This window comes from Flagellimonas marina (assembly GCF_042651185.1).
In the GTDB taxonomy this organism is placed as follows: Bacteria; Bacteroidota; Bacteroidia; order Flavobacteriales; family Flavobacteriaceae; genus Flagellimonas; species Flagellimonas marina.
The window spans coordinates 115,085-471,304 of record NZ_JBHSCL010000002.1 but is presented as its reverse complement, the minus strand read 5'-3'; the positions used below and the strand labels follow the sequence as shown (position 1 = coordinate 471,304).

The window sequence follows — 356,220 nt, the reverse complement described above, 5'->3', positions numbered from 1 at the left end:
CATCGATGAGCGTCAATATTCCGTCACGCTCAATCAAGACACAATGGCCTATTGCCGGACCAAATGGGGATTCGATTTTAACACAGTTTAAATGATGGATTTTCAATGTTTGCATTACGTAAATACCTAAAAAAGGATTTTTATTTACTTATAAACTTTAAGATATCATTTGCTACCATCTTTTGGTTTGCCCAATGCAGATTGTGTCCGGGTCGGTGGTTTCCACTTTCGCTGATGTCGTATGCCTTGAACTCAACAGGGGTTCTGGAGTTCGGGGTGGCATTCTTACGGGCCTCCAAAATATCATCTTGATCTTTTTTTGTAGTTACCGTGTCTCCCGTACCCCAAATGACCAAAAGCGGAGTGTTCACCTGTTTCATCATTCCTTCATTGTCAATCTTACTGAGTGCTTCCATGGCCCCAAACCATGTGGCCAAGGGAACTTTTAAGGTTTCTGAATAAATGGCTTCCAATACATCATTATTGCAATCAGGCTCAATGACCCAATCATTCTTTATGAAGGCCAAAGTCTTGTCACCTAAATCTTCAGGGGTCATTGAATATGATTTTTCTCTCCAATTATCACCAAATTCGACTTGTAGTTGACGCTGCCACTTTTGTACGACTTCCGGCATCAGAAAGTTTTGTATTGCCTCGTTTTCTTTTCCGTTGACAAAGGCTCCTATCATGGTGAGTGAATTAATCATTTCTGAATGCCTGGACACCATCTCTTGTGCGATTATACTTCCCATAGAATGCCCCACTAAATCTATTATATCAATATTCTTGAGTTGCAAAAAGCTGAATAGATCATCGGCAAAATTTGCTATTTCAAAAGGATTTTCAGTATTGGAATTTGGTATGGAGCTATCACCATGCCCCCTTAAATCAGGTGCTATCAGTCTTAGGTTCGGATTCATTCTCAGAAGTACCTTGATTAAGCCGTAGAAAGACCGCGAGGTATCTGTATACCCATGGAGAAAAAGCAAGGTTCGTCCATTCGGATTCCCCAGCTCCACATAGGCCATTCGCGTGCCTGTTGTCAATTTGATATGTTTTTTTTGAATCGAAAATCTGGCTGATGAAACGTTAACAGTACGTTCTTCTTTTTGATCATTTCCGTGGGCTAATGTTTGTAAAGCGATACTAAAAAGTATGACTGAAAATAAGATTGAGATTTTTGTTTTTTTTATGTTTTTCATTTCTAAGGTGTATTTATATTGTGATAGGTTCTTGGACCTCATCGGATTTGGGCTATCTAAATCGACTTGTTAGCCCGCCATCAATAATTAGGGAATGACCCGATAAATAGGTGCTCTTGCCTTGGCATAACCAAACTATTGCTTCGGCAAGTTCATCAGGTCGCCCAAACCTTCCTGCGGGAATCATACCCTTATATTGTTCCGAAATCGCGTTCTGTTTCTCCATATCTCCCCCGGCTTGTATGTTAAATACATTTTCCAACATTGGGGTGGCAAAAGGACCGGGTACAATGACATTGATCGCAATGTTGGATTTTGCGTTTTCAAGAGCAGCCGATTTGGTCAGTGAAATTACTCCAGCCTTAGCTGCTGCATACAATGAGAGGTACTCGGCACCGCCAAGACCATTGATGGAAGAAACATTAATGATGTGTTTTTGTTTTGAGGTTTCCCCTTTCATTAGCCTTATTTGATGTTTTAAGCTTAGCCATAGACTTTTTAAGTTCACATTTAGAGCATAGTCAAAATCAGCCTCTGAGAATTCCGTCATAGGCTTTATGGTACCATGGCCCACATTGTTTATGGCTATATCCAATGTTGTGAATTTTTTTTCAATCCATTCATATAGTGAATTCACGGACTGCATGTTGTTGAAATCAGTTTGGACAAAGTGCAGTTTTGAATGTTCTTTGCCTAAATTTTCTTCAAATTTCTCCCTACTTCTCGCCGCCACCACTACGTTGGCTCCTTCTTCAAGAAAGGAGTTGACCGTTGCCAGTCCCAAGCCGGACGTGCCGCCTGATACAATTACATTCTTGCCAATCATTTTCTATTACATGTTTTGGTTTTATTCGTGTCTTGAAATATCTCGAAACAGAAGCATGTCCTTTAATTTACTGGATGCACCTTGGTAAAACCCGGTTTCATGCCCAAATTGTTTTGGATTCTTGAACGTCCCGAAAATCATGTCAAAAAGTGAAATATCAGAATAGTTGTATGCATGTATTCCTTTGGCATGGTGCAGGGCATGCGCCTCGGGTCGCTGGATGATGTAGCCCAACCATACTGGCGTGCGTATGTTACTGTGCTGAAAAATCGATAAAAAAGTGGTGCCCAAAATAATAAGTGTAGTGGCTTCCGGTGTAAATCCGGCAATGACCACCAGACAGAGGCTCCCAAGAAAAGTGAACCCTACCATATCCAATGGGCTAAAATAGAATGCCCCGTAACTGTCGAGCCGTTCTGCACTGTGGTGCATTTGGTGAAAGATTCTCCAAAGGGCATCGTGTCGGTGCATTGCCCTGTGCCAAACATAAACGCCCAGTTCATAAATCATGATTCCAGTGACTGCACCACCAATGGTTCCCAAGCTGGTAAGGTCAAATAATTGAAATTCCGCCAAGGTGTCGTCCCAAATCAAGGGCAAGTATGAAGAAAGGTAAAAGAAAAGTACAAAGGCCAGAAAACCCTTGAGCTTCCAAAATTTCACCTTTGGCAATTTTTGGGCAGGCCACAAAGCTTCCCAAAGCATAAGTCCGCCGTAGATGCCGAATACGATATAGGAAATAGGGTCGAGCACCAATTCGAGGGGGGATGGTAAATTTTGAATTACTTCTTTCATTTTACTTTTTATTTCGTTTTAAAAATGGTTTTTTGACAGATTTTGATTTATTCAAAATCGTAATCCCGATGTTTCATTGAACTTTCCCGTAAGTCCCCAGCCGTTAGCCTTTTCGATAACCACGATATCAAGAATGTTCTTTCCTTTTTGAAGTGGGAGGCTAAGCGTATTACCATCAATTCCCAGATGACCTTGAAATTGGGGGCCTTTTGAACGGAAAGCATTGTTTCCACGGAAAATTTCCTTTCCGTTCAGATAGACAATACATCGGTCACTATAATCAAAGGAGAATTTTTTGTCCTGGGAATTTTCGGAATTGATTTCCAATTGCGCGACTACATAATCTTCTTGATTGTTTTCAAATCCATTCTTTGATGGCTTTTCGATGAATTTAGATATGGGGAGTAATCCGGACGGTTCGGTCTTCGCAGCATTAAAACCCAAATTTTCAGTACGCAATCCGCTTTCAAAGTTTTTTGGTTCAAAGGGAAATGCTTTTGAGAGTTTCCATTCCGTGATTAAGTTTCCGTTATTTGTAACTTTCTGAGCTATTTTTGAGATTTCTAGCACCTCGCCATGACTTACCTTGAAATTGGAAAATTGATTCCCGAAGAGTGCGAATAGGCTGATACCCCCTGTGCCATTATCTATCTTGAGTTTATCTATTAATAGAACTTCCTTTTCGTTAAGATACACTTTCGCTAAAGTTCCCATAACCCGAATTTTAAGGGTGTTCCAGGCCGATTGTAAGATTCCAGCCGCTGCCTGATGTTCTGGGTACAATTGCCAATTACTTTCCCAACTAAAAATTGGGGTGTACTGAACGGCATCGGACTGGTTGCTTTTGTGCATCCGCATATAGACTTCTTCCATTGTGTCATCTTGTTTCCGGAAGCTGATACCTGCGAAACTCCTTTTTTGATTGGCATGGATATCGACTTCAATAGTCCCGTTTTTGAATTCCTTTAGGTTCGCCTCGGTACCTCCATCCAAAAGGAGGGTTTTACGGTTTTCGAAATCTTGATATTCATAATCGGACCCCTGAGAAAATGACCAGCTATTTTTTTTGAATGGGATATCCAAATTTTGAGCAGATATTTTGGTCGGTTGACCCAAATCTTTCTTGAAAACCGGTGTAGATTTCTTTTTGGTTCTAGACTCAGTTGGGATTTCATCGGTTCCCAGTACTTCTGAAGCTTTTGTCTGTAAACTAAGAGCTAGACTTAATAGTAGTGTGGTTAATATCAGAATTAATTTCAGCTTATTGTCATTCATAGTTCTTGTTTAATAAATTGCTATTTCGATTCTATTGCGATAGCCTGTGCGGGGTGTCAGCATATCAATTTTTTGTCAAAAAAGGTGGAGTAAGTATTTTCTTTATGCACAACATATTGCAGTAAAAGTTATAGCTGGTTATTTTTAGAAATGACAGCACTACAGATTTCTTCCATATGGGAAATGTCGGTTCCGCAACATCCTCCGAAGATTTTGATGTGGGGATGCCTACTTTTTAATATTTCATACCACTGAGCCAGTTGTTTTTTATTTCCCGTATCCAACTCAGTGGCTTCGTCTAGTTCTGCGTGGCTTTTGCAAGAAGCGTTCGCCCGTATTCCTTGAATACGGTATGCCTGTTGATAGTACTCCAATAGACGATCTGCGAAATGCACAGGATGGGCGCAATTGATCATGTAATACAATGGATAATCCTCTGAAGCTTGGTCTATAGTCTTAACGGCTTCAAATAATGATTTCCCGTCGGGAAGATGGCCATCGACTTCGACGGTGAAGGATATAACGACCGGGACCCTCACATCCTTTGCGGCCATAACGATGCCCATTGCCTCTTCCACATTGGTCATGGTAAGACCGCTGACCATGTCAACACCGCTATCCCTGAATGTTTTTATCTGTCTAGAATGGTATATTTTGGCATCTTCCCAATTTTCCGAAACGGCTGCTACATATCCATCGTATCTGGGGCCAACGCACCCGCTGATGAGGATAGAATCGATCTCATCGCTATACTCCGATCGCAGCGATTTCATCTGTTCAATAGCGATTTGATTTGCCTTCACAAGTTCTTTTTGCGAATAGCCCAGCTTGTAGCCCCAATCAGGATTGGCTCGCCAGGTGGCACTTTCTAAAATAAAACCAGTTCCGTAACACTTTGCCAGTTCTAAATACTTTATATAGTACGCATCCAAAATTTTTCGCAGTTCCGGGCTGCTTAGAAGGTGAAAAGCCGCAAAATGGGGTAAGGGTAGTCGTTCATGAAATAGCAAGGCCGTTTCCAGTCCTCCGTCGGTCAGATAATGGTCATTTATCAGAAAATGTTTCGAGGTGATATTACGAGACATGATATCTTTATGTATGTCATAATCAACACCCTAGTTGGCGTAAGTTTTAACCTTACGCTGTAAGTACAACGGAAAATATTTGGAAATTTTTTAAAAAACCCAGTCTACAGGGTTCTCGGGCCTATAAGAACAGAACATGCCCGTCTTGATGGAAGTAGTAAGATGTTTGGCCAAAGCCGGGTGTACTTCCCCAAGCTTTTTAATGGCACTTCTTATTCTCCATGTGACCGCAGATCTGGCCTTGTCGACTTGAACCGACGATTTTCGGCTTTTGCCCGCTAGCCCGGTAGATTTAGATAAGTGTTCCAAAATGGAATCGTACTCATCTTGAAGTTTTGCCAACTCTTCATAGTTGTTTGACGCATCCACTTCCGCAATGTCTTCCTGTAGCCGGAGAATTTTCTTTTTATAACCCGTTTTCGCCTTTTGGTCGATCAGTTCAATTCCCTTTTCATTGACTACCGCGGCACCGATCAATTCGCTACAATGAATATCTTCTTCTGGCCTTTCCAATAGTGTGATTATATCATGGATTCCCTTTAAATCTTGTATCACTATAGATTCAAAAGCATAAGAAATCTCCCAAAGATTCCCTGTTTTCTTGAAGAGATTTGGGGTTGAAGGAAACGTCTTTTCAGACTTTAACAACTCAGTAGCATTAATTTTCTGCTTTGCGATAAACTCCCAGAAAGGCTTAAGGTTGGTATTTTTTTTATATGGATTTACTTGTATAGACCATTTTATGGCTTCCTCCTCCTTTATCTCATCTGTTTTAAGAACAATTTTGCTAAACTTATTTAGATAAATTTTCCAATATTCCTTCATTTTTTCAAATTCTCCGAGGTGAAAGTGGGCAGCTGCCATGTAGGCAGCGAAATCAACGAAAGAAGTTCCAATGTTAATTTTATTGCCCAATTCAATGGCCTTTTTATAATTTCCGTCCTCAAAATAGAAGTTCGAGCCATAGCCATAGTAACTTTCCGGATGGATAGGATTTAATTTAAGAGCTCTCTTATAAAGTTCAAGGGCTTCTTGGGTATAGCCTAGAAACATAAAACAAAAACCCACTTGAATTAGGTTGGAAGCATCATTGGGGTTCATACGTAATGATCTCCGAAGATAGTGTTCAGCTTTGTCAAATTCACGGGAAAATAAAAATGTCCTACCCGCGACTGTTAGCGCGACATAATCGTATTCATCAAGTTCAAGAGCCTTTAGTGCAAATTTCTGGGCGCCATTTTTCTTTAAGTCCCATTGATCCATCAACTGACAGCTCCACTCATTAAAGTAAGAAAGCGATATACCCGTATAGGCCTTTGCATAATGAGGGTCTTTTTTTATCGCCTCCTCAAAATACATCCGTGCTTCCGAATCGTATTCAGCACCTCCCTTTTTTAAGATGTTCATACCCAATAGATAGTTTTCATAAACTTTGAGATCGGTGGATTTTGTCTCATAGGAAAACGATAAAATATCATAATCAACTTGTTGTTGCACCATGTTTACAAGCTGCTTGACTATTTCATCCTGGGTCTTGAACATATCTTCAAAGGAAAAATCGTAATCTTTGGCGAAAATAATGGCACAGTCCTTTTTTTTAATTAATTGAATGCCGATACGAAAACTATCTTCAAATTCCCTAAAACTACCTTTGACAAAATAATCTGTGTCGAGTGCTTCAACTTGATTTTTATGGATGTTCAAATTTTTAATGGTTTCCGAAGATATGATCGATAGGCCAATAAACTTCGAAAGGTTCGTGGTAAGATCCTCTACAAATCCATCAACAAACATTTGATGGTCGCCAGAACGTATTAAGGTTTTAAAGGGTAATATGGCGATTGTTACATCCATCTAAGTACAACAACTTGAATTAAAAAAGATTACAAAGTTGTAAATTTTTTGCTAGAAATGTCTTTTCGATAGCCATCATATAATCTACAGAGTTGAAACCTTGTCAAAAATGTAGTTGAGGTGGTAGCTATAAAAAAAGGCGTTTTGTGATTTCCCATGTATTCAAAAAGCCTTCATTACTTCGTCAAAATTGAATAAATTTCGGTCCGCGCTTCCTCTATTTCTTTGTGCAGTGGACTTTCTGATATCGTACCCAAATTGATGGCAATAAAGAAATACATCTTTTTTTCTGGAATATAATACAGTTCACATCCCGCACCGATACCACCTCCAGAGTGTCCAAAACCGTCCACGCCATGTATACCGATTAAAGATTGAGCCATTGTTTAAATTCCGCGGCTTTGTTCTTGCTAATGATAATATCAACTTCAGAATTCGGGTTCACCACTATCTTTAATTGGTTGTTGCCATATTTTACAATTTTTTCAATGGCAGAAATGGCAATGATGAACTGTCTGTTGGCACGGTAAAAGAAGTTTTCGTCCAGATTGGACATTAATTCATCAAGGCTTAGATTGGATGTGGACCGTTTGCCGTCAGAACAAACCACATAGGTGATGGTGGTTTCCGTAAATACATAGGCGATTTCTTCCGTGGGTATTGGCTTTAACTCATTTCTGATATAGGTCAATATGCGTTTGCGTTTGCCACCCATTTCCTCCTCATCAGGTTCTTTTTCAATTTCCACCTTGTCTTTGGCAACTCTTTGTTGGTAGTCGCCAACAGCTTTGTTCAATTTTGCTAAATTGATGACTTCGTCGGACAGTTTTTCATTTTTCGCTTCCAATTTTTTCTCATAGGAGCTTCCTATAAGTCGAACGGCCAAAACAGAGCTCAAAATCATTACAAGGCCCATTATTCCCAAGATGATATAGAATCGATTTCGTAACCCATCAATCTCATTCCATACCAAGGTAATGTTTGCATGGGCCGCAATCATCCAGTCAGTCCCGGAGACGGGATACAGGTAAACCACTTCAGCATCTTGTGTCCCATCCTTAAAATCCCGAATCCCTCCACTTTCTTTCTTCAATTGAATCAAGGAATAGAAATCCTCTGGGGTCAAATCATCTGAAACCGAAGAAACAAAAGATTCCTTCGGAGTTATCAATTGCCCCACCATCTTTATATCTGGATGACATACAATCTTACCTGACCAATCAAACATGCTAATGAAACCCAAATCAATATTGGCATTCGAAATACTCTTTTGCAGGGAGGTAATGGCCAGTTCCTTTGCTACATCATTCTTGATCTGTTCCTCAATGAAGGTGGCAAACTCTTTGGCTTCACGTTTACTTGATTCCAGTTGGGTGTTCAATAATCTGTCAGCACTGAACCCTACAAAATATTCTATGGCGACACTTGAAACAATGATAAAAATGAGTGTTACCGCCAAAAAGCTCAATAGGTATAACCTGTCTTTTCGCATTACAAACCAATAAAGCGGCAAGTTAAAGATTTGATGGAAATATACAGTGTTGATGGAGTACAGTTTCTCTTTGTAGTGATAAAGCCAAAAAAATTCAGGCTAAAATATTCCTCTTGAAGCTCAGAAATTCCCTTTCACGGAGATTCTTTCTTTAGAAGACGCTTCCAGGTGGTTGATTTGCTGTCAAATAGACAAAACAATCAATCATGAAAATTCTAAAGTTTATTTCAATCAGTTGTCTCCTTTTTCTGCTACAATCTTGTGCATATGACAGTGAAGATGATTTGATCGCGATCGAGGAAAACGATGGTGAAGATGATTCGGAAAACCCAGATGGTCCCGGTATTACCTATGTCAACACCATCAAGGCCATTATGGACTCAAATTGTGTCTCATGCCATTCAAGTCCGCCAAGAAATGGGGCTCCTTTTGCACTTGTCAACTATAACCAAGTAAGTGGAAGGGCCAATGGTATCCTGAATGCAATGGCCAGGGAATCGGGTTCACCCGGTGCAATGCCACCAGCAGGAACGCTACCCCAAAACACCATCAATCAAATCCAAGAGTGGATTGATAACGGTACCCCAGAAAATTAAAACTAATCCTTTTAAACATCCTAATACTAATTATGAAGACAAATCAAATTTTAAAAGTATGCTTTGTGTTTGTGGCACTTTGTTCCACAATCCATGTAACTGGGCAAAAACTGGTCGATAGAAATGGCCATGTCGCTTTCCAAGCATCCGAAGCCTTATTTGAACCTGTTGAGGCCAAGAACGAATCGGTTACCGCTGTTCTTGATGTTGCAACCCATGAAATAGCCTCACTGGCTTTGATAAAGGGATTCCGGTTCAAGAACTCCCTTATGGAAGAACACTTCAATGAAAACTATATAGAGTCAGAAAAATATCCTAAGGCCACTTTTAAGGGGCAACTTATGGATTTTGATATCGCCAACGTTACCGACGCACCCCAGCAGGTTCGAGTAGATGGGAAATTAGAATTGCATGGAAAAGAAAAAGCTATTGAAACGTACCTGAACGTTGGTAGGGCAGGCGATGCCATTGTCATCTCGGGGTCATTCTCGGTGACCCCGGATGATTTTGATATCTCCATCCCTTCCATTGTCAAAAATAAGATTGCCAAGGAGGTCATCGTGTCGTTGGAATTTAAAATGAAGGAGCTATGAAGAAGCTAGTAATCGCCATCACGGGCCTTATTGTGGGAGTCGCCTCCCTGGGTTTTCTATTGCAAGGCATTCTGAATCCCAAACCCCGGGTCATTGCCAACGAAAAAGCAGCTTTTCTTGTTCCGGCAGATGAACTGCAGTACTTCTTTGCCAGTAATGCGGAAATCGCCAGTGAAAAGTACTTGGATCAAGTACTTGAAGTTTCCGGTGAGGTCACCGAAGTAGCAGGAAAGAGTATTGTTCTTGATAATAGGGTGATGGTCAATTTTTTGACGGATACCCTAAACGGTGCCCAAGAGGGAGAAGAACTGATCATAAAAGGAAGATGTGTCGGTTTTGATGAATTGCTGCTACAAGTGAAGATAGACCAGGCCCAGATTAATTCAAAACAACAACCAAAACAATGACTAAAATGAAACATTTAATTAGCTTGATGCTGCTATTGCCGTTTAGCCTTTTTTCGCAAAATGACCTTCTGGCAGAATTGGATACCGTAGCGGTGGATACGTACAAGAGTGCCGCTTTCAAAGGACTTAAAATTGTCAATTTTGAATCCACAAAGATGGTGTCCTCAAAAGAGCTGTATTTTGTGGTATCACACAGGTTCGGTTCCATAGAAACTGGTTTTGAGGATTTTTTTGGACTCGATCAAGCTGTTACCCGCCTCAACTTTATATATGGTATTTCTGATGGAATAAACATCGGAATCTCAAGGAGTTCATTTCAAAAGATTTATGAAAGCTCATTGAAACTGAGATTGGTTCGCGAAAAAGTAGGAGGCTTTCCATTCACCATAGTGAGTTCCAGTAACATTCTTTTGAATACGGCGTTGGATGAGGTTGTGCTTCCCGGACTTGAATTCAACAACAGACTTGGGTATACCACGCAATTATTGATTTCAAAGAAAATAAGCGAAGGTCTGTCCTTGCAGTTAATGCCTACGTTTTTCCACGATAATTACGTGGCCATAAATGAGCAGCACAATTCCCAATATGTGATTGGTTTCGGTGGAAGGCAAAAGTTGACCAAGAGGTTTTCCTTGAACTTTGACTATGGCTACCATTTGAACAGGGCGGATATCTCCCCGTTCAAGAACTCCTTATCCATCGGTGTTGATATTGAAACAGGTGGGCATGTTTTTCAACTGCACTTTACCAATGCCCAACCAATGAATACCAATGGATTTCTGGGTCAAGGGACTGGCGATTGGGCCACAGGTGATATTTTCTTCGGGTTTAACCTTTCCAGGGTATTCAATTAAAGTAGGGATAGCATGAGAACAGCAACACATAATAGAAATATTGCTCGAATTGAAGTGCAAAAAAGCTTTTGTCAGGATTGTGGTCGTAAAATACGCCAAGAGCTGCTGAAAATTGAAGACATCAATAACGTTGCCCTATATCCTGAATCCGCAATGGTGGTATTTAGCTTTTTCCGAGCCAATGAATTGTCCAAGGCCTTAAACGTCCTTACCGAATTGGGATATCCCGAGATAGGTGAAGTTCCGGGAAGTGGAAATCAACACGTAAATATATGTAGCAATTGCCAATCGGTTGAATGTGCTGCATAATACATCAAAAGAAAGAGTTCCTCCTCACAGCCAATTTTTCCGCTTCACAGCATATTCGTGGGACTGTGATGTAAAGCCACTCTTTCTTTGCTCTCAATTAAAATGAATTCAAAAACAAATAATTAAAAATCAAGAAAAAATGAAAAAAACAATTTTAACTTTCTTTGTATTGGCAGCGATGGTCGCCTGCAGTGAAGATGATGGATATGTGAACGACAACACACCAGATCCAAATGAAGATTCAAATGATCCTGGTGACGAAGTAACGGCAAATCAGGTAAAATTGCGTAATGATGCAACTTTTGGTCAGGTACTGACGGATGCTGATGGCTTCACACTATATTTTTTCGCTCCGGACAGTGACGGCAATTCCAGATGCAATGGCGGATGTGCCGATGTTTGGCCAGTTTTCAACCCTTCTGAGTTGACTTTGGATGACGGTCTTGACTCTGCTGATTTTGGAAACATTACCCGTGAAGATGGTGCAAACCAAACTACGTTCAAAGGGTGGCCCTTGTACCGTTTTTCAAACGATACGGCAGCAGGGGATGTCAACGGAGATGGTGCCGGGGGTACTTGGTTCGTGGCAAAACCGGATTATTCCATCATGATCACAAGGGCCCAATTGGTCGGTCGTGATTCAGAGGGCAATGAAACCAACCTTACCTCTACCTACGAACCTGGAGAGGAAGAGACTTTTTACATGACCAACGCCAGTGGACGTACCATTTATCATTTTAGCAATGATTCCAAAGACACCAATACGTTCACCAATGAAGATTTTTCAAATGATGGCGTATGGCCAATCCTTACAATTGATGTTGTGAATATTCCCAGCATCTTTGATGCGGCAGATTTTGGTATGATCGATGTTTTCGGAGAGACACAGGTTACCTACAAAGGTTGGCCATTGTATTATTTTGGTGGCGATGAGAATAGGGGCGATAACTTTGGCGTAGGTTTCCCCTCAGCAGGAGTTTGGCCCATCGTAAATCCTGACACGGAACCTGCTCCTGAGCCTGAATCTACTGTTGAAAGCTATGATGTTACCAACCAAGGCGCCACTGCGTATGTTTTTGATGGAGAAGAGTTGGAAAATGTGGCCAATCCAGATTTGACATTGAAAAGAGGGCAGACCTATGAGCTCAACGTCAATGTTCCCGGTCATCCATTTTTTATTAAAACAGAGCAAACTTTGGGTACTGGCGAAACATTTGACAATGGAGTGGCCAACAATGGTGCCACTTCTGGCACTATTACCTTCACTGTACCTGAAACAGCTCCGGATACCTTGTTTTACATCTGTGAATTCCACAGTTCAATGACTGGTACATTGACCATTGTGGATTAGATAACCGAATAGTTTAAGTTTAGTGTTTGATTGGTTAAGTTAGGTTTTGACTGTAATGCCCAGGGAATCATTTTTGGTTCCTTGGGTATTTACGCGAAAAGTTTTTAAGAACCACTCGATTGGGATTTAACCCCTGGAATTGTCTAATTTTGTGCGCCATGTCGAACTTAAAATACATTATAGCCTTGCTATTTTCGACTTTTAGTCTAAATAGCTGCGGGGATATACTTAGAGATGATATTTCGACATTGGAATCAGTGGCCCAACTAAGCGCCGATGAGTTGATTTCAGCTCTTGAGAACAATGAAAATTTTAATAGGGAGAAGATTTTATCGGTTAAAGGGACCTTGGTGGAAACTAATACAAGAAATGACCATATCAACTTTTTAATCAAAGGAAATTCTAACCAGAACCACTACATTATTTGTGAAATGAACCATTCTTTCGACGAACAGGGCAAAGATTTTACACCAGGAGATACAGTTATCATAAAAGGCGTTTTAAAGGGGTATCTCAATGATGCGGTCTTATTGAATTGTGTTCTTGAAAACCCTGACAAAAAATGAACAGATTGTTACTTCTTTTGTTTGTGGGAATGCTGTGCGTCCAGACAAACAATGCTCAAAAGATTATTGGAAGGCAGGGTCAGGTGTCTTTTTTTTCATATACTTCAGTTGAAAACATTAAAGCCCAAAATAATCAAGTCTCCAGTATCATAGACTTAACTAATTCCAAGATAGCCGTAAGCATGCTCATGAGTGCCTTTGTTTTTGAAAAGGCTTTGATGCGAGAGCATTTCAATGAAAGTTATATCGAAACTGATATTTACCCGAAGGCTACCTTTGAAGGGGAAATCTTGGACTTTGTACCCAATGCAGATGAACCACAGGTGAGAATCATAAAAGGGGTTTTTACGATGCACGGCGTCTCGGAGCAGTTGGAAATCAAAACGAAAATTGAACCAAAAGGGGATTATTTGATCCTTTCAGGATCTTTTGAAACTTTGGTTGAATCGTATAATATCAATATTCCTCCTTTGTTGGCAGGTAATATAGCCAAGACAATTACTGTAGATTTTAACATTGAACATGAGCCATATGTCGAAAATTAATCTGGTAATCCTGTTAGTTGCGTTTTGTGGTCTACATAGCATGCACGCACAAGATTTGTTATCTATTTTGGATGATGAAAGCCAAGACGCCCAATACGTTCCCGCTACCTTTAAGATGACCCGAATCGCATTTGGACATTCAACTGAGGTAAGGCCCAAGAATGTTCTTGAAGTTTTTGTAGCAAACCGATTTTGGAATTTGCCATCGGACCGGTCCCAAAGTTTTGTTGCGGATAGAATGAGTACACGGTTTGCACTTGAATATTCACTTTCTGACCGGCTTACGTTTGGAATGGGGGCCACAACATTTGATGGACTTTTTGACAGTTTTTTGAAATATAGAATTGCCCTTCAACAAAAGGGTGGGGGCTGGCCTTTCACTGTAACGCTCTTTCAAAATGCCAGTTATGATAGTAGTCCGATTGCCAATCAGGCCATTGCCGATGATTTTCCGGATAGACTCTCCTTTACGTCCCAAATGTTGATTTCAAGACGGATTTCGAAGAATTTTTCCTTGCAAGTATCCCCGACCTTGGTCAACCGCAGTTTAGGATTGACTGACGATGACCCTGAACTCATTTTTGCACTTGGTGCTGGCGCGCGGTATAAATTGGGGGGGCATTTGAGTATAGTATCGGAATACTATCATGTGTTCAATGCCGTGGAAAGTACACAGACTTTCGCCCCGGTCGCTCTTGGTGTAAATTGGGAGCTGGGAGATCTAATGCTTCAATTTATGTTGACCAACTCCTTCTTTATGGTCGAGGATTCATTTATCACGGGGACACGAAATAACTTCAATTTTAGAAACCCCAACTTAAACTTTGGTTTTAATGCCACTTATGTCATACATTTTAAGAACAAACTGAATAAATAATGATTCCCCACTGGGTTGAAAAAACGGAGCTTCTTTTTTGAGTACTGCCTATATGTTCGATGCACATTTTTAGGAACCGTTTCTGATTAAAATGCGGCTAACATTGTGAATCCAACTAGGTGGGTAATGTTTTTTGTCATTAAAAACCAGTCGGCAAACTTTACTATTTTCTGATTGTTAGGATTTGGCATACAGCCCATTAATTTCTCATAAACTTCGATGTAAGCTACCGGTATGAATTAATTCCATTGCACTAAGTCACTTTCCCAAATTTTATCCACGATATTTCAATTGTTCGAGGAATTGCACATACCATTCTGGTTTAAAAACTATGGTATAAAATCTTTGGTGTGGTATGTAGTGCAAAAAACGGGCATAGTATACCACCTTCGGCGGGTCAAACTGAGCCACCGGCGGCGGACCAAAGTGAGCATAGTGGGGCGGATGAAAGTGAGCCACTAAAAAGATCGATTCTATTTGAGTGTTGCGATGGTTTCTTTTTAAAAAAGACCATGGCGAACAAACAGATAGATATGCGCAAGGCAAAAAGGATTTACAAATTGTACGGCGAGGGGGCCAGCAAGCGACGCATCAGCAAGGAACTGGGCATCTCCCGCAACACGGTGGCCAAGTACATCGAGTTCTTCAAGCGTTACAGGTTGACGCCCTACGAGGTCTCGGAGATGACCCTTGAGGAGATACAAAGGCTCTTCAAGGCCGACCAAAAGCCAAAGAGCGAACAACTCAGGACCCTTGAACGGTACTTCCCCTATTTTGACAGGGAGCTCCGCAAAACGGGAGTCACCCGCCAGTTGCTGTGGGAGGAGTATTATGCGAAGCATCCCGACGGGTTCAAGCTCTCACAGTTCAGGTACTGGTACCGTGAATGGACCAAGGAGACCTCCCCTGTGATGCACTTCACCCACAAGGCGGGCGACAAGCTCTTCATCGATTTTACGGGCAAAAAACTCCACATAACGGACAAGTATACGGGTGAGATCCAAGAGCTTGAGGTATACCTGTGCGTACTGGGCAGCAGCCAGTATACCTACGTGGAGGCCTGTCGGAGCCAAAAACTGTCGGACTTCATGCGATGTACCGAGAACGCACTGTGGTTCTATGGCGGTGTCCCCCGTGCCCTAGTGACCGACAACCTGAAGTCCGCCGTCACCAAGAGCAGCCGCTATGAGCCGAAGGTCAACGAGACCTTTGCCGATTTTGCGGAGCATTACGAGACCGCCGTGCTGCCCACAAGGGCCTACAGGCCAAGGGACAAGGCCATCGTGGAGAACGCGGTGCGAATTGTCTACACCAGGGTGTTCGCCCCCTTGCGCAACAGTACCTTCCACAGTGTGGGCGAGATCAACAGGGCCATCCTGGAACTGCTAAAGGCGCACAACAATGTTTCCTTCAGGGGAAGGGAATACTCACGGGGTTCCCTGTTCAGGGAAGTGGAAGTGCCGGAGCTCGGCCCCCTTCCCCTAAAAAGATATGAGATAAGGTCTTATGCAAAGGGCACGGTCCACAAGAACAGCCATATCTATCTTGGCAGGGACAGGCACTACTACAGTGTTCCCTACAGGCACATCGGCAAGCAGGTGAAGATCGTCTACACGGACAGCTTCGTGGAGATATACCACAGGCACGAACGTTTGGCCGTCCATGAAAGGAAGCGGCAACGCTACGGCTATACCACCGCAGCGGAACATATGCCCTCCCACCACAGGTTCGTCAGCGAATGGAGCAGTGAGAAGTTCATCTCCTGGGCCGCGCACATCGGAGAGAACTGCAAGGGGTATATCATCGGGATACTCGACAAGAAGCAACATCCGGAGCAATCCTATAAGTCCTGCATGGGCATACTGCACCTGGCCAAGAAGGTCGGCAACCAACGGCTCGACAATGCCTGCAGACGGGCATCGGACTATGGGGCCTATAATTACAGCATGGTGGAGCGGATTCTGAAAAAAGGGTGGGACACCCTGGAGGACGACCCGGAGGATACCTCCGAGGTCCCGGACCACGATAACATCAGGGGAGGAAACTACTATAAATGACAAACATTAAAACAGACAAGATGAACACAAAGACATTGGAACAGATGAAACAGCTCAGGCTCCACGGGATGCTCAGGGCCTTTGGAACCAGCCTCTCGCCAGAGAGCATGAACTATACCAACGATGAACTGGTGGCCTATCTGGTACAGTCCGAATGGGACGATAGGCACAACCGCAAGATCGAGCGCCTGACAAAGGCCGCAAGATTCAGGTACGGTGCCGTTATCGAGGCCATCGATTACGGCCCCGGAAGGAACATCGACAGGAACAGGATACAACGCTACGCCTCCTGTGGATTTATACGCAAGGGTGAAAATATGCTCATTACCGGGAGCACCGGGGTCGGCAAGAGCTATCTGGCCTCGGCCATCGGGCACCAGGCCTGCTCAATGGGATACAGGACCATGTACTTCAACACAGCCAAGCTCTTCACCCTGCTCAAAACCTCAAAGGCGGACGGGTCCTATCTAAAATTCATCGGAAAGCTTGAAAAACAGGACCTGCTCATACTGGATGACTTTGGCCTAAAACCATTGGACAACATCAACAGGCACTCATTGATGGAGATCATAGAGGACAGGCACGGCAAAAGGTCCACCATTATAGCCTCACAACTGCCCGTGGAGGCATGGCACGATGTCATCGGTGAAAAAACGATCGCTGACGCCATCCTTGACCGGCTGGTGCATTCGGCTCACAGGGTGGACATAAAAGGGGAATCAATGAGGAAAAAAATTAAAAATAAACGTTAACTTCAACACCAAAATGAGTCGATCTCGTGCACTTGATTTGCACTGCTCACTTTCATCCGCCGCAGGTGGTATACATTGACCGCCCTATCCATTTTAAGCGGTAAATCCTTTTTTTGGTACTTGTGTACTATGTAATCGGAGATATGTGATTTGGCAGCTTTATACCGTTGAAGTGTTCCTGCAGAATATTCCTTGCCTACCAAACTTTCCATTTCATCATTGTGATCTTGGAATATTTCCAAGATCAGGTACTGTTTCTGGCCCTTTCCCAAAAAGACGTTCTTTACGGTTTCAGCATCCACATATTCTTCGTTGCGAACCAACTCGTCATAGATGGTTACACACTTGTTTTTCAATGTGTCAAAAAATCGGTTCAGTACCAGTATTTTTGGGGTTTTCCCGCGCAATCGACCAGTGTTGGTATCCCACTTTAAAGGGTCGACTTGTTTGCCCGTACTGAACTCTGCACGCTTGCTGTCCAATGTGATACGGGCATAGATGGGCACTAATTTATTACTACTGGATTTTCTTTTTTTAGGGTAAAAAATGACGTTGATCGTAGAGAACATGGCAAAAGGTTTTGTTTTAACACTTTGAAGGTACAAAAAGAGGTCTTAAATAAATGTTAACAAATCCTTGCAATAAATTGCAAAACAGCTAATTATAGCGATGGCGGTGAGCATATTTTTGAAGATGAAATACGCACCGAATTGCTCACCTTTTATATGGTGTTTTTTGCTATTTTTTGGTGCCAATGGAAATAAAAAAAAGCCTGTAAACATTTCATTTACAGGCTTTTGCATAAATTTGGAAATATTCCAAGCGGTCTGGACGGGACTCGAACCCGCGACCCCCTGCGTGACAGGCAGGTATTCTAACCAACTGAACTACCAGACCAATGATTTTATCTTTACCAGACTCTGGCAACAGCCAGATTCAAATCTTGTTCATTTGCTTTTTTAAAGCGAGTGCAAATATACATTCTCATTTCGGATTCGGCAAAACATTTTTTAAAATAAATGGCTAAACAAATTTCTGCCGTTCAATCATAAATGTATTCAGCACTTGTGAGAAATTTTGCCGCACGTCTACACCTACATATTTAATTCGGTATTGGGCACATTTTAACTGTAAACTCTCTTTATATTCCTTCACTTTTTTGGAGTAGGCTTTTTTAATGTTGTCTGCATATAAATCAATATGTTCGCCAGTCTCTACATCCACATAACGCTTAGGAGTGTTTTCAAACTCAAAGCCAAGCTCATGTTTCTCATCCAGCAGATGAAAAAGAACCACCGCATGTTTGTTGTATTTTAAATGACGTAGGGCATCAAAAAGTTTTGCTTCTTCTGTTTCAGTTTGGAACATGTCCGAAAACAGAAAAATCAAACTCCGACGATGAATTTTTTCGGCAATTTGATGTAAAAAGGTATACGTCTTTGTGGTCTGTGATGTGCTTTTGGTTTCCGAGACCTCATTCAGTTTGGAGTACAACATCTGAAAATGACGCTCGCTATTCTTTTCACTTGAATAAAAATTGTATGTATCCGAATAAATGCTCAATCCCACCGCATCTCGCTGTTTTTTTAGGATTTGCATCAAAGCGGCAATGGACAAAACGCCAAATCCAATTTTGTTGAGGTTGTCAATGGACAGGTTTTTCACCTCGGGATAGTACATGGAAGCCGAATTGTCCAAAATCATGTGACACCGTAAGTTGGTCTCGTCCTCATAACGTTTTGTGTACAATCGGTCCGTTTTAGCATACAGTTTCCAATCGATGTGTTTGGTACTTTCCCCGGGATTGTAAATTTTATGCTCTGCAAATTCAGCGGAAAACCCATGGAACGGACTTTTATGGATACCACTGATAAAACCTTCCACAATCTGATTGGCCAATAGCTCCAGATTCTGGAAAAGTTGCGCTTTATGAAGTTCTGACCGAATATCCATTCAAGGCTTCAAGATAAAACAAAAAAGGTTTGGCGATTGCCAAACCTTTTTTAAAATCGGTATTCAAACGATGTTATAGAGCAGCCTCTATTGCATCGGTATAAACTTTTTTGGGAGATACACCTACTTGACGGTTTACAATCTCGCCATTTTTAAAGACCAATACGGTAGGAATGTTACGTACACCATATTTAGCGGCAAACTGCTGATTTGCATCAACATCTACTTTTCCTACCACGGCTTTTCCTTCGTATTCTTGGCTTACTTCCTCAATGATCGGACCAACCATTCTACAGGGTCCGCACCATGCGGCCCAAAAATCTACTACGACGGGCTTGTCGCTTTTTAAAACTACTTCGTCAAAAGTTGCATCTGTTATTTCTAGTGCCATCTTATTTATTTTAATATTCGCAAAGTTAGTCAAATATTGCCCATGTACCTTACGCACAGGACATTCGTTTTAGTTATTGCGCTATTAATTTTAATTATATGGGTTAATTTAGCTTGTAATGGATTTCATTTGCTTCCAAAGCCGATAATAATTCACTACTGATTTTCACCTTCTGTTTTCGGCTGGAGAGCTTGAGCTTTATCTCATCCTCCATCTCATACACCACAAAATTGAGCGGATGCTCTCCTTTGTATGAGCGTAATGTATCTTTTAAAGTCTGAATACGTTGCTCTTGCAAACGAGCTACATCGAGTTTTATGGTCAGTTTTCGGGCGTAGGCATCCATCACATCCTGAAGCTGCTTAAAATCGTTGAACTGTAATCGGGGTTCTCCCTTTTTTCCGGTTTCTCGATTGACCCAACCCTCGCGTACAAAAGCTTTGACATACACAAAGGAATTGATCATCAAGAAATGTCGGAATTTGAGGTATTCCTCTCCAAAAATTCGGAATTCATGGGAATCGGTGTAGTCTTCCAGGGTAAAGAGCCCCCATCCTTTTCCATTTTTGGAAATGCGATGCTGCACATCGGTAATGACGCCTGCAACTGAAAGCTCCCGGTTCACGTAGGGTTCCAAATCTGTAAAGGCCGAAACACTGGTATTGCAGAACGCAGTGATCTCTTTTTTGAAATCATCCAAAGGATGCCCTGAAATATAAATCCCCACTACTTCTTTTTCACGGCGGAGTTTCTCCATGGTGCCCCAATCCTCGCAAGGTGGAACAATAGGCTCTGGAATCTGCACTTCACTGGCATCTCCAAAGAGACTTACTTGGGATGAATTTTCATTTTCCTGAAACTTCGCTCCGTATTTAATGGCCTTTTCCAAAAAGGTGATATCATCTCCATCATGATGAAAATATTGGGCACGATGCGTATCGGTAAACGAGTCGAAACCTCCAGCGAGGGCCAGATTCTCAAATGCTTTTTTGTTGGCAGCTCGTAAATCCACCCGTTTGGCCAAATCAAAAACGGATTTGTACGGACCGTCCTTCTTTCGGTTTTCCACAATGGTCTCCACCGCAGACCGACCAACGCCTTTAATCGCTCCCATGCCAAAACGCACCGCATTGTCCTTGTTCACCGCAAACTTGTAGTACGATTCATTGACGTCTGGACCAAGTACTTCCAAGCCCATGCGCTTGCATTCCTCCATAAAAAACGTCACCTGTTTAATGTCGTTCATATTGTTGGAGAGCACAGCCGCCATATATTCGGCAGGGTAGTGGGCCTTTAAATAGGCGGTCTGGTAAGCTATATAGGCGTAACAAGTGGAGTGACTTTTGTTGAAGGCATAGGATGCAAAAGCTTCCCAGTCCTTCCAGATTTTCTCTAGCACATCTCTGGGATGTCCATTCTTTTCACCACCATCCAAGAACTGAGGTTTCAATTTTTGAAGGAGGGCAAAAATCTTTTTCCCCATCGCTTTTCGTAGCACATCCGCATCACCTTTGGAGAACCCGGCCAATTTCTGGGAAAGCAACATCACCTGCTCTTGATAGACCGTAATCCCATAGGTTTCCTGAAGGTATTCCTCCATATCTGGTAGGTCATAGGTGATTTCCTCCTCGCCGTGTTTCCGAGCAATAAAGCTGGGGATGTATTCCATCGGTCCCGGACGGTACAGCGCATTCATTGCGATGAGGTCATCAAAAACCGTAGGTTTCAGGTTTTTCATGTGCTTTTGCATCCCGGGCGATTCGTACTGGAATATCCCTACCGTATCCCCACGTTGGAAAAGCTCATAGGTTTTTTCATCATCCAATGGAAAATCATCGGGCACCAAATCTATTCCGGTTCGGGCCTTGACAATTTTCACGGTATCCTTGATGAGGGTCAGGGTCTTTAATCCTAGGAAATCCATCTTTAGGAGCCCGGCACTTTCCACCACGGAATTGTCAAACTGGGTCACATATAGATCAGAATCTTTAGCGACCGATACGGGGACAAAGTTGGTGATATCATCTGGAGTGATGATGACACCACAAGCGTGGATCCCCGTGTTTCGTAAAGAGCCTTCCAAAACCCGGGCCATTTTTACGGTCTGCCCTTCGAGGTCATCTCCTTCGGAGATGTTCAGCAGTTCATTGACTTTTTCCAATTCGTCGGAACGGAATTTTTTTCGCAAATCAGCTTCATCGACCCCAAAAATCTTGTTCAGTTTGGACATATTGGGGATGAGCTTGGCTATACGGTCAGCATCACTCAACGGCAAATCCAGTACCCGGGCTGTATCTCGGATAGAGGATTTGGCCGCCATGGTACCGTACGTAATGATCTGTGCTACCTGATTGGCTCCATATTTATTGATTACGTAATCCATAACCCTACTTCGACCTTCGTCATCAAAGTCAATATCAATATCGGGCATGGATACCCTATCCGGATTCAGGAAACGCTCAAAAAGAAGATCGTATTTCAGCGGGTCAATGTTGGTAATGCCCAAACAGTAGGCCACCACAGAACCAGCCGCCGAACCCCGACCGGGACCAACAGAAACGTCCATGTTTCGGGCTTCACGGATAAAATCCTCAACAATCAAAAAATACCCAGGGTAGCCCGAGTTTTTGATGGTCTCCAACTCAAAATCTATTCGTTCGCTAATCTCAGGGGTGATTTCGCCGTAACGTTTTTTGGCCCCTTCGTAAGTAATGTGTCGCAAATAGGCATTCTCACCACGTTTGCCCCCATCTTCGTCATCTTCCTTGACCTTGAATTCATCGGGAATGGTAAACTTGGGCAGGAGAATATCACTGGCGAGATCATACGGCTCAATTTTGTCGATGATTTCCTTGATGTTGAGAATGGCTTCGGGAACATCTTTAAAGAGTTCCTTCATCTCATCCGAAGACTTAAAGTAATATTCTTGGTTGGGTAATCCATATCGGTACCCCCGACCTCGACCTATGGGTGTGGCTTGCTTCTCCCCATCTTTTACACAGAGCAGAATGTCGTGGGCCTCAGCATCTTTTTTATCACAATAATAGGTGTTATTGGTGGCGACCAACTTAACATCATGGTCCTTGGCCATTTGTAGCAACACCTGATTTACCCGGTCTTCATCCTCTTGACCGTGGCGCATCATTTCTATGTAAAGGTCATCCCCAAACTGCTCTTTCCACCACAAAAGGGCTTCTTCGGCCTGTTTTTCGCCAACGTTCAAAATTTTGCTGGGCACTTCACCATATAGGTTCCCAGTTAAGGCGATGACATCTTCTTTGTATTGCTCCACCACTTTTTTGTCGATACGGGGCACGTAGTAGAACCCATTGGTATAGGCAATGGATGACATTTTGGCCAAGTTGCGGTACCCGTTTTTGTTTTTGGCCAACAATACAATTTGATGGCCGTAGTCTTTTACATTTTTATTGGTATGATCCTCACAGACGAAAAATTCACAGCCAACGATGGGGATAATTTCTTTTTCGGTGGGTTGCTCTCCTTTTTCTTCTAGCTCGGCATTTTTTTCCTTGACCGATTTATTGTGGTTCATGACCTCTTTCACAAAGTGAAAGGCACCCATCATGTTGGCGTGGTCGGTCAACGCAACGGCTGGCATGCCATTTTGGGCCGTGGCCTTTACCAAATCCTTGATGTTGATGGTGGACTGCAGTACCGAAAATTGAGAATGGTTGTGCAAATGCGCAAAAGGAGCATCCTCTAGCGTCTCAATATTTTCTTGAATCTCTTTTTCTGAGATTTCTTCCGTGTCTTGGGTCCAAAGCGCATCGGCAATCTTCTTGGATGCTTCTTTGAGATTGATGTGCTTTAAACCGATTAGCTGGATTTCTTGCGGATTGGCTTCTGTAAAGCGTTCAAAATAATCCGGTTGTACATCCAGTTGCTCTTTGGTAAACTGTTTTTTTCGAACCAGTTCCAAGAAACAACGGGTGGTCGCCTCCACATCCGCGGTGGCATTGTGTGCTTCGGCAAAGGTTTCGCCAAATAAGAATTCGTGCAGTTCGGTGAGGGTGGGAAGTTTGAATTTTCCACCACGCCCTCCGGGAATTTTACAAAGTTCTGCCGTATGTTCCGTACAGGTGTCAAGCACGGGAAGTTCCTCCAAAGAATTTTCAATGCCTTTTCGATGGAATTCACAACCCATAATATTCACATCGAACCCTACATTTTGACCGACCACAAACTTGGTGCGTTCCAACGCACTTTTAAACGCATACAAGACATTTTCCAGGGATTCTCCTTCTTGTTCTGCCAAAGCTGTGGAAATACCGTGGATTTGTTCAGCTTCATAAGGCACATTGAACCCTTCTGGACGTACCAAAAAATCTTTTTGTTCCACCAAATTACCGAGTTCATCATGCAATTGCCAAGCTATCTGAACACATCTTGGCCAGTTGTCCGTATCGGTAATGGGAGCATCCCATCGCTTGGGAAGTCCAGTGGTTTCCGTATCAAAGATTAAGTACATAGATTCAATTGTGGGTCAAAAAATGCAATGGATAAAAATACAGAAGAAGCCCGTGTTGGAAAAATGGAGTTGTAAAGACTTATCAACTAAAAAAAGCCGGGAATTTCCCGACTTTTCTTGTTTTGTTTAGAACCTTCTTTTTAGGATATCGCGGCTTCAAAAATGTTAGCGGTCTCCAAGGTTTTCCTGATTGCGTTTCTGTGACGCATTAACATGCTCTCGGTAGAAGGTGGCAGTACAAAATCCTTATCCTGCAAAATATCGTTGTAAGTAGCAATGGCTTCTTTCTCACCTCTGTGCACTTCCTCTAGCATAGCTTCTTCGGTATTTGAAGAAAATAATGCTTTAAAGTCAATCCAAGAGCGGTGTAAGGTTCCTTTGGTACTTCCGCCTTTATCGGGCGCTTGTCCAAAAGAAAGAATTTCCGCCTTCAATTCTTTTCCAAAATTATAGCGCTGGTCTGCACTTTTTTTGAAAAATTCTTTAATGGTTTTGTTATCTACCTTTTCTGCTGCTTGTGTAAAACCTTTTTCAGCGTCGTAGGTTCTTTCTAATAGTTCGTTTAATTTGTTCGACATTTCTACGGTATACTTCATAGTTTCATCATCATTTTTAGGTTATTGGCTGTCGACTTTCGACAACGTCTATCTATAAGATACAGGTAATCGACGCAATTCCAAATGTTTACGAGGGTTTAGTATGAGTTTAACGGGATTGGCGACTTTTGTTAAATTGGTTTAACTTTTTTGTTTGTTGATAGCTGTGCAATAAACAAATAAATGTATATTTGCACCCGCTAAAACAAAAAGCGAAACAAAGAATTAATAATCAGGGTCGGGCACCCTACAAATTAATGTGATATGCCAGTTAGAATTAGACTTCAAAGACACGGTAAAAAAGGTAAGCCATTTTATTGGGTGGTTGCCGCAGATTCCAGAGCAAAAAGAGACGGTAAATTTTTGGAGAAATTGGGAATCTACAATCCCAACACAAACCCTGCCACCATTGAATTGGATGTGGACAGTTCCGTTAGATGGATGCAAAATGGTGCGCAACCTACAGATACAGCAAGAGCTATTCTTTCCTACAAGGGAGTTTTGTTGAAACACCATCTAATGGGTGGAGTTGCCAAAGGCGCTCTTACCGAAGAGCAAGTTGAGGAGAAATTTAAAGCTTGGTTGGATGAAAAAGAAGCTGCTATCCAAGCCAAAAAAGATGGTTTGAGCAAAGCAGATGCAGAAGCCAGAGCCAAAGCCTTGGAAGCTGAGAAAGAAGCCAACGAAAAAAGAATCGCCGCCGCCGCTCCTGTTGAGGAAGAAGTAGCTGAAGAAGCTCCTGCAGAGGAATCCGCCGAAGCCGCTGCTACTGAAGAAGCTCCTGCTGAGGAAACGGTAGCCGAAGCCGAAGAGGCTCCTGCCGCTGAAGAAGCTTCAAAAGAAGAAGAGTAAGAGTACAGACAATGCGCAAGGAAGATTGCTTCTACCTGGGCAAAGTCGTATCAAAATACAGTTTTAAGGGTGAGGTGTTGGTGAAATTGGACACCGACGAACCCGAAATCTACGAAAACATGGAATCAGTTTTTGTTTCATTGGGAAACAATCTGGTTCCATTTTTTATTGACCGCTGCCGACTCCATAAATCCGCATTGCTGCGTATAGATTTTGAGGAGGTGAAGGATGAAGCCTCCGCGGATAAAATCATCGGTTCCGAATTGTACCTACCCCTTTCCCTATTGCCCAAATTGAGTGGGGACAAATTTTACTTTCACGAAGTAATTGGGTTTACCATCATGGATGAGGTGCATGGGGATATTGGAATCATACAATCCGTCAACGATAGTGCCTCGCAAGACCTTTTTGAGGTTAAAAAAGATGGAAAAGAACTTTTAATTCCAGTTAGCGACGATATCATCACAAAGGTGGACCGTAAAAACAAGACCATCCATGTAAAAACCCCCGAAGGCTTGGTGGACCTCTACCTTAATTCCTAGCATAGTATTTTAAAACCTATATTTAGGGAAAATATTTAGGTTGTCCTATGCGCATCTCTCTCTTTTTTCTATTAACTATTAGCTTGATTTCTTGTGGTGAAAAGAAATCCGAACCCGTTAATCCCGACCGCCCACCAAACATTGTGCTCATTTTTACGGATGACCAGGGCTATCAAGATGTGGGCGTATTTGGTTCGCCCAATATTAAAACGCCCCATCTGGACCAAATGGCATCCGATGGTCTAAAATTGATCAGTTATTATGCCGCACAAGCGGTATGTTCGGCTTCAAGAGCTGGAATTTTAACAGGTTGCTATCCCAACCGCATTGGTATTCACAATGCTTTGGGGCCAGACAATACCCATGGCATCAATGCCTCTGAAACCACCATAGCCGAAATGTTGAAGGAAAAGGGATACGCAACCGCCATTTATGGGAAATGGCATTTGGGACATCACGATAAATTTTTGCCGACACGGCATGGGTTTGACGAATGGTTTGGTATTCCGTATTCCAATGACATGTGGCCCAACCACCCCCAACAGGGAACTATTTTTAATTTTCCAGATTTACCGATGTATGAAAATGAAACGGTGATTGATACGTTGACTGAACAATCCCAATTGACCACCCAAATCACAGAGCGTAGCGTGGATTTCATCCAAAGAAACAAGGACAATCCTTTCTTTTTGTACGTGCCCCACCCGCAACCCCATGTACCCTTGTTTGTATCGGATAAATTCAAGGGAAAATCGGAGCGGGGATTGTACGGCGATGTGATTATGGAGATTGATTGGTCGGTCGGACAAATCATGCAAGCGCTAAAAGATAATGGACTGGAAGAAAACACCATGGTTATTTTTACTTCGGATAATGGTCCATGGTTATCATATGGAAATCATGCCGGAAGCGCCCTGCCCCTTCGAGAAGGAAAAGGTACCGCATGGGAAGGGGGGCAGCGTGAGCCCTGCATCATTAAATACCCTAAAAAACTCAAGGCAGGAGGTGTCATTGATGTGCCGATGATGGCCATCGATATTTTGCCTACTATTGCAGAGATTACCGATTCGGAATTGCCGGAAACCACCATCGATGGGAAAAGCGTATGGAGCATTCTCACAGGTGAGCGTACCACCCCCGTCCAAGACGCTTACTTTTTTTATTATCGGGTAAACGAACTCTTTGGGGTCCGCTTCGGAAAATGGAAGTTGTATTTTCCACATACCTACCGAACCATGGATGGTCAAGAACCGGGTAAAGATGGAAAGCCTGGCCAGTATCGAATGGTGGATTTGGAAGAAATTGAATTGTATGACTTGGTGAACGACGTTAGCGAGACAAAAAATGTTGCTGAGGAAAATCCTGATGTAGTGGCCCAAATAAAAGTATATGCCAATACCATGAGGCAACGTTTGGGCGATTCACTTTTGGGCATTGAGGGTACGGAAACAAGAGAACCGGGAAGATTGGATGAGTAAAATAATTCAACCTTATCTTCTTTGATTGAATTGAACTTGTTGGTTTATATTTGATTTAATCCTCAACCTCCAAATAACAAATTCCAAAAATTAATGGAAAAAGTGTATGATTTGGAAGAGAGAACCTATTTGTTTGCAAAATCCTGTCGCTCACTAATAAAAGAACTTCCTAAGACTATTTCGAATATTCAGGATGGAAAACAATTGGTGCGTTCTTCCGGTTCTGTTGGAGCAAATTATATAGAGGCGAACGAAAAGTTAGGAGACAAGGATTTGATTTTCCGATTGAAGATTGCTAGAAAAGAAGCCAAGGAAGCCAAGTATTGGTTGCGACTCCTAAAAGATCATAATAAAAGTTTTGAAAGAGACTTAGAAAAGTTGATCTGCGAAGCTGATGAGTTGCGAAAAATTTTGTCTGCCATCATTTATAAGATTCAATAGTTGTTTTGGAATTTGGAATTTAATCATTGACATTTGTGAAAAACACCTTTCGTTTTAAGCAGTTCACCATTCACCAAGATCAGTGCGCCATGAAAGTAGGTACGGATGGAGTTTTGTTGGGAGCATGGGTATCCCTCGAAAGCCAACCCAATGCCGTTTTAGATATTGGTGCAGGAACTGGATTGATTGCACTGCAATTGGCCCAAAGGTCAAATGCTGAACTTATTGATGCCATTGAACTAGACGAATCTGCATATGAGCAATGTGTGACCAATTTTGAGGCTTCGCCTTGGGCAGACCGACTGTTCTGTTACCATGCCGGTTTTGATGAGTTTGTGGATGAAATGGATGAAAAATATGACCTGATTGTTTCCAATCCGCCGTTCTATGCCGAAGCTGTTTCCAGTGGGGATGTTTCTCGTGATCAGGCAAGACAAAATAGTTCCCTTCCTTTTGAGGAGTTAGTGGAAGGGGTGTCAACACTTCTGAATGAAAACGGGATTTTCGCTGTGATTATTCCAAATAAAGAGGAATTCAATTTCATCCAGCTTGCTGCCAAATCTGGCTTGTATCCCAATCGAATTACTAGGGTGAAAGGCAATCCGGCCTCGGAAATAAAACGAAGTTTGTTGGAATTTAAGTTTTCCAAAGTTGAACCAATCATCAAAGTATTGGTCATCGAGAAAGAGCGGCATCAATTTACCCAGGATTATATTGAACTGACCCAAGATTTTTATTTAAAAATGTAACAATACCAAGATGTAATGTTATATTTCGTCATTATATTTACTCAAAATTTTTCTGCATGAAACCCGATTTGTTTGAAGCCCCAGACTATTATAATCTTGATGATTTATTATCCGATGAGCATAAGCTGGTCCGTGATGCGGCCCGTCAGTGGGTAAAGCGCGATATTTCACCCATCATTGAGGAATATGCGCAAAAAGCAGAATTTCCTAAGCAAATCATTGGTGGATTGGCAGAAATTGGCGCTTTTGGCCCCTATATTCCAGAGGAATATGGAGGTGCCGGCTTGGACCAAATCAGTTACGGACTGATCATGCAGGAAATCGAGCGCGGGGATAGTGGTGTGCGTTCTACGGCATCGGTGCAATCTTCTTTGGTAATGTATCCCATTTTTGCCTATGGTACCGAAGAGCAACGAAAAAAATACCTGCCCAAGTTGGCCACAGGGGAGTGGATGGGCTGTTTTGGGTTAACGGAGCCCAATCACGGTTCCAATCCAGGGGGCATGGAAACCAAGTTTAGGGATGCAGGCGATCATTATATTCTAAATGGAGCCAAACTCTGGATTTCCAACTCACCATTTGCCGATGTAGCTGTTGTTTGGGCCAAAAATGAAGAAGGTAGAATTCATGGTTTGATAGTGGAGCGTGGCATGGAAGGATTTTCTACCCCAGAGACACACAACAAATGGTCATTGCGAGCTTCGGCTACAGGAGAGTTGATTTTTGACAATGTAAAAGTGCCCAAAGAAAATTTATTGCCCAATAAAAGTGGATTGGGTGCGCCACTGGGTTGTTTGGATTCGGCCCGTTACGGCATTGCATGGGGAGCTATTGGCGCTGCCATGGATTGTTATGATACTGCGCTACGCTATGCCAAAGAGCGTATTCAGTTTGGAAAACCCATCGCTGCTTACCAGCTTCAACAAAAGAAATTAGCCGAAATGATTACCGAAATAACGAAGGCGCAATTGTTGGCTTTCCGTTTAGGGCAGTTAAAAAATGAAGGAAAAGCCACCACGGCCCAAATCTCAATGGCCAAAAGGAATAATGTTGATATGGCCTTAAAAATTGCTCGTGAAGCGCGCCAAGTGTTGGGTGGAATGGGCATTACTGGCGAGTACAGCATTATGCGCCACATGATGAACCTGGAAAGTGTGATCACCTACGAAGGTACCCATGATATCCACTTGCTGATCACAGGGGCGGATATTACTGGGATTCCAGCTTTTAAATAGTTTAAGAAACTTTTTCTACCGTCACTTTTATGGATTTGCTGATGGGGGTCTGACTCTTATCTGCAAAATGATTGTGAGGGACCAGTAGATTGGTTTCCGGAAAATAGGCCGCCATATTCCCTTTGGGAATGTCATAGGGAATCACCAAAAATTGTTCTGCCGTGCGTTGGATGCCATCGTACTCACTGTGTAGATTCACAACATCCTGTTTGTTCAAGCCATGTTGTAACATGTCTTCCTTATTCATAAATACCACTCGGCGTTCATTATGGATTCCGCGATAACGGTCATTTAATCCATAAATAGTGGTGTTGAACTGGTCGTGGGAACGAATCGTCATTAGCAGCAGCTCATCTGGTTTCAAGTTATGGTCGGGTAGGGAATTAAGCGTCAATTGTGCCCTGCCATTGGGAAGCATTCTAAAATCCCGCTCTCGCACGTTGTTGGGCAAATAATAGCCAAATCCTTTGGAACGTTCGCTGGTCTTATCAAACCCTTTGACGGTTTTGTCAATATAACTTCGGATGAGATTGTAATCTTGGCCCAAAGCATACCAATTCATGGAATGATTGCCCCTAAAATACGTGTGGGCCAGCATGGCAATGATTTCCGGTTCACTTTTAATCTGTTCGGATGCAGGCTGTAACAAGCCTTTACTTTGACGCACTTTTCCCGTGCTGCTTTCCATCGTTAAAAATTGGAGTTCCCCATTTTTTTCATCTTTTTCAGAACGACCAAAGGTGGGAAGCAACAATGCTGTTTTTCCAGTTACCAAATGACTTCGATTCAATTTGGTACTGATTTGGACCGTTAAATCACAATTTTGAATGGCCTCTGCGGTATATTGTGTGTCCGAAGCAGCCATCAAAAAATTTCCGCCCAAGCAAACAAAAACCTTGGCTTTTTTCTCGTGCATCGCCTCAATGGCTTCCACGGTATCATAACCGGGTTCCGTAGGTGGGTCAAAGTTGAGGTGCTTTTGAATTTTATGGTTCAGGCCCTTGTTCACAAAATGCATGATGCCCACGGAGCGATCTCCCTGCACATTGCTGTGGCCTCTAACGGGGCAAGTGCCTGCAAAAGGTTTTCCAATGGCACCTTTCAGCAAAAGAATGTTCACATATTCCTGAATGCATTCCACTGCATTTTTGTGTTGGGTGAGGCCCATGGCCCAGCAAATCACAATTTTGGAGTTTTCAGCCAATAACTGAACAGCCTTGTCAATTTTCCGCATGGAAACCCCAGTTCGTCGTTGTAACGTTTCTAGGTTGTACCGTTCCAAATCCTTTAATAGTTCATCGTAACCATCAACATATTCCACAATAAATTCATGATCAAGGACATTGGAATTTTTGGCATCTAGTGCGACCAGTTTTTTTAAGATGAGTTTAGTCAATGCAATATCCTCATTGACCCGAACGGGAAGATGTAGGTCGGCAATGGCCCGGCCACTGCCCAGCATATCAGATACATTTTGCGGGTTTTTAAAACGAACCATGCCGGTTTCGGCCAAGGGGTTGATGCTGATAATCTTTCCACCGTTCTTTTTGCATTTTTCCAGAGCTGAAAGCATTCTTGGATGGTTGGTCCCCGGGTTTTGTCCCACCACCAAAATAACTTCAGCCCCGTACAAATCATCTAGTTTTACTGAACCCTTGCCTATGCCCAAAGTCTCGGAAAGGGCCACTCCAGATGATTCATGGCACATATTGGAGCAGTCGGGCATATTGTTGGTGCCAAAAGCACGGGCAAACATGCCGTAGAGAAAGGCAGCTTCGTTGCTGGACCGGCCCGAGGTATAAAAGATGGCCTCGTTGGGGTCTTTGAGTTGATGCAGTTCATTGGAAATTAAATCATAAGCATCTTGCCAAGCAATGGGTTCATAATGTACCTTTCCTGGTCTAAGGACCATTGGTTCTATGACCCGGCCCAGTTTGTTCAATTCGTAATCACTGAGTTGTGACAATTCTTCCACGGAATGCTTACTGAAAAAATCCTCACCAATATGTTGTGTGGTAGCCTCATCGGCCAAGGCTTTGGCCCCGTTTTCACAATATTCTGCAATTTTGGATGGATGCTCGGGAACTGGCCACGCGCAACTGGGACATCGAAAACCATCTTCTTGGTTCATTTCCAACAAACTTTTCATGGAACGCACTATCCCCATTTCCTTAAAACTATGCCGAAGGGCTTCTTTTACCCCCAAAAGGCCAGCAGCGGTCTGCATAGGTTCTTTTAAACGAATTCCGATGAATTTGAGGTCTCCGGTAAGGGATATGTTTCTCTTGAATTTTCTCATACAACGTTTTAAGGTCTCATTTTAAAGTAGTGGTTTTGTTCATGATGGCCTCTGGATTGACCACGTTGGGTACCGTACCGTTTTTATAAAACTCTATAATGTTGTTTGCCGCCATTCGGGCCATTTCATCGCGGGTTTCTTCTGTTCCCGAACCAATATGGGGCAACACACAAACGTTTGGCATTTGCAATAGCTCATTGTTGGGATTCATGGGCTCCGGGTTGGTCACATCTAGTCCAGCGCCCCAGATTTCACCTGTTTGCAACGCATTTATCAAATCAGATTCGTTGTGTACCGGTCCTCGGGCCGTATTGATGAAAATTGCTCTCGATTTCATTTTTTGGAAAGCATCTTTGTTGAAAATTTCTCTTGTACCTTCATTAAGGTTACAATGCAAAGAGATAACATCACTTTGTGTCAATAGTTCTTCAAAGGGTACATAGGTTGCATCCAGTGTCTTCTCTGCGTGTTTATTGCGGCTTCTGTTGTGGTAAATCACGTTCATGTTATAGGCTGCTTTACATAATTTGGCCATCTCCATGCCAATTCGACCCAGACCAAAAATTCCCAGTGTTTTGTTCTTGATTTCTATTCCTAAATCGCCTGTTGGTGTAAAGGAGCCCCATTTGCCATGGATAATCTTTTTGTGTTGATGGAACATTTTTCGTGAAGTAGCCAACAGTAATCCAAATGCGATATCTGCGGTGGCTTCGTTCAAAGCTTCCGGAGTATGGCCTATAGGAATGCCTAGTTCAGTGGCTTTTTCAACATTGATGTTGTCATAGCCCACGGCAAATTGTGAAATAATATCCATGTGGCTGCATTCGTTCAAGAAGGTATCATCTATTTTATCGGTTAACGTACACAGAATAGCATCATGTTCCTTGGATTTTTCAATTAGCTCTTTATGATCAAAAGGAGTGTCCGTTTCTCTTAGGGTTACCTTAAAGCCTGCCTCTTGTAACTGGGTTTGGGCTATTTTAGGGTATATCCGTGTGAATAGGATTTTTTTTGACATGTTGCATATTTCCTCTAAAAATACTGGAAACATTGGACTATTAAAATAATTAAATCTCTTTTGGTTGGTCTTTTTTATGCGATTGCAATAACTTTTTGCTGGTTTTCATATCGGTATATCTAGGGTCGGGGATGTAGTTTTCTTTTTGCATTTTAATGACCTCAATGCTCAGGAAGCCAAACTCTTCCACCACCTTGCCATAGAACCGATAGATGCCCTTGCCCCTAAAATAATATTTGGCGGCAACAGGAGGGAAGAGCACTGTATCGAACACTTCGCCGTGTTGGTCTACCAGCGTGGCAAAATGCATGCGTTTTCCGTTATGGGTGGATGTATTTTTCACGGTGACCAGATACCCATAGATATCAATATGCTTGTTGAGGTAACGGTGCAAGTCTTTCTGTCCATTGGTGTTTTTGGGAGTTTCGGCCAATAGGTCAAAAGGACTGCACAAACAAAAACCCAAGAGTTCCAATTGATCAAAGGCCGCTTCTAAGTCAGTGGTTTGCAATTTTGGAATTTGAAATCCCTGGTGACGGGGTGGAAATAGTTTTGGATGCTCCAATCGGTCATTTTTGGACAACATCAGGTGGGCTTTCCAAAGGAGTTCATGTTTGTTGATTTCGGTAAAGCGGAAGGCATCAATCCGGATAAGAATCGCCAATTGCTCCATTGAAATAAGGACACGGTCCAGAAAATCTTCCAACGAAGTAAATGCTCCGTTTTTGTGTCGTTCTTTTAGGATGCGTTCCATCACTCTACTCTCCAGATCACGGAGGTACATCATTCCCAAATAAATGTGCTTTCCATAAATGCGGTTAACGACCATGCTTTTGTTCACGCAGGGCGGATGGATGCTGGCACCCATCATGCGGGCATCGTGAATGTAAAATTCGGAGCGATAGAACCCTCCACCGTTGTTGAGCACTGCCACGGAATACTCCAAAGGATAATAAGCTCTCAAGAACAGACTTTGATAACTCTCCACAGCGTAGGAAGCGGAATGCCCCTTGGCAAAAGCATAACCAGCAAAGCTGGCCACTTGGTTCCATACCTCAAAAATGAGGGTGTCCGAATAGCCCTTTTTTCTGCAGTTGGAAATGAACTTGTCCTTCACTTTTTGAAACTCTTCCCGCGAGCGGAACTTACCACTCATGCCTCTGCGGAGGACATCGGCCTCACCCAAATCCAAATCTGCAAAATGGTGGGCGACTTTAATGACATCTTCCTGATAGACCATAACGCCGTAGGTGTCTGGCATAATGTTTAGCATTACAGGATGGGCTTTTTCCTCGGCCCTTCCCTTATGCCGGTGACGAAGGATGTATTCCCGCATCATCCCACTTTTGGCTACGCCGGGCCGAATGATGGAACTTGCCGCCACCAATCCCAAGTAATTATCCACCTCCAATTTTTTGAGTAGCATGCGCATAGCAGGTGATTCCACGTAAAAACAACCCATGCATTGTGCGGTCTTGATCAGGTTATTGATCACAGGGTCTTTTTTAAACCCTTTTATATTATGAATGTCGATGTCGCCATATTTTTCGGGCTGGTTGTATGCGACAATTTCCAGGGCTTCTTTGATTTTTCCCAGCCCGCGCTGACCCAAAATATCAAATTTGTACAGCCCAACATCTTCGGCGATGACCATATCGTACTGGGTGGTGGCAAAGCCTTTTGGGGGCAGATGAGTGGCCGAAAACCAATGTAATGGTTTTTCACTGATAAGGATGCCTCCAGCATGAATGCTCAAATAATTGGGTTTGCCTTTCAAGAGCAATCCGTATTTAAGCACCAATTTGGAAATGCTGTCCAGTTCATCGTAATTGTAGCGACCTTCAGAAAGAAAATCAATCTCATGGGGTGGGAGCCCAAAAACTTTTCCCAACTCGCGAATAACCCCCCGTTCCTTAAAAGTAACGTAGGTGCCGAGCAGGGCCACGTGTTCAAAACGTTTGAAAATATATTCGGTCATGGCAGGGCGATCCTTCCACGAAAAATCGATATCAAAATCGGGTGGATTGGCTCGATAGAGGTTAATGAAACGCTCAAAATAGAGGTCGAGCTCCATGGGGTCCACATCGGTGATGCGAAGCAAATAGGCTACAATGCTATTGGCTCCGCTGCCTCGACCAACATAATAAAATCCTCTTCGGCGTGCTTGGGAAACAATATCCCAATTGATTAAAAAATAGGAAACAAATCCCATTTTTTTGATGAGCTGTAGTTCTTTTTCCAATCGGGTCTTAATGGAATCACTCACTTCTTCATACCGATACGGAAGCCCCTCGGTACAGAGTTTCTCCAAGAGCTGTTCATCTTCTTCCACACTTCCCAAATAGGTTTTAAGGTTTTGGGGTTTTCTTCCCTTTGAAAAATCGAAATGGATACTGCACTTGTTAAGTAGTTTTTCGGTGTTTTTCAGAATAAAGGAAAATTCGGAGAAAGCGGCCGCCAAATTTTGGATGGGATACATTTTTTCATCCTCGTTGGCCTCCTCTTCCTTTGGAAGTTTACTCAGCAGTATGTTGTTGTCGATAGCCCGGAGCAATCGGTGGGCGTTAAAATCCTGTTTGTTCCGAAATGTGACAGGTTGCTGTACCACCAATTTATGGGTGAGCGACGCCAATTTGGAAAAAGGAAGCCTGCGCAAGTCCTTGATGGAGATTCCCACAAACTCATGCTCCTTAAAATTATCCAGTTCGTTGAGCAAGACCTGTTCAAACGGATATACCACAAACGCATTTTTAAAGGCCGGGGCCCGGTTGGGAATCTTTGTTCCTTCATGCAGATGTTGCGACAAAAAGCGGTTTAGTTCCAGATAGCCCTCGTTGTTTTGGGCAATGCCGATAAAGCAAGGGAGCACTCCATTCCTAAAATCGACGCCCAAAATGGGTTTGATGCCAAATTCGGGCGCCTTTCGAACAAAATTCAATCCCGCTGAGGTATTATTGATGTCCGTAAGCACCAGTTGGGTTACATGACTCTGTTGTGCCAATTCCAATAGCTCCACCTCCGAGAAAGTCCCGAACCGTAAACTGTAATATGTGTGGCAGTTTAAATACAATTGTCAGTTATCAATTATCAATGTTCAATCATAAGGTCGAGCTGTCATATCGAGCGCAGTCGAGATGTGAGACCGATTTATAAAAAACACCTCTCGACTGCGCTCGAGGTGACATTTGGTTATTGTTCATTGGAAATTGCTCATTGTTTCCTGTGAGCCAAAACCACAGGCGGTTCCCCATTAAAGGGGTTGTGCATACTTCCAATGGTCTTTGCGCCCATGGCAGAGGCACGTAGCACGCTTCGGCTACCAAACCGGTTTCGAACATAGTCCATGGCATGGTAGAGGTTCAAGGTCTCTTCGGTATCCTCGAAAAGGTTGATTTGGTAATTTCCAGACACCAGATGACTGAATCGAATTCCGATGAGGCGTACCAACATCCGCTTGTTGTACAGCGAGTTGAACAAGTCCAAAATCTTTGGGATAAGCACATGGTCAGCACTGGTATACGGAATGCGAAGCTGCTTGGAATAGGTGTTGAAATCGGAATATCGAATCTTCACGGCGATACAGGCCGTTAATTTATCTCCACGCCGCAATTGGTAGGCCAAGTTTTCGGTCATGGCCAATAAGATGCCCCTTAACTTTATCACATCGATAGTGTCTCGGTCAAAAGTTCGCTCAGTGGAAATGGATTTTCTGTCGTGGAATGGAATCACAGGGGTGTTGTCAATACCATTGGCTCTTTTCCAGATTAATCCACCATTGGCGCCCAAAACCCTTTGCATAATGTCCATGGGCATATCTTGAATGGTTTTCACCTGCCGTATACCCAAATTGCGAAGGGTTTGATAAGTCTTATCGCCCACCATCGGTATTTTTTTGATGGAAAGCGGAGCCAAAAAAGGTTTTTCAAGACCAAAATCGATTTTAAGCTGATTGTTGGGTTTGGCCTCATTAGTGGCCACTTTGGAAACCACTTTATTCACCGATAAACCAAACGAAATGGGCAGGCCTGTTTCCCGAATGATTTTTTGTCTCATTTCGGAAGCATATTTGTAGCAACCAAAAAATCGGTCCATACCTGATAGGTCGGCATAAAACTCATCAATGCTCGATTTTTCAAAAAGGGGGACATGTTCCTTGATGATTTCCGTGACTACATCTGAATACTTACTGTATGTTCCAGCATTGCCACGGATGACTACGGCCTCCGGGCAAAGTTCTTTGGCCATTTTCATGGGCATGCCCGAATGCACCCCAAAGCCTCGGGTTTCATAGCTGCAAGCGGCAACCACACCACGGTCGCTGGTACCACCCACCAATAAGGGCTTGTTTTTAAGCTCTGTATTGATGATGCGCTCCACGGATACATAAAATGTATCCAAGTCTAGATGCAAAATCGTCTTTTCCATTGTTCAGTTGAAGGAAAGCTAAATTATGGAAATATTCCTATAAAATGGAAATAATCCATAAAATAAATATGGATAACCCTCACTGCTATTTTTTCCGAAAAATCATTATATCTTTGTCCCGTTGTGTTGGATTCCAGTCGCGATGATTGGAATCAGGTTGAAGCATCAAAACCGATGCTCGCCAATGAAAGGCTTTCCTTTTGGAAGGCTTTTTTTGTTCGTGAGACCCAGTTTTGAACTTGTTCAAAATGCTAGGTCGAACAAATTCCGCTGAAAAGCGGAATCCTTTCCTAATAAATTGAGTGATAATGTCACTTCGAGCGCAGTCGAGACCCTAGACAACAAGACCTCTCGACTTAAGTTTATCTTGAACGAAGTCCAAAGACTCGAGGTGACAGATACTAAAGTATTAGTATAAATTCGAGCAATTCGTGTCAAACCATACTTTGTCAGCATATAAGGTTCTTCACTTAGAATGACAATTAGATTTCTCAATCGTCGCTAAGCTCCTCATTTCGAAATGACCAATTGATTTTCTTTTGTGCGTGATATCATTTCGAACCCCTGTCCCGAGCATGCGAGGGAGCTAAGAGAGTGTGAGAAATCTCAAACTAGATATTTGGTCTCGCATCTCGACTGCGCTCGATATGACCGCTCGACCTGACAATACTGTCAACTCCCAGAAACGCTATGCGCCACATGATGCACCAAAGAAGCCGCCAGCTTAGCCGTTTGTCCATCAATATCATACTTCGGATTCATCTCGGCGATATCCAGACTGATTAATTTTCCGGAGCTAATGATGGTCTTTAAGCATTCCACAACCATGTAGGGGTTGTAACCCATGGGAGAAGCAGCACTCACCCCAGGGGCAAAAGCCGAGGAGAAACCATCCAAATCAATGGTCACATAAATATGGTCCACATTTTTGGTGAAAGCATTGATAAAAGTGGTGATTTCTTCCAAAAACGTGGGTTGAAAGGTTTCGGACATCACATAAATCACGTCAAGGTCCTTTGCGGTTTGAAAGAGGTTTCGGTCATTGGCATCTTTTCGGATACCGAGGCAGAGGTAGTTAAAATCGATACCCTTTTTTTCGCAATCTTTCGCAATCTGATAAAATGGGGTGCCCGAATTGCTTTGTTCTGCATTTTTCCGCAAATCAAAATGCGCATCAAAATTGATGATGCCGATAGTCTGACCTTCTTTTTTAGAATCCAAGTATTTTTTGATGCCTTTGTAGTGGCCGTAGGCCATATCATGCCCGCCACCCAAAACAATCGGGAACTGTTTTTTATCTAAAAGAGTCGTAACTGCTTCAGCAAGTTGTTCTTGTGTAGACTCCATGTCGCCTTCTTCACAAACAATAGAGCCCACGTCATGTAACAAAACGTTACTGCCCAAATGGTTGGGCATTTTGGAAAAACTGCTTTTGATTACATCGGGACCCTCAATAGCCCCAACCCGACCTTGGTTTCGACGTACCCCTTCATCGCAGGCGTAGCCCAAAAGGGCAACTGATTTTTTCTGGGCTTCGGGAAGTTCTTCCAAGGGTGTGCAATGTACTTTTTCGTGCAGATACAGCCATTTATTGGAGATTCTGCCGGTCCAAAGGTCTTTTTTCGGGGGTTCGTAGTGTTTCATCACATTAAAAAAGGTCGTCCAATATATCGGAATCTACAAGATAGGGCAAAGTTATCTTTAAATTTGGAGAGCGTTCCATTTCTCGTTCAATGGCAAAGCGGGCTTCTTTGTTGCGGGCCCAACTTCTGCGGGAAATACCGTTGTTCACATCAAAAAACAACATTTTCTTCAATCGGTTGGAAGCTTCTTTGGAACCGTCGAGCACCATGCCAAATCCACCATTGATTACTTCGCCCCATCCTACGCCGCCACCGTTATGGATGGATACCCAAGTGGCGCCTCTAAAACTATCTCCGATCACATTCTGAATGGCCATATCCGCGGTAAATTTACTACCGTCGTAGATGTTGCTGGTTTCTCGAAATGGTGAATCTGTTCCACTTACATCGTGATGGTCGCGACCCAATACCACGGGAGCGCTGATTTCACCCTTGGCAATAGCGGTATTAAAGGCATCTGCAATCTTGCTGCGTCCCTCGGCATCGGCATATAGGATTCGAGCTTGCGAACCTACCACCAATTTGTTCTGTTCCGCTTCCGAAATCCATTTGATGTTGTCCTGCATTTGCTGTTGGATTTCTTCTGGAGCTTCGGATTTTATCTTTTTCATCACCTCCAAGGCAATGGCATCCGTTTTTTGAAGATCTTTTGGGTCTCCCGACGTACAAACCCATCGGAAAGGGCCAAAACCATAATCAAAACACATTGGACCCAAAATATCCTGAACGTAGGACGGATACCTGAAGTCAATGTTGTTTTCAGCCATCACATCGCCGCCTGCTCGGGAAACTTCCAGTAAAAAGGCATTGCCATAATCAAAAAAGTAGGTGCCTTTTGCCGTGTGTTTGTTGATGGCATTGATTTGTCTACGAAGCGATTCCTGTACTTTTTCCTTGAATGCTTTGGGATTGTCAACTATCAAAGCGTTGGATTCCTCAAAAGAAAGTCCAACAGGATAATAGCCACCCGCCCACGGATTGTGCAAGGAGGTTTGATCGGATCCCAAATGCACAAAAATGCCCTCTTCGTAAAAGCGTTCCCAAACATCCACCACATTGCCAAGGTAGGCCAGGGAAACTACTTCGTTGTTTGCCACGGCTTCTTTGGTTCGGACGACCAATAGGTCCAAATCCGCCAACAATTCATCCACCCAACCTTGTTCGTGACGTTTTTTGGCAGCTTCAGGATTGACTTCTGCACAAATACTGATGCAACCAGCAATATTTCCGGCTTTGGGCTGTGCGCCGCTCATACCACCCAAACCAGCGGTCAAAAATATTTTTCCTTCGGGCGATTCGTTTTTGTCCAATACTTTCCGGAAAGCATTCATGACGGTAATAGCTGTTCCGTGGACAATGCCTTGTGGACCAATGTACATATAAGAACCGGCCGTCATTTGTCCGTATTGAGTGACGCCCAGTGCGTTGAAGCGTTCCCAATCGTCAGGTTTGGAGTAGTTCGGAATCATCATGCCATTGGTGACCACCACTCTGGGCGCTTCTTTGGACGATGGAAAAAGTCCCATCGGATGTCCGGAATACATGTGGAGGGTCTGCTCTTCGGTCATTTCCGCCAAATATTTCATCGTGAGCAGGTACTGTGCCCAGTTTTGAAATACCGCTCCATTGCCTCCGTAGGTGATGAGTTCTTCGGGATGTTGCGCCACAGCAGGGTCCAAATTGTTCTGGATCATCAACATGATGGCCGCTGCTTGATGTGTTTTGGCAGGATATTCTGAAATGGGCCGTGCATACATCTCATAATCGGGCTTAAACCGATGCATGTAGATGCGGCCATAGGTTTTTAACTCCTCCGCAAATTCAGGGGCAAGTTCTTTGTGCCAAGCCTCCGGAAAATAGCGTAGCGCATTTTGTACGGCCAGTTTTTTCTCTTCTTTGGAGAGGATGTCTTTCCGTTTTGGGGCTGGATTCCCGTTTTGGGGGTATGGCTTTTTAACGGGAAGTTGTTCGGGGATGCCTTGAAGTATCTGTTGCTGAAATTCAGTCATAATTCAAATTTTTAGTGGATAGGAGCTCCTTTTTTCCAAACCTCGCTTGGCTTTAATTGCCCTTGATGATAAGTGATTTCTTGGTAGTTGTCCGTTGGAAAAACCACAAAGTCTGCCTGTGCGCCGGCTTCCAGTTTTCCACGGTCTTCCAATCGTAATGCTGCAGCTGCCCTAAAGGTGATTCCAGAAAGTACTTCAGTATTGGAGAGTTTTTCAAATGTTCCCAAAATACTGGCTTGTGTCAACAGGTCACCCATGGGGGCAGACCCAGGGTTATGATCGCTGGCAATGGACAAAGCACCGCCTGCATCCAAAATTTTACGGGCTGGGGTGTAGGCGCACCCCAAACCGAGGGATGCCCCGGGCAATGCGGTCGCGATGGTGTTGCTCTTGGCCAACAATTGGATTTCTTTTTCGGAGCTAGCTTCCAAATGGTCTGCACTTATCGCATCAAAATCTACCGCTACTTGACTTCCTCCCGTGGTAAATTGGTCGGCGTGTACCGTAATGTCGAACCCCATTTCTTTTGCTTTTATAAAGTAGGGCTTGATTTCTTCAGGAGAAAAAGCACTTTCTTCCACAAAGGCATCTACTCGATTGGCCAATTTTTCAGCTTTGATGATAGGAAACAATTCGTTGATAATTACATCTAAATAAGCTTCGTTTTGATTCCAATCCTTAGGTTTCATATGTGCAGCCAAACAAGTTGGAATCAAAGAAACACTCGAAGTTTCATTGGCCTGTTTGATGGCACGTAGCATCTTCAGTTCTTCATCCACAGAAAGACCGTAACCGCTTTTTACTTCAATGGTTGTGATTCCATTTTTTAAATGTTTTTGACTTCTAGAAATGATGCCTTTAACCAATTCATCTTGCGAAGACTTGCGCGTCTGGGTCACCGTGTCCCAGATGCCGCCACCTGCCTTGGCAATCTCCAAATAGGTTTTTCCGGCATTTCGGTACGCGTAATCCCGTGCACGGGTTCCGCCAAAACAGATATGTGTGTGGGAATCCACAAGGCCAGGTAGGCAAACATGTGTTCCTTCGATAGGATGGATGTCGACATCATCGGATTTCAACTCCTCAAAAACACCAACTTTGAGAATTTTTCCTTCGGAAACCAAAATACCCCCATTTTCGATGATGGGCAATTGCTCATCTTTGAGGGCTCCTTTTAAGGGCAATCCTGTCATGGGAAGTAATTGGGTGAATGGCCCTATTAAAATCGGTTTGTGCATTTTAGTATGTTTCAAATTCATCAAGATACGGTGTGTTCCATTTCAGTTGTTTTTCATCCATCACACGGTCTACCAAATCAATAATTTCCCGATTTTGAATGATTTCGATTCCTTTTTCGATGTCATCCGAAAAAACACGGTCGTTTTCGGCAAAAGCTACTTTGGTTCTCAGGAAGGTATGGATTTCATCCAACAGAATCCCCGATTTCAATGGTTTTCTGTACTCGAAGGCCTGAGCTGAGGTCAATAATTCAATGGCCAGTATTTTCTCCACATTTTCAATGATGTTGAGTGCCTTTCTCCCGCTGATGGAACCCATACTCACATGGTCTTCCTGTCCCAACGAAGTGGGAATGCTATCGGCGCTGGCAGGGAAACACAAACTTTTGTTCTCGCTCGCCAAAGCGGCTGAGGTGTACTGCAAAATCATGTAGCCCGAATTGATACCCGTGTCCTTCATCAATAATTTGGGGACACCGGGACTGTTGCCTTCGAGAGCCAAATAGATGCGTCGGTCGGAAATATTCCCTATTTCTGAAGCGGCCAAGGCGGCATAATCCAATGCCATGGCTAAAGGCTGACCATGGAAATTTCCACCGCTGATAGTCAATTCATCATTTATGATGACGGGGTTGTCGGTTACAGAGTTGAGCTCGATTTCCAATAATTCTTTGAGGTGTAACCAAGCATTGCGTGATGCTCCATGTACCTGTGGTATACAACGTAGGGAGTAAGGGTCCTGCACCCGTTCACAATCGATATGGTCTTCCAAAATCTCGGAACCTTGAAGCAAAGTTCGGATTCTTCCAGCTACATGTTGATTCCCTTTAAAGGGCCGTAGTTTGTGCAATTCTTCAAAAAAGGGTTTCATGGAACCTTGAAGCCCCTCGAGCATCATTGCACCGATAATGTCGGCATGTCGTAAGCAATGTTGAAGCTTGTGAACCACCATCACCCCATGAGCGGCAATAAATTGGGTTCCGTTGATTAGGGCAAGCCCTTCTTTTGGACCCAAAACGAGTGGTTGTAACCCTGTTTCTTGAAATAGATCTTGTGTTGGGATGGTTTTACCTTGGTATTCTACTTTGCCGAGTCCAATCAAAGGCAAAAAAAGATGGGATAAGGGGGCCAAATCTCCAGAAGCGCCAACCGAACCTTGGGAGGGGACCACGGGAATGGCATCATTATCCAAGTGCCACAACATGCGTTGCAAAGTAGTTTCGGCAATGCCTGAAAATCCTTTGGCCAACGCATGTATTTTGAGAATGAGCATGATTTTGGCCAATTCCATGGAAATAGGTTCACCCACGCCCACACTATGACTTTGTAATATATTGGATTGAAGGATTTTGGTGTCCTCCTTGGAAATTTTGGTGTTGCATAAAGGACCAAACCCCGTGTTAATGCCATACACCGTATCGCCTTTTTCCACGATGCGCTGCACCCGTTGGTAACTTGCGTACACATTTTTCAGGCATGCATCGGAGAAAATACCTTTTATGGTACCATGGGCCATGCCCAAAGCCATGCTTGCCGTTAGATGGTCTTCGCCAAAGTGAAATGTTCGGTCTATTGCCATGCGTTTTTTCTTTTGAATAAAATTAAAGGTTATGATTAATAATCACCAATACTTATTTTTGTAATAATCAATAAGTATGAATTATCAAATAGAGCTTCGTCATTTCGTCTACTTTTTGGCTGTAGCGGAAGAACTTCATTATAGAAAAGCGGCTGAAAAGCTGTTTATTTCCCAGCCTGGTTTGAGTACGCAAATCAAACAAATGGAGGCAATATTGGGCACCCAACTCTTTGTGCGAGATAAGAAAAAAGTAAGTCTGACCCCCGCAGGCGAATTTTTAAAAAAGGAAGTTGAATTTATCCTGAATCATCTGGAGCAGACCAAAAAACAGGTGAAACTCATCGGCGATGGACAATTGGGAGAGGTTCGAATAGGCTTTCTAGGTTCTGCCATGCAAAATGTAGTGCCTAATTTGTTGTTGGGGTTGAAAGAAAAGTACCCCACGGTACACACTACTTTGGAAGAACTTTCCAATAGAGCACAGATCAATGCAATTTTGGCCGACAGGTTGGATTTGGGGTTCGTACGCTTGTCACGCGTACCTAAAGGATTGGCTGTAAAACCTGTTTTTGAGGATACCTTTTCTTTGGTGCTGCCAGAAGACCATCCTTTGGATGCCAAGCATTTTAAGAACATCAATCAGGTGGCCGATGAGGATTTTATCCTGTTTTCACAAGATTATAGTCCCATGTACTACGATACGGTACTCAGTATTTGTGAGGACAGCGGTTTTGTTCCCCATGTTTCCCATAAATCTGTCCATGCACAGACCATTTTTAAATTGGTCGAGAATAAATTGGGTATAGCCATTGTGCCGACAACGCTTCAACATGGGTTTCAGATGAAAGTAAAGTTCATCGAAATGAAAAAAATCAAACAACGAGCGGTATTGAGTATGGTGTGGAAAACCGATAATCGAAATCCTGCGCTTCAAAAATGTATGGACTTGCTTCAGAAATTATGATGGGAACAATTTGGGGCGTAACTTTGAGATTCAACGTAAAGAAAAGCTATGATTTTTGATTTGATCAAACAGAGAAGGAGTATTTTCCCTCCCCAATATATTGATAAACCCATCGCTAAAGAGACCTTGGAAAAAATTTTGGAAGCGGCCAACTGGGCACCTACCCACAAGAAGACCGAACCTTGGCGTTTTAAGGTGCTAACGGGCGACAAGAAACAGGAGCTGGGTGTTTTTCTTTCGAATAAATATGAGGAAACCGACCCAAATCCGAAACAGATAAAAATTAAAAAATTACAATTTAACCCATCCAACTCAGGGGCGGTTATTGCGATTTGTATGCAGCGGGACCCAAAAGAAAGTCTTCCGGAGTGGGAAGAAATTGCCTCCGTGGCCATGGCGGTGCAGAATATGTGGTTGTGCTGTACCGAATTGGGCATTGGCAGTTATTGGTCTTCGCCAGGACTCATAAAATATATGGATGAATTCTTCAATTTAAATGAAGGTGAAAGATGTCTGGGCTTTTTCTATATGGGCTATTTTGATGGCGAGGTGATTCCGTCAGCTAGAACACCAATCGCCGACAAAGTGGAGTGGCTGGATTAACTAAATGTAAATAAGTCACCCGCATATTTTATGGTGATGTATACGTAGAATATGGCATAAAGAAGTGTCACAACAAACTTCATAAAAGTACCCGTTAAAAATCCCAAGAACGAACCGAAAGCTGCCTTTAAGGCAGTTTTTTTATTGGCTTTGTTCAGCAGTTCACCAACTAATGCACCTACAAACGGCCAAATAATAATTCCGAAGGGACCAAAAACAGGAACAAAAATGGCGACGAGCAATCCAACAATGGTACCCCACATTCCGGCTTTACTGCCCCCGAACTTTTTAGTGCCCATTGCGGGTATTACATAATCCAAAATAGTAATGGTAATAGCAATTATAAAGGTAATTCCAAGAACCCACCAATTATCGGGGACTGCTTTGGTAAGATACAATAGCAATAACCCGACCCAACTTATAGGTGGACCGGGCAATACGGGCAAAAAGCTACCCAGTATACCCACAAGCATCAGGAGAAACCCTAAAATAAGCAGTGCAATGTCCATGGTTGTGTTTTGTTGTTAGACAAATGTAGCCGACAATTGTTACAATCAAAATCAAAATAAAACCCAACCCTTAAATTTTTCGTAGGTAACTTTGAAACCGATTACAACACAATCATGAAAACAAATAGGGTGCTTGCAAAATCTAGGCTTATCCAAATGGGGTGCGTTGCGATGTGCCTGTTTTACCTGCTGGGTCTTTTTAACGGATTGGTGTTGGAAACTTTGCACGAAGTATCGCATATTATTGGGCCTAAAACACATCACCATAGTTTTACCAACGATCATGAAGATATAGACTACTCTTCCCTTGAGGCCATGGCAGGCCACTCCCACGAAGCTTTGGAAGCTTTAAAAGAGTTGTTGAAGGTCAATGAGCCTGATGAACAAGAATCGAAAGACGATATCAGCCTAAAGCTGGACAAACATTTATCGGATGAAACTACCGTTGATTCCAAAATAATTACGCTACCCATCAGTTATGACAATTGGGCATATCAAAGCATGACTTCATTTTGGTGCCTAAGTGTAATTTCTCCTCCTCCCCAATTTAGTTGAAGTAAGCCGAACTAATTTTTCAAATACCTATTGAATTCGTCACCCTAAATATCAGAATAGGGGTTGTGGGATGCTGAAACGCTGTGCCTGATGGCAAGCAAGAGTTCGGCATGACCCAAGATGATTTTTTGATGAATTAGAGAGATTTTTTTCACACAATTCAAATTAAAAAACAACGACATGAAATATTTTATGGCGGCACTGTGCATGCTTTGCATGAGCAAGATTGCTGCACAAAACGTAAAAGGAAAATTGGTGGACGAGGCCGATTCTCCAATAGAAGATGCTGGAATTTTTAACAAGACCAGTGGTCAACATAGCCATACCGATGGTACGGGGCATTTTGTTCTGGACAGAACTTCGGTAAATGATACCATCTATTTTTCTAGGTTAGGATATGCCACTCAAACCAAGGTGGTGGGTACATCCGACCTACAAAATCCGATAACGATAACCTTAAAGGAAGCTTCCATCTCCTTAGATCAAGTGGTTTTGGTATCCGAAGTAAACACCATGAGCAAATTGGTGGATGTGGATGTGAAAACCAATCCGGTGAAATCATCCCAAGAAATTTTAAGAAAGGTTCCCGGATTGATCATTGGTCAACACGCGGGTGGTGGAAAAGCGGAGCAAATATTTTTGAGAGGTTTTGATGTGGATCACGGAACCGATGTGGCCATCAATGTGGACGGTATGCCTGTGAATATGGTTTCACATGCCCACGGGCAAGGATATGCCGACCTTCACTTTGTGATTCCAGAAACCATTGAAAATGTCAATTTTGGAAAAGGACCCTATTATGCTGATCAAGGTAATTTTAACACGGCGGGTTATGTTAACCTAAAGTTGAGAAAAAGTCTGGACAAAAGTATGTTGTCTACTGAAGTGGGCCAGTTTGGTGCACGAAGGTTTATGGGCATGCTCAACGTGATGGACAACCAAAACAGCAATGCGTATTTAGCTTCGGAACTGTATTTGACCGATGGACCCTTTGAATCGCCGCAGAACTTTAACCGAATCAATATTTTGGGAAGATACCGCTATGCTTTGCCCGGTGATCAGGAATTGCTTTTGACGGCTTCGCACTTTTCCAGCAAGTGGGATGCATCAGGACAAATACCCCAACGTGCGGTGGATCAAGGTTTGATTAGTCGTTTTGGCGCCATTGATGATACCGAGGGCGGACAAACGAGCCGAAACAACTTTGTTTTGAATCACAACAAGAATCTTGGGACGGGAAAATCGCTTAATACCATGGCTTTTGTGTCCCACTACGATTTTGAGCTGTATTCCAACTTTACCTTTTTCTTGGAGGACTCTGTAAACGGAGATCAGATCAAGCAGTTTGAAGACCGAATGATGGCCGGTGCAAAGTCTGTTTTCCAGAACAATACGGCCAGTTTAGGTGAAATGGGGTTCAAATACAACGCAGGAATCGGATTTCGATACGATAACGTGGATGACAATCAATTATCCCGAACCTTGAACCGTCAAGAATTGTTGGAACGTTTGGCCTTTGGCGATGTGGACGAGGTAAATGGTTACGCCTTTGCTGGAGCCGAGTTCAAATCGGGAAAATTTACTTTTGAGCCAGCCGTACGTTTGGATTATTTTAGGTTCGATTATGTTGACAACCTTAGCGAGCAGTATGACAGTCGAAGTGAGGAAAAAGTGGCTTTTAGTCCTAAGTTCAATACTATTTACAGCCCTACCGAAAACACGCAAGTTTTCCTAAAAACGGGAATTGGTTTTCATTCCAACGATACAAGAGTGGTAGTGGCCAATGAGGGTGAAGATATTTTGCCCGCAGCTTATGGCGTGGATTTGGGAACCATTTTAAAACCAGCGGACAAATTGGTTTTGAATACCACCTTGTGGACCTTGTTCCTGGATCAAGAGTTTGTGTATGTTGGTGATGCTGCCATAGTGGAGCCTAGTGGAAAAACCAGAAGAATGGGAATTGAAGTAGGAGCAAGGTACCAACCAATGGATTGGTTATATCTCTATACTGATGCCAATTACACGCATGCCCGAAGCACAGAAGAAGTGGATGGGGAAGATTATATTCCTCTTGCACCCGACTTTACCATGGTAGGTGGGCTTACTTTGGGCAATAATAATGAAGGATTCTCCGGTGGAATCAATTACGGATATATTGATGATAGACCTGCTAACGAGGACAATTCCATTGTGGCCGAAGGCTATTTTGTTGCCGACGCCACGTTGAATTATACCTTGAAGAATTGGACGTTCGGGTTAATTGTGGAAAACCTGTTCGACACCGAATGGAACGAAACGCAATTTGCCACCGAAAGCCGTTTGTTCAACGAGCCCAACTCTTTTGAAGAAATTCATTTTACCCCTGGAACGCCGTTTTATTTGAGGGGGAAGGTTTCGGTTAGTTTTTAATTGTTTTTAGCTTGGTTATTAAGGTAGCAAGAGGCTTGAAATCCTTTCAGGCCTCTTTAACTTGTACCGATCTTCAGCAAAAAATCGTAATTTCAGCCAAATTCTTGGGGCTGTTATGCGGAAGTACATGTTGTTATCCTTTTTTGGCTTGCTGGTTTCCTGCGAACTTTTTATGTCTCAGGAAGATAAGACCCAAAAATTGGTCAATGAAGAACTTTTGGCCATCGATTGGAACGATGTGGACCAATACCCCCATTTTGATGGTTGTGATGAAACCGCTACCAAACAAGTCCAGCGCGAGTGTTTTCAGAATGTGATGTTGGACTCTTTTTCCAATGCTTTGGACAGCTTGGAATTTCAAGTAGATCAAGATTTAAACGATACGGTATATATCGATTTTGTGATTGATGAGCACGGGTTCATTTCTGTGCTGAATATTGAGGAAAAAACCGCTGTTTTAAACGAAATAGCAGATTTCAACACCAAAATATCTGCGCAATTGAACGATCTTACTACCGTGGCACCGGCCATAAAAAGAGGGAACCCAGTGAGCCTTCGATTCCGGCTACCCTTGGTACTTAACACCAACTAACGATTTGGCAACAGAAAAAATCATTTTAGGAATTGACCCGGGAACCACTGTCATGGGCTTTGGCATTATAAAGGTCATCAATAAGCAGATGCACTTTGTGCAAATGAACGAGTTGCTACTCCGAAAATACGATGACCCCTACACCAAACTCAAACTTATTTTTGAACGCACTGTGGAACTCATCGATACCTATCACCCTGATGAAATTGCCATTGAAGCTCCTTTTTATGGGAAAAATGTGCAATCCATGCTAAAGCTGGGTCGTGCACAAGGCGTGGCCATGGCCGCAGGGTTATCCCGTCAGGTGCCCATTACCGAGTACATGCCCAAAAAAATTAAAATGGCCATTACCGGAAATGGAAATGCCAGTAAGGAACAGGTGGCCAAAATGTTGCAAAGTTTGCTCAAGCTGAAGACTCTCCCTAAAAATCTGGACAGCACGGATGGACTGGCGGCCGCTGTTTGCCATTTTTATAATGAGGGCAGGGTTGATATCGGGAAAAGTTATTCGGGTTGGGAGGCCTTTGTCAAACAAAATCCGAATAAAATAAAGTAACAATACCCAAGCTCCAAATTCCAAAGCAGATGAACCAGCGAAAAATTATGTCTCATTTCTCGAAACCACCAGAATTAAATAATAATTGTTAACTGATCATTGAGTGAGCGGTATTTATATCCATATCCCTTTTTGCAAACAAGCTTGTCATTATTGCGATTTTCATTTTTCCACCCAATTGGGAAAGAAAGAAGCCATGGTGAATGCGCTTATCAAAGAAATGGAGCAGCGCAAGGAGGAGTTGCCCAATGAACTAGTGGAAACCATTTACTTTGGAGGCGGAACGCCATCGGTGCTTTCCAATGATGAAATTGAACGGTTGATTCAAACGGTCTACAATAATTACAAAGTAATCGACCAGCCAGAAATCACGTTGGAGGCCAATCCGGATGATTTGGTGTCATCTCGAGCGCAGTCGAGAGATTTTTTTGCGAATTATATAAAAATTGGGATTAACCGATTAAGCATCGGCATCCAATCCTTTTTTGAGGAAGACTTACGTTTGATGAACCGGGCCCACAATGCCACCGAAGCCGAAAACTGTATTCGGGAAGCAACAAAGTACTTCGACAATATTTCCATCGATTTGATCTACGGAATCCCCGGCATGTCCAATGGTCGTTGGAAAACCAACATCCAAAAAGCGTTGGACTTTGGTTTGCCCCATATCTCCAGCTATGCGTTGACGGTGGAACCCAGAACAGCCCTTAAAAAGTTTATCGAAAAAGGGGTTGTCCCCGATGTGGATGACGAGCAGGCGCAAGAGCAGTTCCATATTTTGGTGGATACATTGGAAGCGAACGGATTCGTCAATTATGAGATTTCCAATTTTGGAAAACTAGGTTATTTTTCCAAGAACAATACTTCGTATTGGTTGGGGAAGACCTATTTAGGTATTGGTCCGTCCGCACATTCCTTTGACGGAGAACACCGAAGCTGGAACATTCGGAACAACAATAAATACATCAAATCCATCGAAGAAGGTGTACTGCCCAACGAAACCGAAACCTTGACCCAAACCGATCGCTACAACGAGTACGTAATGACGGGTTTGCGAACCATTTGGGGGGTTTCTTTGGAACGGATAGCAACAGAGTTCGGTACAAATTACGTGGAGTATCTTAACCAACAATCCCAAAAATTTTTGGAACAAGGCTTACTTCACCTTTCAGAAGGGAAATTGCTCACCACCAAAAAAGGCAAGTTTTTAGCGGATGGTATTGCGAGTGATTTATTTTTCTTGAGGTAGCCAAAACCTTCCATTTATCAAAAAAGCCTTATTTATTGCATTTTTCAATTGATTTGATTTAATTACTGGTTCAACTTTAACATACATGATAGCCGCCATAAAACACAACTCCAGAAATTATAAAATAGACCTCACCAAACCCCTTGATATCTCCATTCCCCTTCAAGATGGAGAAGACGGGGTAAATGCGTGGTATTTGGAACCTCCAAAAATCTTCCCGCATAAACAAGACGGATTTGTGGGCAAGGTTTCGGAAGGGGCTCCGGTAAATTTCAATGACATTTGGTTTAATCCGCACTCGCATGTAACCCATACGGAATGTCTGGGTCATATCACCGAAGCCTTTCATTCCGTCAACAAAAAAATGAAGCAGTTCTTCTTTTTGGCTGAGGTTATAACGGTGGCCCCAGAACAAGAAGGGGAGGACTTTGTCATTTCCGAAAAGCAAATCAAATACGCGTTGGGCAACAAAAAACGGGAAGCGGTGGTGATTCGCACCCTGCCCAATCTCAAGGACAAGCGGTCCCGAAAATATTCGGATACCAATCCGCCTTATTTGCTGGAAGCAGCAGCGGACTATTTGGTAAAAAAGGGAGTGCAGCATCTGTTAATAGACTTACCTTCGGTGGACAAAGAACGGGATACAGGTGCACTGTTGTCCCATAAAGCTTTTTGGAACGTCAAGGGCAAACCACGGGAAAAAGCTACCATTACGGAATTTATTTATGTGCCCAACAAAGTGGTGGATGGCACCTATTTTTTAGACCTGCAAGTAGCACCCATTGAGAATGATGCCAGTCCAAGCAGGCCGATTCTTTATAAGATTTTGGACTAAAGGATTGTCCCCAAACTTTATATCTTTAACCAATGGGTGAAATAGTTGATACCATTCTCGGCATAATATTGGGCGCAATACTCATGTATTGGGTGTACTCCCTGTTCCGAAAAAAGAAGAACAAAGAAATCACCGAACAGCAATCCACCGTCTTGTTGGATAAGATTCGCAGTGTATGCAAATTGGTTTCGGTGGAGGGTGATTTTGCCGAAATTTATCATTACGAAAACACTAAGGATAGCTTTATGAGTCTTTTTCGAAGCAAGAAAAAAGCACTCATTGTGGTGAAGGCCCAGGCGCACATTGGGTATGATTTGGGGAAGTTGGATTTATCGGCCGATACCCAAAATAAACGCATCATATTGCGTAATTTTCCCGAGCCTGAAGTCCTGTCCATTGAACCCGATTTACAATTTTATGATATTAAAAATGGGCTGTTCAACAGCTTTTCACCCAATGACCTTACCAAATTGAACCAAGAGGCCAAGGAACATATCAAACAGAAAATTCCGGAAAGCGGATTGATGGAAACTGCACGAAAAGAAGCCTTGCAGGCCGTTTTGGTGGTGGAAAAAATTGTGGAGACCATTGGCTGGACGTTGGACTATTCTGCCTTGGAAATTTCAAATCGAGAAAAACAATTCATAGAACAATAAACAAGCATGAAAACAAGGATCATCATACTATTTTTGGTGGGAATAATTTCCTCCAGTTGTGTACAAATCAAAAACGATATGAGCAATTTTGACCACACCTTTACCCACGTGGTATATTTCTGGTTTAAAAATCCTGACAATGCAGCCGACAAGGCCAAGTTTGAGGCTTCGTTGAAGAAGTTTCTGGACAATTCGCAATACGCCAAGACCAAATTCATTGGCACACCGCCAAAAGCCGTTCGCGATGTAGTGGATGATTCCTTCACCTACTCCTTGATTCTTTCCTTTGAATCGGCTGAAGCACAAGCGGCCTACCAAGACGAAGAACCCCATCTTGTTTTTATCGAAGAGTGTAAAGATTTGTGGGAAAAGGTGATTGTGTACGATTCACAAGGCATCTAGGTATGAACGTAGAGGAACTTCGCGAGTATTGTCTCACGAAAAAAGGAGTTACGGAGGAGTTTCCCTTTGATGCAAATACGTTGGTGTTCAAGGTCATGGGCAAAATGTTTGCCCTGGTTGCTTTAGAACGACTTCCTCCCCAATGCAATTTAAAGTGCGACCCAGAGCGGGCCGTGGAACTTCGGGAAGAATACGACGGCGCAATCATTCCGGGATATCACATGAGCAAAAAACATTGGAACACCCTTTTCTTGGAAAATCTGCCTGCTAAATTGATTTTGGAACTGGTGGATCATTCGTATGAACTTGTGGTGGGTGGGCTAACCAAAAAATTGCAACAAGAATTGCAAAATAGCACCGGAAAATAGATGGTGGATTTACAGCTTTTTTACACCTCCCAGAAAGACAAGCATGAGGTAGAATTACAACGGGTAAAAAAGAAGTTGGCGTTATTGGCCACTTTTCGTTTGTCAATTTTTGCGGCTTTGGCGCTGGGCATTTACCTTTTCTGGGGAACAACAACGGTTTATGTGCTGGCTCCCTTGGGTCTGGTGTTGTTTGTGTATATGGTGTTGCGTTTTGTAGAAGTAAAGCGTCACAAACACTATGTGCAACGGTTGATTGATATCAATAATACCGAATTGGAAATTTTGGCCCGCCGTTATCACCATTTGCCAGACGGGAAAGAATTTTTGCAACCCGACCATCCCTATGCGCAGGATTTGGATGTGTTTGGCAAAGGGTCCTTTTATCAATACACCAACCGAACAACTTTGGTTCAGGGTACAAGAGTGTTTTCAAGACTTTTATTGGATGGTAATCCGAAGGATATAGCCAAAAAACAAGAAGCCATTCAAGAATTGGCCCAGTTGCCTGAGTGGCGACAGCATTTTTCGGCATTGGCTGGGGAAACCAAGCCTAGAATTTCCCCAGATTTGGTGTCCAACTGGATGAAAAGCCATAAACCCTTTACGCCAAAGCGGACAAGAATGGTGACAGCACTTTTTGGATTGACCTCGATCGTATTAATTGCGTTGACCATTTTGGGCCACATACCCGAAAGTTTGGTAGTACTCTGGTTCTTTTTGGGGATTGGGATTGTCGGTCGCTATTCCAAGAGCATTCTCAAGTTTGCGGTTCAAGTGTCCGAAGCGCAGGAAACTATCCAGCAACACCAAAAATTGATTTCTGAATTAGAGGGTCAAAATTTTAAATCGGAACTCCTACAGAACCTTCAAAAGAAACTAGATATTAAAGGTGAAAAGACCTCCAAAATATTGAAAAACTTTAGCCGTAGACTGGACAATTTTGAGCAACAGAATAATCTTTTGGTGCTGCTGTTCGGACAGGGATTTTTACTTTGGAGTCTGTATTTTGCGCATCGTATAGAAGTTTGGATTGAAGCCTATGGCGATGAGGTGGAGGAATGGTTTTCGGCCATTGCTCAGTTTGATGCTTACATTACCTTGGGTACCTACTCGTTTAATCACCCCGACCATTCGTATCCAAATTTGGTTGAGGGTAATGTTGTGTTGCGAGCAAAAGAAGTGGGTCATCCCTTGGTGGACCCTAAAAAGAACATTTTAAACGATTTTGAGTTAGGAAAAGGCCGTTTTTGCATCGTCACAGGTGCCAACATGGCCGGAAAAAGCACTTTTTTGCGCGCGATTGGGCTTCAGATTGTTATGGCGAATATGGGATTGCCCGTAAAAGGAAAGGAAGTGCAGTACGCCCCAGTTCGCTTGTTGACCAGCATGCGTTCTTCGGATTCATTGGCGGATGAGACTTCCTATTTTTATGCAGAACTCAAACGCCTAAAATACATTGTGGAAGAATTGGAAAAAGCAGATGGGTTCGTGATTCTGGATGAAATCCTGAAAGGGACCAACAGTGTGGACAAGGCCGAAGGTTCCAAGAAATTTATAGAGCGTTTGGTGAAAAATAGGTCAACGGGCATGGTGGCCACCCACGATTTAAGCTTGTGTACCTTGGCAGATAAACTTCCGGAAGTGGAAAACAAATATTTTGATGCCCAGATTGTAAATGGGGAGCTGTTCTTCGATTATAAATTCAAAGAAGGGGTGTGCCAAAATATGAATGCCTCTTTTCTCCTAAAAAATATGGGGATAGTGGATTGAAGTCCTTTTTTAACTGTCGTTTTTGATTGTAGTTTCTTTAAAGTCAATTTTTTACCTCTATTTTGTCATTAATACTCAAAGCAATGTTTTTAAATTCTTCAAAGTATTTTGAATTCCATCGAGGCCAAACTCTTATCGATTTTTCGAGATTGTTTTTATCTCGATAATATATTTTCCAAATGTCACGGTCATTAATTTCAGCTAGTGTCTTTTTTATTCCAATGATTTTTTTTAGCGGGATTTTTTCATCTGAATTTTTTGATGAGATAAATAAGAATTGATCATCAAACTCAATTGATTTTGCTCTATCAAAAACAAAATATAAACCAATAAGTAGGAAGATGAATGAAGACAAAATTCCAATAGCTAAAAGGTCATCATTATTTTCAGTCAAGATTTTAAAAATGATTCCAATCATCAATATTCCAATAATTATTGGAACATATTTCCAATTTCTTATGTTTGTTGATATCCGTTTTCTCATTTTAATACTTCGAAAAAGCTCAGTACAAAGTGTATTATATCAAAGGATATTTGCCTTTCTATAAACAGGAGCAAAGTTTAGGAAATTCCATTTCCAATTCAACGTCAGCTACAAACCCTTAACTTGCACATTATGGAAAGAATCGGCCTGTAATCGGAGCAGCTCTTCTGCTTTTTCCTTTTTGTAGCGATAGAGTTCTTCCTCGTTCTTAATATCGGCATAGATTTGTGTATTGATTTCACCATCCGTTTCCATCAGCAATTTGCGTTGCGCCACTTTTTGGGTCACCCAGGTGGCTACCACACTTTCCTGCTCTTCAAATTTGTAATCGTATTCCCCTTTTGGAGCTAAGAGTTTAGCAATAATGGGGGCGGTTTCAATCGCCAAGAACAATAAAAAGATAAAAAATGACGGAAACCATGGCAATTTTCCCAATGCATTGATGCGGGCCATCAGGCCATCAAAACCATCAATAATGGGTTGGGAATTTGAGACGGCGGTGCTGTAGTCAGTTTCCAAAGCGACAATTTGGGCTTCCAACCCTTCAATTTTAGCCGTATTGGTTTCTTTAAGAGCATTCAGTTCTGCTAAGTATGCATCATGCTTTTCCCGTTTTTCCTTATAAACAGGACCTTTGCCCAATAAGCCCGTTCCGGCGGTTCCTTCGGCCTCGGAAATATAGGTGTCGTACAACGAATTGGTCTCTGCCTCTTTGGCGGCTACTTCATTTTTTAGCGAAGCAATGTCTTGGTTTAGACTTTCAATTTTTGGAGTGTATTGCAGGGCCAATTGTTCTTTGTTGTTCAAGGTCATGGCGTTTTTTTCTTCCAATAGCACCTGATTGATTTCCTTTTCAAAAATCTTCATTTCCAAAGGCTTGGAAATCACCACGGCAATAATGATGGCCAAAACAATTCGAGGAGCGGCTTGCAGTAATTCGCTTTTAAAATTGTCACGTTTTTTTATGGTGGAGACAATGTATCGGTCCAAGTTAAAAATCAATAGTCCCCAAATCAAACCAAAGAAAATAGAGGTGAATATATTGTCAAAAACTGTGTAAAGTGCATAACTGCTGGCAATAAACGCCATGATAGCCGTGAAGAAAACGGTGGCGCCAATACCAGCGTATTTATTGCGTTCGCCGTTGGAACAGGTTTCAAGAATAAGGGTGTCGGCTCCCGAACAGAAGATAAAAAATCGTTGTAGCATGATAGTGTTCTTTGATTGACCCTTCGGCTTCCTACCTGTCTGCCAGACAGGCAGGTGCTCAGGGCAGGTTGTTTATTAGAACGTGATTTGGGGTGATTTGTTACATAATCAACGCAAAAAAGCCACTTTTAAGTGGCTTTTTAGTTATATGCAATAATTGAAAAATCAGCCTTTGGCCATTTCAGTATAGTACTTGTAAAAATAGGGGATGGTCTCAATGCCCTTTAGGAAATTCCAGACCCCGAAATGTTCGTTGGGGGAGTGGATGGCATCGCTGTCCAATCCAAACCCTAAAAGAATGGTCTTGCTATCAAAAACATTTTCAAAAAGTGCCACGATGGGAATACTACCACCTGTGCGCTGTGGCACCGGGGTTTTGCCAAAAGTGGTTTCCATAGCTTTGGAAGCTGCTTGGTAGCCATCGCTGTCAATTGGGGTTACATACGCCTGACCACCATGGTGTGGTGTCACTTTCACCTTAACACTTTTTGGGGCCAAGGACGTAAAATACTTCGTGAACAGGTCAGTAATCTCGTGCCAATCTTGATTGGGCACCAATCGCATTGAAATTTTAGCATAAGCCTTGCTAGCGATTACGGTTTTTGCACCTTCGCCCGTGTAGCCGCCCCAAATGCCGTTCACATCCAGGGTAGGTCGGATTCCGAAACGCTCGGTGGTGGTGTAGCCTTTTTCACCATGTACATCATCAATGTCGAGGGCTTTTTTATAGGCTTCCAAATTGAAAGGGGCCTTGGCCATTTCCGCACGTTCCTCATCCGAAATGATTTCAACCTTATCATAAAACCCAGGGATGGTGATGCGGTTGTTTTCATCATGCAGTGAGGCAATCATCTTGGCCAACACGTTGATAGGGTTGGGTGCGGCCCCCCCATATATCCCGGAATGAAGATCACGGTTGGCCCCGGTCACTTCCACCTGAACATAACTCAGTCCTCGGAGTCCAGTGGTAATGGATGGAGTGTGGTTGGAAATCATCCCCGTATCGGAAATTAAGATGATGTCGTTTTTAAATTTTTCTTTGTTTTCCTTTAGGAAATCCTCCAAACTATCGCTTCCTACTTCCTCCTCACCTTCAATCATGAATTTTACATTGCAGGGAAGCTGGTTGTTCTTGATCATGAACTCCACAGCTTTCACATGCATAAAAAATTGACCTTTATCATCACAGGCACCCCGCGCAAAAATGGCGCCGTCTGGGTGTAGATCGGTTTTCTTTATCACCGGCTCAAAAGGAGGGGAATCCCAAAGATTCATAGGGTCCGGGGGTTGCACATCGTAGTGGCCATAGACCAATACTGTAGGTAGGTTGGGGTCGATGATTTTGTCCCCGTAAACCACGGGATAACCCTTGGTTTCGCAGATTTCCGTGTTGTCACAACCGGCATCCTCCAGTGATTTTTTAACGGTCTTTGCCGTTTCCAAAACATCCGTGGAATATGCGGGGTCTGCACTGATGGAAGGTATTTTTAGAAGTTCAATAAGCTCGTTAATGAATCGGTCTTTGTGCGTGTTGATGTAGTTGTTTAGTTGTTCCATATATGTTTTAAAAAGGACACTAAAAGTACAAAAAACAAGTTTTTAAAGTAGGCCGGTTTGCAAATCGGAAAATTGATTTATATTTGCACTCCCTTTTGCGGGTGTGGTGGAACTGGTAGACACGCTAGACTTAGGATCTAGTGCCGCAAGGCGTGGGGGTTCGACTCCCTTCACCCGCACCAAAAGAATATAAGCCTCTCAATATTGAGAGGCTTTTTTATTCTTCTTTTTCAAGCTCAAAAGAGCTAATTGCCCATTTTTTAGTTAGGCATCTATTGAATCTTTTGTTTGGTGAACTAGGTGGTTCCACATCATAAAATTTGATCTCAGTACCCATTCAATCAAAGTAGGTTGTATATTGATGGGAAATAATGAAAAACCAGCATTTATATGAAAACCTCAAAGTTAAACCTCTTGACTATTTTCTGCCTATTCATTATGAAGATGGCATTGGGGCAGGTTGAAAAAGCTCCGGAAAGAACCGAAGGTGAAGGTCCGTGGTCACAGCTCATCATTCGTGGAGCTACCATGGTCAATGGAAATTTGTCCCCGCCCATTGGACCTGTAGATATTGTTGTCGAAAACAATCGTATCGTTGAGGTAAAAACCGTGGGGTATCCTGGGGTTAAGATCAATGAGGCCGAACGCCCAAAACTAAAACCGGGTGGTAAGGAACTTCAAGCTGAGGGCATGTACATTTTGCCTGGATTTGTGGATACCCATGCCCATATTGGCGGAAAAGCACAGGGCACCACCGCAGAGTATGTTTTTAAACTTTGGATGGGTCATGGCATTACAACCATTGCAGACCCAGGAAGTGGAAACGGGTTGGACTGGACCTTGGATCAAAAGAAAAAAAGCGCTGAAAACAAGATTACGGCTCCACGAATTAAGGCGTATACCTTTTTTGGAGCAGGTTCTGAAACTCCTATTTCTACACCAGAACAGGCTAGGGAATGGGTGCGTGCCAATGCTAAGAGTGGTTCAGATGGGATTAAATTTTTTGGTGCACCACCCAAGATTATGCAGGCTGCTCTTGAAGAAAACAAGAAGCTGGGGCTTCGCTCAAAGATGCATCATGCGCAAACATATGTGGGTGAATGGAATGTGTTGAACAGTGCCCGAGCGGGACTCACTTCCATGGAGCATTGGTATGGTTTGCCCGAAGCTTTGTTTTTTGATAGAACCGTTCAGGACTATTCATTGGATTATAACTACCAAAATGAGCAGGACCGTTTTGGCGAAGCAGGTCAGTTGTGGGCTCAGGCCGCGCCTCCTTTTTCTGATAAATGGAACAGTGTAATGGATGAGTTGCTGGAACTGGATTTTACACTTTCCCCAACCATGGTAATTTATGAGGCCAACAGGGATTTGACCCGGGCGCGGAGAGCGGAGTGGCATGAGGAATACACCTTGCCTTCCCTTTGGGAGTTTTATGCCCCTAGTCGACAATCCCACGGATCGTATTGGCATGCTTGGGGTACGGAAAAGGAAGTTACCTGGAAAAAGAACTATGAGCTTTGGATGGCCTTCATAAATGAATATAAAAACCGTGGGGGCAGGGTTACCATTGGTACGGATGCAGGTTTTATTTATCAATTGTATGGGTTTGCATATCCACGGGAGATGGAGTTGTTGCGCGAGGCGGGTTTTCATCCTCTGGAAGTCATCAAAGCCGCTACTTTAAATGGTGCCGAAGCTCTTGGAATGGATGACGAGATTGGAACGATAGAGCCTGGAAAATTGGCGGATTTTGTGATTTTAGAAGAAAATCCGGTGGCCAATCTGCAAAGCTTATATGGTACAGGGAGCATAAAACTTACAGAAGATAATGAAGTGATCCGTGTTGGAGGTGTTAAGTATACCATTAAGGATGGAATAATTTATGATGCCAAACAATTACTTTCTGATGTCAAGGAGATTGTTGAAAAGTCAAAGGCGGATAAAGATTATGAAATAATCCAACCGGGGTTGAAAGGTTCTGATTGACCTACTACAGCATTATAAATCAAAGAAATTAGAGGAAAAGGGCCATTAAATCCAAGATTTGATGACCCTTTTTTATGAACAATTCTAGCTTTCGGGACCATCCCAAATTTTATTTCTAACAAAATCAACAAAGAGCGTTAAAATTCAGAATGATTTTAAATGAAGCGAAAAAGACCTATGAAGTAGTGAAATATCTTTAATATGAAATGTGTAAATGACATTTATATTTTACGAAATCGTTTGCATAAGCCGTTGATTCATAGTAAAATCAATTTATATGATCAAGATTTCAAGGGTTAAGATGTTGTTGTTGAATAGTATTCGAAATAGGAGTATCCAATAAAATTGAATATTTGGTTAAGCCAATAGTAAACCTTCTCTTTTTTAAGTAAATTTTATGAAATCAAAAATATTTGAATATATTAGAGTGGTTTTTTTGAAATAATTGCACTTATTTTTATGCATTCTTCAATGTAAATAACCCCGGTCAATAAAGAAGCATTTTTAAGATCAATGAAGAATCAAACTGAAGATACCATAAGAGGAATTTTCATAAAGCACTATCAGGAATGGTGTGTTCTTTCATTTACATTCCTCCACAGCATGGCAGAAGCGGAAGATGTCGTGCAAGATGTTATGGTCAAACTTTTGACTCGAAAAGATATCCATACTATAGAAAACCTTCCGTCTTATATTAGAGTCTCCATCAAGAATGCCAGTTTATTAAAAATCAAGTCAGGTCAGAAGATTCGTAGATTGGATGACACGGTACGATTGTATGATACTTCCTACGAACAAGAACTAATTGATAAAGAAGGTAAAGTTGAGGTGCAAAAGGCACTAAATGTTTTGCCCGATCAATGTAAAAGGGTTTTTGAGCTCTGTGTTATTGAAGGACTGCAATATAAAAATACGGCAGATGTTCTTGGAATATCCACAAACACAGTAAAGTACCATCTAAAGAAGGCCTTTAAAATTCTGCGCCACAACCTTAGCACTTCGTATTTTTTTAGTCTAATAATTATGATTGTCACGTTTTTTTCTTTAAAAAATTGACATTTTAACAATTCTGCACTACCCGTTTTTTCTTTTTAGTAATTATATAGGTAAATGGTGGAAAAAACCACTTAGTCAAAATAGCCTATGGAAGTCGCTTTACTGATATATAAAAAACTTACTTCAAAACTCACTGCGTCAGAAACGTTGAGACTTTCAGAATGGCTAGAGGCCTCTGACGAGAATTGGGGCATTTTTAAGAAGATTGAAACGTTTTACCGGAATGGTGGAGATATCTCAGGTTTAACACAATTGGATGCAGATCAAGCTTGGGAAAAAGTATTGGAAAAACAATTGGCAAAGAAACGTAAAGCTAGAACCCGGCACATCATTCGCACCAGTTATAAATATGCGGCTGTTCTTCTGATTGTCCTTCTAGCCGGATATGCCTATTGGAATTACAATGGCAGTCCAGAGGATATAATGGACAGCAATCCAAAAGATGAAGGTGTAGTGATTGTCTTTGACAATGGGGAAAAAATCAGACTTTCTTCTGAAAGAAAGCAGGAGGAGCTTTTGGATCAAGATGGGAATAGAATAGGTGAGCGCAATGGCAATCAACTGGATTATTCCGGCAAGGAAAATGTAACGGAGTTGGTCTACAATACATTGTATGTCCCCAATGGGAGACGTTTTGATATTGTCCTATCGGACAATTCGCATGTATACTTAAATGCAGGGTCATCCCTCCGTTATCCAGTCAACTTTATACCTGGAAAGAAAAGACAAGTGTATTTGGAAGGGGAGGCCTTTTTTGATGTTTCCAAAGATACGGATCACCCGTTTGTGGTGACCAGTGGAAACATGGACGTTGAGGTCTTGGGAACTAAATTCAATGTGAATGCCTACCCCGAAGAAACCAACATCAATACAGTACTGGTAGAAGGTTCAGTTCGATTGAACACCAACGAAATAGAAGACAACAGAGACGCATCGGTGTTGTTGGAGCCCGGTCATATGGCCCAATGGGACCAAAAAACCAAATCCGCCCAAACCGAAGAAGTGGATACTGAACTGTACACTGGTTGGATGCAAGGAAAATTGGTTCTCCGGGGAATGCGATTCAAGGATATTTTGAAAAAATTGGAAAGGCACTATGGAGTGTCCATCCAAAATAAGAACAAGAAACTGGAAAACCGAGTGTTTACGGCCACTTTTGATGTTGAAACCATTGAGGAAGTGCTCAATACGTTTGTGGCGGAAACAAATTTTGATTACTTGATCGAAAAAGAGCAAATAACCATTTTAGAATAAATAACCAAAAACCAATTTATACGCCTATGAAATAAAAGCACATAAAAAAATCGGGAGATGCTGCAACATCTACCCGATTGAGATTATTAACTCAAAAAATTAAGTTAACTAAAAACATTACAAAGGTATGAAAAATTACATCAAGAGCACTCTGCCTTGTCTAACTAACAACTTGTCGCTGACGGTGAAACTGACTGCACTTTTTTTGATAGTTTCCTTTTTTTCGACACATGCAAATTCTTACTCCCAGAAGACCAAACTTAGTTTGGATATGGAAAATGTAGAGATTGCACAAGTGTTCGATCAGATTGAGTCTGTTTCAGAATTCAAGTTTTTTTATGACAACAAAAAAGTAAATGCTCAAAGAAAGGTCACCATTAGCGTAGACCAAAAATTGATCACAGAAATACTGGACCAACTGTTCAGTGGCACAAACATCTCTTATCTTTTTAACAAACAACAAATTGTTCTCAAAACCAAGAACGCAATCGATGTCGCGCCCATGGAAGCTAGCCTTTCCCCGCTTCCAGAGGAGAATTTCCAAACTACAATTTCAGGTACGGTTACAGACTCCAATGGTGTGCCAATACCCGGGGCATCTGTAGTTGAAAAAGGAACCACTAATGGGGTGGCCGCTGATTTTGACGGAATCTACCAAATTACGGTTCAGGGATCTAACGCTGTTTTAGTGGTGAGTTCCATTGGTTTTGCCCGTAAGGAAGTCCCTGTAGGAGGTGCCACAACCCTTGACATTACTTTGCAAGAAGATACTCAAAACCTTAATGAAGTAGTGGTCACTGCTTTGGGTATTAAGCAGGAAACCAAGAAACTGGGATATTCCATTGCCCAAGTAGACTCAGATGAGGTCAATGTGAACCGTTCTTCCAATTTTATGAACACCCTTCAAGGTAAGGTGGCCGGTGTAAACATTTCTTCATTGAGTTCCGGACCCGGTGGATCATCCAAAGTTAGGATTCGTGGTCAATCTTCAATTTCTGGCACTAACAACCCATTAATTGTTGTTAACGGTGTTCCAATTGATAATACTTCTTTTGGTACCAGCCCGGGTAGTTCCAGTTCTGAAGTAGGTACTAACAGTGGTGGGGTGTATTCTGATGGTGGTGATGGTTTTTCCAGTATCAACCCAGATGATATTGAAAGCATGACTATCCTAAAAGGTGCCACTGGAGCTGCACTTTATGGTTCCAGGGCGAAAGATGGTGTTATTATGATCACCACAAAGTCCCGCGGACGTCAACAAGGATTGGGAGTTACCTATAACATCAACGTGACGGACCATACGCCTTTGGATTTTACGGACTACCAATATGAATATGGACAAGGTGAAAATGGAGTAAGGCCAACATCGGCCAACCCAACCTCTGGACAGTGGTCTTTTGGTGAGCGTTTTGAACCAGGAATGACCCAAGTTCTTTTTGATGGTGTTGAAGTCCCTTATGTTCCAGTGCGAGACAGAATAAAAAAGTTTTATAGAAACGGTACTGATATCACCCATTCCATTTCCATTTCAAACGGGTCTGAAAAGGGAGGATTCAACCTTTCCCTGTCCAATTTGGGAAGTAAGGGTATCACGCCAAACAATGAGTTCAATAGGAAAACGGTAAACTTTGGGGCAAACTACGATTTGTCTGACAAACTTTCCATTGAGTCCCATATCAACTATTCATACGAGAAAAACATAAACCCACCCAACGTAGGTCAGCAGGATAACACAATTTCTGTTGCCTTGTACAACATGGCCAACTCCATGCCTTTGGATTTGTTGGATGAGAAAAAGTTCAATGCGGAAGGGAACGAGTTTGTGTACAGTAGATTTAGAAACCGTACCAACCCATATTTCACACTTTCTGAACAGTTTAACGAAATAAGAAGGGATAGAATATTCGGAAACGTTTTGGCAAGATATGAATTTGCGCCTTGGTTGATCGGTCAAGTTCGGGTAGGACAAGATTATTGGTCACGCTCCCAACAGTATAATGGGTACCCAACCGGCCAAGCTTCAAGACCATCTGCCCCAGCGCCTTTCTTTAATGGAACGTTTACACAAACCGCAAGACGATATAGAGAGACCAATGTGGATTTCCTTTTGTCTGGTAATGTAAATGTGAACGAAGATTTTGCAGTGGGCTACAACGTTGGTGGTAACCAAATGAGAAGAAGACAGGATTTGAATCGTGTTGATGTAACTGATTTCGTGATCCGCGATTTGTATACCGTGCAAAATGGTAGGGTAAAGAACCCAACATATTCACTTTCAGAAAGAGGAATCAACTCCTTGTACGGAGCTGTTGACCTATCGTACAAGGATACTTACTTTTTAAGTGGTACGGCTCGTAACGATTGGTTCTCCACGCTATCCGAAGAAAATAGAAGTATTCTGTATCCATCAGTTTCCGGTAGTGTACTATTCTCCAATTTATTGGGTGACAGTGCGGAATGGTTGACGCTGGGTAAATTTAGAGCAGCCTATGCCGAAGTGGGAAGTGATACCGATGTTAGCCCATATTCAGATGCATTGTTTTATGACATCAATGCTAACTTCTTTCCTGGTCCAACAGGAGCACCCAATCCAGTTGCTGGTGCCAACACCTCCACACTTCCAAACCCAAATCTACGCCCCATGCGTGTTAAGGAGACGGAAATTGGTGTTGATTTAAGAATGTTCGACAACCGCGTAGGATTGGATTTGGCTGTATACCGTAAGACGACCATAGATCAGATTATTCCAGCTCAGATTTCCAACTCATCAGGATTTATAAGCCAGTTGATCAACAGCGGAGAAAGTAGAAGTGACGGTATTGAAATGTTATTGAACTTGACACCCATTAGAAATGATGATCTACGATGGGATTTCAACTTTAACGCTTCCTACAACAAGACCAAAGTGATCAGCCTCCTAAGTGATGAAGAAGGGGAAAGTATTTTGGTGGGTAACCACATATTCAATGGTTTCCTATACCAAGTTGTAGGTGAAGAAATCGGTCAATTGGCTGGTTTTGGTTACAAGTTCGACGAGCAAGGAAGACAGGTCTTTGCAGATGACGGAAGACCGTTGCGATCAGATGATATCAAATTTTATGGTAGTGCGCTGCCCAGATGGGTTGGAGGTATAACCAATACGGTACGATACAAGGATTTTAATCTGTCCTTTTTGATTGACTTTAAACTGGGCGGTAAAATGATTTCAGGTACCAACTTCAACGCCACTAGGCATGGTCTTCACAAGATGACCCTCCCTGGAAGAGAAACTGGAGTTGTTGGAGAAGGGGTTAACCAAGCAGGTGAACCCAATACTGTTGCTACAGAATCCCAAACCTATTGGGAAGTTGTGCGCTCACAGCAGTTGATTGAACCCATTGTATACAATTCTGGATACTGGAAATTGAGACAGGTTACGCTAGGGTATGATTTCAGGAAGTTTATTCCTGAAGACTCCCCAGTACAAGGAGTGACCTTGAGCCTAGTTGCCAACAATGTGGCGATGCTTAAAAAATGGGTTCCCAATATTGACCCTGATTCTTTTAGCTTCAGTTCTGATAATGTTTCTGGACTTGAATCAACAGGTGTACCGACCACAAGAAGTCTCGGGTTTAACCTAAACGTCAAATTTTAAATAAGACATCATGAAAAATATAGGGAATAGAATCTTAATTTTTGTAATCCTGATAGGTCTATTGGGGTGCGAACAGAATTTTGATGAACTCAATACCAATACTGTAGACCCTACTAGTGAAAGTGTAGATCCCGTGTTTCTATTGAACAATGCAATAGTTGGGTTGGCCTTTGCCCCTGGTAGCAATATCTACTATGACGAAGCCATTGTTCAACAGATTGTAACCCCAAACTCTGGATTTGTGTCTGGGGCAAACTATAATCAGGACAATAGGAACAACACAGGTAATCAATGGGATGATTACTTCGAAAATGTTATAAAACATACGAGTGATGTAATCTTCCAGCTTAACAGTGCAGAATCGGACCGGTCAAATTTGTTACAAATGGCCCGTATTTTGGAAGCCTATGCCTTTATGGTCCTTACTGATGAATATGGGGATATCCCTTATTTTGAGGCAGGTAAAGGATTGTCTGAGCAAGTAGTATTGCCAAAGTACGACCCCCAAGAACAAATTTATCCAGACATAATAAATGAGTTGACCGAGGCCCGGGACGCTTTAAGTGCCTCCGCTCCAGCAGAAAATGGAGAAGCTTTGTATGCCGGCGATTTGGATCAGTGGAGAAGATTGGCCAACTCCCTTTTGGTAAGGGCTGGTATGCGACTCTCCAATGTGGATGCCACTTTGGCACAACAAACTGTTGCAAGTGGTTTTAATGGTGGGGTAATGGAATCTAACGATGACAATTTTGTTATTCGTCATGATACCAATTTCTCCAATCCATACTTTGGTGTTTTCAACGGAACAGAAGCCAATAACTTTTATTTGGTAGATGCTTTTGTAGACTACTTGAGTTCCAATGATGACCCAAGATTGGCTTCACTTGCTATTCGGTACGTTGGAGCGGCCTCAGGACCGGAACAGACAGTGGATATCTCATCCAAAGACCCTTCTGACCAAGTGGGAATGCCCATGGGCTATGACAACAGTACTATTGGTACGGTTGTTAGCGACTTGGGACTGGCCAGTTTCTATGATTTCTCACAATTAGATCGCTTCACGTATGGCGCACAAGCTGCACCATCATTCCTATGTACCTATGCCCAAACCCAATTATTGCTGGCAGAAGCTGCCGTTAATGGCTGGGTAACAGGAGATGCGGCCGAGTATTACGAAAATGGAATACGAGGTCATATGGAGCAAGTAGCGGCCTACGGGGAAAGTGTGGCAATAGCTGATGCTGATATTGACACATACATTGCAGCAAATCCATTGAATTTGGCCAATGCAGCAGAGGAAATCAATACACAGTATTGGGTGGCCTCTTTTTTGAATGGGCCTGAATTGTTTGCCAACTTTAGAAGGTCAGGTTTTCCAGATTTAACACCAAATCCATACCCAGCTCAGGACATTACAGGTGATTTCATAAATAGGCTAACATATCCTACTGCCGAAATTGCCGTAAATCAGGCCAATCTTCAAGAGGCGGTCTCCAGAATGGGACCTGATAACTTGGATACCAAGGTTTGGTGGGATGTAGATTAATAATAACCGAAATTATAACATATAATAAAGCATGAAATCAGTATTAAAACAAATTATTGCTAAGACCAAGCAAGAAGAAAAAGCGTATAGCCTGTCTCGGCAGGCGGAAATAGATAACCCCAAAACAACCGACGATAGACGGAATTTTCTTAAGAAAACCGCTTTGGGGGGAATTGCCATGACCGGTATGATGGGATTGGGTATTGAGGATACCATTGCCCAGACAACCTCCAAGGTAAGTAGGATGTCAGCTCCGTCCGACTTGAAGATCACGGATATGCGATACGCCCTTACCAATGTTATGGGAGGTACGGCCATCATTAAGATTGAAACCAATCAAGGAATATATGGTCTTGGAGAAGTAAGGGATGCCGCCGATGTGCGGTATGCCCTCTTCTTAAAAAGCCGAATTTTAGGAAAGAACCCTTGTAACGTTGAAAAGATATTCAAGAGCATTAAGCAGTTCGGGGGACCAGCCCGTCAAGCCGGTGGTGTCTGTGCTGTTGAAATGGCCCTTTGGGATATCTGTGGTAAGGCCTATAATGTTCCTGCATGGCAGTTATTGGGTGGAAGGTATCGAGATAAAGTGCGTTTGTATGCCGATACGCCCCAAGCCCAAAGTGCTGAGGAACAGAAAAAGTTGATTGACTTTAGAATGAATACCCAAGGGTATACTTGGTTGAAAATGGATGTGGCCATTTCTTCACTTCCGCCAGATTCTGGAACCTTGGTGAATGATAAATTCTGGAGAGATAAAAATGGACGATTATCGCAATGGGGCGATGGTAGAAATTACATGTCCTATGGAAACACCATGCACCCTTTCACCCAAATTCAAATCACAGAAAAAGGTTTGGAAATGTTGGCGCAACGGGTTGCTGATGTTCGGGAAATGGTAGGTTGGGAAGTGCCAATTTCCACCGACCACTACGGACACTTCGATTTGAACAATGGTATACGTTTAGGAAAAGCATTGGATAAGTACAGATTGGCTTGGTTGGAAGATATGGTGCCATGGCAGTACACAGAGCAATGGAGAACTATTTCAGAAGCTCTTGAAACGCCTACCACCACGGGTGAGGATATCCATTTCTTGGAAAACTTTAAGCCAATAATCCATAACAGGTCGGTTGATATTGTACACCCAGATTTGGCTTCATCTGGTGGTCTTTTGGAAACCAAACGAATTGGCGATTATGCTGAGGAATTTGGAATTGGAATGGCCATGCACCAAGCTGGAACACCTGTTTCCTTCATGTCAAACGTACACTGTGCGGCCGCTACCCAGAACTTCTTGTCATTGGAACATCACTCTGTTGATTTGCCTTGGTGGGAAGATTTGGTGACAACCGTTGGAGGATTTAAAATGATCGATAAAGGATTCGCTACTGTTCCTTTGACAGCCCCAGGTCTGGGCATTGAGTTGAACGAGGATGTAGTTAAGGAACACTTGGATCCAAGAGATAAGAGCTTCTTCAAGTCTACGGACGAGTGGAACGAACTTAGATCACACGATAGGACTTATAGTTAGTATTAGTAGCTCAAAAGTTCTTAAGTTGTTTAGTTTTTTTTAAAAGTCGGCCTGGGATTATGCTTTGGAGGTCTTGGGCCGACATTAAAATTTTGTAAACCAATCTAAAATTAGATATGAAATACATTCAAGTAAAAATGATGGTGTTGTTGCTTTGCTTTATGGCCACCGTCAATGGCAATGCGCAACGGGTCGCTTCATCACTGGATTATATTAAGGCCCTGACCAGTGAGTGGGAAGGCGAACGTTTCAATGATGGAAGGCCAAAAGTATCGGATGCCCTACTTTCCAGATTAAAGAAGATACGAATAGAAGAAGCATGGGGCTATTTGCGCCAAAAAGGCTATAACAACCAATACGAGGGAGGTTGGAAGATCATCCACCCCGAGGGTGTTATGACCGGTAGAGTTGTAACGGCACAGTATGTTCCTCTTCGCCCCGATTTAAAAGAATATGTAAAACTACAAGGTGCCAAGGAAAAACGGGATACCATTGGTGGCAGTAACTCATGGCCCATTGAAATTTTGGTAAATGGTGATGTATATGTAGCTGACGGCTATGGAAGAATCATAGACGGAACCCTAATTGGTTCCAACCTTGGTAATGCCATTTACGCCAATTCCAAGAATGGTGTAGTTTTCGATGGAGGTGTTCGCGATCTTGGCGGACTACTGGAAATAGAAGGATTCAATGGTTGGTACAGGGATGAAGACCCTTCTTATCTTCAAGAACAAATGTTGACCACAATCAATGCACCTATCCGCATTGGTCGTGCCACTGTGATGCCCGGTGATGTGGTTTTGGCCAACAGACATGGAACCATTTTTATCCCATCACATTTATTGAGCGAGTTGGTAATCTCTTCAGAAGTAGTGGCTTTACGCGATGAATTTGGATTCCAAAGACTTCGTGAAAAAACATATACCGCAGGACAGATTGATACCCGTTGGACGGATGAAATCAAAGCAGATTTCTTGGATTGGCTAAAAAAATACCCAGAAGCCAAACTGCCCATGACCCGAAAAGAACTGAACGATTATATCGCTAACAGTAGATATTACCAACCATGATGAAGGTCGAATTTTTTAGAAACATCCTTGCAGTATTGGTGATTGGCCTCGTTGTTTCATGCACTTCGCAAGGCGAGGGTGAGACGTTGAACCAGCAAGAGGTTCTACAAGCTGTGGGGGAGCTGGACCAAGCACTTATTGATAGGGATTCAAAAACCTTGTCTTCCATAACCGCACCCAATCTATCCTATGGCCATTCTAGTGGAAACATTCAAGACAAGCAAGAATTTATAGATGATGTAATGAACGGTCCTTTCCGTTTTGTGTCCATCACCAATGAAGATCAGAGTGTTGCCATATCAGGAAACACAGCTATTGTTCGGCATATTCTTTCTGCAGATGCCACAAATGCAGGTAATCCGGCAAAGGTTAGGATTGGAATCATTATGGTATTTCAAAAAAAGGAAAACAATGAGGTCGTTTTGTTGGCCAGACAAGCCTATAAACTCTGAAAAAGAACAGAACTAAATAAGAATTTTTAAGGATAATAAACTGGATATAAACTAACTAAATTCAAACCATGTTAAAAAGAGGAGTATTTGTAACACTGTTTCTCTTTGGACTGGTGGGACAGGTTTTAGCCCAACAGATTTCCAAAGAAGAACTGATTTTCTTGACCCCCGAGTGGAAAGGTGAACGATTTGAGGACGGTAGACCCAAAGTTTCGGATGCCATCTTGGAACGGATGAAATCCGTGAGTATTGAAGAGGCTTGGGCTGTGATGAAAAATGCAGGGTACAGGTATCAAATTGCCGAAGACTGGAAGCTCATCAACCCAGATAGCGTATTGGTAGGTCGTGCCCTAACCGCTACATTCATGCCTGGAAGGCCAGCCGTATGGAAAGCCATTGATGATAGAGGGAAAGCCCAAGGAAAAAGAGGTCAGAATACATGGCCTGTAGATCTTTTGGTGAAAGGAGATGTGTATGTGGCAAATCAGTTTGGAGCAGATATAGATGGTCCAACCATTGGTGATAACGTGGGCAACGCCATTTATGCCAATTCCGGCAACGGAATTGTATATGATGGAGCCTTAAGAGATGTTGAAGGGCTTATGGAAATAGGAGGATTCACATCCTTTTACACCAGTTATGATGCCTCACATCATAATCCTCCTGGCGATTTGAATACCATGATCATAGGCATCAACCAACCCACATTGATTAGAAAGGTGACCGTAATGCCGGGTGATGTGGTTCTCGGTAAATTGGGCGTAGTGGTCTTTATTCCCCCACATTTAGCTGAAAAAGTGGTGACCACGTCTGAAATTGTTCGCTTACGTGATATGTTCGGGCACCAGCGTATCCGTGAAGGGAAATATACAGCGGGTCAGATTGATACCCGATGGGCGGACGACATCGAAAAAGATTTTAGCAAATGGCTCAACGATCATATCGATGAACTTCCCGTTCCCAAAGAACAAATTCAAGAAATACTAAAAAATAGAACCTGGTAATAAAAACTATATAAAGTGAAAAATTCGAGAAGATCATTTATTACAAAATCAGCATTGGCGACAGCCGGTTTGGGTATGGTATCAAGCACTTATGGCAACGAATATGTGCAGGCAATGGACAAAAACCCAAAACTTTCCGCACCATCAGACTTAAAAATAACCGATGTAAAGTGTGGTTTCATTCGTCGCGGTAGTGGCTTGTTCGTAAAAATACATACCAACCAAGGAATTTATGGGTGTGGAGAAGGTGTGGATGCTGTACCAGGAACCTATCATTTGGTGAAGCGAATGGGCTATTTTTTAAGAGACCAAAGCCCGTTTAATGTGCATAAAATTTTTGAAGATATACGTAGAGCCGGCCATTTCGGTGGTGGACAATCTGGAACCTATGTTGCGGTACTTTCAGCTATTGAAACGGCTTTATGGGATTTGGCGGGCAAAGCCCTCGATTTACCGGTCTATAAACTCTTGGGAGGGAAATTCCGGGATAAAGTCCGCGTATACTGTGACACCGCCCTGTACCGAGTTCGCTTTCCTTCTCCAGAGGATTTTGCCAATGCGGCTACTGAAGCTATAAAGAACTGGGGGTTTAATGCCCTTAAATTCGATTTGGATTATGCCAGCGACCCTGACAAATATGATCTATATAACTGGACTGCAAGTCCTGGTGAAATATCTAGGATGTATAACCAGCTTGCGGCGGTAAGGGAAGCTGTTGGGCCTAAAATAGACCTATGTGTCGACATGCACGGACGTTACGACCATGTAACCGCCCAAACAATTGCCAAAAAAGTGGAAGACCTTAACCTAACTTGGTTGGAGGAACCCATACCCGCTGAGAATTTTGATGCTTTCAAGACTTTATGCGAAGAAACAAGCACTCCCATTTCGGCAGGCGAGAACGTTTATCTTGGCCATGGTTTCAAACAATTGCTGGATAATGGAGTTGATATTGTCATGCCCGATTTGCAAAAATGTGGTGGGCTTGGTGAAGGTCAGCGTATAGCCAACCTGGCCAACTTGTATTATGTGCCGTTTTCTCCACACATGGTGGCTTCCTTTTTAGGCGCAATGGCATGTGCCCACGTTTGTGCTAGCGTACCAAACTTCCATTTAATGGAATGGCAATCCTATTTCCACACCGATCCAATGTTCAAGGAAATTGTAACCTATGACGAAGCCGATTGGGTAAAAGACAGTTTTGTGACGGTATCGGAGAAACCCGGTATTGGGGTGGACATTAATGAAGAAGCCATGAAGAAATATGCTCCAGAAGGAATACCTTTCTTTGAATAAAAATTGAAAAACCAGATTTGTGAAGTCGATATATAAATATATTCTTGGGGCGGCAGCGATATTGGCCGTAGCTACTGCCTATTTTTATTTTACTGGCCAGTTTTCCACTTTTGGAATTTTACTAACCTTCTTTTTCCTTGCATTGTCATTTGGGTTTAGGGGACACCATGTTACAAAAGGCTTTTCATTCGCCCTGCTTATTTTTGCAGGAGTAACCATGGCAATGACCTATCCCAAAATGTTTACTAGTTTGGGTGGTTTCGAGTTGAACGCCCTTATTGTGCCCCTGTTACAGATTATTATGTTCGGTATGGGGACTACAATGAGTCTCAAGGATTTCGGCGAGGTGGTAAAAAGCCCGAGAGCGGTATTCATAGGGCTGGTTTGCCAGTTCACCATAATGCCCTTGGTAGGTGCAACCTTGGTGTTCTTGTTTAAGTTTCCGCCCGAAATAGCAGCTGGTGTTATACTGATTGGGTCATCGCCAAGTGGATTGGCTTCAAATGTCATGGCTTATATCGGAAAAGCCAATTTGGCCCTTTCTGTTACTTTGACCACAGTAGCTACGCTATTGGCACCCTTTGTAACACCAATACTAATGAAGACCTTTGGCGGTCAATTAATCCCCATCGATTTATGGGGAATGATGTGGAGTATTATCAAAATCACTATTTTGCCTATTGCAGGCGGACTAATTTTTAACAAACTTTTTCACGGAAAAACGGCGTGGCTTGATAAAGCCATGCCATTGGTTTCCATGGGAGGAATTGCCTTGATTATCACCATTATTACGGCAGCAGGTCGTGACAACCTGTTGACCATGGGAGCTGTGCTCATATTGGTGGGACTTATCCATAACTTGTGTGGTTACTTTTTTGGGTATTGGGGTTGCAGGATTTTCAAGCTCGATGAGCGCTCTTGCAGAACCATTGCTTTTGAGGTGGGCATGCAGAATGCCGGGCTCGCTTCGGGTCTTGCCAATGAAATGGGTAAAGTGGCCACAGTAGGATTGGCACCAGCTGTGTTTGGTCCTATGATGAATATCACAGGATCTATTTTGGCGTCGCACTGGCACAAAAATAGCCCTAAAGATGAGAAGGCATCGAACATGGAAACAGCACAAGAATAAAAAATAGTTGTTTGAGTTAGTTTAGTTATCCAGTGAAGAACGTACTGCATTTGAAGTACGTTCTTCTTTTTTACCAACAACGATTAAATATTGATATTTTTATAATCATTAAACAATATAGAAAATGAATAAAGTAGTGACCTTCGGAGAGATCATGCTACGCTTGGCCCCTCCGGGATTTTTAAGGTTCTCGCAGGCGAACAGTTTTGATGTGGTGTACGGTGGTGGGGAGTCCAATGTGGCGGTCTCCCTGGCCAATTATGGGGTCCCGGTGGACTTTGTGACCCGTCTGCCGAAGAACGATATCGGGGAATGTGCCCTGATGGAGATGCGCAAGCGGGGCGTGGGCACGGACCGGATAGTGTTCGGGGGCGACCGTCTGGGCATCTATTTTCTGGAGACCGGTGCGGTGAGCCGTGGGAGCAAGGTTGTCTACGACAGGGCCCATTCGGCCATGGCGGAGATCGCCCCGGGAATGATCGATTGGAAGAAGGTCTTTGAGGGGGCGCAGTGGTTCCATTGGACGGGGATCACTCCCGCCATCTCACAGGGAGCCGCGGATGCTTGCATAGAGGCCGTTAAGGTGGCCCGAAAGATGGGCGTTACCATATCAACGGACCTGAACTACAGGGCCAAGCTCTGGAAGTACTGCGATGATGCCAAACGGGAGGAGATCATGTCCGAGCTCACCTCATATTGCGATATTGTTTTAGGGAACGAGGAGGACGCGGAGAAGCATTTTGGTATAAAGCCCGAGGGGCTCGATATCACTACACAAGGGGAACATGTGAAGGCCGAGGCCTTCCTGTCGGTCTGCAAACAGATGATGGAGAGGTTCCCCAACGCCAAGAAGGTGATTACCACCCTCAGGGGCTCCATATCGGCCTCGCACAACACTTGGGCGGGTGTCTTGTATGACGGGAAGACCATGTTCAAGTCAAGGGAGTACCAGATTACCCATATCGTTGACCGTGTGGGCGGTGGCGACTCCTTTATGGGCGGGCTGATCTATGGTCTTATCAAGTACCCGGAGGACGACCAGAACGCACTGGACTTTGCGGTGGCGGCCTCTTGCTTGAAGCACACCATAAAGGGCGACGCCAACCTGGTGAGCGTGGACGAAGTGGAAAAATTGATGGGGGGCGACGCCTCTGGAAGGGTATCACGATAAAAACGGAAGAAAATGGCAAGATATACACGGATTGAAGTAATTAACGCAATGATGGGAACAGGAATGGTGCCCTTGTTCTACCACCCCGATGTCGGGGTGGGAAAGAAGGTGCTGAGGGCCTGTTACGATGGCGGTGCCCGGCTGATGGAGTTCACCTCCCGGGGCGACTTCGCCCATGAGGTGTTCACGGAGCTCAACAGATATGCGCTAAAGGAACTCCCCGGGATGATGATGGGGGTGGGTTCGGTGACCGATGCGGCTTCGGCCTCGCTCTACATGCAGTTGGGGGCGAACTTTGTGGTGACGGCCTCGCTGAGGGAGGACGTGGCGGTTGTCTGCAACCGCAGGAAGGTTCCCTATAGCCCGGGCTGTGGCTCGTTGACGGAAATAGCAAGGGCGGAGGAACTGGGCTGCGAGATCGTGAAGCTTTTCCCCGGCTCAACCTACGGTCCCGGATTCGTGAAGGCCATAAAGGGCCCACAGCCATGGACGAGCATCATGCCCACTGGGGGTGTGAGCACCGATGGGGACAACCTGAAGGGCTGGTTCGATGCGGGGGTGGCCTGTGTTGGACTGGGCTCGCAACTGATCAGCAGGGAAACCATCCAAAATGGGGATTTCAAAGGGTTGGAGAACAATGTGCGCAAGACATTGGCCTTGATAGCCAAGATTAAAAAAGACTGATTTTGAGGTTTATTTTTTAGGTTGAATTTTGGAGATATAGATATTGTTAACTCCTTCAATTTCATCAAAAGGTTTTCCACTTGAAAAGAAAAAATAACTACTGTCCAAGGTGACCGAAGCACTGTCTTCGTAAAATTTGGAATTGATGGAATCACCTAAAAGAATTGGTTTTTGCCAAGCACCATTCTTTTTATGGGACATATAGATGTCATCTCCACCCAAACCATTTTTTCGGATAGAACTGAACAATAAAACAGAATTGGCCTGGTTAATATGGCTGGGCCATTCACCACTTTCATCTGTGTTTATGGGATGCTTCAATTTTTGAATGTTCTGGAAAGAGTGATTCACATAATCAGCGCTATAAATATCCCATGTTCCATCCCTATTGGAAGAAAAATAGGCACTCCCGTTGGAATTCATCGTCAAACAACAATCTTGATATTCTGAATTAATAGGATTTCCCAAAGGTCTGGCTGTTTTTTCCAGAAAGTGGTATTTTCCATCATGTTCAATTTCCCAGATGTTCCATAAGTTGGTGCTATTTCCGTTCTTAAGTTGGAATTTATTGGTAAAAAAAGCTTTTGAATAATCCGGGCTAAAGGAAATGCCTGCCTCATAGTCACTTTTAGTAATCTCTAATTTTGTTGGTGGAGTCCATTGATTGTTTAAAAATTGTGAGATATAAAGACTGGATTTCGAGTACTTTTTATCGCTACGCGTAAAAATGATTACCTCTTTTTGTGGCGAGATGTAAGAAAGACTCTCATGGTTTTCCTTGGTGGAAATCAGCCCTTCCTCAAATAAAGTGACCCCTCTTGCATACTGCAGCAATGCATCCGAAGACTTTCCTGGTCCACAAGATGATATGGGAAGTAAGAATATCCCAAGTAATACAGAGCCAACCCATTTCTTTCCCAGAATCATTTTTTATTCAATAGGTGAGCTTCCACCGTTGTTTGACTGATTTTTATATTTTAATTGTATTAGAAAGTCATTGGACTCTAAAATAGGTATTGGATAGGTAGGTTGTAATATTTTCATAGTCTATTTTTTGAACCAGTAGTATGTTCCAAAGGCTTTGGGGTCAAAAACCTTGTCATCTAAACTTGGGTGCAGGTCGATATCGTTGTACCGTTCTGTTTGAATGAGGTGCCCATCCACATGAAACTCAATCCAAGTCTCCATCCAATGCCCTTCAATGTTTTTAAAGTCATCGTATTTTACCTCATAAAGCTCTCCTTGTTTGCCTTGACTGAACCTCCGAACCACATAAAGTTCTTCGGCATCCATCCAGATTTGGGGCTTGCTGGTGTCATTTGGGGTGGACCCCAAAATATAAACCGGTCTTTCCTTGTAGGTGGAAGTGCTGAAAATTGAAGTATCAATCCCTAAACTTTTAAGCCGTTCCAAAGTCTCGGCAGTGGAGTAATGAAAGAGGCCGCCTTCCAAAATCAAAAACTCCTGTATTTCTGGACCACTGTGTACCAAGGAATCCCCTCGGAATACATAAATACTGTCGTTCCGATTAATGTTGGCGTTTCGATTCTTGGAGTCGCCAAAATCTATTCTGAATTCTTTGGGATACCGAATGGCCTCATACCAGGTTGAAGTATCTTGCGGCTGGCCTTTTTCGTCAAAGAAAATGGTCTCCTGAACAAAGGTAAACTCAGCAATTTGGTCTTCACTTTTTTGGGTTTTAATAAAATTGACCAAGGCTTCTACTGAAGCAATGGGATTTTCTTCCGCGGATGTTTCTTTCTTGTTTTTACATGAAACCACGCAAAGCGAAATCAAAATAATAAGTAGGGCATTCCTATTTGGCATTTTTAGGGTACTTCTCATAAGCTAATGTTAAAAATGTCAAAATTAAGAAGGGCGTTGGGTAACAAATTGTACTTTTTGGACACCTGTACGGCAAAATTATGAGCTAAGATGTATTTCAAAGAGTACTATCCAGACCAATTTTTTTCAAGGTATATCGACAGTTATTTTACCGTGGATACCTCCTTGGTCTATGAGGATATTACAGATATTGTGGTGCCCGACGGAACTTTTGGACTGTTGTTCATTGATTCCCAAAATTCCATTCGGCGGAATACCTCCACAGAGGGCCCGCCCATAACCTTGAGCCGGACTAGTTTGTTTGGGCAAAAGACAAAACCGGTCAATTATTACTATTCTCCGGGCAAGACCACTTCTTTTGGAATCAAGATAAACCCAGAAGGACTGCCTTTGTTTTTGGATTACAGCTACAAAGAGCTCAAAAATCTTTTTGTAGAATTGGACGGTCTGGCGGACAAGGATTTAATGGAACTGGAGGAACAGGTCTTTGAGCAACCCTATGTGCAGGGTAAAATCAAGGTTGTGGAAACGTTTCTTTTGAAACGAATTTCCAAATTAAATTCAGAACCGGATTATCTTTTGTTTTCTGCCCTGGTGGAGCACATTAAAGCGAAAAAGGGAGAAATACGCTCCCATATGTTGGCAGCAGATTTCAACATCAACTACAAAAAGATGGAGCGTTTGTTCAAATTTTACATGGGCATTGCTCCCAAAACCTACATCCGTATTATTCGGTTCAATGCCACCATACATTTACACGGTCAACTGACCGATTTAAACCTCACCCAATTGGGTAATGAGGTAGGCTTTTTTGACCAATCTCATTTTATAAGGGAGTTTAAATCATTTTCTTCCTTGACCCCCAAGGATTTTTTCGGAAAAAAACTATCCACTTCTGAAGAAGCGCTCATGAACATCATTGCACAGCGCTGGAACTGATTTCTGTCCAATTTTTACAATTTTGAGGTGGGACTCCCGAGTAGATTTGCTTTTTGAGCTATATGTAAAGAGACAACAGCACAGCAGCAAGCACCAAACATGATGGGAAGCAAAAACAAGGCAGTATTCAGGGCATTCATTGCTTTTTTATTTTTTCAAGCATTTGTCTATGGACAAGAATTTTATACTGAACTTGAATCGGAACTTCAGGCCAAATTGAACTACATTGTGCAAGAGAATCAACTTCCCGGAGCAACATTTTCCCTCTTGCTTGATGAGCAGCATCAAATTACCTTGGCGGCTGGTTTTTTGGATACCGATGAAAAAATTCCCATGAAGCCAAATACCAAAATGCCTGCTGGCAGTGTCGGAAAAATTTTCTTTGCTGCGGTGGCCTTAAAGATGATTGAGGAGGGCAAACTGGATTTGGAAGATAAAGTGGCTACCTTTTTGGGAAATACAGAGTGGTATCCCACTTTTCCTAATCATGCAGATATTAAAATCATCAACCTGATGAACCATACCTCGGGTTTGCCAAGACATTTGTTTCAGCCGGAATTTTTGGAAGATTTTGCAAAAGACCCCAAAAAGAAGCGAGCACCAGTAGATTGTATTCAATCCGTTGCCAATAAAGAAGCGGTGCATCCTGTGGGGCAGGGTTGGGCCTACTCCGATACGAATTTTATCTTACTGGGATTGATTGTGGAGAAAATAACGGGTCGTGATTATTACGATTTAATTCAGGAGCAGATTCTAGTTCCCTTACAGTTAGATTTAACGGTACCGCAGCAAAAGGATCCAATAAATGGTTTGGCGCAAGGATATGTGGGTTCCAATAATCCATTTGGTCTCCCTAAAAAGGTTCTGGATGAAAATGGGCATCTGGTTTTAGACCCTTCGTTTGAATGGGCTGGTGGTGGTTTTGTCAGCAACCCTTCGGATTTAACAAAGATGCTGAAGTTCATCCATGAAGGTGATTATCTGAATGAAGATACCAAGGCTAAACTGAAAAAAGCGGTGAGCATGTCAACTGGTCAAGCCTTTGATAATGGGTATGGATTGGGAACCTTTGTTTGGAGCAAGAGGAACGATACCCGATACGGGCATTCGGGATTCTTTCCAGGATATGTGTCGCATGTGGAGTATTCCCAAAATCGGCAATATGCCTTGGCCATTCAAGTGAACGCTGATAGTAGTTATGCCTATTTGCAGCAGTTTTTACATGACCTTGAAGAAATTGTGGACAACTACTTGGACCGAATCGATGACCATAACATCCGGCAAAATTTTAAAAGGCAGGAAGACTGTTGGAACAATTCCAATATCGAATGCTATATGGAAGCCTATGCCGTATCAGAACCCATACAAACCGCCTCTCGGGGTGGTATAACCTATGGTTATGAGAATATTATAGGCGATTATAAAAAATACTTCCCTAAAGAGCGTATGGGTAAATTGTATTTTGACAAAATCAAAACAAGACGGTTGAGTGCAAACTTGTATTTTGTGACAGGGCGTTTCAATTTAAAATTTTCCGATAGGGAGGAACTGAGTCGAGGCTGGTTTTCCGTAAACATGAAAAAAATTAAGGGCAAATGGTACATGATCACCGACCACTCAAGTTAAACCCAATGAAGAAACTGTTATTTGCCACTGCTTTAGGTTTTCTGCTGATTTCATGCACTAAAAAGGAAACACTTTCCGGAACTATTTTGGTTGAAAACGTATCTATTGTTGATGTGGAGACCGGGGAATTGCTTCCCAATCAAAATGTGTTGATTCAAGGTGATACCATTTTGGATATTAGAACAGCAGATGGCAATGTGGATTATGAAGTCGGTACCGTAATTGAAGCAGAAGGCAAATTTTTGATTCCGGGATTATGGGACATGCATACCCACCCAGATGACCCAGAGGTTTGGCGGATGAATCCTAAACAGGAGGAAAAAGACCGATTGATGCCCTTATTTGTAGTGAATGGGGTAACGGGTATCCGTGATATGGGAGGCGATATAAAATTGGTCCAACGATGGTGCAGCTTGTACAAAGAAGGAAAGCTGTTGGCTCCAAAAATCTTCGCAGGCGGCCCCTTATTAGATGGCCCAAACCCCATGTGGGATGGTTCAGTGGGGATTAATTCACCTGAAGAAGCAAAACAAGTGGTAGATTCCTTGATTGCTGAAGGAGTCGATTTTCTAAAAATATATTCCCTATTACCTAGAGAAACCTATTTGGCCGTGAGTGACTATGCCAATGAAATCGATTTTCCATTCGTGGGCCATGTGCCGTACACTGTACCTCCTTCCGAAGCCGCCCAAACCGGAATGAAAAGTCAGGAGCACCTGTTGGAAATCCTCAAAGAATGTTCTGACGCCCCAACCGAGGAATTTATGGCATCCCTTCAAGCTATCGATGATCGCATTGAGCGCTCCAACCGACTTAATGATTTTAGGTTGAATACCTTCAACACTTCCAAAGCAGATTCATTGTATGGTGTTTTCAAAGAATATGATATTTGGCATTGCCCCACTTTGAGTATGTGGTACAAAAATGCGTGGTACGAAGATGAAATACCAAAGGATGCAGATTTGGTGGAATATCTGCCTCCCTATTTGAAGGCGTATTGGACCCCAGAACATAACGACCATCTTCAGTATCGGGATAATAAAGACTTCATAAAAACCAAGCAACGGCTTTACGAGCTTTATCTAAAAATGGTCAATAGAATGAACCAGAAGGGTATTAGAATGCTTGCAGGTACCGATATGGGTGCCAACCCCTTGTGCCATCCTGGTGTTGGCCTTCATAATGAGCTATCGGCTTTTGTAGAAGCAGGACTTACACCTACCGAAGCACTTAAAACCGCTACCATAAATCCTGCTTTGTTTTTTGAGATTCAAGAAGAATATGGTACGGTGTCCCAAGGAAAAATAGCAGATTTGGTTTTGCTCAATGGCAACCCTCTGGAGGACATCAACCATGTACGAAAAATTGATTTGATCATTAGGGACGGGCAGGTGATTGATTCGGCCAAAATAGCCGAGATTAAGAATTCCATCAAAGCGGAAAATGCATATCCTTGGAGGGAATAGGTTGATACTTCAGAAAAGCTGTTCGCTAAATTGGAATACGTTGTTAATGAAGGGTTAATGTCCAAATTATACAATTTACGGTAGTGTATGGGTAGTAAGTTGGTTGGAAATAATTTCTACCAACATGTTAAAAAACGTGCTTTTTATTTGTATACTGGGTGTTTTTCTTGCCACCTATTCTCAAAGCTCCCCCCAGATTCAAATCCCAAAATATAGTGTGCAATATGTCTGTCCCCCCTGCGGGTGTTCCAAAGATGGTCAACTGTTTGATGCACCTGCAATTTGCAGCGAATGTAATATGGCGTACACCTCTCAATTAACAGGTATGGAAGATAAACCGAGAAACACGATTTCTAGAAAGACTGCGGCCATTGTATTGTTTAATGGTGCGGACATTATGGATGTTACCGGACCGATGTCGGTATTTGAACATGCTGGATTTAATGTTATCACCGTAGCAAAAAATACCGAGGCAAAGGCAATAGGAATGTATATGAGGTTGTCCCCCGATTATACGTTTGCCAATCTTCCACAAGTAGATATAATAATGGTGCCTGGAGGCGGGGCGGCAGAATCCAATCAAGATATGGAGATTGTACAATGGTTAAAAGAAAGAGCAGGTGAAACGGATACTATGTTTTCCGTGTGCAGTGGCGCATTTTTTTTAGGATTGGCGGGATTGCTGGATGGTAACGAGGCCACCACCTTTGCTTCACTCATACCAAACCTTAAAGCACAGTTTCCCAATGCTAAGGTTTTGAATGATGTAAAATATACCAACAATGGGCACATCATTACGTCATCCGGACTCTCTTCCGGAATAGATGCTTCTTTTGAAGTAGTTGCCAAATATTATGGGGTTGGACGAGCCCAAGATGTGGCCAATAGAATGGAATATCCGTGGAAGCGCAAGCAGGATTATGCGCGGTCACAATTGGCGGATAATTTTATTCTTAGCATGGGAGATTTAGTAAGGCGTTTTGCCACAAAATATCATTTTTCTGAGGGTGACATGACCACTTGGGAATACAAATATCTGCTTTGGGAGGGAGTGGATATTGACGAGTTTATGAAATTCATGGGGAATGAATTTCAAAAGCTTCCTGAATTTACTTTGGAAATAGAGACCCCTAACGAGTTGATAGGAGAATATACCCATCCTGTTTTAGGAAGAGGTCAGGTGGAATTGATTTTGCAAAGTACTGACCAGGGTGTTGAAGCTTCAGTGCGGGCAAGAAGGAAGCAACCCTATAATTTTTGAAAATGGGAACAAGGTCAAAGATTTGTATTAGCGGATTTCTTTTTGTGCTGTTGGGATGTTTGGGAAAGGCACAGACCTCTCCTGAGTTTGTCAATTTGGATTCTTCAAAGGATATTCTTCCAGGGAAAAATGTTGCCATTCCATCTCAACTTGAGACTTATCCCTTGGTAGAACCCACCATTATTTCCCACCAAAATGATAACAACCATCTCCTTGCGGCCGCAATGGTAGTCACGGATATCAATGACCCGTACCAGAGTTGTCGATTGTCCAGTTTTGTTTCAAAAGATGGGGGCAAAACATGGAAAGAAACTGCACATAACTATTGGGGGTATGATCCATGGGTGGCGTTATTGCCCAACGGGAAAGCAGCCTTAAGTTGGTTGGGAACCCCTAACAGTTTTAAAGGTCAATTTCCTTTGGTCATTTTTACTTCAAATGATGGCGGGGAAAATTGGGATTCATCGGTAGAGGTGTTTTCTGGTTTGGGCCATGGACATGATGGAACAAAATTGGTGGGGCACAAGGATGCATTTTATCTGACTACAGTACAATTCAATACCAATATGGGAGCTGATGTAGTGCTTTATGAGTCCAAAAACAATGTGAGTTTTAAGAAAGTGGCCACTATTGATGGGCAAGGAAGGCGACTTAACTTTTGTGAACCGGCCATTCTCACCAACGGTAGGGTAGTGGTGCCCACCATGCATGGCCAAGGAAAAATTTGGACCAATATCTATAACCCCAAAACCCAAGAAATGTCAGAACGCTACGTGGTGTCCCATAATCCAAAACTGGGAAGGGGGTACGCTAGAATGGCTTCGGATGTGGGTGCACAATCAAAATTTACTGATAGAATTTATTTTGTCAGGGCCGTGGCCGATGGGTCAAGTAGTCAAGGCGTTTGGTTGAACTATTCCATGGATCAAGGAAAAACATGGACATCAGAAAAAAGAATAGACCTTTTTAACAATGGCAGGCCAAGTAAGGCCAATGTGCCCAGTGTGGCTGTAAACAAAGATGGCGTGGTTGGAATTTCTTGGGTTGATGGACAACATTCCGACGACCAGAAATCGTATGATGTCTATTTTTCCATTTCCAAGGATGGCGGGGAGCGTTTTCAACGTCCAGTTAGAATAACCGAAGTCAGTTCCAACCCACGAACCGAAGACAATGCCGATGTGGCCAACAAATTTATTGGAGGGGGGCATTATCTGGGGTTAACGGCCAAACCCGATGGTAGTTTTCAATTGATTTGGAGTGATAGTAGGACAGGAATGTTCAAACTTCAGACCTGTAATGTAAAAATTAAATGAAACAATTTGCACTGTTCTTTTTGGTCTTGATAAGCCTTCAGGCGAATGAAGCACAGCAAAAAGACCTAAATGGGTTAGTGTCCCAAATGTCTGGTGCTTTTATATGGGAAATGACCAAGCCAGCATCCCAAACCATGATTAGAAAGGGGGAACGGACTTCAGAACCTTATTTTGAAGGGCAATTGTTCATGTTCAGGGAAACATTTTTTGATTCTAAAATTGAACAAGTGGGATTTTTTGGATATGACACAAAAGAAAAACAAGTGCTCAGCGTGGGACTATACAATGTGGACATGGGGCCACATATTTTAAAAGGGACTCCTGAAAAGTTGGATAAAGGCTATCTGGTGACTTTTTTTGAGAAGGATAAAAAGATTGTGCTCCATATTGAAAACAGGGAACATCATTTTTGGAAGTACTACTCAAAGAACGGTGACCAATGGATGGTTGATGATCTACAAATTGATTTTTACAGAAATCCCAAAGAATGAAGTGGATTGTTGCTTTGGTGTGTTTTTTTCTTGGGTTCTCTGGATGGACACAAGCATTTCAACCCTTTCCAGAAAATCATAATCGATTGGTACAAGGGATTGATTTTTCTTCAGACGGAAAAGTATTGTACATGGCGCTTCCCCATAAAGAAAGAGTACAACAATTAGGAGTTCTCGATGTTGAAGATGCCCCCAGATTGGCTTTATATCAGTCAATAAAAACAAAAAATGGATGGGAAGAACCTGTACTTTTAAAAATCTCGGGAAAATACAAAGATTATGAACCGGCCATTTCCCCCAAGGGAGATATACTTTTCTTTAACTCCAATAGGCCTTTGAACGGTAATCAATCCCATGAAAAGAACAATATCTGGTATTCTAAATTTGAAAATGGAAGTTGGGGACAACCACAAAGCTTGCACAAAATCAATACTCCGGATGAAGAACAGTCTTATACGGCAATGGCGGAAAACGGGAAACTCATTTATACTGCGGAGGTAATCCAAAATGGTAGGCCGCACTTTGCTTTATTTGAAACCGTTTTTGAAGGCAGGGCTACCAAAGTTGGAAAGGTCATTGAGTTTCCGGGATTTAACAAAAATGCTTCCGACCCTTGGATTTCCCCAAACGGAGATTATTTAATTTTCACGGGTTTCGATTTGGAGGATTGGCAAAACACATGTAACCTCTACATTTCTTTTAATCAGTATGGAAAATGGACTATGCCAAAGGAGATAGAGGAATTGAACAGTAAAGGACCCGACTTTTCACCCGCAGTATCACGTAATGGGAAATGGATATTCTACCGCAAAAATTACGAATTCCAACAGCGACACTTTAAAAAAATACTAAAAGGATATTCTAGAAAGCGTACGGAAGATAATGTCCAATAAATACAATTTTAGTTTGTTCTACAATACTATTTTTCCTTAATAATCAAACTCTTGGTTGGTTGATTGCTTGATTGCTGATTGCCCGTTTATCCAAGTAGACGGGCTTTTTTTTTGGTTAAATAGACGATATGAATGGTATTTTAAAAAAGGTTTTGGCCACTGATATGGATGTCACGCCAACCATCTTCGCCCATGGGGCGCAAAAACTCTTCGGGATATGGGGCGGACATGGTCCCTCATGGACTGTTGTGGCTTGGCAACAATGGTGGAACATTCCTCCTTTCTTAACATACACTGTAATCGGTATTGAATCATTTGGAGCCATTCTGCTTATTCTTGGCTTGCTTACCCGTATTTTGGCATTTTTGATTGGGGCAGTCATGTTGGTAGCGGTTTATCTGGTTCATTTTCACTGGGGGTTTTACATGAACTGGTATATGCAGCCCCAGATTGGTGAGGGATATGAATATCATCTTTTGGTTCTTGCTTTGGTGATTGCCCTTATGTTAAAGGGTGGAGGACGGTGGTCCTTAGATGGATTGCTACACCAAAAGTTGTAAACTGCCCTTGAAAAATACGGTAAACTTCTATTTCCAGTTTGGCTCTTGGAACTAAAATTTTATTTCAAAACAGAGGTTGAAGAAAAAAATGTAAGAAAAGAATTACTTTACATAATAAAAGATGTGGTATTATCGTCTTATTTACAATAAGAAACCATAAATGATGTTTCAATTAATTGATAAAAATCAATTTTTTAGTCATTTTAGTATATCTTTAAAAGAGCAATTAGCTTAAAAAACCATATCAACTAGACTTATTATGTACAAGGAAATTTATTTGGTCGATGATGAGGACCTTGTAAACACAGTGAATGCAATCCATTTCAGAAGAATGGGAATGGAAGACAAACTCAAGAGTTTTACAAACCCCGAACTAGCCCTTGACGACCTCAGATTTAGAGATAACCCGAATACAAAAACATTAATTCTTCTCGACATTAATATGCCGGAAATGAGCGGATTCGAATTTTTGGAATTCATGCTTTTGGAAGATTTTCCAGAGACCAATGAAGTGCTGCTGGTTACATCTTCCGAATCTGATGAAGACAGGGAAGAAGCCAAGAAATACGAAAAATACGTTAAGGAATTTATCACAAAACCATTGCGTATTGAGCATTTGGAGGACTACCTTCAAGGTTCGTATACCTAGGTTTGGTTGACCGCATCCAAATCACCTAGATGTTAATCAATTTCAGTTGTTTTTAGATTTTGTCCATAATGCCATAAAAAAAAGTGTTTTTTTAGGATATTTGATTACATCTTTAGGTCAAACTAAAGATTAAAGCAAAAAAACTATTTTTTAGGTCTTGTTGGCAAATTGTTCCCCTTTGCAACATGCTATATTGGTAGTAGAAAAGTTTGTAACGGTGAAAACAAAGCAGGTTAGAGTACAGAATACAATTGAAATTGTTGAGGATGGTCGTGATGTGGTCTGGGCGATGGACAAGGATTTCCTCTTAACAACATTCAACCATTCGTTTCGGGAAAAGTTTAAGGAGGAGCTGGGTAGTGAACCCCAAGTTGGGATGAATCTGCGACCTATTTATAAAGAATCCATTTTTTTTAGTTCTTGTACCAAAGGGTGTGAGCGCGCATTGAATAGCAATGCCACAACAGCGAAACACACTGTGGACCAAAGTGGAACTACCCGTGTGAACGAATTTGCATTTCAGCCGTATATGGACAAATCCGGTGCAATAATGGGCTGTTGCATCTGGCAAAAAGATGTGACCCAAGAAGTTGAGAATATTCAGCGACTGGAGGAAAGTGAAAAAAAATACGGAGAGGTCCAAGAAATAACCAATGTGGGCCATTGGAGCTGGGATATGTTGAAAAATGAGATAACTTGGTCCGATCAACTTTTCAGCATCTTTGGGCAAGTGCCTGGCCAGTTTGAAGCTACCTACGAAGCCCTAATGGAAATCATACATCCGGAGGATCGACAACTTTTTAATGAAGATGTTGAGCGGTGCATTAAAAAAAATGTGATGCACGATATTGTCCATAGAATTGTTATCAATGAGGGTGAAGTGCGCTATGTGCACCAAAAAGGGAAGGCTTATTATGATGAGGAAAAAAAGCCGTATCGTGTGTCCGGGACCACACAAGATGTAACCAAGGATGTGCAGGCCAATCAGCAGATTGTGCAGCAGAACAACGAACTACAAAACTTTGTCCGAATCATCTCCCATAATCTTCGAGGGCCTATTTCAAACTTGCTCATGCTTTCAAAAATATATGAATGGGGCAAGGATGAGGAGAATGATGATATTGTTAGGAAAATTGAGAATACCACAGAGGCGCTAGACCAAACCATTAAGGACCTCAACCTTTCACTATCCATGAAGAATACCGATAAGGAAAGATTCAGACAGGTTAGGTTGGCCGAGGTAATAAAGGATGTGGATGTGTTGCTTTCTGAGGAAGTGTCCAAAACCCAGGCGGTAATCCGTACAGATTTCTCACAAGTGGAATCCATTTTGGGACTCAAAAGCTATTTTGTCAACATTTTCTATAACCTTATCATGAATTCCATAAAATACCAACAAGAAGGGTTGTCACCTTTGATTACCATTTTTAGCCAAAAGGTGGAGGATGGTGTAATTTTGAGTATTTCGGACAATGGTATTGGCATCGAACTCACACCAGAAAAGGAAAGGAAGATTTTTGATATGTACGGCAGACTCAGCGGGGCTACAGATGGTAAAGGATTAGGTCTTTATTTGGTCAAGACCCAAGTAGAGGCCATGGATGGAAAAATTTCCGTGCAAAGTACCAAAGGTGACGGGACCACCTTTACATTACATTTCCCCAAATAATATCAGTTCTTGTTGAAAGGCAAATGATTTAAATCAACATTGCCACCAGAAATGATGATTCCAATCTTTTTATCCGTGAACTGATTTTTCTCCTTGAGCACAGCGGCAAAAGCAACGGCGCTAGAGGGTTCACAGACAATTTTTAAACGTTCCCAGAGCAATCGCATCGCTGCTACAATTTCTTCCTCCGTCACCCTTATAATTTGCTCCACATGTTGTTGTATGATGGGAAAATTTCGATCACCCAATTGTGTTTTAAGCCCATCCGCAATAGTATTTATGCTTGCATTGGTCTCTATGTGCCCGCTTTGTAATGAGCGATACGCATCATCCACTTCAAAAGGTTCTGCGCCAATCGTCTTACAGGATTTTCCAAAGTAATGGACGGCAAGAGCAGTACCGGCAACCAGTCCACCACCACCAACTGGGGTTACTACATAATCCAAATCAGGATATACTTCCAATAATTCCATGCAGGCGGTACCTTGGCCTAAAATAACATCGTCATCATTGGAGGGGTGTATAAAAGTGGCACCCTTCTCTTCTTCAATTTGTTTGGATGCCTGCTCACGAGCTTCCAATGTAGGTTCGCATTCCATCACTATGCCGCCATACCCTTTTACCGCATTTATCTTTACCTGCGGCGAGGAATTGGGCATAACAATATAGGCTTTAACTCCTAAGCTTTGGGCAGCCAAGGATAGCGCTTGGGCAAAATTTCCGGAAGAATGGGTGACTACTCCGTTTTGCTTTTGTGCTTCGGAAAGCTGCATAATTGCGTTGGCGGCCCCACGCATTTTAAAAGCCCCCATTCGCTGAAAGTTTTCACACTTAAAATAAAGTGAACATCCCATCATGGTGTCGATAAGACGAGAAGTTAAAACAGGGGTGTTATGGATAAATGGTTTTATCCTATGATGGCAATCAATGAGTTGCTGTTTGTCCATGAAGAATCCGTATCCTTATTATCAAGAGCATAAAGATAGGAACCCTTTCGTTAATTAAGAGGAATGGTATGCCTGTTCATGTACCTCATCATCTTCGCTCGGAGAAACCCCTTCCATCCCCAATTCTGGAATTACGAACAACGGTATTTGCGTATGAAAAGCGGTTCTTTTTACAATGGGCTTCCGGGTCATTTTTTCCATATAGCCATGCTGATAGTTGAGCAGGGCCAGCAAATGGATGTCCAGTTCCTTGGAGAAAATTTCCAAGGTTTGTGAAACAGAATGGATTTCTGAAACGGTATGCACGTAATGTTCCACATCTTTTAAATACCTGCGCAACATGTTGAGGTTGAACTGTTGTAGTTCAGTCAGGGCCTTTATGCCATCTTGCACATGCACAATCCGTATACTAGCGTTGAACATGTTGGCCATTTCTATCAAGGGGATAAGCTCCGAAATGGTATAAAAACGATTAAAATCCGTAGCAAATGCAATTTCTGACGGGGTGATGAACTCGAAATGGCGGGGTATCGCCAAAACAGGACATTTTTTGGTGTTCTTAATAATCCGGACCGTATTGCTGCCCATAAAAACCTCATCTATGCCCGAGGCACCCTTAGTGCCGGTGACCACCAAATGGATTCCCAAAGAATCCACAAGGCTCTTAACTTCTTCAACCAATAGATTAAATGAGGAAACGGTCTCAAAGTTATGGTTCGGATTCCCATATTTGCTCTTTATTCGGTCTACCGTTTTTTTTAGACTTCTCTCCGAGGCGTCCCTTACGGCATCAACAATGCGCTCACCGTCAATCATTTTGGCCATGAACCTACTGCTTGGAATTACGGGCGTGTACGTATTGAGCAGGTAAAATGTACAACGCTTATTGCGAAACAATTGCATGGTGTAATCAATGGCATTCCATGCATTTTCCGAGAAATCTGTAGGGATTAAAATCTTTTGCATCTAACTAAGATTAAGATGCTATAAAATTACCGCTATGCCCAAGGGAATTCTATGACAATTATCAGCTTTTGAAAATAGATGCTTTAAAAGCCCTCAACGAGCTCCTTAAGTTTGCACTCATCTTTGATGCCGATTTTCTTGCCAGAGGTGCGAATCACCCCTTTTTTCTTGAATTCAGAGATGATTCTGATGGCAGATTCAGTGGCCGTTCCCACTACATTGGAAATATCCTCTCTTGAAAGGGTCAGGGCCAAAAAACCATCCTCGTCTTCTCCAAAGTTGTTTTTAAGATAAAGGAAAGCCTCGGCAATTCGTTGCTTAACGGTCTTTTGTGAGATGTTGACAATAACATCGTCGGCCTCCTTAAGATCGTGGGCCATGTGGCGCAATACTTCTAAAGTAAAATTGGGATTGGATTGAAGGGTATGGGTAATGCTATCCTTTGGAATAAAACAGACCTCCATATCGCTAACAGCAATGGCAGAGAGATTGGTGACTTCTTCCGAGATCACAGATCGTTGCCCCATTACTTCACCTTTAGATGCCAGTTTTACAATCTGGTCCTTGCCCTTGGCACTCAGCTTGGAAAGTTTGGAAACTCCATTCCGGACACAATACACCCCATTAAGTTTGTCGCCTTCTTCAAAAAGTGGTTGACCCTTCTTAATAATCTTGGTGGTCTTGGAATCGGAAACCTTTTTAAGTTCCTCCTTGCTCATGGCCCGTAAGGAATTAAATTGTCGAACAATACAATTCTCACATCTACTTTCCATAACTGACTTTAATTTACCTGACACTACAAATGTAGGGGTAATCCCTTGATTAAAAACTGATAAATGTCATGTTTTCAGAGAGAAGACTATTGCACATTTGTGCCAGGTAAAGCAAATGTAAATGACAAATATAAGCTGTTATCATTGTGGAGATGACTGCGGAAGAAATGTGGTGCAGTTTGATGAGAAGGACTTTTGTTGCAACGGTTGCAAGTCCGTTTATGAGATTTTTACGTCCAATGGTCTCGCTTCGTATTATGACATAGAGGCCAAAGCAGGGAATTCACCCCATGAAGTTCAAAAAAAATATGATTTTCTGGACAACCAGGAAATTGTGGAACAGCTGGTGGAATTCAATGAAGAAGGAATGCAAGTGGTAAGCCTGAGTATTCCATCCATTCATTGTAGTTCCTGTATTTGGGTGTTGGAAAATTTAAATCGGCTCCATCCATCCATTGTAGCTTCCCAGGTTGATTTTCCCAAAAAGACCATTCGCGCTACCTACAAAACAGATGGGTTTTCACTAAAAGCCCTGGTGCTGCTCTTGGGGAGCATTGGATATGAACCTAACATTTCGTTGGATAGTTATGCCAAGCAGGAAAATAAGGTGGACCGCTCCCTGATCTATAAATTGGGCGTGGCGGGATTCGCCTTTGGAAACGTTATGTTGCTTTCATTCCCCGAATATTTTGAGGTGGAAGAATTTTGGTTGGAGCAATATAAGCAGGTCTTTCGATGGTTGATGTTTGTCTTTTCCCTGCCCGTCGTCTTTTATGCGGCGCAAGATTATTTTATATCTGCCTACAAGGGATTGCGGTCCAAATTATTGAATATTGATGTGCCCATTGCCTTGGGAGTACTCACACTTTTTGTGCGAAGTACTATTGATATTGCCTTTGATTTGGGTTCTGGCTTTTTTGACAGCCTAACCGGATTGGTGTTTTTCTTGTTGTTGGGGAAATTCTTTCAGCAAAAGACCTATGCCTATCTCTCGTTTGAGAGGGACTACAAATCCTATTTTCCCATTGCTGTAACCAGACTGAACCACGGTGGGAAGGAAGAGAACGTACAGATTTACAAAATTGAGAAAGGCGATAGAATCTTGGTCAGGAGCCAAGAGATCATTCCTGTGGATTGTGTGTTGGTAAAGGGCACCGCTGAAGTGGACTACAGTTTTGTCACTGGGGAAGCCCAAGCCATTTTTAAAGAACCGGGCGATAAACTTTTTGCAGGCGGCAAACAATTGTCTGGAGTTTTAGAGGTTGAGGTGTTAAAATCCGTTTCCCAAAGCTATCTAACGCAGTTATGGGGAAATTCCGTTTTCACAAAAGATAAGGCAAGTCAATTTCAAACCATTACGGATAGCATAGGCAAACGGTTTACCATAGCCGTGTTGAGTATTGCCTTTTTGGCAACGATTTTCTGGCTTTTTCATGACCCTAGCTTGGCCTTGAACGTCTTTACGGCGGTTTTGATTATTGCTTGTCCTTGTGCCGTAGCGTTGGCTGCCCCATTTACGCTGGGAAATATGGTCCGCATCTTTGGAAAGCACAAATTCTACCTCAAAAACACCAATGTTCTGGAGCGATTGTCCAAAATTGATGCCGCTATTTTTGATAAAACCGGAACCTTGACCACCAATCAGAAGGATGCCATCTTTTATGAAGGTATGGAATTGACCGATACGGAAACAGCTTTGCTGAAAACTACCCTAAGGGCCTCGAACCATCCGTTGAGTCGTTACTTGTATGACATTTTAAAGTCCAATGCCATCATGACGCTGGATGAATTCCAAGAAGATACCGGAAAGGGCATTGAGGGAAGAGCGAAACAACATTCCATAAAAGTAGGTTCTGCAGCCTATGTGGGCAGTAAAACATCCAGCTCTTTAACGAATACCGAGGTCTATGTAAGCTCAGATGAAGATGTAAAAGGCCGTTTTGTGTTCAAGAACAACTATCGGGATGGGTTGAAAGAGGTATTTGCTCAATTGGGCAATAAAATGGAATTGGGCATCCTTTCTGGTGATAACGATGGGGAAAGGGCACAATTACAGGACATATTCCCAAACAATACCCAGATGCTCTTCAACCAAAAGCCAGAAAATAAGTTGGAACACATTCAAGAGTTACAGAAGAATCATAAGGTGCTTATGGTGGGTGATGGATTGAACGATGCCGGCGCCTTGGCGCAGAGCGATGTGGGGGTGGCTGTTTCGGAAAATGTGAATGTCTTTTCCCCGGCCTGTGATGGTATACTGGATGCATCCAACTTTACCAAGCTGCCCACTTTCTTGGAACTTTCCCAAAAGTCCATGAAAATCATAAAAATGAGTTTCCTTTTTTCATTGTGCTACAACCTCGTAGGACTCTATTTTGCTGTAACCGGTCAGTTGCAGCCCGTCATTGCAGCCATTTTAATGCCCTTGAGTTCCATTAGTATTGTGGTGTTTACAACGCTTTGCACCAATTTTTTAGGAAAACGATTAAAATAATTAGAAAGCTGATATATGTCATTTTTTTCACCAAATCACCACAGTAGTTTTACCCCGAAATTCAAACAGGTATGAGTGTCATTTATGTGTTATTGGCCATAAGTATATCGGTGGCCGTGGTCTTTTTTGCTGTCTTTGTCCTATCGGTCAAAAGTGGACAGTACGACGACACCTATACCCCTTCAGTTAGAATGCTTTTTGATGATGAATTGGTTGACAAGGCCGATACACCGGAAAGGAGTACTAAAAGTATCAAACAAACGAAAAGTACAAACCAATAAATATGGAAATTCAACAGTTCCACTACGATAACAAAATCGTTCAAAAGTTCCTATACGCCACCATGCTCTGGGGTATTGTAGGTATGTCGGTTGGCCTTTTGCTGGCCTTTATGTTTTTATTCCCCAATATTACGGATGGCATTTCATGGTTAAGTTTTGGTCGCTTGCGACCCTTACATACCAATGCGGTCATCTTTGCCTTTGTGGGTAACGCCATTTTTGCCGGGGTGTATTATTCTCTTCAGCGATTGCTAAAGGCCCGGATGTTCAGCGATGTGCTTAGTAACATCAATTTCTGGGGATGGCAATTGATCATTGTGGCTGCGGCCATTACCTTGCCGTTGGGGTACACTACATCCAAAGAATATGCTGAATTGGAGTGGCCCATAGATTTGGCCATTGCCGTGGTTTGGGTAGTCTTTGGTTGGAACATGATCGGAACCATTTTAAAACGGAGACAGCGACACCTCTACGTGGCTGTTTGGTTCTATTTGGCCACTTTTGTTACCGTAGCGGTACTGCATATTTTTAATAGCTTGGAGCTTCCAGTAACAGCTTTAAAAAGCTACTCGGTTTATGCAGGGGTACAAGATGCCTTGGTGCAGTGGTGGTATGGCCACAATGCCGTGGCGTTTTTCTTGACCACACCATTCTTGGGACTGATGTACTATTTTGTGCCCAAAGCTGCCAACAGACCTATTTATTCTTATCGATTGTCCATTGTGCACTTTTGGTCATTGATTTTTATTTATATCTGGGCTGGACCCCACCACTTATTGTATTCTTCGTTACCTGATTGGGCACAAAATCTAGGTGTGGTTTTCTCCATTATGTTGATAGCACCATCTTGGGGCGGTATGATCAATGGATTATTAACGCTTAGGGGTGTTTGGGACAAAGTCCGTACCGATGCTACCTTAAAATTCATGGTGGTTGCCATTACCGGTTATGGTATGGCCACGTTTGAAGGACCCATGCTTTCATTGAAAAACGTAAACGCCATTGCCCACTTTAGTGACTGGATCATTGCCCACGTGCACGTTGGTGCTTTGGCATGGAACGGTTTCCTAACATTTGGTATGGTCTATTGGTTGGTACCGCGAATGTTCAAAACCAATCTATATTCAAAAGGATTGGCAAACTTCCATTTTTGGATCGGTACTTTGGGTATTGTGCTCTACGCGCTTCCCATGTACGTCGCCGGGTTTACCCAAGCCTTAATGTGGAAGGAATTCAACCCAGATGGAACCTTGGTATATGGTAACTTCTTGGAAACAGTGACCCAAATCATTCCTATGTACTGGATGCGGGCGATTGGAGGCAGTTTATACATTCTGGGCATGTTCGTGCTACTTTACAATATTGTGATGACCATTCGTTCAGGAAGCAAAGTGGAAGATGAATTGGCAGAAGCCCCAGCTTTGGCAAGGGTAGCCAAAAGACGGGTGGCAGGGGAGACCTTCCACAATTGGTTGGAAAGAAAACCGGTACAATTGACCATTTTGGCCACAATAGCCATTCTTATTGGAGGGGTGGTTCAGATAGTCCCCACCATTTTGGTAAAATCAAACATTCCCACCATTACCAGTGTAAAACCGTATACGCCACTTGAATTGGAAGGCAGGGACTTGTATATCCGTGAAGGTTGTGTGGGATGTCACTCGCAAATGATCAGACCATTCCGAAGTGAAGTAGAGCGCTATGGTGAATACGCCAAGGCAGGAGAGTTTGTCTACGACCACCCGTTTCTATGGGGTAGTAAACGTACTGGCCCTGACTTGCTTCGGGTTGGAGGTAAATATTCAGATAATTGGCACTTAAACCACATGTATGATCCTCAAAGTACCTCGGCAGGTTCCATTATGCCAGCCTATCAATGGTTGGTTCGAAACGAGCATGATCGCAGTGGAGTTCAGGCTAAAATGCGGGCCATGGTAAAATTGGGCGTGCCGTATTCTGATGAGGACATAGCCAATGCAACACAGTCCATGGCAGAACAGGCTCAGCAGATAGAAGAGAATCTGTATACCGACCCCGAGTTTGTAAAAACGTATGAAGCTGACAAGAAATATGCGGAAGAAAACGGATTGGAATTTGTAGAAATGCGTGATCGTGAGATTGTGTCATTGATTGCCTACCTACAGCGGTTGGGTACGGATATAAAGATTAAGGAAACAGGTGAACTGTTATCAGAAAATAAAGAGTAAAAAGAAATCATGAATCAAGAGTCAAGAAACAGGACTAAAATTAAAATGACTTTAAAGTCTTATGTCTTCATTCTTGACTCTATAATCTAATACAACCATGTTGAAATTTGTAAAGAACCATATGGAAACCATTGAAGGCGTGGCCAACTACCCCATGATTTCCTTAATGATTTTCTTCATATTCTTCGTGCTTCTTTTTTGGTGGGTTTTTACTGCATCAAAAGCACATATAAAAGAAATGGGCGAATTACCATTGGACAACGATCAACACCACAAACTATAATATTATGAGCACAAAAACACCCTGGTGGATACGCGTACCCGTACTGTTTTTCTTAATCTTCGGATTAATGGAATACTTTGTGGATTCTGGTGATAAACCGGCCATTATAGAATACCCCATTACTCAGTTTTTTATGCTGTTGGTGTTGATGATTCTTATTGCCATAGAACTCATTTTGGGTTCCATTGAGAATATCATGTTCCAGACCCTTTCTGAAGAAAGCAAGGAGCGTTATTTGGCCGCTAAAAATCAGAAGTTCAAATGGACTTGGGCCAAAAACCTTATGAAACGTCTAACAAGAACGAAACCCATTGAGCGAGAGGAGGAAATCATTATGGACCATAATTACGATGGTATTCGTGAGTTGGACAACGTACTCCCTCCATGGTGGGTTTATCTCTTCTACGCTACCATTGTCTTTAGTGTAGTGTATTTGGTGCGCTTCCATGTTATTGGAGAATATACACAAGCCGAAGAGTATGAGCAAGAAGTAGCGGCAGCTCAGAAAGCCATTGAGGAGTATAAAAGAACAGCCAAAGATTTGGTGGATGCCAGCACGGTTGAATATTTGTCAGACCCGGCCGACTTGGCTGCAGGGGAAAAGATTTTTGCGGCCAACTGTGTGGTTTGTCACATGGCTGATGGCGGCGGCGGAATTGGCCCAAACCTAACCGATGAATACTGGATTTTGGGTGGAGGCATTAAAAATGTTTTCAGCACTATTTCCGAAGGAGGCAGAGCTGGTAAGGGTATGGTAGCTTGGAAACAGAACTTTAAACCCGCTGAAATTGCGCAAGTTTCCAGTTACGTGATTTCATTGGGAGGAACCACGCCGGCCAATCCAAAGGCGCCCGAAGGTGAAATTTGGGTTGACCCCGATACACCGGATGAGCCAGAGCAAACCGAATTGGAAACCCCGCCTGCGGAGCAGGTTTCTGATTCAACGGAAGTAACCATGAATTAGTCCTTTTGGGGTCGTCTATGGTAGCGTATGAAATGATGAATTAATTTAGATGGAAGAGAATTTTAGGGATTCCATAGGCACGATTACACAAGAAGGAAAGCGAAATTGGATTTTTCCAAAGAAGCCCAGTGGTAGATATTACGACTATCGAAAATATGTGAGCTACGCGCTGTTACTGTTTTTGGTTGCGGCTCCCTTTGTAAAGATCAATGGGCATCAATTTTTAATGTTCAATGTGCTGGAACGTCGTTTCAACATCTTTGCACTTCCTTTTTGGCCCCAGGATTTTCATCTTGTGGTCATTTCTATGATCATTGGGGTCATCTTTGTTGCTTTGTTTACCGTAGCCTACGGCCGTATTTTTTGTGGATGGATATGTCCGCAGACCATCTTTTTGGAAATGGTGTTCCGAAGGATAGAATATTGGATTGATGGTGATCGTGGCGCCCAAATGCGTTTGAAAAAAGCACCTTGGAACGGCGAGAAGATTCGAAAACGGGTGACCAAGTGGATCATCTTTTTTATCATCTCCTTTTTGATTGCCAATGTGTTCTTGGCCTATTTGATTGGGAGCGATAAGTTGATTCAATACGTTACCGATGGACCTATGGCACACTTGGGAACCATGGTGCCCCTACTGATTTTTACTGCGGTCTTCTATTTCATCTTTGCCTGGTTTCGGGAGCAGGTCTGCATCATTGCCTGCCCTTATGGAAGATTGCAAGGGGTGTTGCTGGATGAAAAATCCATCGTTGTGGCCTACGACCATAAACGGGGAGAAGCGGAAAATGGCCGTAAAAAGTTCAGGAAGAATGAAGATAGGGAGGCCTTGGGCTTTGGCGATTGTATTGATTGTTTTCAGTGCGTGAATGTTTGTCCTACAGGGATTGACATCCGTAATGGAACCCAGCTGGAATGTGTAAACTGTACCGCTTGCATTGATGAGTGCGACCACATCATGGACAGTATCGATAAACCCAGAGGGTTGATTCGCTATGCAAGTGAGGCGGAAATTACCAAAAAGGAAAAGTTCAAGTTTACACCCCGCATGAAAGGATATACAGCGGTACTTGCGGTGTTGACCGGAATATTAATAGGAATGTTGTTCCTTAGAAATGAAGTGGAGGCCAATATTTTACGATTGCCCGGGCAATTGTATGAACGAAAAGAAAACAATATCATCAGTAACGTTTACACTTATAAATTGGTGAACAAGACGACCAAGGATATCGAGAATGTGTCCTTTAAGCTGATGTCGCACAAGGGGGAAATCAAAATGGTATCACAAGATCAATTTACAGTTCGTGCTGAGGAACTGACGGAGGGAACTTTGTTCATAGAGATCAACAGTTCAGCATTGACAGGAGACAAGGATAAATTGAAAATTGGGGTGTACAGTGGTGACAAGCTCATAGAAACAACGGTAACACAGTTTTTGGCCCCCAGGAGTTATAATTAGATATTGAACAAGAGACAAGAGACAAGAGAAAGCAGCAAAAATAGGATGAAAAGAATTATTGACTAATTACACTTAAAACAATAAAAAATGAAAATAAATTGGGGAACAGGAATCGTGTTGGCGTTTATAGGTTTCATCACCTTCATCCTATACTTTGTGTATAGAATGAGTACTGATGATAGGGCCAACCATGATTTGGTGACCGAGGAGTATTACAAAAAGGAGTTGACCTATCAGCAAGATATTGATGCCTCCAAAACCGCAAATGAATTCAACGCGAACTTAAAAGTGGAAAAATCCGAAAAGGGATTGACCATTAGCTTCCCGGAGCGTTTTGAGCCAGAAAAAATTACGGGTATAGTGTCCCTTTATAGACCGTCCAACAAGCATTTGGATACTGACTTTCCTATAAGTTTGTCCAAAACACATTTGCTCATACCTGACAATCGCTTGGTGGGCGGTCGCTGGGACATTACTGTAAAATGGCAGTATGAAGGTAAGTCCTTTTTCCACAAAGAAAAATTAGTGTATTAGATTATGATGACGTCCGCTGTGGTTCTGGGAGCATTGGGAAGCTTGCACTGCTTGGGCATGTGCGGCCCTATTGCATTTATGCTGCCTTTGGACCATGGAAACACTCTAAAAAAGACAGGCCAACTTTTTATCTATCATGCAGGTCGATTATTAGCCTATGGCATCATTGGGGTGCTCTTTGGTTTTTTGGGAAAAGGACTTTCCCTTTTTGGGATGCAACAAAAGCTGTCCATAGCCATTGGAACCATCATGATTGTGTTGGTTTTGATTCCCGCAAAACATTTGAACGGACATCGTTTTTTGAAACCTATTTATTCCATTCTGGGAAAGGTGAAATCCAAATTAGGGGGAGAACTCAAAAAAAAGACACCTGACGCTTTCTTGACGATTGGCTTTTTGAACGGATTTTTACCCTGTGGATTGGTATATATGGCCTTGTTGGGAGCGATTGCGCTGGGCTCTCCCTTGCAAGGCGGATTTTACATGATGCTCTTTGGAATGGGGACCATACCCTTAATGTCGTTAGCGGCCTTTTCCAAAGGAATGTTCAGTAATTCCATCAAATTTAAAATTCAGAAACTGATTCCCGTATTTGTGGTGCTCATTGGTATTTTGTTCATTGTACGCGGGTTGGGATTGGGTATTCCCTATGTGTCGCCCAAGCCTATGCCTTCGGACTCAATGACAGCCACCATAGAATGCCATCAACCTTAAATCAGTTTAAAATGAAAACAATAAGAATGGCCAATCGTTGATTTGTGAAAAATAATTTCAGGGAGGCTATTCATCAATTTCGAGTATTCTCTTGGTTGTTACGATAAACTAAAAAGGGGAAGTAGTATGTTCTACTTCCCCTTTTTTGAGTTGCACGAAACCAATCAAAAAAAATGCAACCCATTAAATTTTAAAGGTCATTACCGGAATGTTGGAATGGTTGGCAATATCCTCGCCTATACTTCCCATAAAGAAATGGGACAAACCTTTTCTTCCGTGTGTGGGTATACCGACAAGGTCAGCAGATACTTTGTCACAGTAGTTGAGTACACCTTTTTCAACAGTATAGTCATTATAAATTTCGACTGCTAGTCCCAGTTGGGCAACATCCAGGAATTTGGAAACTTTCGCATAGGTGTCCTCGGTGCTCAGAAACTCATCTCCAGGCGTGTTCACATATATCAATTGCAATTTGGCCTTGAGCAGCTCGGCCATTTCTATGGCTTTTTTAAGCGCAGGAATGTTTTCCTCTGAAAAATCACAGGCAAACACGAAGTTTTTAGGATTAAACTTGTCTATTCCACCCTTTATGACCAACACGGGGACATCGGAGTTACGGACAACCCTTTCAGTATTGGACCCAATAAAGATTTCTTGGAGTCCATCAGTGCCATGGGAACCCATCACTACGAGGTCGGCGTTGTGCTTTTCGGCCACTTCGTTTACCTCACTGAACACTTTGTAGTGTTTAATAACTGGAACGATTTTGATATCTTTTAAATAGGGTTTGTCCAAAAAGTCGGCGAAGCGTTTTTCACCGATTTTGATCAAATGCACAACTTGTTCTTGGGATACATAGCCGGAATCGCTCATTATTGCTGGTGAAAGTTCCAGCATATGGAGCACCAACAACTCGGCTTTGTTTTCTTTGGCCAAGCCTGCAGCTACTTTTAGTGCGTTTTCAGATTGTTCTGAAAAATCTACCGGTACAATTATATTTTTCATTTGCTTGTTTTTTTAGGTTAAACGGTCATGGAAAATATTCGGGTTTCCGGTTTCTTCCGGAGTAGTTTCAAGTCAAAGGCCATGCTGATGTTTCTCACAAAAGGCCTGCCTTTTTCAGTTACGGAAATCTGATTCTCATCAATTTCTACTAAGCCATCTGATTTCATTTCGGATAGGTTTTGGATAATACCCTGAAAATCGACGACTTGGGCTTCTCTCTTTTTCCAAGTGGTTTGAAATCGGCACATTAAGTTAAGAATATGCCTTCTTATGATTTCATCCTCTTCATTAAGTATGTGTCCCCTAAAAATAGGAATAACTCCATCCGATACCAAATGTTCGTACTCCTCCAGACTTTTTACATTTTGGGCAAACCCATACCAACTATCGCTTATACTCGATACTCCCAAGCCAATCATTAATTGAGTCTTCGATGCGGTATACCCCATAAAGTTTCTGTGCAGGGTTCCACGGGTCAATGCTATATACAGGTCATCGGTGGGAAGGGCAAAATGGTCCATGCCCACATCGTTATATCCATAATCCCTAAGCATTCTTTTTCCCATTTCATACTGAGCTTTTTTCTCCACTGAGGAAGGCAGATCAGCTTCTTTATAACCTCGCTGTCCATTACCCTTTAGCCAAGGAACATGGGCGTAACTGTAAAAAGCAATTCGGTCTGGGCGCAAGGCATTGGTCTTTTTAAGGGTTTCCTCCACATGGCAACAATCTTGAAAAGGCAGTCCGTAGATGATGTCGTGCCCAACAGAAGTATAACCGATTTCTTTGGCCCATTCCGTAACGTTTTTCACATTTTCAAAGGGCTGAATTCGATTTATGGCCCGTTGTACGGTCATGTTGTAGTCTTGCACACCAAAACAGACCCTTCTGAACCCTACTTCAAAAAGGGCCTGTAGATGTGCTTTGGTCGTATTGTTCGGATGTCCTTCAAAACTGAATTGTGCATCTTCTGCCTTTTTGCCGTGAAGTAGAATTCCCTCTATCAATAACTGTAAATGTTCTGGAGAGAAAAAGGTTGGCGTTCCCCCACCTAAATGGAGTTCTTTAATAACTGGCTTAGTGCCCAATAAATCAACATATAACTTCCATTCCTTTAGAACACTGTTGATGTACGGAGCCTCCAGATCATGTCTCTTGGTGATGCGTTTGTGGCATCCACAAAAGGTGCACATACTATCACAAAAGGGCAAATGTATATACAGGCTTATCCCTTCTTTGGGATTTGTCTGAAACGTCTTCAATACTGTCGATTGCCAGGACTTGCCCGAAAAATTTTTCAAATCCCAATACGGAACTGTTGGATAACTGGTGTACCTAGGGCCTGGCACATTATATTTTTGTACTAATCCACACATAGCTCATACCATATTATTATGCGACCAAAATTAGGTAGTGAGGCCAGAATAAAACATGATAATTGTCAGCTGTGCCTCTAGGAAATGGATAGTTCCATAGTTTTGAGACCTGACGGGTGTCAACTTTGTGTAGATTGAATGGACCTGGAAGTGATTTTACCAGAGTAAAGGATAGTCGCTCAATAGTTATTTTGGTATGCAAAATCAGTTTAATCCAGTTTAAAAAGGTTTTTTGAAAACAAGGGGTGTTGCAAAACGCTTGAATATAGAAAATTGCAGGAAAGTGGGTTTATTGACCAAGGCTGGAAGACGTAATTCCATGCTCTTTTTGATTTTCCCAAATTAATGCAGCGGCACCACAGATGGCAGCTGTTTTACCTTCCATTTCAGAATACATCAATTTTACTTTGCCCTTATAGACTTCTAAAAGGTTGGCGTTGAAATAGCGTTCCAAAGGCTCCATGATCCACTTTCCGCTATTGGTGAGTCCGCCCATTAAAATGAACGCCTCTGGTTGGGTGAAAGCCGTAAAGTTGGCCAAGGCCAACCCCATGATTCTTGCAGTATAGTCAAAAGCCTTTAAGGCAATCTCATCACCCTCTTCGGCAGCCTTGGTAATATCCTCCCCGTGTAGGTCGTTGTAAGAGACTTCCCTAAACCTACTATCGACCATATATTTGCTCAACATGTACAATATGGTGCGTTTAAGGCCAGTGGCCGATACATAGGCCTCCAATCCACCCCGTACCCCAAGCCCGGTAAGCCTGCCATCTCCCAAAGTCATGTCTACATGGCCCAGTTCGCCGGCAAAACCATCATATCCGTCAATTAATTTGCCATTGGCTACAATACCGGCCCCGAAACCCGTTCCCAAGGTAATTACGATAAAATCGGTCATGTTTTTGGCACCTCCAAAGAGCATTTCACCCAAAGCCGCGGCACTGGCATCGTTCATAATACGCATGGGCATGGGCATCCGTTCCTTTAGTTTTTTAATAATGGGTACGCTTTCTTTCCAGACCAGATTACTGGCATTTTCTATGGTTCCATTCTTGCTGGATGCGTTGGGGGCACCAATACCACATCCCAAAACGTTTACCTCTTTTCCTAACTTTTGTATAAGCCCATCTGACATTTTCTTGATCTGGTCTAAATAGTCGTTGAGATTTGGAAAATCTTTTGTTCTAAAAAAAGTCTGCTCAAGACATTCACCGTTTTGGTCCACCAGTCCTATCTTGGTTTTGGTACCGCCAATATCAACACCTATTACAATGTCCATAGTCAAAGTTGTGTTCTGTTGTTGTTTTTTAAATATAACCATTCTGATTTCAAAAAATAAGCTAAGAGGTGCTTAAATAAGGAGATTTTTTAAAATGATGTAGAAGATATAAACCTGACTTGTGTCATGTTTTAGATGGCCTGGCTACTCTAATTTTGAGATGAAAAGGAAAATCTGGCAATTGGCAGGATGGCAAAAGGATACATTTCCATGGTTTTTTCGCTATCCCTAGCTATTGAATCCTTAACTTCACCCTTATGAAATCAAGAATACTTACATGGGGCATTTTGCTTCTTCTAGGTTGCTCCTCCACGAAGTTTGTGAGTACCTGGAAAAACCCGGATATCGTACTTTTTGATGCCCACAAGGTTTTGGTGGTGGGGTTGGCACAGGATGAGAATATTCGCATGGAGTTTGAGACCAAGTTGGTCGATAAGTTGTCTGAAAAACAGATTGAAGCCATGCGCAGTATTGATGTTTTTGATGTTGAGTTTACATCGGCGCAAAGGTCTGAAGAGGAAATTGCCCAAGTGGAGCAGCAATTGTTGGATAAGGATTTTGATGCTATTTTGTTTACCAAGGTGTTGGGGGTTGAAAACAAAAGGACCCTAAAAGAAAAGGTACACAATATTGATAGAATGTTCAAGCGGTTCAGTGCCGACTATTTGGAACATCAAGATATTTACAATGACCCTGAGGCCTACGATTCTTTCAATATCTATCACGTGGAGACTTCGCTCTATTGCATTTGCGATGGTAAGGAAATAGAGCTGATTTGGCGGGGAGACCTAGATGTTGCTGAAACGGTCAAGGTGGATAAGACAATTGACACCTACATTAAATTGATTACGGACAAAATGGGGGAACAAGAAATCATCTTTTATTAAGAAGACAGTCCAAGCGCTTCCAAGACACCTAGAAAATCCAATAAAATACAAACGGGTATCGCAATTAGGATAACGATCAAGACAAAGACCATTATTCGCAAAAACCCAACCATAAGTTTATTCCCAAAAGAAATTTCATCAGACATAATAGTGTAATTTACTCCAATTTACGGAATTATTCAGTTATTGGCCCTAACACCCAATGGGTTATTCGATTAAAGGTTGAATTTTTAGAGTAGCGGTGGAATTAACTTGACTTTCCTTTTTTACTGCTCAACATTTTGCCCAGTTCTTCCAAACTTATCCCTTTGGTTTCGGGCATCATAAAAGTGACCCAAAGCAATTGTAGAACCATCATAAAGGCAAAAAAGATAAAAATAGGCCATGGATTGTCCTTGAAGATCCCTATTTCTGAATCTAAAAAAGTAGGGGTCAACAAAGTGATTAATGCCGCAAATACCCAATGGGTTCCTGTACCCCACGATTGGCCGTAAGACCTAACTTTATTGGGGAAGATTTCTGAAATGAATACCCAAATCACCGCTCCTTGTCCAACGGCATGGGAGGCGATAAATATCAAAATGAAAATAAGCAACAGCACCGAACTTGCTCCTGAATAAAAACACCAACCTACCATGGCCAAACTAATAATATAGCCAATGGAGCCGATGTACATCAATTGTTTTCGGCCCAATTTGTCAATCAGGGAAATACCAACAAACGTGAAAATTAGGTTGATGATACCAATGGAAATAGAGCTGAAAAGCGATTCTCCCGTGGCCAATCCGGCACGCTCCAAAATTTCAGGGGCGTAGTAGAGTACAAAATTAATTCCGGAAAGCTGGTTGAAAAATGCAATCAAAAAGGCCAGTATCAAGGCTTTGTTGTACTTGCCCGAAAAAAGGTTGGCCTTGTGTTTTTCAGTAGTGTCCTGTAGGGCGATTTTTATTTTGGTGAGATGCACCGTTGCTTGTTCGGTGTCGATTCCCAATAAGGTCAATGAACGAATGACCACTGATTCTTCCCTGTTTTTCATTAAAAGCCATCTTGGACTATTCGGAATTTTGAAAACCAATATGGTATAGATCAAAGCGGGCAGGCCTTCAATGCCCAACATCCATCTCCAAGCTACGCTCTCATCAAAGACGACCCCTATTAAATAGTTGGAAATAAAAGCAATTAAAATTCCAAAGACAATATTGAACTGGTACATAGCGGTTAACTTGCCTCGGTTTTCGGCTGTGGATATTTCTGAAATGTACACAGGAGCGGCTACGGATGAAGCGCCAACACCAACCCCGCCAATAAACCTGAAAAATGAAAAGCTATAGGCCTCTGGTGCGAATGCTGAGCCTACCGCTGATGCAAAATAGAGCACTCCAATCCAGAAAAGAGTCTTTTTTCTTCCCAAGCGATCAGTGGGAATTCCACCCAAAAGTGAACCCAAAACAGTGCCCCAAAGCGCCATGGACATGATAAAAATTCCGTGGAAGGTGAAAATGGAATCCCCCAAAAACCAATTGGTGCCCCAAATTTCCTTAATGGGTTGGTTGGCCCCAGAGATGACCACGGTATCAAAACCAAATAAAAAACCCGCTAAGGCAGCGGTCACAGAAATTCTAAAAATACGTTTGTCCATGTTGGCTCAATTTTGCTAAAGCTAACTAAAATTTAGAGAATTTCTTTGATGTGGTCCATTATCAATATAGTAGCTCCTAAATTATTGGCAATGTAATCTGAGTTGATTTTCCCAGTTTTTGCTATGGATGTTGGGTTGGCCAAAAAACTGTTCATAATGCTGGTAAAGCTTTCTTGGTTGTGGATGGGAAGAATACCCTTTGCGTCAACAAGGTCCTCCGCCTCCTTAAACCCTTCAAAATGGGGTCCGATGATGACCGGTACACCAAACACTGCAGGCTCCAAGGTATTGTGCAATCCAGTGGCAAAGCCCCCGCCAACATAAGCAACATCGGCATAGCTATAAATCTTGGTCAAAAGCCCAATAGTATCAATAATAAGGACATTGAAAAGAGATACATCTTCACCCTTTAATTGGGTATAACAGACTGTTTTTTTTGTTAAGGCTTTGGTGATATTCTCAATATGAGCCTGTTTTATTTGATGTGGGGCCAAGACAAATTTGATGGAGTCTGGGGCATCGTTGATGAAATTAATCAAGATTTCCTCGTCTTCCGGCCAAGTGCTGCCAGCCACTAAGCAAAAAAGATCTTCTTTAAATTTCGACATGAAATCCAGATGGTTGTCCTGCTTCAAAATTTCAGAAACCCGATCAAAACGTGTATCGCCACTAACGGTACTGTTTTTAAAACCAATAGACCCCAACAGTGCTTTTGAGCCTTCATCCTGTACGAAGAAATGGGAAAAGGCTCGTAAACTGTTTCGCATAAAACCGCCAAAAGATTTAAAATAAATCTGTTTTTTGGAAAAACGACCGGATACCAATAGGGTGGGGATGTTTCTTTGCCGTAAGTGGTGAAGGTAGTTAGGCCATATTTCGTATTTGATGAAGATGGCCAATTTGGGGTTAAAAATTTCCAAGAAATATGCTGCATTGGATAGCGTGTCCATGGGGAGGTATACTACTACATCGGCAGCAGATGTATTTTTCTTCACTTCATATCCTGATGGAGAAAAAAACGTTAGTACGATTTTGTACTCCGGATAGGCAGATTTTAAACGTTCAAGAATGGGAAGTCCCTGTTCAAATTCACCCAACGAGGCCACGTGCATCCAAATGGATTTGCTGCCCGAGGGAAGTTTGGTTTTCAGCTCGGAAAAGGTTTTTTTTCTGCCCGAGACAAACAGGTTTATCTTGGGATTGAATAGGGCAATCACATGTAAGCCATACCAAGATAGCTTTATCAGAATCGTGTAGACAAAACGTAGCAACATCATATTTCGCTAAAATACATTTTTCGGCAATAGGGCATTATGGCATCTTTATTTCATAATTTTGCAGCATAATTTATTCGGATGAAAAAAATACAGATGGTTGACTTAAAAGGTCAATATGAAGGTATAAAAAACGAGGTCAATGACTCCATTGCAGAGATTTTGGATTCTTCGGCATTCATCAATGGTCCCCATGTGCAAGCTTTTCAAAGCGAATTGGAGGAATACTTGGGTGTAAAACATGTGATTCCGTGTGCCAATGGTACCGATGCCCTTCAAATTTGTATGATGGGGCTTGGTTTACAGCCCGGAGATGAGGTGATCACCGCTGATTTTACCTTCGCGGCCACGGTTGAGGTCATTGCGTTGTTGAACTTGACCCCGGTTTTGGTAGATGTGGAACCGGATACATTTAATATAGACATAAAGGCCATTGAAATGGCAATTACGCCAAAGACCAAGGCTATTGTTCCGATTCACTTGTTTGGGCAATGCGCCAATATGGATGCCATTATGGAACTGGCCGAAAAGCACAACCTCTATGTCATTGAGGACAATGCCCAGGCTATAGGTGCCACCTATACCTCTGCGGATGGCAAGAAACAAAAGGCAGGAACCATTGGTCATGTAGCGTCAACCTCATTTTTTCCATCAAAGAATTTGGGCTGTTATGGTGATGGTGGGGCTATTTTCACCAATGATGATGATTTGGCCCATACCATTCGTGGTATGGTAAACCATGGCATGTACAAAAGATACTATCATGATGTGGTCGGTGTGAATTCACGTTTAGATTCTATCCAGGCTGCTGTTTTACGGGCAAAACTCCCCAAATTGGATATGTACAACAAGAAGCGTTGGGAGTCAGCAGCAAAATATAGTAAGGCTTTTGAAGGGCAAGCCCATATTGTGGCACCTAAAATTACCTGCGTCTGCGAAGGTGGAAAGGCCTCCTGCGATTGTCATGTTTTTCACCAATATACCCTTAAGATAACCAATGGTAAACGGGATGGGTTGGTGCAACATTTACAAGATAACAACGTTCCTTGTGGAGTATATTATCCCGTTCCTTTGCACAAGCAAAAGGCGTATACGGACGAGCGTTACAATGAAGAGGATTTTCCAGTTACCAATCAATTGGTGGAACAGGTGATTTCCCTACCCATGCACACGGAGTTGGATGATGAACAGATTCAATTTATTGCCAACTTGGTCATTGACTTTATAAACAAATAAGAATGAAAATACTCGTAACTGGTGGTTTGGGTTTTATCGGTTCCCATACCGTTGTTGAATTGCAAAATGAAGGTTTTGAAGTGGTTGTGGTGGACAATCTCTCCAACGCATCCATAGATGTTTTGGACGGCATTGAAAACATAACAGGAAAAAGACCCATTTTTGAAGAATTTGATTTACGGGATAAACCCAAAGTCAAAGCATTTTTCCAAAAGCACAGTGATGTTGCTGGTGTCATCCATTTTGCGGCATCAAAAGCCGTTGGGGAAAGTGTGGAAAAACCGCTTCTTTACTATGAGAACAATCTTGGGGTGCTGGTATACCTGCTTCAAGAGTTGACAAAAAAAGAAAATGCCAATTTTATATTCAGTTCGTCATGCACCGTCTACGGCCAGGCCGATGAACTCCCCATTACCGAAAATGCACCTGTGAAGCCTGCTGAATCGCCTTACGGAAACACAAAACAAGTGGGTGAGGAAATTATTCGGGATACGTGTAAAGTAACCCCAAATGTAAAGGCCATTGCCCTGCGATATTTCAATCCGATAGGAGCCCATTCCAGTGGCGAAATAGGAGAACTTCCGTTGGGGGTTCCCCAGAATCTGGTGCCTTTTATCACCCAGGCAGGCATTGGGTTGCGTGACCAATTATCTGTTTTTGGTGATGATTATCCTACCGCAGACGGAACCTGTATTCGGGATTATATCCATGTGGTGGATTTGGCCAAAGCCCACGTTAAGGCATTGCAGCGTCTACTCAATGGTGAGAATGATGGAAATTATGAGGTCTTTAATCTAGGAACGGGAACCGGTAGCTCAGTTTTGGAGGTTATCCAAAGTTTTGAACGTGTTTCTGGTCAAAAATTGAACTATAAAGTAGTCGGTAGAAGGGAAGGTGATGTTGTACAAGCGTATGCTGATACCGCGAAGGCCAATAGAGTTCTGGGCTGGAAAGCGGAATCTACCCTGGACGAAGCCATGATGTCCGCTTGGGAGTGGGAGAAGAAGGTGAGGCGTTGACCTTGGCCTCAATTTTTGGAGTAGACCGAATTTTAACAATAAAGAATGATACGTGAAGTTTTTCCGATCCTTTGGAGTAGGTTTTCTCGTAAATAGTATATGCTATCCAACTTTACCAATAGTCTTCAATTGCTTGAGGTGGTCCAAAAGGAGCAGCTTTACAAAGAATTGGTGCTTCAAATTAAAAAGGATTTTGAACTGGCCAATGTGCCCATCAAACTTACTGCTGACATTTCCCCTGAAGAACTGAAAACAATTTTACATGAAAAGGTATATGTTCTAATTGTGGAAAGATTCGAGCAATATCTAAACTTGTTGTATGTAGTGGACATTCCTGAAAGTGAAGTTCGTAAGATTGTTCCATCTGATGCCGTCGACATTGCTGCTGAAGTTTCCTTTTTACTGCTGAAACGGGAATGGCAAAAAGTGTGGTTCAAGAACAAGTACAGTTCATAAGGCTTGACTTACACCTTCACGTAAATGCCTTTTTTGTCCATAAAATAACCCACGACCCAACAAGTAAACATAATCCAAAGGGCAAATAAAAGTGAACCCATGTAACCGCCAGCGGTGGCCACAAATACATTTTGGGCAATCCATCCATACAATGAGCCTCCCTCAACGGGTATGGAAAATAAGCTGATGATAAACAGTTCGGAAAGTAGATAGATGAACAGGGGGTTTTTGCCAAAAACTTCAAAAAAGTAGGTCCACCGTTTTACTTTCTGCATATCTAAAATATACACAAGTACGGCTATAGCGAATAGGTCAATGCCGCTAGTGAGCAATACAAAGGAGCTTGTCCATAGTTTTTTGTTGATGGGCAACAACAAATCCCAGGCCAATCCGGCAACCACAAGGGCAAAGCCCATCATCATTAATTTGGCAACCGTTTCAAAATTTTGTCCATTTTTCTGGATGAATCTTCCCGTGAGATACCCTGCCACCACGTTCACTATGGCCGGTAGGGTGCTGAGCAATCCCTCGGGATCAAAAGCGATGCCCTCCCCATGGTACATGTGATTGGGGCCAATGAGCCAGGTATCCAGTTTTAGCACAGCATTTCCAGTAAGGGTGAGGTCGCCAAAGGCAATCAATATAATATGATAAAGCACCAAGGCGGCAATGCTGAAAATAATAGCCGTTTTCGTCTTCACATAATGTAAAAGGATGCTTGCAAACAAATAACAGAGGGCAATGCGTTGCAATACACCAAAAATTCTGGTTTCAGCCAAGGGTTTTAGTTGGCCATTTTCAAAAAATGGAAACCAGTATCCCAAAAAGCCCAGTAAGAAGATGATGGCAAATCGCTTCAACACCTTCTTAAAAAATGCGGAACTGCCCATGGTTTCGTACTTTTTCATGCTGAAGCTCATCGAGTTTCCCACTACGAACAAAAAGGTTGGGAAAACTAGATCCGTCAACGTGAAGCCATGCCATTTGGCATGAAGCAAGGGCGAAAAAGTGGTATCCCAGTTGCCTGGGGAGTTTACGATGATCATTAAGGCAATGTCTAAGCCCCTGAAGACATCCAAGGAGAGGTAGCGGTTTTTTAAGGTGGACATGGTTGGTTGTTTTGGCTAAGCATCCAAGGTATGCTTTTTTTAGAAAATTGACATATAATTCCATTATTGTTGTTTTAGGATGGGTTAGGCCCCCTAGTTGTGAAATCATCTTTTTTTAAGACAATAATTTGGTTAAAACCCTCTTGTATAAACCGTAAAACCCGTATTTTTGACAAAATTTTCCATAAAGTTTTGGAAATACACGAATAATGGACAAATATTCATTTTTAAATGCTGCGCATACCTCATTTTTTGCGGAGCTGTATGATAAATACCTAACGAACCCTGATAGTGTTGAGCCCAGTTGGAGGGCTTTTTTTCAGGGATTTGATTTCGGTCTGGAGGGTTCATTGGAGGACTTGGGCATAGAATCCGGGCAAACAGGAATGGCAGTGCTTTCCAATGGGAAAAAAGTGGAAATGCCGGAGACCCTTCAAAAAGAGTTTCAGGTCATCCGTTTGATTGACGGGTACCGTTCCCGGGGCCACTTGTTCACCAAAACAAACCCTGTACGGGACCGTAGAAAGTATGAACCCACCTTGGACATTGCCAATTTTGGATTGTCCCAAGAAGATTTGGATACTGTTTTTGATGCCGGTAAAATTCTCGGTATTGGTTCCACTTCCCTAAAGGAAATCATAGCGCATTTGGAGCGCATCTATTGTGATTCCATCGGTGTGGAGTACATGTACATCCGCACCCCGGAACGCATCCAGTGGATTCAGGACTGGCTCAATGTAAACGACAATCATCCAAACTATACACCAGAAGAAAAAAAGAACATCCTTAGAAAGTTGAATGAGGCTGTTTCATTCGAAGGGTTTTTGCACACCAAATATGTAGGGCAAAAACGTTTTTCCCTTGAAGGAGGCGAATCGTTGATTCCTGCTTTGGATGTGATTATTGAAAAAGCCGCTGACAAGGGTGTAAAGCAATTCGTTGTGGGTATGGCCCACAGGGGGCGGTTGAATGTGCTTACCAACATTTTTGGAAAGTCGCCAAAGGACATCTTTAGCGAGTTTGATGGAAAGGATTACGAAGAAACCATTTTTGATGGGGACGTAAAATATCACTTGGGATGGACCTCAAAACGTGAGACCGACTCGGGGAAAATGGTCAATATGAACATTGCCCCAAATCCATCGCACTTGGAAACCGTAAACGCTATTGTTGAGGGGATTTCCAGGGCCAAGCAAGACCGCGACCATAGCGAGGAAATATCGGAGGTATTGCCGATTTTGATTCATGGTGATGCCGCTTTTGCTGCTCAGGGAGTCGTTTACGAAACAATTCAAATGGCGCGTTTGGATGGATATACCACAGGAGGTACCATCCATATTGTAGTGAACAACCAAATTGGATTTACCACCAATTATTTGGATGCAAGGTCATCAACCTATTGTACCGATGTGGGCAAAGTGACCCTTTCTCCCGTACTTCACGTAAATGCCGATGATGCCGAGGCCGTGGTTCATGCTACAACTTTTGCATTGGAATATAGGATGCGCTACAAACGGGACATTTTCTTGGATTTGTTGGGCTATAGAAAATATGGTCACAATGAGGGCGACGAACCTAAGTTTACCCAACCCTTATTGTACAAATCCATCTCAAAGCACAAAAACCCGAGGGATATTTATGCCGAAAAATTGATTGCCGAAGGAGTGATTGATGAAAACTACGTAAAAGAACTGGAAGAAAAATACAAGAACGATCTTGAGGAGAATCTTTTGGATTCCCGTAAAATAGAGAAGACCAGAATAACCCCTTTCATGCAAGATGAGTGGGAAGGATTTGAGCAGGTCACCGAAGAGGCGATGCTGAAACCCATGGACACTACCTATGAGCTTAAAAAGTTGGATGAGGTCGCCAAGAGCATCACCAAACTCCCCGAGGATAAAAAATTCCTCAGAAAATTGGTGCGTTTGGTGGAAGCTCGCAACGAAATGTACTTTAAGGACAACAAATTGGATTGGGCCATGGGTGAATTATTGGCCTATGGATCCTTGATTGAGGAAGGTTATGATGTGCGAATGACGGGTCAAGATGTGGAACGTGGAACGTTCTCGCACCGCCACGCTGTCATCAAAACCGAAATGCATGAAGAGGAAGTGGTGTTGTTGAACGAAATGGGAGATAACCAAAATGGGAAGTTCCATATCTACAACTCCCTGCTATCAGAATACGCCGTTATGGGCTTTGATTATGGCTACGCTATGGCAAGTCCAAACACCCTCACCATTTGGGAAGCGCAGTTCGGGGATTTTAGCAACGGGGCCCAAATCATCATAGATCAGTATCTTTCCGCCGCTGAGGATAAATGGAAACTGCAGAACGGATTGGTTCTGTTGTTGCCCCACGGGTATGAAGGTCAAGGTGCGGAGCACTCTTCCGCCAGAATGGAGCGGTATCTTCAGCTTTGTGCCAAGGACAATATGTACGTTGCCGATGTAACCACTCCGGCCAACCTGTTCCATTTGTTCCGCAGACAGATGAAGGCCAAGTTTCGTAAACCTTTAGTCGTATTTACGCCAAAGAGTTTGTTGCGCCACCCCAAAGTAGTGTCCACCAAAGAAGAAATGGCCAACGGAAGTTTCCAAATGCTCATTGATGATGAAGCGGCCAAAGCGGATAAGGTAAAAACCTTGGTCTTCTGTACAGGTAAGTTCTATTACGATCTTCTCGACAAAAGGGAAGAACTTAATAGAGATGATGTAGCTTTGGTTCGTTTGGAGCAATTGTTCCCATTGCCTGCAAAAGAAATGCGAAGCATCATCAAAAAATATAAGAATGCGGATGATGTGGTCTGGGCGCAAGAGGAACCTAGAAATATGGGTGCATGGGCCCACATGCTGATGCACTTTGATGAAGCCAAACAGTTTCGAGTGGCATCCCGAAGATTTTACGGAGCACCTGCTGCAGGTAGTGCCGTACGCTCAAAAAGACGTCACGCCCAAGTATTGGAGTACGTTTTCGACAAGAGCAAGGACAATATGAAAATTCGATAAAACAAGATAAACTATAACAGAATGGTTTTAGAAATGAAAGTTCCCTCACCTGGGGAATCCATTACAGAGGTTGAAATAGCCGAGTGGTTGGTTGAAGATGGCGATTATGTGGAAAAGGATCAAGCCATCGCTGAGGTGGACTCAGACAAGGCTACATTGGAACTTCCGGCGGAGGAAAGCGGAATAATTACCCTTAAAGCTGAAGTTGGGGATGCCGTGGCCGTTGGTGAGGTGGTATGCCTTATTGATACCAGTGCAGAAAAGCCCGAGGGCGATGCCCCAAAAGCTGAAAAGAAAGAAGAGCCCAAAAAAGAAGAACCTAAGAAAGAAACACCAAAAAAGGAGGAACCCAAAAAGGAAACCTATGCTTCGGGGACGCCTTCTCCAGCGGCCAAGAAGATTTTGGATGAAAAAGGAATTGAGCCCTCATCTGTTTCCGGCTCTGGAAGAGACGGAAGAATCACGAAGGAAGATGCTGTAAAAGCGGTTCCATCCATGGGTACGCCAACTGGTGGGAATCGAGGTGAGTCACGCTCCAAACTGTCCATGTTGCGTAGAAAAGTGGCAGAGCGTTTGGTAGCTGCAAAGAACGAAACCGCCATGTTGACCACCTTTAATGAAGTGGACATGTCGGCTATTTTTGAATTGCGTAATCAATTCAAAGAAGAGTTCAAAGAAAAACATGGTGTTGGTTTGGGCTTCATGTCCTTCTTTACCAAAGCGGTAATCCGCGCCTTGCAAATGTATCCTGCCGTTAACTCTATGATTGATGGCAAAGAAATGATTTCGTACGATTTCTGTGATATCAGTATTGCTGTTTCTGGGCCTAAAGGTTTGATGGTTCCCGTTATCCGAAATGCAGAAAACTTGACCTTCCGTGGTATTGAGGCTGAGGTAAAACGATTGGCACTCCGTGCCAGGGATGGACAGATTACTGTGGATGAAATGACCGGAGGTACTTTTACCATTTCCAATGGTGGGGTATTTGGTTCCATGCTGTCCACGCCAATCATCAACCCGCCGCAAAGTGGCATCTTGGGCATGCACAACATTGTGGAACGCCCAATTGTTAGGGATGGTGCCATTGCCATTGCTCCTGTTATGTATGTGGCCTTGTCTTACGATCACCGAATCATTGATGGAAAAGAATCCGTTGGGTTCTTGGTGGCTGTAAAAGAAGCATTGGAAAGTCCAGAAGAATTGTTGATGGACGGCAACGTGAAGAAGGCGTTGGAGTTATAACATTCAATAGCTCTTGGGTGGAACTAGAAGTAAACCCATTCAAATTAAGACAAGGAATCGATGCGGATTGCCAATAGCAACGAAAATGATATTCCTGAGATTTTTAGACTATATCGTCTGGCTACCAATTTTCAGAAAGTAAAATTTCCCGAAAATCAGTGGCCAGAGTTTAGTGAAGAATTGGTTTTATCTGAAATCAAGGATAATAGGCAGTTCAAATTATTGATTGATGAAAACATAGCTTGTGTTTGGGCTATTACTTACAGCGACCCACAAATTTGGGAAGAAGACGAAAACAATTCATCTATATATATTCATAGAATTGCCACTAACCCCAATTTTAGAGGAAACAATTTTGTTCAAAGAATTCTAGACTGGTCTATTGGCTTTGCCAAGGATAGGGGTAAAACATTTGTTCGGATGGACACATGCGGAAAAAATGACCGTCTAATAGAACATTATACCAAATGCGGGTTCGAGTTTTTGGGAATTAGGAGGCTCAAGAACACTTCAGATTTACCCTCCCATTATGAAAATGCAGATGTTTGTTTTTTTGAAATGCGATTGGATTAAAACACCACCTTATTTTAGATAAAGGGATTTTTTGCTGTAATCAATCACTGCTTTTCCTTTTTTAAGGATATCTGCTCCAATAATCCCATCAACCGGAAGAGCATTGTGGGAAGTGAGTGCTTCGTTTACATGGGAGAGGTCAAAAAGTACAATTTTTTGTCTACTCCTTTTCCAATCTCCAATTTGGATTTTGTTTTTGGTAGATACCAAGGTTTCCATTTCGGTTGCCCCGGCACCAGCGGCTTTAATGTCGGAGGTTTCCGAAAGCATTTGGAACACATCTATTTTGTCCATTCCAATGCAGGTATTGGAAGCACCGGTATCCAGAATAAATCTGCCTGTAACCCCATTGATTTTGGCCACGACTTCAAAGTGGTTGGTCTCGGTGAACACCATGGAAATCTTGGTGTAGTTTTTTGATTTGAGAAACTTTTTAAGTGATGTCATATATAAACTGTCCCCTTGAGGGGACTTTAGGGGTGTTTAAAAGTTTTGCAACCTCTAAGATAAACCTATTTTTGCGATATGATGATCACCGATACCCATACCCATCTCTATAGCGAAGCTTTTGAAAAGGACCAGAAAGCAATGATGCAACGTGCCTTCGATGCTGGCGTGGAGCGTTTCTTCGTTCCTGCTATTGATTCCTCCTACACGCAGTCCATGTTAGAGTTGGAATCCAACTATCCCAATAATGTCTTTTTAATGATGGGCTTGCATCCCACCCATGTCAAGGAAAACTATAAGGAAGAACTGACCCAAGTGGAAGAATGGCTATCCAAACGGAAGTTTTATGCAGTGGGAGAAATCGGCATCGACCTATATTGGGATAAAACCTTTTTGAAGCAGCAGCAAGAAGCGTTTGTATATCAGATTCGGTTGGCAAAAAAGTATAAATTGCCCATTGTGATTCATTGCAGGGATGCGTTCGATGAAATTTTTGAGATCTTAGAGCAGGAAAAAGGAGAGGACCTTTTTGGGATTTTCCATTGCTTTACGGGAACCTTGGAACAGGCCCATAAGGCCCTATCCTACAATATGAAATTGGGCATTGGTGGTGTGGTCACCTTTAAAAATGGTAAAATAGACCAGTTTATAGACCAAATCGACCTAAAACACATTGTTCTAGAAACGGACTCCCCTTATTTGGCCCCAACGCCCTATCGTGGAAAACGCAATGAAAGTGCCTATATTGGTAGAGTGCTGGAAAAGCTTTCTGCACTATATCATATTTCGGAAGAAGCTATTGCACAAATCACTACTGATAACTCAAAGGAAGTATTCGGAATCTAAACCATGAAACAAAAAACCAACATACTGCTCATCTATACCGGAGGGACCATTGGAATGGTAAAAGATTATAAGACCGGTGCACTTAAAGCTTTCAATTTTGACGAGTTGGTTAAGAACATCCCAGAATTGAACCAATTGGATTGTGTTCTAAGGGGAGTGTCTTTTAAGGAACCGATTGATTCCTCTAAAATGAATCCGAAATACTGGGCGTTGATTGCTTCCCTAATTGAAGAAAACTACGAGGCGTTTGATGGGTTTGTGGTGCTTCACGGCAGCGACACCATGAGTTATTCTGCATCGGCACTAAGTTTCATGCTGGAAAACCTGGACAAACCGGTCATTTTTACGGGATCGCAATTGCCCATTGGAGATTTGCGCACGGATGCAAAAGAGAATCTGATTACTTCCATTGAAATTGCATCGCTAAAAGAAAAAGGTAAGCCTGTAGTACAGGAAGTGGGACTGTATTTTGAGTATAAGCTCTATCGTGGGAATCGGACCACCAAAATCAATGCAGAACATTTTGAGGCTTTTGCTTCACTCAACCATCCGCCTTTGTTGGAATCGGGAGTGCACCTAAAAGTACATCATGCCAATTTGTTGAGCCGGCCACAGCGAAACAAAAAGCTTCAAGTGCATAAAAAAATGAATGACCGTGTGGCCATCTTAAAGTTGTTCCCGGGATTGAACCAAAATGTACTCAAATCTGTTTTGAACATTCCTGAATTGAAAGCCTTGGTTTTGGAAACGTACGGTGCAGGGAATGCACCAATGGACGAATGGTTTTTACAAGAATTAAAAAATGCCGTAAAAAGTGGTCTGCACATAATTAACGTAACCCAATGCTCTGGAGGGAGTGTTTCCATGGGGCATTATGAGACCAGTGAAAAGCTCAGGGAAATGCAACTTATTAATGGAAAGGACATTACAACCGAAGCTGCAATTGCCAAGGTAATGTACCTTTTGGGAACAGGTGTCTCGGATAAGTTGTTCAAGACAATTTTTGAAACACCACTCCGTGGTGAGATGGTGTAAAATTAACGCCTCAAATTTCTATAACTGATTATTTTTTTGTTTATTGGTCGGCCCAAGAAAGGAATTAGAGAGGTGGCCGAGTGGTCGAAGGCGCACGCCTGGAAAGTGTGTATACACCAAAAGTGTATCGAGGGTTCGAATCCCTTCCTCTCTGCTAGGTATTTTAGTTTTACAATTACAAAAATTTTATATCTTTAACATTATTAACTAACTAAATTTAAGTTTAAGAAAAATGAAAAAAGTAACCTTTACTCTGGCTGCTGCCGGAATGTTTGTTTTGGGAACTACAACTGCATCTGCAGCAATGTTGCAAGAAGAAGCGGCCAGTCCAAGTTTCACCCAAGTATTGAAAGAGCAATTTATCCAAGGAGGTCCTGCCTTTATGGGAATTGTACTTCTTTGTTTGATCTTGGGGTTGGCAGTTGCTATTGAAAGAATAATCTATTTGAATTTGGCGACCACCAATACCGCTAAATTGAAGCAACAGGTTGAAGACGCCTTGGCTTCCGGTGGTGTAGAAGCTGCCAAAGAAGTATGTAGAAACACAAAAGGACCCGTTGCCTCCATCTATTACCAAGGTTTGGATAGAGCAGGTGAAGGATTGGAGTCTGCTGAAAAAGCTGTTGTTGCCTACGGAGGTGTTCAAATGGGACAATTGGAGAAAAACGTTTCTTGGTTGTCTTTGTTCATCGCCATTGCGCCCATGCTTGGGTTCATGGGTACGGTAATCGGTATGATCGCGGCCTTCCAGAAAATTGCTGCTGTAGGTAACTTGAGTGCCTCTTTGATTGCTGGTGATATTCAGGTGGCGTTATTGACTACAGTATTTGGTTTGATTACAGCTATTATCCTACAGATTTTCTATAACTATATCATTGCTAAAATCGATAGTATCGTAAACGACATGGAAGATTCTTCCATTGCCTTGATTGATATGTTGGCAGCCCACAAGAAGTAATTTACGAATCAAAAACTATCGAGAATCATGAATAAGATTATAAAAATAATACTCATTGTCATCGGGTTGGTAGCAGCCGTTCTTTGGTTCTCCTTGCCATCAGCTGATGACCCAGATGCCATCAACAGTGGTGCCATGAACTTTATGTTCATTATCATGTACCTATTGTTGGCGATCGCGGTTGTGACTGCACTGTTTTTTGGACTTTCAAAACTGTTCACCACACCGGGTAGTATAAAGAAGGCCCTTTTTGCCCTTGGTGGATTGGCTATTGTTGTAGCCATTTCATATGGCCTTTCTTCAAATAACATGGCTGTGGTTGAAACAATGTCCCAAAGGGGTATTGAAACTACGGAAGGAACTGTAAAAAACATTGGAATGGGATTGAATGTATTTTTTATCCTTACTGCCGTTGCGGTAGTTCTAATGATTTTTCCAGGCTTGAAAAGAATGTTTGTTAAGTAAAAAGTTGAATTATGCCTAGAAGAAAAGGAGCCCCGGAGGTTAATGCCGGTTCCATGGCAGACATCGCGTTCTTGCTGCTTATCTTTTTCTTGGTTACCACAACCATTGAAACAGATGCAGGATTGGATCGTATGTTACCGCCCATTGAGCCGCCAGAAGAAGACGTTATCATAAAGCAGAAGAACATTTTTACGGTGAACATCAACAAAAATGGACAGTTGCTTGTAGAGGATAACCTGATGAAATTGGAAAATTTGAGAGAAGCTGCAGTTGCGTTTCTTGAAAATAATGCCGATGGGTCATGTACCTATTGCAAAGGAAAGAAAGATCAGGCTTCCTCGGACAACCCTAGTAAGGCCATTATCTCTTTGAAGAATGATAGGGAGACAAAGTATAGCACCTATATTACAGTTCAGAATGAATTGGTGGGGGCCTATAACGATCTTCGTAATCGTGAAGCACAAAGATTGTATGGTCAGGATTTTACCAAAATGGAAGCGGAGTACCTTAATCCTGAAACACCTTCATCCGTTCGGGATGATTTGAAGGATAAAGTGAAGCGTGTTCAAGATATGTTTCCACAAAAGCTTTCAGAAGCAGAAACATCAACTAATTAAAACTATAATTCAGTATGGCCAAGTTTAATAAAAAGAAGGAAGGTGATTTACCTGCGGTATCCACGGCTTCATTGCCCGATATTGTTTTTATGTTGTTGTTCTTCTTTATGACAGTGACCACTATGAAAGATAGTTCGTTGTTGGTTGAAAATACACTTCCCAATGCAAGTGAGATAAAGAAATTGGAGAAGAAAGATCGTGTGATTTATATCTATGTTGGTAAGCCGACCCAAGAATACCAAAAGGTTTTTGGAACGGAACCAAGGATTCAGTTGAACGATAAGTTCGCCAAAGTGGACGAAGTAGGGTCCTATATTTTGGCTGAGCGTGCAAAAAAGCCTCAAGAGCTTCAAAACGTATTGACTACTGCACTTAAGGTTGATAAGAATGCCAATATGGGTCTTATCACTGACATTAAACAGGAATTGAGAAAGGTAAATGCCCTAAAGGTTAATTATACGACCTATGAAGGCAATGCTTTTAACAATCTACAGTAGGCAATAGCTTAGATTTAGTGGGAAACGCTCCAAATACTAATTTGGAGCGTTTTTTGTTTAAAATTTGAAATGGTTCATAAAGTGTCGCGATATTTCATAGTGTTTCTAGTGATGTTGGCTTCGTTGCATCTCAAAGCCCAATCAGATTCGTTGGAATTGGATGACGGGAAATTCTCTAGATATCTCGAAGACCAGTTTTATATTGGCTTTGGATATAACTTGCTGCTGAACAAGCCTACTGATGCGGTTCAGAGAAACTTATCGTACAATCTACAATTGGGCTTTATCAAGGATATTCCCTTGAATGTAAGACGGAACTTTGGCATTGGCATTGGTTTGGGGTATGCGGTAAATTCTTACTACAGCAATGTGGTAGCCGCCCAAAGTGGTGATGAGCTTACGTACGAAGTGTTGAATACCTCCGAGTTCAATAGAAATAAACTGGGAACCCATTCCCTTGAGCTGCCTTTTGAATTCAGGTGGCGTACCTCCACTGCTGAAGAATATAGGTTTTGGCGAATCTATGCCGGAGCCAAATTGGGTTATGTCTTTTCGGGCAGATCGCGCACGGTAATGGAAGATGGTACCATGGCATTCTCCAATCCTGATATCAATGAATTTCAATACGGCCTTATCCTAAGTTTTGGCTATAATACTTGGAACGTGCATGCCTATTATGGTCTTAATCCTTTGTTGGAAAATGGCACCGATCTCCAATCTGGAGAATCGCTCGATTTAAATGTGTTGCGTATTGGCGTTATTTTCTATATCCTATAGCCAATACTTCAAAATAATCAGTTGTGAGCAACAGCCAATCAGGAAACCAATAAACAGCTCCGCTCTATTATGTGCCTTTAAGTAGAGTCTAGAAGTTGTTACCAACCCCGTAAACAGTACAAAGAGACTTATGGCCAGCGTAATATTCACTTCAAAATGTATGCTGAGCCCAACCATGAACATTAAAATGCTTCCCATACCCAAAAGGTGCATGCTGGTCTTAAATTTTAAGAATAAAAGAATAAGTGCGGTTGCGGTAGCCGTTAAAAGCCCTGTAAAAAAGTAAAAAAGTTCATGTACGTAATTATTGGGAATGACCTTATACAGAATCATCAAAAATAAAATACAGCTAATATAAAGGGGGTATTTTCGTTCTTCAATGGTGGGCAAAAATATAGAGTGAATGACGCCTAGATTCTTCAAAATCAAAAAAAAGATAATCGGAATGATGACCGTTAGTATGAAAATGGGGAGAATGTTGCCGCTTTGTATCTCCAATGTACTATATGGCGCCACTATAAAATAGAGAATGGTGCCTCCAATGGGTATAAACAAAGGGTGGAAGAGGTAAGATACAATGTTGAATAGATGGCGCATTAGATTTCCTTTCTTAGCCTTGCCACGGGAATTCCCAATTGTTCCCGATACTTGGCTACGGTTCTCCGAGCTATTGGGTAGCCACGTTCCTTCAGAATTTTGGCCAACTTATCATCCGTTAGAGGTTTTCGCTTTTGCTCATCCTTGATAACGGTTTCCAGTATTTTCTTGATTTCTTTTGTGGATACATCTTCACCTTGCTCATTTTTCATGGCCTCGGAGAAGTAGTCTTTTATAAGTTTAGTGCCATAAGGTGTGTCTACATACTTGCTGTTGGCCACGCGTGAAACTGTGGAGACATCCATATCAATTTCATCCGCTATATCTTTTAAGATCATAGGGCGCAATTTTCGCTCATCACCAGTCATGAAGTATTCCTTCTGATAGTTCATGATGGCACTCATGGTTACAAAGAGTGTCTGCTGACGTTGCTTAATGGCATCAATGAACCATTTGGCCGCGTCCAATTTTTGCTTGATGAAGAGTACGGTGTCCTTTTGCGATTTGGATTTTTCCTTGGCATTCTTATACCCCTGAAGCATGTTGCTGTATTCCTTGGAAACATGCAGCTCTGGAGCATTTCTTCCGTTAAGGGAGAGTTCCAGTTCCCCATCCACAATTTTAATTGAAAAATCGGGAACGATATGCTCAATCATGCGGGTGTTGCCAGAATACGAGCCACCTGGTTTGGGATTCAACCGTTCTATTTCCGTAATAGCTTCTTTAAGCTCGTCTTCGCTAATGTGGTGCTTTTGAATAAGCTTTGAATAATGTTTCTTGGTGAATTGGTCAAAAGACTTCTCCAAAATGGTTATGGCCAGTTCCACAGCAGGTTTTTGTTCCTTTCGCTTTAATTGAATGATGAGGCATTCATCCAGCGACCTTGCACCAACACCTGGCGGGTCCAACTCCTGCACTACCTTCAATACGGACTCAATCTTTTCCTTCTCCACATAAATGTTCTGTGTAAAGGCCAAATCGTCCATGATGTCCGCAATAGGTCGTCGGATGTACCCACTCTCATCCACGCTGCCCACTAAAAATTCGGCAATGGCCCACTCTTCATCATCCAAATACACCGTGTTTAGCTGATTGATCAAATACTGGTTAAAAGAAATCCCTGCAGCATACGGAATGCTCTTTTCGTCATCATCTGGACTGTAATTGCTGGTCTGGGTTCGGTAATCCGGGACTTCGTCATCACTTAGGTAGTCATCAATATTGATGTCTTCCGCAGAAATGGTCTCGTTATCCGCTGAATCATCATAGCTGTCCTCGTAAGGATCATCCATAGTATCGCTCTCCGCCTTTCCACTTTCCAATGCAGGATTTTCTTCCAACTCTTGTTTCAAGCGTTGCTCAAAAGCCTGTGTAGGCAATTGAATGAGCTTCATGAGCTGAATCTGCTGTGGAGACAGTTTTTGGGAGAGCTTAAACTGTAGATGTTGTTTCAGCATACAGATTGATTTACAATCGTCCTTCTTATAAATTTAAGAAATCCAATTAAAACTCCGCATTCTGCGGTGTTCTAGGGTAGGGGATTACGTCCCTAATGTTGCCCATGCCCGTGGCAAATTGGACCATACGTTCAAAGCCAAGTCCAAATCCACTGTGCACAGCCGTTCCAAAACGTCTTAGGTCTAAATACCACCAGAGTTCTTTCTCATCAATGTTCAACGCCTTGATTTTTTGTTGAAGTACATCCAGACGTTCCTCACGTTGGGACCCCCCAACAATTTCTCCAATACCAGGGAAAAGAACATCCATGGCCCGTACCGTTTTTCCGTCCTCGTTCAGGCGCATGTAAAACGCCTTGATGTTGGCTGGGTAATCAAAAAGGATCACAGGGCATTTAAAGTGTTTTTCCACCAAAAAGCGTTCGTGTTCGCTCTGTAGGTCAGCACCCCATTCATCAATAGGGTATTGGAATTTTTTCTTTTTGTTGGGCTTGCTGTTTCGTAAAATATCGATGGCCTCCGTATAGGTAACTCGTTTAAAATTGTTTTCGACCACAAATTTCAACTTCTCCGTCAAGTTCATCTCGGAACGCTCATTTTGAGGTTTGGTTTTTTCCTCATCCAATAAACGTTTTTCTAAAAAGTCAAGATCATCTTTACAGTTGTCCAAAACGTATTGAATGATCCATTTAATGAAGTCTTCCGCCAAGTCCATATTGGCATCCAAATCATAAAAGGCCATTTCAGGTTCAATCATCCAAAATTCGGCCAAGTGTCTTGATGTGTTGGAGTTCTCCGCCCTAAAGGTTGGACCAAAGGTGTATACTTTCCCCAAGCCCATGGCATAGGTCTCGGCCTCCAACTGCCCTGAAACAGTCAGGTTGGTTTCTTTTCCAAAAAAATCCTCGGAATAATCCACATTGCCTTGCTCGTCAAGGGGAGGGTTTTTGGCATCCAAAGTGGTCACCTGAAACATCTCACCAGCCCCTTCGGCATCGGACCCAGTGATGATGGGGGCATGGAAATAATAGAATCCATTTTGCTGAAAATAACTGTGAATGGCAAAAGACAATGCTGAACGAACACGCATTACAGCTGAAAATGTATTTGTCCGTACCCGCAAATGTGCCTTTTCACGCAAAAATTCCAAAGAGTGCTTTTTTGGTTGAATGGGATAGGTTTCTGGATCGGCGGTACCATGAACAAAAATATCGGTTGCCTGAATCTCCACACTTTGTCCCTTACCTTGACTTTCTTCCAGCGTACCAGATATTTTTAGGGCTGCACCTGTGGTTATTTGTTTAAGGATGGTTTCATCCAAATTTTCAAAATCCACCACACATTGAATATTGTGCAGGGTTGAGCCGTCGTTCAAGGCTATAAATCGGTTACTCCTAAATGTTTTTACCCATCCATTTACTACAACAGGTTCTCCTACGGGCTGCTTTTCCAGCAATTCTTTTATGGAATAAGATGTCATTGTCAAGCTATCGTAATTTAATGGGTAAAGATAGGTTTTTGATAAAAAATGAGGGCAATGGATTTGCCATATTTATGGCATTCCCTAGGATTATTTGTCCTTGAGGTTGTCCTCTTCCTGTGGCAAAATATCGATTTGGGGTTCTTTGAGGACCTGTTTGTTCGCAATACTCCGTTCCAAGGATAAGAGCAGTGACGGTAGTAAAATCAAATTGGAAAGCATGGCAAACAGAAGGGTTGCAGATACTAGCCCACCCAGTGCCTTTGTGCCTCCAAAACTGGAGATAATGAATACTGAAAAGCCAAAGAAAAGCACAATGGAGGTATAGAACATACTTACCCCGGTTTCGCGCAGAGCGGCATATACTGAGCGCTTAATATGCCACTTATGGGCGGCCAGTTCCTGCCTATATTTGGCCAGAAAGTGAATGGTGTCGTCCACTGAAATGCCAAAAGCGATACTGAACACCAAAATGGTGGAAGGTTTAATTGGAACGCCCAAATAACCCATTACACCTGCGGTGATGACCAACGGGAGTAAATTGGGTACCAAAGAGATAATCACCATTCGGAATGAGCGAAACAAGTAGGCCATAAAAATGGAAATCAAACCGATGGCCAAAGCAAGGGACAACAAAAGATTTTTGACCAAATATTTGGTCCCCTTTAAAAATAAAAGTGCCTTTCCGGTCATAAAAACCTTAAAACGCTCCGAAGGAAAAAACTTGTTGATGGCCTGTTGTACATCCTCTTCAATTTCCTCCATGCGGTCAATCTTTACATCTCGCATGTAGGTGGTTAAACGGCCTGTTTGTCCAGTACTGTCCACGAAACTTTTTAAAAGGTCTCCATCGCTGGACGATTTTCGAGCCACATCCATGATAAACGTATTCTCTTGTGATGTGGGCAGTTGGTAATATTTTGGAATACCATTGTAAAAGGCCTGCTTCGAGTATTTGATCAAATCCACTACGGATAAGGGTCTGGAAAGTTCGGGAATCTCATTGATAACCGTCCCCAATTGGTCCATCCGTTTTAGGGTAGCGGGTTTAATGACCCCATTTTTACGTTCGGTATCCACAACAATTTCCATGGGCATGATTCCATCAAACTCTTGTTCGAAAAAACGGATGTCCTTAAAAAAGTGAGTGTTTTTGGGAAGGTCTTCAATCCTGCTCCCTGTAATTTTTATTTGATAAATGCCGATGATGCTCAAAACCAAAACCCCAACAGTGACCAGATAGACCGCAATTCTATGGTTTCGGACAATACTTTCCATGCGGTTCACAAAAAAGTCAATCCACTTTTTGTTGAGATGTTTCAAGTGCTTGGTCTTGGGAAGCGGCATGAAACTGTATATGATGGGGATAATCAATAGGGAAAGGATAAAAATGCCCACAATGTTGATGGAGGCGACAATGCCAAATTCTTTGAGCAGGTCGCTATCCAAAATAATGAACGTCGCAAATCCAGAGGCTGTGGTAATATTGGTCATTAAGGTGGCGTTGCCAATTTTAGAAATGACCCGTTGCAGGGACAGTGCTTGGTTTCCGTGTTTTTTGACCTCTTGTTGATATTTATTGATAAGGAATATGCAGTTGGGTATTCCAATTACAATGATCAATGGCGGAATCAATGCGGTTAGAATGGTGACCTCGTATTTTAATAGTCCCAAAAATCCAAAGGCCCACATCACACCAATAATAACAACGCACATGGAAATGAAAGTGGCTCTAAAGCTTCTGAAAAAGAAGAAGAATATCAGAGAAGTAACCAAAAGGGCCGCCAAAATGAAAACTCCAATTTCGTCCACAATGGATTTGGTGTTCCAAGTTCTTATGTATGGCATTCCGGAGACGTGCACATCCAGCTGGGTTTCTTCTTCAAATCCTTTTACCAAATCACCAAGATCATTCAAAATAAACTGGTTCCGAACCTCGGTATTCATAATGTCCTTATCCAAATAAGCAACAGTTTGTATGGTGCCGCTTTTTGGGTTGTAGACTAAATTGTCGTAAAACGGAAGCTCATTGAAAAGGTGGTTGATAAGGGTGTCCACCTCTTTTTGGGTCTTGGGCGAATTTTTGATGAAGGGCTCCATAACAAAAGCCTGTGCTTCATTATCTTTTACCAATACCCGAAGATTGTCCGTGGAAACCACAAAATCAATTTCCGGAAAAGCTTCCAATTGCTTGCTGAGTTTGTTCCAACGGTTGAAGTTTGTAGGGGTGAACAGCGCGGAATCCCGAACGGCTATTACAATGGCATTGCCTTCTTCCCCAAAAACCTTGGTAAAAGCATTGTATTCTACGGTAGCAGGATGGTCATCTGGAAGAATATTGGCCTCGGTATTGGAAAACTGCATGTTTTTCCATTGTAGGGCCAAAAAAACGGTGAACCCGACAATGGCAATGAGAATGAGAATTCTATTGCGAAGAATAATACGTGAGACCTTAGGCCAAAATCCTTTAGTGAGCTTTGCTACCATTTGGGTTTTGTTGGGCGCAAAGGTAGAAAATGATAAGCTGTGTTCCTAGGAAACAGTAGAATCAATATTGGGGTTTTATACCTTCATGATTTCAGCTTCCTTGTTGGCCAAAATAGTATCTATTTTTTTGCTGTAGGAATCGGTAAGTTCTTGAACATCCACCTCGGCATTGCTCAACAAATCTTCGGATATATCCAAGGCTTTAAGTTCTTTGTTGGCATCCTGTCTGGCACTTCTCACACTTACTTTGGCATCTTCTGCTTCTGCTTTGGCCTGTTTAACCAATTGTACACGTCGTTCCTCTGTCAGTGGTGGGACGTTGATGATTACCATTTCTCCGTTGTTCATGGGGTTAAAGCCCAAATTGGCGTTCATAATGGCCGTTTCAATTTCGCCCAAAAGATTTTTTTCCCATGGTTGCACGGAAATGGTCCTCGCATCTGGGGTGTTGATGTTGGATACTTGGGAGAGTGGGGTTTGGGAGCCATAGTATTCCACCATTACCGTGGAGAGCATCATTGGACTTGCTTTACCTGCACGAATTTTAACCAACGCTTTTTCCAAGTGGGTAATGCTCGCATCCATGCTTTCTTTGGTAGTGTCCAAAATAAATTTAACCTCTTCGTCCATAATTTTTAAAATTTATAATCCAAAATCAAAGTATATGCCAACTTAAATGTTGACAACGGTTCCAATATTTTCACCGGAAACTATTTTCATAAGATTGCCCCGCGTGTTCATATCAAAAACAACAATGGGCAGCTCATTTTCCTGACTTAGTGTGAATGCTGTGGTATCCATGACCTTAAGCCCTTTAGAAAGTACTTCCTTGAAAGAAAGTGAATCAAACTTGGTTGCACTTTTGTCTTTCTCTGGATCAGAGGTATAAATGCCATCAACACGGGTGCCTTTTAGGATAACATCGGCATTGATTTCAATGGCCCGCAATACCGCAGCGGAATCTGTTGTGAAATAGGGGTTACCGGTACCACCTCCAAAAATAACGACTCTTCCTTTTTCCAAGTGGCGAACAGCTCTTCTTCGGATGAAAGGTTCGGCCACTTCATTGATTTTTATGGCGGATTGCAATCGCGTCTCAACCCCTTGGTGCTCCAAGGCACTTTGGAGCGCTAAACCATTGATTACGGTGGCCAACATGCCCATGTGATCTCCCTGAACCCGATCCATTCCTTGGCTGGTTCCCGCAAGACCCCTAAAAATATTTCCACCGCCAATAACAATGGCAACCTCAATACCCTTATCCACTACGGATTTGATGTCTTCGGCATATTCCGCCAACCGTTTGGCATCAATACCGTACTGCTTTTCGCCCATGAGGGCTTCGCCACTAAGTTTTAACAGAATTCTTTTGTATTGCATTGAGGGTGTCTTGAAGTTCGGACAAAAATAATCAAAAATATTTATGGGAAACCATTGAAAAAAGAAGGGGACTTAGAAGGCTTAGCGCAAAAAATCCCTACATTCTGTAACCTTTTTAAAAAACTAAAGTATATCCTCCAGTAGACCAAAGACCACGGAATTGCAAAACCTGACCGACAACACTTTAATGATGCAAGTGAAAAATGGAGACTTGAACAAGTTGGGCTTGCTCTATGAGCGGCACAAGAAAAGGCTTTTCGGATTTTTCTACAATTTGGGAAACAACCCGTCAGTAAGTGAGGACTTGGTACAAAACGTTTTTGTGCGCATCCTTAAATATCGGAAATCCTATACAGGGGAAGGGTCTTTTGCGGCTTGGATGTTCCGGATGGCCCGAAATGTGAATTACGATTACCATAAAAGAGTGAAGAAGCAAAGGGTGTCCCCAGGAATTTCTCCAGAAGACGCCAATATAGGTTCAGAAGATGGCCTTAATGAAGCTTTAGAACAACAAGGAAATGCTTTTTTAGTGAAAAAGGCCCTCAATCTTTTACCTGCTGATAAGAGGGAAATATTGTTGTTGAGTAAATATCGGGAATTGAAGTTCTATGAAATAGGAGAGATACTGGGTTGTACAGAGGGAGCGGCCAAGGTGAGGGTGCACAGGGCCCTAAAGGATTTAAAAACTATTTTTTTACAACTGGAAACAAGATGATGGACCAAGAAAAGTTTGAAATACAGGCGATGGATTTTATGAGCGGAACAATGTCGTCTAAGGATACCAAGGACTTTGAAAAGTTTCTCGCCGAGAATCCAGAATATGACGAGAAATACAAAGCCTTGCTGGCGTCATGGGAATTGATGGAAAATCTTGATACTCCGGAAATTTCTCCGCAAATGGATGAAGCTTTCTTTTCTATGCTTTCCGATGAGATGGAAAGGAACAAGAAGAAAGAAACCAAAAAGCCATTTTGGGATGGGATTTTCACGGTGTTCAGGCCGCAACTGGCCTATGGGATTCTTCTGTTGGCCATTGGGTTGGGTGTTGGGTATTATTTGAGCTCACCTCAACAACCCAAACCTATTGAAACCACAGTTTCCAACAATGAAACTGAAGAAGTACGTCAAAAATTGGTGTTGACTTTACTTGAGCAGCCTTCCGCCAATCAGCGACTGCAAGGGGTAAGTGAGGCCAACAAATTTGAGAATGCTGATGAAATTGTGATCAAGGCTCTTTTACAAACTTTGAACAATGATTCCAATGTAAATGTGCGTTTGGCTGCCATTGAATCTTTGACGAGTTATGTGGACAATCCCATGGTACGACAAGGGTTGGTGCGGTCCATTCCAAGCCAAGAGTCGCCTATTTTGCAGATAACCTTGGCTAATCTTATGGTGGCCCTGCAGGAAAAATCATCTATTGAGCCCTTCAAAAAATTGCTGAAGGAAAAGCAGTTGGACACCACCGTGAAGAAGCGTATTGAGAGTAGTATAGAATCAATCATATAGTTTATTTATCAATCTACCCTAAAGGGTAAAATCAAATTACGAACAGTTAAATTTTAGAAAGATGAAACAGTTAGTTGTCATGTTGTGTCTCTGCCTATGGGTATGGACGCCAAGTGTAAAAGCACAGCAAAAAGAGTTTAAGGAGACCATTACAAAGGAACTTCCATTTAGTAACAGTAGTAATAATACGGTGGTGGTGAAGAATGTATTTGGGTCTGTAAATGTTGAGGGATACCAAGGGAGCAAGGTCATTTTGGAAGTGGAGCGAAAAATCATGGCGCGCAATTCGGAAGATTTGGAGCTGGGAAAGAAGGAGTTGCAACTCAAAATCATTCAGGAGGATAATCGCATCATTTTTCATCCGGATGCACCCTATATCAATTTTGATGCCGACAGGCTTCGGTATAATTGGTGTAATGATAATGGTGATATACCGTACGATCATAATTTAAATTTTACCATAAAGGTTCCCAATACGGTACAGGTCAATGTAAGCACAGTCAATAATGGAGTCATTGATGTAAAAAACATCCGGAGCAAGTTCATTATTGCGGACAACATCAACGGTGGAATCAGTTTGAACAATATTGCAGGGAAAACAAAGGTGAGTTGTATCAACGGTAAGGTGGACATTTCGTATGCGGAAAACCCTACGGAGGAATCCATGTATCATTCCCTAAACGGAGATATCACCATAGCCTATCAGAAATCACTTTCAGCCAATATTTCTTTTAAGACTATGAACGGGGAAATGTACACCGATTTTGATGTAAGCAAACAGTTTGTAAAAACAAGCAAAAATACTGGTGATAACAACAAACCCAAGTATAAGTTTGAAGCCAATCCGGTTGTGCAAATTGGAAGTGGGCAAGTGGACTTTGATATAGAAACCTTGAATGGGAATGTATTCATTAAAAAAATATAAATGATGAGAGCAATAGTTATAGTAATGCTACTTCTTGTGACAAATGCAGTAGTAGGGCAACAAAAGGAAATAGATTTATTTACGGTGCCTTTGAGCAATCCTAGCAAAGCGGGCAAATTGGAACTAGATCAAATCAGTGGTTCCATTTCGGTGGAAGGTTATGAAGGTAAGGAAGTGATTGTAAAAGTTTCGGTGATGGATGGTAATAATTCCTCTTCAACCAAAAATGGAATGAAACGCATTGGTGGATCAGGATTGAACATAAGTGCTGAGGAGAGCAACAATGTGGTGGAAATAGACAATGAAGTATGGAACCGAAAAACCGATTTTGAAATAAAAGTGCCCTATAACTTTTCGTTAAAGTTGAGTACTGTGAACAACGGGGACATTGACGTAAGTGGAGTAAAGGGTGATTTGGAAATCAGTAATGTTAATGGAAGCATTACGCTTGAAAATGTGGAAGGAGCAGTTTCAGCAGATACCACCAATGGAGTTGTTAAGGTTGATTTTAAAGCCATAGACAATTCGGCGAATATGGTATTCAGTAGCTTTAATGGGAATGTAGAGGTTACTTTTCCAAAATCGTTAAAGGCCAACGTAAAGGCAAAATCAGATATGGGTGATGTGTATACTGATTTTGATATGGCTCTAACAGAAAGCAGGCCGGAAGTAGATAAAAAGCAAGGCTCTGGAAGTTATAAAGTTACCTTGGAACAATGGGTGAGGGGAAAGATCAATGGTGGTGGCCCTGAATTGCTGTTCAAGACGTTCAATGGCGATATCTTGATAAAAGCGAAATAACAGAAAGTCCAAAAACAAAAAAAAGCACCTTAAACAGGTGCTTTTTTTATGTGTAATATTTAAATACTTATCCCAAAGCTACTCTAGAAAAACCGGTAACGGTCAAATCTCCGTTTACGGATTTCACGTATTGGGCTACACTCTGCTTACTATCTTTGATAAAATCTTGGTTCACCAAGGTGTTGTCTTTAAAGAAACGCTTCAATTTACCTTTGGCAATGTTGTCCAACATTTCCTCTGGCTTTCCTTCTTGACGCAATTGATCTTTGGCAATCTCAATTTCTTTGTCGATAACAGATTGGTCAACACCTTCTTCGTTAAGGGCAACCGGGTTCATGGCAGCAGCTTGCATGGCAACATCTTTTGCGGCTTCAGCGGCACCATCAACGTTTGCAGACAACCCAACTAAAGTTGCAATTTTGTTACCTGCGTGGATGTAAGATCCAACAAAGGGAGCACTCAATTTCTCAAAACTGCCAATTTCGATTTTCTCTCCGATAACACCAGTTTGTTCTGTCAACTTATCGGAAACAGTCATGCCGTTGAAAGAGGCCGCAAGGAAATCATCCTTACTATCAAAGCCCAAAGCTAGGTCTGCCAGTTCTGTGGCTAATTTCACAAAGCTTTCGTTTTTGGCAACAAAGTCGGTTTCACAGTTTAATGAGATGATCACACCTTGAGTGTTGTCATCATTTACCTTTGCGATAGCGGCACCTTCAGAAGAATCTCTGTCAGCTCTGTTCGCTGCAACTTTTTGACCTTTCTTTCTTAGAATTTCAATTGCTTTATCAAAATCACCATCAGCCTCAACCAAAGCTTTTTTACAATCCATCATTCCAGCTCCGGTGGTCTGTCTTAATTTATTTACCTCAGCGGCGGTAATCTTTGCCATTTTTTATGCTTTTAAAAATTATTGTAAAGTAAAACACTATTAAAGTGTTTTGGTTTAGGACAATGTTAAATCAAGGTTGAATTATTCAACTCCCCCTTTTACACTGTCTTGCCATTCTTTTAATTCATCCCATTTTCCTTCTGCAGCCATTTTAGCTTGTTTTGGCCAAGAAGTAGGGTCCAAGTGGGCCAAGTTTGAGCTGGCCTCGGTCAAAATTTCCTTGATTTTCTCAGGGTCAGCTTTGGCCAATTCTGCGTAAGTAGCAATTCCGCTGTTTACAATGGCTTCAGCAGCTTTAGGTCCAATACCTTCAACTTTGGTCAAGTCGTCTGCTTTGGCTGCTTCTTTCTTTTTAGCGGGCTCGGCAGCTTTCTCTTCTTTCTTTTCTACAACCTTCTCCTCTTTTTTGGCAGCAGGCTTTTCCTCTTTCTTAGCTGCAGGCTTAGCTTTCTTTGGTGCTTTTTTCTCAACTACATCGTCATCATCGTCATCAGAAACAACAGTTTTTGCAACTACTTCTTCCTCTTCCTCCTTATCGTCTTGTTTATCATTTTTGCGTTCGGCCAAACCTTCGGCAACTGCTTTGGTCACTTCTTCCAAAATCGCTTCAATGGATTTTCCGGCATCGTCATTGGCGGGAATCACAAAATCGATAGGTCTTGGGTCAGAATTGGTATCGACCATGGCAAAAATTGGTATGTTCAATTTTTGAGCCTCTTTCACAGCAATGTGCTCACGCATGGTGTCCACAATAAAGATGGCACCGGGCAAACGGGTCATGTCGGCGATAGAACCCAAGTTTTTGTCCAATTTTGCACGTAGACGGTCTACTTGCAATCTTTCCTTTTTGGAAAGGGTGTTGAACGTACCATCTTTTTTCATACGGTCAATGGCAGCCATTTTCTTAACAGCTTTACGGATAGTGACAAAGTTGGTCAACATACCACCAGGCCATCTTTCGGTGATGTACGGCATGTTTACTTTGGATACTTTGTCTGCAACAATGTCCTTGGCTTGTTTTTTTGTGGCTACAAAAAGGATTTTACGTCCAGAGGCAGCAATTTTTTTAAGGGCCTCGTTGGCTTCCTCCAATTTTGCTACTGTTTTGTAAAGGTTGATAACGTGGATACCATTGCGCTCCATGTAGATGTAGGGCGCCATGTTGGGGTTCCACTTTCGTGTTAGGTGTCCAAAATGCACACCTGCTTCCAGTAAGTCTTTTACTTCAATTTTACTTGCCATTTCTTGTACTTAGTTTACGTTCCGTTGTAGTAGCAATGGAATGGTGGTCACTTACGTTCGCCCAGCCCATTTAGATGCTAAACTAAATTCCAAAAAGTCGAATTGTTTTTTCCTTTTTGGAACAACGACAACTTGGTTAAAAATTTAACCCTGAAACAATTTTCAGGGTTTTCAATGAACTTATATAGTGGTGCCAAAGGCACCGAAATATTAACGTTTGGAGAACTGGAATTTCTTACGGGCTTTCTTCTGTCCGAATTTCTTTCTTTCCACCATTCTTGGATCTCTTGTCAATAGACCTTCTGGCTTAAGAATTCCTCTGTTCTCGGTATCGATTTCGCACATTGCCCTGGACAATGCCAATCGAATAGCTTCTGCCTGACCTGTGATTCCGCCTCCGTAAACATTTACTTTTACGTCGTAAGCATCTTCGGTATCGGTCAAGGTGAAAGCTTGCTTTACTTTGTATTGTAGTGTACCTGTGGTAAAGTACTCGTTCAAGTCTCTTTTGTTGATGGTGATGTTTCCTTTTCCTTCAGAAACATAAACCCGTGCCACGGCAGTTTTTCTTCTACCTATCTTATGAACCACTTCCATTATTTGTAGTCGTTTAAGTTGATTGCTTTTGGTTTTTGGGCTTCTTGACCATGTTCGGCACCGGCATATACTTTTAAATTTCTAAAAAGGTCTGCTCCCAATTTGTTCTTGGGCAACATTCCTTTTACAGAATTTTCAATGATACGCTCTGGGTGTTTGGCCAAAACCTCTTTGGCAGTAGCAGAACGCTGACCGCCTGGATAACCTGTATAGCGAATATATTCTTTGTCATCCCACTTATTGCCGGATAGATTTATTTTTTCGGCATTGATGATTACCACATTATCACCACAATCTACATGGGGAGTGTAATTGGTCTTGTATTTTCCCCTAAGCAACTTGGCTACTTTTGACGCCAATCTTCCCAAGGTCTGTCCTTCAGCATCAACCAATAACCATTGCTTGTCAACGGTAGCTTTATTGGCGGAAATAGTCTTATAACTTAATGTGTCCACTTCTCTAAAAATATTGATTTTAATAACCTATCCCGATAAACGGGCTGCAAATGTACAATTATTAGATTGAATTACAAACGGTTGATTGGGAATATTTTTTCTCTTTTTTTATTTACGGTTTCATGGGTTCAAATTCAGGCTTCATCCTGTAGTTGAAATGTTAAAAAAAACCTAAATGGATTTGGTCATGTAACAGTTCCAATTTTTACGGGTCTATCAGTTACATCAATCAATCAACAACAAATCAGTGAAGCAATTCTGCCTTTTTCTCACCTGCTCTTTTTATGCCTTAATCAATCACGCCCAAGATTCCACCAACGTAGTTCCAAAAAAAATATACATGACCCAATCCTTGCGTTCCGAAATTGCTCCTGAAATAGATGGGCTGTTGAATGACACCGCCTGGGATTTAGTGGAATGGGGCGACAATTTCATAGAGCAACGACCTGATGAGAACACCCCACCTGGGCAGCAGTCAGCCTTTAAAATACTGTACGATCAAAAATCATTGTACGTAGGGATACGCTGTTTTGACACCGAACCAGACAAAATTGAAAAGCGCTTGTCCAGACGAGACGGTTTTGAAGGGGATTGGATAGGTATTTTTATCGATAGTTACCACGATAAGCGCACCTCTTTCGGTTTCATTGTAACAGCTGCTGGGGTAAAGGGCGATGTTCTTGGTTCCAATAATGGCAACAATGAGGATGATAGCTGGAACCCTATTTGGTATGTGAAAACCCATACTGATGAAGAAGGGTGGACCGCCGAAATGCGTATTCCGCTCAGCCAGATTAAGTTTGGACAGGCTGAGAATCAGGTGTGGGGATTGCAGATCATGCGCCGGTATTTTAGGAATGAAGAGCGTTCGGTATGGCAACGCCTTCCACGAGACGCAGCAGGATGGACCAGTGAGTTTGGAGAGTTGCACGGTCTCAAGAATATTCAGCCGCAGCGCCAATTGGAAATACAGCCCTACACCGTGGCCAAGACGGAGACTTACGAACCTGAAGAAGGCAACCCTTTTCAAGATGGAAGCGAAGATGACATCACAGTAGGGTTGGATGCCAAAATAGGTATTACCAATGATCTTACGTTGGATTTGACGGTTAACCCGGATTTTGGTCAAGTGGATGCCGACCCCTCTGCTATTGCTCTAGATGGATTCCAGATTTTCTTTCAAGAGCGACGCCCCTTTTTTGTGGAGAACAAGAACATTTTCGATTTTAATGTGTCGCAGTCTGAGGCTGGGAACACTTTCGGGTCGGATAATATTTTTTATTCTAGACGAATTGGAAGAAGTCCACAAGGCTATCCTGATACTGATGATGGTGAGTTTGTGGATCAACCGGACAATACACCCATCATTGGAGCAGCCAAATTCAGTGGGAAGACCAAAAATGGCTGGGCCATAGGTGTGTTGGAAAGTGTTACCGCTCAACGAACGGCCACCATTGTCTCCGATAACGGGGGGCCTAGAAAGGAAATGGTGGAACCGTTGACCAATTATTTTGTGGGTAGGCTCCAGAAGGATTTCAATGACCGTAATTCCTATATCGGTGGAATTTTTACCGCTACCAACAGAGAGCAACTACCTGAAGAATTGAATTTTCTCCACAAATCAGCTTTTACGGGAGGCTTGGATTTTAAACACCAATGGAACAACAGGGACTGGTATTTTGGAGGTAATGTCACCTTCAGTCATGTAACAGGAGGCGTTGAGGCCATCAAAAATACCCAAGAGTCCATTACGCACTTGTTCCAGCGGGTCGATGCCGATTACATACAGTTGGATTCAACCCGAACCAATTTAACGGGGACCGCCGGGAATCTTCAAATAGGAAAACTCGGTAAAGGTAATTTTAGATTTGAAAGCGGAGGCACTTGGCGCTCCCCCGAGCTCGAACTCAACGATATTGGATTTCAACGACAATCTGATGATATACGCCATTACACTTGGATTGGATATCGAACCCTAAAACCGGATAAGACCTTCAGACAATTCGGCATTAATTACAATCATTGGACGGCCTGGGATTTTGGGGGCAATCATAATTACATGCAATTCAATACTAATAGTTGGCAAAACTGGAAAGGCAACTGGTTCACGAACATTGGATTGAACTATGCTCCCATTGAGTATTCCAATTTTGCGCTTCGCGGTGGACCTAGATTACGACTATCACCTTGGGTAAGTTTTTGGAACAATATTGAAACCGATAACCGTAAGAAAGTCCAATTTGCTTTTTTTCATAATGGCAGAAAAGCTTTGGACAACTCCTACAAATCCTATTATATGGAAGGTGGAATCAACTACCAACCCATCAACGCGCTGAGAATTTCTGCGTTTCCCTCACTGCGAATCAATCATGATAAACTTCAGTTCATAGATAATTTGGATGCTGTCAATGGTTCGCCACGATATCTTAATGGGGAGATTGACCAGCGGACTTTGAGCATGTCGGTTCGCTTAAACTATACTATAAATCCTAACTTAACCATTCAATATTGGGGGCAACCTTTTATTTCCCGCGGACGATATTCCAACTTTAAGCATGTCACCAATCCAACCGAAAAAGTATTTGAAGATAGGTTCATGGGTTACGACTCCAATCAGGTTGAACTGGCTGATGGGGTATATTCCGTGGATGAGGATATGGACGGCGTTGAAGACTTTAATTTTGATGACCCCGATTTTTCTTTTGTGCAGTTTCGTTCCAATTTGGTAATTCGGTGGGAGTATATTCCAGGTTCGGAAATATTTTTAGTGTGGTCTCAAGATGTATCCCGGGATGGTGACCCTAGTAATGGACTTTTACCCAGTTTGGGCGATAATATTTTTGGTCAAAAGCCACAGAATATCTTTTTGTTGAAAGCAACCTACAGGTTTGTATTGTAAAGTTACCTTGTCAATTCGAGTGGTTTTTGGAGTGGAACAAAAAACTGTATCAAGAATTTAAACTGGGAAAAAAAGAAAGCAGTTCTTGATACTTTTCCTATTGGAAAACTCGAACTGACATTCATTTTACACGGATGTTGAACTAAATTCAGCATGACGGTCACACACCCATTATTTTCCGCAACGCGTTAACCAAAGCCTCATTGGCTTCTTTATTACCAATGGTGATGCGCACCTTTCCCGGGGCGCCAAATTGTGAAACTGGTCTGACCATAATGCCTTCATCCATCATCTTGTCCGTGAACTCCATTTCGGGCAAGGGTGGGTCAATGATAAAAAAATTGGCTTGGCTTGGCCAGTATTTTATTCCCAGTTCATCAAATGCTTTGGCGATAAACGTTCTGCCTTCTCTTACCGTTTTCACGGTTTCAGTTATGAATTCCGTATCGTTCAACGCTCCAATGGCCGCTTCGATTGAGGTTAAGGGCAACAAAAATGGTTTTTGGATCAAGCGAACATAGTTGGCAATAGTGGCTGTGGTGTACCCATACCCAATACGTTGCCCTGCGAGACCGTAGGTTTTGGAAAAACTGTTGAGTCCAATGACATTGTGGCCTTCCAAAACATAGGGCAATGCAGTGACGTAATCCTCAGCATCGGCAAAATGGCGATACACCTCATCAAATACGATAACAATGTTTTTAGGGATTCGATTAAAAAAATCATCCAATACCGCTTTGGGAATATAAGTTCCCGTTGGGTTGTTCGGACTGGTCAAAAAGATGATTTTTGTCCGTTCTGTAATGGCATTTAAAATACCTTCCACATCTAAATCATAGTTGGGAGCCAATAACGGGACGTCAATTTGTTTAGCACCATACCAACGGGAAAAAACGGAATAGGGCAGGAAGCAAGGATTGGAAAAAATAACTTCATCACCCTCATTGAGAAAAGCCCGCAGGATTATATCTATCACCTCCGAACCGCTATTGCCACCTAAAAATTGATCAGCAGCCAGTTGACCCTCAAAATCTTGGGCCAGTGCTTCACGCAAACGAATATCGGTCTGGTCTGGGTAAACATCTATTTTGTCCAAGACAGCTTTCATGGCAGCGATGGCCTTGGGCGATGCGCCCAAAGGATTCTCGTTGGAAGAAAGCTTATAGATTCTTTTAAGGGAAGCCGGTATGTTTTTGCCACCCTTATAAACTTCTTTGGGTACCAAATGGGGTTTGAAGATGGATTGGATTGTTTTCATTATCACTAATCTTAAAAGGAAAAGCTTATGATTTCGTTATGGGCTTTTGAAAATAAATACTTATGAGGAACTGACCTTTTGAATGTCAAATAATCAAAATATTTTGGTAAACACCTTTATTTTTTAATTAGAAATTGAGTCGAGCAAAGTTTGTTCCTTATAAAATTCTGTTTGTTTTTTTATCGAATCTTTCAATTCATTATTGTTCAAGATTAAAGAGTCAATCGATAATTTCAGAAGTGGAACCTCTTGTTTTAGCGAATCAACTTTGTTATTAAGATTATTATTCTCTTCGCTCAACCAATAGTTGGATATCCCAAAAGCAAGAGTTAGAGCGGTTGATAAAACAATGCCAAATACAGAAATGCGATTTCCAGTAGAAAGATTTTTCCACCAATCAGTAATGTAAGTGACTAAGAAATATCTTTTTCTAACCAAAGTCCAGCCCTCTTTCAGATGTGTTTGCAATTCACGAGGTGTTACAGTCTTAGATTCATACCCCATCATCATCATCCATCCTTCGGATTTTTTTGAACGTTTTAATTCGTATTTAATCATTTTGGGGTCATGTATGAAATGGTTATCAACTTTTTATGGGTTGAATAGATCGTTGTTAATTATTCTCCCCAAACAACAAATACGCCATCGCCTTTTCTGTATCACCCACTTCCAATAGTTGTTGGGCCAAGGTATGCAACTCGGACTTGGAAGCTTTTTCCAAGCCTTCCTTCTCAATGATCGCTTTTATTTCCTTCGTAGAAGGAACACGTTCCAAATTTCCCAAACGGCCTAAATTGTTACCGGTAAGCACCGTGCTTTCCCGAATGCCTTTGGGCAAGGCGTCCACACCAATGCCATGGGTACGGATGGGTTTCGGAATCTCAAACAACGATTCTCTGATGGCTCGGATGTACCAGTTACCACCCATACGGCCCACCAAATCCAGTTTTTCGGTGTCCAGCACCCCATTGGTAAAGTAATCATCGTTTACATGGATCATATCAACCTGTACAATGACCAAGTTTCCGGCACCCGGTGTTTGTGCTAGTTCAACCACCTCCAAAACGGTGCACTCAAAAGATACGGGCGCTTCGCCCACGCGTGGCGGTTTCACTTTTACACTGGGGACTTCGGTAAAACCTGCTTTCACGAATTCGTTCACCCCTTTGTCATACGCCGTGCTGGAGAGCGACATTTGCTCGGCCATGGCATGGTTCACCACATTGATAACCACTTGGGGCACTTCCACTACATTTTGATGGGTATGTTTTAGGGAATTGTCCCTACCGCTTCGGGCCGGGGAAAATATCATAACGGGTGGACTGGAGCTGAACATGTTGAAAAAACTGAAAGGGCTCAGGTTCACGTTGCCTTCCTTGTCCACTGTACTCGCAAAGCAAATGGGCCGCGGCGCAATGGCAGTAGACATGATACTATAAAGTTCTGGTTGGGACAATGTTTTGGGATCTAAGGTTTTGATCATCAATTCTATTCTATATCATTTCCACGAAGGTGGAAATCTATTTAATTATTATAAAGGTGACTGAGCGTAGTCGAAGTCACATTAAATTCACAGTGGTTTCGACTACGCTCAACCACCTAGATTATTTAGCCGGCAACACTTTAGTGGTCACTTCGCCAAATCCGACTCTAATATCGCCATTTTGGGCATACCCCCGCATTGTTATTGTATCACCATCTTCTATAAATTTGCGCTCGGTTCCATCTTTCAGTGGGATGGGTTTTGTGCCTCCCCAAGACAGTTCGAGCATGGAGCCAAAACTGTTTTCTTCTTGCCCCGAAATCGTTCCCGAAGCCATCATGTCCCCAACATTGATGTTACAGCCATTTACCGTATGATGTGCCAATTGTTGACTCATGTTCCAATACATATACTTAAAGTTACTTTGGCAAATTTTTGTTTCTTCACTGTTCTCTGGTTGGATGCCCACTTCCAGATGGATATCGTAGTTCTTTTCTCCTTCGTATTGAAGATACGGCAGTACTTTGGGTTCTTGTTTTGGTCCGTTTGTCCTGAAGGGTTCCAAAGCTTCCAGGGTTATGACCCATGGCGAAATGGATGAAGCGAAATTCTTCCCCAAAAACGGCCCCAGTGGCACATACTCCCATTTTTGAATATCTCTGGCCGACCAATCATTGAACAAAACCAGCCCGAAGATGTAGTCTTCAGCATCTTTTGTTGAAACGGATTCACCCAATTCAGTGTCTTTTCCACAGATAAAACCCATTTCCAGTTCAAAGTCCAAACGTTTTGTTGGTCCAAAAATGGGGGATTCCACACCATTGGGCATAGTTTGGCCTTTGGGACGATGAATGGGCTGTCCGCTCACAATTATTGAACTTGCCCTGCCGTGATACCCTACGGGTATATGTTTCCAATTGGGCAAAAGAGCATTCTCAGGATTGCGGAACATTTTTCCCACATTGGTGGCGTGCTCCAAGCTGGAATAAAAATCGGTATAATCGCCAATGGAGACCGGCATGTGCATTTGTGCCTCGGATTGCTTTACAAAGAGTTCGGGCTTTCCCGCCAAAATGGAATTATCGTCTTTGAGCCAATACTGAATCTTTTTTCGAACCCGTGTGGTGATTTCCTTTCCCAACGAAATAAAATCATTCAAAGTGTCTTTTTCCAGTAAGGCCGTGTTGAACTCAAAGACATCGAACTCAGCTAAAGCAGCCAAATCAAGGATGTGTTCTCCAATGCCTACGCCCACGCGAGGACTTCTATCCTGTGTGGAAAAAATCCCGAAAGGGATGTTATTAATGGAAAAATCTGAGTTTTCAGGTATTTCTATGATCATTCAAAAAACGTTTATGCCATTCCCATGGAAATGGGAGTCTATTTTAGTTATTTCGAACTGTCAGATTGAGCCTGCCTTTGTCGGCAGACAGGCGCAGTCGAAATCAAAGTGAGAAATCTCAATTTTGGATTTCTCAATCGGTACGCTCATTTCGAAATGACATTAAATCCATCAGTTCTACTCCAACCACGACTTGTAATACTTGCCATCATCAATTTTCAGGGCGTTCTCGGTAACCTTCAAAGGCTTAAAAGTATCAATCATCACCGCTAATTCCTCTGTTCCTTTTTTGCCGATGCTGGCCTCGTAAGTGCCAGGATGCGGCCCGTGGGGAATTCCCGCCGGATGCAATGAAATATAGCCTGGACCTATTCCTTTACGACTCATAAAATCACCATCCACATAATACAATACCTCATCTGAATCTATATTGGAGTGATTGTAAGGTGCTGGAATGGATTTTGGGTGATAATCGTAAAGTCTCGGACAGAACGAACACACCACAAAAGCACCGGTCTCAAAAGTTTGGTGCACCGGTGGTGGTTGGTGTACCCGCCCCGTTATGGGTTCAAAATTGTGGATGGAAAATCCGTAGGGATAGTTGTAACCGTCCCATCCCACTACATCAAAAGGATGTGTGGCATAGACCAATTGGTGCAACATGCCCTGTTTTTTGATTTTCATCAAAAACTCACCCTTTTCATCGAAGGTTTGAAGGTCTTTTGGCAATTTATAGTCGCGCTCACAGAAAGGGGAGTGCTCCAATAGTTGCCCAAACCAGTTTCGATAGCGTTTTGGGGTGTAGATGGGGTGGAACGACTCAGCATATAAAATGCGGTTGTCCTCTGTATCAAACTCAATTTGATAAATCATCCCACGCGGAATGATGAGGTAATCTCCATATTCAAAAGGGATATTTCCCAAAAAGGTTTTTAGGGTTCCCGAACCTTTATGGATAAAGAGCATTTCATCCGCATCGGCATTTTTGTAGAAATAGCTCGTAACGGATTTTTGTGGAGCTGCCAACCCTACATGAACGTCAATGTTTACCAAAAGTGGCTCTCGTGCTTCCAAGAAATCATCTTTGGGTGCTACATCAAAACCGATGAACTTACGGCTGGTAATGTTCTTTTCCACAGCAATTTTTGGACTCACATCCAAAGCTTTACCAATTTCCTTAACCTGAGTAGGTCTGTGGATGTGGTAGGAAAGCGAGGACATCCCATCAAATCCGATAGTGCCAAAAAGCTGCTCGTAATAAAGTCCGCCCTTGGGTTTCTCGAATTGGGTGTGCCGCTTTTGCGGAATTTTCCCGAGTTTATGATAAATAGGCATTTTTCTTTAGGTTTAGAGTTAGGAGTTCAGAGTTCAGAGTTCAAAAAATTCATAACTCAACACTCATCACTCATAACTATGATTAATGCAATGTGCCCCGAAGCTCTTGCTCACGCTCAATGGCTTCGAACAGTGCCTTAAAGTTACCTTTTCCGAAGGATTGTGCGCCTTTTCTTTGGATAATTTCGAAGAACATTGTGGGTCTGGGCTCCACAGGTCGGGTGAAAATTTGAAGCAAGTAGCCCTCATCATCACGGTCTACCAAAATACCCAGCTCTTTTAATGGGGCAATGTCCTCATCAATTTCCCCAACGCGTTCACCAACTACCTCATAATAGGTGTCAGGCACGCGAAGGAATTCGACACCACGACTTCTGAGGTCTCGGACGGTTTTTATGATGTCATCTGTGGCCACGGCAATATGCTGAACGCCTTCCCCTTCGTAAAAATCCAAATACTCTTCTACTTGCGATTTTTTCTTGCCTTCGGCAGGTTCATTGATCGGGAATTTGATACGTCCGTTACCGTTGCTCATCACCTTGCTCATTAAAGCGGTGTATTCGGTGGAAATGTCCTTGTCATCAAAAGAGAGAATATTTTTAAAACCCAATACATCCTCATAGAAATTGACCCAATGGTTCATTTTGTTCCAACCTACATTGCCTACCATGTGGTCCACAAATTTCAGTCCTGTGGGTGAGGGGTTGAATTCTGGAGTCTCCCATTTTTTAAAACCGGGTAGAAAAATACCATCATACGCTTTTCGCTCCACAAAAATATGTACTGTTTCACCATAGGTGTAGATGCCGGAACGGACCACTTTTCCGGTTGAATCTTTTTCTTCTTTGGGTTCCATATAGGATTTGGCGCCTCTTTCAATAGCGGCATTGTACGCATAGGTGGCGTCATCTACCCATAGGGCCACAACTTTTACCCCATCACCATGTTTGTCTATATGTTTTCCGATTTCAGTACCACTTTTAAGAGGAGAGGTAAGTACCAATCGGATTTTGTCTTGGACCACAACATAGCTTTCACGGTCTTTTAATCCAGTTTCCAATCCGGAATAAGCCAATGATTGAAAACCAAAGGCAGTCTTGTAAAAATGGGCGGCCTGTTTGGAATTGCCCACATACAATTCAATGTAGTCCGTGCCATTTATTGGCATAAAATCTTGGGCTTTGTTCGATGATTTTGGAAGTGTTTCTGTTTCCATTTCAGTAGATTTTTATATGTTGGATTGAATATTGTTGCTAATGCAACAAAAATAATCTTTTTTGGAACACAGCAAGGGTTTCTAGACCAAATTTTAGGTTAAAATTGGCATAAGATGCTGGTAAACCTTGGAATGTCATATAAAATGAATCCCTATTTTTGTGCTAATCGTTTACAAATGCTCAACCACATAGATGAAATACAGGGAATTGGATTGCACCTTGACCTAGTGCTCCGAAAAATCCAAAATGCCTACTTGCGGACGTTTGAGGAACTGAACGTGGAAATGACCATTGAGCAGTGGGTAATTTTGCACCGGATTTATGAGTTGGGTGATGAAGCCAGTCAGCGGGACATTGTGCAGAGCAATTTTCGAAACCGAGCTACCACATCACGCGTAATTGGTGGATTGGAGCGCAAGGGCTGGGTAGGTAAAACCCGTTTTGATGGGGATCAAAAACGGTTTAAGTTGGAATTGACACCGGAAGGGCAGGAGGTCATAGATTTGGTTATGCCCAAAGCGCTTCAATTGCGAAAGCTGGCTGTTAAAAACTTACAGCCTTCAGATTTTGCTACTTTCCTTGCAGTGTTGGATCAGGTTGGTGAAAACTATTCGCAAGAAGACTGATTGCATCTTTGAAATAACTTAAAGATTCGTTTTCGTTAAGGTGTAAAACCTATGGTTTCGCTCCGCTTAAAACCAATACGGTGTGCAACGATTTCAATCTTTTGGTCAGAGCGCACTGGAATTGGTCCGTTGTAGATTTTCCAAGGGGCATCCGATTCAAACCGATACCCTATTGATGCACCATCGGTAGCACAGGAAATATGTAGCAGTCCATCCGCAAACTCCAACTCTGGAGCAGCAGTCAAAGGTTGTTGTTGATTGGGCCAAAAACTTTCTATGAGTTCTTTTTCAGGCTGTAGCCCTGTATCGTCGATATGTTCAATCCAGTCGGTACAGGCCCGTCTCATTTTTTCCAATTGCTCCTGAAATTCCGGGTTTTGGGCAAGGTTATTTAGCTCGTGTGGGTCATTCTCTAGGTCGTAGAGTTCTTCTTTTTGTTTTGGATGGGCAAACCATACGGCTTGTTCGGGAGTCAATAGATTTTGTTCCTTCAATTGAAGCAGTTCTTGCATAATGGGCATTTGTTTTCGATACGCTACGTCTGAATACACGGGTTTATCCAATTCATAATTCCTGATATATTTGAACCTTTTGTCCCGTACTGAGCGCATGTGATCGGTAAATTCATCGAATCGGTCAGCCGCGCCAAACGCATATTCAGGTTCATTGGCACGCATATACTCGCCTAAAAAAGCCTTGCCTTCCATGTAATGCGGAGGCTCAATTCCGGCTAAGGAAAGCGTGGTAGGAGCTAGGTCGATAAAACTGATAATGCGATTATCCCTATGTCCATAAAACTCCCCATTGGGAAAACGAATGATCATGGGTACTTTTAGCCCGCTATCATACAGTACCCTTTTTTGTCGTGGCAAAGGACCTCCATGGTCCGTGTACCATACCACAATGGTGCTATCTAGGAGCCCATCTGATTTTAACGCTTCTAAGATTTGCCCTACTTTATTGTCCATCTCCAAAATGTTGGAGTACATGCGCCTAACATCCTTTTTGCCCACTTCCGTGTTGGGAAGGTAGGGAGGTACTGAAACTTCCAAGTATTTATCCACCCAAACCGAATCATTCGCTTTTGACCAAATTCTGGATTCGTGGGTCACCTCAATATTAAAAACAGAGAAAAAAGGAGTGTTGCGCGGTCGGTTTCTCCAATGCGCGGCGTCACTGCTCTCATCCCAGGCTGTCATTGTTTTCCTGAATTGATAGTCTTCTTTTTTGTTGTTGGTGCAATAGTATCCCGCGGTGCGAAGGTATTCTGTGAACATTTTTACTTCTTCCGGGGGTACAGCCTCATAATTGATACTCTCTGCGGGTTTGGATGCATAATTGTTGATGACTTCTTCTGAAACAGTGTCACTGAACCAAGGCCCTGTACGCATATGGCTGGCACCTATACTGTTGGCATACATTCCGGTGATGATGGAAGAGCGCGCAGGAGCACAAACAGGGTGGGGTGAAAAAAAATTATCATAGCAAACGCCTTCTGCTGCCAATTTGTTGAGTGCTGGAGTTACAATTGTGCTATCTCCAAAGGCTGGAATGTAAGGGCTTAAATCTTCGGCGACAATCCAAACAATATTAGGTTTAAAATCTAATTTAGGGTTTATGATGGCTGGCTGTGCATTTTCAATTTGTTGTTTTTTGGCATTTTTACAGGCCAAAATCAGGATGGAGAATGCTAAACAGAATAAAATTCTTTTCATGGATATAAGTTAATGGATTTTTGTTCAATAGTATACTTCTTCAAGAACATTTGATAATTGGGAGAGTGGTATAAAGAAAGGGTCACAGATCTTCAATAATATTGATAATCCGACGAGCAGCATCAAAAAAATAGGCTGATTCATAACTCCAAGTATTTTACAATACCACCCTCTTGTTTGTACCATTTTAACATTAAATAAACATTTGAATCCTCTCTGAAGATAATTTAGCATAGAAACTGGTGAATTTTATAGACGCACAGGTTGGAAATCAGCCCCAATTTTGCAGTGTATAATTAAATATACAGTGTTATGGAAAAAAATAGAATTTATCCGAATAAATGGCAGACCGTGCCTTTCTCATTTGATCTATTGAATCAGATAGAGAATAGGGGAAGGGCTGTCCAAGAATTGATTTTGAAAAATGAAGCTGCGACAGAACTCCATGTGTCTGAAATGAAATTGAACATCACCAGGTTTTCCGCTTTTGATATGGAAGGCAATGAGCATATTGTTTCTGATTTTAAGGGTCAAAGTGCAGTAACGCTGAAAGGAATTTCATCTGGAGAATTTTTACGCTCTAAAAATGTAGTTGCTCTTCCTGAAGGGACATATAGAACACTGCGCTTTTACTTAGCGAAGGAGGGCAACGAGTTTAGATACCGGGATGGTGTGCAAGAGTCAGTTGACCATTTTGACAGTCTGGATTTTACCATTGAAAATGGACTTCAGATTAAAGGAAATGAAGCCACTGAGGTAAAGTTGTGGTTTGACTTTGCTCCTTTCCTGTGGAGCAGTCATTTTAAGACTTTTTTGGATTTATTTAAAGGAAACAAAAACCCAAGGCCCCGTTTGGCGAACAGTTTCGGGAATTAATAGTAGCTATGAAATGGAAGAAAAGGCACCCAAAGTTGGGTGCCTTTTTTAATTTTGCCTTTCAAAGGTTTCTCCGAAAGCTTCAAATGATTTTACAGTGGCGTCCGTCCCAATGTTGAAATTAAAATCTATCGCTGCCCGATATGGATTTTCTTTGGTGGACATGAAAGTGTCATAATGCCAATGTTGGGTGGGCAACATCAAGAAATCATTGAAATTTACGGTCAATCCAGCGTCGGTGTTTTTTACCATCGCCTTGCCTAACATTGGGTGGGCATACTCACCTTCGTACTGCTCCAAAGGCAAAGTTGTTTTGGTATCCGCTACCTTTTCATCACGCAGTTTTTGATGATATTCTTTTTCCTGTTCCTTTAATTTGGAATAAAGTTGAAAGACTTCTTCGTGCCAATTCCTGCTATTGTCATCAAAAGCAAACAAATCCATGGATTTATAAAGTATGGCATGCCGTAATTCTGCATGGTCCATATTGGCAAACACATAAACGGCGACATCTTTATCCCTAATGATCCCACAGATGGCAATCAAACCACCGATGCTACCGGTATGAAAGTCCAGCTTTTCACCGCGATAATCATGTTGAAACCATCCCAAACCATAGGTTTTCCAGTGGGGCTTGGTCAACTGTTGCGTGGGGTAGAAGCTAGCATCGGTAACAAAGGCGTGGGGTTTGAAGAGATAATCGAAGGTGTTTTTGGATAAAATAGTATCATTTTTGACCACACCGTCATTCACCAAATACTTTAGGTAATTGGTAACATCCGACATACTGGACCAAATCATTCCAGCAGCACCGATTTGGTCCGCAAGATTGTAATCCACTTGGACGATTCCATCATCCAAATCGTTGAGATATGGCGTTGTATAGTTTCCTTTCTTAAAAATGTCGACGGATTTTGCCACGGCATCGTTCATACCAACGGGCTTAAAAATATTTTCAGTGACAAATGCTGTCCAATGTTGGCCGCTTACCGCTTGAATCACCTCACCGGCGGCAGCGTACATGATATTGTTGTAGTCAAACCCTCCCCGAACCGGATAGTTCTTTTCTGAAAGTGCAAATCGCTGAAGCGTTTCTTTGGTAGAAACACTGTCCACGGCCCAGAGCAAATCGGCTTGTTGGATTCCTAGATTGTGCGTGAGCAAATCCTGTACACGAGCTTCTTCAGTCAGATAGGCATCTGAAAGGTTAAAATACGGCAGGTGTTCACGGACTTTGTCCGTCCAGTTTAATTTACCTTGGTCGACCAGAATGCCCAGTGCTTGGCAAACAATGGCTTTGGTGGTGCTGGCCATGGTAAAGAGCGTGTGTTCATCCACAGGGGATTTACTTTCCAAATTTTTGACCCCGTAGGCTTTTTGGAACACGGTTTCACCATCCTTTACCACTACGGTGACCAATCCTGGGATTTCCCAATCGACCATACCTTTTTGAATCATGGCATCAAGTTGCTTGGTTTTTGCGTTTTGTGCAAGAGCGATTGTTGATGCACTTAGCACAATGGCCAAAAGGAGGGTTGTTTTTTTCATGGTTTAAAGGTTGGCGGTTAGCACACTAATATACAATCATTTTCAGTGGCGCGAAATGCTATTGTCCACTAAACATTGCTGTCGGTGCTGCGGTCATCATAAAAATTGGTGAGGATGGACTCCAGTTCCTCTTTTCCAGATACAATTCGCTCCACTTGGTCCCACAGACCTTCTGGGAGTAAGGGGCGAAGCGGTTGTTGCAATTGGGTAATGTTGCCGAAGACCTTCTCAATTTTTTTATCCCAGACCTTATAGTATTTCAACAAGTCATCTGGGTAGACGATTTTACGGCGGGTGCCCTCATCAGCGGCCCGAAAGGGAAGGGGGATGTTGAGGTAGCCATAATCATCTGTGAGTTGCTCCCCCGCATGGATATCGCGGATGGCAATCTCAAAATCGTAGGCGGTGGTGAGGCAGTTTGAGTTGAAACTGTGGTTCACATACCGGCCGTTGTCCCAACAAAGGATGTAATTGCCCTTGTTGTTGCGAAAGGTGTACGTATCAAGTATGTTTTGGTAGGTGGGGTCCATTTGTTGGAGTTCCAAGGGCGTGAACTCGCGGTCCAAACGGTCCAACACCCAAGTAATGGTTCCTGCGGGAATGAACTTGGTAGCCACCACGCCGTAGCCAATCTCACTGCTGATAAAACGTAATTCTGTATCGGGATGAATCATTCTATACTTCTTGAATTTTTAATTGAAGGTATAAAATAGTTGGATTGGTTTTGAAGTATTTTTTTGGAGCAAAATGTCCTTAAATAAACAAGTAACTTTTTAATGCGAAACGATTTTAAGTCCAACTAGTGATATTACCAAAGTGGTTAGGAAAAGCAATCGTAAAAAGGTGGTTGGTTCTTTAAAAACAAAAATTCCGACAAGAACCGTTCCCACTGCCCCAATTCCGGTCCAAACGGCGTATGCAGTTCCAATCGGAAGGGTTTGGGTGGCCTTTATTAAAAGTCCCATGCTTATAATAAGGGTCACCAAAAAACCTCCGTACCATAGATACATATCGGTTCCTGTGGACTCTTTTGCTTTTCCCAAACAAAAAGCAAAGGCCACTTCAAATAAACCAGCCACAATCAGTATAATCCAATTCATGTTTTACTAAAATTAAGTATTTAGCCTTCTAGTTTTCTTGGCTTTGATTAAAGATAGTGTTTTGTAGGATTTCTAATTCACCTGAATCATTCAAGCGGGAAATCAGGTTTTACCTTTTACGAACAAGCGCCAACAAACCCAAAAAGGGGCCTAAGGCCAATACCATGTACATCTTATTTGAGATGGTAAAGGTGTTTAGTGCATTGAGCAATTGAATGCTGACTATGGTAATGGCAAAACCGATACAATTTACGATGGTAAGTGCGGTGCCTTTGAGTTCAGGCAAGGCATTTTGAGCCACCAAAGTGGAAAACAAAGGCGAGTCCGCTATGACGACCATCCCCCAGTAAAGTAGAAAGGCTATAAATGCTGATTCTGAGGTTTGGGCAAATAGCAATGGCGAAACCAAACAGCATATTCCTGAGAGAAGTAGCGCCACAAAAGCCACCTTTTTTGTGCCTAAAGCCTGTGCTAAATAGCCGCCCAATACGCAGGCCAATCCCCCGATGGCAATGATGAAAAATGATAGCAGTGGAATGTTGAAAGTTGTAGCGGGATGTATAATGCTATACGTTTTCAGCATTAGGGGTACAAACGCCCAAAAGGCATACAATTCCCACATATGTCCAAAATAGCCAAAGGCTGCCGAACGAAATTTACCGTTTTGGAACACTTTTAAAAAAGCGGACAAGTGCAGTTTCTGATTCGGTTTTCGGAAGGGGCCGTCGGGGACCAAGCTTACCATCAACACCCCGCCCAACACGGCCAGGGATGAGGTGCCCACTAAGACCGATGCCCATGAGAGGGTATGGGTCACTTCTTTTAATAAATGGGGAAATGCGGTTCCCACAACCAATGCGCCGACCAAAAAGCCAAGGGATTTACCAAGGCCTTTTTCAAAATAGTCTGCGGCGATTTTCATCCCTACGGGATAGATGCCGGCCAGAAAAAAACCAGTCGAAAATCGAAAAGCAAGAAGGGACATCAATGAATTTCCTTCCCAAATCACCCCTAAATTGAACAAAGCGCCCAGCAATGCACAGCATAAGAATACTTTTGAGGGTGAAAACCGGTCTGCAATGGATAAAATGGCAAAGACCAAGGTCCCCATAATAAAACCGAATTGTACTGCCGAGGTTAAATGTCCCACTGCACTTTCAGTTAATCCAAAAGAGGACACCAAGTTGGGCATGACCCCATTCCCCGCAAACCAAAGCGATGTACAGCAAAACTGGGACACTACAATAACAGGGAGTATGATTTTTGATGGGTTCATTTACTTTTTTTCTTCTTAAATATGATTTTTAAATCGGAGTATAAGTAAAAACCAACAATTGTTAATGTTGCGATTGCAGTGAAGTAATTTCCTTGTTTTAAGACGAAAAAGATAGAAACGGCGATTAAAAAAAATGAAAGAGGATAGGTAATTGAACGCAATAGAATTTTTTTCCAGCCCCATTCTTTTTCGGTTGAGGAATTCTCAATCTCCATATCCAATAAATCATAGATTTCTTCCAATTGAATTTCTTTTTCCATTTTATAAATTCTGAAACCGATAATGACAAGAGTTCCGAGAAAAATGAAGCCAAACAAAATTTTCGGCCAATTTTGTGATAGGTCAAAATCATCAAAAACCCAATAAAACCATGGAATACAGGTAAGAATGCAGAATAGACTCAAAAATAGTCTGCCTGCTGGATTAATACGATCCGAAATTTTGATTAAATGGTCATCTTTGTTTAAGTCAAAATGAAAAATTGGATAAAACAGACCATTCCAAAAATTCATCTTCCAAACTTTTATTTCCCGATTTCCAATTTCACCAGATGGACGAGAATCTCTCTTTATTATTGTCCATAAATGGGTTTCAAAAGAATCGGTTTTCTTTTCCTCGATTAGTTTGACAATGTCTGATCTGGATATTTCCACAAGTAATTTTCGAATTGGTATTCAAGGATATTTTATGAGCAGGAGGTTAATTAAAGTTATTCAAACAAACATTGTTTATATCGTCAATTATTGCATATCCAATGAGAGATATTAGTGAAATGATGTAAAACATATAACAGAGGCGATAAGAGATTTTATAAAAAATTGAAGGTTTTATGAACTCAAACTCTATTGAATCTGCATTTCCATCAATTAATTTATGGGTTTGCTCAATTAACTTTTTTCTAGAGCGATCTAATAAATGCACTTCGGAATACAAAGAGGTTAAACCAAAAAGGATACCTAATCCAAGCGTAGATATTGAAATAATAAAGAATATAGATCTTAGCTGTGAAGTTTGGTCATCAGATTTAAATGAAACTATTATTCCAAAAAGGCCAACGGAAATGGTAATAATTGTTTTTAACCATGAATAATACTTTTCCTGTCTCTCATTTTGGGTTTCTTGTATTTCAAGAAGTTTTTTTTGCAATTCTTCTCTCGATGCCATTTCTCAATATTTGAATAAGCGGTCAAAATCAATATTAATCATCAATGCGCCTCCAACCAATTCTTGCCTACACCAACTTCCACGTCCAAAGGCACTGAGAGTTTATAGGCGTTTTCCATTTCGGATTTGATGAGTTTTTTCATTTCCTCCAACTCAGGTTTGTAGCAATCAAACACCAATTCATCGTGCACCTGCAGCAGCATCTTGGTCTTGTATTTTCCTTCGGAAAGCTTTTTGTGGATGTTGATCATGGCAATTTTAATAATGTCCGCAGCACTTCCCTGAATGGGTGCGTTCACGGCGTTTCGTTCCGCAGCTCCACGCACCACTTGGTTCCCCGCATTGATGTCCTTTAAATAGCGTCTTCGACCCAGAATGGTTTGCACATAGCCATTATCACGTGCAAAATCTACCAGTTCGCTCATATAATTGCGCAATTTGGGGTAGGTCTTGTAATAGGTGTCGATCAATTCTTTGGCCTCGGTACGACTCAAATCGGTTTGGTTGCTCAACCCAAAAGCGGAAACCCCGTAAATAATCCCAAAATTCACCGTTTTGGCATTGCTGCGCTGTTCGCGGGTCACCTCTTCAATTGGTACATTGAACACTTTGGATGCGGTGGAGGCATGAATATCTTCGCCATGTTTAAAAGCCGAAATCATGGTGTCCTCTTCACTCAAAGCCGCAATAATGCGCAATTCTATCTGGGAATAATCCGCAGCCAGCAAAACATGGTTTTCATCCCGTGGAATAAAAGCCTTTCGCACTTGCCGACCCCGCTCAGTTCGGATGGGGATATTTTGCAAATTTGGATTGTTACTGCTCAATCGACCTGTGGCGGCCACAGTTTGCATATAATCGGTGTGCACTCTACCGCTGTGTTTTTGTACTTCGTTAGGCAGGGCATCTACATACGTGCTTTTGAGTTTAGCAAGTCCACGGTAGTCCAACACGTTTCTGATAATCTCATGGTCTTTGGCCAAGTAGGAAAGTACATCCTCCGAGGTAGAGTATTGCCCCGTTTTGGTTTTTTTTGGCTTGTCTACAAGATTCAATTTTCCGAAAAGAATGTCACCGAGTTGCTTGGGCGAAGCAATATTGAACTCCTCTCCAGCATCTTTGTAAATTTTTTGCTCAAGTTCTGCGATGTCTTTCTCGAGTGCAGTCGATAGGTCTTTTAAATAGGCCTCATCCAAATTGATGCCCTCTCGTTCCATATCGGCAAGTACGCGAAGCAAAGGCACTTCAATATCCTCAAAAAGTTTGTCGGTTTTGGCCTCCTTCAACTCCGGTCTAAACTTTTGTGCCAATTGATAGGTGATATCAGCATCTTCCACGGCATATTCGGTCTGTTTTTCCAAAGGCACCTGCCGCATACTCAATTGGTTCTTTCCTTTTTTTCCGATGAGTTCGGTAATGGAAACGGGAGTGTAATTAAGATATGTTTCCGAAAGCACATCCATGTTGTGGCGCATATCGGGGTTGATGAGGTAATGGGCCAACATGGTATCGAACAATTTGCCTTTGACCTCTACGCCGTAGTTGAGCATCACTTTGATGTCGTACTTGAGGTTCTGCCCAATTTTTTCGATGTTTTCCGCTTCAAAGAAAGGTCGTAATTTTTCGATGAGCGGCATGGCATCGTTCTTTGTTTCGGGAAAGGGAACGTAAAAACCTTTACCGGCTTCCCAACTGAAGGCGATACCAACCAATTCGGCTTCTAGAGGATTGATGGAAGTGGTCTCTGTATCAAAACACACCGAAGTCTGGGCCATTAAGTTTTTCAAAAACAATTCCATGGCCAACCCGGGCTGAACCATTTGGTAAAAATGCTCCACATCGGCGATGGTCTTTCGGCCGCTATGGTCCTTAATGGTGGCAGCGGCTTCGGTTGGGTCTCCTCCAAATAGGGTAAACTGACCGCTCCCTGCTACTTTGGCTTCTTGCTTGGCGGTCTCGGTGCTGGTGACTTGGGTAGCGGGTTCCACTTCGCCTGAAAATATTTTCACAAATTGTTCCCTTAACCTTCGAAACTCCAGTTCCTCAAAGATTTTCTGTACTTCTTCGGCATCGGGCGGACACATTTCGTAGTCTTCGGCATGGAATTTTACATCACAATCAGTTTTGATTTCGGCCAATTGGCGTGAAAGTCGGCCCAACTCGGCATTCTCTTCCACCTTTTCCTTCATCTTACCTTTAAGTTGGTCCGTATTGCTCAACAGGCCTTCCAACGAATCGAACTGTTCCAGGAATTTTTTAGCGGTCTTGTCGCCCACACCAGGCAGGCCGGGAATATTGTCACTGGCATCGCCCATCATCCCCAAATAGTCAATTACCTGCTCTGGACGTTTCACCCCAAACCGTTTTTGTACTTCAGGAATGCCCCAAATTTCAATACCGTTGCCCATACGTGCCGGACGGTACATGAAGATATTTTCACTGACGAGCTGCCCAAAATCCTTGTCGGGGGTCACCATAAAAACCTTGTAGTTTTCTTTTTCGGCTTGTTTGGCGATAGTGCCAATAAGGTCATCGGCCTCGTAACCTTCCAATTCCACAATGGGAATTTTCATGGCCTTCAAAATCTGTTGGATATACGGAACGGCGATTTTGATGGCATCCGGGGTCTCATCCCGATTGGCTTTGTAGTCTTCAAACAGTTCGGTGCGCTCCACACTACCGCCTTTGTCAAAAGCCACTGCCAAATGGTCGGGTTGTTCCCGTTTTATGACATCAAAAAGGGAGTTCATAAATCCCATGATGGCCGAAGTATCCATCCCTTTGGAATTGATTCGTGGGTTTTTAATGAGTGCATAGTATCCCCGGAAAATCAAGGCGTAAGCATCGAGGAGAAAAAGTCTTTTTTGTTCGGACATGGTGTTCGGTTAGCAATTACAATTATCAATTAACAGTTTTCAATGGGCAGGATTTAAAAGTAGAAAAAAGAAACAAGAAACAAGAGTTAAGTTCAAGAGACAAGTTCAAGAGTCAAATACAAAAGACAAGTTCATCTTTGTTCCTGCTTCCAAAGGCGCAGCGGTCTTGATTCTAACTGTAAAAACTGCTCACTTGTCGATTCTCGTGTCCCTTCTCGCTGTATTCGCGATAGGTAAATCCCGGATGGACACAATAACCACCGGTTTCCCCATTTTTGTTGATGGCCAAAAAGCCAATCTGAAAATCTTTCCGACCTTCATTTTTCTTCATGATTCGTTTTACTCCTTCTTCACAGGCTTCTTGTGGGCTTTTCCCTTGTCGCATCAATTCCACGATCAAAAAACTACCTACGGTACGGATTACTTCCTCGCCGACCCCGGTTGCCGTTGCTCCGCCCACTTCGTTATCCACAAACAATCCGGCTCCGATAATGGGAGAGTCCCCAACACGTCCAGCAACTTTATAGGCCATACCGCTTGTGGTACAGGCTCCCGAAATATCTCCATTTTCGTCAATGGCCAACATACCGATGGTGTCGTGGTTTTCAATATTAATGGTGGTCTCGTATTTTGAGGTTTTTAACCATTCTTGGTATTGTTGTCGTGTACTTTCGGTTAGCAGGTCTTCTTTTTCAAACCCCTGTTCATACGCAAATTTTTCTGCGCCTTTCCCTGCTAATAAAATGTGTGGGGTTTCTTCCATCACTTTTCGGGCCACGGAAACGGGGTGTACAATATTTTGAAGGTAGACCACCGAGCCACAATTTCCATCTTTATCCATAATGCAGGCATCCAAAGTCACATTGCCATCGCGGTCGGGACGTCCCCCTTTGCCAACAGTTTCATTGGTTTCATCGGCTTCTTCAACCCGAACACCTTGCTCCACGGCATCCAAAGCAGTTCCTCCTGCGCTCAATACTTCCCAAGCTTTGCTGGTGGCATTGCCAAAATTCCATGTACAGACTACAATGGGTTTTATGGGTTGTTTTGGCGCTACTACATTTTCTTCAGTCTTGTTTTCTGTGTTGCAAGCGGTTAGGGTAGAGGCTGATACGATTCCAACTGTGGTAAGGCTGGAATTTTTAAGAAATTTGCGTCGTTTCATGGAAAGGGATGTTTATTTTTAAGGGTGATAAAGATAGCAATATGCTTGTAGAAGTTTGCGCCAATTCGCTGGAATCAGCTTTAAATGCCCAGAGTGCGGGTGCTGATCGGATTGAGCTTTGTTCCGAACTTGGGGTGGGGGGCATTACACCTTCCATGGGGTTGATAAAACTAGTGAAGGAGCGTTTGGATATTCCGGTTCATGTGCTTATCCGTCCACGTAGTGGACATTTTCATTATTCCATTACTGAGTTCGAGGTGATGAAGGCTGATATTGAAGCGTGTAAAGAATTGGGCGTAGATGGCGTTGTATCAGGAATGCTTCACAATAATTTTTCTATCGACGTTGAGGGAACCCGAGAGTTGGTGGAACTGTCAAGGCCCATGCATTTTACGTTTCATCGCGCGTTTGATTGGTTAGATCATCCTGAGAGTGCACTGGCAACACTCTCGCAAATAGGTGTTGATACTGTTCTTACTTCTGGCGGTACATCTTCTGCTGCGGACGCTTTGGAAATTTTAAAAACTTGGCAGTCTCAGACCTCTATTATAATAATGCCCGGTGGCGGTATCAATCTCACCAATGCCCGTAATTTTAAGGAAGCAGGGCTCCAGATTATCCACCTATCTGGAACTACCTTTGGCAATTCAGTAGATGTTTCTGGGAAAATCAGTATGAATTCGGCAAAACATTTGGTGGAAAATCAGGTAGGAATTACGAATACCATGCTGGTGCAAAGTGTGGTGCAGGCCGTTAAATAAATCCAAAATCCCTATTTTTTAGAAGATTAGCAATAGTTTTGCAGAAAGAAATTGCATGTCTCGTCTTATCATTCTAGGAATTTTTTATGTGGTGTTGGCTGTATATGGATTCCAAGCTTTTAAAACCTTATTCCGCAGCCCATGGATGCATTGGGCCTATGGATTTCTTTTTCTGGGTGCGCTGCTGTTTTTGGTGATTAAAATAATGACCTTACAGGCTAATGATGGCTTTAGGGGAACAGTGGCCGTTGCTGGTGGAATTTTTGCCGCTTTTTTCCTAATGGCCTTGGTGCTCGGCTTCTTTTTGTTGTTGGAGGATGTTATTCGACTTTTTGTGTTTGGTTATAACAAGATTGCCACTTGGTCCAGCTCGGAAACTGCCCATTTTCCTTCCCGAAGAAAATTCATCAGTGGTTTGGCCCTTGGTTTGGCCAGTTTGCCATTTGGGGCCATGTTGTATGGAATGTACCGCGGAAAATACAATTATCAGGTGTTGAAGTATGAACTGGAGTTCGATGATTTGCCCGATGCGTTCCACAACTATCAGATTACCCAGATTTCTGATGTGCACAGTGGCAGTTTTGATGATTACGACAAGGTGACCTATGGCGTTGATCTTATCAACAAACAGGAAAGTGATGTGATTTTCTTCACGGGGGATTTGGTCAACAACAGGTCTGACGAGTTGTACCCTTGGAAGGATGTTTTTTCCCGTTTGGAGGCTAAGGACGGTGTATTTTCCATTTTAGGAAACCATGATTATGGAGATTATACTTCGTGGAAAACCAAAGAAGCCAAAGCACAGAATCTTGAAGAGTTGAAGATGATGCAGAAGGAAATGGGCTTTGATTTGATGTTGAACTCCAATCGCTATTTGGAAAAGGGTGGGCAACGAATTGCTCTGCTCGGAGTGGAAAACTGGGGCCGCGGTGGATTTAAAAAGGCCGGCGACCTTCAAAAAGCCAAGGAAGGTATCCATAAAGACGACTTTAAAATATTATTGAGCCACGATCCTTCCCATTGGGAAGATGTGGTGCTGCACGATGATTATCACTTTCACCTAACCTTGAGCGGACATACCCACGGTATGCAGTTTGGGGTGGAGATTCCGGGATGGATAAAATGGAGCCCTGTGAAATGGCGCTATAAATATTGGGCGGGAATCTACAAAGAGTTGGACCAGTTCATCAATGTAAACCGAGGATTTGGATTTATTGGGTACCCTGGTCGCTTTGGCATTTGGCCTGAGATATCGGTAATCACGCTTAAGAAGAAAGGTTTAACGTGAATTTAACGAGCCTCAATATCGTAAAGCGATGACTTGATGTAATACTTTAACAATTTTTCTTACTTTTGACTGTAAACCATTGAATACATGTCAAAGTTTGGTGAACTCATAGATTTAAAGGTCCCTGTGTTGTTGGACTTTTATGCAGAGTGGAACGAACAGTCCACCTCCATGCACCCTGTTTTGCGCGATGTAGCGGCAGCCCTTGGCGATAAGGGAAAAGTGATAAAAATAGATGTGGACAAGAACAAGGAGCTTTCTCAAGCGCTTCGAATTAAAGGATTGCCCACGTTAATGATCTATAAAAAAGGAGAAATGGTCTGGCGACAAAGCGGAGAACAAGATGCCAATACACTGATTGGCATCCTAAACGAATATATTTAAAGCGAGGTCCACCTCGCTTTTTTTATGGTTCTACCCGGGCACCGTCCTGTACGGCCTCAATAGTGTCCAAAGGAATGGAATCTTCCAAATCTGGATTGGGTTCTAAAATAGGTTCCTCCAATACATCTTCCTCTTCACCTACAAATTGAGAGAACTTGTCGATGTACTCATTGAAGATCAGCGTTTCAGATTCTGCCAAATCCCTATCCTGGTTTTCAATTAGGATATCAATGTTCCTTCGATAGGCTTGCATGTCGGCCAAAATATCGTCAATCTTTTCATACTGTTCATCCAATGGAATATTGGCATAATACTCCAAATGCTCTTGGTAGACTTTCTTAAGTTTTTCAAAGAGCGCACGGGCCTTTTCTGTCTCACCAACTTTGTAATAACCATCAACAAAAGGTTCCACAAAGGCATAGAATCCATAGTGGTCAACAGGCATGTTGTTCATGGCAATGTCAATTACATTCTTGGCCTTATCAATTTTATTTTCGGCGATGAGTTGCTCCATTAAGCGGGCGATATTACTCCTGAACGACAACCCTTGCGAACGGGTTTGAGGGTCGTGGTAGATGTCCTCACTTCCAGAGTTGCCCCAATCCCAATCTGTCACAATATCGTACATAAGCTCTGTGTCAATTCGCCCCATTTCAAAGGAATTTCGGTTCTCGGTTTTGATTGGGACCAATTTATAGGCCAGCCCATCCAATTGGAGGTAATCTTTCATCCAAATGTATTCAGCACTGTCAAAACTTCCCCCTGAAAAATAGATGGGACGCTTCCAGTCATTATTGGCAATAAGATCCAACATTAAAATCCTATTTTTTGGCAAGATGCTCTGCGGAAGGTCAATGTCGATATAATCCACGATCAAAGCCGAATCCTTTTCCTTGACCAATCCACTTTCCAAAACATTTTTCTTATTGACCGGAATACGAATTTTGTTGGTAGGATAATAAATGATATCCAAGGTGCTTTGGGGATATTGACTAATATCGGCTCCTTGGCTCTCCAATAGGTGTCCAAATTTGGTCTGGGGTTTATCGCTGCCTACCCAGTTGATGAAGTCTTGAATGCTCCAGCGGTTGTCCGTGATTCCTCGATAATAGATGGCATCACGCGTGCCGTAGCGATATTTGTCATGGGTAAGTTGAGATGGTATGGGGTCGCTTTCATAAGCTTTACGCTTCATCTGGTCAATGTACCAATCTGTCGCAAAAAGGCTGGTATTTACAATTCGGACATCGGTTCTGTACTCCTCAATTTCCTGAACATACCATAAAGGGAAGGTGTCATTGTCTCCAATGGTGAACAAAATGGCGCCAGCATCCTCTTGGCAAGAGTCCAGATAGGCTTTTGCGGTGGCAGGAGCAGTGTATCGGTTAGACCGGTCATGATCATCCCAATTCTGGAAGCCCATCAACATAGGGACGGCCAACAAGCATATCGTGGCAATTACAGGGGCCGCTATCTTGGGTGCGATAAGTTTCCGGAATTCATCGAACAGGCCATAGACGCCAATGCCTATCCAAATACAGAAAATATAAAAAGAACCTACAAGTGAATAATCCCTTTCCCTAGGTTGAAAGATATAGGGGTTTGTATAAAACTGAATGGCGAGACCGGTAAACAAGAAAAATACGAGTAGTACCCAAAAGTGTTTCGGGTTCTTGGAAATTTGGAAAACAATTCCAATGATTCCCAAGAGCAATGGCAAAAAGAAATAGGTGTTCCTTCCTTTGTTGTTTTTCCAATCACTTGGGAGGTTTTCTTGGCTGCCCAGTCGAAGGCTATCCATAAAACCAATACCGCTGAGCCAGTGTCCATTTTCATCATACCTGCCTTGTACATCGTTCTGCCGGCCTACAAAATTCCACATAAAATAGCGCATATACATATACCCAAATTGAAATTCAAAGAGGTATTTTATGTTTTGCCAAACCGTGGGCGGCTCCACTTCAATATACTCCCCAAATTCACGTAAAAACCGGATGTATTGTTCGCTGTCCAGTTCTCCTTGGGAATAGGCGGTCTTGAACTGGCCCACTGCCTCCCTAAGTTCGTTGTTGGAGATATATTCGGATTTTATACGGAAGTCCAGGGCGCCAAAATAGCGCATGTAGTTTTCGGCATGCTGATCGCTCCACATTCTGGGCAATAGTCCCACATGCTTTTTGTTAGGACCTTGAATGGCATTTTCGTAGTGGTTTACGATAACGTATTTTCCGAGCTTATGGTCTTTTTCATATTTGGGACTGTCATCTTTATCTTCTCCTGCGGGAGCGAACGTATCAGAATAATAAGCCCCATAGACTGGACTTTCCACGCCGGGGTATTGTTCCCGATTGTAATAGGCCAAAAGTGCACGGGCGTCGGCTGGATTATTTTCATTTACCACGGTTTTTGCATTGGCACGGATGGGTAACATCAACCATGAAGAGAAACCGAGAAAGACAAACATCATACAGAGTACGATGGTATTTCCGGAGTAGTAATTGTGTTTTCGGGTGTATCGCAGTCCAAAGTAAAAAGCTGCAATAAACAGGAGTCCCATAATAATGGTTCCTGAGTTGAAGGGCAGTCCAATTTCATTGATGAAAAATACCTCGCTCCAACCAAAGAGTTCCAAAACATAGGTCAATGAAAATTTGTAAACCAATATCAACAGGCCTATGACAATGATATTGGCCAAAAGGAAATTCTTTACGGTAGTCTCCTTATATTTTTTGAAGTAGTACAGCAACCCTATGGACGGAATGGCCAAAAAGCCCATAAACTGGATTCCGAACGTAAGCCCAACCAAAAAACAGATAAGTAGAAGCCACCGATGTCCTCTCGGATCATCTAGATTATCGGTCCATTTTAGGCCCAACCAAAGTAAGAGGGCCATAATAAGGCTGGCCATGGCATACACTTCGGTCTCCACGGCGTTGAACCAAAAACTGTCTGAAAAGGTAAACGCCAACGCCCCAACCAGACCGCTACCCAAGATAGCAATGGCCTTGCTGTTGGTAATGGTTTTATCCTTGGCAATCATTTTCTGTACCAAGTTGGTTATGGTCCAAAAAGTAAACAATACGGTAAAAGCACTGGAAACTATGGATACGGCATTGACCATGAGTGCAATTTTGGAGGGGTCCCCAAAAGCGAACATGGCAAAAAAGGCACCGATCATCTGCAAAAGCGGAGCTCCTGGAGGGTGTCCTACCTGTAGTTTTGCAGAGGTTGAAATATATTCCCCGGCATCCCAAAAGCTTCCGGTGGGTTCAACGGTTATGGCGTAAACAATAAATGCTATGGCGAAGGAAATCCATCCAAGGATGGTATCCCATTTTTTGAAGTCTTTTGCAAACATAGAGATGGTTGTTAACCAAGTTGTGGCGAATTTAGTAAATATCAGAGAGAAGGTTCGCCCTTTTTGAAAAAGCTTTAACAGTAATGGAGCAAAAATTAGCGTGTAATCTTGCTAAAATATTTGTCGAAACCAAAGTTTGTTATAAATTTGCACGCTCAATTGTGGTACTGGCCTATGGTGTAATTGGTAACACAGCTGATTTTGGTTCAGTCGTTCAAGGTTCGAGTCCTTGTAGGCCAACAAAAACCCCTAAAATCAATGATTTAAGGGGTTTTTTATTATTGAGCTGAGACTCAGTATCCATCTTTAACCTATCAATGGAGGTCTATCCATAATAAATGGTTGGTGATAGTACCTTCTCCCCGTAGCTTTGTAAAGCGCATTGGCCAAAGCACCCATAATGGGTGGGAAAGGAGGTTCTCCCATTCCCGTTGGATCCACATCACTTTTCACAAAATGGGTTTCAATGGCTTTTGGGGCTTCACTATGTCGAATTAAGCGATACCTGTCAAAATTGGTCTGTTCAGGAGTCCCATCTTTGAAGGTCAGTCCACTGTACATAGCATGGCCAATTCCGTCAACTGCCCCACCTTCTGACAGATTTGAAGCAGCGTCAGGGTTTATCACTATACCACAATCAATAGCAGCAGTAACTTTTTGGACAACTGGGGTGTCACCTTCCATTACAATATCAAGTACTTGCGCCACATAACTTTGATGACAGAAATAAGCAGAAACGCCACGGGACACTCCAGCTTCATTTTGTTCCCAATTTGATTTTTCCCTTACCAATTCCAACACACCGGCATATCGTGAAGCATCATAATCATTGGACTCTGGACTACCCACAGGATTTTCTTCGGCACGTTTCAGCAATTCCAATCTGAAATCGATGGGGTCTTTGCCCATTACTTCGGCCAATTCATCCAAGAAAGACTGTTCTGCTCCAGCAATAAAATTGGAACGCGGTGCTCTAAACGCACCTGTGGTGATATTGGTATCAACCGTAAAATCTTCTGCCAAATAATTGTCAATGGCACCGGCAGGAAAGCGGTTGGCAAATAACGGGCTCTCTGGTATTCCACCCGCTTTCACATGAAACCCGATTAGGTTATTATCGGCATCCAATGCGGCGCGGTAGGTGGCGTAGTACGATGGTCGATAAATACCTTGGGACATATCGTCTTCACGGGTGTACATCAATTTTACGGGAGCTTTCATCCGTTGTGAAATAGCAGCGACTTCGACCATAAAATGACCGTACAATCTACGGCCAAAACCACCACCTTGACGGGTCATCTGAATGTCCACTTTTTCCAAAGGCAATCCCAAACGTTCTGCCACGGCTGGCTCCATCCATTCTGGGGTTTGGGTAGGCCCAAGCAACTCGGCATGGTCTTCGGTCACATTGGCAAAAAAGTTCATGGGTTCCATGGTATTGTGGGCCAAGAATGGACAACTGTAACTTCGTTCAATAATTTTGTCCGCACCTCTAAACGCTTGCTCTGGGTTCCCATCCCTTCGGGCGACCTTAGCATTGCGTGCAATCAATTCTTTTAATTGTGCAGTATGGCTATCAGAATTTTCCATGCCAGCGGGATGTTTCACTTCCATTGCATTCCCGAACAACGTAAGGTTTTGGGTTGTGTCCGGTGCATCTTCCCATTCAATATTCAATGCTTTTTTAGCCTGAAATACTTGCCAAGTCGTTTCTCCCACAACCACGACCACTTCATTAAAGGCGGTAAAATGAAACGCCATTTTATCAAAGTCATCATCATATAATTTTATGGAAAAAACATCACGAATACCGGGGATTTGTTTGGCCTCTTCGGCATCAAAGGATTTTAATCGTTTACCGAAAGCTGGTGGGTGTACCAAGGATGCAATCAACATACCTTCGCGTTGAACATCAATGCCAAATAAGGGTTTGCCGGTAACTATATTTTTACCATCCACATTTTTTCGTGATGTACCGATTATGGAAAATTCTGACCTTTCTTTGAGTTCAACTTCTTCGGGCACCTCTATTTGCGCCGCTGCGGAAGCCATTTCTCCATAACCCGCTGAATTGCCACTGGCCTCATGTGATAAAACTCCAGCTATTGCAGTAATTTCACTGGCAGGGACCTGCCAAGCTTGGGCAGCAGCTTCTTTTAACATATGCCTAGCGGTAGCTCCCGCCATACGTAGGTTCTGCCAAGAGCTGCTGATGGACCTACTGCCTCCAGCGACTTGCCAGCTATACAAATTGGTGTTGAGCGGCGCCTGTTCTACGACCACATTTTTCCAGTCTATCTCCAGTTCGTCCGCTACGATCATGGGCATGGATGTTCGTACATTTTGACCAATCTCAGGGTTGGGGGACATAATGGTCACTACGCCATTATCGCCAATTTTTAGGTAGCCATTCATTTCATACCATTCTTCGGGCATTTCCAATTCCATGGCAACGGCTTCGGCAACCTTGGGTTTGCAAGCATTAAAAAAGCTGAAACCGAGAACCAATCCACCCCCAGCCAAACTGGTGTTTTTAATAAAGGCCCTACGACCTATTTGTGTTTTTATGAGTGTCATTTTTTTAAAAGTTTAGGGTGAATTAAGAGTTGTTTTCTGCAGCGATTTTAACGGCTTTTTTGATGCGGATATAGGTTCCACAGCGACAAATGTTACCGTTCATGGCTGTTTCTATTTCATCATCTGTTGGGGAAGGGTTTCTTTTTAGCAATGCCGAAGCTGTCATGATTTGCCCAGCTTGGCAATAGCCACATTGCGGAACATCAACTTCCAACCACGCTTTCTGTACGGGGTGGTCTCCATGCTCCGACAAGCCTTCAATAGTTGTGATTTCTTGCTCTCCAACGGCGGAAACCGGTAATTGGCATGAGCGCACTGCATTGTCTCCTAAATGAATGGTACACGCGCCGCACTGTGCAATGCCACAGCCAAATTTGGTGCCGACCATTTGTAAATGGTCTCGCAATACCCAAAGCATTGGTGTGGTTGCATCTACATCCACTGTTTGGGATTTTCCGTTGATTTTTAGATTGTATGTTGCCATGTTGAAATTGTTTGTTTTAAGGTACTAAATTATCCGTTCGGATTGTGTCTAAATTATTGGTATTGTTTGGATTGAAAAATTATTTTTTTATGTGCTTGTTCAACTCCCAAAACTGTAGTTTACGGATACGTTCCATATAAAATCATCTTCGGGTACGATTTGGGTATCGATGGCTTTGTTAAAAATGGCCGAGATCGATACGGGAAAATCCCTTTTGGCCAGAGTCACGAAACCTACCGCATAGAATCCCTCCTTGTCATCCATTCTCAAATAATAGGTTTGAGGGGATATATTAAAATAGAGGTCTTTGGTTATGTTGAGGTTGTTGAAATAGGAATTCAGCACAAGAAAATTAGTCTGTTTTACGCCCTCGTCGAAACCTCTGCCATGTAGATAGTAGATACCAATTCCTGTATTTTCTCCTAATTTGTAATTGGGTGCTATTTCAGCGGCCAAGTACCGTCGGGATTCCAAGATTTCCTCAGGTTGCCCATCACGAATTACGGTTACCGTTCTGAAGTTTAGTGCTGGATGTGCCCCCACCCTCAAGGAAAATCGTTCTTTTTCAACCGCTTTATATCGAAACCAAAACAAAAATGACCATGGTTTGCCCTCTAGGGCAAAACGCATATCGGGTTCAAAGCTCAATTTGCCTTTGGTGAATTTTAAGTCGAACAGCAAAGCTGGGTCACCCAATGAAAAGGAGGGTACCAGCGAAATTCCATTATGGGTAACGCTGGCCATACCTTTAAAATCATCCAAAAACTTACGCTCACCCTCTTGGGAGTACCCTTGGTACAATAAGGTTGCAAAAAGTACCAGTAAGAGATTGGCGTTTTTCATTTTCGACTACACTACAGATTCATTGTATGTTTCACTAGACAAACTTTAAATGATAATTACTCGCTCAATTTTTTTGCTACACTGTCATAATATTCTTGTGTTACCACTTCTGTCCAAACGGTAGGTGTTTCTCCGCCGTAGATGGCCAGATAGGTCACATCACTATTCTTGGAAGAAGAATGCCAATGTTCCGTGTTTTTTTCGCATCTGATTACATCACCCTCTTTCAGAACCGTTGGTTCCTTTCCTTTTTCTTGATAGTAGCATTCACCATCAACGATGATCAATACTTGTACAGATTCATGGGTATGCCAGTCTAAGGTGGAATTCGCCTTAAATGTTGCCTTGGTAATGTTGTACGTTAAATCGCCATCTGCTTGCAAAACAGGATTTAGCCAAGCTTCTCCAATGTAATGTGTGTTAGGTGCTTTGAAACCTTCGGTGAAATAGGAAGAAACGGTGTACTTTGAATCTTGGGCAGAAATGCTTGCAGATATGGCAAACACGATGAAGCAAATTATTTTTTTCATGATGTTGTTTTTTTAAGATTTTCCATCAAACCAAAAGTATTCATCTATGTAAGTGGAAGTAATACCCAGATCACGGATGTTTATACCATTATTACGGATTTTGTGCATTGAGGTTGATTAGCTGACAATCAATCCCTTATCTTTAGATAAAATTTAACAATAGATGGAAAACGTATACCATATACAATCAGTGGCGGATTATTTCGCTTGGCGAAATTCCAAACCAGATCATCCACTGGTGGGCATTTTGAATTATGAGCGAACAACCGCATATCCGGATTATTCGTACGACGGTCTGCAGTTTGATTGCTTTGCTGTTTTCCTGAAGGATGCCAAGAACTGCAAGTTAAAATATGGCGGTGGTGAATATGATTTTGATGAAGGTTCCATGGTGTTTATGGGGCCGGGTCAAAAAGCGGGAATTAGTTATGACCCAGATTACAAGCCCAAAGGGTATGCCTTGATTTTTCATCCCGATTTGTTGTTGGGAAGTGATTTAGGGCGAAAAATCAATAGCTATACTTTCTTTTCCTACTCTGTGAAAGAAGCCTTGCATTTATCTGCCCGTGAGCGCGGGCTGATTTTAAGTGTAATCGATAAAATTCAGTATGAATTGGAGCAAAATCTGGACAAGCACAGTAAAAATTTGATTGTGAGCAATATAGAACTCTTGTTGGATTACTGTCTTCGGTTTTATGACCGACAGTTTTTGACCCGTGAGATTCCCCATCAGGGAGCCTTGGAAAAATTTGATGTGTTGCTCAATGATTACCTGTCTTCGGAAAAACCACAAAAACATGGCTTGCCCTCAGTAGGGTATTTTGCGGACCAACTCAATCTGTCCCCTAACTATTTTGGGGATTTGGTGAAAAAGGAAATGGGCTACTCGGCACAAGAATACATTCAGAACAAGCTTATTGATGTGGCCAAGGAAAAGGTGTTCAATCCCAACAAATCGGTCAGTGAGATAGCATATGAGCTTGGATTTAAATATCCGCAGCACTTTAGTAGGTTGTTCAAAAAGCAAGTGGGGCATTCGCCGAAAGAATTTAGAAGTCTTAATTGACCTGAAAGTAATGGCTGAGGAAGAAAATAGCATTTTTGAGCTAATGCTTATTGGCGGCATTGTTCCAAAGGAACATTCGGGCTGGCCAAAGGCATGGAAGTTGGTGAATAGAGCCATAAGGCTTTCGGCTGATTTAAATACCGCTACAAGTGTTGATGAAATTCGAGAGAGACTTTCGGAACTTATAGGGAGTCCCATAGATACTACCACAAGGGTATTTGTTCCTTTTTATACCAATTTTGGAAAGCACATCAAGCTTGGCAAAAATGTTTTCATAAATCATGCCTGTACCTTTCTTGATTTGGGGGGCATTACCATTGAAGACGATGTACAAATCGGCCCAAAGGTAAATTTGATTACCGAAAACCACCCACTTGATCCTTTGAATCGTAAATCCTTGGATTTGAGTTCTATACTTATTAAAAAGAATGCTTGGTTGGGGGCGGCCTGCACCATTTTGCCAGGGGTAACTATTGGAGAAAACTCCGTTGTCGCTGCTGGGGCCGTAGTAACCAAGAATGTGCCTGATAATACCGTGGTAGCAGGGGTTCCGGCCAAGGTGGTAAAGCAATTGGACGCGAACAGATAGGCGAATATGAAAAAACTTGGCTTACTCACTATACTGACAATTCTTCTATTGGGTTCGTGCAACCGGGGTCATATAAATGAGACTGAGGTAGATTATGATCGTATGATGGTCCGTATTGCCGAGATTGAAATTGTCCCAGAATTTCGGGACGACTATGTGGCTATTTTAAAAGAAGAAGCGGAAGCTTCGGTACGGTTGGAACCCGGGGTTATTTGTATTTACCCGATGTTCCAACAGGACAATCCGAACCAAATTAGGCTATTGGAAATCTATGCCAGTGAAGAAGCTTACCAATCACATTTGCAATCACCACATTTTATACACTACAAGACAAGCACGAAGCACATGGTAAAATCGCTGCAATTGGTGGACATGGAAGCCTTAGATCCTGAAACCATGCCCGCACTTTTTTTAAAGTTAGGGGAATGAGTAAGCCGAGGAGTGTTTAGGACTTTCAAAATACTTTTGCTAACTGACTCGAAATCAGATAAAACACAAATCTCTTTTAGTTTACCGACAAATCTTCTCGCTCCACCACCGTATCCCTTACAAATAGTTTCTCAATGGCATTATAGGCTTCTATATCTTGCAATGGATTTTTTGACAGAAGCAACATGTGGGCCTTTTTTCCAACGGCAATGGATCCCACAGAATCCAATGCAAAAGCTTGGGCATTGTTGATAGTGGCCGAGGCCAATATTTGATCTAAGGGCATACCGGCTTCTTTCATCAATTTGAGCTCCCAATATCCATTGTGTCCAGGTTGATTTCCATAGGTTGGGGCAGAAGGGGTATCCGTACCAAATAGGATACGCCCATTATTATCAGACAAGTATTTAAGTGCCAGCATGGCCTGTGCCTGGATACCGCCATAGATTTTATGCACTTCTTCCGTAGGAAGTTCTGAAAAAAGCTCTTTGGCAAACCATTGTCCCTCTTCAGTTGCATACCACTCCAATAGTTTATGCGGCACTACTTTTTTGAGTTGGGGGTCGTTCAGAAACAGGAAGTCCGCCAATGCTTCCTCACCAGCAAGAACGGTGAGCGTTGGGGTGTAACCAATTTGCTTCTGAATTTGCAGGTCCAACACGTTTTTAACTTCGTCAGGCAACGAATCTGACGGAACATTTCTGTATTCGCCCCAGTTCCACATGCCATGGGCAATAACATCAACTCCCACATCGGTTAGGAAGGAATGGGCTTCCAATGAATTTCCATGAACCGTCAACACCATTCCATTCTTGTGGGTGTTTTCCATTAAATCGTTCATGATCTGTTTGGTTGGAACGGGTAGTTTTGGCATTCCCCTAAACCCGGACTCGTAATAGGATTTTACGGCGATGCCACCAGACTTTTTGATGCGCTCCACCACAGCTTTTGGCGTATGGTCGCTAGGATTGAATTTATCAGGAATATTATCTGCTTCGCTTTCCAAATAGATGAAGTTTGGTGCTCCATCAAAACGGAACTCTTCAGGAGCAAAATTCATGGGATAGCCATTTGCCACGGACGCCCCTGATCTTCCGGTATGGTATAGATCGGGGTGTAGGGGTTGGCTATTAAAGTCTGAAATTTGTTTTTCTGATATTCCACCCAGATTGATCAGGGTTGTAAATCCAAAATAGAGATAACTTTTGGGCATTTGTGCGATGAACGCCTCCGCCAGTTCTCCATGGGCTTCCATTTGGTATGGAAGCATGCCTTGCACTTCGGTAATATGGGTGTGGCTATCTATTAATCCGGGAATCAAAAACTTCCCTGTCCCATCAATGCTTTCAAAACTTCCGTTGATAGTGGGCTCTTCTTCCCCAACATAGATGATTTTACCTTCTTCTGTAACAACATGACCCACATAAGGGGAGTAGGTGCCATCTTCGGATGTTATGATGTGCACATTTGAAATATGGATTCCGTTGGAAAGAGTAAGGACCGTTTTGTCACTTTTGCAAGAAACCACAACTATAATGGCTCCCAAGAGAATAAGAAATTTGTTCATTGGATTTTTGTATGTTTTTACCAACCAGGTTATGAATAAGGTGCTTAAATTTTGGAGACCAGAAACAATATTCCTCCCCGGATACCTTTATAGGCTATGAAGCATAATATTGTTAAAACCAGACCTATAAGTATGGGCAATATGCCACCAAAAGTGTGCAGCATTCCATATACAAACCCTAAAAAGCATTCGGGCAAATAGACGGGTCGGAACAACGCGATGACCACAGGCAACACTATTAAATATTGCATTATTTCCACAAGTCCAAATGCCCATAAAATGCACATTGCAATACCCAAGGTAAGTGCGCCAAAAAATCGGTACAAAATCCCATTTGAGTCGTTATAGGAGGTTGTCTTATTTCGTCTTTTTTGAAGTAAAGTAACCACCACATAGGTTGCTAACGGGACAGTAACAAGTCCCCACCAGTTGGAAACCCCTGGTAAATTATCATCTGCCAGTAAATGATGGGTAATAACGCCTCCGTTCAAATATTCCACAATAATCAGGGCAAGGGTCAATGCCAAGGCTCCCAGTGTAAGTGGTATTTTGTGGTCTAACAGGGTTAGCGGTTTCATGGTTGTTTGTTTTTCGTTTCTATGTGTTTGGACCGTAAGATACTTAATTCAAGCGGCTTAATCTTTTTTCTAAACATGGTTTCTTGCATTACTAGAATACATAGACCAGCCCTTGGGAACTGATATTGCTCATTATATTCTTTTTAGCATAGGGTGGTCAGAATTCAGTTCCAATAAATCCCACAGGTTGCCATAGAGATCCTTGAAAACGGCCACTGTTCCATATTCTGCTTCTTTCGGGTCCCTAACAAATTCAATTTCCTTGGATTTCATTTCGTTGTAATCCCTCCAAAAATCATCAGTATGCAAAAACAGAAAGACCCTTCCTCCCGATTGGTTGCCTATAAATTGCTCTTGTTCTGGTTTTGATGCCCTTGCGAGCAAGATTGTTGTCCCAGTGGAATTAGGCGGGGCCACAACCACCCATCTTTTGTCCTGTTCGGGTTGGTACGTATCTTCTAGCAAGTTAAAATTGAGCTTTTTGGTATAAAATTCAATGGCTTCATCGTAGTCTTTTACCACCAAAGCAATATGTATTATAGATTGTTTCATTCAGGAATTTTTTAGAAGAAGACGGGAACAACACTATATGGTAAATCTTTAGTTTTTGGGTTTAAAAATAAGGGTGTCCAATTCCAAATATTTTTCTTTCATAAGACTTAAGGCAAAAGCCGCCGCTGCAGCGCTGAATACGGAATAATCAAATGCGCCTTTTATTCCGGTTGAAAAAGTCATGGAGAAGGCAAATAACAAAAGGAGAAACCCGCTCAATTTCGCAAACAATTCTGTTTTAAATCCGATAATCAAGAAGATGGCAAAAATAACTTCCGCTGCCGTTGCCAAGGTTCCAATGGCCGGAATTATGGAATCGGGAACCCAGGGGTTGATCAATTCTGTATAGCCCAAGAAATTTTCCCAATTCCCCCAAACCGAAATTTCTTCGTCCCACATCCCAAATCGGTCCGCAACTGCGGATAGAAATCCTAATGATAGTGCAAGCCGCAAAAAGAGCTTGATTGCTTTATGGTTCATGTATAACAGTGCTTATTTTTGATTGTTTCCTTTCTTAAATGCTGATGATGGGCTTATTTATTCCTGAGGTTTTCAATAAATCCAGCATCCACCCAAAAGATATCTACATTTTCGTAACCATCATTTTCATTTGCAGCGGGGCCAACGGTTCTATTGAAAAAAAGGTATTTTCCATCTGGTGTAATGCTGGCGCAGGCCTCCCATGCTTCCGTATTTATTTTGTCCCCTAAATTAATGGGATTGTCCCATGAGCCATCTGACTGCCGGAAGCTGATATAAATATCAGAATCGCCATAACCGCCCTCTCTCTCGCTATCAAAAATAAGATAGGACTCATCTGGAGCGATGAAGGGGTGGAAACTTTTGCCAGTATTGATGGTGTTGGGAAGACGTTTTGGTTCTTCGTGCTTTCCATCAATAAATTGCGAATACCAAATATCACCTGTAATATCCGGTTTAAACTCATCAAAAAAATAGGTTCCCTTGTCCGATACGGAAAGACGCATGGTTGGTAAGGTATCAAAGGGTGAAGTGAGAGCTTCCATTTCGGACCATTCACCAGTTTCTGTGCGCTTTCTGTGCCAACTGCTCAAATATAGGGTCTCTCCATCCGAAGAGAAAAAGGGTTGTCCCCTACGGGGAGCAGTGGCCGTTTCATGCCATTGGCCATCTTTGTTGGTAAGGGTGACCATTTCTTGTTTTTCCTTGTTCGCATCCCGTCGAATAAAATAAAATTCGTTTAGGTCGGGTGTAAAGACACCACTCACCTCCCAATCTTCTGAAGTCACTATTCCCGGAGCAAAAGGCTCTGGGGTGGAGCCAGGCGGTTTTTGGCCCAAATAAAGATTATCTTCTTTGGATGTATTAGGGCCTTCTGTTTTCTGATTTTTGGAACGGCAAGCACCTGCAATCAACAACAGGGTGAATGCTAAAAAAACAAGGTGATTTTTTTGATTGGAGCGTATTTTAAAGGTTTTTGTCATGATGATGAGTCTGGGTTTGGGTAACGGTCACGGCTATGAGAAGTTGCATGGGGTTAGCACTTAACTTTGCAAGTACATACCAAACTGAAAATCCGCGAGGATTTTCAGAAGTAGGCGAGAACAAGCAATTACTTATAGCCATTGTTAGCTGCTGGCTTTTATTTTTAATGATGATGTTTTTCTTTATGTTGTTTCAATAAATCTTTTCCATAATCATTCCCATTTGGTGTCCTAACAACTGTATGGATATGATTTCTTGACGGTTTTCCGTCATCTGCGTTTGGAACTCCGACTACTCTCTGATGGTCAAATTCAATAAGTACAACTGGACTGTGAATTCGATAATAAAATACAGCATTCTCATTAGTTTTTCCAACCCAAGAAAACCAAGTGTTATCTATATGTGCGATAACCTCTTCCATTTTAACTTTATCGTGTCCCTCTCGCATATTGCTTATGTACAAATAAATCAAGTCCAATAGTTTTTGTCTTTGTTCATTGGAAAACTTTGAGACCTGAATCCCTTCATAATTGAGCGTTAAATTATCTTTATTGGCTTCAGCAACATTGTTATTGCCAGTTTTTATATTTGAAATTGTAGCCTCCTTCTGTTGCTCTAATGTCAGGAATTGCATTAAGGCTAATCCAAAATTCTGTTCGTCTTGAAATAGGGTATTTCCTTTATATTTTCCAGAGGTGGTGATTATTGGTTCTCCACCCATAAAAACTGGTGACATTACAACTTGGTCTCCTAAAATAAAATAATTAATAACTAAATGATGTCCATCCAATTGCCAGCCCCAAGGTTCGATACTTGAAGGTTTTCCCATAATAGTAAAGAAATACAATTCTTCATCATAATCCGATGAACCACTATTTAGTTCTTTAAGAGTTTGGTCAGTCTTCATAATGTCCTTACTCAGTTTAAGTCCCTTGGCACTTAATGACTCTTGAATTAATTTAAAAGCATCTTTCTTCTGAATTTCATTTAATTCTTTGATGCTAACTCCTTGTCTGTCATATATTCCATTGTCTACGTTACACCATTTCCTCCATTCCTCATCATTTATGTCAAAAGTTGTGGTTTGAAGTTGTGAAGGTGATAAGCCATTTAAAAAATTTTCAGCGGCTTTTTGAATTGGTAAAGTTGAAACTCCAGTAGAACGAATTTGAAATAAACCTGTCGAATCTCCCTTTTCTGTAAAAATTCCAACATAAGATTCTTTTAGGGCGTCGGCCTCCATTTTGGCAAAACGTTCTTTTACAGGATTGACCTTTTCAACGATATTCGATGGATTGGCATTTCCCTTTTGGTCTGTTTTCTGTTTACAACCAACAAAAGCGAGTAGTAATATTAATGTAATTATAAGCTTCATAATGATGTGTTTTCAGCTTGCAGCTAACTTGTTTATATAGATATAAAATCCATCTATATACACCCAAAGCAGAATGGTATCGATGTAAAGGGTTACTTTTATGTATTTGCACTTCTCTTTCAAATGTACCATTATTTCAAAATGTAATCGGATTGAAGAGAAGCAAGAGTGAGATGAAAAAAGAAAACCCTGCAAATTTGCAGGGCTTCCCATAGTATTGGTTTGGTTGTATGTCTATCTATGTTAATTTTTATTCACTCTATAGGTAATTCTACGGTTGGTAATCACGGTACCAACGGTAAGGCTCAATGTGGCTTCATTGGAGGTTAAATCCCCACAGGTAGATCCTGAATTGGAAACCTGCACGCGATAGATATAGCCATTTTTATCCATATCTGGACTGGTCACCGTCAGTGTGGCCGTTTGCGTTCCTGAATATTCGGCCCCATCCGTAATGGTCGCAAAAGAACCTCCCCCGTTGGTGCTTACTTCCCATTGGTAGGTGTCGGCGCCGTTTGTAGTCACCGAAAAGGTTCCGTTGTTGCCAACCACCAAATTTTGGTCGGTTGGTTGTGATGTTATGGTAAAAGGCGTTACGGTGATAAATTGGTAAACATCCAATGAATTGCCAGAGGCATCCGTAATCCGATACGTTCGGGTAATGGTCTCTGGATTGGTGCCTCCATCACTCACATCACTAATAAAAGTTACGGTAGGGCTTGGGTCGCAATTATCCGCTTCATCCGTAATGCTGGAAACATCGGCTGCGGGAATATCTGCGTTACAATACACCGTGACTGGCGAAGGAGCCGTTGCAGTTGGATCTGTATAATCCACGGTAATGGTTGTAGTGGCTGCTAAATTGGGATACGGTGGGTCTCCCGGCATACCACCATACTCTACTAAATATCCTTTAGGTTGATAGTCTCCGCTACCCGCTCCAGTGTTGGAAAGGTCGTTCCATGATCCGGGCAAACCTACACCTGGAGCCGTAATATGGGCATAATCTTCATCGCCACTATTATTGGGCTCCCCACCATTCCAGAATTCATAGGCAAAAGCGGTTCCTCCTGCAGTTCCACGCCAGAACAGGGTTCCCGCCTCGGGTCCGGTTACCCAGTACCAATCGCCTTCCAAAGCAGCATCGCTGGCTCCTATCCATCCAGCGCCTGGCGCCTGAGAACCCAAAAGATCGGATTCATCCTGAATGGAAATAGTGGCCAAATAGCCTTGTAAGCCATAAAAGGTTCGCAAGGCAGCTGCATCACGCGCGTTGGTCCAGGTAATGCCTAAAGAGGGCACATATTCGTAATAATGCCCGGTTGATTCCAAGTAGTTGGCCTCATTCAAAACAATTGAAAAGGTACGGGTATCGCCTGATGTTACTGTTGCTGTGGTTTGGAATTCAACAGCGGCTACGGCTGCTTCGAATTCTGCCAAAGTTGTTGGCCCAGTCAGGGTTAACCTTCCTTCGGAAACATCCCAGCTTGAAGTAATATTGGGGTGCGTCCCTGTGAGGCTTAAAACATCACCGGAAACATCATAGTTTGATGAAATTTGAATATAGACGGCATCCAAAGTGGTATCATCCGGATCTTCAATGGAAACACTTTCCACAATGGCAATGGCATTTCCGGGACAGAATTCTTGATCGCCCGTGGCTGTAATTGACGGTGGTTCGTCATCGTCAACAGTATCGTCCCTAAAATCCAAATCACCGCCAGAGGCCACATCGCCATCAGAGTCAGGAAGCATAAGTGTCCCCCCTGTGGTGTTCAACGGATTGTCTATATCTCCCCCTGGATCACCATACCCGGTTGTGGTATCTATAGCGTTATCCAAACCGTCCCCGTCGCTATCTGTTCCGGAAAGGGTCAAGGCTGCTTCGCTGGTGTCGTTAGTGCCATCATTGTCGCTATCTGTATCCATAAAGTCGGGAGTACCATCTGAATCTGAGTCTACAGGGGAAATTCCACTAGACTCATAAGCGTTGTCCAAACCATCATTATCCGAATCAGAGCCTGATGGTGCCGTATATCCTAATGAAGTTTGGGCTTCCACATTGTCTGGGATGCCGTCCCCGTCGCTGTCCAAATCTTGGTAGTTGGGGATTCCATCACCGTCGGTATCCACGGTGGTACAATCCACAGCTCCACCATACGTGGCACCATACACCCTGGCCCCAGCTTGGTAGGCTTCTATTCTGAGGTATTCCAAACCACTGCCACTAACCGTGAATGTGATTTCTTGTATGGAACCGGGAGTAACATTGTCAGCATTGGCTATCCATCCATTATTACCTCCGGCAGCTGTTGAGCGTTGCAATTGCATATCGGTGTCCGTTACCGCAGGGTCTGCTCCTAGAAAAACACTGACCGAAGTGCCAACGGCCAATACTTCCGGGAAGCGCAGCAAAATTCTGGAACTGCTTCCTGGGTAAGTACTTGGTGGATTGGAGGCATAAGTAGTTCCCGGGCTTCCTTCTGCGTTGGATGGATTGCTAAAATGGGCAAGATTTGTAGCTGTTTGCACGTAATTTCCTCCTAAGCTACCACATTCGTCGGTATCTAAAATACCGTCATTATCATCATCAACATCCGCACTGTCCTCAATGCCATCACCGTCCAAATCGGCCATAGGAGTACTACAATTGGAATAAAGTATGGAAAAAGGAATGTTCTGTTTGGAGATGGAAGGGCCTTGGTACTGAACGGTCAAGGTTTCACCACCACTATTTTCAAAAAAGAGCACTCGTATATCGTGCAGCCCTGCGGTTAGTGTTACAGTTCCAGATCTTTCTTGGTTGCTGTGAGCTCCGTCATTATCTACAACCTGAACGCCATCAATATAGAGCTTAGATCCATCATCCGAAGAGGTATAAAAGGTATATGAACCTTCTGTGTCTATTTGGATATAACCATCATATCGAATGCTAAATTGGTTGGTATCGCCAGGATCTATTAAATTTTGCAGGGCATCTACATCAAAACTGGTATAGGTTCCAGTGCCCAAAGCACCAGAAGTTGGGATGTTGTCAACAGTGTTGCCAGAGGGAGAGCTGTCATAAAACTCAAAGTCCACCTCGCCATTACATATTCCCGAAACTCCAGTCACCAGTACATTATCAATAAAGTATTGTTCGTCATTATCATGATTGAGCATTCGCACTCTGATTTCCAATGTGGAATTTCCAGAAATGGGCAGATTTACGGTATAAGAAGGGTCCAAGGGGTCAGAGTCCGATCCGGATACATTCACAAATTCTTGCCATGATCCACTATCTATTCGGTATTGTCCAATGAAATAATCACTTCCATTGTCCATTTCATCTTCATCATCTACCCATGTGTCCATGCTGAAACTTACAAAGTCATACCCGCTAATACTAATGGGATTTGTTGCCCAAGTGCCTTCGGCATCCAAATTCCTTCCCCTCAATGTATTGTTCCTTACAGATAGTCTGTTACCAAGATTTGTGGTCCAGCCTGAAGCCGACGCACCTGTTGCTGTTCCGCTTGAAGTATTATTGTCATAAGTGAAATTCTCGCTCCAAAGGGTGGTCTGCGAAAAAGAAAGGAAAGTCCCCCATAAGAAGAATACCAAAAGTGCCTTGTGGCCTTTGGAAATTCTTGGTGCTATCTCCTCAGTGAACAAAGTTGAGGTCATGTTCTACATTGATTTATATGCAAAACTACCTTCATATTAGGCATTGGAAAATATTTGTTGTGAAATTGGGGAATAGGGATGTTTAACCCATGATTTGTAATGTTTCTTGCTGCTCAGTTTTGTAGTAGAATGATAATGAGGTTGAATTAACCCGGATTCTCTAGAGTTTGGCAGTGCATTTTCACTAAAATACTGGGGCAAAATGAGTTTTGTTTGACTTAGGTTGCACATCCTGTATTAATTGTCGTATATTTGCACCACTGAACGGATATAAAAGTATTCATGAGGGGACTTAGGTCCCCTCTTTTATTACTGAATTCTTATGTTTAAGGAGAGAGTGAAGTCGCTGTTAGACAAGGCTTTGGAGGAGCATCCATCGTTGTTTCTGATAGATTTTACGGTGGGCGGAGATAACAACATCAGAGTGATTTTGGATGGGGATACAGGTGTCAATCTTCAGGATTGCATGGACATCAGTAGGGCCATTGAGCACAATTTGGATCGTGAAAAAGAAGACTTTTCCTTGGAAGTCACCTCTGCGGGAGCTACATCGCCACTACTGTTACCGCGTCAGTACCATAAGAATATTGGAAGAAAAATAAAGGTTAGGACAGAGGCTGAGGAATTGGAAGGCACCTTGACCCAGGCTTCGGAAAATAGTATTACCTTGGAGTGGAAGGCCCGTGAGCCCAAACCAGTGGGTAAAGGAAAAGTTACCGTGCAGAAGAAGCAGGAAATTGCATATTCTGACATTCAACAAGCAAAAGTGATATTAAAATTTTAATTGTAGATCAAAAATGGAAAACCTAGCGCTCATCGAATCCTTTTCGGAGTTTAAGGACGATAAGTTTATTGACAGGGTGACCCTTATGGCCATTTTGGAAGATGTGTTCCGAAATGCACTCAAGAAAAAATTTGGTTCCGATGATAACTTTGATATCATCATCAACCCAGATAAAGGGGATTTGGAGATTTGGAGAAACCGTGTGGTGGTCGAAGATGGTGAAGTGGAAGAACCCAATGAAGAAATCTCGTTGTCTGAGGCCAGAAAAATTGAGCCCGATTTTGAAGTGGGCGAAGATGTTTCTGAAGAGGTAAAATTGATAGATTTGGGAAGAAGGGCCATTTTGGCGTTGCGCCAAAACCTGATTTCCAAGATCCATGAGCATGATAATACCACCATCTACAAGCAATTTAAGGACTTGGAAGGTGAGATTTATACAGCTGAGGTACATCATATACGCCATAAGGCTATTATTTTGTTGGATGACGAAGGGAATGAGATCATCCTTCCCAAGGAAAAGCAGATTCCATCTGACTTTTTCCGTAAGGGAGACAACGTTCGAGGTATCATTGAGAGCGTGGAATTGAAAGGAAACAAGCCCGCCATTATCATGTCCCGAACTTCTCCCATTTTCTTGGAGCAATTGTTCTTCCAAGAGATTCCAGAGGTGTTCGATGGTTTGATTACCATTAAAAAAGCTGTTCGTATCCCTGGGGAAAAGGCAAAAGTGGCAGTGGACTCCTATGACGATAGAATTGATCCTGTAGGTGCTTGTGTGGGGATGAAAGGTTCCCGTATCCACGGAATTGTTCGTGAACTCGGTAATGAAAATATTGATGTCATCAACTGGACCAACAATCCGCAATTGATGGTGACACGTGCATTGAGCCCTGCAAGGGTATCGTCTGTGAAATTGAATGATGAGAAAAAAACCGCCCAAGTATACCTAAAGCCAGAGGAAGTTTCCAAGGCTATTGGTAGAGGCGGACATAACATTCGATTGGCGGGTCAATTAACAGGATATGAAATTGATGTGTTCCGTGAAGGCGTTGAGGAAGATGTGGAGTTGACCGAGTTTTCGGATGAAATAGAAAGCTGGGTGATCGATGAATTCAAGAAGATTGGATTGGATACCGCGCGCAGCGTTTTGGAGCAAGATGTGTCTGACTTGGTGAAGCGTACCGATTTGGAAGAGGAAACTATCCAAGAAGTCGTTCGCATCCTCAAGGAAGAGTTTGAAGATTAAACTATATATTAGCAGCGAAATTTAGGGCAAGTAAGACAATTTATGGCAGGAAACCCAACAATACGACTTAATAAAGTTCTCAGGGAATTGAACATTTCACTAGATCGGGCAGTGGACTATCTTACCTCCGTTGGACACGACGTAGAGGCACGCCCCACTACCAAGATTACAGACGAAGTGTATCAAGTCCTGTTGGATGAGTTTCAAACGGATAAGAGTAAAAAGGTAGCTTCCAAAGAAGTTGGTGAAGAAAAACGCAAGGAGAAGGAAGCCATCAGAATCCAGATGGAACAAGAGCAGGAAGAACGCAGGTTGGCACGGGAGAAAAAGAATGCCGAACAACAGGTGATCAAGGCCAAAGCGGAGCTTTCCGGGCCAAAAACTGTTGGCAAAATTGACTTGGATAAGAAAAAAGAAACTCCAAAGGAGGAGGAACCAGAAGAAAAGACCGAAGCCCCTAAGGCCAAGGAACCTGAAACTCCAAAAGCTGAGGCCAAACCCAAAAAGGTAGAGGAACCCAAGGAGTCAAAAAAGGAAGCAAAACCTGAAGAAAAGGAAAGCGAGCCAGAATCTGGAACCATAAAGACCCAATACCAAAAGCTGAGTGGTCCCAAGATTACAGGGGATAAAATTGACCTTACCCAGTTTAACAAGCCCAAAAAGAAGAAAGAGGAGCAGCAAAAATCAAGTGGTGGCTCTTCTGATAGTAGCTCAGATAGAAGGAAGCGTAGAAAACGCATTGTTAAAAGTGGTCCGCAATCTGGAAACGGACGTCCCAATAAAGGTGGTGGCGGCCAAGGAAGAAGAGGACAGCGAGGTTCCGCTCCCAAGGTAGAGCCTACTGAGGAAGAAGTACAAAAGCAAGTGCGCGAAACCTTGGAAAAACTCCAAGGAAAATCCAGTAAGGGTAAAGGCGCAAAATATAGAAGAGAGAAAAGGGATCAGCACCGTCAGCAGACAGAAAAGGACCTGGAGCAACAGGAGCTGGAAAGTAAAATCCTAAAGGTTACCGAGTTTGTTACAGTTAACGAACTTGCCACCATGATGGATGTGTCCTCAACCCAGATTATTTCGGCATGTATGTCCTTGGGTATCATGGTTACCATGAACCAGCGCTTGGATGCAGAAACACTCTCCATTGTTGCTGATGAATTTGGCTATGAAGTGGAATTCATCACCGCAGAAATTGAGGAATCCATTGAGGAGGAGGAAGATGCTCCAGAAGATTTGAAATCGAGGGCGCCGATTGTTACCGTTATGGGACACGTTGACCACGGTAAAACCTCTTTGTTGGATTATATTCGTGAAGAGAATGTAATTGCAGGTGAGAGTGGTGGAATTACCCAACACATCGGAGCATACGGGGTTTCCTTGCCAGATGGTCAAAAAATCACCTTCTTGGATACCCCAGGTCACGAGGCCTTTACGGCGATGCGTGCGCGTGGTGCCCAAATTACGGATATCGCCATTGTGGTGATTGCTGCGGACGATGACATCATGCCCCAGACTAAGGAGGCCATAAGTCACGCCCAAGCCGCTGGAGTTCCCATAGTATTCGCTATCAACAAAGTTGATAAGCAAACGGCTAATCCTGATAAAATCAAAGAAGGTCTTGCTCAAATGAACCTTTTGGTGGAAGATTGGGGTGGAAAAATCCAATCCCATGACATTTCGGCCAAAACTGGACAAGGGGTCAAGGAATTGTTGGAAAAAGTATTGTTGGAAGCCGAGTTGCTGGAACTGCAGGCAAATCCAGATAAGTTGGCTTCAGGTGCCGTAGTGGAGGCCTTTTTGGACAAAGGACGAGGCTATGTGTCCACTATTTTAGTACAAAGCGGAACGTTGAATATTGGAGATTATGTCTTGGCTGGAACCTGTAGTGGTAAAGTTAAGGCAATGCAGGATGAACGTGGAAAGACTGTGAAGAGTGCAGGGCCCTCTACACCTATTTCAATTTTAGGGTTGGATGGAGCGCCCCAGGCTGGGGATAGGTTCCACGTGCTTGAGGATGAGCGTGAAGCCAAGCAGATAGCAGCTAAACGTTCGCAATTGCAACGTGAGCAATCCGTCCGTACACAACGACATATTACACTGGATGAAATCGGTCGAAGAATTGCTTTGGGTGATTTCCAAGAGTTGAATATTATATTGAAAGGTGATGTGGATGGTTCTGTGGAAGCATTGACGGATTCCTTCCAGAAATTGTCCACAGACGAAATTCAGGTGAATATTATCCACAAAGGTGTTGGCGCCATTACAGAATCTGATGTATTGTTGGCCAGCGCTTCAGATGCCATCATCATAGGATTTAACGTAAGGCCAATGGGCAATGCCCGAATGGTAGCTGATAAGGAGGAAATCGATATTAGAATGTACTCCATCATCTATGATGCCATCAACGACCTGAAGGATGCCATGGAAGGGATGCTTTCTCCAGAGATAAAAGAGGAAATTACCGGAACTGCAGAAATTAGGGAGACTTTCAAGATTTCAAAAATTGGAACCATTGCGGGTTGTATGGTCACCAATGGTAAGGTCTTTAGAAATTCGCAAGTACGCTTGATTCGTGACGGTGTGGTAATTTACACTGGGGAATTGGCTTCGTTGAAACGATTTAAGGATGATGTGAAAGAAGTATCCAAAGGATATGATTGTGGACTTCAGATAAAGAATTATAACGATATCAAGGAAGGAGACATTGTGGAAGCCTTCCAAGAAGTTGCGGTCAAGAAAAAGCTGTAATTTTTCAAATACAGGTTGAATATAAAAAATCCCGCAAGTGCGGGATTTTTTATTATTGGGAACTGCTTTCCGGCTTTAAGAGCATGGCATCTGGATATTTTTTCCGGACTTCCAAATACTTTCGTTCCGCTTCCAATTTGGTTCTGAACCTGCCCAATCGAACCCTATAGGTTGGTGATTCAAACTCTATTTTGGAGTACCATCCCGGGAAATCGATGTCCACTTGGTTCTTGAGGTTCTGTGCTTTTTGAAAATTGCCAAAACCTACCTGGATTTGGTAAAATTCTGCCTTGGAATTCGCCTCGGCATATAATTTTACAAGTTGCTCTATTCTGGGGTCCTGCTGTATGGACACGGTACCTTCCTGTGCCGAAAGTTGAAAAGCCAGCCCTGTCAGAAATACAATAAATACGGGTGTTTTCATGGAATTTCGGTGTTTTTTAATTTTATTTTTCACAAATGTAATTCTTTAAGTTCTAAACCAGTGAATCGCCTATTATTTAGAATGCTTATAAATTAGATGTTATCAATACCTTAACATTTCAAAAAATGACTCTATGTCGTACTTTTGTCACCAATTTTGGTAGGTGAAAAGCTATTGCTCTCAATATCAATAGAAAGAATCATACCAAAGATTTCGACAGAAATTTCGATAATATGAAAAAGGTTTTATACCGCCATCTATTTTCTAAAGTTTTAGGTTTTTCTCTTTTACTTTTTTCCGCTTCATTTTATGCTCAAGAGGAAGCTGCCAACGCAACTGCGGAGGATGCTACCCAAGAGGTTGCTGCCGATGCTGCTGGGGGTGACCCGGCGAAGGGAAAACAGATCTTCAATCAAAACTGTGCCGCTTGTCACGCCCTGGACCGTAAAATGACCGGTCCTGCCTTGGCCAATGTGGAGCAACGTCTTTCCGAAGAGGAGGGATTGGACAAAGAATGGCTCTATGCATGGATCAAGAACAGTCCTGGGGTGATTGCTTCAGGAGATGCCTATGCCAATAAAATCTATGCCGAATACAACCAGGCGGCCATGACACCTTTTCCAACCCTGTCCAATCAGGATATTGATGATATTTTGGCCTATACCGCTGCACCGCCATCTGCGCCTGCACAAGCAACTGCTGCGGCAGCTGGAACGGGAGAGGTTGGGGCTGCTTCAGGTGGAATTTCCAACGAAATAATTCTAGGTGCGCTGGCATTGGTGTTTGGTCTGTTGGTAGTGATGTTGATTTTGGTCAATAAGACCTTGCGTCGTATTGCTGAAGCCAATGGGGTAATCCTTGAAAAAGAAAAAGCAGAAAAGCGAGTGCCGTTATGGAAAGCTTTTGCACAAAACCAGTTCTTGGTATTGATGAGTGTCATCTTTCTGTTGCTGGCCAGTGCCTATTTTGCTTACGGGTGGATGATGCAGGTTGGGGTTGATCAAGGATACGCTCCGGTGCAACCCATCCATTTTTCACACAAAATCCACGCAGGAGATAACAGGATTGAATGTAAATACTGTCATTCCTCCGCAAGGGTTTCCAAACATTCCGGCATACCGTCATTGAATGTGTGTATGAACTGCCACAAGTCCATCTATCAATATACTGGAAATCCGGAAGGGCCTTCCGCAGAAGATTTGGCCTCTGGATATACCAATGAATTCTATACCAAAGAAATCAAGAAATTGTACAAAGCTGTTGGATGGGACGAAGAGAACCAGAAATATACCGGCGAGGCACAACCTGTGGAGTGGGTTAGAATCCACAACCTCCCTGATTTTGCCTATTTCAACCACTCACAGCACGTTTCCGTCGCGGGAATTGAGTGCCAGACCTGTCACGGACCCATAGAGGAAATGGAGATTGTGGAGCAGCACTCACCACTGACCATGGGATGGTGTATCAACTGTCACCGTGAAACCAATGTTAAGGTTGCTGGCAATGCATATTATGAAGCTATCCATGCGGAACTATCCAAAAAGTATGGGGTTGAAAATTTGACCGCAGCGATGATGGGTGGTTTGGAATGTGGTAAGTGTCACTATTAAGAATATAAAGAAGATAATCTCAGATATATCGTATGGCATCAAACAAAAAATATTGGAAAAGCGAAGCGGAGTTAAATCCGAACGATTCCATTGTTGAGGCGCTAAGAAATAACGAATTTACAGAACAGATTCCCGTGGATGAGTTCTTGGGCGACAAGGAGAAATTGTCGGCTTCAAATACCAACAGAAGGGATTTCTTAAAATATGTTGGATTCAGTACCGCGGCAGCTACCATGGCAGCTTGTGAAGGTCCTGTTCGTAAATCCATTCCGTATGTGGTGCAGCCAGACAGTATTGTTCCCGGTGTGGCCAATTACTATGCAACCACCATTGCAGATGGGTTTGATTTTGCCAGTATTTTGGTGAAGACCCGTGAAGGTCGACCCATTAAAATCGAAAATAATACCGATGCCAAGATTAATGGAGGGGCCAATGCCCGTGTTCAGGCATCCGTTCTGACGCTGTACGATAGTAAGAGGGTTCAAGGGCCAATGGCCAACGGTGAGCCCATTGAATGGAAAGTATTGGGGGCTACGGTGCGAGCCAAATTGGGAAGTTTAAAAGGAGGCAACAAACAAGTTGTGCTTCTTACCCAGACCTTTGCCAGTCCATCAACAGATAAATTAATTGCCGAGTTCAAAGCGGAATATGGTGAAAATGTAAACCACGTTGTTTACGATGCCATTTCGGAAGATGCTGCCCTAAGTGCTTATAATGCTGCTTATGGTGAGCGTGCTTTGGCTGATTACGATTTCGAAAAAGCGGATGTGATTGTCTCTTTCGGGGCTGATTTCTTGGGAGATTGGCAAGGTGGAGGATATGACAGTGGATATGCCAAAGGACGCGTGCCCAAAAACGGCAAAATGTCCAAGCATATCCAGTTGGAATCTAATATGTCATTGACAGGGGCCAATGCCGATAAGCGTTACCCGATGACCCCAACCCAACAAAAAATTGCTTTGGCCAAATTGTATGGTAAGTTGAATGGAAGCAATGTGGGTGGTGGTACCTCAGATGTTGATGGAGCAGTTGATTATGTAGCTGCCCAAATCAAGAAAGCTGGAAGTAAGGCAGTTGTGGTTTCTGGATTGAATGATGTTCATGCGCAAACTGTTGTATTGGCCATCAACAAATTGTTGGCCAGTGAGGCTTTTGATGCAGAAAATCCAAAATATGTACGTCAAGGGGATGTTGCCAAAGTAACCAAGTTGGTTGCCGATATGAATGCAGGTCGTGTTGGTGCTTTGATCATGGCTGGAGTGAATCCAGTGTACACCCTTCCAAATGCAGATGAATTTGTGTCAGGGCTTGGGCAAGTAGATCTTTCTGTTGCCTTTGCCTTCAACAATGATGAGACTGCGCAAGCATCACAATATGTTGCCGCGGCATCCCACTACTTGGAGTCTTGGGGTGATGCACAATTCAAAAAAGGACAATATAGTTTGATGCAGCCTGCTATCCGGGAATTGTTTGATACCAAGCAATTTCAGTCAGCACTACTGACATGGATGGGCAGTGAAAAAACATACTACGATTACCTGAAAGAAACATGGAGTACCGATATCCTTCAGGGAGGTTCTTGGAACCAAGCACTTCAGGATGGTGTTTTTGTGCCATCCGCAGATGCTCCTGTTGAAGGGGAGGAACAACAACCTATGGTTGCGGCCACTGAGTCCGCCGAAGAGGAAGTTGAGCCAAGCATCGTTCCGATAGCTTCTGCGATACGTTCTTTGGTAAACGCAACAAGTAGCGGAACCGAAATGGTGTTGTACTCCAAAGTGGGTATGGGAGATGGTCGACAAGCCAATAACCCATGGTTGCAAGAATTCCCTGATCCTATTTCTAGGGTTTCTTGGGACAACTATGTAACGGTTTCCAAAGCTGATGCTGAACAATGGGGCGTGGAAAACTTTACCGTGGCAAATGGTGGGGTGAATGGTAGCTATGTGAAGCTTACCGTTGATGGAAAGGTGTTGGATAATGTTCCTGTAATCGTTCAGCCTGGGCAGGCTGTTGGTACTGTTGGACTTTCATTCGGATACGGAAAGAAAGCCGGAATGCAGGATGAAATGGCCACAGGTGTCAATGCATATACATTGTACAAAGATTTCTCCGATGTTCAATCCGTAACAGTTGAAAAGACTGCTGGAGAACACGAGTTTGCTTGTGTGCAACAACAAAAAACACTGATGGGTCGTGGAGATATCATCAAGGAAACTACCTTGGAAATCTTCAATACCAAAGATCATGCAGAATGGAATCCCATGCCGCATGTTTCCTTGAACCATCAAGAAATTCCGGTCACATCTCCAGATGCTGACCTTTGGGAAAGCTTTGACCGTTCTATCGGACACCACTTTAATCTATCCATTGATTTGAACGCTTGTACCGGTTGTGGTGCGTGCGTGATCGCATGTCATGCCGAGAACAACGTTCCCGTGGTTGGAAAACAGGAAATCCGTCGCTCACGAGATATGCACTGGTTGCGTATTGATAGATACTACTCTTCAGAAGATACCTTTGAGCAGGACAATGAGAAGAAAGAGGGCATGGACGGTCTTTGGGGCGATAATGGTTCTTTGGGCGGATTCCGTCAAATGGAAGACCCATCAGCCAATCCCCAAGTGGCTTTCCAGCCGGTTATGTGTCAGCACTGTAACCACGCACCTTGTGAGACCGTTTGTCCGGTTGCGGCTACATCGCACAGTAGGCAAGGTCAAAACCATATGGCTTACAACCGTTGTGTAGGTACAAGATATTGTGCCAACAACTGTCCTTATAAAGTACGTCGATTCAACTGGTTCTTGTACAGCGACAATGATGAGTTCAATTTCAACATGAACAATGATTTGGGCAAGATGGTCATCAACCCAGATGTCAATGTACGATCCAGAGGAGTTATGGAAAAATGCTCCATGTGTATCCAAATGACTCAAAAGACCATCTTGGATGCTAAACGAGATGGAAGGGTTATCAAGGATGGTGAGTTCCAGACTGCTTGTTCAGCGGCATGTAGTAGCGGGGCAATGGTCTTTGGAGACATCAATGATAAGGAGAGCAAGGTAGCCCATTTGAAGGAAGATGATAGAATGTACCACTTGTTGGAGCATGTGGGCACAAAACCCAATGTGTTCTATCATGTTAAGGTAAGAAACACAGACGAGGCTTAATCAATAATAAGAAGTAACTAGAAGATAAATTATGGCGTCGCATTACGAAGCACCTATTCGAAAGCCCTTAGTACTCGGAGATAAAGGATATCACGATGTAACTGTTGATATTGCAGCTCCAGTTGAGGGAAAGGCCAACAAACAATGGTGGATAGTGTTCTCCATTGCTTTGATAGCATTCCTTTGGGGTCTAGGATGTATTATTTATACCATTTCCACAGGTATTGGGGTTTGGGGTCTTAACCGAACCGTGAACTGGGCCTGGGATATTACAAACTTTGTTTGGTGGGTAGGTATTGGTCACGCAGGAACCTTGATTTCGGCGGTATTGTTGCTCTTTAGACAGAAATGGAGAATGGCGATTAACCGTTCCGCAGAGGCAATGACCATCTTCTCAGTTATCCAGGCAGGATTGTTCCCGATCATTCACATGGGTAGACCATGGTTGGCTTATTGGGTACTTCCAGTTCCTAATCAATTTGGTTCCTTGTGGGTAAACTTTAACTCACCCTTGCTTTGGGACGTATTTGCGATTTCAACCTACCTTTCCGTATCCTTGGTATTCTGGTGGACAGGATTGTTGCCTGACTTCGCCATGATTCGTGATAGGGCGGTAAAACCCTTCCAAAAGAAAATATACAGCCTGTTGAGCTTTGGTTGGACAGGTCGCGCCAAAGATTGGCAGCGTTTTGAGGAAGTTTCTTTGGTATTGGCCGGTTTGGCAACACCTTTGGTACTTTCTGTACACACCATCGTATCCTTTGACTTTGCCACATCGGTAATTCCGGGATGGCACACCACCATCTTCCCGCCCTACTTTGTTGCGGGTGCGATTTTCTCCGGATTTGCCATGGTGAACACGCTTTTGATCATTATGCGTAAAGTGTGTAACCTTGAAGCATATATCACTGTACAACATATTGAGTTGATGAACATTGTGATCATGATTACAGGTTCCATCGTAGGATGTGCCTATATCACGGAGTTGTTCATTGCTTGGTATTCGGGAGTAGAATACGAACAATACGCCTTCTTGAACCGTGCTACAGGGCCTTACTGGTGGGCATACTGGTCCATGATGACCTGTAACGTGTTCTCGCCGCAGTTCATGTGGTTCAAAAAATTGCGTACCAGTATCATGTTCTCTTTCTTCATATCTATTGTGGTAAACATAGGAATGTGGTTTGAGCGTTTTGTGATCATCGTAACCTCATTGCACAGGGATTACTTGCCCTCTTCTTGGACCATGTTCTCCCCAACCTTTGTGGATATCGGAATATTTATTGGAACCATAGGATTCTTCTTCGTATTGTTCCTATTGTACTCAAGAACGTTCCCGGTAATTGCACAGGCGGAAGTAAAGTCCATCTTGAAATCATCAGGTGAACGCTATAAGAAATTGAGGGATGCCGGAAAACCATTGTATGAAATGCCCGCAGGTGTCAACAAGGTGGTAAGTCAGAAGGAATCCATCACAGATGATGTGTTGATGGGCGAACCAAAACCCACCGTAGGTGATAAAGTAGGGGTTTCCGAATTGTTGGGCTCCATCGGAACTTTTGATCCAGCAACTGAAACACCTGACGATTTGAAAAAGATAAAAGGTGTAGGTCCTGAAATGGAACGCACTTTGAACGAAATAGGCATATTTACCTATGCCCAGGTCGCCAGAATGACCAAAAAAGAGTATGATTTGTTGGACTCGATAACCGGAAGGTTCCCAGGGCGCGCTCAACGCGACGATTGGGCGGGACAGGCAAAGTTGTTAAACAATAAAAAATAGTTATGGCATCAAAAGTTATACAGGCACTTTACCACGATGACGATGTGTTGATGCATGCCGTAAAGAAAGTGAGGGCAGCGCACCACCATATAGAGGAAGTGTACACACCATTCCCTGTCCACGGTCTAGACAAGGCCATGGGATTGGAAGATACCCGTATCGCAATCACCTCCTTTATGTATGGATGTTTGGGATTGACCGTTGCCATTGTGATGATGAACTACATCATGATCGAGGATTGGCCTCAGGATATTGGTGGTAAGCCCAGCTTTAGCTATTTGGAGAACATGCCTGCCTTTGTGCCGATCATGTTCGAGTTGACGGTTTTCTTTGCAGCTCACTTAATGGTGATTACCTTTTACCTTAGAAGTAAAATGTGGCCCTTTAAAAAAGCGGAAAACCCAGATGTACGTACAACAGATGACCACTTTTTAATGGAAATCGGCGTACACGATAATGAAAAGGAACTAACCGATTTGTTGTGGGAAACAGGTGCGGTGGAAATAAATGTTACAGAAAAGGAGTCTTAAAACTATGAAGCATTTAGGTAAAATAAGTGTTGTCTTGGTCTTGGTACTGTTGGTTGCAGCTTGCGCCGATAAAAACAGTCCCAACTACCAATATATGCCAAACATGTACGAACCCGTAGGATATGAAACCTATCAAGGTGTAGACAATGGGTTGTTCCCCGAAGGAACAGCGGCCATGCTTCCTGTTGAAGGAACCATTTCCAGAGGCTATATGCCCTACGAGTTTGAAAACACGCCAGAAGGTAAAGAGTTGGCACGTTTAAACCCTAGCCCATTGGATTCCTTGGATATGGAGGATAACATGGTAAAAGGTGCCGAATTGTATGCGATTTATTGCGCAGTATGTCACGGACCTAAGGGAGATGGACAGGGCAATTTGGTAAAACGTGAAAAAATATTGGGTGTTCCCAGCTATGCGGATCCAGCACGTAACATTACTGTGGGTACCACATACCATACCATCTATTACGGATTGAATTCCATGGGCTCCTATGCTGCACAATTTGCTAACGAAAAAGAAATGTGGCAGGTGTCCGAATACGTGATGAAATTAAAGGAAGACCTAACAAAATAATTGGATAAGAGTTGATTATGTATACCTTTTCAAACAGACTAAAAATAGGATCTTTCATTGCCATGGGTCTTGGACTTATTTTCTTGGCAATAGGCTTTGTATCCGCACCCTCAACCGTGGAAGAGGCAAAAGCTATTGTGGCAGCCGCCCACGGAGATGGTCATGGTGGAGGTCATGCCGAAGAAGCAGTAAGTCATGGTGAAGACCATGGAGCCCAAGCTGCCCATGGAGCTGAGGCAAGCCATGATGAAGGTCACGATGCCTCCCACGATGAGCATTTGTTGCATCAATTGCAGAACAGACCGTGGGCCGCGTTGTACGTTGCTGCATTCTTCTTCTTTATGATTTCATTGGGGGTACTGGCATTTTATGCCATTCAACGAGCTGCTCAAGCTGGTTGGTCACCTTTGCTGTTTAGAGTAATGGAAGGGATAACTGCGTACATTGTTCCCGGAGGTATAATTGTTTTTGTGATATTGGTACTTTCTGTATTGCACATGAACCACCTGTTTGTTTGGATGGACTCAGAGGTAGTCGCACATGATGAACTGCTGCAAGGAAAAGCGGGCTATTTAAACCCAACCTTCTTTTTAGTTCGTGCTGCAATCTTTTTGGGTGGTTGGATTTTCTACCGTGAATACTCAAGAAAATTGTCCTTAGCACAAGATGAATCCGACGACAACTCCAACTTTGTAAAAAACTTTAGATGGTCTGCCGGTTTCTTGGTATTTTACTTGGTAACCGAGTCCATGATGTCTTGGGATTGGATTATGAGTTTAGACCCCCACTGGTTTAGTACCTTATTTGGATGGTACGTGTTCGCTAGCATGTTCGTATCGGGTATTACTGTAATAGCCATGGTGAGCATCTATCTGAAATCAAGAGGGTATTTGGAAGTGGTAAACGATAGCCATATTCATGATTTGGCCAAATTCATGTTCGGTATCAGTATTTTCTGGACCTATTTGTGGTTCTCGCAATTCATGCTGATTTGGTATGCTGATATCCCTGAAGAAGTTACCTACTATATCGCCCGTTTCCAAGACTATAAACTGCCGTTCTTTGGTATGTTGGTCATGAACTTTGTGTTCCCATTGTTGGTGTTGATGAACAGCGATTACAAGCGGGTGAACTGGTTTGTGGTAATGGCTGGTATTGTGGTATTGGCGGGACATTATTTGGATGTTTTCAATATGGTGATGCCTGCTACAGTAGGAGATCAATGGTATATAGGATTACCTGAAATAGGTGGGATTTTGTTCTTTGGTGGACTCTTTGTGTACTGGGTGTTCAATACCCTAACAAAGGCTCCATTGTTACCAAAAAGAAACCCATTTATTGAAGAAAGTAGACATTTTCATTATTAATACGATTTAAGTCTTAGATAGATACACGATGACTGCATTATTAACTTTGACTGTTTTAGTACTGGTGGCGATTGCAATTTGGCAAATGACCAAAATCTTCGAATTGTCCCAACTCAAAACAGAGCACACTGAGGTAGCAACTGACAATGACAATAAGAATAATGGCTATCTTATGTTTGGATTCCTCGTATTCATCTACGGAATCACCATATTTAGTTTTGCAAAATATACAAAAATGCTGTTGCCAGAAGCGGCATCAGAACATGGAGGTGAGTATGATCAATTGATGTGGGTATCCTTTGCCATTATTTTCTTTGTTCAGTTCATCACCCAAGCTCTATTGCACTACTTTGCCTACAAATACAGAGGTGAAAAAGGGAAGAAAGCACTTTTCTTTGCCGATAACGACCGTTTGGAATTTATTTGGACCATTATTCCTGTGATTGTATTGGCAGGGTTGATTCTGTGGGGATTGTACACGTGGTCTAACATTATGGATGTTAACGATGAAGATGACCCCATCATCATTGAACTATATGCGCAGCAGTTTAATTGGACGGCCCGTTATGCTGGTGATGATAATGTTTTAGGTGATGCCAGTGTACGTTTGATTGATATTGACAAAGCCAATGTTTTGGGATTGGATGAATCCGACCCTAATGGTGAGGACGACGTCATTGTAAAAGAACTGCATTTGCCTGTAGGAAGAAAAGTGAATTTTAAAATGCGTTCCCAGGACGTATTGCACTCCGCCTACATGCCCCACTTTAGAGCGCAAATGAACTGTGTTCCCGGTATGATTACACAATTTTCATTTACACCCACCATCACCACGGAAGAAATGAGATTGAATCCAGATGTTGTGGATAAAGTCAAAAGAACCAATGCCATTAGAGCTGAAAATGCACAAGAGCCTTGGGAATTTGATTACGTGTTACTTTGTAACAAGATTTGTGGAACATCACACTACAATATGCAAATGCGGATAGTGGTGGAGACTGAGGAGGAATTCAACAATTGGATGGCGGAGCAAACTACCTTCAAGGCGAGCATGGCACCCGCAGAATAATATTAGGCTAGGAAAAGAACCAAAATAAATTTAAAAGAGATTATGTCAGCTACTGGACACGAACACGGACACGACGATCACGGGCATCATCATAAGGAGACCTTTATCACGAAGTATATCTTCAGTCAAGATCACAAGATGATATCCAAGCAGTACCTTATTACGGGTCTTATTATGGGATTCATTGGTATTGCAATGTCATTGTTGTTTAGAATGCAATTGGCCTGGCCAGGGGAATCGTTCCCAATTTTTGAAGCCTTGCTTGGAAAATGGGCCCCCGATGGTGTTATGGATGCCGATATCTATTTGGCATTGGTGACCATTCACGGTACCATTATGGTGTTCTTTGTATTGACGGCCGGATTGAGTGGTACCTTTAGTAACCTGTTGATTCCGTTGCAGATTGGGGCACGGGATATGGCATCAGGCTTTTTGAACATGGTGTCCTATTGGTTGTTTTTCTTGTCTTCGGTAATCATGGTGATTTCTTTGTTCGTTGAAGCAGGACCAGCCGCCGCAGGATGGACCATTTATCCTCCATTGAGTGCACTGCCCATGGCTCAACCTGGTTCTGGGGCCGGTATGACCCTTTGGTTGGTATCCATGGCCATATTCATTGCATCTTCATTATTGGGCTCTTTGAATTACATCGTAACCGTAATTAATCTAAGGACAAAAGGAATGTCAATGACCCGTTTGCCATTGACCATCTGGGCCTTCTTTATTACCGCTGTAATTGGTGTGATTTCATTCCCAGTTTTACTTTCTGCAGCCTTGTTGTTGATTATGGACAGAAGCTTTGGAACATCATTCTTCCTATCCGATATCTTTATCCAAGGAGAAGTATTGCATTATCAAGGCGGTTCGCCCGTATTGTACGAGCACTTGTTCTGGTTCTTGGGTCACCCCGAGGTATACATCGTATTATTGCCGGCATTGGGAATTACTTCCGAAGTAATGTCCACCAACGCACGTAAGCCCATCTTTGGATATAGGGCGATGGTTGCCTCTATTTTGGCAATTGCCTTCCTATCCACCATTGTATGGGGCCACCACATGTTTATCTCCGGTATGAATCCATTCTTAGGCTCTGTATTTACGTTTACAACCCTTTTGATTGCAATTCCATCGGCAGTAAAAGCATTTAACTATATCACCACACTCTGGAAAGGTAATCTGCAATTGAATCCGGGGATGCTATTTTCCATTGGGTTGGTTTCTACCTTTATTTCAGGAGGTTTAACCGGAATTATTTTGGGTGACAGCACATTGGATATCAACGTTCACGATACCTATTTTGTAGTGGCCCACTTCCATTTGGTAATGGGTATTTCGGCATTGTACGGACTATTTGCAGGGGTATACCATTGGTTCCCTAAAATGTTCCAAGGTAGAATGATGAACAAGAACTTAGGGTACGTGCACTTTTGGATTACTGCAATTTGTGCCTATGGGGTATTCTTCCCAATGCACTTTGTGGGAATGGCAGGAGTACCGAGACGTTACTACCAAAACACGGCTTTCCCAATGTTTGATGAGTTGACCAACGTTCAGGTATTGATGACAGTATTCGCTATCATCGCTGGATTGGCGCAATTGGTGTTCGTATACAATTTTATCTCCAGTATTTTCTACGGAAAAAGAGGTCCTTTGAACCCATGGAGCTCCAATACCTTGGAGTGGACAGCGCCACAAGAGCACATCCATGGTAACTGGCCCGGTGAGATTCCACACGTATACCGATGGGCCTATGATTACAGTAAGACCTATGAAAATGGAGAGTACATTATTGCGGGACAAGATTTTGTGCCACAGAACGTGCCTTTGCAAGAAAACGAAGAAGAGCTCAATCATTAACGAGTTTCTGTTAAAAATATTCGGCCCATCCTTCAGGATGGGCTTTTTTTTGGCATCTGGTTGAATCACAATAGTTAGCAGTATTTGTAATATCTTTAATGCACTATACCCCAAAAAAATAATCGTGAAAAAAATACTTGTAGTTGCCCTGCTCATTGTTCCCATAATCGTAATGGCGCAACGTAAACCCAGAATAAAAGGAAGTCGTATTGTAACCGAGGTCAACGAGGAACTGCCACCCTTTAATGCTATAGTTTTAAATGATAATTTGGATATTGTTCTAAAGAAATCCTTTGGGCCGGGTTATGAGATTGTGGCCGATGATAACCTAATCGACATCCTCAAATTTGAGGTGCAGGATGGCACCTTGGTCATTAGTTCCTATTATGATGTTACTGCAAAAAAGCAGCTCGATATCACCGTGACCTATACAGAACTTAGGGCAATTTCCATAAAAGATGGGAGTGTTAGCTCATCGGACATCATTGAAAGTGATGAGCTTTTTGTGGATGGATTCAACAACACCAAGTTGGATATCAAAGCCAGTGCATCAGTAATGGATATTAATTTGGAGGATACCAGTCATGGCGATTTTAATGTGGATGTAGATTCGCTTAACATTACCATTGGGAATAGGGCTGATGCTTACATCTATGCCGTAAACGGAACCAGTTTGGTAGACTTGGACGAAAACGCAGCCTTGACTTTTGAAGGAACATCAAACACAATTCAGGCACGCTTGGTTGGTAATTCAAAATACAAAGGAGAGGCCATGGAGGTTGGAACGGCTAAGGCAACCTTGGAAGAAGATGCCACCGCCGACATTTATGCACATGGCGATTTTGAACTGAGTGCCAAAGGAAGAACTAGAGTTTATTTGTATGGTGCACCCAAGATCACGATTATGGAGTTTTCGGGTACTGCCCAACTCATCAAAAAGGACGACTGACGCATTATTTTACGATGGGAGCGGTAAGGCAATGCTCTGGAATCCCAAAGCCATCCACTAAAACCTCTATATGGGGACGCAATTCTGTAGATAACCGTTCCACACGCTGCCGAATGGCCTTGGATTTGGTTCCACCGATATAACCCTGTTCCAAATACCATCGCGCATTCGTATGAATTTCATGTAATGCATAGAGTGCTCCCAATTTTTCCAGAAGACCCCTGTATTCCTCATCCTGAACACTGGTGCAAAAATCACTGAATATTTGATAGGCCAGTTCCACACTATAGGCCTTTCCCAAAGCCAGCAAATGCGTCTGCACTTTTAAAAAAGCTTGATAGGATGGCATCCCTTTTTTAATGTAACCACGAATTCGCATAGCCAAAGTGTAGGTCAAGCGTCGCGTTCTGTAATTAAAAGCATGTTTGTGAAACTTTGGATTGTACAAATGCTCCGCATCCACTTTATTGGAATATAGTGGGTTGATGGCTGTTAACTTATCCGAGAGCTGTGTTTGTAGCAATTTAAGCACCGATGCAAACCCAGCACTGTTGAACTCTGCTTTAAAATCAGATAGAACACCTTTGGCCGCCAATTGTAGTAATACGGTATTGTCACCTTCAAAAGTGGTAAAAATATCCACATCGCCTTTGAGGTCTGCTATTCGATTTTCCAATAAGTATCCTTTTCCGCCACAAGCTTCGCGGCATTCTTGAATGGTCTCATTGGCAAACCACGTGATAACCGATTTCAATCCCGCCACTTGGGTTTCAATTTGCCGTTTATCAGGCTGTGATTCGTCACTATACCTTTTCATCATTTCCTCCAAAGTGACGTGGTACACATAAGCACTGGCTACGGCAGGGGTCAATCGCAGTTGATGTGTGGGGTAGTCCATAATCAAATCCTCTTGGACCTTAACGCTGTCATTGAACTGTCTCCTGTTCAAAGCGTATTTTACGGCAATGGCCAAAGCCATCTTTGAACCGCCAAGCGCACCTCGCGCTACGCAAATACGACCACCCACCAAGGTGCCCAGCATGGTAAAAAAGCGTTTGCTAGGATTTTTAATGGAAGAATGGTAAGTGCCATCAGACTTGATTTCCCCATACTTGTCCAAAAGGTTCTCTCGAGGTACTGTAACATTGTTGAACCAAATTTTCCCATTATCTACCCCATTTAGGCCAAGCTTATAACCATTGTCTTCTACCGTAATACCTTCAAGCAGTTCGTGCTTTTCATTTCGTAAGGGAACCAGAACGGCATGCACTCCTTCGTTTTTTCCATTAACAATCAGTTGGGCAAATACCGTAGCTATCTTGGAATGTAGCGCATTACCAATGTATTCCTTATTGTCATTTTTCCCTGGAGTATCAATTACGATGGAATCTGTGGTTGGGTCATATGTAGCGGTAGTTTTGATTCCGCGCACATTGGAACCATGCCCGGTCTCGGTCATGGCAAAACAGCCCAGTAAATTTGTGGTTCCTGCATCGGATAAGTATTGGTCATGGTGTTTTTTGGTTCCTAATTTTTGAATACTGCCTCCAAAAAGTCCAAATTGCACCCCGAATTTTACGGCCAGACTGCCTTCAACAAACATTAAGTGTTCAAAAATGGAGGCATAGGCCGGCATGTTTCCCGTTCCGCCATATTCTGAGGGGTACGCTAGGGCACCATATCCCTTTTGGCCTAAAACTTCAACCTGTTTTAAAACCTTGCCCCGGAATTCCGCTTTGTCCCTTCGGATGTCCCATTTAAAAATGGATTGGTCCAAGAAGTTTCGGAATTCATCTACCACCAAAGAATGTGGTCCCTTCAAAAGATTGTCCAATACGTTGGCATCATATTGGTCTGAAGTTTTTTCATGCACCACTTCAACTTCAAACAAATGATTGTAATGGTTGGGCTGAATTCCCAAGTTAATCTCGATATGCTTTAAATGCTCATTAAAACCCAATGTATCCGAATGCGTATTCACCAATCGCTGACTAAGAGAGGTCAGAGGATAGGTGTCACTCTCAATAAGTTTCACCCCAGAAGTGGCAATGCTTTGTTTCCACGTTTTTAACTCTTCATCCGAAGGTGGATTTTCACGAATAAGCCAAAGTTTAAGTTGCTCTTTTTCACTGGGGTCAAGGGAAGAGTCCTTCTCAATGGTATTTTCAACAACGGAAATTTCTGAAGTTGATAAGAGGTCATCGGACCAAATAACATAGAAAAAAGGAATGTATTGTAAAATTCCAAGGGAATAATCTGTAGTAACCATAATTTGAGCGTTGAGGCAAGGCCTATTATTTCAGAATAACTAAGGTAAGGCTTAGAATATTAAGATGTGCATGCAAGCTCATTTTAGGTGAAATGGTTTTAGGCTGATTGGGTTTTCAACTATATTTGTTAAGAGATGAATGAACATTTAGACCCGACTGCTGAAAATTTTTCCCAAGAAGAGCTAGACATTGAAAGAGCGCTCAGACCCATCACGTTTGAAGATTTTACGGGTCAGGCACAGGTATTGGAAAACCTGAAAGTATTTGTTGAGGCCGCCAATTTGCGTGGAGAAGCCCTAGACCATACGCTATTTCATGGCCCTCCGGGATTGGGAAAAACTACCTTGGCCCACATTTTGGCCAATGAGTTGGGAGTGGGCATAAAAGTGACCTCGGGCCCAGTGTTGGACAAACCCGGTGATTTGGCGGGGTTGTTGACAAACCTTGAAGAACGGGATGTTCTCTTCATTGATGAAATCCATCGGCTGAGCCCCATTGTGGAAGAGTATCTCTACTCTGCCATGGAGGATTATAAAATTGATATCATGATTGAGACGGGCCCCAATGCCAGAACGGTGCAGATAAACCTTAGTCCGTTTACATTGATAGGTGCCACAACACGCTCTGGATTGCTAACCGCACCCATGCGAGCTAGGTTTGGCATTCAAAGTCGGTTGGAATACTATAACACTGAACTACTTTCTACCATCGTGGAGCGAAGTGCAGAAATCTTAAAAGTGCCGATCAGTCAAGATGCAGCAATAGAAATTGCCGGGCGGAGCAGAGGCACTCCAAGAATTTGTAATGCCTTGTTGAGAAGGGTACGGGATTTTGCCCAGATTAAGGGTAATGGAAGTATAGACTTGGATATTTCCCAATTTGGACTGAAAGCGTTGAATGTGGATGCCCATGGTCTGGATGAAATGGACAATAAAATCCTCACCACTATTATTGATAAATTCAAAGGAGGGCCTGTGGGAATTACAACCTTGGCCACGGCGGTTTCGGAAAGTGCTGAAACCATCGAAGAGGTCTACGAGCCTTTTCTAATTCAACAAGGGTTTATTATGCGCACCCCAAGAGGGCGTGAAGTCACCGAATTGGCTTATAAACATTTGGGGAGGATTAAGGGCGGTACACAAGGAGGGTTGTTCTAATGGTATCAACTCTGGCATCCCTTAACTATCATCTTTAATCCCCATTGCAACGTTTCTATAGATTCTTTGGTGCTTAGGTCACACACATCCTTAGTTGCTATGATGGATTCAATGCCCATTAATACCACTGCAATATTCATCAACTTTTTCTTTTTTTGTGAATCAAGGTCTATAGTGCTGGAAGCAAAATAGTCCCTAACTACGGAAATTCTATTTTGTCCCCTTTGTTTTGGGTTGGATGAAGCAAGGACAGCAACTAAAAACTTTCTGGAGGTATTTTCATTGTCGAGAACAAACTTTAAATAAGCTTTTTGAAATCCAAGCATGGCGTCCTGTAGAGAGTTGTTTCTAAACTGCTCTATTAAATCTGTTGGGTCGGGTACATTAAGTTGTAGAAGCAATTCAGTGGAAAGCGCATCAATATTCGTATAATATCTATAAATGGTGGCGCGCGAAATACCTGCTTGTTCGGCTATATTTTCCATGGTGAGCTCTTGCTCCATTTCTAAAAGTTGTTGGGCGGCCAAAAGTATTCTTCTTCGGGTCTCCTGTTTCTGATTTTTACGCCCCGACTGTAAATGTTCATTTTTCATGAGACAAATATCTCATAAAATTTTGAACAGTAAAAATTTATGAATATGTTTGTGAGGCAAAAATCTCATGAAAATGAAAAGCACTAGTTCAAAATGGGTTTTGGGACAAAAAGTAACCATACACCCAACAACAGGTGATTATGATATGGTGGTCTGCGAAACTCCAGCAGGGGCGCAAGGACCTCCACCACACATACACAATCAATATAAAGAAGCTTTTTTGGTGATTGAAGGGGAGTTGGAGTTCTTTGTGGATGGTAAGATTCAAGTCTGCAAAGCAGGCGAGTCGATGGATGTTCCGCCGGGAACCCTTCACACCTTTAGTAATAAAAAAGACCAACCATGTACTTGGGTAAATATTCACAGTCCAAAGGGGTTTTCATCCTTTTTTGAAACCTTTGGTATTTCAGAGAGTGAAACCAATGCTGTTGAGAAGTCGGTACATCCCGAAATTATCCATAAAGTTCTGGCCACCGCGAAGGAGTACGATATGTTGATTCCTCCACCTTCCATGAATAAATCATAGCCTTTTGTATCTTGGTGCTTTCATCAGATTGATAAGTGCCTTTTGAAGTCAAGGAGAATCCAAACCGATTTAATCAAGACCGAAGCCAAGCGTCTCGGTTTTTTGTCTTGTGGTGTTTCCAAAGCGCAATTTCTGGAAGAAGAAGCGCCAAGATTAGAGAGATGGCTCAAGAACAATAGGCATGGTGAAATGCAGTACATGGAAAACCATTTTGACAAGCGACTAGATCCAACCAAACTGGTCGAAGGTTCAAAATCGGTTATTTCCTTGTTGTTGAATTACTATCCTTCCGAAGAACAAAACCCAGACTCTTATAAAATCTCCAAATATGCCTATGGAACGGATTATCACTTTGTGATAAAAGATAAGCTCAAAAGGCTGTTGCAGTTCATTCAGGAGGAAATAGGGGAGGTGCACGGAAGAGCCTTCGTCGATTCTGCTCCGGTTTTGGACAAGGCCTGGGCAGCCAAAAGTGGTTTGGGATGGATGGGCAAGCACAGCAATCTGTTGACCCAACAAGTGGGCTCATATTACTTTATTGCCGAACTTATCGTTGACTTGGAACTGGAATATGATACCCCAGTAACGGACCATTGCGGTACATGCACTGCCTGTATCGACGCCTGCCCCACGGAAGCCATTGTAGAGCCTTATGTGGTGGACGGCAGTAAATGCATTTCCTATTTCACCATCGAGCTTAAAAATGAGATTCCCTCAGAATTTCAGGGAAAATTTGACGATTGGATGTTTGGCTGCGATGTTTGTCAAGATGTATGCCCTTGGAACCGATTTTCAAAACCACACCAAGAACCCTTGTTCAATCCTAATCCGGAGTTACTCTCTTTCACTAAAAAAGATTGGGAGGAAATTACCGAGGACGTCTTCAAAAAAATCTTCCAGAAATCTGCAGTAAAGCGAACCAAGTTGTCTGGGCTTAAACGGAATATTGATTTCATTAAGGAATAGAAAAGTCTCTGATCAGGTCTTTCAGGAATTATTTCCCCACCCATTGCGAAAAAATGCTATCTTGAAGTCGGGTTTTTGAGAAATTCTCAATTATTTCCTATATCCATTGCTAACTAACTAAACTCGCGCAACAATGAAGATTACCAAACCAAGGTTGAACTTTTGGCAAATCTGGAATATGAATGTTGGATTCTTCGGAATCCAATTCAGTTTTGGGTTACAGCAAACCGCCGTTAGTCCCATTTTTTCATTTTTAGGGGCCCATCATGATGAATTGCCACTCCTGAACTTGGCTGGTCCTGTGACTGGGTTGTTGATTCAACCCATTATTGGTGCCATATCAGATAAAACGTGGTCACCTAAATGGAGTGGTCGTCGTAAGCCTTTCTTTTTAATTGGGGCCATATTGGCCAGTTTGTGTCTTTTTGCATTTCCATTTAGTCCTGAATTATGGTTTGCTGTGGGACTTTTATGGATTTTGGATGCTGGCAACAACACTGCCATGGAGCCCTATCGGGCTTTTGTGGGGGATAAACTACCCGATAGTCAATTGACTTTTGGTTATCAGATGCAAAGCCTATTTGTGGGAGCTGGAATTACCTTGGCCAATCTATCACTTTTTATGTTCCAACACTGGTTTAGTACCCCAGTTGAGGGAGGTGGTCTTTTTGATGCTAGCGCGGAGAGTGTTTCTTCGATACCCACTTGGGTGTACTACTCCTTCTTTTTGGGTGCATTGGCATCTATTGGAACCGTGATGTGGTCCGTTTGGAAAACCCCAGAAATTCCTCCATCACCTGAAGAACTTGATGAAATTAAAGAACTCAATAAAAATACTCCAGCGCCAATCATTCAGATATTGAGCGTACTTTTTGTCATTTTTTCTGTCCCGTTGGCTTTGGGCTATCTTGTTGGCGGAGTTTATCCAGCGCTTTGGGATAATATCAACCTTTGGGTCATTGTCGTTTTGGTGTTTGCCTTTTTTTGGTTGTACATGCTATATAAAATCATTAAAAGGAATACCGGAAACCCAACCATCAAAAAACTGGGGGAAACTTTGAATCCCCTGCTTGAGGCTGCCGAAGCTATTGGGGTTATGCCAGGATTTTTGTGGAAGCTTGCCGCCGTTTATTTGTTTCAATGGTATGCATTGTTCGTGTACTGGCAGTTTATGCCACCTATGCTGCGCAGTAGTCTTTACGGGATAACCAATGAGGATAATGAACGGTTTGAATCCATAATGTCTTCTTTTCGGGAAGGAGCTCAAATCAGTGCGGAAGATATGACCTTCGCGGAGCAGATTCAATCTTTGGCCGAGCAGGCATTGGGCCATGCTGGATTAATGAACGGGACTTACAATTTTGTCACCATGCTCGTGGCCTTGGCCTTGGTGCCCATTGCTTCACGGATTGGTTCAAAATTGGTGTATGTCCTCTGTCTGTTTTTAACGGGAATAGCTATGTTGAGTATGCCCTTCATAACGGACAAATGGCTATTGTTGGCGCCAATGGTCTTATTCGGAATAGGCTGGGCCGCTATGATGGGTATTCCTTATGCCATGGTTTCTAAGGTAATTCCAGAAGAACGTCGTGGGGTATATATGGGTATTGTCAATATGATGATCGTTATTCCCATGCTGATCCAAACCGTAAGTTTTGGGCCAATTATAAAAAATTGGATGAACAATAGCGCAATCAATGCTATTTTGTTTGGAGGCATATTTTTTATCATAGCTGGGTTGTTGGCCATGCGGCTTAACCTTCCTAAAGACAAAGTGGATTCTGAGTTGGATACAGAAATTCCCGAATGATTGTGAAGCAAAGGGCTGAGGCCCTATAATTTGTTTGAGGTTTCACTTTTCTATCAAAATTGGTGTTTATGGTATTACCCTAAAACCAACGAATGCCCTACCTTTACCCTTTCATTAGCTACTATATGAGTAAGGAAAAGCAAAGAAGAGAGGCGTTGCTTTATCACGCCAAGCCACAACCAGGAAAGATAAAGATAGTGCCAACCAAACCCTATTCAACGCAAAGAGATTTGGCATTGGCCTACTCTCCAGGGGTTGCCGAGCCCTGTCTGGAAATTGAAAAAAACAAAGACGATGTCTACAAATACACCGCCAAGGGAAACATTGTTGCCGTAATTTCTAATGGAACTGCTGTTTTGGGGCTGGGCAATATTGGGCCGGAAGCATCCAAACCGGTAATGGAAGGAAAAAGCCTGCTCTTTAAGATTTTTGCGGATATCGATGGAATTGATATTGAATTGGATACCGAAGATGTCGATAAGTTCATAGAAACCGTAAAGACCATTGCCCCAACGTTTGGGGGAATCAATTTGGAAGATATTAAAGCTCCCGAAGCATTTGAAATTGAACGTCGTTTAAAGGAGGAATTGGATATTCCCGTGATGCACGATGACCAACATGGGACAGCCATAATTTCCGCAGCAGCTCTGTTGAATGCTTTGGAGTTGACCGACCAAAAGATGGATGAGGTCAGAATAGTGGTCAGTGGAGCCGGAGCAGCAGCCGTGTCTTGCACAAAATTATATAAAGCGTTTGGGGCAAAGGCAGAAAACATTGTGATGTTGGACAGTAAGGGGGTTATCCGAAGCGATAGAGACAACCTGAGCGAAGAGAAGAAAGAATTTGCCACAGACAGAAAAATAGATACACTGGAAGAGGCCATGAAAGATGCCGATGTGTTTATTGGACTTTCCATTGCCGACATTGTAACACCTAAAATGCTAAAGTCCATGGCAGACGACCCGATAGTTTTTGCCATGGCCAATCCAAATCCAGAAATTGCCTATGATCTGGCTCTGAAGACCCGTAAAGATGTCATTATGGCTACAGGTCGTTCCGACCATCCCAATCAAGTGAACAATGTACTCGGTTTCCCTTTTATTTTTAGAGGAGCATTGGATGTTAGGGCCACCAAAATCAATGAGGAAATGAAAATGGCAGCAGTCCGTGCATTGGCCGATCTAACACGTGAGCCTGTACCGGAACAGGTAAACATAGCTTATGATACAACCCGATTGGCTTTTGGGAAGGAGTATATTATCCCAAAACCATTTGATCCGCGGTTGATAACCAAAATTCCACCTGCGGTAGCCAAAGCTGCGATGGAAAGTGGTGTGGCCAAGTTCCCCATACAAGATTGGGAAAAATATGAGGAAGAACTCTATCAAAGATCAGGCAACGACAACAAAGTAGTGCGATTGATGCACAACCGGGCCAAGCTGAACCCAAAACGCATTGTTTTTGCCGAAGCGGAACTGTTGGATGTTCTGAAAGCAGCACAAATTGTACATGATGAAGGCATTGCCATGCCCATACTTTTGGGGCATAAGGAGACCATAGAAAAGTTGAAGCAGGAGCTGGATTTTGATGCCGAAGTGCCCATAATAGACCCACGATCGGATGAGACCAGTGCCATGCGTACAAAGTACGCTTTGAAACTTTGGGAAATCCGAAAGCGAAAAGGAGAGACCAAGTACAGTGCCCGGGTAAATATGGGCAAACGAAACTATTTTGGTGCAATGATGCTTCAGGAAGGGGATGCTGACGGAATGATTTCGGGATATTCGAGAGCATATCCAAGGGTGCTAAAACCGGTTTTTGAAGTCTTGGGTCGTGCCAAAGGAGTTAAGAATGCTTCCACAGTAAACATTATGATTACAGAAAGAGGGCCGCTTTTTCTTGCGGATACCTCCATCAATATCAATCCTAATGCCGAGGAATTGGCGGAAATCGCCCAAATGACCGCCAATGTGGCCAAGACATTTGGTTTTGAACCGGTTATGGCCATGTTATCCTATGCCAATTTTGGCTCCTCAGGACACCCCCATGCCCAAAAGGTGAGGGATGCGGTTAAGATTCTTCATGAGACAAATCCTGATTTGATCGTTGATGGTGAAATTCAGACCGATTTTGCCTTGAGCCAAGAATTGTGCAACAACAATTTTCCTTTTTCTAAAATTTCAGGAAAGAAAGTGAACACATTGATTTTCCCTAATTTGGAATCGGCCAACATTACCTATAAATTGCTCAAAGGATTACATGAAGCGGATTCCATAGGCCCCATTATGGTAGGTTTGCCCAGAGCGGCCCATATAATCCAGTTGGGTGCAAGTGTGGATGAAATGGTAAACATGGCCGCAGTGGCAGTAATCGATGCCCAAGAACGGGAAAAACGACGAAAAGCCAGAATGGAATCCTAATTTCAAAATAAAAGTGACCAAAGGTTAGCCCAATGATCAACCATTTAAGAGGAAAATTGGTAGAAAAGAATCCCACCTATGCCATAGTGGAGTGCAATGGGGTGGGGTACTTTTTAAACATTTCCTTACATACCTTTTCCTTGCTGAAGGATGACGAAAACATTCACTTGTACACCCATCTTTTGGTAAAGGAGGACTCCCATACACTGTTCGGTTTTGCCGAGCGATCAGAACGGGAGATATTTAGGTTGCTCATTTCCGTTTCAGGGGTTGGGTCCAGCATAGCGAGGACCATGTTATCCTCACTCTCACCAACCGAAGTGAGGGATGCCATTGCCAATGGTGATGTAGCTTCCATACAGGCAATCAAGGGAATTGGGGCCAAGACGGCCCAACGCGTAATCTTGGACCTTAAGGACAAGATTTTGAAAGTCTACGATATGGGAGAAGTTTCCCCACAATCAAACAATACAAGTAAAGAAGAAGCGTTATCTGCTTTAGAGGTTCTTGGTTTCACCAGAAGACAATCTGAAAAAGTGGTTGACAAGGTGCTTTCCCAAGACCCTTCACTTAGCGTCGAGAACACTATTAAATTGGCGCTGAAAAATTTGTAACTAGTTTGAAAAGAGGGGCAAAACCAATGCTTAAACCATCGAGTTTTAAGTACATTTTCTTGTTTACTTGTTTCTTTGCCGTGACCACCATGATGGGTCAGGAAACCGATGAACAGGCTCAAGATTCTGTACAGACAGGCGTAGCGCTTGGTCGCTTGATATTGGATGACCCAGACAGTATCGTTGCCAAGTATACCTACGACCCAGAGACCGATCAATACATCTACACAGAGAGCATTGGCGATTTTAATGTGAGTTATCCGCTCATCCTTACCCCAGACCAGTACTATGATTTGGTTGAAAAGGAAAGGATGAAATCCTACTTCAAGGAAAAAATAGATGCCTTTACCGGTAGAAAGGAAGGAAGTGAGGAAGCTCGAAAAAATCTACTGCCCAATTTTTATGTAAACAGCAACTTTTTTGAATCCATTTTTGGAGGTAATACCATTGAAGTAATTCCACAAGGTTCTGTGGCCATGGATTTAGGAGTGTTGTGGCAAAAAAATGATAATCCAGCATTATCACCACGAAACCGAACCAACCTTTCCTTCGATTTTGACCAAAGAATCAGTTTAAGCTTATTGGGAAAAGTGGGCGAACGGCTCCAAGTAACCGCCAACTATGATACCGAGGCCACTTTTGATTTCCAAAATTTGGTCAAACTGGATTACACGCCAACCGAGGATGACATTCTTCAGAAAATTGAAATTGGTAACGTAAATATGCCATTGAACAGCTCCTTGATCACCGGGGCACAAAGCCTTTTTGGGGTAAAGACACAATTGCAGTTTGGAAAAACCACCGTTACCGCAGTTTTTTCTGAGCAACGTTCCCAAAATAATACCGTTGTAGCACAGGGTGGGGGAACCTTAAATGAGTTTGCTCTTACCGCTTTGGATTATGATGAGGACAAACACTTCTTTTTGGCCCAATACTTTAGGGACAATTATGACCAAGCATTACAAAACTACCCCTTCATAAGGAGTCAAATACAGATTACCCGTTTGGAAGTATGGGTGACCAACCGTAACCAGCAGACCTTGAACGTACGGAATGTGGTGGCCATTCAGGATTTGGGTGAAGCTTTATCGGATAAAACCCGAATCGGAAGAAACAATGGGGACCCAGCAGGATTTTTTAACCCGGCGGCCATTGCTACCGGGCTTCCCCAAAATGCGGCCAACGACTATAACCCTAACCAAATTGGTTCCGGGGCACTGACCCCTTCCATTCGTGACATAGCCACCGTGGAAGCTGGTTTCAATATTCCAGGGTATCCGGTAAACCAAGGTTTTGATTACGCCATTTTGGAAAATGCGCGAAAATTGGAACAGGGGCGGGACTACCAATTCGATTCCCAATTAGGGTATATCTCCTTGAACCAGCGTTTGAGCAATGATGAGGTGTTGGGGGTTGCGTTTCAGTACACCTTCAATGGCGATGTTTACCAAGTTGGGGAATTTGCCAATGGTGGTGTGGATGCCACAACCGTTTCAGGCGGTGTAAATCCCATTATTGAGAACAATACCCTTATTCTAAAACTTTTGAAGAGCAATATCACCAATGTGGAAGATCCCATTTGGGATTTGATGATGAAGAACATCTACGCCACTGGAGCTTTTCAGTTGAGTGAAGAGGATTTTAAGTTGAATATTCTTTATTCCGATCCCACTCCACGGAACTATATTACTCCTGTTGATCCCAATGCAGGGTGGCCCGATGGTTTGGAAGACCGAATTTTAATCAACGTTTTCAACCTAGACCGCCTAAATGTCTACAATGATGTGCAACCCGGTGGGGATGGCTTCTTTGACTATGTGCCCGGTATTACGGTAGATCCCCAATCAGGACGTATCATCTTTACCAAAGTGGAGCCTTTCGGGGAATATTTGTTCGAGCAATTGGGCGGTGGAACCTATGATGTTGAGAATGATCAAGGCTATAACGCCAACCAACAGCGGTACGTGTTCAGAAACATGTACGCCAAGACCAAAGCAGCTTCGTTACAAGATGCCGAAAAGAACCGATTCCAGATAAAAGGTCGATACAAATCTCAAGGAAACAACGGTATCCCTATCGGTGCCTTTAACGTTCCAAGAGGTTCGGTAAGAGTAACGGCCGGTGGGCGTCAACTTCAGGAAGGGATTGATTATACCGTGAACTATCAGGCGGGGACCGTTCAGATTTTGGACCCCAGCTTACAAGCCTCCAATACGCCCATCAACATTTCCGTGGAGAACAATGCTGTTTTCGGACAGCAGACCCGAAGGTTTACCGGAATAAATGTGGAACACCAGTTCAATGAAAATTTTGTGCTGGGTGGAACGCTTCTCAACCTGAACGAGCGACCACTAACCCAAAAATCCAACTACGGAATCGAACCTGTGAACAATACCATTTTTGGTTTGAATGGAAACTTCAGTACCGAAATGCCCTTTTTGACCCGATTGGCCAATAAATTGCCCAACATTGATACCGACGTACCATCGAACCTGTCATTAAGAGGTGAGGTGGCATTTTTGAAGCCGAACTCACCGAAGAATGCAGATTTCCAAGGAGAGACCACTACCTATTTGGATGATTTTGAAGGCGCACAGGCATTGATTGATATCCGTTCGTCGCTGGGATGGACCTTGGCGAGCCCGCCAGTTGAATTTATTCAGGACCGAACCGATATCGACGTAGGATACGAACGGGCCAAAATGGCTTGGTATACCATAGACCCTATTTTTTATACCAATCAGAGACCAGCAGGACTATCCGATAATGATATTTCGTTGAATTCCACCCGTAGGGTGTTCATTGACGAGGTCTTTACAGAAACAGATATCGCCCAAGGGCAAACACAAGTGCAGAGTACCTTGGATATTGTCTATTACCCCAATCAAAAAGGGCCCTATAATGCCAATCCCAGTTTTGAAACGGAGACACCAGATGCCAAATGGGCCGGTATTATGCGTCCCTTGAGCAGTACCAACTTTGAACAATCCAATGTTGAATTTGTGCAGTTTTGGGTGCTAGACCCTTATGTGGATGGTGAGACCACTGATGCCAATGCAGGAGAATTGGTGTTGAACCTAGGGAACATTTCCGAAGATATTCTACGCGATGGCCGTAAGCAATACGAAAATGGATTGCCGGCAAGTACCAACAATGAAATACCGCGACCTACAATCTGGGGTCAGGTTCCCTCAACCCAATCATTGGTATATGCTTTTGATGCTGATGAAACCAACCGAACTGCACAGGATGTTGGTTTGGACGGATTGGATGATGCTGCGGAGCAAGCCATTTATAATGGTCCTGCGGAAGATCCTGCCTTGGATAACTATCAATATTATTTAAATAGGGACGGAGGTATTTTACAACGATATTCAGATTTTAACAATACCGATGGAAACTCGCCTGTGGCCGTGACCAATACCAATAGAGGTTCCACAACTTTGCCCGATGTCGAGGATATTGACCGGGATTTGACGATGAACACGGTGAACAGTTATTACGAGTACCGTATCGAAATCAAGCCCAATACAACGATCAATGACAAATATGTAACGGATATCCGCGAAGGACAAACTCCTTCATTGCCCAATGGTACCCAATTGAACAGAAGATGGATTCAGTATAAAATTCCATTAAGTGATTTTACAGATGCCGTGGGCGGAATAACCGACTTTAGGTCCATTAGCTTTATGCGGATGTACCTCACCGGATTTTCAGATGACGTAGTGCTTCGTTTTGCCACTTTGGATTTGGTTCGTGGTGATTGGCGTACGTATACCAGGTCTTTGCAGCCCGATGTTGACAATGACCCATCGGATGATGGTACCGTAACCGATGTGAACACCGTGAACATTGAAGAGAACTTTGGACGTCAGCCAATTCCTTATGTACTGCCTCCAGGAGTTGTGCGGGAGCAGTTGAACAACAATAACACCATTATCCGCCAGAACGAACAATCCTTGTCTTTTGTGGTGGAAAATCTTGAATCTGAAGATTCGCGAGGGGTTTTCAAAAATGTGAACATTGATGTACGTCAATATCAGCGGATAAAAATGTTCATGCACGCGGAGAAAATATTAAGTGGGGATTATTCCGATGATGATACGCCTTTGGTTGGTTTCTTGAGAATTGGAACCGACTTTTCGGAAAACTTTTATCAGATAGAATTACCGCTTCAGTTTACGCCGTTCAATGTTACATCAGCAGACCAGATTTGGCCGGATGTCAACCAAATTGACATTGCTTTGGATGATTTGAACAAGGTAAAATCGAGAGGTATTGCCGAGCAGACACTGAACCAAATCAACTACTATGAGATAGTGGATGGCGAAGTGGTTCCTGTGGATGAATTTTCGCCTAGGACTTTAGGAAGGGTGCGGATAGGAATTCGAGGAAACCCATCCTTGGGAAGTATCCGGGGGATGATGGTCGGAATCAAGAACATTGACGATTTGCCGGCTAGAGGTGAGGTTTGGTTCAACGAGCTACGCTTGGCCGGATTGGACAATAACGGGGGATGGGCCGCTATTGCTGCATTGGATGCCAACATGGCTGATTTTGCCAATGTTTCGGCCACGGGAAGCAAAAGTACTTCTGGGTTTGGGTCCATTGACCAAATGCCCAATGAGCGGTCTAGGGAAGACGCCATTTCCTACGATGTGGTCACCAATGTAAATGTGGGGCAATTGTTTCCGAAGAAATGGAATCTACAATTGCCATTCAACTATGGTATATCGGAAACCTTGATCACTCCTGAGTTCGATCCTGTTTATGACGACCTAAAATTGGAAGATCTCATTGCAGCAGCTCCAACTCCAGAGGAGGCTGAAGACACAAGAAAAAGAGCTGAGGATTATACCAAACGAACAAGCATCAACCTGATTGGGGTCCGAAAAAACAGAGGTGAAGAGGCTGAGGCCAACTTCTTTGACGTGGAAAACTTCACCTTTAACTATTCCTATAATGAAACCAATCACAGGGATTTTGAAGTAGCTGACCTTCGGGATCAAAATGTGAACACCGGGTTTGTGTACAACCACAATTTTAAACCGGCACCCGTGGCCCCTTTTGCCAAGAAGGATTCTCTTTTTATGAGCAAATATTGGCAATGGCTCAAGGATTTGAATTTTAATGCTTTGCCTACTAGTTTGTCAGTAAATGCAAACTACCTTCGTTCCTTCAATCAACAAAGATTTCGTTCGGTTTCAAATGATAACAATGCCGATTTGTTGGAATTACCGTTGTTACAGCAGCGTAATTATCTCTTCAATTGGCAGTACACCTTGAATTATAGCCTGAGCAAATCCTTGCGATTGAATTTGACAGGATCCAATAATAATATTGTTCGGAATTATTTCAATATGGATGATGATCCAGACTCGGGTATTGACGAGACATTGGACTTATGGGCAGGTTTTTTTGATGTTGGGGAGCCCAACCGTCATGCCCAACAAATGCAATTGAACTATGAATTGCCGTTCAGTAAGTTTCCGTTCTTGAATTTCATCAATGCCCAATACACCTATACCAGTAATTTCGACTGGCAACGTGGTGGTGACGCACTGGCTGAAGTGGTACAGGAAGCATTGAACGACCCCAATGCCCAAATCAATACGGTGCAAAATGCCAGCACCCACAATATTACCGCCAATATGAGTATGCAACGCCTCTACGACTATTTGGGTTTGAAGAAGCGAGATGGAAAGGTTACGGCGAACCAAGCGGCCATCAGAAGGGACAAAGCGGGTAACCCTGCCAATGATGCGGATGGCAACGCACCCAAGAAGACCAGTAAAGGGTTCAATACCTTGGTAGATGTGTTGACCATGGTAAAACGCGTGAACATAAATTATAGCGAGAACCGTGGTAAGGTCTTACCGGGATATACCCAGTCCATCGGATTTATTGGAACAACGCGTCCCACTTTAGGGTTTGTATTCGGTAGCCAGGCCGATGTTCGGTTTGAAGCGGCCCGTAATGGATGGTTGACGACCTTCCCTGAGTTCAACTCGCAGTATATGCAAAATTCAACCAAACAATTGAACATTACAGCTACGGCGCAACCTACCCAGGATATTACCATAGACTTGACCGCCGACCGCCAATTGACCAATAGCTACCAGGAAAACTTTAGGGTGAATGATTTAGGGGGTGGACAATTGGAATATGAGACCTTGTTGGGCAATACCTTCGGAAATTTCAGTATTTCAACCATCATGATCGGGACCATTTTCAGCAAGAGTGATGAGTTTGATTCCGAAACTTTTGAGACCTTTAAACAAAACCGACTAACCATAGCCAACAGACTTGTTGCCGATAGAGGGGAAAGTCCAGGTACCCTAGATGAGGATGGATTTCCAGAGCGCTATGGAAAAACCCAGCAAGAGGTGTTGCTTCCTGCATTCTTTGCAGCCTATACAGGTCAGGATGTGAACCGGGTGAATCTGGATGCCTTCAGGCAAATTCCTATTCCAAACTGGAACATTAAATACACGGGATTGATGAAAAACAAGTGGTTCCGAAAGAAATTCAAGCGTTTTTCATTGAGCCATGGATACCGCGCGGCGTATTCCATCAACTCCTTCCAAACCAATTTGGAAAAAAGAAATACTGCCACAGATCCTGAAACTGGAGATGTATTGCCAGACAACATTATTAATAATGTGGTATTGACCGACCAATTCAACCCATTGATGCGGGTTGACTTTGAAATGGCCAATTCCTTTAGTTTCTTGGCTGAGATAAGAACGGATAGAACCCTCTCGCTCAGTTTTGACAACAATTTGCTAACCGAGATCAACGGTAAGGAATACACATTGGGCTTGGGATATCGCTTTAAAGATGTAAAGTTCGTGACCAATATTGGGGGCGAAAAAACACGCTTGAAGGGAGATTTAAACCTAAAGGCCGATCTATCACTTCGTGATAACATCACCATTATCCGCAACTTGGATATTGACAACAACCAAATAACATCCGGGCAACAATTGGTTTCCTTAAAGTTTACAGCGGATTATGCCTTGAGCAAAAGCTTGAATGCCCTATTTTTCTACGACCATTCCTTCTCCAAGTTCGCGGTTTCCACAGCGTTTCCGCAAACCACGATCAATACAGGTTTTACCTTAAGGTACAACTTTGGCAATTAACCGGGGTTGACTCTGAATTTGTCCCAAATTTAATTGGAAGCTTTGTTTGAAAACCAAACCATGATCCGTTACATTTGTCCATCGACTAATTTCAAACTTTGACAAATGAACATACCATCCGAACTAAAGTACACCAAAGACCATGAATGGGTCAAGATCGACGGAGACATTGCAACTGTAGGAATAACAGATTTTGCCCAAGGAGAATTGGGTGATATTGTGTATGTGGAAGTGGAAACCGTGGATGAAACCTTGGATAAAGAGGAGGTTTTTGGAACAGTTGAGGCCGTTAAGACGGTTTCGGACCTTTTTTTGCCACTGAGTGGTGAGATCATTGAGTTCAACGAAGCCTTGGAAGATGAACCAGAAAAGGTCAATACCGACCCGTATGGTGAAGGCTGGATGATCAAAATCAAAATGAGCGACGCTTCTGAGGTTGACGACTTAATGAGTGACGCGGATTACAAGGCATTGATTGGTGCTTAAAAAACACAGATATACCTTATTATTTATAAGCTGGGTGATGTTCATAACAACGCTCAGCTTATTTTCTTTTTCCGATATGGATTTGGATACCGGAAAGTTAAACATCCCCTATGCGGATAAAATGACGCACTTTGTATTTTACATGGTCTTTACGTTTTTAGGATGTTTTTTTGTAAGGGAACGTACCCGCGGCCATTTAAAATTGGGTAAAACAATTGTCTACGTTTTGCTTTCAGCTATTGGGTATGGCATACTTATTGAGGTTTTACAATATACACTTACAGACGATAGAATGGCCGAATTGGGCGATGTTTTTGCAAATTCTTTAGGAGCATTTGTAGGAATTGGCCTAGTTCAATGGCTTTTTTCCAAGAAAAGGCCGTTAAAATGGAAATTTTAATTGCTTATTTAACGAATTAATAATTAAATTAGCGAACACTAAATTCAAAAAGATGGAACCAAAGAAGAATCCAAAAGCTGATGTAGGAAGAAACAGTTCACTCTATTTTGTTGTAGGGCTGGCAGCTGTTTTGGCATTGGTGTATGGAGCCATGGAATGGAAAAAATATGACAAGGCAAACGATTATGATATTGCCCTTAACGTTGAGGATCAGCTGGACGAAGAAGTGCCAATGACCGAACAAATAAAAACTCCACCACCACCGCCACCACCTGCAGCACCTGAGGTTATCGAGGTTGTTGAGGATGAAGAGGAAGTTGAGGAAACCGTAATAGAATCCACCGAGACCAGTCAAGAGGAAGAGGTTGTTGAAATAGAAGAAGTAGTGGTGGAAGAAGTTGAGGAAGATATTTCAGTTCCATTTGCTGTTATTGAAGATGTACCTGTTTTTCCCGGTTGTGAGGGAGCCAGTGATAAAAAAGCATGTTTTCAGGAAATGATGCAAAAGCATATCCGTAAAAACTTCCAATATCCAGAAATCGCCCAAGAAATGGGAGTTCAGGGAAGGGTAAACGTAATTTTCGTTATCCAAAAAGATGGAAGTATCGGAAATATTAGAATGCGTGGACCGGATAAAAACTTGGAAGCAGAAGCAATGCGTATTATCAAGAAATTGCCAAAAATGACCCCCGGAAAACAAAGAGGTAGAGCTGTAAAAGTACCTTTCAGTATTCCAATTACATTTAAGCTTCAGTAAAAGAATTATAAATTCCTGTTGAGGCAGGAATGGGAAAAGCCCTGATAGAAACATCAGGGCTTTTTTTATGTATATATTTCATAACTATCATAAAACCTTGTATTTGGTTGGATAAGATGTAGGCTGACATTATCTTTGCCAGCCAATTATATGTGTGGATGAAATCTGCTGTAGGTTCCGTTAAAAATACGTCCCTTTCCTTACTATTTTCCGATTTTAAGGAGATCACCAAGGCCAAGCTGGCCATTAGTGTGGTGTTTTCATCCATCGCCGGATATTTTTTGGGCGCTTACCAGATCAATGCAGTTTCCCTTTTGCTCTTGACTTTTGGTGGATATTGTATGGTTGGGGCCTCCAATGCCTTCAATCAGGTTATTGAGAAGGATTTGGACGCCTTGATGAACCGAACCAAAAACCGACCCATACCCTCAGGGCGAATGTCGGTTAAAACGGCGCTGACCATAGCTATTGTACTTACCGTTCTTGGGGTAGTCGCACTATTTGCCCTAAGTCCCAAGACCGCAATGTTCGGTGCCATATCCATTTTTCTGTATACCAGTGTGTACACCCCCTTAAAGACAAAGACGCCATTATCCGTTTTTGTAGGAGCTTTTCCAGGTGCTATTCCCTTTATGTTGGGCTGGGTGGCTGCCACGGACGATTTTGGCATTGAGCCTGGAACCCTTTTCATGATTCAATTTTTTTGGCAATTTCCTCATTTCTGGGCACTGGGCTGGATGTTGGACGAAGATTATAAAAGAGCAGGGTTTAAAATGCTGCCCACTGGAAAAAAGGACAAGGGAACGGCCATGCAGGTTATTCTCTACACCATTTGGATGATTGTCATTTCCGTTATTCCAGCTTTTGGCATTACGGGAAGGTTGAGCCTGTCCATTCCAGCAGCAATACTAGTACTTTTAGCGGGCCTGGTAATGCTCTTTTTCGCATTCAGGCTTTACGAAAAACAGGAAAACCGCACGGCAAGACGTTTAATGTTGGCCAGTGTCACTTATATATCATTGATTCAAATAATCTACGTAGTAGACAAGTTTATTTCATAAAATGGATTTAACCCAAGGAACAGCAGAGGAAAAGAACAAAAGGGCGAAGAAGATGATGCTCTGGTTTGGCATTGTTAGTCTTATCATGGGGTTTGCCGGTTGGACCAGCGCCTATATTGTGAGCAGCAAAAGGGATGATTGGATCAGCGATTTGGAATTGCCCCAAGCTTTTTTCATTAGCACGGCAATAATTATCCTGAGCAGTATCACCTATTTTATCGCCAAAAAGTATGTGAGTAGAAACGACCAGAAAATGGGGACTATCTTTTTGCTGGTCACTTTAGTTTTGGGAATATCCTTTATTGTACTTCAGTTCAATGGATTTTCTCAGATGCTGGAAAACGGCTACTACTTTACAGGGCCTACCAGTAATATTAAAATGTCCTATGTGTTTTTAATTGCAGCGGTGCACATTGCCCATGTTGTAGCGGGCTTGATATCGCTTTTAGTGGTCTTGGTACAGCAAATGCGGGGAAAATATATGCCGGGTGATATGTTGGGGATGGAATTGGGGGCCACCTTTTGGCATTTTTTGGATTTTCTTTGGGTATACTTAATACTATTTATGTATTTCGTGAAATAAATCTTTGTTCAACAAGTTTTCATTCAAGTTTATCTTTTTGAATACGTCAAAAGGTGTAAATTTGTGAAAGTTTTACTAAAACGACCTTTTTATATGGATACAACGGTTACTACCGGTACAGAAGACAGCGTTTGGGGAGGCGGAAATAGACCACTCGGCGCTAGCTATGGAAAAATGATGATGTGGTTTTTTATTGTCTCGGATGCCTTGACCTTTTCTGGGTTTTTGGTGTCGTACGGCTTTTCCAGGTTTAAGTTCATTGAGACTTGGCCCATTGCCGATGAGGTATTTACCCACGTACCCTTTTTCCATGGAAATTACCCCATGTACTATGTGGCCTTTATGACCTTTATTTTGATTATGTCTTCCGTGACCATGGTATTGGCTGTGGATGCAGGACATAAAATGAAACAAAACAGTGTTATTCTCTACATGTTCCTGACCATTATTGGAGGTGCCATTTTCGTTGGTTCACAAGCATGGGAATGGGCTACCTTTATTAAAGGAGATTTTGGAGCGGTTGAAACCAAAGGAGGTCGTATCCTACAATTTGTAAATGCAGAGACTGGTGAAAGAGCGGCATTGGCTGATTTTGCCACTACACTTCCAGAAGAACGGATAAAACATTTGAAGAGCGAGGGCATTTGGTTTGAGCAAGAAGGGTACAAAACTTCATTCTCCTTGAATGAGGTGGTGGAAGGATTCAAGACTACACCAAATATTCTTATCCGAACTGAAACAATCAATGAAGAAGGTGAAAAAACCCTTTTGAACAGGGAAGAATCTTTGGCCAAATTATTGGACGCCTCACAAGTCGTTGAAGGTGCAAACCTTATCCATAATGAATACGGTAGCCGCCTTTTCGCAGATTTTTTCTTCTTTATCACAGGGTTCCACGGATTCCACGTATTCTCTGGAGTAGTGATCAACGTAATCATATTCTTTAATGTTATTCTCGGTACCTACGAGCGCAGAGGACATTATGAAATGGTGGAGAAAGTGGGTCTGTACTGGCACTTTGTGGATTTGGTATGGGTATTCGTATTTACATTCTTTTATTTGGTATAAAAACATTGATTAGATAAATGGCACACGAGCATAAACTTGAGATTTTTAGAGGACTGGTAAAGTTTAAGTCGAACACCCAGAAAATTTGGGGTGTGTTGATATTCCTTTCCATTGTAACGGCTGTTGAAGTTGCTTTAGGTATCACCAAACCACGGTTTTTAACGCACAACTATTTCATAGGCATGAAGCTCTTGAACTGGATATTCATTATCCTTACATTGGTGAAGGCCTATTACATTGCGTGGGACTTTATGCACTTGCGTGATGAGAAGAGTTCCTTGAGAAGAGCAATAGTTTGGACCCCAATATTCTTGGTCTGCTATTTAATATTCATCCTTCTTTTTGAGGCGGATTACATTTACAACGTCTTTAAGGAAGGCTTTGTAGCTTGGAATTTCTAAACAGGATTTAAGATAGTAAAAGACGGTTTTTCAACCGTCTTTTTTTATTTTTGCAAGGCTTATAATGTTATGAAAAAGACCTTTGTTTTAGTGGTTCTCTTCATCTTTCCATTGGTGGCCTATCTGTTTTTTGCCTCAGGGGTCAACAACTTTGGAAAATTGCCCACACTTACCGAGAATGTCCCTGATATTTCACAGGTGGATTCCTCAGTCACATTGGATGGAAAAATTACCATCTTGGGCTTTTTGGGGAGTGATGTGGAAGGTAAAAAAGGCAATGCCTTTAACCTGAACCAAAAAATCTACAAACGTTTTAGTGAGTTTCAAGATTTTCAAATGGTAATGGTGGTGCCGGAAGAAAGTAGAAACCAAATCGAACCACTTCGGGAGGAACTCAGTGAGCTCTCCGATGACCAAAGGTGGAACTTTGCCCTTGGAAGCAACGAAGCAATACTAGCATTTTTCCAAGAACTGAAAACAGACATCACATTAGACGCTGATCTTTACACACCTTATGTGTTCATCATAGACAAAGACCGCAACCTAAGGGGAAGAAATGACGATGAGGATGAAGGTGTCAAATTTGGGTTCAATACAACATCAGTTGCGGAACTCAACAATAAAATGGAGGATGATGTCAAAATAATTTTGGCGGAATATCGTCTCGCTTTAAAAAAGAACAATGCCGACAGGATCAAATAACAAGAAGAAGTATACCTACGTTTGGGTATCAGCGATTATTTTGGTTTTTGGGATTTTCGCCGTCTATGAAATTACCAAAAGGGTCAAAAGTGGCACTGTGGTGGAAAACGACCGTATGAGTATGGCGGCAGGGCAAAACAAGGTGGGTTTTGTAGTAAACCAAGGTAAAAAACGAAAAGTGCCCGAATTTCAATTTCTGAATCAGGATAGCACATTGGTCACCAATGAAGACTATTTGGGAAAAGTGTACGTGGTAGAATTTTTCTTCACAACATGCCCAACCATTTGCCCCATAATGACCCAAAATTTGGTGGAATTACAAAACACATTCAAGGATAATGAGGAATTTGGTGTGGCATCCTTTACCATCAACCCCAGATATGATACACCGTCTGTGCTAAAAAGATATGCAGAAAAATATGGTGTCACAGATAAGGATTGGCACTTCTTGACAGGCAATCAGGAAAAAATCTATGAACTGGCACAAGAGGGATTCTATATTTTGGCCAATGAAGATGAGGAAGCCCCTGGCGGGTTTGAACACTCTGGCATGTTCGCCCTGATCGATAAAAATGGGTATATTCGCTCGCGCGAAGACCAATATGGCAACCCACTGATATATTACAGAGGTACTATTACAGAAAAACAAGGGGTAAACGCGGATGGCGAAGCACAGCAGATTACCATATTAAAAGAGGACATTAAAAAATTGCTGGCAGAATAATGGAAGATTCAATCAAGGAAAAGAGAATTAATAAGTGGATTACGGTGACCTCCGTGGCGATTCCGCTGGTTGTAGCATTATTGTTTGCATACAAAATACCGAATTCGGAACCTCTAACCTTTTTGCCGCCTATTTATGCAACCATAAACGGTATTACCGCAATTTTGTTGGTAGTGGCCGTAATTGCAATTAAAAACGGAAGGAGGGCTTTGCACGAAAAGCTCATGACCACTTGCATCTTTTTGTCGGCCTTGTTTTTGGTCATGTACGTGGCCTATCACATGACTTCCGAGACTACACTTTATGGAGGAGAGGGAAACATTAAATATGTGTATTATTTTATTTTGATGACACACATTGTACTTTCCATATCGGTGATTCCTTTGGTTTTGATTACCTACTCAAAAGTGTATTTGGATGATTTTGAAAGTCATCGGCTATGGGCCAAATATACCTTCCCCATTTGGCTTTATGTGGCAGTTACGGGCGTTATTGTCTATATCATGATTTCACCGTACTATTAATGGCACAGATAGTATGAAGACTAAACTTTTCTTGATTACACTGCTTATATTAATTTTTCCATATACCATGGAGGCCCAATGTGCCATGTGCAGGGCGGTAGTGGAAAGTGAAGCCGATGGAAGTACAGCGGAAGGCATCAACAACGGTATTGTATATCTTATGGCTATTCCTTATATTTTGGTGGCCGGTCTCTTCTATTTTATTTACCGGAGAATGAGAGGATGAAAATTTTTGGGAAAATTTCTTTCCCAAAAGTGTAACAAACTCAATTTGATGAAGTCCTATAACTGTACGCATGCGTACATCATCAATCAAAACACTGACCTATGTTCGATATTGAACGGTGGCAAGAAATATTTGACACCATCCGAAAGAACAAGCTTCGTACCTTTTTAACTGGACTTTCCGTAGCCTCCGGTATCTTCATTCTTGTAATTTTATTGGGTTTTGGGCAGGGTATGCGAAATGGCATTGAACATGAATTTGAGCAAGACGCCTCTACCAGTGTTTGGATTTGGCCGGGAGTGACCTCCAAAGAATATAAGGGTCTCAACCCAGGGCGACGCATTCAATTGGTCAACGAAAACTTTGAAAAGGTCAGTGCCATGTTCAACGAGACCATTGAACATGAATCTGCTCGAATATATGTTGGTGGTATTAGCGTAAATTATGGCAAGGAAGCATTGATCTATGGGGTACAGGGTGTGGGCCCAGATTTTCAATTCATTGATAATGCCTCCATGGTAGAAGGACGATTTATCAATTACCAAGATGAAGTTTCCACAGGAAAGGTGGCCATCATCGGGAATAAAATCAAGAAAGATGTTTTCAATGAAGTGGATTCACCCATTGGGGAGTTTATCGATATTTCTGGGATTCCATTCAAGATTGTAGGTGTATTCAATGAAATGGAAGATCGCGAGGAGGAAGTAATCTACATCCCGATCACAACGGCCCAACGTGTTTTTAATGGAGGCGATAGGGTAAGTAATATGTCGTACACCCTTCCACCAGTTGAAAATTTTGATGAAGCTGTGGCACAATCCATCACCTTTAAAAATAATCTCAGACAATATATTCAACAGGCACATACCATAGCCCCGGATGATACAGGTGCGGTGGAAGTTTGGAGTGCCTTGGAGGAAGCCAAGCGCTATTACGGACTTACCAACAACATTAAGCTCTTTTTTTGGTTTGTGGGCATTTGTACCATTATTGCCGGAGTTGTAGGGGTAAGTAATATTATGCTGATTGTAGTTAAGGAACGTACTAGAGAGATAGGAATTCGCAAAGCCTTGGGGGCAAAGCCTTGGTCCATCATTGCCATGATTTTGCACGAATCCATTTTTGTGACCGCTATTTCTGGCTTTGCTGGTCTCATTTTTAGTATGGCCTTATTGGAATTGGTGGGTCCACATGTTGAGATTGACTATGTGAAGAACCCCTCTGTAAACTTTAACGTGGCCTTTTCTACCGTGCTTGTATTGATTTTGGCAGGAACCTTGGCTGGATTTGTGCCAGCTTGGAGGGCGGCACGGGTTCAGGTCATAGAATCACTGCGTGATGAATAAAAAGAGTTTTTACCATGTTCAATAGAGACAGATGGCGCGAAATATTGGAAGTCCTTACCACCAATGTGTGGCGTACCATATTCACGGCTTTTGGAGTTTGCTGGGGTATCTTTATCCTAATAGTATTGCTGGCAGCTGGGAAGGGGCTCGAAAATGGCATTAAGCAAGATTTTGGGGATACAGCCACCAACACCATGTTCATGTGGACCAGAGCCACGACCAAACCTTATGAGGGGCTTCCCAAGGGAAGGAGTTTTGAATTCAAGATCAGTGATGTGCAAGCCATCCAAGATAATGTTCCCAATCTGCGATTCATCTCACCCAGAAACCAATTGGGCGGATTCCGGGGGTCCAACAATGTGGTACGTGGAATTAGAACTGGAGCCTATAGTGTGTATGGAGACTACCCAGAGATTATCAACCAAGACCCCATGACGGTAACATCCGGTCGTTTTTTAAATTTCAATGATATTAAAGAGAAGCGAAAAGTGGCCATCATTGGCCAAGGGGTCAAAAATGACCTTTACGATCGGGACGAAGAGGTTTTGGGAACCTATATCAAGATTCAGGGAGTCAATTTCATGGTCATAGGAACGTATAAAAAGAACAACAGTGGAGGAGGGGAAGAAGGACAAAAGGAAATTTTTGTGCCCTTTACCTCATTCTCGCAAGCGTTCAATAGAGGAGAAGATGTGGGGTGGATGGCCATAACGGCCAAAGATGGAAGCTCCATATCCCAATTGAAGGAAAAGATTGTCCAAGTCATGAAGGAAAGGCATAAGGTACATCCAGAGGATAATCGCGCCATAGGTTATTTTGATCTTTACGAACAATACAACCGAGTGGAAAGCCTTTTCGGTGCGCTAAAAGGTGTGGCTTATATAGTTGGAATCATGGTTTTGCTTTCTGGAATCATCGGGGTCAGTAATATTATGCTGATAGTTGTTAAGGAACGCACCAAGGAAATTGGAATTCGGAGGGCATTGGGGGAACAGCCTTGGTCCATCAAAAAACAGATTCTCATGGAATCCATTTTTCTCACCATCATATCAGGTATGGTGGGGATTATTTTAGGTTCCCTGGTCATTTATGGAATCAACTCTCTGTTGGACAGTGTAGGGCCAGTGGATATGTTCATGAATCCCAGTGTTAGTGTTGGGGTTGTAAGCGGTGCATTGCTCATACTGATGATATCCGGTCTTTTGGCAGGATTCATTCCGGCGCAAAGTGCCATTAGGGTGCGGCCCATTGAAGCATTACGAACAGAATAAACAAAATCAAATCAATCAAAATTAGTTAGATAAAAATGAAAAAATCGGTAACCATTATCATCCTGTTGCTCATCGTGATCGTATTTGGGGGCTCTATGTACTATTTGTACTCAAAAAATGCGGAGGATCCCGTGGTGTACGAAACCGAAACGCCATCCACCCAGACCATTGTAAAAAAGGCAGTGGCCACAGGAAGTATTCTTCCTTTGGAAGAAGTATTGATCAAACCCAACATTTCGGGAGTGATTGAAGAAATTTATGTTGAGGGGGGTGACTACGTGAAATCAGGCGACCTATTGGCCAAAATAAAAGTGGTGCCCAATCTTTCCGCTTTAAACGATGCCAGAAATGCCATTGATGAGGCCAAAATTAATTTGGATGATCAAAAACGAAACTATGAGCGCCAGTTGACGCTTTTTAATAAGGGTGTTATCTCCAAAACGGATTTGGAGCGTGCACAAGTATCCTACGATCAGGCGAAGCAGTCGTATGGAGCCGCCAATAAACGCTACGATATTGTCCAGACCGGAACAACAAGTGGTCTCAGCAGTGCGGCCAATACTTTAATCAAGGCCACAGTGAGTGGAATGGTACTTGAAGTTCCTGTTGAGGTGGGGAATCAGGTCATTGAAGCCAATAATTTTAATGAAGGAACCACCATTGCCGCCATTGCGGATGTGGACAAAATGATTTTTGAAGGTAAGGTGGATGAATCCGAAGTGGGGAAAATTAAGGAAGATTTGCCCCTGGAAATTACGGTTGGTGCCATTGAAAATAAAGTTTTTGATGCCGTCTTGGATTACATCGCTCCCAAAGGGAAAGAAGAAAACGGGGCCATTCAATTTGAGATAAAAGGCAGCTTGAAAAAACTGGATACCACTTTCATAAGAGCTGGGCTGAGTGCCAATGCCTCTATTATTTTGGCACGGGCCGACAGCGTTTTGGCTGTAAAGGAAGCTTTGGTCCAGTTTGATGATGACACCAAAGCACCCTTTGTGGAAGTGGAGACTTCGGAACAAAAATTTGAACGCAGAGACGTGGAGTTGGGTGTTAGCGACGGAATTTACGTAGAGGTTAAATCGGGTGTCAATGCCAATGACAAAGTAAAAGTCTGGAACGCCATAGAGGAAGATCCTTCAAATTAAGTAATCATTTAACATAAAATTTCAACACTATCTTGTAACAATTTAACAACTTGTATGTCTTACATGCAGAAGTTAAAAATTAGATAGCTAACATAACCAATCATGATAGAAATCAAAGATCTTCACAAATCCTATAAAATGGGAAGCAATTCCCTTCATGTTCTAAAAGGGATAAACTTCAAGGTAGATGATGGGGAGCTTGTGGCCATAATGGGATCTTCGGGATCGGGAAAATCAACGTTGTTGAACATATTGGGAATGTTGGACGGAGCAGACTCTGGCGAATATACCTTGGATGGAGTTCCCATTAAAAATTTAAGTGAAACCAAGGCTGCTCAATACCGAAACAAATTCTTGGGATTTATTTTTCAATCCTTTAACCTTATCAATTACAAAAGTGCCTTAGAGAACGTGGCGCTCCCTCTATATTATCAAAAAGTACCCCGAAAAGAACGTCAGGAAAAAGCCATGCAGTATTTGGAAAGGGTTGGACTCAAACCATGGGCCAACCACCTTCCCAGCGAGCTGTCTGGTGGTCAAAAACAACGGGTGGCCATAGCTAGGGCAATGGCTGCTGAGCCCAAAGTGCTTTTGGCGGATGAGCCTACCGGTGCTTTGGACAGCACAACCTCCTATGAGGTCATGGATTTGATCCAAAAAATCAATGATGAAGGCAACACCATTTTGGTGGTGACCCACGAAGAGGATATTGCCCATATGTGCAAGCGTATTGTGCACTTAAAGGACGGTGTTATTGTTGAGGATAAAAAAATAAAACAAGTAAGGGCGGGACAGCATGTTTGATCGGGACAACTGGAAAGAGATATTCGAAACCATTCAGAAAAATAAGGTAAGGACTTTCCTTTCTGGTTTTACTGTGGCTTTGGGCATCTTAATATTTGTTGTTCTCTATGGTTTTGGGAATGGGCTCATAAATACCTTCAATGAATTTTTTGAAGACGATGCCACCAATACCTTTTTTGTATTTCCTGGTAGGACTTCCAAGCCTTATAAAGGATATAAATCCAATAGACAAATTGAATTTGATAATTCAGACTTGACCGACATTGAGGAGTATTTTCCATTATTTGTAGAATATATTTCTCCACGGGTGGACAGAGGTGGAATGGTTAAGTACAAAAATGAATCTAATAATTATACCACAAGAGGGGTTAGTGAATCCTATCAATTTGCAGAAAAGACAATTATTATGAAAGGCAGATATCTTAATCAAGAAGATATCAAAGAAAAGGCCAAATATGCAGTAATTGGTAGGCTGGTGGAAAAAGATTTGTTCAAAAATGAAAATGCCTTGGGGAAGTACATAGATGTTACCGGAAGTGCGTTTAAAGTCATAGGTGTTTTTCAAGATGATGCAGGGGATGATGAGGAAAGAAGAATCTACATTCCCTATACAACAAGACAGTTAATAGAAAAGAATACGGATAAGATAGATCAAATTGTAATAGGGTTTAAACCTGAAATAGGATATAACGGGGCCATGGCTTTTGAGAAAAAGCTCGGAGACTTTATACGGGAAAAGAAATTTATTGACCCCAATGATCAACGGGGTTTCTTTATTAGAAATGTAGCCGATCAGCTAAAGCAAAACCAACAGTTTGCTGGAGTTTTGCAGATAATTGTGGCTTTTGTGGCTTTTGGAACCATAATCGCGGGTATTATTGGTATTAGCAATATCATGGTATTTGTTGTGAAGGAGCGCACCAAGGAGATAGGGATACGAAAGGCTTTGGGCGCTACACCTAAATCCGTAATAGGAACTATACTTTTAGAATCTATTTTCATCACTACAATATCTGGAGTTGTAGGTATGGTTATTGGTGTAGGGATGTTAAGTTCCTTGGGTGATACGCTAAAGGACTATTTTATCACGAATCCTTTCATAAATATGGGTACTGCTGTATTTGCTACCATAGTATTGGTTTTTTTTGGAGGATTGGCCGGATACATACCTGCTAGAAGGGCAGCTAGAATAAAACCAATCGTAGCGCTAAGGGACGAATGATATGAAGTTTATTTTCGACAGAAATACTTGGCAAGAAATATTCGGTTCTATCGGTAAGAATAGGACAAGGACCATTATCACTATCATAGGTGTATTATGGGGAATTTTTATCTACATAGCATTGTCAGGTGCAGCCAAGGGAATGGACAATGGTTTTGAAAAAGTCTTTGAAAGTGTTTCCATGAACAGCATGTTCGTTTGGGGGCAAAGTACAAGCATGCCCTACGAAGGGTTTAAGACGGGCCGACCCATGCAGTTAAAATTGGGGGATGTTGCTAAATTGGAAAATAGAATACCTGAGATCAACAATATTGCCCCTAGGATTACTTTAGGAAATTTTGGGACCGATCCCGTTTTTACGGTACGAGGACAAAAGTCCGGTTCATATCCTGTTAATGGTGATTATCCAGTTTATACCAGAATAGCAACAAAACAGATTTTTGATGGCGGAAGGTTCATTAATGATGAGGATATTAAACAAGCTAGGAAAGTCTGTGTTATTGGAGAACGAAACGTTCAAGAACTTTTTGAAAAGGATGAAGATCCAATTGGTGAATTCATTAGAATTGGGGACGTTTATTTTCAAGTGGTAGGAATTCATAAACTATCGCAAGGTGTAAGCTTTGACAGTGATGCTGCTATTTTTATTCCTTTCTCAACGTTTAGGAAACTATATAATACTGGTGACAATGTAGATTATTTCTGTATAGCCGCTTATGATGATGTTGATGTGGTTCAAGTAGAAAAAGATGTAAAGGCCTTGCTTAGAAACATTCATAGGGTTAATCCAGAGGATGAAAGAGCATTTGGTTCCTTTAACCTGGGGGAGATGTTTACCAGGGTTTCGGGTTTTGCCAAGGGAATGACATTCTTAAGTTTAATAGTGGGTATTGCAACCATATTGGCAGGGGTAATTGGTATTGGAAATATCTTGCTGATATCAGTAAAGGAGCGAACCAAGGAGTTGGGTGTGAGAAGAGCCCTTGGAGCAACTCCTAGGGAAGTGCGTTCCCAAATTATTTTGGAATCTGTTTTTCTTACCATGGTTGCAGGGATTATGGGTATAATTTTGGGTGCAGGTGTATTGTCCATAATAAACAATCTCACCAAGGATTTAGATTTCCCATATACCAATCCCACAGTACCAATTCCTTATGTTCTGGGTGCACTTTTGATAATGGTGGTGTTAGGAACCTTGATTGGGTTAATTCCAGCGCAACGCGCAGTTAGCATAAGACCAATAGATGCATTAAGAGAAGAATAACAACCGTTTAATAAACACTTATAATGAACAAAATTGTAAAATATATTTTAATAGGAGTTTTGGTGCTAGGTGCACTTTGGGCCGCTGTTTTCTTTATTAAATCGAACAGTAAATCTGCTATTACATATGAGACTAGTCAACCCTTCGTTTCCAGCATTGAAAAGAAGACAGTAGCTACGGGTAAGGTTGTTCCAGAAGATGAAATTGAAATAAAACCTCAAATTTCAGGAATCATAGAAAAGATTTATTTGGAAGAAGGGGCCAAGGTTCAGGCTGGTGACCTCATTGCAGTAATAAAAGTGGTTCCCAATGAACAATCATTGAATCAAGCCAGTGGTAGAGTAAGAAATGCGGAGCTCGCCTTGAACAACGCCAAAATTGAGTACGACAGAAACAAAGCACTTTTTGATAAAGGGGTTATATCCAGTCAGGATTTTAACAACCAACAACTGACGTATAATCAAGCTAAACAAGAACTGGAAAATGCCAGGGCAGACTACCAAATTATACGTAGGGGGTCGGCTGGAGGTTCTTCAAGTGCAAACACCAATATCAGGGCCACGGTTGATGGCACAATTCTGGAGATTCCTGTCGAAGAAGGAGACCAAGTAATCCAAAGTAATAACTTCAATGATGGCACTACCATCGCTTCCATTGCGGATTTGGGTAAAATGATTTTTGAAGGAAAAGTAGATGAAGGAGAAGTAGGAAAACTAAAAGTAGGAACCCCATTAAAAATAAGTTTGGGAGCCGTTGAAGATGTGGAGTTAGATGCCAAATTAAAGTTTATTGCACCAAAGGGTATCGAAGAGACAGGAGCTGTTCAATTTAAGATTGAAGGCGATGTAGAGGAAAAAGATGATGTGTTTATTCGCGCGGGCTATAGTGCCAACGCCTCCATTGTTTTGGAGAAGAAAGATAGCATTCTTGTGATACCCGAAGCAGTATTGCAATTCGACAAGGAAACGGATAAGCCTTATGTAGAAGTAGCCGTTGGTTCAGTGGAAGAACAAAAGTTTGAAAGAAGGGATATTGAGACCGGTATTTCAGATGGAGTGAATGTGGAAGTTTTATCTGGACTTACCAAGGAAGATAAAGTAAAACATTGGAACAAAACCGAGCCTATTAAGAAAGGCGATGAAGATTCAAATAGCTAATGAATCAACCAGAAACCGAAATCAAAAAACGACAAATCAAAAAACGAATGAAACGTAGTATTACGACCTTTCTATTGCTTTTCGCCATATGTGTTTCCAATGCGCAAATGCGCAAATGGACCCTGCAGGAATGTGTGGAATATGCAGTGGAGAACAATTTAACAATAGAGCAGTTTGAATTGGATTTAGAGAATGCCATAATCGATAAGTCAGATGCGTTGGGAAATTTACTTCCCAATCTCAATGGGTCAACATCCATATCGAGCAATACGGGTTTCTCCATTAATCCAACGAATAACCTGCCCACAAACCAAACAGCCTTAAACGTTAACATGGGACTTAGTTCCAACGTTACCCTGTTCGATGGTTTACGAAATTTACACCAGATAAATAGGGCCAAAATCAACGCCATAGCCAATCAGTATCGGTTGGATGACCTAAAAGATGATATTCGGTTGAGCGTGGCCAATGCCTATTTGCAGGTGCTTTCCAGCAAAGAGCAATTAAAGACCTTCAAGGCGCAATATGCGGTTACGGAGCAAGACCTGAACCGTACCAAGGAGTTGGTGGAATCCGGTGTACTGCCCCGAGGGGATTTACTGGAGATCGAAGCGACTGCGGCCACACAACAACAACAGATTGTGAATGGGGAGGGAATGGTGCTGATATCCCGAGTAAACCTGGCGCAATTGCTTCAAATAACCGATTATGAGAATTTTGATATAGCTGAAGAAGAGTTTTTAATTCCGCCTTCAGACATTTTGGATAATTCCGCAAAAGTAATTTTTGATAAGGCACTGTCTTTTAGAAATGATATCAAGTTTTCAGAGTCCAATGTGGATTTGGCCGAAGAAGACCTAAAAATTGCAAAGGGAGCGTATTATCCTACACTATCTGCCTTTTTCCAATATGGAACACGGTATTCCGATGTGACCCAAATCCCCGGGGCCAATGGGCCCTATACCCCCAATTTTACGGACCAACTTTGGATTTTTGATGGTATCTCCTACGGAGCACAATTAAATGTGCCTATTTTTAATGGATGGAGCACCAAGAACAATGTTAAACGGTCCCAAATAAGTTTGGAAAGAGCCAAATTGCAGTTGGAACAGACAAAACTGGATTTGGAAACCAATATTCAGCAGGCCTATGTGGATGTAAGCACTTTTGAAAAAGCCTATGAAGCCGCGGAAAAGACTTTGGAGGCACGTAGATTGGCCTATGAATATGCCAAGGAACGTTATGATGTAGGTTTAATGAATGCTTTTGATTTTAGCCAGGCACAAGCAAGGGTGGACAATGCTCAGGCCGATGTAATCCGTACCAAATATGATTATATCTTCCGATTGAAAATTTTGGAGTTTTACTTTGGTCTTCCCATTTCTTTAAACTAGTATATTTGTGGCCACTATGGCCCTATTACTCAATTTAGAAACAGCAACTACCAATTGTTCGGTATGTATTTCCAAAGGAAGTGAAGTTATTCTCCTAAAGGAAAACAATGCGGTAAACTATTCCCACTCCGAGCAATTACACGTATTTATCAAAGAAGTCTTACAAGAGGCTTCTTTGTCATTTTCAGACCTGGATGCAGTTACCATCAGTAAAGGGCCAGGTTCCTATACCGGGCTTCGGATTGGGGTTTCCGCAGCCAAGGGATTGTGTTTTTCGTTGGATTTACCATTGATTTCGATACCTACCTTGGAAAGTATGGCGCATCAGGTGCAATTGGAAGAAGGGGAGTTGGTCATTCCGGTTTTAGATGCCCGAAGAATGGAGGTCTATTCAACTGTATTCAATCATCAGTTCGAAAAAATCAGGGAGACGCGAGCGGAAATTATCGATGAAAATTCTTTTGCCGACTATGTTTCCGAACATAAAGTACATGTGGTAGGTAGTGGTGCCGCAAAGTGCAAAGATGTGCTCACACACCCCAATTTTAAATTTGATGCGTCCATAGTGCCATCTGCAAAAGAAATGGCCCCAATTGCCTTTGAAAAGTACAAGAAGGGCCAGTTTGAAGATGTGGCGTATTTTGAACCGTATTACCTAAAGGATTTTGTAATCCAATCCAAAAAGAAGCCTAGTTTTTAACTTGATGCATAACCCGTTGTGGGAAAGGAATCTCAATTCCAGCTGCATCAAAGCGTAATTTTGTCTGTTCCATCACATAAAAATGTGCAGGCCAAAATACTTCGTTGGCTGCCCAAAACCGTAAGGTCAAATTAACCGAGCTGTCCGCCAAAGCTCCTACGTACACTTCTGGAGCAGGCTCTTTAAGGATGTTTTCATTGTCCGCACAGATTTGTAGAAGAATGTCTTTCGCCTCTTTTATATTTGAGCCGTAGCCTATCCCTATATCAATTTTGTCCCGGCGATTGTTCTCCATGTTATAGTTGATAATATTCCCGTTGGACAACTGCCCGTTTGGTATAATGGCCACTTGATTACCAAAAGTATTTACCCTGGTGTTAAAAATGGAGATTTCCTTTACGGCTCCGTCAACCCCTTGTGCGGATATCCAATCCCCAACTTTAAAAGGTTTGAAAATTAAAATAAGCACCCCTCCGGCGAAATTGGCGAGAGAACCTTGCAGGGCCAAACCAATGGCCAAACCGGCAGCACCCACTATGGCCACCAAGGAAGATGTTTTTACACCCAATTGGGTTATCACCAGAACAAAAAGCAATGCTTTTAAGGCAATACTAAAGAAACTTTGTAAAAAGGTTTCCAAGGTTTCGTCATAATCCTTTTTCTCAAAAAACCGTCTTATGAGTTTATTGATAAAACGAATGACCCATAAACCGACAATAAATGTAATGGCGGCCAAGATAATATTCGGCAATATGCCTATGGCCCAATTTACACCTTCATCAATATATTTCTCGTAATTTTTAAATTCGTTCATAACTCTTTTTTGTTTTGCAATAACTTAATTGAAAATTTTATAAAATTCAAGAATACCTATTTAAACAAATGTTAACCTTTACTTGAATGATTTAATTTGCTGTAAAACCTCCTCTGCAGTAGTCACGGGCAATTTACAGGTACCTTCAATACAGACGTAAGCCAAAGTGGCGCCAGGTACATATCTATTTTCTAAAAGCTCAAGTTTGCCTTCCTCTTTGGAGCCTACCAAAATACTGTTGGGCAAATAATTACGGGCGACTTGTTTGCCAAGTTCTTTATAATTTTCACCCACTATGGCAACTTCGTAAAAGTTTTGATTTTCATACAAAACCACATGCAGCCAATTGGCAAACCCTTGCGCACTAGTGTCAAAGTCCTTTTGCACATTCATTACCATTTGCTTGGCAATGTCCCCATAATCCTCATCAGGGTATAGTTTATGAAATTTCAGCAAGTTTTTGGCCATAATGGAATTCGAGGCCGATATGACATTATCATTGGTTTCAATGCTTCTTCGAATCAAGGAGTGGTCCTCATCCGAAGTAAAGAAGAACATTCCTGATTCTGAATCCATAAAATGAACCTTGGTATAATCCAACAGTTTTTTGGAATGGTTGAGCCATTTTTCATCAAAAGTCACCTCGTAAAGCGCCAAATACGCTTCAATGACAGAGGCGTAATCCTCCAAAAAGGCATTGATGCTACTTTTTCCTTCCTTGTGATTTCGAAAAAGTGAATGGTCATCCTTAATCATTTCTGTTTCAATGAATTTTGCATTTTTCAGGGCCATGTCAAGGTATTTATCATTGCCCAAATATCGATGGGCATCCACCAAACCTTTTAGCATCAATCCATTCCAAGAGGTCAGGATTTTATCATCCAATCTGGGTTTGGCACGTTTTGCTCGTTCTTTTTTCAAAATACCAAGGGCATTATCCATTTTGGTCTTCAGTTCGGAAACCGAAATATTGAATTTTTCAGCGATTTCTGCATCGGACTTATCCTTGATGAGCACATAATTACCTTCTTCCCATAAACCATAGGAATTGATATTGAAATAGGCCTCAAAAACGCTGTAATCCTCCCCCAAAAGCTGCTGTAATTCTTCTTTGGTCCAAACGTAATAAGCACCTTCTTCCAGTTCGCCTTCGTCGTTTAAACTGTCGGCATCCAATGACGAATAAAAACCTCCATTTTCATCCCAGAGTTCTTCTTGTACAAATCCGATGGTCTCATCAACCACCTCCTTGTACATTTCATTTTTAGTAACGGCATAGGCCTTGGCATATAAACTGGTCAATTGTCCGTTGTCATAGAGCATCTTTTCAAAATGGGGCACGTGCCAGGTAGTATCCACGGCATATCTGGAAAAGCCACCACCCACATGATCGTAGATACCTCCATAGGCCATTCTTTGCAGAGTGGTATTGACTTGCTCTAAAAGCTCAGGTTTGTTGTTTGCCGTGGCGTAGTGCAGCAAAAAGTCCCAATTATTGGGCATCATAAATTTAGGGGCACGTTTATATCCTCCTAAAAACGAGTCAAAATATTGCGACCAGTTGGTAACGGCAGCGTCCAATTGGTCCAGATTATAAAAATCGGAATCCGTTGCATTTTCCACTAAGTTGATGGCATGAATGCCATTGGCAAGGTCAGCGGCATACTGGGTGACCCTAGACCTATCATTTTTGTAGAGCTCCGTCAATTGTTGAAGGGATTTTATCCAATTGCCCTTGGGGACATAGGTTGCGCCCCAGAAAGGTCTTCCGTCGGGCAGCGCCACAATGTTCAAAGGCCAGCCCCCGTTGCCGGACATCATCTGGATGGCATCCATATAGATTTGGTCCACATCGGGACGTTCTTCACGATCTATTTTTATGTTGATGAAATTCTCGTTCATCATTTGGGCCACTTCCTCGTCTTCAAAGCACTCTTTTTCCATAACATGGCACCAATGGCAGGCCGCATAACCAATACTGATAAGAAGAGGTTTGTCCTCCTTTTGGGCACGTTCAAGCACTTCTGGGCTCCATGCTTCCCAGTTTACAGGATTATGGGCATGTTGTAAAAGGTAAGGACTTGTCTCGTTGATTAAAGCGTTGGTATGTTTGTGGGTCACTTTGTCGGGTTTTTGGTTACAACCAAGGAAGAAAAAGGGTAAAACCAATAAAATGATGGCTCTTTTCAGCATAGTTTTCTTTTTGAACATAAAAAAAGCGCCCAATAAGGGCGCTATCTTGGCATTGCCCTTGGGTTATTTCACCTCAAAGGTAATTTTAACGTTAACTCGATAATTATCGATTTTTCCGTCCTTAACCGTGGCGCTCTGCTCGTTGATATAGACGGAACGAATATTTTTAACCGATTTAGTGGCTTGGTCCAATGCATTTTTAGTTGCATCTTCCCAGCTTTTATCGGAATTTGCCAATACTTCAATTACTTTTAAAACTGCCATGGGTAGTGATTTTTAAATTTATTCAATTTAACAAAAATTGACCACAATAGTGGTAAGAATACCTTAAAAATCAGCCGTTGAGCGCAACAACTTCCCGGACTTTATCACCCATCATATTTTTAAGCATGGTCTCAATGCCATTTTTTAAGGTAAAGGTTGATGATGGGCAACCGCTACATGCACCTTGGAGTATGACACTAACCGTTCGGCTTTCTTCTTCATACGATTGGAACATGATATTTCCACCATCACTGGCCACGGCAGGCTTCACATATTCCTCCAAAATATCAATGATTTGTTGCGAGGTGTCATCGTATTGTATCTGCGTGGCACTTTTTTTTGCACTTTCTTTGGTTTTTTGAATGGCCTCAGCAGAAATCACTTCTTTGCCATCCCCTAGAAAATCTCGGATAAACTCACGGACTTGCATAGTAATTTCCTCCCATTCGGCCACTTCGTATTTTAAAACGGAGATGTAGTTTTCATCAAAAAATACCTCTTTCACAAAGGGAAACTGGAAAAGTGCTTGGGCCAAAGGTGAATCCTTGGCCTCATCAATATTTTTAAACTCGTACGTACTGGGTACAATGCGTTTGTTGCACACAAATTTCATGGCAGCCGGGTTAGGGGTGACCTCGGCGTATACGGTAACAGGTTCCTTTTTCTGGGTCAGTTCCTCATGAACCACAGGTTCACCGGCATTGAGATATTCCACCAATTGCTGGGCAACTTCATCCTTTACGTCTTCCCATTCCACAATATCATATCGCTCCAGAGCAATAAAGTTTCCAGAGATGTAAACCGTTTTAATGAACGGTAGGTAAAAGAGCTGTTGCGCCAAGGGAGAGTTCTTAGCTTCATCTATATTTTTGTATTCATAATTGCCCTTTACCAAGAAATGGTTGGCTTCCAATTTTATTATTTTTGGATTGTTGGTGGCAACTATGGTGATATTATATTCTTTCATGGCGAATCTTTCCTGCAAAAATACCAATAGTTAGGATGCGTTGCAAAAAATATAATAATGTGGTGCATCAACCGTTATCTTATTGTTTAATTGTACTTAAACCTCAATCATAGCCCAAAATCGTCACATGAGACGCTACCTAACCTCAATCATCATCAGCCTGTTTTTTGGGCTAGCAGCCAAGGCTCAAGAAGGTATTCCGGTTTATTTTGATTACCTGTCGGACAACTATTACTTGGTGTACCCATCCATGGCAGGGATTGCCGAAGGAACCAAAATTCGTCTTACTGCCAGAAAACAGTGGTTCAACGTGGACGAAGCGCCCAGTTTGCAGACGTTTAACATGAATTCTCGTGTAGGCTCACGGAGCGGTGTTGGGGGTATTATTTTCAACGACGCCAATGGGTATCATTCGCAAACCGGATTTAAGGCAACGTATGCACACCATTTGCAACTGGCTGGAGATTTTAGAACCTTGAACCAGTTATCTTTTGGTTTGAGTGCAGGTGTCATTCTGAGCAGTTTGGATGAAACTGAGTTCAGGTCGGTCATTCCCGATCCGGCAGTAACTGGAGTAAAAAACACGACCAGTTATTTTAACGTGGACCTGGGAGCTTCATATAACCTTTTCGAGTTTTACGCCCATGCCGCCATCTTGAATGTTCTGGGAAGTGGACGAGATTTGTACACCGCTGCCGAGTTTGACAATTTAAGGAGGTATTTGCTGTCAGTAGGATATGTATTTGGGAGGAGCACTCGGATTGAGCCCTCCATTTTGTTTCAAATGACTGATTTTACCAAAGAAAAGACCATCGATTTGAATGCCAAGGTATATAAAGACGTAAGTTTTGGGACGGTTTGGGGAGGATTATCCTACCGAAGAAGTTTTGATGGAGCCCAATTTCAGACCAATGGTGGTTTTGGAGAGCAGCGATTGCAATTGTTCACCCCAATCATTGGTGTTAACGTCAATCGATTTTTGTTTTCCTATAACTATTCCTACCAATCTGGGGACATCCGTTTTGATAATGGTGGTTTTCATCAGATTACCTTGGGCTACGATTTTGGACAGAGCGATCAAGGCAAACGTTACGATTGTTATTGTCCGGCTGCCAACAACTAAAAATGGCCCATCGTTTGGGATGGACCATCTTTCACTGTTCAACACAACAACCTAAGTCTAATCCCAGGTGTAATTTTTCTTGGAAGCCTGTGTTTTTATGGCACTCAACAAGGCATTTTCCAATTCTCCCGTTTCTTCTTTTTGATGCTCGGCAATATAGGCTTCGCGCTTGGCATTTAGCTCTTGGATTTGATTTTGAATATCCTCGCGCTCTGCTTTTTTCTTGTTTATATAGGTCTTGATCTCACTTTCCGATTTTCCTTGAAGTTCTTGGGGAAGTTCCTCTTCCTTCAATTCTGACAGGATTTCCTCGTCGTCTTCAATGGCGTCCACTAAATCCCACTGTGAGTTCTTATACAATCTTGAACTTTTGCTGACCGACCTTTTTACCGCTACGGCAGCTTCCATTTCTGCGGCATTGCTATCCTGAACACTTTGCAGGGCTTTCTTTTGCCTCCCCAAACTTCCGTAGGAAATATAAGTGTTGTTCAATTTGGAGTTCAAACGAATGATGACGTCATCATAGGGAGTGTTGATGTGAACCACTTGCCTGTTGTGATCAATGGCCATATAATCACCTCCAGTCAATGTCGCTCCATTTTTCCACATGGTGGAAATGCCTTGTTCGTAGTTCCCACAGAAAATGGTATTTACAATGACATCCTTTTCCTTGGCGTTGTGTGCGGCATCCTTATAGTTGAGCTTGCCTTGGGTAAAGGGTTCATTGCCCGCAATAAAGATCATTTTAAGGTCATCGGTATTTTTACCCCAATCCAACTGTTTCAAAGAGGTTTGAATCACCTCGCCACAATATTCTTCGCCGCCATTGGTGGTCAGCGAAAACAATTTTTCAGAAATCTCATCCAAATCATTGCTAAAACCTATGACCTGTCTTATATACCCTTCGCGAGAGGAAAGGTTGTCGTTTCCATATTCATAAAGGGCAATTTCAAGAGACGGTCTAACATCATTGCCACATTTAGCGTGGGTAAATTCATTTACAATATCCCAAAGTTGCGCTTTCGCTTGATTTATGAGTCCATCCATGCTGTTACTAGTATCCAACAGCAAGGCAATCTTTACATATTGCTTGGCTGGTTTTTCAGAAATGGACGTAGAAATCAAGGCTGTGTTGTTGGGTTCTTTGGCTTTTAGGTTACAACCGTAGGATGTTACCGTTACCAGTATACAAAGTGCTGTTCCGAATAGATGTTTCAAATAGTTCATGGTTCAATTTTTTAGAATGATGTGCTAAAAGTACCTGCAACTTTTTTCAATAAAAATCCAAAATGAGGGAACGGTCATCTACAGTGAGCAAGTGGTACAATTGATTGCGTATAGGCGGAAAAAGGAGTTGTTTTGACCCATTATTTGAAGCTACACCATTTTTTAATACGCTTGGGATGAAGTAAGTTTACTATGTAGTATAGGAATATATGGCCAAGGGAAAACTAATAGCATTCTTTTTTTTGATTCTGGCATATACAGGTGTTGCTCAGGAAGAGGGCAAGCGCACCTCAAGTAAAGTCTTGGGAACTGCAAAGAAAGAGAATAGAGCCGGTTTAAGTACAGCACAGGCTCATCAACGATTCTTGGACTCCGCCAACATTTACAAAAAGTCAGATTTGGAAAAAAGCATCGATTTTATTGCCCAGTCCATGGAATCATTGGATGCGTTGGGTAATAAGAGAGAATTGTCCAGTTCACTCACTGCGTTGGGAGAGATCTACATGTATCACAAGCAATATGACTTGGCCATCACCAATTTTAAGGATGCGCTTGCTGCCAGTCCTTCCAACAAAACAAAACTCCTTTTGGGCAAAACCTATGTGTTGCATGGGGAGTTTGAAAAGGCCGAGACCACTTTGTCTCCTTTGCTCGACGTAAAGAACATGGTGCCCTATCGGCGGGTGGAACTTTATGAAGCCATGGGCGATGCGAACATTGGTATGTCCAATCCAAGACGGGCACAGGAATTTTACCAAGAAGGGCTGCGAGTAGCGGAAAAAAACCAGATATCTCCAAAGGTCATCGACCTCAACTCAAAGATAGCCGATACCTATGCCAGTGAAAATAGGGTGGTCGAAGCGGAGGGTTTTTATCAAAACAGTCTAAACCTTTCCAAAAGGGTGGCTCCGGAGCGATTGATTCAAGAAAGTGAGCGAGTCGCAGATTTCTATAATCAAAAAAACCGGTACGATGATGAGATTCAATTGCGCAAAAAAAGCCTGAACGAGTTACAACAGTTGCCCCAATCCAAGGTAAGTGTGGAAAGTCGAGGGGTTTCAGTTTCGGATACGATTACTTCCCAGCGCATCAATTACAAAATCGCCAATGCCTACATTGCACAAGATAAGTTGGATGAGGCCATACCTTATTTGGAAAAAAGTATTGTGGAAGCCAATGAAGAGGACGATTTGATTGTGCAAAAGGATGCCACCAGACAACTCTCAGAAGTCTATAGAAACAAAGGGGATTTTACAAAGGCCCTGGAATCTTATCAAGATTACGTTGCCGTGGTGGACAGCCTATATGTTAGAAAGGAACAGGAGCTTTCGCAGGCTGCCCGTTTTAATAGAGAAATTGCCAACACACAAAATCGAATTTCAAGCTTGGAGCAGGAGCGTGAACTCAACCAAAGTAAATATAGTTTGGCGGTTACTGAGCAGCAACTTTTTGAAGAGACCAGCAAGCGTCAGAAATGGATTATCTATTCCTTGGTCTTTGGAATTTTACTCACTGCATTGACCGCTTTGTTGTACTATCGCAGTAATCGACAACAAAAGTTGGCCAACAACCTTTTGGCCTTGAAGTCCCTGCGAACCCAAATGAACCCACATTTTATTTTCAATGCACTCAATTCAGTGAACAATTTTATTGCCAAGAGCGATGAAAGAAGCGCTAATCGGTTTTTAAGTGAATTCTCTGTGTTGATGCGCAGCGTGTTGGAAAATTCAGAGGAGGATTTTATTCCGCTCTCAAAAGAATTGGAACTTTTGGAGTTGTATGTAAAACTGGAACATTCCCGTTTTTCGGACAAGTTCGATTATACTATCAATATTGATGAGCAAGTGGATGTGGATGCGTTTCAGATTCCGCCAATGTTGCTGCAGCCCTATATTGAAAACGCTATTTGGCACGGGTTGCGATATAAGGAAGAAAAGGGATTCTTAAAAATCAACCTAAAACAACTCACCGATACCTTATTGGAGATTACGATTGTGGACAATGGTATTGGGAGAAAAAAATCGGCCGAGTTGAAGACCAGCAATCAGAAAAAACAAAAATCCAAAGGAATGGGCAACATTAAAAAGCGCATACAAATCCTGAACGATATGTACAAAAATAAAGTGGATGTGTCCATTGCAAACCTAAATGATAACCAAACAGGGACCAAGGTGACCTTAAAGCTAAAAAAAGACTAATGGAACTGCAGGCGATCATAGTGGAGGATGAAGCCAATAGCCGGGAAATCCTTCGAAATTATATCAGTAAATATTGTAATGGTGTCAAATTGTTGGGTGAAGCTGCCCATATTGAAGAAGGAATAACGCTAATCAACAAGTACCGGCCCGATGTGGTATTTTTGGATGTGGAAATGCCTTTTGGCAATGCCTTTGATTTGTTGGACAAGATTCCAGACCGAACGTTTGAGGCTATTTTTGTTACTGCCTACAATCAATACGCCATGGATGCCCTTAACCATCACGCCGCTTATTATTTGATGAAACCCATCAATATTGATGAATTGATCAAAGCGGTGGATTATGTAAAGGCCATTAAGGAAAAAGAAAATGCGTTGGAAGGTCAAGTGTTAAAAACTGCGCCCCTTAAGACTGAAGGGAAAATAACATTACCACAACAAGATGGTTTTCAAGTGTTGGATGTAGGCGACATTTTCTTCTGTAAAGCTGATGACAATTACACAGAAATCTATTTGGAGCACAAAAAGATTTTGGTGAGCAAGACACTAAAATATTTTGAAGAAGCCCTTCAAGGCTATGCCTTTGCCAGAATACACAAATCCTATTTGGTAAATGTGGCTGAAGTGGTCAAATATAAGAAAGGCAAGGGCGGCAGTGTGATACTTTCCAACGGCAAGGAACTATCTGTTTCTGCCTCTAAAAAAGCTGAACTATTGTCGTATTTTCAGTAGGCCATCAAACAGGTTCCTGAGTGGAGTCGAAAAAACGGTTTAGAATGGCTTAAAGCAGAATAAATGAATTGATTCGAATAATAAAAATATGATACTCAAACCCGTAAGGGGTAAATCCCCAGAAATAGGAAAAGATTGCTTTATTGCCGAAAACGCCACCATTGTGGGCGATGTGACCATGGGCGACCAGTGCAGTGTGTGGTTCAATGCCGTAATCCGTGGCGATGTGCATTACATTAAAATGGGGAATAAGGTAAACGTGCAGGACGGCGCCGTGATTCATTGTACCTATCAAAAATCACCCACAATTATAGGAAACAACGTTTCCATTGGCCATAATGCCATTGTGCATGGTTGTATCCTAAAAGATAATATATTGGTGGGCATGGGTAGTATTATTATGGATGATTGCGTGGTGGAAAGCAATTCCATTATCGCCGCTGGTGCTGTTCTGACCCAAGGAACCCATGTAGAGGCTGGCAGTATTTATGCCGGAATGCCTGCCAAAAAGATTAAAGATATCAGTCCAGAGTTGAGTTCTGGGGAGATAGACCGAATTGCCAACAATTATGTAATGTATTCCAGTTGGTTCAAGGAAGGTTAAGAACTTAATAATCCATTGATCCAAGTTGTCCAAACAGCTAAGAGTCTAAATTATCCCTATTTTTACGCACTCAAAAAACTCGACTATTATGAACGTATATATTTTTCCAGGACAAGGCGCGCAATTTGTTGGAATGGGATTAGATCTTTATGAGAATCACTCCCAAGCACAAGAACTGTTTGAGCAGGCTAACGAAATTTTAGGTTTTTCCATTACCGATACCATGTTCGAAGGCACCGCAGAAGATTTAAAACAAACGAAAGTAACCCAGCCAGCCATTTTTTTACACTCTGTGATTTTGAGCAAGGTTTTGGGCGACCGTTTTAAACCCGATATGGTCGCGGGGCATTCCCTAGGTGAATTTTCCGCCTTGGTAGCCAACGGCACCTTAAATTTTGAGGATGGGTTAAAACTGGTATCCCAGCGTGCACTTGCTATGCAAAAAGCCTGCGAGCTAAAGCCCAGCACCATGGCTGCCGTTTTGGGATTGGACGATGCTGTTGTGGAAAAAATATGTGCAGAAGTCGAAGGTATTGTGGTTCCGGCCAACTACAACTGTCCTGGGCAATTGGTGATTTCAGGTGAAGTGGATGCAGTGAACATTGCCTGTGAAAAATTAAAGGAGGCCGGAGCAAGAAGAGCTTTGTTGTTGCCTGTGGGCGGTGCATTTCACTCCCCGTTGATGGAACCTGCCCGAGAAGAATTGGCTGCAGCCATTGAAACTACAGAGTTTAGCGTTCCCAGCTGTCCTATTTATCAAAATGTGACTACTACTGCAATTTCAAGTGCTGACGAAATCAAAAAGAACCTAATCTTACAATTAACGGCCCCCGTAAAATGGACCCAAAGCGTACAACAAATGGTGAAGGATGGTGCTAAAACCTTTGTGGAAGTGGGCCCAGGCAAAGTATTGCAAGGTTTGGTGAAAAAGATAAACCCAGATTCCGAAACCAGTTCCGCGGCACTCTCCTAGATAACTCAGGCAGTTTATCCGATTTAACCAAGATTTGAACCGATTGGTTATGGGGATTGTTGCCCTTTTTTGTAATATTGAGATTCCCAACTCACCGACCTAAACATGGCATTTACGAACTAAACTGAAACGCATATACAGGTGATGGTAACCTCCCAAAAAAAAACCTTAAGACAGACTCTTGCAGAATATGGCAAAGGTTTATTTCTGTGTATAGCTTTTGTGCTTTTTGGAATAGCGACAAGTTTTGGGCAGACAATAACCATTGAAGATGTTAGCGGAAATGAAGACGATGGAGCCATCACGCTAACAGCAACTTTGGATATTACCACAGGAGGCGCTTTCTCAGTGGATGTAAACACCAGTGATGGTACAGCGACAACTGCTAATAGTGATTATACTCCACTAACAAGTTTTACCCTTAATTTTTCTGGGACTCCTGGGGAAACACAGACATTTGACGTTCTTCCCACCACAGATACTACTGTAGAATTAGATGAAACTTTGACCATTTTCATGGACAATCTTCAAGGAGCTCTTGTCCCTGTGAATATTACGGATACCGCTACTGTTACGATCACCAATGACGATGTTGCCCTTGATGCAATTAGCATCGGGGACGTCACCTTGGCGGAGGGCGATGCCGGGGCGACGAACTTCATCTTCACGGTGAGCGTTGACGGCGGCGGCAACGCTGCCTCCCAGATAGACTTTGATGTGGACACCTCTGACGGGACCGCCACGGCGGGCACGGACTACGTCGCGATAGTCGGCGGTACTGGCACGATAGCCGCGGGCACCCCCAGCACTACAATAACGGTACAGGTGAACGGTGACACCGATGTTGAGCTTGACGAGGGCTTCACGGTCGTGCTGAGCAACCCGACCAATGCCACGATAACGGACGATACCGGCGACGGCACGATCACCAATGACGATGTTGCCCTTGATGCGATTAGCATCGGGGACGTGACCTTGGCGGAGGGCGATGCGGGGACGACGAACTTCATCTTCACTGTGAGCGTTGACGGCGGCGGCAACGCTGCCGCCCAGATAGACTTTGATGTGGACACCTCTGACGGGACCGCCACGGCGGGCACGGACTACGTCGCGATAGTCGGCGGTACTGGCACGATAGCCGCGGGCACCCCCAGCACTACAATAACGGTACAGGTGAACGGTGACACCGATGTTGAGCTTGACGAGGGCTTTACGGTCGTGCTGAGCAACCCGACCAACGCCACGATAACGGACGATACCGGTGACGGCACGATCACCAATGACGATACGGATTCGATAAGCATCGGGGACGTGACCTTGGCGGAGGGCGATGCGGGGGCGACGAACTTCATCTTCACGGTGAGCGTTGACGGCGGCGGTAACGCGGCCGGGAACATAGGTTTTTCCTATGTAACGTCTAACGGCACAGCTACAGCAGGAACAGATTATGTGGCTACATCTGGTACGGGACAGATTAACGCAGGTGAATCAAGCACAACTATTACCGTTGTGGTTAATGGTGATACCGATATTGAACTAAACGAAACATTCAATCTACAACTGAGTTTAGTTTCCAATGCAACGATTAACGATGGTACGGGATTGGGGACAATTAATAATGATGATACGGGAATTGCCACGGTTACAGCAAGTGATGATACCGCTACAGAATTGGGAACGGAAACCGGTTCTTTTGAGGTGAACCTTGGCGCAATCAACAATACGGGCTCTGCAATTATTGTAGGATATACAGTTGGTGGGGATGCAACTCCTGGGAGTGACTATAACACGCTTTCGGGTACTGTATCTATTGACAATGGCCAGCAAACAGCTACTATATTAGTAACCCCAATAGACGATTCCCTTGTCGAATTGGATGAAACGGTAACAGTCACTCTTAATTCAGGTGCCGGTTATAACGTCGGCATTCCAGCCAGTGCCGATGTAACCATCGTAAGTGAGGACAATACACCTCCGGATGGATACACAGTAACCATCAACCAAGATCCCATAAATTTGACGAATGAAGATGATGTAAGTTTCTCTTTTTCTGGAGCTCCATCGTTTCTAACAACATATGACTATGCCTTTACTAGTGATGGTGGAGGTGCTCCGGTTACAGGAACTGGACCTGTTGGAAGTCCTAATAATACAATAACAGGTATAGATCTTAGCAGTTTGCCTGATGGAATCATTACGCTAACAGTAACTGTTACCAATGCTTTAGGAAATGAGGGGCCTCCAACATCAGATATGGCTGTTAAAAATACGGTAGTTCCCTCAGGGTATACTGTTGAGATAAACCAAGATCCCATAGATGATGGTAACCAGACAGCTGTTAGCTTTACTTTTACAAATGCGGTAGTCGGTGCGATATACGATTATACCTTTACAAGTGATGCAGGCGGAACTCCAGTGATGGGCTCAGGATTGATTAGTTCTCCAACTCAAAGCGTTACGGGAATCAATGTTAGTGGTGTTGAAGACGGAAATGTTACGCTTGCAGTTACACTTAGCAATGGCAATGGGGTTGGTCCAATTGCCAATGATAGTGTTGCCAAGAATACGGCTCCTTGTAATGCCGATGGTGCTACACCTTCGCTTGATTTGACCCAGCCCACAACTTTCTGTGGGGAGGAGCTTTTAGTGGATTTGGATGATTATGTGACCAATGCTGCTCCTCCAGGAACTGAATTGAGATGGAGTACAGATCCAGACCCTTTACAGACGGATCAGCATCGAAATAGTCAGGTTACTAACCCAGCTTCTTATTTCGGATTTTTTTGGGATGCCATAAACAATTGCCCCAGTGCTGTGGTTACAGTTACTTTAGAGCTTTTTCCAACTCCCACCATAACAAATACTGAAGGGGATGAACGCTGTGGTGAAGGTACATTGACCTTGACGGCCACAGCCAGTAATGGGGTTATCAACTGGTTTGATGCGCCCACTGGAGGCGCCATGCTAGGAAGCGGTGGCACGTTCATTACGCCTTCCATTTCAACCACCACCTCATTTTATGTGGAGGCCACTGCCAATGGATGTGTTTCAGACCGAGTGGAAGTGGTGGCAACTATAAATGATACCCCTTCAGCGGGCACCCCAACCAATACGGTTGCCTGTAACACGGTAGGCCTTGGAGGACCTAATACCATTGATTTGGATGCCACCTTAACGGGTGCGGATGCTGGAACTTGGACAATTATAACCGACCCATCTGGGGGTTCTTTGGCCATAGGAAGCGGAAATACAATTGATTTTGACGGTTTGCCCGTTGGGGATTACGTGTTTGAGTTCACGACGACGGGTGCTATTGGCCCTTGTACCAATGATTCGGTTCAAGTGACCATATCCGTGAGCGATTGTAATGTGGATACGGATGGTGATGGTCTAACGGATTCAGAAGAAAATACCTTGGGTACCGATATTAATAACCCTGATACAGATGGTGATGGATTAACGGATGGCGAGGAAGTGCTGGTGGTTGATGATCCAAGTACAACCGCAGTTCCCGAAAATGCTACGGATCCCTTGGATGCTTGTGACCCGTTCTTGACCGTGGATTGTAACCCAATGGATATTGATTTGGCCATTACAAAAGTGGTAGATGAAGATGAGCCTCTTTTGGGTGAGCAAATCGAGTTTGTCATTACTATCGAAAATGTGGATATGGAAAGAGTCTTGGATATCGTTGTGACCGATGTGTTGGATAATGCTTTTGAATATGTTTCCCATGTGGCTTCGTTAGGAACCTATGACGAAGAAACTGGTGAATGGTCCATTCCCGAAATGAGCGCGACAACGGCAACGGCAACTCTGGAGATTACAGTAGCTGTCACTGCTTCAGGGACCTTCCAGAATACGGCATCATTGGTTTCATCCCTTCCCTCGGACAATACCGTAACCGATAACAATTCATCAACAGTTTCTGTTCAGGTAAATCGAAGTGCTTGTGAAGACCCCGGAACCATTTGCAATATCTTTTCACCCAATGGTGATGGTAAGAATGATAGGTTGATATTGGTGGGTCACGAACAATATTCAAATAACACTCTTGAGGTTTTTGATCGCTATGGGAACAGTGTATTCCAGATGGATGGGTATGATAGTTCTTGGGATGGAACAGGTAAAAATGGTGATCTGCCCAAAGGGACGTATTTTTATATTCTTGATTTAAATGGAGATGGAACGGAAGTAGTAAAGGGATGGATTCAAATTGTAAGGAACAACTAAAATGCCAGATAAAAAAGGTTTGTCAAAATACAGAATTGTTCTTTTAGTGCTGCTTTTGGCCATCGGTTTGGCTAATGCCCAAAAAGAGCCCCAATACACCCAGTACATGTACAACATTGGCAGTTTTAATCCGGCCTATGTCGGTACCGTGGAGAGTCCAGAGGTCATTGGCCTGTACAGGGCGCAATGGGTGGATATTGAAGGTGCACCGACCACTATACGTGGAGGGGCCAATATTCCGTTCAGCAATGAAAAAATGGGATTGGGAATCAATATTGTGAGCGATCAACTCGGTCCATCGACACAAACCTATTTTGATGTCGCCTATTCCTATCAAATTCAACTATCCGAAGACACCAAATTGTCATTTGGATTAAATGCTGGTGGTTCTTCCTTGAATATCGACTACTCTAAGGGTACCTTTATTGACCCATCGGATGAGTCCATTTTGGGTGGGGAGTATACCAACTTTTACCCAACCGTAGGTGCAGGACTTTTTATGTACCATGAAGAGGATTGGTACTTAGGTGTTTCGGTTCCCAATTTTTTGACCAATGCTCTTTATAATGATGAAGTGGCCACCATTGTGGAGGACAATATGCAGTTCAATGCCATTGGGGGTTATGTGTTCCAGATATCGGATAGGACCAAGTTTAAACCGGCTTTTTTAGTAAATTACCTTCAAGGGTCCCCTGTAAATGTGAACCTATCGGCCAACTTTCAGTTTATAGATGCCCTTACCATTGGCGCTTCGTACCGTTTTGACAATGCGGTGAGCGGTTTGGCAGGATTTCAGATATCCAATGCCATGTTTATTGGTTACGCGTATGATTACAATACCAACGGATTGGGGGAATATAGTGGAGGCTCGCATGAGGCCATATTAAAATTCTATATTGGTCGAGGTGGTTTTGGTTCAGGCGGTTCCAAATCAAGAAACAAGAACAAAAAGACAAATGATAAAGGAAAACAGATAGATTCTCCAAGATTTTTCTAACATGAGCAAGGCGCACAATATACAGCTAACAATTTTGGCAACCCTTTTGGGCGTGGTTTTCTGCTTTGGTCAGAAAAAGTCTAAGGGAGACAATCTTTTTTTTCAATATAAATACCAGCAGGCCATAACGGCGTATGAAGACCAATTAAGGGAAGGGGTTTTGTCCGAACAGCAATTTTTGAATTTGGCGGATTCCTATTTCGAAACCAACAATTTTGAGAAGGCCTCTGAAATGTATTTAGAGCTTTATAAGAAAGACACCTTGATGGGAAGCCATCATTTCAATAAAATGCTACAGAGCTTCTCCAAGACGACCAATAAAGAGAGAAAAGAAGCTTTTTTGTCCACAATGTCATCAAGCTTTTCAAAAGAACTGATGGAAAACATGGAGTTTAATCAGCAGTTATTGGGAAACGAAGCGGCGGACCCTGGCTTGGATTATCAAATCTTCAACTTGTTGGGAAACAGTCCACAGACCGATTTTGCTCCTGCGTTTTACAAAGAACAACTACTGTTCACCAGCGGGCGCCCTCAACAAAAAGGCAACAGATACGAGCCTGGTAACGAAGACTATTTCAATATTTATTCGGCGCGGCTACAGGTCGATGGGCAGATTTCTGGGGTAGCACCTTTTTCCGAGATTGGTAGTTCAAGATTTCATAAGGCCACTCCATTTTATTCCGAAAGTTTAAAGAGCATATTCTATGTATTGTCCAATACTCAAGAAGGTGAGCTTGCGTTCGACAATACCGGAAAAAATGCCTTGGCCATTGGAAAACAGACCATTGGTGGTTCATTTCAATTGCTTCTAAAGGATTTAAGTACATCTTTTTATTACCCGTATTACGATGAAGCCTCTGGAAAATTATATTTCTCGGCCAATTTTGAAGATGGCTACGGCGGCACCGATATTTATTACGTGTATACCAACAATGGTCAGGTGATGTCGGCTCCAATTAATTTGGGTCCCCGCATCAATACCCCTGGCAACGAAATAGCACCTTTTATGTTTGAAGGGAGTTTGTACTTTGCATCAGATGTGTTCTATGGGTTAGGGGGAATGGATGTTTATAAATCGAACATGGAAGGAGAGGGCTTTAGCATTCCCATAAACTTGGGAATGGGCATTAATTCACCTGAAGATGATTTTGGACTGATTATGCGCAATGCAGGAGAGGGGCTATTGGGCTATTTTGCGTCCAACCGATCTGGCGGAAAGGGAAAGGATGATATTTATGGCTTTAAGGTGGACGAAAAACCAGGACTGAAGACAATCGCTATCAAGGGAAAAGTTATGAAGCCTTACAACCCTTCCGAAGTTGTAGACAAGGCTGTAGTTCGATTAAAAAGCGACAGTGGTGAACTTTTGGCTGAGACCTATTCCGATGAAGATGGAAATTACAGATTGGAAATTCCATGGGAAGAAGAAGTTGTATTAGAATCTACCAAAGACCATTTCTCCAGATTTACCAAGCGTTTTAAGGAATATGATTTGGAAGGATTGGAAAATACGGATTTTGATATTGGTATTTCACTCTATGATGATTTGGTGGAGGAACAGGAGGGGCAAATGGTTGTAAAAATGAAAAAGTTTTACTTTGGTAACAACGATACCCAGCTGACCCCAGAAATTGAAGTTGAATTGGATAAAGTGGTGGATTTTATTAAAAGTTTTCCATCGGCCCAATTAAGAATTGAAACTTATACGGACAGTAGGGGAGGGAGTTCCACCAATTTTAGGTTGACACAGAGCCGTTCGGATGCCATTAAAAGATATCTGATTCAAAACGGTGTCCCTGCGAGCAACATTCTATATTCCATTGGGTATGGAGAAGACAAAATTCTGAATAATTGCACCAACGGAGTTTTCTGTTTAGAAATGCTCCATAAGCAAAACCAAAGGTCTTTGATTGTGGTACTGAACGACAACGTACTTTTCAATTAGAACCAAATCATCCAGCAATAATACAGCGCAAATAACGAAAGAAATACCATTCCACACCACGTGAGAATCTGTAAGCCTATTTTGGGTTTGTGGATGCCGGGAATATCATTGCCCATTACGGTTTTAAGGTTCATCCAACCCAATAATGGGGCCAGTACAAAAGAAACAAAGGTGGCCAAGGAGACCAAACTGGCCATATTGGCACTAAAAACTTTGATAACGAGCCAATTGATGATGGCCATGATAATTACGGTGATGGCAAAAGCATTTTTATTCTTGAATGCTCCGGCATTGGGATACAATTTGGCAAGAACATCAACACTGACCCTTGAAACGGCATCATGGGCGGTCATGCACGTACTGAACATGGTGGCAAAGGCAGCTACGGCAATAAAAAGATAGGCCCAATCCCCAATATGCACGGTAAATAGATTTACCAATTGGTCGGCGAAGACCACAGCGCTTCCGCTAAGTTCCGTACCTGTGCCATATAAGGTCATCCATCCAATGATCAAGAAGAAAACCGCCAAGATTGCAGTTAAAATGTAGCCTACATTAAACTCTTGGAGGGCAAGTTTCAGGGATGGCTTGTCCTTCATGGTCTTTAGATTTTCCATGTTCCACATGCTCACCCAGCCCGAAGCCTCAACAGCGGTGGGCATCCAGCCAATCAATCCGATTAAAAACAAAATGCCGACTTCATTAAAAATTTCTGGACGTTGATATGATTCTGCACTGGGTGCCGGCCCTTTTTGAATGACAAGGACTGTTGTTACCAAAAGAGCGACAAACAATATGGTTATGACAGCTTTTAAAGAGTTTTCCAAGAATTTGTATTTCCCAATAATGAGGAGCAAACTGATAAAGATGAAAAGGCATAGGGCAATTCCGCCTGCACCCATGCTTGTAATTTGGAAAAGATTCATAAAAAGTCCAGCAGTGACCACATAAAGCGCGGCCAAAATGGTGAACGTGGAAATCAGGGTCACAAAGGCGTAGATCCACAGGTAGGTTTTTCCTAGATTTAAGTAACCTTCCACCAAGCTTCTTTCGGTTACGGTGGTGTATCGTACCCCAAATTCAAAAAAAGGATACTTTAAAAGATTGGCCAATACAATGGGAATGACCATGATCCATCCATATTGTGCTCCAGCTTTAGTGGACAGCACCAAGTGGGATGTACCAATGGCCATGCTGGCAAATAGTAAACCAGGGCCTAAAACTTTGATGAGTGCTTTCAGTTGTGTCATGTATAGTCAATAGTGCATGGCGCTAAATGTAGTGTATTTATGGCATTTCGTAAAAAGCGGTATCCATAGACGATTGATTTATCTTATTTGCTTAATTATTTCACAATGGGTATGGTTTTGAAAACTGTTTTTTACAGTTTTGTATTGCTGTAAATTCTATGTTTTAATGATTGTTTGGATACTCTTTATTTCGGCCGTTGCGCTATTGCTGATTTTTGATTTGGGTGTACTTAATAGGAAGGCCCATGCCATTTCTTTAAAGGAAGCTACTACTTGGAGCATGTTTTGGATAGGTTTGGGACTGGCATTTTCAATTTTGGTCTATTTTATTTACCGGAATCAATGGATAGAAAACCCAAATGATTTAACAGCATGGAATGCAACCCTCAAATACATCACGGGGTATTTGGTGGAAATGTCCCTGAGCATGGATAATATTTTTGTAATCGCAGTGATTTTTTCATCCTTTGCCATACCGGAAAAATACCAGCATAGAGTACTTTTCTGGGGGATAGTGGGCGCTATATTTTTTCGGATTACAGCTATTTATTTAGGTGTGGCCCTTCTTAAAAAGTTTATATGGATTACGTACGTTTTTGGTGGGTTTCTGGTGATTACAGCATTACGATTACTACAATCAAGTAAAAAAGTCTATGAACCAAAAGATTCCATTGTGTTTCGATTGGTGAATAAGATTATTCCAGTATCACATTCCATAGAATCCCAGAAATTCTTTATTCGCAAGGACGGGATATTAATGGCTACCCCACTTTTATTGGCATTGGTGGTGATAGAGTTCACAGATGTACTTTTCGCGTTGGACAGCATTCCCGCCGTATTGGCGATTACGTCGGATACATTTTTGGTGTTCAGTTCCAACATTTTGGCAGTGATGGGCCTACGTTCCATTTATTTCTTCTTGAGCCATATGGTGGCTCGGTTCAAATACCTCAAATACAGTCTTTCTGCAATCTTGTTCTTTGTGGGGGTAAAGTTGATTTTATCCCATCATGTTGAGGTACCGGAATGGGTTTCGTTGGCATTCATTGCGGTAGCATTGGCTATGGGCGTGGTGTTTTCATTGAAGAGAAAAGAAGAATAGCGTTTTGACCACATAAAAAAGCCAAGGCAAAATGCCTTGGCTTTTTTATGGTAAGCTATTAGAAAATTAGATATTATTATTAGGAGCTTCTTCTACCTCCTCAAGTAAAATTACATCCACCATTCCAGACATATTTAGTTCATTTCCTGTTCCATTTCCAAGTGCAGATACCGTCCAAGCGTAATTAAAGGTGAGGTGTTTGGTCTCGGCATCATAAGTGATATCAGTTATTTCAACATTAAATACATTTTCATCACTAATGACATCGTAGCTACTGTTCAACACAAAATATTTGTTGTCATCTCCGATTACTGCATATCCGCCAACAGCATATATAAAACTGTTTATGGTTTCATTTTCAGTACCAGGATTACTGACATTAAGGCTCAAATGGAATGTGCTCTCTTGATAAACGTTATCAGGTGCACTGAGGAAGCGTCCAATGTTAAATTGATAATCATAACCTTCTTCGGTTTCAGTAGAGTTCACAAAATTCAGTTGTGCCAATTGATCAGCATTGATGGGGCTAAACCTGAAGGAGGTAGAATCTTGAAAGGCAACATTGTCTACTCGTGTGCCGTCCATTTCCAGAGTTATATAACCAAATTTGGTAAGCTCGTCAAAACCAACACCGTTAGCTCCGTCTTGGCCGTCCATGCCATCCATTCCATCTTGACCGTCAGCTCCATCCGCGCCATCAGCTCCATTAGTGCCGTTAATGCCATTGGTTCCATCAACACCATCAAGACCATTAATACCATCCTTTCCATCCTCTCCTGAACAAGAGGAAAGGCAAAGAGCCATTGCTACTAGGGCTACGCCCATGAATTTTAAAAGTTTCATAGATTTTTTCTTTAAGGGTTTTTCAAAATTTAGTTTACTGGATGGCAAGGTACCATGGTATGTTGGCCTATATCGACACCAATTGACCATAGCCCCATATGATTTGATGGATATGGGTTTTGACTGGATAACTTAAAAATGCGCGTAGAAGAAGAAAACCTCTGTGAAGGGGTTGGTTTATATTACCAGTCCAAAAGACCCAGTCCTGGGTTTTGATTGGGACGGAGAATCCCGTTCTTAAGATGGAACAAGTCTGAAAAAGGGTCTTTTTTAAATTCTAAATGTCCATCTAAATCGGCATATTTTATATTGGATCGTGAAAGAGCAAAATGCAATCCGGCTGAAATGCCAAGCGCACATTCGTCCAAACAGCCCACCATGGCTTCCAGATTGGCGGCGTTGGCCACTGTGTTCACACGCATTCCCTCATGGATTCCCCCAACTTTCATGAGTTTAATGTTTACCATGTCAATCCGTTGGTTTTTGGCCAAACGAAAGGCATCCTTGACCGATTTTAGACTTTCATCCGCCATAATGGGTAGGTCCAGTGTGTTTTTTACTTTTCCCAAGTGCTCATCAAATCCCGGTTTTGTGGGTTGCTCCAGGATTTCAATGTTCATTTCTTTTACGGCTTCATCAAACGCTTGGGTTTCAGAAACGGTATACCCTTGGTTTCCATCAAACCGAAGCTGAATATGGGGAAAGGTCTCCCTAAGTTTTTTCAGTTTTTCAATGTCCCCTTCCAAAGAAAGCCCGCCCTTTATTTTTAAAATAAAGAACTTTTGTTTTACGTATTCCGATGCCAGTTTTAGGGTCTCTTCCAGAGGAAGGATGCCAATGGTGATGCTCGTTGCAATTTCATGTCGGTACCCACCCAAAAATTGATATAAAGGTACTTTCATTTTCTTGGCTGAAATATCCAAAAGGGCCATATCAACCATGGCCAATGCCGACGATTTTTGCGACAATTGATGCGAAAGCTCCTCTAAAATACTTGAAACCATAAAGGGATTCTTCCCCTTTAAAATAGGGATGATAGTATTTTTAATGGCCTGTTCCACATCATCCGGCGACTCATGGGTGACCGCTACATCGGGCGCCGCACAACCAAACCCCACGATATTTTCATCCGTCTCTATTTTAAGGATAAAATTGGTGGCCTTTGAAATCTCTTCATAGGCAATGGTATAGGGGACAAGGAGCTCCAATTCCAATCGCTCATACCCAATATTGGTGATGATCATGGCTTCAACTTGGTTTTGAGTAACGCAATGAGGTCTTGTGCACCATGTGCCAAAACATCAAAAGTGGGAAGTCCAGTTTCCTCTTCTAATGCTTTACAGGCTGGAAGGATTTCCGATGGTTCCATGTTCTCATGGTTTACGGTAACGGCAATCACCTCTTTCCCTGAAATCACTTGGATGGCGTTGATTTGTTCTTGGATGGAATGCATTTTGTACCCGGGAAAGCCATCATATTCCAACCGTTTGGGGGCATGTTGTAGAATAACATAATCGGGTCGGCCTGCGGCCAAAATTTCAAATCCACCGGGATACGCCGGATTCATCAAGCTTCCTTGGCCTTCAATGACAATGACATCGGGTTTTTCGTTACGATAGGCACTGACCACAGCGTGTTCAATTTCACCGGATACAAAATCGTTGATGCAGCTGTCCATGATCATGCTGTATTTAGCACCCTGCATCCAAGCGGTCTGCCCAGTTCCAATCATTTCAGCCTTGTAGCCAGCATCCCTGAACCCGTGGACCAAAAACCACGAAGTGGTTCGTTTGCCCAAAGCGGAATCGGTGCCTAAAACGGCCAATTTTAAGCAATCCACTTTTTCAATATCACCTGTAAAAAAGTGAAGCTTGTCACGGTCTGGAGTTTTGCGCACATCTCGAATAGTACAATCATTCTTCGTTGCGAGTTTAACAAGTTCTGCATCGTTGGTGAGAAAATCATGAAGGCCGCTATCCACGTTCCAGCCCAGTTGCAAGGCTTTCTTAATGGTGTTCTTGGCAGATTTTGGCAATCGACCACCATCTGGAGCCAGGCCAATGACCAAATAATCCGGGGTTTGATTTTTAGCGAATAAGGTTTCAATCGCTTCTTCAATCGTTGAAAAAATGGGAATAGCATTGGGTTTGCCATCCAGTACCATTCCAGCATCTTTGCCGGCATAGGTGCTGTCCAAAACTCCGACCACCTCATAACGCTCCGTAAAACGGACGAGTCCATGGGCCGTTTTTCCATTGGGTGTATTGAATGCCCCTTCGCAATAGACAAGGGCCTTTCCGTCAATTTTTTTCATAGTGTCAATATTTGGCGGTAAGCACGGCAACAAACCGATTGGGTTCAAAATTTAGTTGTTCATCCAGTTCCAAAAGTGCAATTAATCCAGCTGTGGAGGCGGGAAGAATCCGTAGTCCTTCTTTTTTGAGCAGCAATGTGCTCATGTCCCGCATTTTTTTATCACTTATATTGAATGCCTCGCCATCAGACTGATGTAAGGCATACAGTGCTTCCTCGCCATCAAAACTATGCCAGTTGATGAGTGGCTCATTGTATTTAGTTTCCTTGACTTTTTCAGGTTGAAGGTCCTGACAATGGTTCAACCCTTTTTTGAACGATTGGATAATGGGATTTTTATGGGTGGATGAAGCGGCAATCATTTTGGGGATTTTCGTGGTCTTTCCCCGTTTGTAGAGGCTACTAAATCCACGATAAATACCTGCTAGGAGCGTTCCGTTGGACACAGGAACCGCGCAATACTCCGGGGCATCACCCAAGTCATCTACAATTTCAGTGGCAATTTGGGCATAGGAAGCAATTTGTAATGGGGTGTTGGCACCTCCTGGGTTGGCATCGTACCATTCCCGTTCCGCAGCCATTTCACTTGCTTGGGTCACTACATCCTCATAACTGCCATCCAGTCGTAGAATGGTTGCCGAAAGGGACTCCATTTCCTTTATGCGTTCGGTATGATAGCTGGATGGGATAGCAATGATACATTCCAATCCCGCCAAATCTGCAGCCAATGCCACGGCAACGCCGTAATTTCCGCAAGTGGCCAAACAGATAGTATCGAACCCACGTCGGAGGGCATCGTAGACTTGCGCAAAAGCAATTCGGTCTTTTTGGGTGCCCGAGGGATTATCCCCTTCATATTTGATGTACAGTTGTCGAATGTCGAACTCGCGTTCCAAGGATTTGGCGCGGGTCATTGAGGTATCGCCCACTTCTATGTTGATGATATCCTCAAAACTTTCGAGTCTATCCACCAAAGATTTGTTTTTGTCCTTTACAAAGGCGCTAAGTTCCTTGGTTTCTGAAGAGACTTTTAGTTCGGCGGTTTTAACTCCATCAAATAGATTCATACCATAACATTAGGATAGACTAAAGGTATTCTTTTATGCTGTTTTTTGGTAATGCAAAGACAATATTTTAAAGTGGTTTTGGGAGAAAAGGTAGGGTTAGTTTGTCTGTTCTTCGAGTTCATTATAGGGAACAAAAAAGATATTATAAGTTTTGGCATAGATGTAGGTAAACTGGGCCCCGAAGAAAAGAATCAGGCATGAATAGGACACCCAGAGCAAAACCAGGACAATGGCACCAGCAGCACCGTAGGTGGAACCAGGTTCAGCCTCTCCAAAATAGAGTCCCAATAAGAATTTGCCAATGACAAACAACACGGAAGTGATTAGGGCCCCAAACCAAACGGCTCTCCATTTTATCTTAGCATCTGGTAGGAACTTGAACATAAGGGCAAACATTAAGGTGATTATGACAATGGAAGAAAGAATGTCAACCGTGTAGGCCAAATAGACCACAATATCAGGCATCAACCTACGCAGATAATCGTTAAGTGCGGCAATGGCAGCGGTGATGATAAAACTGATAAGCAATAGAAAACCGATGACAAGGATAAAAGCAAAGCTTCGTGCCCGCTCTGATACCAATTTCCAGAAATTAAATTCTGTAGGACCTTTTATTCGCCATATTTCATTCAAGGAAATTTTTAATTGATAAAACACACCCGTGGCACCAAAAAGCAGCGTGGCAACACCAATAATAGTGGAGATTAAATTTTTATCCTTGTTTTGGGTGTCCTGAATGATTCCTTCGATAGTTTGGGCGGCATCAGGGCCAAGGGCAATGGAAAACTCGTTAGTGAGTCTACCTTGAACAATATCCACACCCCAAATGGAACCCACAATATTGATGATGATCACCAAGAGTGCAGGTAGGGACAATACAGCATAATAGGCCACCACGGCACTCAATCGCCATGGATTGGCTTTGCTCCAAGCTTTAAAAGTATCCCAAAAAAGGTATGGGAAATCTTTTAGCCTGAATTTTTTAGCATATGTATGACCTTTTTTCAAAAGATAGTGTACTTAGACGTTAAGAAATCTTTGGAAGGGAATCTAATGTTTTTTGTATCGGAAGATTGCTCGAAAAACAATAATTGTTGACCGAGAAACTATAGAATGTACAATTGGTTTAAAGTTAATGTGAAATTGAATTATAACTGTTTGGAATACAGTCGATAATTGATAATAAAGAGTAGGGTCTTATCGTTGTTTAATAGAATCAAAACCTCAAACCAATGAAAAAACTAAGATTATCAAAAGTTGTTTTTTTAATATCCGGCCTAATGTTACTTGCTGCTTGCAGTGATGGGGAAGATGGTGCGGTTGGACCACAGGGTGAGCAAGGAATCCAAGGTGAACCAGGAGAAGATGGGAATGCCAATGTAAGAAGTTATTTGTTTGAAGATCAATCATTCACGGCCGGTGAAGTTCCCTTTAATGTACCTGCTGTAACGCAGGATATATTGGATTACGGAGTAGTTTTGGCCTACTTACGTCCGCTAAATGCTAATCTTTGGTTTGGAATTCCCTATTACTATCAAACCAGTAGTTTAACGGTTTATGCAATCTCTCCCGGTACGGTGACGCTATCCAGTACATTCGATGTTACTAGCTATGATTTTAGGTTTGTTGTAATCCAAGGAACAGATGGTTCGGCCTCCAAAGCAATAAGCGTAGAGCAAGAATTGAAACAGGCGGGAGTGGATATCTCAGACTTTTATCAAGTAGCCGATTATTACAGATTGACATACTAGAAAATGATTTAAATGCAAAAACCGAATCTTGCGATTCGGCTTTTGCTTTAAGTACTCGAGGCGGGACTTGAACCCGCACGGGCAAAATGCCCACAGGATTTTAAGTCCGGCGTGTCTACCAATTCCACCACTCGAGCATACTGGACTTGTAAAAAAACAAAAAACTCCACCCTTGGTGACTGAGCGGAGTCGATGTCGAGCGAAAAACGGGATTCGAACCCGCGACCTCCACCTTGGCAAGGTGATGCTCTACCAACTGAGCTATTTTCGCATTTTAAAGAACCAACACCTTTTTCAAGTGCGGATGCAAATTTAAAACAATTCTTTAAAATGTAAAGTGTTTTGGGAAAAATTAAGTCCAACCATGCCAATTGCTGCTAACGGCATAAAAATCAAACATTACATCATTTTTTCTTTAAGACCTTGTCCTTTAACACTCGTTCTTGGAGTTCTTTTCGATAGTTTCTGCTGATTGGAATCGTATGGCCCTGCTCCAAAATCAATTCATGGTTTTCCAACGATTGTATTTTTGACATGGGAACGATATAGGATTTATGGGTGCGCACAAATTCCATTGGGTCCAAATTCTCCTCAATGGTTTTTAAGGGCATTAAGGACATATATTTATCCGCTAGGGTCTGAATCTGGATATAGTTTTCCAAGGCTTTTACATAAAGAATATCCGAAGTGACTATCTTCTGATACTTGCCATCGCATTTTATAAAGAAATAGGGCTCTTCTCTTGACTGTTCCTCTGCAGCGTCAGAAGGACCTTTTTTCAACCTATGGTATTCGGTGGCCTTACTTACTGCCTTAAAAAAACGATTGAAGATGATGGGCTTAAGCAGATAGTCCATTACATTAAAATTAAATCCTTCCAAGGCATAGTTAGGATAGGCCGTTGTAATGATAACCATGGGCAGGTCCGAGCGCAGTTTTAAAAAATCCAATCCCGTCAAATATGGCATTTGAATGTCCAAAAAAATCAAATCAACAGAATGCTGCCCCAACTGCTGATTCAACTCCAAAGCATTTTCAGCAGTGCAGACTAATTCCAGATGGTCCACAACGTGGATGTACTCCTCCAGTACTTCACGGGCCAGCGGCTCATCATCAATGATAATGCACTTTAGTTTTTCTGCCATTCCAATTTCAATAATACGGAAAACCTATCGCTTTGGTCTTCAATCTGTAGTGAATGCGATTCTGGATAGAGTAAATTGAGTCTTCGACTCACATTTTTAAGCCCAATACCGCTGGATTCCGATAAATCTTTTGAAGCCTGCCCATTCAACCCCTTGCTATTTTTTATATACAGTTGAAGGGATGCGTCATCGGCCTCCAACTGCATTTGAATAAAATTTTGTTGCCCTTTTCCTTTGGAAACATGTTTAAAGGCATTTTCAAGGAAAGGAATAAGTATAAAAGGAGCAATTGTTTTTTTAACAGTGGTATGGTCTTCAATATCGAATTGCATCTCGGTATGATTCTGGTTCAAACGCAATTTTTCCAAATTGATGAAATTTTCAAGAAAATTCAACTCTTTATCCAGACCTATCTCTTCATCATTACATTCATACAATTGGTAGCGGAGCATATCCGAAAAATTGGCCAAGGATGCGGATGCCAAATCTGGGTTCTTATGGATCAGCGCAAAAATGGAGTTGATGGTATTGAACAAAAAATGCGGATTGATTTGCGATTTAAGGTACTTGAGTTCTGTCTCTAGATTTTCCTTTTCCAGTCGATGCCTCCGTTTTTCGGCCTGAAGCCAGTTTTTGCCCAATTTAATGCTCATCGCCAAGGTCATACTCGCCACAGTGGAAGGAAGCGCCCACACAAAATAGATTTTAGACACCTCATTGGGATACACCCCAAAGAGTTCAAACATCGTTTTTCCTGAAGTCAATGTGGAAAAAAAATACCCGCTCGTGATAAAGGCATTGCAGACCAAAATAGTGCCCAGAACGGCCAAGACATAACTAAAGTAGCGGCCTACGTACAGCAATTTGGGAATAAGGAAATACAGATTAAAATAGACCCCAATAAGTTGAAAGATCACATAAAAGTAGAATTTGGGTGAAGAATCGCTGAAGCGCAGATATTCATAAACTTCAGAAAGACCCCCAATATTAATGGTAAGCCATACCAAATGATACCCCAACCAAAAAGGGATGTGGTAAAGCTTATATTTTAATATAAAATGTTTAAATCGGTCGTAATCCATCAAAAATCAAGCATTAACAGTACAAGTTATTGTTTTTGACAATGCAGTTGATACAAATTGACATCCGGTCCCAAATAATTGATGACTGGTCTGATTTTTCACGGAAAAGGGATTTTAACCCCTTGTCAATCTTTTGGAACCCAATGTCAATATCATTTTAGTTAGGGATGAAAGCAAACTTCATTTGGAAGAATATTCAAACCTTTCAAATGAAAAAAACTAAAGCCCAACTGTTTTTCTCGCTACTTTTTGGAATGGGAATGCCCTTTGTTTACGCGCAGATTCAGGGCAGGGTAGTGGACATGACTGAAACACCTGTACCTTTTGCCAATGCCATTCTGTACCAAGCTTCTGACACTACTTTGGTAACCGGAGCCATCACCGATGATATGGGTGATTTCTCCATACCTCTTGAAGTTTCTGGGGATTTTTTGGTTCGAATAAGTAATTTGGGGTATGCAGATAGCTATACTTTTATTCGTTTAAATTCATCATCTGAAACATACCATTTAGGTACATTGGTTCTCCAAGAGGCCTTCAGCGAATTGGATGAAGTTGTTCTGGCCGCTCGGAAGAGTATTATTCAGCGTACCCCGGAGGGGCAGGTCATCAATGTGCAGAGCAGTGTTATGACCAAGGGCAGCAATGCGCTTCAGGTTTTGGAACGATTGCCCGGGGTGATTCTGGACCGCCGTAACAACCAATTTGCACTGAACGGGCAAAGCGGGGTGACGGTGATGTTCAATGGACGAACAATGCCCATGTCCATGGAAGATGTCATGGCGCTTTTGGAAAGCACCTTGGCAGATAATATTGAAAAAGTGGAACTGATTACCTCACCCACGGCCAAATATGATGCAGATGGTGGAGCCGGCATCATCAATATAGTGTTCAAAAACAATGTGGACACCGGAGATCAGCTCAATTTTAGTGGAAGTCTGGGGTATGGCTACCGTGAAAAAGCTAGTACCTCCTTGAACTATTCCCATGGAAAGGAAAATTTTCGTTTGAATCTGGGTTATTCGGTATCCCATGATCATGGCAAGAATGGTTTTGAAGGTTCAGGCACTAGCAACAGTCCCATTTTTGACGCCTTTAGCCAGACCGATTTTTCAACCTATTTTGATTACAACAATAATTCCCACAACATAAATCTGACCTCTGGGTATCAGCTTGATCCCAAAACGGAGATAGGGGGAGAGCTCACGCTATCCTTGGCGAAAAATAACTCCACGTCCAATGTTAATAACAGCAGGGACATTGATGGTCAGGATTTTTTCAGGTCGCACTTGGTTACTTCGGGAACCACCAAAAAAAACAATCTTATCTCGTCACTTTACATGAGCCGAAAGCTCTCTGAACGTTCCAATATTAACGTTGATGTGGGATACCTCACCTATAAAAATGACAGTCCGGCCATTACGCAAAGCAAATATTTTGATGCCAACGACGAACCCGTAATCCCCGAAAACGAGGTTTTTACCAATGGGAATCGGGGTACCAGTGAATCCACCATACAGTTGGGCGTGGCCAAGGTGGATTATGCCATGAAGCTGAATGATGTTGAGACTGAATTTGGACTGAAGGGAAGCTATTCCACGAATACCAATGACAGCAAAATAGAAACTAATAATGATGGGGTGTGGGTGGTGGACCCTCGCTCCCAAAGTTTCATTGAAAGTGAGGAACAATTGTGGGCAGCCTATGGGCAATTTCGTTTTTCCTTAGGTGAAAAATCAAGAATAAATGCAGGTTTGCGGTATGAAGATTGGAAACGCACTTTGACCACGGCAGATGATGACTTCGTCATTCGGCAGTTCTTTCCCTCGTTTTCATATCAGTATGGCCTAGCGGAAAATCAGAACATACATTTCAACTACCATCGGCGTATTAGTAGGCCGGTCTATTCCGATTTGGTGGCTAGTCTTTATTACAATGACCCAACTGCCATTTTCACGGGGAATCCATTATTGAAACCCAGTATTACCAATACCGTGCAATTGGAATATGCAAAGAACGGCTTCAGTGTGGGGTTGTCCTATCAAAAGGAAGTCAACCCCATTATTCGTTATCAGTTGACATCCACACCACAAAATGACATCTTGGTGATTTCGCCCCAAAATGCAGATTATCAAAAAAGTTGGAGTTTGTTTTTGAACCTTCCGGTGCAATGGGCTCGCTGGGCCAAACTCAACCTTTCCACGACCTCGGCCATTCGTGAGTATCACATTTCCTATAATCCAGTGCCTAGAGGTAAGACCTATTTCTATCAAAGTCTGAATTTTACCCAATCAATTGATTTGCCTTGGCAGATGAATATGGAATTTTCGGGCTGGTATAATTTTGATCATTACAACGGTACCAACTTCACCGAAGGATTTGGAATGGTCAATTTTGGATTATCGAAACAGTTCAATAAGAATTGGGGCACCCTGCAGTTTAGTGTCACCGACTTGTTCAAATCTTTGGATATTTATACACATATCGGTGGAATGGCTCCCATTGTTTTTGATATTGATACCCGTTCGCGATACCGGGATGAATCGGCTTTCACCCGAATTTTTAGAATTACGTATTCCCGAAGTTTTGGTGGAAACGGGAACAAATCTTCCCGAAATTTGGAAAAGGAGGAGTTTCGTCGCGTGGATTAGGAAGTCGCTTTTTTCTTTTTGCTCAACAAGCGTTTGATTTCGTTTAATTTCATCAATGCCTCCACTGGCGTAAGGGTGTCGATGTCCAGATGCAGGATTTCCTCTTTGATTTCTTCCAGAAGCGGGTCATCTAGATTGAAGAAGCTGAGTTGCATTTCATTCTGGGAAGATTGTAATTTGTCGGTCATCTCCTCGCTGGAATGGGATTTCTCCAGTTTTTTCAGGATTTTGTTCGCCTTTTGAATGACCTGTTGGGGCATGCCCGCCATTTTGGCCACATGAATTCCGAAGCTGTGTTCACTACCGCCGGGCACCAACTTTCGGAGGAAAAGTACATTATCTTCCAACTCCTTCACCGAAACATTGTAGTTTTTAATGCGTGGGAAGGTGGTGGTCATTTCATTGAGTTCGTGGTAGTGGGTGGCAAACAGCGTTTTGGCTCGTGCAGGATGTTCGTGCAGATATTCGGAAATGGCCCATGCAATGGAAATCCCATCATAGGTGCTGGTACCACGACCAATTTCATCGAGTAAAACCAAACTACGTTCAGAAAGGTTATTGAGAATAGAGGCCGTTTCGTTCATTTCCACCATAAAAGTGGATTCCCCCATGGAAATGTTGTCGCTGGCCCCAACTCGGGTGAAAATCTTGTCGACCACCCCAATTTTAGCTTCAGCGGCAGGTACAAAACTGCCCATTTGGGCCAAAAGAACAATGAGCGCGGTTTGCCGCAATAAGGCTGATTTACCACTCATGTTGGGTCCGGTAATCATAATGATTTGCTGTTCCTCGCGATTCAAAAGCACATCATTGGTCACAAAACTATCGCCCAAGGGCAATTGTTTTTCAATGACTGGGTGCCGTCCTTCTTTAATGTCCAAATCCGTGGATTCATCCACAGTAGGTTCAACGTAGTGGTTTTCTTTGGCGAGCTGGGCAAATCCGCAGAGGCAATCCAATTGGGCAATGAGATGGGCATTTTGTTGTACAGGTGAAATATATTCCTGCATCCAAACCAATAACTGCTCAAACAATTGCTGTTCCAATAGGTGGATGCGCTCCTCGGCCCCCAAAATCTTGGCTTCGTATTCTTTAAGTTCTTCGGTAATATACCGTTCCGCATTGACCAAGGTTTGCTTGCGAATCCAAGTATCAGGGACTTTATCCTTATGGGTGTTACGGACTTCAATATAATAACCGAACACATTGTTGGAAGCAATTTTGAGCGAAGTAATCCCAGTGATTTCCGTTTCGCGCTCCAACATTTTGTCCAGATAGTCTTTCCCAGAAAAAGCGAGGTTTCGAAGCTCATCCAACTCCGTTGAATAACCTTCTGCAATGGTATTGCCTTTGGCAAGGTTGACAGGGGCTTCTTCGTTCAGCGTTTCCTTGATTTTGTTCCGAAGGGCATCACAGGCATCCAGTCGCTCCCCAATGGATTGCAGCGAAGCATTGGAGCTTTCTTGAGCCAATTTTTTAATGGGAACAATCGCTTCCAAAGAGTTTTTCAGTTGAATAACCTCTTTCGGGTTGATTTTCCCCGTGGCCAATTTGGAGATGAGTCGCTCAAGGTCGCCCATTTGTTTGATCCAATGTTGCGTCTTTTCCAACTGTTCGGTCTCATCCTTCAAATAGGAAACGACCTGATGCCGCTGCCGGATTTTGTCGATATTTTTTAGGGGAAGGGCCAACCATCGTTTTAACAATCGACCACCCATAGGGGATATGGTATTGTCGATGACATCCAACAAAGTCACTGCATTCTGGTGGGGAGATTGATAGAGCTCCAGATTTCGGATGGTAAATCGGTCCATCCACACATATTCCTCTTCCGCAATACGTTGAATTTTATTGATGTGCTGCAGTCGGCTGTGTTGCGTTTCGGATAGATAATGCAAAACGGCTCCGGATGCGATGATGCCATGAACTAGATGCTCAATCCCGAAACCCTTTAGGGTTTTAGTGCCAAAATGATTGTTCAGGCTCTCATCGGCATAATCCTCCTGAAAAATCCAATCCTCCAAAAAGAAACTATGGAACTGGTTGCCAAAAAGCTCAATAAATTCTTTCCGGTGACTTTTGGAAACCAAGACCTCGTTCGGTGCAAAATTTTGGAGCAGCTTATCAATTTGCTCCGAAGAGCCTTCCGAAGTCAGGAATTCACCCGTGGAAATGTCCAAAAAGGAAACTCCCAATTTGTTTCGCCCAAAATGGACAGCACCCAAAAAATTATTGCTCTTGGCTGAAAGGATATCATCATTAAGGGCCACCCCGGGCGTGACCAGTTCAGTTACACCTCGTTTTACAATGCTCTTGGTCTGTTTTGGGTCTTCCAACTGGTCGCAAATGGCCACCCGTTGCCCAGCCTTGACCAATTTTGGAAGATAGGTGTTAAGGGAATGATGTGGGAATCCCGCCAGTTCCGTCTTGTCGCCTCCATTATTTCGGTGGGTAAGAATGATGCCCAAAATTTTGGCAGCTTTGACGGCATCTTCGCCAAAGGTCTCGTAAAAATCCCCCACACGGAAGAGCAACAGCGCATCAGGATGCTTGGTCTTGATGGCATTGTACTGTTGCATCAACGGGGTTATCTTCTTTGTCTTTTTATTGGCTGCCAAAGCGATTTTATTCTTTTATTTTTGTCCCAAAATGGGAGGAAGACGAATATATTGTTTTCCCCATACACGCAGAACGATTGTTGATATTTTAGGCCCAATGGTTAAAAAAATGAACCGGAAACTGGAAAATAGCGAATTGGAAAGATTGGATGTGGAGGCGTTCAAACAAACCGATAAGTCGCCCATTATTATCATTTTGGATAACATTAGAAGCCTGAACAATATAGGTTCTGTGTTCCGAACAGCAGATGCTTTTTTGATTCAAAAAATCTATCTCTGTGGTATTACGGCCACTCCACCACACAAAGACATCCGGAAAACTGCTTTGGGCGCCACCGAAAGTGTGGCATGGGAATACCGAAAAGATACATTGGAACTCTTGGAGGAATTGAAAAAAGCTGGTGTAAGAACTGTTTCTGTGGAACAGGCAGAAAATGCTGTTATGCTCAACGATTTTATCACCGACCCCAAAGAAACCATTGCTTTAGTTTTTGGTAACGAGGTAAAAGGCGTTTCCCAAGAGGTTGTTTCGGCCAGTGATGCAGTTGTGGAAATTCCCCAATTTGGAACGAAACATTCGTTAAATATCTCGGTAAGTGCGGGGATAGTGGTCTGGGATATCTGGACGAAATTGAACCCTAAAAATTAAAAAAGCCCTGTAAAAACAGGGCTGGATATATAGTTTGAGTTAGTTAGTTCCTCCATTAGAGGGCTCTAATAAAATAAAACCATTCGTTATATCCAAACATTTTGTGAAAATTCTCTTAAATACTGGTTGAAATAATAGTGTCTTCCAATCGCTCTAAAATGGTTTCGTAATCCTTCGGATTATTTACAAAATCCAATTCGCTCATATCCAAAACTATGCTGTTTTGCTCAGGATGACCCTTGATGAAATCCAAATAACCGCGGTTGATTTTCTCCAAATATTCAGGCGGTATTTTTTGCTCATAATCCCTTCCCCGTTTCTTGATGTTCTCAAGCAATCGCTCTGTATTTTGATAGAGGTACAGATAAATTTCAGGCTTTTTCACCTCTTTGTACATGAAATTGAAAACCTTTCGGTACAAATTAAATTCATCTTTCTGAAGGGTGACCTTGGCAAAGATCAGCGATTTAAAAATGTCATAATCGCTCACCATAAAGTTTTTGAACAGGTCAAACTGGGAGGTATCGTCAGTAAATTGTTGGTAACGATCTGCCAAAAAGGACATTTCGAGCGGAAAGGCGTAGCGGGACTGGTCCTCGTAAAATTTCGGTAAAAAGGGGTTGTCCGCAAAGCGTTCCAATACCAATTTGGCATTGAACTCTTCCGCAATCATTTTGGATAATGTGGTTTTTCCCGCACCAATGTTGCCCTCAATGGCAATGAACTGTAACTTGGCGAAAAGCTCGGTCCGGTTTCGAAACAACGTATAGGTTGTTTTTTTCATATTGCTACGGTCCTTGCATTCTTGCAGTAGGTTTCGGATGTCTTTGTTGAAAACCGGATGGTAAAACTGTGGCGCAATATTGGCCAAGGGTTTTAGTACAAAATTCCGATCCTGCATGTGAGGATGTGGAATCTTTAAAAGGGGTAGGTCTATGATTTCTTTTCCATAGAAAATGATGTCAATATCAAGGGTACGGGATTTGTAGCCTTCAACTCCAGAACGATCTCGACCAAAATGGCGTTCAATTTCAAGAATTGCCTCAAGCAAATCCGTTGGCGATAGCTTGGTCAGGGTTGCCAAGCAGATATTCAAAAAGTCATTGCCCTCAAAACCCACAGCCGGGTTTTCATACACGGCGGAAACCATTAAAACCTTCCCTACCTTTTTTTCAATATGAAGAATGGCTTTTTGGAGCGTGGCATACCGATTCCCCAAATTGCTCCCCAGTGAAAGATATACGTGTTGAGATTGACTCATGATGAAAAGAACAAAGTAACAAAACAATGCAACAATGGTTATCTTTGAAGCCGAATAAATTTTTATTGAATGAACTTTTTGAGAAACCTACTGGCCTCTATCTTGGGGTCTCTTGTAGCCTTTGGAATACTGATGGGCATGTTCTTTATCTTCATTGCCTTTGTCAGTAATGTGGATGATGGTGTGGTGGTGAAGCGTAACTCCGTTTTGGAGTTTGGCTTTATGGCCCCGGTGAAGGATTATACGGGCAAGGACGATACCGACCCGTTTATGGGGTTGTGGAACAATGAAATTGGTTTGGATGAGATTTTACATGCCATTGCAATTGCCAAAACAGATGCCAATATTGAGGGGGTTAGCTTGACCACCAATTTTCTTCAGGCTGGAATAGCGCAGACCCGGGAAATAAGGGAAGCGCTGCTTGATTTTAAATCTTCGGGAAAGTTTGTTTATGCGTATTCCGATTTTTTCTCCCAGAAAGACTATTATCTCGCCAGCGTGGCCGATGAGGTCTATCTGAACCCTGTGGGAGCTTTGGATTTTAAGGGACTTTCCACGGAAATACTCTACTTCAAGGATTTTCAGGAAAAGACAGGGGTAAAAATGGAAGTTATTCGCCATGGAAAGTACAAAAGTGCCGTGGAACCATTTCTTTCCAATACCATGAGTGATGAAAATCGGTTGCAGATACAGGAATTGATTTCGTCCATTTGGAATGTGATTATTGACGATATTTCCCAATCGCGAAACATTAGCGCTGAGCATTTGAATGTAATTGCCGATACGCTTGGTGGACGAACCCCAAAATATGCATTGGCATCTGGACTAGTGGATGGAAACCTGCATTTTGATCAGTACGAAGCGCTTTTAAAGGACAAAATGGGGGTAGGTACGGATGATGAACTCAATTACATCAGTTTTGAAGATTATGCCTTTGGTGCAAATCGGAAGAAAATACATAAGGGTGCGGATAAAATCGCCGTGATTTATGCCCAAGGTGAAATTTTCTATGGAGAGGGTGGCAAAGATTTTATCGGACAGGGCGTTATGGTGGATGCCTTGCGTAAAGCTAAAGATGATGAAAGCATAAAGGGCATTGTGTTGCGGGTAGATTCTCCCGGAGGGAGTGCCTTGGTTTCGGACATTATTTGGCGGGAAATTGAACTGGTCAAGGAAGAAAAACCCGTGGTGGTTTCCTTTGGAAATGTGGCCGCATCTGGAGGTTATTACATTGGTGTGGGAGGCGATAAAATCTTTGCAGAACCTACCACTATCACGGGCTCTATCGGGGTTTTTGGAACCATTCCCAATGTGCACGAACTGGCCGGAAACATCGGTGTTAATGCAGAACAAGTGGGTACCAACAAAAATTCGGTGGATTACTCTTTGTTTGAACCCTTGGACGATACATTTAGAAGTACCATCCAGGAAGGAATTGAAGACACCTACCAGATTTTTCTGGAACGCGTTGCCGCAGGCCGAAATATGACGATTGACCAAGTGGATGCCCTCGCCCAAGGAAGGGTATGGAGCGGTGTGGATGCCAAGGCAAACGGTTTGGTGGATGAACTCGGTAACTTGGACGATGCCATCGAAGCAGCTGCTGAAATGGCAGGTTTGGACGAGTACAGTATCCGAAAATACCCGAAATACAAATCGGATTTTGAGCGATTTATGGAAGATTTGGGAGGTGTAAAGTCTAAAATAGGAGAAGAGGCCATCAAGGAACAACTAGGTACGGAAGCCTATCAAGTATTTTCCGAGTTCAAAAAGCTTTCCGAACAAAAGGGGATTCAGGCCAAGATGCCTTTTAGTCTAAATATTAAATAAGAATGACGCAGAACGATAAGAAAAAAGCGTTTTCCCTGTATCTCTACATGGGCGCCTTGTTCATCACCTCGCTGGTGGTGTCCAATCTTATCTTTCAGAAATTCTTTTATTGGGAACCCTTTGGGGAAGTCACCGTTTTTGGAGCACCGTTGTTTGAACTTTCTGTGGGTATTTTGCCCTATCCCATTACCTTTTTGGTCACCGACCTCATTTCAGAAATCTATGGAAAGAAAAAAGCTAACCAAGTCGTTACCGCAGGTATTTTTGCCTCTTTTTTCTCCATGGGAATCATTTTGGTGGCCAATTATGCGCCGGCCATACCTACCTCACCTGTGGACGATGTTCTGTTCACCAACGTCTTTGGGCTATCTCCTTTGGGCGTGCTCGCTTCCATGTTGGCGTATTTGGCTGCACAGTATATTGATATTTCCATTTACCACTTTTGGAAACGGGTAACCAAAGGCAAAATGCTTTGGCTCCGAAACAATTTTTCTACCTTTTCCTCGCAGTTTGTGGACACCTTTACCGTGGTGGGGCTGTTGTGTATTTTTGGCGTACTACCTTGGGATAAATTCTACGGATTGGTTATCAGCGGCTTTATTTTTAAGATAATTATAGCACTTTTTGATACCCCTTTGCTTTATCTTTTCGTATATATAATACGTAAAAGATTTAACTTAAAAATAGGGGAAGAGATAGCTTTGGATTGACGACTTCTCCTTTAATTTGTTGTAAAACATCTATTTATGAAGAGAAGAGTCCTAAAGATTACTGGAATAACCCTACTTGTACTAATTGGCCTGCTAATTGCCATACCCTTGTTCCTTCAAGGTAAAATTGAAGAGATCATTAAGAACAAGGTGAACAACAGCATCAATGCCACATTGGATTTTGAGGATGCTGACCTAAGCTTGCTCAAAAGTTTTCCCAATGCCAATGTAAAGCTCACGAACCTATCCTTAGTGAACAAGGCCCCTTTTGAGGGAGATACCTTGTTTTCTTCTTCGGATATTGAATTGACCATGTCCATCAAGGAGCTTTTTAAATCCGCCGATGAGCCCATTGTGATCCAACGGTTGAATATTGACAAGGCCAAACTGCACGTCTTGGTCGATGAAAATGAGAATGCCAATTACGACATTGCCAAGGAAGATGAAGGTGCCACTGCGGAAACTGTGGAGGCATCCAACGACAATTTCACGCTCAACATGGATTCCTATTCCATTACTAATTCGGAAATCATCTATGATGATATATCTAGTGGCATGCATTTGGTCCTGTCAGAAATGAACCACTCCGGTACAGGAGATCTTTCATTGGAGCAATCAGAGCTAAAGACATTGACCGATGCCATGATTTCCTTTGAGATGGACAGCACCAAATATCTGAACAACAACAAAATTTCCTTGGATGCCCTGATAGGTATCGACCTGAAGGAGAATAAATACACTTTTTTGGAAAACAAGGCACTGATCAATCAATTGCCCTTGGTTTTTGATGGATTTGTAAAGGTCAACGAGGATAATCAGGAAGTGGATATTACCTTTAAGACACCTTCATCAGACTTCAAGAACTTTTTGGCCGTGATTCCCGAAGTCTATTCCAAAAATATTGAAACCGTTCAGACCACCGGTAATTTTGAGGTCAGTGGCGAGTTTAAGGGCATTGTGGATGAGGAGCACATCCCGACGTTCCACATTGCCATCAACTCCGAGAATGCTTCGTTTAAGTATCCTGATCTACCCAAATCGGTGCAAAATGTGTACATAGACACTGAAATCAAAAACACTACCGGAATTACCGAAGATACTTTTGTGGACATCAAACGACTGTCGTTTACCATTGATCAAGATAAATTCAACCTTACGTCTAGAATACGGGATTTGATGGGCAATACCAAAGTGGATGCTGATATGGATGGTCGAATTAATCTCGCCAATATTTCACAAGCCTATCCCGTGCCCGCCGATTACAACCTAAAAGGAATTTTGAATGCTGATATCACCACTTCCTTCGATATGGAATCGTTGGAGAAAAAGCAGTACCAAAATACCAAAACTACCGGAAAGGCATCTGTTTCTGGGTTTGAATATGCTTCGGAAGAACTGAAAAATCCCGTTGCCATTAATACAGCTGCGGTATCGTTCAACCCCAACACAGTCACCTTGGATTCGTTTAAGGGAAAAACCGGAAATACCGATTTTGATGCCAAAGGCACCTTGACCAATTTGCTTGGATTCATGTTCAACAAAGAAAATGTGGAAGGTAGATTTACACTGACATCCAACACCTTTGCGCTGAACGACTTTATGATGGAAGAGACTCCAGAAACTGGAGATGGTGATACTCAAACCCAAACTTCTGGAGGGGAAGAACGTATCAAGATTCCATCTTTTTTGGATTGTACCATTGAAGCAGCAGCTGGTACCGTTTTGTATGATAATCTAACTTTAAAGAATGTGAAGGGCACCTTGACCATAAAAGATGAAACAGCTACGGTGAAAAACCTGACCTCTGACCTTTTCGGGGGTACTCTTGGTCTAACAGGTTCAGTTTCCACTAAACAAGAAGCTTCAACTTTTGATATGGATTTGGGGATGAGCAATTTTGGCATCAGTGAATCCTTTGCGGCTTTGGATATGTTTCAGGCCTTGGCGCCATTGGCCAATGCGCTTCAAGGGAAATTAAATTCCACTGTCAAGATTTCAGGGAACCTGAAGGATGACTTCACGCCAAATCTGGCCACAATTTCCGGAAACTTGTTGGCCGAACTGCTCTCCACTAAAGTGAATACAGAAAAGGCCCCCTTGCTTTCTGCTTTGGACAGTAAGTTGAACTTTTTAGATAGCAAAGACATCAATTTGGACGACCTCAAGACTGCGTTGACCTTTGATAATGGTGCTGTTAAAGTGAAACCTTTTACATTAAAGTACAAGGACATCGCCATAAACGTAGATGGGAGTCACACGTTTGACAAGCAACTACAATATAGTGCCACGTTGGATGTGCCTGCGAAGTATTTGGGGACTGAGGTAAATAAACTTATCGCCCAAATGAACGATGATAGCATAAAAGATCTTACTATTCCTGTAATCGCAAACATTGGGGGCAATTATACCAACCCTACCGTGACTACGGATTTAACCTCTGGCGTAAAGAAATTGACCACCCAGTTGGTCGAGATCCAAAAGCAAAAATTGGTCAACCAAGGCAAGGATAAGGCCAAGGACTTGTTGTCTGATGTTTTCAAGAAGGATGAAAAAGATTCAACGTCCACAAAATCTGATGGGGTAAAAGAAACGATAGGTGGTTTGTTGGGTGGTGATAAGAAGAAGGATACCACGGCCACCAAGTCCGAGGAAGAACCCGTAAAAAGCGCCGCGAAAAAAATTCTGGGGGGCTTGTTGAACAAGAAGAAGGACACGGTAAACTGAAAAATAAGAAGTGTCTAAAAAGATGATTTACGTCAACCTGAACTAGTTTCAGGTTCCCATAATCCGTTATTTAATTGTTATGGGATTCTGAAATGAATTTAGAATGACGTATTCCCTCACTTTTTAGACAACCTTTTTTTATTGCTCCAACTCATTATTGATGGTTTCCAAAATAGAATTCAAGCTCATCATCAATGGTGCATAATGTTCAGTTTCGGTAGACTGGCTAGTGATGATAAACAACAAGATGTTGTTCTCAAAGGCCAAGGATTCCAATGCACCTAAATTACTCACAGGGTTTTGATTGTTAGGGATGCCTACTTCTTTGGACATACCTGTGTTGTCCAAGAGCGTTCGTATGCTATAGCCCTCACTTCTAAAAATATTGACGGTGTTATTTCGCTCCTCACCGAGCATTTTTTCCTGGTTGGCAATATCATCGATGGTGGATATCCAATTGGTGAGCCGAATTCGTAGCGTATCGTTGGAAATATCTTTTAGGCTGCCCGAGTTGATCATTTCATTCAACAAGGAATTGTTGGGATTGAAGAAGATATCGTAATTAAAGGCTGTGGCGAACAGTTGCGAAAACTTTTCTTCAGAAGGGAAACTTTTTTTGTCCATCAACAAAACAATCTCTTGTGCGGCTTCGTAACTTTTCCGGTTGACCTTAATGAGTTCCTCCAGCTTTATTTTACTGATATCAAATTCTTCCTTTAAGCCCTTCAGATACACTTGCTCTTTCTCTCGTTTGATGCGGTTGTCGTTGGCATTATCAATGGCCAAGGCAATCAATATACCAATGACCACTAAAAATATTTCACCGATGGCGTAAATGAGGTAGTTGCTGAATTTTTTCTCGGCAATCAGTTGTTTTTTGACTTTTCTAAAGAGTTTTAACATGGCTCTTGGGTGGTTACTTTGGCTGGTTTTGATAAACTAAACTAATTATTTTTTTGCATTGGATGGATTTAGGATTATTGGTAACCTAGGGCCACTGCAGCAACTAAGGCTAGGGCGGCAATTAATAATATGAGCAGTGTAGGCTTAAGAGCAAATCTTAGCCATTTATTGTAAGGAACATTACAAAGGGCCAAAACGGCCATGAGTGCACCATTGGTAGGCACAATCATATCGGCCATAATCGCACCGTATTGATAGGCCATAACACAAATTTGCCTGGACAATCCTATTAAATCGGAAAGTGGAATCAATATGGGCATAGTCAGCACCGCTTGTCCCGAATAACTGGGTACGGGAAAGTGTAAAAGGGAATGTGCAACCATCATGGAGACGGCGGAGATGGATGGAGGTAAATATTTAAGAGGACCAAAAAGCCCATATACAATGGTGTCCATGATCATACCCTCCTTTAAAACCAATGAAATACTATTGGCGAGCCCCAAGATGATACTCGCAAACATCATTTCTTTAAATCCTTCGATATAGGATTCACCAGTGCCGTTTATACCTAGTTTGCCAATAATCCCAGCTACGATGCTCAAAGCAAAGAATGTGGCGGACATTTCATTGAAATCCCATTCCAAAAACAGCAATCCATATGTGACTCCAAAAAAGGTTGTGCCAAGTAATAACAAGATAACTTTGCTCCGGGTGGTCATGGATTCATGGGTCGAAGGCATTTTTATTTTTTCAATTTTGTTCTTGTTGGCATATCTAATAAGATATATTGTCCATACTACAAAGACTATCCCCAAGACCACTAATCGTAGTTCACTTCCAGAAAGCAGTGGAAGCCCTGCTTCTTTTTGGGCAATCAATATGCCAAAGGGGTTGGATGGGCTAAATGAGCTGCCAATCACAGTGGAGCCATAGCTCATGAGTAAGATGGTAAATGTATTATAACCCAGGCTTTTCCCGAATAAGAGCAAAATGGGGATCATTGCAATGACCTCTTCCTGCATACCAATGGTTACTCCTCCCGCGGTAAATAGGGCTGAAACCAGAATTAAGGCCAAGGTTTCTTTTCCTTCCAAAATGTTGACCAGCTTGAACAGACCTTGGTTAAAGGCACCGGTCTTTTCTATGACATAAAAACAACCACCTATCAAAAGGATAAGAACAATGGCGTCTGCTCTTCCAATAATGCCTCTTGGGACGGAAAGAATCAAATCTAGGACAGAAAGGTTTTTAGAATTAATTTGTTGATAGGAGTCGTTAAGAACCTTGGTTGTACCGGTAGCCTCGTCCAGTACCCGTTGATAGCTTCCTTGTGGGATGATATAGGTGAGTATCCATGCAAATAGGATGACAGCAATGAGTAAGACGAAAGCATTTGGAAATTTTTTCATCCGGTTTGGTTTTGGTTGGTTATTTACATAAAAGACCTTCTGGGGTCTTTTTTACTGTCAAAACGAGTTGAGGTCTTATTGGATATTTACCCCAACGTAATAGCCTTCGCTTCCACGTACATTAAAAACCGTATTGTCCTCAAAAATCAAATACTGTCCTTTAATCCCTTTCAGTACTCCCTTGTAACTTGGAATTTTTTCCAAATTAAGGCTTTTAACTTTCTCTGGATATTGCAATACCGGGAATTTCAAATTGGTCTCAGTATTATTCTCTATAAAATATTGGGCTGCTTCGTCAGGGATGTAAGGTTTTAGTTTGGCTCTCCATTCGGTGAGATCGAGGTCCTCAATATCATTTTTGAGCATTTTTTGCCAGCTGGTCTTATCACTTACATGCTCTTTTAGGGCTACTTCGGTAATTCCCGCCAAATAGCGATTGGGCACTTCCACAATTTCAATGGCCTCGTGGGCTCCTTGGTCTATCCATCGGGTTGGGACCTGTGATTTTCGGGTAACCCCCACCTTTACATTGCTTGAATTGGCCAGGTATACAATATGGGGTTGTAGCTGCATCCTCTTTTCATACTCTAAATCCCGGTCTTCCTTGTCCAAATGGGCGGTACTCAATTCAGGTTTCATGATCCAATCACCCGCGTGTGGTGTTTCATAGAAGCAAGTTTTACAAAATCCTTGTTGATAAATGGGCCTGTCCTGACCACAATTAAGACATTGGTATTTAATGAAATCGATATGGAGTTCCTTGTTCAGAGCCTGGTTGACATTTAAAAAGCCATTGTCAAAAATCATAAAATACTGAATGGGATTGCCATTTTCAGTTTGCATCTTGCGCAGTACTCCTTCGTAAAGCATATTGGAATTATTGTTTTTTATGGATTTGAAAATGAATGCGAGAAAAGCTATTTTAGCTATAACACCCAACTAAATTTCTTGGTTAAATATACCTAAAATGCCAATACCATTATTCAACTCCATCGCTTCTTGGCTTTTACGAAAGCGGTACCATCAAATTGAGCTCTTTTTGAAGTATCCGTTGGATGTTCAGGATGAGGTATTGCGGCATTTGATTGATTTTTCCAAGGATACCATGATCGGTAAACAATACGGATTTCATGATGTTCCCAAATACGAAGAATTTCGAAACCGCGTGCCCATTGTAAGCTATGAAGATATTGCACCCCTTATAGAGCGTACCCGTAGGGGTGAGCAGAACCTATTTTGGCCCACCACTATAAAATGGTTTGCCAAGAGCAGTGGCACTACCAATGCCAAGAGCAAGTTCATTCCTGTGAGTATGGAGGCGTTGGAAGACTGCCATTACAAATCCAGTAAGGATTTGTTGTGTCTTTACCTGAACAACAATGAGAATTCGCAATTGTTTACGGGCAAGAGCCTTCGGTTGGGGGGGAGTAAAGAGCTTTATGAGGACAATGGTACTTTTTTTGGAGACCTTTCTGCCATTTTAATTGATAATATGCCGCTTTGGGCCGAATATAGCAGTACGCCCAGCAACAAAGTCTCTTTAATGAGTGAATGGGAGTCCAAATTGGAGGCCATCATTGAGGAAAGTATTCGTGAGAATGTGACCAGTTTAGCAGGAGTCCCTTCATGGATGTTGGTTTTGCTAAACCAAGTGTTGGAGAAAACAGGAAAGAATCACCTTTTTGAGATTTGGGAGAATTTGGAGGTCTATTTTCACGGAGGGGTGAGCTTTACACCCTACAAAAATCAGTATAAAAAGTTGTTGCCCAGAAAACGGTTCAATTACTACGAGACCTACAACGCCTCCGAAGGATTTTTTGGTATTCAGGATCGGAATGATTCAGATGAGCTCTTGTTGATGTTGGACTATGGTATTTTTTATGAGTTCATCCCGATGGATGCAGAAGATGAAGAACAACAGGCCATTCCGCTGTGGGATGTACAGATTGGTGTTAATTACGCCATGGTGATTACCACTAACGCTGGTTTATGGCGGTATAAGATTGGGGATACCATCCGTTTTACCTCAAAGGACCCTTATAGAATTCGGATTACGGGAAGAACCAAACACCATATCAATGTTTTTGGCGAAGAGCTGATTATTGAAAATGCGGAGGAAGCCTTAAAACAAATTTGCCAAAAGACCGACGCAGAGATTATGGACTATACCGCGGCACCCATTTTTATGAACGGGAGCGAAAAAGGGGGGCACGAGTGGATTATTGAATTTAGGAAGCCACCCGAGGATGTGGCCTATTTTACGGAGTTTTTGGACAATGCCCTAAAATCGCTCAACTCAGATTATGAGGCGAAGCGTTATAATAATATCACCCTAAAGATGCCCAAAGTACATGTGGCCCGGAAAAATCTTTTTCATGACTGGTTAAAGTCCAAGAACAAATTGGGCGGGCAGCATAAAATCCCAAGATTGTCCAATAATCGAGACTATATCGATGAACTTCTTCAAATGAATTAGCACTAAGTTAGTGTGTTTGTTACACCTTACAAATCAACCATTTATAAGGAATAATATGCATTTTGTACAATTGAACAAAATTTAACGAAAACGTTTTCGTAGGTTTGAACGCTTTATCGAACAAACGTTTCTTTTGAACAAAAAAAGGTTGTGGTTCCGGCTTTAATACTGAAATTTCCCTCATCAAATCTTTTAATAAACACTAAACCAATAAACAATGGCAGAAAAACTAGTTGTTATCTCAGACATGTGGGGCGTTAAGAAAGGTCTCTGGATTGCGTCTTACTTTGGGTACTTACAGCAATACTATGACATCGCTTTTTACGATTGCCAACAATTGGGCAATGTGGACGTACCTGTTTCCACAGAGGAAAATATTCATAATGCCTTTGTAAATGGAGGTATTGATACTGCTGTGGCCCATTTGCTCAAAATAGAAAAAAAACCTAGCCACTATCTGGCTTTTAGCACAGGTGGAACAGTTGCTTATAAAGCTGCTTTAAAGGGCCTTCCCGCGAAATCTTTAACCGCTGTATCTTCAACAAGAATACGTTTGGAAGATCAAAAGCCCAACATCCCATTAAAGTTAATTTACGGTGAGCACGATACGTTTAAACCAGAAATGGAATGGGCAAAATCTTTAGGGGTCGACTTGAATATTGTCCCTAATTTTGGTCACCATTTGTACACTGACGAGAAAATTATTTCCCAAGTATGCTTAGGCCTTTTGGAAAAAGTCACCAAAAAAGCAGTGTAAACTTTAGGATACCACTTTTAATTTTTTGATGGTCTCGTAGGAGAGTTTTTCTTCGGCATAGGCCTTGGTAACCTTGAATTCGTTCTCGTCGCTGCTGGGCAGTTCGAACATAGCATCGGTGAAAACTGCTTCACAAAGCGAACGAAGCCCTCGGGCACCCAATTTATACTCCACTGCTTTCTCCACGATAAAGTTTAAAGCCTGTTCGGTAATGGTAAACGTGATACCGTCCATGGCAAAAAGCTTTTCGTATTGTTTTATGATGGCATTTTTAGGCTCCGTAAGGATTGCGCGCAAAGTTTTGGCATCCAAAGGATTCATGTGGGTGAGTACCGGGAGTCTACCGATGATTTCGGGAATCAACCCGAACTCCTTTAAGTCTTTTGGAATGATATACTGAAGAATGTTCTGGTTGTCCAGTTTATCCTCAGCTTTTGAGGCGGCGTATCCTACGGCCTGCATGTTCAAACGTTTGGTTATGATACGCTCAATGCCGTCAAAGGCACCTCCGGCCACAAAAAGAATATTTTCTGTATTGACCTCGATGAATTTTTGATCGGGATGCTTACGGCCGCCTTTGGGTGGAACATTTACTGTGGTTCCTTCCAAAAGTTTCAAAAGGCCTTGTTGCACACCTTCACCGGATACATCACGGGTAATGGATGGATTGTCGCTTTTACGGGCAATCTTATCGATTTCATCAATAAAAACAATCCCCCTTTCGGCTTTTTCAAGATTGTAGTCAGCAGCTTGTAACAATCGTGTTAGGATACTTTCCACATCTTCCCCAACATAACCTGCTTCGGTAAGTACAGTAGCATCAACAATGGCAAGTGGTACGTTGAGCATTCTGGCTATAGTTTTGGCAATCAAAGTCTTACCTGTACCTGTTTGCCCAACCATGACAATGTTACTTTTTTGAATCTCTACATCATCCTCCTTGCTTTTGGGCTGTAGAAGTCTTTTGTAGTGATTGTACACTGCTACGGACATCACCTTTTTGGTGCGTTCTTGTCCTATGACAAAAGTGTCCAAGAAATCCCGGATTTCCACAGGTTTTTTGAGGACCAATTCCGATGAAAGATCTTGATTTTTAGATTGTTTGGACTCTTCCGCAACAATACTGTGGGCTTGCTCTATACATCTGTCACAGATGTGGGCATCAAGGCCTGCAATCAATAAATTGGTCTCTGGCTTCTTTCTTCCGCAAAATGAACATTCCAAGTTTTCCTTTGCCATATATCTCTAGCTCATGTTTCAACCACTAATAACGCAAAAAAAATGAATTTGTTCTAATTCAAGTAGTTGATATGAAATTAATTATACTTCTTTACGATTTTTCCCGAACCAAAATTTCGTCGATCATACCATATTTTTTAGCTTCTTCCGCCTTCATCCAGTAGTCTCGGTCACTGTCCTCATATACTTTGTCGTAAGACTGACCGGAATGTTTGGATATGATCTGATATAACTCCTCTTTTATCTTAAGTACCTCTTTGGCCGCAATTTCAATATCGCTGGCCTGACCTTGTGCTCCGGAAAGAGGTTGGTGGATCATCACTCTTGAATGTGTCAACCCACTTCGTTTCCCTTCATGCCCCGCACATAGCAATACAGCGGCCATGGATGCGGCGATACCGGTACAAATGGTTGCTACATCTGGCTTTATGAACTGCATGGTGTCATAAATACCTAACCCGGCGTAGACACTACCCCCTGGGGAGTTGATATAGATTTGGATATCTTTTGAAGCATCTGAACTTTCCAAGAAAAGCAATTGTGCCTGCACAATATTGGCTACTTGATCATTGATGCCTGTTCCCAAAAAAATGATGCGGTCCATCATTAATCTAGAGAATACATCCATGGCTATGGCATTCAACTGACGTTCCTCAATAATGTTGGGCGTCATGTTCATGGGGTACATGGTACTCATGATCTGATCATAGTACATGCTGTTTATACCGTGGTGCTGTGTAGCGTATTTTTTGAATTCTTTTCCGTAATCCATAGGATTTCTTTCAATTTTTCTTAAAAAAAAGGTGCCGAAAAATTAGCTTTTCGGCACCGTAAAGATACTTAATATTTCTTTTAGCCCAAGGTTAGCTGTATGCCTCTTTGACAAAGTCGTCATAAGTGACCTCTTTTACCTTGAGATTGGCTTTCTCTTTGTACAAATCCAACAGTTTTTGGCTCATTAATTGTTCTGAGAGGCGTTTTACCTCATCTTGATTGCCCAAAACTCGCCCGGCAATGCTCTCCAATTCCTCTTCCTTCGGGTCCATGTGACCGTATTGGGCCATTTGGGACTTAATGAAACCTTTGGCAAACTCCTTCAATTCATCAAATTGTACTTGAAGGTTGTTCTCTTGGATAATCTTACCCTCAATAAGTTGGTAACGAAGTCCTTTTTCGGATTTTTCGTATTCTTCTTTGGCCTCATCCTCAGAAAGCACATTCTCGCCACTGATCTGAATCCATTTTTTTAAAAATTCGGCAGGAAGCTCAAATTTGGTGTCATCAATGAGTTTTTCAGTGATGTCATTTAGCAATTTCTGGTCGGATTGCTGCTCAAACTGTTTTTCAGAATCTTCCTTAATTCTTTCCTTCAACTCTTTTTCCGAAGTTACCTTGCCTTCCCCAAAAAGCTTATCGAACAATTCTTGATCTAGTTTGGCAGGTTCCCTTTCATTGATTTCCTCAATGGTGAAGGTCACATCTATGTTCAATTTGTCCGTCTTATCACGGGCAATACCCAATGCGCTGGACAATAAGTAGTCCTCTTTAAATAGACTTTTTGTGGAAAGTGTTACCGAATCGCCTACTTTTTTCCCAACAAGGGCATCAACAGCCTTTTTGCTTTTAATATTGTTGATTTCAATGGTGGTCTTGTGATCAATATCTTCTTCTTCATTGGCAAAGAAGCCAGTAACCTCATCTTTTTTGCCCACTTCATCTTTTGAAACAAGTTTCCCGTACTGTTTTTGAATACGTTCCACTTGTTCGTCAATCATCTTTTTGTCGGCTACAATTTTATATTGGGTAACAGCTTTTTTAGTCTTCAAGTTAACATCGAAGTTTGGAGCCAATCCCAATTCAAACTCAAAATCGAGATTATCGTTGTCCCAATCAAAATTCTCTTGCTGTTTGGGAAGTGGATTGCCCAAGACATCCAATTTTTCCTCAGTAAGGTATTTGTTGAGATTGTCCTGCAACAGCTTGTTCACCTCATCTACCAATACAGCCTTTCCGTACTGCTTTTTTATAAGTCCCATAGGAACCTGTCCTTTCCGAAATCCAGGGATATTGGCCTGTTTTCTGTAGTCTTTCAGGATTTTTTCTACTTTGTCTTGATAATCCTCTTTACTGATGGCGACTTTTACAACTGCATTAAGATCGTCAATCTGCTCTTTAGTAATGTTCATCTCCTACCTAATTTGCTATTCAAAAATGGGTGGCAAAAGTAATGCATTTTTGGTTTGGCAGCAACTTTTTAAAGCGTTGAATGTCAAACAAAAGTCCATTCTATACATCTTCCTTGAGAATGGAGTGTAAGACAGACTGTAAAAAGGAGAGCAAAAGACTAAAAATTAGGGCCCACCAAATATTCACCACTTGAAAGCCATCAATAACGTTGGCGGCAATGAGAATTATTATTGCATTGATAATCAGTAGAAAGAGTCCAAGTGTGACAATGGTGATTGGCAGTGTTAAAATAACCAAGATGGGTTTCACGATAAAGTTAAGAATGCTCAAGACCACCGCCACGATGATAGCAGTGAGCATGGAATCCACTCCTACACCGGGCAGAATATAGGAAAGGATAACTACGGCTAAAGCGTTCAATAAAAGTCTCAAAATCAGTTTCATGAATTTATGTTTTAAGGTTGTTTGAATCAAAAAAGGCACCGATTAAACGGTGCCTTCAAGATAATGAAATAAAACGTTGTTTAGTTAATGTATAGTCCCGTATAATCCAAGGGGTTTACCCCGGGCAAATTGGAACCGTATTTAGCATTAATGGCTTCTATGAAAGCATTGGCAAGAATGGCATAACCTCTTGGAGAAGGGTGGACCCCATCAAGAGAGAATCCGCCTCCTGTTGCAAAGGTTGCAGTGACAATACTTCCATCTGATTGTTGAAAACCACTGGTTCTTAATTCAGTCAATAGGGCATTGGCGTCAACAAAGGCCAAATCGTAAGCGGTAGCCAAAGCTGCAATGGTCTGGTTATAGGCGGCCAACGCGTTTTCTACAAGTTCTTGCTCTGCGGGAGTCAACACCCATTGGTCTGCAAGTGGGATGGCAACGCCATTGATCGAAGTAGGGTCGGCTGGATTGGCCAAAGTACCGATAAACGTTCTTGAGGTCAATACCATTAAATCTTCTTCAGTTGCTTGCCGCATATTGATTAAAGCGGGATTGAACCCTGTTAAATCCGTAAGGTCTTCATCAATGATGACCACAGCATTTCCTTCACCTGCAGAAAAGCTGATGGTTCGTTGAGCCAATTCATCTTCTGTAATGGCACCCAGTCCTTGTAATTGGGCCAACCCTGCATTATAGGCGCCATAAGCACCATTAAGTAATTCAGCTGTAGCGCCATCCAAAGGAACAGGATTATGCGGTACCGTGGTGAAATAGGGAATATCCGTTACATTGGGCAAATTGGCGATAACACCATCTGCACCATTGGCCGTCATGGCTTGAAGGATGGCATCCAATGTGCCTGCAAAAACATTGGGGTCGGTTAAATCGTTTCGGGAATAGGTGCTGGGGTCTAAGTTTCCAGTTTGGTCCATCCCAGTACCGCCTCCAGTGGTATAAAGAAGTACATCGTTTGCTCCGGTCCATAGGGTGAAAAACGATGGATTTTGAGCCACCGCATCTCCAACTACCGTTGCACTTTCCCCTGATGAAAATCGTACAAAATAGGGGTTTGCGGCACCAACGGCCAAGCCGGCCAAGCTACCGTAACCAGGCGCAAGAAGCTCATAACTTTTAGAACCGGGAACTCCCATATTGTTGAAGGACCCAGAAAGTTTATTGGTTATCTCAGTGCTTCCCTGCCCAGAAACTGGGGTAGGCGCCGGACCGCTTGCTGCAAAGGTCAAAATCAGTCGGTTGCCGATATCTGGCGAGCCGTCCATATTGGCATCTGTTTCGCCACCAATAGTGGCACCTCCTAGGTTGTCCGCCATATAGGGAATTTCAAAAGAACCTCCTCCCACTAGGGCAAAATTGGCCGCAAGCATGTTGGGAAAAGAGGCTTCTTGGCCCGCTCTAAAAAGCGCGTTGTCCGAAAAACCGGCCGTAAGGGAGTTCCCTACGGCAACGTAATTTGAAAAATCCGCTGTTCCAGCAGTGTATTCTACAGGGTCTGGTGTGTTGTCAATGGGGGTAGTATCTTCTTCACATGCAATCAAGAATAGGCCTAAAAAGGGAAGTAAGGCATACAACTTTTTCATATCCAAAATCTATTTGAGTTAGTTTATGTTAAACTTATGGTTAAAACGGGGTTAACCAAAACTAGGTCAAATTTGTTATTCAGACAATAAAATAGGCAAAAAAATTATGCATGCATAATAAAATGGGGTAAATTTTATGAATTTAGAAAGGTGAAGGTCTTTTTAAAAAACTGTTTGGGGTTTTCTGCATGTAGCCAATGTCCAGCTTTATCAATGGTTTCAATTTGGGCTTTAGGGAAATGCCGTTTGATTTCAGGAAAGTCATTGGACTGTATATATTCGGAACGGTCACCACGAACGAATAGGGCAGGACCCTCATAAACCGCATTGGGAAAAATGTTTTCGCCAATCTCCTCCATTCGCTCTTTGAGTACCTTATAATTGAAGCGGAATCCCAGTTTTTCTTTTTCAACCCAATACAGGTTTTTGAGCAAAAATTGACGAACCCCTCTATCTTTTATGTGTTTTGCCAGTTCTTCATCAGCCTCCCTGCGGTCTGATATCATGTCAAAATCCAAATGGGCAAGGCCATTGAATATGAATTCATGGTGCGGCGGGTAATATTTTGGGGCAATATCAGCCACGATTAATTTGGTGACCCTGTCTGGATGCGAAGTGGCCAATTGCATAGCTGTTTTTCCGCCCATGGAATGGCCCAATACAAATGCGGAATCTATGTTGTGATGGTCCATATAATTGATGACATCATCACTTAATAGGTCATAATTAAAATCATCGGAATGAAAACTTTTACCGTGGTTACGTTGGTCTACCAGATGCACTTCAAACCCATTCTCTGCATATTGGGTTCCCAAAGTCTTCCAATTGTCCGACATGCCCAAAAAACCATGTAAGATGATAAATGGCTTTCCTTCTCCCTCTATTTTCGAATGTAAAACCTCCATTATTTCAATTTGTTCAAGTACATGTTGACGACGTTTTCTATCCCCAAGTAAATGGATTCGCAGATGAGGGCATGACCTATGGAAACTTCCAACAAATGGGGAATGTTTTCTTTGAAAAACTTAATGTTGTCCAAACTGAGGTCGTGTCCTGCATTAATGCCCAAGCCCAACTCATGCGCCATCTTGGCAGCATCGATAAAAGGCAGAATACTTTCTTCTTTTTTACCTTGGTCGTACAAGTGGGCAAAACTTTCTGTGTAAAGTTCAATGCGATCTGTGCCCGTTTCGGCAGCACCCTTTACCATATCAACATTGGGGTCCACAAAAATGGAAGTGCGAATGCCACTCGCTTTGAAGGTTTTTATCACATCTACTAAAAAATCCTTGTGTTTGATGGTGTCCCAACCAGCATTTGAGGTGATGGCGTCCTCGGCATCGGGTACCAAGGTCACCTGTGTGGGCTTAACTTCCAGCACCAAATCAATAAAATTGGGGATGGGATTGCCTTCAATATTGAATTCGGTGGTGACCACTTTTTTCAAATCACGGGCATCTTGGTAACGAATGTGGCGTTCATCCGGCCTTGGATGAATGGTAATGCCCTGTGCCCCAAAAGACTCAATGTCTTGGGCCGAAGTTATAAGATTGGGAACGTTGCCGCCCCTTGAATTTCGTAAAGTTGCCAGTTTATTTATGTTGACACTTAACTTTGTCATGGAGTTCTTTTTTAGATTGGCAAAAATAAGAATTAGGCATGCCTTTTGCGATTTAAAATTAGTATTTTGCACCTAATAGAGATTCTATGCAGATTCAGAACCAAATTATAACTACCGTTCCCATTTATGAGGTTTCGGAAACTTTGAAGGACGCCATTCAATTTTTTGAGGAGACCACCTATTCCCATGTGGCCATTACAGAAAATGGCACCTATTTGGGATTATTGTCCGAAAATGACTTGGCCTGCTTTGAACCCGACAAGAAGATTGAGGAATTCAGGTATGAGTTGGAAAACTTTTTTGTGACCAAGGAAACCTCTTGGTTGGACGTGCTTGAAATGTTCTCCCGAAATGAGGCTAATATCTTGCCCATTTTGGACCAGAACCAGATAATTACGGGTTACTATGATTTAGAGGATATCGTGAGCGTGTTCATAGACACTCCTTTTTTTAAGGAACCGGGCGGCATTCTTGTAGTTTCGGTTGGAATAAAAGATTATTCTTTCAGTGAAATTGCCCAAATCGTGGAAAGCAACAACGCCCGTTTATTGGGAGCTTTTATAACCAATTCGGAGAATGACATTGTTGAGATTACCCTAAAAATCGGCGGCCAAAACTTAAATGAGGTGGCCCAGACCTTTAGACGATACAACTACACCATTGTCTTTGGAAATAGTGACGACCAGTTTTTGGAAGATTTAAAACAGCGGTCAGATTATTTGGAAAAATACCTTAACGTGTAACATGAAGGTTGCTATTTACGGTCAAACTTTTCAGGACGAGGACAGAACCTGTATGCTGGAACTTTTGGATGAACTCCAAAAGATAAGCTCAGAGGTGTATATCGAAGAAAAATTTCTTCAACTGGTTTCCGGTTTTTCCAAAGAACTTTTTAGAGGTACGTTTTCCCAATTCAAAGGATTGGATTCCACCTTTGATATGTTCGTGAGTTTTGGAGGTGACGGTACCATGTTGCGTGCGGTAACCTATATAAAGGACTATGGAATTCCCATTGTTGGTGTAAATACGGGCCGACTGGGGTTTTTGTCGACTTTTAAAAAAGAAAGCGTTCGTAAACTGGTCACCGAGTTTGTGGCCGGGCACTATTCGGTTGAAGAACGGACCTTGGTTGAGGTGGAGCTCAATTCGGATTTGGATGAATTCAATGGACTTAATTTTGCGTTGAACGAGGTTACGGTCAGTCGTAAGGACACCACCTCCATGATCACAGTGGAAACGTATTTGAACGATGAATACCTTACATCGTATTGGTCTGATGGTCTTATTGTCTCAACCCCAACAGGCTCCACAGGATATTCATTGAGCTGTAACGGTCCGGTGATCGCTCCATCGGCAAAAGCGTTGGTTCTAACCCCCATTGCGCCACATAATTTAAATGCCCGGCCTCTGGTCATTTCCGACGATACCGAAATACGGTTACGGGTTTCCGGAAGGGAACAGACCCATTTGGTCTCTTTGGATTCCAGGATTGCAGATATACCTAATGGCAAGGAAATCAAGATAAAAAAGTCCAATTTTACCATCAAAATGATAGAGTACAAATCAGAAAGTTTTTGGAAAACACTTCGCAACAAATTGCTTTGGGGGGAAGATCGCAGGAATTGAACATGTCAAAAACAATAAATGGGACTAAAAACTGTTTAACAAAGGAGAACCATCATAACAGTATACTTATTGACCTTCCTTTACTCTTAATACGTGAAATTTTTTGGATAGTATGCGAATAGTTTTGGCTATTTTTTTGTGCTGTATGTTCAAGGTCAGTGCGCAGACCTATGAAATTGGAGTCTTTGCGGGTGGGGCCAACATGATAGGGGATGTGGGAAGGACCAATCATATCTTGCCGTCCGGGCCTGCATTTGGCGGTATTTTTAAATGGAACAAAAGCAAAAGGTACGCTTGGCGTGCCAGTGTTTTATATGGTGATGTTACCGCAGATGATACAAAATCGCACATGCAATCCCGCCAACAACGCGGTTATATTGTGGACAATTCCATTTTGGAAGCTTCCTTAGGGTTGGAATTTAACTTTGTTGAGTACAATCTTCATAAGCTCGGACCGGCCTTTACACCCTATCTTTACACGGGTTTTACTTATTTCAGGTATGATTTTATGTATTTTGATGCCCTTCAAGTGCAGGATATTAACCAAAAAGAAGGTAGTTTTGCAATTCCAATGACGGTTGGGGCAAAGTATCGGTTAAATCAATTCCTGATTCTTGGCGCCGAAATTGGAGCCCGGTATACGTTTACGGACAATTTGGACGCAAGTAACCCCGAAGGTTCCAATTTTGAGCAATTTAGATTCGGCAATATATTGAGCGATGACTGGTATGTTTTCACGGGTTTTACACTCACGTACACCTTTGGAAGAAAGCCCTGCCAGGATTGTTTTCAATAAAATGCATACGCTAGACGAGGTCAACAAAGAGAGATTGCCAAAACACATTGCCATCATTATGGATGGAAATGGGAGATGGGCCAAACAACGCGGTAAACTTCGTGTCTTTGGGCATGAAAATGGAGTGGAAGCAGTGAGAAACACGGTTGAAAACTGTGCCAAACTGCAAATAGAGTGCCTAACTCTCTACGCTTTTTCCACAGAAAACTGGAACCGTCCCAAAGTGGAAGTGCAGACCTTGATGAAGCTTTTAGTGGCCTCATTGCGCAAGGAATTGGAAACCCTCAACAAGAACAACATCAAACTAAAAGCCATTGGCAAGATTGACTCTTTGCCCCAAAAGGCCCAAAAAGAACTTTCCGAAGTCATATCAAAAACATCAGAAAACACAGGAATGATCCTTACGCTGGCCCTTAGCTATGGCTCTAGGGATGAGATAAAAAGCGCTGTAAAAGAGATAAGTGCCAAAGTTAAAAATAATATAATTTCACCGGAAAATATTGATGAAGCCGTTATAAATACACATCTTTACACGCATTTTTTGCCAGATGTAGACTTGCTTATCCGCACCAGCGGTGAACATAGGATAAGCAATTTTTTATTGTGGCAGATTGCATATGCCGAATTATATTTTATTGATGTATTTTGGCCTGATTTTAGAGAGCATCATTTGGTAGAGGCAATATTAAGTTACCAAAATAGAGAACGACGATTTGGAAAAACTAGCGAACAACTCAATTAAAGGTATAAAAAACTGCATAACACCATACCTGAAATTACTTCTCCCCTTATTACTTTTCTCCGCACAGGGCTTTGCTCAGGACATCCCCTTTGAGGACGGAAAGCAATATATTTTGGGAGGGCTCACGGTCACCGGTCTTCAAAGCTATAATGAGCAGACGGTCAAGACCTATACGGGTCTGCGTGTAGGACAACCTATTACGGTTCCCGGGGACGAGATCAGTGCAGTGATCAAAAAGTTGTGGAGCTTAGAGTTGTTCAGCAATGTGGAGATGTACTACACCGATATTGAGGATGACAAGATTTTCTTGGAATTGAACATCACCGAACGTCCTACCTTGGCCAATGTAACCGTATATGGCGTTAAAAAACGTAAGGTAGAGGATATCATCAACGATACCGACCTTAAAAAAGGAAAGAAAATTACTGAAAGTTTAATCGCCAACACCAAAAACTACCTTCAAAACAAATATAAAAAACAAGGATATCTCAATGCCAAAGTAAATATTGCCACTGCACCGGATACCTCGGCCACCAATACCGAGAACATGGTGATCAATGTCAACAAAGGCGATAAGGTAAAAATCAGGAGCATCACTTTTGAGGGTAACGAAAAACTCTCCAACAAGCGTCTCAGAAAATCATTAAAGAATACCAAAAAGAAGAAATTCTATCGTTTTTGGAAGAAATCCAAATACATTCAGGAAGATTATGAGGAAGACCTTTCCAATTTGGTGGACACCTATGCCGAGAGAGGATATAGGGATGCAAGGGTGCTTTCTGATACCTTTATCAAGGTTAATGAAAAGAACATCGACCTAAAGATTAAGGTCGAAGAAGGGGACAAATACTACTTCGGGGACATCAATTTTGTGGGGAATACGGTTTATACAGATCGACAATTGAGCCAGGTTCTAGGGATTAGAAAAGGACAAACCTATAACGGGGTGTTGCTCAAGGAACGGATAGCCGATGATTCTAAACCAGATGCCAATGATTTGACCAACCTTTACCAAAACAATGGTTATCTATTTTCCAGTATCAACCCGGTAGAAGTATCTGCCGTAAACGATACCATCGATTTTGAAATTCGGATCATAGAAGGAAAAGAGACTTTCTTGGACCACGTAACCGTTACCGGAAACGACAAGACCAATGACCATGTAATTTTTAGGGAGTTGCGTACAAGACCAGGTCAAAAATATAGCAAGGATGATTTGGTAAGGAGTATCCGTGAATTGGGACAGTTAGGGTTCTTTGATGCTGAGCAGATAAAACCAGATATCCAAAACCCAAACCCCAATGAAGGAACTGTGGATGTTAATTATAGCTTGGTGGAAGCAGGTTCCAGTCAAATAGAACTACAAGGTGGATTTGGTGGCGGTGGCTTCATAGGAACATTGGGACTTTCGTTCAGTAATTTCTCCTTAAAAAATATTTTTAATGGCGAGGCGTACAAACCGGTGCCCATGGGTGATGGTCAAACGTTTGCCTTACGTTTGCAGGCCAGTAGAACCTTCCGCGTGTACAGTCTTAATTTTGCCGAACCATGGTTGGGGGGTAAAAAACCGGTGCGTTTCAATCTGTCGTTGTCCAGGACCCAACAGTTTGCCACTGATTTTACCAGCAGAGGAAGGATTGATGTGGATAAGAGTAGAGGGTTCTCCATTACCGGGGTTTCCGCTGGTCTGGCGAAACGGGTGACCTGGCCAGATGACTTTTTTACGGTATCCCACTCGTTGAGCTACCAGTTATATGATTTTAATGATTTTAACAATGGATTGTTCAATTTTGGTAACGGTAGCTCCAATTCGTTGAGCTATACCTTTGGTATATCAAGGAGTTCCCAAGGCCCGAATAGAATATTTCCCATGTCCGGGTCAAACTTCGAGATTACAGCTAAGTTTACCCCACCGTATTCCCTATTTAGTTCAAAGGATTACAAGCAACTTAAGGAAGATATTAGAACAACTACCGAAAGACTTTTGGAAATTGGGCCCAACCCTACAGACATTGATGAACAGTTGGAGTTTGCGCGGTTGAGCGATAATTTGGAACAATTTGAAGAAGAGCGTTTTAAGTTATTGGAGTTTTATAAAGTCAAGTTTAAGGGAGATTGGTATACAAATTTGGTGGACAAATTGGTGCTGCGAACCAACGCAGAGTTTGGTTTCCTTGGTGCCTATAACAATGATATTGGTAATGTTCCCTTTGAGCGTTTCTTCGTGGGAGGTGATGGTCTTGGAAACTTTACCTTGGATGGTAGGGATGTGATTCAGCTAAGGGGATATGAAAACAGTTCGCTAACGCCGTTCAGTACCAACCCGATTACCGGAAACGCTGAAAGGGATGGAGGAACCATATACAATAAATTCTCATTGGAGTTGCGTTATCCGCTCACCCTGAAGCCATCAGCATCCATTTATGCACTGTCATTTTTGGAAGCAGGGAACGCGTTCAACAATTTTAGTGAGTTTAATCCGTTTGAATTAAAAAGATCTGCCGGAGTGGGGCTACGTATTTTTATGCCGGCATTCGGTCTCTTGGGAATTGATTTTGGGTACGGCTTCGATAGCGACGCACAACCTGCATCAGTAGGGCCAAGTGGCTGGCAAACGCACTTCATCATCGGGCAGCAGTTTTAATCAAAGGAAAATAAGAATCGTGTAGTTTATAAATAGCTCATTTTAAATTAATTAGTTATTTTGGCACGATATTTTCTATGTAAAAAGCGGATAAGATGAATACCAAAGTTCTTTTGTCATTACTTGTTTTGATGACATCTTTTTATGGCTTTTCCCAACGGGGTGTACGCATAGGGTACGTGGATATGGAATATATTCTTGAAAATGTAGAGGAGTATAGAGATGCCACTGAACAGTTGGAAGCTAAGGCACAAAAGTGGAAGAAGGAGATTGAGTTGAAACAAAGCGTCATTGAGCAGATGAAAAAAGATCTAATGGCGGAAAAAGTGCTGCTGACTGATGAACTGATCACGGAGCGTGAAGAGGAGATTCAGATATTGGAGAAGGAAATGTTGGACTACCAGCAAGATCGCTTTGGACCAAAAGGTGATTTGGTGCTGCAGAAACAGCTGTTGATTCAGCCCATTCAAGACCAAGTATTCAACGAAGTCCAAAAAATTGGAGGCAATAAAAGATACGATTTTATTTTTGATAAATCGGCAGATGTTGTAATGTTGTACTCCGAAAAAAGGCACGATATCAGTGACTTGGTATTAAGGGAGATAGGACGTACACGAAAAATAAGCGCATCCAATCGAAAACAAGAAGAGCGTAACCGTTTGGAGCAGTTCATAGAAGAGGAAGAAGGTGAGGATGAAATCAGTGACGCACTAAGAGACAGACAAGAAAGAACAGATTCCATACAAGAGGCAAACGCCAAAGCTGTGGAAGACAGAAGAGCAGAACAATTAAGGCTAAGGGAAGAACGAAAGAAAGCCTACGAGGAACGAAGAAAAAAATTATTGGAAGAGCGCGAGGCCAAACGCAAAGCCAGATTGGAAGAGCGTGAAAATGCGCTAGAACAACAAAAGGATTCCATACAACAGTAAATAGTGGAGTACTAAATTTAACATCAAAATAGTAACTTAGAATCATGAAAAATGTAAAAAGAATCGCTGTGGCCCTTGTATTGTTTGTGGCGGCTACGGGTTTTGTAAATGCACAGAGCAAGGTTGCGCACGTGAATGTACAGCAGTTATTGTCTGAAATGCCGGAAATGAAGGCCGCGCAGGGCGAGTTGAAGAAATTACAGGAAACCTATAGAGCGGATATACAAAGCTCAATGAAGGAGCTTCAAAACAAATTGACCCAGTACCAAAATGAAGCTTCCTCTAAAACCAATGAGGAAAACGAGCAACGTGCCCAAGAGCTTCAAGGTTTTGAACAAAATATTCAGGAAGCAGAGCAAGCTGCCATGCAAGAACTGCAGAAGAAGCAACAAGAATTGTTCGCACCCATCTCTGAAAAGGCAAAAAATGCCATCGAAAAAGTAGCTGCAGCCCAAGGGTTCGATTACGTTATCGATGCAAGCCCAGGATTAAGCTTGATTGTGGCCAAAGGAAAAGACCTATTGCCAGCTGTTAAGCAGGAATTGGGCTTCTAAGAACAATATTTTACAAGAATACAGACCGCTTTTTCCAAAAAGAGAAAGCGGTTTTTTTGTTCCATAAAATTTTAAGTATCTATTTTTGGATATGCACAGACCCATTGGCATTTTCGATTCTGGAGTTGGGGGCACTTCCATCTGGAAGGAAATAAAAAAAATGTTGCCCCATGAAGATACCATCTATCTGGCGGACAGTGCCAATGCTCCCTACGGTGAAAAATCCAAAGAGGAAATCCTTCAACTTAGCATAAAGAACACCGAATTTTTATTGGAACAGAACTGCAAACTTATCGTAGTGGCCTGCAATACCGCCACCACCAATGCCATTGATTATCTCCGAGTCAATTACAACATTCCCTTTATTGGGATTGAACCCGCAATTAAACCTGCGGCCCTTCACACCAAAACCAAAAAAGTGGGGGTGTTGGCAACAAAGGGGACACTTTCCAGTAGTCTGTTCCACAATACCTCAAAACTCTTCGCAGAAGGCATAACCGTAGTTGAACAGGAGGGCAAAGGCTTAGTGGAACTGATAGAAACGGGGCAAACCAACTCTGTTGTGACACGGGGATTGTTACTCTCTTTTTTACGGCCCATGTTGGACCAAAACATAGATTGTTTGGTTCTAGGCTGTACCCATTATCCTTATCTCATTCCATTGCTGAAGGACATTCTGCCCGCGCACATTACCCTAATTGATTCAGGGGAAGCCGTTGCCCGGCAGACCAAAGCAATCCTTGAAAAAAACAATCTGTTGAATGCTACAAATCATAAGGGAAAAGCTATTTTTTACTCCAACAAGGGAATTGAAGTGCTCAGGAACTTGGTTGAAGATTCCGATGCCCATATAGCATATCTGGATTTCTAAACTTTACTTTTTTGTATAGGTGAGATAGGTGAAGCTGTACTTGTGTCGGTCATCCTTTGGGTGATGCTCCTCTTTGAGCAACTTCCAATTATTTGGATTGATTTCGGGAAAAAAGGTATCTGCTTCAAAAATACCATGTACCCGTGTGAGTTCCATATCGGTGGCCAAAGGCATGGCCTGTTTGTAGATTTCACCGCCGCCAATAATAAAGGCAGTTTCATTATTACCCACCAAATCAATGGCAGCTTCAATGGAATGTACCACCGTACTCTGGAATTTGGGCGTGTATTTTTTATCTCGGGTAATGACAATATGCTCCCTATTTGGCAATGGCTTGGGAAAGCTTTCCAGGGTTTTCCGGCCCATAATTATTTTATGGCCAGAAGTAAGGGTTTTAAAACGCTTAAAATCATCAGGAAGGTGCCAAACCAAGTCGTTGTCCTTGCCCAATGCATTGTTTTCCGAAGCAGCGGCTATAATGATCAGTCGCTTCACGAATCTTTTTTTTTATTGATTTTGGACAACGGAAAGTCAGTTTCAATTTCCTTTTGAATTTCAGCAATTCGCTTTTTCTGTTGTTCCACCAAACGTTCTCGTTGCCGTCGCTCCCAATCCTTGCCCATGAACTTATGGGTTACAAAAACATTGAATGTATGCAAGGTCAATAAAAAAGTCCAGAAAATAATCACCCAAATGGACCAATCATACGCTTCTCCGTACTTCAAAATCTTGTTGGCCAAGAGCAAAAACAAGCTCCCGATCAAAAATAGGACCACATGGGAGAACAAGCGTTTCTTCTGTTTTATTCGCTTTTGTGCTCTCTCCAGAAGCTCGTGCTGTTCAACGTTTATTTCTGTCTTTTTCTTTTTACCAAAGGACAACATGGAATGGCTATCTTTATCAACAAAGATAATTGAATTGTATCCAAATACTCAGCAATGCAGAACCTAAGAAAAAAGTTTCCCGTTCTAAACCAATGTATTTATGCCAATACGGCTTCTGCTGGTCTTTTAAGCGAAGACCTTATGGAATGGCGACAAGGGCATGACCTTGATTTTCTCATTGGGGGAAGTGAGATGAAGGCCAAAAGCTTTGCCCACATGCCCATAATCAAGAAAACCATAGGGAAGTTTTTTCATTGCAAACCCGAGAACGTGGCTTTGGTGCCCAATTTTAGTTTGGGGCTGAATTTGCTGCTTGAAGGACTCTCTGCCGATAAAAAAGTCCTATTGCTCCAAAACGATTACCCTTCGGTGAACTGGCCCTTCGAGACTCGAAATTTTAAGAGGGAGTATGCGGATATTGATGCACACATGGAAGAAAACATCCATGCAAAGGTGAAAACCGGAGATATTGATGTGTTGGCGTTGAGTGTGGTGCAATGGGTGAATGGGGTAAAAGTAAACCTTGATTTTATTAAAAAATTGAAGAAGGACTTTCCTAACCTATTGATCATTGGTGATGGTACCCAATTCTGTGGTACGGAGCCCTTCAACTTTGAAAAATCTGGGTTTGATATAATGGGGGCCAGTGCCTATAAATGGTTGTTGGGAGGTTACGGCAACGGATTTTACTTGGTGAAGGATGCCGTTATGGACCAATTTAAACTGAAAGGCATTGGTAACGGTTCTGTGGACAATGATCAGTCCAAACGAAACATCATTTCCTTTTGTAAGTATTTGGAGCCGGGTCATTTGGATTCCTTCAACTTTGGCAGCCTTGAATTCGCGCTCAATTTTTTGGATGAAATAGGTCAGGAAGATATTCAGGCGCATTTGCAAAAACTGTCCAACAAAGCTAAAACAGCACTCGGAGAACTGGGACTTTTGGACCAAAGCATATTGGACCGGGAGCAACATAGTACCATTTTCAATATAAAGGGAGACGAGAAATTGTTCAACAAGTTAACGGAAGAAAATGTAATCGCATCACCCCGAGGGGGAGGTGTGCGTCTAAGCTTTCATTTTTACAATACCGTTGAAGAAATCGATGTCATTACAACACTTTTAAAACGTTGGTTGTCAAAAAGATAATTGATAAAAAACAGAGAAGTAAATTGACAAAAGTAACCCAAAGGTTAGGGGCATTTTATCAATTTGATAAATCGAAGGTAACGAATTGTAAATAAGCAGTTTTATGTATTGCTTTGTACCGGAATTAAATTTTTAGTACCATGGCAATTAAGAAGCAATACCTAAAAAGCAAGCCTGTTTGCAAGGTAACATTCACTGTTCCTGCAGAAGAGGCTGACAAAGTTGCTGTAGTGGGTGATTTTAACAATTGGAACCCAAAAGGTAGCACTTTGAAGAAGTTGAAGAATGGAACTTTCAAAGGAACATTTGAACTTCCAAAAGAGAATTCGTACGAGTTTAGGTACATCATTGATGGTTCCTATACCAACGATGAGGAGGCAGATCGTTTTCAATGGAACGAGTACGCTGGAACTGAGAACGCTGTTCTGGAAGTATAACCTATAGAATCGTCATTGGAGCTCCCCAACTTCAATGGCGGTTTTTGTTTCATTTGGTGAAAACGTAATCCTTGTAGCTTTCCTCTTCGTCCGAAAAAGAGGTGGCTATCTCTAGCCCGGCCTCTCCGGCCAACCATTGTACCACGGCATCATCATATTTTTGTGAAATTTCGGTATGGATGGTCTCCCATCGTTTAAAAGGGACTTCCAAATCCAGACGTTCTATATAGGCCACTTGTTCTACTTTGGACACTAAATAACTTTTTGCTGTTCCAGTCTGTGGATCGTAGACCTCCCAATGCAAAAAATTGTCAAGATTAAAATCGCCTCCCATTTCTTTGTTGATGCGCGCCAAAATGTTTTTGTTGAAGGCTTCAGTGATTCCCGCTTTATCGTTGTAGGCATCCAAAATGGTTTGTGGATTCTTTTTTTGATCAAAACCCATAAAGATAAGGTCGTTTTTATTGATGACCTTCCGCATATTTTTGAGAAATTCCACCGCCTGCGGATGCAAGAGATTGCCAATGTTGGAGCCCAAGAACAAAATCACCTTTCGTCGCCCGTTGCTTTCCCCAATATCGCGGAGCGTATCAAAATAGGTGCCTTGCAATGGGTTGATGTCCACCTCGGGAAGCTCTTTGTGCAATGCTGTTTCCAGCTGATCTAGCGCATTCTGACTGATGTCGATGGGCCGATAATCAAACCGGATGTTTCTTTCCACCAAATGACGAATTAAAACTTTGGTTTTTTTACCGTCACCTGCTCCCAATTCAAACAGGCTAAAGGGTTCTCCATCCGATGCAAAAAGGTCAACAATGGCTGTTTTGTTCGTTTGCAGAATGTTGAACTCGCAATCGGTAAGATAATATTCCGGCATGGCCATGATGTCCTGAAAAAGCTTATCACCCACCTCGTCATAAAAATATTTGGAGGAGAGATATTTTGGAAAGGCGGTAAGCCCTTCATGGACTTCACGCTCAAATGCAGTGGCAAATGTGGTTGTGGTTTTTTGTGGCATAACAGTTAAGTCGGGATTATTTGGCTAACCTTAAACCAGTAAACTGCCAGCGTAGCTGCGGATGGAAAAAATTACGGTATGTAGGTCGCGTATGCTTTGCGGATGTGGCCACCGAATCCCCGCGCAACACTTTTTGACTGACCATGAATTTACCGTTGTACTCGCCGAGGGCACCATCGGGTTTTGTATAGTTGGGGTAGGGCAGATAAGCACTTTCTGTCCATTCCCAACGCTTGCCCCAGGGAAAGTAAGCTTGTGCTGCCTCCCATTCAAATTCCGTGGGTAATCGAAGCCCTTTCCATTGGGCATAGGCAAAGGCCTCATAGTATGAAATGTGGGTCACCGGAGTCTCTAAATCCACCTTTTGAAGTCCTTTTGCGGTATAATGCCACCATTGGCCTTCAATTTGGTGCCAGTATAGTGGGGCAGAAATGTGGTTTTGATTCACCCAATCCCAACCTTCCGCATGCCAAATATCAAAACGTTGATACCCACCAGCCTCAATAAATTCTATAAAATCGCCATTGGTGACGAGTTTGTTTGATATTTCATACGGTTGTAAATAGACTTTATGTCTTCCCAATTCATTGTCGTAGCAAAAATCATGGGTTGCGTGTCCAATTTCATAAACCCCTTCTTCCACGGTGACCCAATCCTGTTGGTGGGTCTCTTTCGGATGGTCCTCAAACGCATTGGAATAAGCAGGCAACAGTGGGTTATTGCCTAAAATATATTTGATGTCTGTGAGCAATAGCTCTTGATGTTGCTTTTCATGGTGTATGCCGATTTCCAAAACATCTTGGAGTTCTTTGCCCCGCGGCTCCGAAAAGAAGTCCTTGATGGCCTGGGTGACATAATTTCGATATTCATACACCTTTTTCACCGAAGGTCTTGATAGATTTCCACGATCTGAACGAACCATTCGCTTCCCTACGGTCTCATAATAACTGTTGAATACAAACGAGAAATCGGCATTGAACTCTTGGTAACCCTTCGCATGCGGTTTTAGGATAAATTCCTCAAAAAACCAAGTGGTGTGTCCTAAATGCCATTTGGGTGGACTCACATCCACAATGGGCTGTACCACATAGTCTTCAATTTCCAAGGGTTCGCAAATAGTTTCGGAATGTTTTCGGGTTTCCAAAAAGAAATCCAAAAGGGAATCGGTAAGGATCATGGCAAATTTTTACTTCCTTAAAGATACGGAAATAACAGCGGTTCCATTTAACGCAATCGTTATGCTTGTTTAACGTAAATGAACATTTGTGGGCTACTGGCCCATCACTTCTTGGAGTTCTACGGTATTCCAATTAGGGTTTTGGTCTATAAAATCCTTAATAAGGGCAATATGACTAGCTCCAAGGAGCAGCATAATTCGTTCATCTTGGTTGGTCATGCTTTTTTCCACCAATGACCACATAAAAAGATTTCGTCTGTACCATTCAGCGGTAAGATGAGCTCCCACAAAATTATCTTTGCCCCCAGTTTTTAAGGGGACTTGGGTATGAAATTCATTGCTTCTTTTTCGTAACTCTTCTGAATTGAGATAATAAGTAAGATCCATCAATGTACTTCCTTGTTTTATTTTACTGTTGAATCCTTCCGTAAAATAAGTGATGGTTTCTTCTATCTGCGACTGCAAATGGTCTTGTTTTGAATTCTCAATGACGGTCATCAAGCTGTCAAAGGGAAAATCAGTATGTTGATAATCCACAGCTTGCACCGATTTTAACCCTACTTTTTTGGCCACTCGAAATGCCAACTGGAAAATTTCATTTTTTGCGTAAAAATCCGAAAGGCTGTCATTGGTGAAATAAGTATCGTTTAGATAGAGTTGGTAAAGCGAATCCAATTCCTGTTGCTCGTCATAAGGCCATTCCACAAAAACTTGGTCTGGTTGGTAGGCCTTTATCTTTTCTGAAATCTGTTCCAATTCGGCCTGGGCACTTTCGTTTAAAATGTCAAAACTCTTGGTTTGGGCCACATCCGCACCGGGGTTGTGGTAATGAAAGGTGCCAATGAGCAAGGCTTGTTTGGTGTTCTGGGAACGTTGGGCTTCGGGTTGCTGGGTTTTTGGATTACAGCTAGCAAAAACAAGTGCTATTATCAGTGAAAATCGGATTTTTTTGATCATGGAAGGTGTTTTAGTCAAAGACCGATTCAGATGGGATATGTTACAGTGGAAAGGTTTTGGCTAAGACCGTAAGATTTTTTCCATTTTTCGGCCTTTGGCCAATTCATCTACCAATTTGTCCAAATAACGCACTTGTTGGGTCAATGGATTATCGATTTCTTCGATGCGATAGCCGCATATCACTCCTTTGATAAGATGGGCATTGGGATGCAGTTTTGCCTTTTCAAAGAAAACTTCAAAGGTGACGTTCTCATCTATCAAACTTTGGATGTTCTTTTCGGTAAAACCCGTCAACCATGTAATTACTTGGTGTAATTCTGCTTTGCTACGACCTTTCTTTTCCACTTTTGTTACATAATGGGGGTAAACCGAAGCAAAGGTCATATTTGCAATTCGCTGATGATGTTCTGGAGTGGCTTTCATGGGAAATAAGATTAAACATTTTTAGTTGGTCCAGTAGTCTACCACGAGCACATCGTCTACATGCGGACCAACCACCTCTCCAAACGCTTTGTGGTCTGGGTGAATGAGGTAGGCATCCCTATCCGCTTCACTGGTAAAGGTGAGGAAATAGCAATGTGTAAGGCCCTTGTTTAAATTTTCTGGGCTGTTGTTCAGGCCCCATTCGTAGCCTTTGATCTCTGAAATTTTGGATGGCAGTCCATTGAACGCCTCTTGCACTTGGGCAACATCTTCTTCGGTGGAGGTGTCCTTAAATTTGAATAGTACAACGTGTCGCAATAGGGGTTTGGTAACCGTTTCGGTCATTACTTCAGTTTTTTCCACAGCTTCTTCTTTTGTTGGTTCTTGGGTTTTATTGCCACAGCCAAACAGTAGTATTGTGGCTATAATGTGGAGGGCAAGGTTTTTCATAGTGGTGTGGTTTAGGTCACAAAAGGTAAGCTAAAAATGAATAGTGTCATAATTTGTTATGACGCTTAATCCCAAGAGCTCATTTACTTTTGGTGCATGGCACAAAAGGAAGATAGATTGAAAACATGTATCACAGACAGCTATGGCTCACCGGAAGAACTGGCCAAAATTTTGGACCTCGGCGTGGTGATGCTGTTCTATTTGGAAGAAGACACCTTTTCCCGTAGGGAAGTGCAAAGCGTGGTGGAGGCACTAAAAGGAATTGGGGAGTGGTTGCGAGAAACTACTAATGAATTATAGCTTTTGGTGTGCCCAGTATTAGTATTTGTCTATGGTGTAGTACGTTTTATTTTTTGTTCCATGTTTTTTAATGAGTTTTAATTCTGCTCCCTTTGCTAGATCTCTTGAAGCTGTCGCTGAGGATATATTCTTAAATGTAAGGAGGTAGTCTTTTCTGGTAAATGGGCTTTTGGATTTTGAAATGAAGTATTCCAACCGATCTCTTTGATTCATGGTTTTTTCCGAATGGCCTAATAAATCTGTGAGCGACAGGTCAATAATGTTCAACATGAACTCCAGAAAAGGCGTGGATTCACCCATTTTATCACTCTGCCCAAGACGGCGATAATATTCTTCTTGATTTTGACTGATTAGGGTTTCCAATGGTATAAATTCAAATAGGGGAAATTCATCCATTAAAATAAGTGTTTGCCATAGCCTGCCCATTCTTCCATTTCCATCAATAAAAGGGTGTATGAACTCTAATTCATAATGAAACACACAGCTTTTTATTAGTGTGAGTTCCTTTGGATCTTTTAAGTAGTTAAAAAGATCTTTCATCAGGAACGGTACATTTTCATGGGGGGGTGCCATATGTTCCAAATTTGTTCCTTTGGCAATTCCCACAGGTTGTTTTCGGTAAGACCCCGGCTCTGCAATAAGTCCTTTCATCAGTAACGTATGAGCTTCTAAAAATGATTTTTCAGTATGAAAATCAAACTCTTTTAAACTGTCATATACCCCAATGGCATTGATTACCTCATTAATGTCTTTGGAAGGACCAAGAACCTTTTTGTTCTCAATGAGAGCGGTTATTTGATCTTCTGTTAACGTATTGCCCTCTATTTTAAGCGAGTGGTGAATAGTTTTAACCTTGTTCTTTTTTCTTAGTTGAGGTGAAGGCTTATCCAGAAAGGAGGCATTTATTTGGCCTATTTTCTGGGAAATGGTAGCAACTAGCTCCAATAGTTTAGGAGTAATATGGTAAGGTGGCTTCACTTGATAGTATCATTTGATAGTATCAAAGGTAGTATTTTTATAGTTGTGCCTCTTTTTATAGGGTTACTTACACCTTTTCCCGTAGGGAAGTGCAAAGCGTAGTTGAGGCGCTAAAGGGGGTTGGGGAGTGGTTGAGGGAGTAACGGTTTGGCTATGGTTTCGTTACGGAATGGTACGCGAGTATCATTCCGCAGTAACCATAAATTTAGCAAAAAGGTTTGAAATTCCGATTAGGAATTTCAGCCGTAATGAACTATAGCCGTTGTTACCTGCTGGCTTTTTTATTTAATATTTTAATCATTCCAAATATTAGTCCTAATCCAATTAAAATAGCAGGAACAGTTATTGAATATTTATTTATTTCGTCAATATTTTCCATAAAAATAGGTGTCAGAAAATATGTTGTCAGATTATAAAGCAAGTGAGCAATAATACTCAAATAGATGTTACTTGTTTTAAGATAAATGAATGCGAATACAGCACCCGCAACAAACGCACTTAACATTCCAGTATCTGTATAAACATGTGCAATGGCAAAAATCAGAGCAGAAATCCAAATTGCTTTGTTTATCCCTAATACATTATTGATTTTCTGCGCTAATATTCTACGAAACAAAACTTCCTCAAAAATTGAAATTGATATTACAGTCAATAAAATCCGATTAAAATCAGCAGATTTTATAAATCGGGATAGTTCAATTCCAGCTAATTTTGTCGCAAGTACAGGAATTAAGTTGCTTACACTTATCAGTCCTAAAACTCCAATAACAACTCCAACGATTTGATTTGCTTTAAATGCTGAAATTTCCTTTTTAGGTAGCTTGCCTTTATCAATTCCGATTATTGACAATCCAGCTAATAGCATAATTCCTAAATGGCTTAAATGAGCTAACCAGAATTGCTGTATTTCAGATGTGAAATAGAAACCAACTAACAAGATTGTTGTAAAAAGTAATAAATTCAGGTAGAAGTTTTTCGTCATTCGGATTTGGTCGAGTTGGTTTTTTCAGCTTGCAGGTAACTTGTTTATATAGATATGTTTTACATCTATATACACCCCAATTAGGTGCTAAACGATGTTAAAGTATACCGCTTATTTCTACTGTTATTACACTTTTCTGCAAAGGGAAGTGCCATATAAAGCGGAGTGGTTGCGGTTGTTTCGTAGCCAAGCACTTAGTTTTTTTCAATTTCCCCAATCATTTCTTTAGCCACTAAAGTTGAAGAAGGCAGAAACATGGTCGTTACAATTCGCTGGTCAATGACCACATCATGTTTATCGGCCAAGTCATTTTTGGTCTGGAACAACGCTCCATTTTGTCGTAGTTGGTCTTCCAGCATAATAGGCAATAAGGTTCCTTCTGCGGCCCAGCTTTTGGTCACCTCCGTGGAATTCGGGAATCCGGTCAGTTTCACATCTTTTACCAGATACTCCCCATTGCTTAGCTTTACATTGGCAAAAGCCCCAGGACCATGTCCACAACCACCTACTACACCGCCATTTTCATAAATTTTGGCTATAAGTGGTAAGATAGCCTCATTTTTGGCCACATCAAATAAGGGTCCGTACCCACCCCCAATAAAAACAGCTTTATACTTTGTATGATTCACTTGGTCGGGCGTCAATGAATTTTCAACCTTGCCATTAAAATTTTCATACTTGATGGTATAACTACTGATGCCCATGGGATCCATGGAGAACGGTACTTTGCCACCCGTTGGCGAAACAAAATCCACTTCGTAGCCGTGGGAAACAAAAATATGGTAGGGGGGCGCCACTTCCCAAAGATTGTTCCCGGCAAAGTGTTTTTCGGGGTCGCCCATATCTTCCGTATTTGAAACAACAATCAGTATTTTTCCCTTTTCAGGATTGTTGTTGCCACACGATATAAAAATTAATATGGCCCATAAGGCCAAGAAACCTTTTTTCATTTTTTGATTGATTTTAGAGTAGGTCTCGCAACAGGGGGGAATGTTACATTTTTTCTAAATTAATGTCAACGATTATTGGTTTAAACTAGTAGCTACATTACTAAAAGTTTAGTGCTCCATTTTCCCACAGCTAAAACCAAAGCGAGGTCAGGCCATGGATATTCAAAATGTTTTCAAAGGTGGATTACCTTTTGCCGTCAAGGTTGATGATTTTGTAAAGTTTCAAATACTATTTTCCAAGAATCATCTTGTTGTCTTTTCCAATTAACAATATAGGTGCCCACATTTTTAATGGTATCTGAGCTTTCCTTATTGATGAATATTTCATTGAAGGTGTTATAGGAGATGGCCATATCTTCCGATGGTATGATGGTTGGCCTCCCCCTATGAATTAACTGTACATCGTATTTATCGTAGATTTGTTCCCATTGCGCTCTTAAGGAATCTTTGGTCAAATGTTGAATAGGTGAATCGGGATAAATTGCAGTATAGTTGTCCGCATAGAATTCAATCCAATCGTAATCAAATCTTTCATAAACCGCATAAAGGCTGTCAACTTGTTCTGTTATAAGTACTTTTAATTCTGAGTCGGAAGTTTTGGTTTTTGGCTCTGCTTCTTTACTCTTCTCGCAGCCATAGAGAACGGTAAACAAAAGGATTACTTGAAGTAAACGTGCATTTAAATTTTTCATATGGGTTGGTTTTGGTGATTTATTACATGCATGTTTGTTGTACATGTGAAATACAACAAATCATAAACTTGTACGATTTGGCTACTTTTCCAGAGGAAAAATTTATTCTTTTTCATCTGCCAAAGGCGAAATCATAATATGGGCTCGGTGTGTGCCAGGGTTCATGATCCACGGATGGTTTGGGCTTACAGGGTTTTCGGGCAGACCAGTGGATTCTGCCGTGGCAAAGGGCAAATAGACCACATAGCGGTATTTGGCGCCTTCCACTTTATGGGTTTCGGGATCATAGGTGTCCTTGGGACCATAATAGATGTGTAGCGTAGCACCCGGTTTTCCCATATCCAGTTTCCCAGATTTGGCCTCTTCTTCCCGAATATCAAAAATTTCGGGCCCTGTTTTTCCTTCGGCCCTCAGTTCGCGACCTCTTGCCATAAAAGGTTCCATGCTTTTGTGATAACAAGCCGCACTGAACCCTTGGTTATTGGGGTCATCGGCAAGCACTATAAACTCGTTGTTTCCTTCTTTGTAGGTCACAAATTCGCCTTCACTGTTGTAGCCGATAACGGTACACCCATCCCGACTGGCTGCTGGGGCGGCCATTAAAGAGGTGGCGATCAAGGCTTCTTCGGTGTCGATGGCTACGTAGTTTGTTTTTGTTGTGGTACTGTCCGTAACAGTTTCGGTTGCTGATGATGCATCGGTTTCTTTTTTGTTCTTGCCTGAAGAGTTGCAAGACACTAAAACCCCAGACAAAGCGATTGCGATGATGAGCTGTTTCATTTTCGTAGAATTTAATGGTCTAAAAACATGACCTTAAAATATACTACTAAATTTTTAAAGTTGATGGGTATTTTGGCGCTTGGTGTTGCAAGTAGGCAGTACTATTCTTTTGAAGCATCCTGAAGAGCAGCCCTCGCTTCTTTTATATCTAGTCGGTCTCCATCCAGATATTGAGCTTTATCGAGGGTTTCCAGAGCCAAATTGTACTTTTTCTGAAGTTGGTACAATTCAGCCAATTTCATCCATGCCAATGGATTTTCAGCATCATATTGTGTCCATAATTTGGCAATTTTTACTGCACTTTCCGGTTTTTGCCTCTCGAAAATTGCATTGATTTTTTTGTCCATTTGATCACTGTCACCATCAATGGGGTTCCACCATTTAAGTTCTCCAAACGTGGCATATCGACTTTGATAAATTGAATCAGCGATTGTTAACTCCTCCTCCAAATAAATATCCGATATGTGCCTCAGGTCATTATTTTCAGCAATTTTTAGAAATGCCCTATCATGGCTCTTAAAAAAGTCGTTTGAATTCACAGCTACGGGAAATTCTATTGAAATTTCATTGGAGTCATTCAACGGATGACTCAGTTGCCAATAGACCGATGAACAATACAGTTTTAATCCACTGTTGGGAAGTTGGTAGGTAATGGGGTCGCCATAATGATTGTATCCTGCTCCCATTGGCTCACCGACTGTGGTAACATTCAAATACTCATTTAATCGAGCAACAAGCATAATCCCTGCACTAAAGGTCTGTCTGCCGGTAATGGCAAAAAGCTTTGTTTTTGGATGGTTCTTATTAAAAGTTATAATGTCCTTCACCAAAGGCACCATCATGCTTCCATCTCCACCAAAATTATAGCGTACATCAATGATAAGTTTTTCGGGTTTTGCCTCTTCCAAAGCAGCACTAAGGCGCTTTCTGAAATCTTTAAAAGTTTCGGGGCCAATTTCAGAAGCAAAATTAAATTGAAATACAAATGCTGAGTATTCTGGATAATTTTTGAACCAATACGGCTCCCTGCTCGCATAATAGGGCGGGGCGTCGTCACTAAACTCGCGATATTTTAGGGGAGGTTTGCCGTTTTCAAATGGGGTGACATAAGTATGGTACTCTTCTAGAGGAGGGCCAAACAATTCTCCCCAATTTCTGTAGTTTGTTGAGTAAAAGGATGAAATAGATGTTATTTTCACAGTTGAGCGTTTGCCGTTTTCATCACTAAGCTGTAAAATCAAATTTTGATTGTTTTGAATAATTCCCATGCCTTCCAATAATGCGGTGTTGGACAAAAAAGCTGCTGCTATGTTTCTTTTGTGAAAAGCGTTGTCACCACTTATGGCCTTGGAAACGGCATTTAAAACATCAGAAGCTGGCAAGCCCGAAATGGACACAACCTTTTTACCAATGAGCTGTTTGTATGCTGGATGGGCCACCGTAATGAACAATCCATCATCAAAATCATAAAATCTAATAGGAAACCAATGGTCAAAACCATAGTTCCCGTCAAAATCCAAGAAAGTATGGCCATCATTGAGAAGGGCAACAATCGAACTTAGTTTTATGGATATTTCTTTTTCAGAAAGCTCGGCAATATTTTTCTTTAAATTTTGTATTTCGTTGTCCCAATGTTCTTTGGATATATGGTAAAAGGGATTGGGGTGTCGGGTGCGGATAAGATAATCCACATAATCAATGTCTTTTGTCCAATTTTGATGTTTGGCAATGTCATTGGACTGGCCATGGCAAAGATTGATGAGAACAAGTATGCCAAAGCACCAAGTTAGGAAATAGGATGTCAAACCGTTTACTTTTAGAGAATACTTCCCTAAAAGCAATTGGTTACAAATTTTGGATATTCTTTGTTTCTATGAAAAATAGAAACCTCATAGATAATGGGAGATGTACAAAAGCCAGAGGCTATCAAAATGACCCCTCATCAAGTTTCCTGTCACACCGCTACAACCCCTTTTATATGCGGATGTGGGTCGTAGTTCAACAGTTCAAAATCATCAAAGGTAAAGTCAAAAATATCTTTTACCTCGGGATTCAGTTTCATGGTGGGCAAGGGGCGTGGATCACGGCTCAATTGCAGATGCACTTGCTCCAAATGGTTGTTGTAGATATGGGCATCGCCAAAGGTGTGAATGAATTCTCCGGGCAAATAGCCACATACCTGGGCCATCATCATGGTGAACAAGGCATATGAAGCAATATTGAACGGAACGCCCAAAAAGATATCGGCACTACGCTGGTATAGTTGACACGAAAGTTTGCCATCGGCCACATAAAACTGAAAAAAGGCATGGCAGGGGGGGAGTGCGGCTTTGCCATTGGCCACGTTCTCTGCAAAGGATACTGAAGTATCTGGTAATACACTGGGATTCCAGGCAGATACCAACATTCTACGGCTGTTTGGACTGGTCTTCAGTGTTTCAATAACTTCCTTGATTTGGTCGATTTCTTCACTGTTCCAATTACGCCATTGGTGGCCATAGACCGGACCCAAATCACCATTATCATCCGCCCATTCGTTCCAAATGCGGACCCCATTTTCTTGGAGATATTCAATATTGGTGTCGCCTTTTAAAAACCACAACAACTCATGGATAATGGATTTAAGGTGCAATTTTTTAGTGGTTACCATAGGAAATCCATCGGCAAGGTTAAACCGCATCTGATAGCCAAAAACGCTCAAAGTTCCCGTTCCGGTACGGTCGCCTTTGGCGTTTCCGTGTTCCAACACATGTTTAAGGAGGTCGTGGTATTGTTTCATAGTGGGGTTAAAGGTAAATGGTTGTGGATAAAAGGACAATAGATCAGTAGTTTGACTTATGAAGATTTTATCAACTGGGTTGAAAGGTTTTGGGTAATTGGTAAAAGGTTAATGGTTTGATTTGATATATTTTATCAGGGACGCTATGCCTCTTTGTCGTTTTTGAATGTTTTGGATAACGGGTTGTGCTTTTTCAAGAGTGAGAAATTCTAAATCTTTCCAGACGTTCAACTCTCGAAAATTTCGCATAGCGATGTATGTTTAAAATTTCGAGGTAGAAATCTATATGTTAATTTTTCAGCTTCTTGAAAGGTTTTTTCCATTTACCCAAAACCTTTAGCCCTTCAACCTTTTACCACTGGCCTTTAACCTGACTACCCCAAAATCATCCCAGCAATGGTAGCCGACAATAATGAGGCCAAGGAACCACCCAAAACGGCTTTCATACCAAATTGAGACAGTACTTTTCGCTGACCCGGGGCCAAAGAGCCAATCCCTCCAATCTGTATACCGATGGAAGCAAAGTTGGCAAAACCGCACAACATATATGTGGCCATGATAACGGATTTACTATAGGTAAAATGAAGGTCACTTGTCACGGCTTTCAGTTCCGCCAATTGAATGTAGCCTACAAATTCACTTGCGGCCAGTTTAATACCAAGTAACTGTCCCATGAGCATAACATCTTCATTGGCCACCCCAATGAGCCACATCAGCGGAGCAAATACAGTTCCTAGAATGGCTTCTAGAGAAAAACTATCGTAAGGGGAGTTGGCGGCAATCCATGCGTTGAAGGTTGTGAGATCACCGACCCAACCCAAAATGCCATTGATCATGGCAATGAAAGCCACAAAAACCAAGAGCATGGCCCCAACATTGAGGGCGAGCTTTAAACCTTCGGTAGTACCATTAGCAATGGCGTCCAGAATATTGGCCCCAATTTTTTCTGAAGAAACTTTGACATCGGTATTGACGGCTTCGGTCTGTGGATATAATATTTTTGAGATGACAATGGCACCCGGTGCTGCCATTACGGAGGCGGCCAAAAGGTGCTTTGCGAAGACCAAACGCAACACAGGGTCGTCACCGCCCAAAAATCCAATGTAAGCGGCGAGAACAGCTCCAGCTACGGTGGCCATTCCACCTATCATTACCAAAAGGATTTCAGACTTGTTCATTTTTTCCAGATAGGCTTTGATAAGCAGTGGCGCTTCGGTTTGGCCTAAAAAAATGTTTCCGGCCACGGAAAGACTTTCAGCTCCCGATATGCCCAAGGATTTGGATAACAACCAAGCCATTGCCTTTACCACTTTTTGAATGATGCCTAAATAGAATAAAACAGAAGTAAGTGCCGAGAAAAATATAATGGTTGGCAATACTTGAAAGGCAAAAATGTATCCAAAAGTATCCATGTCAACCACTAACCCCTCAAATAGAAATTGGCTTCCGGCTCTTGTAAAGTCGAGGATGCTGACAAAGACTTCACCAATTTTTTCAAATAGATATTGAACAAATGGTACTTTGAGAACCCCAATGGCAATAAGTAATTGCAATGTTAGTCCAATGCCCACCGTTTTCCAATTGATGGCTCTTCGGTTGGAACTGAACAAAAAGGAAATCAGGATCAAAACGGCCATACCCAATGCCCCTCGCCATAGCGTATGGATAGAAAAACCTTGGTTGGGAATCATCTCTGGGGTATCCTGCGCAGAAATATCATTGATGATGGTGCTGCCAATTGCGGTGTTAAGTGAATCTGTGGGGAGGTTATTTTGGCCAAATACAGCCATACAAACGAATACTAGTATCAGGAAACTTAACGTCTTTTTCCCCATGTATGTGATTTATTTACGCTTGGAAATCTCGTCCCGCAATTTAGCAGCTTTTTCGTAGTCCTCGCCGGCCACTGCTTTTTCCAGTTCTTTATGGAGTTCTTCCAAGGACATTTCACGATAGCCATGGGAGCCTGGTCCCGATTCAATCTCTACCGCTTCTCCTTCCTGAAGGATTTCATCCACTACAATACTGTTGTCATCATCCTCATTTTCATCTTCTTTTGAAGAGAACTTGAGAAAAATACCAGCCTTGTCCAAAATAGTTCTGTAGGTGAAAATAGGCGCATCAAACCGAAGGGCCAATGCAATGGCATCGCTGGTTCGGGCATCTATGATTTCCTCTTCCTTATCACGTTCACAAATAATGCTGGAATAAAAAACCCCGTCCACCAGTTTGTGAATAATGACCTGTTTTATCACTATTTGAAATCGGTCTGCAAAATTCTTGAACAAGTCATGGGTCAAAGGCCGTGGGGGTTTAATTTCCTTTTCCAATGCAATGGCAATGGACTGCGCTTCAAATGCTCCAATGACTATGGGAAGTTTTCTATCACCTTCAACCTCATTCAAAATAAGGGCGTAAGCACCATTCTGGGTTTGACTGTATGATATTCCCTTTATTTTTAATCGTACTAAACTCATAAATCTCCTCCTAAACAAAAAAGGCTGTTCAAATAAGTGGCTTTACCGGTTATCTGAACAGCCCCTGTTAAGGGCAAATTAACAAAATTTAAGCGTTTTGGGCTTTAAATTCCTTTAATTTTTCGATGAGTTTGGGTACTACCTCAAAGGCATCCCCAACAATTCCGTAATCAGCGGCCTTGAAGAAAGGAGCTTCAGGGTCGTTGTTGATGACCACTTTCACTTTGGAAGCGTTTATCCCTGCCAAATGCTGTATGGCTCCAGAGATGCCAATGGCAACATAAAGGTTACTCGCTACGGGCTTTCCAGTTTGCCCTACGTGCTCGCTGTGCGGGCGCCATCCCATATCGGATACGGGTTTGGAACAAGCGGTTGCTGCTCCCAACACTTCGGCCAGTTCTTCAACCATGCCCCAATTTTCGGGACCTTTAAGCCCACGACCACCGGAAACTACAATGTCAGCATCTGCAATGGTTACTTTTCCGGCCACTTTGTCCACTTCAACGGACTTAGTGGTAAAAGCGTCATCAGCCAAAGAGGGGCTAAAATCCTCTACAGTAGCTGAGGTGCTGTTCTCCACGACACCAAAAGCATTGTTGGAAACCCCAATGATCTTTACATCAGCGGAAATTTCGGTATGGGCGAATCCTTTGTTACTGAATGCGGTGCGTTTCACCACAAAAGGAGAAGTGCTGTCTGGGGCTGCCACCACGTTAGGGACATATCCCGCGTTTAATTTTGCGGTAAGGATAGGTGCCAAAAATTTGGTATCGGCGCTGGAACTCAATACAATGACCTTGGCTCCTTCGGCCTCGGCAGCTTGGGCCAAAGCACTGGCATAGGCTTTTGCATTAAAGGTGGCCAATTGCTCATTGGATATTTGTAAAACTTTGGAAACCCCATATTCGCCCAATGAAGCTGCATCATTGGCATTAAAGCTGACCGCGGTAACACTTGTTCCCAAGTCTTGGGCCACCTTGTAGGCGTAGGATGCCACCTCAAAGGCACTTTTTTTGAATTTCCCTTTTTCTGATTCGGTATATACTATGACTGACATAATTTTCTGAAATTTCAATATTCAAATCTCAAATTCCAAGATGGGCTTGGAACTTGGATTTTGGAATTTGTTTTTTAGATGACTTTGGCTTCGTTGTGCAATAGGTCGACCAATTCCCCAACGTTACCGGCGTCCACCAGTTTTACGGGTCCTTTCGGCGCAGGTTTTTCAAACTTTTGGTCTTGGGTGGGTTGGGATGCCTCTACAGGTTCAACCACATTCAAAGCTTTTTTTCGGGCCATCATAATGCCACGCATATTGGGAATGCGAAGGTCACTTTCTTCAACCAATCCTTTCTGGCCTCCAATAACCAAGGGCAACGAAGTGCTTATTTTTTCTTTTCCACCGTCAATTTCCCGAATGGCAGTGGCGTTTGTTCCATCCACCTCTAAATTGATACAAGTATTCACAAAATTCATGTCCAGTAGTGTGGCCAAGATACCAGGGACCATGCCCCCATTATAATCAATGGATTCCCTGCCTGCTATGATGAGGTCGTAACCACCATTTTTTACCACTTCGGCCAATTGTTGGGCCACAAAGAAACCATCAGAAGGCTCGGCGTTCACCCGAATGGCCTCATCGGCACCAATGGCCAATGCCTTTCGGATGGTGGGCTCGGTCTGTGCGCCGCCCACAGTAGCTACATGAACTTCTGCTCCTTGCTTTTCCTTGAACCACATGGCACGTGTCAACCCAAATTCATCATTGGGATTTATCACAAATTGTACCCCGTTGGTATCAAACTTGGTATCGCCTTCCGTAAAATTGATTTTGGAAGTTGTATCCGGTACGTTGCTAATGCAAACTAAAATCTTCATATGTATTTTAGGTTTATGGCATCAAAGATAGCTATTAAATTCTGAAATTTATTATGCATGCATAATAAATTTTGTTCTTTTTTTTGATTGAGGTCAGGGTTGTGTTCTTCTAGTTTTTGCTATTTTTGCTTGCGTTTTTAAGCACACTAACGAATCTATTTATCACCAGTTAATGAAAACACTACAGTTTAGGGAGGCCATAGCAGAGGCGATGTCTGAAGAAATGCGAAGGGATGATACCATTTATTTGATGGGAGAGGAAGTGGCCGAATATAATGGGGCTTATAAAGCTTCCAAAGGAATGTTGGATGAGTTCGGTCCGGAACGCGTTTTGGATACGCCTATTTCTGAATTGGGATTTGCCGGTATAGGTGTAGGTTCTGCCATGAACGGTAACCGACCTATCATAGAATTTATGACCTTCAACTTTTCCTTGGTGGGCATAGACCAAATCATCAACAATGCCGCCAAGATCAGGCAGATGTCTGCTGGACAATTTCCATGTCCTATTGTTTTTAGGGGGCCTACTGCTTCAGCCGGACAATTGGCCGCCACGCATTCCCAGGCTTTCGAAAGTTGGTATGCCAACTGCCCTGGATTGAAGGTAGTGGTGCCATCTAACCCGGCCGATGCCAAAGGTTTGTTGAAATCTGCTATCCGTGATGACGACCCCGTTATTTTTATGGAATCTGAGCAGATGTATGGCGATAAAGGTGAAGTGCCAGAAGGTGAATATACCATTCCATTGGGTGTGGCCGATATTAAAAGAGAAGGTACGGATGTTACTATTATTTCCTTTGGAAAAATCATCAAGGAAGCATACAAAGCTGCTGATGAATTGGAGAAGGAAGGTATCAGTTGTGAAATCATTGACTTGCGCACTGTTCGTCCAATGGATCACGATGCCATCCTTAAATCCGTGAAAAAAACCAACAGAATGGTGATTTTGGAAGAAGCATGGCCATTTGGCAATGTGGCCACTGAAATTATCTACCACGTACAAGATAAAGCATTCGATTATTTGGATGCACCTATCGTAAAATTAAACACAGCGGACACACCGGCACCCTACTCACCAGTACTTCTGGCTGAATGGTTACCCAATCATGAAGATGTGATCAAAGCTGTTAAAAAGGTTTTATATAAATAAACTTGGTTATATTTGTAAGGTATTTGGGCCTCATCGACATTCGTTGATGGGGCTTTTTTAAGGGAACAGTTTTTGATAAAAAATTACTTGTAGTAAAAATTTAACCAAAGTAAAACGGAAAGACCCAATGGTTTTTCACATGTCCCATATATCAAAACATGAAAAGATTCCTTGCCGTATTCTTTTTCCTATTCTTTTTGGCCATTTCTGCCCAAACCAAGGTTGGGGGCATTGTTTTGGATGAATCAGGCGAACCCATAGCCTTTGCCAATATCATTTTTAAGAACTCTTCTGAAGGTACCATCACCAATGACAATGGCCGCTTTTATTTGGAATCTGATGAGACTTATGATGTCATCAAGGTTTCCTTTATTGGGTATGATACCAGAGAAATAGCCTTGCCCCAAAAAGTAAACTATGGGATGGAGGTTGTTCTGAATGAGTCCGCGGAGCAACTTCAAGAAGTAGTGGTCTATACAGGGAAACAGTCCAAAAAAGATAATCCGGCCATTGATATTCTCCGAAAGATTTGGGAGAAGAAGCGCGAGAATGGAGTACGGATGTTCAAACAATATGAGTACGACAAATACGAGAAGATAGAATTTGACCTTAATACCATCGACAGTGCACTCATTCAGAGTAAGTTGTTCAAAGGACTGGAATTCATGTTCGATAATTTGGATACATCGCGCGTGACCGGAAAAACCTACCTGCCCTTTTTTTTGAATGAACATTTTTCAAGGGTTTATGGAGATAACACCATAAACCGGGAAAAAGAGGATGTTTTGGGGAACAAAAGTTCTGGTTTTGAGGGAAATCAGGCCATAACCGCGTTTGTGGAAGACCTATATTCCGACTATAACATCTACGACAACTATCTTCGTTTTTTTGACAAGAGCTTTACCAGTCCACTTTCCAAAACAGGAATTGATACCTATAATTATGTCCTTTCGGACAGCACTTTTATAGATGACAAATGGTGTTACAATATTATCTATTACCCCAGACGGCCCAACGAACTTACCTTTAAGGGTGATTTTTGGGTGAATGATTCCACTTTTGCCATCAAGAAAATAAACTTACAGGTCACCAAAAGTGCGAATATAAACTGGGTGAAGGAGATTTATATTGAACAGGATTTTGATGTGGTCAACGACTCCGTCTTTTTGTTGAAACGGGATTATATGCTGAGTGATTTCGCCTTTTCCAAAAAGGAAAAATCACGTGGAGTGTATGGTAAGCGAACCACTGTTTTTGATAATTACAAGTTCAATACAAATCATCCCGAAGAATTTTACAAGTCAGAGTCTGACCCTTATGACCCCAGAGTGTTTGCTCGAGACAGTACATTTTGGAAAAATGCCCGATTGGAATCCTTAAACGATGATGAATCGGGAATTTTTAAACTGTTGGATACCTTAAAAACTGTCCCCAAGTTCCGAACGTATTATGACATTGTGAGTATTTTGGGTTCAGGCTATATAGAAATAGATAAATGGAACCTCGACATTGGCGACATCTACAGCACCTTTGGGTACAATGACGCTGAAGGCATTCGGCTTAGGGGAGGAGCCCGAACCTATTTTGGCCAGAACGACCCCTGGCGTTTGGAAGGATATATGGCTTACGGTTTTGGCGACAGGAAGTTTAAACATGGATTTTCAGGGAAGTTTTTGTTGGATAGGAAGACACGGCTCATAGTATCTGGGGGAAATAGACGGGATATTGAACAATTGGGGATAAGTCTAACCAGTACCAATGACGTTCTGGGCCGTAGTATTGCGTCTTCTTCACTAGTGACAGTAGGCTCCAATAATCGGCTAACCAATATAAATTTGTCCACTCTTAACTTTGAGATTGAACCGGCCAAGAATTTCAGAGTCAGTTTGGGAGGGTCTTTCCGAACCTTGAGTTCAGCATTGCCCGAGGCTTTCAATTTGGATTATGTGGATTTGGAATCTCCAACAGAAGTTTCATCCGAAGTAAAACAGTTCGATTTAAATACAACCTTAATTTACACGCCTGGCAAACGAACCATTGGTTACGGTGTGGAACGAGTCAATATAAATGATGACCACAGCACCTTGGTTCTTAATTATACCAAAGGCATAAGCGGTTTTTTGGAAAGCGATTTTGACTATGAGCGACTTCAGTTTTCATACAGACAACCATGGCAAGTGGGTGGATTTGGAATACTGACCAGTAGTGTGGAATTGGGGAAGACTTTTGGTGAAGTGCCACTTTCTCTTTTGAGTGTGATTCCCGGTAACCAGACGTTATTTTCGCTCTACAATGTTTTTCCAAACCTTGATTTTTACGAGTTTGTTACCGATACCTATGCCACAGTGCACTTGGAACACAACTTTAACGGAAGACTGTTTTCAAGGATACCACTATTGCGCAAGTTTAATCTTCGGGAAATTGTGGGACTTCGTGGAGCTTGGGGCCAACTTTCCGATGAGAATATTGCGCTCAGCGCACCCAGTAACATCCCTTTAAGGGCTCCCGAAGACCAGATTTACTGGGAGTATTCCTTTGGGGTGGGGAACATTTTTAAAATCTTAAGAATCGACTTTAACTTCAGGGGCAATTATTTGGACAATCCCGATGCTCGACCTTTCGGAATTACGGGGACCTTCGGATTTAATTTTTAACTGAAAAAATCTTCCTGATGCAAAACATTAGGATTCAGATGAAATTGTCATTCCCTTGAAAACGGGAATCTAAACGAATTAATGCGATTTTCGTATCCTTTTCCAGTAATACGGGCTATTTTTGCAAAAACAAAACTTCAAAAATGCCCAAAAAAGAACCCGTTACTTTCGATGTATTGATTGAAATTCCAAAAGGTAGCCGAAACAAGTACGAATACGATTTTACATTACATAAAATCCGGTTTGATAGAACCCTCTTTTCTTCCATGATGTATCCCGGTGATTATGGTTTTATTCCGGAAACCCTTGCCTTGGACGGAGACCCCTTGGATGTTTTGGTACTTTGTACCGAGCCAACCTATCCTATGGTGGTAGCTGAGGTGAAACCGGTGGGGGTCTTCCACATGACCGATGAAAAAGGCCCTGATGAAAAATTGATTTGTGTACCCGTCTCGGACCCTATTTGGAGCAAAAGAGATGATATTAGTGAATTGAACCCACATAGATTAAAGGAAATAGAGCACTTTTTTCAGGTATATAAAGATTTGGAAAAGAAGAAAGTGGACACCGGTGGCTGGGGTGATGTCAATGAAGCCATCGCCATTTATCACGAATGTGTGAAACGCTATGAAGAAAGTGAACACAAAAAGAAACGGACCTATACCATATAGATAACGTAGAACTCGAATAAATGCGCTTTTAATAATCAAAAGCGCATTTTTTTTATTACTTCGTATTTTACTACATTAGCTGCCATTAGAAAAAAATCTTAAATAACTACTAACTATGGATTTAATCGTGAAATTTTTGCCCGTGTTTGGTGTCCTGGGCTTACTGTACGTGTTTGTGAAGAACGTATGGATCTCTAAACAAGAAGTCGGGGATGATAAAATGGCAAGAATTGCCAAGAACATTGCGGATGGAGCAATGTCTTTTCTAAAAGCGGAATACAAAATATTGAGCATATTCGTAATTGCCGTGGCCGTTTTGTTGTTTTTTAAAGGAAGTAACGAAGCTGGTTCGAACGGTATGGTTGCCATTTCTTTTATTGTTGGGGCCATCTGTTCTGCATTGGCAGGTTTCATTGGAATGAAAGTGGCTACAAAAGCCAACGTACGAACTACCAATGCAGCCCGTACATCTTTGGGGAAAGCCTTGGAAGTTGCCTTTGCTGGAGGAGCAGTAATGGGACTTGGTGTTGTTGGACTAGGGGTTCTTGGTTTGAGTGGACTTTTCATGATTTACAGCGGACAAGGCTGGGAATTGGGTGAAGTATTGAATGTGCTCTCCGGTTTTTCTTTAGGTGCATCCTCCATTGCCCTTTTCGCTCGTGTAGGTGGAGGAATCTACACCAAAGCTGCTGATGTGGGTGCGGACCTTGTAGGTAAGGTGGAAGCTGGTATTCCTGAAGACCACCCTTTAAACCCTGCTACCATTGCGGATAACGTTGGAGATAACGTAGGGGATGTTGCTGGTATGGGAGCTGACCTTTTTGAATCTTACGTAGGTTCCATCATTGGTACCATGGTACTGGGAGCCATCTTTGCTGGATTGCCAGAGTTCCAAGCAGCTTTTGATGGTTTAGGGGCCGTATATCTGCCTTTGGCATTGGCTGCCGTTGGAATTGTAATGTCCATTATAGGAACTTTCTTTGTAAGGGTAAAGGATGGTGGAAATCCACAGACTGCCTTGAACATCGGTGAGTTTGGTTCAGCCGGACTTATGTTGATTGCTTCCTATTTTATTATTAACAACATGCTACCTGAATCTTGGGTAGAAGGAGGAAAAGAATACTCTGCCATGGGTGTTTTCTGGGCCACTATTGCTGGTCTGGTTGCCGGATTGTTGGTAGGTAAGGTCACTGAATATTATACCGGAACAGGTACTAAACCTGTAAACTCCATCGTACGTCAGTCTGAAACAGGTTCTGCTACCAATATCATTGCTGGTTTGGGTGTGGGGATGATGTCCACCGCTATTCCAATTATATTGATTGCCGCTGCGATTTTGGTATCACACCATTTTGCTGGTTTGTATGGAATCGCTATTGCCGCTGTGGGTATGTTGGCCAACACCGGTATTCAATTGGCGGTTGATGCCTATGGACCTATTTCTGATAATGCGGGTGGTATTGCCGAGATGGCTGAACTACCTAGTGAAGTTCGTGAGCGTACCGATAAATTGGATGCCGTGGGGAACACCACCGCTGCCATTGGTAAAGGTTTTGCCATTGCCTCCGCTGCATTGACTGCTTTGGCTTTGTTTGCAGCCTTTATGAAGACAGCAGGGGTTGAATCCATTGATGTTTCCCGACCCGATATTATGGCTGGATTATTGATTGGTGGAATGCTTCCTTTTGTGTTCTCGGCCCTTTCCATGAATGCGGTAGGTAGAGCTGCCATGGCCATGATTGAAGAAGTGCGTCGCCAATTCCGTGATATTCCTCAATTGAAAGCAGCCCTGGAAGTAATGCGTAAATACGATGCCGATATTTCCAAAGCTTCGGCGGAGGATAGAAAAATATTTGATGCTGCTGATGGCGTAGCGGAATACGAAAAATGTGTGGCGATTTCTACGCAAGCCTCCATAAAAGAAATGGTATTGCCTGGTTTGTTGGCCATTGCTGTTCCAGTTGCCATTGGTTTTATCGGCGGAGCTGAAATGTTGGGTGGTTTGTTGGCAGGGGTTACCACTGCTGGTGTGTTGATGGCCATCTTCCAATCCAATGCCGGTGGTGCATGGGACAATGCCAAAAAGACCATCGAAAGTGAAGGTCGTAAAGGCTCTGATGCCCATAAAGCAGCCGTTGTTGGGGATACCGTCGGAGATCCTTTTAAGGATACTTCTGGTCCTTCTTTGAATATATTGTTGAAGTTGATGTCCGTTGTGGCCTTGGTAATTGCACCAAGTTTGGTAAGTCTATCACCTGCTGATGAAGTGAGTATGGTGAAAGCGGATGGAACCGTTATAACCATTTCTGAGGAAGGTATGAAAGAGACCAAGACCATCGAGAAGAAATTTGTAGTGGAAATTAGCAATACTGCTGATGGAACATACAAAGCCGTGGTTATTTCAAGCTATGAAGACGATGGGGAAGTTATGGAAGAAACAAAAGAGTTTGAAGCTGATTCCAAAGAAGAATTGGAGCAAATGATTGAAAAATACAAAAGTGCTAAGGCAAAGAATTAGCACTCGCTTTTATAAATCAAAAGCTGAAAAAACCACGCCTTGGCGTGGTTTTTTTATTCCTTTATCTTCCTAAGCAAAAGCCATAAAAGTTTGAATTTGTCAGGTTGATCCTGCCTTTGTCGGCAGACAGGCGCAGTCGAAACCCATCGATTTTCAGCGGAACAGGCTTTAGATTTCGGTTTGCCGTCGTACTGACGGATAACGAGTTTTTTAGATACTGTTATTTCATTTATTCCAAAGCAAAAGCCACAACCTGATCTCCAGGTTTTGTACCCAACTTTTCACCACCACAAGCAATGGCTATATATTGCTTGCCATCTACTTCATACATGGTTGGCGTTGCAAAGGCAGGAGCGGGTAATTTGTATTGCCAAAGGAGCTCCCCGGTATTTTTATCAAAAGCTCTAAGGTGACCATCAACGGTGCCAGCAATAAACAATAACCCATTTTCTGTCACAACTGGTCCACCATAATTTTGAGATCCCGTGATGGGGTCATTCTCTCCCCTTGCATCGGGCATATCCCCCAAAGTAATGGACCATATAAAATCACCTGTATTCAAATCGATGGCATGTAGAGTGCCCCATGGTGGACTGATTGCAGGATACCCCTTACTATCCTGAAAGCGGGTATATCCCTTGAACTTATAGGGGAGTGGATAGGCCTCTGAAGCACTTTGGGTGACCATCTCGCTTTTTTCATCAAAAAGAAATTGAAGTAAAGCCTCTTTTTCATCTTCAGGAATCTGGGGAAACCCGGTCATCATACCCTTACCGTTGGCAATTAATTCTGAAACCTCCTGCTTGGTCTTGGAGTCTTTTATATTGATGAGGGAGGGATACCCACTTGCAGCCATTCCTTTTCGGTCTTTCTGATGGCATATCACACAGTATCGATTATACACAAGTTCCCCCAAGGGTGCTTCATCCGTAACCACTTCGTTTTCCACCATCTGCAAATACCATGGAATTTCATTGGAATTGACATAAATGATACCATCTTTAGGATCAGCACCTGCACCTCCCCATTCAGCAGCGCCATCAAGCCCAGGAAAAAGTACATTGGCATCAAGACTTGGAGGTGAAAACTCTCGTTTGTCCATATTTTGGATAATTTCCTGTAACTCTTCTTTGTTTTCGGCATATGGACTGACATCAGCCTCGGATAAATCCTTGGCCAACCGGGCAAAAGGTTTGGGCTTTACAGGTATGGGTTGGGTGGGCCATGCTTCTTCCCCATCTAACGTGGATGCCGGAACAGGAACTTCCTCTATGTCAAAAAGAGGTTCGCCTGTTGCTCGATCAAATACATATACATAGCCTTGCTTGGTGATTTGGGCCACTGCTTTGACCTTCTTTCCTTCCCGCTCAACGGTAATAAGGTTGGGAGGTGCAGGAAGGTCTCGGTCCCAAATATCATGGTGTACCAACTGAAAATGCCAAATTCGCTCACCAGTTTCAGCGTTTAGGGCCAATAAGGTATTGGCAAACAGATTGGAACCATTTCTTAGCCCACCATAAAAGTCGGGAGAGGCAGAACCCGTTGGAATATAAACAATCCCGGTTTCTTCATCCAAAGCCATCCCCGACCAATTATTGGCCGCCCCAACGATATCGCTTTTGTATGCGTTTTTATTTTTCCAAGTGTCATAACCTTCTTCATCGGGGTGTGGTATGGTATGAAAAACCCACTCAACAGCACCAGTGACAACATTAAAGGCCATAATATTGCCCGGGGCAGAACCCACATCTTCCCCCACGCGAACCGGCATAATAATTAAATCCTTATAAACAGTTCCAGGGGTGTTGGAAATCAAAAATTTGCTTTTGGCTGAATCGGGCATCCCAGCATGAAGGTCTATTTTTCCATCATCACCAAAAGATGAAATAGGTTTGCCGGTCAAGGCATTGATGGCATACAGATTAGGCCCGGCTGTATATAATATTCGTTTGTCCTCTCCTTTGGACCAATAGGATACACCCCTGCTGGTGGATAAATTCAATCGTAAGGAATCGCCAAAGCGCCACAATTCTTTTCCCGTTCCAGCATGGATGGCCACGGCCCGGAGTGCAGCTGTGACTCCGTACATAATAGTGTCTACCACAATGGGGTTCATTTGCATTTGGCCTGAGTCCCCCGTGGAGTAGGACCAAGCCAGTTTAAGGTTTTTTACATTTTCTTTGTTGATTTGGGACAAGGTAGAATAATGGTTTCGGTCTGGACCACCCAAATACGACGACCATGTGGTATAGTCTTTTTTGGATGGTTCTTCAGTAGATTCGCAGGCTGAAAAAAATAACGCTGCGGATAGCAGAAAAATGATAAATCGGAATGTTTTCAAGTTTGTTTGGTTTAAAATGTAGTGCCCTCTAAACTACTAAAAATAGCCAAACAATTGACTTGTCCTATGGTTATTGGTCCCATTGCTAGTTAGAACACCCACCCTTCAGGTGGGCGCACAGGATGACAGCTGATGTGACCTTATTGCAATTTAAAGGTAATCGGGATGGAAAAAGGCACTTTCACCGGTGTGCCTCGTTGCTTGCCAGGGGTCATTTTGGGTAATTTGGATATAATTCTGGCCGCTTCTTTTTCCAAAATCTCATGAGGCCCTCGTAGCTGTACATCACCTATGCTGCCATCCTTCTGAATCGTAAAAATTATATTGACCCTACCTTGCAATCCCATTTCTTGGGCGGACTCAGGGTATCGGAAGTATTTTTGAATATGCTTTTGCATCATTTCTTGGAAACACAAGTATTTATCTGAAGCATTTTCACAGCCTGGAAAAATGGGTTTGTCCTCTACATTGATAAAGAAGACTTTTTCATCAATTTCAGGTTCCTCAAATTCAATGTTTTCCAAAGGAGTAATCTCTGTGTCAGGATTGGACTCTGTGGATTCAATAACCGTTTCCACAACCTCTTTGTCGTCCTCTACAATTTCAATAACCGGTGGTGCTTGGATTTTTGGCGGGGGTGTTGGCAGTTTCTGGAAGGTAAGCGGTACTTCCTCAATCAATTCATCTTGAACTTTTAGTCCTGCATTATCCCATACATCTGTGGAATAATACGTTTTCCATTCCAAAGCCAGATAGGTAAGGAGCAATATTACCGTCATCCCAATGAAAAAATAAAGGGTGTTGTTTCGTTTTAATTCCAGATTCGGATTTTTCTTGAGTTCCATAATTTTCAAATTTTGGGCCGCAATGGGCGGAGTTACTATTTGAAAACTACGTTGAAAATCAACCGAATGAAACCAACAATGAGGGAATGGTCCGTTTGAGTGAGGGAATGACCCCTATTCGTATCAGTCAGTTATGGCCTGATACACCAATGCCCTCAATTTGCCATGATCGTCAATATTGCCAGCTGGAATCAACTGGGTGAAATACACCACTAGCATGTCCTCTTTTGGGTCGGCCCAATAAGTAGAATGATAGGCCCCACCCCAGGCAAATTCACCTTCGGAACCTAAAGTTCCACGAAGGCCCAAATCATCCACAGTGGAAAAGCCCAAGCCAAAACCTTGTCCTTCATTAAGCGGAAAGGGAAGATGGTTGGTGGTCATCAACTCAACGGTTTTACGTGAAATGATTCGATTCCCATTAAATTCTCCGTTGTTCAACATCATCTGTAAAAACTTGGCATAGTCCATAGCCGTACTTAAAAAACCGGCACCTCCGGAGAAGCTTTTACGTGGGCCATCCACATAAGCCCCTTGCCCAACCATGCCGCCGGGATTTGGTGCACGCTCCAACCCGTTTTCCGTAACGGAGTAGACTGTGGCCAAACGTTCTTTTTTGTCTTGGGGAAGATAAAAATGGGTGTCGGTCATTCCAATGGGGTCAAGAATGTTCTTTTTCAAGAAAACATCCAAGGGCTCACCAGAAACCACTTCAATTAAGGCGCCCAGAATATCGGTGTTGTATCCATATACAAATTTTTCTCTGGGTTGCGATTCAAACGGAAGTGCTGCCATTCGATTAACCGTAGCTTGAATGGGTTCATCACGGTCCGCAAAATACCAACCTTGGATGTTGGCTTCTTCCCAAAGGTCTTTAGCAATTCCACCGCCATAGGCAACCCCAGAGGTGTGGGTAAGCAAATCGCGAATGGTAATGGGCCTGTCGGCATCAACAACCTCATAAGAACCATCCTCTTTGGCAACCGCCACCTTAGTTTTCATAAAGGCAGGCATGTATTTTCCAACGGGGTCGGTAATCAACAGTTTGCCCTGCTCTTGCAGGATCATCACCCCAACACTTACAATGGCTTTGGTCTGGGAAGCGATTCTGAAGATGGAATTTTTTGCCATGGGCACATTCTTTTCCATGTCACTTTTTCCAAAGGATTCAAAATAGGCGACTTTACCTTTTCGAGCAACCAATGCGACTGCTCCGGAAAGTTTTCCGTCATCCACATAATCCTGAAAAGTTTCGGTAAGTACATTCAACCGTTCTGATGACATGCCCACCTCTTCCGAAGGAACTTTTTGCAATTGTTGGGCAAAAAGGTTGATATGAATAAAAAACGCAATTGCAAGTAAGGGTAGGTTGTTGAAATGTTTTGTTTTCATGTGGTTGGGTTTATTGATTTAAAAGGAATTGATGACGAGTACGCCCTTATTTTCAAAGTTATGCATGTTTGGAAGCGCGGTGATGGCATCTTCCAAGGTGATGGTCCGTTCTATGAGTTTTTGTGGGTTGAGTTTTCCTTGCTGAATCATTTTCAACATTTCTGGATATTTAAAAGCTTGCATGCCATGGCTTCCGAGGACTTCTAGTTCATTAGCTACTACCAAATCCATTGGAATCTTGGGATGTTTGTGGTCTCCTGTCATTAATCCCACTTGAATATGCTTGCCTCTTTTCCTTAGATTGGCAATGGAGTTGAAACAGGTGACAGGATTCCCCAACGCATCAAGGGATACATGTGCACCACCACGGGTCAATGCTTTTACTTCGGTCACTACATCCGAACTTTTTTGGGCATTGATGGTGTCCACGGCTCCCAATTCTTTGGCAAGATGCAAGGTGTCTTCATTGATGTCAACAGCAATGACATGTGCACCCAGTGCATTGGCAATCATAATGGCTGAAAGTCCAACACCGCCGCAGCCATGCACCACTACATATTGACCACCAGTTACTTTTCCTTGTTCTACAACAGCTCTAAATGCTGTTATAAACCGGCACCCTAAAATAGCGGCAGTTTCATTGGTGATTCCATCAGGTATTTTCACCAAATTGGTATCAGCATAATCCAAAGCCACATATTCAGCGAAGGAACCCCAATGTGTAAAGCCGGGTTGGGATTGATGGTCGCATACTTGGTGGTTGCCCGATTTGCATTCGACACAAGTGCCACAACCGCAGACAAAGGGGACGGTAACGCAATCTCCAATTTTAAAGTTCACTACGTTTTTTCCGATGGCGGCCACAGTGCCTGCCAGTTCGTGTCCAGGTACATGGGGGAGTTTAATGTCGGGGTCATGCCCCATCCAGCCGTGCCAATCGCTCAGGCAAAGGCCAGTAGCTTCAACTTTTACTACCACGCCATAATCGTTTGGGGTAGGGTCAGGTACAGATTGAATACGCAATGCACCTTCAAAGTTTTCATATACTAAAGCTTTCATGAATTTTTAACCACTGGAAAATTAATCAGCAATTAAATATACCGATATCCCTTGAATAAAACGCGGTAAGACTAAAGGGTGGAGGTTTTGGTTTGAATTTTACTCAAACAACCCATGAATCTCCGCATCAATGCGGTTGATTACTTTACCCAAATCTTCGGGGTCATCCACAAAATTGAGGTTGTCCACTTCAAAAATCAAAAGTTTTCCTTTTTTGTAGGTATTGGCCCAGGCTTCGTAGCGTTCATTCAAGCGGCTGAGGTAGTCAATAGAGATGGAATTTTCATATTCCCGTCCACGTTTATGGATTTGGTTCACCAAATTGGGAATGGAACTGCGCAGATAGATCAATAGATCGGGTGGTTGCACCAAACTTTCCATCAGCTCAAAAAGCCCTTTGTAATTTTCGTAATCGCGGTTGGTCATCAATCCCATGGCGTGCAGGTTGGGGGCAAAGATGTGGGCATCCTCGTAAATGGTTCGGTCTTGGATTACATTTTTTCCCGTTTCCCTGATCTTCAAAATTTGGCGATAGCGGCTGTTCAAAAAGTAGATCTGCAGGTTAAAACTCCAACGTGCCATTTGGGTGTAGAAATCATCCAAATACGGATTGTCCACCACATCTTCAAAATGTGCTTCCCATTTATAATGCTTTGCCAATAAGTTGGTCAGGGTGGTCTTTCCGGCGCCAATGTTTCCTGCTACCGCAATATGCATAGGGTGTTGGTGTTAAATGGTTAGGCTAATGAGTGTCGCAATATACAAAGTATATCCAGTCAAAGAAAAAAAACTCTTTGAAATGGAGTCTTAACAATCCGTATAAAACAAAGTTTTAAAATATGTTCCAAATATGTACTTTTGCCCTTCAAAATGAGGAAAGATTTGACTGATTGCAACCTCTAAAAATGCTAAAGCAGTTCATGCCAAATACCATTTGGCATCTCTTCAACAGGGTCTGGAACTTCTTTACAGGGCTTTGGTCAAAGCTACCTCTAATACATAAGAATAATGGCATATTTGTTTACATCAGAATCCGTTAGTGAAGGGCACCCAGATAAGATTGCGGACCAAATCAGTGATGCCCTTTTGGATAATTTCTTGGCCTTTGATCCAGAGAGCAAGGTGGCCTGTGAGACCTTGGTGACTACAGGGCAAGTGGTATTGGCCGGAGAGGTGAAGAGTCATACCTATGTGGATTTGCAAAGTATTGCCCGGGATGTGATCAACCAAATTGGGTACACCAAAGGCGAATATAAATTCAGTGGGGATTCCTGTGGGGTAATTTCCTTGATTCACGAACAATCCCAAGAAATTAATCAAGGTGTAGATCGTGGAAGTAAAGAAGAACAAGGGGCGGGCGATCAAGGCATGATGTTCGGATATGCCACCAAGGAAACCGATAATTACATGCCTTTGGCTTTGGACATATCACACAAAATTCTTCAGGTGTTGGCAGAATTTAGGAGAAAAGGTGACAAAATATCCTATTTGCGTCCTGATGCCAAAGCACAGGTCACCATAGAATATTCAGATGATAATATTCCCCAACGAATTGACACTATTGTAATCTCAACCCAGCATGATGAGTTTGACAGTGATGATGCAATGTTGGCCAAGATTAAGAAAGATATCATCAATATTTTAATTCCCGAGGTTGTAAAATTGTTGCCCGATAGCATCCAGAAGCTGTTTAATGATAAGATTAAATATCATATCAATCCAACCGGAAAATTTGTGATTGGGGGTCCCCATGGCGATACAGGCCTTACTGGTCGAAAAATCATCGTGGACACATACGGTGGTAAAGGGGCCCATGGTGGTGGTGCTTTTAGTGGAAAAGACCCCAGCAAAGTGGATCGAAGTGCCGCCTATGCTGCTCGCCATATTGCAAAAAATTTGGTGGCTGCCGGAGTGGCTAATGAGATTTTGGTACAGGTGAGTTATGCCATTGGGGTAGTGGAACCTACATCACTTTTTGTGGAGACTTATGGTTCTTCCAATGTTGGGATGTCCGATGGTGAAATTGCAAGAAAGGCTTCAGAACTGTTTGACATGAGACCCTTTGCCATCGAGGAGCGATTGAAGCTTCGTAATCCCATCTATTTGGAAACGGCAGCTTATGGACATTTAGGCAAGGAACCACAAACGGTCACCAAAGTTTTTGAATCCCCATATAATGGAAAAATCCAAAAAGAAGTAGAACTGTTTACTTGGGAGAAATTGGATATGGTGGACCGGGTGAAAGAGGCATTCGGTCTGTAATCCTTTTATCTATTCTTAAAATAAAAGCATAGAATTGTCCAAGAAGTAAATCTTCGTCAACCTGAACTTGATTCAGGTTCTCATACCAATTTGTTTATGATTATCATGAGATTCTGAAATGAATTCAGAATGACGCATTTCAATGCTTTTAGATAGCTTTTTTGTTGGCATACTCTCCCGAACTTTAGTAGTTTTAGAGAATCAAAATTCGAAAAGCATGAAAACTTCATTTCGTATCCTACTATTGGGTCTCTGTTTGTCATTTGTTGTGGTAAGTTGTAAAAAAACCACTAAAACCGAAGTGGCCGTTGCGGATACCTATGTGGCCGACCACTATACCAAACAAGAAGTGGATATTGAGATGCGGGATGGCGTAAAATTACACACGACCATATATTCTCCAAAAGACACATCAAAAGAATACCCAATTATAATGCAGCGTACTCCATACAGCTCACAACCCTATGGAGAGGGCAATTTTAGAACTCAGATTGGTCCCAACGTGAATTTGATGAAGGAAGGCAACATTATTGTCTACCAAGATGTCCGTGGAAGATGGATGAGCGAAGGGCATTATGAAAACATGCGGGCCTACATTCCCAATAAAACCTCCGATGATCAGGTAGATGAAAGTTCGGACACCTACGATACCATTGAGTGGTTGGTGAATAATGTGGAGAACAACAATGGCAAGGTTGGGATTTGGGGAATCTCGTACCCTGGTTTTTATGCTACTTACGCTACGGTTGATGCGCATCCTGCTTTAAAAGCGGCATCGCCCCAAGCCTGTATTGGGGATTTCTTTTTTGATGATTTTCACCATAACGGGGCCTATTTGTTGAGTTACTTTAGGGCAACCGCCCTTTTTGGAACTCCCCGCCCAAATGGTGACCAACCGGTTGATACGGCCTGGTATGTGCTTCCAGATTTGCCTACCGAAGATCAATACCAGTTTTTCCTGGATGCTGGACCACTTAAAAATCTGGATTATTTTTATGAGTACGAAACGGGGGATACGCCTAAAATGCGACCTGAAGGAGTCACAGACGACTTTTTTTGGAACGAATTAAAGGAACATCCAAACTATGATGAAATGTGGCAAAGCCGAGGGCTTATTCAGCATTTAAAAGATGTAAAGAGTAGCGTGGCCACTATGATCGTGGGCGGATGGTTTGATGCTGAAGATTTATACGGGCCGTTGGAAACCTACAAGAACATTGAAAAATACAACGAAGGAAACTACAATACTATGGTTTTTGGTCCATGGGATCACGGTCGTTGGGCCAGACGTAATGGCCGAAGTTTAGTAGGCAATTACTACTTTGGGGACTCTATTTCTGAATTTTTTCAGGATAATATCGAGACCAAATTTTTCAATCACTTCTTAAAGGGTGATGGTGACATGGATTCCGGTTTGCCCGAAGCCTATGTGTTCGACACCGGTAAAAAAGAATGGAAGCAATATGATGCCTGGCCGCCAGCAAACATGGTGAAGCAGACTATGTACCTTTCCGAAAACCAAAAGTTGACATCAGAACAAAAAGGAACTTTAGGTATCCAGTTTATAAGTGATATTAAGAAACCAGTCCCTTATTCTGAAGATGTGAAGACTGTTTTCACTCCCAGAAAATATATGACGGACGATCAACGTTTCGCAGCAAGGCGTTCCGATGTACTCGTTTTTGAAACAGACGTATTGGATGAAGATTTTACTTTGGCTGGTGACATCATGGCCAAATTAAAGGTCGCCACCACGGGTACCGCTGCCGATTGGATTGTGAAGATTGTTGATGTACACCCTGCCGAAGCTGAAACCAATGAAGAAATGCAGGATCACCTTAGAATGAGCAACTACCATTTAATGGTACGCAGCGAAGTAATGCGGGGTCGGTTCCGGAACAGTTTTTCCAACCCTGAGCCTTTCACACCCAATCAGAAAACTGATGTGAATATCAAGTTACAGGATGTTTTCCATACCTTCAAAAAAGGACACAGGTTGCAAGTTCAGGTGCAAAGCACATGGTTCCCGTTGATCGATTTGAATCCGCAGACCTATGTGGAGAATATCTTTAAGGCTGATGCGTCCGATTTTAAAACCCAGACCCATACGGTGTTTACGGATTCCAATATTGAGTTTTCAGTTTTAAAGTAGGAGGAATACACGTTCTTCTGTGAATTTTTCCAAAAAGATTAGGAATTTCGGTTTTTCCGTCTGTATATTTGTCGCTCAAAGTTCAAACACGTATTGAATAGTTATCAAGAAAGGTGGAGGGAATAGACCCTTTGAAGCCTTAGCAACCCTTGGCCCCTAGAGCCATGAAGGTGCTACATTCTATCCCGTATGGGAATAGATAACGACAATCGGCATTTTTTCGATTTCACTTTCTTATAACTTTTTGATTATTCCAGTAGGCTTAGCCTAAGGGGTTTGACTTTTATTTTATTGATGTACAAATTAAACAAGCAAAAGTCATGAGCGATCAAAAATTTTCAACCAATGTATTACATGCAGGACACGATACTACCCAAACAGCTGGCACCAGAGCTGTACCTATTTATCAGTCCACTTCGTATGTATTCAACAACACTGACCATGCTGCCAATTTATTTTCATTGGCGGAACTTGGCTTTATATACACTCGTTTGAACAACCCTACCAATCAAGTTTTACAAGAGCGTTTGGCTGCAATTGAGGGTGGTGTTGGTGCTGTTGTGTTTGCTTCTGGAGCGTCTGCCATTTCAACAGGTTTAATGACGCTCTTAAAAACGGGAGATCATATTGTGGCTTCGAGTAGCTTGTATGGAGGGACCTACAACTTATTGAATGTGACCTTGCCAAGGTTGGGCATTACCACCACTTTTGTAGATGCATCAGACCCATCCAATTTTGCTACTGCCGTCCAAGAAAATACACGAGCATTCTTTGTGGAGTCATTGGGAAATCCAAAATTGGATGTTCTTGATTTAAAAGGAATATCTAAGGAAGCCAAAGCGGCCCAAGTACCTTTTATTGTGGATAATACTGTAGCTACACCAGGGTTGTTGAATCCCATCGAGCATGGTGCCAATTTGGTAATTCATTCCCTAACAAAATATATTGGTGGTCAGGGTAATTCTCTTGGTGGTGCCATTATTGATGCTGGTACCTTTGATTGGGCCAATGGAAAGTTCCCTGAGTTTACGGAACCTTCAGCCGGTTATCACGGTTTGGTATATCATGAAGCTTTGGGAGCCGCAGCCTACACTTTTAAATTGATTTTAGAGGGACTACGTGATTTTGGTGGCGCCTTGAGCCCATTCAATGCTTTTCAGATTTTACAAGGGTTGGAAACTTTGCCAGTTCGAATAAGACAACACAGCGAAAATGCACTGGCCCTAGCAGAATGGCTCGAAAACAGAGAAGAGGTCGCTTGGGTAAATTATCCGGGCCTTAAGAGCAGTAAGTATAACGATTTGGCAAAGGAGTACCTGCCTAAAGGGCAGAGTGGAATCGTTACCTTTGGGGTAAAAGGTGGCTTTGAAGCAGCAAAAAAACTAACGGATGCCACAAAAATATTCTCATTATTGGCTAATATCGGCGATACCAAATCCTTGATCATCCACCCCGCTAGTACTACCCACCAGCAATTGAACGAAGAACAACAGGAAAGTGCCGGTGTTACCCAAGATTTAATTCGATTGTCGGTAGGACTGGAAGATATAGAAGACTTAAAAGCTGACTTGACACAGGCTTTTGCCGCCATTTAAATAGGTGATTAATAGATTAATGACGTAAAACAGCTATGCTGCAGCATCTGAACATAGAAAAATTTACAACCCAAAGTGGTGTTGCCCAAGACTTAAAGCTATCATACCAGGTGTTTGGTCAACCCTTACATACGGCACCCATAGTACTGGTGAACCATGCCCTTACCGGAAACTCCAATGTGGCTGGTGAAGAGGGTTGGTGGTCCGATTTGATAGGGGAGGGCAAGTGCATCAATACCGATACCTATACCATTTTGGCTTTTAATATCCCGGGGAATGGGTATGACGGATTTGTCATTGAAAATTATAAGGATTTTGTAGCCTGCGATATTGCCCGCATTTTTCTTTTGGGATTGAAACAATTACAGATTAACCGTTTATTTGCGATTATTGGCGGTTCTTTGGGGGGTGGAATTGCTTGGGAGATGGCAGCGTTGAATCCTGCTATTACGGAACATTTAATACCTGTGGCCTCAGATTGGAAATCCACAGATTGGCTGATCGCCAATTGCCAGATTCAAGAGCAGTTTTTGGTAAATTCCAAACAACCCGTGCATGATGCACGTATGCACGCGATGTTATGTTACCGCACCCCGGAATCTTTTAAGGAACGCTTCAAAAGGAGTACCAATGAGGAACTTCAGGTATTTAATGTGGAAAGCTGGTTGATGCACCATGGAAAGAAACTCCAAGAGCGCTTTCAATTATCCGCCTATAAATTGATGAATCAGCTTTTGAAGACCATCGACATTACCCGAAATGGAGAAGAGGCCTTCAAAGCCCTTCAAGATAGTGATACGAAGATTCATATTGTTGGCGTCAATTCCGATTTGTTCTTTACTGCCGAGGAAAACAAGGAGACCTATAAACGCTTGGCCTTGGCCAATACCAATGTCACTTACGGTGAGGTACAATCGGTACATGGGCACGATGCCTTTTTGATGGAGTTTGAACAGTTGGAGAAGCTATTGGAAACCATTTTTCAGAAAAATGGAAGGCATGAGCGTATCAAAATCCTAAAATTTGGAGGGAAATCTTTGGCCAATGGAGAGGGCATTGATCGCGTTTTGAAAATCATAAGCAATCGTGCAAAGAATAATGAACATTTTGCCGTAGTGGTTTCGGCTCGAGGAAAGGCTACGGATCAATTGGAAAATCTATTGGAAAAGGCAGCAAAAGGGGAGGCCTTTGCCGAAGATTTGAAGACTTTTTCACTGTATCAGAAAAACGATTTTGATGGGATTGACCTCAAAGAAGAACTCAAAGCCATTGAAAAGATATTGAGCGGGGTCTCTCTAACCGGTGATTATAGCCTTCGAACCAAAGATGAAGTATTGTCTTTTGGGGAACTGATTTCTGGCAAAACCGTCACGGCACTTTTAAAACAAAAAGGGCTAAAAGCACAGTTGATTGATTCCAGAAGCTTGATTAAAACTGATGATTCCCATAACAATGCGGAAGTGGACCAAGGCATTTCCAAAGAAAATGTGATTCGTTGTTTTCACGATGTGGATTCGGATACAATTCCTGTGGTGACCGGCTTTATTGGGTCTACCAAAGAGGGTGTTACCACTACTTTGGGTAGAAATGGCACCAACTATTCAGCAGCACTTTTGGCCAACTTTTTGGATGCTTCTGAATTGATCAATTATACCCATGTAGATGGAATTTTTACCGCAAATCCAGATTTGGTGCCCGAGGCAAAATTGATTGATGTTATCTCATACGATGAGGCGAACGAATTAGCGAATTTTGGAGCCAACATCCTGCATGCCAAGACCATCATCCCACTCATTGAAAAGAACATTCCTTTACGGATTTGCAATACGTTTAATGATGACAACCAAGGGACATTGATTGGCCCGAAAACCAATAACGGGGGCATCAAATCTTTGTCAGTTTTAGATAAAATGGCCTTGATTAATATAGAAGGCCGCGGACTTTTGGGTAAAGTGGGAATAGATGCCCGAATATTTAGGGCCTTGGGTCAAAATGGAATTAGCGTCGGAATCATTTCCCAAGGGTCATCAGAACGTGGTATTGGTTTGGTGGTGGATGCTTCTAAAGCCCAAAAGGCCAAGAAAGTTCTTGACCAAGAGTTCGAGACCGATTATTCATCGCATGACATTAATCAAATCACTGTGGTGAAAGATGTTTCGGTCATTTCCATAGTTGGAATGGATTTGAGCAGCTTTCATAAACCGTTCAATGCCCTGGTCAAGAATCAGGTAATCCCTTTGCTTTTCAACAATACCGTGACAGGTAAGAATGTGAGTATGGTGGTGAAAAATGCAGATTTGAACAAGGCCATCAACGTAATTCACGGGCAGATTTTTGGAATTGCCAAGAAAATAAACTTAGCCCTATTTGGGCATGGTAATGTGGGAGGTACCCTGATTGAACAGCTTTTAGACTCCAATAAAAATATTGAAGCACGAAAAGGAATAGACCTTAAGGTCTTTGCCGTGTCCAATTCCAAGAAAGTGCTTTTAGACGAAAAGGGAATCGGTACTAACTGGAAAAAAAGATTGGAAAAGGAGGGAAAACCCTATCAAATTGAAGATATCATCGTTTTTGCCAAAACCCATCATTTGGAAAACCTGATCGCAGTGGACAATACAGCGAGCAAACCATTTGTTGAGAATTATGAAACCTTGATCAAACATGGTTTCGATTTGGTCTCTTCGAATAAAATTGCCAACACCCTTAGTTTTGAAAAATACAAGTCTATTCGTAAATGTTTGGAGAAAAATCAGAAACAGTATCTGTATGAAACCAATGTGGGAGCAGGACTTCCATTGATTGACACCATTAAACTTTTACACTTGTCCGGTGAAAACATTACCCGAATAAAAGGAGTGTTCTCTGGATCATTGAGTTATATTTTCAATACCTTTTCGGAGGTGGATACCTCGTTTTCATCCATTATAAAAGAAGCAATGGCAAAAGGGTTTACCGAACCCGACCCACGTGAAGACTTGTCGGGCAATGATGTGGGTAGAAAACTGTTGATATTGGCCAGGGAGTTGGATTTGAAGAATGAGTTTTCCGATATTTCAGTGGAAAATCTGATTCCAGAGGAGTTGCGAACACTTTCATTTGATGATTTTGCTACCCAAATTGGAAATATGGATAAAATCTACACTGAAATTAAAAATAATCAGAAGGAAGGTCATGTACTTAGATATGTAGGAGACCTTCATGGTGATTTGCAACAAGATAAAGGTTTTTTGGAAGTGAAATTAGTCTCCGTACCCAAAGAAAGTGCCTTGGGTCAGGTGAAAGGTTCGGATTCCATAATTGAGATATATACGGAATCCTACGGAGAGAGCCCCTTGGTAATACAAGGTGCAGGGGCAGGAGCCGCGGTGACCGCACGCGGCGTATTTGGGGATATTTTAAGAATAGCAGAAAAGATATGAGAAAGAGCAGTAAGCAGTTTGAAACAGAAGCAATACGTACGCAAATGGAGCGTACGCAATTTTTGGAGCATTCCAGCCCAATGTACCTAACTTCCAGTTTTGTGTTTGAGGATGCCGAGGATATGAGGGCTTCTTTTGCAGAGGAAAAGGACCGGAACATTTATTCGCGCTATTCCAATCCCAACTCTTCGGAGTTTATAGATAAGGTATGCAAGATGGAAGGAGCTGAAAACGGTTTTGCTTTTGCTTCCGGTATGGCAGCTGTATATTCAACCTTCGTAGCTTTATTGGAAAGTGGGGACCATATTGTATCCTGCAAAAGTGTTTTTGGCTCAACACATACCTTGTTTACCCAGTTTTTTCCAAAATGGAACATTACCACAAGTTATTTTGGAGCCAACGACTTGGACACAGTTGAAGACTTAATCAAAACTAACACCAAGATCATTTTTGTGGAATCGCCAACCAACCCTGGGGTAGATGTATTGGATTTGGAACGCTTGGGAAATATTGCCAAAAAACATGGGCTTATTTTTATTATTGATAACTGTTTTGCATCCCCATACTTGCAACAGCCGATACAATTTGGAGCCGATTTGGTCATTCACTCAGGAACTAAATTGATGGACGGTCAGGGCCGGGTTTTGGCTGGAATAACTGTGGGCAGTAACGAGTTGGTGGACAAAGTATATCGTTTTTCGCGGATTACCGGTCCAGCGCTATCACCTTTCAATGCCTGGGTTTTGTCCAAGAGTTTGGAAACGTTGGCCCTTCGGGTGGACAGACATTGTGCCAATGCTTTGGAATTGGCCACGTATTTGGAAAACCATGACAAGATTGAATGGGTGAAGTATCCGTTTTTAACATCACACCCCCAATACGAATTGGCCAAAAAACAAATGAAGGCTGGTGGCTGTGTGGTAGCTTTTGAAGTAAAAGGTGGTCTTGAAGCTGGAAAAAAATTCTTTGATAATATTGAACTGTTGTCCCTTTCGGCAAATTTGGGCGATGCTAGGAGCATTGTTACCCATCCTGCATCTACCACCCACAGTAAATTGAGTAAGGAAGACCGAGAGTCCGTTGGGATTTCAGATGGTATGGTCCGCGTTTCAGTTGGATTGGAAAACATACAAGACATTATAGCCGATATTGAGCAGGCGTTGGAATAGTACACTACACCCATGATATTTTAAAGGCGGATTGTTAATTTTCGCTATATTCGTGGGATGCTCTCCAAGAAGACAAAATATGGCCTAAAAGCACTCACGTACCTTGCTTCGGTGGGAACTAAAGAGCCCGTTCAGATTGCAGAAATTGCCAAGCATGAGAATATTTCACAAAAGTTTCTAGAAAGCATTCTGTTGACCCTTAGAAGAAATGGATTTCTTGGTTCAAAAAAGGGAAAAGGGGGTGGTTATTATCTTATCAAGGAACCTCACGAAATTCCGATGACAGCAGTAATGCGGGTTTTGGAAGGGCCTATTGCCATGGTGCCCTGTGTGAGCTTGAATTTCTATGAAAAGTGTGATGATTGCCCCGATGAGGAAGAATGTTCCGTGCATAAATTAATGCTCCAAGTGCGTGATAGCGCTTTGGATGTGTATCGAAAGAATACCTTGGCCGACCTAATTTCCTGAGTAAAACCCTTTTCAGTTTTTGAATAAAATGGTTAAGAATTTGGCAAAAGAGGTGGTGAATATTCGATAATCTACTAAAACTATAGGGTAAAATCAATTTTAAGATTCATTTTGCTTTTCATTCCAGAAATTAGTCCTATTTTTGAAATTCCTAGTAAACCGATAGGAAAAAGATAATACGAAATGATAGCAGACCAACTTGTAGTCGATAGCAAAAAAGAGAAAACAACTTTCGAGAAAGATAAAGTTTCCGAGAGCCCAAAAAGGAGCATTGCCAAATCCATTAGTTGGAGAGTGGTGGGAACATTGGACACCATTATCATTTCTTGGATTGTAACGGGAACATTATCGCTTGCATTTTCAATTGGTCTGGTTGAATTGGTCACTAAAATGGTGCTGTATTTCTTTCACGAAAGAATTTGGAACGGCATCAAATGGGGCAAATAAAATTTATTAAGTATGGCACTATCACAAGAAGAAATTCAGAATTTAAATCGCCAGTTTAAGGGTATTCCGCCTGAGGAAATCATTTCTTGGGCCATTGGGCATGGGAAAAACCCAGTAGTTACAACCAATTTCCGTCCTTATGAAGTGGCCATTCTTCATGCGGTTACCGAAGTGGATAAAAATCTACCAGTAATATGGTGCGATACGGGCTACAATACCCCACAAACCTATAAGCATGCTGAAGAATTAATTTCCAAACTTGGACTCAATATTAAATTGTACGTGCCCTTGCAGACTTCGGCCCACCGGGACGCCGTCATGGGAATTCCACAAATTGATGACCCTCGACATAAAGAATTTACAGAGCAGGTAAAATTGGAGCCTTTTAAAAGAGCGATGGATGAGCACAAACCAGATGTTTGGTTCACTAACCTTCGAAAAGGCCAAACAGCACTCCGAGATTCATTGGATGTGTTGAGTCTGAGCAAGGATGGTGTTTTAAAAGTAAGTCCTTTCTATCATTGGAGTGACACCCAATTGGATGCATATCTGACAGAACACGGATTGCCCAACGAGCACAAATATTTTGATCCCACTAAAGTACTGGAGAACCGCGAATGCGGCTTACATACATAATCACCCAATTCTTAAAAAAAACAAGATTTGAGCACACTTACAGAAGAAATACAAAAACCTGAAACAATAAACCATTCGGGTAGGCCCAATGCCAATGCATTGGAACATGAAGCCATTTATATAATCCGAGAGGTAGCAGCCCAGTTTGAAAAGCCTGTGTTGTTATTTTCGGGAGGAAAGGATTCAATTACATTGGTACGATTGGCCCAAAAGGCTTTTTGGCCTGCCAAAATTCCGTTTCCGTTGATGCATATTGATACCGGCCACAACTTCCCTGAAACAATTGAGTTTAGGGATCGATTGGTGGAGGAATTGGGAGTGGAACTGATTGTACGAAACGTTCAGGATTCCATCGACCAAGGAAAAGTAGTGGAGGAAACTGGAAAATATGCCAGTAGAAACATGCTTCAGACCACAACCTTGTTGGATGCCATCGAGGAGTTCAAGTTTGATGCCTGTATCGGGGGAGCTAGACGTGATGAGGAAAAAGCAAGGGCCAAAGAACGTATTTTTTCAGTTCGTGATGATTTTGGCCAGTGGGATGAGAAAAACCAACGTCCAGAATTGTTCGATATGTTGAACGGTCAAATTGAAATGGGCCAGAACGTTAGGGTATTCCCAATCAGTAACTGGACCGAGTTGGACGTTTGGAGCTATATCCAAAAGGAAGACATAGAAATTCCATCCATATACTTCGCGCACAAAAGAAAGACTTTCCTTAGGGATGGTTTAATCTGGTCCGCAGAGGACGATGTGGTTTTTAGGGCTGATGATGAAGTGGTCGAGGAACGTATGGTGCGTTTTAGAACTGTAGGCGATATGTCCTGTACAGCAGCTGTGGAATCCCATGCTGATACTATCGATAAAGTAGTTTCGGAAATCAGGGACTCCAAAATTTCGGAGAGAGGCGCACGAATAGACGACAAACGTTCCGAAGCCGCCATGGAAAAACGTAAGCAACAAGGATATTTCTAAGAACAAAAGTCATTTCCATGGTCACCCTGAGCGAAGTCTAAGGGTGCAAGGAATCAAAAAAATACAAAGCATTGGAAGTTTTAAAGATAGCAACAGCAGGAAGTGTAGATGACGGTAAAAGCACCTTGATCGGACGCTTACTATACGATACAAAGTCACTGACAGACGATAAATTGGAGGCCATTGAGCGTACCAGCAAACAAAAAGGATACGATTACCTCGATTTTTCACTGGCAACCGATGGATTGGTGGCAGAAAGAGAGCAAGGCATCACCATTGATGTGGCCCATATCTACTTTTCCACCGCATCTAAAAGTTATATTATTGCCGATACGCCCGGACACGTGGAGTATACGCGAAACATGGTAACGGGAGCTTCAACCTCCCAAGCGGCCATTATATTGATTGATGCCCGTAAAGGCGTAATTGAGCAGACCAATCGTCACTTTTTTATCAATAACTTATTGCGCATCAAAGATGTGATTGTGGCCATCAACAAGATGGATTTGGTGGATTTCTCCGAAGAAGTCTACAACAATATCAAAGCTGATTTTGAGGAATTAATGGGAAAAAGGGATTATCAAGACCAAAAAATCACCTTCATCCCAGTAAGTGCCCTTAAAGGAGATAACGTGGTGAATAAATCAGAAAACACCCCTTGGTACAATGGACAGACCTTGCTGGAACATTTGGAAGAATTGAATCTTCAAGATATCTATAATGTCGGTACACCAAGGTTCCCTGTTCAGTACGTGATACGTCCCAAAACAGAGGAATTCCATGATTTTAGGGGATTTGCAGGAAAAGTATATGGTGGGGAGCTAAACGTGGGTGATGAAGTGGTAGTGTTGCCTTCCATGACCCGCTCCAAAATAAAGGCCATCTACTTCTATGATAAAGAATATGAAACCGCACCCAGACGTTCATCCGTGACCATTACGTTGGAAGATGAGGTTAATGTAAGTCGTGGTGATATGTTGGTGAAGGTTGGTGATTTGCCTACCATAGACAAACAAATTACTGCAACCGTTTCTTGGATGGATGCCGATAATCTAACCACTGGCGGAAAATATATTGTACAACACGGAGTGAATAAAGTGTTGGCCAAAGTAGATGCCATTGAACATAAAATCCACCCCGATTATTCAGGTATTGAGGAGAATGCAACGGCCTTACAGATGAATGATATTGCTAAAGTGCGGTTTAAGTTCAACAAACCCATTTTTTACGATAGGTTCAAAGACCATAGGACCAACGGTTCCTTTATTATTATTGACAGTAGAACCAACACTACAGCTGGTGTAGGCTTTATCGAATAAGATGAGTCAAAACGGCAGTTTTTATTGAATGATTTGAAAATATAACCTATTAAATATATAGGAAAAATAGAGATATGAAGAGCTTTAGAACAGAAATAGAAAATCCCGTAGTTGAAAAGGACATCATTGACTTGGAGAAGAAAATTCGCCAGTTCAAAGGAGGTGAAATGGACGAGGAAAAGTTCAGAAGCCTTCGTTTGGCCCGTGGTGTTTATGGACAGCGGCAACCCGGGGTTCAAATGGTACGGATTAAGTTGCCTTATGGTAAGGTTACTTCCAACCAACTTTTACGAATTTCCGATGTTTCTGACGAATACTCTCGTGGACGGTTGCACATCACCACGCGTCAGGATATCCAAATCCACTACGTGGACTTGGAAAGAACACCTGAGTTGTGGGCAGAATTGGAACGAGATGAAGTTACCATTCGCGAGGCTTGTGGAAACACCGTTAGAAATGTGACCGCAAGTGAAACGGCTGGTATTGATGTAGATGAACCCTTTGATGTTTCACCCTATGCGCAGGGACTTTTTGAGTACTTCTTACGAAACCCCATCGGGCAAGAAATGGGAAGGAAATTCAAGGTGTCCTTTTCGGCCAGCGATGCCGATACCGGATTATCCTACATGCACGATTTGGGCTTCATTGCCAAGATTCAGAATGGCGAAAGAGGTTTTAAAGTGATGTTGGGCGGTGGATTGGGTTCCCAACCCCGTCATGCTGACGAATTGTATGAATTTTTGCCAACGGACAAAATTATTCCATTGATGGAAGGTGTAATCCGTGTGTTTGACCGATATGGAGAACGTAAAAGTCGCGCCAAGGCCCGTATGAAATTTTTGTTGAAGGACATCGGTTTGGACGGTTTCAAACAATTGTTGGAAGAAGAACAATTGGCCATTCCGCATCAAACCTATCCCATCAACATAGAAAGTTATCCAGAAGTAAAAATTGCAGAGGTGGAAGCCCCAGCGGTAACCATTGAGGACAATGAAACCTTTGAGCAATGGAAAGCCACCAACTTGGTGCCGCAGAAGCAAGAAGGCTACGTGGCTATCGGAATTAAGGTGCTTTTAGGAGATTTCTATACCGATAAAGCCAGAGAATTGGCCAAATTGGTACGTGATTACGCCGCTAGTGAAATTCGTCTTTCCCTTAGACAAAATATTTTGATTCCGTATGTAAAGGAGGATTTGGTTCCTTTCTTTTATCAGGAATTGAGCCGATTGGGCTTTGCTGAAGCTGGTTATAACAAAGCTTTGGATATTACCGCTTGCCCCGGCACCGATACCTGTAACCTGGGAATTGCCAGCAGTACCGGAATCGCCGACGAGTTGGAGCGCGTAATCAAGGCCGAGTATCCACACTACATCAATAATCCAGATGTGGTTATTAAGATAAGTGGTTGTATGAATGCTTGTGGGCAACATAATATGGCACACATTGGTTTTCAAGGAATGTCCGTCCGCACCAAGGACAAATTGGTGGCGCCAGCTTTGCAAGTACTGTTGGGTGGCGGAAACTTAGGTAATGGAAAAGGTGTTTTTGCCGACAAGGTGGCTAAAATTCCAAGTAAAAGGGGTCCGCAAGCGTTGCGTTTGATTTTGGATGATTTTGAGGCCAACAGCAACGGAGAATCCTTTACGGAGTATTATGAAAAGCAAGGACAATTGTATTTCTATGACTTTCTAAAACCACTTACAGATGTGGATAACCTTACCCCAGAAGATTTTATCGATTGGGGAAATGAGGAAAAATATAAAAAAGAGATTGGGATTGGTGAATGTGCCGGGGTGATTGTGGATTTGGTAGCAACCTTGTTCCTTGAAAGTCAAGAGAAAATTGAGAGTGCAGAAAATGCAATCAACGAAGGAAAATGGGCAGCCAGTATTTATTACTCCTATCAATCCATCGTTAACTCTGCTAAAGCCTTGTTGACCGCCGAAAAGGTGAAGACAAACACCCATGCAAGCATCATTAAGGATTTTGATGAGCTTTATGTGTCATCGGGAAAAGTATCTTTTGACGGAAGTTTTGAAAGTTTGGCCCTTCAACTCAATAAAAACGAACCATCCGAAACATTTGCTAAAAGTTACTTGGAAGATGCCAAAAGCGTGTTACAACGTTTGGAAAATTATAGAAAATTGGAGTTGGAACATGCATAGAGGAAAGTTGACAGTGGTAGGAGCCGGCCCAGGCGATTTGGACCTGATTACCCTAAAGGGTATCAAGGCATTGCAAAGTGCAGATGTAGTACTTTATGATGCTTTGGTTGACTCCGCATTGTTAAAATATGCCTCCAATGCCGAACAAATTTTTGTTGGGAAACGAAAAGGATGCTATCATTTTCAACAAGAGCAAATTAATGATTTGATTGTGGAACGGGCATCGCAAGGATTGCATGTGGTTCGTTTAAAAGGAGGAGACCCGTTTGTATTTGGCCGAGGTGCGGAAGAAATGGAATTTGCAGCCCAAAAAGGAATCGATGTGGCCATGGTTCCTGGAATTTCCTCTTCGGTATCGGTGCCTGCTACTCAAAATATTCCTGTGACCAAAAGAGGCGCAGCTGAAAGTTTTTGGGTGATAACAGGTACGACCAAAGATCACAAATTGTCTAAAGATGTGGCTTTGGCGGCGAAGTCGAATGCCACGGTGGTCATCCTTATGGGGATGTCCAAATTGGGAGAGATCATGAATCTCTTCAAAAAAGAAGGAAAAAAAGATACCCCCGTGGCCATTATTCAAAATGGAACTAGGGAAGATGAAAAAGTGGGAATTGGTACTGTTGCTTCCATTGAGCACAAGGCAAAGGAGCAGCAGTTGGCCAATCCTGCCATAATTATCATAGGCGAAGTGGTCAATCACCGCCAAAATTTATTGGATATTCAAAATGAATATCAAGCTAAAGGAAAAGAATTGTTTGAAAAAGTATAAACCCTCGATTGTCCCCTTGAGGGGACTTTAGGGGTGTCGATTAAAAGCAAGATTATGATTAAAACAGACATACTAATTATTGGAGCAGGACCAACAGGTTTGTTCACCGTATTTGAAGCAGGGTTACTAAAGTTGAAATGCCATTTGATTGATGCACTGGCACAACCAGGAGGGCAATGTTCAGAGATTTACCCAAAAAAGCCAATTTATGATATTCCCGCCTACCCAGAGATTCTGGCCGGGGACTTGGTGGACAAACTAATGGAACAAATTAAGCCCTTTGAGCCCGGATTCACTTTAGGTGAACGTGCAGAAACATTGGAGAAGCAAGAAGATGGTTCATTCATTGTAACCACCACAAAGGGTACCCAGCACCATGCACCCGTGGTTGTCATTGCCGGTGGATTGGGGTCTTTTGAGCCTAGAAAACCAATGATTCCCAATATTGGGTTGTTTGAGAGCAAAGGGGTTGAGTACATGATCAAAGACCCCGAGCAGTTCCGAAACAAGAAAGTAGTGATTTCTGGGGGAGGTGATTCTGCTTTGGATTGGGCTATTTTCTTGGCAGACGTTGCTTCTGAAGTTTCTTTGGTTCACCGAAGAAATGAGTTTAGAGGTGCGCTGGATTCTGTGGAAAAAGCACGGGAATTGGCCAAACTAGGTAAAATTCAGTTGTACACCGAAGCCGAGGTAAAAGAAATCCATGGTAAGGATGATCTTCATGCCGTTGTCATTAAATATAATGATGAAACAAAAGAACAGACCTATGTTGAAACGGACTTCTTTATTCCACTGTTTGGTCTATCTCCAAAACTAGGACCCATCGGAAGTTGGGGCTTGGAAATTGAAAAGAATGCCATAAAAGTGAACAACGCCAAGGACTATCAGACCAATATTCCTGGAGTATTTGCCATCGGTGACGTAAATACCTATCCTGGTAAACTAAAATTGATTCTCTCTGGATTCCATGAGGCCGCAGTTATGTGTCAGTTCGCCTATCAGATTATCAATCCAGATAAGCGATATGTAATGAAGTATACCACTGTTGGCGGCGTTGAAGGATTCGATGGTTCCAAAAAAGAAGCCAAAAAAGAAGTGGTGCAGAGCATCAATTAGTGTAAAATCAATTGTTGATGAAGCACCTTCCCGAAGCAATTTAGGAAGGTGTTTTTTTATCCGCTATATTTGAATTTTACAACTGTATGCAAAGTCTGTTCACCTTACGCGATTTTTACAGTAAGCTCAGTTTACCCATTCCAGATAACATTGGAAAGGATGTTGGGCACTTCAATGTTTTTAAGATTGATGAATATCGCGCTCGTTTGAACAAAGGGGAGATGCGTTATGATCAACGCTCCTACTTCAAAATAAGTCTTATCAATGGAAGAAACAAAGCTGAGTATGCCGATAAATCAATCCATATAGAGAATAAGGCTTTGTTGTTTGCCTCCCCGAAGATTCCGTACCGCTATGTTCCGTTGGATAGTGATCAATCGGGATATTTCTGTGTTTTTACCGATACTTTTTTATCAAAGGACAAGAGTGGGGTAATTTTAGACAACCTGCCCTTGTTTCAACCAGGAGGATATCCCATTTTCAATATTTCGGATGAGAACTACAAGGAGTTGGAGCAGTTATTTGCAAAAATAAATACGGAGCTTTCGTCCGACTATCCCTATAAATTTGATTTGATTAGGGCGTATGTGATTGAGCTCTTGCACTTGGGGCAAAAATTGAACCCAGTGGAACCCCTTGAAAATGGTAAAAATGCAGCTACCCGAATTACCGATTTGTTTGTGGAGTTACTGGAACGCCAGTTTCCAATAAACTCACCCTCACAGAGATTGGGTTTAAAAACAGCCAACGATTTTGCGGAACGTTTGGCAGTGCACGCCAACCATTTAAACAAGGTGCTCAAAGAAACCACAGGAAGCACCACAACGGCCATAATTCATTCCCGAATCTTTGAAGAAGCCAAAATCCTCCTCAATAATACGGATTGGAACATTTCTGAGGTTGCATATGGCTTAGGTTTTGAGGAAGTGGCCCATTTTTCCAATTTCTTCAAAAAATACTCTACTCTTTCGCCGTTACAATTCAGAAAGGAAATAAAAGTTTGATTTTTACAAAAAAGCGTTTGATGCGTGTAACCCATGCCATGCATGCCTAGCTAATTTTGCTCTTGAATCTAAAATCAAATAGAATGAGCAAAGAAAAAATAGCATTGGTAACGGGTGGAAGCCGCGGACTAGGTGAGGACATGGCCATCAACCTCGCCAAAAAAGGACTGAATGTTGTATTGACCTACCGAAGCAACAAGGAAGAAGCCGATAAAACCATAAGTGAGATTGAAAAAGTAGGTCAAAAAGCCTGTGCATTGCAACTGGATGTAGCCAATGCCCAAAACTTTGATGCCTTTTCAGAAGAGGTGAAAAAAGGCATAGCCTCCCATTTTGGAGCTGAAAAGATTGACTTCTTGATAAACAATGCCGGGATTGGTATAGACACGCCTATTGGCAAAACCACAGAAGAGCAATTGGATGTTCTGGTGGATATTCATTTTAAAGGGGTGTATTTGCTTACACAAACCCTCTTGCCCATTCTTGCCGATGGCGGAGGAATTGTGAATATATCAAGCGGATTGGCCCGTTTTTCCTTCCCAGGTTATGCGGTATATGGATCCATGAAAGCTGCTGTTGAGGCACTTACCCGATATCAGGCCAAGGAATTGGGTGCTCGAAAAATTAGGGCAAATGTTGTGGCTCCGGGTGCCATTGAAACCGATTTTGGAGGTGGAACCAATAAAACTGATGAAGGCAAACGAACCGCCATTGCCAATTTTACCGCTTTGGGTCGTGTGGGGATTCCCAACGATATTGGAGGTGTCGTAGCCTTCTTATGCACGGATGAGGCAAAATGGGTCAATGCACAGCGCATTGAAGTCTCTGGAGGGATGATGATTTAGCCTTCTGTTACATATTTTACAAAAGAGCCGCAAATATGAAAAATAGCGGCTCTTTTTTTGCTTTTCAGTCTTGAGTGCCGTTACTTTGCATCGCAGTTCATTTAAAACTTGAAAGGTTATCAAGAAAGGTGGAGGGATTGGACCCTTTGAAGCCTTAGCAACCCTCGACTTCGAGAAGGTGCTACATTCTACCCGATTGGGAAGGATAACAAAAGAATACATTCCAACCGTATTTTCCACATTTTCTTGATACCGCATATCCTTTTATATGGGAGATTGTATTATGGAAAAAATTGAAGACATTCTGCAAAAACGAATTCTGGTCCTGGATGGGGCTATGGGTACCATGTTGCAGCGCTATAAATTTACAGAAGCGGATTTTAGGGGCGACCGATTTAAAGATTGGCCGCAGGATTTGCAGGGTAATAACGATTTGTTGTCCTTGACCCAACCCAAGGCCATTGCCGAGGTTCACCGGAAATATTTTGAAGCTGGGGCCGATATTGTGGAGACCAACACCTTTTCGGGGACAACCATTGCCATGGCCGACTACGGAATGGAGGGATTAGTATACGAATTGAATTATGAGTCCGCCAAAATTGCCAAGCAAGTTGCTGAAGAATTTACTGCCAAAGAACCCAACAAACCTAGATTTGTGGCAGGGAGTATTGGCCCAACCAACAAAACAGCCAGCATGTCACCCGATGTGAATGACCCGGGTTATAGAGCAGTTTCTTTTGATGAGCTCCGAAAAGCGTATAAACAACAAGTTGAAGCCCTGCTCGATGGTGGTTCCGATATTTTATTGGTAGAAACTATTTTCGATACCCTTAATGCCAAGGCTGCGCTGTTTGCTATTGAAGAAGTAAAGGATCAACGCAATATTGAAGTGCCCATCATGGTAAGTGGTACCATTACAGATGCTTCCGGGCGGACCTTATCGGGGCAAACGGCGGAGGCTTTTCTTATTTCTGTGTCCCACATTCCCATTTTATCCGTTGGATTCAATTGTGCTTTGGGAGCGAAACAATTGACACCGCACCTAGAGGTGATTTCGGCCAAATCAGAATTTGCCACTTCTGCCCACCCCAATGCGGGATTGCCCAATGCCTTTGGGGAATATGATGAAACCCCGGAGCAGATGGCCGCTCAAATCAAGGAATATGTGGAAAAAGGCTTGGTAAATATTGTAGGGGGATGTTGTGGTACTACTCCGGAGCACATTAAGGCCATAGCCGACCTTGTAAAGCAATATTCTCCCAGAAAACTCAAATTTGAGCATGAAGAAAGTGTATAATAAGTTCATTTTAATATTGATCTTGGCGGTTTTGATATCCTGCGCAGAAAAAGAAAAGGGTAAGGAAACCGTCGTCGCTTCCCACGTGAAAAATGACATCATGGGAACTTGGCAACTGGTATACGGTGAAATAAAAACGGCAGACTCCCTAGAAATAAAGAATCTATCCAATACAGAGTTTATAAAGATTTTGAACAAGGACCATTTCGCTTTTTTCAATCAAGTAAAGGGTAGTACCGAAGGATTCTACGGAGGTGGAGGTACATATACCTTGGAAGGGAATGCTTACGTGGAACAGCTGGACTACATTGGTGTAAATGAACTTAGAGGACATAAATTTCCCTTTATTATTGAGATTAAGGGAGATACACTGATTCAATCTGGGATAGAGGATGTGCCCGAAGCAGGCATCAAAAGGCATATCGTGGAGAAATATATTAGAATCAAGTAAGAAATCGATTCATGACCCAAATAAGACCTTTAAAATTATCTGGACTTGAGCCCTTGGTAATTACCCCAGAAAGTAATTTCATCAATGTAGGGGAACGAACTAATGTGGCCGGTTCCAAACGGTTTTTAAGACTCATCAAAGAAGAAAAATTTGACGAAGCCCTTGACATTGCCCGTGATCAAGTGGAGGGCGGTGCCCAGATTATTGATGTGAACATGGATGATGGCCTCATTGATGGAAAAGTGGCTATGGTCAGATTTTTGAATCTAATTGTTTCTGAACCCGATATTGCCCGCGTGCCCATTATGATTGATAGTTCCAAATGGGAAATTATTGAAGCTGGTTTGCAAGTGGTGCAGGGAAAATGTGTGGTGAACTCCATCAGCTTAAAGGAAGGAGAGGAAGAATTTATCCGGCATGCCAAATTGATCAAGCGCTATGGTGCGGCAGTTATTGTCATGGCTTTTGATGAAGTGGGTCAGGCTGATAATTTGGAGCGTCGAATCGAAATCGCGAAGCGGTCTTACGATGTTTTGGTGAATAAGGTGAATTTTCCTCCAGAGGATATCATTTTCGACCTTAATATTTTTCCTGTGGCCACGGGAATGGAAGAACATAGGCGCAATGCTATTGATTTTATAGAGGCTACGCGTTGGGTGAAGGAAAATCTTCCCTATTGCAGCGTCAGTGGTGGGGTGAGTAACGTTTCATTCTCCTTCCGGGGGAACAACCCCGTTCGTGAGGCCATTAACTCGGCCTTTTTGTATCATGCCATTAAGGCCGGGATGAACATCGGAATTGTAAACCCTACTCTATTGGAGGTGTACGACGATATCCCCAAGGACCTATTGGAATATGTGGAGGATGTGCTTTTGGATAGGCGGGATGATGCTACCGAACGCCTATTGGAATTTGCTGAGACGGTTGTGGGGACTGCAAAAGAAAGCAAGGTCGATTTGTCTTGGAGAGAAGAGCCTCTTCAAGACCGTATTACCCGAGCCTTGGTCAAAGGTATAGATCAATATATCATTGAAGATGTTGAAGAGGCTCGTCAACAAGCCGCCAAACCTTTGGAGGTTATAGAAGGTAACTTGATGACCGGAATGAATGTGGTAGGGGATTTATTCGGAAGTGGAAAAATGTTTCTACCCCAAGTGGTGAAATCGGCCCGGGTCATGAAAAAAGCAGTAGCCTACTTAACACCCTATATTGAAGCATCAAAAGATAAGGATGCCAAAGCCGCCGGAAAAATATTGATGGCCACCGTAAAAGGGGATGTGCACGATATTGGTAAAAACATCGTGAGCGTGGTATTGGCCTGTAATAACTATGAGATTGTAGATTTGGGCGTAATGGTTCCTCCAGAAAAAATCATCAATAAAGCCAAGGAAGAACAAGTGGATATTATTGGTCTCAGCGGATTGATTACCCCATCCTTGGATGAAATGGTCTTTTTGGCCAAGGAAATGGAGCGTCAAAACTTTGATGTTCCCCTTTTGATTGGAGGTGCCACCACAAGCAAGGCCCATACCGCGGTAAAAATAGACCCTGTGTACAGCAAGTCAGTGGTACATGTAAACGACGCCTCTAGAGCGGTAACCGTGGTAGGCGATTTACTTCAGGATGAAACCTCAATCACGTATAAAAAATCCATTAAGCTAGACTATGAGAGCTTTAGGGATAAGTTCCTGAGTCGTTCACGGACAAAGGAATATTTGTCCCTGAGCCAGGCTAGAGAGAATAAATTTCAGATTGATTGGAACTCCTCTGATATTAAAAAACCTAACCAATTGGGCATAGAGGTTTGGGATGATTTTGATTTGACCAAACTGGAAGATTTTATTGATTGGTCCCCTTTCTTCCGCAGTTGGGATTTGCATGGAAAATACCCGGATATATTAACTGATGATATCGTGGGTGAGCAGGCCAAAGAACTTTTCAAGGATGCCAAAGAACTTCTGAAACGAATCTTGGACGAAAAACTATTGAAAGCGAAGGCAGTTTTTGGACTCTTCCCTGCCCATCAAATTGATGAGGATGACATTGAAGTTGATAAAGATGATGAAACCTTCGTTTTTAGAACCCTTCGTCAGCAACTCAAAAAACGGGAAGGAGTTCCCAACATCGCCCTTGCGGATTTCATCGCTCCGAAAGATTCTGGAATTCAAGATTATGTAGGCTGTTTTTGTGTAAGTGCAGGATTTGGCACCCAAGAGTTGGCCGCCAAATTTGAAAAAGAGCATGATGATTACAATTCCATTATGATCAAAGCTTTGGCTGATCGTTTGGCGGAAGCATTTGCGGAATATCTTCATAAAGAAGTGCGAACCAAACATTGGGGCTACGCAGTAGATGAAAATTTGGACAACAATGCTCTCATCAAAGAAAAATACCAAGGAATCCGACCCGCACCGGGTTATCCCGCCTGTCCCGACCATCTGGAGAAAATCACCATTTGGGAACTACTGGGTGTAAAAGAGAGGATTGGAGTGGAACTTACTGAAAGTCTGGCCATGTGGCCTGCGGCCAGTGTTAGTGGCTACTATTTTGCACATCCGCAAGCAAAATATTTTGGATTGGGGAAAATAGAGCAAGATCAGGTAGCAGATTTTGCCAAAAGAAAAAACATAAAACTGGAGGAAGCCCAAAAGTGGCTGGCTCCTAATATTGTTGAAACATAAAGCATGAAAGTAACCGACCATATTAAAAAAGCAAAAGGGAAAACCCTTTTTAGTTTTGAAATTATACCTCCGGTAAAGGGGAAGAGCATTCAGGAACTGTATGACAATATTGATCCTTTAATGGAATTTAATCCGCCATTTATCGATGTCACCACATCCAGAGAGGAGTATGTGTACATTGATAGGGATGGGCTCTTGGACAAAAAACTCACCCGTATGCGTCCAGGAACCTTGGGTATCTGTGCTTCCATAAAGCATAAGTATGACGTAGACACCGTGCCCCATGTACTTTGTGGTGGTTTTACTAAAGAGGAAACCGAGTATTTGTTGGTGGATTGCCATTATTTGGGCATAGAAAATGTAATGGCCCTGCGCGGTGACGCCATGAAAGAGGAAAAGTATTTTGCCCCTACCAAAGGTGGGCATCTATACGCATCTGAATTGGTAAAGCAAATCCAAGACATAAATTGCGGCAACTATCTCCATGAAATGATAGAAACGGACAATTGCTCTGATTTTTGCATTGGGGTAGCAGGGTATCCAGAGAAGCACATGGAAGCCCCTTCCCTTAAATCTGATTTAAAGCGATTGAAGGAAAAAGTGGAATTGGGTGCGGATTATGTAGTGACCCAAATGTTTTTTGACAACAAAAAATTCTTTGCCTTCGTGGAAGCGGCCCGTGAAATGGGAATAGATGTGCCGATTATTCCAGGGATTAAGCCCATCGCTGTAAAAAGGCATTTACAGTTGCTTCCGCAAGTCTTCCGGGTAGACATTCCGCAGGATTTGGTGGACGCTGTTGAGGCTTGTAAAACTAACAAAGATGTGCGTCAAGTTGGGGTGGAGTGGTGTATTCAACAGTCCAAGGAACTAAAGGAAGCTGGGGTTCCCGTTTTGCATTATTATTCAATGGGAAAATCGGATAACATTAAAGCGGTTGCCAAGGAAGTGTTTTAAATTCCTACTTTAGTGCCCCATGAGGCCCCTTTTCTGTTTTATTTTCTGCTTGTGCTTTGCTTTTGGGTTTTCCCAAGACAATGAGATTCCGAAGAAATATGTGCTGGATGCCAGCCAGTTCTATGGTTCCATTCTCTTGCACAACACAGATATTTCACATCTGATAACCAACCATCCCGGAGGGATTATTTTGGGATTTAATCGAAAACGTTTTGGACACGAGGATTGGGAAGCCAGTTTGGGGTATCCTGATACGGGGTTTTCGTTTGTGTATCAAGATATGAACAACCCCACCCTTGGAAAAAATTTTGGGTTGTACGCGCATTATAACTTTTATTTTTTCAGGAGAAACCTTCAGTTTCGGGTCGGGCAAGGAGTAGCCTACAACACCAATCCGTATGATAAGAATAAAAACTTTAGGAATAATGCCTATGGTAGCCATCTGCTGAGTACTACCATGGTCATGTTCAATTACCATAAAGAGAATTTGTTTGAAGGACTGGGTGTTAAGGCAGGCTTATCGCTTATCCATTATTCCAATGCCAATTTTAAGGCACCCAATACTTCTACAAACACCATGGCTGTGAATTTTGGACTGACCTATGATTTGGATGGAGGAAAGGTTTATGAATATTTGGAACCTGTTCCCAAAGAAAAAGTAACGGAGCCAATTCGATATAACCTTGCGCTACGTGGAGGGGTGAACGAGAGTGATGTCATAAATTCGGGTAGATACGGATTTTGGATTCTATCAGCTTATGCCGATAAGCGTCTGGGAAAAAGAAGCGCTATTCAATTGGGAGCGGATGTTTTTTTCTCCAACTTTCTAAAGGAATTGATTCGATTTCAGTCCACCTCCTTTCCTGAAATGGAGGTAGCGGCTGACACAGATTTTAAAAGAATGGGCCTGTTCATAGGACATGAATTCTTTGTGAATAAGTTGAGTGTTGTGACCCAATTGGGATACTATGTGTACTATCCTTTTGATTTTGAGGGAAGAATGTACAATAGAGTAGGAATGAAGAGGTATTTTGGGGATAAAGTCTTTGGGGCCATCACCTTAAAATCGCACGGCGCAAAAGCAGAAGCTGTTGAATTCGGAATAGGCATAAGGTTATGAATAGTAACAAGATCAACATACGAAGTATGCAATGTCCCCTTGAGGGGACTTTAGGGGTGTTTTTGATGCTTCTTATATTCATCTTCATGTCCTGCAACGGCGACAACGTTCCAGACTGCTTCCAAAATGCCGGGGACACCGTTCGTGAAACTGTTGTCGTTCCCGATTTTAATTCCATTACAGTTTTTGAGAACCTCAATCTAGTATTGAAGCAGGGAGATGAACAAAGCGTTGCAATTGAAACTGGAGAATTCCTTCGTAATGATGTTTCTGCAGAAGTGGATGGGGACCGACTTATCCTAAGAAATGAAAATAGCTGCAATTATGTTCGGGAATACGGTCTTACCACCATTTATGTCACTTCTCCCAATATTTCTGAAATACGGAGCAGCACTGGATTGCTGATTTCCAGCGATGGTGTTTTAGAGTACCCCAATTTAACCCTGATTTCGGAAAGTTTTACAAACCCAGAGAGCGAGACCACAGATGGCTCGTTTGATTTGGAAGTGAATTCCACTACTGTCAGAATAGTGGTGAACGGCATAGCCTATTTAAAAGTTGGTGGCATCACTACCTACTTTAATGTCACTGTTGCCGCTGGGGATTCGCGGATTGAAGCTGAGAATCTTGTTTCCCAAGATGTTGTTATAAACCACAGAGGTTCCAATGATGTTTTCATCAATCCACAGCAAAGCTTAAGTGGTGTAATTCGGGGTACTGGAGATGTAATCAGTAAAAACACACCGCCCGAGGTGGATGTTGAGCAACTTTTTAATGGCAGGCTTATTTTTCAAGATTGAATTTTTATTCAATTCAATTAAACCAAATTTCCTTTTCCGGTCTTTGGATTTCTCACTATGTTCGGAGAAAGAAATCACTGCTTTTGAACTCACTTTTTGCACATATCAAACAATTGTTTTCCAGCACTCCAAGAAGTAAATCGGTCAGGGGACTTAAGGGTATGGAAAAGATTGATGCAATTTTTCATAATCTTGTGATTGAAAAGCAGGTGCCAGGGCTATCGGTTACCATTCTCAAAAACGGTGAAACGCTACTAAAAAAAGGATACGGTTCTGCGAATTTGGAACAGAAGATTCCAGTTGACCCAGAACGGACCCTATTCCGAATTGCCAGTATATCCAAATGCATTACAGGATTGGCTTTAGGAAGAATGATGGAAGAAGGTATTGTGGATTTGGATGGCTCATTTTATCAATATGTACCGTATTATCCCAAAAAACGATATGATTTTACATTAAGACAGCTGGCCAGTCACACGGCAGGAATTAGAGGGTATCGTGGAAAAGAATATGCTTTGAACCAAAATTTTTCCATAAAAGATAGTATTGCGGTTTTTAAGAATGACCCACTACTTTTTGAGCCTGGTAGCGGGTATTTGTACAATAGTTTTGACTTTGTTCTGCTCTCTTTGGCCATGCAGGAGGCCAGTGGAAAACCTTTTCGAGACTATGTGGCCGAAAACGTGCTGCAACCTTTGGGATTGGATTATACATTTTCACCTGATCAGGTCGAGGGCCAATCCGTGCATGGGGCAGGCGGTAGGGATTTCTGGCAAGCACAGTTCTACACCAGAACATCAAACGGTTTCAAAAAGGCGATGTCAGTAGATAATACATACAAATTGGCTGGTGGCGGATTTTTATCAACGAGTCATGATGTTGCAAGATTAGGTCAGGCCATATTGGAACAAAAACTTCTAAAAAAAGAAACGTATAAGCAGTTGCTGACCTCCCATACTGTTAATGGAAAGCCCACTTTTTATGGTTTGGGCTTTCAAGTAAGTCAGGATGCTGAGGAAAGGTCTTTTGTGGGGCATGTGGGCAGTAGTGTAGGGTCATATACCAACTTTTTTGTGTATCCTAAGGAAGAAATGGTCGTATCAATATTGATTAACTGCACAGACCCCAAAGTGCAAACCCACTTGGAGAACATAATCACGCTCATTTGAATTTGAAACAAAAACCATGATTTCAGAAGCTTTATTGGAAAAATTCGGGGCACTTAGGGTTAGCCTCAAAAAAAAAGAAATGCTCTTTGAAATTGATACCACACCCAGATTTTATTATCAAGTAATCTCAGGTGAAATAAAGATGGGTAACCTTAATGAAGATGGTAAAGAGTACATTCAAGGTCTGTTTTCCAAAGGTTCTAGTTTTGGTGAACCCCCTTTGTTCGGTGAAATGAAATACCCTGCCTATGCCATGGCAGTTGAAGATAGTCTAGTTTGGCAGTTGGAAAAGTCAAGGTTTTTTGAGTTGCTCAAATCCAACCCAGATGCGCATTTAAAAGTTACCAAGACCTTGGCAAAACGATTGCACTACAAAGCTACTATGGTCGCCGGTATTTCTACAGAGAATGCCACGGACCGGTTGCTTAACCTTATGGATTATTTTAAAGAGCACATTCATAAAATCCCCGGGGATAAATTGTATCGCGTAGAACTCTCTAGGCAGCAATTGGCAGATCTTACAGGCTTACGTGTGGAAACGGTGATTAGAGCTGTAAAAGAGCTTGAGAATGCACGGGAGGTACAAATAAAAAGCAGAAAAATCTACAGATAATACCCTTATGATGCAGGTCATAAATTAATGGCCGTGGCCCCCAATACCTTTGTTCCATAATTGTAATTCAATGAAAATCATGGAACTCTATGTAAAGAACCTCAGAGAATTTAAAAAAGGGGAGCGGGGGTACTCCACTATTGGTATCATTATTCAAAGCTGTTTGGGGTCCATTGCTGCAATGTATATTCTTATCCAAGGGGCCGGAATCCTGCAAATGGTGCAACTGTTTTTGGTAACAATGTGCTGTATGGGATTTAATGCCTCAGTATTATCGCAAAGACCGGCAAAGGTCACTTTCAATTTATTCATTATAAGTATTGTGGTCAGCACTATAGTATTAATTTTAAATTTGATGTAGCTATGGGTAAAACGGATATTGGAAATAGAAAAGATGTTTCCCTGTTGGTACATCGCTTTTACGAAAAAGTGCGTAAAGACCCAGAAATTGGTGACTTTTTCAACTCGACCATTATGGATTGGCCAGGACACATGGAAAAATTGATCGATTTTTGGGAAACCAACCTTCTTTTTGTTCAAAAGTATAAGGGTAACCCTATAAAAGTCCATGCAGAATTGGATAAAAAAGTGGGTCATAAAATAGAGAATTACCATTTTGGAATATGGCTCCGTCATTGGATGGAAACTTTGGATGCCCATTTTGAGGGGCCAAATGCCGAAAAAGCAAAGCAACGGGCTCGAAATATTAGCGTACGTATGTTTATGGCCATTTTTGAAGA

The 356,220-nt window shown here is 42.4% G+C and carries 308 protein-coding genes, 6 tRNA genes and 2 riboswitches (1 of these 316 running past the window's edge); of the genes, 186 read left to right on the top strand and 128 right to left on the bottom strand.

Features of this window, described 5'->3' with window-relative positions; translation table 11 throughout:
* Window positions 1-140 precede the first annotated feature (140 nt).
* The 8 genes from ACFOWS_RS02275 to ACFOWS_RS02240 form a co-directional block, all read right to left on the bottom strand.
* Window positions 141-1,046: an alpha/beta fold hydrolase gene (locus tag ACFOWS_RS02275; RefSeq protein WP_379762317.1), complete on the bottom strand. Its 906-nt coding sequence runs from the start codon at window positions 1,044-1,046 to the stop codon at window positions 141-143.
* Between the two features lie 208 nt (window positions 1,047-1,254).
* Window positions 1,255-2,028, bottom strand: coding sequence for an SDR family NAD(P)-dependent oxidoreductase (locus ACFOWS_RS02270; RefSeq protein WP_379762316.1), 774 nt, complete (start codon window positions 2,026-2,028; stop codon window positions 1,255-1,257).
* A 21-nt stretch (window positions 2,029-2,049) separates the two neighbouring features.
* Complete coding sequence (locus ACFOWS_RS02265; protein ID WP_379762315.1) at window positions 2,050-2,823, bottom strand: sterol desaturase family protein; 774 nt, start codon at window positions 2,821-2,823, stop codon at window positions 2,050-2,052.
* 51 nt (window positions 2,824-2,874) lie between these two features.
* Complete coding sequence (locus ACFOWS_RS02260) at window positions 2,875-4,098, bottom strand: family 16 glycoside hydrolase (RefSeq protein ID WP_379762314.1); 1,224 nt, start codon at window positions 4,096-4,098, stop codon at window positions 2,875-2,877.
* A 128-nt stretch (window positions 4,099-4,226) separates the two neighbouring features.
* A complete protein-coding gene (locus ACFOWS_RS02255) occupies window positions 4,227-5,183 on the bottom strand; it encodes a homocysteine S-methyltransferase family protein (protein ID WP_379762313.1) in 957 nt (318 codons plus the stop codon).
* 90 nt (window positions 5,184-5,273) lie between these two features.
* The gene (locus tag ACFOWS_RS02250) at window positions 5,274-7,037 is read right to left on the bottom strand and encodes a tetratricopeptide repeat protein (protein ID WP_379762311.1); all 1,764 of its coding nucleotides are present in this window, start codon (window positions 7,035-7,037) and stop codon (window positions 5,274-5,276) included.
* A gap of 176 nt (window positions 7,038-7,213) precedes the next feature.
* The gene (locus tag ACFOWS_RS02245; RefSeq protein ID WP_379762310.1) at window positions 7,214-7,420 is read right to left on the bottom strand and encodes a hypothetical protein; all 207 of its coding nucleotides are present in this window, start codon (window positions 7,418-7,420) and stop codon (window positions 7,214-7,216) included.
* On the bottom strand, window positions 7,405-8,529 hold the full coding sequence (locus ACFOWS_RS02240) for a LytTR family transcriptional regulator DNA-binding domain-containing protein (RefSeq protein ID WP_379762309.1): 1,125 nt from the start codon (window positions 8,527-8,529) through the stop codon (window positions 7,405-7,407). The genes ACFOWS_RS02245 and ACFOWS_RS02240 overlap by 16 nt, the downstream gene beginning before the upstream one ends.
* Before the next feature lie 206 nt (window positions 8,530-8,735).
* Between ACFOWS_RS02240 and ACFOWS_RS02235 the strand changes: the two genes are divergently transcribed.
* From ACFOWS_RS02235 to istB, 11 genes are all read left to right on the top strand, one after another.
* Window positions 8,736-9,125, top strand: coding sequence for a hypothetical protein (locus tag ACFOWS_RS02235; RefSeq protein ID WP_379762308.1), 390 nt, complete (start codon window positions 8,736-8,738; stop codon window positions 9,123-9,125).
* A 32-nt stretch (window positions 9,126-9,157) separates the two neighbouring features.
* On the top strand, window positions 9,158-9,718 hold the full coding sequence (locus ACFOWS_RS02230; RefSeq protein ID WP_379762306.1) for a YceI family protein: 561 nt from the start codon (window positions 9,158-9,160) through the stop codon (window positions 9,716-9,718).
* The gene (locus tag ACFOWS_RS02225) at window positions 9,715-10,125 is read left to right on the top strand and encodes a hypothetical protein (protein ID WP_379762305.1); all 411 of its coding nucleotides are present in this window, start codon (window positions 9,715-9,717) and stop codon (window positions 10,123-10,125) included. Before ACFOWS_RS02230 ends, ACFOWS_RS02225 begins: the two co-directional genes overlap by 4 nt.
* Before the next feature lie 5 nt (window positions 10,126-10,130).
* On the top strand, window positions 10,131-10,979 hold the full coding sequence (locus tag ACFOWS_RS02220; RefSeq protein ID WP_379762304.1) for a DUF5777 family beta-barrel protein: 849 nt from the start codon (window positions 10,131-10,133) through the stop codon (window positions 10,977-10,979).
* Window positions 10,980-10,991: 12 nt separating this feature from the next.
* The gene (locus tag ACFOWS_RS02215; protein ID WP_379762302.1) at window positions 10,992-11,288 is read left to right on the top strand and encodes a hypothetical protein; all 297 of its coding nucleotides are present in this window, start codon (window positions 10,992-10,994) and stop codon (window positions 11,286-11,288) included.
* A gap of 139 nt (window positions 11,289-11,427) precedes the next feature.
* The gene (locus ACFOWS_RS02210; RefSeq protein ID WP_379762301.1) at window positions 11,428-12,639 is read left to right on the top strand and encodes a hypothetical protein; all 1,212 of its coding nucleotides are present in this window, start codon (window positions 11,428-11,430) and stop codon (window positions 12,637-12,639) included.
* A gap of 158 nt (window positions 12,640-12,797) precedes the next feature.
* Window positions 12,798-13,205: an OB-fold protein gene (locus ACFOWS_RS02205; protein ID WP_379762300.1), complete on the top strand. Its 408-nt coding sequence runs from the start codon at window positions 12,798-12,800 to the stop codon at window positions 13,203-13,205.
* Window positions 13,202-13,750 (top strand): YceI family protein, encoded by a 549-nt coding sequence (locus tag ACFOWS_RS02200; RefSeq protein WP_379762299.1) that lies wholly within the window; start codon window positions 13,202-13,204, stop codon window positions 13,748-13,750. Before ACFOWS_RS02205 ends, ACFOWS_RS02200 begins: the two co-directional genes overlap by 4 nt.
* 40 nt (window positions 13,751-13,790) lie before the next feature.
* Entirely contained in the window at window positions 13,791-14,627 is an 837-nt protein-coding gene (locus ACFOWS_RS02195; RefSeq protein WP_379762298.1) for a DUF5777 family beta-barrel protein, read from the top strand.
* Between the two features lie 512 nt (window positions 14,628-15,139).
* Window positions 15,140-16,684, top strand: coding sequence for an IS21 family transposase (gene istA, locus ACFOWS_RS02190; RefSeq protein WP_379762297.1), 1,545 nt, complete (start codon window positions 15,140-15,142; stop codon window positions 16,682-16,684).
* A gap of 20 nt (window positions 16,685-16,704) precedes the next feature.
* Window positions 16,705-17,436: an IS21-like element helper ATPase IstB gene (gene istB / locus ACFOWS_RS02185; RefSeq protein WP_379762296.1), complete on the top strand. Its 732-nt coding sequence runs from the start codon at window positions 16,705-16,707 to the stop codon at window positions 17,434-17,436.
* A 2-nt stretch (window positions 17,437-17,438) separates the two neighbouring features.
* Here istB and ACFOWS_RS02180 read toward each other — a convergent pair whose 3' ends face one another.
* From ACFOWS_RS02180 to ACFOWS_RS02155, 6 genes are all read right to left on the bottom strand, one after another.
* A complete protein-coding gene (locus tag ACFOWS_RS02180; RefSeq protein ID WP_379762295.1) occupies window positions 17,439-18,005 on the bottom strand; it encodes an Arm DNA-binding domain-containing protein in 567 nt (188 codons plus the stop codon).
* Between the two features lie 254 nt (window positions 18,006-18,259).
* A tRNA-Asp gene (locus tag ACFOWS_RS02175) sits at window positions 18,260-18,333 on the bottom strand.
* A 126-nt stretch (window positions 18,334-18,459) separates the two neighbouring features.
* Window positions 18,460-19,389: a DUF58 domain-containing protein gene (locus ACFOWS_RS02170; protein ID WP_379762294.1), complete on the bottom strand. Its 930-nt coding sequence runs from the start codon at window positions 19,387-19,389 to the stop codon at window positions 18,460-18,462.
* Window positions 19,390-19,462: 73 nt separating this feature from the next.
* Window positions 19,463-19,780 carry a thioredoxin gene (gene trxA, locus ACFOWS_RS02165; RefSeq protein ID WP_036382186.1) on the bottom strand — a complete coding sequence of 106 codons (318 nt, stop codon included), beginning with the start codon at window positions 19,778-19,780 and terminating at the stop codon, window positions 19,463-19,465.
* Window positions 19,781-19,883: 103 nt separating this feature from the next.
* On the bottom strand, window positions 19,884-24,269 hold the full coding sequence (gene dnaE / locus ACFOWS_RS02160) for a DNA polymerase III subunit alpha (RefSeq protein WP_379762292.1): 4,386 nt from the start codon (window positions 24,267-24,269) through the stop codon (window positions 19,884-19,886).
* A 140-nt stretch (window positions 24,270-24,409) separates the two neighbouring features.
* Window positions 24,410-24,865 carry a ferritin-like domain-containing protein gene (locus ACFOWS_RS02155; protein WP_379762290.1) on the bottom strand — a complete coding sequence of 152 codons (456 nt, stop codon included), beginning with the start codon at window positions 24,863-24,865 and terminating at the stop codon, window positions 24,410-24,412.
* Between the two features lie 264 nt (window positions 24,866-25,129).
* Between ACFOWS_RS02155 and ACFOWS_RS02150 the strand changes: the two genes are divergently transcribed.
* The 6 genes from ACFOWS_RS02150 (at window position 25,130) to ACFOWS_RS02125 (ending at window position 30,162) form a co-directional block, all read left to right on the top strand.
* Complete coding sequence (locus tag ACFOWS_RS02150; protein ID WP_379762288.1) at window positions 25,130-25,717, top strand: 30S ribosomal protein S16; 588 nt, start codon at window positions 25,130-25,132, stop codon at window positions 25,715-25,717.
* 11 nt (window positions 25,718-25,728) lie between these two features.
* Complete coding sequence (gene rimM, locus ACFOWS_RS02145) at window positions 25,729-26,259, top strand: ribosome maturation factor RimM (protein ID WP_379762287.1); 531 nt, start codon at window positions 25,729-25,731, stop codon at window positions 26,257-26,259.
* Window positions 26,260-26,306: 47 nt separating this feature from the next.
* Entirely contained in the window at window positions 26,307-27,737 is a 1,431-nt protein-coding gene (locus ACFOWS_RS02140; RefSeq protein ID WP_379762285.1) for a sulfatase family protein, read from the top strand.
* Between the two features lie 93 nt (window positions 27,738-27,830).
* Window positions 27,831-28,178 carry a four helix bundle protein gene (locus ACFOWS_RS02135; protein ID WP_379762284.1) on the top strand — a complete coding sequence of 116 codons (348 nt, stop codon included), beginning with the start codon at window positions 27,831-27,833 and terminating at the stop codon, window positions 28,176-28,178.
* Window positions 28,179-28,213: 35 nt separating this feature from the next.
* Window positions 28,214-28,927 (top strand): tRNA1(Val) (adenine(37)-N6)-methyltransferase, encoded by a 714-nt coding sequence (locus ACFOWS_RS02130; RefSeq protein WP_379762283.1) that lies wholly within the window; start codon window positions 28,214-28,216, stop codon window positions 28,925-28,927.
* Window positions 28,928-28,983: 56 nt separating this feature from the next.
* Window positions 28,984-30,162 carry an acyl-CoA dehydrogenase family protein gene (locus tag ACFOWS_RS02125; RefSeq protein ID WP_366586915.1) on the top strand — a complete coding sequence of 393 codons (1,179 nt, stop codon included), beginning with the start codon at window positions 28,984-28,986 and terminating at the stop codon, window positions 30,160-30,162.
* A gap of 1 nt (window position 30,163) precedes the next feature.
* Here ACFOWS_RS02125 and ACFOWS_RS02120 read toward each other — a convergent pair whose 3' ends face one another.
* The 8 genes from ACFOWS_RS02120 to hutH all read right to left on the bottom strand — a co-directional run bounded on the left by ACFOWS_RS02120 (window position 30,164) and on the right by hutH (window position 44,373).
* Window positions 30,164-32,461, bottom strand: coding sequence for an FdhF/YdeP family oxidoreductase (locus tag ACFOWS_RS02120; RefSeq protein ID WP_379762282.1), 2,298 nt, complete (start codon window positions 32,459-32,461; stop codon window positions 30,164-30,166).
* A 16-nt stretch (window positions 32,462-32,477) separates the two neighbouring features.
* Window positions 32,478-33,479, bottom strand: a complete 1,002-nt coding sequence (locus ACFOWS_RS02115; RefSeq protein WP_379762281.1) for a 2-hydroxyacid dehydrogenase — start codon at window positions 33,477-33,479, stop codon at window positions 32,478-32,480.
* Between the two features lie 49 nt (window positions 33,480-33,528).
* The gene (locus ACFOWS_RS02110) at window positions 33,529-36,549 is read right to left on the bottom strand and encodes a DNA polymerase III subunit alpha (protein WP_379762279.1); all 3,021 of its coding nucleotides are present in this window, start codon (window positions 36,547-36,549) and stop codon (window positions 33,529-33,531) included.
* A 140-nt stretch (window positions 36,550-36,689) separates the two neighbouring features.
* Window positions 36,690-37,904, bottom strand: coding sequence for a DNA polymerase IV (gene dinB, locus ACFOWS_RS02105; protein ID WP_379762278.1), 1,215 nt, complete (start codon window positions 37,902-37,904; stop codon window positions 36,690-36,692).
* Window positions 37,905-38,576: 672 nt separating this feature from the next.
* Window positions 38,577-39,548 (bottom strand): formimidoylglutamase, encoded by a 972-nt coding sequence (gene hutG / locus ACFOWS_RS02100; protein WP_379762277.1) that lies wholly within the window; start codon window positions 39,546-39,548, stop codon window positions 38,577-38,579.
* 4 nt (window positions 39,549-39,552) lie between these two features.
* Window positions 39,553-41,556: a urocanate hydratase gene (locus ACFOWS_RS02095; RefSeq protein WP_379762276.1), complete on the bottom strand. Its 2,004-nt coding sequence runs from the start codon at window positions 41,554-41,556 to the stop codon at window positions 39,553-39,555.
* An 11-nt stretch (window positions 41,557-41,567) separates the two neighbouring features.
* Window positions 41,568-42,794 (bottom strand): imidazolonepropionase, encoded by a 1,227-nt coding sequence (gene hutI, locus ACFOWS_RS02090; protein ID WP_379762275.1) that lies wholly within the window; start codon window positions 42,792-42,794, stop codon window positions 41,568-41,570.
* 1 nt (window position 42,795) lies between these two features.
* A complete protein-coding gene (hutH, locus tag ACFOWS_RS02085; protein ID WP_379762273.1) occupies window positions 42,796-44,373 on the bottom strand; it encodes a histidine ammonia-lyase in 1,578 nt (525 codons plus the stop codon).
* Between the two features lie 76 nt (window positions 44,374-44,449).
* On the opposite strand from hutH, the gene ACFOWS_RS02080 reads away from it, so the two are divergent.
* Both ACFOWS_RS02080 and ACFOWS_RS02075 read left to right on the top strand, forming a co-directional pair.
* Window positions 44,450-45,337 (top strand): LysR family transcriptional regulator, encoded by an 888-nt coding sequence (locus ACFOWS_RS02080; protein WP_379762272.1) that lies wholly within the window; start codon window positions 44,450-44,452, stop codon window positions 45,335-45,337.
* A 48-nt stretch (window positions 45,338-45,385) separates the two neighbouring features.
* Window positions 45,386-45,940, top strand: coding sequence for a nitroreductase family protein (locus ACFOWS_RS02075; protein WP_379762271.1), 555 nt, complete (start codon window positions 45,386-45,388; stop codon window positions 45,938-45,940).
* Here ACFOWS_RS02075 and ACFOWS_RS02070 read toward each other — a convergent pair.
* Entirely contained in the window at window positions 45,937-46,449 is a 513-nt protein-coding gene (locus ACFOWS_RS02070; protein WP_379762269.1) for a DUF456 domain-containing protein, read from the bottom strand. The genes ACFOWS_RS02075 and ACFOWS_RS02070 overlap by 4 nt on opposite strands.
* Before the next feature lie 114 nt (window positions 46,450-46,563).
* Between ACFOWS_RS02070 and ACFOWS_RS02065 the strand changes: the two genes are divergently transcribed.
* The 10 genes from ACFOWS_RS02065 (at window position 46,564) to ACFOWS_RS02020 (ending at window position 55,841) form a co-directional block, all read left to right on the top strand.
* A complete protein-coding gene (locus ACFOWS_RS02065) occupies window positions 46,564-47,004 on the top strand; it encodes a hypothetical protein (RefSeq protein WP_379762268.1) in 441 nt (146 codons plus the stop codon).
* 180 nt (window positions 47,005-47,184) lie between these two features.
* Window positions 47,185-49,413 (top strand): TonB-dependent receptor, encoded by a 2,229-nt coding sequence (locus ACFOWS_RS02060; RefSeq protein WP_379762267.1) that lies wholly within the window; start codon window positions 47,185-47,187, stop codon window positions 49,411-49,413.
* A gap of 115 nt (window positions 49,414-49,528) precedes the next feature.
* The gene (locus ACFOWS_RS02055; RefSeq protein ID WP_379762266.1) at window positions 49,529-50,005 is read left to right on the top strand and encodes a hypothetical protein; all 477 of its coding nucleotides are present in this window, start codon (window positions 49,529-49,531) and stop codon (window positions 50,003-50,005) included.
* Between the two features lie 4 nt (window positions 50,006-50,009).
* On the top strand, window positions 50,010-50,561 hold the full coding sequence (ruvC, locus tag ACFOWS_RS02050; RefSeq protein ID WP_379762265.1) for a crossover junction endodeoxyribonuclease RuvC: 552 nt from the start codon (window positions 50,010-50,012) through the stop codon (window positions 50,559-50,561).
* 103 nt (window positions 50,562-50,664) lie between these two features.
* Window positions 50,665-51,810, top strand: coding sequence for a radical SAM family heme chaperone HemW (gene hemW, locus ACFOWS_RS02045; RefSeq protein ID WP_379762264.1), 1,146 nt, complete (start codon window positions 50,665-50,667; stop codon window positions 51,808-51,810).
* Between the two features lie 85 nt (window positions 51,811-51,895).
* Entirely contained in the window at window positions 51,896-52,645 is a 750-nt protein-coding gene (locus tag ACFOWS_RS02040) for a cyclase family protein (RefSeq protein ID WP_379762263.1), read from the top strand.
* Window positions 52,646-52,677: 32 nt separating this feature from the next.
* On the top strand, window positions 52,678-53,301 hold the full coding sequence (locus tag ACFOWS_RS02035) for a DUF4230 domain-containing protein (RefSeq protein WP_379762262.1): 624 nt from the start codon (window positions 52,678-52,680) through the stop codon (window positions 53,299-53,301).
* Between the two features lie 6 nt (window positions 53,302-53,307).
* Window positions 53,308-53,703: a Dabb family protein gene (locus ACFOWS_RS02030; protein WP_379762261.1), complete on the top strand. Its 396-nt coding sequence runs from the start codon at window positions 53,308-53,310 to the stop codon at window positions 53,701-53,703.
* Window positions 53,704-53,705: 2 nt separating this feature from the next.
* Window positions 53,706-54,071: an MmcQ/YjbR family DNA-binding protein gene (locus ACFOWS_RS02025; RefSeq protein WP_379762260.1), complete on the top strand. Its 366-nt coding sequence runs from the start codon at window positions 53,706-53,708 to the stop codon at window positions 54,069-54,071.
* On the top strand, window positions 54,072-55,841 hold the full coding sequence (locus tag ACFOWS_RS02020) for a MutS-related protein (RefSeq protein WP_379762259.1): 1,770 nt from the start codon (window positions 54,072-54,074) through the stop codon (window positions 55,839-55,841). It begins immediately after the preceding gene.
* A 43-nt stretch (window positions 55,842-55,884) separates the two neighbouring features.
* Here ACFOWS_RS02020 and ACFOWS_RS02015 read toward each other — a convergent pair whose 3' ends face one another.
* The 3 genes from ACFOWS_RS02015 to ACFOWS_RS02005 form a co-directional block, all read right to left on the bottom strand.
* Window positions 55,885-56,325 (bottom strand): hypothetical protein, encoded by a 441-nt coding sequence (locus ACFOWS_RS02015; RefSeq protein ID WP_379762258.1) that lies wholly within the window; start codon window positions 56,323-56,325, stop codon window positions 55,885-55,887.
* Window positions 56,326-56,433: 108 nt separating this feature from the next.
* Entirely contained in the window at window positions 56,434-57,534 is a 1,101-nt protein-coding gene (locus ACFOWS_RS02010; RefSeq protein WP_379762256.1) for a DUF4407 domain-containing protein, read from the bottom strand.
* A 165-nt stretch (window positions 57,535-57,699) separates the two neighbouring features.
* On the bottom strand, window positions 57,700-59,091 hold the full coding sequence (locus ACFOWS_RS02005) for a dipeptidase (protein WP_379762255.1): 1,392 nt from the start codon (window positions 59,089-59,091) through the stop codon (window positions 57,700-57,702).
* A gap of 97 nt (window positions 59,092-59,188) precedes the next feature.
* Here ACFOWS_RS02005 and ACFOWS_RS02000 point away from each other — a divergent pair.
* From ACFOWS_RS02000 to ACFOWS_RS01935, 14 genes are all read left to right on the top strand, one after another.
* Window positions 59,189-59,273 (top strand) — tRNA-Leu (locus tag ACFOWS_RS02000).
* 256 nt (window positions 59,274-59,529) lie between these two features.
* The gene (locus ACFOWS_RS01995; RefSeq protein ID WP_379762324.1) at window positions 59,530-61,080 is read left to right on the top strand and encodes an amidohydrolase family protein; all 1,551 of its coding nucleotides are present in this window, start codon (window positions 59,530-59,532) and stop codon (window positions 61,078-61,080) included.
* A gap of 513 nt (window positions 61,081-61,593) precedes the next feature.
* Window positions 61,594-62,136, top strand: coding sequence for a sigma-70 family RNA polymerase sigma factor (locus ACFOWS_RS01990; protein WP_366587006.1), 543 nt, complete (start codon window positions 61,594-61,596; stop codon window positions 62,134-62,136).
* Window positions 62,137-62,223: 87 nt separating this feature from the next.
* Window positions 62,224-63,390, top strand: coding sequence for a FecR family protein (locus ACFOWS_RS01985; RefSeq protein WP_379762253.1), 1,167 nt, complete (start codon window positions 62,224-62,226; stop codon window positions 63,388-63,390).
* A 271-nt stretch (window positions 63,391-63,661) separates the two neighbouring features.
* Window positions 63,662-67,024: a SusC/RagA family TonB-linked outer membrane protein gene (locus ACFOWS_RS01980; protein WP_379762252.1), complete on the top strand. Its 3,363-nt coding sequence runs from the start codon at window positions 63,662-63,664 to the stop codon at window positions 67,022-67,024.
* A gap of 10 nt (window positions 67,025-67,034) precedes the next feature.
* On the top strand, window positions 67,035-68,570 hold the full coding sequence (locus tag ACFOWS_RS01975) for a SusD/RagB family nutrient-binding outer membrane lipoprotein (protein WP_379762251.1): 1,536 nt from the start codon (window positions 67,035-67,037) through the stop codon (window positions 68,568-68,570).
* A gap of 31 nt (window positions 68,571-68,601) precedes the next feature.
* Window positions 68,602-70,101 (top strand): mandelate racemase/muconate lactonizing enzyme family protein, encoded by a 1,500-nt coding sequence (locus ACFOWS_RS01970; RefSeq protein WP_366587016.1) that lies wholly within the window; start codon window positions 68,602-68,604, stop codon window positions 70,099-70,101.
* Between the two features lie 116 nt (window positions 70,102-70,217).
* A complete protein-coding gene (locus ACFOWS_RS01965) occupies window positions 70,218-71,171 on the top strand; it encodes an RraA family protein (protein ID WP_379762250.1) in 954 nt (317 codons plus the stop codon).
* Window positions 71,168-71,623, top strand: a complete 456-nt coding sequence (locus ACFOWS_RS01960) for a nuclear transport factor 2 family protein (protein WP_379762249.1) — start codon at window positions 71,168-71,170, stop codon at window positions 71,621-71,623. Before ACFOWS_RS01965 ends, ACFOWS_RS01960 begins: the two co-directional genes overlap by 4 nt.
* A gap of 68 nt (window positions 71,624-71,691) precedes the next feature.
* Window positions 71,692-72,627: an RraA family protein gene (locus tag ACFOWS_RS01955; protein WP_366587024.1), complete on the top strand. Its 936-nt coding sequence runs from the start codon at window positions 71,692-71,694 to the stop codon at window positions 72,625-72,627.
* A 15-nt stretch (window positions 72,628-72,642) separates the two neighbouring features.
* Window positions 72,643-73,923, top strand: coding sequence for a mandelate racemase/muconate lactonizing enzyme family protein (locus tag ACFOWS_RS01950; RefSeq protein ID WP_379762247.1), 1,281 nt, complete (start codon window positions 72,643-72,645; stop codon window positions 73,921-73,923).
* A gap of 19 nt (window positions 73,924-73,942) precedes the next feature.
* Entirely contained in the window at window positions 73,943-75,052 is a 1,110-nt protein-coding gene (locus tag ACFOWS_RS01945) for a bile acid:sodium symporter family protein (RefSeq protein ID WP_366587028.1), read from the top strand.
* Between the two features lie 124 nt (window positions 75,053-75,176).
* The gene (locus ACFOWS_RS01940; protein ID WP_379762245.1) at window positions 75,177-76,223 is read left to right on the top strand and encodes a PfkB family carbohydrate kinase; all 1,047 of its coding nucleotides are present in this window, start codon (window positions 75,177-75,179) and stop codon (window positions 76,221-76,223) included.
* 12 nt (window positions 76,224-76,235) lie between these two features.
* Window positions 76,236-76,907 carry a bifunctional 4-hydroxy-2-oxoglutarate aldolase/2-dehydro-3-deoxy-phosphogluconate aldolase gene (locus ACFOWS_RS01935; RefSeq protein ID WP_379762244.1) on the top strand — a complete coding sequence of 224 codons (672 nt, stop codon included), beginning with the start codon at window positions 76,236-76,238 and terminating at the stop codon, window positions 76,905-76,907.
* 9 nt (window positions 76,908-76,916) lie between these two features.
* Here the strand turns inward: ACFOWS_RS01935 and ACFOWS_RS01930 are convergent, their stop codons facing one another.
* Window positions 76,917-77,834 carry a hypothetical protein gene (locus tag ACFOWS_RS01930; RefSeq protein ID WP_379762243.1) on the bottom strand — a complete coding sequence of 306 codons (918 nt, stop codon included), beginning with the start codon at window positions 77,832-77,834 and terminating at the stop codon, window positions 76,917-76,919.
* A gap of 120 nt (window positions 77,835-77,954) precedes the next feature.
* Complete coding sequence (locus tag ACFOWS_RS01925) at window positions 77,955-78,752, bottom strand: hypothetical protein (RefSeq protein ID WP_379762241.1); 798 nt, start codon at window positions 78,750-78,752, stop codon at window positions 77,955-77,957.
* Between the two features lie 90 nt (window positions 78,753-78,842).
* Between ACFOWS_RS01925 and ACFOWS_RS01920 the strand changes: the two genes are divergently transcribed.
* The 10 genes from ACFOWS_RS01920 to ACFOWS_RS01875 all read left to right on the top strand — a co-directional run bounded on the left by ACFOWS_RS01920 (window position 78,843) and on the right by ACFOWS_RS01875 (window position 89,622).
* Complete coding sequence (locus tag ACFOWS_RS01920) at window positions 78,843-79,691, top strand: helix-turn-helix domain-containing protein (RefSeq protein WP_366585219.1); 849 nt, start codon at window positions 78,843-78,845, stop codon at window positions 79,689-79,691.
* A gap of 99 nt (window positions 79,692-79,790) precedes the next feature.
* On the top strand, window positions 79,791-81,317 hold the full coding sequence (locus ACFOWS_RS01915; RefSeq protein ID WP_379762240.1) for a serine hydrolase: 1,527 nt from the start codon (window positions 79,791-79,793) through the stop codon (window positions 81,315-81,317).
* 5 nt (window positions 81,318-81,322) lie between these two features.
* Window positions 81,323-82,783: an amidohydrolase family protein gene (locus ACFOWS_RS01910; protein ID WP_379762239.1), complete on the top strand. Its 1,461-nt coding sequence runs from the start codon at window positions 81,323-81,325 to the stop codon at window positions 82,781-82,783.
* A gap of 325 nt (window positions 82,784-83,108) precedes the next feature.
* Window positions 83,109-84,044 carry a DJ-1/PfpI family protein gene (locus ACFOWS_RS01905; protein ID WP_379762238.1) on the top strand — a complete coding sequence of 312 codons (936 nt, stop codon included), beginning with the start codon at window positions 83,109-83,111 and terminating at the stop codon, window positions 84,042-84,044.
* Window positions 84,045-84,046: 2 nt separating this feature from the next.
* Complete coding sequence (locus tag ACFOWS_RS01900) at window positions 84,047-85,360, top strand: sialidase family protein (RefSeq protein WP_379762237.1); 1,314 nt, start codon at window positions 84,047-84,049, stop codon at window positions 85,358-85,360.
* Entirely contained in the window at window positions 85,357-85,851 is a 495-nt protein-coding gene (locus tag ACFOWS_RS01895; protein WP_379762235.1) for a hypothetical protein, read from the top strand. The genes ACFOWS_RS01900 and ACFOWS_RS01895 overlap by 4 nt, the downstream gene beginning before the upstream one ends.
* A complete protein-coding gene (locus tag ACFOWS_RS01890; protein ID WP_379762233.1) occupies window positions 85,848-86,744 on the top strand; it encodes a hypothetical protein in 897 nt (298 codons plus the stop codon). Before ACFOWS_RS01895 ends, ACFOWS_RS01890 begins: the two co-directional genes overlap by 4 nt.
* A 128-nt stretch (window positions 86,745-86,872) precedes the next feature.
* Entirely contained in the window at window positions 86,873-87,304 is a 432-nt protein-coding gene (locus ACFOWS_RS01885; RefSeq protein ID WP_379762231.1) for a DoxX family protein, read from the top strand.
* Between the two features lie 259 nt (window positions 87,305-87,563).
* Window positions 87,564-87,953 carry a response regulator gene (locus ACFOWS_RS01880; RefSeq protein ID WP_366585206.1) on the top strand — a complete coding sequence of 130 codons (390 nt, stop codon included), beginning with the start codon at window positions 87,564-87,566 and terminating at the stop codon, window positions 87,951-87,953.
* 217 nt (window positions 87,954-88,170) lie between these two features.
* Window positions 88,171-89,622, top strand: a complete 1,452-nt coding sequence (locus ACFOWS_RS01875; RefSeq protein WP_379762230.1) for an ATP-binding protein — start codon at window positions 88,171-88,173, stop codon at window positions 89,620-89,622.
* Between the two features lie 2 nt (window positions 89,623-89,624).
* Here the strand turns inward: ACFOWS_RS01875 and ACFOWS_RS01870 are convergent, their stop codons facing one another.
* The 3 genes from ACFOWS_RS01870 to ACFOWS_RS01860 form a co-directional block, all read right to left on the bottom strand.
* Window positions 89,625-90,569 (bottom strand): threonine ammonia-lyase, encoded by a 945-nt coding sequence (locus ACFOWS_RS01870; protein ID WP_379762229.1) that lies wholly within the window; start codon window positions 90,567-90,569, stop codon window positions 89,625-89,627.
* Window positions 90,570-90,623: 54 nt separating this feature from the next.
* Window positions 90,624-91,535: a universal stress protein gene (locus ACFOWS_RS01865; RefSeq protein ID WP_379762227.1), complete on the bottom strand. Its 912-nt coding sequence runs from the start codon at window positions 91,533-91,535 to the stop codon at window positions 90,624-90,626.
* 83 nt (window positions 91,536-91,618) lie between these two features.
* Complete coding sequence (locus ACFOWS_RS01860) at window positions 91,619-92,308, bottom strand: Crp/Fnr family transcriptional regulator (protein ID WP_379762226.1); 690 nt, start codon at window positions 92,306-92,308, stop codon at window positions 91,619-91,621.
* 121 nt (window positions 92,309-92,429) lie between these two features.
* On the opposite strand from ACFOWS_RS01860, the gene ACFOWS_RS01855 reads away from it, so the two are divergent.
* The 8 genes from ACFOWS_RS01855 to ACFOWS_RS01820 all read left to right on the top strand — a co-directional run bounded on the left by ACFOWS_RS01855 (window position 92,430) and on the right by ACFOWS_RS01820 (window position 101,244).
* Entirely contained in the window at window positions 92,430-94,802 is a 2,373-nt protein-coding gene (locus ACFOWS_RS01855; protein ID WP_379762225.1) for a heavy metal translocating P-type ATPase, read from the top strand.
* A gap of 71 nt (window positions 94,803-94,873) precedes the next feature.
* Entirely contained in the window at window positions 94,874-95,083 is a 210-nt protein-coding gene (ccoS, locus tag ACFOWS_RS01850; RefSeq protein ID WP_379762224.1) for a cbb3-type cytochrome oxidase assembly protein CcoS, read from the top strand.
* Window positions 95,084-95,085: 2 nt separating this feature from the next.
* Window positions 95,086-97,290 (top strand): cytochrome-c oxidase, cbb3-type subunit I, encoded by a 2,205-nt coding sequence (gene ccoN / locus ACFOWS_RS01845; RefSeq protein WP_379762223.1) that lies wholly within the window; start codon window positions 95,086-95,088, stop codon window positions 97,288-97,290.
* A 97-nt stretch (window positions 97,291-97,387) separates the two neighbouring features.
* The gene (locus ACFOWS_RS01840) at window positions 97,388-97,573 is read left to right on the top strand and encodes a CcoQ/FixQ family Cbb3-type cytochrome c oxidase assembly chaperone (protein ID WP_366585190.1); all 186 of its coding nucleotides are present in this window, start codon (window positions 97,388-97,390) and stop codon (window positions 97,571-97,573) included.
* Window positions 97,574-97,577: 4 nt separating this feature from the next.
* The gene (locus ACFOWS_RS01835) at window positions 97,578-98,537 is read left to right on the top strand and encodes a cbb3-type cytochrome c oxidase N-terminal domain-containing protein (RefSeq protein WP_379762222.1); all 960 of its coding nucleotides are present in this window, start codon (window positions 97,578-97,580) and stop codon (window positions 98,535-98,537) included.
* A gap of 49 nt (window positions 98,538-98,586) precedes the next feature.
* Window positions 98,587-99,996 (top strand): cytochrome c oxidase accessory protein CcoG, encoded by a 1,410-nt coding sequence (gene ccoG / locus ACFOWS_RS01830; RefSeq protein ID WP_379762221.1) that lies wholly within the window; start codon window positions 98,587-98,589, stop codon window positions 99,994-99,996.
* 87 nt (window positions 99,997-100,083) lie between these two features.
* Window positions 100,084-100,530 (top strand): FixH family protein, encoded by a 447-nt coding sequence (locus tag ACFOWS_RS01825; protein ID WP_366585184.1) that lies wholly within the window; start codon window positions 100,084-100,086, stop codon window positions 100,528-100,530.
* A gap of 3 nt (window positions 100,531-100,533) precedes the next feature.
* Entirely contained in the window at window positions 100,534-101,244 is a 711-nt protein-coding gene (locus tag ACFOWS_RS01820) for a sulfite exporter TauE/SafE family protein (RefSeq protein ID WP_379762220.1), read from the top strand.
* Window positions 101,245-101,427: 183 nt separating this feature from the next.
* On the opposite strand, the gene ACFOWS_RS01815 is transcribed toward ACFOWS_RS01820, so the two are convergent.
* From ACFOWS_RS01815 to ACFOWS_RS01805, 3 genes are all read right to left on the bottom strand, one after another.
* Complete coding sequence (locus tag ACFOWS_RS01815) at window positions 101,428-102,249, bottom strand: universal stress protein (protein ID WP_379762219.1); 822 nt, start codon at window positions 102,247-102,249, stop codon at window positions 101,428-101,430.
* 17 nt (window positions 102,250-102,266) lie between these two features.
* The gene (hemN, locus tag ACFOWS_RS01810; protein WP_379762218.1) at window positions 102,267-103,625 is read right to left on the bottom strand and encodes an oxygen-independent coproporphyrinogen III oxidase; all 1,359 of its coding nucleotides are present in this window, start codon (window positions 103,623-103,625) and stop codon (window positions 102,267-102,269) included.
* A 289-nt stretch (window positions 103,626-103,914) separates the two neighbouring features.
* The gene (locus tag ACFOWS_RS01805; protein WP_379762216.1) at window positions 103,915-104,904 is read right to left on the bottom strand and encodes an ROK family protein; all 990 of its coding nucleotides are present in this window, start codon (window positions 104,902-104,904) and stop codon (window positions 103,915-103,917) included.
* A gap of 257 nt (window positions 104,905-105,161) precedes the next feature.
* Here ACFOWS_RS01805 and ACFOWS_RS01800 point away from each other — a divergent pair, with 257 nt between their 5' ends.
* Window positions 105,162-105,791, top strand: coding sequence for a hypothetical protein (locus ACFOWS_RS01800; protein WP_379762215.1), 630 nt, complete (start codon window positions 105,162-105,164; stop codon window positions 105,789-105,791).
* A 247-nt stretch (window positions 105,792-106,038) separates the two neighbouring features.
* On the opposite strand, the gene ACFOWS_RS01795 is transcribed toward ACFOWS_RS01800, so the two are convergent.
* Both ACFOWS_RS01795 and ACFOWS_RS01790 read right to left on the bottom strand, forming a co-directional pair.
* Window positions 106,039-107,430: a sugar porter family MFS transporter gene (locus ACFOWS_RS01795; protein ID WP_379762214.1), complete on the bottom strand. Its 1,392-nt coding sequence runs from the start codon at window positions 107,428-107,430 to the stop codon at window positions 106,039-106,041.
* A gap of 32 nt (window positions 107,431-107,462) precedes the next feature.
* Window positions 107,463-108,707, bottom strand: a complete 1,245-nt coding sequence (locus ACFOWS_RS01790; protein WP_379762213.1) for a 3-deoxy-D-manno-octulosonic acid transferase — start codon at window positions 108,705-108,707, stop codon at window positions 107,463-107,465.
* A gap of 78 nt (window positions 108,708-108,785) precedes the next feature.
* On the opposite strand from ACFOWS_RS01790, the gene ACFOWS_RS01785 reads away from it, so the two are divergent.
* From ACFOWS_RS01785 to ACFOWS_RS01775, 3 genes are all read left to right on the top strand, one after another.
* Complete coding sequence (locus ACFOWS_RS01785; protein WP_379762212.1) at window positions 108,786-109,940, top strand: DegT/DnrJ/EryC1/StrS family aminotransferase; 1,155 nt, start codon at window positions 108,786-108,788, stop codon at window positions 109,938-109,940.
* 2 nt (window positions 109,941-109,942) lie between these two features.
* Window positions 109,943-110,959, top strand: a complete 1,017-nt coding sequence (gene galE / locus ACFOWS_RS01780; RefSeq protein WP_379762211.1) for a UDP-glucose 4-epimerase GalE — start codon at window positions 109,943-109,945, stop codon at window positions 110,957-110,959.
* A gap of 99 nt (window positions 110,960-111,058) precedes the next feature.
* Entirely contained in the window at window positions 111,059-111,415 is a 357-nt protein-coding gene (locus ACFOWS_RS01775) for a hypothetical protein (protein ID WP_379762210.1), read from the top strand.
* An 8-nt stretch (window positions 111,416-111,423) separates the two neighbouring features.
* Here the strand turns inward: ACFOWS_RS01775 and ACFOWS_RS01770 are convergent, their stop codons facing one another.
* A complete protein-coding gene (locus ACFOWS_RS01770) occupies window positions 111,424-112,524 on the bottom strand; it encodes an acyltransferase family protein (protein WP_379762209.1) in 1,101 nt (366 codons plus the stop codon).
* A gap of 209 nt (window positions 112,525-112,733) precedes the next feature.
* On the opposite strand from ACFOWS_RS01770, the gene ACFOWS_RS01765 reads away from it, so the two are divergent.
* From ACFOWS_RS01765 to ACFOWS_RS01755, 3 genes are read left to right on the top strand one after another with little or no spacing between them, the layout of a single operon-like run.
* Entirely contained in the window at window positions 112,734-115,532 is a 2,799-nt protein-coding gene (locus tag ACFOWS_RS01765) for a 2-oxoglutarate dehydrogenase E1 component (protein ID WP_379762208.1), read from the top strand.
* 21 nt (window positions 115,533-115,553) lie between these two features.
* Window positions 115,554-116,774 carry a 2-oxoglutarate dehydrogenase complex dihydrolipoyllysine-residue succinyltransferase gene (gene odhB / locus ACFOWS_RS01760; protein ID WP_366585158.1) on the top strand — a complete coding sequence of 407 codons (1,221 nt, stop codon included), beginning with the start codon at window positions 115,554-115,556 and terminating at the stop codon, window positions 116,772-116,774.
* A 60-nt stretch (window positions 116,775-116,834) separates the two neighbouring features.
* A complete protein-coding gene (locus tag ACFOWS_RS01755) occupies window positions 116,835-117,347 on the top strand; it encodes a GNAT family N-acetyltransferase (protein WP_379762207.1) in 513 nt (170 codons plus the stop codon).
* A gap of 9 nt (window positions 117,348-117,356) precedes the next feature.
* Here the strand turns inward: ACFOWS_RS01755 and ACFOWS_RS01750 are convergent, their stop codons facing one another.
* Entirely contained in the window at window positions 117,357-117,794 is a 438-nt protein-coding gene (locus ACFOWS_RS01750; RefSeq protein WP_379762206.1) for a retropepsin-like aspartic protease, read from the bottom strand.
* A 78-nt stretch (window positions 117,795-117,872) separates the two neighbouring features.
* On the opposite strand from ACFOWS_RS01750, the gene ACFOWS_RS01745 reads away from it, so the two are divergent.
* The 8 genes from ACFOWS_RS01745 (at window position 117,873) to ACFOWS_RS01710 (ending at window position 122,989) form a co-directional block, all read left to right on the top strand.
* Window positions 117,873-118,640: a TatD family hydrolase gene (locus tag ACFOWS_RS01745; protein ID WP_379762205.1), complete on the top strand. Its 768-nt coding sequence runs from the start codon at window positions 117,873-117,875 to the stop codon at window positions 118,638-118,640.
* A gap of 3 nt (window positions 118,641-118,643) precedes the next feature.
* Window positions 118,644-119,675, top strand: coding sequence for an asparaginase (locus ACFOWS_RS01740; protein ID WP_379762204.1), 1,032 nt, complete (start codon window positions 118,644-118,646; stop codon window positions 119,673-119,675).
* A 66-nt stretch (window positions 119,676-119,741) separates the two neighbouring features.
* Window positions 119,742-119,829 (top strand) — tRNA-Ser (locus ACFOWS_RS01735).
* A gap of 78 nt (window positions 119,830-119,907) precedes the next feature.
* Window positions 119,908-120,633 (top strand): MotA/TolQ/ExbB proton channel family protein, encoded by a 726-nt coding sequence (locus ACFOWS_RS01730; protein ID WP_366585146.1) that lies wholly within the window; start codon window positions 119,908-119,910, stop codon window positions 120,631-120,633.
* Window positions 120,634-120,660: 27 nt separating this feature from the next.
* Window positions 120,661-121,098: a hypothetical protein gene (locus ACFOWS_RS01725; protein ID WP_366585144.1), complete on the top strand. Its 438-nt coding sequence runs from the start codon at window positions 120,661-120,663 to the stop codon at window positions 121,096-121,098.
* 11 nt (window positions 121,099-121,109) lie between these two features.
* Window positions 121,110-121,715 carry an ExbD/TolR family protein gene (locus tag ACFOWS_RS01720; protein WP_366585142.1) on the top strand — a complete coding sequence of 202 codons (606 nt, stop codon included), beginning with the start codon at window positions 121,110-121,112 and terminating at the stop codon, window positions 121,713-121,715.
* 14 nt (window positions 121,716-121,729) lie between these two features.
* Window positions 121,730-122,212, top strand: coding sequence for an ExbD/TolR family protein (locus ACFOWS_RS01715; protein ID WP_366585140.1), 483 nt, complete (start codon window positions 121,730-121,732; stop codon window positions 122,210-122,212).
* A 69-nt stretch (window positions 122,213-122,281) separates the two neighbouring features.
* Window positions 122,282-122,989, top strand: coding sequence for a porin family protein (locus tag ACFOWS_RS01710; protein WP_379762201.1), 708 nt, complete (start codon window positions 122,282-122,284; stop codon window positions 122,987-122,989).
* On the opposite strand, the gene ACFOWS_RS01705 is transcribed toward ACFOWS_RS01710, so the two are convergent.
* The 6 genes from ACFOWS_RS01705 to pyrH all read right to left on the bottom strand — a co-directional run bounded on the left by ACFOWS_RS01705 (window position 122,984) and on the right by pyrH (window position 130,390).
* Window positions 122,984-123,586 (bottom strand): hypothetical protein, encoded by a 603-nt coding sequence (locus ACFOWS_RS01705; RefSeq protein WP_366585136.1) that lies wholly within the window; start codon window positions 123,584-123,586, stop codon window positions 122,984-122,986. The two genes, ACFOWS_RS01710 and ACFOWS_RS01705, sit on opposite strands and share 6 nt — an antisense overlap.
* The gene (rpoN, locus tag ACFOWS_RS01700) at window positions 123,586-125,043 is read right to left on the bottom strand and encodes an RNA polymerase factor sigma-54 (RefSeq protein WP_379762199.1); all 1,458 of its coding nucleotides are present in this window, start codon (window positions 125,041-125,043) and stop codon (window positions 123,586-123,588) included. Before rpoN ends, ACFOWS_RS01705 begins: the two co-directional genes overlap by 1 nt.
* 46 nt (window positions 125,044-125,089) lie before the next feature.
* Window positions 125,090-126,523, bottom strand: coding sequence for an asparagine--tRNA ligase (gene asnS, locus ACFOWS_RS01695; RefSeq protein ID WP_379762323.1), 1,434 nt, complete (start codon window positions 126,521-126,523; stop codon window positions 125,090-125,092).
* Between the two features lie 90 nt (window positions 126,524-126,613).
* Window positions 126,614-129,010 carry an efflux RND transporter permease subunit gene (locus ACFOWS_RS01690; protein WP_379762197.1) on the bottom strand — a complete coding sequence of 799 codons (2,397 nt, stop codon included), beginning with the start codon at window positions 129,008-129,010 and terminating at the stop codon, window positions 126,614-126,616.
* A gap of 75 nt (window positions 129,011-129,085) precedes the next feature.
* The gene (gene frr / locus ACFOWS_RS01685; RefSeq protein WP_379762195.1) at window positions 129,086-129,640 is read right to left on the bottom strand and encodes a ribosome recycling factor; all 555 of its coding nucleotides are present in this window, start codon (window positions 129,638-129,640) and stop codon (window positions 129,086-129,088) included.
* Between the two features lie 42 nt (window positions 129,641-129,682).
* Window positions 129,683-130,390 (bottom strand): UMP kinase, encoded by a 708-nt coding sequence (gene pyrH / locus ACFOWS_RS01680; protein ID WP_366585128.1) that lies wholly within the window; start codon window positions 130,388-130,390, stop codon window positions 129,683-129,685.
* 160 nt (window positions 130,391-130,550) lie between these two features.
* On the opposite strand from pyrH, the gene ACFOWS_RS01675 reads away from it, so the two are divergent.
* The 4 genes from ACFOWS_RS01675 to ACFOWS_RS01660 all read left to right on the top strand — a co-directional run bounded on the left by ACFOWS_RS01675 (window position 130,551) and on the right by ACFOWS_RS01660 (window position 133,625).
* Complete coding sequence (locus ACFOWS_RS01675) at window positions 130,551-131,105, top strand: RNA polymerase sigma factor (RefSeq protein ID WP_379762194.1); 555 nt, start codon at window positions 130,551-130,553, stop codon at window positions 131,103-131,105.
* Window positions 131,102-131,899 carry a HEAT repeat domain-containing protein gene (locus ACFOWS_RS01670; protein WP_379762193.1) on the top strand — a complete coding sequence of 266 codons (798 nt, stop codon included), beginning with the start codon at window positions 131,102-131,104 and terminating at the stop codon, window positions 131,897-131,899. The genes ACFOWS_RS01675 and ACFOWS_RS01670 overlap by 4 nt, the downstream gene beginning before the upstream one ends.
* Before the next feature lie 61 nt (window positions 131,900-131,960).
* Entirely contained in the window at window positions 131,961-132,824 is an 864-nt protein-coding gene (locus ACFOWS_RS01665) for a hypothetical protein (RefSeq protein ID WP_379762192.1), read from the top strand.
* On the top strand, window positions 132,825-133,625 hold the full coding sequence (locus ACFOWS_RS01660; RefSeq protein WP_379762191.1) for a DUF4097 family beta strand repeat-containing protein: 801 nt from the start codon (window positions 132,825-132,827) through the stop codon (window positions 133,623-133,625).
* Window positions 133,626-133,692: 67 nt separating this feature from the next.
* On the opposite strand, the gene tsf is transcribed toward ACFOWS_RS01660, so the two are convergent.
* The 4 genes from tsf to rplM form a co-directional block, all read right to left on the bottom strand.
* On the bottom strand, window positions 133,693-134,517 hold the full coding sequence (gene tsf / locus ACFOWS_RS01655) for a translation elongation factor Ts (RefSeq protein WP_366585118.1): 825 nt from the start codon (window positions 134,515-134,517) through the stop codon (window positions 133,693-133,695).
* Between the two features lie 81 nt (window positions 134,518-134,598).
* Window positions 134,599-135,759: a 30S ribosomal protein S2 gene (rpsB, locus tag ACFOWS_RS01650; RefSeq protein WP_379762190.1), complete on the bottom strand. Its 1,161-nt coding sequence runs from the start codon at window positions 135,757-135,759 to the stop codon at window positions 134,599-134,601.
* Between the two features lie 210 nt (window positions 135,760-135,969).
* The gene (rpsI, locus tag ACFOWS_RS01645) at window positions 135,970-136,356 is read right to left on the bottom strand and encodes a 30S ribosomal protein S9 (protein ID WP_379762188.1); all 387 of its coding nucleotides are present in this window, start codon (window positions 136,354-136,356) and stop codon (window positions 135,970-135,972) included.
* Window positions 136,356-136,811, bottom strand: coding sequence for a 50S ribosomal protein L13 (gene rplM, locus ACFOWS_RS01640; RefSeq protein WP_366585113.1), 456 nt, complete (start codon window positions 136,809-136,811; stop codon window positions 136,356-136,358). Before rplM ends, rpsI begins: the two co-directional genes overlap by 1 nt.
* A gap of 340 nt (window positions 136,812-137,151) precedes the next feature.
* On the opposite strand from rplM, the gene ACFOWS_RS01635 reads away from it, so the two are divergent.
* Window positions 137,152-139,710, top strand: a complete 2,559-nt coding sequence (locus ACFOWS_RS01635; RefSeq protein ID WP_379762187.1) for a DUF5916 domain-containing protein — start codon at window positions 137,152-137,154, stop codon at window positions 139,708-139,710.
* A gap of 160 nt (window positions 139,711-139,870) precedes the next feature.
* Here the strand turns inward: ACFOWS_RS01635 and ACFOWS_RS01630 are convergent, their stop codons facing one another.
* From ACFOWS_RS01630 to hppD, 6 genes are all read right to left on the bottom strand, one after another.
* Entirely contained in the window at window positions 139,871-140,968 is a 1,098-nt protein-coding gene (locus ACFOWS_RS01630) for a pyridoxal phosphate-dependent aminotransferase (protein ID WP_379762186.1), read from the bottom strand.
* Window positions 140,969-141,091: 123 nt separating this feature from the next.
* Window positions 141,092-141,526, bottom strand: a complete 435-nt coding sequence (locus ACFOWS_RS01625) for a hypothetical protein (RefSeq protein WP_379762185.1) — start codon at window positions 141,524-141,526, stop codon at window positions 141,092-141,094.
* A gap of 55 nt (window positions 141,527-141,581) precedes the next feature.
* Window positions 141,582-142,451 (bottom strand): flavin reductase family protein, encoded by an 870-nt coding sequence (locus ACFOWS_RS01620; protein WP_379762184.1) that lies wholly within the window; start codon window positions 142,449-142,451, stop codon window positions 141,582-141,584.
* A 121-nt stretch (window positions 142,452-142,572) separates the two neighbouring features.
* Complete coding sequence (gene fahA, locus ACFOWS_RS01615; protein ID WP_379762183.1) at window positions 142,573-143,793, bottom strand: fumarylacetoacetase; 1,221 nt, start codon at window positions 143,791-143,793, stop codon at window positions 142,573-142,575.
* Between the two features lie 177 nt (window positions 143,794-143,970).
* The gene (locus tag ACFOWS_RS01610; RefSeq protein ID WP_379762182.1) at window positions 143,971-145,128 is read right to left on the bottom strand and encodes a homogentisate 1,2-dioxygenase; all 1,158 of its coding nucleotides are present in this window, start codon (window positions 145,126-145,128) and stop codon (window positions 143,971-143,973) included.
* Window positions 145,129-145,210: 82 nt separating this feature from the next.
* Entirely contained in the window at window positions 145,211-146,344 is a 1,134-nt protein-coding gene (hppD, locus tag ACFOWS_RS01605) for a 4-hydroxyphenylpyruvate dioxygenase (RefSeq protein ID WP_379762181.1), read from the bottom strand.
* A gap of 177 nt (window positions 146,345-146,521) precedes the next feature.
* On the opposite strand from hppD, the gene ACFOWS_RS01600 reads away from it, so the two are divergent.
* Window positions 146,522-146,971, top strand: a complete 450-nt coding sequence (locus ACFOWS_RS01600) for a MarR family winged helix-turn-helix transcriptional regulator (protein ID WP_379762180.1) — start codon at window positions 146,522-146,524, stop codon at window positions 146,969-146,971.
* Between the two features lie 35 nt (window positions 146,972-147,006).
* Here the strand turns inward: ACFOWS_RS01600 and ACFOWS_RS01595 are convergent, their stop codons facing one another.
* Window positions 147,007-148,686: a sulfatase family protein gene (locus ACFOWS_RS01595; protein ID WP_379762178.1), complete on the bottom strand. Its 1,680-nt coding sequence runs from the start codon at window positions 148,684-148,686 to the stop codon at window positions 147,007-147,009.
* A gap of 312 nt (window positions 148,687-148,998) precedes the next feature.
* On the opposite strand from ACFOWS_RS01595, the gene ACFOWS_RS01590 reads away from it, so the two are divergent.
* Window positions 148,999-149,562, top strand: a complete 564-nt coding sequence (locus ACFOWS_RS01590; protein WP_379762176.1) for a hypothetical protein — start codon at window positions 148,999-149,001, stop codon at window positions 149,560-149,562.
* A 48-nt stretch (window positions 149,563-149,610) separates the two neighbouring features.
* Here the strand turns inward: ACFOWS_RS01590 and ACFOWS_RS01585 are convergent, their stop codons facing one another.
* From ACFOWS_RS01585 to ACFOWS_RS01550, 8 genes are all read right to left on the bottom strand, one after another.
* Window positions 149,611-151,110, bottom strand: a complete 1,500-nt coding sequence (locus ACFOWS_RS01585; protein ID WP_379762174.1) for a serine hydrolase — start codon at window positions 151,108-151,110, stop codon at window positions 149,611-149,613.
* A gap of 68 nt (window positions 151,111-151,178) precedes the next feature.
* Complete coding sequence (locus tag ACFOWS_RS01580) at window positions 151,179-151,784, bottom strand: SET domain-containing protein (RefSeq protein ID WP_379762172.1); 606 nt, start codon at window positions 151,782-151,784, stop codon at window positions 151,179-151,181.
* Window positions 151,785-151,883: 99 nt separating this feature from the next.
* Window positions 151,884-152,210, bottom strand: coding sequence for a DMT family transporter (locus ACFOWS_RS01575; RefSeq protein WP_379762171.1), 327 nt, complete (start codon window positions 152,208-152,210; stop codon window positions 151,884-151,886).
* 109 nt (window positions 152,211-152,319) lie between these two features.
* On the bottom strand, window positions 152,320-153,486 hold the full coding sequence (locus ACFOWS_RS01570) for an MFS transporter (RefSeq protein ID WP_379762170.1): 1,167 nt from the start codon (window positions 153,484-153,486) through the stop codon (window positions 152,320-152,322).
* Window positions 153,483-154,139: a hypothetical protein gene (locus ACFOWS_RS01565; protein ID WP_379762169.1), complete on the bottom strand. Its 657-nt coding sequence runs from the start codon at window positions 154,137-154,139 to the stop codon at window positions 153,483-153,485. Before ACFOWS_RS01565 ends, ACFOWS_RS01570 begins: the two co-directional genes overlap by 4 nt.
* Before the next feature lie 46 nt (window positions 154,140-154,185).
* Entirely contained in the window at window positions 154,186-154,650 is a 465-nt protein-coding gene (locus tag ACFOWS_RS01560; protein WP_379762168.1) for a hypothetical protein, read from the bottom strand.
* 41 nt (window positions 154,651-154,691) lie between these two features.
* Window positions 154,692-157,526: a DNA polymerase I gene (gene polA / locus ACFOWS_RS01555; protein WP_379762167.1), complete on the bottom strand. Its 2,835-nt coding sequence runs from the start codon at window positions 157,524-157,526 to the stop codon at window positions 154,692-154,694.
* A gap of 172 nt (window positions 157,527-157,698) precedes the next feature.
* Window positions 157,699-158,691 (bottom strand): isoaspartyl peptidase/L-asparaginase family protein, encoded by a 993-nt coding sequence (locus ACFOWS_RS01550; protein WP_379762166.1) that lies wholly within the window; start codon window positions 158,689-158,691, stop codon window positions 157,699-157,701.
* Between the two features lie 41 nt (window positions 158,692-158,732).
* Between ACFOWS_RS01550 and ACFOWS_RS01545 the strand changes: the two genes are divergently transcribed.
* From ACFOWS_RS01545 to ACFOWS_RS01535, 3 genes are all read left to right on the top strand, one after another.
* Window positions 158,733-159,452 (top strand): copper homeostasis protein CutC, encoded by a 720-nt coding sequence (locus ACFOWS_RS01545; protein WP_379762164.1) that lies wholly within the window; start codon window positions 158,733-158,735, stop codon window positions 159,450-159,452.
* Between the two features lie 55 nt (window positions 159,453-159,507).
* Window positions 159,508-160,740, top strand: a complete 1,233-nt coding sequence (locus ACFOWS_RS01540) for a metallophosphoesterase (RefSeq protein ID WP_379762163.1) — start codon at window positions 159,508-159,510, stop codon at window positions 160,738-160,740.
* A gap of 87 nt (window positions 160,741-160,827) precedes the next feature.
* The gene (locus tag ACFOWS_RS01535) at window positions 160,828-161,124 is read left to right on the top strand and encodes a thioredoxin family protein (protein ID WP_036382448.1); all 297 of its coding nucleotides are present in this window, start codon (window positions 160,828-160,830) and stop codon (window positions 161,122-161,124) included.
* Between the two features lie 22 nt (window positions 161,125-161,146).
* On the opposite strand, the gene ACFOWS_RS01530 is transcribed toward ACFOWS_RS01535, so the two are convergent.
* Entirely contained in the window at window positions 161,147-164,482 is a 3,336-nt protein-coding gene (locus ACFOWS_RS01530; RefSeq protein WP_379762162.1) for a glycosyltransferase family 117 protein, read from the bottom strand.
* A 168-nt stretch (window positions 164,483-164,650) separates the two neighbouring features.
* Here ACFOWS_RS01530 and ACFOWS_RS01525 point away from each other — a divergent pair.
* Window positions 164,651-164,722, top strand: a tRNA-Gln gene (locus ACFOWS_RS01525).
* Between the two features lie 66 nt (window positions 164,723-164,788).
* Here the strand turns inward: ACFOWS_RS01525 and ACFOWS_RS01520 are convergent.
* The 4 genes from ACFOWS_RS01520 to ACFOWS_RS01505 all read right to left on the bottom strand — a co-directional run bounded on the left by ACFOWS_RS01520 (window position 164,789) and on the right by ACFOWS_RS01505 (window position 168,916).
* Entirely contained in the window at window positions 164,789-167,059 is a 2,271-nt protein-coding gene (locus ACFOWS_RS01520; protein ID WP_379762161.1) for a xanthine dehydrogenase family protein molybdopterin-binding subunit, read from the bottom strand.
* Between the two features lie 22 nt (window positions 167,060-167,081).
* Window positions 167,082-167,543: a (2Fe-2S)-binding protein gene (locus ACFOWS_RS01515; protein ID WP_379762159.1), complete on the bottom strand. Its 462-nt coding sequence runs from the start codon at window positions 167,541-167,543 to the stop codon at window positions 167,082-167,084.
* Window positions 167,544-167,642: 99 nt separating this feature from the next.
* Window positions 167,643-168,386, bottom strand: a complete 744-nt coding sequence (locus ACFOWS_RS01510; RefSeq protein ID WP_379762158.1) for a hypothetical protein — start codon at window positions 168,384-168,386, stop codon at window positions 167,643-167,645.
* A gap of 56 nt (window positions 168,387-168,442) precedes the next feature.
* Entirely contained in the window at window positions 168,443-168,916 is a 474-nt protein-coding gene (locus tag ACFOWS_RS01505; RefSeq protein ID WP_379762156.1) for a cupin domain-containing protein, read from the bottom strand.
* 163 nt (window positions 168,917-169,079) lie between these two features.
* On the opposite strand from ACFOWS_RS01505, the gene ACFOWS_RS01500 reads away from it, so the two are divergent.
* Genes ACFOWS_RS01500 through ACFOWS_RS01490 form a run of 3 tightly spaced genes read left to right on the top strand, consistent with a single transcriptional unit; the run spans window position 169,080 to window position 171,000 of the window.
* Window positions 169,080-169,982 carry a helix-turn-helix domain-containing protein gene (locus tag ACFOWS_RS01500; RefSeq protein WP_379762154.1) on the top strand — a complete coding sequence of 301 codons (903 nt, stop codon included), beginning with the start codon at window positions 169,080-169,082 and terminating at the stop codon, window positions 169,980-169,982.
* A gap of 10 nt (window positions 169,983-169,992) precedes the next feature.
* Window positions 169,993-170,571 (top strand): sugar O-acetyltransferase, encoded by a 579-nt coding sequence (locus tag ACFOWS_RS01495; protein ID WP_379762153.1) that lies wholly within the window; start codon window positions 169,993-169,995, stop codon window positions 170,569-170,571.
* A gap of 6 nt (window positions 170,572-170,577) precedes the next feature.
* Window positions 170,578-171,000, top strand: a complete 423-nt coding sequence (locus tag ACFOWS_RS01490; RefSeq protein WP_379762152.1) for a putative quinol monooxygenase — start codon at window positions 170,578-170,580, stop codon at window positions 170,998-171,000.
* Window positions 171,001-171,076: 76 nt separating this feature from the next.
* Here ACFOWS_RS01490 and ACFOWS_RS01485 read toward each other — a convergent pair whose 3' ends face one another.
* From ACFOWS_RS01485 to ACFOWS_RS01455, 7 genes are all read right to left on the bottom strand, one after another.
* On the bottom strand, window positions 171,077-172,567 hold the full coding sequence (locus ACFOWS_RS01485; protein ID WP_379762151.1) for an amidohydrolase family protein: 1,491 nt from the start codon (window positions 172,565-172,567) through the stop codon (window positions 171,077-171,079).
* A 44-nt stretch (window positions 172,568-172,611) separates the two neighbouring features.
* Window positions 172,612-173,145 (bottom strand): hypothetical protein, encoded by a 534-nt coding sequence (locus ACFOWS_RS01480; RefSeq protein ID WP_379762150.1) that lies wholly within the window; start codon window positions 173,143-173,145, stop codon window positions 172,612-172,614.
* Window positions 173,146-173,277: 132 nt separating this feature from the next.
* Complete coding sequence (locus ACFOWS_RS01475; RefSeq protein ID WP_366585051.1) at window positions 173,278-173,697, bottom strand: VOC family protein; 420 nt, start codon at window positions 173,695-173,697, stop codon at window positions 173,278-173,280.
* Window positions 173,698-173,745: 48 nt separating this feature from the next.
* Window positions 173,746-174,177, bottom strand: coding sequence for a DoxX family protein (locus tag ACFOWS_RS01470; RefSeq protein WP_379762149.1), 432 nt, complete (start codon window positions 174,175-174,177; stop codon window positions 173,746-173,748).
* A gap of 53 nt (window positions 174,178-174,230) precedes the next feature.
* Complete coding sequence (locus ACFOWS_RS01465) at window positions 174,231-175,160, bottom strand: hypothetical protein (RefSeq protein ID WP_379762148.1); 930 nt, start codon at window positions 175,158-175,160, stop codon at window positions 174,231-174,233.
* Between the two features lie 164 nt (window positions 175,161-175,324).
* Window positions 175,325-176,536 carry a DUF3500 domain-containing protein gene (locus ACFOWS_RS01460; protein ID WP_379762147.1) on the bottom strand — a complete coding sequence of 404 codons (1,212 nt, stop codon included), beginning with the start codon at window positions 176,534-176,536 and terminating at the stop codon, window positions 175,325-175,327.
* Between the two features lie 243 nt (window positions 176,537-176,779).
* Complete coding sequence (locus tag ACFOWS_RS01455) at window positions 176,780-180,202, bottom strand: PA14 domain-containing protein (protein WP_379762146.1); 3,423 nt, start codon at window positions 180,200-180,202, stop codon at window positions 176,780-176,782.
* A gap of 322 nt (window positions 180,203-180,524) precedes the next feature.
* On the opposite strand from ACFOWS_RS01455, the gene rimP reads away from it, so the two are divergent.
* The 3 genes from rimP to infB are packed head-to-tail and all read left to right on the top strand — an operon-like array spanning window position 180,525 to window position 184,974.
* Entirely contained in the window at window positions 180,525-180,986 is a 462-nt protein-coding gene (gene rimP / locus ACFOWS_RS01450; protein ID WP_379762145.1) for a ribosome assembly cofactor RimP, read from the top strand.
* A 13-nt stretch (window positions 180,987-180,999) separates the two neighbouring features.
* Window positions 181,000-182,232 carry a transcription termination factor NusA gene (gene nusA / locus ACFOWS_RS01445; protein ID WP_366585036.1) on the top strand — a complete coding sequence of 411 codons (1,233 nt, stop codon included), beginning with the start codon at window positions 181,000-181,002 and terminating at the stop codon, window positions 182,230-182,232.
* Window positions 182,233-182,274: 42 nt separating this feature from the next.
* Window positions 182,275-184,974, top strand: a complete 2,700-nt coding sequence (gene infB / locus ACFOWS_RS01440) for a translation initiation factor IF-2 (protein WP_379762143.1) — start codon at window positions 182,275-182,277, stop codon at window positions 184,972-184,974.
* A 52-nt stretch (window positions 184,975-185,026) separates the two neighbouring features.
* On the opposite strand, the gene ACFOWS_RS01435 is transcribed toward infB, so the two are convergent.
* Window positions 185,027-185,398: an SPOR domain-containing protein gene (locus ACFOWS_RS01435; RefSeq protein ID WP_379762142.1), complete on the bottom strand. Its 372-nt coding sequence runs from the start codon at window positions 185,396-185,398 to the stop codon at window positions 185,027-185,029.
* Between the two features lie 233 nt (window positions 185,399-185,631).
* On the opposite strand from ACFOWS_RS01435, the gene ACFOWS_RS01430 reads away from it, so the two are divergent.
* The 9 genes from ACFOWS_RS01430 (at window position 185,632) to ACFOWS_RS01390 (ending at window position 198,307) form a co-directional block, all read left to right on the top strand.
* Window positions 185,632-187,008: a c-type cytochrome gene (locus ACFOWS_RS01430; RefSeq protein WP_379762141.1), complete on the top strand. Its 1,377-nt coding sequence runs from the start codon at window positions 185,632-185,634 to the stop codon at window positions 187,006-187,008.
* 32 nt (window positions 187,009-187,040) lie between these two features.
* Entirely contained in the window at window positions 187,041-190,178 is a 3,138-nt protein-coding gene (locus ACFOWS_RS01425) for a TAT-variant-translocated molybdopterin oxidoreductase (protein ID WP_379762140.1), read from the top strand.
* Between the two features lie 31 nt (window positions 190,179-190,209).
* A complete protein-coding gene (gene nrfD / locus ACFOWS_RS01420; RefSeq protein ID WP_366585026.1) occupies window positions 190,210-191,961 on the top strand; it encodes an NrfD/PsrC family molybdoenzyme membrane anchor subunit in 1,752 nt (583 codons plus the stop codon).
* A gap of 2 nt (window positions 191,962-191,963) precedes the next feature.
* Entirely contained in the window at window positions 191,964-192,491 is a 528-nt protein-coding gene (locus ACFOWS_RS01415; protein WP_366585024.1) for a DUF3341 domain-containing protein, read from the top strand.
* A gap of 4 nt (window positions 192,492-192,495) precedes the next feature.
* Complete coding sequence (locus tag ACFOWS_RS01410) at window positions 192,496-193,065, top strand: c-type cytochrome (RefSeq protein ID WP_366585022.1); 570 nt, start codon at window positions 192,496-192,498, stop codon at window positions 193,063-193,065.
* Between the two features lie 17 nt (window positions 193,066-193,082).
* The gene (locus ACFOWS_RS01405; RefSeq protein ID WP_379762139.1) at window positions 193,083-194,432 is read left to right on the top strand and encodes a quinol:cytochrome C oxidoreductase; all 1,350 of its coding nucleotides are present in this window, start codon (window positions 193,083-193,085) and stop codon (window positions 194,430-194,432) included.
* Between the two features lie 28 nt (window positions 194,433-194,460).
* Window positions 194,461-195,501, top strand: coding sequence for a cytochrome c oxidase subunit II (locus ACFOWS_RS01400; RefSeq protein ID WP_379762138.1), 1,041 nt, complete (start codon window positions 194,461-194,463; stop codon window positions 195,499-195,501).
* A gap of 42 nt (window positions 195,502-195,543) precedes the next feature.
* Window positions 195,544-197,358 carry a cytochrome c oxidase subunit I gene (locus ACFOWS_RS01395; RefSeq protein ID WP_366585016.1) on the top strand — a complete coding sequence of 605 codons (1,815 nt, stop codon included), beginning with the start codon at window positions 195,544-195,546 and terminating at the stop codon, window positions 197,356-197,358.
* 124 nt (window positions 197,359-197,482) lie between these two features.
* Complete coding sequence (locus ACFOWS_RS01390; RefSeq protein WP_379762137.1) at window positions 197,483-198,307, top strand: GIN domain-containing protein; 825 nt, start codon at window positions 197,483-197,485, stop codon at window positions 198,305-198,307.
* 4 nt (window positions 198,308-198,311) lie between these two features.
* Here the strand turns inward: ACFOWS_RS01390 and ACFOWS_RS01385 are convergent, their stop codons facing one another.
* Entirely contained in the window at window positions 198,312-200,576 is a 2,265-nt protein-coding gene (locus tag ACFOWS_RS01385) for an acyl-CoA dehydrogenase family protein (RefSeq protein ID WP_379762136.1), read from the bottom strand.
* Between the two features lie 135 nt (window positions 200,577-200,711).
* Here ACFOWS_RS01385 and ruvB point away from each other — a divergent pair, with 135 nt between their 5' ends.
* The gene (gene ruvB / locus ACFOWS_RS01380; RefSeq protein ID WP_379762135.1) at window positions 200,712-201,734 is read left to right on the top strand and encodes a Holliday junction branch migration DNA helicase RuvB; all 1,023 of its coding nucleotides are present in this window, start codon (window positions 200,712-200,714) and stop codon (window positions 201,732-201,734) included.
* A gap of 5 nt (window positions 201,735-201,739) precedes the next feature.
* Here the strand turns inward: ruvB and ACFOWS_RS01375 are convergent, their stop codons facing one another.
* Window positions 201,740-202,327 carry a TetR/AcrR family transcriptional regulator gene (locus ACFOWS_RS01375; RefSeq protein ID WP_379762134.1) on the bottom strand — a complete coding sequence of 196 codons (588 nt, stop codon included), beginning with the start codon at window positions 202,325-202,327 and terminating at the stop codon, window positions 201,740-201,742.
* A gap of 73 nt (window positions 202,328-202,400) precedes the next feature.
* On the opposite strand from ACFOWS_RS01375, the gene ACFOWS_RS01370 reads away from it, so the two are divergent.
* The 26 genes from ACFOWS_RS01370 to tsaB all read left to right on the top strand — a co-directional run bounded on the left by ACFOWS_RS01370 (window position 202,401) and on the right by tsaB (window position 233,046).
* Complete coding sequence (locus tag ACFOWS_RS01370) at window positions 202,401-202,853, top strand: cupin domain-containing protein (RefSeq protein ID WP_379762133.1); 453 nt, start codon at window positions 202,401-202,403, stop codon at window positions 202,851-202,853.
* Window positions 202,854-202,895: 42 nt separating this feature from the next.
* The gene (gene queG, locus ACFOWS_RS01365; protein WP_379762132.1) at window positions 202,896-203,819 is read left to right on the top strand and encodes a tRNA epoxyqueuosine(34) reductase QueG; all 924 of its coding nucleotides are present in this window, start codon (window positions 202,896-202,898) and stop codon (window positions 203,817-203,819) included.
* A gap of 133 nt (window positions 203,820-203,952) precedes the next feature.
* On the top strand, window positions 203,953-205,629 hold the full coding sequence (locus ACFOWS_RS01360) for an MFS transporter (protein WP_379762130.1): 1,677 nt from the start codon (window positions 203,953-203,955) through the stop codon (window positions 205,627-205,629).
* A 125-nt stretch (window positions 205,630-205,754) separates the two neighbouring features.
* Complete coding sequence (locus ACFOWS_RS01355; protein ID WP_379762322.1) at window positions 205,755-208,049, top strand: NADP-dependent malic enzyme; 2,295 nt, start codon at window positions 205,755-205,757, stop codon at window positions 208,047-208,049.
* Between the two features lie 32 nt (window positions 208,050-208,081).
* The gene (gene ruvA, locus ACFOWS_RS01350) at window positions 208,082-208,663 is read left to right on the top strand and encodes a Holliday junction branch migration protein RuvA (protein ID WP_379762129.1); all 582 of its coding nucleotides are present in this window, start codon (window positions 208,082-208,084) and stop codon (window positions 208,661-208,663) included.
* Between the two features lie 5 nt (window positions 208,664-208,668).
* The gene (sov, locus tag ACFOWS_RS01345; protein WP_379762128.1) at window positions 208,669-215,811 is read left to right on the top strand and encodes a T9SS outer membrane translocon Sov/SprA; all 7,143 of its coding nucleotides are present in this window, start codon (window positions 208,669-208,671) and stop codon (window positions 215,809-215,811) included.
* A 105-nt stretch (window positions 215,812-215,916) separates the two neighbouring features.
* Window positions 215,917-216,297: a glycine cleavage system protein GcvH gene (gene gcvH, locus ACFOWS_RS01340; protein ID WP_366585000.1), complete on the top strand. Its 381-nt coding sequence runs from the start codon at window positions 215,917-215,919 to the stop codon at window positions 216,295-216,297.
* Window positions 216,298-216,334: 37 nt separating this feature from the next.
* Window positions 216,335-216,697, top strand: a complete 363-nt coding sequence (locus ACFOWS_RS01335) for a VanZ family protein (protein ID WP_379762127.1) — start codon at window positions 216,335-216,337, stop codon at window positions 216,695-216,697.
* Between the two features lie 52 nt (window positions 216,698-216,749).
* Window positions 216,750-217,454, top strand: coding sequence for an energy transducer TonB (locus tag ACFOWS_RS01330; RefSeq protein WP_366584996.1), 705 nt, complete (start codon window positions 216,750-216,752; stop codon window positions 217,452-217,454).
* 158 nt (window positions 217,455-217,612) lie between these two features.
* A complete protein-coding gene (cyoE, locus tag ACFOWS_RS01325) occupies window positions 217,613-218,515 on the top strand; it encodes a heme o synthase (RefSeq protein ID WP_379762126.1) in 903 nt (300 codons plus the stop codon).
* 1 nt (window position 218,516) lies between these two features.
* Window positions 218,517-219,098 carry a cytochrome c oxidase subunit 3 gene (locus ACFOWS_RS01320; protein ID WP_379762125.1) on the top strand — a complete coding sequence of 194 codons (582 nt, stop codon included), beginning with the start codon at window positions 218,517-218,519 and terminating at the stop codon, window positions 219,096-219,098.
* Window positions 219,099-219,191: 93 nt separating this feature from the next.
* Window positions 219,192-220,166: a cytochrome c oxidase subunit 3 gene (locus tag ACFOWS_RS01315; RefSeq protein WP_379762124.1), complete on the top strand. Its 975-nt coding sequence runs from the start codon at window positions 219,192-219,194 to the stop codon at window positions 220,164-220,166.
* Window positions 220,167-220,183: 17 nt separating this feature from the next.
* Window positions 220,184-220,567, top strand: coding sequence for a cytochrome C oxidase subunit IV family protein (locus ACFOWS_RS01310; protein ID WP_366584988.1), 384 nt, complete (start codon window positions 220,184-220,186; stop codon window positions 220,565-220,567).
* Window positions 220,568-220,636: 69 nt separating this feature from the next.
* Window positions 220,637-221,269, top strand: a complete 633-nt coding sequence (locus tag ACFOWS_RS01305) for a hypothetical protein (protein ID WP_379762123.1) — start codon at window positions 220,637-220,639, stop codon at window positions 221,267-221,269.
* Complete coding sequence (locus ACFOWS_RS01300; protein ID WP_379762122.1) at window positions 221,250-221,993, top strand: SCO family protein; 744 nt, start codon at window positions 221,250-221,252, stop codon at window positions 221,991-221,993. The genes ACFOWS_RS01305 and ACFOWS_RS01300 overlap by 20 nt, the downstream gene beginning before the upstream one ends.
* Window positions 221,993-222,517 carry a DUF420 domain-containing protein gene (locus ACFOWS_RS01295; RefSeq protein ID WP_366584982.1) on the top strand — a complete coding sequence of 175 codons (525 nt, stop codon included), beginning with the start codon at window positions 221,993-221,995 and terminating at the stop codon, window positions 222,515-222,517. Before ACFOWS_RS01300 ends, ACFOWS_RS01295 begins: the two co-directional genes overlap by 1 nt.
* 13 nt (window positions 222,518-222,530) lie before the next feature.
* Window positions 222,531-222,743, top strand: a complete 213-nt coding sequence (locus ACFOWS_RS01290) for a hypothetical protein (RefSeq protein ID WP_366584980.1) — start codon at window positions 222,531-222,533, stop codon at window positions 222,741-222,743.
* A 101-nt stretch (window positions 222,744-222,844) separates the two neighbouring features.
* Window positions 222,845-224,089, top strand: coding sequence for an ABC transporter permease (locus ACFOWS_RS01285; RefSeq protein WP_379762120.1), 1,245 nt, complete (start codon window positions 222,845-222,847; stop codon window positions 224,087-224,089).
* A gap of 14 nt (window positions 224,090-224,103) precedes the next feature.
* A complete protein-coding gene (locus tag ACFOWS_RS01280) occupies window positions 224,104-225,360 on the top strand; it encodes an ABC transporter permease (protein WP_379762118.1) in 1,257 nt (418 codons plus the stop codon).
* Window positions 225,361-225,395: 35 nt separating this feature from the next.
* Entirely contained in the window at window positions 225,396-226,505 is a 1,110-nt protein-coding gene (locus ACFOWS_RS01275; protein WP_379762117.1) for an efflux RND transporter periplasmic adaptor subunit, read from the top strand.
* A 102-nt stretch (window positions 226,506-226,607) separates the two neighbouring features.
* On the top strand, window positions 226,608-227,309 hold the full coding sequence (locus ACFOWS_RS01270; RefSeq protein WP_366584972.1) for an ABC transporter ATP-binding protein: 702 nt from the start codon (window positions 226,608-226,610) through the stop codon (window positions 227,307-227,309).
* Entirely contained in the window at window positions 227,302-228,531 is a 1,230-nt protein-coding gene (locus ACFOWS_RS01265) for an ABC transporter permease (RefSeq protein WP_379762116.1), read from the top strand. Before ACFOWS_RS01270 ends, ACFOWS_RS01265 begins: the two co-directional genes overlap by 8 nt.
* A gap of 1 nt (window position 228,532) precedes the next feature.
* Window positions 228,533-229,795: an ABC transporter permease gene (locus ACFOWS_RS01260; protein ID WP_379762115.1), complete on the top strand. Its 1,263-nt coding sequence runs from the start codon at window positions 228,533-228,535 to the stop codon at window positions 229,793-229,795.
* Window positions 229,796-229,818: 23 nt separating this feature from the next.
* A complete protein-coding gene (locus tag ACFOWS_RS01255; RefSeq protein WP_366584966.1) occupies window positions 229,819-230,952 on the top strand; it encodes an efflux RND transporter periplasmic adaptor subunit in 1,134 nt (377 codons plus the stop codon).
* Between the two features lie 47 nt (window positions 230,953-230,999).
* Entirely contained in the window at window positions 231,000-232,346 is a 1,347-nt protein-coding gene (locus ACFOWS_RS01250; RefSeq protein WP_379762114.1) for a TolC family protein, read from the top strand.
* A gap of 16 nt (window positions 232,347-232,362) precedes the next feature.
* On the top strand, window positions 232,363-233,046 hold the full coding sequence (tsaB, locus tag ACFOWS_RS01245) for a tRNA (adenosine(37)-N6)-threonylcarbamoyltransferase complex dimerization subunit type 1 TsaB (RefSeq protein ID WP_379762113.1): 684 nt from the start codon (window positions 232,363-232,365) through the stop codon (window positions 233,044-233,046).
* Here tsaB and ACFOWS_RS01240 read toward each other — a convergent pair.
* The 4 genes from ACFOWS_RS01240 to ACFOWS_RS01225 form a co-directional block, all read right to left on the bottom strand.
* Window positions 233,036-233,860, bottom strand: coding sequence for a mechanosensitive ion channel family protein (locus ACFOWS_RS01240; protein WP_379762112.1), 825 nt, complete (start codon window positions 233,858-233,860; stop codon window positions 233,036-233,038). The genes tsaB and ACFOWS_RS01240 overlap by 11 nt on opposite strands.
* A gap of 78 nt (window positions 233,861-233,938) precedes the next feature.
* The gene (locus tag ACFOWS_RS01235) at window positions 233,939-236,053 is read right to left on the bottom strand and encodes a thioredoxin domain-containing protein (protein ID WP_379762111.1); all 2,115 of its coding nucleotides are present in this window, start codon (window positions 236,051-236,053) and stop codon (window positions 233,939-233,941) included.
* A 63-nt stretch (window positions 236,054-236,116) separates the two neighbouring features.
* Window positions 236,117-236,317: a dodecin family protein gene (locus tag ACFOWS_RS01230; RefSeq protein WP_366584956.1), complete on the bottom strand. Its 201-nt coding sequence runs from the start codon at window positions 236,315-236,317 to the stop codon at window positions 236,117-236,119.
* Between the two features lie 70 nt (window positions 236,318-236,387).
* Window positions 236,388-237,284 (bottom strand): NifU family protein, encoded by an 897-nt coding sequence (locus ACFOWS_RS01225; RefSeq protein ID WP_379762110.1) that lies wholly within the window; start codon window positions 237,282-237,284, stop codon window positions 236,388-236,390.
* 127 nt (window positions 237,285-237,411) lie between these two features.
* Between ACFOWS_RS01225 and ACFOWS_RS01220 the strand changes: the two genes are divergently transcribed.
* Window positions 237,412-238,407 (top strand): PorP/SprF family type IX secretion system membrane protein, encoded by a 996-nt coding sequence (locus ACFOWS_RS01220; RefSeq protein ID WP_366584954.1) that lies wholly within the window; start codon window positions 237,412-237,414, stop codon window positions 238,405-238,407.
* A 57-nt stretch (window positions 238,408-238,464) separates the two neighbouring features.
* Here the strand turns inward: ACFOWS_RS01220 and ACFOWS_RS01215 are convergent, their stop codons facing one another.
* Window positions 238,465-239,634, bottom strand: a complete 1,170-nt coding sequence (locus ACFOWS_RS01215) for a VWA domain-containing protein (RefSeq protein ID WP_379762109.1) — start codon at window positions 239,632-239,634, stop codon at window positions 238,465-238,467.
* A gap of 209 nt (window positions 239,635-239,843) precedes the next feature.
* On the opposite strand from ACFOWS_RS01215, the gene ACFOWS_RS01210 reads away from it, so the two are divergent.
* The 7 genes from ACFOWS_RS01210 (at window position 239,844) to ACFOWS_RS01180 (ending at window position 251,315) form a co-directional block, all read left to right on the top strand.
* The gene (locus ACFOWS_RS01210) at window positions 239,844-241,832 is read left to right on the top strand and encodes a tetratricopeptide repeat-containing sensor histidine kinase (protein ID WP_379762107.1); all 1,989 of its coding nucleotides are present in this window, start codon (window positions 239,844-239,846) and stop codon (window positions 241,830-241,832) included.
* Window positions 241,832-242,563, top strand: coding sequence for a LytR/AlgR family response regulator transcription factor (locus ACFOWS_RS01205; RefSeq protein WP_379762106.1), 732 nt, complete (start codon window positions 241,832-241,834; stop codon window positions 242,561-242,563). The genes ACFOWS_RS01210 and ACFOWS_RS01205 overlap by 1 nt, the downstream gene beginning before the upstream one ends.
* Window positions 242,564-242,651: 88 nt before the next feature.
* On the top strand, window positions 242,652-243,167 hold the full coding sequence (locus ACFOWS_RS01200; protein WP_379762105.1) for a gamma carbonic anhydrase family protein: 516 nt from the start codon (window positions 242,652-242,654) through the stop codon (window positions 243,165-243,167).
* Window positions 243,168-243,255: 88 nt separating this feature from the next.
* Entirely contained in the window at window positions 243,256-244,140 is an 885-nt protein-coding gene (gene fabD / locus ACFOWS_RS01195) for an ACP S-malonyltransferase (protein ID WP_379762104.1), read from the top strand.
* Between the two features lie 144 nt (window positions 244,141-244,284).
* Window positions 244,285-248,373, top strand: a complete 4,089-nt coding sequence (locus ACFOWS_RS01190; RefSeq protein ID WP_379762103.1) for a Calx-beta domain-containing protein — start codon at window positions 244,285-244,287, stop codon at window positions 248,371-248,373.
* A gap of 1 nt (window position 248,374) precedes the next feature.
* A complete protein-coding gene (locus tag ACFOWS_RS01185; protein WP_379762102.1) occupies window positions 248,375-249,370 on the top strand; it encodes a PorP/SprF family type IX secretion system membrane protein in 996 nt (331 codons plus the stop codon).
* Between the two features lies 1 nt (window position 249,371).
* Complete coding sequence (locus tag ACFOWS_RS01180) at window positions 249,372-251,315, top strand: OmpA family protein (protein ID WP_379762101.1); 1,944 nt, start codon at window positions 249,372-249,374, stop codon at window positions 251,313-251,315.
* Here ACFOWS_RS01180 and ACFOWS_RS01175 read toward each other — a convergent pair.
* The gene (locus tag ACFOWS_RS01175; RefSeq protein ID WP_379762099.1) at window positions 251,312-252,565 is read right to left on the bottom strand and encodes an NRAMP family divalent metal transporter; all 1,254 of its coding nucleotides are present in this window, start codon (window positions 252,563-252,565) and stop codon (window positions 251,312-251,314) included. The two genes, ACFOWS_RS01180 and ACFOWS_RS01175, sit on opposite strands and share 4 nt — an antisense overlap.
* Before the next feature lie 166 nt (window positions 252,566-252,731).
* On the opposite strand from ACFOWS_RS01175, the gene ACFOWS_RS01170 reads away from it, so the two are divergent.
* Complete coding sequence (locus tag ACFOWS_RS01170; RefSeq protein ID WP_379762098.1) at window positions 252,732-253,667, top strand: TerC/Alx family metal homeostasis membrane protein; 936 nt, start codon at window positions 252,732-252,734, stop codon at window positions 253,665-253,667.
* Between the two features lie 66 nt (window positions 253,668-253,733).
* Here the strand turns inward: ACFOWS_RS01170 and ACFOWS_RS01165 are convergent, their stop codons facing one another.
* The 5 genes from ACFOWS_RS01165 to ACFOWS_RS01145 all read right to left on the bottom strand — a co-directional run bounded on the left by ACFOWS_RS01165 (window position 253,734) and on the right by ACFOWS_RS01145 (window position 258,898).
* Window positions 253,734-254,510 carry a hypothetical protein gene (locus ACFOWS_RS01165; protein WP_379762097.1) on the bottom strand — a complete coding sequence of 259 codons (777 nt, stop codon included), beginning with the start codon at window positions 254,508-254,510 and terminating at the stop codon, window positions 253,734-253,736.
* A 182-nt stretch (window positions 254,511-254,692) separates the two neighbouring features.
* The gene (locus ACFOWS_RS01160) at window positions 254,693-255,754 is read right to left on the bottom strand and encodes a mandelate racemase/muconate lactonizing enzyme family protein (RefSeq protein ID WP_379762096.1); all 1,062 of its coding nucleotides are present in this window, start codon (window positions 255,752-255,754) and stop codon (window positions 254,693-254,695) included.
* Window positions 255,751-256,824: a DUF1611 domain-containing protein gene (locus ACFOWS_RS01155; protein ID WP_379762095.1), complete on the bottom strand. Its 1,074-nt coding sequence runs from the start codon at window positions 256,822-256,824 to the stop codon at window positions 255,751-255,753. Before ACFOWS_RS01155 ends, ACFOWS_RS01160 begins: the two co-directional genes overlap by 4 nt.
* Before the next feature lie 4 nt (window positions 256,825-256,828).
* Window positions 256,829-257,890 carry a pyridoxal-phosphate dependent enzyme gene (locus ACFOWS_RS01150; protein ID WP_379762094.1) on the bottom strand — a complete coding sequence of 354 codons (1,062 nt, stop codon included), beginning with the start codon at window positions 257,888-257,890 and terminating at the stop codon, window positions 256,829-256,831.
* 96 nt (window positions 257,891-257,986) lie between these two features.
* Entirely contained in the window at window positions 257,987-258,898 is a 912-nt protein-coding gene (locus ACFOWS_RS01145; RefSeq protein WP_379762093.1) for a YihY/virulence factor BrkB family protein, read from the bottom strand.
* Between the two features lie 224 nt (window positions 258,899-259,122).
* Here ACFOWS_RS01145 and ACFOWS_RS01140 point away from each other — a divergent pair, with 224 nt between their 5' ends.
* Window positions 259,123-259,641 carry a hypothetical protein gene (locus ACFOWS_RS01140; RefSeq protein WP_379762092.1) on the top strand — a complete coding sequence of 173 codons (519 nt, stop codon included), beginning with the start codon at window positions 259,123-259,125 and terminating at the stop codon, window positions 259,639-259,641.
* A gap of 52 nt (window positions 259,642-259,693) precedes the next feature.
* On the opposite strand, the gene ACFOWS_RS01135 is transcribed toward ACFOWS_RS01140, so the two are convergent.
* From ACFOWS_RS01135 to ACFOWS_RS01120, 4 genes are all read right to left on the bottom strand, one after another.
* Window positions 259,694-259,778: transfer RNA gene (locus ACFOWS_RS01135), tRNA-Leu, on the bottom strand.
* A gap of 61 nt (window positions 259,779-259,839) precedes the next feature.
* A tRNA-Gly gene (locus ACFOWS_RS01130) sits at window positions 259,840-259,912 on the bottom strand.
* 133 nt (window positions 259,913-260,045) lie between these two features.
* On the bottom strand, window positions 260,046-260,786 hold the full coding sequence (locus tag ACFOWS_RS01125) for a LytR/AlgR family response regulator transcription factor (RefSeq protein WP_379762091.1): 741 nt from the start codon (window positions 260,784-260,786) through the stop codon (window positions 260,046-260,048).
* A complete protein-coding gene (locus tag ACFOWS_RS01120; protein ID WP_379762090.1) occupies window positions 260,771-261,868 on the bottom strand; it encodes a sensor histidine kinase in 1,098 nt (365 codons plus the stop codon). The genes ACFOWS_RS01125 and ACFOWS_RS01120 overlap by 16 nt, the downstream gene beginning before the upstream one ends.
* 209 nt (window positions 261,869-262,077) lie before the next feature.
* Here ACFOWS_RS01120 and ACFOWS_RS01115 point away from each other — a divergent pair, with 209 nt between their 5' ends.
* A complete protein-coding gene (locus tag ACFOWS_RS01115; RefSeq protein ID WP_379762089.1) occupies window positions 262,078-264,519 on the top strand; it encodes a TonB-dependent receptor domain-containing protein in 2,442 nt (813 codons plus the stop codon).
* Here the strand turns inward: ACFOWS_RS01115 and mutS are convergent.
* Window positions 264,516-267,098, bottom strand: a complete 2,583-nt coding sequence (gene mutS / locus ACFOWS_RS01110; protein WP_379762321.1) for a DNA mismatch repair protein MutS — start codon at window positions 267,096-267,098, stop codon at window positions 264,516-264,518. The genes ACFOWS_RS01115 and mutS overlap by 4 nt on opposite strands.
* A gap of 148 nt (window positions 267,099-267,246) precedes the next feature.
* Between mutS and ACFOWS_RS01105 the strand changes: the two genes are divergently transcribed.
* Complete coding sequence (locus ACFOWS_RS01105; protein ID WP_379762087.1) at window positions 267,247-267,786, top strand: RNA methyltransferase; 540 nt, start codon at window positions 267,247-267,249, stop codon at window positions 267,784-267,786.
* Window positions 267,787-267,901: 115 nt separating this feature from the next.
* Here the strand turns inward: ACFOWS_RS01105 and folK are convergent, their stop codons facing one another.
* Window positions 267,902-269,047, bottom strand: a complete 1,146-nt coding sequence (gene folK, locus ACFOWS_RS01100; protein ID WP_379762086.1) for a 2-amino-4-hydroxy-6-hydroxymethyldihydropteridine diphosphokinase — start codon at window positions 269,045-269,047, stop codon at window positions 267,902-267,904.
* 69 nt (window positions 269,048-269,116) lie between these two features.
* Between folK and sppA the strand changes: the two genes are divergently transcribed.
* The 3 genes from sppA to ACFOWS_RS01085 are packed head-to-tail and all read left to right on the top strand — an operon-like array spanning window position 269,117 to window position 274,311.
* Entirely contained in the window at window positions 269,117-270,877 is a 1,761-nt protein-coding gene (gene sppA / locus ACFOWS_RS01095) for a signal peptide peptidase SppA (protein WP_379762085.1), read from the top strand.
* Between the two features lie 2 nt (window positions 270,878-270,879).
* A complete protein-coding gene (locus ACFOWS_RS01090) occupies window positions 270,880-271,587 on the top strand; it encodes a queuosine precursor transporter (RefSeq protein ID WP_379762084.1) in 708 nt (235 codons plus the stop codon).
* Between the two features lie 36 nt (window positions 271,588-271,623).
* Entirely contained in the window at window positions 271,624-274,311 is a 2,688-nt protein-coding gene (locus tag ACFOWS_RS01085) for an AsmA-like C-terminal region-containing protein (RefSeq protein WP_379762083.1), read from the top strand.
* 138 nt (window positions 274,312-274,449) lie between these two features.
* On the opposite strand, the gene ACFOWS_RS01080 is transcribed toward ACFOWS_RS01085, so the two are convergent.
* The 3 genes from ACFOWS_RS01080 to ACFOWS_RS01070 all read right to left on the bottom strand — a co-directional run bounded on the left by ACFOWS_RS01080 (window position 274,450) and on the right by ACFOWS_RS01070 (window position 277,493).
* Window positions 274,450-275,214, bottom strand: coding sequence for a DUF6090 family protein (locus ACFOWS_RS01080; RefSeq protein WP_379762082.1), 765 nt, complete (start codon window positions 275,212-275,214; stop codon window positions 274,450-274,452).
* Window positions 275,215-275,288: 74 nt separating this feature from the next.
* Window positions 275,289-276,623 (bottom strand): YfcC family protein, encoded by a 1,335-nt coding sequence (locus tag ACFOWS_RS01075; protein WP_379762081.1) that lies wholly within the window; start codon window positions 276,621-276,623, stop codon window positions 275,289-275,291.
* 75 nt (window positions 276,624-276,698) lie between these two features.
* Window positions 276,699-277,493: a DUF2797 domain-containing protein gene (locus tag ACFOWS_RS01070; RefSeq protein ID WP_379762080.1), complete on the bottom strand. Its 795-nt coding sequence runs from the start codon at window positions 277,491-277,493 to the stop codon at window positions 276,699-276,701.
* A gap of 97 nt (window positions 277,494-277,590) precedes the next feature.
* Here ACFOWS_RS01070 and ACFOWS_RS01065 point away from each other — a divergent pair, with 97 nt between their 5' ends.
* Together ACFOWS_RS01065 and ACFOWS_RS01060 are read left to right on the top strand one after the other, a co-directional pair.
* Window positions 277,591-279,099 carry a GH3 auxin-responsive promoter family protein gene (locus ACFOWS_RS01065; protein ID WP_379762079.1) on the top strand — a complete coding sequence of 503 codons (1,509 nt, stop codon included), beginning with the start codon at window positions 277,591-277,593 and terminating at the stop codon, window positions 279,097-279,099.
* 217 nt (window positions 279,100-279,316) lie between these two features.
* Window positions 279,317-279,856 (top strand): hypothetical protein, encoded by a 540-nt coding sequence (locus tag ACFOWS_RS01060; RefSeq protein ID WP_366584888.1) that lies wholly within the window; start codon window positions 279,317-279,319, stop codon window positions 279,854-279,856.
* Window positions 279,857-279,859: 3 nt separating this feature from the next.
* Here ACFOWS_RS01060 and clpX read toward each other — a convergent pair whose 3' ends face one another.
* The 7 genes from clpX to ACFOWS_RS01025 all read right to left on the bottom strand — a co-directional run bounded on the left by clpX (window position 279,860) and on the right by ACFOWS_RS01025 (window position 286,945).
* Window positions 279,860-281,095, bottom strand: a complete 1,236-nt coding sequence (gene clpX, locus ACFOWS_RS01055; protein ID WP_366584886.1) for an ATP-dependent Clp protease ATP-binding subunit ClpX — start codon at window positions 281,093-281,095, stop codon at window positions 279,860-279,862.
* Window positions 281,096-281,186: 91 nt separating this feature from the next.
* The gene (gene clpP / locus ACFOWS_RS01050) at window positions 281,187-281,867 is read right to left on the bottom strand and encodes an ATP-dependent Clp endopeptidase proteolytic subunit ClpP (RefSeq protein ID WP_379762078.1); all 681 of its coding nucleotides are present in this window, start codon (window positions 281,865-281,867) and stop codon (window positions 281,187-281,189) included.
* 91 nt (window positions 281,868-281,958) lie between these two features.
* Window positions 281,959-283,281 carry a trigger factor gene (gene tig / locus ACFOWS_RS01045; RefSeq protein ID WP_379762077.1) on the bottom strand — a complete coding sequence of 441 codons (1,323 nt, stop codon included), beginning with the start codon at window positions 283,279-283,281 and terminating at the stop codon, window positions 281,959-281,961.
* Window positions 283,282-283,381: 100 nt separating this feature from the next.
* The gene (locus ACFOWS_RS01040; RefSeq protein WP_379762076.1) at window positions 283,382-283,726 is read right to left on the bottom strand and encodes a phage holin family protein; all 345 of its coding nucleotides are present in this window, start codon (window positions 283,724-283,726) and stop codon (window positions 283,382-283,384) included.
* Between the two features lie 80 nt (window positions 283,727-283,806).
* Window positions 283,807-285,324, bottom strand: a complete 1,518-nt coding sequence (locus ACFOWS_RS01035; RefSeq protein ID WP_379762075.1) for a G-D-S-L family lipolytic protein — start codon at window positions 285,322-285,324, stop codon at window positions 283,807-283,809.
* A 134-nt stretch (window positions 285,325-285,458) separates the two neighbouring features.
* Window positions 285,459-286,229, bottom strand: a complete 771-nt coding sequence (locus ACFOWS_RS01030; protein ID WP_379762073.1) for an alpha/beta fold hydrolase — start codon at window positions 286,227-286,229, stop codon at window positions 285,459-285,461.
* Window positions 286,229-286,945: a pyridoxine 5'-phosphate synthase gene (locus ACFOWS_RS01025; RefSeq protein WP_379762071.1), complete on the bottom strand. Its 717-nt coding sequence runs from the start codon at window positions 286,943-286,945 to the stop codon at window positions 286,229-286,231. Before ACFOWS_RS01025 ends, ACFOWS_RS01030 begins: the two co-directional genes overlap by 1 nt.
* 86 nt (window positions 286,946-287,031) lie before the next feature.
* Here ACFOWS_RS01025 and ACFOWS_RS01020 point away from each other — a divergent pair, with 86 nt between their 5' ends.
* From ACFOWS_RS01020 to murI, 8 genes are all read left to right on the top strand, one after another.
* Complete coding sequence (locus tag ACFOWS_RS01020) at window positions 287,032-287,688, top strand: CBS domain-containing protein (protein WP_379762070.1); 657 nt, start codon at window positions 287,032-287,034, stop codon at window positions 287,686-287,688.
* A 1-nt stretch (window position 287,689) separates the two neighbouring features.
* Window positions 287,690-288,571: an NAD kinase gene (locus tag ACFOWS_RS01015; protein WP_379762068.1), complete on the top strand. Its 882-nt coding sequence runs from the start codon at window positions 287,690-287,692 to the stop codon at window positions 288,569-288,571.
* Window positions 288,572-288,683: 112 nt separating this feature from the next.
* Window positions 288,684-289,367, top strand: a complete 684-nt coding sequence (gene porG / locus ACFOWS_RS01010; RefSeq protein ID WP_379762067.1) for a type IX secretion system protein PorG — start codon at window positions 288,684-288,686, stop codon at window positions 289,365-289,367.
* A gap of 1 nt (window position 289,368) precedes the next feature.
* Window positions 289,369-290,109 (top strand): isoprenyl transferase, encoded by a 741-nt coding sequence (locus ACFOWS_RS01005; protein WP_366584866.1) that lies wholly within the window; start codon window positions 289,369-289,371, stop codon window positions 290,107-290,109.
* On the top strand, window positions 290,081-292,753 hold the full coding sequence (gene bamA, locus ACFOWS_RS01000; RefSeq protein ID WP_379762066.1) for an outer membrane protein assembly factor BamA: 2,673 nt from the start codon (window positions 290,081-290,083) through the stop codon (window positions 292,751-292,753). Before ACFOWS_RS01005 ends, bamA begins: the two co-directional genes overlap by 29 nt.
* Window positions 292,754-292,848: 95 nt before the next feature.
* Complete coding sequence (locus ACFOWS_RS00995) at window positions 292,849-293,682, top strand: OmpH family outer membrane protein (protein WP_379762065.1); 834 nt, start codon at window positions 292,849-292,851, stop codon at window positions 293,680-293,682.
* A gap of 44 nt (window positions 293,683-293,726) precedes the next feature.
* On the top strand, window positions 293,727-294,236 hold the full coding sequence (locus tag ACFOWS_RS00990; RefSeq protein ID WP_379762064.1) for an OmpH family outer membrane protein: 510 nt from the start codon (window positions 293,727-293,729) through the stop codon (window positions 294,234-294,236).
* Between the two features lie 91 nt (window positions 294,237-294,327).
* Complete coding sequence (gene murI / locus ACFOWS_RS00985; RefSeq protein WP_379762063.1) at window positions 294,328-295,107, top strand: glutamate racemase; 780 nt, start codon at window positions 294,328-294,330, stop codon at window positions 295,105-295,107.
* A 3-nt stretch (window positions 295,108-295,110) separates the two neighbouring features.
* Here murI and ACFOWS_RS00980 read toward each other — a convergent pair whose 3' ends face one another.
* Both ACFOWS_RS00980 and ACFOWS_RS00975 read right to left on the bottom strand, forming a co-directional pair.
* Window positions 295,111-295,602, bottom strand: coding sequence for a dihydrofolate reductase (locus ACFOWS_RS00980; protein ID WP_379762062.1), 492 nt, complete (start codon window positions 295,600-295,602; stop codon window positions 295,111-295,113).
* The gene (locus ACFOWS_RS00975) at window positions 295,599-295,991 is read right to left on the bottom strand and encodes a 2TM domain-containing protein (protein ID WP_366584854.1); all 393 of its coding nucleotides are present in this window, start codon (window positions 295,989-295,991) and stop codon (window positions 295,599-295,601) included. The genes ACFOWS_RS00980 and ACFOWS_RS00975 overlap by 4 nt, the downstream gene beginning before the upstream one ends.
* A 54-nt stretch (window positions 295,992-296,045) precedes the next feature.
* Between ACFOWS_RS00975 and ACFOWS_RS00970 the strand changes: the two genes are divergently transcribed.
* A complete protein-coding gene (locus tag ACFOWS_RS00970) occupies window positions 296,046-297,140 on the top strand; it encodes an aminotransferase class V-fold PLP-dependent enzyme (RefSeq protein WP_379762061.1) in 1,095 nt (364 codons plus the stop codon).
* A gap of 140 nt (window positions 297,141-297,280) precedes the next feature.
* On the top strand, window positions 297,281-297,577 hold the full coding sequence (locus tag ACFOWS_RS00965) for an isoamylase early set domain-containing protein (RefSeq protein ID WP_366584850.1): 297 nt from the start codon (window positions 297,281-297,283) through the stop codon (window positions 297,575-297,577).
* 49 nt (window positions 297,578-297,626) lie between these two features.
* Here ACFOWS_RS00965 and ACFOWS_RS00960 read toward each other — a convergent pair whose 3' ends face one another.
* The 5 genes from ACFOWS_RS00960 to ACFOWS_RS00940 form a co-directional block, all read right to left on the bottom strand.
* On the bottom strand, window positions 297,627-298,595 hold the full coding sequence (locus ACFOWS_RS00960; RefSeq protein ID WP_379762060.1) for an L-histidine N(alpha)-methyltransferase: 969 nt from the start codon (window positions 298,593-298,595) through the stop codon (window positions 297,627-297,629).
* A 16-nt stretch (window positions 298,596-298,611) separates the two neighbouring features.
* Window positions 298,612-299,772 carry an ergothioneine biosynthesis protein EgtB gene (gene egtB / locus ACFOWS_RS00955; RefSeq protein ID WP_379762059.1) on the bottom strand — a complete coding sequence of 387 codons (1,161 nt, stop codon included), beginning with the start codon at window positions 299,770-299,772 and terminating at the stop codon, window positions 298,612-298,614.
* Window positions 299,773-299,865: 93 nt separating this feature from the next.
* Window positions 299,866-300,729 (bottom strand): DUF5694 domain-containing protein, encoded by an 864-nt coding sequence (locus ACFOWS_RS00950; RefSeq protein WP_379762058.1) that lies wholly within the window; start codon window positions 300,727-300,729, stop codon window positions 299,866-299,868.
* Between the two features lie 60 nt (window positions 300,730-300,789).
* The gene (locus ACFOWS_RS00945; RefSeq protein ID WP_379762057.1) at window positions 300,790-301,152 is read right to left on the bottom strand and encodes a DUF2200 domain-containing protein; all 363 of its coding nucleotides are present in this window, start codon (window positions 301,150-301,152) and stop codon (window positions 300,790-300,792) included.
* Window positions 301,153-301,173: 21 nt separating this feature from the next.
* Window positions 301,174-301,602, bottom strand: coding sequence for a Dabb family protein (locus tag ACFOWS_RS00940; protein ID WP_379762056.1), 429 nt, complete (start codon window positions 301,600-301,602; stop codon window positions 301,174-301,176).
* Between the two features lie 96 nt (window positions 301,603-301,698).
* Here ACFOWS_RS00940 and ACFOWS_RS00935 point away from each other — a divergent pair, with 96 nt between their 5' ends.
* The gene (locus tag ACFOWS_RS00935; protein WP_379762054.1) at window positions 301,699-301,902 is read left to right on the top strand and encodes a hypothetical protein; all 204 of its coding nucleotides are present in this window, start codon (window positions 301,699-301,701) and stop codon (window positions 301,900-301,902) included.
* An 18-nt stretch (window positions 301,903-301,920) separates the two neighbouring features.
* Here the strand turns inward: ACFOWS_RS00935 and ACFOWS_RS00930 are convergent, their stop codons facing one another.
* From ACFOWS_RS00930 to ACFOWS_RS00880, 11 genes are all read right to left on the bottom strand, one after another.
* Window positions 301,921-302,880, bottom strand: coding sequence for a Fic family protein (locus ACFOWS_RS00930; protein WP_449267387.1), 960 nt, complete (start codon window positions 302,878-302,880; stop codon window positions 301,921-301,923).
* Between the two features lie 265 nt (window positions 302,881-303,145).
* On the bottom strand, window positions 303,146-303,862 hold the full coding sequence (locus ACFOWS_RS00925; protein WP_379762052.1) for a CPBP family intramembrane glutamic endopeptidase: 717 nt from the start codon (window positions 303,860-303,862) through the stop codon (window positions 303,146-303,148).
* A gap of 194 nt (window positions 303,863-304,056) precedes the next feature.
* A complete protein-coding gene (locus tag ACFOWS_RS00920; RefSeq protein WP_379762051.1) occupies window positions 304,057-304,812 on the bottom strand; it encodes a type 1 glutamine amidotransferase domain-containing protein in 756 nt (251 codons plus the stop codon).
* Between the two features lie 197 nt (window positions 304,813-305,009).
* A complete protein-coding gene (locus ACFOWS_RS00915; RefSeq protein WP_379762050.1) occupies window positions 305,010-305,504 on the bottom strand; it encodes a YybH family protein in 495 nt (164 codons plus the stop codon).
* A gap of 102 nt (window positions 305,505-305,606) precedes the next feature.
* Window positions 305,607-306,284, bottom strand: a complete 678-nt coding sequence (locus ACFOWS_RS00910) for a hypothetical protein (protein WP_379762049.1) — start codon at window positions 306,282-306,284, stop codon at window positions 305,607-305,609.
* A 101-nt stretch (window positions 306,285-306,385) separates the two neighbouring features.
* On the bottom strand, window positions 306,386-308,089 hold the full coding sequence (locus tag ACFOWS_RS00905) for a hypothetical protein (protein WP_379762048.1): 1,704 nt from the start codon (window positions 308,087-308,089) through the stop codon (window positions 306,386-306,388).
* 149 nt (window positions 308,090-308,238) lie between these two features.
* Complete coding sequence (locus ACFOWS_RS00900) at window positions 308,239-309,063, bottom strand: thymidylate synthase (protein WP_379762046.1); 825 nt, start codon at window positions 309,061-309,063, stop codon at window positions 308,239-308,241.
* A gap of 374 nt (window positions 309,064-309,437) precedes the next feature.
* The gene (locus ACFOWS_RS00895) at window positions 309,438-310,853 is read right to left on the bottom strand and encodes a NupC/NupG family nucleoside CNT transporter (protein WP_379762045.1); all 1,416 of its coding nucleotides are present in this window, start codon (window positions 310,851-310,853) and stop codon (window positions 309,438-309,440) included.
* Window positions 310,854-310,907: 54 nt separating this feature from the next.
* Window positions 310,908-311,540: a bifunctional nuclease family protein gene (locus ACFOWS_RS00890; protein ID WP_379762043.1), complete on the bottom strand. Its 633-nt coding sequence runs from the start codon at window positions 311,538-311,540 to the stop codon at window positions 310,908-310,910.
* Between the two features lie 88 nt (window positions 311,541-311,628).
* Window positions 311,629-312,597 (bottom strand): electron transfer flavoprotein subunit alpha/FixB family protein, encoded by a 969-nt coding sequence (locus ACFOWS_RS00885; protein WP_379762042.1) that lies wholly within the window; start codon window positions 312,595-312,597, stop codon window positions 311,629-311,631.
* 74 nt (window positions 312,598-312,671) lie between these two features.
* Entirely contained in the window at window positions 312,672-313,418 is a 747-nt protein-coding gene (locus tag ACFOWS_RS00880) for an electron transfer flavoprotein subunit beta/FixA family protein (RefSeq protein WP_379762041.1), read from the bottom strand.
* A gap of 172 nt (window positions 313,419-313,590) precedes the next feature.
* Between ACFOWS_RS00880 and ACFOWS_RS00875 the strand changes: the two genes are divergently transcribed.
* The 4 genes from ACFOWS_RS00875 to ACFOWS_RS00860 all read left to right on the top strand — a co-directional run bounded on the left by ACFOWS_RS00875 (window position 313,591) and on the right by ACFOWS_RS00860 (window position 320,411).
* On the top strand, window positions 313,591-314,568 hold the full coding sequence (locus tag ACFOWS_RS00875) for a pyruvate dehydrogenase complex E1 component subunit beta (protein ID WP_366584815.1): 978 nt from the start codon (window positions 313,591-313,593) through the stop codon (window positions 314,566-314,568).
* Between the two features lie 158 nt (window positions 314,569-314,726).
* Window positions 314,727-317,222, top strand: coding sequence for a DUF5686 family protein (locus tag ACFOWS_RS00870; protein WP_379762040.1), 2,496 nt, complete (start codon window positions 314,727-314,729; stop codon window positions 317,220-317,222).
* Window positions 317,223-317,365: 143 nt separating this feature from the next.
* Window positions 317,366-317,893 (top strand): inorganic diphosphatase, encoded by a 528-nt coding sequence (locus tag ACFOWS_RS00865; protein ID WP_366584811.1) that lies wholly within the window; start codon window positions 317,366-317,368, stop codon window positions 317,891-317,893.
* A gap of 115 nt (window positions 317,894-318,008) precedes the next feature.
* Window positions 318,009-320,411 carry a sodium-translocating pyrophosphatase gene (locus ACFOWS_RS00860; protein WP_379762039.1) on the top strand — a complete coding sequence of 801 codons (2,403 nt, stop codon included), beginning with the start codon at window positions 318,009-318,011 and terminating at the stop codon, window positions 320,409-320,411.
* Between the two features lie 229 nt (window positions 320,412-320,640).
* Here the strand turns inward: ACFOWS_RS00860 and ACFOWS_RS00855 are convergent, their stop codons facing one another.
* The 5 genes from ACFOWS_RS00855 to ACFOWS_RS00835 form a co-directional block, all read right to left on the bottom strand.
* Window positions 320,641-322,752, bottom strand: a complete 2,112-nt coding sequence (locus tag ACFOWS_RS00855; RefSeq protein ID WP_379762038.1) for an outer membrane protein assembly factor BamB family protein — start codon at window positions 322,750-322,752, stop codon at window positions 320,641-320,643.
* Window positions 322,753-322,892: 140 nt separating this feature from the next.
* Window positions 322,893-323,597: an energy transducer TonB gene (locus ACFOWS_RS00850; RefSeq protein WP_379762036.1), complete on the bottom strand. Its 705-nt coding sequence runs from the start codon at window positions 323,595-323,597 to the stop codon at window positions 322,893-322,895.
* A 123-nt stretch (window positions 323,598-323,720) separates the two neighbouring features.
* A complete protein-coding gene (locus tag ACFOWS_RS00845; RefSeq protein ID WP_379762035.1) occupies window positions 323,721-324,989 on the bottom strand; it encodes a serine hydrolase domain-containing protein in 1,269 nt (422 codons plus the stop codon).
* Window positions 324,990-325,007: 18 nt separating this feature from the next.
* On the bottom strand, window positions 325,008-326,048 hold the full coding sequence (locus ACFOWS_RS00840) for a zinc-dependent alcohol dehydrogenase family protein (protein WP_379762033.1): 1,041 nt from the start codon (window positions 326,046-326,048) through the stop codon (window positions 325,008-325,010).
* 99 nt (window positions 326,049-326,147) lie between these two features.
* Window positions 326,148-326,765 carry a deoxynucleoside kinase gene (locus tag ACFOWS_RS00835; protein ID WP_379762032.1) on the bottom strand — a complete coding sequence of 206 codons (618 nt, stop codon included), beginning with the start codon at window positions 326,763-326,765 and terminating at the stop codon, window positions 326,148-326,150.
* A gap of 291 nt (window positions 326,766-327,056) precedes the next feature.
* On the opposite strand from ACFOWS_RS00835, the gene metK reads away from it, so the two are divergent.
* The 25 genes from metK to ACFOWS_RS00710 form a co-directional block, all read left to right on the top strand.
* Window positions 327,057-328,310, top strand: coding sequence for a methionine adenosyltransferase (gene metK, locus ACFOWS_RS00830; RefSeq protein WP_379762031.1), 1,254 nt, complete (start codon window positions 327,057-327,059; stop codon window positions 328,308-328,310).
* Window positions 328,311-328,527: 217 nt separating this feature from the next.
* Complete coding sequence (locus ACFOWS_RS00825) at window positions 328,528-330,462, top strand: CocE/NonD family hydrolase (protein ID WP_379762030.1); 1,935 nt, start codon at window positions 328,528-328,530, stop codon at window positions 330,460-330,462.
* 98 nt (window positions 330,463-330,560) lie between these two features.
* A riboswitch (SAM riboswitch) is annotated at window positions 330,561-330,668 on the top strand.
* Window positions 330,669-330,782: 114 nt separating this feature from the next.
* Window positions 330,783-332,057 carry an O-acetylhomoserine aminocarboxypropyltransferase/cysteine synthase family protein gene (locus ACFOWS_RS00820; protein ID WP_379762029.1) on the top strand — a complete coding sequence of 425 codons (1,275 nt, stop codon included), beginning with the start codon at window positions 330,783-330,785 and terminating at the stop codon, window positions 332,055-332,057.
* Window positions 332,058-332,092: 35 nt separating this feature from the next.
* Window positions 332,093-335,479 (top strand): bifunctional aspartate kinase/homoserine dehydrogenase I, encoded by a 3,387-nt coding sequence (gene thrA, locus ACFOWS_RS00815; protein WP_379762028.1) that lies wholly within the window; start codon window positions 332,093-332,095, stop codon window positions 335,477-335,479.
* Window positions 335,476-336,648 (top strand): trans-sulfuration enzyme family protein, encoded by a 1,173-nt coding sequence (locus ACFOWS_RS00810; protein WP_379762026.1) that lies wholly within the window; start codon window positions 335,476-335,478, stop codon window positions 336,646-336,648. The genes thrA and ACFOWS_RS00810 overlap by 4 nt, the downstream gene beginning before the upstream one ends.
* A 57-nt stretch (window positions 336,649-336,705) precedes the next feature.
* Window positions 336,706-337,116 carry an RrF2 family transcriptional regulator gene (locus ACFOWS_RS00805; RefSeq protein ID WP_366584788.1) on the top strand — a complete coding sequence of 137 codons (411 nt, stop codon included), beginning with the start codon at window positions 336,706-336,708 and terminating at the stop codon, window positions 337,114-337,116.
* Window positions 337,117-337,299: 183 nt separating this feature from the next.
* Entirely contained in the window at window positions 337,300-337,563 is a 264-nt protein-coding gene (locus ACFOWS_RS00800) for a DUF2061 domain-containing protein (protein WP_366584786.1), read from the top strand.
* A gap of 12 nt (window positions 337,564-337,575) precedes the next feature.
* A complete protein-coding gene (locus tag ACFOWS_RS00795) occupies window positions 337,576-338,199 on the top strand; it encodes a phosphoadenosine phosphosulfate reductase domain-containing protein (protein WP_366584784.1) in 624 nt (207 codons plus the stop codon).
* Between the two features lie 66 nt (window positions 338,200-338,265).
* Window positions 338,266-339,174, top strand: coding sequence for a sulfate adenylyltransferase subunit CysD (cysD, locus tag ACFOWS_RS00790; protein WP_366585234.1), 909 nt, complete (start codon window positions 338,266-338,268; stop codon window positions 339,172-339,174).
* Between the two features lie 71 nt (window positions 339,175-339,245).
* Window positions 339,246-340,493 carry a sulfate adenylyltransferase subunit 1 gene (locus ACFOWS_RS00785; RefSeq protein ID WP_366584782.1) on the top strand — a complete coding sequence of 416 codons (1,248 nt, stop codon included), beginning with the start codon at window positions 339,246-339,248 and terminating at the stop codon, window positions 340,491-340,493.
* A gap of 74 nt (window positions 340,494-340,567) precedes the next feature.
* The gene (locus tag ACFOWS_RS00780; protein ID WP_379762023.1) at window positions 340,568-342,658 is read left to right on the top strand and encodes a HEPN domain-containing protein; all 2,091 of its coding nucleotides are present in this window, start codon (window positions 340,568-340,570) and stop codon (window positions 342,656-342,658) included.
* On the top strand, window positions 342,651-343,427 hold the full coding sequence (gene cobA, locus ACFOWS_RS00775) for a uroporphyrinogen-III C-methyltransferase (RefSeq protein WP_366584779.1): 777 nt from the start codon (window positions 342,651-342,653) through the stop codon (window positions 343,425-343,427). The genes ACFOWS_RS00780 and cobA overlap by 8 nt, the downstream gene beginning before the upstream one ends.
* A 54-nt stretch (window positions 343,428-343,481) precedes the next feature.
* On the top strand, window positions 343,482-344,543 hold the full coding sequence (locus tag ACFOWS_RS00770; protein ID WP_366584777.1) for an NAD(P)/FAD-dependent oxidoreductase: 1,062 nt from the start codon (window positions 343,482-343,484) through the stop codon (window positions 344,541-344,543).
* A gap of 86 nt (window positions 344,544-344,629) precedes the next feature.
* Entirely contained in the window at window positions 344,630-345,547 is a 918-nt protein-coding gene (locus ACFOWS_RS00765) for a helix-turn-helix domain-containing protein (protein WP_379762021.1), read from the top strand.
* Between the two features lie 83 nt (window positions 345,548-345,630).
* Window positions 345,631-346,392 carry an SDR family NAD(P)-dependent oxidoreductase gene (locus ACFOWS_RS00760; protein ID WP_379762020.1) on the top strand — a complete coding sequence of 254 codons (762 nt, stop codon included), beginning with the start codon at window positions 345,631-345,633 and terminating at the stop codon, window positions 346,390-346,392.
* Window positions 346,393-346,505: 113 nt separating this feature from the next.
* Window positions 346,506-346,604, top strand: a riboswitch (SAM riboswitch).
* Window positions 346,605-346,675: 71 nt separating this feature from the next.
* Window positions 346,676-347,689: a homocysteine S-methyltransferase family protein gene (locus ACFOWS_RS00755; protein ID WP_379762320.1), complete on the top strand. Its 1,014-nt coding sequence runs from the start codon at window positions 346,676-346,678 to the stop codon at window positions 347,687-347,689.
* The gene (locus tag ACFOWS_RS00750) at window positions 347,673-348,140 is read left to right on the top strand and encodes a hypothetical protein (RefSeq protein WP_379762018.1); all 468 of its coding nucleotides are present in this window, start codon (window positions 347,673-347,675) and stop codon (window positions 348,138-348,140) included. Before ACFOWS_RS00755 ends, ACFOWS_RS00750 begins: the two co-directional genes overlap by 17 nt.
* Before the next feature lie 11 nt (window positions 348,141-348,151).
* Entirely contained in the window at window positions 348,152-350,821 is a 2,670-nt protein-coding gene (gene metH, locus ACFOWS_RS00745) for a methionine synthase (protein ID WP_379762016.1), read from the top strand.
* A 3-nt stretch (window positions 350,822-350,824) separates the two neighbouring features.
* Window positions 350,825-351,778 (top strand): methylenetetrahydrofolate reductase [NAD(P)H], encoded by a 954-nt coding sequence (gene metF, locus ACFOWS_RS00740; protein ID WP_379762013.1) that lies wholly within the window; start codon window positions 350,825-350,827, stop codon window positions 351,776-351,778.
* 19 nt (window positions 351,779-351,797) lie between these two features.
* Window positions 351,798-352,898: an acyloxyacyl hydrolase gene (locus ACFOWS_RS00735; RefSeq protein WP_379762011.1), complete on the top strand. Its 1,101-nt coding sequence runs from the start codon at window positions 351,798-351,800 to the stop codon at window positions 352,896-352,898.
* Window positions 352,899-352,924: 26 nt separating this feature from the next.
* The gene (locus tag ACFOWS_RS00730; protein ID WP_379762008.1) at window positions 352,925-353,698 is read left to right on the top strand and encodes a head GIN domain-containing protein; all 774 of its coding nucleotides are present in this window, start codon (window positions 352,925-352,927) and stop codon (window positions 353,696-353,698) included.
* Window positions 353,699-353,781: 83 nt separating this feature from the next.
* A complete protein-coding gene (locus ACFOWS_RS00725; RefSeq protein ID WP_379762007.1) occupies window positions 353,782-354,867 on the top strand; it encodes a serine hydrolase domain-containing protein in 1,086 nt (361 codons plus the stop codon).
* 16 nt (window positions 354,868-354,883) lie between these two features.
* Window positions 354,884-355,480: a Crp/Fnr family transcriptional regulator gene (locus ACFOWS_RS00720; RefSeq protein WP_379762004.1), complete on the top strand. Its 597-nt coding sequence runs from the start codon at window positions 354,884-354,886 to the stop codon at window positions 355,478-355,480.
* A 70-nt stretch (window positions 355,481-355,550) separates the two neighbouring features.
* On the top strand, window positions 355,551-355,841 hold the full coding sequence (locus tag ACFOWS_RS00715; protein WP_379762002.1) for a hypothetical protein: 291 nt from the start codon (window positions 355,551-355,553) through the stop codon (window positions 355,839-355,841).
* Window positions 355,842-355,843: 2 nt separating this feature from the next.
* Window positions 355,844-356,220, top strand: the 5' portion of a protein-coding gene (locus ACFOWS_RS00710; RefSeq protein ID WP_379762000.1) for a group III truncated hemoglobin. 25 nt of this gene lie beyond the right edge of the window; only the first 377 of its 402 coding nucleotides appear in the window; its start codon is at window positions 355,844-355,846; the stop codon falls past the right edge of the window.

What these genes read in the sequence shown, in the direction of transcription:
- ACFOWS_RS00965 (WP_366584850.1), top strand. Translation starts at nt 297,281, where the DNA reads ATGGCAATTAAGAAGCAATACCTAAAAAGCAAGCCTGTTTGCAAGGTA.
- ACFOWS_RS01920 (WP_366585219.1), top strand. Translation starts at nt 78,843, where the DNA reads ATGTATTTCAAAGAGTACTATCCAGACCAATTTTTTTCAAGGTATATC.
- ACFOWS_RS01415 (WP_366585024.1), top strand. Translation starts at nt 191,964, where the DNA reads ATGGCATCAAAAGTTATACAGGCACTTTACCACGATGACGATGTGTTG.
- ACFOWS_RS01290 (WP_366584980.1), top strand. Translation starts at nt 222,531, where the DNA reads ATGAAGACTAAACTTTTCTTGATTACACTGCTTATATTAATTTTTCCA.
- ACFOWS_RS01280 (WP_379762118.1), top strand. Translation starts at nt 224,104, where the DNA reads ATGTTCAATAGAGACAGATGGCGCGAAATATTGGAAGTCCTTACCACC.
- ACFOWS_RS01330 (WP_366584996.1), top strand. Translation starts at nt 216,750, where the DNA reads ATGGAACCAAAGAAGAATCCAAAAGCTGATGTAGGAAGAAACAGTTCA.
- ACFOWS_RS00805 (WP_366584788.1), top strand. Translation starts at nt 336,706, where the DNA reads ATGCTCTCCAAGAAGACAAAATATGGCCTAAAAGCACTCACGTACCTT.
- ACFOWS_RS00715 (WP_379762002.1), top strand. Translation starts at nt 355,551, where the DNA reads ATGAAAATCATGGAACTCTATGTAAAGAACCTCAGAGAATTTAAAAAA.
- ACFOWS_RS00940 (WP_379762056.1), bottom strand. Translation starts at nt 301,602, where the DNA reads ATGAAAAACCTTGCCCTCCACATTATAGCCACAATACTACTGTTTGGC.
- clpX (WP_366584886.1), bottom strand. Translation starts at nt 281,095, where the DNA reads ATGGCAAAGGAAAACTTGGAATGTTCATTTTGCGGAAGAAAGAAGCCA.
- ACFOWS_RS01815 (WP_379762219.1), bottom strand. Translation starts at nt 102,249, where the DNA reads ATGAAAAATATAATTGTACCGGTAGATTTTTCAGAACAATCTGAAAAC.
- ACFOWS_RS01900 (WP_379762237.1), top strand. Translation starts at nt 84,047, where the DNA reads ATGGGAACAAGGTCAAAGATTTGTATTAGCGGATTTCTTTTTGTGCTG.
- ACFOWS_RS01635 (WP_379762187.1), top strand. Translation starts at nt 137,152, where the DNA reads ATGACCCAATCCTTGCGTTCCGAAATTGCTCCTGAAATAGATGGGCTG.
- ACFOWS_RS01465 (WP_379762148.1), bottom strand. Translation starts at nt 175,160, where the DNA reads ATGACAAAAACCTTTAAAATACGCTCCAATCAAAAAAATCACCTTGTT.
- ACFOWS_RS02010 (WP_379762256.1), bottom strand. Translation starts at nt 57,534, where the DNA reads ATGCTACAACGATTTTTTATCTTCTGTTCGGGAGCCGACACCCTTATT.
- ACFOWS_RS01855 (WP_379762225.1), top strand. Translation starts at nt 92,430, where the DNA reads ATGACAAATATAAGCTGTTATCATTGTGGAGATGACTGCGGAAGAAAT.
- ACFOWS_RS01915 (WP_379762240.1), top strand. Translation starts at nt 79,791, where the DNA reads ATGATGGGAAGCAAAAACAAGGCAGTATTCAGGGCATTCATTGCTTTT.
- ACFOWS_RS02150 (WP_379762288.1), top strand. Translation starts at nt 25,130, where the DNA reads ATGCCAGTTAGAATTAGACTTCAAAGACACGGTAAAAAAGGTAAGCCA.
- ACFOWS_RS01990 (WP_366587006.1), top strand. Translation starts at nt 61,594, where the DNA reads ATGAAGAATCAAACTGAAGATACCATAAGAGGAATTTTCATAAAGCAC.
- rpsB (WP_379762190.1), bottom strand. Translation starts at nt 135,759, where the DNA reads ATGGCAAGTAAAATTGAAGTAAAAGACTTACTGGAAGCAGGTGTGCAT.
- ACFOWS_RS02265 (WP_379762315.1), bottom strand. Translation starts at nt 2,823, where the DNA reads ATGAAAGAAGTAATTCAAAATTTACCATCCCCCCTCGAATTGGTGCTC.
- ACFOWS_RS01065 (WP_379762079.1), top strand. Translation starts at nt 277,591, where the DNA reads ATGCCAATACCATTATTCAACTCCATCGCTTCTTGGCTTTTACGAAAG.
- ACFOWS_RS01530 (WP_379762162.1), bottom strand. Translation starts at nt 164,482, where the DNA reads ATGTTTGCAAAAGACTTCAAAAAATGGGATACCATCCTTGGATGGATT.
- ACFOWS_RS01925 (WP_379762241.1), bottom strand. Translation starts at nt 78,752, where the DNA reads ATGAGAAGTACCCTAAAAATGCCAAATAGGAATGCCCTACTTATTATT.
- ACFOWS_RS00885 (WP_379762042.1), bottom strand. Translation starts at nt 312,597, where the DNA reads ATGTCAGTCATAGTATATACCGAATCAGAAAAAGGGAAATTCAAAAAA.
- ACFOWS_RS01410 (WP_366585022.1), top strand. Translation starts at nt 192,496, where the DNA reads ATGAAGCATTTAGGTAAAATAAGTGTTGTCTTGGTCTTGGTACTGTTG.
- frr (WP_379762195.1), bottom strand. Translation starts at nt 129,640, where the DNA reads ATGGACGAAGAGGTTAAATTTATTTTGGACACTACCAAAGAAAGCATG.
- ACFOWS_RS01060 (WP_366584888.1), top strand. Translation starts at nt 279,317, where the DNA reads ATGGCAGAAAAACTAGTTGTTATCTCAGACATGTGGGGCGTTAAGAAA.
- ACFOWS_RS02025 (WP_379762260.1), top strand. Translation starts at nt 53,706, where the DNA reads ATGAACGTAGAGGAACTTCGCGAGTATTGTCTCACGAAAAAAGGAGTT.
- ACFOWS_RS01080 (WP_379762082.1), bottom strand. Translation starts at nt 275,214, where the DNA reads ATGTTAAAACTCTTTAGAAAAGTCAAAAAACAACTGATTGCCGAGAAA.
- istA (WP_379762297.1), top strand. Translation starts at nt 15,140, where the DNA reads ATGGCGAACAAACAGATAGATATGCGCAAGGCAAAAAGGATTTACAAA.
- ACFOWS_RS01630 (WP_379762186.1), bottom strand. Translation starts at nt 140,968, where the DNA reads ATGAAAACAATCCAATCCATCTTCAAACCCCATTTGGTACCCAAAGAA.
- ACFOWS_RS01620 (WP_379762184.1), bottom strand. Translation starts at nt 142,451, where the DNA reads ATGATCAAAACCTTAGATCCCAAAACATTGTCCCAACCAGAACTTTAT.
- ACFOWS_RS02080 (WP_379762272.1), top strand. Translation starts at nt 44,450, where the DNA reads ATGAATTATCAAATAGAGCTTCGTCATTTCGTCTACTTTTTGGCTGTA.
- ACFOWS_RS01295 (WP_366584982.1), top strand. Translation starts at nt 221,993, where the DNA reads ATGGAAGATTCAATCAAGGAAAAGAGAATTAATAAGTGGATTACGGTG.
- dinB (WP_379762278.1), bottom strand. Translation starts at nt 37,904, where the DNA reads ATGGAAAAGACGATTTTGCATCTAGACTTGGATACATTTTATGTATCC.
- ACFOWS_RS00910 (WP_379762049.1), bottom strand. Translation starts at nt 306,284, where the DNA reads ATGAAACAGCTCATCATCGCAATCGCTTTGTCTGGGGTTTTAGTGTCT.
- egtB (WP_379762059.1), bottom strand. Translation starts at nt 299,772, where the DNA reads ATGATCCTTACCGATTCCCTTTTGGATTTCTTTTTGGAAACCCGAAAA.
- ACFOWS_RS01720 (WP_366585142.1), top strand. Translation starts at nt 121,110, where the DNA reads ATGCCTAGAAGAAAAGGAGCCCCGGAGGTTAATGCCGGTTCCATGGCA.
- ACFOWS_RS01625 (WP_379762185.1), bottom strand. Translation starts at nt 141,526, where the DNA reads ATGATTAAATACGAATTAAAACGTTCAAAAAAATCCGAAGGATGGATG.
- tig (WP_379762077.1), bottom strand. Translation starts at nt 283,281, where the DNA reads ATGAACATTACTAAAGAGCAGATTGACGATCTTAATGCAGTTGTAAAA.
- ACFOWS_RS01085 (WP_379762083.1), top strand. Translation starts at nt 271,624, where the DNA reads ATGAAGAGAAGAGTCCTAAAGATTACTGGAATAACCCTACTTGTACTA.
- ACFOWS_RS02020 (WP_379762259.1), top strand. Translation starts at nt 54,072, where the DNA reads ATGGTGGATTTACAGCTTTTTTACACCTCCCAGAAAGACAAGCATGAG.
- ACFOWS_RS00850 (WP_379762036.1), bottom strand. Translation starts at nt 323,597, where the DNA reads ATGGAACTCAAGAAAAATCCGAATCTGGAATTAAAACGAAACAACACC.
- ACFOWS_RS01385 (WP_379762136.1), bottom strand. Translation starts at nt 200,576, where the DNA reads ATGGTTACTACAGATTATTCCCTTGGAATTTTACAATACATTCCTTTT.
- ACFOWS_RS01505 (WP_379762156.1), bottom strand. Translation starts at nt 168,916, where the DNA reads ATGAAAAAAATAATTTGCTTCATCGTGTTTGCCATATCTGCAAGCATT.
- ACFOWS_RS00945 (WP_379762057.1), bottom strand. Translation starts at nt 301,152, where the DNA reads ATGAAAGCCACTCCAGAACATCATCAGCGAATTGCAAATATGACCTTT.
- ACFOWS_RS00915 (WP_379762050.1), bottom strand. Translation starts at nt 305,504, where the DNA reads ATGAAAAATTTAAATGCACGTTTACTTCAAGTAATCCTTTTGTTTACC.
- infB (WP_379762143.1), top strand. Translation starts at nt 182,275, where the DNA reads ATGGCAGGAAACCCAACAATACGACTTAATAAAGTTCTCAGGGAATTG.
- ACFOWS_RS02035 (WP_379762262.1), top strand. Translation starts at nt 52,678, where the DNA reads ATGGGTGAAATAGTTGATACCATTCTCGGCATAATATTGGGCGCAATA.
- ruvA (WP_379762129.1), top strand. Translation starts at nt 208,082, where the DNA reads ATGATCAACCATTTAAGAGGAAAATTGGTAGAAAAGAATCCCACCTAT.
- nrfD (WP_366585026.1), top strand. Translation starts at nt 190,210, where the DNA reads ATGGCGTCGCATTACGAAGCACCTATTCGAAAGCCCTTAGTACTCGGA.
- porG (WP_379762067.1), top strand. Translation starts at nt 288,684, where the DNA reads ATGCGAATAGTTTTGGCTATTTTTTTGTGCTGTATGTTCAAGGTCAGT.
- ACFOWS_RS02180 (WP_379762295.1), bottom strand. Translation starts at nt 18,005, where the DNA reads ATGTTCTCTACGATCAACGTCATTTTTTACCCTAAAAAAAGAAAATCC.
- ACFOWS_RS00865 (WP_366584811.1), top strand. Translation starts at nt 317,366, where the DNA reads ATGCCCAAAAAAGAACCCGTTACTTTCGATGTATTGATTGAAATTCCA.
- ACFOWS_RS01320 (WP_379762125.1), top strand. Translation starts at nt 218,517, where the DNA reads ATGGATTTAACCCAAGGAACAGCAGAGGAAAAGAACAAAAGGGCGAAG.
- ACFOWS_RS01240 (WP_379762112.1), bottom strand. Translation starts at nt 233,860, where the DNA reads ATGAACGAATTTAAAAATTACGAGAAATATATTGATGAAGGTGTAAAT.
- ACFOWS_RS02120 (WP_379762282.1), bottom strand. Translation starts at nt 32,461, where the DNA reads ATGAGAAAATTCAAGAGAAACATATCCCTTACCGGAGACCTCAAATTC.
- ACFOWS_RS00895 (WP_379762045.1), bottom strand. Translation starts at nt 310,853, where the DNA reads ATGGCTGTATTTGGCCAAAATAACCTCCCCACAGATTCACTTAACACC.
- ACFOWS_RS01975 (WP_379762251.1), top strand. Translation starts at nt 67,035, where the DNA reads ATGAAAAATATAGGGAATAGAATCTTAATTTTTGTAATCCTGATAGGT.
- ACFOWS_RS01305 (WP_379762123.1), top strand. Translation starts at nt 220,637, where the DNA reads ATGAAAAAGACCTTTGTTTTAGTGGTTCTCTTCATCTTTCCATTGGTG.
- ACFOWS_RS01405 (WP_379762139.1), top strand. Translation starts at nt 193,083, where the DNA reads ATGTATACCTTTTCAAACAGACTAAAAATAGGATCTTTCATTGCCATG.
- ACFOWS_RS01335 (WP_379762127.1), top strand. Translation starts at nt 216,335, where the DNA reads ATGTTCATAACAACGCTCAGCTTATTTTCTTTTTCCGATATGGATTTG.
- ACFOWS_RS01025 (WP_379762071.1), bottom strand. Translation starts at nt 286,945, where the DNA reads ATGACAAAGTTAAGTGTCAACATAAATAAACTGGCAACTTTACGAAAT.
- sppA (WP_379762085.1), top strand. Translation starts at nt 269,117, where the DNA reads ATGAACTTTTTGAGAAACCTACTGGCCTCTATCTTGGGGTCTCTTGTA.
- ACFOWS_RS01575 (WP_379762171.1), bottom strand. Translation starts at nt 152,210, where the DNA reads ATGAATTGGATTATACTGATTGTGGCTGGTTTATTTGAAGTGGCCTTT.
- odhB (WP_366585158.1), top strand. Translation starts at nt 115,554, where the DNA reads ATGGTTTTAGAAATGAAAGTTCCCTCACCTGGGGAATCCATTACAGAG.
- cyoE (WP_379762126.1), top strand. Translation starts at nt 217,613, where the DNA reads ATGAAATCTGCTGTAGGTTCCGTTAAAAATACGTCCCTTTCCTTACTA.
- ACFOWS_RS01805 (WP_379762216.1), bottom strand. Translation starts at nt 104,904, where the DNA reads ATGGACATTGTAATAGGTGTTGATATTGGCGGTACCAAAACCAAGATA.
- ccoN (WP_379762223.1), top strand. Translation starts at nt 95,086, where the DNA reads ATGGAAATTCAACAGTTCCACTACGATAACAAAATCGTTCAAAAGTTC.
- ACFOWS_RS01425 (WP_379762140.1), top strand. Translation starts at nt 187,041, where the DNA reads ATGGCATCAAACAAAAAATATTGGAAAAGCGAAGCGGAGTTAAATCCG.
- ACFOWS_RS01995 (WP_379762324.1), top strand. Translation starts at nt 59,530, where the DNA reads ATGAAGATGGCATTGGGGCAGGTTGAAAAAGCTCCGGAAAGAACCGAA.
- tsf (WP_366585118.1), bottom strand. Translation starts at nt 134,517, where the DNA reads ATGGCAAAGATTACCGCCGCTGAGGTAAATAAATTAAGACAGACCACC.
- ACFOWS_RS01790 (WP_379762213.1), bottom strand. Translation starts at nt 108,707, where the DNA reads ATGATGTTGCTACGTTTTGTCTACACGATTCTGATAAAGCTATCTTGG.
- ACFOWS_RS01140 (WP_379762092.1), top strand. Translation starts at nt 259,123, where the DNA reads ATGAAAAAACTAAGATTATCAAAAGTTGTTTTTTTAATATCCGGCCTA.
- ACFOWS_RS01165 (WP_379762097.1), bottom strand. Translation starts at nt 254,510, where the DNA reads ATGAAACTTTTAAAATTCATGGGCGTAGCCCTAGTAGCAATGGCTCTT.
- ACFOWS_RS01535 (WP_036382448.1), top strand. Translation starts at nt 160,828, where the DNA reads ATGTCAAAGTTTGGTGAACTCATAGATTTAAAGGTCCCTGTGTTGTTG.
- ACFOWS_RS01965 (WP_379762250.1), top strand. Translation starts at nt 70,218, where the DNA reads ATGAAATACATTCAAGTAAAAATGATGGTGTTGTTGCTTTGCTTTATG.
- ACFOWS_RS02200 (WP_379762299.1), top strand. Translation starts at nt 13,202, where the DNA reads ATGAACAGATTGTTACTTCTTTTGTTTGTGGGAATGCTGTGCGTCCAG.
- ACFOWS_RS00995 (WP_379762065.1), top strand. Translation starts at nt 292,849, where the DNA reads ATGAATACCAAAGTTCTTTTGTCATTACTTGTTTTGATGACATCTTTT.
- ACFOWS_RS02255 (WP_379762313.1), bottom strand. Translation starts at nt 5,183, where the DNA reads ATGTCTCGTAATATCACCTCGAAACATTTTCTGATAAATGACCATTAT.
- ACFOWS_RS01725 (WP_366585144.1), top strand. Translation starts at nt 120,661, where the DNA reads ATGAATAAGATTATAAAAATAATACTCATTGTCATCGGGTTGGTAGCA.
- ACFOWS_RS00755 (WP_379762320.1), top strand. Translation starts at nt 346,676, where the DNA reads ATGGAAAAAATTGAAGACATTCTGCAAAAACGAATTCTGGTCCTGGAT.
- ACFOWS_RS01435 (WP_379762142.1), bottom strand. Translation starts at nt 185,398, where the DNA reads ATGAAAACACCCGTATTTATTGTATTTCTGACAGGGCTGGCTTTTCAA.
- ACFOWS_RS01905 (WP_379762238.1), top strand. Translation starts at nt 83,109, where the DNA reads ATGGAAGATAAACCGAGAAACACGATTTCTAGAAAGACTGCGGCCATT.
- fahA (WP_379762183.1), bottom strand. Translation starts at nt 143,793, where the DNA reads ATGATCATAGAAATACCTGAAAACTCAGATTTTTCCATTAATAACATC.
- ACFOWS_RS00990 (WP_379762064.1), top strand. Translation starts at nt 293,727, where the DNA reads ATGAAAAATGTAAAAAGAATCGCTGTGGCCCTTGTATTGTTTGTGGCG.
- ACFOWS_RS01285 (WP_379762120.1), top strand. Translation starts at nt 222,845, where the DNA reads ATGTTCGATATTGAACGGTGGCAAGAAATATTTGACACCATCCGAAAG.
- ACFOWS_RS01075 (WP_379762081.1), bottom strand. Translation starts at nt 276,623, where the DNA reads ATGAAAAAATTTCCAAATGCTTTCGTCTTACTCATTGCTGTCATCCTA.
- ACFOWS_RS00780 (WP_379762023.1), top strand. Translation starts at nt 340,568, where the DNA reads ATGAAGAGCTTTAGAACAGAAATAGAAAATCCCGTAGTTGAAAAGGAC.
- ccoS (WP_379762224.1), top strand. Translation starts at nt 94,874, where the DNA reads ATGAGTGTCATTTATGTGTTATTGGCCATAAGTATATCGGTGGCCGTG.
- metF (WP_379762013.1), top strand. Translation starts at nt 350,825, where the DNA reads ATGAAAGTAACCGACCATATTAAAAAAGCAAAAGGGAAAACCCTTTTT.
- rpsI (WP_379762188.1), bottom strand. Translation starts at nt 136,356, where the DNA reads ATGGAAGTGGTTCATAAGATAGGTAGAAGAAAAACTGCCGTGGCACGG.
- nusA (WP_366585036.1), top strand. Translation starts at nt 181,000, where the DNA reads ATGGAAAACCTAGCGCTCATCGAATCCTTTTCGGAGTTTAAGGACGAT.
- ACFOWS_RS02220 (WP_379762304.1), top strand. Translation starts at nt 10,131, where the DNA reads ATGAAACATTTAATTAGCTTGATGCTGCTATTGCCGTTTAGCCTTTTT.
- ACFOWS_RS01690 (WP_379762197.1), bottom strand. Translation starts at nt 129,010, where the DNA reads ATGGTAGCAAAGCTCACTAAAGGATTTTGGCCTAAGGTCTCACGTATT.
- ACFOWS_RS01960 (WP_379762249.1), top strand. Translation starts at nt 71,168, where the DNA reads ATGATGAAGGTCGAATTTTTTAGAAACATCCTTGCAGTATTGGTGATT.
- ACFOWS_RS00795 (WP_366584784.1), top strand. Translation starts at nt 337,576, where the DNA reads ATGGCACTATCACAAGAAGAAATTCAGAATTTAAATCGCCAGTTTAAG.
- ACFOWS_RS01970 (WP_366587016.1), top strand. Translation starts at nt 68,602, where the DNA reads ATGAAATCAGTATTAAAACAAATTATTGCTAAGACCAAGCAAGAAGAA.
- ACFOWS_RS01745 (WP_379762205.1), top strand. Translation starts at nt 117,873, where the DNA reads ATGATGATCACCGATACCCATACCCATCTCTATAGCGAAGCTTTTGAA.
- hemN (WP_379762218.1), bottom strand. Translation starts at nt 103,625, where the DNA reads ATGTGTGGATTAGTACAAAAATATAATGTGCCAGGCCCTAGGTACACC.
- ACFOWS_RS01750 (WP_379762206.1), bottom strand. Translation starts at nt 117,794, where the DNA reads ATGACATCACTTAAAAAGTTTCTCAAATCAAAAAACTACACCAAGATT.
- ACFOWS_RS02135 (WP_379762284.1), top strand. Translation starts at nt 27,831, where the DNA reads ATGGAAAAAGTGTATGATTTGGAAGAGAGAACCTATTTGTTTGCAAAA.
- ACFOWS_RS02270 (WP_379762316.1), bottom strand. Translation starts at nt 2,028, where the DNA reads ATGATTGGCAAGAATGTAATTGTATCAGGCGGCACGTCCGGCTTGGGA.
- ACFOWS_RS01785 (WP_379762212.1), top strand. Translation starts at nt 108,786, where the DNA reads ATGAAAAAAATACAGATGGTTGACTTAAAAGGTCAATATGAAGGTATA.
- ACFOWS_RS01740 (WP_379762204.1), top strand. Translation starts at nt 118,644, where the DNA reads ATGAAACAAAAAACCAACATACTGCTCATCTATACCGGAGGGACCATT.
- ACFOWS_RS01270 (WP_366584972.1), top strand. Translation starts at nt 226,608, where the DNA reads ATGATAGAAATCAAAGATCTTCACAAATCCTATAAAATGGGAAGCAAT.
- dnaE (WP_379762292.1), bottom strand. Translation starts at nt 24,269, where the DNA reads ATGTACTTAATCTTTGATACGGAAACCACTGGACTTCCCAAGCGATGG.
- ACFOWS_RS01470 (WP_379762149.1), bottom strand. Translation starts at nt 174,177, where the DNA reads ATGAACCATAAAGCAATCAAGCTCTTTTTGCGGCTTGCACTATCATTA.
- ACFOWS_RS00860 (WP_379762039.1), top strand. Translation starts at nt 318,009, where the DNA reads ATGGATTTAATCGTGAAATTTTTGCCCGTGTTTGGTGTCCTGGGCTTA.
- ACFOWS_RS02235 (WP_379762308.1), top strand. Translation starts at nt 8,736, where the DNA reads ATGAAAATTCTAAAGTTTATTTCAATCAGTTGTCTCCTTTTTCTGCTA.
- ACFOWS_RS01030 (WP_379762073.1), bottom strand. Translation starts at nt 286,229, where the DNA reads ATGGAGGTTTTACATTCGAAAATAGAGGGAGAAGGAAAGCCATTTATC.
- ACFOWS_RS00880 (WP_379762041.1), bottom strand. Translation starts at nt 313,418, where the DNA reads ATGAAGATTTTAGTTTGCATTAGCAACGTACCGGATACAACTTCCAAA.
- ACFOWS_RS02065 (WP_379762268.1), top strand. Translation starts at nt 46,564, where the DNA reads ATGAAAACAAATAGGGTGCTTGCAAAATCTAGGCTTATCCAAATGGGG.
- ACFOWS_RS01765 (WP_379762208.1), top strand. Translation starts at nt 112,734, where the DNA reads ATGGACAAATATTCATTTTTAAATGCTGCGCATACCTCATTTTTTGCG.
- ACFOWS_RS01150 (WP_379762094.1), bottom strand. Translation starts at nt 257,890, where the DNA reads ATGAATCTATTTGATGGAGTTAAAACCGCCGAACTAAAAGTCTCTTCA.
- ACFOWS_RS01485 (WP_379762151.1), bottom strand. Translation starts at nt 172,567, where the DNA reads ATGAACAAATTTCTTATTCTCTTGGGAGCCATTATAGTTGTGGTTTCT.
- metH (WP_379762016.1), top strand. Translation starts at nt 348,152, where the DNA reads ATGACCCAAATAAGACCTTTAAAATTATCTGGACTTGAGCCCTTGGTA.
- hppD (WP_379762181.1), bottom strand. Translation starts at nt 146,344, where the DNA reads ATGGAAACAGAAACACTTCCAAAATCATCGAACAAAGCCCAAGATTTT.
- ACFOWS_RS01895 (WP_379762235.1), top strand. Translation starts at nt 85,357, where the DNA reads ATGAAACAATTTGCACTGTTCTTTTTGGTCTTGATAAGCCTTCAGGCG.
- ACFOWS_RS02260 (WP_379762314.1), bottom strand. Translation starts at nt 4,098, where the DNA reads ATGAATGACAATAAGCTGAAATTAATTCTGATATTAACCACACTACTA.
- ACFOWS_RS02125 (WP_366586915.1), top strand. Translation starts at nt 28,984, where the DNA reads ATGAAACCCGATTTGTTTGAAGCCCCAGACTATTATAATCTTGATGAT.
- trxA (WP_036382186.1), bottom strand. Translation starts at nt 19,780, where the DNA reads ATGGCACTAGAAATAACAGATGCAACTTTTGACGAAGTAGTTTTAAAA.
- ACFOWS_RS02250 (WP_379762311.1), bottom strand. Translation starts at nt 7,037, where the DNA reads ATGGATGTAACAATCGCCATATTACCCTTTAAAACCTTAATACGTTCT.
- ACFOWS_RS01930 (WP_379762243.1), bottom strand. Translation starts at nt 77,834, where the DNA reads ATGATTCTGGGAAAGAAATGGGTTGGCTCTGTATTACTTGGGATATTC.
- ACFOWS_RS01840 (WP_366585190.1), top strand. Translation starts at nt 97,388, where the DNA reads ATGTTGAAATTTGTAAAGAACCATATGGAAACCATTGAAGGCGTGGCC.
- ACFOWS_RS01980 (WP_379762252.1), top strand. Translation starts at nt 63,662, where the DNA reads ATGGAAAATGTAGAGATTGCACAAGTGTTCGATCAGATTGAGTCTGTT.
- rpoN (WP_379762199.1), bottom strand. Translation starts at nt 125,043, where the DNA reads ATGCTGAAACAACATCTACAGTTTAAGCTCTCCCAAAAACTGTCTCCA.
- ACFOWS_RS01540 (WP_379762163.1), top strand. Translation starts at nt 159,508, where the DNA reads ATGTCTCGTCTTATCATTCTAGGAATTTTTTATGTGGTGTTGGCTGTA.
- ACFOWS_RS01015 (WP_379762068.1), top strand. Translation starts at nt 287,690, where the DNA reads ATGAAGGTTGCTATTTACGGTCAAACTTTTCAGGACGAGGACAGAACC.
- ACFOWS_RS00925 (WP_379762052.1), bottom strand. Translation starts at nt 303,862, where the DNA reads ATGACGAAAAACTTCTACCTGAATTTATTACTTTTTACAACAATCTTG.
- ACFOWS_RS01220 (WP_366584954.1), top strand. Translation starts at nt 237,412, where the DNA reads ATGAGACGCTACCTAACCTCAATCATCATCAGCCTGTTTTTTGGGCTA.
- fabD (WP_379762104.1), top strand. Translation starts at nt 243,256, where the DNA reads ATGAACGTATATATTTTTCCAGGACAAGGCGCGCAATTTGTTGGAATG.
- ACFOWS_RS01035 (WP_379762075.1), bottom strand. Translation starts at nt 285,324, where the DNA reads ATGAAAAAGTTGTATGCCTTACTTCCCTTTTTAGGCCTATTCTTGATT.
- ACFOWS_RS02245 (WP_379762310.1), bottom strand. Translation starts at nt 7,420, where the DNA reads ATGGCTCAATCTTTAATCGGTATACATGGCGTGGACGGTTTTGGACAC.
- ACFOWS_RS00730 (WP_379762008.1), top strand. Translation starts at nt 352,925, where the DNA reads ATGCAATGTCCCCTTGAGGGGACTTTAGGGGTGTTTTTGATGCTTCTT.
- ACFOWS_RS01455 (WP_379762146.1), bottom strand. Translation starts at nt 180,202, where the DNA reads ATGACCTCAACTTTGTTCACTGAGGAGATAGCACCAAGAATTTCCAAA.
- ACFOWS_RS01515 (WP_379762159.1), bottom strand. Translation starts at nt 167,543, where the DNA reads ATGGCAACATACAATCTAAAAATCAACGGAAAATCCCAAACAGTGGAT.
- ACFOWS_RS01865 (WP_379762227.1), bottom strand. Translation starts at nt 91,535, where the DNA reads ATGCAAAAGATTTTAATCCCTACAGATTTCTCGGAAAATGCATGGAAT.
- ACFOWS_RS01795 (WP_379762214.1), bottom strand. Translation starts at nt 107,430, where the DNA reads ATGGACAAACGTATTTTTAGAATTTCTGTGACCGCTGCCTTAGCGGGT.
- ACFOWS_RS01570 (WP_379762170.1), bottom strand. Translation starts at nt 153,486, where the DNA reads ATGAACCCATCAAAAATCATACTCCCTGTTATTGTAGTGTCCCAGTTT.
- ACFOWS_RS02095 (WP_379762276.1), bottom strand. Translation starts at nt 41,556, where the DNA reads ATGACTGAATTTCAGCAACAGATACTTCAAGGCATCCCCGAACAACTT.
- ACFOWS_RS02070 (WP_379762269.1), bottom strand. Translation starts at nt 46,449, where the DNA reads ATGGACATTGCACTGCTTATTTTAGGGTTTCTCCTGATGCTTGTGGGT.
- ACFOWS_RS02195 (WP_379762298.1), top strand. Translation starts at nt 13,791, where the DNA reads ATGCACGCACAAGATTTGTTATCTATTTTGGATGATGAAAGCCAAGAC.
- mutS (WP_379762321.1), bottom strand. Translation starts at nt 267,098, where the DNA reads ATGCAACAGTACAATGCCATCAAGACCAAGCATCCTGATGCGCTGTTG.
- ACFOWS_RS01125 (WP_379762091.1), bottom strand. Translation starts at nt 260,786, where the DNA reads ATGGCAGAAAAACTAAAGTGCATTATCATTGATGATGAGCCGCTGGCC.
- ACFOWS_RS00875 (WP_366584815.1), top strand. Translation starts at nt 313,591, where the DNA reads ATGAAAACACTACAGTTTAGGGAGGCCATAGCAGAGGCGATGTCTGAA.
- ACFOWS_RS01175 (WP_379762099.1), bottom strand. Translation starts at nt 252,565, where the DNA reads ATGACACAACTGAAAGCACTCATCAAAGTTTTAGGCCCTGGTTTACTA.
- ACFOWS_RS01910 (WP_379762239.1), top strand. Translation starts at nt 81,323, where the DNA reads ATGAAGAAACTGTTATTTGCCACTGCTTTAGGTTTTCTGCTGATTTCA.
- ACFOWS_RS00720 (WP_379762004.1), top strand. Translation starts at nt 354,884, where the DNA reads ATGATTTCAGAAGCTTTATTGGAAAAATTCGGGGCACTTAGGGTTAGC.
- ACFOWS_RS01710 (WP_379762201.1), top strand. Translation starts at nt 122,282, where the DNA reads ATGGTTCATAAAGTGTCGCGATATTTCATAGTGTTTCTAGTGATGTTG.
- rimM (WP_379762287.1), top strand. Translation starts at nt 25,729, where the DNA reads ATGCGCAAGGAAGATTGCTTCTACCTGGGCAAAGTCGTATCAAAATAC.
- ACFOWS_RS00960 (WP_379762060.1), bottom strand. Translation starts at nt 298,595, where the DNA reads ATGCCACAAAAAACCACAACCACATTTGCCACTGCATTTGAGCGTGAA.
- ACFOWS_RS01400 (WP_379762138.1), top strand. Translation starts at nt 194,461, where the DNA reads ATGACTGCATTATTAACTTTGACTGTTTTAGTACTGGTGGCGATTGCA.
- ACFOWS_RS00975 (WP_366584854.1), bottom strand. Translation starts at nt 295,991, where the DNA reads ATGTTGTCCTTTGGTAAAAAGAAAAAGACAGAAATAAACGTTGAACAG.
- ACFOWS_RS00735 (WP_379762011.1), top strand. Translation starts at nt 351,798, where the DNA reads ATGAGGCCCCTTTTCTGTTTTATTTTCTGCTTGTGCTTTGCTTTTGGG.
- ACFOWS_RS02015 (WP_379762258.1), bottom strand. Translation starts at nt 56,325, where the DNA reads ATGAGAAAACGGATATCAACAAACATAAGAAATTGGAAATATGTTCCA.
- ACFOWS_RS01835 (WP_379762222.1), top strand. Translation starts at nt 97,578, where the DNA reads ATGAGCACAAAAACACCCTGGTGGATACGCGTACCCGTACTGTTTTTC.
- ACFOWS_RS02210 (WP_379762301.1), top strand. Translation starts at nt 11,428, where the DNA reads ATGAAAAAAACAATTTTAACTTTCTTTGTATTGGCAGCGATGGTCGCC.
- ACFOWS_RS01940 (WP_379762245.1), top strand. Translation starts at nt 75,177, where the DNA reads ATGAATAAAGTAGTGACCTTCGGAGAGATCATGCTACGCTTGGCCCCT.
- ACFOWS_RS01180 (WP_379762101.1), top strand. Translation starts at nt 249,372, where the DNA reads ATGAGCAAGGCGCACAATATACAGCTAACAATTTTGGCAACCCTTTTG.
- ACFOWS_RS01005 (WP_366584866.1), top strand. Translation starts at nt 289,369, where the DNA reads ATGCATACGCTAGACGAGGTCAACAAAGAGAGATTGCCAAAACACATT.
- ACFOWS_RS01070 (WP_379762080.1), bottom strand. Translation starts at nt 277,493, where the DNA reads ATGCTTTACGAAGGAGTACTGCGCAAGATGCAAACTGAAAATGGCAAT.
- ACFOWS_RS01600 (WP_379762180.1), top strand. Translation starts at nt 146,522, where the DNA reads ATGCTCAACCACATAGATGAAATACAGGGAATTGGATTGCACCTTGAC.
- ccoG (WP_379762221.1), top strand. Translation starts at nt 98,587, where the DNA reads ATGGAAGAGAATTTTAGGGATTCCATAGGCACGATTACACAAGAAGGA.
- ACFOWS_RS02230 (WP_379762306.1), top strand. Translation starts at nt 9,158, where the DNA reads ATGAAGACAAATCAAATTTTAAAAGTATGCTTTGTGTTTGTGGCACTT.
- ACFOWS_RS01730 (WP_366585146.1), top strand. Translation starts at nt 119,908, where the DNA reads ATGAAAAAAGTAACCTTTACTCTGGCTGCTGCCGGAATGTTTGTTTTG.
- ACFOWS_RS01170 (WP_379762098.1), top strand. Translation starts at nt 252,732, where the DNA reads ATGATTGTTTGGATACTCTTTATTTCGGCCGTTGCGCTATTGCTGATT.
- hutG (WP_379762277.1), bottom strand. Translation starts at nt 39,548, where the DNA reads ATGAAACACTACGAACCCCCGAAAAAAGACCTTTGGACCGGCAGAATC.
- ACFOWS_RS00765 (WP_379762021.1), top strand. Translation starts at nt 344,630, where the DNA reads ATGCAAAGTCTGTTCACCTTACGCGATTTTTACAGTAAGCTCAGTTTA.
- ACFOWS_RS01480 (WP_379762150.1), bottom strand. Translation starts at nt 173,145, where the DNA reads ATGAAACCGCTAACCCTGTTAGACCACAAAATACCACTTACACTGGGA.
- ACFOWS_RS00820 (WP_379762029.1), top strand. Translation starts at nt 330,783, where the DNA reads ATGAGCGATCAAAAATTTTCAACCAATGTATTACATGCAGGACACGAT.
- ACFOWS_RS00825 (WP_379762030.1), top strand. Translation starts at nt 328,528, where the DNA reads ATGAAAACTTCATTTCGTATCCTACTATTGGGTCTCTGTTTGTCATTT.
- ACFOWS_RS01580 (WP_379762172.1), bottom strand. Translation starts at nt 151,784, where the DNA reads ATGATTCATCCCGATACAGAATTACGTTTTATCAGCAGTGAGATTGGC.
- galE (WP_379762211.1), top strand. Translation starts at nt 109,943, where the DNA reads ATGAAAATACTCGTAACTGGTGGTTTGGGTTTTATCGGTTCCCATACC.
- ACFOWS_RS01510 (WP_379762158.1), bottom strand. Translation starts at nt 168,386, where the DNA reads ATGAAAAACGCCAATCTCTTACTGGTACTTTTTGCAACCTTATTGTAC.
- ACFOWS_RS01560 (WP_379762168.1), bottom strand. Translation starts at nt 154,650, where the DNA reads ATGGCATCGAGAGAAGAATTGCAAAAAAAACTTCTTGAAATACAAGAA.
- ACFOWS_RS02075 (WP_379762271.1), top strand. Translation starts at nt 45,386, where the DNA reads ATGATTTTTGATTTGATCAAACAGAGAAGGAGTATTTTCCCTCCCCAA.
- ACFOWS_RS01120 (WP_379762090.1), bottom strand. Translation starts at nt 261,868, where the DNA reads ATGGATTACGACCGATTTAAACATTTTATATTAAAATATAAGCTTTAC.
- folK (WP_379762086.1), bottom strand. Translation starts at nt 269,047, where the DNA reads ATGAGTCAATCTCAACACGTATATCTTTCACTGGGGAGCAATTTGGGG.
- ACFOWS_RS00845 (WP_379762035.1), bottom strand. Translation starts at nt 324,989, where the DNA reads ATGAAAACAAAACATTTCAACAACCTACCCTTACTTGCAATTGCGTTT.
- ACFOWS_RS01890 (WP_379762233.1), top strand. Translation starts at nt 85,848, where the DNA reads ATGAAGTGGATTGTTGCTTTGGTGTGTTTTTTTCTTGGGTTCTCTGGA.
- ACFOWS_RS01545 (WP_379762164.1), top strand. Translation starts at nt 158,733, where the DNA reads ATGCTTGTAGAAGTTTGCGCCAATTCGCTGGAATCAGCTTTAAATGCC.
- ACFOWS_RS01670 (WP_379762193.1), top strand. Translation starts at nt 131,102, where the DNA reads ATGATGGACCAAGAAAAGTTTGAAATACAGGCGATGGATTTTATGAGC.
- asnS (WP_379762323.1), bottom strand. Translation starts at nt 126,523, where the DNA reads ATGACATCTTATTCCATAAAAGAATTGCTGGAAAAGCAGCCCGTAGGA.
- ACFOWS_RS01955 (WP_366587024.1), top strand. Translation starts at nt 71,692, where the DNA reads ATGTTAAAAAGAGGAGTATTTGTAACACTGTTTCTCTTTGGACTGGTG.
- ACFOWS_RS01430 (WP_379762141.1), top strand. Translation starts at nt 185,632, where the DNA reads ATGAAAAAGGTTTTATACCGCCATCTATTTTCTAAAGTTTTAGGTTTT.
- ACFOWS_RS01820 (WP_379762220.1), top strand. Translation starts at nt 100,534, where the DNA reads ATGATGACGTCCGCTGTGGTTCTGGGAGCATTGGGAAGCTTGCACTGC.
- murI (WP_379762063.1), top strand. Translation starts at nt 294,328, where the DNA reads ATGCACAGACCCATTGGCATTTTCGATTCTGGAGTTGGGGGCACTTCC.
- ACFOWS_RS01105 (WP_379762087.1), top strand. Translation starts at nt 267,247, where the DNA reads ATGAACCGGAAACTGGAAAATAGCGAATTGGAAAGATTGGATGTGGAG.
- ACFOWS_RS00870 (WP_379762040.1), top strand. Translation starts at nt 314,727, where the DNA reads ATGAAAAGATTCCTTGCCGTATTCTTTTTCCTATTCTTTTTGGCCATT.
- metK (WP_379762031.1), top strand. Translation starts at nt 327,057, where the DNA reads ATGGCATATTTGTTTACATCAGAATCCGTTAGTGAAGGGCACCCAGAT.
- ACFOWS_RS01500 (WP_379762154.1), top strand. Translation starts at nt 169,080, where the DNA reads ATGGAAAACGTATACCATATACAATCAGTGGCGGATTATTTCGCTTGG.
- ACFOWS_RS02240 (WP_379762309.1), bottom strand. Translation starts at nt 8,529, where the DNA reads ATGCGAAAAGACAGGTTATACCTATTGAGCTTTTTGGCGGTAACACTC.
- ACFOWS_RS01495 (WP_379762153.1), top strand. Translation starts at nt 169,993, where the DNA reads ATGGCTGAGGAAGAAAATAGCATTTTTGAGCTAATGCTTATTGGCGGC.
- ACFOWS_RS01550 (WP_379762166.1), bottom strand. Translation starts at nt 158,691, where the DNA reads ATGAAACGACGCAAATTTCTTAAAAATTCCAGCCTTACCACAGTTGGA.
- ACFOWS_RS00920 (WP_379762051.1), bottom strand. Translation starts at nt 304,812, where the DNA reads ATGAAAAAAGGTTTCTTGGCCTTATGGGCCATATTAATTTTTATATCG.
- ACFOWS_RS02205 (WP_379762300.1), top strand. Translation starts at nt 12,798, where the DNA reads ATGTCGAACTTAAAATACATTATAGCCTTGCTATTTTCGACTTTTAGT.
- ACFOWS_RS01885 (WP_379762231.1), top strand. Translation starts at nt 86,873, where the DNA reads ATGAATGGTATTTTAAAAAAGGTTTTGGCCACTGATATGGATGTCACG.
- ACFOWS_RS01040 (WP_379762076.1), bottom strand. Translation starts at nt 283,726, where the DNA reads ATGAAACTGATTTTGAGACTTTTATTGAACGCTTTAGCCGTAGTTATC.
- hutH (WP_379762273.1), bottom strand. Translation starts at nt 44,373, where the DNA reads ATGGCAATAGACCGAACATTTCACTTTGGCGAAGACCATCTAACGGCA.
- ACFOWS_RS01800 (WP_379762215.1), top strand. Translation starts at nt 105,162, where the DNA reads ATGAAATCAAGAATACTTACATGGGGCATTTTGCTTCTTCTAGGTTGC.
- ACFOWS_RS00810 (WP_379762026.1), top strand. Translation starts at nt 335,476, where the DNA reads ATGAGAAAGAGCAGTAAGCAGTTTGAAACAGAAGCAATACGTACGCAA.
- ACFOWS_RS00900 (WP_379762046.1), bottom strand. Translation starts at nt 309,063, where the DNA reads ATGAAACAATACCACGACCTCCTTAAACATGTGTTGGAACACGGAAAC.
- ACFOWS_RS02115 (WP_379762281.1), bottom strand. Translation starts at nt 33,479, where the DNA reads ATGTCAAAAAAAATCCTATTCACACGGATATACCCTAAAATAGCCCAA.
- tsaB (WP_379762113.1), top strand. Translation starts at nt 232,363, where the DNA reads ATGGCCCTATTACTCAATTTAGAAACAGCAACTACCAATTGTTCGGTA.
- ACFOWS_RS01205 (WP_379762106.1), top strand. Translation starts at nt 241,832, where the DNA reads ATGGAACTGCAGGCGATCATAGTGGAGGATGAAGCCAATAGCCGGGAA.
- ACFOWS_RS01755 (WP_379762207.1), top strand. Translation starts at nt 116,835, where the DNA reads ATGCGGATTGCCAATAGCAACGAAAATGATATTCCTGAGATTTTTAGA.
- ACFOWS_RS00935 (WP_379762054.1), top strand. Translation starts at nt 301,699, where the DNA reads ATGGCACAAAAGGAAGATAGATTGAAAACATGTATCACAGACAGCTAT.
- cobA (WP_366584779.1), top strand. Translation starts at nt 342,651, where the DNA reads ATGCATAGAGGAAAGTTGACAGTGGTAGGAGCCGGCCCAGGCGATTTG.
- ACFOWS_RS01460 (WP_379762147.1), bottom strand. Translation starts at nt 176,536, where the DNA reads ATGAAGCTTATAATTACATTAATATTACTACTCGCTTTTGTTGGTTGT.
- ACFOWS_RS01020 (WP_379762070.1), top strand. Translation starts at nt 287,032, where the DNA reads ATGCAGATTCAGAACCAAATTATAACTACCGTTCCCATTTATGAGGTT.
- ACFOWS_RS01255 (WP_366584966.1), top strand. Translation starts at nt 229,819, where the DNA reads ATGAACAAAATTGTAAAATATATTTTAATAGGAGTTTTGGTGCTAGGT.
- ACFOWS_RS01160 (WP_379762096.1), bottom strand. Translation starts at nt 255,754, where the DNA reads ATGATCATCACCAATATTGGGTATGAGCGATTGGAATTGGAGCTCCTT.
- ACFOWS_RS01250 (WP_379762114.1), top strand. Translation starts at nt 231,000, where the DNA reads ATGAAACGTAGTATTACGACCTTTCTATTGCTTTTCGCCATATGTGTT.
- ACFOWS_RS01155 (WP_379762095.1), bottom strand. Translation starts at nt 256,824, where the DNA reads ATGAAAAAAATTGACGGAAAGGCCCTTGTCTATTGCGAAGGGGCATTC.
- ACFOWS_RS01475 (WP_366585051.1), bottom strand. Translation starts at nt 173,697, where the DNA reads ATGAAACAATCTATAATACATATTGCTTTGGTGGTAAAAGACTACGAT.
- ACFOWS_RS01315 (WP_379762124.1), top strand. Translation starts at nt 219,192, where the DNA reads ATGGATACAACGGTTACTACCGGTACAGAAGACAGCGTTTGGGGAGGC.
- ACFOWS_RS01370 (WP_379762133.1), top strand. Translation starts at nt 202,401, where the DNA reads ATGAAAAGCACTAGTTCAAAATGGGTTTTGGGACAAAAAGTAACCATA.
- hutI (WP_379762275.1), bottom strand. Translation starts at nt 42,794, where the DNA reads ATGCACAAACCGATTTTAATAGGGCCATTCACCCAATTACTTCCCATG.
- ACFOWS_RS01985 (WP_379762253.1), top strand. Translation starts at nt 62,224, where the DNA reads ATGGAAGTCGCTTTACTGATATATAAAAAACTTACTTCAAAACTCACT.
- ACFOWS_RS01300 (WP_379762122.1), top strand. Translation starts at nt 221,250, where the DNA reads ATGCCGACAGGATCAAATAACAAGAAGAAGTATACCTACGTTTGGGTA.
- ACFOWS_RS02215 (WP_379762302.1), top strand. Translation starts at nt 10,992, where the DNA reads ATGAGAACAGCAACACATAATAGAAATATTGCTCGAATTGAAGTGCAA.
- ACFOWS_RS01935 (WP_379762244.1), top strand. Translation starts at nt 76,236, where the DNA reads ATGGCAAGATATACACGGATTGAAGTAATTAACGCAATGATGGGAACA.
- ACFOWS_RS01490 (WP_379762152.1), top strand. Translation starts at nt 170,578, where the DNA reads ATGAAAAAACTTGGCTTACTCACTATACTGACAATTCTTCTATTGGGT.
- ACFOWS_RS02060 (WP_379762267.1), top strand. Translation starts at nt 47,185, where the DNA reads ATGAAATATTTTATGGCGGCACTGTGCATGCTTTGCATGAGCAAGATT.
- ACFOWS_RS01775 (WP_379762210.1), top strand. Translation starts at nt 111,059, where the DNA reads ATGCTATCCAACTTTACCAATAGTCTTCAATTGCTTGAGGTGGTCCAA.
- ACFOWS_RS02005 (WP_379762255.1), bottom strand. Translation starts at nt 59,091, where the DNA reads ATGGAACAACTAAACAACTACATCAACACGCACAAAGACCGATTCATT.
- ACFOWS_RS01355 (WP_379762322.1), top strand. Translation starts at nt 205,755, where the DNA reads ATGAGTAAGGAAAAGCAAAGAAGAGAGGCGTTGCTTTATCACGCCAAG.
- ACFOWS_RS00970 (WP_379762061.1), top strand. Translation starts at nt 296,046, where the DNA reads ATGCAGAACCTAAGAAAAAAGTTTCCCGTTCTAAACCAATGTATTTAT.
- ACFOWS_RS01825 (WP_366585184.1), top strand. Translation starts at nt 100,084, where the DNA reads ATGAAAATAAATTGGGGAACAGGAATCGTGTTGGCGTTTATAGGTTTC.
- ACFOWS_RS02030 (WP_379762261.1), top strand. Translation starts at nt 53,308, where the DNA reads ATGAAAACAAGGATCATCATACTATTTTTGGTGGGAATAATTTCCTCC.
- ACFOWS_RS01275 (WP_379762117.1), top strand. Translation starts at nt 225,396, where the DNA reads ATGAAAAAATCGGTAACCATTATCATCCTGTTGCTCATCGTGATCGTA.
- ACFOWS_RS01115 (WP_379762089.1), top strand. Translation starts at nt 262,078, where the DNA reads ATGAAAAAAACTAAAGCCCAACTGTTTTTCTCGCTACTTTTTGGAATG.
- ACFOWS_RS01705 (WP_366585136.1), bottom strand. Translation starts at nt 123,586, where the DNA reads ATGCGCCATCTATTCAACATTGTATCTTACCTCTTCCACCCTTTGTTT.
- ACFOWS_RS00770 (WP_366584777.1), top strand. Translation starts at nt 343,482, where the DNA reads ATGATTAAAACAGACATACTAATTATTGGAGCAGGACCAACAGGTTTG.
- ACFOWS_RS01590 (WP_379762176.1), top strand. Translation starts at nt 148,999, where the DNA reads ATGGAAAAAAATAGAATTTATCCGAATAAATGGCAGACCGTGCCTTTC.
- polA (WP_379762167.1), bottom strand. Translation starts at nt 157,526, where the DNA reads ATGTCCGAACAAAAAAGACTTTTTCTCCTCGATGCTTACGCCTTGATT.
- ACFOWS_RS01210 (WP_379762107.1), top strand. Translation starts at nt 239,844, where the DNA reads ATGGCCAAGGGAAAACTAATAGCATTCTTTTTTTTGATTCTGGCATAT.
- ACFOWS_RS02055 (WP_379762266.1), top strand. Translation starts at nt 49,529, where the DNA reads ATGCGGAAGTACATGTTGTTATCCTTTTTTGGCTTGCTGGTTTCCTGC.
- ACFOWS_RS01880 (WP_366585206.1), top strand. Translation starts at nt 87,564, where the DNA reads ATGTACAAGGAAATTTATTTGGTCGATGATGAGGACCTTGTAAACACA.
- ACFOWS_RS00835 (WP_379762032.1), bottom strand. Translation starts at nt 326,765, where the DNA reads ATGCATATTGCGGTAGCAGGAAACATTGGCGCCGGAAAGACCACCCTG.
- ACFOWS_RS00800 (WP_366584786.1), top strand. Translation starts at nt 337,300, where the DNA reads ATGATAGCAGACCAACTTGTAGTCGATAGCAAAAAAGAGAAAACAACT.
- istB (WP_379762296.1), top strand. Translation starts at nt 16,705, where the DNA reads ATGAACACAAAGACATTGGAACAGATGAAACAGCTCAGGCTCCACGGG.
- ACFOWS_RS01190 (WP_379762103.1), top strand. Translation starts at nt 244,285, where the DNA reads ATGGTAACCTCCCAAAAAAAAACCTTAAGACAGACTCTTGCAGAATAT.
- ruvB (WP_379762135.1), top strand. Translation starts at nt 200,712, where the DNA reads ATGAATGAACATTTAGACCCGACTGCTGAAAATTTTTCCCAAGAAGAG.
- ACFOWS_RS02170 (WP_379762294.1), bottom strand. Translation starts at nt 19,389, where the DNA reads ATGGATATTCGGTCAGAACTTCATAAAGCGCAACTTTTCCAGAATCTG.
- ACFOWS_RS01260 (WP_379762115.1), top strand. Translation starts at nt 228,533, where the DNA reads ATGAAGTTTATTTTCGACAGAAATACTTGGCAAGAAATATTCGGTTCT.
- ACFOWS_RS00750 (WP_379762018.1), top strand. Translation starts at nt 347,673, where the DNA reads ATGAAGAAAGTGTATAATAAGTTCATTTTAATATTGATCTTGGCGGTT.
- ACFOWS_RS01375 (WP_379762134.1), bottom strand. Translation starts at nt 202,327, where the DNA reads ATGAAAAATGAACATTTACAGTCGGGGCGTAAAAATCAGAAACAGGAG.
- ACFOWS_RS01585 (WP_379762174.1), bottom strand. Translation starts at nt 151,110, where the DNA reads ATGAAAAAAACAACCCTCCTTTTGGCCATTGTGCTAAGTGCATCAACA.
- clpP (WP_379762078.1), bottom strand. Translation starts at nt 281,867, where the DNA reads ATGGATTACGGAAAAGAATTCAAAAAATACGCTACACAGCACCACGGT.
- ACFOWS_RS01665 (WP_379762192.1), top strand. Translation starts at nt 131,961, where the DNA reads ATGAAACAGTTAGTTGTCATGTTGTGTCTCTGCCTATGGGTATGGACG.
- ACFOWS_RS01860 (WP_379762226.1), bottom strand. Translation starts at nt 92,308, where the DNA reads ATGGAAAGTAGATGTGAGAATTGTATTGTTCGACAATTTAATTCCTTA.
- ACFOWS_RS02225 (WP_379762305.1), top strand. Translation starts at nt 9,715, where the DNA reads ATGAAGAAGCTAGTAATCGCCATCACGGGCCTTATTGTGGGAGTCGCC.
- thrA (WP_379762028.1), top strand. Translation starts at nt 332,093, where the DNA reads ATGCTGCAGCATCTGAACATAGAAAAATTTACAACCCAAAGTGGTGTT.
- ACFOWS_RS01715 (WP_366585140.1), top strand. Translation starts at nt 121,730, where the DNA reads ATGGCCAAGTTTAATAAAAAGAAGGAAGGTGATTTACCTGCGGTATCC.
- ACFOWS_RS01090 (WP_379762084.1), top strand. Translation starts at nt 270,880, where the DNA reads ATGACGCAGAACGATAAGAAAAAAGCGTTTTCCCTGTATCTCTACATG.
- ACFOWS_RS00840 (WP_379762033.1), bottom strand. Translation starts at nt 326,048, where the DNA reads ATGAAAGCTTTAGTATATGAAAACTTTGAAGGTGCATTGCGTATTCAA.
- ACFOWS_RS01310 (WP_366584988.1), top strand. Translation starts at nt 220,184, where the DNA reads ATGGCACACGAGCATAAACTTGAGATTTTTAGAGGACTGGTAAAGTTT.
- pyrH (WP_366585128.1), bottom strand. Translation starts at nt 130,390, where the DNA reads ATGCAATACAAAAGAATTCTGTTAAAACTTAGTGGCGAAGCCCTCATG.
- rimP (WP_379762145.1), top strand. Translation starts at nt 180,525, where the DNA reads ATGTTTAAGGAGAGAGTGAAGTCGCTGTTAGACAAGGCTTTGGAGGAG.
- ACFOWS_RS01235 (WP_379762111.1), bottom strand. Translation starts at nt 236,053, where the DNA reads ATGCTGAAAAGAGCCATCATTTTATTGGTTTTACCCTTTTTCTTCCTT.
- ACFOWS_RS01360 (WP_379762130.1), top strand. Translation starts at nt 203,953, where the DNA reads ATGAAGATTACCAAACCAAGGTTGAACTTTTGGCAAATCTGGAATATG.
- ACFOWS_RS00890 (WP_379762043.1), bottom strand. Translation starts at nt 311,540, where the DNA reads ATGAGTTTAGTACGATTAAAAATAAAGGGAATATCATACAGTCAAACC.
- ACFOWS_RS02040 (WP_379762263.1), top strand. Translation starts at nt 51,896, where the DNA reads ATGATAGCCGCCATAAAACACAACTCCAGAAATTATAAAATAGACCTC.
- ACFOWS_RS02140 (WP_379762285.1), top strand. Translation starts at nt 26,307, where the DNA reads ATGCGCATCTCTCTCTTTTTTCTATTAACTATTAGCTTGATTTCTTGT.
- ACFOWS_RS01200 (WP_379762105.1), top strand. Translation starts at nt 242,652, where the DNA reads ATGATACTCAAACCCGTAAGGGGTAAATCCCCAGAAATAGGAAAAGAT.
- ACFOWS_RS01215 (WP_379762109.1), bottom strand. Translation starts at nt 239,634, where the DNA reads ATGAACTATTTGAAACATCTATTCGGAACAGCACTTTGTATACTGGTA.
- ACFOWS_RS00950 (WP_379762058.1), bottom strand. Translation starts at nt 300,729, where the DNA reads ATGATCAAAAAAATCCGATTTTCACTGATAATAGCACTTGTTTTTGCT.
- ACFOWS_RS01520 (WP_379762161.1), bottom strand. Translation starts at nt 167,059, where the DNA reads ATGACACTCATAAAAACACAAATAGGTCGTAGGGCCTTTATTAAAAAC.
- ACFOWS_RS01230 (WP_366584956.1), bottom strand. Translation starts at nt 236,317, where the DNA reads ATGGCAGTTTTAAAAGTAATTGAAGTATTGGCAAATTCCGATAAAAGC.
- ACFOWS_RS01870 (WP_379762229.1), bottom strand. Translation starts at nt 90,569, where the DNA reads ATGGACAAACAGCAACTCATTGATTGCCATCATAGGATAAAACCATTT.
- ACFOWS_RS02155 (WP_379762290.1), bottom strand. Translation starts at nt 24,865, where the DNA reads ATGAAGTATACCGTAGAAATGTCGAACAAATTAAACGAACTATTAGAA.
- ACFOWS_RS01395 (WP_366585016.1), top strand. Translation starts at nt 195,544, where the DNA reads ATGTCAGCTACTGGACACGAACACGGACACGACGATCACGGGCATCAT.
- ACFOWS_RS01225 (WP_379762110.1), bottom strand. Translation starts at nt 237,284, where the DNA reads ATGAAAGAATATAATATCACCATAGTTGCCACCAACAATCCAAAAATA.
- ACFOWS_RS01770 (WP_379762209.1), bottom strand. Translation starts at nt 112,524, where the DNA reads ATGTCCACCTTAAAAAACCGCTACCTCTCCTTGGATGTCTTCAGGGGC.
- ACFOWS_RS01265 (WP_379762116.1), top strand. Translation starts at nt 227,302, where the DNA reads ATGTTTGATCGGGACAACTGGAAAGAGATATTCGAAACCATTCAGAAA.
- ACFOWS_RS01660 (WP_379762191.1), top strand. Translation starts at nt 132,825, where the DNA reads ATGATGAGAGCAATAGTTATAGTAATGCTACTTCTTGTGACAAATGCA.
- ACFOWS_RS00760 (WP_379762020.1), top strand. Translation starts at nt 345,631, where the DNA reads ATGAGCAAAGAAAAAATAGCATTGGTAACGGGTGGAAGCCGCGGACTA.
- ACFOWS_RS01595 (WP_379762178.1), bottom strand. Translation starts at nt 148,686, where the DNA reads ATGAAAAGAATTTTATTCTGTTTAGCATTCTCCATCCTGATTTTGGCC.
- gcvH (WP_366585000.1), top strand. Translation starts at nt 215,917, where the DNA reads ATGAACATACCATCCGAACTAAAGTACACCAAAGACCATGAATGGGTC.
- ACFOWS_RS01610 (WP_379762182.1), bottom strand. Translation starts at nt 145,128, where the DNA reads ATGCCTATTTATCATAAACTCGGGAAAATTCCGCAAAAGCGGCACACC.
- ACFOWS_RS01185 (WP_379762102.1), top strand. Translation starts at nt 248,375, where the DNA reads ATGCCAGATAAAAAAGGTTTGTCAAAATACAGAATTGTTCTTTTAGTG.